This is a genomic window from Rhodococcus sp. PSi06 (genome assembly GCF_054960675.1).
Window position 1 is genome coordinate 56,498 of sequence record NZ_JBHNYO010000001.1, and the last position, 459,601, is coordinate 516,098.

A 459,601-nucleotide genomic window follows, 5' to 3' on the forward strand; every position below is an offset into this window, starting at 1 on the left:
CTCTGGATGAGATGAGCGTTTTCGGTGTACGCCGCGTGCACTCGAACGGTTCGAGTAGAAGGAATGCACGACGATGACCCCGTTCTCTCCGGCGACTACCGCGAACGGCCGTGTGCGGTGAGTCCCGAGAACACCGGCGAACACGGTCACGATCGCAGCCGCCGAGACCAGGCCACGGTGGCACCGCAACTGATGCTGCACCGGACGTGCACCGCCGTTACCGAGGATGCCCGGGTCGACGGCCTGGCGGTAGCCCTGATGTCCCCGAGCGGTGCCCGCGAACTCGTCTACGCCAGTAGTGCACTGGCGCAGTATCTCGACGACATCCAGTTCACCAGTGGCGTCGGTCCGTGCCTGGATGCCTTCACTTCCGAGCGGCCCGTGCTGTGTCCGGCACTGAACGAACCTGCCGTGCGCCAGCGATGGCTCGGCTTCACCGAGGACGCCATCGAAGCCGGTGCCGCAGGCGTTTTCGCCTTTCCCCTCATGAGTGGAACGACGGTGTTCGGGTCGCTCGAGCTCTACCGGACTCGGGCCGGGAACCTCACCGAGCAGGAATACGACGACGCCGTGCGCGGATCCGCCACGATCGCTCACGTGTTGTTGACGTACTTCGCGGCGTCCGAGAAGGCGTCGGCCGGAACCGACTTTTCCGCCCGTGAGCAGAACACCGTGTTCACGTCGGAATTCGCGCGCCCCCAGGTGAACCATGCGGCAGGAATGGTGTCGGTCCAACTGGGCGTCGACATCGACGACGCGATGGCGACGATGCGCTCGCGCGCATACCTGGAGCACCGTTCCCTCGCGGACATCGCCGACGACGTCGTGGCCCGTCGATTGAGCTTCGAGAACAGTGATGCCGACACCGAACACGATGAAGGCAGACACGACGACGGCGGTGGTCACTAGATGTCGGCATTATTTTCGACTGCCCACGAGAGTTCGTCCATCCGTACGTTCGGTTCGCAGACCAGGAGGCATCCATGATCGACGACAATGTCTTCGCGCCCGTCACGACGCAGCTCGCGACCGTCAGCCGCATGCTCACGAACTTCGACAATGTGCGAGAGGTCTGCGAAACGGCGAGCGAGCAGGCCAGGGTGGTCGTGGGCGGCGTGTGCGCCGGCGTGGTTCTCGGTTTCCAACCGGACGAACGTGAAGTTCTCGCTACCTCTCCCAGCACCGATCCACCACTTCCCGACTCGGCGCTCGTGCGCATCGGATCGGCGGGGATCGATCACAACGCCATCGTCGTCGTGGACGACACCGAACATCCACCCTCCCGGTGGACCCAGCTGGCCTCGTCGGCCGCCGAACACGGCATCGCAGGCCTGCGCGCCTACCCGATTCGCTACGGCTCGATTGCAATCGGTGCGCTCGTCGTCGGCACGGCGCAGCCCTGGATGGCACGTCCGGGCGCACCGGATCCGACAGCACGACGTGACCCGATGGCAGTGCAGATTCTGGCCGATCTGATCGCCGGTGCGGTGCGCCTGTCCGCGGACGACGCAGCGGGCGAACGGTGGGCCGAATCCATTCGATCGCAGGCCGCCACCACCGCGGAGGTCGAGCAAGCCGCGGGCGTACTGGCCCAGCGACACGCATTGACCATCCCTGCGGCGGTCGATGTACTGAACGGCACCGCCCGCCGAATGCGCCTGTCCACCGCCGACATCGCTCGACAGGTGTTGTCCGGCTCCACGCTCGACGCCATTGTTTCCGGAGTCGCCGATCGATGACCGCAGTACTCGGGGGTGCTTACGCACGGCTATCGATCACCTGAGGCATCGGCACTCCCCCGTCTCGCCGCACTTCGTGTCGATGCGCTGAATCCGTACCTGCCGACGAATCGGGTGGCCTCGAGGCGGTGCCCGTTCCTCTCGGGCCTTCCATGCAACAGATGTACGACGTCCGAAAGCTGATATGCGCGGGACGACTCCATCCCCAGCCACAGCAGCCTCAGCTCGATACGCCGTCGATCGTGGGGCCAGGTGACACCGAAAGCGTCTGCGATACGGAACAATTGCTTGGCTTGGTCCAGATACGTCAGATGGGGTCGCGGCAGAGTGCGTCTGCGCGCGAATCGCCGCACTGCACGCCAGCGAAAGACACTCATCGCATCATCACCCAACCGCCCCGCCACGTTCAGGACGCGGCGTGCGCCACGGACGCACTCCAGTCGGAGGTGGTGCACCTGGCCGCAACAGCCGCGACCTCGGCGGGATCCTTGTTACGAGAGAACACCTCTCGCTGACGTCGAGCTCCGTTGCCCAGGTGCTGCAGACGTTCGAGACAGGTCTCGACGTACCGGGTGTCACCGGAGGCCGTGAGTGCAGGCTGGATGCACCGCACGAGAGAGCGCAGCAGACTCAGCGCGGGTACCAGCTTGCCGGTGAAGGGATCCACTCCGTCTCCGGCCAATCCGTGAACCCGAGCTCGGTGATACGCCGCAGTCATGTGCCGATCCTCGACATACGGAGCGCTGTCACCGTTCTCGATCGACCGCGTCGCAGTGACAACCAGTCCGCGAACCAACGCTGCCAACAGTGCGACTTCGTCGGCAACGGCAGGGACGTCGCCCACTCGCACCTCGATTGTCGGCTGGTGAATGCTCGGGCGAACATCCCAGTACAGAGACGCCTCGTCGAGAATCACTCCGGTGTGAATCATGGACGCGACCAGGTCGTCGTAGTGATCCGCCGAGTACAGGTACGGCGGCGGGCCGGCACTGGGCCACCTGCCCCACACCGTCGATCGCCACGTCGCGTGTCCGGTGTCCACACCGTCGTGTATCGGGCTGTTGGACGTCATCGCCAAGAGAGCGGGTAGCCAGGGTCGCACGAAGTTGCACACCTGGACGGCAGTCGCCTTGTTCGGCACCTCGACATGAATGTGGCCGCCGCAGGTGGCGACGCTGTCGGCGAGCGCGCCGTAGTTCCGGGCCAGTGTGCGATGGCGCGCTCCGTCCGAGATCGGAATTGCCCCCGGGGCCGCGCGTGGCACCGGCGATACACCGGCCGCCAAGAGGCGCACGCCGTGCGAGATGGCGACTGCCGACAGCACCGTGCGGGTAGATATCACGTGTTCGCGGAGTTCGCGAATAAGCTGCAGCGGAGGCGAATTCGCTTCCATTTGCACTTCCGTGAGCTCGGAGACGGCGTCTATCCCCATACTTTTCGCGTGTGCGATCACGGCGGCCTGTGCCGCTGTGGGTTGCATCGTGTCGGCGTCGATGAGGAAGTATTCTTCCTCCACTCCCACTGTGGGCAGTGCGTAACGTGTCATCGTCGTCTTTCGTCTCGGTCTCCAGGAAACGTCACGGTGGTGACAACAGCCCCGCATACAGAACTGCAAGCTGCTCGAGCATCGTTTCGGCGCGAACACGAACTTCGTCCGAGGTCGTCGAGTCTCGGGCCGACGCAATCTGTTTGCTCAACAAGGGAATCGATTCCTGCGGGATCTGGGACGGTCGCGTCGGGCCGCCGTAAAGAGCGTCGACTCGACGTGCCAGGGAGCCCTCCTCCGTCATGGCATTCCTCAGGCCGATCGGGAGGACGCGGCGTCTGCTGCGGTATTCGCTGCCTCGATCCCCCCGGTTCTACGCGCATGCAGGCCGGCTCCGATCGCTTCCGCCACGGTGTCGTAGCAATCGACGGTACGCGCGAAGCCGCTCTGTCGAAGCTGGTGCCGTAGTTCAGGAGTGCAGGCCACCATCACGCGGCACCGATGCTCGGACAAGCGAGACGCTGCAGCCGAGAGGATCGGAACCACGGCGGGGTGGACGAAGTCGACGTCCAGGAGATCGACGACCAAGGATCGTCCGCACACGATCGCTTCCGAAACACATTCGCCCAGAACAGGAACCGCTGATCTGTCGATCTTCCCGATAGTTCGTATGACGACAGGTCCCCCGACCGGCTCGTCGACGGACATGGCAAATGCGCTGTCCTCGAGATTGGTAGGACCGCAGAACGACAACCTGATCGACTCGGGATCACTGTGAACAGAACGCAAGAACACCATTGCGCACCTCCATTGTCACTCGACCGGAGGCACCTACCGTTCCACAGAACGCGGTCGGCACTTCTCGCAGTCGATGTTTCTGACCACGGGGCTACTTTTCAACCGCGCGCAAGCAGCATATACCAACCGGCTCCGATCGAAACATGTTATGGCACTGAATCTATACACCGTTGACGCTGCAACTTTCCCGATGGTCGAATTGCCGCCGATAAACCCGGCATGCACCCCGGTACGACAGCGAACAGTGGCACACGAGTCGGTACCGCACGAGCCGGTGGGGCCGCGATGTCGGATTGTCGTCGTCACTGATCACCACGTGGGCGCATGCGCAGTGGAACGACCACCCACAGCACCACGAAGGCCGACACCGCGAACACACCGCCGACCACCGCCGCGTATCCACTGATCACCACCTCGGAAACGAGAATAACGACTCCGGTGAGTGCCATGCCGAGAAATGTCGATCCGGCCACCACCGACCGGTGTCCGGCCCGAACCAGTTGCCCCAATACCTTTCGGCGAAACAGCATGCGGTGCATCGCAACTGGAGCGACGAGGAGGATGGTGGCTGACACCGCGGACGCCAGGGTGGCCATGTACACGGCGCGCCCGTACGCAGGCAAGTAGTCGAACAGATCCTGGAACGGCAATATGAGGAGGAAGCCGGTGAGCAACTGGACCCCCGTCTGCACCACCCTGAGTTCCTGCAACAGGCAGATCCAGTTGCGATCGAGTGTCTGCATCGGGCTTTCGCCCCGATGCTCACGGTTGAAATCGCAGTGCGGTCCGCTACCCGCCGTCACGTCACTGTCCGCGTCGAATGTTCTGAACACGATTCCTCCATGAATCGGTATGTCGCAGAATCCGGTTGACGTTCGTTCGACCAGGTGTGGTCGTCGGGGATGCACTCTGCGCTCGGTCCGGTTGCTGCGCGGGCCCACACTCGGGTGCCCCGTCGGCGTACCGATAAACCCAGAGCGTTTCCATCGTCGACGATAGATTTCTCGGGCGGATTGTTCGCCAAGGGTGTCGAATCGACGCCGAAGGCAATAGGGTGGGGTCGTCGATGCACGGGAGCTATTTCGATCCTGAGCCGACGGGCAGGCGTTCGGTTCTTCACGACGCCCGAACCCCGCGGTGGCCGATCGAATGCGGGCCGGCTGCTCGACCAGCACGCTGACTCCAGGATCGGGTCGGCATATCCCCCGCTTCGTTGCGACGGGTATGCGCCCGGACCGGGCCGTGCGAACCCGACAGGGGCGAACAACCATGCACGTTGCACTCGTTTCCGAACACTTGAGCCCGATAGAGGAACCAGCCGATATCGAGTCCGAGCAGTCGTGCGCTCAACTCGATCGATTGGCGTCGTCGCTGGCACGCGCAGGCACGCGGGTCGACGTCTACACGAGAAGACAAGACCCGAATTCGGATGACGAAGTTCTCGCGCCCGGTGGCTACCGAGTGGTGAATCTGGCGGCAGGTCCTGCGAAGCCTATGACCGAAGAGGAGACGCTTCCCCACACGAGCGCATTCGCTTCGTCACTGCGCGATTGCTTGTCGCAGCACAAGCCCGATGTGGCACACGCTCGTTCATGGGTGTCCGGCCTGGCCACCGCGCTCGCCGCTGGTGCGGCGAACGTTCCGACGGTGGTGTCGTTCCACGGCCTGGCCGATACCGGACACCCCAGATCCTCGGTCGACGGCCAGGCTTCCGCGGTTCCCCGCGCAGCCATGGAGAGAAAGATCGCTCGTTCTGCAGACCGTCTGATCGCATCGTGTCCGGACGAGGCCGACAGGTTGACTCGAATGGGCGTGGCGAGGGCGAAAGTGTCCATCGTGCCGACCGGTGTGGATCTGGACGACTTCGACCCTTCCGGGCCGGCAGCACCGCGCGGGAGGGCATCGTGTCGTGTGGCCATGGTCGGCTCCGACCGCGACTTCTCCACTGTCGTCCAATTGCTCGGCAAACTCGACGACACCGAGTTGGTGTTCATCGGCGGCGACAGGCCGGAGTCCGACGGCGTCGCCAACCTGCGCAAGGTAGCCACTTCTCACGGGATGGCCGGACGGACGATCTTCACGGGTCCGGTTCGTCACCGCCACATGTCCACACTGTTGAGGTCGGCGGACATATTCGTGTGTTTGTCTCCGAGCGAATCTGCAGGCATCGTCACCCTCGAAGCGATGGCATGTGGCCTCCCCATCGTTGCGTACGGGGTCGGCTACACGGGTGATCTGTTGGTCGACGGCATTACCGGTCGAGCTATCGATCCGCCCGACAGGCGGCATCTGGCACGAGAGCTGGAGCTCCTGGTGCACAACGAGTCTCGTCGTTTCGCCCTGGGTGTGTCCGGTTCGGATCGAGCGCAGTCACGCTTCACGTGGGATCGTGTGGCCGACGACATGATGCGCGTGTACGAGGCGACAGCACTCGCCGCGTACACGCGACAACCTCCCGTGCCCCCGATGCCGGCAGCCCGCCGATATGCGGTCTGAGGTGCGCGTCGCACCTCGTGCCCGCCACTAGAGCCCTCGCCGGCGAAATTCGTTGAGGAGCCGTCGGCGCATCTCCTCGAGCCCCGCGACATCCACGGTGGGGCGAGCATCGTGTCGGGCACACCTGAGCTGCTCTTCTGTCTCCACGAGAGCATCGTCGAGTTCTGCGATACTCAGGCCGCGCATGTTCGTGACGGTGATCATGGCAGCGGTCAACCCGCAATCCACACGCGACGGCGCGCGACCGCTGCAATGCGAGTGGCGAGCACCGGGCTCACGCCGAGGGCACGGCGTTCGGTCTCGGAGGAGCGCCCCAGTATCGAGAGAACCGTGCGGTAGAAGGTGCGCCCCGGCATGCCGAACCGCGACTCGATATCGGTTTCCGGTCCGCCACCGGAATTGACCCATCGAATGGCGTAATCGATGACCGCGCGGTCGTCGCATTCGATGCCGGTAACGATGGATGGGTTGTATTCCATCGCTGATTTGTCGGAAGTCGTGGACATGACTCATCATCCTTCGATGTATTTCGGCCACGTCCGACAGCCTGTCCAATAGCTGAGTCTTGGACAGTCGAATGTCGGGCAACGGCCGATTACTCTGTGCCGTCATCGATTTCGGTGAGCGGCACGCAGGGGGAACTGGCGCGGGCTTCACCAGAGTGTCGTCGATCATACTCGGTTCGGGTCGTTACACCGACTGCTCGGAACGGCCCCGCCCGCTGACTGTTCAACTGGCGAGGCCTGACCCGATCGTCGCGCCCGGGCGGCCACGACCAGGCTGCTCGTCGGATGCCCGAAGGCGATCCGGCCAAACGTCATTCCGTACAACTAGTCTTGGCCGATGGCGACCGACGAAGACGACGATCAGATTGCGTGGAACGGTCGGGGGCGCAACGAAACTCCGACGCAGCAACTCGATCGCAATTGGGCGGCACTGTTGCAGGAGCTTCGAGTGGTACAGACCGGCGTGCAACTGTTGACCGGATTCCTACTCACGTTGCCGTTTCAAGCTCGTTTCGACAGCCTGTCGACAGCGGGTCACGTGGTGTACCTGGTGACCGTGTCGGCATCGATACTTGCGACAGTTCTGCTCGTCGCACCGGTCAGTATGCACCGATTGCTGTTTCGTAGACGTGCCATCGACGTGATCGTGCGAGTAGGCAACGTCCTGGCGATCTGCGGCCTTGCCATGCTGGGGATCACGTTGATCGGCGCGGCGGCACTGACCTTCGAAGTTGTTCTGGGAGTAAACGCTGCGGCCCCCGCTGCCGTGGTCGTGGCGTTGGCAACTGTTGCCTTCTGGTTCGTGCTGCCACGCGCATATCGCAATCGTTGACGGTGGAACCGACACCGAGATTCACGCAGCGCAGCACCGATGCCGAACAGAAGGCAATACAGACCGGCACTTCGGCGTTACCCTGTGTACAAGTGCTCGAGCCGGTGGGTCGCGCAATCTGCTTGGTCGGCCGAGTGCACCACCGCCGAACGATGTTGAAGGGTCGACCATGTCATCGAACACGCCGAAGGACCCGACACCGGGTGATTCGGGCACCGACGGCGCAGACACGCCACCGGCGTCGACGGTCACCCGCGTCGCGAGCTACACCCGCGCTCTCGAAAACATCTCCCACTTGCTTCTCTCGGGCCACGACGCGGGAGCCATGATGCAGGCGGTCTGTCGAGAGGTGTTGGTAGCGGTACCGGATGCGGACATGGTCGGCATCACCGTGCTGCAAGACGGAGCCGAACACCCGACGACGGCGGCCTCGAGCGATCCACGTGTCAACGACGTCGACGACGATCAGTATCGCGCCGACGAGGGCCCCTGCCTCGAGGCGGCGCGAACGGGCCAGATTGTCCGGGTACGTGTCGACGCAGTCGCCGAGCGGTGGCCACGATTCGCAGCGAACGTGGCCGGCATGGGTGTACGCAGCTACCTCTCGGCACCGATGTCGATCGACGACCGTCACCTCGGCGCGCTGAACATCTACAGCCGAAACAGTCACGGCTTCGAGGACATCGACGAAGTTCTGGTGCAGCTGTTCACCACCGCCATCGAGGCCGCGGTGCGCATCACCCGTCGGGCAGAGACCGCGGAGACGGAGCTGGACGGCCTGATCACCGCAATGAGAACCAGGGCCGACATCGATCAGGCCAAGGGCATCATCATGGCCGTACGCGGCGTGTCGGCCGACGAAGCATTCGCGCTGCTGTCCGAGCGATCACAGAACACCAACGTCAAGGTCAACGCGCTGGCTGCCGAGATGATTCGATCGATCAGCAGCGATCCCACCTCGTCCACGAAGGCCTGACTCCGCCGGGCATTCGGGCACCGATCCGATTCACGCTCGATCGGCTCCCCAGTTTTGGATCTATGCCTCCGATCGGCGTCGGGTATTCGAATCCGAGGAGCTGATTCGCCGCGAAGCGTGGGCACCACCGTCAGCGAGACGTTGCCCCGAACTGGTCGAGCGCCTGCGCGAGGCTGATTACATCCGCGTACTTCGCCTGTAGATCGAGCAAGTTGGACTCGTGCATGCCCGGCTCGCGATCACCGCATGCGTCTGCCACCACCAGAGGTCGGAACCCGTGTTGGAGTGCGTCGGTAGCACTTGCGCGAATGCATCCACTGGTGGTCAGCCCACAGATGTACAGCGTGTCGATACCGGACGCCGTCAGTGTGGCGGCGAGTGAGGTGCCGAAGAACGCACTCGCGTACTGCTTTGTCACCACGGTCTCGCCCGCGATCGGACGGGGTTTCGCCAGAAAATTGCCCAGTTCCGAGCCTTCCTCGAAGATCTTCAACGCCGGGATCTTGGACGTGAACAGGCCGCCGTCACTGCCACCCGGCTGATAGCTGACTCGCGTGAACAGAACGGGAATGCCGGCGGCTCGGGCGGCCGACACCAACTGCGCGGCAGCCTCGACCGACGCGTCCACCGGGGCACGCATGGGCGAACCGTCCACCAGATACGCCGCAACGATGTCGACCACGAGCACCGCCGGACTCCGACCGGGACCAAGCTCGCCCGCGAACCCCGACTCTCGATACGAGCCGAGGGTATCGCTCACGCTCGTACCGCCTTTCTGACGTTCACCGGCGGACGAGGTGCCGGCAGACCGGTCTCGGCCTCGCACCGTTCGAGAATCACCTCGATCGACGGCCCCTTGTCGAAGACCTCGATCTCACCGCGCGCTTCCGCCATCTCCCGTCGAAGCGCTTCTGACGCAGCCGAATCCACCACACCGTCGGCGTCGCAGACCGTTCCGTACCCGGCTCGGGCACCTTCGCTACTGACGAGACCTCGGCGCACCTCGAGACCGATCAACTCGGGATCCCGGGTCAACGGGTCACCCCATCCTCCGCCACCCCACGTGACGAAGTGCAGAACGTCACCGCGCGCGACCGGGACCTCGTGAATCTTGCTGGGCAACACCTCGACCTCCCCCGATGCCCGAACGATCCACTTCTTCCCTCTCGCACCGGGTTTGCCGCCGTTGACTCCCCACGGGTACGTCAGCCACCTGTCGTCGTGGATGGCAATGGTGCCGGGCTCCTCGAAGTAGTACGCCACATCGACGCCGTTGCCACCACGATGCAACCCGGCACCGCCGGTATCGGTGACGGTCTCCCAGCGCTCGATACGCAGTGGGTAGTACGACTCGAGGTACTCGCACGGAATGTTCACGAACGACGGCCACAGCGAGTGCCCGTCCGGGCCGTCGCCCATCGGTCGACCGGGGATGCCGCCGAAGCCGATCGAGTAGAGCTGGAACCACTCCCCGTCGCGAGAACCGCCGTCGTAGTGGCCGGAATACATGAAGTGCGGCGACGACGAGAAGCCGGCGGCGTTGAGAATCTCGGGATTGTTCTTTCCCAACAGTCCGCCGAAAAGGTCGAAGACACGCCCGATCCCGTGATTTCGTCCGTTGAGTGCAGCGGGATATCGCGGCTTCCAGAACGAGTCCTCGGGGATGGTCACGTCGATCAAGGGATAGAAGCCGTCGTTCCAGAGAATCTGCGGATCGGCCACGGTGATGACGTAGATACCGAAGAACATTCGTACGAGGTTCTCGTTGATGAAGTAGTTGATCGGCCCAACGGCTTGTGGCGCGGCCTTGCTGAAATCGAGATGAATCTTCTCCCCGTGTCGAGTCAGCGTGATCGCGAGTTCGTACGGTCCGTAACCGCACCCGTCGTCGCAGATGAAATCGCTGAACTCGATGGTCTCGCCGTCGACGAACAACATTGCGAGCAGCACCTTCATGGCCTGATAGTTCCTGTCCAGCAGAGCATCGAGCGCCGACAGGTACACATCCACACCGAATCGGTCGCAGAGTTCGACGATGCGCCGCGACGCGGTGGTGCACGCAGCAACGAGCCCGTTGAGGTCCGCTCGGTTCCAGTCGGGCTTGCGCACCTGATTGAGGATGATGTCCAACGCGGTCTCGTTCAATTCTCCTGCGCTGTAGAGCTTGAACGGCGGAATGATCACCCCTTCCTCGAAGATGGTGTGCGCGTCCGTCGGCATCGACGACGGCGTCTTGCCCCCGACGTCGGCCATGTGGCCGAACATCGACGACCATCCGACCACCCTCCCGCTGTGGAAAATGGGGAGAACGATGAGCCAGTCGTTGGCGTGGCTGATCGCGGCCCCACAGGCGTACGGGTCGGAGGTCAGGAGGATGTCACCCTCGCCGACGGTTCCGGAGAAGTTGTCGAGGAAATCCGGGACGGAGAGCCCGAATTGACCGACGACCATCTTGCCGCTCGGGTCGGCGATGAGCGGGAATTCGTCGTGCTGCTCGCGAATGCCTGGTGACAGTGCGGTTCTGAACAGAACTTCGTCCATCTCCGCCCGCGCGTTTCGCAGCGCGTTCTCGATGATGTCCAGGGTGATCGGATCGACGGGAACTGTCGTGAACGGAGTCTTCGAGGTCTCGATGATGGTGGCCATCAGCTCTCCTGCAGTCGAGTGGTGCGGTGGGTGTCGTCGGTGCCGATCGGGGCGATGAGAAGGCAGGCACTGGCGTGGACGGTCGCTGCGTGCCCGGACAGCACCAGCGTGGTGGAGTCCATCTCGGTGATGACCGCTGGGCCTGTCACGACGTTGCCCGCCAGCAGTTTCGAGCGATCGTAGATCCCGGCCTTCGAATACTTCCCGTCCATCCAGACGTCGTTCGTGGACACCAGAGCCGCCGCCGCGTCCTCGGTGCCCTGCTCCAGCGGCTGGAACGCTACCTCGGGACGCGGCCCGCTGACGGTCACTCGAAGATTGATGACCTCCCGTTCGTTCTTCAGCAGGAACGAGAACAGGCGCTGATGTTCGGCGTCGAAAGCGGCTCCGAGTGTTGCCAGCACATCGCCGGAGTCGAGGGCGGCGGCGTCGAGGTCGACGGGAATCTCGAATCCCTGACCCTGGTAGCGCAGATCCACCTGGTAGGCGGCGGTCTGCTGTTCTTTCGGAACACCCTCGGACGACAGCCTTTCGGCGGCCGACTCGGCCAATTCCGCCAGCGCCTTACGCACCTCGCCGTCGTCGATGTCCGAGAACGCCCTGACCATGGTTCGCGCAGCCTCGTCGCGCAGACACGTCGTGGCGTCGCCGTAAGCGCAGAGGACGCCGGGAGACGGGGGCACGATCACCGGCCACGCCCCGGTGAGTCGTCCCAGAGCGTTGGCGTGCAACGGCCCGGCACCACCGAACGAGACGAGCGCGAAGTCACGTGGGTCGTATCCCTGCTGCACACTGACCAATCGCAAAGCGCCGAACATGTTCTCGTTGACGATATCGACGATCCCGGACGCGGCTTCCTCCGGACTGGCGAGGCCGATCGCGTCCGCGATCGTCGCCACCGCGGTCCGGCTCGCCTCGGCGTCGAGATCGACCTCGCCGCCTGCCAACGAGGTCGGCAGGTACCCGAGAACGACGTTCGCGTCGGTGACCGTCGGTTCGGTTCCGCCCTTTCCGTAGGCGGCAGGCCCGGGGTCGGCACCGGCCGATTGCGGCCCGACCCGCAATGCGCGCGTCAACTCGGGTACGTGCGCAATGGAACCGCCACCGGCGCCGACGGTTCGCACGTCCACGCTCGTGGCGCGGACCGCGAGGTCACCCACCTTCGTCTCGCGCCCGATGCGCGGCTGTCCACCGAGCACGAGGGCCACATCGGTACTGGTTCCACCCATGTCGAAAGTGAGGAAGTCGGAGAAGCCGGCCTGTTCGGCAAACCAGACGGCTCCGGTGACGCCACCGGCCGGACCGGAAAGCAGCAACGACACCGGTGCTTCCGACGCCTTCGCAGACTGCACCAGTCCGCCGTCACTGCGCAGGATGGACAGAGGGGCCTCGATTCCCCTGTCCTGCAGGGACTTGTCCAGGTTTCGTACGTAACGCGACACCTCTGGTTGAACGTAGCTGTTGGCCACGGTGGTGAGGGTTCGCTCGTACTCCCGCATCTCGGGTAGGACCTGACTGGAAATGGAGATCGGAATGCCCGGCAGCTCGTTGGCAGCCCACTCGGCGACCTGCTTCTCGTGGGTGTCGTTCGCATACGAGTTGATGAGCGAGATCGTGAGAGCCTCGATACCGGCACCGGCGAGTCGACGTAATTGGGTCCGCGCCTGGTTCTCGTCGAGCGCTGTCACCTCGCTACCGTCCGCGGCCAAGCGACCTACGACCTCGACGGTGTTCTCCAGCGCTGCAAGTGGTTCGGGCTTGGGCCAGATGATCCAGCCCGCCAGACCGCCTGGGACGTACGATCTGGCGATCTGCAGGACCTGCCGGAACCCGTCCGTGGTCACGAGTCCAACGCGCGCACCGCGGCCCTGCAGGATGGCGTTGGTCGCCACCGTGGTCCCGTGCAGGACTTGATCGATCTCCGACGGTTCTATCCCGGCCGCCGAGCACACCTTGTCGATGCCGTTCAGCACGCCGACCGATTGATCGGAGGGTGTCGACGGTGTCTTGGCCCTGAAGGTGGTACCTGTCGTTTCTTCGAGAAGCAGTACGTCGGTGAAGGTTCCGCCGACGTCGACGCCCAATCGATAGCGCATGGTGATCTCCGGTCGTGTGGGATGCGGTGAGTGGAGTTGTCGAGATCAGATGGTGCCGCGGTCGACGAGCGCAGCCTGCTCGGCGTCGGTCAGCCCGAGAAGCGACCCGTAGATATCCGAATTATGCTCTCCCAGTTCGGGTCCTGCATGCCGGACGGCTCCGGGACTGTCGCTGAGCTTGGGCACGACACCCGCCATCGGGATCTCGCCGAAATCGGGATGAGCCAAACGCACGATGGCGTCGCGAGCTGCGAAGTGCGGATCGTCGAACATGTCGCGAGCGGTGTAGATGCGACCGGCGGGGACGCCTGCCTCATGAAGGATGTCCAGTACCTCATCGGTTCCGCGGTCTGCGGTCCACGATCCGATGACGGCGTCCAGTTCGTCCATGTTGACCCCACGTGATGCGTGGTCGATGTAACGGGGATCGGATACGAGGTCAGCCCTGCCCATCGCGGTGACCAGTCGGGCGTAGACCGAATCCTGGTTCGCAGCAACCAGAATCATCTCTCCACCCTTTGTCGGATAGACATTGCTCGGTGCGATGTTCGGTAACACCGACCCGGTGCGTTCGCGCTGGTATCCACCGATCTCGTATTCGGGGAGCAGTGATTCCATCATGGCGAGCACGGCCTCGTAGATCGCCGAATCCACCAGTTGACCACGCCCGGTGCGCTCCCGGTGGTGTACGGCAGTAAGGACACCGATCGTCGCGAATACCGCAGCCAGAGAGTCGCCGAGCGAGATGCCGGCCCGAGACGGTGGCTGATCCGGATTGCCTGTCACATATCGGATTCCGCCCATCGCCTCACCGATCGAACCGAAGCCGGCTCGGGGAGAGTAAGGACCGTCCTGACCGTAGCCCGTGACCCTGGCCATGATCAGACGGGGGTCCAGCGTGCGCAGTTCCTCGTACCCCAGACCCCATCGCTCGAGGGTGCCGGGCCGAAAATTTTCGACCACGATGTCCGACTTACCGATGATGTTGCGCGCCAGCGCTTGTCCTTCTTCGGTACGAAGATTGCAGGTGACCGATTTCTTGTTGCGGGCTACCACCGGCCACCACAACGACTTGCCGTGGGGCTTTTCCCGACCCCACTGCCGCATCGGGTCACCCTTGCCCGGCGGCTCCAGTTTGATGACCTCGGCTCCGAAATCGGCGAGAAGTTGTCCGCAGAAAGGCCCGGCCAACAATTGGCCCATCTCTACTACTCGGAGGTCTGACAACGGCCCTGAGGCGGCCTCGCTCATTCGGACTCCTTGACTTCGTCGGGCGTGAGGGATTGCAGAAGAACATGTTTGGCGGCACGGACGTGAGCACGCATCACCGAGTCGGCCCAGACTTCGTCTCCACTGGTCAGGGCTGACACCAGATCGCGATGGTGCGCATGACTACGGGCGACGTCAGCCGGTGCGTAGCGGTGAAAGGTGCGCATCACGAGGGGGAATTGAATGACGGCACCGAGCATCGTCAGCAAGCGAGTGCTGGCGGCTGCGGTACGCACGATGGCGTGGAACTCGTCGTTCAGCTGAGCCATCAGGTCGAGTTGCTGTCCGGCACCGTGTGCCGCCGCCGATTCCATGAGGTCGCAGAGCTCGCTCAGCCTGTCGAGGTCTTTCTCGCCGATTCGACGCGCTGCCCGCGCCGCGGCCATGGCTTCGAGCGTCATGCGTAGGTCGTAAATCTCCTCGAGATCGTCTGCCGTCCAGGTGTAAACGCGTGCGCCCCGATGGGGGACGACCTCGACGAGCCCTTCCATCTCGAGTTGCCTCAGAGCCTCGCGAACGGGCGTCCGACTGGTGTCGGTCAATTCTGCGATGTCGACCTCCCCCAGCCGTGCGCCGGGCGCGTAGGTTCCCGCGATGATGCCGTCGCGAATATGGGAATACACGCGATCCACGGCCCTGACCATGTAGGCCTCCGTTCAAGGGAGCTTGTTGTTCACAATCTAGAGCCAGTCCGGCCCACTGTCCTCGCTTTCATCAGAGTCGAGGACGAAATATTTTCACTATTGCATGCAATGCTTCGCCGGAGGAGGATCGGATCATGACGTCTGTGCAACTTGTCGAGGTGGGTCCGCGTGACGGGCTGCAGAACGAAACGACTGTGCTGTCGGTGGATCGAAAAATCGACTTGATCGCTCGCAGCGTCACGGCAGGCGTGAAGCGAATCGAAGCGGTCAGTTTCGTGAACCCGAAGCGGGTGCCTCAGATGGCCGGGGCCGAGGAAGTGATGGCCGGAATCGAACGACGCGACGACGTGTCCTACATCGGTCTCGTGCTGAATCAGCGCGGTCTCGAACGGGCCGTCGCAGCGCGCGTGGACGAGGTCAACGTCGTGGTCGTCGCATCCGAGGAATTCAGCCGGAGGAATCAGAATTGCTCTGTCGCAGAGGCAGTCTCGACTGCCCGCGATGTCGTTCGTGATGCAGGATCGGCCGGGGTGGCCACCACAGTCACCATTGCGGCGGCGTTCGGATGTCCTTTCAGCGGAGAGGTGGATCCGGAGTACGTCGGTGAGATCCTCGCGCAGTTCGCGGAGGATCGGCCGTCGGAAATCGCGTTGGCCGACACCATCGGCGTCGGCGTGCCGAAGCAAGTTCGAATGTTGGCCGACGTGGCGAACACACGAGCCCCCGGAATCCCGCAGCGGTGGCATTTTCACAACACGCGAAACACGGGTTATGCCAACGCACTGGCTGCACTGGACACGGGTGCGCGCGCGTTGGACGCCAGTATCGGTGGCTTCGGAGGTTGCCCGTTCGCCCCCGCGGCAACGGGCAATATCGCGTCCGAGGACCTGATCTACGCGCTCGATCGTTCGGGAGTCGAAACCGGTGTCCGTCAACAGGTTCTGATCGACGCCGCGGCGTGGCTCGGGACAGCTTTGGGCAAACAGGTGCCCGCCCTACTCGGACGGGCCGGGGCTTTTCCGAGCCTATGAGCGCGCGCTGGCATTGTTCGGCGATCGGCTCCCCGGTTCTGGTTCTGTGCCTCCGATCGGCGTCGGCTATTGGAATCCGAGGAGCTGATTCGCCGCGAGCCACAACTCAACGACGGGACGCCGCGAACACGTCGACGGGGTGCGGCACTCTCAGGCCGCCGTCGGCAGCGGGCACCGACACCGCCGTGAGGTAGGCCCGCACCGGCTCGTGCAGGTCGGGGGTCAGCCGGGCCTGTACCGCGAAGTCCAGCACGTCGTCGCTCGCGGCGGACAGATCGACCAGCGCGTCCAGGGTGACCGTCTCGTCGAGGACGATCGCGGCGTCGACGAAGGCTTTCTCGACGTCGGCGCTGAACCACTGCCGATGGCCCTCCAGCGGAGGCGCGAGAACTTCGACGAGCGCGTTGAGCGCGGCCGTCGGCGCAATCGCCACCCATAGCTCGCCACCGGGTCGCAGCAGGGCCAGCGCGGCCCGCAAGGTCGTGGCCACGTCGGCCACGTAGTACATCGAGTGCACGAACATCACGACGTCGAAGGTCTCGTCGACCGGTGAGTCGTCGAACGACGCGACGTAAGCGTGGGAGTCGAGTTCGGCCGCCTCGAGCGCCGTCATTCTGGAGTTGAAGAGCTCGGCACTGCCGATCCAGGGGTCGATCCCTACGTAGCGAACCGGGCGGCCCGGTGCCTGCCGCACCAGGCTCGCCGCGAGCCTGGCGTCGAGCGAACCGTCACCGCAGCCCACCGACAGGACCGAGACCGGCCCGTCCCCCATCCCGGCCAGCCGGGCGGCGAGGTGTTCGGCGATCAGGTCACGCTGGTCGGAGAGCAACTCGAAGGCCGCATGCCCTCGCCCGTAGGCCTCCGGCGAGAGGCCCGCCAGCGCCGCAGCTCCGTGTCGCACCGCCCGCAACCCGTCGATGAGCCCAGCAGCAGTGTCGGTCGGCGAGTTCGCAGCTATGTTGGACATTGGACCGAGTCAACCATGGCGCACCGGCCGGTGCGTCGGAGTCGGCTTCCTAGGAGGAATCTCGTGAGCAGCGGAGACACAGCCGAACGCAGTCTCGAGCATTGGAGCGAGGCGGGGCGTACAGGAATGGAAGCGTTCTACGCCCTGGCCACCGAGGACTACCACCAGCTGGCACTGGCAGCCGATTGGCCGGCGCTTCTCGCCGACCGCGCGCACGACGGGTGGTCACTGCTCGACGTGGCCTGCGGCAGCGGCAAGTTCCCCACTGCGCTCCGCCGCTACACCGACCTGTCCGCAGTGCCCGAGGTGGCGTACGACCTGCTCGACCCATCCGAATTCTCGGTGGCCGAGGCCCGCGCAGCCCTCGGCCCACCGTTCGCGGCTCGCCGCGACCTGGTGATGACCTTGCAGGACCTGCCCGCCGATCACGCCGGCTACGACGTCGTATGGGCCACCCACGCGCTCTACGCCCTGCCTCCTGCCGAGTTGGACGCTGCAGCCGAAAGATTCGTCGCCGCGCTGGCTCCCGGCGGTCTGGGCTTGGTCGCACAGGCGACGGCAGCCTCGCACTACATCGCGTTCTACGACGCTTTCCGCGCCGGCGTGCGCGAGGCCACTCCGTACACGACGGCCGAGCAGGTGCGTGACGCACTGATTCGAGCGGGCGCGGACGTGCGTGACCAACGCGTCACGTACACCACCGGAACGTCGGATCGTGTTGTCGTGGAGGGCTTTCTGCAACGCTGCGCCTTCGACGACTCCGTGTCGCTCGACGAGATGGAGGCAGCACCGGTGCTCGGTGACTACCTCGCCTCCTGTCGCGATGCATCCGGTTCCTACACCTTCTCGCACGAGGCGGCCCTGCTGTGGCTCTGACAAACGATCGACTCCCCGAGCAGAACCGCGACGGCGGTATCGATCAGGAGTGGGCAGGCGACGATCAGGACTGGTGGGACTGGTACGTCACCCTGGCCGCCAACGACACGATGCCCACCGAGCTCGTCGACGGCCCCGGCCTACCCGACATCGAGGCGGCGTCGGACGAACAGGTCGAGCGTGAGCTCGCCGAGCCCTACGACCTCGACCCGGCTGCCGTCGACGCATTCGCTCGAAACGCCTTCGTACGACTACCGGGCGTGCTGTCGCCCGCTGTTGTGCGACGCCTCGCCGAGCGCCTCGAAGACTTGCTCAGCGCCGAACATGGTGACGAAGTCGCCGGCAGATTCACTGCGCTGGAACAGATGTGGATCCACGACGACCTGATGCGCGCCGTGGCGCTCTCACCCCGGATCGGCGGACTGGCCGCTGCCTTGCTCGACGAACCTGCCGTTCGGCTCTACCATGACAACGCTCTGTCCAAGGAGCCCGGTTGCGGGCGCACGCCCTGGCACCACGACGCGGAGCATTTCCCGCTCCAGACCACTCAGGCGGTCACCGCGTGGATGCCGATGTCTGCGATCCCCGGCCGGATGGGTCCGCTGTCGTTCGCGCGCGGACGGGACGTGCTGGGCGAGGTTGCGGACTTGCAGTTCGACAAGGTCGGTACGTCGTACGACGAGGCCGTCACCACACGCTTCGTCGAGCGCGACGTTGCAGTCGAATCCTCGCCGTTCGCCGTGGGCGACGTGTCCTTCCACTCCGCGCTGTGCTTCCACACCGCCGGGCCGAACCTCACGACGCAGCCGCGCCGGGCGATGGCCACCACCTACTTCGCCGATGGGGCCCGTGTCGTGGAATCGCCGACGCTGATCAGCGGCACGTGGCGGGAATTCCTGCCCGGCGTCGAGCCCGGTGGCCTCGCGGCCTCCGAACTCAACCCGGTGGTCGGCCGCCGAGCCTGACCCGATCGGATGCGCTAATTCCGCAGCAACGGCAGATTCAGTGGACACACGTACACTGGATCGAGTGGGGAAGAAAACTCAGCGCACACAGGAATTGGGTGAGCTCGGCGAGCTCACACTTCGCGAGCTCGCGTCGGCCGCGGGCGGCGTTCGCGCCGTCCACTCGGCGATAGCGCGACGCACCTTCGCTGCCGTCCGGCGCGGCGTCGGCCCCGCCGTCCTACCGACACAACTGATGCACGACGCCATCGCGGCCGGCACCTACGCGTGTGTCGCGGCCGCCTGCACCGGCGCAGCCAAGACTGTCGGTGTCCTGACCGGTGGCGACTCGGCGTCCGAGGACGATCCCCGACCGTCGCCGTCGCACACCGCTCGCGGCGCTCAGACCATCGCAGTCCTGCACGGTCTCATCGGCGACGACATGGAACGAACGGCTCGAGTCCTCGCGTACCCCATGGCGATACGCGTCGACGGCCGCCCTGTGCCACCGAAGTACCGCGCTCTGGCCGCCGCATTTCCCACCGCGGGAGCGCACCTCGTGTTCTTCGTTCACGGTCTGTTCGAGACGGAATCGGCATGGCGGCTCGGCGGGCGACCCACGTACGGCGAACGGCTGGACTCCGAAGCCGGAACCACCTCGATCTTGCTGCGCTACAACACCGGGCGTCGCATTGCCACGAACGGAGTCGACCTGTCGGGCCTGCTCGAGCAACTCGTGACGGCATGGCCCGTCCGGGTCCACCGAATAACATTGGTCGGGCACTCCATGGGCGGTCTTGTCTCGCGGAGTGCCGCCCACCACGCAACCGAGAGTGGCCGCCGATGGGTTGATCTGTTGACGGACGTATTCACCTTGGGGACACCGCATCTCGGTGCACCCATCGCCCACGGGGTTCATGTCGCTGCGGCCGCGATGGCGCTGGCACCCGAGACCCGGCCGCTGGCGAACCTGTTGGCCCGCCGAAGCGCCGGAGTCCGCGACCTGATCCACGGAGCGATCACCGACGAAGAGGGGCATCCCCGCTACGCCGACAGCTTCGACGTCGGCGCAGCCATGGACATCTCGATCCCGGAAAGGGTGCGCCACCATCACGCATCCGCGATCGTCACCGAAAATCCGCGCAACCCGGTCGGAATGTTCGTGGGCGACGGCCTGGTGCGCACGGACAGCGCCATCGGCCGAAACAAGATGCGCAACATAGGCCTTCGACCTGATGACGGCCTGGCGATCAACAGTGCACACCATTTCACCCTGCTCAACGACGAGAGGGTGTACAGCTGGATGCGTCGCGCACTGGCCGGCGGAAGTGCCGAGATCGACGTCACCGCCAATAGTTGACACAGCAATCATCTTGGGTAGTATCGGGGACAGTTGACATCGCAACTACTTCGATGTCCTCCCGACGAAAGGTCAGCTCGATGACGAAGATCGCGATCATCTACTACTCCGCAACCGGCCACGGATCCACCATGGCGAACAAGCTCGCCGACGCAGCGACGGCGGCAGGAGCCGAAGTACGTGTGCGGCACATCGCGGAAACACGCGACCCGAGCACCTTCGCCGAGAACCCCGCATGGACCGCCAATTACGAAGCGACCAAAGATCTCCCCGCTGCCAGCGGTGACGACATCGTGTGGGCCGACGGCGTCATCCTCGGATCCCCGACGCGCTTCGGCAGCACCGCAGCGCCGTTCCAGAACTTCATGGACTCCCTCGGCGGCTACTGGGCCAAAGGCGAGCTCGCCAACAAGGCATACGCCGCCTTCACCTCCAGCCAGACCGCACACGGCGGCCAGGAGACGACACTCATCGGTCTCTACACCTCGCTGATGCACTTCGGCGGCGTCCTGGTGCCGCCCGGATACACCGATGGACTCAAGTTCGCCGACGGCAACCCCTACGGCGTCTCTCACGTCACCGGGCCCGAGAACAAGAACGAACTGGACGACGCGACCAGCGCAGCATTGGCGCACATGGCCACACGCGTTGTCACCATCGCCGAGGCGCTGGCGAAGTAGAGGCACGCACGAAGCAGCTAGCACTGTTGTAGATCAGCTCCTCGGTTACGAGTTCCGGCCTCCGATCGGCGTCGGTTCTCCGGATCCGGGGAGCTGATCTGCATCGGGGACGACCCACCGACTACGCGACCGGATTGCCCACCAGCTCCACTCCGGGACGAGCGCAGATCACGTACGAACACCTGGCAGACAACGACGCCGACCTCGTGATCGCGACGGGTCAGCCCGCCGACCTCGATGCTTTCCGAGCGCTCCCGGGAATCGCATCCTTGTCTGCCGTCGAGCGCGGGGCCTATGTTCCGCTGTCTCCGACGGAGGCTCAGTCGATCGCATTCCCGTCGCCGCTCAGCCTCGATTGGGCGGCCCGCAACATCGTGCCGAAGTTCTGACCCCTGCACGTCGACGACCCGTGTGCAGTGGTCCTGAGCGGGTGTTCGTGGGCGGATTGCTTGTCATCTCACCCGCACACCTCCATGCTGTATGCAGGAACAGCAATCTGCCGTCCCCTTGCCAACGTCGGTCGTGCTGCCCATCGATCCGTCGCCTACCAGTGCGAAACGGAGATCGATGAGCGATCCTGGCTTCGATCCACTCGTTCTCAGCGCTCTGTTCGACGAATCTCCCGACATGGTTGCCCTGTCGGAATTCTCCGGTGCCGTGATCGGCGTCAATCCCGCCGGCCTGCGCCTGGTCGGCCTCGACGCGCTGCCGACGAGCCGGCTGTCGACAGTGGATTTTTTCACTACCCGGGGGCTCGAGGTGTCCGGGGACGTGGAGGATGCGTTGCGGGCGACGGGGCACTGGCAGGGCCGAAGCGAGCTGCGCCATTTCGTGACCGGCGCGGGCATTCCGGTTGCGCTGTCCACGTTCGTCGTCCGCCGTTCAGGGGCGCAACCCGACCTGATCGCGACGACCGTCCGCGACCGCACCCGTGGCCATCAACGCGATTTGGATCTTTCGGCCGCAGCGGCCTCCGCGGAGAGAACTTCCGTCGAGCAACAGGCGTTGGCCGAGTTGAGCGCACTCGCCGTCACTGCGGATTTCGACACCGTGCTGACAGCGGCGACGCGGACGGCGTCCACGTTGATCGGAGTCGAAACTGCCGCATTGGCAAGGCATTCGGACCCGTCCGAGCCCTTTCTGTCCATCGACGCTGTGATCCACCCGCTGCGAGACGACGTCTTGGTGGCGGCCGGCGACGGGTCCCTCACCGGTTACGCACTGGCCCGGAGCGAAACCACCGTTTGTTCCGACATCGATATCGAGACGCGATTCGATACCTCGGCAATGTCCGCCATGGGTTTTCGCAGTGGTGTCGCGATTCCGATCACCATCGGAACCGGACTGTGGGGCGCACTGATCCTTTTCGGAGGAACACCCCACCTGTTCGGCGACGGTGACATCGCCTTCCTCTCCGCGGTTGCGGGGGTACTGTCGGCCGCACTCGAACGGGTGGAACTCGACCGCGAGCTACGTTGGCGCAGCTCTCACGACCCGCTGACCGAACTACCGAACCGGGCTCTGGCGTACGACGCCATCGATGCTGCGCTGACCCGTGCCCACGAGAGCGACGAACGAGTGGCATTGCTGTTGCTCGACGTCGACGATTTCAAGATCATCAACGACAGCCTCGGCCACGACGCCGGAGACCGTGCACTCGTCGGTTTCTCGCGCCGCCTCACCGAAACAGTGCTACCCGGCGACACGGTGGCCAGACTCGGCGGCGACGAATTCCTGATGATCTGCAACCACATCGACGACGTCGCGCACGCACAACGCATCGCCGACGGCATCCGCACCTCTCTCGCATCGCCGACCATCGAAGACGACGACCCGATACCGGTGAGCGCCAGCATCGGAGTCGTCGTGTCCGAGCCGAACTCGACCAGGCGGGAGCTGCTTCGATCGGCGGACCTCGCGATGTATCGAGCGAAGGACACCCGTGCAGGTCATGCGGTGTTCGATTCGAGCGACCTCTACGACGCCGACCGGGTGCGCTCCATATCGGTCGATCTCCGCCGCGCTCTCGCCTGCGGCGATCTGACCCTTGCCTACCAACCCCTGATCGACATCGCCACCGGGCAGATCGCTTCCGTCGAAGCACTGGCTCGCTGGCATCACCCCACACTGGGTTCGGTCGAACCCTCGGAGTTCGTGGCGGTAGCCGAACGGACCGGCTTGGCAACGCTTCTCGGCGACTGGGCCCTCACCGCCGCCTGCAGGCAACTCGTCCAGTGGCACGAGTCCGAACGCACCAGCGTTCGCGTGAACATCAGCGCGCTGCAAGTGCGCGACCCGGCATTCCCGAATCGGGTTGCGGCCGTTCTCGACACCACCGGCGCGCCGGCCCAGTACGTCGTGCTCGAACTCACCGAGACGGAGTGGCTGTCCGACAACGGCACGGTGGCGTCGAACTTGACTGCGCTGCGTGAGATCGGCGTCGCGCTGTCACTCGACGATGTCGGGAAGGGCTACAGCAGCCTGGCATACCTCGAACGATTTCCAGTGATCAGCAGCTTCAAGATCGACAAGACCTATATCGATGCCCTGCACACCACGCGAGGTCGAGATGTGGTGACAGCCATCATCGCCCTTGCGAAGGCGTACGGCGTGACCGTCGTCGGTGAGGGCGTCGAAACACAGGCTCAACTCGACGTTCTGACTGCAGCCGGGTGCGATCTGGCTCAGGGCTTCTTACTGGGTCGACCAGCCGATGCCACACAGACAACGGCGCTGCTGGCCGGTGCCGGGCCCACTCCGAATACCCCCTAAGCCGACAGAACCCCCGATTTCGTGGCGCGAAGCGGTCTATTGGTACACACTCGAAAGGAACAGGGTAGGCGGAGGGAGGGAGTGGTACATGGCCGACGCCTCACACTCGCCCTTCGGAGCAGATCCACTCTTCTCGGACGTGGCAGCGCACGCGGCGTCCGTCGGAATCACTCGCTTTCACATCGGCACCTCGTACCTCGAATGGGATACGCGCGCAGCCGCGATATTCGACGCCGGCCACGACGATCGACCTGCCATCGACATCTGGCACAGTCGCGTACATCCTGATGACACCTCTGTGGTCCGCACCCTCTACGGCGACGCGCGCTCTTCCATCGGGGCAGAGTGCATCTATCGAATCATCGATCACGACAACAACATTCGACACATCCTCACCAGGAGTGTGTCCATCGAACATGCTGCCGACGGTTCGCCCTCGGTGCTCACCGGGGTCGTCTCGCTCGTGGAGCCACCGCCGGAATCGCACATGCATCTGATGCCTGCGATGCGGTGGAGCCGAATTCTCGACGGCGTCTCACTGGGATTCGCCATCGTCGACGAAGCAATGGTGTTGCGATACATCAACAGTCAGACCGCACGCCACCTGGGTGTCAGCCGAGCGGACGTCGTGGGACGGCACATGCACGAGGCGCTACCGGTGACGGCAGGGTCCTATTTCGACGATCTGCACCGCGACGCGATCGCCACTCGCGGTGAGGTCACCAGGGTGGTGCAAGCCCTGTTCATTCCCGGGAGAACGCTCGAGGTGACCGCCAACTACGTCGACAGTGTCGTCGCGATCAGCTTTCGAGATGTCACCGACTTCGCCGCAACAACCAACAGTCTGCTCGAGGCGTACCGCGAACTACTGGTGAAATCGAGGGTCGACGATCTCACCCGCGTGCTCAATCGCGCCGCGTTACTCGAGCGAATCGAACGGATGACGGCGGAGACCGGGGCCCCAGCAGCCGTCCTGTTCATCGATCTCGACGACTTCAAAGCCATCAACGACACCTACGGACACTTGGCCGGAGACGAAGTTCTGCGCACCACAGCCGCCAGACTGGTGTCGATCTGCGACTCCGGCATCGTCTTCGGAAGGATCGGCGGTGACGAGTTCGTTGCCGCGCTGTTCGACGACACCTTGCTCGGTAGAACACGATCTGCCGCAGACATCGAGCGCGAAATGATCATCGCGACGTCTCCGCCGATCGACATTGTCGGCGGACACGTCTCGGTGTCGATCAGCATCGGCGTCGCACACAACACCGGAACCAGCACACTCGAAGAACTGCTGACCCAGGCCGACATCGCGTTGTACAAGACCAAACTCTCGGGCGCTGCGCGCCGAGACGACCGGACCGACGGCGCGGCACGCGAGGGCTGACTCGTTCCCGCTTCTCCCCCGTGCGGCAACACCGAAGATAATGGCGACATGACACAACTCGGCCTCGGCCTTGCCGCCCTCGGACGCCCGGAGTATCTGACGGTAGGGCACTCCGACGCCGTCGACGGACGATTCGATCCGGCAGCCTTGGAGCAGTTGTGTCACGCAGTGCTGGACGCCGCGTGGGACAGCGGTGTTCGACACTTCGACGTCGCGCGCTCCTACGGGTTGGCCGAGCGCTTTCTCGGTAGTTGGTTGTCTCGACACCCGAATCGTCGCGAGAACCTGGTGCTCGGTTCCAAGTGGGGATACGCCTACGTCGCCGATTTTCAGCGCGGAGCTGCAGTTCACGAGGTCAAAGAGCATTCTGTTGCGCGGCTGGCCGAACAGTGGCCGCAGACCTTGCACGACCTGCGCGGCGCACCCGACCACTACCTGATCCACAGCGTTACCCCGGACAGTCCCGCCCTCGACAACGCTGCGCTGCTCGACGACCTTCGAGCAATTGCCGACAGTGGTACCCGAATCGGCATCAGCACCAGCGGACCGCACCAAACCGATGTAGTGGATGCAGCGCTGGAGATCGGGGTGTTCAGCTCGGTGCAATCGACGTGGAATCCCCTCGAACCGTCCGTCGGCCCCGCCCTGGCACGCGCTCACGAGGCCGGCTGGTTCGTGGTCGTCAAAGAGGCGATGGCCAACGGTCGCCTCGTGGCCGAAGATTCGGAAATCGCCCGGGTCGCGGACTCGAACGGAGTCGGCCGCGACGCGCTCGCCCTGGCAATTGCACTCGCGCAGCCGTGGGCCGATGTCGTGCTCTCCGGCGCGGCCACCGCGACACAACTCGAACAGAATGTCGCTGCACTCGCGGTCGATCCCGAACTGATCGAGGCGGCTGACGTGGGTGTCGCCGAATTGCCGGCTGACTACTGGGACAAGCGCTCCCGGTTGGCCTGGACCTGACCGCGTGTCGAAATGACGGTGCCGGCTCGAATCCACGGCCCTCGTCGTAATCCGCACCCCGCACACCGGGCGTGAATTCCCGCTAGGGGCGTCGATTCGGCCGCCGGACTCCAATGGACTCCCGCGTTTCGGATACCCGACTCCGATCGGCGTCGGGTATCCGAAAACGAGGAGCTGATCCGATGGAACTCGGATCCCGAAGCCTGGATCGGAGTGGTCGGAGCCTCCTAACGGGATTGAACCGTTGACCGCTCGCTTACAAGCATGTTGCGAGACAACCAGATACGTCCGCATGGAACCACCACAGCCGCCCTGACCAGGGTCAATTGTCCAGGCGGTGCCACCAGAGTCCACGTCTGTTCGGACCGACATGTGACACGCTCGTGACACCGAGACGCAGCCCGCATCCAAATCCGGTACTTGTAACCCCATTCTGTACAACACATCGACACCTCGTCTCTCTGGTTCGGGCGGACATCAGAGTTCCGTGGACCAACAATCCCCCGGTCGTTCGCGCAGCCCCGTCGTGGTTGGTTTCGGTCTGCCTGACGTGAGGGCGAACGCGCGCCTCGCCGCCCCGACGGGCAAGCCGGCGCACTGTAGATTTGCCGGTAGAACCGGTGTTCGCAGTTAGGTGGGTCGTGTCAAAGCTCAGGGAATCTCGATACCGGTCAGAACGAGCACCTTCTCCTGCGTCAGGTCCTCCATTGCCGAATGCACCCCTTCTTTGCCTGTCCCAGAATCTTTGACTCCGCCGTACGGCATCTGATCGGCGCGGAAGCTCGGCACGTCACCGACGATGACTCCGCCGACGTCCAGGACGCGTGACGCCGTGAACGCTGTCTGCAGGTTCGACGTGAAGATGCCCGCCTGCAATCCGAATCGGGATCGGTTGACCTGTTCGAGTGCCTCCGCATCCGAGGCGACTTTGCAGAGCACGACAACCGGCCCGAAGACCTCGTCGTCGACAACCTTGGCCCCCGGCGGTGCTTCCTCGATGACCGTCGGCTCGAAGACTGCGCCCGTGCGTCCACCGCCGGCCAGAACGGTGGCTCCCCCCGCGACGGCTTCCTCGATCCACTCCTCCACGCGTACGGCTGCGCGGTCGTCGATCAGGGGGCCGACGTCGGTCTCGTCGTCATCGGGTGAACCGGTCGACAGCGACGCGACGTGAGCCAGAATGCGGCGGCGCATGGCGTCGTAGAGGCTGTCGTGGACGAAGACCCGCTGCACCGCGATGCACGACTGACCCGCTTGGTACATCGAGAACCGTGCGATCCTCTCGGCTGCGTACTCCTGTTTCGCCTCGTCGACCCAGTCCGCGCAGACCACCACCGCGGCGTTACCTCCGAGTTCGAGCGTGACGTGCTTGCGCGGAACGAGTTCTCGGATCGACCAACCCACCGGGACCGATCCGGTGAACGAGACAACCGGTAGCCGAGGATCCACGACCATGTCCGATGCCTTGTCGTTGGAGACGGTCAGCACTGACCACGCACCCGCCGGAAGCGATGTCTCGGCGAGTATTTCGCCGAGCACCAAGCTCGACAGCGGGGTGGCCGGCGCAGGTTTGACGATGATCGGCGCGCCGACCGCCAGGGCCGGTGCCACCTTGTGTGCCACCAGATTGAGCGGAAAGTTGAACGGTGCAATTCCGAGGATGGGACCGCGTGGGACGCGCTGAATCAGCGCCAAGCGGCCGTCCGATCCAGCGTCGGTGTCGAGTCGCTGAAGATGCCCGCTCCATCGTCGTGCTTCCTCGGCCGCCCACCGAAATGTCGACACCGCGCGAGCGACTTCGACTCGCGCCCACTTGATCGGTTTGCCGGATTCGGCAGAGATGAGCCGAGCGATTTCCTCCCGACGCTCGTGCAGACGCGTCGAGACATGTACGAGCGCATCCGACCGAACGTGGGCCGGCGTTCCCGCGAACTCGTCCGCCACCGCGGCGGACGCCTCGATCGCGGCGTCGACGTGTTCTGACGCCGCTTCGAACACCGTCCCCACGATGCGACCGTCGAACGGATTGCGGATCTCGGTAGCGACACCGCTGATAGTCGCTTCGCCGGCAACCCAGTACGGAAAGTGTTTGGCAGACATCGGGATCTCCCTTTCGAGGGCCGAAAAGAATGCTCGCCGGCCCCGTGTCGGAGGCCGGCGAGCATGCGGGTGTGCACAGGGTCAGGTCAGACGGAGACCGAGGTGGACGCGGATTTCTGCAAGACCTCGAGCGCCTCGATAAGGTACGTCCGGAACACCGGGTGGTTCTCGCTCATCGGGAAGTGCCCGATGTCCTTCATCTCGATGAACTTCGCATTCTTGATCTGCGCAGCTGTGCGGGCACTGTCCTCAGGGGTGGTGAGGTAGTCGTAGTCGCCGGTCAGCATGACGACCGGGCAACGGTCGCCGTCGATCTGGTCGAGCTTGTCGCGCAGGTCGTGGTCCACGGAGTAGAAGTGCAAGTCGCCCTTGAACGCCTCGGATCCCTGCGTGTAGTAGAACCAGGTCTTCCAGCGGTCGGCTTCGGGCGACTGTGGTGCCATGAGATCCCATGTGCCACTTGCGCACACCTGCGCAGCGTTCGCGTGGGGGTGCTGCCACCAGTCGAGGTAGAAGCCCGGTGAGTAGTCGGCTCCCTCGACCGGGATGACTCCGGCGAAGCGTTCCGGATGGCGAAGCGCCAGCTGCAAGGCGATGTTGCCACCGAACGACGAACCCATGAAGATCGGATTCTCCAGTTCGAGTGCATCGACCAGGGCCACGATGAAGTTGGCGTAATGGTCGGCCGAGAGCTTGTACTCCTCTTTCCACCACTCTGTGTTCTCCGGCGGATCGGACTTGCCGTGGCGGGGCAGGTCGTACGCGATCACGCGGTAATTCTGCGTGATGTCCTCGTCTTCGAGCAGTCCACGCCACTGGTGGTTGTGGCACCCGGCGGTGTGCTGGCATACCAACGGTTGGCCGGTGCCGTTCTCTAGGAAGAAGACCTTGTACAGAAGACCGTCGACGTCGACATCGACGTAATGGCCGGTCACAGGTGAAATCTTGCTCATGTTCTGTTCCTTCGGTGAGTCGTGTGTGAGTCGGGGACTAGACCGGAACGCCGACGGCGCGCAGCAATTCGATCTGGCGGGTAACGCAGCGCAGGTTCTGCATCAGGACGAGGACATCTCCCTCGAGCTTCATGTCGCGCTGGAACGACGCCGCCCAGATGCCGTGAAACATCGGTGCCGGAACGGGAACTCCAAAGCCCTGCCACGTCTCGACGCCGGCGCGGATGGCGAACTGATAGGGCCGGTCGAGCGGGCCTGGGTCGACGGCAATTGCGTGGACTTTGCCGTTCGACATCTCGATGACGAAGGAGTGGGTGTCCATGTCGAGGAGGTACGAGCAAGTGAAGTACGTGCCGTGCGCGGAGATCTCGGCGTCTGCGTCGGATGCTTGGGTGAACGCGTCGGCCCACTGTTCCGGGGTCTGGGTGGTGGTGTCGGTTGCTGTTGTCATGTGACCCATCACACGCTGGACCTGCGGGTTCGTCCAATACCAATCGGTCGCCCGATCGATAGGAAACAACTACTGGTGCTGGTCTAGCTGCGGGAATAGCATCGGGGACGTGAATCTTCCGTTGGAGCTCAGGCCGTTGTCGTATTTCGTGGCCGTCGCGGAAGAGCTTCATTTCGGCAAGGCAGCAGCGCGGCTGCATATCGCACAGCCCTCGCTCAGCGTGCAGATTCGCAAACTCGAACACTCCTTGGGAACCGCACTGTTCATCCGCGATTCCCGTCATGTCTCGTTGACCCCTGCCGGGAACAAGCTCCTCGAAGGGAGCAGGCAGCTTCTCGCCGATGCCGAGCGTGTCGCGTCGTTGACACGTCAGGTGGGCCGCAGCGGGCGCAGCAACCTAATCGTCGGATTCCAGGCGAACGCTGCCGCGGAGCTGACGCCGGACATCTTGTCGGCTTTCCGTGCTCTCCACCCCGACGTCGCGGTCGAGATGCAGTCGTTCGACTTCACCGACCCCTACGTCGGACTCGGCGACGGGTCGGTCGACGTCGCGTTCGTCAGGCCGCCGGTCGTCGTGCAGGACTGGCTTGCGCTCGAGACACTGTTCGTGGAGCCGAGAGTGCTTGTCGTAGCATCCACTTCGCCTCTGGCGCAGCAAGATTCGACCAGTGTCGAAGAAGTGGCGGGGCAACCGTTCGTCGCGAGGCGCAGCCCGGAATCATGGAGGGACTTCTGGCTCGCCGTCAGCTCGAGGGATGGTGAGACCGTTCGTCTCGGTGCCGAAGTCTCCACTGTCGACGAGTGCTTCGAAGCCATCCTCTCCAGCAAGGGCGTGGCGTTCTCGCAAGCGTCAACTCAAAGATTCTATGCGAGGCCAGGTTTGGCATTCGTTCCGATGACTGGCATACCCCCACACCGTTGTCCATCGGGTGGCGTTCGGACGTCGACTCGCCTCTGACCCGCGACTTCGTGGCTGCGGCCCGCCGTGTCGCCGTCGATTGTCCGGTTCCGAACTCGTGGGCACCCCCGACCGCCGGCGTCCCGTCGCTCCTCGATCGCTACCAAGCCAAGCTCACGTCCTGAGACCCTCCCACAGGGTCGAGACTCAAAGCTTTCCTTGTCCCGTCCGGACTTCCCCCTTCGGAACACCTCGACACCCATAGTTGATATTTCAACAGTGCGTGTTTACCGTCAAGGTGTCGATGAACGACATCGACACCGGCACGGACGACCGCGGGCATATCCCCGCACAGGAGCGAGTTCGAACCACTCCCAGGTGAACACAATCCGCGGGGTACCACCGGTGATACCGAAAGCGGCGGGGAGACAACCACTCCCGTCGAAGGTTTCACCGTCGCAGCCGGGGAGGGCGAGCGGGTGTGGTTCGTCGCCGACACCATGATCTACAAGGCAACGCCGAGAACACGGGTGGAAGCTTCGCAGTCATCGAATGCATCACCACCCCCGGCGGTGGCCCGCCCCCGCACATCCACACCAACGAGGACGAGTTCTGGACCGTTCTCGACGGGACGTTCGAAATCACCATCGGTGGCGCGACCCACGCCGCCGGGCCGGGTGACTTCGCGTTCGGTCCTCGAGGAATTGCCCACAGTTTCCGCAACACAGCAGATACACCGAGCCGAATCCTGCTGGGCTTCACCCCCGGCGGGATCGAAGGCTTCTTCCGCGAGTCCGGCCAACCTGCCACCAACAACGGCCCCGCCCCAGCCATCGACGACGCAGAGATCGCACGCATGATGCTCGCCGCACCCAAATACGGGATCGTCCTGATCGGACCAGACGCGTAAGAACACAACGCAGCGCTGCACGTAGCAGTGCACCTTCGATACTTCAGGCAGAGCTCCCGCACCCTGGCGTCACCGCCGGCGAAGCGCGGCCTACGCGATGTCCACCGAGGTCGATGAACGTGCCCGTCGAACTCGAAAACTACACTCGGGCGATGACGAGCGACCCCCAATGGCTGACCCGGGAGGAGATCCGGGCGTGCCTGACGCTCGCGGGTCTGGTCGAGTCGCTGCCGACAGTCCTGAGTGCCCAGCTCAAGCAAGACGCGGGAATCAACAACTTCGACTACATGGTCCTTTCATGTATATCGGACACGCCCCATCAGACGGTCCACATGAGTGACCTCGCCGCATTCGTCGGTGGCTCTATCTCTCGCCTGTCACACACTCTGACCAAGATGGAGAATCGCGGCTGGGTGCGTCGCCGACCGGATACCGACAACGGTCGCTTCACAGAGGTGGCTCTGACGCAGGAGGGTAAGGACGTGGTCGCCCAGGCCGCCCCCGGGCACGTCCGCGAAGTCAGGCGCGTCATGATCGACGTCCTAGGACACTAGCAGACGCTGCAACTCGGCACGCTCCTCGATCAGGTTCTCGCTGCGGTCAACCCCGATGTCCAACGCGTCTTCGATGAGCGCTTCCCCGATGTCGACCTCCACGCTTCCGACGGCTGATCGACCACCCAGCTCGCAAGATACGGGTCCGGACGCGCAAAAGCTCGCTCTCCCTATCGGATTCGGTCGGAGCATCCGCGAACTGCAATTCACCAGGCAACTTGTTCGTGGGCCCGAACCTCCGATACAAATCGGCCACTTCCGGTTCGAATGCGCCAATGCAATTGAGTGCCCACAGGTCCCACAGATCACGCGACGCCCGCCGCTCACACCAGGTCACCGTCTTACCCGCAACGAACGCGGGCTGCGTGGGCACCGTCAACTCAGCTCCCGGTGCATCCTCAAACCGTTGTTCGAGCCGCCGGTTTTCCAGCGGCCATGCTGGGCGACCCTCCGCCGACAGCAACTGCACCTTGACAGCCAGACCGGACTGCGACCTCACCACTGCACCGAGGCGCTCGGGCACCTCGCTGATCGCCGAGTCCCACACCAATCGCCCGTGGCTGCGCATCACCGCGCGTGGGAGAGCGCGGACGAGATCACGAGCGACCTCCGATCTGGAACCGACCGCAATCAGGTCGATGTCCTCACTGAGACGACCATCGACCAAATGGGTTCGAGCCAAGGCTGTTCCGCCGATGAATACATTCCGATCCGCGAAGTGCGCACTCAGATAGCCGAGCAGGTGCGAGATCAGGTGATCCCGTTCGACTTGAGCGCTCGCGACACCGAATTGCGTTGCCACCGTCTCCAGCTCGTCGGGATTCACTACTTCTCCCCCAACCGATCCTGCAGACGCGTCAGCGTCGTTCGCATCTTCTGAGCCCCAGCGATCTCGGCTAACACTTCTGGACTGCACCGTCGATACAACTGCTCCACCGCCGGCCACACCTCACACTCGGCGTCACCGAGCCCGGACGCTTCACCAAATCCAACTCGGGCACGACGCGCTCCGCATCCAGACGTGCCGTGTCGCGCACAACTAACCGAACCAGCGCCTGACGATCCGCCAACCGAATCGGATCGTGCCGCTTCGGCACAGTCACCACAGCCGTCGCCAACGCTCGTGGGATTACCCTGTGCAGCCGGGCCGCGCTGACACCCATTACGACGGCATCGTCGGCGGTTTAGACCGCAATCGCGATACCTGCCGCCACAGCCTTCATACCCGGCATCCACCCGGTCCCGACCCGATCGTCGGGCACCTCCACCTAGAAGCCTTTTGCCACCAGATGCAGCAGACCCAAGTCCGTCAGCCGCGCAAGCTCGGCGCGCGGGTGCGCGTCTACATCAGCCGCCGTCGCGGCCCGCACCATCCGCATCGGAAGCCCCGCGAACTCCGAAGGTAGACCGGCCTGACGGCGTCGAACATCGCTTGTCGTCACAGACACCTCGATGCAATCCGGTCCGGCAACCTTCCGCCCAGTCCGTACGCGTCCACCTACATTCACGCGAACGCTCACCGATGAGTTGGCAACGAGTTGTGACGTTCTGTGACACCGAACGCCGAATGGAGCCGCCGAACCAGCAAAACCCCAGGTCACAGTCGACACATAAACCCAGGTGGACGAACCGGGCTCGCGCAAGAAACGAGCGGCCAAGATAGGCCAAAAAGAGACGGCCCCAACCGTTTTCGCTGGTCAGAGCCGTCTCGTGGAGCCTCCTAACGGGATTGAACCGTTGACCGCTCGCTTACAAGGCGAGTGCTCTACCGCTGAGCTAAGGAGGCAGTGAAGCGAGACAATCATATCCGTTCATCGGACGCTCAGTGCCAACAGGTACCTTGTCGGTGGATCACCCCAGCAACGTGTAAAGACGGACATGACTTTCCTGCAAGACCTGACGACTTCGCTGAGCCGTCTCACCGGTGAGCGTCGGGCCACCATCGATACGCCGACCGCTGCGCCGTCACCCCTTCGTCCGATCGATCTGACCGACGATGCGTCGGTCGCGGAGGTACTGGACCTCGCGGTTCGTGTCGGCGAGGTGCTGCTGGCCTCGGGCACATCTGCAGTGGACACCGCCACCCAGGTGCAGTTCATGGCCGCGACCTACGGCCTGGCGCGCTGCGACGTCGACGTCACGTACAACTCGATCACCCTCAGTGCCCACCGCGGCCCGACGCGTCCGCCGGCGTCGACGATGCGCATCGTGCATTACCGATCGATGGACTTCACGCGTCTGGCCGAGGTCGACCGTCTGATCCGCGCGGTGCGCGTCAAGATGGTGCCGCCGAGCGCTGCGCTGGAGCGACTCGACGAGATCACCAAGGCCCCGCACCCCTACAACCGGTGGATCGCGACTCTGGCGTGGTCCGGCATGGCTGCGGCCATCAGTGTGTTGCTCGGCGGTGGCGCATTGGTCGCTGCGGTCAGCTTCCTGACGACGATGGTGATCGACCGCATCGGACGCGTCCTCAATCGCGCCGGTCTGCCGTTCTTCTTCCAGCAGGTCGTCGGCGGATTCGTGGCGGCAACGCCTGCGATCACGCTCTACAACTTCCAGGATCAGCTGAACATCGACATTTCGCCGTCGCAGATCATCGCGGCCGGTGTGGTCGTGCTGCTGTCGGGCCTCTCGCTCGTCGGCTCGGTGCAGGACGCGATCACCGGTGCCCCGATCACCGCGTCGGCCAGATTCTTCGAGGTGTTGATGATGACCGGCGGCATCATCGCCGGTGTTGCGACGTCTCTGCGGATTGCGGCGTTGATCGGCAGCGATCTACCCCAGATCAGCAATTTGGCACCGCCGGACATTCTGCAGGTCCCCACGAAGGTGCTGGCCGGCGCTGCAGCGTCACTGTTCTACGCCCTGGCCTGCTACGCCGAACGACGCGCGTTGACCGCTGCCTTCATCGGCGGATTCGCGGGATCCCTCGTCTACTTGCTGTCGCAGACGCTGAGCGTAGGCCCGATCATCGCCTCCGCCATCGCGGCCGTCGTCGTCGGATTCGCGGGTGGTCTGCTGGCGCGTCGCGCGCTGATTCCGCCGCTGATCGTCGCCGTTGCCGGCATCACGCCGTTGTTGCCGGGCCTATCGCTGTACCGCGGTCTGTACGCGATCCTCAACGATCAGCTACTGCTCGGGATCAGCTCGCTTTTCGCGGCGTTCGGCGTGGGCTGCGGCCTGGCGGCCGGCGTCACCCTCGGTGAATGGGGTGCCCGCACACTGCGTCGGCCCCGCATCATCGCGCGAACCGAGGAACTGCTGCGTCCGACGCTTCGGCGCATAGAAGTACCGCGCCGACCGACAGTTCGTCGGCGGCGCGGCACGGGCACTTCTTAGTGTGAAGCTCAGGCCTCGGTGCTGGGGGTTCCCTCGGCAGAGGCACGCGCAGCAGCGTCGGCCTCCATGGCCTCACGCAGGCTGCGCGGACGCATGTCGGTCCAGTTCTTCTCCACGTACTCCAGGCAGGCGGCGCGGGTGTCTTCACCGAAGACGACACGCCATCCCTGAGGGACCTCGGAGAACGTCGGCCACAGCGAATGCTGATCTTCGTCGTTGACCAGCACGAAGAAGCGTCCGTCTTCGTCATCGAACGGGTTGGTACTCATCTCGCCTCACTCGTCGCGAACGTTTGATTGGTAAGTCTGCACCGTGAGGTGCCACACGACCCTAGCAACGCAGGTCGTGCTCGGGTGCCGTCAGGCCTTGAAGAAGTGGAGCAATTCCGCATTGACGGCCTCGGGACGCTCCAGATACCCGTAGTGCCCGGCGTCGGGAATCTCGACGTATCGAGCCCCGGGGATGGCGTCGGCCAGCTCCTTGCCCAGGTATGCGGGGATCATGCGGTCGTCCGCGAACCCGACCGACAAGCAGGGCACCGACACAGCGCCGTACGCCGACGTTCGATCGAAGTCGTCGTCCATCCCGAGTTGAGCGCGCACTCCCGCCGAGGGCGAGGAGGCCGAGAACTCGAACAGATCCAGCCAATCGCGAGCACTGCGCCCATCACGCAACGTGGCAGGCGACAGGTTCATCACTGCCGTGACCGCCGCCGAGTACGTGCCGGGGAGCTCGACGCGCTTGTCGTACAGCGCTCGCTCGCCTTGGCCCAGGGTCTTCTGGAATTCGTCGACCCGGGCATGCCCCGCGAGGAACACGGCCTTGCGCACCAGATCGGGCCGAGCCAGGGCCAATTCCTGCGCGACGCGTGAGCCCATGGACGTACCGACCACGAACGCCTTCTCGTCGCCGTTGCGGACGAGTTCGATCAGGCCGGCAGTATCGGCGACCATCGCCTCCATGGTGATGCCATGAGCGCTCTCCGACGACGGCGCGATGCCGCGATTGTCGAATGTGCACACCCGGTATCCCGCCGCTGTGAGAGCGGGCACCTGATGCAGCTCCCACACGCGGCCGGGGCTACCGGTGCCCATAACGAGAACGACCAGGTCTCCACTGCCCTTGACCTGGTAATTGATGTCGATGCCGTTGATCTTGGCGATAGGCATAGGTCTCCTCACTGCTGATACGTCCGTCGGCGATCGTATCGTTCGGTGCCGCCGCGGGGTTACTCGTAGACCCAGTGGGGTACCTGCAATTACATGACTGACGAGAACGTATCGGGCGAAGCACGCAAGGGATTGCTCGACGGAATCAAGGGCAAAGCCAAAGAGGTCGTGGGCGCGGTGACCGGCAACGACTCGTTGACCGCCGAGGGGCAGTTGCAGGCTGCCCAAGCGCGCGAACGCAAGGAGGCGCAGGCCACCGAGCGGGTAGCGGAGGCGCAGGCCACCGAAGCCGGCGAGGACTTGGCCGACGTGCGCACGGCTGCCGAAAGCCGTCGTAACGCCGCCGAGAAGAACGCAGAGGTGACGGAGGCCAACGCGGATCGAGTGCGGCAGACGCAGGTAGCTGCAGCCGAGCAGAACAAGCGCGAGACCGTGGCGCAGGAACGCGCAGCCGCAGAGGTCGATGCGACAGCCGAGCAGATCGAAGCCCAAGAGGAACGACGCATCGAGCAGGCCTCCGCGGACTCCGACGAGATGGTGGCCGCGCAGAAGCACCAGGAGGCGCTTCGTCAGGCCGAAGCCGATCGCAAGAAGGCCGAAGAGCTCCGCAACCAAGCCTGACCCACTACCCACATCAGGAGTTTCACCACATGAGCGTTCTAGCCATACCACTGACCATCCTTCGTATTCAGTACAAGGTCGCCCGAATTCCGCTGCAACTCATCGAAACCAACGTCGTCGAAAAGATGCACGCGGAATCACCCGCGCGCCTGGTGTACGAGCACACACTCGGATCGCTGGACCGCGCCGTCGGAAACCTGCTGGGTGACAGAAGCCTCGCCGATCGCGGCGAAACATTGGTCGACAGCACCGAAAACCGTGCCGAGGCAGCTCGATTGGACGCCGAGGCCCGTGCCAAGAAGGTTGCGGCAGACGACGAGTTGAAGGCGGCTCGTGAGACCGCCGAGAAGGATCGCCGTGCAGCCGACGCTGCTGCCCAGGAAGCGGCACGTGATGCCCGCCAGGAAGCGGAGCAGCGCAAGCGGGAAGCTGCCCAGGAAGCCGAGCGCGAAGCCGCTGCCAAGAAGAAGAAAGCCGACGAGCAGGCCGCTGCAGCGACAAAGGCGGCCGAGGATCGCAAGAAGACTCAGCAGGCTCAGGTCGACAAGCAGGAAAAGCTGGCCGCAGCGCCATCCGAGGCCGAATTGGCCGAAGCCGCAGAGCGTTCCGAGGAAGCCGACGCCAAGAAGGACGAGGCAGAGCGCATCGAAAAGCTGTTCATCGCGGAGAAGAACAAGGACTGAACGTTCTCTACCTGAGATGACCTGATGGTCAACCTCTTCCAGCCCCGCACCGTGTTCTCGGTGCGGGGCTGGAGTGTTTTTGCCAGAGCTCAGGCGATGTGGGGGCCTGCTCGGGCGTGTGATCGTCTCGGTTGTCGGGTGGGGTCGACGGCGGCAGGTGGTACGAACCACGGGTGCTGATCGGCGGCAATGAATACTTCCCAGTCACTGTGGTGGATGAGTCGGTGGTGGAATCCGCAGAGCAGGACGAGGTTGTTCATGTCGGTGGGGCCGCCGTCGGTCCAGTGCCAGATGTGGTGGCCTTCGGTCCAGGCGGCGGGTTTGCCGCAACCGGGGAACGCGCAGCCGTGATCGCGGGCGGTCAACGCGCGTTTCTGTTTCGCGGTGACGGTGCGGGCGGTGCGGGCGAGGTTGATCGGCGAACCGTTCTCGTCCATGACGATCGCGGTGAGAAGGCAGTCGCAGGCCAGTTGGCGGGAGGTGTTGCGGGAGAGCGGTCCCATCCAGGGCAGCCACCCGACGTTGGAGCCGTCACCGAACAAATCTCGATACGCGCCACGGTCGCTGCGGGGGTCATTGTCGGATTCTGTTGCTGTGAGGGTGGTTTCGTCGTCGGTGATGTCGCTACTGTTCAGACCGCCCGGGCTCTGAAGGTCGCGCAGGTTGATGTGCAGGTTGACATGCGGCTTCTCCCCGCCTTCGGTAGGGCGGTTACTGGAGGCGAGGTAGCGGTCGAGGATGTGCCCGAAGGCGTCAGCTCGTCGTCTGGCGGGGCTGCGTTCATCTTGGGTGCCGTCGACTGCGGGTCGAGGTTCGGTCAACGGCGAGAGGGCCGTGAGGAGTTTTTCGCCGGTGATGGCGTCGAAGTCCCCTTTGAGGACCATGCGCCCGTTCAACGTTGTGGAGGCGAAGAGTTCGTTGCGGTCGGTGTCTTCGGGCGGCGGGGTCTTTCCGCCGAAGCTGTCGTGGAGGCGGGTGATCGCTGCGCGCAGTGGTCCGGTTCTGGCGTCGGGTCCGGTCGCGGATGTGAGCAGCGCCGCTCTCGCGTCGTCCTGGTCTTCCTGCACAAGACCCTTCGGTGGTGTTTCGGCGAAGTCGAGGATCAGGGCGGCGTGGTCGATGGAGATACTGCCGGTGTTCACGGCGTCGGCGATGTCGGGGAAGTTCTTCAGTCCGCGAGCGAGGGCTACGATCTTGTTCGCTTTGCCGGGGGTGAGCAGGGTGGTGGAGGTGAGCCAGCCGGCGGGTCCTGGAAAGCCGAGTTTCTCGCGCGAGACGCGGGTATCGATTTCCGCGACCAAAGCGATCCGCCGCGCTTCGAGCAACTGAATCTGGTGGGAGACCGCGGCAGCGTCGGCGAGCAGTACTGCTTCGCTCAGTTGCCAGATCTCCGTCGTCATGGAGCAAGCGTATCGAACAGACGTTCGATACACAATGATAGTCGAATCGAAAACTATTGCTGTGCATAAGGATTCGCGAAGTGAAATCTGTCGGTGGCCTGTAGTATTAGCGCCGACACCAACGCACCAGCTCTGCAAGTCGCTCGATACCGACTTCGTCCAGGAACCAGTAGGACGCGCTCGAAGGCGCAAACTCGTCCATCGCGCCTGGTCCTCGACAACAGAATTACCGTAGGTTCGAGAACATGGTCGATCACGACGTCCCACGCCCTGGACGGACAGGAAACATCGTGCCTCGCTCCCGCAAGACGCATCGCAGACTTTCACCGCTCTTCGCCACTCTGGTGATTGTGGGCGTTCGGGCCGTCCCGAGTCTGAATCTCCCCGGGGCCGGCATTGCGGGCTGGGGACTAGCAATCGTCGCGGCAACGGCGTGGCTTTTCACAGCATTGAGGCTGCAACGATCCAACCGTCAGGGGTAGGGACCCAACGGGTCGTGCAGCGACGACGTGGTCAGGCGAGAATACGAGCGAGGAACGCTCCGATGTTGTCTTCGACTGCCGCGGTGCGTGTCTCGACATCGAAGTCTTCCTTGAATTGCCTGCCCAGTGCCGGGGTCTTCTTCTTTCGCGCGTAGAGCGAGCACGCAAGGTCCGAGCAAATGTAGGTGCCCACCGTATTTCCACGCCTGCCGGATTCTCCGGCCTTGGCAGCAGCCATCAACGAGACTCCGCCGTTGGCGTGCGTGGTGAGGCAGATGCTGCACATCTGCGCCTTGCGTGGGCCTCCGGGCTTGTAGCGCAACGCGATTCCACGCGGACCCTCGTCCGAGGGGACGATGATGTAGCTTCTGCCGGCGAGTTTCGGGTCCACCCAACCGAAGAAGTCGAGATCATCCCACGGCACCGCATCGAAAGCCTCGGGAAGGGTGACGCGCTTGGCGTCGCCCTTGGAAGAATTGACGAACGACAACCTGATGTCGCGTTCGGAGATCGGTTCCATTGTCACTGCCTCCATTGCTTCAAGAGAGCATCGATTCCGTCGAGAATGCGAACCCAGGACTCCTGCGAATCGGGTGCACTGTGACCGAACGAGCCCGCAGCATCGAGTGCTGCGTATCCGTGAAAAACACTGCCCAACAGTCGAACAGCATGAACTTGATCCGTCTCGCTGAGGTGATATCCCCGCAGGATGGCCTTCATCATCGCCGAGTGACGCACTCCCGCACTCGCAAGAGCGGTCTCGTGATCGAGCGGGAACTGTGTTGCCGTGTAGCGGCCCGGGTGCTCGCGTGAATAGTCGAGATACGCGTTCGCAACGGCCACCAACGCGTCCTTGCCCGCTCGGCCCGCGAGAGCCTCCGACACCCTGTCTGCCAGTTCCTCCAGCGCCAGCAGCGCGATGCCGACGTTTAACTCGTGCGAGCTCTTGAGATGCGAATACAGGCTTGCCACTTTGACATCGAATCGCCTGGCGATCTCGCTGGCGGTGACCCGCTCGAAGCCGACCTCATCGGCCAGCTCGGCTCCCGCACGCACGATGCGCTGCGCATTCAGTCCGGCGCGTCCCATCGCGGCCTCCTCTGTTCGAAAAGACCGTAACCGAAACTAATCCCTATAGGCAAATGGCTAACTCGATCGGGTTGCGCTCGACGGATCCAGCCCGAAGCTTCGTCGTACCCATCCAGGGGTTCGGTGTCAGACTCGAACCATAGGTCGGCGTGAGACTTCACGGTTCCGTCGCTTGTTTGCAGCCCACAACGAAATTGGAGCACCGCCACCCGTCGCCTTGTCGACAATCATCCGGGCTCGCTCGCGATACTCCCCTGCCAGACGATCGAGTCGCATCGCGCGCCGTTCGACCAGGTAACCGATCGACACGATGCCGAGCAAGGCCATAGGGACCGCGACGGCAGCAGGGGAACGACCTGGATCAGCCATCCAGACGAACGACGTCGCAATGAAACCGACAATCGGAAGAGGGATCCAACGCCCAACAATGGACAAGGATCCAGATCGATCGTCGGCTGCGTCAGCGAAACGGATGGCAGCGTCCGATCGCACGATGGACTGCGGATTGACCCAATCCGGCCCGACCTTCTTCCACATGGAACTGTCTGTGGAGCTGTCGAGCCGTCCGGAGTGGATTCCGTCGACGAACAGGGGCGGTTGGATCCTCGCTCTCTTGTGTGTTTGTGACAACCCGCGAGTGCTTCGACACCCACTCCACAGGCCAGCAACGGTTGAAACTGCCAAAACTGCGATGCCAGCGAACGAGAAGGACTGCGTCCCCACATACTTCGCACCGACAGCGCACACGAACAGCGATACCAACCATCCCAATGTCGAGCAACCCCAACGCGATCGGAGAGCTTCCGATGGAATTGTGGTCACGCCGACGCGCGACAACTTGGTCACCTCCACGCTCTGCAGATGCAGAAGCCATGCCAGTGTAACCACGAGCACCGCGGACAACATAGGCAGGAGAAGACCGAAATCGAGTACTTTCTGAGCACCGTTGCTGCTTCCGACCGCGAAAATCAGAAGCGAGGCTCCAACCACGACAGCGGATCCCAAGGTTCCCACCCATCCGATCAGAGTCACGAGCCACAAAGTGATGAAAGTCGACGCAGGCAAAGACAGTCTGGTCCCCGACCTTGTTCGGTACATGCGCTCCCCGCCTGTTCTGGCTCCCCGACGTTCGAGGAACTCGATCTCACGAAGACATGATGCGTTGCACCACCGACAAGTGCGGCGGCGTCGGCTCAGCGGCCTTGCCATGCCTCCCACAGCTGCGCGTAGCGACCATCGGCAGCGACCAACTCGTTGTGCGGGCCCTGTTCCACGATTTTCCCGTGCTCGAGCACCACGACGCGGTCGGCGGCAGCGGCCTGGGTGAGGCGATGCGCCACGATCAACGTGCTGCGCCCCTTCGTCGCGGCCTCCGCGGCCAGTTCGAGTTCACGGGCTCCAGAGCTGCCGGCTTCGGCAGTGGCCTCGTCCAGCACGGCGACGGCCGGGTCGGCGAGAACCAAACGCGCCAAGGCCAATTGCTGTGATTGCGCCGCAGTCAGTTGATGTCCGCCCTCGCCCACGGCGGTGTCGAGTCCGTCTTCGAGTGCCTCGACCCAGCCCCAAGCCCCGACGGTCCGCAACGCCGCTTCGACGTCGGCACGGTCAGCGTCCGGCGCGGCCAGAAGCACGTCGTCGATCAGCCGACCGGCGAACACATGCACTTCCTGGCTCACGATCGCGACATGACGCCGCAAACCTTGATGGCCCAGCGCATCCAGGGACGCACCCCCGACACGAACCGTCCCGGAGGTCGACGCCATCGACCCGGCCGCGATGGCCGCGATGGTCGACTTTCCGGCACCGGTGGATCCGACGAGGGCCACCGTCTCGCCGGCATCGACACGCAGATTCACTCCGTGCAGTACTTCGTGCCCCTCGTCGTACGAATGCCGCAGATCGACGACGTCGAGAGTGGCGTCCGCGGGCACGGAACCGTCGCCCACCGGCCGTTCGTCGGGGATGTCGACCACACCGACCAATCGAGCCAACGACGCACCGGCGGACTGGATGTCGTCGAACGTGAACAGCAACGTGCCGATCGGATTGAACAGGCGATGGAACAACAGCGCGGCTGCCGTCGTCTCGCCGACGGTGATGTAATCGCCTCGTACGAGCAGAAATCCGGCCAGCAGGATCACCGACAGGCCGACGCACTCGGCACGGTTGCTGCGTGAGCCGAACCGCGTGAAGAGCCGGAAGACATCGACGCCGATGTCGCGGGCTTTGACCGACGCTCGATCGACCTCACCGAGATGTTGCGCTTCGAGTCCGTAGGCGCGCACCGTCTTTGCGCCCTGCATGCTACTGACGAACGACTGCGCTCGCTCTCCCATCGCCACACGTTCGGCGGCGTACAGCGGAGCCGATCGCGGCAGGTACCAGCGCAAGGCCAGGACGTACATCGGCAATGCGACCAGACCAGCGAGCCCCAGACGCCAGTCGATTCCGAGCATCGTGATCATGCTCAGGCACACGAGCAAGAATGCTCCGACGAGCTGCGGAATTACTTCGCCGATGGACTTCGCCATCACCGCAACGTCGTCGCCCACACGAGAGAGCAAGTCTCCCTTGCCCACTCGCTCCAGCGTCGCCACCGGTAGGTGTAGCGCCCGGCGAACGACGGCTTCGCGCAGCGAGGCCAGAATCCCCTCTCCGAGGGTGCTGATCAGATAGCCACTGAAGCCGGTGAAGACGCCACCGATCACCGCTGCCGCCGCGATCACGACGATCACTCCGACGATGGTCGACGAGTCGGCCCCGTCCCGGACACGGTCGACCAGCACGCCGAGCACGTAGACCGGTATCAGCGACATCGCCGCGGCGACGGCACCGAGCACCAGCGTCAGTGCCGTGCGGAGCTTGCGTCGGCGCAACTGTTCGAGCAGCCACCGACCCGACCGGGCACCGGTGGCGATGGGGAGAAGTTCGGGTTCGGTCATCGCAGCACCGTCTCCTCGTAGCGGGTATCGGCGGACACGAGATCGTGGTGAGTTCCTTCGGCGACGACGCGGCCGTCGTCGACGACGAGCACCCGGTGGGTAACCGACAGCAACGCGGGGCTGGTGGTGATCAGGATCGTCGTCTGCGCCGCGCTGCCGGTGTGTCGCAACTCGGCGATGCCGCGGGCGATGGTGTGCTCGGTGACGGCGTCGACCGCAGTGGTGGGGTCGTGCAGCACCAGCACCGGGGCGTCGACCGACAATGCGCGCGCCAACGCAACTCGCTGACGTTGGCCACCGGAGAGACTGGCTCCGCGGTCGGTGACGGCGTGATCCAGGCCGGCTTCGTGCAGTTCGACGACGTCGGTGGCCGCCGACGCTTCCAGCACGCGGTCGAGTCGGTCGTCGGGCTGGACGCGGCCTGCGGTGACGTTGCTGCGGACGGTACCGGCGAACAGGTCGGTGATGTGCGGCTCGACGAGGACGGTCTCGCGGGCGCGTCGGAGATCGATTTCTGCTGTTCGTGCGCCACCGATTCGCACCGCCCCGGTGTAATCGGATTCGGAGATCTGACCCGAGAGCACCAGCGCGAGCGCTTCGCCGTCCTGCGGCCGATAGGCGACGATCCCGAGCAGCTCGCCGGGTGCGGCCGAGAAGGTGAGACCGTCGAGCGAGCGGTATCGAATGTCGTCGACTGCGAGGTCGGTGCCCGCCGGCTCCGCCGAGTCCGATTGCGGCAGAACGTGCTCGGCACCGAGTACCAGGGCGAGCCGATCGGCCGACCCTCGCACCATCGCCACTACGCCGGGGATCCTGGACAGCCCGGTGAGTGGTTCGATCACGAACTGCGACAGCCCGATGACGGTGATCAGCTCACCAACCGAGATGCGACCCTGTAGTGCGAACCACCCTGCGGTGCCGGCGATTCCGACGGCGAGCAAGGCGTTGATCGCCGTCGCCAATCCCTGATAGACGTTGTTGGCGCGTGCCATCCTCAAGGTGGCCGACAGCGCGGTGCGGCTCGACGTCACGAACCGCTGGGTTGCCGCATCCTCTGCCCCGATCCCGCGCAGGGGCCGCACTCCGCTCACCAGGTCGGTGGCCATCCCCGACACTGCGGCGATCTCGGACTGCTGCTCGGTGGCGGCGCGGGTGAGCAGTGGTGCCAGGCGTTGCAGCGCGATCAGGATCACCGGAGTCCCGATGACGACGGCCAAGCCGAGCGGGACGTCGATGACGAGCAAGGCCACCGCCGATGCCACCACTGCGACGCTCGAGGCGAAGACTCGCGCAACGAGATCGAGAATCCACGATTCCTTCTCGGCGTCGGACGTCGACACCGTCAACAATTCTCCCGCCGACAGATCGGTGCGCAGTCCGCGGGGATCGAGGACCCGGCCGGCGACCTCCACTCGCACATCGTGGGCCTCTCGCTCGATGGCGATGACGATGATGCGGGCACCGATGCGCCAGGCGTAGGAGAGCGTGACGAACAGGGCCGCGAGACCGATCAGCGAGACGATCATCGCCGTCACGTCGCCGGTATCGATCGCGCGCGAGACGATCAGACCGATCGCCACCGGCACCATCGTTTCGCACAGTTGATGCACTCCGAAGAGCAAGGAGGAGACGATGAGGCGGGCGCGACGGCGTCGGACGGTGCGACGCAGGATCGCGCCGCCGGTGGCCGGGGACGGTGCCTCCACCACGTTTCGAGCATGGTGGAGCGATACAGAATCGGTCATTTGTTGCAGCCTATGGCATCGGGAAGTGGCGATGGGGTGCCACATTTACATAGAGTCGGGTTCAGCGAACACCGAACAAGTCCAGCAGAGAGTACGGAGAACACCATGCCCGCCAAGACATCGACCGACAACGACATCGCCGACGAAGACATCGTCCCACTCGAGTACGAGACGGCCAGCCAGGCTCAGCGCGTCGTCGCTGCCTACGCGACCGATGCCGACGAGTGCCGCATGTTGTTGTCGATGCTGGGTATAGATCCTGTAGCGAAGACCGACTGATCGGTCGGAGCAGGACCTTCTCAGGATCTACAAGCGGATTGGACAGTTGTGGCTGACGCCTCGCAGGGTTCGGATTTCGTCGTCGTAGCCAACAGGTTGCCGGTCGATCTGGAAAAGCTCCCCGACGGGAGCACGCGATGGAAGCGAAGCCCCGGTGGTCTGGTCACGGCCCTCGAGCCGATCCTGCGTGCCAACAAGGGCGCGTGGGTGGGGTGGGTCGGCGTCTCGGACGTCGACGTCGAGCCCTTCGTCGAGGACGACCTGCAACTGCGACCGGTACCGATCAGCGAGAAGGAGTACACCCAGTACTACGAGGGGTTCTCCAACGCCACCCTGTGGCCGCTCTACCACGACGTCATCGTCAAACCGGAATACGACCGCGCCTGGTGGAACGCGTACGTCGAGGTCAATCGCCGATTCGCCGAGAAGACGTCCGAGGCGGCAGCCCAGGGCGCGACGGTCTGGATTCAGGACTACCAGCTCCAACTGGTCCCGAAGATGCTGCGGATGCTGCGCCCCGACCTGACCATCGGGTTCTTCCTGCACATCCCGTTTCCGCCGATCGAGCTGTTCATGCAGATGCCGTGGCGCACCGAGATCGTCGAGGGACTGCTCGGTGCCGACCTGATCGGCTTCCATCTGTCCGGCGGTGCGCAGAACTTCCTCTACCTTGCCCGACGCCTCGCCGGGGGAACCACCTCACGCGGAACCGTCGGTGTGCGGTCCAAGCTCGGCGTCGTCCAGGTGGGGTTCCGAACCGTACGCGTCGGGGCGTTCCCCATCTCCATCGATTCCGGAGATCTCGACACAAGGTCACGCTCGAAGTCCGTCCGAGACCGCGCCAAGCAGTTGCGCAAGGATCTGGGTAACCCGAAGCGAATCATGTTGGGCGTCGATCGACTCGACTACACCAAGGGAATCGACGTCCGGCTCAACGCTTTTCGAGAGTTGCTCGAAGAGGGTCGAGTGGATCCGGCCGAGAACGTCATCGTCCAGTTGGCGACGCCGAGCCGCGAACGCGTCGAGAGTTACGTCGCCATGCGCGGTGAGATCGAGCAACAGGTGGGGCGCATCAACGGCGAGTACGGCCAAGTGGGCCACCCGGTGGTGCATTACCTGCACCGGCCGATCCCTCGCGAGGACCTGCTCGCCTACTTCGTCGCCGCCGACGTCATGCTCGTCACTCCCCTGCGCGACGGCATGAATCTGGTCGCCAAGGAGTACGTCGCGTGCCGCAGCGATCTCGGCGGCGCTCTGGTTCTCAGCGAATTCACCGGCGCTGCCGCAGAACTGCGTCAGGCGTACCTGTGCAATCCCCACGACCTGGACAGCGTGAAGGACGCGATCATCGGCGCACTCGAGCAGGATTCGGAGGCGGGCAAGCGCCACATGCGCGCCATGCGTCGGCAGGTGCTGGCGCACGACGTCGACCGCTGGGCACGATCCTTCCTGTCCGCGCTGGCACAACCGGCCGAGGGCACCGACCTCAGCAGATAAATCGCTTTACTCGGACCGTCGACGGCTGTTAATTTGCCGTCGACGGTTCTTTTGCATTCGAGAAGTGAGGAGGTGGGCATCGTGGCCACCTGGACGAGAACGCCCCCGCGCCCTCACACCTCCTCATCGAAGGACTTCTCGCATGTCTTCACTACTCGATTACGGACTCGACCAACATTGGCGTGACCGATTCCAACAGCTCTCCTACACTTCGGTTCTCGCCCGCGTAGTACGCGTCGACCGCGGTGAATTCGACGCCGTCACCGACGACGGCATCGTCCGCTGCACCGGCAGTGATCTGTGCACCGGCGACTGGGTCACCCTGGATGCGACATCGTTCCGGCTGATCGACATCCTTCCCCGCCGGACGGCCATCGAACGCGCCTCGGCCGGATCCACCTCCGACACACAGGTTCTCGGGGCCAACGTCGATACCGTCGTGGTCACCGTCGCGTCGGACACTGCCCTCGACCTCGGTCGCGTCGAGCGCTACATCACCCTCGCCTGGGGCAGCGGCGGCGTCCCCGTCATCGCGATCACCAAGACGGACAGTGGACGCGTCGACGAAGAGTCCGTGCATTCTGCAGCGCCGGGTGTCACCGTCTGCAGCACCAGCGCGGAGTCGGGTGCCGGAATGGACTCGCTGACAGCAGTTCTGCGCGGAACAGTTGCACTGATCGGGCCGTCGGGTTCCGGGAAATCGACTCTCGGTAATGCTCTGCTCGGCGGCCCGACATTTGCCACGGGTGCCACCCGAGTGGCCGACAGCAAAGGCAGGCACACGACGGTCCATCGAGAATTGGTGCCGATTCCTTCCGCAGGCCTCGTTCTGCTGGATACACCGGGCCTGCGGTCGGTGGGCGTCCAGGGATCGGAAGACGCTGTGGCGAGCACCTTTTCCGACATCGATGAACTGGCCGCACTGTGCCGGTTCGGGGACTGCGCGCACGAACACGAGCCTGGATGCGCGGTGCTTGCCGCCGTCGATGCGGGAGACCTCACCGAACGCAGACTCGGCAACTACCGAAAGCTACTGCGCGAGAACGCCTGGGCGAGTTCGAGACACGACGCCCGAGCTCGCAGCGAGAAGCTACGAGAGTACAAGCAGATCTCGAAGTCGCTGCGCCAGAAGTACGCAGCCGAACGCACCGCGAGGTAGGTCAGCTCTCGTCGAACAGTGAGGGGCTCTCGCCCTCTGCCTCGGCCTGAGGGCTCGAACCCCCGCTGTTCGACGCCTTGCGCACCACCTCGACCGTGGTGGTGCGGACCGACAGCCGATGCCCGTCGTGGTGCTCGAGCAACGCCAAGCCCTGACGAATCTCGAGCACCTTCCACGGGCCGGCATGCCCGGACGCCTGAACCAGGTCGCCTGGTGCGATCTCGGAAGCCACTGTTGTTCTCCATTCAGCGAGCGAGCGGGTTCGAGCAAGTCTGTGACACACACCCTATCGGGCACGGCCCGACGTGCTGTCACTTGCTCGTCGAACAAGTTAGGAGTAGTCATGTAACAGTTGTAGATATACAAGCAATAGTGCGGAGGGGTCCATGACCGAGCTGACTCGGCGACACCGGTATCTCGTTCTCGGCATCTGCTGTCTGAGTCTGTTTCTGGTCAGTACCGACAACACGATCGTCAACGTGGCGCTGCCGTCGATGCGCACCGACCTGAACGCGTCGGTATCAGGTCTGCAGTGGATCATCGACGCATACACGCTGGTCGTGGCATCTCTGCTGATGCTCGGCGGCTCGATGGCCGACAAGTACGGCCGCAAACGGTTCTTCCTCATCGGCACCGGAACCTTTGTGCTCGGGTCCCTGTTGTGCAGCCTCGCACCGTCGCTGGGCTGGCTCGTCGCGTTCCGCATGCTGCAGGCCGTCGGCGGCTCGATGATGAACCCCGTCGCCATGTCGATCATCACCAACACCTTCACCGACCCGAAAGAACGTGCCGGAGCCATCGGCATGTGGGGTGCCGTCGTCGGAATTTCGATGTCGGCAGGCCCTGCCCTCGGCGGCGTTCTCGTCACCGGTGCCGGGTGGCAATCCATCTTCTGGATCAACGTCCCGGTAGGGGTCTTCGCCTTGGCGATGACGCTGAAGTTCGTTCCCGAATCCAAAGCCGAACATGCGAGAAAGTTCGATCCGGCCGGTCAATTCCTCATCTTCGCGTTCCTCGCGTCGCTGGTGTTCACCATCATCGAAGGTCCCGCGAAGGGATGGGGATCGCCGCTGATCGTCCTCACCGGTGCCGTGGCATTCGGTTCCCTCGTCGGCCTGCTGGTGGTCGAATCGCGCATCGAGGAACCGTTGATCCAGCTGAAGTTCTTCCGCAGCGCACCGTTCAGCGGAGCCACGGTGATCGCCGTGTGCGCCTTCGCTTCCCTCGGCGGCTTCCTGTTCCTCAACACCCTCTACCTGCAGGATGTGCGGGGCTACTCACCGCTACATGCCGGTCTCTACACTCTGCCGATGGCCCTGATGACGCTGATCTTCGCGCCGGTCTCCGGGCGGCTCGTCGGCACCCTGGGTGCGCGCATTCCGCTGCTCGTCGCGGGAATCGGGTTCGTGACCTCGGCGCTGATGCTCACCCGCCTGACTCCGACGACGTCGTTCGCGTGGCTGGCAGCCGCGTACGTGATCTTCGGAATCTCCTTCGGCATGGTGAACGCCCCGATCACCAATACTGCAGTATCCGGAATGCCGCGCAGCCAAGCCGGAGTAGCGTCCGCCATCGCGTCGACCAGCAGGCAGGTGGGTCAATCGCTCGGTGTGGCCGTCGTCGGGTCGATCGTCACCGCGAGCATCGTCGGTGAGATCTCCGACGGCTTCACCGCTGCCGCAGTGCCCGCGTGGTTCGTCATCGCGGGCGCAGGCGTGGTGGTCACCGTTCTTGCTGTGGTCACCACCGGCCGGTGGGCTCGGGCGACCGCCGATCGAATCGACCAGCCGGTGCTCGTATGACCGCCTCGGAGGCGGCGCTCGTCTGGCGCGAGATGCGCACGCTGATGCTCGAGAAGCACGACACCCGACGGGCCGTCGCCGATGCCACCGGCATGAGCTTCCTGCGGGCGAAGCTGCTCACCAAGCTCCTCGCGGGTGACCGAACAGTGACCGAACTGGCCGACATCCTCGCGTCCGATGCGCCGTACGTGTCGCTCAACGTGCGCGAGCTCGAGAAACGCGAATTGGTGATCCGCACCGAAGACCCCGACGATCGCCGACGCCGCATCATCGGACTCACCGACGCCGGTCGCACGCTCGCCGAGAAAGCCAGGACCATCGCCGACGCCCCGCCGCCGGAATTCACGGCGATCCCTGCGGAGGATCTCGCGCATCTGCGACGGATTCTGCAGCTTCCCTGATCGTTCGACAACGCGCCTCAGCGGCGGATGTCCTCGGGTGGGGTACCGGTCTCGACGAGTGCGCGCACGGTCGCCGCTTCCATACCCGGGGATCCGCACACCAGGATCTGGCGATCCGGGAAGGGCCCCTGGGTGGCGACGACGTCGGCCACACTGCCTTCCCAGCAGTGCTCGGGCTCGAAGAAGGCTGTGGTCGAACCGATTTCGGCGTGTATGCGATCGTTCCATCGATCCGACGCCCACGGCTCGTGCAATTGATCGACGACGGGAACAACGGTCAACCACGGCAGTTCCGAGGCCATCAACCACAGCATGTCCCCGGCATACAGATCACGAGGCGACTTACCGCCGTAGAACAGCGTCACGTTCGGCGGCTGCTCCCAGCGCGTGAGATCCAACAGAATCGCCCGTAGCGGTGCCAAACCGGTGCCGCCCGCGATCATCACGACATCGCGACCGGAATCGTCGACATGCAGACCGCCCTGCGGATCGCTGATCTGCCAGACATCCCCTGGCCGAGTTTCGTTGACTATCCCCCCGCTGACCCAGCCCGCCGGCACCGCGCGAACATGGAATTCGAGCTTGCCATCGAGCGAGGGTGGCAGTGCGGGCGAGTAGCGCCGCGTCAGTGCAGCGTTCTGGGGAACCGTGACCGACACCGACTGCCCGGCCCGGAACGGAATCGCGGCGCCCTCGAGCCGAACCACCGCGAGGTCGTTCCGAAGGCGATGGTACTGAACGACTGTCGATTTCCACCCCTGCATGGCGACCAGGATAGGCGTCGGTACGGGGTGTCTCGCAAACGCGCGCGGTTCGCCGATGCCGGTACCGGTGCGCAAACGCGCGCGCCTTTGCTGAACGCTCGCGAAATAGTGAACGAATCCGCGCGCGCCTTTGCTGAACGCTCGCGAAATAGTGAACGAATCCGCGCGCACCTGACAAATGCGCGCGCGTTTGCGAGAAAGTGAGCGGATGACGCGGAGAACGAACCTAGCGCTGGTGCTTCGGCTTCCAGACGACGAGGGCATTGCGCTGAATCGGCACCAGGTCGCGTCGGTAGCTCGCGTGCACGGTAGCCAACTCCTGAGCCATTTCGCTGATGCGAGACTGCAGGGCCTCGACCTGATTCGTGAGCTCGATGATGCGCTTGATTCCGGCGAGGTTGACGCCCTCGTCCTGCGAGAGTCGCTGCACTTCACGAAGCAGAGCGACGTCCCGCGGAGAGTAGCGTCGCCCACCGCCGGTGGTGCGGTGCGGAATGACCAGGCCCAGTCGGTCGTATGTGCGCAGCGTCTGCGCGTGCATACCGGCGAGCTGAGCCGCCACCGAGATCACGAAGATCTGGGCGTCGGGATCAGCTTGTCCGCCTGCCGCTTTCGCAGAGCCGCCCTCGGGAGGCACCGACATCACACACCAGCCCACCCGGCCCGCGGGTCGAATCCGCTGGCCTTCTCGACTTCCAAATAGGTTTTCAGAGCGTCGGTAGCAGCATCGTCGAGTTTCTGAGGGACGGCAACCTTGACGGTCACCATCAGGTCGCCGGGTCCGGACTTCTTCGGAATGCCGCGTCCGCGTACCCGCAGCACCCGGCCGTCGACGGTTCCCGGTGGCACCTTGACGCCGACGCGACCGTCGAGAGTGGGCACCGACAGTGTGGTGCCGAGCACCAGCTCGCCGTAGCTCACCGGAACGGTCACGGTCAGATCGTCGTTGTTGCGACCGAACACCTTGTCGGGCTTGACCCGCACGGTGACGAACAGATCTCCGGACGGTGCTCCGCGTAGCCCGGCCTCGCCTTGACCTGCGAGCCGTACTTTCTGACCGTCGCTGATGCCGGCCGGCACTCGCACGGTGATGGTGCGGGTGCGGTTCTGTACTCCGGTACCACGGCAGTCGACGCACGGGTCGTCGATGATGGATCCGGTGCCGCGGCAGTCGTCGCACGGCTCACTGAAGCCGAACGCACCCTGGTTCCGGTTCACCACACCCTGCCCGTTGCACTTGGGGCACACGCGAGGACTGGTTCCGGGCTTGGCACCGCTGCCGTGACACGTGGTGCACGACGACGGGCTGGTCAAAGGCAGAGGAATCGTGACACCCTGCGCCGCCTCACGGAACTGCAGCGAGGTTTCGGTCTCGACATCTCTGCCGCGTCGGGGACGATTGCTCTGCGTGCGCTGCTGCGCGCCACCGCGGTTGAACAAGCCACCGAACAGGTCGCCGATTCCGCCGTCGCCGCCGCCTTGGCCGAAGATGTCGCCCACATCGAAGGTCTGACCGCCGCCGCCGAATCCGCCTGCGCCGGGCGAGAATCCACCGCCGCCGCGGCTTCCGAACCCACCCGAGGCGAACAGCCGTCGGGCCTCGTCGTACTCCTTGCGCTTGGCTGGGTCGGCCAGAACGGCGTGGGCCTCACTGACCGCCTTGAACCGGTTCTCGGCCGCGGCGTTACCGGGATTGGCATCGGGATGGTTGTCCCGCGCCAACTTTCGATACGCCTTCTTGATTTCTTCTGCAGATGCGCTGGAAGAAACGCCCAGCTCCTTGTAGAAGTCCTTCTCGATCCACTCCCGCTGGCTCACCGGGCGTTTCCTCCTCTCGCGCTATCTCTGTTTACTGCTCGTCGGACGCAGGTGCGTCCGATTTCTGTGTTGCCGTGTTCTCGCCAGCACTGTCGACCACGCCGACCATCGCGGTACGCAGCACACGCTCGCCGAGCTTGTAGCCCGGACGCATCAGCGTGCCGACGACCGGATTGCTGCCGTCGCCCTCATGGGAGACGGCCTCGTGAATGGCCGGGTCGAAGGCGTCGCCCTCGGCTCCGAAGGTGCTCAGACCGATGTTCGAGAACACCCCCGCCAGCTTGTCGGCCACGGACTTGAGCGGTCCGGTTTCGAGATCGCCGTGCTGGCGAGCCCGCTCCAGATCGTCCAGGACGGGGAGCAGCTGGGAGACGACGGACGCCTTCGCATTCTCCGCTCCCGTCTGCTTTTCCCGATCCGTGCGGCGACGGTAGTTGGCGTACTCCGCCGACACGCGCTGCAGATCTGCGGTGAGTTCTGCAACCTGCGTGTCGCGCGGATCTTCCACTACCTCGGCATCGACGGTCCCTTCGTCCACCGAGCCGGGCTGGGGCGCAGTGCCGGTGCCCGCGAGGGGCTCCGGAACTGCGTCACCTTCCCGTACTTCACCGGTCTCGGGATCGATCTTTCGCTTGTCCACGAAAGTGACCGGTTCCTGCTCGGTGTTCTCCGACGTCACTTCTTGTCCGTGTCGTCGGCGGGCTCGTCGACAACCTCTGCGTCGACAACACCGTCGTCAGCGGCCTGCGCGCCACCCTCTGCGCCGCCCTGCTCCTTGGCCTGAGCCTCGTAGATGGCGGTGCCGAGAGCCTGCGACTCGGTCGAGAGCTTCTCCACGGCGGTCTTGACTGCCGAGATGTCGCTGCCCGCGAGAGCCGTCTTGGCGTCGGCGATGGCGGTTTCGACGCGTCCCTTGAGCTCGGCGTCGACCTTGTCCTCGTTGTCCTTGACGAACTTCTCCGTCTGGTGCACGAGGGACTCGGCCTGGTTGCGGACCTCGGCCTCTTCGCGACGAGCCTTGTCCTCGTCTGCGTGAGCTTCCGCGTCGGCGACCATGCGGTCGATCTCTTCCTTGGACAAGCCGGAGCCGTCCTGGATCTTGATCGTGTTTTCCTTGCCGGTGCCCTTGTCCTTGGCCGTGACGTGCACGATGCCGTTGGCGTCGATGTCGAAGGTGACCTCGATCTGCGGGACGCCGCGAGGGGCCGGGGGCAGCTCGGTCAGCTCGAACGAACCGAGGAGCTTGTTGTGCGAGGCGATCTCGCGCTCACCCTGGAAGACCTGGATCTGCACCGAGGGCTGATTGTCGTCAGCGGTGGTGAAGGTCTCGGAACGCTTCGTCGGGATGGTGGTGTTGCGCTCGATGAGCTTGGTCATGACGCCACCCTTGGTCTCGATACCGAGGGACAGCGGCGTGACGTCGAGGAGCAGAACGTCCTTGACCTCACCCTTGAGCACACCGGCCTGCAGTGCAGCACCGACGGCCACGACCTCGTCCGGGTTGACGCCCTTGTTGGGCTCGCGTCCACCGGAGAGCTCCTTGACCAGCTCGGAGACTGCGGGCATACGGGTCGATCCACCGACGAGCACGACGTGGTCGATGTCCTTGACGGCGATGCCGGAGTCCTTGACCACTGCCTGGAACGGCGCACGGGTGCGGTCGAGCAGGTCGGAGGTGATCTTCTGGAACTCCGAGCGGCTGAGCTGCTCGTCGAGGAAGAGCGGGTTCTTGTCCGCGTCGACCGTGATGTACGGGAGGTTGATCGAGGTGCTCTGCCCGGAGGAGAGCTCGATCTTCGCCTTCTCGGCGGCCTCGCGCAGACGCTGCAGCGCCATCTTGTCCTTGGTCAGATCGATGCCGTTCTGAGCCTTGAACTTGTCGACGAGCCAGGTCACGATGCGCTCGTCCCAGTCGTCGCCGCCGAGGTGGTTGTCGCCGGACGTCGCACGAACCTCGACGACGCCGTCGCCGATTTCCAGCAGCGAGACGTCGAACGTGCCGCCACCGAGGTCGAACACGAGAATGGTCTGCTCGCTGTCGCCCTTGTCCAGGCCGTATGCGAGAGCTGCCGCGGTGGGCTCGTTGACGATGCGCAGCACGTTGAGGCCGGCGATCTGGCCGGCTTCCTTCGTGGCCTGACGCTGTGCGTCCTCGAAGTACGCGGGAACGGTGATGACCGCGTCGGTGATTTCCTCACCCAGGTAGGCCTCGGCGTCGCGCTTGAGCTTCTGCAGCGTGCGCGCGGAGATTTCCTGAGGGGTGTACTTCTTGTCGTCGATCTCGACGGTCCAGTCCGTGCCGACGTGGCGCTTCACGGAACGAATCGTGCGATCGACGTTGGTGACCGCCTGGTTCTTCGCGGGCTGGCCGACCAGCACTTCACCGTTCTTGGCGAAAGCGACGATCGACGGGGTGGTGCGTGATCCCTCGGAGTTGGCGACGACAACCGGTTCGCCGCCCTCGAGGACGGACACGACCGAGTTGGTGGTCCCGAGGTCGATACCGACCGCACGAGCCATAATGTTTCCTCCTGTTATTGCGTGGATTCAGTCCCTGGGTGAGCGAACTCCGCTCAAGTTTGCACAACGGGATCTTCTCCGTCAACTTCCAACTTGAGCCTCATCCACTCAAGGCTGCTGACCTGCACAACGGAGGGTGTGGCTGATTTGTTCCCGGGAGCGACTGCGCCCCCCCTTCACAGCAGTACGCCGCGACGATCACGGGGATCGTCGCGGCGCAGCGGGAGGGAAGTCGAGACCCGGAACTACTTTGCAGGCTCCTCATCAGGCTCGGGGATGCAGTTCACGCTGAGCAGTCCGGCGGTGATGTTGTTCATGAAGTCGGCGTCGAGCGCGCTGGCGAAGGCCGCGGCACCGGCGGGACGAGCGACCCATTCCCGGTCGGCGGACGGCACGGTGTACGTCGCCGCATCGCCTGCCTTGATGGTCTTCTCGTTGTTCTGGCCCTGGACGCCCGGCAGTGCGCCGTAGTTGACGTTGACGTTCGACGCGTCGTCCTTGCCCTTGTTCGTGACCTTGACCTCCAGCGCGGCGAAGCCGCCATCGGGTGCCTTGTCGGCCTTGGTGTCGCAGACAGCGGCCATGGAGACCACCAGGTCGGGGCTTTCGAGGACTGCGGAGCCCAGAGGCATCGCGGGCGCGGGCTCGGTCGCGGGCTCCTCGGCCGAGGCCATGGGTACGAGGACGACCGCACCGATGCCGGCGGCCAGGGCGGCCGTCGAGGCCAGGATCGATGTGCGGGCAAGACGTCGCATGGACAACTCCTGTAGCTGAGGGGGAATGTGACCCATGGGTCTGATGTGACTCATGGGGCAGTTGGTACTCAACTCACTATGGCCTATCCGAATCAGACATTCCACACCAGGCGGTCTCGATTCGATGACGTTCGCATATCGAAGGAAAACGGCCCGATGAATGACATCGATGTAGTTCGGCGTAGGTTTCACCGGTCCGCGGGGAAGGTTTCACCGTTCGGCGAACAGGGGAACCACAACCCTGCGGATCGGCCGCGCCCTACGTAGGGTTGAGGAAAAGCGAGGCTACGGAGGCACATGGATCCCGAAGTGCAACACGAACCGAGCGAGATCACCTACGACGAGAAGTTCTACCCGGCTCGGCCGAAACCACTTCGTCCCTCGGTGCGCCGCGCCAACCGCAGCAACAGCCCCACTCCCGACAGCGAACCGGTTGCCTCGAACCCGGAATACGTGGACTGGCTCACCGAGCAGTCCATGTTGCGCGACGCCAAGCTGATCGCCGAGCAACTCTCGGGCAAGGGCAGCATGTGGCAGAACCCCTATGCCGATCCAGATCCCCGCGCCGCCGTCGAGCGCGCACCGGTGTGGTTCACCGCGTATCCCATCTCGGTCATCAACGCTCCACAGACGAGCTTCCTGAGCACCCTCGGCGACGAAAAGCTGTGGCAAGCGTTCTCCGAAATCGGCGTCACCGCAGTGCATACCGGACCGGTGAAGGTGGCAGGCGGTATCCACGGTTGGCGGCCGACCCCGTCGGTCGACGGCCACTTCGACCGCATCGGTATGCAGATCGATCCCGCGTTCGGCTCGGAAGAAGAGTTCCGACGGCTCTGCGTGGTGGCCTCGGCGTACGACGGCATCGTCATCGACGACATCGTCCCGGGCCACACCGGCAAGGGTGCCGACTTCCGCCTGGCCGAAATGGCCGTGGCCGACTACCCCGGCATCTATCACATGGTCGAGATCGAACCTCAGGATTGGCATCTGCTGCCGCGAGTGCGCGCAGGTGCCGATTCGCAGAACATCGACGCCGAGGCCGAGGCCAATCTCGCCCGCGCCGGCTACATCATCGGTCAGCTGCAGCGAGTGATCTTCTATGAGCTCGGCGTGAAGGAAACCAACTGGAGCGCAACACCTCCCGTCGTCGGCATCGACGGCGTCGAACGCCGTTGGGTGTACCTGCACTACTTCAAGTCCGGGCAGCCGTCGATCAACTGGCTCGACCCATCCTTCGCCGGCATGCGATTGGTGATCGGCGACGCGTGTCACTCGATCGCGGATCTGGGTGCGGGCGCACTGCGCCTGGACGCCAACGGTTTTCTCGGCGTCGAACGCCGGGTGGAGGGACCGGGTTGGTCCGAGGGTCATCCACTGTCCGAGGCCGCGAACCACCTGATCGCCAGCGTGGTGCGCAAGATGGGCGGGTTCACCTTCCAGGAGTTGAACCTGACGATCGACGACATCAAGGCCATGGGTACCAACGGTGCCGACCTGTCCTACGACTTCATCAATCGCCCGGCCTACCAACACGCCCTCGTCATGGGGAACACCGAATTCCTCAGGCTCACCATGACTCTGGCCCGTGATCACGGAGTGGATACGGCATCGCTGGTGCACGCGTTGCAGAACCACGACGAGATGACGTTCGAGCTCATTCACTTCGCCACCCTGCATGCGGAGGACGAGTTCACCTACGGCGGCGAGACGGTCAAGGGCTGCGACCTGGGCGATCGCATTCGCGGGGAGCTGACCGATCGCCTCACCGGGCGCTGGGCACCGTACAACAGAACGTTCACCACCAACGGAATTGCCTGCACAACAGCAAGTGTCATCACCGCATCCCTCGGCATTCGCGATCTCGACCGAATGGACGAGGCGGACATCGAGACGGTCAAGCGGGCCCACCTGCTGTTGGCGATGTACAACGCGTGGCAGCCGGGTGTGTTCGCCCTGTCCGGCTGGGATCTGCTGGGCATCTTGCCCATCGACGCCGCTGAGGTAGACGACCTCATCCGCGAAGGTGACACCCGGTGGATCAACCGTGGCGCTCACGATCTGATGGGGTACTTCCCCGAAGCAGTCCGCTCCGAGTCCGGTATCCCCCGCGGACGCAGCCTGTACGGATCGCTTCCCGAGCAGCTGGCCGACCCACAGTCGTTCGCACGCCAACTGGCGCGAATCATCGAGCTGCGCAAGCGGTTCGGTATCGCCACGGCGCAGCAGATCGACATTCCGACGGTCTCGCACAAGGGACTGCTCGTCATGGTGCACGAGCTGAGCCAGGGAATCATCCAGGCCACGGTGCTCAACTTCTCGTCCGACGAGATCAGCGCAACCATTCAGTCCAAGCACCTGGTGCCGGGCACATGCGCCATCGATGTGTACGACGACAACGAGATCGCGACCGTGGACGAGCTGAACAGCTTCCCGATGACGCTGCGACCGTACGAGGGCGTGGCGGTGGTGCTGCGCTGAGTCGGCGACCCGTCACCTCGGCCGGATAGACTGCAGCACCGTGGCCGAAGAACCGAACGATCCGACACCCAACAGACCTCGGCCGACACGTCCGCAGCCTCCGAGGCCGGATGTGTCCGTCGAGCCTCTTCGGCCGCGGCACGAGCCCATGCCGTCGATTCTTCCGAGGCTGGCGACCGCACTGTGGACGTCGACAGCAGTACTGGTTCTCGCACTGGCGGCAGTCATCGCGCTGAATTGGGAGTCCGTACTTGCCGGCGTGGAAAGCGCAGTCTCACAGCAGGATTCGACAGCGTCGGCGACGGACGTCCGTAACACCGCCTCGGCGACACTGCTGTCCAGCGGTGCCGCGTCGGCGATACTGGTGCTCCTCGGATTCGTAGCCCTGAATCTGCTGCGCGGCGCGGCGACGTCATCCAAGGTCCTGATGGGTGCAGTCGGGATCTTGACCATCGGTGCGGCCGTCACGTTCTCGAGCTTCGTATCCGACGCTCCCGCGCTGGTCGGCGGGGCGCTGCAGTGGGGACCGTTCGTCATTGCAGCAGTGGCAGCCGCTGCGACCGTCGTCGCCCTGCTCCCAAGGCGAGCGGCTCGATAGAACTCAAGCCAGGGAGGCGAGTATCCCCTCGGCGCTGCGGGCAGCGAGGGCACACGAGCCGGAGGTGAACTGATCCAGCAGTGGGTGCTCGGACAACCCCCGCCACTTGTGCACGGCCGCCAACGCGACCTCGCGTTGTTGCGCGGGGCCGGCATCGGGTGGCAGGTTCAGCCGTTCGGTGGCGGAAATACCGAACCCGCCGATGATGCGCTGCAGATCCAGCAGGCCACCCTCGGGGAGCTTCGGAGTAGTGGAACGCAATCGGCCCAGCAGGCGCAGTTCCGCGAAGCCGTGCACGTCCGCCAGCATCCGCCCGGCCTCGGTGCGCAGAGCATGCGATTCCGGCCGGAACTCCAGAATTCGTTGCAGTGCAACCAGAGCCGAATGCAGTTTCAGTTGGTCTGCACGTTGACCGAACTGTACGTCGATCACCGACCGCAGTTCGGTCAAGCCGCTACGCTCGACCAGATCAGCAGCGAGCGTGGGTGAGTCGCGCACGCCCAGCCGAATGAGCGTGACTGCCATACGAGTTCCGAACAGGCCGAAGCGATCGACGATGCTGGCCCTCAGGGCGGCATCGACGGGTAGCGTACTTTCGGGTCGTACGAAGCGGTCGGCCGAGAGCATCGCCAGCTGCAGATCCTCGGTCGGTACGGTCGCCAGCATCTCGAAGGCAGCGAACTCGTTCTGCCGCAACGTTTCTGCACCGAGGGCGAGCAGACCCGCAACCGGGACCACAGCCTGGCACAGCCCGGTTGCTTCGAGTTCGGATGCAAACCTCGCCGCGACCTCCTTGGCCGACATCATCGCGTCCATCCGCCCCGAGCCGACCTCGTCTGCTCGCGAGACCACACCGATGACACCGAGGGGACCCGAATCGCCGCCCACGTGCGCACCGATCTGCCCGAGAAACGACACGTCGGACGCATTCAAAGTGCGCAGGAGATACACCACGGCATCTGCTCCGGAGGACGAATTCTCGGGAGTGAGCATGGCCAGGGTGCGCGCCGAGACATCGCGGGAGAGAGAGGACGTACCCGGGGTGTCGATGATCGTCGTCTGCGCCAATGTGCTGGCCGGCCATTCGACGTCCAGGCGATCGACCTGCGCCGCTGTCAGCGATCCCAGATCGAAGGTCAGCCGGCCGTCGCGCCGCTGCACCGGCACGTTCGCCGCACGGTCGCCGTCGTACCAAGCCGTCACCGCAGGCGTGACGCCGTTGCGGTACCACGTGACGACCTTGGTGCATTCCGTGGCATCGGTCGGGGCAATGTCTTGCCCAACAAGCGAATTGAGCAACGTCGACTTACCGGCCTTGAGCGATCCTGCCAGCGCGACCCGAAGCGGCTCGTCGAGGCGGTAGAGGCATTCTTCGAGCATCCACGAGGCCTCGGCGTCCCCCGCGTACGTCGATCGAGCGGCCGAGATCAAGGTGCGAGCCCGACTCAGAGCGGTCGCGCTCATACCGCCTCGTTCTCGACCAGAGCCACTGCGCGAGCATTCAATTCGGCCGTCGCCCGCATGTCTTTCTCCAGCTGCGCTATTCGAGCAGCACGGTCGGTGTTGTCGGCAGCGGCAGCTTCCTGGGCCGAGCGTAGCGATTCGTTCAGCGACCGCAGCGTCTGCTCGGCGATCGAGGTGAAATGATCTCGCAGTACTCGCTGGATCTGCCGCAGGCGGTCTTTGGACTCCTTGCCCACTTGAAAACTCACGTCGTCGGTGAAGCGTCGAATCGCCATCTTGGCCTCGGAGCGACGCGCCTTGACACGGTTCTCCTTGTCTTCCTTGTAGGCCTTGGTGCCCAGCAGTACGCCCGCGCCGATCGAGATCGGGTTGAGCAGACTCAGCCCGACGAAGGTGGTGATCAGACCGAACATCAGTACACCGCCGTAGGAGCCGCGCATTCCCACGAGCACCTTCTGGGTGATCCCCACCCGACCGGATTCCAGCTCGGCCAACGACGAGACCGGCTCGAGAACATTGTCCAGATCACCGAGGTCGAGATCGGGCAACGCTGCTGCTCCGGAGGAAGCGAAATGTTCGGCCACCAACTCCGAGAGCCACAGTGCCCTCTCGTGCGCCCACACGAAGTTGTCGCCCACCGACGCAGCGATCTGATCCTCGAGCCACTCGCCGAGTTGCGGCCAGTCCTTACCCGGATCCCCCTCGTCGACAGTCTCTTCCGCCTCCCGAGTGACACGACGCAACCGATCGCGTAGATCGTGATCGATGTCGGACGCGAGATCGGCAATCCCGTCGCCGAGCGTCTGCTGCCACTGCGAGGAGCGCTTGTGCAGCTCTTCGGCAGCGGACTTGGCGCGCTGCAGACCGGCGACGGCCGCGGCCGCCCGCTCCGGATCCTTCAGCGCTGCAAGCTCACTGCCGAACGACAACGACAGGTGCTCGGTGACCGAGCGAACGTCGAGTGAGACCGACGCGCGGGCCAGCACCTCTGCGCGGGCCACCACCTCGTCGCGGAGAAACGCATAGAGCTGCAAGAAACCGGACTCGGCGTTGAGCTCCTCGTCGTTCAAACGCAATGCGTGAGACCGCAAGAGCGACGACACCGGAAGCATCTGCACGTCGAGGCCCGCGCGATCGAGGTGTCCGCGGTTGGCCTCGACGATCTGCCGCCAGTGCGGATACAGGTCGATCTTGGTGATGAGTACGGCGACGGCTGGGCAGAGTCCTTGCACCTGCCGGAGGAAAGCCAGCTCGGGCTCGGTGAATTCGCGGGAGGCGTCGGACACCACGAATACTGCGTCGGCCGACGGAATGAGGCCCAATGTGCCTGCAGCGTGCGGATTTCCGTGTCCACCTACACCCGGCGTATCGACCAGAACCAGCCCGTCGGCAAGCAGCGGACTCGGCACCCCGATGTCCAGACGCAATACTTCGCGGCCCTGAGCTCGCGGGCTCGCCGGAGTCACGGTCGTGACCTCTTCGAGCGGAACGTCCACGCGGATGGGCTCACTACCCGGATCTGCGAGTACGAGCTGCGCGGAGAAGCTTTCGGCGTTGGAGACCACCGTCGGGATCGCGGTGGTCTCGTCGTCGCCGACCGAGCACACCGTCAGATTGAGCAGCGAATTCACGAACTGGCTCTTGCCCTGCTTGAGCGGACCGACCACGATGATGCGTCGGCGTGGGTCCAGGACCCGCGTGCGCGCCGCCTCGACTCGATCGACCAGGTCCGATCTTCCCGCCGATGTCGCCACCGCCGCTGTGCGACTCAGTAGCTCGGCCAGCTCCGTCGTGTGCCCGTCCATACTCTCGCTTCACAACCCGTTCTCGTAGACACCCGCAGGCTCCGCTCCCGCAAGCACAAACTCTAGCGACGACTCGGCCCCGAGTGTGGCGAACACACTCGGGGCCGTGCACAACCGCTACTGCAGTGGATCAGTGGTGCATCGGGTCGATGTCGTGGTCGACGGTGACATGTCCGAGCGAGTCCGCTGCCGAGTCCGTCGCCCCGTGCAGGCTGCCTTCGCCGAACAGGCTCGAATCGCTTTCGGCCTGTCCGAAGACGTTGGAGTCGACGCTCGACCAGCCCGTGCCGGAGCCGGTTGCACTGCCGTCGAACGAGCTGGAGTGCTCGAACGATCCCGACGCCGCACCGTTCGCGGCGGAGGACAGGCTGCCGCCTGCATTCGCCAGTCCTTCCGCACCGGTTTCCAGTCCGCCGGTGACGCTGCCCGCTGCCTGGCCACCGATGTCGGCTGCGGACTCAAACCCGCCGCCCACGGACCCCGCAGCATCGGCACCAGCGTCCAAACCCGCACCCACTCCTCCGCCCACGGTGGAGGTGATCTGTCCGCCGAGCGATGCGCCGGTAGCGAGTCCGCCGCCGACGTTCGACGCGATCTCGCCGCCCACCGAGGTGCCTGCGTCGATCGTTCCGTCTACGGCTCCTTCGAGGCCCGCGCCCGCCGAAGCGGCCGTGTCCAGTCCGGTGTCGATCACGCCGCCCACAGTTCCCTGCAGTCCCGCACCGGCCTGACCCGCAGCGTCGGCTCCGGCGTTGATGCCGCCGGACACGGCTCCCTGCAGTCCCGCTCCGGCCTGAGCCGCAGCGTCGGCTCCGGCGTTGATGCCGCCGGACACAGTTCCCTGCAGTGCTGCTCCAGCTTGAGCTGCAGCGTCGGCTCCGGCGTTGATGCCGCCGCCCACGGCTCCCTGCAGTCCCGCACCGGCCTGAGCTGCAGCGTCGGCTCCAGCACTGATGCCACCGGTTACTCCGCCTGCAACTCCACCTGCGATGCCGCCACCGAGGCTGCCGAGACCGGCGAGCCCTCCGGTGAGTCCTGCTCCGGCGTCGGCCAGTCCCGTGAGACCGCCGGTGACGCCGGCACCGGCGTCGGCGACTGCTGCCAGCCCGCCGGTGACGTCTACTCCCGTATTTCCGACGGCAGCGAGTCCGCCCGTCACGCCTGCTGCAGCGCCACCGATGCCGGCAAGACCGCCGGTCACGCCGCCGCCCAGCCCACCGAGTCCGGCCAGACCGCCGGTCACGCCGCCGCCCAGCCCACCGAGCCCGGCCAGACCGCCCGCCACGCCGCCACTGAGGCCGCCGAGTCCCGCCAGACCACCGGAGAGGGCGGTGCCGATTCCGCCGACTCCGCCGAGGGCGGCTTCCACCGTTCCCGTGAGATCGGCTCCTGCTGCCACCGCGGTGTCGACTGCTCCGGCCAGTTGCGCGCTCAGGTCCGCTCCGGCACCGAGGGCAGTTCCCAGGTCGAGTGAAGCGCCGGTGCCCAGCACCGATTCGATTGCAGTTCCGAGCTGCGCGCCGGCTCCGCCGCCGATTCCGAATGCCGTGCCGAGGAGACCTTCGAGGCCTCCCCCGACGCCGCCCGCCACACCGCCGGCGAGGCCGCCACCGATACCTGCACCTGCTCCGAGAGTTCCTTCGATTGCGGTGTCGATGGCCGTGGCCAGGTTGCCCACTGCACCGGCGTCGAGATCGAGGACACCGCCGAGAGCGCCGCCCACGATGGTGCCGACATTTCCTCCGGCAGCCAGCAGTGCGTCGACGTCGAGGTCTGCGAGCGCACCGGCGTCCAGCACAGCTCCGAGTGCGCCACCGATGGAGCTCGCGATGGCTCCGTCTGCAGCGAACAGTCCGCCGAGGCTTCCGCCGACGCCACCGGCGATGTCGCCGATCAAGGCGCCACCGGCACCGAATGCGCCGTTCAGGGCTGCACCGACATCTGCCGTGAGATCTGCACCGACGCTGCCGAGGCCCGCGAGTGCGCCGCCGACTCCGGCGGTGAGAGCAGCACCCAGGTCACCGGCGATGTCGAGGCCGGCTCCGGCTCCGAGGACGGCGTCGAACACCCCGCCCACCGCGGTGCCCAGCTCGGCACCGATGGTTCCACCGACTCCGAAGATTGCGCCCAACGCGCCGCTCAGTCCGCCCTGGATGTCGGCCAGTGCGCCGAGGTCGACGGCACCGGTAGCCCCGATGGCTGCGTCGAGGGCGGCCTGCAGCTGCGCGGTGATGTCGCCGCCGATTGCTCCGCCGATGTTCGCGCCCGCTCCGAGGAGACCGGTCAGCGCGGCACCGAGACCGACGGTTCCGCCGAGCAGCCCGTCGAGGTCCAAATCCAGATCGCCGCCGCCGCCGATGCCTGCACCTGCGCCGATCAAGGCGTCGATGGCACCACCGAATGCCGCACCGAGCTCGACGCCGATCTGCCCGCCGACGGCCAGCGCTGCGGCGAGTGCTGCCTGCAGTGATGCGGCGATCTCACCCGTCACGTCGATTCCGCCGGTCAGGCTGCCGCCTGCTGCGAGTCCGCCGCCGGCGACTGCGCCTGCAGCCACTCCGAGTCCGGCCGATACTCCGCCGCCCAGGCTCGCCCCTCCGGCGAGTGCGCCGCCGATGTCGGCCGATCCACCGGCACCCAGGATGGCCGACAGCTGGCTGCCCGCTCCGGCGAACAGACCCGATTCGGCGACCAGAGGTGCCACGGCGACGATGTCCGCATGGGTGACGTCGCCGAGACCGGCAGCGGCCAGCGTCGTCTCGGGGTTGGCACAGTAAGCCGCTGCAGCCTGGTCGTCGCGCAACAGGCTGAGGATGAAATCGAGTACGGCGTTGGTAGCCATCTGGGTCTCCTTGACGAGTGGTACTTCGTGGTTGATCACAAAGCTATGCACCGGAGAGCCCCCGCCCAACGGGGCGGATCCCCCTACTCCCCCGGGGGTCGCCAGGGGGCTTTCGTTAGGGGATCTGAGCGCTTTAGGGGATTTCACTCGTTTCGCGCTCTAACCTGCTGTGAGACGTAACGAACAACGGATACGGTCCGACAGTGCGAGTGACGGCAGTACTACTGACGGCTGGGGCGAGATGAAGGCGGCGACACCACTATGAATGCAGGGCTCGGCATACGTATCGGTTCGGTGACAGCGGCTGCTGCACTCGACACCGACCCCGTGACCTCGGTGGTCAAGCGTTCGGCACTCGACCTTCGTCCCGGTGCCGCCCCGAGCTTGGCCGAGCTGTGGGATCGATCCACCCGCCATCCGATCAGCGGCTTCGCCGACCGTGTGGGCGACCCGGTGGAACTGATCGACGACGACGGCCGCAGCCACCGTGCCGAAGATCTGTACGCCACCGCCGCCCGCGCACTCGTGGCCGAGGTGTCCGCCGGAGCCGATTCCGCGCCCACCGTCGTCGTCACCCACCCCACCCGCTGGACCGCGTACACCGCCGAGGTCCTCGGCGAAGCATTGGATCGCGCCGGCCTGGCCGACGCCACGCTGGTCCCCGAATCCGTGGCCACGATGCGCTGGCTCGAGGTGACTCGCGGAGCACAGTCCGACGGCCTCGCCGTGATCTACGACCTGGGTGCCACCGCGCTCGACGTGACTCTGATGCGGACCGGAACCGACGCAGGCGTCGTCGGCAACGGCGTCCACTCGCAGGAATTCGGCGGCGCACAGTTCGATCACGCGATCATGCAGTACGTCCTCGATACGGTCTCGGGAAGTCAGTCGTTCGAGTTCGATCCGTTCGACCCGGACACCGTGGGCGCACTCGTGGAACTGCGAGCCCGGTGTGGTCAGGCCAAGGAGCAACTCTCCTACGACACGTCCACCTCGCTCACCGTCGACCTGCCCGGTCTGCACACCGAGGTTCGCCTGGTGCGCTCCGAGATCGAAGAGCTGGTCCGCGCATCGCTGCTGGCGTCCGTCGGGGTCGTTCGAGACGCCGTGAACGCAGCCGGGCTCGAGGTCACCGACATCGATCAGGTCGTACTCGTCGGCGGCTGCTCGGCCATTCCGCTCGTCGCCGAGCTCATTTCGTCCGAGCTTCGCGCGCCCGTGGTGGCCGGCCCACGTCCGGAACTGACCGTCGCGATCGGAGCCGCGATACTCGGAAGCGACATCGCCGACGCCACCGCCGCCGACGACGCAGCGTCTCTGGCCGCGGTCCCCACGACCCCCGTGGCCTCGGCCGCGCCAATGCCGCGTCCCACCCCCCGACCGGCCCCGACGCCCACTGCGGTGGAATTCGACACCGGAATGTCCGGCCGCAAGAAGGCCGGCATCATCGCCGGATCCGTTGTGGTCCTTGCGCTTCTCGCAGGCGGAGGGCTGTCGGTGGGTACCGCGTTGACCTCCGACAACACCACTCCGGCCGAGTCCAACGCCGAGGTCTCGAGCACCGAAACACCGGGAACCACGTCCGCAGTTGCCGAGGCCCAGCCCACGTCGGCCGCTCCCGGCGCGAGCGACGCAGCCGCAGTCGGATCCGAAGGTGCCCCCACCACGGTCGTCAATGCCGACGGCACGGTGACGCAGATCGATCCGGCCACCGGCGCACCGGTCGCCGGATCCCCTGCCCCCGCCGCGGCCCCGGCCGACAAAGGCGCAGCAACCGTGCCGACCATCCCCTCGGTCTCGGCCCCGACGATCCCGAGTAATTCATCACCTGTTGTGCAAGCTCCGAACGTGCAGGTGCCCCCTTACCAGCCACCGACGTACCAGGGCCCCACTGTCGGAGATGTCGGCCAGGGTGTGGGTCAAGGCCTCGGCGGAGTGGTCGGGGGAGTCGGTAACGGCCTGGGCGGCGCGCTCGGCGGTGTCGGGGACGGTCTCGGCGGAGTCGTCGGCGGCCTGACCGGCCGATAGGTCGACGGTGACCACCATCCACCCCTCTCTCGTCGGCGTCGAACGCGCCGATCGTTTCGTTCGTGATGCCCTCGACGCCACAGGCTTTCGTGTCGTCGTCGGCGTGAACGGGTCCGGTCGCTCTGCCGTGCTCGGCGCAATCGCGGCGTCGGTCGATCCCTACCAGGGCAGTCTCGCCGAGGCACCGTCCGGCTCCACCGTTCTCGTCGACGACGCGCATCTGCTGTCGGAGCGCCGATTGGACGAGATCGCGGCGGCAGCAACACGATCGGATATCACCCTGATCGTAGCCACTGCGGCGCGCGAATTCGATTCTCGTATCGAGAAGTTGATCGCGTCCGCCGCTACCCGTCTGACATTGGTTCCGCTGGACAGAACATCGATTGCCGCCCGAGCAGCGGTCATCGCACGGCCCATCTCCGCGGCACTGGCCACCGCTATCGCGAGGTCCACCGGGGGAATCCTGGCCGCCGTCGACGCGGCTCTGGTTGCGCTCGGTGCGGAGCTCTCGGACCCGTCGCCCCTACGGGTGGTCTCCGAAGCCGTTGCGACGCAGCATCGTCGGATGCTGCTCGACACCACCGACGACACCCGAGCACTGCTTCTCGCAGCTCGGTTCGGTATCGCTCCCGGACCCGCAACGGCGGCGCAGCTCGTCGCGCGCTCGAACGAGGTGGAGTCCGTGGTCGATCTCGCCTCCAGTTCCGGCCTGATCGACGCCACCGGCGCGTTGATTGCGGCTGCCGAAGCACCGTTGACCGAGCTGATCGGCGACCGGCGATGCCGCGTCCTGCTCGATTCCGTCACCGACGTCGCTACCCGATCCCGCCTGCTCGACGCCACCGCCGCGCGAGCGTTGGCGCAGCGCGGCGTCGTCCATGCCGGCTTGGCGGCTTTTGTTGTAGAGCAAGCAGATTCGGCGTCGATCGATACTGCCGGGGCGCTGTACGACGCAGCCGTCGATGCGGGCTTCGATCCGGCGGTGCTCGCTGCTCGGCGGTCCGAGGTTGCGGCCGCCACCGGCGACCTGGATGCGGCGGGGCGCTACGCCGATGTGGTGATCGACAATGCCGCCGTCTGCGATTCCGCGGATCTTCGTGCGGCGGTGCGGGTCTCGGCCGCAATCGCTGCGCAGCGCGGAATGCTGTCGCGCAGTGCGCAATTGTTCGCCTGGCTCGGTGAAGATCGACTCGGGCCCGATGCGGTGTGGGCGGCGCTGTCCGCTGCCGCAGCAGGAGATCGCAGTGCCGCAGACCGGTCGATGATCGCCGTGGCCGCGCTCGCGCCGACGTCGAGTATTGCGTCGGGCACGTTGCTGGTGACCGGGGTTCTCGGGTCCATCGATTCCCGCAGTGCTGCCGCTTCCAGCGCTGCTGCACATTCGTTGATGCGCGCAACGACGATGATCGGCAACGTTTCCGATCGTTCGTGCACCACCGACACCGCGGCGGCCGTGGCGGCGCTGCATGCGGTGCACTGCGGCGACCTGGCCCGCGTCGATTCGATACTGGCGCGGGCGCTGCCCGAACAGCGTCCGGGATCCGAGGCGCACACGCGGCTCGTTCTCGTCGGAGCCTGGGCATCCATGCTGCGGGGGGATTCGGTCGAGGCGAGCTCTGCGCTCGACACTCTTCGGGTACCGCTGTCGCACATGCGCAATCAGCTTTTCCTGCACGCGATACGGGTGGGTCTGGCCCGCAGATCGGGTGACGCAGGATCGCTTCTGACGGCATGGACCGGTGCACAGAACGTCATTGCCGAATACTCCGCAGATCTCTTCGCACTGTTACCCCTGGGCGAATTGCTTTTGGCCGCAACCCGACTCGGCCAGGTCGACCGCGTCGAACATCTCGTGGCCCAGGCCACCGAGCTGCTGGCCGCGCTGGGAGATCCGCCCGTCTGGGCGTCGGCGCTGCACTGGTACCAGGTCCAGGCGGCCATCGTGGCCCAGACACCCGACGCCCTCGTACCGCATGCCAGGTCTCTCGCGGCAGCTGCTCCCACCCACCCCTACAGCGCTGCGCTCGCCGCGGCCGGTCGCGCCTGGCTCGGGGTGTTGCAGGGTAGGCCTGACGCGACCGATGTAGAGAATTCGGCGCGCACACTGACCGCATTCGGACTGCCCTGGGACGGGGCCCGATTGGCGAGCGAGGCGGCGCTGACCGTCACCGATACCGCGACCGCCACCGCATTGCTGCACATCGCCCGGTCGCTACGTCAGACCGGCTCGCAGCCGGCCGGTTCGCAGCGGCGCGACAGCTCCGCGATCACGCCAACTCCGACGGGATCTCTCAGTGACCGCGAAGCCGAAGTAGCCGAGCTACTGGTCCTGGGAGTGACGTATCGGGAGGTGGGTAGCCGCCTCTACATATCTCCGAAGACCGTCGAACATCATGTGGCTCGCATTCGACGAAGGCTGGGAGCCGAGTCTCGTTCGGAGCTGATCTCGATGCTGCGCGCCATGGGATACGGAGGCTCTACCAGCGCAACCGTCGACACTGTAACTGTGTGAGGGCCCGAAGCGACATAACGACAGACCACCGGTAACCGAGCACAGAACAGGTAGCACTCCGATGACCGAGCAGCCCGGCAGTGTGACGATCGGCACGCCGGACGTCGGGCTCTATGTGGACGACGAACGCGCCGTGGCCGCGGTGTCGCATCCCATTGCGCCCGGTCCGTCGCTGCACCTGGCGTCTCTGCACTCGACCGTGCTCAACACTCACCCTGACGGCACCGTCTCGCTCGGGGACGCGACCGACGACACGTCGGAGGCGTACACGCACTTCCTCGATTCTCTCGCCGACGGCGTGGGCGTCACCGGCAGCAAGGGCACCGTCTTTCCGGCCGAGCAGCTGACGTCGATGGCCCTGTTGTGCCTGCTCACCGAGGTGGCGTCGTCGATCGATCTGCAACCGGGGGATCTCGCTGCGGCCGCCACGTACCCCGCCCGCTGGACGGCCGAGCAGGTCTTCGCGCTGCGGTCGGCGATGAATGCGCACGGCCTGGCGCACGTGTCACTGGTGGCCGAAGCGGAGGCGCTCGCCGCATGGAACGCGTCGGTACGAGCGACCCTGGAAAGCAAGGACACCGCCGTCGCAGCGGCGCGCGGTGCTGCGCTGCTTGCTGCAGAATTCCCGGTCGACGCCGTCACCGAGCGGTTTGCGGTGCTTGCCCCCAGGCGATCCGACCGTCGCCCACTGTTCGCTGCTGCGGCATTCGCGGCCGCGGTGACCGTCGGTGCCGCCTTGGTCGCGCTGCAACTGGGCACGTCCCCCGATACCACCGTGCCCACCATCGGCAACGCCCAGGTGATACCACCGACCACGTCGTCCGGGGGCGTATCCGATGGCCCGATCGATTTCCCCACCGTCGTCGTCGAGCCGGCCGTCGCCGAAATCGCACCCGTCACCCCTGACACGGTGGCTCCGCAGGCAACGGCCGAAGAGACGAGCACCCCCGAAACCACCGACAAGCCGCGACGAGAACGGGACGCGACGGAGATCGACACGCGCCCGGCAGCCGAGACACCCGAGAGCACCGACCGCGAAGAACCCAGCGAGACGGTCGATCCGGTCGAATCCGAAGGCCCAGTCGAGGATGAGGACGACACCGACGCCGATACCGGCGAGTCGACCGACACCGAAGCGACCGAACCGCAGCGGAAGATCGAGCAGGCAAGCGACGCGACGACAGGTGGAAATCCATGAGCGGTGCGGGGCATCTCGGAATCACCGTCGGCAACACCAGATCGGTTGCGGTTCACCGTGTTCGCACCGAAGACGAGCCGACGATCGTCGTGGTACCGACGACTCTGAGATTCGACGAGGACGGCCGCGCACATCTCGGCGAGCCCGCCGACACAGCACCTTTCACTCGATTCGTGGACCTGGTCGGGCAACAGGAGAACCTCGAACCCGACGCCGACGCCTACCGCGCCGAGGATCTGATGGCCAACGCGGCCAATTGCCTGGTCACCATGATGTCCGCGGCGGCCGAGTCCGACGACACACCCGTCACGACGATGACGTACCCGGCGCGATGGCCGCGCGAAAGCGTCGCTCTGCTGCGTGATGCGCTCGACCACACCGGCCTCGACTCGGTCGCTCTGGTGCCCGACGCGAAAGCCGCCAGTACTTTCGCGCAGCGCAACCTCGGCACGGCAGCCACGGTGATCGACATCGGTGCCACCGGCACCGACATCTCGACGTATCCCGGAGGCGGAACGATCCGCACCACCGCCGTCAGCGGAGACGTGTTCACCGACGCCCTGTTCGATCACGTGGTGACCGATCGAGAGCACATCGATCTGTCCGACGCCGCGGTGCTGGCCGCCCTCACCGGCGTCGTCGCCTCCTGTGAAGCAGCCAAGCAGGCACTGAGCACGGAGGAAACCGCCACCGTCGCAGTCGATCTGCCGGGCAGCTCGCACACCACGACGGTGACGCGGGCCGAGTTCGCCGATCTGGTCGCGCCCACGGTGCGTACTCTCGACGTGCCGCAGACCGGCACCGTGGTCCTCACCGGTGGCAGCGCCGCACTCGAGCCGGTGGTCGCCGCCATCACCGAACGGTCGTCGGGCCCACTGGTCGTCGAGCCGCTCGCCGCACCCAAGGGCGCACTGCTGCTCGCCGAGATCGACGATGTCGACGGCAATTCCCTGGTCACCGGGGCCGCGCCGATCGTCACCCGCAACGACGGCAACGATTCCCTCGATACCGACGCCATTCCTGTTGTCCCGCTGGAGAAGTCCCTCGCCTTCTCCGAGGCGATGCCTGCCGTGGTGCCGGTGTTCTCGCCCTCGGAATTCCGCTCCGAACCGGTCGAACCGGCGCAGGAGAATGCGCCGCACACCGGTGCCGCGGCGGCCGTTGTCGCCCCGGATGTCGCGAGAACCGAGTCGACCGACGAACGAAGCGAACGCTCACGCACCATCACCACCGTCATTGCCGGTGCCGCGGCGGGCGTGGTCATCGTGCTCGCGATCGCGGCGGTCAGTGGCGTGTTCAGCAGTTCACCGGCTCCGACGCCCCCGGCCGTCACCGACGCAGGCTCGCCGGTCGTCACCTCGACGCGCACACCGTCGACCACCACAGTTGTTCCTGCTCCGGCCGTGGTCGCGCCGGAGGTGGTCGACGAACCGACCTACGAGCCGTACATCCCGCCTCAACCAGCGCCGCTTCCTGCGCCGCCCCCCGCACCGATTCCAGCGCCACCGCCGGTGGTGACCACCACGGAACCGGTGCCCACCACAACCGCGGTGACGACCACCCCGGCTGCGACCACAACGACCACAGCCACGACTACCACCACGACGACGACCACATCGACAGCGCCCCCTCAGCCCTGACCTGCGCAAACATTGGTCCAGCGACTCATGCCCTAGGGTGGGGCGCTGATACCAAGCACCCGATGAAGGGATTTCATGCGTAACACCGGGGCTCTGCGTGCTGCAGTGCTGTGCTCGACGGCTTTTGTTCTCCTCGCTTCGTTCTCCGGAACAGCGGCCGCGGAGCCCGTCGTCCAATCTCCCGCCGATCGGCTTCCTGCAGAGCTCGTCGAGGCCGTGCAGCGCGATCTGAAGATCTCCCCGCAGGAGTATCTCGATCGAGCCGCTCGTGCTCAGGAGCTGTCCGCCTACGCATCGGACTTCCGTGCCAGCCGCCCCGCAGATTTCGCCGGCGCATGGATCGGGCCCGACGGCAACGCCGTCGTCGCCGTCACCTCCCCCGCCGCAGCACAGGCAGTGGCCAAGGACGGATACGCCACAGCTCAGTCACCGGTTTCGGCGGACGGGTTGGAGAAATCTCTGGCAGATCTCAATCAGTGGATTTCCGGACTGCCCCGTGAGATCTCCCAGCAGATCAACGGAACGGCCATCGACTTCATCGACAACCAGGTCGTCATCGACCTGGTGAACAGTCCGATCGGTAATGCGCTCAACCTGCCGACGTTGCTGGCTAACATCAAGGTCATCCTGTCCCCGGGCGGAAACAAGCCGGTCGACCCGACTCCGATGGGCGGCGACACGTACGTCACGAGCACCGGGCCCATCGCCGACGCGCCGAAAACCGACATCAGCATCTGCTCGTTCGGATTCAACGCCGTCGACCAGTCCGGCGATGCCGTCAATCTGACTGCCGGACACTGCAATCCGAACAAGGCCACCGGATCCGGCGGTGCCCCGGTCTACCTGCCCGATCCCTCGGACATCGCCCGCAGCACCCAGATCGGATCGTTCGAGCGATCGAGCCTGGGCGCACAGGACGGCCTCGACTGGTCGGTCATCGCCCTGAACGACAAAGGTGTCGCGTCCGGCCTGGACCGTCCCACCGTCCGCGGAGCGAACGGCAGCACCGTCACGATCACCGGAACCGCAGCACCGGTGATCGGAGCGCCGGTCTGCAAGTCCGGACAGTCGTCGTCGTTCACATGCGGCCTGGTTGCAGCCGACCGCGTCGAGACACAGCTCTACATGGAGGACGGCACGTCCCGCACGGTTCGTGGATTTGCCAGCACTGCGTGCACTCTGGCCGGCGACAGCGGCGGTGCCATCGTGACGGGAACCCTCGCACTCGGAATCACCAGCGGATCCAACAGCGGTGGCGCACCCGATTGCACCGAGGCAAATCTGACGTTGGCGCAGTACGGCGGCACCGCCAGCCTCGGCATTCCGGTGGATCAGGTGCTCGCTGCAACCGGCTCCTCCCTGCGAACCGAGTAGGCCGGTAGGTCGGCGGCCCCGCACCCCCTATAGTCGTACCGGGAGTGAACGGCATCACATCGCGGATGCCTCGGGGGAGGGGTTTTCATGCGTCGCCGTGCGCTGGGGTTGTCGATTGCTGCTGTGTCGTGCCTGATCACGATGGCGGTGTGTAGTCCTGTCGCCACTGCTGCGCCCGCAGTGGGCGCAGTTCCGGTGCTGCCGCCCGAGTTGGCCGACGCCGTCGCCCGCGATCTCGGACTCGATCCGCAACAGTTTCTCGACCGAGCCGACGCGGCTCGCCGGCTGGCGGAGTTCGCTGCCGCAATGGGTTCCGAAATTGTCACCGATACCTGGCTCGATACCGATGGCCGACCCGTCGTCGCGATAGCGGACGGTCCCACCTATTCCGCGGTGACCGACGCCGCGACTGCCAACGGGTTCGCCGCCGTCGCCTCCGGTATCGAAGTTCCGGAGACCGTGCGCAGCGCCATCGACCCGCTGCTGGACCTACTCCCCTTCGATCTCGCGCCCACTGCCGGCCCGGTTCGTGCCAGTTCCTATCTCGGCGGAGACAGCTTCCTCGCAGGCACCCCGGCCGGTCTCGGTCTGCGTTGCTCGCTCGGATTCAACGCAACCGACCCGACGCACGGTTCGGTCAACATCACTGCAGGACATTGCGATCCGGCCGTCACCGGTTCCGCGGCGACGACCGGCGCTTACCCGATGTACGGAAGTCTCGTCGGGTCGAAGTTCGGCTCGTTCTACCGAACCAGTCAGTCGCACAACGATTACGCCTTGATCGATATCGACGACCCCAACGTCGGAGAATTCGAGAGCAATGCAGTGCGAGTGCCCGGCGCGGGACCGCTGCACGTCACCGGAACAGTGGATCCCATCGTGGGCGCTCCCGTCTGCAAGTCCGGTTCTCGAACCGGATTCAGCTGCGGCACAATCCTGTCCACCGGGCAGAACGTCGCCATGGGCGAAGCCGTCATGGACCGTAGCTTCTCCACGTCCATCTGTGCCCTGCGCGGCGACAGTGGCGGTCCGATCGTCAGCGGCACCCTCGCCGTCGGCATCTCCAGCGCCTCGAATGTGGGCGATCAACCGTCCTGCGAAATCGCGACGGTGTTCAGCATGCTGCAGGGCCAGCGACCCGAACTGTTCGCCACACCCATCAACGACGTGTTGGCCGATAACCCCGGACTGACTATTCGTACGTTCTAGAAACTTGAGACATTCGAACGACGCAGGGCCCGCACTCTCGACGAGTGCGGGCCCTGCGTGATGCTGCTGGAGGTTACTTGGCCCAGACCGAGGTGCCCGGTGCCGCGTTCAACGTGTTGAGCAGGTCGATGCCGGCCACCACTAGGGTCGGGCCACCGGCGACAATGGTGCCGATAATTCCGCCTGCGCCCGCACCGGTCACCAAGCCGGGGATGCATCCTGCAGGGAGAGTTACGATGCAGCCGATCACCGCACCGATGGCGGACCCGGTCAGGGTTCCAATCGCAGTCGCGATACCGAGCTGTGAGGTGAAGTTCTGCTGCGCCTTGTAGTTCTCCTCGGGCGAGGCAACAGTCGTTGCTCCGATGCTGCGCGAGTTGGCCGATGCCTTGGTGAAGTCGAGGTTCGGGATCAGCCGCAGGGTCTTGCCATTGTCGTCGACGTTCTGCTCGTACGGGAAGTTCAGTCCGCCGAGGTTGAACGAGAGCGGGAGGGTCACGAGGGTCTTGTCGGCGGCGTCGAGGACGTCGACCGTCTTACCGTCGTCGGCAACCTTGAAGACGCCTGCATCGATCGTGGTGACGATCGTGCGGTCTTCGAGGTCGACGGTGTAGTTGGTGTTGCCGGGTGCCTGCTCAGTGGGGGCCTGTGCATAAGCGGTTCCGCTGGCCAGGCCCATCGCAGCTGCGACGAGGGCCGAGGTGACGACCAGTTTGCTGAGTTTCATGTGGAGTTCTGTTCCGTTTCTGTGATGTGCAGGCTCGGCAGGACCAGGTCCTTCCGAGCTAAAAGTCACCCCGATGACCCTTTTGCGACGTTCGATGCGGTCGAAGTGTAGCGCACGAACCGTACCGTTCGTTGTCCTTCTGCAACTACTCCGACACCTATCGGTTATCAACTGTCACAAACATTTTGGATTTATGCAGCTTACGAGGCCGCGAAGCCGCACTATGCCGCGAAAATGTCATTCGATCGGCCGAAAACGGTCCGCACTGCGGGGTCGAACTCCAAAGAGAAAAGGACAGGTAAGGACTGCCTTCTCGACAGCCCTCCAGGTGCCTACGCCTAACGTGATGCGGGCGACAACCTACTGACGAGTTCAGCCCACCCGTCGGACGGCCTCGTGCACGCAACCACCAGCGTCGCCACCGGTGATCCTGGACTAAGTTACCCGTCAGTAGATTTACTGATCTACTGGCAGGTAACATCGCTGTATCCCTCTCGACGGGCTGGACCCGCGGTAGCTGCTCCAGCTGCCACTGAACGAAAGGCCGCGACATGAACGCCCTGACGATCACGTTGGGCACAGTCGGTGCTCTGCTCAGCCTCGTGTGTTGGTTCGCCTTCATTCGCGGGGCTCTGCGCATGTTCAACATCGTGCGGCTGGGTCAGCCGGCACCCGATCGTTGGCGACCGATCGTCCCCCGCTTCAAGCAGATGGTGATCGAGTTCGCGGCCCACACCAAGATGGTCAAGTTCCGCACCGTCGGCTGGGCGCACTGGCTGGTGATGATCGGGTTCATGGTCGGGTCCGTGTTCTGGTTCGAGGCCTACGGTCAGACGTTCAATCCCGAGTTCCACTGGCCCATCGTCGGCGACACCGCCGTCTACCACCTGATGGACGAGATTCTCGGGCTCGGCACCGTCATCGGCATCACCACGCTGATCATCATTCGTCAGCTCAACCACCCCCGTAAGCCGGAGCGCCAGTCGCGCTTCGCCGGCTCCGGGTTCAAGGCCGCCTACTTCGTCGAGGCTGTCGTGCTCATCGAGGGCCTGGGCATGGTCTTCGTCAAGGCGGGCAAAATCGCCACCTACGGAGACGCCAACCCGTACACCGACTTCTTCACGATGCGTCTCGCCGAGCTGCTGCCGGCCAACTCCAACATGGTCTCGATCTTCGCGCTCATCAAGCTGATGTCCGGCATGATCTGGCTCTACATCGTGGGCACCCGCATCAACTGGGGCGTCGCGTGGCACCGCTTCACCGCGTTTCCGAACATCTACTTCAAGCGCATGGACGACGGCACCGTCGCTCTCGGTGCAGCCAAGCCGATGATGTCCGGCGGCAAGGTCCTCGAGATGGAAGAGGCCGATCCCGACGTCGACGCGTTCGGCGCAGGCAAAATCGAAGACTTCAGCTGGAAGGGCTGGCTGGACTTCACCACGTGCACCGAATGCGGTCGCTGCCAGTCGCAGTGCCCCGCGTGGAACACCGGTAAGCCCCTTTCCCCCAAGCTGCTGATCATGTCGCTGCGCGACCACAGCCACGCCAAGGCCCCGTACCTGCTGGCCGGAGGCAAGAAGGACATGGCCGGTGACGAGGTCGGCCTCGTCGATGCCGAGGGCAACGTCGACCAGAAGGCGCTCGACGCCATTCCGCAGAATGCTCGCGACGAAGCCGATCGCAAGCTCGTCGCCGACGCCATCGACGGCGGCATCATCGATCCCGAGGTGCTGTGGAGCTGCACCACCTGCGGTGCCTGCGTCGAGCAGTGCCCGGTGGACATCGAGCACGTCGACCACATCATCGACATGCGCCGCTACCAGGTGTTGATCGAATCGGAGTTCCCGTCCGAGCTCGCCGGCTTGTTCAAGAACCTCGAGAACAAGGGCAACCCCTGGGGCCAGAACTCCAAGGATCGTCTCAACTGGATCAACGAGATGGACTTCGACATCCCGGTCTTCGGCAAGGACGCCGATTCGTTCCAGGACTACGAGTACCTCTTCTGGGTCGGCTGTGCCGGTGCCTACGAGGATCGCGCGAAGAAGACCACCAAGGCCGTCGCCGAGCTGCTCGCCACCGCAGGCGTGAAGTTCATGGTGCTCGGTGCGGACGAGACCTGCACCGGCGACTCCGCTCGCCGCGCGGGCAACGAGTTCCTCTTCCAGCAGCTCGCGATGCAGAACATCGAGACACTGAACAACGTGTTCGACGGCGTCGAGCAGAACAAGCGCAAGATCGTCGTCACCTGCGCCCACTGCTTCAACGCCCTCGGCAACGAGTACCCGCAGGTCGGCGGTGACTACGAGGTGGTGCACCACACGCAGCTGCTCAACCGCCTCGTGCGGCAGAAGAAGCTGATTCCGGTCGCCTCCGTCAGCCAGGACATCACCTACCATGATCCCTGCTACCTCGGACGTCACAACAAGGTCTACGACGCACCGCGTGAGCTCATGGCCGCGTCGGGCTCCAACCTCAAGGAGATGCCGCGTCACGGTGAGCGGTCCATGTGCTGTGGTGCCGGTGGCGCTCGTATGTGGATGGAAGAGAACATCGGCAAGCGCATCAACATCGACCGGGTCGACGAGGCACTTGCGACCAACCCCAAGAAGATCGCTACCGGTTGCCCGTTCTGCCGCGTGATGCTCACCGACGGTGTCACAGCACGTCAGGAAGGCGGCGCACACGAGGGCGTCGAGGTCGTCGACGTCGCGCAGCTGATGCTCGAGTCGATCACCCGCGTCGAGTCCTCGGTGTTGGCCGAGAACATCAAGGTCATCCCCCGTGAGCGCACTCCCGAGGAAAAGCTCGAGACCGAAAAGGCGATGGAGGTCGAAGAGGCCGAGCGCATCGCACCGGTCGAGGAGCCGGCCGAGGCGAAGTCCGCTCCGGCAGCACCCGCTCCGAAGGCGAGCGGCGGACTGAAGATGAAGGGTCTGGCCAAGGCACCGGGAGCGAAGACACCGGGTTCGGCTGGAGCCACCGACAAGGCCGACACTGCCACTGCCGAGACAGCTCCGAAGCCCAAGGGACTCGGAATGGCCGGCGGCAAGGCACCCGGTGGCAAGGGTCTGCAGATGAAGGGCAAGGCACCAGGTGCGAAGGCTGCCGCGCCTGCCGAAGCTGAGGCAACGGCCGAAACACCGGCTGCAGCAGAAGCCTCGGAGTCGACTCCGTCGGTGAAGCCCAAGGGCCTCGCTGTGAAGTCGGGATTCAAGAAGCCCGGCGCGAAGGCACCCGGCAAGCCCGCGGAATCCGAGGCAACGGCGGCACCCGCTCCCGAGACCTCAGGTGAGCCTGCGGAATCGAGCACTGCTGCAAGCGAATCCAAGCCGACCGTCCAGCCCAAGGGCTTGGCTGTGAAGTCCGGATTCAAGAAGCCGGGAGCCAAGGCACCGGGTAAGCCTGCTGCCGAAGCCCCTGTTGCCGAAGCTCCCAAGGCAGAGGCACCTGCTGCCGAAGCTCCCAAGGCAGAGGCACCTGCTGCGGAGGCTCCGGCCACCGAAGCGCCCGCTGCTGCCGAGCCTGCAGCGGCAGAAGAGTCCAAGCCGACCGTCCAGCCCAAGGGTCTGGCCGTGAAGTCGGGATTCAAGAAGCCGGGCGCGCGTACACCGAGTGCGGCCGCCTCTGCACCTGCTGAGTCGAAGAACGCAGAGCCCGAAAAGGCCGAGCCGACTCCGGAAGCCGAGACACCGGCAGCCGAGGCCACCTCAACCGAGGCACCGACTGCGGAAGCAGAGGCACCGAAGGCCGAGGCGTCGGACATTGCTGGTGAGGCCGCGTCCAACGGTTCGGATGATCGCACTCCGCCCAAGCCGAAGGCCGGCGGACTCGGATTCGCTCCGGGGGCAAAGGTTCCGGGTCGCCGAAAGTAACCTCACACCCTTTTTACCGACTGCGCGTCCCCGCTCACCTCAGAGCAGGGGCGCGCACTCGTCAATAGAGGTGTGAGGTCCCCCGCCCCCGGTTCCACCCGACGCGCACACCTCCACGCCGACGGAACCAACCTCACACCCTTTCTCCCGACCGCGCGCCCCCGCTCACCTCAGAGCAGGGGCGCGCACTCGTCAATAGCGGTGTGAGGTTCGAGGGCCCGGGTTATCCACAGGCAACGAGTTATCCACAATTCGGAACATGGGCCTTGTCGAAAGCGATTGCGCGCTAGAGCATTTCTGGCATGACCCGCATTGTCTCGCGATCCGACGCGCTCGCCCGTGGAACTTCCGATGCCGAGTTGCAGCGCTACTGCCGAACGCGAGCCTGGCGTCGACTCCGACCCGGAAGGTTCGTCAGCAGGTCTCAGTTCGACTCGCTCACAGCGGAGGAGAAGCACCGCGTCATCGCAGAGGCAGTACTCGGCGCGGCCACGGCACCCGACGCAGTCGTCAGTCATGTGAGCGCGGCCGTCTTCCACGGTCTCGATGTGTGGAATGCGGATCTGAGCCGAGTGCACATCACGCGCAATCGTGCCCGTGGCGGTGGGCGCAGCAGCTCGATCAGAAGGCTGCACACCTCTCCCTACACCGACGAGGAAGTCGCCGACATCGACGGCGTGCGAGTCACGGCATTGGCTCGAACCGTCGCCGATTGCGCTCGCACACTTCCCTTCGAGACAGCCGTCTGCATTGCTGACGTCGCCGCGCGGGCCCGAGGCTTGACCGTCGAACAGATTGTTGCAGCACTGAATTCGTGCCCGAATCACCCGGGAAATCGAAAGGCCCACACCGTCGCCAAATTCATGGACGGCAGGTCCGAGAGCGTCGGAGAATCGCGCACCCGGGTGTTGCTGCACAACCTGGGCTACACCCCACAGCTGCAGGTGACGATCACGGATTCTCGCGGATTCGTCGGTCGCGTGGATTTCGACCTCGACGAGATCGACACCGTCATCGAATTCGACGGCAAGGTGAAATACGGGCGATTCGTACCCGAGGGGAAGAGTGCGGCGGACGTGTTGTGGGAGGAGAAGCGTCGAGAGGATCGCATTCGTGGAACCGGACGCCACGTGGTGCGCATCGCCTGGGAAGATCTCGACCATCCCGAACTGGTGGATCGGATGATCCGCGAGGCTGCCGAGCGCGCTCGACACCGCGAGTGAGCGCCCCTTCTCCCGACTGCGCGCCCCCGCTCGCGTCCGAGCACAGGCGCTCACCCGGCAAAAACGGTGTGAGGTTCCCACCCGTCCCCGGAACCCCGGCCAGGCCACGGACCGCGCCCAACACCGCAAGTGAGCGCCCCTTCTCCCGACTGCGCGCCCCCGCTCACGTCCGAGCACAGGCGCTCACCCGGCAAAACCGGTGTGAGGTTCCCACCCGCCCGTCCCACCCGGACCCCGCGACGGTGGACGAATCGGACATCGTGAGTATGGTCGGAACCGAACTGCAACCCGAAGAAGTAGGAGCAGGCATGACCGACGACGCGGACAGGCTGTTTCGCCGCTACGACGAGTGGTGGACGGCTCTGTCGCCCGACGACCGAGCGCACGTCGAGAAGTGTTGCGAATCGGGCCGCACCGACGAGCGACTCTGCGCATTGATCCTCGAGAACGACGGCCCGTCGAAGGCAGCGTTCGAGGCAGGCAGCAAATTGTCCGAAAACAACAGCAAGTATTGCGCCATCCCCAGCGCGCTGCTCGAGTTTCTCGAGGCGAAGCGCGCGCACCCCCCACTCAGCTAGAGGGCCGCCACAGCTGTAGCTCAGGGATTCCGGGCGGCGTGAATCCCATGACCTGGCCGTAGAAGGACAGTTCGGATTCTCGCGCGTTGACCTGGGTTTCGAGTTTGCGGAAGCCGTGCGATTCGCCCGCATACGCCAGGTAGGCGTGCGGAATCCCTTTCTTCACCATGGCATCTCGGAACCGCTCGGCCTGCGACGGCGGCACGATCGGATCGTCCAGCCCCTGCAGCAACAGCACCGGGCACGAGAGTCCGTCGACGTTGTTGACCGGCGCGCGGGTTCGGTACAGGTCGATGGCCTCGGGCAACGGCCCGATGAGGCCGTCGATGTAGCGCGATTCGAAGTCGTGGGTCTCGGCGACGAACAGTTCCAGTTCGGCGACGCCGAAGTACGATGCGCCGCAGGCGAACACGTCCGACGATGTCAGCGCTGCCAACACCGTCCAGCCACCTGCAGATCCGCCTTCGATGGCCAACCGGCTGGGGTCGGCGAGGCCGCTGTCGGCCAGTCCCTGTACCGCGGCAATGGTGTCTTCGACATCGACGACGCCCCACTGTCCGCGCAGGCGATTGCGGTACTCGCGGCCGTATCCACTCGACCCGCCGTAGTTCACATCGACGACACCGATGCCGCGACTGGTGAAGTACGCGAACAACGGGTTGAGCGCGGGAGCCACGTGCGCCGTCGGGCCGCCGTGAACGAACGCAACGTACGGCGGGAGTTCGCCGTCGAGCCCTTCGTACGACGGATTTCGCGGCGCATAGGCGATGGCGTGAACTTCACGATCCGGACCGCGGAACGTCACCTGACGCCCCTCGGGCAAGTACGCGACGTCCGGTATGGACTCGAAACTCGAACGGACACTGCGCAGTTCCCGCGTCTCGAGATCCAGTGCAAACAATCCGGCGGCAACCTGCGCACCGCCGCCCTTGAGCAGAACCGTCGGTCCGAGTCGTCCTCCGAGGCCCACCGACGTCACTCCGTCGAGCTCGATATCGTCGAGACTGCCGGTGGCGGGGTCGAGAACGGCGAGAGTATCCGTGCCGACGGTGTGGACGGTCAGCAGCGCACCGTCATCGAGGACGGAATACCAGCGGGCTCCGAGTTGCCAGAGCGGGGCACCGAAGTCTGCATCGAGGGTCAGCAGTGGTGCGAGAGCTCCGTCCAGCGTCACCGAATACAGGTTCCACCAACCACTTCGGTCACTGACAACGTACAACGACTCGTCATCGATCCACTCCGGCTGCATCACCGACTCTTCGGTGGAACCGAGCAGCACCGTCCAGGACGACGGGTCGGCGAGCGAAGCCACGCGCAATTCCGTGCCGTCCCATGGCATTTGCGGATGATTCCACGCTATCCAGGCGATACGGGTGCCATCGGGTGACAGCCGCGGGTACGCGAGAAAGTCCGAGCCCGAAACCAACGAGCGCACTCCGCCGCCGCTCAGGTCGATCGCCACGATATCTCTCGATACCGCTCCGGCGTCGTGCATCTCACGGACTGCGATGACGTCGTTACCGACCACCGACAGTTCCGCGTACCGGATGCTCGACGCCACAGCAGGTTTCGGAGTCAGTGCCACGGGTGCCGCGCCGGGGGTGAGCCGATAGACACGTTGATCGGAGAACTCGGCGAACACCAGATCGCCGTCCGCCGTTGCAGTCCATGCCCCGCCGCCGTATTCGTGGACTCGGGTGCGGGCGTTGAACGGTGCGGGCAGAATCGGCTGCGCCGTTCCGTCGACGTACCGGCAGATTGCCGTCCGCCCCTTCTCGGCAGGTCGCAATTCCGACCACCAGATCTCGCCTCCGACATAGCGACCACCCTCGACGGGGTGGCCCGCCGACGACAGGTCTGCTGCAGAGATGGGCGAGGGCCAGGATCCGAAGGCGAGAGCGGTCACGAACTCCACCCTAGTGAACTGACGTATACGTAACGCGGTGTTCACCGGCCCTTCAACACAGACCCGGATGATGGAGCACAAGGAACAGTAGGGGGAACACCATGCGCCGGACCACTACCCAATCGGTGGACTACGAGATTTTGACCTTCGGTCGCACCTGGCAGGGCTACGGCGGTGGCAGCGACGAGGACATCTACGTGGCCTTCGGTGTCGACGGACGTACCTACTTCCAGCGCTTGCGTCGCATTCTCGATTCGCCGGTGGCCGCCGAGGTGTCCCCGGACGAGCGGTCGGCGATTCTCGACATCTGCCGCACGAGGCTCACCTGAGCACTTACACGGGCGTCAACAGCTCCGGGCTGTTGTTCTTCACGCTGTTCACCGCGGTGCTCACCTCGTAGGGCTCGAGCCGAGGTTCGGGAATTGCCGCCAGCATCTCCTGCACAGCGCCGAGATCGGTGACGGTCGGATCGAGCCAACTCGCGCGCAGATCCGGTGGCAGCACGACCGGTGAACGATCGTGGATATGACCGAGCGCGTCGGCTGCCGGCGAGGTGAGCACCGTAACCGACCAGACCCACCTGTCCTCGTCGTCGTCGGCCTTGGTGGGGTCTCGCCACAGCTCGTACAGGCCGGCCATGGCCAGCACACCCTCCTCGTGCAGGAAGTACGGCACCTTCGCGCCGTCGCGCTTCTCCCATTCGTAGTACCCATCGGCCGGTACGATGCAGCGCCGACGGCTCGCGGCCTTCTTGAAGGAAGGCTTCTCGGTGATGGTCTCGGACCTGGCGTTGATCAGTCGAGACCCGATCTTCGCGTCCTTCGCCCAGGAGGGGATCAGACCCCAGCGCACCGACCGCAGCTGCCGCACGGCGTCGGACTCGGGTTCGTCCTTGGGCGCGCGTTCGAGAACGGTTCGCACCGTCTGCGTCGGGGCGACGTTGTACGACGGCGGCACCTCCGCCCCCACTGTTTCGGCGATGTCGAACACCGCCTGCAGGTCGCTGTCACTCCGGGTACTGGCATACCGTCCGCACATGGCTCGATTGTTCCACTCGCCACCGACAACGCTGCGGAAACAACTTCTCGCGAAACAACCTTGTGGAAACCGAGAGCGCTCGCCTGGCACGATGTGACGGGTGACCACTCCGCAGATCAACTCCCAGCCGCGTTATCGCACGTTGCAGCAGTCGACCAAGCTGCAGAACGTGCTGTACGAGATCCGCGGACCGGTACACGCCCACGCCGCCCGGCTCGAGGCCGAGGGGCACCGAATCCTCAAGCTCAACATCGGCAACCCGGCTCCGTTCGGATTCGAGGCCCCCGATGTGATCGTGCGAGACATGATCGCGGCTCTACCCGTCGCCCAGGGTTATTCGGAGTCGAAGGGCATTCTGTCGGCGCGACGGGCCATCGTCACGCGCTACGAGCTGGAACCGGGCTTCCCAGTGCTCGACGTCGACGACATCTACCTCGGTAACGGGGTGTCCGAGCTCATCACGATGACGATGCAGGCCCTGCTCGACGACGGTGACGAGGTGCTGATCCCGGCCCCCGATTACCCGCTGTGGACGGCCATGACGACGCTGTCGGGCGGCAAGGCCGTGCACTACGTCTGCGACGAGGAGAACGGGTGGAATCCCGATCTCGCCGACATCGAGTCGAAGATCACGCCGAAGACCGTCGCGCTATTGGTGATCAATCCGAACAATCCGACCGGCGCGGTGTACTCGAAGGAAGTTCTGCAGGGAATCGTCGATCTGGCGCGTAAGCATCAGCTACTGCTGCTCGCGGACGAGATCTACGACCGGATCCTCTACGACGACGCACAGCACACCTCGCTGGCGAGTCTGGCACCCGATCTGCTGTGCCTGACGTACAACGGTTTGTCCAAGGCGTATCGCGTGGCGGGTTACCGCGCCGGATGGCTCGCGATCACCGGGCCGAAGAAGCACGCCGCAGGATTCATCGAGGGTATCGACCTTCTGGCGTCGACGCGGCTGTGCCCCAATGTTCCTGCGCAGCATGCCATTCAAGTCGCACTGGGCGGCTACCAGAGCATCGAGGATCTGATCCTTCCCGGCGGACGACTGCTCGAACAGCGTGATGTCGCATGGGAGAAACTCAACTCGATTCATGGCGTCTCCTGCGTCAAGCCGCGGGGTGCGCTGTACGCGTTTCCTCGACTCGACCCCGAAGTGCACGAGATCTACGACGACGAGAAGCTGGTGCAGGACCTACTGCTTCAGGAGAAGATCCTCGTGGTCCAGGGCACCGGCTTCAACTGGCCCGGGCACGATCACATCCGCATCGTGACTCTCCCGTGGGCGCGAGATCTGGCCGTGGCGATCGACAGGTTCGGCAACTTCCTCTCCTCCTACAAGCAGTGACGTAGGAAAGTTACTCGGAAGTAGTTGAAAGTGATGCAAAAAACTTCGATGTGATCGCGCCCCGAGACCGAAAGATCTGTAGATTGGCGGACGGCACTTCGGTGTCCGCGAGCCCTGGTCGTCCCCTCCCCCCCGGGTCGGTCAGGTGGTGGCGGGGGACGCCCCCCCTGCTCCCCGCCACCGAGCTCCTCGCAACTTCCGCAGTCCTGGCTCCGTACTAGCCTTGCACCGTGCAACCACGCGGCGATCATCCCGACGGCCTCGAGCCGGGTCTCGACTCTCATGTGGGCCACGGTCACGGTCACGGTCACGGACACAGCGACGGTCCTGTGCCGCTGGGCCCGGTAGCCGCCAAGGTCGTCGTCGGACTGCTCGTCGCCATAGCCATCGCCGTCATCGCCGGGGCTGTTGCGCTGTGGCCCGGCAAACAGAGCATCGACATCCCGTTGCCGTTCCAGACCTCCGGCGGGGGTGCGGTGTCCACCGAGGCGGGCACCATCACCTCTCAGAGCATCGGGCCCTGCGGAAGTCCCGACGCGGGCAGGGCGTTCACCGGCAACCCGACCCCTGCGGTCAACGACTCGTACGAGTGTCAGCGCAGCATCGTCGACATCACCACGGGCCAGGACGCGGGCAAACGGACGGTGCTCGAGATCGCGCCGGGCCCCGGCCAACCGACCCTGAGCGCCGGCGAGGACATCCGGCTGGTTCTGCAATCCGACCCCTCCGGTGGAGTCCGATACTCCTTCAACGACTATTCGCGCGGGCTACCACTGGGGTTGATCGTCGGAGTGTTCGCCGTGGTCATCTGCGTGGTTGCCCGCTGGCGGGGATTCCGCGCGCTGGTCGGCCTGCTCATCGCGTTCGCCGTGCTGGTGGTGTTCATGTTGCCCGCCCTGCTCGACGGCGCACCCGCCATTCCGGTTGCCCTCGTCGCCGGCGCGGTGATCCTCTACGCCGTGCTGTATCTGGCACACGGGGTGAACCTGCGTACCAGCTCGGCGCTACTGGGCACCCTGACCTCGATGGGCTTGGCTGCAGTCCTGTCCTACGTCGCGATCCGGATGACACACCTGACCGGGTTGTCCGAGGAACAGAACACCGCCGTGCAGACGTATATCGGCAATGTCAGCGTCACCGGTCTCCTGCTGGCCGGCTTCATCATCGGCTCGCTCGGCGTGCTCAACGACGTGACGATCACTCAGGCATCGGCCGCGTTCGAGTTGGCATCGGTGGATCAGACCGCGACGCGGCGCGAAATCTTCACCGCCGCGATGCGAGTGGGACGCGACCACATCGCCAGTACCGTCTACACCCTCGTCCTCGCCTACGCGGGTGGAGCATTGCCGCTGCTGCTGCTCTTCAGCGTCGCCGATCGGTCGATCCAGGACGTGCTGACCGGCGACGCCGTATCGATCGAGATCGTCAGATCCTCGGTGGGCGGCGTCGCCCTCGCGTTGTCGGTACCTCTCACCACTGCGATCGCTGTGCTGCTGGCGCGGCCGATCACCTCGTCCCGGGCGAACTCGTCGTCCAGCACAAGCACGCCGTCCAAGGCACCCAAGCCCACGCGGTCACGGGGCTCGGGTCGCCACAGCGCGTAGAGCGCCGCAGTCTCTCCTCAGGCGAAAGCAGCGGCGACGGTGGCAGAGAGCAATTCACCCTCGTGAGTGCTCAGTCCGGCCTTCAGGCCCGGGTCTGCGGCGCAGGCCGCTTCCCAGCCCTTGTCTGCGAGTGCGACGACGTACGGCAGGGTGGCGTTGGTGAGGGCATAGGTGGACGTGCGCGGAACGGCACCGGGCATGTTGGCGACGCAGTAGAACACCGACTCGTGCACCTTGTACGTGGGATCGGCGTGGGTGGTGGCCACCGAATCCTCGAAGCAGCCACCCTGGTCGATGGCGATGTCGACCAGAACCGAGCCTGGCTTCATGCGCTGAACGAGGCTGTTGGACACCAGCTTCGGAGCCTTGGCTCCAGGCACCAGCACTGCGCCGATGACGAGATCCGCTGCCAGCACGGCCTGTTCGAGTTCGTACGCATTGGACACCAGAGTCTTGACGGCTCCGCGGTACTGATCGTCGATGGCCCGCAACGCCTTCACATCGAGGTCGAGTACGGTGACGTCGGCGTGCATGCCGAAAGCGATTGCGGTGGCATTCTTTCCGGATACTCCGGCTCCGATGACGACGACATTGGCGGGACGCACTCCCGGCACGCCGCCCATGAGAACTCCGCGCCCGCCTTCACTCGACATCAGGTGGTAAGCACCGGCCTGTGGTGCGAGGCGTCCGGCAACTTCGCTCATCGGCGCGAGCAACGGGAGTGAACCGTCTGCGGCGGTGACCGTTTCGTAGGCAATGGCGGTGGTACCCGATTCCAGCAGTGCGTCGGTGCAGGCCCTCGACGCTGCGAGATGCAGGTAGGTGAACAGCACCTGCCCCTTGCGTAGGCGCGAATACTCCTCGGCGATGGGCTCTTTGACCTTGAGCAGCAGATCGGCCGCTTCCCAGACCTCCGCGGCGTCGGTGAAAATCTGCGCACCGGCGGCCTTGTAGTCGGTGTCGGTGAACGACGATCCGGCTCCCGCCTCGGTTTCGATGATCACTTCGTGTCCTCGCGAGACCAGTTCGTGCACGCCCGCCGGAGTGATGGCCACCCGGTATTCGTGGTTCTTGATCTCGCGTGGAATTCCGATCTTCATGGCGACCTCCTCGGTGGTGGGTGAGGTGAAGCCGTAGCTCCATCCGTGTAGGCCAACTATGAATTATCTACGAAATACCTGCAACGGAAGTGAATATAATTCTATAAACTGCAGCGATGGTGAGTAATAGTTCGTTCGAGACCGGCATCACAGGGGCTGCGCCGAACGATGTTCGGCCCGTACCGCTGGATCGAATCGACCACATTCTGCTCGACGAACTCCGCCGTGACGCCCGTATGCCCAACAACGCGCTCGCTGCCGCAGCCGGTGTCGCGCCGTCCACCGCACTGGCCCGGGTCCGCGCCCTCGTCGAACGTGGCGTCATCCGCGGCTTTCACGCCGACATCGACCCCGAGGCCCTCGGCCAGGGCATCCAGGCCATGATTTCGGTGAGACTCCAAGCGGATGCTCGACGACGGATCAGCGAATTCGGATCGAAGATCGCCTCACGAAAAGAAACGCTGAACATCTACTTCATTGCCGGTTCCGACGACTTCCTCGTACACGTGGCCACCGTCGACACCGCCACACTCCGCGATTTCGTCGTCGAGAATCTCAGTGCCGACCCTGCCGTCGCCGCGACCGAGACAATCCTGATCTTCGAACACATCAGGCCGCGAAACACCCACGGCGAGAAGTGAACCGGATCAGGGAGCGGGCGGCGCGATCGGCGGGAACCCGGGCAACGTGAAGTCCGGGAATCCAGGTATCAGCGGCGGTGGCTGCTGCGTGGTCGTCGGCGGAACGGACTCGACGGGTGGGAGCGGTGCGGGCTCGGCCGTGGTGGTCGTCGGCTCCGGCGTCCACGGTTCCTGGTAGACCTCGGTCTCCGTCGGCTCCGGGGTCGGTTCGACGGTGGTCTCCGGTGCGGGAGGCGGCAACACCGGAGCAGGTATCACCGACGTGGGCGCAACCGTTGTCGCTGCTGGGGCCTGGGTCTGAGTGCGACTGACCGAGGTGTCCACCACCTGCGGCGTGTTCTGGTGAGTGAGCATGAACCCGGAGACGCCCACCACTGCAGCGAGGCACAGCGCGAGCACACCACCGGTGCGGAGCTTGCGCCGAGCACGGGTTCGATCGTCCTCACCGTCATCGTCGTCGTAGTCCGCATCGAGCCAGTAGATGTTCTTCAGCTGGAACGGAACAGGCTTGCCGTCGGCGTAGTCGTCCGCCGCGTTCTCGGCATCCACGCGCTCTTCGGGTGCCTGCGTAACGCTGTGCACTACAAGCGTTTCGGCTACACCGGACGCGTCGGCCGACCCCTCACCGGCATGCGTGCTCAGCGCGCCGAACTTGTCGTCGACCCGCTCCGCTTGCACGTGGTCGTCGCGAACATCATCCGCTACGACCGACGACGATTCCGGCTGAGTAGCAACAGAACTGGAAGAATCGACAGCAGTATCGGCGAATTTCGAGGACTCGAAACCACCGGCCGCAGGCGGGGTATCGACTGCAGCATCGGCGGTCGCGGTACCGAGCAGCGCGGTATCAGCGGTAGAAGTATCAGCGCTGGATGTATCGGCAAACGCAGTGCCATCGGTCGCGGTACCAGCGGTCGTCGTATCTGCCACAGCAGTGTCAGCGGTCGTCGTATCAACCAACGCGGTGTCTGCGGTCGCGGCATCGGCGAACGCAGGGTCAGCGGTCGCGGTATCGGCGAACGCAGGGTCAGCGGTCGCGGTATCAGCGAACGCAGGATCAGCGGTAGCGGCATCGGCGAACGCAGGATCAGCGGTGGCGGCATCAGCGAACGCAGGATCAGCGGTTGCGGTATCGGCAACCTCGGCGACGGCCGGAGCCGATGCGACCCAGGGACGGGCGGGGACCGGACGAGTTACGGAGGGCACCGGAGCAGACACCGACGGTGCTGAGTGCAGGGATTCGGTGCGCGCCGGAGTCGGCCGCACGGGCGCTGCCGTCGGTACAGGTGGCTGCGGGGGTTTCGGCGGCCGTGGGTTCGCTACCCGCGATTGCGGCAGACGCGGCGGCGCGGGTCGGCGCTGCGGAGCCGGAGCAGATGCCGTTGCCGCGTCCATGTGAGCTGCGGGATCGATGCGTGGGGAGTTCGGTTGCCCTCCCCCGAGCCTGTGTGCGTCCGACGTTCGTCGCGGCGCAGTTCGAGCACGCGAGTGCGGTCGGGCGGCCAGAGCAGCTCCACGCGCAGCGACGGTCTCGGGTTCGGTCGGCACAATCGACGGCAGTTCCAACAATGGCCCGACGCGCTTCTGCACGATCGGCATGCGTGCGCCTCCGCCGATCAGAACGACGGCGTCGATCGGCACGTTCGCGCCGATCAGCACTCCGCGGGCGAATTCGATGGCCTCGTCCAGCAACTCGGTGATCAACATCTCGAAGTTCTCCCGCGAGAGCAGAATCATTCCGCTCGCATCGGGCAAGCACACCGCATCCTGAGTGGACAGACGTTCCTTGGCGATTCGGCAGCGCTTCTCGAACAGCGCGATGTCGGAGTCGGTCGTCTTCTTGCCGAGACGTTCGAGCTGGTTGTTGCGCACGTAGGCGTCGAGCAGATCACCGCTGTACTCGCCCGAGCGCTGCGAGGCGACCACCGTCCGCTGCACCAGGTCCACGACGCTGACCGTCAGCCCCGAACTGCCGAGATCGAACAGTGCAACCGACCGGTAGTCACGGGCCTCGCCGGTTGCCGCGAGGTACTCGACGACGGCTTCCACCTCGTGGACCAGGTGGTAGTTGTGCAGGTGCGCACCGGCGAGCGCCTCGTGCAGCGCGTCCGCCTGCCGAGGGTCGCGGTATGCGACACCGGTGGCGAGTTCGGGCTCGGTTTCGACAGCTGCATGGATCGACTCGGCGGCCAGATGCGGAAGGTCGCCGCCGACGCTGTCGATGAGCTCGTTACGAAAGAAAAGTGGCCGCTCGATGTCGGTGACCAGGCCGGAATCATCGGCGACGGGGCCCCCGAACTGCTCCGCTCGGGGCTGCGCCGTGCGCACAGCCCGGGTCCCCATGGACACCCCAAGCAGCACAGTCACGGTTGTCGGCCTCACTTCGATCGGCAATCACGGCGGACGCGGCACACCTCGTCCAGAGCGCCAGGCTACCGCCTCGACCGACACCGCGGGGCGTGCGCCCCAGACGAGTACGCCAAGAAGCGTCTCATCGACCGCTGAAACCACCGATTACCGTCGTGCGGTCTATTCGGTCGGGTCCAGGCCGGCATCCGGTTGGTACAGCTGACCGTCGTAGGTGAAGGTGCGCTCGTACAGATCCACGTCGGACAGGCGAGCCGGTCCCTGGACGGGCAACTCGGCCGGCCCCGGATCCGAACCCTCAGTCTGTGCAGCTGCCTCTGCGAGCCCGTCAGCGAACTCGGCATCGATCGGAATCTGTTCTTCGATGAGCGGAGTGGGTGCCGGAGTGTTGCCCCGGGTGAACACCAGACCCGCCACCGCGACGATCACCAAGGCCACCGCCGCCAGAACCGAGGCATCACGGACGGACCATCTACTCGTGCGCCGCACCGGCCGGCTGACGACACCGGGCTCGTCGACAGCAGGCTCGGCAACAACAGGCTTGGCGACGACGGGCTCGGCAACCGAAGGCTCGGCAACGGAGGCGTCGAATACGGTGGAGGTGACCGCCAGTTCCTCGGTGGCGAGCTGATCGACGGTAAGTCCGTCGACCATCCACTCGTCCACCGTGCCGAAAGCTGCGACCCCGGGCGTATCGACCAGCTCCGACGCGTCGTCCGGGACGGTGATGTTCCCCACATCGGGTGCCAGAACATCGGGTGCCAGAACCTCGGCCTCGAGCGCATCGGAGTTCATGAGACCCTCGACGGGCCGTTCGTCGAGCGCTGCACCCTTCGCGATGGCCATCGCAGGCGCGTCGGGCACATGGACCGGGACGCTCCACTTGTTCTCGATGATCGTGCGTACCGCGGGGATGCTCGCTCCGCCGCCGATCAGCAACACCGCATCGGGAGCCTGCTTGGACGCCCACTCCAGAGCGTCGCTCACCAACGGGGTGATCTCGCGCTCGAATTCCTTGCGGCTGAGCAACATCGGGCCGCGGTTGGGTGCCCGGACACCGGCCGAGGAGCTGACGAGTTCCTTGAGTTCGCGGAAGAACTCTTGATATTCACGGTCGCCGTCGGGTCCGGCCGGTGCCGGCAGGATGCCCTTGGCCATCACGATGCCGCGGACCACTTCGTCGAAGCGATCGCCGCTGATGTCGACCGTGCGTGCGGTCCACTCGACGTAGTCGTCTGCGACGTTCAGTGCGGTGGCGGACAACCCCTTCTTGCCCAGGTCCACCACCAGCACGTAGTCCTTGTCCGCCAGTTCGGGAACCGTGCGCGAGTAGGCCATCAGGGCCTGGGACTCCTCGACCATGCGGGCTTTCGGGACCGTTCGGTCACCCAGCGTGTCGAGAAGCGCCGTGACGGCTGCGGTGTCCCAGCCGGCGAGCACGATGTCCTCGAACGGTCCGTGGTCTACCAGCTTGCCGGGCAGCAGGTCGTGAGCGCCGGCTGCATCGATGGAGTCTTCGACGCGGTTCCCGTCCGTGATGTACGCGATGCGCACGGCACCTGTACCGACGGACACCCCGCAGACTCCACTCATCGACCAGTCAGTCCTTTGCGCTTTGCGGTTCGGCGCTCGATCCGGCGCCCTCACGAGCCCCCGCTCCACTCGAAGTGTACGGCGGTCTCGAGGACCGATGCGGGCATCGAACTAACGCTACTAAACAATCTACGATATTGTTTGGGAGGGTCTGGGGAGACTTAGGGTCGAGAAGGCGCGCTGCCTGCAGACCGCAAGTCGACCGCGAGGCCGTCCGGTCTCGTGGTTTACGTGATCGGTGGAGGTTTTCGATGCAAACGCTCAATGCTCACGACGTGGTTCGAGTGCGAACTGTTCTGGAGAAATTCGGAAAGCTGCCCGTTCCCGTGGAGGGCATCGACGAGGCAGCCGATCTCTACGACAGCGGCCTCACCTCGCACGCCAGTGTCAACGTGATGATCGCCCTCGAGGACGAGTTCGACGTCGAATTCCCCGACACCATGCTGCAGAAGTCGACGTTCGGCAGCATCAACGCGATCGCCGCGGCCATCGCAGCGCTGACGGACTGACACCATGACCACCGTCTACGAGAGCTCGATCGACCAGTCGCTGACCGACGTGCTGGCCGTTCTGCGTACCTATGCCGACGAAGTCGATCGCGATGCCCGCTTCCCCACCGAATCGGTGGATGCACTGCGCGACGCCGGACTGCTCGGTGTCGGAATTCCGCGTGAGTTCGGCGGCGGCGGGGCGACCCTGACCGATATCGCCCGTATCTCGCGTGCCCTCGGTTCCGAGTGTGCATCGACGGCGATGATCTTCGTGATGCATCAGTCGCAGGTGCTCAGCATCGTCCGCCACGGCAAGTCCGACGCCATGGCAGACCTGCAGCGGCGAATTGTGACCGATCGCATCCTGGTGGCCTCCGCCACTACCGAGATCAACATCGGCGGCGACGTCCGCTCGAGTAGTTGCGCGGTGGAGTACGACGGCGAGCGGATCACGCTGAGCAAGAACGCTCCGGTGATCTCCTACGGCGAGTACGCGCAGATCGTGCTGGCGACGGCGCGACGCAGCGTCGACAGCCCGCCGAGCGACCAGGTCCTCGTGGTGTGCGAGAAGCCCGACGTGACGCTGGAGAAGGTGGGCACCTGGGACACCCTCGGTTTCCGCGGCACCTGCAGTCCCGGCTTCATGCTCGCCGCTCGCACGACGACGTCGAACATCCTGGGCGACAACTACGGCGACATCTCCGCGCAGACCATGCTTCCGGTGGCGCACGTGCTGTGGGGATCGGCCTGGCTCGGTATCGCCGACGCCGCTGTGACCAAGGCGCGCAAGTGCGTTCAGAAGGCCGCACGCAAGACACCGGGAACGCCCCCGCCGAGCGCATTGCGCCTGGCGGAGTTGATGGTGGTCCACGAGCAGTTGGTGGACACGGTATTCGGTGCAGCCGCGAAGTTCGAGGCCGTTGCAGACAGTCCGGCCGAGCTCGGAGCCATCGGCTTTGCGCTCAAGATCAACAACGTCAAGGTCACTGCGTCGACGCTCGTCATCGACATCGTCGGCAAGGCACTTCAGATCTGTGGCATCTCCGGCTACCGGCAGGGTGGCGAGCTCAGCATCGGCCGTCACCTTCGGGATGCGCACGGGTCGGCAATCATGGTGAGCAACGAGCGGATCCTCGGCCACAACTCGCAGCTCTCCCTCGTCTACAAGGGAAAATGATGACCACCACACACTCCGCACCGCAGACCGAGGCCAGCGAACTCGACTCTGCCCGAGCAGCTTTCCGAAGCGAGCTCGTCGACGCAGGCCTGTTGGTACCCAGCTCGATTCCCGGATTGTACGGGCGCAGCGGTGAATTCGAGGACATCATCGAATTCATCGATTCCCGCGTCGTCGCGGCCGGGGCAGCCGAGCACGGCTACCAGGCCAAGCGGTTCCGATTCGCTCCGGTCTTCCCGCGGGAAGCCTTCGAGCGCACCGACTACATCGCGTCGTTCCCCAACCTCACCGGTGCCATCAACACCTTCGAGGGCGACAACAAGGAACACGCGGCGTTGCTGGCGGAGAGATCCGACGGCAAGGACTGGGATCACTTTCTGCAGTCCGCCGGAACCATGTTGGTCTCGGCCGCCTGCCACCCGTCGTACTCGATGCTCTCCGGAACGCTGCCGGCCGACGGTGCCCTGATGGACATCTACGGTTTCTGCTTCCGGCACGAGCCGGCAATCGATCCGGCTCGGATGCAAGCCTTTCGGATGCACGAGTTCGTCCGCGTCGGTACCCCCGACGAGGCGATCGAGCACCGTGAACGATGGGTTCCCCGCGGCTTGCAGGTACTGGCCGATCTGGGTCTCGAGGGCGAGGCAGTCATCGCCAACGATCCGTTCTTCGGCCGCGCCGGACGCATGCTCGCAGCCAACCAGCGCAACGAGAACCTCAAGACCGAACTGGTCGTCAAGCTCTACGGAGATCTGGACGACGGGACAGCGGTCGTCTCCTGCAACTGCCACCGCGATCACTTCGGTCACACCTTCGACATCGCCACCGTCGACGGCGAACCGGCTCACAGCGCATGCGTCGGATTCGGCATGGAACGCATCGCCTTGGCGATGCTCCGCACCCACGGGCTGGATCGCTCCGCATGGCCGGCTGCATTGCGCCCCTGATCGATTCGGCTTCACCTGCGTACGTAGAAGGACCAATTGAAGTGAACAGTTCCCGCACCGCCCCCCGGCGCATCGGCTCCGTTCCCGGCGAGTCCTCGCGTACCGCGGGCGGCAAGTATCCAACATGGTTCGGCCCGTCCGACGCGCCGTTGTTCGGTACCGTCCACGTACCGTCCGGCGGCCGCGCGCGCGGCGGCGTCGTCCTGTGCCCGCCGCTCGGCAAGGAGCAGGTGGACTCGTATCGGGGCATGACACTGCTCGCCCAGAAGCTCTGTGCGCAGGGACTTCTGGTGTTGCGCTTCGACTACGGCGGCACCGGCGACTCCTGGGGAGATCAGGATCGGCCCGACGCGATCACGCGCTGGCAGCGCAGCATCGTCGAGGCCGTCGAGTACGTTCGCGGCTGCGGGGTGAGCGAAGTAGCGCTGGTCGGCCTCCGCTTCGGTGCGCTCCTCGCCTGTTCCGTGGCATCCGAATGCGGGCCGCTGACCGCGCTGACGCTGTGGGATCCGGTCGTCAAGGGCCGGTCCTACCTGCACGAGCAGCGCGCGCTGTATTCGGTCAGCGTCACCACCGATTCCGACGCCGATCCGCGTGTGTCGATCATCGGGGCCGTGTTGCATCCCGATTCGGCCGCGGACTTCACCGCACTCGACGCTACGAAGACGAAAACCGATGCACCGGTGTTGGTTGCGACCCGCGCCGAGCGAGGCGATTCGAAGCCGGTACGCAGACTCGTCGACGCACTGTCGGCCGACGAGCACACGTTGTCCGGTCACGACGATTTTCTCGAGCCGAGTGACTTCGAGGTCATCATTCCGGCCGCCGACATCACTTCGCTCGCGACGTGGACGGCGTCGAAGTTCCCGACCGAAGCCGCACACGACGTCGAGGTGTGGCGTCGACCGAACCTCGAGGTCGACGGAATCCACGAGAGCATCGAATACCTGGGTGCGCAGCAGGTCTTCGCGATTCGCTCCTCCTCGGATCGATGCGTACCCGGCGGGCCGACCGTCGTGTTCTATCCCACCGCCAACGAACATCGAGTCGGTCCGGTGCGTATGTGGGTGGAACTGGCCCGGCTGCTCCCCCGGTTCGGAATCTCGACGGTGCGCTTCGACAGACGCGGCACCGGTGAGTCCGGTGTGGTGACCGACGGCGAGCTCACTCGCCTCTACAGCGCCGAAGGAAACGAGGACGCGCTCACCGCCGTCCAGCAGTCCGGCACCTCGCCCGATAACGTACTGGTTGCCGGAATGTGCTCGGGCTCCTGGTATTCGAGCTTGGCTGCCCGGGAACTGAGCGTGCGCGCGGCAGTACTTCTCAACACCCTGGACTGGACCACTCGTCGACTCGAATTCGTCAAGCGTTCCTCCATGCACACCGAGGAGACGGGACGGCGGGCGCGCGTCCTCGATCGATTGCACCACTGGGGTGTCCGAACCAAGACTGCTTTGCAGCCGCGCATTCCCTATGCGCTCTGGATCTGGCTGGGACGACGCGGACTCATTCAGGTTCCCGAGATCTCGTTGCGGCTGCTCAGCGATCGGAAGGTGCAAACGCGAGTACTGCTCTCCCCTACGGACGCAACCTGGTTCGAGACCAATCGAGGACCGGAAGGCATGCGTCGGTTGCGGCGTCGAGCCTCGGTTCCCACGGTCACGTCCTTCGAGTCGGGAGATCATTCGCTCTACGGCCGCGACCTTCGCGAGAACGTCAGAGCCGAATTGATCGCGGCCACCTCCGCCGCGTTCGACATGGAGATCACCGCGCCGTCGCCGCCTGTACCGGTAGGGCGGGTCCGGCTGTGAAGCACCGCGCACCCAAGATAGCGCCACCCAAACACGAACAGCTCGAACAACTTCGGTGGTATCCGGTCGAACCGGCTCGGTTCGACATGGGGCTGATGAGCAGTCCTACGATGCCGGTTCAGTCGGTGCCGCGGCACAATGCAGCAGTGCCGCGGCACAATCCGGTGCAGTCGACCGAGATGATGGCCGTCGACTTCATGCCGGGTCCCGACGCGACACCGGCACCGGAGACCGGACCGGGTTCGAAGGCGTCCGATCGCAACCTCGCGCTCAATTCGTTGGCCCTGATGCTCTCGACGGCCATCACCGGTGGGCTCGGATTGTTGTTCTGGGCTGCAGCCGGCCGCCTCTATCCCGTGGCGGAGGTGGGCAGTGCGTCTGCCGTCATCACGTCCGCAGTGATGCTCTCGACGCTGTCCAATCTGAGCCTCGGTTCGATGTACGAGCGGTTCCTTCCGATCTCGGGCCGCCTGGCGAGGTCGTTCATCGTGCGCGGTTATCTCACCGTCACGGCGTTCGCGTTCGTACTCGGCGGTGCCTTCCTCCTGGTTGCGCCCAAAGACGAGATGTTCACCAACACTGCGGAAATCGTGACGTTCCCGTTCTTCGTCGCCGTGCTGGCAGTGTTTGCACTCCAGGATCAGACGTCGTCCGGCCTCGGGGTTGCACGGTGGGCGGCAGGCAAGAACATCTTCCATGCCGTCGTCAAATTCGTTCTGCTGTTGGCGCTCTTCGCAACCGAGCGCAGCACCTCGATCATCTCGGCGTGGGCGGTCCCCGCGATCGTGGCATCGATCTTCGTGCTCCGCGCCATCTTGAAGAACGTGCGCACCGAACAGCGGTATGCGGGCAAGCCGGATCTGCCGCCCAGGCGTGAAATGTGGGCCTACTTCGGCTCGGCCTACGGCATCACCGCACTCGGCTCGCTCGCTCCGCTGCTCGTGCCGATGATCGTCGTCGCCACCCTGGGGGCGGAGGAGAACGCCTACTTCTCCCTCACCTGGTCGATCGTGAGCGCCCTCTACATTCTGATCGGCGTGTTGATCGGCCCGTACGTCGCAGAGGTCGCCGCCCATCCCGAACAGTTCCACCGCCTGACCAAACGGTTCATGACTCTGGTGTGCATCGTTGCCATCGGAGGGTCGATCTTCCTGGCCTTCGTTGCACCGTTCGGCCTCGGGTTGATCGGCCAGGGTTACCGCGACCAGGGCACCAGCATCGTGCAGCTCGCCGCGATCACCATCCCGCTCTCGGTCGTCGGTTCCCTGTACGACGGTTTGGCGCGCGTCCGCCGCCGCATGCGCCTGGCAGTGATCGTGCAGGTCGTGGCCACGTCGATCATCATCGGCGGATCGATCGGCCTGTCGTCGTCGATGGGCATCACGGCCGTGGGCCTGGCCTACCTGGCTGCCGAGGCCTTCGGCGCGATCGTGCTGATCGTGCCGCTGATTCGCTGGATTCGCGAGCTGTCTGCCGGCAGCAACGGCGACTCCGGCGACGATCCCGGTCCGTCCGACTCACCCGGCCCTCGCGGGCCGATCGACGACGACGCACGTTCACCGCGTCCGCGAAGGTCGGAATCTCAGCACGCCGAGCCACGTCGGTACGAACCGCGCGAAAGACCGCGCCGACACGACGAACCGTCATCGCCCCGTATTCCGGTCCACGCTCAACACAGGACGGCGCCATGACACAGACCTATCGAGCCAGCTCGTTGGACATGCTGCGGTCGGATTCCCGGATCGTCACCGTGCTGGGGCCCGCGGACTTCGGTGATCTCGCACGGGTGCAGAGCCGGGTACTCGCACTGGCGTCCGTGGGTCCGGAGGTTCGGCTCGGCCTGCGCGCCGAGCGCGACACCGCGGCGTGGGCTTTCGCACCGGATCGCGTCGTCGAGCACATCACCCAGGGACCGGCCGTCGACCACGACAACGTGGTGAAGGAGCTGACCGAGTTCGCGCATGCGTCCACGGCCGACATTCCGGTTCGCATTCGTCTGGCCGGTCGTTATCTTTTCCTCGATCTCAATCACGGCCTCGGCGACGCTCTGCTTCCGGTCGACCTGTGTGTCTACTTGGCCGACGCCACCCCGGATGCTCCGTTTCCGTCCTGGGCCGGTCAGCGGGCGGAGGCGCATCCACTTCGTAAGGCCTTGCTGCACTGGTCTTTTCGGAATCCGCGAAAGATCATGCACACGGCCTACAGCCGCGTGCGCCCCGCTCCACGTCCGGTGCTCGCCCCGGCGGACACCGAAGCCGACGCGGCCGTCAGACCATGGGAGCCGTCGCTGGCGGTCACCGTGGCCGTGACGCCTCCGGGTACCACCGGAGCGCTACGTCGATGGCGAGATTCGCATCTGCCGGGAGCGAGTACGAGTTCGGTTCTGTGTGCTGCCGTGGCGACGGCATTCGCGCGCAGCTCCTTCTTGCTCGATCGTTCTGCGACATTCCTGTTCGATTGTCGGCGTTATCTTCCTCGGTCGACCACGGTTCTCGGCAACTTCGCCGCCGGAATCTGGTTCTCGGACATCGATCCGACCTCGGCCCCGGAGGTGAATTCCGCCTTGTCCGGTGCGATCGGCAACGGCCGCCCCATTGCGTCCGCCGCGATCAGCACCGTCAAGTACAAACGCGCGCGAACCGCGTTCCACGGAGCGGTCGATGATCACGTCTCCGTGCAACCGAGGATGCGTCTCATATTCTCCGATCTCGGAAGGATTGCGCAGGCGGGGAGGATGTCCTGGCTTGCCGAACCTGCCGAGCGCGCGTCGTTCACCATCGCAGATCCCGGAGGTCCGGAGTCGGTGACGGTCACGGTGAAGACCATCGAGTCGGTCGTCTTCGTTTCGGCGTCGTTCCACGACAATGTGTACGACATTCATTCCGTGCAGGCTGCGCTCGATCTGGTCGCTGCCGATCCCCTCGCGTTGCTCGCCCTTCAGGAGAAGACTGCATGACCACCGAAGCGAAGCGCCCGCTCGACGCCGAAGCGAAGCGCCCGCTCGACGCCGAAGCGAAGCGCCCGCTCGACGCCGAAGCGAAGCGCCCGCTCGACGCCGAAGCGAAGCGCCCGAGCGACACCGAAGCGAAGCGCCCTGGCGACACTGAGGCGAAGCGCCCGAGCGCGGGTGCCTCGAATCCTGCTGTGCCGCTGCGATCGGGCTGGGTGGCGCATGTAGCGCGGTGGGCCGGGCTGTCGGTGGTGCAGTTCGTCCTCGTCGAGTACATCGTCTCGGCCACGTGGCGCGGTCTGTACAGCTACCGCAACAACTTCATCAGTGAACTCGGAATCTCGTTCTGCGGTCCGGTGGGCAACTGGCCGTGCAGCCGGCTCTACGTGCTGATGAATGCATCGATCGTGTTGACCGGCGTCGCTCTGATCGCCGCGGGCGCATCCTGGTTCGCCATCCGCCGGATCGACGCACGCGCTGCTGCGTTCTTCATCGTCGCCGGCTCGGGTGGGGTTGTCGCGGGGGCGGTCAATCAGGGCGTCAATTACCCGATCCATTCGTTCGGTGCCACTGCCCTGTTCCTGTTCGGCAGTTTCGCTCTCGTCATTGCCGGCGGTCACCACACTCTGCAGCGCCCGATCCAGGTGGTCGTCACAGCTCTGGGCTGCACCGGTCTGGCGGGGTACCTCTGCTACGTGAGCGGTCACGAATTCGGACTCGGCATCGGTTCCATCGAACGCATCACCACGTACACCCTCCTGGCGGGCGTTCTGGTTCTCTCGGTGTCGCACTTCAACGCGACGCGAGCACCGAAAACCATCGACGTGCCCGCGTGAGCCGCCATGCCGCCGCCGACCGCGAATCCGCAACCGTCGAGGTCGCTCGCCTGCCCGGATCGGGAATGCTTGCCGAGCACCCGCGACGACGTTGGCCGTCGGTGCTGACCTTTCTCGTCGTGCTGGGCTTGGTCGTCACCGGCACGGTGTACGGGCTGGGGCATCGCTCGAGCGGGCGCGATTCGGAGTCCGCGACCGGCAGCACCATAGATGCCCAGTCCACGACGTCGGGATCGAACACCGGCGCAACCAAGCCCGGTTACACCGTCTACGACGACTTCTCGGGAACGGCGGGCGATGCGCTGGCCGACGACCGATGGAGCCACGACGTCGGTCGGACAGGTTGGGGAAACAACGAAAAGCAGGACTACACCGACTCCACCGAGAATTCCTCCGTCGACGGTGAGGGCCACATGGTCATCAACGCCATGCGCAACGGTGACGGCTACACCTCGGCCCGCGTGACCACCAAGGACAAGTTCGATTTCACCTACGGCCGCGTCGAGGCTCGGATCGAGATGCCTGCCGGTGCCGGTCTGCACCCGGCGTTCTGGATGCTGGGTACCGATCTGGACTCCGTCGGCTGGCCGCTGTCCGGTGAAATCGACGTCATGGAGACCCTGAACCAGGCAGACCAGTACCACACCGGAATCCATGCGCCGCAACCGGATTCGCTGACCAGCCAGAAAGTGGACGCGGGGGGCACTCCGCCGCAGCCACTGTCGGAGGGTTTCCACACCTATTGGGTCGAACGCTCTCCGGGCCGCGTCAGCACCGGCATCGACGGCACCACCCTGGCTACCGTCACCCCGGCCGACCTCGTCGGCGGAGACGACTACTGGGTGTTCGACAAGCCGTTCTTCCTGCTGTTCAACGTCGCCGTTGCCGGCGATTGGCCGGGGCCCACCGACAACTCGACGCCGTTCCCGGCGACGATGGCCGTCGACTGGGTGCGGTATCGCACCGACTGACTGCTGCAGTACCTACTCTGAGAATGTGTCACCCGAAAGGACCCCCTCCCGTGTTACCTCCCGCGCTCCCCAGACTCCAGTCTCCCGAATGGGACGGTGCCGTGTGGATCGGTGACATCGATCTGGAGCAGGAACTCCCGTCGTCCCTCGCACTCGACGACTCCGACGGCTATCGCCGCGCCCGGTTGTTGATCCGACGCGGACTCGATCCGCTCGGCTTCGTCGAATTGGATGTGGTCGACGGCGCAGTGCCGGCGACGGCCGTCCGTGCAGCGGCGATGTCTCTGGCCCAGGTTCCGATGCCGGAGGCACTACCGGACCCAGAGCAGGAGTTGCCGCCGATCACGGTGGTGATCTGCACCCGGGATCGGGTCGATCATCTCAAGGGCGCACTCGCATCGGTGTCCGCTCTGGAGTACCCGGACTTCGAGGTGGTGGTGGTCGACAACGCCTCTCCCACAGACGCGACGCAACAGTACGTACGAGGGTTGAGCGACAAGCGCATTCGGGTGGTGTCCGAGCCGGCGGCAGGCCTGTCGAGAGCGCGCAACACAGGATTGCGCGCTGCACGGAACGCCATCGTCGCGTTCACCGACGACGATGTCGCAGTGGATGCGAAGTGGTTGCAGAGCATCGCGCGCGGTTTCGCACGGGCCGATCGGGTGACGTGCGTATCCGGGATCGTGCCGAGCGGGGAGATCAGAACCCAGGCGCAGGCGTACTTCGACCGCCGCGTCGGGTGGGCGAGTTCGGTGACGCCTCGGGTCTACGACCTGAAGAATCCGCCCGCGGACGTCCCGCTGTTTCCGTTCCAGGTCGGGATGTACGGAACCGGAGCGAATTTCGCCGTGAACCGTGCTCGGATGTTCGATCTGGGGGGATTCGACGAATCGCTGGGTGTCGGCTCGCCGACCAACGGCGGTGAAGACCTCGACATGTTCTTCCGAGTACTGATGGCGGGCGACAAGCTGGTGTACGAGCCCGCGGCCATCGTGTGGCACCGGCACCGCGCCGATTCCGAGGCACTTGCGGTCCAAGCCCGCGGCTACGGCCTCGGACTCGGCGCATGGCTGTACACCGTCGCCACCGACCGCAGATCTGCCACGCTCGCGGCGAGGGTGGCCGTGCGCCGACTCGGCAGCGCAATCAGGCTGTCGGCCAAGATGAGTAAGGTCGCATCGCCTCCGGACGATCTCGCTGCCGACCTGCCCGACGGCATCGGACGAATGGAGTTGCTGTCCATCGCCAAGGGCCCCGGAGCAATTCGGCGCAGCAGGCGCGAAGGTCGCGAACGCACACCACTGGCGGGGGTGAGTCGTGAACCGGTCACCGATTGAGTTCGCCCACCGTTCCCTCGGGGACCTGCGGCACAAGTTGTTCGTCCCATCGGACTGGACCCTCGAGTGGCCCGTCGGCTCGTCCGATTCCGCTGCCGGCACTCGGCGACGCGCGGGCAGTCGCCTGCGCTACGCCGACATCGCAGTTCTCGCAGCGGGGGCCGGTCTGGCCTCGATGATTGCGCTTCCGACGCTCGTACGCGTCGTGCTGCTCACGGTTCTGCTGTTCTTCGGGCCCGGAGCCGCGATTCTGTCGTGGGTTCGCATCCCTCGCACCGCAGTTCCTGCGGCTCTGCCGATCCTGAGCATCTCGGTGGTGACGCTGATGGTGTCCGCGGCGATGTGGGGTTACCACTGGTCGCCCCGGGTGTGGACGTTGTTGCTGTGTCTTGCTCTGATCGGCTCGTCGGTGCTGTGGTACCGCAAACACGGTCGTCCTGATGTGCCCGAGTGGGCAGCGCACATCCGCGCGGTCGTCTCCCCGTCGTCACGCGCCGCCGCGGTCGCGTCGACCAGGTTCGCACTGACCGACCGAGACACGTTGCGCCGCAACGTCGCAGCACTGATTCTTGCGCTGGCCTTCTTCCTGTGGTTGCCGATGCTGCCCGGCCTCGAACGGGCGACGTACTCGCAGTTCGGGTTGCTGACCGCCGGCACCGGCCCCGGTCTCGTGCTGTGCATGATGCTCATCGTCGCGGCGTTCCTCATCGCGCTGCGGCGACATCAGTTGCGCACCATGATCGTCGCGGTCGGTATGGCGATCGTGGTGCAACGGTTCACCGTCACGATGATCACCTCCGCGCCGATCTACGACTGGACCTACAAGCACGTCGCCGTCACCGAGTACATCCTGGACCTGCATCGGCTCGCCCCGAGTGGGGTGGACATCTACAGCGAGTGGCCCAGCTTCTTCCTCGTCTCGGCCTGGTTCCAGCACGTCACCGGCTACGACACCCTGTCGCTGGCGCACGTGTTCGCGCCGATGATCCACGTGGTGCTCGCCGCGTGCATCTACGGTCTCGCGCGAGTCATGAAGTTCACCAAGCGCGCCGCCGTCACTGCTGCCATGCTCGCCGAGGTCGTCAACTGGGTGGGCCAGGACTACTACTCCCCGCAGGCGTGGGCACTACTGCTCGCCGTGGGCTTTCTCGCGCTGCTGATGTCCTCACCGCTCACCAGGTCCGCGGCGTTGCTGTCGATAATCCCGTTCGCAGCGCTGGTGCCCACGCATCAGTTGACGCCGTACTGGTTGCTGGCCGTCACCGGTGTCCTGTTGGTGACCCGGCGCGCCAAACCGTGGTGGCTGATGGTTCCACTCGGAGTGCTGTTGCTCGGATATCTGTACCCCCGACTGCCGATCGTGGCACCGTACGGTCTCTTCCAGGGCTTCGACCCGGTTCAGAACGCCGCCAGCAACGTTCAGCAAGAGGGCGTGTTGGGCAAACAGATCACATCGCTGGTGTGCCGCGCACTGTCCGGCGGGGTGTTCGGTCTGGCGCTCGTCTCGGCGATCTACGCCTGGCGCACCAAGAAGACGTTCTGGGCCCCGATGGTGATGGCATTCGGTTCGGTCATGCTGCTTGCCGGACAGAGTTACGGCGGCGAAGCGATCTTCCGGGTGTACCTGTACGCCATCCCCGGATGCGTGCTGTTGATCACGCCGATGTTCCTGGCCTTGTTCGACCGGCAGCCGTCCCAGGACCCGTCGTCTCGGGCCCGCAGGCTCACCGCTACCACCTCGGTCGCGGTCGCCACAGCAGGCGCGATCGGTTCGGCCGTTCTCGGCCTGCAGGCGTACTTCGGACTGTGGCCGATCGTGCTCGAGCACCGCGACCAGATCGACGACGCGAGAGCAGTGGCCGCACAGGCGCCCAACGGCACCACCGTCACGACGCTCTACTCCTCGGGGTACCCGGCTCGCTCGACGTCCGATTACGGTCGTCTGACAGAGGCCAACCAGTACTGGGACGTTCATCTGTACGCCCTGGGCCCCGAGTACATGCAGGGATTCCCGACGCCGGAGAAGCTCGGCCAGATCGACTACAACGCGTCGATCAGCGATACCCCTACCTACATGGTGGTGACTCGACAGTCGCTCGAGGCGATGCAGTACTACGGGTTCGTTCCCGACGACGCGGTGAACCGTTTCCGGCAGTGGCTCGGTACCGATTCGTCGTGGTCCGTTCGGTACCACGACACCGACACGATCGTCTACCAGTACCGCTCTCGCTAGCCGGATCACAAACTATGACGATCGTCTCCAAACAATCTCCCAGTTGGTTTGTTTACGGCTTGACAAACTCGTCGCATCTTTTAAGCTTGCTATCAGTCTAAGGAAACAGGTTCTTACGCTTCACAACGAGCGATGAGAACACTGTCTGTGGATGCGGCGGGGGTCGTTTCACGGAGTTCGGAGACATACTGCCCATCGCACTCGACCCATGTGGAATGGATATGTTGAATCGTCAGAATCCCCGCGTCAGTGTCGTCATCCCGACGCTCAACGAGGCCGCGAACCTTCGCCATGTCCTCCCCCTGCTCTCGCACGACTACGAGCTCGTGCTCGTCGACGGTGGCTCGGTGGACGGCACCATCGACGCCGCTCGCGAGATCCGTGGAGACATTCGCATCATCAAGCAGACTCGCAAGGGCAAGGGCAATGCGCTCGCCTGTGGCTTCGAGGCTGCGACCGGCGACATCATCGTGATGTTCGACGCCGACGGTTCCGCCGACGCCGCCGAGATCCCGCGCTTCGTCGAGGCTCTGATCGCCGGAGCGGACTTCGCCAAGGGCAGCCGGTTCTGCGAAGGCGGCGGAAGCCACGACATCACGCCGCTTCGTCGCGCCGGAAACGGTGGCTTGCACCTCGTCGCCAACACACTGTTCGGAACTCGCTTCTCCGATCTCTGCTACGGCTACAACGCCTTCTGGCGCGACTTGGTGCCGGTCCTGGATCTGCCCGTCGTCGATCAGCCCGGAGCCGAGGGCATGATGCTCTGGGGCGACGGCTTCGAGATCGAGACCATCATCAACTGCCGTTTCGCCGAGGCGTCGGTTCGTATCGAAGAAGTGCCGAGCGTCGAGCTGGCCCGCATCTACGGCCAGAGCAACCTGCGTACCTTCTCCGACGGATTCCGGGTACTGCGCACCCTGATGACCGAGCGCATGCGGGCACGCCGCATCAAGCGCAAGGCCATCGCGCGTCCGCTGCGCGAGTCCATCGACGCCCGTACCGACATGGACCTCGAGTTCGAGGCCCTGGATTCCTACAACGAGGTTCTCGAACTCCGCGAGAGAACGGCGTGAGTCTGCCGACTTCCTCGGTCGTCATCTGCGCTTACACGTTGGCTCGGTGGTCCGAGCTTCGGGCCGCCGTGGTCGCTGTCCTCGATCAGGTCGTGCCGGCCGACGAGCTGATCGTCGTCATCGACCACAACGCACAGTTGGCCGAGCGCGCACGCGAGGAGTTCCTGCCGCTCCGCGACACCGTGAACGTGGTGGAGAACAACCACCCGCGCGGCTTGTCCGGGGCTCGGAACACCTCGTTGGATCTCGCTACCGGTGACATCGTCGTGTTCCTCGACGACGACGCGTCACCGCGCACCACAGGTTGGCTCGGAGCCATCCTGTCCCATTACTCGGACGATGCCGTGTACGCCGTTGGGGGCTCTGCATACCCGGTATGGCCGGACAAACGTCCGGCTTTCTTACCGGCCGAGGTAGTGGGTGAACCCGGCGAACTCGATTGGGTCGTCGGGTGCACCTACCGCGGGCAGCCCACGGAAACCGCTCAGGTCCGCAATCTCATGGGCGCGAACATGTCGTTCCGCCGCGATCCGGTCGTCGCACTCGGCGGATTCGTCTCCGGTATCGGTCGCATCGGGCGAGTTCCGCTCGGTTGTGAGGAAACGGAACTGTGCATTCGCCTGCGTCAGACGCATCCCGACGCACAGATCGTGTTCGATCCCTCGATCGTCGTCGACCACACGGTCAGCGCAGACCGCACTCGTCCGCGCTACCTGATCACTCGCAGCTACGCCGAGGGCGTATCCAAGGCTGCTATCGCCCGACTGATCGGGGCAGAGGACGCACTGTCCTCCGAGCGTGCCTACACCGCCAGGATCCTGCCCCGCGCAGTCGGTCGCGAGACCAGCGCCGCCGCCCGCGGCAACCCGGCGCGTGCCTGGGGTGCGATGGCCGTGGTGGCAAGCGTCGGCGCAGCCGGAATCGGCTATGCCAGAGGCAAACTGAGTGTGAGCCGCACGCGGCCGGTACACAGCACTTCGTAGCGCGTTACGAAGTGCTGCTCACGGCCTTCGGAGCCACCGAAGCGCGAGCCACGGAATTCAACGCTCGAATGTGTCCGCGCGGTGCGCTCGCTCCGCTACCGACGAGAGTTACCGTGCGAGATTCGTTCGGAGCCAGATGGAACCATGAGTCGGATGCCTGGAAATTGTCGATGTCGACGCAGACGTACTGCGCCGCCCACTCGGATCGGACCGTCAATTCCCAACTACCGGAGGGTGTCTCGGTCACTTCGGCGGTCAGTCCCACCGTGTTCTGACGGGCCTGCGGGCCGACGAGGGCAGTGCTTCGCGTCACCTCGACGCCGCTCTCGTCCAGGAACGCAGCGGTGACGGCGGAATAGGTTCGACGGCCGAACCGGTAGGCGTGGTTGGCGTCGGTGAACGTGCCGACTATGGAGTCGACCGTCACAGCGACCGATGAGTTCGCTCCCACCTTCACCGACTGCTCGAATTCCTGACCGTCCCGCGAGGTGTGCAACACCACTCGCAGTGTGCCGGTGCGTGCAGGGCCATCGTTGACCAGTTCTACGGAGTAGCCGTCGAGTCCGTTGTCCGACAGCAGTACTGCTGTGGGCGCGCTTGCTCGCGCCAGTGCGTAGAAGGGTGCCTTCGGCACACCGGCGGTATCGACCATCCCCCAGCCTGCACCGGGGACCGTATCTCGCAACGTCAGCACCAGAGCTCCGGCACACCCCGATGATGCCCGACGCCAATAGCCGAACCCTTCGGTGAACGCTTCGACCAATGCCGCCCGGCCGTAGTCGAGGTACAACTCGACATCGTCCCGGCGAATCAGATGTGGATCGACGCCGAAGATGCTGCGCACGTAGTGATCTCGTACATCCTCGAAGTCCCAGGACGAGCCGCGATCGCGTGGAACGGCGGCCTTCCAGTCCGGGTGGTGGCCCGCCACGGCGGCGGACCCGAAGAAGCGTTCCACCGATGCCCGCTCGGGGGGAACGGCGAAGGCCAGACATTCTGCCGCGAAACGTACCCCTGCAGTGCGGATGTCGGACAACGGACGCAGATACCCGCCGACCCCGAAGTAGTGGGCGATGCCGTCACCCACATGAGTGGGCAATTCGCCCTCCACACTGGAGGGACTCGACGTCACATATGCGACCGCCGGCAGGCGATCTGCCAGAAAGTCGGGAACAGTACCGTCCAGCAGCATCATTCGCTGATCGTCGGCGGCAAGACCCAGCATCGTCGGCTGCTGCTGCGTCTCGCTTCCGCCACTGACGACCATCAGGGCGGGGTTTGCCGACACGGTATCGGCGAACGCATCGAGCTCACGAGTGACCGACTCGACGAAGATGTCGTCGGTGGGCGGGTCGACGGTGCCGAACATGAGGTCCTGCCACACCATCATGCCCAATTCCGCACACAGGGACCAGAATTCGGGCTGCTCGTACACCAGCGTGCCGACCACCCGCACCATGTTCAGGCCCGCAGACCGGAGCTGTTCGAGCGCAATACGCAGGTCTGCCTCCGACGACCACAACCGCACCGGATTCAGCGGCGTCCACGTTCCACCCCGGCAGAACACGTTCTCTCCGTTGACCGTGAGTTGCGCTCCGCCGCCCGTGCGATCCAGCTCCACCGTGCGGAATCCGACTACCCCCATGAGATGAACGGTGCCGTCCAGCTCGAGCTCCACTCGGTAGGTGCGCGGTCGTCCGTGTGTGTGCGGCCACCACAGTTCGACGTTCGGCAGCGTCACAGTCGAGTCGATGTTCGCCACCGTGCCGAGCTCGACGGCGTGAACCGGAGACATGTTGTCGCCGACCAGGATTCGAGCAACAGCAGGGGAATCCAGCTCGGCGCGCAGAATCACCGACCCGTCCGTACCGGACACGGTCGTCGTCAATTCGAGGCGACGGACATCGGGGATCGGCGTCACCGACACCGGACGCCACGGTCCGACGGGAATCGGCAGCGGACCGTACACCGGTGCCCGGCCGAGCATCGTCGTCCGCTCGTGCCTGAGCCCCTGCGCGGCTATCAACGATGATCGCCAGCGACCTCGCGGACGGCGAGACTTCAGGTGCACTGCAAGCGATTCGACGTGAACGGCAATGCGGATCGTCGGCCCGCACTCAGTCACATCGATGATCTCGGGTACGAACATCGACGTCACGGTTCGGCGGTGACTACCGTCGATCCAGATCTGGGCGCGGGTGGCGACACCGCCGAACGTGACGCGCACCCGACGGTGGCCAGCGGTGGGGACGTCCGCGACGAACCACCAGTCGCGCTCGTCCGGGTTCACAGCGGGCAGTGACGCGCCGATGGCCGACGCCACGGTGCCGGGAACCTCCGCGTCGATCCAGTCGAGATCGGCGGTCAGGTCACCGGGATCGAGAACGGAACCGGCGTCACATCCGGCCAACTGCCACCGAACGCCGTCGAGCAGATCGATCACGTGCCTACGGCATCTGCCACGAGATCCATGGCTACCGCCCAGTTCCTGCTCATGTCGAGCAGCGGTTCGTCGAGCACGACGTCCCGACCTCGTGCGGCGCGTGCCATCCGGAATTGCACGGCTTTGGCACCGGAGGCGGCGTCGCGAAAATGTGGTGCTGCCGCAGCAGCACCCGTTGCGCCGCGACCGTCGAGATACTCCACGTAATTCGCCGCGAGTTCCGCCGTGGCTCCGAATTGGCGGAGCAGTCCGAAGGACCACAGATGGAAGGCGTCGGGTCCGGCGGTCTGCACGAGAGGAATGTCGGCGACGATGCGCCGGGCGAGTGCATCGACCGGGTTTCCCGGTGCCCGGCGGGCGAGGTGCGCGCGGGCCACATCGAGGTCTCGGTCACCGAACCCGGCGTCGAGCACGGCGGAGTCCACCCGAATCTGCTCGACGTAGGGCAGCAACACCTCCGCATGGGGTTCGGGGGCGAGGTTGAATATCCCGTCGAAGTCGGCACCGGTGAGATCGAAGTACCCGCGATTGTGGAAGTACCCCATCACCTTGTCCTCGCGGTTGACGAGGTTCGGCACGATGGTGGTCTTGGTGTGCTGGTTTCGGTAGCTGGTGCCGGCGGTGTCTGGCAGCCAGAAACCGTCGACTTCGACGGTGACGTGGATGCCGTCGTCCAGTCCCTCGACAACGTGCTCGAGCACGGGACGCCACACGTTCATCTCGGCAACGTCGATGCCGTACAGGGTGCGGAGGTCCTCGGGAACGATCTTGACGAAGTCCCATTGCCTGCCGTCGCATCCGGCGCTCAGCACGAACGCCAGAGCCGGAGTGGGATCCGCACCGAGGGAATGCAGCACCTCGATCCACAGATCGACGTAGCAGTTGGTTTCGGTCCAAATTCGATCGTGATTGTGAATCGGGTGCGGTCGGTACGTGATGGGGTCGAGCTCGAGGACTCGTAACCCGGTTCCGAGTCTGTCCAGCACTGCATCGTTCGACATGAAGCCTCTCCTACCGGATCGAATGTCGGACGGTCCCCGAGCCGCATTTGTCCGTATTGCCTGTATCCAGACCACTTATCTTAACGACTGGATTTATTATTCGCACAGGATCGGTCGGTAAGATTGTTTTCGCCGGACGAACTACTTCTTGGACCACCATCGCGACAGAAGCGGTATCGGACCCCGGAAACGTGGACATTCACACAGCGAACAGTCGGTTCCAGGCCGGTAATGTCGGTGCGCAGCTTGTTCGTGACGGCACTTGCATATGGGCTCTGAGCTGGGCACATGCCGAGTGTAGACAATGCAGGACACATTCACGCCCAACTCGGGCACGCAATAGGAGGCACCGCGTCGATGCGCCGTTTCATCAGCACCGCGGCGCAGGTCGTCGGCTGGGGTCTGCTCGTCGCGACCCTGGGGATGTTCATCGTCAGGCAAGTCGGCGTGACCGAGATCACGTTTGTCGCGCTGGTTGTCGGAACCCCATACCTGGGTGCGGCGTCGCTCGTCGCAGTGATTCTCTTCGCCGCTGCCCGCGCCCGCATCGGTGCGGCAGTCGCCGTCGTTCTCACCATTGCTGTCGTCGCAGTACAGGTGCCGATGTTCCTTGCCGACGGGCCGGACAACTCGGGCCCCGAGCTCTCCGTGTTGACCGTCAATGTCGCGCACGGGGACGCCGACGCGGCGTCCATCGTCGAAGCAGTGCGCAGCAACGACGTCGACGTTCTCGCGATTCAGGAACTGACGCCCGAGGAAGTGGTCGATCTGCAGGCAGCAGGTGTCGACGAGGTTCTCCCGTTCTCGTTCACCGCCGCCCTACCGGTGGCCGACGGCACCGGTCTGTGGAGCCGCACACCGCTGACCGAAGGCACCCGGCTCGACAACTTCGGCTTCGTGCCGGTGCAGGCACGAACCACGGTCGACGGGCGGGATCTGAACCTCGTCTCGTTCCATGCGATGTCGCCTGCGACGCCCCGGCACACCACCGAATGGGATGCCGACCTCGCCAGGATGCGGTCGATCATGGAGACCTACCAGGGCACGTCGATCATCGCCGGCGACTTCAACGCCACCGACGATCACCGGCAGTTCCGAACGTTGGCGTCGTCTCCGTTCTCCGACGCGGCCGACGGAGCGGGCGCGGGACTGTTCCGCACGTTCCCCTCGGAACGACCGCTGGCACGCCTGGATCATGTGGTGACGAGCGAGAACGTTCGCGCCCTGTCGGTCCGGCCACTGGCGATCCCGGACAGCGATCATCTGGCGGTTCTCGCCGAGTTGCAGCTCCCCTGAACCGGGCTACCGACGGCAGCAGCCTAGAAACGCGGCAACTGGAAGACCGGTGGCGGCGGCAGCTGGATCTGCGGTAGCTGAATCTGCGGAAGGCCAGGGATCAGCGGCGGCGGGGCGGGTGCGGGTGCCGCCGGCGGAACGTATTCCGGCTCGGAATAGGTGCGCGCCGGAGCCTGTGCGGCCTCGGTCGTGGGCGGCACGGTGGTGGTCGTGGGTGCGGCACTGGTGGGTGGGATCGTCGTTCTCGGTGTGGTGGGCACGGCCGTGATCGGAGCAGTGGATTCCGCCGGCGCGCTGGTCGGCTGCGGCGAACCACCGCCGTACCCGAGAGACAACCCGAGTGCGGCGACGGCAACGAGACCGCCGGCCACGAGTACCGCGCCGCGAACCTTGCGCTTGGAGTCGGCCGGCTTGTCGGCTGCAGGTTCGGGGCTCAACCAGTCCGGAGCTCCCGACAGGGACGCGGGCTCGGACGCGGACTGCCGCACGCCCGTGGGCGGGGCGGGTCGATGCGGTGCGTCGGCCACCGGCGTGGCGAGCAGAGCCGCGCCACGGGCAGCGACGGATTCCGGATCTGCCGGAGTGATGATCGGAAGCCCGATCCATGCACCGAGGATGGACTCCACCAGCGGAATACGGGCTCCGCCGCCGATGAGGACGAGCGCATCGACGTGCTTGGGTGACCTCGCGATGACATCGCGCACCAACCGCGCCGAGTACTCGATCGGCACGGTCACCAGCGACTCGAACGCCTCACGCGAAATCAGAATGACGCCGCCGTCGCCCGGAAGACATACCGCGCCGCTGGTGGAAAGCTGCTCTTTGGCCACCCGGCACCGCGCGGTGAAGTGGCTCAGTTCCTGATTGTCGGCAATGTCGACACCCTGCTTGGCGAGCTGATTGTCCGAGATGAGTCGATCGAAGTCGTCACCGCTGATGTCGATGGTGCGCTCGGCGAGCAGAACCTGGCCGGTGCCGCGGTCGATGACGCTGATCGTCAATCCGGAGCTGCCGAGATCGTAGAGACCGATCGTGCCGAAGTGTCCCAGTTCGCCCGAGGCCTCCAGGTACTGCAACGCCGCGCGCGCCTCGGGTACCAGGCGATAGTTGTAGAGCCGCTGGCTCGCCATCGCCTGCTGTATCTCACCGAACTGCTGCTGATCGCGGTACGCAACTCCGGTCGCCTGCACAGGGCCGCCGTCGCCCGGTTGCGAGAGCACCACCCCGATCGACTCGGCCGCCAACTCCTCGGCGCGATCCCAGTAGGCGTCGACGGTGTCGTGGTGGAACCCCAGACGACCCGTATTCTGCGGGCGCGCGTCGGGGCGAGCCATGCGCACCGCACTGGCCCCCACCGACACACCGAGAACTTCGGTCATTACCCGCCTTTTGTCGACTTCCCCGTGAACACACGCCGAGTCTCGATGTCACGAACGAGTCTCGATCCCCACCAATCGCACACTGTAGCGCGTTCCGCGACTGTGCCCCAGTGAACGCGGTCGAGACCCGGTGACCAGCCTCGCGGTGCGCCGGCGTCGCACGCCACGTCTGGAGTCGACGCCACCATTACAGTTGCCGCATGCGCGTCCTCTTCGTCTGCACCGGGAACATCTGCCGATCTCCGACGGCCGAGCGACTCGCTGCTGCCTTCGCCGACGAGGGCGGGTTCGACGTGACCGCGAGCAGCGCCGGAACCCAGGGACTGACCGGTCATGCCATGGACCCGACGGCCGCGCTGGTGCTCAGTCAGCTCGGCGGCGATCCCGACGGCTTCGTTGCCCGACGCCTCACACCGGCGATCGCCGCCGACGCAGACCTGGTGCTGGCGATGACGGCTGCCCATCGCGATGCCGTCCTGGCTCTTGCACCACGGCAGATGCGTCGTACGTTCACGCTCCTCGAAGCATCCGGTCTGGTCGCTGCGTCGGGCGCGCAGACGATCGCGTCTCTCGCCGATGCGCGGGCGGTTCATCGAATCGACACTCTGGACATCGGCGATCCTTACCGCCGCGAGGCCTCGGAGTACGAGCTGGCCGGCGAACTGATTGCCGAGGCGTTACCCGCCGTTCTGCGGTTGGCACCGCATTGAACGTCCATCCCTCCCCGCTTCGCGTGCTGAGGTAACGTTCTCGCATCATTGCCGACCATCCGGGTTCGGCCACGGCGTTAGGGTCTGTGCATGCGCGACAAGGTGATCGCGTTGGCAGCAGTGGCAAGCGCGGGACTGGCCATCGCCGTCGGATTGACCATCGGTGCTCTGGGCGGCGCGTTCGACGACACGAACCAGACGGTGCGTCCACCCGCGCTGAAGTCCGACGACCTCAGCTCGGCCGTGTTGTCGCCGAGTTCGACCATCGTCGTCGTACCTCCGTCGCCCACGTGGCAGGTTGCGGTGCCCACCACCGCTCGCCCCACCACGACCACTCCGGACAGGTCCGAGACGACGACGACGCGGAGCTCGCGCCGCACAACCGGCGCAGACCGAACGACCACCACGTCGGAGGACGAGGACGAGTCCACGGACGAGACCACCACCACGCAGTCGCGTTCCGGGCGTTAGCGACTCAACTCGGGGTCGGCAGCGCAGTGGTGTCACCGATTCGCAACGCTGCCACCAGTTCTCGATACAGCGAATCCGAGTTCATCAGTTCTTCGTGAGTTCCTCGGGCACGGACCACTCCGTCCTCCATCACGAGGATCGTGTCGGCGTCGAGCACGGTGGACAGCCGGTGGGCGATGGTGACGACGGCAGCTTCGGACGCGATGGCTCGGATCACCTCGTGAATGGCCGCCTCGGTGCGGCCGTCGACCTGCGCCGTCGCCTCGTCGAGCAGAAGAATTTCGGGTCGGCGAACGATCGCGCGCGCCAACGCAATTCGTTGACGCTGACCACCGGAGACGGTCGAGCCGATCAGATCGGTGTCCAACCCGTCGTCCAGCGCACGAATCGTCGCACCCAGATGCACCGACTCGAGTGCCGCCCAGATGTCGGCCTCACTGGCCTCCGGATGACTGAACAGAAGGTTGTCTCGGATGGAACCCGGAATCACCGGCGTCTCCTGTTCCACATAGGACAACCGTGACCGAACCTCGTCGATGGTCAGGTGGTCGTACGGTGTTCCACCGAGCCGGATCTCACCGCTTTCCGGCGTCAGGAAACGCAGGATCAACGAGAACACACTCGTCTTGCCTGCACCGGACGGTCCGACGATCGCCGTATGTCCACGCGCCGGCACGTCCAGATCGATACCGTGCACCGCGGGTTCTCGCCCGGGTGCGTATCGTGCCGTGACACTGCGAAATTCGAGAGCAGGTGCCACCGGGTCGATTCTCGTCGAATGCGCCGCACCTTCCACACCCACTTCGACGACCAGATCATCGATCTGGCGGATGCGGGCAGCCGCCGCCATGCCCGCCTGCAGTGCGGTGATGTTGGTGGCCAGGCTCTGAACCGGACCGAGCACTTGAAATGCGTACAGCAGGAACGCAATCAGACTCGATACTGCGAGCGCGCCGGTGCTCACTCGGTATCCGCCGAGACCGAGTATGCCGATGATGGCCAATTGGACACCACCGCCGGCGAAGGTCCATGCCAGGGCCGAGATCTTCACCGCTCGCACACTGTGTCGAGCAGACGTGCGTGCCTCGAAGATCACTCGCTCCGATTCGCGGGTCTCGGCCCTACTCGACTTCACCGTCCTGATGGCGCGCAAGGTGCCGTCCAGAATTCCACCCAATCGACCCACTGCTTCTTGAGACTGCCGCTGTGCCACGGCAATCGGTGGCATCAATCGCGCGAACAGAAGCGCGATGGCGATGATGGCCGTCGCGATGGCACCGAGCAGAACCAGGTCGAGAACCGCCATCAGAATCAGTGCGCCTACCAGCCCCACCGCACTGTTCACTATGCCTACCAACGCATTCGACGCAGCCTCGCGCAGCAGCACGGTGTCCGAGGTGACCCTGGTGACAAGCTCGCCGGTGGGCCGCGTGCCCAGACTGCCGACGGTGGCTCCGAAGTATTTACGGACGATCGACTTGCGGGCGTCGAGAACGATGCGTTCGGCGAGCACTCCCAGCACGATCCACTGCAGATACAGCACCACCGAACCGACGATGAGCAGGCCCACCAACAGCAGGACGGGTGGGATCAGGGAGGAATCGGTGCCGAGGCCGTCGAGCACGCCTTTGGCGACCATCGGTGTCGCCAGAGCGGCACCCGTTCCGATGAGACCGAGAAGCATTCCGAGCGCAAGAGTGCGGCGGTGCGGTCGAACGAACTGCCACAGAACCCGGAGGTTGGGCAGAGTTATCTTCTTCTTCTCCGCTGTCGCGATCTGCAGGTCCACCATGGCACCAGTGTGCCGGAGAAATCAGGTACTGCGGATCGCGTCCCAGATCATGTGTACCGTCGTGCCGTTCTGATCCGATGTGACTGCCGCACTGTCCGCCAGAGCCCGCATCAGCGGAACACCACGACCGCGATTGGGATCGGAGTTGTGCGACGCCCAATCACCGCGGTCGACCACCTTCACGTCGATACGTCCCTCTGCCGCACACAGCACCCTGATGTCTAGGGTTCCACGATCGGCGTGGTCTCGGTAGGCGTGCTCGACGCTGTTCGCTATTGCCTCGTAGGTCGCCAACACCACGTCGTAGGCCCGGTCCGGATCGACGCCCGCGCTGTCCAACCACTCACCCAGCTCACGCCGAATCGCCGACGCTCGATCAGCATCGGCAGGCTCGCCGGTGAACAGCAGTTCTTCCATTCGCGCGCCTGCCGTAGAGATCGAACTGTCGGAACGTGAGTCGTCACCTCCGGAGAGTGTCGCCATCATGAGTCCCGTCTACCCAAAAGTTCAAGATCTACCCGCATGAAGCGCAACGAATGCTTCGTCGACCGTTGCGTAGATACCGAACACCTCGTCGAGACCCACCAAAGTGAGCGGACGACCGGTGGCCGGACCCTCTGCGACCACGGCGAATCCGGACTCGCCACCCAATTGCTCATGCGTGGACGCCAGCAGAGACATTCCGGCGGATGCGAGGAATCCCACGTTGGTCAGATCGATCACCACCGCCCTCGGCGACTTCTCGAGCACCAGAGCAACCGACTCGGACAAGTCGGGAGCCGTCACCAGATCCAGTTCACCGGATACGGCCAGAACCACATCCTGATCACGCCATTCCACAATCACATCGAAGTGCTGGGGCCCGAGGCCGCCGATGTCGTCCGCAGTCACACGGCGACTTTACTACGGCGCACTCCGCCGACCCGCAACGCCGAAGTCCACCAAATGTGACATTGACGGTCGAAAAGGCCACCACATGTCACATCGACTCCCGGTCGAGCCCGGACGGGTGCGCCGACTTTGCTCGCTCGGCCGACTTGCTCGACTCCCATTAGGCTCGCTTCGGTGATCGAGGGACTGCAGGGAGCGGACCGTCGTCGATCGTTCGGCGAGTACGCGGCGGTCACTGTCGGCGGCGCGGTCGGCGCGGTGCTGCGGTACGAGATCTGGACGTGGCGTACCACACCGAGGTGGCTGCTGATGAGCACGTTCGGTGTCAATGTCTTCGGTTGCCTCGTGGTCGGTGCCGCCCTCGGTTATCTGTGGGGACGAGCGGCCCCGGTGGCCCGCGCCGGAGTGTTCGGGTTGGCGTGCGGATTCACCACCTTCAGCTTGTTCGCGCTGCAGGCGGTCACGCACCGCGGTGCGTGGAACTCGGTGGTCTATCTCGTGGCAACTCCCGTGCTCGCATTGATCGCGATGGCGATCGGCGCGGCAATCACACGACCCGCCCGATGACGCCCGTACTTCTGGTGGCCGTCGGCGGCGGACTGGCAGCACTTCTTCAGTTCGTGTTCTCGTTCGCGATCAGATCTCGTCGGCGATTGTCTGCGCTGAATCTGACGGCATGTGCAGCGCTGGGGCTCGTGTTCGCAATCGATCCCCCGGCCGCTCTGCGGTCCGTGGTGGGTGTCGGATTCCTGGCGTCGGCGGCTCCGATGGCCGCCGTGGCGTGGGCCACGATCGGTCTTTCCCGAGAGCAGCGGTATCGAAGCGCTGCAACTTTTTTCGTCGCGAACGTCGTGGGAGGTATCGCTGCGGCGATGTTCGGATTCCTGGCCTGGAAGTCGGGCATCACGCTCTATTACAAGATCGCCTGAACAAAAGTTCTCAGGTGCTGGCCGAGTCATCGCACGGACCCTGCACGCCGGCCTTGACGAATCCCGCAATTTGATAGAGGTACGTGAATTCCCACTCGACGAGGGAGAAGTCGTAGGCGCGTGGCACCGGACGCATCGTGACGGCACCGTCGAAGCACTGGTCGAAGATGTAGCGGGCGCGCGGAAGGTGGTAGCGCCAGGTCACGACGATGACATGATTCCACCCGCGTTCGCGCGCGAGTTCCTGCGTGAACATCGCTTCACCGCGGGTGGTGGACGGCGACGGCGGAATGCACAGGACCTCGATCTTCGAAGTGGACGCTGCGCAGTACTTCTTCATGGTGGGATCTGCGGATCCGTAGGGGTCCGAGAGCACCACCGTCCGAGCCAACCCCTGCTGCGCGAGGGAGATGCCGTACGCCTCGCGTCCGTCGTGCTCGCCGCCCAGCACGACGATGGCGTCGGCGGTGGTCAACGGATCGACGCGGGCTTTGGTGAACGCAACGTAGCCGCCCATTCCCACCAGCGACACCAGAACGACCGGGATCGCGAAGGCGAGAAGATGCAACAGGCGTCCACGGAGCACCTCACCAGATTAGGGAAGGTGGTCCGTGGACGCGCGGTCAGAGACCGGGATCACTCACTCGGCTGCGGCACCGTGACGTTGCAATCGGTGACCTCGGGGTTGACGCCGAAGTAGTTGAGCGGTCCGGCGACGATGGTCAGCGCGATGGTGCCCGCGCCTGCGCAGTTGTCGGGTGCGCTCTCGAAGTCTCCGCGCTGATACGACGCGAATGCGCCGATGATCAACCAGACGAGAACGATCAACGTTACGAATCTCATGGTGCCCCCTTAGGCGGTCAGCCGCCGTTCGGCTGTCGAGAGGTTCGTATGTCCGATTGTGGCAGGCTTCAAACCGAGTTCATTCGGTCTGTCTGGACAGCGTCTGCGACAGGTAGTCACTCAGTGCTTGTTCCTGGACGCGATCGAGGGCTCGGGCCAGTTCTGCCTGCGCCGATTTCATCGCCAGGCTGCGCATCTTCTCGAACATCTCGGTGGTCTCGGCCACCTCTCCGGACTTGGGCAGCCAACCCGGACCGTGTGTCGCAGCCAGGTGGTCGGTCACGCTCCCCACCATCGACTCGGCGATCGAGTTCATCATCGATGCGGTCCGCTCGTGTTGGTCGAGCAATTGTTCCAGGGTGAATCCGTACTGGCTCAGGTCCACGAACACCTCGAGGAGCGTGGGATCGAGGATTTCGCACTGATTTCCGTCGATTCTGATCAGTTTCGCCTCGGTCAGGCGCGCGACGATGTCGTCGTTGTCCTCGCCGAGAAATTGAGCGATCGATTCGAGAGGAATGACCGTGGTCTCCGCCGTCGACCATTTGCGGGTCACGATCTCCTGGAGCCCGAGGATTTCACCCAGGTCCTTGCCCTGTTCCCAGCCCGACAGGAAGTCGGCAATGTGCGCCGAGGTGAACCCACGTTGGAGCAGCGAGTCGATCACCTTCAGCCGAGTCAGGTGATCGTCGTCGTAGATTCCGACTCGGCCGCGCAGGGTGGGTGGGGGAAGCAACCCGCGTTCCTGGTACGCCCGCACGTTGCGGGTGGTCGTCTTGGCCTCTCGAGCCAAGTCGTCGATTCGATATTCCACCGATCTCCCTACCTCCACCGCGCGTCGACACTCAGGATATACGGCGACCACGCAGTGAAAGGGAGGTCCGAAACCGAACGTCAACGCGATCGAAGACAGCGAGCGAATCAGGACTCGGCGAAAGCCCGCGCCGGTTCCCTCGGCCGGTCCACGCGGCGCGGAACCGCGGTGTAATCGTCGTGCTCGACGTGTCTGAGCTGATTGACGTACTGGGTAGCGAACCCGGGGAACATCGTGGCGTTGAAGCCGTCCTCGGTGAGGTACCAACTGCTGCAACCGGAGTTCCACGTCGTCTTGCCCAGTTTGCGTTGGAGCTCGGCGTTGTAGGCGTCCTGCACGTCTTGTCTGACATCGAGACTGTGTAGATCATCGTCGACGATCGATGTCACCGCCTCGACGATGTAATCGATCTGAGCCTCCATGTAGACCAGGGCAGAGCTGTGTCCGGGACCGGAATTGGGGCCGAAGGTGAAGAACATGTTCGGATACCCCGATACTGCAATGCTCTTGTACGCCTTGGCTCCTGCGCTCCATTCATCGGCGAGAACACGGCTGTCGCGTCCGGTGATCGGGATGGGCGTTCCAGTGTTGGATACGACGAATCCGGTCGCGAAGACGATGGCATCGAACTGATGCTCTACGCCCTCCACAGTTCGAATTCCCTTGGGCGCGAGCGTTGCGATCGGCCATGTCACCAATGTGCAATTCGGTTTCTGCAGTGCCGGGTAGTAGTCGCTGGTCATCAGCAGTCGCTTGCAGCCGGCCCGGAATCGGGGTGTCAACTGTCGCCGCAGCCATGGATCGCGAACCTGACGGCGCAAGTGCGCTCGCCCGACCAACTCCACCACCCTGGTCAACGGGGTCTTCCATACGACACCGAGGGCGACGGACTCGTGGCCCCAGAACCACAGCGACCGTGCCAGGGTTTGCGTCTGCGGGTATCGGGCGTATCGACGCTTCGTTCCGTCCTGCGTCTTTCGGTTGACCCGAGGCAGCGTCCAACCGGGCGTGCGTTGGAACACCTTGACCGTGTCTGCGATCTTCACCAGTTCGGGCACGATCTGCACGGCGCTGGCCCCGGTTCCGACGACGGCAACCTTCTTACCGACGAAGTCGTAGTCGTGATCCCAACGGGCACTGTGAATCTTGTGTCCTTCGTAGGAGTCGATGCCTCGGATGTTCGGCAGGCAGGCATTGGCGAGCGGCCCCGACGCCATCACCACCGCACGTGCTCGAACATCGGCGCGCCCGTCGATGCTCAGGTGCCAATGACCGGATGCCTCGTTCCAGATGATGTCGACTACGTTGTGTCCGAATCGAATACGCGACTCGATGTCGAATTCGCCCACCATCGTGTGGATGTAGTCGAGGATCTCGCCGCTGCCGGAATAGGTGTGCGACCAATTCGGATTGGGGGCAAAACTGTACGAGTACAACCTGGATGGAATGTCGCAGGCTGCGCCCGGATACGTGTTGTCACGCCAGGTTCCACCTACTGCGTTGCCGCGTTCGAGGATGACGAAGTTGTCGATTCCACTGTTCCGGAGGCGAATGGCAGTCCCGATTCCAGCGAACCCGGCTCCGATGATCGCGACGTCCCGTACACCTTCGCGCACGTCGAACGCGCTCATGCGACGGGCTCGTAGGTCAGTTCCTTGGCCCACGTCGGGTCGGAGTTGAGCGTCTTGCTCGGGTACCGGCGAGTGAGCTTGACCAATCCGTCCGCAAAGAGGTGGTACGGGTGCTTCCGGTTGATCACGATACTGCTGTGCCACTGCACGATTCGATACATCGGCACGCGCAGCGCCTCCGGGCTTCGTTTACCCACGCTGCGGAATCTCTTCATCGCGGTGTAGAGGCGTTCTTCGTCGACACCCATCTCCACGATGTTGTCGCGCATCTTGTTCAGCAGCGGGATGTATCGCAGGGTTCCGACGATCAGAGCCGGGTTCGTCCACGCTCCGACGGTGTCGACCAGGATCTTACGCATCCGGGCATGACCGAGCAGTTCGATCACTGCGAAATCCACAGCGAGATGGCGTGATTCGTCGGAGTTGATCTTCTTGAACACGGCTTGACACACCGGGTCGTCGATCTCGTCCATGATGAACTTCACGAGCGCGCCGTCCAATGCCACCTCCAGCATCGGAATGACGGTTCCCAGCACCGCCAACGACAGCCCGTCGGAGTGCTTGTCCAGCCAGTCGATGACGAGCTTGACGTTGATGTTGGGCTCGGGCATCCGATCACCGTCGAGCATGCCCCACCGCCGCATGAGGGCGAGTTCGGCGTTTGCGTGCTTCTGCTCCTCGGCGTGGAAGTAGCGATAGATTTCCGCGAGAGTCTCGTTCGGTGCCTTGAGCGCCATCGCCGCGAAACCGCGTGCGCCCACGTTCTCGATCCACATCAGATCCGACATGAAGGGTTTGAGCTTGGCGTGTAGTTCCGGGCTGATGGTGTCCGCTCCCGGGCCGTCCCAGTCGATGTCGGCGAGAGACCATTGACGGTCCTTGATCTTGGTCAACATGTCTTCGAAATCCATTGCCATGTCAAGCTCCTGTGGTTGTCGAGGAGAGGGATTCGTTCTTCGCCGGCTCCTGCTCGGCGGGCATCACACGGTTGAGCACTCCGAGAAAGCGCACGTACACGGCAGGCAGCAGTCTTTTGAATCGCCACACCGCTTTGGCGTCGAACTGCGGTACGACGTAGAGCCGACCCTTGTCGAATGCGTCGAGAGTTCGCGCCGCGATCTTGTCCGCCGAGCGACCGGTCCAGCGCATCGCCAATTCTGCGAGCCGGGACGAACCTGCGGTGATCCGGCCGTCGACGGCTACGTTGGTCTTGACGAACGTCGGGCACAGAACCGACACGCGCACACCACTACCCGACAGTTCCGCGGCCATCGTTTCCGACAGAGACATCACCGCGGCTTTGCCGACGTTGTACGGACCCATCAACGGCGCGGCTGCGAATCCTGCGGCGGACGCAACGTTGATGATGCCGCCCGTGCCGGCGGCTCGAAGGCCGGGGGTGAACAGTTCGCAGCCGTGAACGACTCCCCACAGGTTGATCCCCAGCGCCCAGTTCCAGTCCTCGAAACCGATGTCTCCGACGGGCTTTCCGCCTATCCCTACCCCCGCGTTGTTGATGAGCACGGTGGTCGGTCCGTCGAACTCGATACCTGCTCGAAGCGCTAATTCTTCGACGTTCTCGCGGATCGACACATCGCATTCGACAGCGAAGCCGGTCGCGCCGAGAGCCTGCACCATCGCCACGGTCTCCTGAGCCCGCGGTAGTGAGATGTCGGCACACATGACGACGCCTCCGCGCCGTGCCAGTTCGAGTGCGAACGCCCGGCCGATACCGCTGCCCGCGCCGGTCACAACCGCCCTCGACCCGTACGAGGGTTTTCCGGCCCTGCTTCTCATCGACTTACCAGTCCTTCGACTCTTGTTGCACGACAATGATTTCGAACGCGGGACGGCCTCAGGGATCAACCGTCGGACGGTGTGTGGTCCGTGGCACATCGTCAGCTTCGACCTATACGCGCCATTTGTCAATGGCCTATTGCTCAATGGTGAAGTAAATGGACGAGCGAACTCGACTCCGCGAGTCGGAAGCGATCAGCCCTCGAGCGTCAAGGAATGCGGACGGGACGTGAAGACGGCTGCAGAGCCGGCCGCCCGCGCTATGCCCGCGACTCCGCCCCACACCATCATGGTGAGGTGGTCGACGAGGTCATCGGCGGTCATGGTTCGGTCGTAGATCCACCAGTGTGATGCCAGCCTGACCGCGCCGATCATCGCAAAGGCGATGGGCATCGAGCCGGCCGTCGAGAAGTCGCGTCCGCGAAATCGGTCGGCGATGACGGCCCCCAGCAAGTCTGCGATCGCTTCCTCCGAAGCGGTGATGATGTCCTGGCTTCCGCTGACGGCATTGTTGGCGTGGACGTATATGTAGATATCGGGATCGGCGTCGACCGTGGTGACGTAGGCAGAGATCACTGCACGGGTGAGGTGGTACTCGTCGAGGTCCTCGGACATCGCGTCCTGGATTCGAGGTACCAGCACCGTCTCGACATATCGAGCCATCGCCGCGTCGGCGAGACCCTTCTTGTCCGTGAAGTGTTTGTACAGAACGGTTTTCGAGACGCCGTTCGCCGCGGCGATGTCATCCATGCCCACGTCGTATCCGTGCTCACGAATCGCTGCGAGGGTGCGGTCGAGCAGCTCACGCCGCCGGGTGATTCTGTGACCACGCCACCGGTGGCTCCGCCCGTCGACCTTGGCCACCACGGTCATGCCGACTGCGCGACGGCTCGTGATCCCTTCAGCAGAATCGAGGCAACCAGCTCCGGGTCATCCGACATCGGCACATGCCCCAGACCCGGGTACGTCGTGACCTCTGCCTGCGGGAAGGTCTGCCGCACCAACGGTGCCTGATACACCGGCAGAACCAGGTCACGACGACCCCACGCGACCGTGACGGGAACGGATTCGTCGACCGGAATGCTGAAGCGCGGGACTGCGTTCCCGGCTGCGTCGATCGCGCGATTGGTGGTGATGCTGAGCGCGTCGATGGTGGCCGTCTCCACGGGAACTCGCCACGGCTTGGCATAGAACACGCCGTTGGCGATCGTGCGTCCGACGACCGAACGCATGATGGCGGGGGCGATCGGGCTGATGACGCGGGACAACGCCCGCAGCAACCGAAACACGAGCAGCGCCCGGGTCTGATCCCAATGTCCGCGGAAGAAGCCGGCGGGCGAGAGTGCGGTGGCCGAGGCCACCGACCCGCGGGCGGCGAGTTCTAGTGCGAAGTATCCGCCGAGCGAGTTTCCGGCAACGTGCGGTTTCTCGCCGTCCACGGCCACGTATTCGAGGAAGCGCTCCAACTCGGCGACGATCCACGGACCGAGATCGAACGCCTCGGTGGGCAGTTCGGGTGATGCTCCGTGGCCGGGCAGATCGACCGTCACCACGCGCCGGTGCTGTGCCAGCGTCTCGATGACACTGTCCCAGGCATGTTGACGGTGAACTATGCCGTGGATCAGCACCAGGGTCGGCCCCTCACCGCGGATGGTGTGCGCCAGCGCGGAGCCGTCGATCTCGAATGTCATTGCGATCCATTCTTTTTCGGTCTACATGGTGCGGGCGTCCACACCTTCGGGCCCTCGCCCCTCGTAGACACAGTCCCCCCGAACGTCATCGATTCCGAGAAGTCGCCCGAATCGCGCGTCGATTCCGTCGACCATATAGCTCCGGCGCACTCGCGGCCCCAGGCTTGCGAATCGGACTGACGACCGCGACCTACATCACACAATGTGCCATTGACGAATGGTTATGTCAATGGCACTGTTCAGGACACCCCGAAGATAGGAACTCCTATGAATTCTCGATCCGCCGGCGAACACACCGCCACTGCACTCGGAACCCGTACCCGATGACTCCCGTAGTGGTCGGAGTAGGAGGAGTCATCGCCCTGGTCCTGCTCGCCTCGCGTGGTTCCGGTTTGGATTTCGACCGACGGTCCGTCTCGGTGGCGTACGCATCGAGTACGGGACGCGCTCCCCGTCGAGCATGCAGGCTCCGTTCGGGGCTCTAGCGGCCCCTCGAATGCCCGGAGATGTGCGGGTGATGCGCGACGCCGAAGGTACCCGCCGATAGTGACCCGAAACACGCTTGTTCGGACGTATGTTTCGGAGCGTCGATTTCGACTCATACCTATCGGCGTTGTTCGCGACGCCCCCAGCTCCGGTTCGCCGGAGATTACCTACACGAAAGAGGTACGCACCGATGGCCGACTTCATCGACAAGGCTCAGCACAAGGCAGAAGAACTGGCCGGGACTGCAAAGGAGAAGGTCGGCGAGGCCACAGGTGACGACAGCCTCCGCGCCGAGGGTGCTACCGACCAGGCCAAGGCCAACACGCAGCAGGCTGCCGACAAGGTGTCCGACGCTGCCGAGAGCGTTGCCGACTCCGCGGCAGATGCCACCAAGCAGGCCAAGCACGCTGCCGAGGACGTGGCCGACAAGGCCGCCGAGAAGGCCGAAGACGTCAAGAACGTCGTCAAGGACAAAGTTCAGAACGTCGATGTCGACGAGGTGAAAGAGAAGGCATCCCAGGTTGCCGACAAGGCAGCGGACAAGGCCTCCGCCGTCGCCGACGACGTCAAGGCGAAGGTTCGCAACATCGACAGCGAGGATGTGGCCGAGGCCGCGAAAGTCGGCACTCCGATCATTGCCGCCGTCGCAGCCGCCGCCGGTGCCCTTGCATTCGTGCTGATCCGTCGCCGCAACCGTCGCCGCAGCGCCGCGCACCTGTTCGTTCCCTCGAAGCGCACCACCCGCAAGCTCGCCAAGAAGGCACGTAAGCACAGCTTCTGAAGGTAATTCGCACGAAAGCCCCGCCCTCGTTCTCGGGCGGGGCTTTCTGCCGTTCTAGAGCGGTTTCAGCGCCCGACTCGGCACCCAATGCGTGACGGTTTCGCTGCGATCGCGGGACATCAGCTCGTACGTGACTCGGCCGAGCCAGTCGCCGTCCACGGTGATGGACCATTCGACCAGATCTCCCGGCACCACTCGTCGAACATCGAAGCCTTCGGGGTTGAATTTCGACGCGTGGTGCGGTGGTAGCGGATAGAGGATGTTCAGGTCTATCCATACCTTCAGCGGCGGTCGGAGCAACTTGAAGGGGCGCACGGCAGACGCCGGTCGAGGTTGCGCGCGCCGTGCCATCGTTCGATCATACGTTCGATAGACGCTTCGATCTACACGCCTGCTGAACGAACAACGGCCCCTCGCACATGATGTGCGAGGGGCCGTTGCTGTGATCCGAGGAGGTCAGATGCCGAGCGATCCTGCCAGGAACGGCCAGGACTTGTGCAGGTCGTCCTGCCAGTAGCCCCACGAGTGGTTGCCGACCGGACGGAAATCGACCGTGGCCGGAATTCCGAGCTGGTCGAGACGCTTGGCCAGGTTGGATGTGCAGAAGTTGGTGGCAACTTCGATGCCACCACCGACGATGACCTGGTTGGCCAGTACGGCCGGATCGTTCATCAGTCGCGGATTCGCGTAGGTGTCGTTCGGGATACCCGGTAGGCCGGTGCCGGTGCTCATGTAGATCTGAGTGCCGCGGAGCTTCTCGGCGTTGAGCAGTGGGTCGTTCTCGCGCCACACGGGACCGTCGAGCGGCCCCCACATGTTCTCGACGTTACCGCCGCCGTAGGTCTCGACAACGAGCTTGACGAACTGCTGACCGATCGGGTCTGAGGTTTGAGCGCAGCCACTGTACGCCGCAACGCCGGTGAACTTGCCCGGATACTTGATCGCAAGGTTCAGTACGGAGGTGCCCGTCATGGACAACGCTGCGAGCGACTGCCGACCGTTGGTGTCGAACTGAGCGTCGATCAGAGGGGGCAATTCCTCACCGAGGAACGTACTCCACTTGTTGCTGCCGAGCTTCGGATCGTCCTTCAGCCAATCGGTGTAGTAAGCCCACTTGCCCTTCTGCGGCGTCACGACATACGCGTTCTTGTCTGCGAAGAACTGCTCGGAGTCGGTCTGGGACTGCCACGACGCCGAATCCTCGCCGCCACCCGCACCGTTGAGCAGGTACAGCACCGGACGAGAGACACTTTCGTCAGCAGGCCGCTGCACCGTGACAGGAATGGTGCGGTTCATCGACGCGGAGAATACCTGCAACTGGACCTGGCGGCCGTCGAGAGTGTTCACCGACTCGATGCGCGAGCCGTTGCTCGACTTGGCCGTCGCGGCGGGCAGTTCGTCCGCGGACGCGACGGGCGTCATCAGCGCGGTCGGAAGAATCGCCACTGCGAGGGCGACGGCCGTAGCCGAACCGATTCGCCGGAAGCCGTGTCGTCGAGATCGTGGCACGCTGTTTCACCTTTTCGTCGAGTTACACCGGTCGAGTTTCTACATCGGCCGAAGATGAGGTGACGTTACCTCGAGCAAACGTGCCGAGCGTTATGGACCGGACGAATCCGAGACGCGATCGTGATGCTCGCGGTCGCGGAATCCCGCCGAACGGCGCCGATCCTGAACCATGGGGTCCGGTCAGTTGTACGGCCTACGCGCCGTGGCCGGGTCGCCGTAGGTGATGGCGCGTTCGCGTCGGGTTCCGGTGGCCAGGGTTGCTGCCCAGTTGATCAACGTTCCGACGCGATTGCGGTTGCCGGCGAGGAATGCGATGTGGATGACGCCCCACGATGCCCACCCCAGGAATCCCGACATCTTCAGCGGCCCGGCCTGCACCAGTGCGTGCCCGCGCGCGATATAGGCCGCGGTGCCGAGGTCTCGATATTTGAAATCCGAACGCGCAGAACCGGATACGTCGGCCGCGATCGCCGCACCCGCAGCCTTACCGCCCTGCATCGCCACTTCTGCCACTCCGGCGAGTTTGTTCAGCGACATGATGTCTCCGACGACGAAGACGTTGCGGTGTCCCGGGATCGACAGGTCGGGCTCCACTGCGATGCGTCCCGATCGGTCCTGCTCCACGCCCATCGCGTCGGCGAGCTGCTTCACGAACGGAACAGCCTCAACGCCTGCGGTCCACAGCACCGTGTGAGTGTCGTAGCGAGTGACCGTTTTCGGTTCGGCCTTGGCCGTCACTTCGACGTCGGTGGCCGTGACATCCGTGACGTGGACTCCGAGATGGGTTTCCACCCCGACGGTGTCGAGGGTCCGCTGCGCCTTTGTCGTCAAGGAGTCGGGGAACGATTCGAGGACGCGGTCGCCGCCGTGAAAGAGGAGTACCCGAGCTTCCGACGGGTGGATCGAGTCGAACTCCTTCGCCAGGGCCCGGGACGCGAGTTCCCTTATCTGACCGGCCAACTCGACGCCCGTCGGGCCTCCCCCGGCGACGGCGAAGGTCAGCCAGGGCCGACGCTCCTCGGCGGTGGGGAGAGACTCGGCCATCTCGAAGGCGGAGATCAGCTTTCGTCTGATCGCGAGGGCGTCGTCGAGGGTCTTCATGCCCGGTGCCCACTGCACGTATTCGTCGTGACCGTGATAGGCCTGCTGCATTCCGACGGCGACGACGAGGTAGTCGTAGGGCAGCTCGAAGGTAGACCCGTCGAATCGGCTGGCCGTCACCACTCCGCCGTCGCCGACTGTGGTCACGGACGTCGCTTCGCCCAGTGCCACGTACACGTTCTTCTGTTTGCGCAGCAGGTGTCGTAGCGGACTGGCGATCGAGCCCTCGGACACAAGACCGGTGGCGCACTGGTAGAGCAACGGCTGAAAGACGTGCGAGGTACCGCGCTCGAGCACGGTCACATCGACGTCCTCGTTGCGGAGGCGTCGCGCGGCATGAAGCCCGCCGAATCCGCCGCCGAGGATCAAAACCCGTGGACGTGCCATCTGAACGTTCTCCCTCGAACCGAACTGCGGAGATGGATTCTCCGGGTTGCCAGCGTACTCGAGCAGGCGCATCGCGACGCCAGTGCCGCACCCCCGACGAGAGGGTGCGGCCTTCGGTGTCCATGCAGATCAGCCGAGCAACTGCTGCATGGTGTCGATCTCCTGCTGCTGTGTGGCCACGATCGTGCGAGCCATCTCCTGCGCCTCGGCGTTGGAGCCGTCGGCGATCTCGACGTTCGCCATCTCGACCGCGCCTTCGTGGTGCTCGATCATCATCGTCAGCCACTGGCGGTCGAATGCCGCACCCGACAGAGCAGTCAACGCATCCATGTCCTGCTGGGACATCATGCCCATGCCCGAGCTGTGGTCCATTCCGCTCATCTCACCCATGTCGGCCGAGGGTGCGGGCTGACCCCATTCGGCGAGCCACGCCGTCATCCGGTCCATTTCCGGTTGCTGCGCGGCTTCTATCGCCGACGCCAACGCCACGACGTCCGAATTGTCGGTGCGCCCCTGGACCATTGCAGCCATCTCGACAGCCTGCGCATGATGCGGGTACATCATCCGAGCGAACATCACGTCCGCGTCGTTGAATTCCGCGGACGCGTCGGCCTCGGATGACGCCGACGCCGAGTTGGACGAGCCCATCGAGTGACCGTCCATCGGCATGTCGGAAGTGTCGTCACTGCAGCCGGCGACGAGAAATGCGCTCACGGTGGCAGCAGCCAGTGAAGCGACCAGTTTTGTACGCATGTGAATCTCCTTGCGAAAGTGCGGAATACAGGGATCTGGGTATGCCGATCCGCCGGTGGGTGTGCTTCCACCGGGCTCCCTGTCACACTCGCAAGGTCACCGATCTGTCCAACTCCCACAGAGTCCACGGCGGTGCACGCTCCGAGATGGCGTCGGTCCGCCCGCCGATACCCGCCTCCGACAAGAACGAGTCGACCACCTCGACACTCGTCGAAGGAACCGACAGAGTCGGCCACGACACCGTCGTTCCGGCGCACGGATGCATCATCTGGTGCGCGGACGGGCAGTCGGGCCTCGCTGCAGCCACCTCGATGGGTTCATCGTGGTGGGATACCGACGCCATGGCCGTGTGGTGGTTACCGGGTGACATCACCGGTGTCACCGAATGCATCAGCAACACCCCGAGGACCGTCAGGACGATCAGCAATCCGGTCGCCGAGGCAAAGCCCGGGCGACTGCGTCGGATCGCTGACTTCATGTCACCGACGATAGCAAGACATACCCCCTAGGGGTAGTGAGCAGGGACTTCGGCCCCGCACCGAAGGACTTCCGCCTCTGTCTGCGACGGACAGATCCGGGCCATGCTCGAGGCGTATCGGCACACGAGAAGTCAATGGACGGGAACACATCATGAATGCATCGAGCCGAGTCGTCGTCGGAGTCGACGGATCTGCCACGTCACTGGACGCGGTCCGCTGGGCAGCGCGCGAGGCCGTACGACGCCACGCCCCACTCGAGTTGGTCACATCGTCACTGTTCGCGCCGGGAACCTACGGCGATGCCATCAGCCTGCGGATCGGCGCGTTCGCAGATCCGGACGTCGAGGCCAAGCGAGTACTGACCGCTGCGGTCGACGTTGCGCACAAAACCGCGGCAGGCAATTCTTTGATTCTCGACACTCGTCTCGAACATGGCTCGGCTGCACGCAATCTGACGCACTTCGATATCGCACCCGCCTTGATCGTCGTCGGTTCACGGGGCCTCGGCGAGTTCACCGGCGGGCTGATCGGGTCGGTCAGTACCGCCGTCGTATCGCACGCCACATGCCCTGTTGCAGTGATCAAGTCGAACATCGTCAGCGACGGTCCGGTCGTCGTGGGAGTGGACTGTACGTCCAACAGTCAGCCCGCCATCGGATTCGCTCTGCAAGAAGCGTCGATGCGAGGCGTCGACCTCGTTGCCGTGCATGCTTGGAGTGATCTCGAGCTCGGCAGTGTTCTGACGCGAGACGAGGATGGGCCGTGGGCAGATTCGGAACTCGCCGAGAAGACATCGCTGGCCGAGAGCCTGGCCGGATGGTCGGAGGACTACCCCGACGTCACCGTCCGACGGGTGGTGGTTCAGGACAGACCCGTTCGCGAACTGGTCCGCGCCGCCGAGAACGCGCAGCTGATCGTGGTCGGTAGCCGTGGCCGAGGCGGCTTCGTCTCGATGCTGCTGGGATCGACCTCACGCGCAGTGCTGCATTCGGTCGATGTTCCCGTCGTCGTCGTACCCACGAACCGATGACCGCGTCCACTACCGAGACCACTTACAGCTCCGACGAACTCGACGCAGATCTGCGCTACTGGGCTGCTGCGAACTACCTGACGGTCGCCCAGATCTATCTGCAGGACAACGTGTTGCTGCGGCAACCACTGACGGTGGAACACATAAAACCCCGACTACTCGGGCATTGGGGCACCAGTCCGGGCCTGTCGATGATCTACACCCTGGTCAATCGCCTGATCTGCCGAACCGGTTCGGACTGGCTCTATGTGACCGGCCCCGGCCACGGCGGGCCGGCACTGGTCGCGAACACCTATCTCGAAGGCACGTACAGCGAGATCTATCCGAACATCTCACTCGACAACGACGGCGTACGTCGCCTGTGCCGCCAATTCTCCACTCCTGGAGGCATTCCGAGCCACGTGAGTGTGCAGACACCCGGCAGCATCCACGAGGGCGGCGAACTGGGTTATGCCCTGATCCACGCCGCGGGTGCCGCATTCGACAACCCCGATCTGGTGGTCGCCTGTGTCGTCGGCGACGGTGAGGCCGAAACCGGTCCGCTGTCGGGTTCCTGGAAGATTCCGGCGTTCCTCAATCCGATCCGTGACGGCGCGGTGTTGCCCATTCTGCATCTCAACGACGCGAAGATCTCCGGCCCGACGGTGCTCGGGCGCAGCACCGACCAGGCGATCGCCGACTATCTCGGTGGTCAGGGATGGGCACCGATCTTCGTCGAGGGCGACGACCCACGAGAGGTGTTCCCGGCGTTGGAGTTCGCGCTCACCTACGCTCACGACGAAATACGGAGAATTCAGCATGCTACCCGCGCCGGTGAACCACACCACGGCATCGAGTGGCCCGCGATCGTGCTGCGTACCCCGAAGGGTTGGACCGGGCCACACGAGGTCGACGGCAAGCTGATCGAGGGAACCCACTGGGCCCATCAGGTACCGCTGTCGGGCGTACGTGAGAACCCGGCGCATCTGGCGCAGCTCGAAGAGTGGCTGCTCTCGTACGATCCGCGATCGCTGTTCGACGAGGATGGCGCCCCGATGCACTCCATCCGCGAGCTCACTCCCACCGGAGACGCACGGCTCGGGGCCACACCGCATGCCAACGGCGGTCTCCTGCTGCAACCCTTGATCATTCGCGATCTGGAGCAGTACGCACTCACCGTCGAATCCCCGGGGCGCACCTCGCACGAGACGACCACCGTACTCGGAGAGATGATGCGCGACATCTATCTCGACAACGCGCAGCCTCACGGCGGCGGCAACTTTCGACTGTTCTGCCCCGACGAAACCGCCAGCAACCGACTTCAGGCCGTGTTCGAGGCGACCGACCGATGCTGGCAGCTGCCGACCACCGAATTCGACGACAACCTGGCCCCCGACGGCCGAGTCATGGAGGTCCTCAGCGAGCATCTGTGCGAGGGCTGGCTCGAGGCGTACCTGCTGTCGGGTCGACACGGATTGTTCGCCAGCTACGAGGCCTTCGCCATGGTGAGCGTGTCGATGCTGATCCAGCACACCAAGTGGCTGCAGCACGCGTGCGCTCTCCCTTGGCGAGCGCCCGTCGCGTCACTGAACGTGTTGCTCACCAGCACATGCTGGCGCAACGATCACAACGGTTTCAGCCACCAGGGGCCCGGCCTGATCGACGCGGTGATCCCCTTGGCCCCAGAGGTGGTGCGCGTGTGGCTCCCGCCGGACTCGAATACGCTGCTCGCCGTCGCCGGCCACTGCTTCCGCAGCCGTGGTCACGTCAACGTGTTGGTGGTCGACAAGCAGAGCCATCCCCAGTATCTGACGCTCACAGAGGCTCGCGCACATGCAGCAGCCGGCGCATCCCGGTGGGACTGGGCCGGTACCGAGGATGCCGATACACCAACAGATCCCGAGATCGTGTTGGCGAGCGCCGGCGACGTGCCGACCGAGGAAACCCTCGCGGCCGCAGACCTGCTGCGTACGTGGACACCCGGGCTACGGGTTCGCGTGGTCAACGTCATCGACCTCATGGCACTGCTGCCCGTCGTCGATCATCCGCACGGGTTCTCCGACGAGCAGTTCGTCGATCTGTTCACCGACGCGGTCGATGTCGTCTTCGCGTTTCACGGCTACCCGCGGGCCGTGCACCAGCTGTTGCACGGCCGCCCGAACGCCCAGCGCTTCCACGTTCGCGGCTTCATCGAACAAGGCACCACCACAACACCGTTCGACATGGTCGTGCTCAACAAGATCAGTCGGTACCACCTGGCCCTCGAAGCTCTCGAACGAGCGTCGAACAAGCCGGAGGACGAGCAGCAGCTTCGGCAGTTCTGCGAGGACCAACTGACCCGACACGACGCCTACATACGAGAACATTTCGAGGATCTCCCCGAGATTCGGCAGTGGCGGTGGTCGTGACCGATGGGTAGCTATCCGCGAGCGACGATCAACGGACAGTCGACGCGGTGGGCCAGTGACCGGACGGTGGACCCGAGCAGCATACCGCTGAAGCCATTGCGTCCACTCGATCCGACGACGACAGCCTGGGCGCGCAACGACACCTCGAGGATCTTCTCGACGACGTTGCCGCGCAGAACTGTTCGTTCCACCGCCACGTCGGGATACTGATGGATCCAGCCGGACAGGCTCTCGGCCAGCACGGTTCGGCCGTTGGAGACGATCGCGTCAGCCCTGTCCGCGGCGGACGCGTCGGGCGACGAGATCAGTTCGTCCGTCGACACGTGCACGGCCACCAGTCCGGTACCCCGAAGCGAGGCTTCCTCGAAGGCCAAGCGGACGGCCCTCTGGTTGTGCGCCGACACGTCGACTCCGAGGACGACCGGTCCGCGCGACGAATGCACCTCGACGCTTCCGGGCACGATGGCCACCGGGCACTGCGCCTGCACGGCTAACGCCGTGCTCACCGAGCCGAGCAGCTCGGCGAAATAGTCGCCATTGCCGCGCGAGCCGACGACCATCATCGAAGCATCCGAAGACTCGTCGAGCATGGACTGAATGGTCGGTCCGACAATCGATTCGGTCGTGATCGTCAGTGCGTTCGGATTCTCGACCGATCGCCTCGCCACCAACGACGCCGACGTCAGAATCGACTCTGCGGCCGCATGCTCCTCGGAGCCGATATGGGACGGGAGCGCAACAAAACTGGTGTACAACGCTTTGACTTGATATGCGGACACCAGCTTCAACGGTATGTCGCGCAATTCGGCCGCACGTGCAGCCCAGCCGACCGCGTCGAGCGACGAACTGGAGCCGTCGACACCGACGACGACCGGAGACGAACTACGGGTACTCATGCGTGCGGGACAACGAGGACAGGGCACTTGGCATGCCGCAGGACCGTCGTCAACGTGCTTCCCGGTACGCGGTCGCGTTCGTGTCCCACCACCAGTAACTGCGCGGTATCGGACACCGCGACCAATTCCGATCCCGAATCTGCCTCGGCGTAGACCGACGCCACTCGTACCGACGGGTAGTCCGCACCGAAGGGTTCCAACCGGACGTCCATCGCCGATTCGGGGTGCAGATGGTCGACCGGACCACTGATGGCGCTGGCCAGAATGGTCGAGACCGTCTGGGTGTGCACGGCCAAAACGCTGGCCCCGCGCATCGATGCTTCGTGGAATGCTTGCGCCACAACGATATCCGAGGCCGATACCTTGACGTCTCCCAGCGCGGCGACGACTGCGCCTCCGCGCTCGGCGTCGAAGGTACGCACGATCACCACGGGGTTCGGCGAGCATTCGACCACAGTGTGCACCATGGATCCGAGAACCCATGCAGCAAGAAAGTTCTCGGTAGTCGTACCCAACACCGTCAGGCAAGCAGACGCGGCTTCGGACAACATCACCGTTTCCGGGCTTCCCTGCAGAACAATGGCTTCCACAATGATGGTTGGGTCACTGGTCTTCGCCATGATCGCGGCCTGATCCAAAACGGTGCGCGCGTAATCACCGTCAACGTCGGGCGCCCCGTACACCGTTTCGCGCTGCAGGTGGGGTTCGATCACGTGCACCAGTCGCAGCGACGTTCCACGCCCGCGCGCCTCGCGGACTGCGAAGCGGACTGCATCGAGTGCAGCCGTCGATCCGTCGATTCCGACCACAACGGGTCCGGTGGTGTGTGCGATGTTCATCGGGTTCCTCTCGGTGGTGCGACGTAGGTTCTGCACCTTCATCGAGAACGCTACGAGCGCGGACCCACTCGACGCAGCGGCCGGAGGTCACCGAAACAGGTGACGAACGACTGCACCTGTCAGGGCAGCGGTACCGACCACGTCACGTCCGTGCCGCTTCCGGAGGAGCCTGGTCCGATGATCATCGACCCGCCGCATTCGACTGCACGGGCACCGAGATTGGACAGCCCACTGGCGGTGGTGTCCTCGGGCATACCGATCCCATTGTCCGACACGACGATCTGCAGGTCGTTGCCGACCGACAGAGTGACGGTCACCGTGTCGCCCTGCGCGTGATGAACAACGTTGCTGACCGTCTCACGGACGACGGCAACCGCATGATCGGCGAGCTTGGTGTCGACGACCGACAGTGGTCCGAACATCCGCACCACGGCGCGGATGGGGACGTTCTCGGTCAGTTCGAGTACCGCCGCGTTGATGCGTTGACGCAACCGTGTTGCCGAGTGGGATGTGCTCTGCAGGTCGAAGATCGTCGTCCGGATGTCCTGCACCGTGTCTTGCAGGTCGTCGATCGTTCTCGTCAAACGCTGCCTGATGTCCTCGGATTCGGTGCGCTGCAACGTGCTCTGCAAAGCCAGGCCTGCAGCGAAGATTCGCTGGATGACGTGGTCGTGTAGGTCGCGCGCGATGCGGTCTCGGTCGGAGAGCACCTCGAGTTCGTGCATCCGGCGGCTGGTATCGGCGATCTGCATCACCAACGCGGCCTGGTTCGCGAAGTTCGAGACCAATTCCAGTTGGGAGTCGTCGAACGGCCCCCGCCCCTCTGTGCGGAGCATCACGAGGACGCCACTGACGCCCTCGGCGACGCGGAAAGGTGAAATCAACGCGGGCCCGAAGGCGGAGTCCAATCCCTTCGCCCCGTACTCGAGTCGCTCCTTTCGCAATGCCGTTCGACGTCGAAAAGCCGAACCCGAGCTCGAGCCCTCGATCGGAATGACTCCTCCGATCATTCGGTCGGATCCGAGTCCTTCGCTGACCGTGACGACCAATTCTGTGACATCCTCGAACGACTGGTCGGTGTCCTCGGGAACCGCGATGAACGCCGCATCGGAACCGGTCAGGTGCAACGCCTTACGAGACACCATCTGCAGTACCTCGTCGATATCCGTCCCGGCGAGGAGCTCGGTGCCGATGTCTCGAGTTGCCTCCATCCAGGCCTGACGTACACGTGAGTCCTCGTACAATCGAGAATTTTCGATGGCGATACCGGCGGCGGACGCCAGCGCCTTCGTGACGACCTCGTCGTCCTCGGTGAACTGCTTACCGTTCTTCTTCTCGGTGAGGTAAAGGTTGCCGAATATCTCGTCGCGAACCCGAATCGGCACACCCAGAAACGTTTTCATCGGTGGATGGTTCGCCGGGAACCCCACCGACTCCGGGTGCGCCGAGAGGTCCTCGAGGCGAAGCACTTTCGGCTGGTCGATCAGTAGACCGAGAACCCCGCGGCCGGTGGGGAGCGGGCCGATTGCGATGCGGGTGTCCTCGTCCATGCCGTGGTTGATGAATGCGCTCAACCCATGACCGGCGCCCCGTACGCCGAGGGCACCGTACCTTGCGTCGACGAGCTCGACGGCCGATTCCACGATCGATCGCAATGTCACCTCCAGATCGAGGCCGGAGGTGATGACGAGCATCGCGTCGAGCAGACCGTCGGCTTGGACTCTGGCATCGGCGATCTGGCCTATCCGGTCCTGAACCTCGGCGAGCAGCTCACCGAGTCGCAGGTGCGGGAGCGACGATCCTGAGTCGCCGTGACGATCATCCATCCCGCGACCCCGGTTGCCCCGTCGCCGGAGCGGTATCGGCGAGTTTCGACGCGTATACCGCAGCTTGGGTGCGCCGCTCCATCCCGAGCTTGGCGAGCAGCCGGGACACGTAGTTCTTCACCGTCTTCTCTGCCAAGAACATCCGGGCAGCAATCTGCCGGTTTGTCAGGCCCTCACCCAGCAGATCCAGCAAGGTGCGCTCCTGGCTGGTCAAGTGGTCGATCGGTCCGGGGGTCGCCGTTCCGGACCGCAGTTTGTCCATCAACGCCGCTGCCGCGCGATTGTCGAGCAGCGACCGACCGGAACCGACGTCCTTGATCGCTCGGGTCAGTTCCATGCCGGTGATGTCCTTGACGACATAGCCACTCGCGCCCGCGAGTATCGCGTCGAGCATGGCTTGGTCCTCGGTGAACGAGGTCAGCATCATGGTCTTGAGGTTCGGCAGACGATCGAGAAGTTCGCGGCACAGTTCGATGCCGTTGCCGTCGGGCAGTCGCACGTCGAGCACCGCAACATCGGGTTGCAGGGCCGGGATACGAGCGAGCGCCTGTGCACAGCTGCCCGCCTCACCGATGACTTCGAGATCGGGATCGGAGTCGATCAGGTCGATCAGACCGCGTCGCACGATCTCGTGATCGTCTACCAAGAACACCGTGACCACGGCGGCACCTCTCAACTGCGTCCACAATGGACGCCTCGACTTCCGAGCCTACGGGTCGCGGGTACGGCCAACCTGACCTTTCGTCACCGAAATGGGAGACCAAAGTCCTTTGTGTCGGTGTTGTTGTCCTGCCGCGCCCGATGCTGTGCGAGGCGTCTGATGAAGGATCCGACACCACGACCGAGGAGGTCACTCGATGGGTTCACTACCGACCGTCGTCGGAGTCGACGGATCAGCTGCATCCTTGGATGCCGTGCGCTGGGCAGTTCATGACGCACGGCTACACCTGTCCGATGTGCTTCTGGTCTCGGCGATTTCGCTGCCGAAGGCCCTGACGGGGGTCGGCAGTCTGCCCGAACCCGTTGTGGAGCAATCGAGATCGGAGATCAGAAGAATTCTGGACGAGGCCGCAGAGCTCGCGGCCCTCGAGAGCGCGACGGTCTGCGTCGACACCGTCTCGTCCGAGAACTCGGCGGTTGCCACGCTGCTCGAACTCTCCGCGACTTCTCGCATGGTGGTGATCGCCACCAGGGGCCTCGGCGGCACCGAGCAACGATCGCTCGGGTCGATCGGTTTCGCCGTCACCACTCATGCTCGATGCCCGGTCACGGTCGTCCGCGGTTGGCCGGGAGACGGCCTTCATCACGCCCCTCACTCGGTGGTCGTCGGGGTGGACGGCACGAAGGCGAGCGCTGCGGCGCTGGAGCTGGCCTTCGAGGAAGCCGACGTTCGATCGGCACCGCTCACGGCGGTGCACAGCTGGTCCGACGCGGATCTGACGGTCGGGGTTCCGATACGGGGGCTGGAATGGCCGGCCAATCGGCCAGCCGCGGCAGATCAGCTCGCCCGGATGCTCGAGCCGCACACACGTCGCTATCCGATGGTGTCGGTACGAACGGCAGTGGTCAAGGACCGGCCGGTACGGGCACTCCTCGATCATGCACAGGGCGCGCAGCTTCTCGTGATCGGCAGTCACGGGCGCGGAGGTTTCCCGGGAATGATGCTCGGCTCCACCAGCCGAACGGTCATTGCTCGCGCATCGTGTTCGGTGACCGTGGTTCCCGATGCTGCCCGCAACCGATCGACGGCAACCAAGGAACACTCGTGAAGAAATTTGTCTCGATCACAATGGGATCCATTGCAGGAGTGGCAATTCTCGCGCTCGCTGTCATTCTCACGGCCGGTGGAATATTCGCTCCCGCCCACTATCTGGATCCGTGGTCGTCGGCCTACTCCGATCGGTTCGACGACCCACGAATGAAGGTCGTGGCTCGCGCAGAACTGGCCCCCAGTAGCCACAACACCCAGCCGTGGACCGTCACCCTCGATCCGTCCGACCCGCAGGTGCTGTACCTGTACGTCGACGGCACTCGCCTCACTCCCGCGGTGGACCCGCTGGCTCGCCAGACGATGGTCTCGCAGGGAGCGTTCCTTCGGTACTTGACGACAGCAGCAGCGGACATGGGATCGAAAGCCGCCGTGGAGCTGTTCCCGGCCGGTCCGTACGACGAAGCCGACCTCATGCAGTCGATGAAAGACCTACCGGTTGCGCGAGTGACCCTCATCGAGGATTCATCGGCTTCGACCGACGACGCCGGGTCGTTGTTTCTCTCCGACACCAATCGCGCCCCGTATCAGGACACCCCGTTGACATCTGCCCAGCTCGAGGAGTTGGCGGGCTTAGCACCCGAATCCGGCGCGACCATCCAGATGTTCACCGATGCACAGAACAAGGCGACGCTGGCCGACTTCGCAGTCGCCGGCACCCTCATCGAAAGCCGCTACGCCGCAGCGACCGACGAAAGCTCAGCCTTGTTCCATCCCAACGAAGGCTCGAAGAACGATGCCCGCTCCGGATTCGCGGTGGAAGGTCAGGGAACTAGCGGCTTCATGAAATACCTGCTGCAAGGGCTCATCACGATCGTTCCGTCGATCAACGACGACGCGGCAACCGCAAAAAGTGCGATCTCGACGACCGACGACGCCGTGAGTCACACTCCCGCGTACGCACTGGTGAGTACGGCATCGAATTCACGCTCCGAGCAGGTGCAGGCGGGAATGCTCTATGCCGACATGTCGCTGCGAGCGCGAACACTCGGATTGGTGATGCAACCGCTGAGCCAGGTGCTCCAGGAATACCCCGACATGGCCGAACCGTACGAGGCGATTCACGACAAGTACGCGCCAGCAGGTCAGACGATCCAGATGATGGTGCGAATAGGCACGTCTACAACGGAATACCCCACAACAATGCGTCGCGATGCCACCACACTGGTGCGAACTCCCTGATCTGTACCGACTCGCCTGCGTTTGCCGCCGAGTAGGTATCCAAAGGCCCTACGCGGACGGCGCGCCGGCCAGCAGGCTGTTGGCATGAACGAATCCAGTGAAGACGACACTCGAACCACTCCCGCGATCGACACCCTTCAGGTTCGTGGCGCGAAATTGACCGAGACGGTCAAGAAGTTGCTACACGACGGCAACATTCGGCGGATCGTAGTGAAGAACGACCACGGCCACACCATCATCGAGATACCGGTGACTGCAGGCGTTGCCGTCGCTCTCGTCGCACCCGTGCTCGTCGCCGTGGCCGCGATCGCTGCGGTGGTCGACGACTGCAGCATCGAGGTCCACCGCATCGACGAGCGCATGCCCACGGCCTGATTCCGCACTGACCACTCGACACCCCGAGGACATGAACATGCCTTATCCGATCGAAGTACGCGGGCTGAGAAAGAGTTATGGCGAGAAACTCGTCATCGACGACTTGTCGTTCGTCGTCGAACCCGGCACGGTCACCGGCTTTCTCGGACCGAACGGATCGGGCAAGTCCACCACGATGCGGTTGATCGTGGGATTGGATCGCCCCAGTGCAGGCACCGCACTGATCGGCGGCGTCGAGTATTCCCAGTTGAGCAAACCTCTGCTCACCGTGGGAACCCTGCTCGACTCCGAGGCCGTCCACCCGGGGCGGTCGGCGTACAACCATTTACTGTATCTTTCTCAGACGCAACGACTTCCGTCCAAGCGCATCATCGAGGTTCTGGAACTGGTCGGCCTGCGCGATGTCAGCGGCGAACGCACCGGATCGTTTTCACTGGGCATGAGGAAGCGACTCGGGATTGCCGCAGCACTACTCGGCGACCCTGCAGTGCTGATCCTGGACGAGCCGATCAACGGGTTGGATCCGGACGGCATCTACTGGATGCGCAACCTCATGAAGAACCTGGCAGGAGAGGGGCGAACGGTCTTCGTATCCAGTCATCTGATGGGTGAGATGGCGCAGACTGCAGACCATCTCGTCGTCATCGATCACGGCAAGCTCATCGCAGAATGTACTCCCGCGGAGCTGATCGCTCGCAGCAGTCGAGCATCGGTGCTGGTGTCGTCGTCCGATCCGACGAGTCTCGCCGCAGTGATCGAGGCGGATGGAGGTACTACCGACATCCTGGGCCACGATGGGCTCACCGTCCATGATCTGTCGGCGCATCGGGTCGGAGAACTCGCCCAACAGCAACACATTGCGATCTATCAGCTGACGCCGCAGGAGGCGTCGCTGGAAGAAGCATTCATGACCCTCACCCACCTCGACGATGTCGAGCACGACCGACAGCTCGTCACCCACTCTCGCGGACAGGCGAACCCATGAGTATCACCTCACCGCCCATCGCATCGCCACCCCGCGAGCGAGAACATCGCCGCGCCGACGTTGTCGGACTGGTGACCTCGGAATGGACGAAGCTGATCTCACTACGTTCGACGATCTGGTCCCTGGCCGCCTTGGTGATCGTCACGGTGGGCTTCACCGGATTCTTCACCTGGTTCACGGTCGCTTACTGGGACAACGTCGATCCGGTATCGCAGCTTCAGATCGTCAGCGACCCTGCACGTCAGATCCTCGGTGCGGGATTCCAGCTCGGCCAGCTTGCGGTCTGCGTCCTCGGGGTCCTGGTGGTCACCAGCGAATACGCGAGCGGCACGATCAGGGCCAGCCTGCTCGCAGTCCCCTCGCGGATACCTATGTTGGCAGCCAAGACCGGCGTGTTCATGGCGGTGGTGTTCGTCATCGGTGAGATCACGGCATTCCCCACGTTCTTTCTCGGTTCGGCCATCATGGATTCACGCGCTTCGGTGTCGCTGGGCGATCCCGGTGTGTTGCGAGCGGTGATCGGTGCCGGCTTGTACCTCGCGCTGCTCGGCGCCATGGCGATCGCCGTCGGTGCCATCGTCCGACACACCGCGGGAGCGATCACCGGCGTGATCGGATTCGTCCTGGTACTCGCTCCCCTGACCCAGCTGATCCCCGGCACCGTCGGCCGACACATTGCGGCGTACCTGCCCTCACAGGCAGGCAGCCTGATCGCTTCACCCCAGCAAGCCCCCGGCGACTTGCTCACTCCCTGGCAGGGTTTCGGAGTCGCAGCACTGTGGACGGTGCTGTTGCTCGCACTCGCGGCGTATCTCCTCCGCCGACGCGATGCCTGACGGCGACCGACGATTCACGACCCACCATCCGAGTTACGAACTCACACAGAGGTTCTCATGACAACATTCGCCGGACTGCCAGCACACATCCTACTCGTCCATCTCATCGTCGTCCTTGCCCCGTTGACGGCATTGCTGGCGATCCTGGCTGCGTTTCTGCCTGCCGTCCGGCGTCGATTGGTGTGGTTGATCCTCGCGTTCGCAGCCATCACCCTGATCGCAACCCCGATCACCACCGATGCCGGTGAATGGCTCGAGGAACGTGACGACGAGACCGGTGCCCTGGAAACGCACACCGAGCTGGGCGACACCATGATCTACTTCGCCGCGGCACTGGCCGTCGTCGCCATCGCACTCGTCGTGGTGCACCTTCGCGAACGCACCCATCCCTTGACGAGCAAACCCGTAGTCATCGCGGTTGCGGTGCTGGCTCTGGTGGTCGGAGTGGGAACGATGGTGCAGGTGTACCGAATCGGCGATTCGGGCGCGCGTGCAACTTGGGGAGACACCAGCCTGAGCGAGCAGGGCGAAGAGTCGGAATGAACGAATTCGCCGAATCTGCCGGTGGCGCAGGCCTCATCAAGTTCCACGTCCTGGCCTCGATCCCCCTGCGCCGATGGCGAACTACGTGGGGTGCGACGCCGGCCGAGGTCGACGAAACACTGCCCGGCGACGAGCGCGTGCCGCACCCGGCCTGGCAGTACACCCATGCGATCGAGGTCGACGCGACGCCGGAACGCGTGTGGCCATGGTTGATTCAGCTCGGACAGCAGAGGTCAGGCTTCTACAGCTACCGCGGACTGGAGAACATGGTCGGCTGCAACATCACGTCGGCGACAGGAATCGACCCTCGATTCCAGACACTTACGGTCGGTGACACCGTAGTCCTGCATCCCCGATCACCAGCTCTGACTGTCGCCCTGGTCGACGACGGCACCGCTTTCGTGCTGTTGGGTGCAGACCCTGACTCTGCCGACCGGGCGCTCTGGTCGTTCCATCTGCGCGCTCTGCCAGGCGGTCGAACTCGATTGATCGAGCGCGGAAGATATTCGCATGCTGCAACACTGAAAAGTCGTCTGGCCTTCGGCCGCTACTTCGTCGAGCCCATCGGATTCGTCATGAGCCGAAAGATGCTGCGCACGATCGCAGCGAATGCTGCGACGGCACAACGCGTCTAGCTTGTCGGCAACACCCCACCCAGACACCGTAGGTCCTCCAGAATGGCAGGCACCCGACTCATCAGGGAGATGTGTCCCTCTCCCTCGATCAGGTGGGCTCGGGCTCCCGCGACGTTCGCGGCGAGCCATCGAGCGTGGGCGAACGGCACCATCGTGTCCAGGCTGCCCTGCCATATTGACACCGGTGTCGATACGGCACTCAGGTCGAACCCCCAGGGGCGCGTGTGGGTCAGGTCGTCGTCGCGCCAGCCCACGATGCCTTGACGGCCGGCCGCGTTGACCGACGCGGCGAGATATTCGGTCAGTTCGTCGGTCAGCGCAGCGCGGTCGACCGGCGGAGCCAATGCTCCCAATCCTGCCGCCACCTGATCCGGGGTGACACCGAAGAAGCCCTTTCGGACATCGAGAAACGACTCCAGTGCCGAGGTGCCGGCGAAGACGGCCGTGTATTCGTCGATGTTCTCCTCGGCCATTCCGTCGCGGATGTCGCCGTCGTAGTCGGCGGCAGGTGCGATCCCGACGCAGCACGCGGCAGCCAGGCAGCGTCCGGGCAACAATGCCGCACAGGCCAATGCCCGCGGTCCGCCGCCCGACCACCCGATGGTGAGGAACTCACCGATCCCGAAGTGGTCCAACACCGTTGCGGTGTCGGCGGCATCGTCGGCAACCTGGGCTGTGGTCGCACCGTCCAGGCGCGGCGTCGACGCTCCGTACCCCGGCCGCGAGTAGGAGATGACCCGCAATCCCTGCGCTGCAGCGGCGTGTTCGAGGGTCGGGAAGGGAACCGCGCCCTGCGGGGTGCCGTGGTGATAGACGAGAGGAAAGGCGTCCACGGGGCCGGTATCGAGCACTTCGAGGTTGCGGCCGTCGCCGGTCGGGACCAGGACGGTCATCGGCGTTTCCCCTGGCTAAATACTGCCCGCCGTCCGGCTTCGATGTCGTCGGCTCGACGATCGAGAACCGTGGTGCCCGAGACCCCGTCGAGCACGTTCTGCGCATCGTCGAGCGCACCGATGGATGCCAAGTGCCCGGTCGCCCAGGCGAACGTGCTGCACGCCTTCACTTTCGAGCACATCGACCCGGCCGCGAAGGCCGCGGGGTCGAGTTCGTCGACATAGACGTCACCCAGCGGCTCGGCCTGCGCGGTTCCGAAGTGGTCGACGACAGCGGGCACGTCGGTGAGAATCAGCAGGCGATCGGCACCGCAATCGAGGGCGATCAGCGTCGCGGTCAGGTCCTTGTCGATGACCGCGTCGACCCCGCTGAGTTGTCCACTCGCTGCCTCGACGACAGGGGCACCGCCTCCGCCGCCACCGATCACGACGGAGCCGGCCTGGACCAAGCGCGTGATCGATTCCTGCTCGATCACGCGAATCGGCCTGGGCGACGGTACTGTTCGACGCCACCCTGCGGCGTCGGGTGCGATGGACCAACCGTGCTCGTCCACCGCGGCGCGAGCCTCGGACTCGGTGTAGACGGCCCCGACGAACGTGGTCGGATCGGAGAACGCCACATCGTCCGGGTCGACGAGTACCTGCGTGGTCAGGTTGACGATCGGTTTCACGATCCCCGCGTTGCGCAATGCCTGCGAGAGCCAGTAACCGATCATGCCCTGGCGCTGCGCACCGACTGCATCCAGCGGGTAGGGCCGCACCGATTCCGCGTGCGAGCTGCTGTCCCGTGCGAGTGGCACCAAGTGAGGTCCGTTGCCGAGACAGATGACGACCTCGTGTTCGCGAACGATGGGTGCGAGAGCGATTGCCGCAGAACGGACATGCGCGAGTTGTTCGGTGGAGTCGGCGCACTCGTCGCTGTGCAGCAACGCGTTTGCACCGACAGCAATGACTATGCGCATGTCAGCTACTCGCTGCCGTGACGATAACTACGCGAGTGATGTGCAGCAGGTCCATGGTCAAAAGCTCCTCGTAGCCGGGTGCGCCGGACGGTCAACTCTGCGCACGCCACCAGTGTGTGTGTTGCGGCTGCCCCCGAGACACGGTCGGATGCCCCCGCACCGGCTGCCGAAGGTCCTTTTCTACGAAGTGGAGTTGAGTGCGTTCGGGGTCCACGCCGCGCCGCCATCCGAGTCCCACCGTTGGGCGGCGACGACGGGATCGGTGAACGGAGGAACGTCCGTCAGCGTCAGACCGAGTAGTTGCTGTACGGATTCCGCGTTCCCGTGCTCCCCCGCGCACCGCAGAACAATCTGTGCGGCAGGCTCACTCAGTTGCTTGGGTATCACCAGCAGCGCCAACCTGACTCCACCGAGGCTCCGCACACCGAGAGTGTGGGCCGGCTGCGAGCGGTACCCGTCCAACCGGACGCTTCTCGTACCGACCATGACGCGCCTGGGCGCGTGCTGCCATTCGTCCAACCCATACAGCACTCTGTCGATCGGGCCGAGGAGCCGAGTCAGAGCGGCAACGAGCTCCGGAAGTTCGTACTCGAGATCGTCGCTGTACGAACGCCATCCACCGTCGACCTCGCCGACCGAAGGTGTCCCTGGACCGGGCACGGTCAGAATCAGACGTCGGTCCAAATCCGACGGCAACGAACGGTCCCCGTTTACGAAAGGGGCGATCGTGGTGCTCGGGCTGTGCATCATGGTGATCCGATCGTTCTGGTGGACAGGCAACATGCTCTGCCCGTTCGAACGTTATCGACGCTGCAGATGACAGGACAGGGTAGGAGGTACTCGAAATAGAGGCCCCTTGGAGCGTGACGGATCCGGTTCCATGAGTCCTCCCGTTCGACCCAGCATGTCGATCACCTTCGGCCGTTCCTGTGGGTCCTAAGTCCCTACTCGGTGGCGGTCCCGCAGCGCAGAGTGATCATCGAGCAGTCTCCCTCCACGACAAGGACCCCGGCATGAGTCTCGTTCCTTCGCTCGACAGTGCCGGACCCAACACGTTGGAAGAGCTGTTCGCCGCGCGATATGCACGCGGAGACATGGATCGAGCGCAGTACCTGACCCAGATCGATGGTCTTGCATTGCGATTCAACCGAACCGAACCAACACTGACAGGACGTCAACATGCGAATCCTGATCGCAACAGCAAGCCGCCACGGTGCCACCCGAGAGATCGGGCAGTGGCTGGGCGCATCGATTCTGAGCGAAATGTCCACCGACGACAGCACGACGACAGTGGACGTGCGTGATGCCCGCGACGTTGACAGCATTGCCGAGTACGACGCTGCGATCATCGGCAGCGGCGTCTACATGGGCAGATGGCTTCGAGACGCACGTTCGCTGATTGCCAGGGAACAGGCCGAACTGGAAGAGATTCCTGTGTGGCTCTTCTCGAGCGGCCCGGTGGACGGCAGCACTCCGACCACCACTCAGCCGGAAGAGACGAAGGCCGCCTGGGCGATCGAGCATCGAGTGTTCGGAGGCAAACTGGACACCTCGAGGTTGTCACGCTTCGAGCGCGCGGTCGTTCGGCTGATCAAGGCATCCGATGGCGACAGCAGATCACGAGCAGAGGTCCTGGCATGGGCGGTAGTCATTTCCTCTCAGCTCACACCTTTGGTACCCCGGGCCTCTGCGGCATCTCGACAGAATTCGACACCGAGGACAAGTGAGGGTTCATGATTGACACGAACTCGACCAGCCGCGCCATTGTGGTGGGGGTCGATGGATCGCCCTCCTCGATCCTTGCCCTGCAACGCGCTCAGCAGTTGGCCACCGCCTTGTCGACCACGTTGGAGGCAGTCACTGTCTGGCAGTACCAGCCGTACATGGACACCGGTTATGTCGTCGAGGTCGAGCCCGCGAAGAACGCTGAGACGATTCTCGCCGATGCTACGGCTGCCGCGTTCGGGACCGACCTGCCCTCAGGCCTGAAACAGGTTGTGAGACAGGGTTCCGCGGCAAAGGTCCTGGTCGACGCCAGCCATGACGCCGAAATGCTCGTTGTCGGAAGCCGAGGCCACGGCGGCTTCGTGGGCCTGCTTCTCGGTTCTGTCAGCTCGCAATGTGCCGAACATGCCCACTGCCCAGTGCTCGTCGTTCATTCGAGGGATCATCACTAGCGGGGCCGCCGGGCTCGTACCGTCGCACATCGCGACGGTGGCCGTGGCCTCGGCGCTGATCAGGGTGCGCGAACTCGACAGGTCGATCGACTTCTACTGCTCGGTATTCGAGTTCACTGTCTCCATCCGAGAAGCGGACGCAGCACTGTTGCTGGCTCGGAACGGCTTTCAGATCTATTTGCATGCGGATCCCATGTCGGTGCCTAAACCGGTGAACGCTCTCGGAGTCAGCGAGATCATGTGGTCGGCGCAACGCGCGGAGTCACTCAACGAGATCGGGTCTCGGCTGCGCACGCACTACCCGGCCACGTACATTCACACATCCGACGGGGTCAGCTATGTCGATGGCTGCGACCCGGACGGGAACAGGGTTCTCGTGGCGTACCCCAGCCCACTGCAGTTGCCGCGCAGCGTCATCGAGCATCGATTCCGCTGAGTTCCACCCCCGACGGTTCCGGTCAGGATCCCTGCGGAGGAAACCATCCTCGCGCGTCGCGCAGGGTCCGCCGGGCCACTTCGGCTGTCGGCGTTCCTGATTGGGCGGCCAACCGGTGCAGTTCGGCACGGCCTTCGGCCGCGCTGCGCCCACCCGCGATGAGCACACCGATCGCCTGATTCACTTCGCTCACGGCCGCGAGAGCGTGGGCGGACCTCCCTTCGTCTGCGGCGCGCAGGTGTCGATCGAGAACTGCGGAGTCGCCGCCAAGCCCGAGCGAGAAGCTCACGTCGGCGGCGAAATCCACGAGAGCGCCTGCCGTGCCGGACAGAATGAGCAGATACTTCTCGGTACCGGCGCTCCACGGGTCGGAGAGAGTGAGTTGAAGCGACGAGGCCGGCTCGTGGTCGGCCCTGTTTCCCGTCGACGCCGACACCTCGAAGTACTCGCCGTCGACGATCACTGTGAGGGTTATCGAGACCACGGCCGATACGGCCGCGTCGATATCCGCGGACAGCCGGTCCACCAATTCTGCGAGGTCGACGGTGGAGCTGTCGAGTGCTGTGGTCAATCGCGCCAGATCGGCGAGCAGACGAGGCTGCAATTTCATCGAGAATCCCGTGCGGCCCGACCGCCTGTTCGATTCTTCCGTAAATCCTGCCACGATGGATCTCCATCGTCCGGTGCAGGTGCGAGGCCAAAGTCGGACTCGATGCCTCGAACGCACCCGCATAGTAGACGCTACGCGCTTTCGTGCGGTCTATGTGCGTCGGCGTCGCACGCGTGCTGCCCTCATTGCTTCGGCGACCATGGATTGTGCCACCACAGCGATTTTCTTGTGCTCGGTCTGACTGATATCTCGAAGCTTGTCGTACCCCTCGGCGTCACTGCACCCGGTTCTGCTGATCAGTATCCCGATGGCCTGATCGATCACCGCTCTACTGCCCAATGCCTTTTCGAGCTGCTCGGTCAGCTGCACCGCGCTGTCCAGCGCACGGGCATTCTGCGCCGAGATTGCCGCGGGTACCGCGAAGAGCTCACCCAGCTCGGCCGCTCGGTCGTCGAAGGCATTCGGTTTGTGCGCGTAGACGTTCATAGCGCCGAGTACCACCGACTTGGTGATCAACGGTAGCGACAACACGCTGTGCACACCCAACTCGCCCACTCGCGGCCCGAACTCGGGCCACTGCGGATCGGCGTCGAGAGAACCCGACCGCACGGTGATCCCCTCTTTCGCCGCGGTGATGCACGGGCCCTGGCCCAGTCCGTACTGGATGTCGTCGACGACACGAACGAAGTCTTCGCTGGCCACGATGGTGGCGGGCAGGCCGGGATGCAGCAGCGTCAACCCGGCTCCATCGGCTCCCGGAATGGCACGCACCGCGAACTCTGCGACGTGCGACAAGGTTTCCGGTAGCGACATCGTGCTCATGGCCAACCGACCGAGCCCTGCCAATGCGGCGGCGAAATCGTCGTCGAATTCGTCGGTCGCGGGTTGCTCGGAGCCGGTTTGACCTGGGACGGGGTTCGTCCGGTCCGGATCACCGGGGTGCCCTGCATTCATCGCTGCTCGATTCGTTGTGGACATTCGCGTTGGTGAAGCACGCGTCAGCCCAGTCGAACCCTACGGCGTACTGAACCGAACAGGAACATCCACCGGTGATCCGAGCGCCCGGCCTCAGAACTCGAATACCTGGCGAGCAGTGACACGGCCACCCATGAGGTCGTCGAAGCACTCGTTCACCTCGTCCAACTTGCGCGATACTGCAGATACCGTAGTACGCCCGGCCTCGTGCAGGGCGAACACCTCACGAAGATCCTTCCTGGTGCCGACGATCGAGCCGAGTACCGAGATTCCGCCGACCACCGTCTCGAAGATCGGGACCGGGAACACGCCGTGAGCAGGCATCGACACGCACACCAACCGACCTCCGCGACGCAGTGACCGGAAGGCCTGATCGAAGACGCTGGGGATGACTGCCAGCACGATGGCGACGTCGGCACCGCCGAGAGCCTGGATGGCCTCCACCGGATCGGTGGTCGCCGAGTTGACGGTGTGGTCTGCACCGAGTTCACGTGCGAGTTCGAGCTTTTCGTCCTCGATGTCGACAGCGGTGACGAATCCGCCCGCGATCTTGGCGTACTGCACTGCCATGTGACCGAGCCCGCCGACGCCGAAAATGGCCACCCTCTGAGCCGGTGCAACTCCACCGACCTTGACTGCCTTGTAGGTGGTGACGCCGGCGCAAGTCAGTGGAGCCGCATCGAACGAGGAGATGCTGTCCGGAACGCGGACGACATACTTCGCATGGGCCACAGCGTATTCGGCGTATGCCCCGTCGACGGAGTAGCCGCTGTTCTGCTGCTTCTCGCACAAAGTTTCCCACCCCGATACGCAGTGATCGCATTCACCGCACGCCGAACCGAGCCACGCGATCGCGACTCGCTCACCGATTCGATCTTTCGACACCTGCGACCCGACCGCCTCTATCACCCCGACGCCTTCATGTCCGGGAACGAACGGCAGGGTCGGCTTCGCCGGCCAATCCCCCTGCGCAGCATGGATATCGGTGTGACAGACCCCGCACGTCTCCATCTTCACCAACACCTGCTCGGGCGCAGGTTCCGGAATCGGGATGTCCTTGACGACCAGGGGTCCGCCGAACTCGGTGACAACAGCAGCTTTCATCGTGGATTTCCTCCAACTATCGAAACCAATGCCGTTCTCGACCATCGAGCAATGCACACTGTCGATGGTCGGCGCTCCCGCGATCGGCATGTAGGGCCGGAAGTCACCGCCGGTTCGGGACGTATCCCGAACCGGCGGGTCGGGAGTCGAAAGGTCTGAAAGCAGGGGCTTTCGTCCCTGGTGCTCGTCGACGACCTGGACGACACTCGGCAGCATGGATACTGCTGCACACTCCCGATCGAAGACCTGCGAGCGATGAACCTGTGGAGAAGACACCCGGGCGTCCGAACCGGTGATGCATTGACCACCGGCGAGCGAGCGGCGGATTACGTCCGAAACGGAATGGGCTCCTGGCCCTTCGTCTTCCTGTTTCTGGGCGTGATGGCGCTGTGGGCCGCATACAACCAGAACGACGGATTCGACCCGTACCCCTTCATCTTGCTCAACCTGTTCCTGTCGATGATCGCGGGACTCCAGGGAGCGATTCTGTTGATCTCGGCGAAACGCGCAGATTCGGTGAGCAGTGAGGTTGCCGTACACACACTTTCGAACACGGCCCTCCTCCAGGACATGATCGAGACCAATACCGTCTTGACCGAATCGGTGGCTCGGTTGGCGGCGGAGATACACGAACACGTCTGCCCATCATCCCAGCGTGCCGGTGCAGCCACGTCCCAGAAGGTCACGAGCCCGGTTTCCCAGCCGTGAGACAGGCAAGGATCTCTCGTGCCCAGTTGCACACGAGTACCCAGTCACGAAAATCTCCCGCATCCGCGCCGGAGTCGACGAATATCTGACGTTCCCCCACCGAAAGCCGTTCAGGATCGAGCTTTCCGGGAAACGTTCGGTGCGCAGTGGCTTGCAACACCGCTACTGCGTGCGCGGCATCGGAGGTGACGTTGACCGGCCTGTCGCTCGAATGCAGCGGTCCACAGGAAAACAGCCACACGGGCGGATGCGCCGACCTCGATACTCGGTCGACCAGAGCCTTCGCAGCCGGAACCCAGCGATCGGAGTAGACGGCGCTGCCGATGACCAGCGCGTCGTAGCCGTCCACCCGGATCACGGTTTCCGGTACACGTATATCGACGTCGACGCCATCGTGTTCGAAGACTCGAGCCATTTCCTTGCCCAGGGTGTGGGTCGCTCCATGCCGACCCGCGGTGCAGATCAGTATTCTCATGCGTCGTTCGACACGAGATGTGCGGACTTGCCCGCGGCAACTGTTATCCGCCATCCGCGGAGAGCGATGACGAGCCCCAGCATCCCGAACGATCCATGCAGCCAACTCGTCTCGCCGGTCACGGCCGGTTGCACGACAATCCAGGCCACGAGGAGCACTCCGGCTATGTGGGCCATGGGACCCGACCGTCCGCCGCCTGCGAAGGCAGATGCCGCAGCAAGCCCCATAGGGATGCCGACGACCAGTACCAGTGAAAGTGCTGTGAGCGTCACGGGCAAACCGGATTGCAGGTCGGGACTCAGATCGATTGCACCCGAGGCGAACCCGATCGCACCACCGAATGCATTGATCGACACGCCTCCACAGACAGCCCCCAGCCACGGCCATCGGCGATTCTGCACGGTGAGCACTCGAGTCGTAGGCATCATCTGTTCAGTTTGGTCGCGGCGCGATGCGTGAACTAGGGCACAAGGTCCCTGCTGTGCACACCGAAGCCATGGCGTCCACAGCCATCCCAGCTCGTCGACTCTTCCGCGTGCGCGCACTTCGGAACTCGGGTCGATACCGCACGCCTGCAACGCCTGTTCGCCTACCTGGTGTTCGCCGTGGCCGGGTACGTCGTCATCGACGCGGCGTTTCTGCGCTGACCTCGATATCGTCCGGCCCCATGTCGAGCCGGAACGGTGGGTATTCGTCGGTCATCAGGGCCGCATAGGCCGCGACGCGAAACACCCACCGGTTGATGCCGAGCACCAGGTCGAACAGGCCTCGCGGATAGCGACCGGTGAACAGCAGCGTGATTCCGGCGATGAGGACGAGCACACCGAGGACGGAGCCGAACAGATACGGCTGACCAGTGGGGCCCGCGTCCCCGCTACCGGCCAAGCGGAAGCCGGCATACCAGCCGCCGGCCAGCAGGGAGAGCACGAGGTAATGCGGTATCGCCAGCAGCCACCACTTCACCAACACTTTTCCACGCGAAAGCCTTTCGGGATACTCCACCGTCAGGTCGGCGGGATAGTCCGTGCGATGCAGCGTGAACGGCGGGTAGCGGTCGGTCCCCAGCGCCGAGTACGAGTAGAACTGCACACGCCACACCCAGCGGAGAACGCCGACATTGAAGTGGAACAGCCCGCGCGGATACTTTCCGGTGAACAGGATCGCCACGCCGGCAACGAATGTCGTGACGACAAATCCTGCCGCGAGGAACAACAGGACGATGTAATGTGGCACGGCCAGAAGCCATTTGACGATCCACAGTCCTCGCGACAGCGACTTGGGACGTGTGCCGGTAAGCACTACCGGATATCGAGACTGCAGGGTCGCACTGATCACGGCGTGAGGTTCGTCGAGCGGCTCCGATTCCGAGACTCTCTCGGGTGCAGCCCTTTTGCCGAGCCCAGCCGCGCCGAACACGATGGATCCGACGCCGAGCGCCAGAAGTATCGCCGACGCTGCAAGTACGGATGCCGCCACCGGTCCGAGTGATTGCACTCGAACGCCTGCGCTCACGTCCACGTCGACGCCGGCGCTACCGTCGGCATTCATGACGACCAACGTCCACGAGCCACCCTGCGGCTTCCACTCCAGTTGTGTTGTGCCAGTGCCGGTCGAGCGGGCCGACCACCATGGCTGATCCAGCGGTGAAGCGGCGGTGCCGTTACCGGGGACGGTGTCGTATCGAGCCCGGAAGGGAGCGAACTCGACATCGGTGACCACGGTGTGCGCCACACCGCGAAGGTAGTCGCGGACATCAGCCGTGGGCGCGATCCCGATCAACACCTCGCGAGTGGGATCGGACGACGTGACTTGGGCCGAGACCGTCACCCGGTCCGACACCTGCGGGTCGATCGAATCGACAAGGGAGACGTCCTCGGACACGAGCGCCCTCGAGGCCGTCGTCAGTGGTGCAGTCGGCAAACTGATTCGCCCCTCGTCGTCCTGCGCGACGTAACCGAAGAACAGAAGTACGCCGACGCCGATCACAGCGAAGGCGACGAGTGACACCACACATCCGATGACCAGTGCGAAAACTCTGTTGATTCCCATGACGGGCCCTTCGGTCGGTACAACTCGTGCGGTGGGGTCATCGGGCAGCGTGGACGACGCTACGAGGCCGCACGGGAGGACAGAGGGGCCTTCGGTAACAGGGTTGCCGACAAAAGGCCCTACATCGCGCAGTCCGCTCCGGGCACGCTCGAGGGAGGAACTCTTCCCGTCCACGATCGCGAGGTATCCGTGCAGACACCATCGACCCCAGCGCACTGGGACGATCGAAACGAGACGGTCGGTCTCGACCTGTTCTGGCTACCACTCGGCGCTGGCGGACGCTCGGTCAAATGGAACGGCCGCATATTCGAAGGGGCGAGTGCGTTGATCGAACGCCGCACAGCCCAGGAGCTCTATCACTCCGCGCTGGTGGTTCATCTGCCGCCGAACCGCTATGTGGTCGAGATGACTCCCGTGTGGAATGTGCCGTCGGTCGACCGTGGCGTCGTCGTCGAGGGGCCCGTCGGGGTGCGGTTCGCCAAGCGATACGCGATCGGTCGCTACGAGGTGCACTGCTGGATGAACGGCACGATCGCTGACGTCGACGAGGCCGTGGACAGCCCGCGTCGCCTGGTCACCGACGAACCATCGTGCCGACGCGCACTCGCCGCAGTCGGTGCGGTGCCCGAGCTGATCTGGGGCCGAGACGAACGTCGAACAGGCGAGATGTGGAACTCCAACTCCGTCGTGGCCTGGGTACTGATGCGCAGCGGAATCGATGCTGCGTCGATCCACCCACCGCTGCACGGTGCCGCCCCCGGCTGGACTGCGGGAGTTGTCGCAGGAGCCTTCGACAACACCAAACCGACAACCACCACCGAGAGAGTTATATGACCATCACCGACGCAGGACCGACCACCCCGCTGCTGAACGACGAACTGACATCCATCGCCACGATGCTCACCGCGAGGTTTCCCGATCTGACGCGCGCGACCGTCGAGGATGCAGTCCGCGCCACCTACGACCGGCTGGATGCAACCGCTCGCGTTCGTGGCCACCTCATTCCGCTGACGTCCAATCGTGCACGGGTAGAGCTCGACCGCCTACGAGCCGAGCGTGCAATCGATGACGACCTGGAGGCCGTCGCCGCCGAGATACGCCGCACCCTGCCACCGAGGGCGGGACGATCATGGTGAGCACCGAGCCGCGACAGCTGCCCGTACAAACCCCGGTCGCTCCCGGATTCTGGGCGAAGAAGAACTGGGGTGACATCGTCGTCGCGCTCGATGGCACCCAGAAGTCTCGCGACGCACTGTCCTGGGCTGCGGGACTGGCGTCGGTGACCGGGGCACGAATTCGCCTCGTACATGCCCTGACACCACGGGGATCGACCCGGTCGTCGGTGCGACTGCATGGTCGACGCCTTCTTCGATCGGCTCGCAGTGAGCTCTTCTGCCTCGATCCCCGCATCACGATCGATTCGATTCTCACCGACGACCCGATTGCGTCGGCACTCGGCGCACTGTCGCACACTGCTGATCTACTCGTCATCGGCGGTCACGAATCGGGCCCGCTCCGAGATGTACTGTTCGGCCGCAACGCAACTCGTATCGTTGCCGAATCGGCGTGCCCGGTTCTGGTACGGCGCCCGCAGCAACCAGATGTCACGCCGAATTCTCCGGTTGTCGTCGGCGTGGACCTTTCGGACTCCTGCACCCGAGCGATCGAGGCGGCCTTCTGGTTCGCCGATGCACTCGAGGTCCCGCTCACCGCGTTGCACGTCGGTTCGCCTCACCATCGGTCCGCCGCGAAGGATACCGAGTTGGAGCAGATCCGAGCGCTCGAGTGGCTGGGCGGACGCATCGACGCCGCTACGTCCGTGCATCCCACAGTCAACGTGCACCTGCATCTGCTCGACGCTTCGGCAGAGCACGAGCTTCGACTCGCATCGGCTACTGCACACCTCCTTGTGCTGGGCAGCCGCGGGCACGGTCCGTGGACGGGTCCCTTCACCGGGTCGATCGGCCAGTCGCTGGTGCACGCGTCGGGCGGTCCGATCCTGGTGGTGCGCTGAGTCCTCGTACTGCCGACAGCCCCCGGCTCATCGGGACCTTGTGCCCTTACGGATCAACAGCTCGACGTTGGAGACTCGTGGAAGACGAATGCACTTCGGGCGGGAGTAGGTGACGGGCATGTTCACAGAACAGGTTCACCGGTGGTGGCGACGAAGTCCGTGGATCTCCAATCCACTGATGCGACTGCCCGACAGGATCGAACGAACAGCAGCCGTCGTCGGTGTCGCGGTACTTCTGCTGCTGATTCCCGTCGCCGCGACCGTCGGTTCGGTGACCTCCAGCGACCTGTTACTGCGGTCGCAACAGCAGCGGGCACAGTACGTTCTGGTCGATGCCCGTGTCATCGACGCCACGAAATCCGCTCGGCCCGATACCGACGGCGTCACGACCGTGGCCGGTACCGCGACCGTGCAGTGGAGCGCGCCGGACGGCTCACTGCGCTCGGGGGCAACCGACGTCCCCTCGGCGCTACGAATCGGTGACACGACTCCGATCTGGCGTGATGCGGGCGGGAATCTCGTGCGCGCCCCCGGCACTGGTGCCGGTGCTGTGGTCAACGGTGCTGCCACGGCCGTTTTCGTGTGGTTTCTCGGTGCCATTGCGATCGGCGGCCTGGTCTACCTCACCACCGTGGCCGGTGAACGTTCACGAATGCGACAGTGGGACAGAGACTGGCAACGCTTTCTACAGGCCCGCGATCATCCCTCTCGCTAGTACCGGTAAACCTGTTCCCCCAACACCATTCGAAGGATGAACCATGCCTGCAGTCGTCGAGTGCGATCCGTCAGGTCCGACGGCCGTCGGTGCCGCACTGATCCGCGAAACGCACAGTGCTTATGTTTTTCTACTCGGTGATGTCGTCTACAAGATGAAGAAGCCGATCGAAACCGACTTTCTCGACTTTCGTACGGTCGATTCCCGATGGACCGCGTGCGACCGGGAGTTCACACTCAATTCTCGATTCGCGCCCGATGTCTATCTCGGCATCGCCGAGCTCACCGATCCGGAAGGCGGTCCGGCCGAACCCTTGCTGAAGATGCGACGCCTCCCCGACTCCACTCGATTGTCCTCTCGCGCAGCGGCCGGCGAGGACATCGGCACCGACATCGACCTCGTCGCACGCGCGATCGGGACCGCTCACAAGAACAGTCCTCGAAGTATCCGCATCGACGGCGAGGGGCGACAGAATGCCCTGGAAGAACGGTGGCGCAACAACATCGACGAAATGCGTGAACTGGCGGTCGGCGTGCTCGAACCGGAGCTCGTGGAGCGGCTGGAATGTCTGTCGTCACGGTACGTCAGCGGGCGTGCTGCACTGTTCGATCATCGAATTTCACAGGGCCACGTAGTCGACGGGCACGGCGATCTTCTCTCGGACGATATCTTCTGCCTTCCCGACGGCCCCCGCATACTCGACTGTCTCGACTTCGACGACCGCCTTCGTTTTCTCGACGCAATCGACGACGTCGCCTGTTTGGCAATGGATCTCGAGTTTCAGGGTCGCCCCGACGCGGCCCGGCGATTCGTGACGTCGTACCTCGAAGCGACCGAGGACAATCCCCCTCGCTCTCTGATCGATCACTACATCGCCTACCGCGCGACTGTTCGCGCGAAGGTCGCCTGCCTTCGCTTTCATCAGGGTCACCCGTCTTCGCAGATCGACGCACGCGCCCACCTCGAGCTCGCGCTCGCCCATCTGACGTCGTCGGCGGTCACCGTCACATTGATGGGCGGCCTGCCCGGCACCGGCAAGAGCACCATGGCGGCAGCGCTCGCGGAACGTACCGGGGCCGTGGTGTTGTCGAGCGATGTGGTGCGCAAGGAGAGCGCAGGGCTCGACCCACGGTCACCACATCCGTCGGCCGTCGGATGTGGGCTCTATACCGCCGAGAAGACAGCAGCCACCTACGTCGAGTTGATGCACCGAGCACACGAACAGGTCACGATGGGCCATTCGGTGATCATCGACGCATCGTGGAACGACGGCTACACGCGAGAGCAGGCGCGGACGCTCGGAGCCGACACCCACAGCGATCTCGTCGAGTTCGAGTGCCGGGCACCGGAGCGAATTGCACTGGAACGCATCACTACTCGTCCCCACGGAGCCTCGGACGCATCCACGTCGGTATACGACGCCATGGCCCGTTCCCACCGACCCTGGCCGAGCGCGACCGTGATCGACACCTCCGGGACCGTTGCCGAATCGCTCACGGCCATGGCTTCCCGATGACCGCTTCGACCCCTGACACCGGCGCGTCGGGAAAGGCCTGGCGCACCACGCTTCCCGGCTCCGTCGACGACAACCCACTGCAGCTCGTCGAAGCACGTCGTCCGATCCCCGCACCGGGGGAATTGCTGGTCTCGGTCGAGGCGTGTGGTGTGTACCGGACGGATCTACACGTCGTCGAGGGCGATCTTCCCGTGCACTCACCCGGTGTCGTCCCCGGGCGCGAGATAGTCGGGGTCGTGTCCGCCCTCGGGGCCGATACCGTGACACCGTTCCGCGTCGGTGACCGAGTAGGCATTCCGTGGCTTCGGCACACCTGCGGCACCTGCGCGCTCTGCGCGGAGGGCAAGGAGAACTTGTGCGCCGAATCCCGTTACACCGGGTGGAATCACGACGGTGGATTCGCAGAGTGGGTAGTTGTTCCTGCCGATTACGCACTCGCACTGCCTGCGGGATACCGCCTCGCCGAACTCGCTCCGCTGCTGTGCGCAGGAATTATCGGCTACCGAGCGCTTTTGCTGACCGAGCTACCGGTGCACGGCATCCTCGGCCTCTACGGATTCGGCGGCAGACCGACGTCCCTGCCCTGAATTACCAGCGACACCTCTTCCACGAGAAGCGGCTGCGCAGTGTGGAAGCGAACACCAGGGAGGACGCGCGGGCATTTCTCGATATCTGTGGTCGAGTGCACCTTCGAGTGGAGACCACGGTGTACCCGTTCGAGCGGGTCCCGGACGCCTTGTGCGATTTGCGGCACGGTCGGTTCGCGGGTGCCGCGGTCATCGTCATGTGACTGTGAAACAGAGCCGAGTGGCCTCGAAAGAAGGGCACTTGGGCAGATGGCGCAGCCCGAGTGTCGTTGTACGCTCAGGACTGTCGTCCTGAACGTCGTCGACACGAAGTAGCCACATTCGAGGAGACGATGACATGACCGATCTCGACACCGAATTTCGCTCCGCCGCTATCGACTATGAGCGCGCGCTCATGTGCAGCCCGCTGGCTGCACAACTGCGTGTGGTCGATTGTCGAATACAGTCCATGATGATCGAGCAGAGGGCTCTGCACCCTCGAGACCTCGTTGCGTCGGCATTGCCGTCGAGTCGACGCCCGACGCTGAACTCTGCCTGAGGTCATCGCGGTCGCATGACCTTCGAGACGCTTGCCCTGTGTGCCGCAGTGGGGTTGTTCGGACCACTGCTGGCGCTGCCACGCGGGCTTCGGATACCCGTCGTCATCGGAGAACTTGTCGCCGGAATTGCCATAGGCCACACCGGCTTCGGTGTCATCGATCCGAGTGAACAGACACTGAGTTTCCTGGCGCAGGTGGGGTTTGCGCTCGTAATGTTCGTGGCCGGCAGCCAGGTTCCCATTCGTGACCCTCGACTACGGGTCGGCCTCCGGGTAGGCGCTGCGCGGGCTGTGGCCGTCGGGCTGCTGGCCACCGCGATCGGCTGGGCCGTCTCCGTCGCATTCGATCCACCACACCTGGGTCTCTACGCGGTACTGATGGCATCGTCCTCGGCCGCGGTCATCATGCCGATCGTCGAGTCCAGCAAGACGACCACACCCGGGCTGATGTCCCTCCTGCCTCAGATCGCGCTTGCCGACGCAGTCTGCATCGTCGCGCTGCCGCTCGTGATCGATCCACCGCGCGCCGTTCCCGCCGCGCTCGGATCGGCCACGGTCATCGCCGCTGCCGGCCTGATCTTCGTTGTCCTGCGCCACTTCGACCTCACCGGGCTGCGCCGCCGAATCCACCACGTCTCTGCCCAGCGCAAGCTCGCGCTCGAATTGCGCCTCAACCTGGTTCTGTTGTTCGGCCTCGCGGCCCTTGCGGTCCACACTCACGCGTCGGTGATGCTCGCCGGCTTCGGTTTCGGTCTGGCCGTCGCTGCAATCGGAGAACCGAGACGTCTGACGCAACAACTGTTTGCCATCACCGAAGGTTTTCTGGGGCCACTGTATTTCGTCTGGCTCGGAGCATCCCTCGATCTGCGTGCCCTGGGCAGTCATCCGGGCATGATCGTGCTGGGGCTCGTATTGGGAGGCGGTGCCGTGGCAGTGCACGTTGCCATGCGCCTGACCGGCCAACCCGCCGGACTCGGGATACTCGCGGCAGCCCAACTCGGCGTTCCGGTTTCGGCAGTGACGCTCGGCGCGGAAAGCGGCGTCCTGGCTCCCGGTGAGGGCCCGGCCATCGTGCTCGGAGCCCTGGTGACCATCGCGGCGGCGGGCGCAGCCGCGCGGGTATCGGCCCGTCGCGCACTCTGACTCCTACGGTCCGCGGCGGCGCAAGGCATTCGGTTGTTTCGAGTTACCCGAGGTGGGGAATGTGGGTCGTGGAACGATCGGCACGACGCGAAACGGATCACGACGATGACAGATGACCAGGTCTGGCGCCTCAAGGGTGCGTGCATCGACGACATGGATGCCTACGACTCGCAGCAACTTCCCCGCCACGGACGCAAACGCGCAGAAAAGGCATGGCGACTGTGCGCCGACTGCCCTGTGTTGCGTAACTGTGCGGAGCAAACGGCGCGCGACATCGAGTCGGGTCGCATTCCGGTCGGCGTTGTCGTCGCCGGTGCCGCGTACCACGACAACGCGAGCAACGGTCGTCGCACGGACGCCTACCGCACTCTCGAGTTCTTGATCGGACGACCGCTGTCCAACCCGGCCGCCTGACAAAAAAGGGCGGCTCATAACGCTGCGGTCACGAACGGCTACGAATCAGGTAACGCCGACAGCTCTGTTCGACGGCATGTCGGCGTGTCCCCTCGGTGGCAAGCTGCGTCGGAACAAGTTGCGCAACAATCAGTCTCATGTCCACTATGCACGCAAACCCCGTCGAATTGCCGGACGATGTTCAGCGGGCACTCGTGCAGAGAGCGCCTATAGAACAGGCGAAGGGAATGCTGATGGCAGTGCATCAGATCACCGCGGACGCGGCATTCGCTCTGCTCGTCGGCCAATCGCAGGGATCCAATCGGAAGCTTCACGACGTCGCCGTGGAATTGGTGAACAGGGTCTCGACCGAACGTTGACCACAAAGGCGACCCCGTACGCTGTTGTTTCAACGTACGGGGTCTGAGCAATGCTGCAGTCCGGACTACTTCATCGCCTGCTGTGCGGTATGCCCTGCCGTGGCCACCCGAAACATCTGCTTCCTGGCACTCGGTGGAGGGCGAGTCAGAACCGCGCGAGAATTGCACGCGCACAACGGACTACAGTGGCCCGGTCGTACGACATGACATAGTCGAACTCACGGTCTGCGTCGGACTCACCGCGATGCAGATCGATGGCAGCGAGTACACCGCAGAAGTGCGGTCCGAGTACCACCACGTTCCACTCCTCGACGAGGGAATCCGACGGGTCGAGTGGCGCGTGCACAATGCCACCCTCCTGCACGTACCCCATCCCCACCCCGTAGACGCCGGCGTACGAGATCTGCTCCGCCATCGACACCCAGCGCGCGCGGGTGGTGGGAGTGAAGTGCTCGGCCCTCTGAAAAGTGCCGAGTATCAACGTTTCCGGTCCCGCAGATGCAGCCTGCATCTCGAGGGATGTACTCATCGCCACCAGCAAACGCTTGGTACTCCGCGTAGCTATCTTGCCTTCGGCCGCGATGGCGTACGGAGATTCCATCGCGATCGAGGGAGTGCTCCAGGTGGGGAACGGAGGCATCACCTCAGAGGCGTCGGAGGGAAGATCTTCTGTCGACTGTGTGGCCGGGTACAGCTCACCCACTCCGTACGTCGCACCGAGTCCCAGAGCGCGGCTCCGATGCAGCGCGGTGTCGACTCCGCTGGCGACGACCACCGCACCGGTTCGCTCGACCTGGGCAGAGACTGCATGGGCGGTTCGCGCAGTGGACAGGCCTGGACGTGTGGAGACCATCGTTTCAGCAAGAATGATCACGTCCGGTTCGATGAGCGGGAGTAGCGTCATCGACTGCGGCCGACGACCGACATCGTCCACGGCGACCACCTTGCCGTCGCGCCGGGCCTTGTCGATAGCCGCGAGAGTCCGGGCCGGGCTGTCCACGAGCGCTGCTTCGGTGACGACGACGATGTCGCGTCGAAGTTGCTCTTCGGTGACCGCGTCGATGGAGGCGAGCGAGCCGACATCCATCGAGACGAGCATCGGCAGTCGCACCGACCGCTCGAGCCGAGCGACTCGCCAAGCCAGGGCGTCGAGTTCACGTTTGGCGTCCATGGCCCTGGCCGCACGCTTGAGGGCATCGGCGGAGGCAAGCGGACCGTTCGCGGGCCCACGCAGCTGTACCTCGATCGCTGCGAGCGCACCATTGTCCAGTCGACAGACCGGGGCGAAATACGGCTGCACCGTCAACTCTCCCGTGTCCGTGTCGACTGCGGATCCTGCTTCGGCCAGCGCGAACGTCACACCACAGTTTGACACGAAAAATCGACCCCCGTCCTACGGGGGTGGATCGGAGTTTCAAACCTGACTTTCTTCAGCTCTTTTCGCTCCACTGATCATCGAGGACGGAGGTGTCACGGACGACGTCGCATGTATCTCGTTTGGGTAACGCTGCATAACGTTCCGATAACGAGACCCGCGCCGTCGAGGCCGGGTCGGTCGACATGGGCTCGAGCGGAATCGGGCCGAAAGCCCATGCTGAAGCGCGCTTTCGAGGCACGAGCCCAATTTCATTACCAGAGCGTACAACAAACGAACCGCCCGTATTGTGACTTGTCACAGACTTGAAATGAAACAATTCCGACATTCGGTTCGCCGCCCTAACGTCCCTTTCGGCTACCGGATCTCCGGTGCCACCGGCTGCCCACCGGGGCCCCGGAGCCGCTTTGGACTTGGAGGATCGTTCGATGACGCCCAGCTCACCGTTTTACTCACGCACACTTGCCGCGGTGTTCGCGGCCGTGGCGATCACCGGTGCAACGGTCGGTGCCGCCAGCGCCGGCGCCGCCACCATCTCGCCTGCAGGCACTGCCTTCACCGCACCCGGAACCATCGTCGTGAGCACGCCCGCCTCGTTCGGTGTGCCGGTGAGTTGCTCCATCGACCTCATCGGGAGCACCAGCGCCGACGGCTCGTCGGCATCGATCACCGACGCCAAGATCAGCGGCTCCAACCGTCTGTGCAACCTGCCGCAGCTGAAGAACCTGCCCTGGACCCTCACTCCCACCAGCGCTACCACCGGCGAGGTCTCCAACGTCGGCTTCTCACTGGTCGGATACAACTGCGGCCCTGCCACCCTGGCCGGTTCTTTCGACAACATGACCAACACTCTGACCTCGACCGATCAGCCGATGTCCGGTAACTGCACGGTCAACAGCCTGTCGGTTCAGCCGAATCCGGCCTTCACCCTGTCCTGACGCTCGAACCCTCGTCCGAACAACAACCCGATATCCGAAGGAAACCACGTGAAGATTCGCAACAAGACCGTCGTCACCGTGGCGGCACTGGCATCGTCCGTCGCACTGGCAACGATGGTGGCCGCACCGGCCAACGCTGCCGACACGCTTCCCATCACGTTTCAGGCAGATACGACCACGCTCATTTCCAAAACCGGTCAGCCAGTGGTGTTCCCGACCACCGATCTGGTCACCGACGTCGACATCGTCGGTGGAACCGTGACCGGTTCTCTCGACCTCCCGCAGGCATCGGCCAACCTCAAACTCGGTCCCGCGACGCTGGCCAAGTTCACCATTTCGATCATCGACCCGACCCCGGTGTCCGGCACGCTCGTCCAGGGCGGACCCGCCGACGCACCCACGCTGGACCTCGATGTGAAGCAGAGCTTCAAGATTCGCATCGATTCGGTGAAGCCGCTGGGCATCGACACCGGATCGGCCGGATCGTCTTCGCTCGACCTGATCCCCGCAGGTGCCAACTGCGTCACGGCCGAAACCACCGCCAACCTCACCGGTTCGCTCGATGCGATCGATCTGATTCAGAACAACCAGACCGACTCACATGTCAAGGGCACCTACACGATTCCGCAGTTCCAGAACTGTGGCGCGTTCACCTCGGTGCTCAACGCCATCATCGCCGGACCGGGCAACACTCTCGACGTGCACCTGACCAACCCGGTCTTCGACGTCGGAACGCAGTCCGCGATCGCAGCCAAGGTTGCGCGCTAGAGGCACGCAACCCTGAGTCGTGACGGCGGCCGGTACCGAATTCGGAACCGGCCGCCGTCGTCGTCACCGAGGTTCAGGCACTCATTGCGCAGAGCCCGAGTTCGGATCAACGCTTCGGTCGAACAACGGCCGCAGCGGTTTTAGCTTCGACTCCGGCCACTTCTTACCCGAAGCTCTCGTCGTGGCAGTGCGGGCAGACGGGGCAGGAGTCGGCGGAACACCGACCCGCGTCCCATCGGAATCGGCAGTGTAGTTGTACGAGTAGCTGTACGCGTCACCCTTGCGGATGGGTGTCATCACCATGACCACACCCAAGACGCGGGCTCCGATCGCTTCGAGATTCTTTATTGCCCTGTCCAGTTCATGAGTCTTCGTATGCCCGTGGCGGACCACGATCAGTGCGCCGTCGGTATGCGTAGTGAGCACGGCCGAGTCGGTGACCGGCAGCAGCGGTGCGCCGTCGACGATCACGTAGTCGAAGTTGCTACGAAGCTGATCGATCAACGTCCTCGACGCTTCCGATCCCAAAAGCTCGGAAGGATTGGGCGGCAACTTGCCCGATGCCATCACTTCGAGCCCCTCGTACCTGGTCGGCTGCATCACGTCGTTCAATTCCGCCTGTCCCGCAAGGACGGTACTGAGACCGACCGATCCGAGCACTCCCAGGTATTTCGAGATTCGGGGGCGCCGCAAGTCACCCTCGACCAACGCAACATGGTGGCCGGCCTCTGCCATTGCCAGCGCAAGATTCACCGCCGTGGTCGATTTGCCTTCGCTCGGAATCGCGCTGGTCACGACGACGACTCGTGGCGGATTGTCGACTGCCAGAAATTGCAAGTTGGTGCGCAGTTCGCGAAACGCCTCGGCACTCGAGGACTGCCCGGCATCGTGAAATTCGATTGCGGGATGCTCTCCACGCCTCTTGTCGAACGGAATGCTGCCCACCTGTGTCTTGCCGAACACGGCCTCGACGTCACGCCGGTCCTTGACCGTGTTGTCGAGTCGATCTCGCAGCACCGCGACGGCAATTCCGAGGAGCAGTCCCAGACCTGCTCCAATTGCCAAATTTCGCAGTGTCTTCGGGCTGACAGGAGTTTCCGACACTCCGGCGAGTTGGACGATCTTGACCCCTGCCGCGGGCGTGCCACCGTCGGAAGGAGTTTCCAGACTCCGCACCTGGGTCACCAGCTCTGCGGCCATCGCGTTGGCGATATCACGAGCAAGAGTGGGCGATGCGTCCGTCGCGGTGATGTCGAACAACACCGTGTCCGGGGTGGATTGGGCCTCGACCTTCTCGGCCAGGTCGCTCGGCGTGAGATCGAGTGGCAGCACGTCGAGCACTCGTGCCGCGAGAGCTTCACCGGTGACCAGTTCGGAATAGGACGCTACGCGCTGCTGCGAGAACAAGTTGTTCTGGTAGGCCTCGCCGACCGTGGAGCCTCCGGTCGCCGACACGAACATTTTGGCCGTGGACTGATAGAGCGGCGTGGTCAACAGAGATACCCCGAGTGCTCCCACAACAGCCACCAGTGTGGTGACGGCAATGACGACCCATCGCCCCTTCAGGATCTTCAAGTAATCCTGTATCTCCATGTACGTGCGCTCCCCATCCGTCACGGCACGTTGCGACCCATGACTGTGAGCGTCAATCGTTACATGACTCGTGGCTCTCCGTGCGGGTGGTAAGTCATCGCCCTTGTTCGCACGCTCACAGATGATCGACGATCGGGAGGTACTCGGCCGGCTCGTCGCTCGAGGCAACACGATTACCTCCTAGCCTCTTCGCCTGGTACATGGCCTTGTCTGCCTCACCCAACAGTTTCTCGACGTGGTCCCTCATGGTTCTCGACCCGGCAACCGCATGGGCGACGCCGATCGACGCGGTCAGCGGCGGTCGGTCGGTTTCATTGCACAATCGGGACCTCAATAGATCCGATCGTTCTTTCACCACCGCCGGACTGTCGAGGCAGGCGACTGCGAACTCTTCACCGCCGAGACGGACCGCGACGGCGGGTGCAGGAAACATTTCGAGAATGCGGCTCGCCGCCAGTCGAATAACAGCATCTCCGTGCTGGTGACCGAACCGGTCGTTGACCGACTTGAAGTTGTCGATATCGATAACAACGACGGTGACCGTCCCATGCGGCACCGAACGAAACTGAAGGTTGCCTATCGACGCATCGAATCCCCGTCGATTCTGCATCCCGGTCAGGGGGTCGAAAAACGCGCCGGTGGCGTCGCGGCGCAGCAGCATGAGGAACGTATGACAGATGAGGGGAGCGGAGAACATCACCAGAATCAGCATGACCATATGAAGGTTGCTTGTCAGCCGCTGCTCCGGCTCGTCGACCACGGCGAAGCCGTACAGGGTAACGGCGGTGACGAGAGCAAAGGTGTGGTGGGCCGTGAACAGTTTCGGCCCGTGAAACCCGACGACGTAACTGCCCATCACCGTGAACAGCGCTGCCATCGGGAGCGCAACGGACGGCGGATCGAACGTGAGCAGGACTACGGCCAGTACGACGTCGGCATACAACACGAATGCAAAAGACATCCGCCGACTCGGCCACCCGCCGGCCAACCATGCAGCCCCCACCGGAACGGCGGTCAAGATCGTAAACCACAACGCCCAACGCGCAGAAGAACCGTTGCCGAGACCTGAAATGGCCAAGCCGATCGCAGCTGCCGCCGCGTAGAGCCAGCACCAGATGCCGATCAGAATTTTGGTTATCTGCAGCGCTTGTTGGGACCGCGCGTACGCAACGTTCCACCCGTAGTCGACGGGAAGCGACCACCATCGGCGAAGACTGTTCACAGTTTTCGAGCAACTTTCCTAGTGTCCCGAACTGAAGATCCAAGTCAACCACAGATGAAACCGGCTGGTCCGAGAACGAGAACACAATTTCGGAGTTGCGTCATCCGCGCATGCCGTCCGCAAGCTCGATCACTCGTCCGGCATAGGTCACCATGAACGCATCGAGCGCACGTCGTGACAGTTCGGGACATCCAGCTCGTCGAAAGTAGTGCTCCAGATCCACCAACCGGTCCCCCATGTCGACGCGTTGCCGATCCAGAGCCTGGAGGGCGGCGACGAGCAACTCGAGCTCTTCGGCCTTACACAGCACGTCGTCCACCGGATCACCGTCCACTTCACTGAAGTCGTACTCGAATCGTGCGGCGGAGTCGGGCTTCCCTCCCGACTCCGCCGACGGCAATGCTACCCGATATCGAACATACGTGCGAATATTACCGACGGCCGTTCAGTCGCATTCCGAGAAGTCCACCACGGTCGGTGTCGAGATGGATTGCGGCTGAACAGGTGCCAGAGCCACGCCGCTCACCATCGGTTCGACAAGGTTGTATTCGATGGTCCTGGTTCGACCCGGTTCGATGACGACCGGAACGTAGAACACCGGGTGGCCGCGTTCGGCGGCGGTCAGGAGAAACAGTGGAGTGCCGTCGATGGTGGCGTCCGTCAACGTCGCACCCTGCGTTGCGTACAGCGCCACCACCGACCTGTTGGTTCCCGGTGGTCCGCCGTATCGGGTCGAATCGTTCTGTCTACCGGCGATGTAGGCGGGGTAGTCCTGTTGGGGTGCATTGTTGGTCAGTTCGGCGATCACTCGGGTGGTCCGCGTCGCGCCGTCGCAGGACTGGGAGGTGTAGTGAACCTTGCGCTGCAGGTAGTAATCGAGCTTGCCTCCGGCGCCGTTGTTCACCACCACTGCGGCGTAGGGCTGCGGGCTGTCCGACACTTCGTGACCGATCTCGGTCGGACCCAGAATTGCTTGCAGCGCGGGGTCCGCGCTCCAGACGGCGAGGTGGCCTTCGACGGTCGCTTTTCCGAGCGCTTCGAGCAGAGCACCCGTCGACCCGGTCTTCTCCTGCATCTTCGTGACGACCCTGGCGGCAATGTCCTGGAGATACGCCTTGCGTGCGGTGTTGTCGTTCTGGAACCGAAAGTAGGCGTCGGACTGCGTGATCCGTACGACGTTGGATCCGTCGATCACTTCACCGTCGTCCATCGTGATGGGACCGACTACATCGAGGATGTAGCCGAGCGCTACCGGGTCGGTTGCCAACGCACCGTCGACACGCTCGCCCGTTTGCTGCTGCCACATCGACTGCCAGATCTGCGCTGCGTACGGGAAGTGCGGGCTGACATTGCTGTTCTGCCAGTTCTGCGTGGCCCGAAAACTGCTCTCGTAGGCGTCGAAGAAGTCCGGCCCGAGATCGATCGGGTCGTAGCCCATTCGGAGCTCGTCGTTACTGGCCAACCTGTCCACGCCGATTCGCCCGCCCGCAGCCCGGACAATACTGATGCCGCCGATCAGTCCGCCTGTCAACTTCAGAAGACGGCTGCACTCTTTGCAGGCGTTTCGAGGGTGAGTGCAGTGGTCTTCTGACATTCTGATGTCAGAAGTGCGGTGCACGGTCGCACGCTCGGCTCTCGGTGACAGGGAGGCTTGTGGTGGACCCCGACAAGCTCGACGTCGTGGAGACCGGTGTGCTGACAGCGTCGGGGGAGCGGTGGTCTCAGGCTGAGGCCCGTTTCGCTGTCCTGGCTCCCTTGCTGGAGATGCATCCGGTGCGTTCGGAAGCGGTCGACGATGCCGCGCAACGGTTGGGATTGTCCAGGCGGCAGGTCTACACGTTGGTCGGCAGGCTCAGGAACGGGACGGGGACAGTCACCGATCTTCTGACGAAGGTCTCGTCGGGAGGGCGTGGCCGCAGCCGAGTAGCGGCTGAGGTCGAGGACGTGATCGGCGATCATCTCACCCGCTATTTTCTTCACCGCCAGAAGCTGAGTGTCGCTGTGCTGCATCGACGTATAGCACTGGCGTGCCACCGCGCGGGTCTGCCAGTGCCGGCCAGAAATACAGTCACCGCGCGTATTGCCGCGCTCCCTCCGGCATCGGTGGCCAGGTCACGCGGAGGACCCGATGCCGCCCGCCCACGTCAGTCCGCCGGCGACAGTCCACCGACGGTTTCGGGGATTCTCTATCAGGTCCAGATCGACCACACCGTCGTCGATCTGATGGTCGTTGACGAGTACGAGCGGCAACCGATCGGCCGCCCCTACCTGACGATCGCCATTGATGTCTTCAGCCGTTCCGTACTCGGGTTCGTCGTCACTCTGGAGCCGCCGTCGTCGATATCGGTCGGGTTGTGCCTGGGCCGCGTGTGCTGTGAGAAGCAGACATGGCTGGAGGCATGCGAGCTCGCGGAGCAGGTGCAGTGGCCGATGGCAGGGAAGCCGAAACAGTTGTATCTCGACAACGCCTCCGAGTTCAAAAGCGAAGCGCTGCGCCGCGGATGCGCCCAGCACGCCATCACACTCGAATACCGTCCTCCGGGCCGACCGCACTACGGCGGGATCGTCGAACGCATCATCGGAACGGCGATGACGGCTGTGCACGAGCTGCCTGGGACCACCTTCTCGAACCCAGCGGACCGAGGAAGTTACGACTCGGACAAGCACGCGGCGTTGACATTGCGTGAGTTGGAGCGCTGGCTGGTCCTGGCCATAGCCTCGTATCACGGAAGCGTTCACACAGGGATTGGGAACACTCCGGCCGCGGTGTGGGCCGGCGAGGTAGCCGCAGTTGGTCATGCCCCTCGTGTGGTGCTCGGCGAAACCGCGTTCCTGGTGGACTTTCTTCCCGTCATCCGGCGACGTCTGAGGCGTACGGGCTTCGTTCTCGATCACGTGCACTACTTCTCGAACGCGCTCAAACCGTGGGTTGCGCGGCGAGAGGATTTGGGGCGGTTCGTGATACGACGTGACCCACGCGATTTGAGCAGAATCTGGGTCCTCGAACCAGACGGTGCCGGCTATGTCGAGGTGCCGTACCGGACGATGTCACATCCCGCGGTGACACTGTGGGAGCACAGAGCTGCTATCTCCCGTCTCCGCGAACAAGGTCGGTCGAACGTTGATGAGAGCGTACTGTTTTCGATGATCGAGCAGATGCGCGAGGTCACCGACCGCTCGCAGAAAGCCACCCGCAAAGCCCGGCGCAACCGTGCCCGCCGTACGCATCTCACCGGCGACGCCGCGTGTGCACCGATCCCGGCGATCCACCCGCCGGTGGAGCCTCGAGCGGACGGCGGCACCGCAACGCCTGTCTTCAGCGACATCGAGGAATGGTGAGGCGATGACCGCATCGACAGGAAGCAGCGACGAACCCACCGAGTCGTCCAGCGAGGATTTTGGGCACCTGCGGGAGTCGGTTCGACCGCTCACCGCACTCGACGACGCGGAGCGGATCCGGTTGATCCGGTCGGAGAGGTGGATCGGGTATCCGCAGGCCCGTACGGTCATCGACCATCTGGAGTCGTTGTTGTCGTGGCCGGACCGGCAGCGTATGCCGAACCTACTGTTGCTCGGTCCGACGAACAACGGCAAGTCGATGATCATCGAAAAGTTCCGGCGCACTCATCCGCCGATCAGCTTGTCCGACCGCGAGCAGATACCGGTGTTGTGCATGCAGATGCCCCCGGACCCGTCACCCGGCCGGTTCTACCTCGTACTGCTCACAGCGTTGGGAACACCGACCAGGCCCCGCAATCGGGTCCACGAACTCGAACAGCAAGCATTGATGCTGCTCCGCGCCACCGGCGTACGGATGTTGATCATCGACGAGCTCCACAATGTTCTCGCCGGCCGCGACAACGTCCGCCGCGAATTCTTGAACGTGCTGCGGTTCCTGGGCAACGAACTACGCATTCCTCTTGCCGCTGTCGGAACCCGCGACGCCTACCTCGCCATCCGGACCGATCCGCAGCTGGAGAACCGATTCCACCCCATGACTTTGCCGGTCTGGACCAACACTGCCGACACCAGATCACTGCTGGCCAGCTTCACCACGAGCTTCCCCCTCCGCAAACCCTCGCACCTGACATCACCGGAGATGACCGACTACCTCCTCACTCGCTGCGAGGGCACCATCGGTGAACTGACAACGCTGCTCACAGCCGCAGCAGTGACCGCCGTCGACAGTGGAGAGGAAGCGATCACCTCATCGGTGCTCACGCGCACTCCGTACCTCGGCCCCACGGAGCGACGCCGCCAGTTCGAACGCCACCTCGCGTGAACGCACGGCTCGCGGCGATGCCCGATGATGCGTACGTCCGCCCGTGGCCGCTGCACCCGCCGCCACTGCCAGGTGAGGTCCTCTCGTCCTGGTTGGCCCGGATATGCGAGCTGTATCCGCACATCAAGCCTTCTGATCTGTTTGCAGACCTCGATATCGATTGTGCTGTCGAGGATCTCGACCGCTACACACCGGAGCCGATCCTTGCCGAGCTGGCCGGTCGCGGCGCAGTCCCGGTAGAGAGGGTGCGGATGATGACGTTGGCGGGGTGGACACCGTGGCTGCTCGACAGTACCGACCCCGCCGACTGCGACTTCGACACCTACGTCCACCAATTCTCGATCCTGCTACCGGCCGACCTCGCGAGGCAGGATCGACGACGCCGCACACCCACAAGCGACGCATGGTTGCCGTGGGCGAGCACTCCGCGCAGTCGGGCATGCCCGGCATGTATCGACAGCCTCGAATCCACTGCTGATATCAACATGACTCTGCTGCATCAATATCCGGTGCTGAGCAGCTGCCTCGACCACCGTTGCCGACTCGAACCCTGCTCTGCTTTCCCTGGTCATGCGATCTTCTGGGATCAGGTCCGGTTCGGTTCGGACGAACGGGTCTCGCCCGTTCCGGTTCCCTCAGCGGTCACGGACCTCGATCGGCGCAGCACCGAGGCTCTGACGACGGGATGGGTGGAACTCGGCCCAGGCCGGGTACATGCCGCAGTGTGGTTTCGGCTTCTGCGCACCGTCGTCGACGAAGTGTCCTCGCCGCTGGTTCGCACCGGACGGTGGGCGACGAGGCTCGTTGCGATCTGGAGGGCCGCCGGTCGTTCTCGCCCGTTGCGGACAGCGTGGGTTCCGTTCGAGGACCTGCACTGGGACGAGCAGGCGAAAGTTCTCGAGGCTGCAGCGATCGGCATTGCGATGGTCGAGAGCGGTGAGATCGATGCCGGCGGTGCGCACGCATCTCTGCTGCGCCCACGTCCCTATGAGCCGGTCGATCCTGGGACAGCTCCGACGCGCTCGTCTTATCCCGCACCCGAGCGGGATCTGTGGGCTGACGCGCACGCTGCGGCCGAGGCCGCCATCGCGGCGGCGCGCGTCGATCCCGCATCCGCCAGTTCGTTGTACAACTTCCTGCGCTGGGGGTGCCGCACCGCAGGGGAGCTCGATGAGACGGTGCAACTGTTCCTCGACCACGGGATCCCGTTGCAACATCCGCCGACATAGCTATCGCCCGATGGAGCGGGGTCGTCCGCGATGCACGCGCGGCGACAGCCGAGAAGCTCGTTTTCGCGCCGGGGTCATAGTCACCAACGTTATTTGTGCGGTGACCGACGAGAATTTTCCTTCCCGCACCATCATCGCGAAAAGGCCTGCTCAGCGTGTTTTCGGCTTGAGAAGTCTGTCGGAGGTGCTCGCTACAGTGCTTGTCATGGCAGATCGGCAGCTCGGTGAGGTCGGGGACGCGGATTCACTCGTCTCGGTGAGTGGTGTGGCAGTGTTCCCGGACCTACCGGTCGAGGTCGCTGCTCGGATAGAACAGTCGATCGCAGCTTCTCGTTCGGCCGGAACACGCCGTGCCTATGCCTCGGCGTGGAGGCGATTCGAGAACTGGTGCATCGTCCTCGGGCACCAGGCTTTGCCGGCGCATCCCGCAACGGTGGCGGCGTACCTCGTCGGCGCGGCCGACACGCTCACCGTCGACGGGACGCGGGCGTATGCGCCGTCGACGTTCGACAAATGGATCGCGGCGGTCGCGGACCGCCACCGCGCTACTGGACACGACAACCCGTGCGGGCACGAGATGGTCCGCGCCACCCTCTCGGGTATCCGGCGGGATTACGCGTCTGCGGGGGAGCGGCCCCGCAGACCCCGTGCCCCGCTCCTCACCGCTGACATCACTACGATCGTCGACCACGCCCGACGCACTGCAGCGGGCTGGGCGTCGGAGGTCCTCGAACGCCGCGACACCGCGCTATTGCTGATGGGCTACACCGGCGCATTCCGCCGCAGCGAACTCGTAGCGCTCGAATGCCGCGATGTCCACCGCGACCGCCTCGATGGTGCGCATGTACGTATCCGGAAGTCGAAGACCGACCAGGACGGCACCGGAACCGTGAAAGCACTCCCGTTCACCGCCCGCCACGAGTCATGCCCGGTCTGCGCGTGGGTGCGATGGCTGCAGATCGTCGCAGCGTTCGACACCGGCGGCAGAGTTGCTGTCATCCGAATACTGTCCCGCGCAGTGGAATTCGACTCCCATATCTGTCGCGGCACCCTTCCTGTGGTCGAGAAACGGTCCCCTCTGTTTCGGTCCGTCCGCAAGAACGGCAACCTCTCCGACACAGCCCTGTCCGGAGCCGCGGTGCACGCGGCGATCCGCCGCCGCGCTACTCGAGCTGGATACGACCCCGTCACCGTCGCTCAGCTCGGCGGGCATTCCCTCCGTTCCGGCTTCGTCACGCAAGCCTTCCGCAACGGAGCTGACGCGCATGCGATCATGCGCCAAACCGGGCACACCACACCCGCAATGGTCGAAACATACGCTCACGAGAATGCGCCACTGATCGGCAACGCCGTCACCGAGCTCGGCTTATGACCAGGCACCCGACCGAGCCAGTGACCGGCGACGGGACGACCGGGGCAGATGCTGACCACGACGACCGCCCTTGTCCGATACGACCAGCGGACATCACGAACACGTCGATACCGAGGCGGGATCGGCACACGTGGTCCCTGTTCGAGGACTGGTGCACCGCCCATGGCGAACCCTCACTGGCGGCCTCTCCGGAGTCGCTTGCTCGGTTTCTCCACGCGCACCCCGCCGCGCCGACGACCCAACGCCGTCGGATCGCGGTGATCGACATCGCTCATCATCGGCATCTATTACCTCCTCCGGGGTGTGCGGAGATCGTTCGGGCTGCGCTGGACGTGGCGCGTACGGCGCGCCTGCACGAGCTGGCAGCCGTGATCGGCGGTATCGTCGCCCGCCTCCCCGAATCCGGTTGGCCGTCAGAACAGTTCGCGCGGCGAGACGCCCTCGTCCTGATCTTCGCTTCGACCGGTCTGCCGTACACCCAGATCGCGGCCCTGCGGCACTGCGACGTCACCGCCGATCCGAGGATCGACGCCCTTCGTATCGACACAGGCCGCGGCGTCCGCACTGTCACTTCCCTCGCGCTGGCGGGGACGGGCATTTCTCCGCGCACGGTGTATCAGCGCTGGTGTGAGGTACTCGGCCATCAGACCCAGTATCCGAGCACCCGAATGCTCGCCGACGCTCTCGATGCCGTGGACGGCACCGGGCTCGGCGGATACGACCGGTATTTCGACCCGGCCGGGAAACAGCCGCTGTCGACTCCTATCGACCGGTGGGGCCACACCCCGTTGGCTGCGACCCCGCTGACCGCCCGTGCGGTCGCGGGCATCGTGCGAATGCACCTGGACGGACGGGCACCCACCCACCTGCAGTCCACTGCGCGGTCACAACATCCGGAGCAGATCGCGGCACCGGATCCAGTACCGCGGGTCCTACTTGACCCCGGCTACTACGAACGCGGAACGCTTGCGCGTAGACACGCCCACGGTCTTCTCGACGACGTGGACTCCGTCCTCGCCGATGTCGAAACCCGCGCGGACAGCCTGTTGGAAGCACTCGTCGACTTTCTCGAATCGGAGACCGCACGCGTACCGGCCGACACCGTCGAGTGACAAGTGGTTCGTACTCGGGTCTGCACACACTCTTCTTCTCACGGCAGGGAGGCGGTGACGTCTCCGAAATCTCCGAGATGAAGATCGACCAGGCCGCGAACGAACGATGCATCGATCTGACCCCGTCTGTGTGGTCTACGTCGAATCCGGGTCGTCCGAGAGTCGTGGGTTTCGGAAATCTCTCGGAGAGCGCCCGGTCCAGCGTTTGAAGGCATGAGAGAAGTTGGCGAGGTCGCTGTATCCGAGTTCAGAAGCGATCTCGCTGACCGAAACCGAGCGATCAAGGAGCCGTAGCATCGCGCGTTCGTACAGCAGCGATTGGCGCACCTTGCTATAGGTGGTTCCTTCTTCGGCAAGCCGCCGTTTCAACGTGCTGCTGGACATTGACAATGCTTGTGCAACATCATGGTTGGTTCGCTGTCCGAGGTCCTTTTCCAACAGTTGCCTCACCTTCTCGGCGGATGACATGGACCCACTCCGATGGGCGAGTGTCCGCTGCAGATCAGTGATAGCGAGACGATATGCGAGAGGGTCCGAGAACCGACAAGCCTTGTTTAGTGTGTCCTCGGGTACGTGGACGAAGGAAATCGGAGCGTCGAAGAACCGGCGATTCGCCGGACCTTTGTCGTGGCTCACCTCGGTCGGCTCCGGCCAGCTCAGATGGAGTGTCACCGGCGATATGTCACCGGCGAGCATGTCCAGCAGTCGTAATAACGCCGACCCGCCGTAGGTGATGACCAAGCAGTCCAGTGCGGAATCGCCTGTGTGCGCAGTGAGCCCGACGATCAGACCGTAGTCGCCAGTGTGGAACTGCGATTTCAACGCCGTGGAGATCAATGGCAGGTATGTCAGGAGATCGACGATCTCGGCGACCGAACCAGCGCTGATCAAAGGTGAACTCAGGGGCCCGAACGATGTCAACTGGGCCTGCTCGGCAAACGCAAATCCGAGTCGAGTGGCCTGGGCGATATCGAGTTCGGGATAGACCTCCCGAAACCACCGTATCGGCGCCTGGACGTCATGCTGAATGAGCGTCGCTTCACTGGTTCCTTCGCGGTGCATGATCGCGCGAAGGCGCGCGGCGGCGTCAGGGTCGAGTGCGCGGCGTTCGAGCAGCTGCACGAACGCAAGCGGTGGCACGCCCTCATCGCTCAGCTTCACGGTGATTCCTTTGACCCGAATTCACAAGTTTATGACTCCACCGAACATAGCCGTCACCCGCGTTTGCGACGACACTTTCGTCAATCACGCCGGAAAACGAGGAGTTGACATGGCAGCTGTAACTTTCGTCGCCCACGATGGTGAGAAGCACGAGGCGGCTCTGGTCGAAGGTCGATCGCTGATGCAGATTGCAACCGACAATGCTGTGCCGGGGATCGATGGAGACTGTGGGGGCGAAACGGCCTGTGGCACCTGCCATGTGATCGTCGACCCGCAGTGGTCAGGAGAGGTGGGTCTGTCCGGCGCCGACGAGGAAGAGATGCTGGCGATGAACCCCGAGCGTGAACCCACGTCTCGGTTGTCGTGCCAGATGGTGGCCTCGGAAGCGTGGGATGGCCTGATCGTTCGAACACCTGAATTCCAACTGTGATGTGCGAAAGGCAGGCACGACAGCATGAAAGTTTCTGAGTCGATCACCGACAAGGTCCAGTCGACCATCCCTATAGGGCTGCAGATCCAGGGCGCTCATCTGTACGACAAGACCCGACGGTGGGTGACTGGCACGAATGGCAAGAAGATCTTCGTCGAAAGTCCCATTCCACCGGTCGAGGATGTCGAGCTCGCCGACATCGACCTCAGTAACCCCTTTCTTTACAGACAAGGGCGGTGGCAGTCGTACTTCGAGCGCGTGCGGAACGAGGCACCGGTTCACTACCAACCCAACAGTCCGTTCGGCCCGTTCTGGTCGGTCACGCGCCATGCCGATATCGTGGCCGTCGACAAGAACCACGCTGTGTTCTCGGCCGAACCGTTCATCGTCATCGGCGTCCCGCCCCGGTTTCTCGATATCGAGATGTTCATCGCGATGGACCCGCCACGCCACGACAAGCAGCGCGCTGCCGTCCAGGGGGTTGTCGCACCGAAAAACCTCCGGGAGATGGAGGGACTGATCCGATCGCGGGTACGGGAGGTGCTGGACGACCTCCCCTTGAACGAGCCGTTCGACTGGGTGCAGAATGTCTCGATCGAGTTGACAGCTCGGATGCTCGCAACTCTTTTGGATTTCCCCTACGAACAACGCCGCAAACTCGTCTACTGGTCCGATTTGGCAACCTCGATGGAGCAAGCCAACGGTGGGCCCTCGGACAACGACGAGGTGTTCGAGGGCATGCGTGACATGGCCCGTGGCCTCAGCGCTCTCTGGCATGACAAAGCAGCCAGGAGGTCTGCAGGGGAAGAGTCCGGTTTCGATCTGATCACCATGTTGCAGAGCAACGAGGACACCAAGGATCTGATCGATCGTCCGATGGAATTTCTGGGCAACCTCGTCCTGCTGATCGTCGGTGGGAACGACACGACGCGAAACTCGATGAGCGGTGGCGTTCTTGCGTTGAACCAATTCCCCGACCAGTTCGAGAAATTGAAGGCCAATCCCGATTTGATCCCCAACATGAACTCGGAAATTATCCGATGGCAAACACCCTTGGCGTACATGCGCCGAATCGCCAAAGCCGACACCGTTCTGAACGGACAATTCATCCGCAAGGGTGACAAATTGGTGATGTGGTACGCCTCGGGTAACCGCGACGAACGCATTTTCGAGAATCCTGATGATTTCATCATCGATCGTGCCAATGCGCGCAATCACATCGCGTTCGGATTCGGTGTACACCGGTGTATGGGCAATCGGCTGGCCGAAATGCAGCTGCGGATTCTGTGGGAGGAGTTGCTTCCCCGCTTCGAGAACATCGAGGTCGTCGGCGACCCCGAGTATGTTCAGTCGAATTTCGTGCGGGGCATCAGCAAGATGATGGTGCGCCTGACGCCTACTTCCAGCGCATGACATCGCAACGGGCGATCATCGTCGGCGCAAGCCATGCTGGGGCACAACTGGCAGCTAGTTTGCGCCAAGAAGGTTGGACAGGCGAGATCGTCCTCATCGGTAACGAGTCCGCCACTCCCTATCAACGCCCCCCGCTGTCGAAGGCATACCTGGCGGGCAAATGCGTACTCGACGATATCGCCATTCGCAGCACGGACTTCTACTCCAAGCAAGGTATTCAGCTCCTGAACGCGCAGGTGGAGGCCATCGTTCGGTCGGAGGGCGACGTCGTTCTCGACACCGGGGAGAAGCTGGCCTACGACAAGCTCGCGCTGTGCACGGGAGCCCGCCCTCGTCGGCTCACCGTTCCCGGGGCCGATCTCCACGGGGTCTACTACCTGCGCACCGCAGCGGACGTCGAGAGGATCCGTATGGCCACCGGCCCTGGCCGGCGGGTGGTGATCGTCGGAGGCGGCTACATCGGACTCGAGACAGCGGCATCACTGCGCGCACTGGGCGTACAGGTCACAGTCCTCGAGGCAACTGGGCGTGTGCTCGAGCGGGTCACTGCTCCCGAGGTATCGACGTTCTTCGAGCGGATACATCGCGAGCAGGGAGTCGACATCAGAACGAACGCGATGGTCGAAGGCCTGTCCGGTGACCGTGAGGTTCGTGAAGTCAGTTTGGCCAGCGGGGAATCGATCCCCGCAGATCTGGTCATCGTCGGTGTCGGCGTCGAGCCGAACACCGACCTCGCCGCCGATGCGGGTCTTGTCATCGACAACGGCATCGTGATCGACGATCACACTCGGACCAACGACCCCGACATCATGGCGGCGGGGGACTGCGCGAGCCACGACATGGCCCGTTACGGCCGTCGACTACGGTTGGAGTCCGTCTCGAGCGCAGGAGAGCAGGCCAAAGTCGCTGCCTCGACCGCCTGCGGGAAGTCCAGAAAAATCGAAGCGTTGCCGTGGTTCTGGTCAGATCAGTATCACTTCAAGCTGCAGATCGCCGGCCTCAACACTGGATACGACGAAGTGGTTCTCAGCGGTGACCCCACCCGCGACAGTGATTTCAGTTGCTTCTATCTCCAGGCCGGTGAGCTCATTGCCGCCGACTGCATAGGTCGCCCGCGCGAGTTCATGTACAGCAAACGGGTGATCGCCCAGCGACTCCCCGTCCAACGCGAAGACCTGATGCTCGGCGGACTCGCGCGCAACTGACCGATCCTTCGGTCGTTGTGCACACAACAGCAACCGGTTTGCTCAGAAAAGGGAACATCAGCGATGACCATGACAGACCGCCCGCCCGGAGCACATACTACGCAGCCACCACACGCGTACCTGGGAGCAACGGACTTCCTCGACATCGAGCACGAATCCGTGCGGGCGTTCACCGCCGCGGCAATCGGAGATGCGAGCAGCGACCGTGACAAGGCCAGACGCCTCTTCGCCGCCGTCCGCGACCAGATCTGGTACGACCCGTACACCGTGTCGGATGATCCGGCCCACTATCGAGCGAGCTTCGTCCTCGAGACCGGGCGCGCTTACTGCGTCCCGAAGGCGGTGCTGTTGACCGCAGTGTGCCGGGCGGCGGGTATCCCGGCACTGCTCGGCTTCGCCGACGTCCGAAATCACCTGCAGACCGAGACGTTGCGCGCGCTGATGGGCGGCACCGACCTGTTCGTCTACCACGGCTACAGTCGCCTCTACATCGAGGGCCGGTGGTTGAAGGCCACGCCGGCATTCAATGTCGAGTTGTGCGCTCGTTTCGGCGTGCCGCCAGTGGAATTCGACGGCGATCGCGATGCTCTCATGCATGCCTTCACCGCAGACGGAGCTCAGCACATGGAGTATGTCCGCGAGCGAGGAGTCTTCGACGACCTACCCTTGAACGCGATCTTGACGGTGCTTCGGCACGCCTACGGCCCCACGATCTTCACGGGCGCTCACCCACTCGATGATGTTTTCACCGGCCGCACCCGGCCGGACGAAACTCCCGGGGATCGAAACTCGCCGCGGGAGTCTCGATGAACACAAGCGGTGAGAACATACGCGCCGAACCCCGTATCGCGGCCGACTGCCGATCGGTCGGAGCTCTCTCCGCGAACAATCGCGATCGTGAACACTCGGACCGCCTCGGACACCTTCGAATCGGGTGAGCCGATACCTGCTGGCAGAGCTGTGCCACATGACTGTCTCGTCGCCGCGGCCGTGGTAAGGCCGACACCGGAAGTTGCACCGAACAGACGAGACCCGTTCTGCCGCTGGGGTTGCGGCTGCGGGCGATGAACGACCGATCCGAACGCCTCCCCGGGCACGAGACGACGTGCGATACCCATATCCCTCTCCCGTGTGCGCAGCCGCTACCGCGAGAGCGGGCCGACAGGCGTCTACCGATGTCTCTCATCTATGCAAGGAGCGCAGCATGACGAACAACGCACCTCACACCCCCGCCAGGACGGTGGCGATCACAGGTGGAGCTCGCGGCATCGGCTATCAGACAGCGAAGGAGTTGATTCGACGAGGCCACCGGGTCGCCATCGGCGACATCGACGAGGCACGTGCGAAGGAGGCCGCCGCCGAACTCGGGGTGAAGGTCGTCACCCGACTCGACGTCACCGAACCTGACTCGTTCACAACGTTTCTGGACCTGGTCGAACGTGAACTCGGACCCCTCGACATCCTGATCAACAACGCGGGCATCATGCCTACCGGCCACGCCCACGAAGAGGACGATGCAGTAACCCGGCGGCAAGTCGAGATCAACGTCCTGGGTGTCATCTTCGGGACCAAACTGGCTCTTCAGCGCATGCTGCCGCGCCGCACCGGACACATCATCAACACTGCGTCATTGGCCGGCGAGCTCGCGGTACCTGGTTTGGCGACCTACTGCGCTACCAAGTTCGCAGTCATCGGATTCACAGAGGCCGCACGACTGGAGTACCGCAAGTCAGGGGTTCGACTGTCCACAGTCCGCCCGACGTTCACCAACACCGAACTCGTCGCCGGAACCGCCGGCGCAAAGGGATTACGCAACGCCGAGCCGGAGGAGATCGCCCGCGCGACAGCAGATCTGATCGAGAATCCACGCCCCTTCGTCCGCGTCACCCGTCTCGCAGGCGCAATGGTCGCGGCGGTGAAATTCGTCCCTGGGCGTCTGGCGACCGGACTGGGTGCGGCCCTGAACACAGATTCGGTGTTCCTCGCGGACGTGGACATGGCTGCTCGCCGAACGTATCTCGACAGAATCCGGAACAGCTGAGCGTGCCGACACGCGCGCTCGACCAACCACCCGAAAGGCAGTCACAGTGACCCCCACGACTCTGATCGAGAACTATCCCCACCGGATGGGAGGGCACTGCGGGTCAGGTGCAATGCGAGACCTTCTCCAGTGGCACGGTCTGGGATGGGACGGACCACCCGACGAGGGGTTGGTGTTCGCACTGGGTGGTGATCTGGGTTTGTCCTACCTGCGATCGGACGACCTGGTCCCACCGATGTACCTGGTCGGCCGCGGTGCCGACTTCGAGATCGACTTGCCGCGCAGGCTCGGCGGACAAGTCGAGGTTCTCACGACCGACGATCCCGGTGAGGGATGGTCATGGGTTCGCGACGACATCGATGCGGGACGACCCAGTCTGGTCTGGGCCGATATCGCTGAGCTGCCCTACTTACGGGTGAAACTGCAGATGAGTCGCCACGACATCGTGGTGATCGGCTACGACGAGATCGGGGGGACTGCCTCGGTCGTCGACAACGATCGGGCCGACGTGCAGGAGATCCCGCTCGACGCGCTCGCTCGGGCGCGATCTTCCACCTCGTTCCCGCAACCGACACGTCACTGCACGTACCGAATCGCATGGCCGCAGACACTGCCGCCCGTGTCGACTGCCGCGGCCGCGGCCTTCGCCCGATCCGCCGCCAGCATGCGCGCCCCATCGACACCGGGAATAGCCGACCACGTACCAGCAGCCGGTGCCGAAGGATTGGCCGCGGTCGACCAGCTGGCAACCGACGTCAAGAGCTGGGTCGACCTTCCGCCCGATGACCTCGAGACGCTGCTGTTCAGTCTCGGTATCTTCATCGAAAAGGCCGGAACCGGAGGCGGGCTCTTTCGTCGGCTTCTCGCCGACGGCTGTACCGAGATTGCACGTCTGACCGGTGATCCCGCTACCGCAGACCTCGCGGCGGCCGCCGATCACTGCGCCCAGGCCTGGACCGAAACTGCCCGCGCCGGAACACAACGCGGTCTCGATGTACGAACACGCGCAGCTGCGGTGGCCGTGTCGGCTGCCGGTCTGCCTGCACTCGAGCTGATCCTGGTGGAGTCCCTGGAGTCTGCTTCACGCTCGCTGTCCGCCATCACGAGATGATGCCCATCGTCGTTCGACGGCGCGCGGTGAACGGCGCATCGCACTGTGCTGCAGCCGCTCGTGTCGGATCGCCCCAGGCGTGCGGAGGCACCGAACGACCGAAGAGTTGCCGGACGGAACAGTCGGACGCCTCTCGGTGGACGCTGTATCGATGCCGTGTCGTTGCTCGGCAACAGACCCTGATCCCTGCCTCACGCCGACAGCAATTCAGCCGCCGACGGGAGCTGTCGATGTTTCGCGGTCACCGTTTTCGGCTCGGCGGCCGCGTCGTGTGCGCTATCGGGCCGAGCGGTGCGTTGAGTGAGAACACTCCCGCTCGTGGTAATCATGGCGGGGGCGAGTGCGCCGACCGGTCGGACGAACGCCCGACCGGACGCTGCGGTGCAGGCCGAGCGCGCGAAGACGCGACAGACTCGGCACGGTTTCACGACAGAGAGGTCCGACCATGAAAAGAATTCCGGACGAGGTCAGCGGGTCGGCCGGCCCCGCTATCGAGAACTGGGCGCGCTCGTTCTGGAGCACGACTTCCGAGTCGCCTGATCTACCGCCCCACCACCCCGACTGTCTTGGTTGTGGGCCGGAGAACCCGCACGGCCACGCCTTGTCGGTCCAGCGTGACGAGAACGGCGTGGTGGCTCACCATGTGTTCGATCAACGTCATGTCGGGGCACCCGGGATAGCACACGGCGGCGCGGTGGCGACCGTTCTCGACGATCTGTTCGGCTTTTTGCTCTACACAGTGGGTGAGCTCGCCGTGACGCGGCGTCTCGAGCTCGACTACCTAGCGCCGGTTCTGCTCGGCACTCCATACGTATTGCGTGCTGCCGTTCGGTCTCGTGATGGGCGCAAACTGGATCTCACGGCCACGATGGACGATGCGCAGGGCCGCTCCGTAGCCACCGCTACTGCCCTGTTCGTGGTGGTCGAGGTCGAACACTTCATGCAGTCCCAAGCCCGAGCCCAACTCCGGGCCACAGACACGAATCACACCGAAGAATAGACACCCTGGCCGACCTTCACCGACGTCCATCACCCGCGGTGGCTGTCGTACGGCTGCGTCTACCTGGCGCAAAGACGGCGAGGACGAGTGCCCCAGCGGCGGTCAGCGCCGCCAACGACAGCGTCGCCTGACCACTTCCGTGTACGAATGCGGCTCTGGCGAACTCGGCCAGCGGCTGACCAGCTGGTCCTGCGCGGTCGGCGACCTGTAACGCGGCGGCCAGAGAATCGGCCACCGGACCACGGGCAGGCTCGGGTAGCTGGGGCAGAGCCGGCTGAATGTGCTGAACGTAACCGGCCGCGAGCACGCTACCGGCTACCGCAATCCCAATCGCGGCACCGATTTCGCGAGCTGCGTCGTTGACCGCGGCAGCCACCCCGTGCTTGGCCTCAGGAGTGTCCGAGACGATGGCGAAAGTCGCAGGGGCGGTACACAACCCCAAACCCGCGCTCATGATGAGCAAGGGCCACAGCAGGTCAGGGTAAGTCGCCGCGACGGTCAGTCTGCTCACCATCACCAGTCCCGCCGCGATGGTGAGCAGACCTACAGTGGTCATCACCCGCAGCCCAACAATGTTCGACAGCCAGGGTGCAATCACCGAGATCACGATGAGCGGCACGACCATAGGGGTCAACGCCAACGCGGCGGTGAGCGGTCCATAACCGAGAATCAACTGCAGATACTGCACCAACAGCAAGAACACCCCGAAGGTCACCAGAAATTGGATACAGACCGACAGTGCGCCGGCACCGAAACCACGGCGGGCGAACAACCGGACATCGAGTAGGGGTGCCGAGGAACGTAGTTCTACGACGACGAACACCACAACCGCGAACAAGCCCACCGCAGTGCTGATGGCGACGAGCGAATCCGACCAGCCACGGGCCGGAACCTCGATCACAGCGAAGACGATCGCCCCGACCGCGACCACTACGGTCACCGCGCCCACCCAATCGACCGGTGGATGCTCCTGTTGGCGGGACTCCGCGATACTGCATGCCAACCCGGCCAGAACCGCTCCGGCGACGGTCAACCCGACGAACACCGAGGTCCACGACCACTGCTCGAGCAGCACACCAGCCCCGAGGATGCCCAGGACAGCCCCGGATCCAGCAACCCCGGCCCACACACCTACAGCGCGACCGCGATGCGCCGGTGGAAATCCCGCGGTCAGTATCGACAGCGTCGAGGGCATGACCAGCGCCGCACCCGCCCCAGCCAACGCGCGAGCAGCGATCAGCCACGCCGGGTCGGCGAGAAACAAGGGCAATGCCGACGCGAAAGCGAACAACGCCAACCCCGCCACGAGCACCCCGCGGCGACCGTACCGGTCACCGATCGCACCGGCAGGCAGAACGAAGCACGCCAATACCAGCGTATAACCGTCGACTATCCAGGTCAGTTGAGCTTGCGTCGCCTCTGTCGCGACCGCGATCTGTGGCAACGCTGAATACAATGCCGCCATTGCGGCCACCACCAACGCGACCGCCATGCACGACACAATCAACATCCACCACTGGGCACCGCTCCATCGAGCGACGCTGGCAGAGTCGGATCTACGTTCGTTCAACGGCCAGCCTCCCAGTTCGAGACTGATCGTCTCGGTACGAGACTATTAGTATCATAACTTTGCGGGTGTGACAGAATGGTCAAGCGAGGACATGTTTTGTCAGTCAAAATGGAGCGGAGCCCGTTCATGGTCGACCCTCTCGTTGCAGCCGAGGGCCCGGCCGACCCCCGGCTGGCGCGCTCACGTAACCGGTTACTCGAAGCGGCGGGCCAGCTGCTGTCCACCGGCGGTGTCGAGGCGGTCACCGTGGAGGCGGTCACCCGCATGTCGAAGGTTGCACGTGCCACTCTGTACCGCCACTTCGGAAGTACCACTGACCTGCTCGCTGCAACCTTCGAGCGACTACTACCCCCAGTCGACACCGATATCGATACCGGTCCGCTACGCGAACGTCTGATTTCGGTGCTCACCACCCAAGCCGACCTCATCGACCAAGCTCCGGTGCAAATGACCACGCTGGCGTGGCTGGCAATGGGACCCGTCAACAGCGGCGACGCCAGCCGGCGCGATCTCGATCCTGGCGCGGTGGTCTCGCTTCGGGCCCGTGTCATAGAGCAATACCGCAGGTCCCTGGATCAGATCCTGACGGCCCCTGACGCCCGCACTGTGCTCGGCGAGATCGACACCACCTTCGCCCTCATTCAGCTCCTCGGACCGATAGTTTTCGCTCGCCTCACAGGACTGCGCCACATCCACGCCGACGACTGCATCCAAATCGTCGACAACTTTCTCGCCGCCCATGCCGCAAGTGTCCGATCGAGCACTTCGCGCGACAACAGCCGTCCACGGCCGGCCGCGACGCTAGACCCGCAGCTCACCGACGGCCAATAAAACTTGATGCGAAATTTCACCATCGATGCGCTATCCAGTCAGGGATCGCAGCGCTCACTGGATACGGCCGGACGTGTGCTCGAGAACTTGGAGTTGCACTGCAGTGCACTTCGGACATCGTGCAGCCGTCTTCTGAAACTGACACCGCCGGTTCCCCTCGATTCCGCGAGAGTTTGAAAGGCCATGAAGTAGGTACGAGGGCCGTCCGCCCCGAGCATCGCCGGGAGCACCTTGGCCGCTATGTCGGTGTTGGTAAGCAGAGTCGTCAGCTCGTGCGTCTGATCTTGTAGCCCCAGCCGAGCGTCGGCGACCTGCGCGATGAACTCGGGATCCTCGACTGCCTGAGCCTTCTCGTCCAGAACCCTTGCTGCGTCGGCGGCGCGGGACAGAGCCGGCGAGGCCTCGCGCAGAGCAACGATGTCGATGCTGCCGTCCGGCGCGCGTAGCCGACCGGGATCCAGCGTGGCACCCACTTGAACCGACGGGGTCAGAACCTCGACGGTCAGCCCGTCGACGACATCGGTGATCTGGGCGACGACGTCCAGCGGTTGCCCTAGGTACGGAATTGCTGTTGCGGCCTGCCAGATAACCGAATCGGTGGCAGCCTTCGCCTGGCCCGAGGCACGCACCGCGCCGTCGACGGAGGTCTCGGCCTTCTGCACGTCCCCCGTCAACAGTGCACTCTTCGCTGTCTGAGCGTAATCACGGGCTTGATTCAGGGAGGTGTACGCAGTGTTGGCCGTGTACGCCAGCCACGCGCCGAGGCCGAGTGCGATGACTACCAGTAGCCCGAAGCCGAGCAGAATGCGTCTACTCACCCTTCTGCCGGAGCGTTCACGCCTGCTCTTGCCGGGAGCGTTGCCGCCGTCCGGGTGATCGTTGTCGTAGCTCATGGCCGTCTTGCCGTCCCCTCGTCGCGGCCAACAGTACAAACGACTCCCCTTCACCGCGACACGACCGACGACTGCGGCCGACATGTGTACAAATATCGGTATTTGTACAACGGAATGACAAATTAGGTGTATTGTCCAAACCACAGTGATCGGACTTACACGAGGAGTGACGATGACCGCATCGAACGTCGACGATCAGGCACGGACGCCGGTCGACGGGTGGCACGACCGCAAGCGATATCTCTGGCTCATGGGCCTGATTCCGCCGACTGCGGTGTTCCTGGCAACCGGCTTGGTGTGGGCCTTCAACCAGCTCGGCTGGAACGCCGTATCACCGGTCTGGTGGTGGATCGGCGCACTGCTCGTCTACGGATTGCTCCCGATTCTCGACCGGTTCTTCGGTCCCGACGGAGACAATCCACCCGACGAGGCGATGAAGGCGCTCGAGGAAGACAAGTACTACCGCTACTGCACGTACGCCTACATCCCGTTCCAACTCGCGAGCCTGGTGTTCGCCTGCTATCTCTGGTCCGCCGACAACCTTTCGTGGCTCGGCATCGACGGCGGTCTGGGACTGCTCTCGAAGCTCGGCCTGGCCATCAGCATCGGCGTCATGGGCGGCGTCGGCATCAACACCGCGCACGAACTCGGGCACAAGAAGGACGACCTCGAGCGTTGGCTGTCGAAAATCACACTGGCACAGACGTTCTACGGTCACTTCTACATCGAGCACAATCGCGGCCACCACGTTCGCGTCGCCACTCCCGAGGATCCGGCGAGCTCGAAGTTCGGTGAGAGCTTCTGGGCCTTCCTCCCCCGCAGCGTGTGGGGCAGCCTGAAGTCGTCCTGGGAGCTCGAGAAGACTCGCATGGAGCGACTGGGCAAGAGCACGTGGAGTATTCACAACGATGTGCTCAACGCCTGGCTGATGTCCGTCGTCCTCTATGGCGTCCTCGTCGCCGTCTTCGGCCCGATCGTGCTGCCGTTCCTGATCGTTCAGGCGATCTACGGTTTCTCACTGCTCGAGACGGTCAACTACCTCGAGCACTACGGCTTGCAGCGCCAGAAGAAGGACAACGGCCGCTACGAACGATGCACCCCCGAGCACAGCTGGAATTCCGATCACATCGTGACCAATATCTTTCTGTATCACCTTCAGCGACACAGTGATCACCATGCCAACCCCACGCGTCGCTACCAGACTCTGCGCAGCATGGACGGTGCACCGAACTTGCCGAGCGGATACGCGAGCATGATTTCGCTGGCCTACTTCCCGCCCGTGTGGCGCAAGGTGATGGACCACCGCGTTCTCGATCACTACGACGGCGACATCACTCGCGTCAACATTGCACCGTCCAAGCGGAAGAAGATCCTCGCCGCATACGGAGCCAAGTGATGGCCGCCTACGAGTGTCCGGTCTGCGAGTTCGTCTACGACGAAGCCGCAGGCGCACCGCGAGAGGGCTTTCCGGCCGGAACTCCGTGGTCCGAGGTACCCGACGAGTGGCCGTGTCCCGACTGCGGCGTCCGCGAGAAAATCGACTTCAGGAGTAAGGCATGAAGCTCTACCGCTGCGTTCAGTGTGGATTCGAGTACGACGAAGAATTGGGCTGGCCCGAGGACAGTATCGAACCGGGCACGCGCTGGGACGATATTCCCGACGACTGGTCCTGCCCCGATTGTGGCGCTGCCAAGGCCGATTTCGAGATGGTCGAGGTCGAACGCGGGTGAGTACTCGGCCACCCGGCAACGTCGTGATCGTCGGCACCGGCGCCACCGGATACACCGCCGCCAAAGTGCTACGCGCCGAGGGCTTCACCGGGGCCATCACGCTCGTCGGTAGCGAACAGGAGGCCACCTACCGTCGTCCGGCTGTGTCCAAGGAGCTGCTGCTGGGTAACAAGTCGGTCGATCAGGTTCGGCTGGGTGCAGCCATCGACGGGGTCGATGTTCGCACCGGCGTCACGACTACTGCCGTCACCGATTCCGAGGTGCACCTGGACGAGGGTGATCCGGTGCCGTACGACACGCTGTTGCTCGCCACGGGTTCTCGCGCACGGCAACTCGACATTCCGGGTTCAGCCCACGTGTTCACGCTTCGCAGTGCCGCCGACGTCGCCCCGCTGCGTGCCGACATTCTCCGCACGGGATCGCTGTTGGTGATCGGCGGCGGCTTGATCGGATGCGAGGCGGCAGCGGCGGCCCGGTCACTCGGCGCCGAGGTCACGGTGTTGGAGGCGGCAGCGGCTCCGCTGAACAGGATTGCACCGCCAGCAATTTCGCAGATGTATCGAGACCTACATGCCGACAACGGCATAACGATGCACACCGACGTCGCCGTCACCGGCCTGGAGAAGCTGGCAGACGGCACGGTTCGCGCCACCGCCTCGGACGGTCGTTCCTGGTCTGCGGGCACCGTGTTGGCGTCCGTCGGCTCGGTCGCCAACGTCGAGCTCGCTGCGGACATGGGCCTCGAGATCGGCTCCGGAATTCTGGTCGATGCCGGCATGCGCACGTCGAGACCGAACGTCTACGCCGCAGGCGACGTCGCCGAGGTTCCCAACTCCGTTCTGGGTGGTACGTATCGCAGTGAGCACTGGAACGGTGCCGTCGATCAGGCGACCCGAGCGGCGCGGGCAATCCTCGGTCTCGACGTCGGCGATCTCGATGTTCCGTGGGGGTGGTCGACGCAGCACGGCGTCAACTTGCAATTCGCGGGCTGGACCAGTGTGAACGACGAGTACGTCGTGGTTCGTGGCTCCATCGACAGCCGACGGTTCACGGCCTGTGCCGTGCGCGACGACCGGCTCGTCGGAGCGATCGGGGTGGGGTATCCCAAGGACATCCGGCAGATTCGCTCTCTCATCGCGGCCGCAGAGCCAGTCGATCGAGACCTGCTCGGAGAGGATTGGCTGGACAGGCCGCATGCGGTCGTTCGATAGAGTCGTGTTCATGCCCGCCGCCGAACAGACGTCGCCTCCCGGTCGCTACCGTGAAGCAGCGTCCACTCTTGCGCGCGATGTAGCTCTCGATGCGCTGCGCGAGTTGTTGCAGGAGCGCAATTGGCGCAACGTGACGATGAGCCATATCGCCAAGGCCGCCGGGTTGAGTAGGCAGAGTCTGTACAACGAGTTCGGTTCGCGGCGCGGTGTCGCTCAGGGCTACGCCATCAGGTTGACGGACGTGTTCGTCGCGATGTGCGAAACGGCCCTGTACCAACACGAGAACGACGCGTCTGCCGCTCTGCGCCAAGGCTTTTCGTCGTTCTTCGAGCTCAGTGGTCTGGATCCACTCGTCCGGTCTCTGCACAGCGGCGACGCTCCGGAGGATTTGTTGCGCCTCATCACCACCGACAGCGAGGTGTTGATCGACCGTGCAGGTGAGCGCCTGGCGGAAACATTCCAGCGTGGGTGGGTGGGCGCAAGCCCACGACAGGCCGATGTCATCAGCAAGTCCATCGTGCGCCTCGCCCTGAGCTACATCCCCGAGCCTCCCGGTGACTTCGCCTCTGCCGCCGACGACCTCGCGCTACTGCTGAGCCCGTTCATCGATTCGATCACCGGCGGCCGAACCTGAGTGTTCACGATCGCACTCGATTGACGGGAAACCGCGCATCACGTCGATAGTGAACACTCCGGTCCGCGAACACCCACCGCAGAACCGTCCGGACCGGCGGTCTCAGGCGTCGGCGGGGACGAGCACGATGTCGAAATCGGCTCGCGCCCATGCGGCATCGCCCACGTCTCGGCCGTCCGGCGTCGGGGTGCCCGCCGGTTGCTCCACGAAATCCTTGATCAACGAATCCTTGACACCGAACACCGTGTCACTGTTCAGCAGTTCGTCACCGCTGACGAAGATGTGGGTCACCAACGTGCGCTTCCCCGGTGCCGTCACCATGAAGTGCAGGTGCGATGCCCGCATCGGTGAGCGACCGGTCGCCGCAAGCATCCGTCCGACCGGCCCGTCGTGCGGAATGGGATACGGAGTGGGAGTCAGTGCCCAGAATCGATAGCGCCCGTCGTCGTCGCTGTAGAGATGCGCTCGACCTCCGACGCGTGCGTCGTCGTACTGAACGTCGTAGAACCCGTCCTCATCGGCCTCCCACACCTCGAGCCGGGCACCGGGAATCGGGTTACCGTCGGTGTCTCGCACCGTTCCTTCGACCCAACACGGCTGTCCTGCAGCACCTCCCGATGCGTCGCCGCCGTTCTCGATACGCGGTGCATCGTCGACGAAGAACGGGCCGAACACCGTTGCTTCGGTGGCGCCTTTGTGGGCCGGATTGTTGACGTTGATCGTCTGCATCGACGCGCCGAGCACGTCGGACAACAGGATGAACTCCTGGCGACGATCGTCGGTGATGTGCCCGACCTCGGTCAGAAACGCAATAGCGGTGTTCCACTCGTCCTCGGTCAAGCGCACGTCCCGAATGAACCCGTGCAGATGCCGCACCAGCGACGTCATCACCTGTTTCAACCGCGGATCGGTGCAGTCACCGAACGAGTCGATGACGTTGTCCACCAATCGTTCTTCGACAGCAGTCTGGGCTTCGGTCGCGGTCTCGTCGGTCATGCTCTCGCTCACTGTTCGCTCTCGGTCGGTCGGTCGCCGGCCCATGCTGCTCGAAGAATTGTGGTAACCGCCTCGCGGGTGACGGGGCGGGGGTTTCCGTACGATCGGCTGGTTGCTTCCTCGGCGATCCGGTCGATGTCGCTCTCGGCCATGCCCAGTTCGGCCAGGGATCGGGGTGCGCCGAGGGTTCGACACAGGTCCCACAGCCGTCGGGCCGGGTCTTCTGTTCCGGGCAGTGCCCGTGAGAGAGCGGCCACCGCAGCCGGCGCGTGCGACTGGTTGAAGGCCAGCACGTGCGGTAGCACCACTGTATGGGTCGGTGCGTGCGGCAGATTCAGTGTTCCGCCCAATGCATGACACAGCTTGTGGTGCAACGACATCGTCGTCGCACCGAGCGTCGCACCGCACAGCCAGGCTCCGTACAGGGCATCGCTACGCCCCTGCGAGTCGGACGGATCGGCGACGATCGCGGGCAACGCCGATGCGAGTTGCCGTACTCCGTCCTCCGCCATCAGGGCGACGATCGGACTGATGTCGGGGGCGTACAACGCTTCCACCGCATGTGCGACGGCGTTGATGCCGCTGGTCACCGACAGCCCTACCGGAAGGTCGGTCGTCAGGTCGGGGTCGTAGAGGACGGTGCGCGGCAATACCGCTGTGTCACGGCCGGTTTCCTTGCGCCCGTCGGTCGTCATACCCCACACCGGCGTCATCTCGGATCCCGCGTAGGTGGTGGGCACGGCCACGATGGGCAGGCGATGTTTCAGTGCGATGGCCTTACCCAGTCCGATTGCCGATCCACCGCCGACGGTCACACAGCCGTCGGCCCCCAGCTCGACGGCCTCCGCGCTGGCTCGGGCGGCGAGGTTGGCTGGAACGTGCATCACGGCATCGGACCGTATTCCGACGCAACGATCGCCGAGGATGGAGGCCACTCGGTCTGCGACACTCTGCTGACTCGGCGAGCACAGCACCAACACTCGGCGCAGTCCGAGGTGATCGAGTTCGTCGGCCACGCTCTGCAGAGAATTCGAGCCGAATCGCACCCGCATCGGGTTGGCCTCGTAGGTGAAGTCTCCGGTCATCGAGACAGCACCGCGGTCAGGGCCTCGCGAAGTGCACCCGCGGGGTCACCGACGAGTTCGTCTGCTCGCCAACAGATGTGCTTGTCGGGACGTACGAGCAATGCACCACTTTCGGACACCTCGCGTAGCCGCGCCCAGTCGAAGTAGAGATCGGTCACCTCGCGACCCGGTCCGATGACGACGGTCTCGAGCGGTACCCCGAGTTCGTGGGCGATCTTGTCCGCGGCCGACTCCCACTCCGATCCGGCAACTCCGGTCACGAGTGTGAAGCGTTCGTAAGGAGCGAGATCGAGCATGGCGCGCTTGTTCAGATGATCGCCCACCCACGCATGGGGTAGGTGAGATCCCGGCAGGGTCGACACCTGGTAGTACAGGTCGCGATCTTGTTCCGGGTCGGGCAACGCACCGTCGGACACGATGGCCGAGGATGTGTAGAACTGGCCCAGTTCCACACCGTGCGCGTTGAATTCGTAGTTCTTCGTCTCCATCGCGGCGGCCAAGGCTGCTCGCTTGGCAGCGCCGGCGGGTGTGTTGGCCTTGCGCTCTTCTATCCGTTCGACCATCTCCGCCTCGGTCTTCGCGTCGGTGACGCCCAGAGCGTCGAACAGGCCGGCGAATTCACGACTGGAACGATTGGCTCGTTCGACGATTCGCTTGGCCACCGGGGCACGTTCGGCAGTGTAGGTATCGAGCAGCGACTCTCCGGCATGGCCTTTCAGTACCGCGGCGAGCTTCCAGGCCAGATTGTAGGAGTCCTGGATCGAGGTGTTGGATCCCAGACCGTTGCTCGGCGGATGCCGATGGATCGCGTCACCGGCACAGAACACGCGCCCCTTCTGCAGATGCGTGGCGTGAGCTTCGTTGTTGCCCCACAACGACGTTCCGGTGATGTCCACCTCGAGTTCCGGCATACCGAGCAGGTTTCTGACGATCGCGATGGCGGCAGCCTCGTCCACCACCGGTGGCGGCTCCGAGATGTCGAATCCCCAGACGACGAGCCACTCGTTCCAGGGCCGCACCATCCGCACCAATCCGGCACCGATGCCGCCCACATTCGAGCCCGGCTGAATCACCCAGTACAACACCGACGGTCGATGCCCGACGTACTCGGCGATGTCGGCCTTGAACGTGATGTTCATCGACCCGGCGATGTCCATCGCACCCTCGAACGGCAGGTCGATGTCCGCTGCGACCTTCGAGCGAGCTCCGTCGGCACCGATGAGGTACTTGGCTCGAATCGTGTACTCGTGTCCGGTCAGCCGATCCATCACCGACACACTCACACCCGCGTCGTCCTGCACGTGGGAGAGGTATTCGGTCGAGAACTGGGTCTGCGTTCCTCGCATCGTCGCGTTCTTCACCAGGATCGGCTCGAGGTAGGTCTGCGGGATGTCGACGGTCAGGCACGGAGACGCGAGCTGATAGTCCGCCTCTCGGTCCGCACCGGTTCCCCACGTACGGATTCGGCCGATCTCCTCGCCCGCGATGGACGTGCAGAAGACCGTGTCGCCGACGAGCTCGTGCGCGGTGGCGTCGGCGAGTACCTGCTCGGCGATTCCCACGTCGCGAAAGATCTCCATCGTCCGTTGGTTGGTGATGTGTGCGCGTGGAGTGTTGGCCGTCCACCGGTACTTGGTGATCATGATGTTGGGGATGTCGAGGGTGGACAGCAGCAGTGCCGCCGATCCGCCCGCCGGGCCCGATCCGACGATGAGTACGTCGGTCTCCACCACCGAGGAATCGGGCAGAGCAGTTGCTTTCTGACCGTCGTCGAACACCGGCATCGGATCACCCTTCGTCGTGCCCGACTCTTTCCTCGGGCCCTACGACAGAGTGTCCTGCATCACGTACCGAGATTTCCCGAATGCCGGCGAGGTCGGCGCAAATCGACAGAGATGGCCGATTTCGTCGGCTTCACCCAGCTGACCTCGTGATCACGGCATCGCGTCGAACATCGGATGCACGATGCCCGAATCTGGCCACGAACGAACGTGAGAAGTACGTCGCGGACGTGAAGCCACACGACAGGGCGATGTCCGCGATGGTCACCGACGCGTCGAACGGGCCGGTGAGCTGAGCGTGGGCTCGCTCGAGCCGACGTTCGAGGATGTACTTCGGCACGCTGGTGGCGTCGTCGGCGAACACCCGGGACAGGTGCCGGGCACTGATCCCCACTGCACGTGCCACCTGGGCGGCGGACAGCGACGCGTCGGACAGTCGTTGTTCGATGAACGCGCGCGCTGCCGCTCGATGCGCCGAGTTCAGATTCGCGCGAGCACCGGTGGTCAGCACCGAGACGAGTTCGAGGATCGCGCGTTCGTCCGGTGGCGTCGGGTCGCGTCGACTGGTGGCGCGCCCTACCTGGCGAGCGAGCGCGGCGGCGTGCACGTTGCCGCTCGGCGAGAAGTCGAACACCGTGGGTTCCGCGGGCGCTGCTCCGGATACGTCTGCGAAGAGCGACCGCGGCAGCTTCACCACCAGCTCCTCGAGTCCGTGCGAGAAGCCACGCATGAACGCTCGGTCCGCGTCGAATATCAGTCCCTGACCCGGGCCGAGGGTGCGAACACCGTCCGCGGAGTAGAAGAACGCATCGCCGACGAGGCTGAAGTACATCATCACCGAGTCCGACGGCTGCTGCCTGATCAGCTGGGCGTCGCGCTCGACCACGTGCGAGGTTCCGATCACCCGCGCCAAGTCGACCGAATCGAGTCGAAGATTGGTGCCCGTCGCCTCGAGTTGCTCGACCTCCAACATGCGGCACCGCAGCCCGATCAGCAGGTCCGCGTTGTGCCCCTCCCACCGCTCGATCCGTTCCTCGAGCGGTAGATCGAGAGTGGAGAACTCGACGGGATCGGACATGCGCTCGATTGTCCTCCGCATACGCCGGTCACGTGTGCCGATTGCGGCCGAGGGTGGTGTGCTCAGTGTCCACAATTCGAAGGCTGAGGCGGAATCCCGTCGTTGGAGACGAATAGTGGGCGGTGAGGTCAGTCGGCGTCGATACGACTCCGCGGCGGACCAGCCGGGGAGCTTCTTCCACCCTCGCGCAGTGCCACCAGGGTCCATCCCGCTCCGGCCAGAGACAATGCCAATACAGCTCCAATTGTGATCATAGGACAACAATGGACTGGTTTCGCTGCAAATAGATCAGTCCAGTGTGCAACAGTGGACTGCATGGACTCGTTCGACGCCACCGCAATCTCGGCCTCGGAGTTGGCGGCACGCATCGGCCCGTCGACGCTGCGTAACAGATCCGGGGGGCCGCTTTACCTCGAGATCGCCGACAAGTTGCGGCAGTTGATCGAGAACGGCGAGGTGTCGGCTCAGACACGGCTACCCGCCGAGCGGGCACTCTCGATCAGTTTGGACGTCAGTCGGGTCACGGTGGCCTCGGCCTATCGACACCTTCGGGAAGGTGGCTGGATCAGCGCCCAACGCGGCTCGGGCACATACGTTTCCGCGACGGGGTCGATGCCGGCCTGGAGTTCCCTGGCCGGCGACCGTGACAGTGCGACACTGGAATTGGTCAACGCATCGCCGTCGGCATCTCCGCTGCTGGCAGACGCATACAGGACCGCACTCGAAAGGATTCAGGGCAGCTTCGCATCCGGCGGCTACGCCCCACTCGGGCTGCTCGAGCTCCGTGAATCGATCGCCGCCTACTACCGGGGGCGCGGAGTGTCGACAACAGCCGAGAACATCCTCGTCACCTCGGGTGCCACCGACGCCATCCATGCGGTGTTGGCGACATTCACCGAGCCGGGTGCCCGCGTGTTGGTCGAGCACCCGACGTATCCGGGTGTCGTCGAACTCGTCCACTCCCTCGGCGGCCGATGTATCCCGGTGCCCATCGACCCGGACGACACTCAGGAGTTCGTGTCGGCCGCAGACCGGGCCGCACGTCAGAGCGCACCGACCCTGGCGTACTTTATGCCCGACTTCTCCAATCCGTCGGGAGCTCGATTACCGCTGGGCACCCGCCGACAACTGTCCGCCACCATGCACCGCCACGCAGTACTGACCGTCGTCGACGAGGTAGCCGCGGACCTGTCTCTCGACCGGTCCCCCGACATCGAACCCTTCGGGGCGGCAACCCCCGACATTGCGACAGTGACGATCGGGTCGACGAGCAAGACAGTGTGGGGTGGTCTGCGAGTCGGGTGGGTTCGCGCCGAAGTAGGGCTTCTCGCCAGAATCACCGCAACCTACGCCCGACGCCAACTTTCGGTATCGATTCTCGATCAGCTCACTGCGATCGAATTGATGAGAAACTACGACGAGGTGCGACGGATACGCGCTCAGGTGTCGAGAATCGCCCGCGATCACACCGTGGCCATGGTGCGAAAGCTATTGCCTGATTGGCACTTTCGCGTTCCGGACGGCGGGCTGGCATTGTGGTGTTCCCTCCCTGACGGTCTTCGATCGAGTGCACTCGTCGCCGAAGCCCAGTCTCACGGCTTGCTGCTGGCACCCGGCCTACGATTCGGCACGGGATATGCGTTCGACGACCGACAACGCATTCCCTTCACTCGTTCACTTCCCGACATCACCTCGGCTGTAGACATTCTCGCGCGCTTGTCTGCGGCGGACAGGTCGACGGAGGTCGTCGCATCGAACAGACCCGCGACAGTGGTGTGAGCGGCGCGGCCGGATAGTACGTCAGCGCCGAAGAGCCTCCACGATGGCCATGATGCGCCGCTCCCGGGTGTCGTCCCGTTTCGCGTCGGCGACCGATCGAGCGTGTTCTTTCCTCTTCGACGGGGACAGTGAGTCGAATGCTGCGCGAACCCCAGGCTCGGCGTCCAATGCGGTGGCGAGCTCGGCCGGAAGCTCGACGGTGCGCGGTTCGGCATCGAGTTCGATGGTCACGTCAACGGTATCGCCGGCCTCGACGCCGAGTGTGGCGCGAACGCTCTTGTTGAGCCCGAGCAGGTTCTCCCCGCCCATGCGTCCGATGCGTCCGGCCACCGTCTGCCCACCGATCGTGAACCGGACCGGCGGAGTCTTGGTGGAACCGAAGGACGCGACCTGCTCATCAGTGAGCACTATCGCTGCCGCTGGGCCGCGAGACTCGAGAACCGTGGTCAGCTGAAGAACCGTCGACGTCATGGGCACAGAATAGGTGCGACGGCGGGGCTGGGTGTCCACAATTCGCGTCGGCAGGCGGTATCCCGCTTTGGAGCGCGAATAGTGGACACTCAGCACACCTCGCGACGCCGATCAGGCCTCGAATTCCACGATTCGTTTGATGGCAGCAAGCGTCCTGGGGATGCCGTCGAGTGCGGCCTGACTCCTCGTGTCGATTTGCTCCTGCGCGGAGTCTCCGAATTTGCTGTGAAACATTGCGATTCCGTCGGGCAGGAAGTTCCAGTTCTCGGTAAGGCGGGTGCCGCCGTCCACGGATTCGAGGGTGTATCCCCAGCGCACGAAGTTGTTGCCGACGACCCAGGCGAATTCTCGACCCGGCTCGGCCACCGCGACGGTCGACACTGTTTCCCAGGTGCGGTCGGGAGTGACGTTGCGCCCGGTGAACGTAGATCCGACGCCACCGTCGGGCTCGTTCCACCAGCATTCCTGGCAGATCGGGCTCCACTCACCTGTTCGGGTGACGTCGGATACGACGGCGTACACGTCCTCCGGTGATGCAGTGACGACGACGGAATCGGAGAATTCGAGTGTGGTCATGCCTCCATTGTCCCTCGAGTGCCGCGCAGCTCTGAGCAGAGTCGCTGCCCACAGCAGAACAGCTGGTGCGCAATGGAATTCGAGTTCACACTCGAATCATGAGCGAATCGCCTCGAATGTTCCCACCCGAACTGCGCACCCAACTCCTACGGCATCGAGTCCTGGTGCTCGACGGCCCCCTCGACGACGACAACGGCACCGTACTCACCACCCATCTGTTGACGTTGGCCGCGGAGAACTCCTCGGCCGACATCGCCCTGTGGATCCACTCTCCGGGCGGATCGGTTCCCGCAATGCTCGCCATCCGGGACGTGATGCGGCTCGTGCCCTGCGACGTTTCGACCCTGGCTCTCGGGTTGGCCTGCAGCGCCGGTCAATTCCTACTGTCGTCCGGCACGCGAGGAAAGCGATATGCCCTGCCACATTCGCGGATCCTGATGCATCAGGGCTCGTCAGGCATCGGCGGTTCTGCCGTCGAAGTGGAGGTGCAGGCCAACGATCTGCGGCACACCCGAGATACGGTCCTCGGCCTCATTGCCGATGACACCGGGCAAAGCCGCGAGCAGATCTTCGACGACTCCCTGCACGATCGCTGGTTCACCGCGGAGGCCGCCCGTGAGTACGGGTTCGTCGACGCGATAGTCGACTCGTTCGATCAGGTCATGCCTGCGCGACGGGTGTCCTTCGGAATGGAGATGGCCCGATGAGTTCGTACACGATTCCCAATGTCGTCACGCGAGATTCGCGCGGTGAACGCGTCGTCGACGTCTATTCGCACTTGTTGAGTGAGCGCATCGTCTACCTCGGTACCGGGATCGACGCAGGTGTCGCGAACGCGATGATTGCGCAACTTCTGCACTTGGAGGCCGACTCCCCCGATCAGGAAATCTCCATGTACATCAACTGCGAGGGCGGCGATACTGCGGCCATGCTGGCGATCTACGACACGATGCAGTTCATCGGATCACCGGTTGCCACAACGTGTGTGGGGCAGGCAGTGGCGGCCGGGGCGGTGCTGCTCGCTGCAGGTGCACCCGGCCGGCGTTCGGCGTTGACGCACAGCCGAGTGGTGCTGCATCAGCCGGCGGCACAGGGACGCGGCACCATTCCGGATCTCATTCTCGCTGCGGACGAGATCGTCAGGGTCCGCGCCGAGATGGAGATGATTCTGGCGAAACACACGGGACGAGACGCGGTGAAAATTCGGCACGACACCGACCGCGACCTCGTGTTGACCGCTCCGTCGGCGCTCCGATACGGCCTGGTCGATCAGGTTCTCGAGGGACGTCAGGCAGCCATCAACGTCGCATCGCCGCGCGACAGGTCGTGATGCGCGAGGCGTGAGATGTCCGCCATGGACGTGCCCAGTGCCCCGACGACGGCCGCAAGGATCTCGCTCGACGGGTCCTTGCGGCCCCGTTCGACTTCCGACAAGTATTGCGGCGCAATACCTGCGCGGGCAGCGGTCTCGGCCAGGGTGTCGCCGCGGGCGTGTCTGCGCTCGCGCAACCTCCGGCCGACCACCTCTCGCCACAACGGCTCCACTGCGCGCGCTGCTCGGCGCTCATCGATTCTTATGACCTCGCCCATGATCGGAGCCTAGGCCTCGATTTCGCGAGGTGTCGGAGATTCTGCTCAGAGCAGAGAACCCGGTTTCACGAATCTCTTCGCAAAGCGCTCCTGCCACGGCGTCTCCACAGACCGAGGCGAGTAGTTGCGCCGGACGTAGTCGACGGCGGCGCTACCGGGCACACCGTCGAGCGCAACAAGACACGCCATCGCTGTGCCCGTTCGACCCGCACCACCAGTACAGGCAATCTCGACTCTCTCGGTTGTGCAGCGACGCAATGCTTCTCCTAAAACACTCCGGAGCAGACTCGGGTCGGACGGGAGCCAGAAGTCGGGCCAACGAATCCAACGGCTGTCCCAGTCGAACGCGCCAGGATTCCTGCCTTGTAAGTAGACGCCGAATTCCGGCAGAAGGCCGTCGGGCATCGAATCGCGCAAAGCGCGTCCACGAACGAGGCCGCCCGAGGGCAATTGCAGCACGCCCGCTGTGCGCTTGTCCCACATTCGGCCCCTCCTTCCTACGTCGGCTTCTGACGGTATCGATACTGCGGTATCGTTCGCGTCACCTGCTCGAACCACTCACCGGCCCCGCCTCCGATATGGCGCACATGATGATAATTCTGTATGAGAGGGCAATGGCCCCGTTCGTTCGATGAACCCCCACAGGCCGCGCAAGGCGCGGACCGATGGTTGGGCTCTCCACTATCTGGCGCAGTGGCGTCAGCGAGTCGAATACGCTGAAAAGCGTGTGGATGGAAAATCCAGGCTCCAGCGTGACTACCGAATGCCCATATTTGCCGGCCTCACCGGATGTCCCGCATGCGACGCCCACTTCTTCGGCGACGGGCCGCGCGACGCATTGGAACGACTCATCCGACGTGATGGGCGTCGTGCCCACAAGTTACGCGTCGCCGTAGCGCAATTGGATCGACGGTATCGAGACGTCACCGTAGAGATCGACCGGTGCAGAACGATGCCATGGTGGGAACGCCGAGCACCGTGGGTGTGACTAGCTGCCCGGTTTCGTCCACTCGATTGTGTGTCGAAATCCTATGCGGTGCCGCATGACCGCGCCCGGGAGTCGGTTCTGAACCAGGTGACCGATCTCGTCGAAGCTCAGCACAGGGTCCATGACGGGGAACGGCGGCGGTGGTGCCGTCACCGGACTCGGCCATGGCCGGTGGAGAAATCCGATCAGTGGATTGGTGACGATGGAGACGGAATCCCACAGCAGATCTCGTACGCTTCGCGGTGGTGCAAGCCCCACGATGAGCACGCGTCCGCCCGGCGCAAGAATTCGTTGGATATGGCGTAATGCGTCGTCCATGTCGAGGTGATGCAGGACGGCGACCATCGTTACGAGATCGGCCGAATGGTCCGCCCAGGAATCGAGTTGGCGATCTGTGATGGTCACATTGTTCGAATCCGCGGAAGTGATTTCTGCGATTCGGCGCATCTCCGAGTCGCGGTCGACCCCGGTCACTCGATCGAAGTGTGGAGCCAAGGCGCGCACCAATCCACCTCGTCCGCAACCGAAATCGACCGCACTGCCGCGCCTCTCGGGCAGGTTGGCCAGAATCCAGCTGTGGAAGTAGTCGTTGTGACTCCACGGGTGTCGCTCGTTCAACTCGCGCAGCCACAGAGCCCCTCTGCCTCCGATCAGGGACGTTCCCATTCGTCTCAGCACCACGGGCCCAGTATCCACAAAGCTCAGCCCAACCACACGTCCAAGGCCTGTTGAACGAGCGCAGGAGCTTCGAGCGGGCTCAGGTGCCCCACGCCCGGGAGCGTGATCACATTCGATTGCCCCGGTAACAAATTTTGCAGTCGATACGCCTGTTCGACGGGAATCCAGGGGTCTTGCCGGCCCCAGCCGATGGAGATGTGGCAGCGGACGCGAGGTAGAGCATCGACGACGGGTCGCGTGTGTTCGGGCCGCAGCTCGGCGATCTGTCGATAGAACGCAGGCTGCCCCTTGTCGAGTATCCAGGGTTCGGCCAGCATCGCCACGATAGTTGGTTCCAGCCGCTGATGCGCAGCTCCCGCAATGTATTCGGAGACCAGTGCCGCATGCAGGGGCGGCGGCAATGCGGCGAAGACCTCGGCGTTGTCCGCGACGAGCCTGAAGAACTCGGAGCCCCATGGGTCGAGGGTCACCACATCCCACAGGTAGACACTGCTGTACTCGCGGCCGTGGATCAGATGCGCACCCAGTGCCACTGCGCCGCCGATGTCGTGTGCAACGACGAAGGGGCGTTCCAGCCTCCAATGGTCGAGCAACATGGCGAGCCGCAACATCTGCGTCGGTAGGTCGGTTCGGACTTCAGGTCCCACTGCGGAACGACCGTATCCAGGCATGTCCCACAGAAATACCCGGTGGCCGATGCTCAGATGTCGGGCGGCTTGCGCCCACACCTGAGCCGACCATGGGGTTCCATGGCAGAACACGACGTCGGCTGACGGTTCCGCTACCTCCGGAGTCAGCTCGTAGGTCGCTACCGCATCGCCGCCCACGGATACGTAGGTGGGCTCTGGTAGGTCCACTCTGTCGGTCGTCATGTTGGCGACTTTAGAACTTCAGGTCGACCTGAAGTCAATGTGCAATCATCGACGGGTGAAGATCGGAGATGCGGCGCACGAGCTGGATGTTCCGACCCATGTTTTGCGACATTGGGACGACGTGGGTGTTGTTGTGCCGGATCGCCTACCGTCGGGCCACCGCGATTACAGCGAGGAACATCTTCGTCGCCTGCGGGTTTTGCGAGCATGCCAGGGTGTGGGAATCAGCCTGTCGGATATTCGCCTGATACTTCATCGAAACGAACTCGAACGAACCGCCGTCATCGAAGAACATCTGGCTCGAATACGACGGCAACAAACTGAACTCGACCATGCCGAGCGCTTTCTCACTCACGTCGCATCGTGCACACACGACTTGCTCACGCGATGCCCGCAATGCAGCGAGTATTCGGCCGTATCGACCCGACCGTCGAAGTGAATCAAGCAGACTGCGTTTCCAGCACTTCCTGAAGTCTCGTCAGGTCTTGGGCAACCATGTCGACGTCGCGTGCGAATTCTTCGTCGCTGAGCTCGATTTGGCGGACCGTGAACAAGATCTCCGCGCCGTTCGGGTGACTCAGCACCCGCATCGGGTTGGTCACCGTGGTCCCGGACGGCAATGTCACGTCGTGATCGAGCACACCGAGGTCGTTGTGTGGCACGAAACGGACGCTCACCTGCCCCATCGGTGATTCAGCGATGAGTCGATCGCCGTCGACGGTCACGGGACTGTTTGCCAATCCTGCCGCCCACTGCGGCAGATTCGCGGGGTTCGCTGCGAACTCGTACACCTCATCGGGTGTACGCCTGATAACTCGCGCTACATGTCGACTTGCCACTTCGGAATCTGAATTCATGACAGCGACCCTACTGTCCTCATTGCACCTAAATCGGTGATCGCCGAGACGATTTCGGTGGCCGTCATGTGTCGATCGATCCAGCGCGTACCCAAACGAGATGGCCGCTGTCGATGTCGGCGACGACCTGTTCCAGCCAAGCGGCGTCGTGGTCGAGCTTGGAGCGCATGTAGTGGGCTTCGATCATGTGCAGCGGAGGCACATCGGTCTTGCTCAAAACGTCGTCCAATCGGGCAAGTTCTTCGCGGACCGCTGCGGCTCGTGCGGACAGCAACTCACGGGCGTCCTGCCTGTCCAGTATGCCGACATACGCCAATGCGGTGACAAAGGCGTGTCCATCGGTCAAGTCCGAGTCCATGACGTGTCGAATAACGTTCCGCCTCAGAGCGTCGGCACCGTCGGCGGTAATTTCGACGGTTGGCGGGTTGCGAGAATCGTCGATTCGAATCCAACCTTCTGAGCGGAGCCGATCGATCAGCGTATAGACGGTGCCATTGCGCACGTTCAAATGAGCGTGACGAGACCTGAGCTCGGTGAAGATGGCATAGGGGTGTCGGGGTTCCTCGACCAACAGCCCGAGGATCGGGAGGACCAACGGGTTCAGCAGCGCATTTGTCGGCACCCGTCGAGAATAGACATCGTGACCGTATACGGCTACCCTCCTCAGCAAGTGACCGTATACGGCTAGGAGGAATCGGTGATCTTCGGTATCTGGCCAGGCGTGGTGAACGCCGATTTGGTGACGTTTCGATCGGTCGACGCCCCGCCCGAGCGGCCGGACGAAACGTTGGCGGCGTTGACGGAGTTACAGGGATGTGCCGACCAGTTCTACGTCAGATGCTTCCGTCATTTCGGCTCCGGCGTAGGGAATTTCGCGAATATCGAAGCGACCCCTGCGAACCCCGCCGTGTACGCCGGCGATGGACGACAAATCGACCTCGTCTGTAGCTACCAGTCCTCGCGGCCGGACTCCGAAGGGTTTGCGGGGTTCGTACGAAGAGCAGTGAACGATGTGCATGCTTGGGGCGGTGGCAAGGTCCAGATCGGTGAGGAACTCAATATGCCTGCACCGCTCGATGGCGATAGCCCCGGCTGCTTCGAGGCCGTATCCGCAGCAGTGGAAGCCGCTTTCGACGAACGGGCCCGGACCGGGGCCGATGTCCTCATCGGTGTGAACGCAGCCGGGCTCGCCGATGAGGAGTTCTGGCGTCGCCTTGCCGACTCACTGACCCCGGCGTCCGTCGCTCAGCTCGACTACCTGGGACTCGACTTCTTCCCCGATGTCTTCAATCCGGTTCCATTGCACAAGATCGCAGATGCGACCACCTATCTCGTCCGCACTGCACGCGACCGCGCTACGGCCGCCGGCTTCGCATCGACCCTCCCGCTTCACGTCACCGAAACCGGTTGGCCCACAGGAGCAGGCCGGGACGAAGCCACTCAAGCACAGATTCTCGAACTCGTTGCCGAGGCAGTTGTCACGGCCAACTGCAACGTATCTGCTTACGAACTCTTCGGCCTGAGAGACATCGTCACCGACGGCCGATGGCAGAACGAGTGGGGCGTACTTCGCGACGACTACACCCGCAAACTGGGATTCGAAGCACTGTGCCACTTGTTCGCACGCCTCCGCTGACGCAGACCTGTTCGACGACGGCCGAACAGCCTGTAGAGACGTCGTCGACATTTGCGCCTGCATCGGGACGATCCAGAAATTCGGCGCGCGGGTATTAAGATTGCTCCCCGACGCCTTGGCTTGACGCCGGGGAGCATCTCGATTTCTAGACCAACGACGCGGACAGTCCGCCGTCCAGGATGTAGTGGCTACCGGTGATCCACGATGCCCGATCGGATGCGAGGAACAGCGTCACCTCCGCGATGTCCTCGGGTGTTCCCAGCCGACCCTGCTTCGCGGCGACCAGGTCTCCGAACGGGATCTGAGTCGCAGCCTCGAAGTCCGGGACCAATCGGTCGACCATTGCGGTGTCGGCGAAACCTGGACACACCGCGTTCACTCGTACGCCCGAAGCCCGCATCTCGATGGCGGCCACACGGGTAAGCTGAATGACCGCTGCCTTTGTAGCGCAATAGGAACCGAGCAACGCTGTGCCACCGACGCCGGCGAGCGACGCGATGTTGACGATGTTCCCCTTCGATTCGATCAGTGCGCCGATCGCGGCCTTCATCACCAAGAAGGTGCCCTTGACGTTGACGGCGTAGATCTTGTCGAAGCTTTCGGTCGATTGCTGGAGCAGCGGTGAGGATACTTCGATGCCCGCGTTGTTGATGACGATGTCGAGCCCACCCAGAATGTCGACTGCCTGTGCAACCGCCTTCTGCACCTGGCCCTCGTCGGACACATCACAGTTCGCGACACCCGCGGCACCGATCTCCTGCGCTGTCTTCGCCGCTGCACCTTCGTCGATGTCGCTGACGACGACGCGTGCACCCCGCTCGATGAACATCGTGGAGATGGCCTTTCCGATACCGTCTCCCGATCCGGTGACGAATACGCGCTTACCCTCGAACTCGGTCATGGTGCGGTTCCCTTCGATAGTGAGTGAGACATGGTGCTGCGCACTTCGGTCTTGAGGATCTTCCCCACCTTCGAGCGAGGGAGGTCGGTCCAGATCTGAATCTCTTTGGGTGTCTTGATGCTTCCGATCATTGCCTTCACATGAGCGATCAGGTCCGTGTCGGATGCATTCCGGCCAGGACGCAGAAGCACTGCGGCGGTGACGCGTTCACCCCACTTGTCGTCGGGCAGTCCGACGACGGCGCACTCCTTCACCGCTGGATGCGATAGCAGAGCTTGCTCCACCTCGGCGGAGTAGACGTTGAAACCGCCGGTGATGATCATGTCCTTGGCGCGATCGACGACGTACAGGTAGCCGTCGTCGTCGAGATACCCGATGTCACCGGTGTGGTGCCAGCCGTGAGCTCCGACTTCGGCTGTGGCGTCGGGATTCTCGTGATATCCCTGCATGACCAATGGTCCGCGAACCACGATCTCACCGCGCTCGCCGCGCTCGACCAGTCCACCGTCGTCGTTCATGATCGCCACAGTCGTCAGGGGCGTCGGCTTGCCGGCCGAGCTCAGCCTTTCTGTTGCAATGGAACCATCGCTGCGGAAGTGTTCGGCCGGAGCGAGCGTGGCAATCATGTTCGGTGCCTCGGTCTGCCCGAAGAGCTGTCCGAGAACCGGTCCGATGCGGGTGAGTGCCTCTTCCAGTCGAGTCGGCGACATCGGCGCGGCCCCGTACCAGAGGCAGCGAAGTGACGACAGGTCCGTGGTGTCGAGATCCTGATGGTCGAGCACACCGTAAATGACGGTCGGCGGCAGAAACGCGTGAGTGATTCCGTGTTGCTCGATCAGGGAAAGGAACTGTCCGACGTCGGGGGCACCCATGACAACGACGTGTCCACCCAGACTGAGGACGGGGAACGTCAATACTCCAGCAGAGTGAGTCAGTGGAGCGAGAGCCAGATACCGAGGTCGTTCCCCGAAGGGATAGCTCATGAGTGCGGTTGCCGTGGAGGTCATCATGTTCTCCTCGGTCAGCCTCACTCCCTTGGGCTTTCCGGTCGTGCCTCCCGTACCGGCGATCATGCACAGGCCGCCCGCCGGTCGCCTCGCGGCAACCGAATCCGAACCGTGTTCGACGAGCCAACGGTCGTAGGAGAGTGCTCCGGGCACGTCGCCGTCCAGACAGACGAGCCACTCCAGCCGAGGGAGCTGATCACGAATGCGACCGACGAGATCTGCGAAAGCTTTCTGGAAGAACAGGAATCGGCAACCGAACAGATCGAACAGTTGCCGATTCTCGTCGGCCTCGTTGCGTGGGTTGATCGGGCACCACACTGCCCCTGCTCGCGAGATCGCAAACACGCAGGTCAGTGCCAACGGGTCGTTGGCGGAGAGTACGGCAACCCGATCACCGGCCTCGATTCCGTTGTGCTGCAACGCAGCGGCGATGGCCACGGTGTCGTCGTACACCTGGCCGTAGTTTCGAGTAGTGTCACCGATGGTGAGACAGGGAGCGTCTCGGCCCAGCGAGACCCCTTTGTCGAGGTAGTCGGACAACCGCATCTGCGCTGGTCCTCAGCTGTGCGCGGTGACGATGGGCTCGAGCACCAAGCCGAAGGCGCGAAGGACGCCGAGCAGTTCCCGGTGCCCGAATGCCTGGCAGCTGGACGCGAATCCCACTTTCTTCGGCGGGCCTTGCAGCAGATGCGCCGCGGCGAACGCGTTGAGCAATGCGGTCTGCTTGTAGTTGCAGTTGCCGTGAATGACCGTGTGCACGCGCCCGAGCGGTCCCGATGCGTAGACCGAGTCGAGTGAGGTGTTGATGCGCGGATTCTCCCGGGGAGGTGTTTCGCTTCGTACCGAGGCAGACACCGTGTCGATGATCTGGTACTTCTCGGCATCGGACTTGCCCTCCATCTGAGCCATTGCGGCGGAGATGATCTGGGGCACCGCCAGCATCAGGGGCTTGTTGATCACGCCGCCGAGTGCGCGAGCGTTCGCTACCCGAGGATCGTTCTTGAACCACACCGGATGCGACGTCCCGCCCCATGGAAGAGCCAGGCCCAGGTCGTGCTGGCCCGGCACCACAACCTGCATCACACCATCGTCCGGCCATTCCACGTACTCGTTCTGTTCGAGGTAGTAGGCCTTGGAGAATGCGGCATTGGTGAGAATCGTATTGGTCGACGCGACCGTCGGATGACCCTTCCAGAAGACCTCGATGTCGAGGGTGTCCAGGCCCGGTGTCTCGAGGCAGATGTTCGCGGCAATCTCACCGATGCTGTACATCTGCGCCAAACCTGGTGTGAGGACAAGGTTTCGGGACGCGAACTCGGCACCGTATTTGGTCTCGGCGTCGATCATCCAGTCCTGCTCACCGGTGGTGTCGGTGTAGTGCGCGCCGATCTCGATGCAGGCCTGAGCTACCTCATGACCGAATCGGGAGAAGGGCCCGACGGTGTTGAGGACGATCTCGGCACCTCGAAATGCCTCGGCCAGTGCCGCGGCCGTGTGCTCGACCTCGACGACATCGTGGACCACGGTCTCGATTCCGGGCACCGCATCGAGAATTCCCTTGACGCGCCCTTCGTCACGCCCGGCAGCGAGGAAGGGAATGTTGTACTCGCGCAGGTACTCACAGATGAGTCGGCCGGTATATCCCGATGCACCGTAGACGACGACGCGCTTGTCCGTTGGCATGGAAAGTCCTCTCGTGGATGGCCCGTCCGCACGGCGGACCGAAGTGGGTATCGAGGTCGAGCACCGAAGGGGACGCATCTCCATCCGACGCTTCGTCCTGTGCTGTGGGTCACAGTAAGCTAAAATTTGAACAGTCGTCAAGCTTTTTCTTGACAACTGTCCAGGCTCTATCGATCCCAGGGTTCGCGAACTGGCCGTCGGGCATACACTGGCTACACCTACGCGCGAAAGGACACCGAAACATGACACAAACGGTGGACCCGCGCGCGCGTATCGAAGAGCGAGCTCGCAACAAGTTCGAGTCCAAACGAACCGAATTGGCTCAGGCGACGCTGCACACGCTGGCCGAGCTGGGCTATGCGCGCACCTCGTTACGAGAGATCGCGCAGAACTCCGAGTTTTCGCACGGCGTGCTGCACTACTACTTCACCGACAAACTCGACCTCATCACGCACGCAGTTCGCCAGTACGAGGCCATCTGCGTCACCCGCTACGACGAGGTGGTGGCCACAGCAGTCGACGCCACGAGCCTCTACTCAGACTTCGAGGCCAAGTACTTCGCAACCCTCGCTGCGGACGCCGGCATTCACCGACTCTGGTACGACTTGCGGAATCAAGCTCTGTTCGACGACTCGTTCCGTGCCGAGGTACTCGAGATCGAAGAGCGTCGGGTGGACATGATCTGGCGCGTGGTTGCTCGCTTCTGCGAGCTTCGCGGAACCACGCCTGCTCTCGATCGAGCGTCGGCGTATGTCCTTCTCGACGGCATCTTTCAGCGGGCCCTCCTACATCACCTCGCCGGAAACGCAGCCGAAATCGATTCCGCTCGAATTCAATTGCGTTCTGCCTTCACGATGGTGGATTGCTCGACGCTTCAGTAGGTCCCGGCCGGGTACCCGTGTAGATGCCCGGAACTCGAAAGCGCAGTGGCTCTTCCTCGTACTCTTCGAGTGCATGTGCCGTCCACCCGACCATTCGGGCGAGTGCGAACACCGTCTCCGGTGTGTCCGCTGTGAGTCCGTAGGCCAGGGCGAAGGTAGCAAGAGCGAAGTCCGAGTTGGGAAAGGTATCGAACCGGTCGCTCACCTCGTCGATGATGACGTCAGCGGCAGCGATCACCGAAGAGTCGGCACCGTGCGCAGGGTCACGGAGCAACCGAAGCAGTTCCTCGGCCCGAGGATCTCGGTCGGTGTAGACGACGTGTCCGAATCCTGCGATACGCTCCCCGGACCTCAATTGCGTTGCGAGAGAAGCTATCGGATCTTCGATCGCCGTCGTCAAGAACCTGTACACAGGATCAGCAGCGGAACCGTGCAGGGGACCGTCGATGCATCCGAGTCCCGCAGCGAGAACCGAATGCAGATGTGCACGGGTACTCGCCGCCACGCGAACCCCGAGGGTCGACGCCGCCAGGCCGTGATCGGCCATCAAGACCAACGCCGCCTGCAACGGGACGCGTCCGCGCGGATCGGATCGGTCGGACTTCACTGCCGACCAAACGCATTCCGCCACAGACAGTTCCGGGGATACGCCGCCGAGGGCTGCGCCCACCGTGGCCAGCAGTTGTCCTGCTTCGCGCACCACCGAGGTCGAGCCGATATCGAATCGCAGCGGACGGTACGTGGCCGCCACGTCGACGGCGATGCGTATCCGGTCGATCGAGCGGCAGTCCGGCCCCATCGACTCGATTGCTTGTCGACATCGTTGCACCACTACGGAATCAGCGGGAAATCGGACGTCCTCGAGCAGCTCGCCCGTCCAGATGAAGTGGGCAACCGTCTCGAACGACAGGGAACTGAGTTGTACGGCATCACGCCCGCGGTAGTACAGGTGACCATCCTCGATCAGGGTGGTCTGCGTCCGAATACGCTCCACTGCACCGATATCGGTACGCCGGGCCGTATCGCGGCCCGCGAGCGCTTCCACCTCGTCGACGTCGAACACACTCCCCCGCACCCCGGGCAGCCGAGTACTGGTCAGCAGCCCGCGGCTGACGTAGGCATACACCGTCTCCGGCTTGACGCCCAGTCTCGCTGCCGCCTGGCTCGTGGTGAGCAGGTTTCTGCCGTCAGTGGAGGTCATGTTCGTCTTTCGTATTGATTGAATCAATATTGACAATAATCAACAGTAACGCGGATCGTGGGGGTTGACCAGGACAAAGGAGATCAGTCATGACAGTTCTCGACGCCCCGCGTGGGCTGCACAACGTCGTCGTCACCACCACCTCGATCGGAGACGTGCGAGGGGACGAGGGGTATTACCACTACCGTCAGTACTCGGCCATCGACCTGGCTCTGACAGGCACGTTCGAGGATGCCTGGTTCCTGATGGTCGAAGGCCGGCTGCCGACCGACACCGAACGCGCCGAATTTCGGCACACGGTGGCACCTCTCCGAGTATTGCCGGACGACGTCGTTGCTGCGGTGAAGACGGTGGCGGAAACAGGACCCGCGCAGCCTCTTTTCGCGCTGCGGACGGTGCTGTCCGGTGTGGCGGGCGCGGTACCGCTGTACGAGTCGTCGGAGACGGACAAACGAGCGACGGCGTTACGCCTGTGTGCGATGACGCCCACCATTCTGGCTGCCGTGCACAGGATTCGGTCCGGTCAGCGACCCATCGAGCCGCGCGACGACCTGACGACGACGCAGAACTGGCTGTTCATGATCACCGGAGAGGTACCCGACGACGACCGCGCCCGAGCGATCGACCGCTACCTCACTGCCACGATCGATCATGGATTCAATGCCTCGACATTCACCGCACGAGTGGTCGCGTCGACGGGGTCGGACATCGCGTCCGCGGTGTGCGCCGCGATCGGCGCGTTCGCCGGTCCCCTGCACGGAGGTGCGCCGGATCGCGCCCTCGACGGGTTGGACGAGATCACCGACATCGATGCCGCCGATACATGGGCTCGCGCGAAAATCTCTGCAGGCGAGCGCATCATGGGCTTCGGCCATCCGGTGTATCGAACCGATGACCCTCGCTCGGTGATGCTCCGCGAGACTGCGCAGGAATTGGGCGGCGAACTCATCGACAAGGCTGTGCAGGTCGAGAAGATCATCACCGCTGCGCTCGCAGATCTGAAACCGGATCGAAAGCTGTACGCCAACGTTGAGTACTACGCGGGCGTCGTCATGGAGCTGTGCGGAATCCCGCGATCCATGTTCACCCCCACGTTCGCGTGCAGCCGAATGGTCGGGTGGTGCGCCAATATCGTCGAACAGTCACACGACAGCAAGATCATCCGCCCCATCGCCCGTTACGACGGGCCGGCGCCTACGGCACCTGACCATTCTCGGCAGTAGTCTGTCCGCAGACAGGGAGAAGATCGAATGACCGATTCGGACGAGACGCACACCGATGCGGCAACCGACCGAGCCATGCCGTCGCATCCGGATTCACGTCCGTTGCACCTGCAACCGGCTGCGATCGCGGCGGTGGCGCTCGGAGGACTGGTCGGAACCGGTATCCGCTACGGTGCCGAGTCTGCGTTCCCGGCCGGCTCCGGGTCGTTTCCCTTCACCACCCTCGTCATCAACCTCACCGGTGCATTCGTCCTCGGAATGCTGTTGGAGCGCCTCGCATTGTCCGGCCCCGACCAGGGCCGGCGACGCCGGATCCGGCTGTGCATCGGCACCGGAGTACTCGGCTCGTACACCACCTACAGCTCGTTCGCCCTCGAGATCGTGGAGCTGCTGCGAGACCACCGCGTGGGGGCTGCTGTTGCTTACATGACCATCAGCGTCGTAGTCGGTACTTTTGCAGCGGGAGCGGGCATCGTTCTCGCGCAGCGGTTCGGCACCCGAGCGGAGGAGTCGCGTTGATCGCGCTGTGGGTTATCCTCGCCGGGAGTGCAGGAGCAGTGAGCAGATTCGTGCTCGACGGATTCATTCGATCACGACTGCAGTCCGAATTCCCCTACGCCACAGTGTTGATCAACGTCACCGGCTCGGCCGTGCTCGGTGTTGTGGCGGGGTTGGTCGCGTTCGGATCGACGCCGGAACAGGTGCAAGCAATAGTCGGCGTCGGATTCTGCGGTGGCTACACCACTTTCAGCACGGCAAGTGTGGAGACCGTGCGGCTACTCGAACAGCGTCGTTACCGGCTCGCCGCGTCCAATGCGATCGGCACGGCACTCGCTACCACCGCGGTCGTCGGCGTGGCCATGGTTTCGACGTCGTACCTTTCATGACGGTGCGTTCCCGCGCGTTCATACTCGTAGTACCCGAGGAGCGATGACATGGCGCAGTACTGGAGTGATTTTGAGACAACCGAGGTCGACGGCGAGATCCCCGACGGTCTGCCGGCAGGCAAGTACGTTTCGGTCATCCCGAATGCACATGGTGCACTGACTGCGTGGGTCGCGGGGCCTCGACGCTGCTACCGAACTCCCTATCCCGCGAGTGCGCACCCTCCAGTCAGAGTGACTCGCGGTCACCCCGGCAGTCCGCCGACCGATGTGTGGTTCGAGCCGTACACCGACGACGACATGAAGACCGAGAACGACGACGTCAATTCCTACCTGGCCGAGGCGGGCGTCCGTTTGCGACCCCGGGGCTATCGATGGCACGTACTGGTTCCCGAACATATCGAGGACGGTGAAGCACTGGAAGGTGCCATGCGCGAGAAGAACAGCTACATCGAGCCAGTCGAGGTATACGCGGCCATCAAGGAACTGTACGAAATGATCCAGAACGGGACACCCCCAGCTCTGTCACACTGAGACCATGAGCAGCGCCGGCGACGAGCACCCTCACGTGCAGCGGACGCCGTCGAGCCTACGGCGCGAGTCGGCGGTTTGGCTTCCGATCTCGCTGGCCTTTGCACTCGCTGTTTCGTTCGTAGATGTCGATCCTCGGACCATTGTGTCGAACCCAGCCGCGATTCTCTTCGGCGCGGTATTCGTCGTTCTGTCCCTCATCCCTGGAGCGATCGTAAGCTTCTTCGCGTTTGCCGCAATAAGAGTCGCCGATAGATCGATGAGGACGACGCTGTCGAGGGAAAGCACGCAATCGGTTGCGTCGCTGCACGGTACCGTCGCCGGGCTCGTCGCCGGCCTTCTCACATGGTGTTGGCTCCTGTTGAACAATACGAACGCTGATACCGCATCGACCATCGTCGCTGTAGCTTTCGTCGCGTTGGTCGCCGCCGTTTCCGCAGCTCGCAGGTTGATAGCAAGACGTTCGGATCGCTGACCTGTCCACGAGGATCCCCGACCACCGGCTGGGCGTCACAGGGTCTTGATTTTGGCGAAAGGATAGCCGCCAATAACTACGACGACGAAGACATAGGCTGCCAGTCCGGCCAGCTCCCACTCCGTTCTGTCGCGATGGAGGTCCGAGAACAGCCACGCAATCGGGGCCAGGAGCAGAACAGCCGCGGTGACGCCACAGATGGCGACGAGCCTGTTCGCCGCGGCGCGCAGGTGCGGCGTGGTTTTCACTCGGTCCGGAACGTCACGACCGTAGTAATCGAAATGCAATGCCCTGCCTCGCAACCCGACCGACGAGCCGTAGCCGAATGCAACGACGCCCGCAATCAGGCCGAGTGTGAGAGCTGCATTCAATGTCGACGCCGCCATCTTCAGTGTGAAAGCAGGTCGGCGGTTCTGACGACGGTCGCGAATTCTCCGTGCAGGTTGGTCGCCGTCATTGCCGACAACGTCGCAGCAGGCACGGTGGTTCCGTCGAGAGCGACGCGATCGAAGGTATGGGTCGCGTCGATGACGAAGTACGTGTCGTAGCCGAGGTTTCCTGCCATTCGCGCAGTCGTCTCGCAGCAGTGGTTGGTGGTGATTCCGCAGATCACCACCTGTTCGATACCCTCGCTCCGAAGCCATGCATCGAGATCCGGCGTGCCGTAGAAGCTCGAGTTGACCCGCTTGCTGATCAACAGATCAGGTGTCCCCTCGAGCACGTCCTTGAAGGCGTGCCCGGCACCTGCCGGAGCTAGCGGTGACTGCGGGTTGTCGGAGTCGTGTCGCACGAACACGGTCGGCCACGACTCCGCCCTCCACTTACGCACGAGTGCAGCAATATTGCTCTCGCACGACGGGTTGTCCCGCGGTCCCCAGAACTCCGCATCGTCGAACCCTGCCTGCACGTCGACGACGATCAGGGCGGGCCGTTCGAGTGATATCGATGCAGCGTTCATGCGTGCCACAGTAGTCGCGCACATCGGCGAACAACATCATGCCGGGTGGCCCCTGACCCACCCTCGTTTCCGTTCGATCAGCACACGGTAGTGCTTTGTGCGCGGTACGCCGTTCTGCGTGAATTGTGCTGAGCTGCTGTGTGATCGGGTCGATACCCGTAGCGCTGCTCATCACGCAGGAGTGGCCGGAAAGCCGCCGGCCGCGGCACGTGCTCGCCTCGAACGAAAACTACCTACTACCCGGCATGGCGATTGTTACTCGATCAGGTCGAATTCCCAGTTCGCGCGCTGGATCTCCAGATCCACCAGGCGAATTTGCATGGCAATATCATTTGCCGCAGAGCGTAATTCGGTGACCGGCAGAGCTGCGACATATACCAACTCCGACCGCAATTGGCGCGGTCCGTATCGATGCTCGTGATCGCGTCCCGATGCCGCATCCGCCGCCGCGGATATCGCTTTGTGACCCATCCGCAGCACGTCACGGGAGGCGAGGGCATCGGTAATTGTTCCGTCCCGCACGGTGGCAGAACTGTTGGTCCGGTTGATTCGGCGGATCAGTACTTCGAGTCGATCGAGAGCAGATGCATGTTCCAACAACAGAATCGATGCATCCTCGGCCGGTGATTCACCGTCTTGGTGTCGGGCATTCGCCAGAATCCGAACTTTCAGATGTTCGGTGCGCTTGATCAGTTCCCCTCGTTCGGCGAGGGCCTCGGCAAGCTTCATGATCTGCACCTCGGTGTACTGGAACCGGAGGTGGGATGACTACGGGCGCTCATGCGCCTTTCGACGTGTCGACTGTGTTCATACGACAAGAAATATCACAATTTTCCGGAAGTGGGAAGGCTGCGCGGAGAAGATTGCGATGTGGAGTCCGCCCATTGAGTCACCGTGTCGCTTCTCGAACATTCCGACCCGAGGTCACCAATCGACATCGATCACAACACCATTCCCTTTTTCCTGCAGCAACGCAGTCCACGACTCCAGTAGATCGCTCGGGTTTCGAGTGCAGGGTTCGGGGGCACGACGAGATACTCCGAAAGACGACCGATCAGTCCGTGTCGAGTTCTCGGTGACAGCTGACGCGATCTAGTGTGGCCTTCATGACGTCGTCCAGCTTCGTGTCACAACGCACCGAATCCGGTTCGCGTATGCACGACGCGCGTGAGACCTACACCACGGGCACACGCGCACAGGCTGTTCCGAGTGCTCGGATCGGTGCTGTGCGATCGATCCGGATGCATCGGTTCGGTACCCGCTGGCTGGCGGGGTCGGTCCTTGCCGCGTGCGTCGCCATCGCAGCGCATGCGTATTTCCTGGGATGGAAAGTTCCGTTCGGCCTGTTCGGCAATGGAATAGACACCATCGTCTACCGACACGGCGGCGACGTAGTCCTACACGGTCAGCCGCTGTACGAGTTCGCCCTGTTCGACGTCGGATTACCCTTCACCTACCCGCCGTTCGCCGCGTTGGTCTTCACACCGTTGGCGCTTGTCAGCGTGCCGAGTGCTGTGACTCTGCTGCAGGTGATCAATGCATCGTTGGTCTACGCGACGGTGGTTTTGAGTTGGCGCGCACTCGGATACCGCAGCGCCAGAATGTATCTCGTCAGCATACCGATGGCCGTTGCGTTCACCTGGCTCGAACCGGTACGCATGACCATCTGGCTCGGGCAGATCAACCTTCTGTTGCTCGTGTTGGTTCTGTTGGATCTCAGCCGCGGCGACGGCAGTCGCCTGCGTGGTGTCGGTGTCGGAATTGCCGCAGGACTCAAGCTGACCCCCGCGTTCTTCCTCCTCTACCTGATGTCCATCAGGCAGTGGCGCGCCGCTGTCACGGCCGGTGCCACTTTCGCGGTCACCGTTGCAGCAGGATTTCTGGTCGTTCCCTCCGATTCCTGGAAGTTCTGGACCACGACCATGGTCGATTCCGAGCGGATAGGTGCACTCGCGTCACCGGCGAATCAGTCGATTCACGGAGCCCTGGCTCGCCTGTGGCCGGGCCACACACCACCGTTCGTGGTCTGGTTTCTCATTGCCGCAGCTGTCGCCGCCCTCGCCCTGTGGACCGCAGCGCGAGCGCACAAAGCGGGTAAAACGCTGCTGGCGTTGGTTATCTGCGGCCTGGCGACGCCGATGGTGTCGCCCTTTGCCTGGGGTCACCACTGGGTGTGGTGCATACCGCTGGCCGTCGTAGCCTTCGATTACGCCATCCGCCGTCGTACCTGGTGGAGCTGGCTGGCACCGGTAGCGGTCACCGCACCGATGGTTGCCTGGTACTTCACCGACTACCGCGGGATCAAAGCAATCGGAATTTTCATGTTCGAGGGTTCCCCTGCATTCGAGGCGGCCGTTCAGTCCGTCTATCCGGCAGTCTTTTTCGCGACCGTTGCCGTCACCCTGCTTTCATCGTTCCGTCGCGGCATGATCACCGAGTGACCGTCACTGTTTCCGTACTCGCCGACCGGCCTGATCTGCTCGAGCCTGTATGGAACATGCACTCCTCGTGGCCGACGTTCATGACCGAGGATCCGATCGGTTCGATCTATTTCGATCCCGCCATCTTCGAGCTGTTCGCAGACCATGTCCTCGTGTGTCAGGACGAGGTGGGTTCAGTGGTCGGCCGGGCCGTCTCCGTACCGTTCCATTTACCCGACGCCGCGGCCCTTCCTGAAGACGGCTGGGACGGCGCTATCAGACGCGGCATCCGTGGGCGACTCATCGGCGAGACCGCGAATGTGGTGTCGGCACTGGAGATTTCCTTGACGCCGAAATCTCAGGGAATACGCCTGTCCACCACCCTGCTCGTCGCTCTTCGGGACAATGCCCGAAGACTTGGATTCAGCGAACTGGTGGCTCCGTTGCGCCCCAATGGCAGAACAGATTTCGATGAACCGTTCGCGTCCTACCCAACTCCGAATGCAACTGCGACGTGACCACGACGCCGGGGGCGCGAACGCAGCACCGCGTCCCGCCGGATCCAGTTCGGTGGCCGAACCATGGAGTCGAATTTCGCAGTGGCTCACCGAGAATCTCACTTCGGTCTCGATCACCGGTGCCACGGACGAACAGATCACCGACGCAATGCGCGCAACCGGCGGCCTGTGGCCCGAGGAATTGACTGCGTTCTTCCGACTTGTCAACGGCTTTCCCCGGGAATCCTGGATACCGATCCTTCCCGGGCACGAACTGTTCGACCTCGACCGCGCTGTCACCGAACGTCAGCTCGAGCTCGACATCTGGAGTGAGATCGACGCCGAAATGGGTGCCGAACCTCAGACCGACACCTCCGCTGGAGACTACGCGGGGACGTATCTGCCGCACTTCCTCCCGTTTGCGGGCCAAGATGGATATCTGCTGTTCGTCGATGCTCGGCCGGGCCCTCTGCATGGGTGTGTCACAGAATTCGAGAAAGTCGACGCCGACGGAGCGGGCCCCAAATGGCCGTCATTGAGCGCGATGTTGACGGACCTCGCCGATAGCCTCGAAACCGGCTCGGCCTTCGACGGTAGGACTCCTGCCGTCGTCGACGGCCAATTGCGTTGGCAGTGAACCGATGAGACGTACCGGAATGTTCACCGTCGGTCTCGTGATGCTGGTGTGCTCCTGCTCGCCGGCAGCCGTCGACGAGCCACGACCACCTACTGTTGCTGTTCGGTCGACTCAGTTCGCCCCGCCCCCACCGCCGATCACCGACGCTGTTCCCACCGCACAACAACTGACCGACCTCCTCGCTGCGAGCCTGAATTACGCCATCCGGGAGGAGGATCGAGCTCAACTGTTCGAGGGCCCGAGCGAGTTCAATGTGTCGCTCGCGCGCGCATGGGGTGCCCAGCTCGACCCACAACACATCGAATTCACGACGGTCGAGCCTGCGGGCCCCAACTCCGTCAACGCGAGCGGGCAAGGACACCAGGGAAATATCGAGCCCTATCCGGTCGGGCCGATCCCCTTCGTGCGCTCGGAGGACGAGCGGAAAGTCTCTCGCGCCTTCGCATGCGGATTCGTAGGAGCTGTCGGCGGTCACGACGCATGCACCTGAGCTGCCGCGCTCACAGCTGTCACACTCCCTCCAGGTCGAGGGCAGTCCAAGCACGGAGGTCGCGAAGCATCTGTCGATCGTGTGTCGAGACCACCACTGCCGCGTCGGTTGCACCCAAGGCCTCGGTCAAGTCGTCGACCAGGGCGATGGACAGGTGATTCGTCGGCTCGTCGAGAAGCAGGACTTGCGGGCGACGAGCCAGTGCGACCGCCAGATCGAGCCGACGCTGTTGGCCCATCGACAGTTTCCCGATTCGCTTGCCCACTTCCCTCGATCGCAGCAGGCCGAGCGAAGACAACGAGACGTCCATGCCGCCACAGCAGCGAAAGTGCTGCGCTGCTGTCAATCTCGCAGGCAGCGCTGACTCCTGCCGCAGTAACACCACGCGTGCAGCAGGAGATGCCCGAACATGCCCGGCCGTCGGATTCAGCTCACCCGCCAAGACGGACAGCAGTGTGGACTTTCCCGATCCGTTGGGGCCGGTAACCACGTGCTTGGAGCCTGCCTCCACACTCAGCGATACAGGACCGCTCAAGCGACACTAGACTGAGACATCCTCGGCCGACAGCAGAGCCCTTCCGACTCCCACGTCGATCGTGGGAAACCGCAAACGTTGGGGAGGTTCCGGAACAGGCACGAGCTGAGATTCCAGATCCTCCTGCCGGCGGCGCACGTTCCGAACGAGTCCACCCGCGCGGGTGGCACGTTGATGCTTGTTCGTACCCTTGTCGGGCTTCCAGCTGCTGACAAGCCTGTTCTGCGCATTACTCAGATCGAGGCGCAACTTGGCCGTCTCCGCCGCCTGCTGCTGGTGCTCCTGCTCCCACCTGACCAGCCCGGCTGCCCGACCGGCGCGATAACTGTCGTACCCGTCTCCGTAGATGCGTGGTCGACCGTCCGGTGTCGGATCGAGGTCCAAGATTTGTTGTGCAACATCGGAGATGAGCGCTCGATCATGGCTGACCACCACGACACCGCCTGCACGGGATCGAAGTCGCTGTGTCAGATAGTCGAGGCCTGCCCGGTCGAGGTGGTTGGTTGGTTCGTCCAGCAACAGGAAGTCGTGATGTCCTCCCAGCAGACAGGCCAGTCGCACCCGATATCGTTGGCCGACAGACAGTTCGTGCAAGATCCGCGACCTGTCGCTCTCGGCGCCGAGCGCGTCGAGAGCAATGTCGACCCGCCGCTCGGCGTCCCATGCATCGAGTGACTCCACTTGCTCGAGTGCCGTGGAGTATCTCAGCTCGGCAGACGTGACGCCGTTGGAGAGGTCCTCGGCTGCCGCGTCGAGACTCACCAAGGCCGCAAGGGAATCGGAAAGGGATTCTCGAAGCACCTCACCTACCGTTCGTTCATCGGTGGTCAGCATTTCCTGTTCGGCAACGCCGATAGTTCCGATGCAGGACACACTCTCGGAATTCGGAGTCAGCCTTCCCGCCAAGACGTTGAGGAGGGTGGATTTGCCGGAACCGTTCTCACCTACGATCGCCCATCGGGAGGTAGGGGTGACGGCGATGTCGACGCCGGTCAATACCGGTGAACCCCCGTACGCGACGGTGACGTTCGAGGCGATGAGTTGCGCGTCGGAGCGCGCAGAAGTAATTGCCGAATGTGGCATTGGATCTCCAAAGAGCAAGCGCACGAGAGTAAGCGCGCAGGAATAACGGACGAGGACCAACCGGTCCAGAAACAACGGCGATGCCGAAGTAGTCCGCTACTCGAAGATCAAATGCATGCCGCGACGGTAGCAAGCAGAATCGAAATCCTGCCACCGCTTTTTCGGCGCACGCATCGAATCGGGTGCATCCGACCGCGGTGAGCGCGGTTGGATGCACCCGATGTCATTCGGGGGCTTTCGATCCGTACGACCCATCGAGTCGACTCCGAAGGCGACGGACGGCTCTCCAGCCCGCAGGCGTCGCAACCGTGCTCACAATGGCCCCGAACACGATGCCCTGCGACAGCGCTGACCATTCACCGGGGTTGTCCCCGAACAGCGGCCACTTGTACACAACACCCATCACCACGAAGAAGACCACCGCACGCATTGCGTCACCGCCTCATCACTCGACTCGGACAAATTCGACCGCTCGGTATATTGTTGCTGTACCGACTGCACCACAGAAGGATCGACGTGTCGAACCAGCGAACGTTTCGCGAGTACGTGATGACCGGACCGATGAGCAAGCAGAGCGGTGCCAGTCGCAGCGACTACATCAACGCTCTGGCGCTGGCTCCGGCGGTAGCGGTCGGATTCTTCTTGGCTCAACTCGTAGTGAGTTTCGGTTCGATTCCCCTCGACATCGCGGTCGGATGCCTGGGCGGCGCAATCACCGGGTTTCTGTATCTCTTCGTCGCGTACAGGTTCGATTGCAAGCGAATTGAGCGTCCCGACACTGAGCAGAGCTGAGCTGCGATCCGAGCACTCGACCACGGATGAATGCGACTCTGTTGCATTCTGACCGACTGGCATCCACATTGATCCGGAATTCAGGCGCGCTTCGAGGAGTACATGCGCTCGTCTGCTTTTTTCAGTAGTTTCTCCGCTGCAGCGGTGGGCTCCCAACTCCATCCGACGCTCACGGTCACGGGGACGTCGGTGCCGTCGATGTCGTAGGGACCGGCGAGCAGGTCGACGACTCGCCAGGCCAGTCGTTCGACTCCCTCGAGTGAGCGGGCGCTGCGCAGGAGGATGACGAACTCGTCTCCGCCGATGCGGCAGGCGACGTCGTCGGCGCGGATGTTGTCCAGGATGCGGTGGCCGAGCGCCTGCAACACCTGATCCCCGACGATGTGCCCAAATCGGTCGTTGATGGACTTGAACGCATCGACGTCCACGAACAGCATTCCGACCGGAGCACCCTCGAGCTCTTTCAGTTCGGCCATCAGTCGTCGTCGATTGCCCAGCGAGGTGAGGTCGTCGACCAACAGTTGACGTTCGAGTGCGAACTCGGCGGCTTTGCGTGCTGTGATGTCCTGAATCTGGGCGATGATGACGTCTCCTGTGTCCTCGTCACGGACCACTGTGGCGTTGCGCTGCACCCAGATCGTCGCTCCGTCCTTGCGGATGTAGCGCTTCTCAGACGAGATGCTCCCCAGCTCTCCGTCGGCCATTCCAGCCAGATGCTCGTTCGCGAGTGCCAGGTCGTCGGGGTGGGTGACGTCTCGAAAGGTTTTCTGCTGCAGCTCTTCCGCGGTGTAGCCCAGCAGTTCGCACAGCGCCTTGTTCACCCTGATCATGCGTCCGTCGAGCGTCAGGATCGCCTTGCCGATAGGCGCGTGCTCCATTGCGATCTCGAAGAGTCGGATCGCTCGGTCCCGCTCACGCTCGGCTTCGGCTCGCCGGCTGACATCGACGATCATGGCGGTGAACCCGACGATCTCGCCGTCCATGACGTCCGGAACGTAGCTGGCCTGAACCACGCGCTCTGTTCCGCGAAGGTCGACGATCGTGGTGTCGAACTGCTGCTGCTCGCCGGTGAGAACAGCGGCTACGTAGGGCCGAGTCCATTCGTACAGCGCCTCACCCAATAGTTCTCGCAGGTGCATGCCGGGAATCTGGGCGGGCTCGAATCGAAAGAATTCGACGTGCGCCTGGTTGGCGAAGACATTGACGAGGTCGGTAGTCCAGTTGGAGATCATCGACGGCAATTGGTCGATAGCGCGCGAGACATCTCCCTCGGAGGTTCGGCGTGCGTCGGCCATGAACCACCCCTGAATGTTCGATGCACCCGACCGCTCGCACGCTACCGCAGGTGGGGCTGCATTACCGCGCTTCCACAAATCCACGAAAGGAAACAGTGTGTGCGCAAGTGCGCACCTGTGTGTACCTTAAGGTCATGCTTCTCGCCAACCTCGCATTCCGACGCCTCTTCACCGCGCAGGTCGTTGCGCTGATCGGTACCGGCCTGCTGACGGTGGCTCTGGGCCTGCTCGCATACGACATCGCCGGGAGCTCCGCGGGCGCGGTTCTCGGCACCGCGCTGGCCATCAAGATGATCGCGTATGTCTTTGTCGCGCCCGTCGTTTCGTCTCTGACGAACGCCCTCCCCCGCAAGCTCGTACTCGTGGCGGCAGATGCCGTGCGGGCGCTCACCGCGGTGGCATTGCCCTTCGTCGATCAGATCTGGCAGATCTACGTCCTGATCTTCGTTCTGCAGGCAGCGTCGGCAACCTTCACGCCCACTTTTCAGGCCGTCATCCCATCCGTCGTTCCGGATACCCAGCAGTACACCCGGGCACTGACGCTCTCCCGGCTCGCCTACGACCTCGAGTCACTGGTGAGTCCGTTGATTGCGGCGGCGCTGTTGACGGTGATCAGCTTTCACACCCTGTTCGTCGGGACGGCATTGGGTTTCGTGATCTCCGCGGTGATGGTGATCGGGACGGCTCTGCCGAAACACATTGTGGCCAAGCGGAACCGACCGACAGACGGCATCACGACATTCGTGAAGAATCGTGAACTGCAAGGACTACTGGCACTGAACACCGTGGTCGCCGCTGCGACGGCTCTGGTGACCGTCAATTCCGTGGTCTACGTGCGCGATCTCTTCGGAGGTGGCAGCAGCTCACTGGCCGTCGCGCTGGGTTTCTACGGAGCCGGTTCGATGGTTGCAGCACTGTTGATTCCGCGAGCCCTCAGATCTACCGATGACCACCGCCTCATGCTCACCGGTGCCGCGGTGGCATCAGTGGGCACCGCGGCAGCGACGGCGGTCTCGACGCTGAACGGGGGGCCGGCGGCCTGGATCGCTCTCGCAACGACGTGGTCGATATTGGGCATAGGGACCTCGATGATCAACACGCCCTCGGCGCGAATCCTGCGTCGTCGATCCGACGAGACCACCCGAACGTCGATTTTCACCGCGCAATTCTCGCTGTCCCATGCAGCGTTCCTGTTCACGTATCCGGTCGCCGGATGGGTGGGCGCACAATTCGGACAGTTCACCGCAGCTGCGGTGCTCACCGGCTTGGCTACACTTGCGGGACTGTCCGCAGCACGCCTGTGGAGTCGCTCCCGTGATCCGGTCGTCGCCTCCGCGTAGGGAGAAGACGTTCGATGCCACCGAAGAAGGAACCGCGCATCAGTCTCGACCATGCCGTCGAACCGGACTCCGCCCGCCTGGCTACGGCGAGCGACACCTTTCGCATGCTGTCCGATCCCACTCGCCTGCACATCCTCTGGCTGCTCGACCGCGGCCCTGCCGACGTCACCGCATTGACAACGGCTACCGGCACCTCGCGTACCGCCGTCAGCCAGCATCTGGCGAAGCTCCGGTTCACCGGACTCGTCGAGACCCGACGTGAGGGCCGCAACGTCATCTACCGCCTGGCCGACGGCCACCTCGCACGTCTCGTGCGGGAGGGTCTGAACCTCGCCGACCACAAGGTCACGGGCGAGCCTCCACACGAATAGCCAGAAAGAACCCGATGAAGCGACTCGCCGTTAGTGCAGCCACTGTTCTCGCCGCGTCGGCACTGTCGGTCGCCCCGGCGTCGGCCCATGCGTCTCTGCAGTCGAGCAACCCCACCGAGAACGCCGTGCTCGACGCCGCGCCCGACGAGGTGACCTTGACGTTCAATCAGTCCGTTCAACAGAACTTCGCCACCGTCACCGTCGTCGGATCCGATGCACACGATTGGGCAGCATCGGATCCCGTCGTCGACGGCAGTACCGTGACCGTCGGTCTCGAGGGCCTCGGCGCGGCGGGCGAATACACGATCGGCTACCGAGTGGTCTCGGCCGATGGGCATCCGATCACCGGCAGCATCCCCTTCCAGCTCACCCAGGCTTCCCCTGCCGCGACAACTGCCGCCGCAACACCGCCGGCCACGAATCTGGACTTCACCAACAAAGCTGAACCGGCCGCCGCCGAGGACGCGCAGGAGGCCGGCGACCCAAGCGACACCAGCGGCTTCCCGATCTGGATCATTGCCGTGGTCGTCGTCGCGGTCGGGGCGTCGGGTGTCCTGTTCGCGCTGCGTAAACGCACCCACTGACAGTCTCGACCAGTGCGGACGTGAGAACATGCAGCATGAGCGACGGTGGGTCACGCCCCAAGTCCGACGGCCGTAAGCGGCGTTGGGAACAGCACAACACCGATCGCCGACGCCACATCATCGCGGCCGCCATGACGGTGTTGTCCCGCGATATCGCGCCCGGTGAGCGACTCACCACCGCTCAGATCTCCGCGGAGGCCGGAGTGCATCGCACCGGGCTCTACCGTCATTTTCGGGATCGCACCGACTTGGACACCGCCATTCAGCGGGCCATCTGCGATCAGTTGACGGCCGCCTTGGTCACCTCGTTCGAGCTGACCGGCACTCCTCGCGACGTGGTGCATCGCGTGGTGAGCACCTACGTGCGATGGGTTGCCGAACATCCCGCGTGGACGCGGTTCGTCGAGCAGGATGTCACCGCCGAATCGCCGAGTCCCCTCGAAGAAACCAATGCCATGCTCGCCGAGCAACTGGAAGTGAGCGTTGCCGCGTTCCTTGCGCTCGTGAATGCGGATCTTTCGCAGGAGGACTGGTCGTTGGTACGGCCATGGGTGGCCGGGCTGGTCTCCGGATGCATGGGTGCGGTACGCAGTTGGAGTGGGCAAGCCGAATCGCGCACTGGCCTGGACCATTTCGCCACCTTTTTGGCCGACACCATCTGGCTGCAGGTCAAGGGGCTCGGGGCGTCTCGCGGCATCGCGATTCCGCAAATCCCGCTCGAGACAGTCCCCCTCGAAGCCGACCGAGAAACTCAGCCGAACGACGGCTCGCTGCGGTAGCGCGACGGACGTCCGTCGATACCGAGAGCGCGCCACACTCTCTTCGAGACACGGTTCATCAGTCCCAGTTCGCCGGCGAGCATGCGTACGTCACCGAACGTGTCGCGCAATGCCTTCCGTGACGGTTCGCTGTTCCACCACACGGCGTCGACCACCTCGTCGGGGATGTCGAGCTCGCGTCGCATCTGCTTGCTCGGCTTCATGATGACGTCGCACAGCAGTCGCATGATGACGGGCGTCAGGATGGAGATCGACGCCTTCTCGACGGGGCCGAGGCGAGGGGCCTTGTACCGCAGGTACTGATGCGCGAAGCCGATGTGACGGGCTTCCTCGGCGATGTGAATCTGCATCACGCGCTGAACCAAGGGATGGCCGACGGCACCGGCACGCAGCACGCCCTTCTGCATGTGGTCGATCGGCTCCTCTCCGGCGAGGACGCCGACGAAGAATCCGAACGGTGCCGAACGACTAGCGAACACCGTGAGCATCGGAACGATCTTGCGGAACCAGGTAGGTCCGCCCGGCACGTCGATGCCGATGCGGTTCACCAGCTCCTGGAACATCTGCGTGTGGTGGCACTCTTCGGTGGCCTCGTGCGTCGAGTACCGGAATTCCGGTGAGTTGTTGGGCAGCGTCAGGGCGTACTGCATGAGGCCGCTGATCAGAATCTGCTCGAACTGCAGTCCCACCTTGACCATGCTGGCCTGGCGATACATGCCGATGTGGATTTGGCGATCCAACGGCAGCGCCTTGTACCAGTCGGTGTGACCGAGCGGGTCCTCGTCAGGGAGTACCCAGCGCGGATCGTTGGGAACGATCGCGTACTCGGGTTCGTCCCACGGGATGTCGAGGAAGGCGTCGAAGTGCTGATGCACCGACGCCGTCGACAGCGCGTGCAACGTCTCTCGGTAGAGCGTTCGGGTGTCGTCGACTGCAGTCATGGTGGTCCTTCCGCCTGCGTCCGAGCAATGCGTACGAAGAATGTGTACGCAACACAGCGTCACACATAAAACTGGTTAGTGCAACGGACCGTCGCAGATACTTGGGAATCTTTCGCCCGGAACGGCGAAACCGGCCGACCGCAATGCGGTCGACCGGCTTCCGGGGCCTTGCTCGGTGTCGTTCTACATCACCATCGCGAGGAAACCCACGCCGACGATGATGCCGAGAATTCCGCTGCCGACGGCAAGCGCCAGGTCCCAGCGTTCGGCAGGCTCCCCCGAGAGATCGGGACTGCGATCGGCCCACAACGCGGATGCGACGGCGATCAAGCCGGCGGCGATGCCGAGCCCGGCGGCCCAGAACGAGACGACCGACAGAGCGCCGAGCATCACGGCAATTTCGGTCACCTGGACGCGGGTACGGATGCGCCGCTTCCACCAGTTCGGCGGCATTTCGTCCAACTCACGTGCATCGAAGTTGGATGAGGAGACGGTCACTTGACTACTCCTTTCGAGCAAATATTGTGCCCCCATTTTGGCACTCAGCAGGCGAGAGTGCCAAACCGCAGAGGGCTGAACACGAAGAAAAGACTATTCGGACCAGTCGCACTGGTCTAATCTGTGGCGGTGAAGACGATCACCAGTACAGAAGCCAAGACGCGGCTCAATGCGATCTTGGCCGAGGTCGAGCAAACTGGCGTCTCGGTCACGATCACCAACCACGGTCGCCCGGTTGCTGTGCTGACGCCCGCTCGACCGACACCGCGCGTCTTCGGCCAACTGCGAGATCTCGTCGTGCCGGATTCTTTCGACGAACCTCTCCCTCCGTCGGAGCTCGCCGCGTGGGGGTCGCCGGAGTGACCTCGTTCCTTCTCGACACCAATGCACTGCTGCGGCTCGTCACCGATCCGGACAGGATGCCCGAGGACGTTCGCGAGACCCTCGCCGATCAAGGAAACGAGTTGATGGTCTCAGCTGCTTCGGCGTGGGAGATCGCAATCAAGACTCGGATCGGCCGACTCGACGGGCGAACCTTGCTGTCGACGTGGACCGAGGTGTTGATGGGAATGAACGCAACCGACCTTGCGATCGACTCCGCAGACGCGTCGGAAGCCGGGCGGCTCGACTGGGACCACGAGGATCCGTTCGACAGAATCATCGTTGCCCAAGCCCTCCGTCGACACCTGACGATCGTCACGAGCGACCGAATCGTCCTCGAAGGGGCGTTGACGCCGACACTCGATACCCGCGGGTGACGGCGAACGGTTCCCGAAAGTCGTACATTCGTACAATTTTGTTATCTGCCGTGGTCCGCCGACGTGAGCGACAGCTCTGGGATCGCCCCGGCCTCGACTAGACTCCCGTTGAAGGAAGGGGAGAAAGTAGGTCGTTGCGTCGTGGAGGAACACCGGTACAGGCGCATCTTCGCCTCGAGCCCCGTGGCGCAGGCTCTCTCCGACGCCGAAGGATTGTTCGTCGACGTCAATGCCGCCTACTGTGAACTGGTCGGCCTCTCCTCCTCGGAACTGATAGGTCGGTCCGCAACGGTGCACACTCACCCGGACGACCTCGCTCTTCACGGGAGCGTCGAGGAGCTGATGGCCGCCGGCACAGCCGCGGAAACGTCTGTGAAGCTCGAGGTGCGTTTCGTTCGACCGAACGACGAGATTCGCTGGGTTCTGCTCACCCTGGTTCCTTTCGTCGGCCCGTCCGAGGCCGACTGGACACTCGCTGCCGCTCTCGATGTCACCGAACGAAAAGAGATCGAGGACGGCATCCTTCATGCGTCCCGAACAGATCAACTGACCGGTGCACTCAACCGTCGCGGATGGTCGGACTACGCGGTGTCCGTCGTCGACGACCATTCGGTCGACACGGTCGTCGCTGTCCTCGATCTGGATCACTTCAAACAGTTCAACGACAACTTCGGCCACGCTGCCGGCGACGCGTTGCTTCGCGACTTCGTATCGACTGCTCGCAGCTGCATCGGCGACGGCGGACTTCTGGCACGTTGGGGTGGAGAGGAATTCGTGATCACTCAGCGTAACTGCGATCGTCGAGACGCTCTTCGATCACTCGAAGCTCTCGCAGCCGCGGTCGCATCTTCGGGGGTGACGTTCTCGGCCGGATACACACTTCAGCGACCGGACGAAGGTCTTCGCAACACTCTCGACAGAGCCGACGCGCTGATGTTCCAGGCGAAGCGCGCCGGTCGCAACCGAATGGTCACCGACGCACCTCACTGACGCCGCGACATCCGATGCAGGGATACCCTCAGACGTCAGCGGCACTCTGCTGCAATGGATTTCGATCCCTTGCGTGATGGGTGCATGCAGAGAGGCCGAGTCTCTGCACTCTGGCGACCGGATCGTGGGTGACGTGGGTGGCCGGCGCATACGATGACGTCATGATCGGACGTATAGATGAGGTCGTATTCGACTGTACGGAGCCGGCTGTGTTGGCGCAGTTCTGGGCGGGTGTACTCGGCGGGCAACCTGCGATGCGCGACGACTCATGGCATTTCGTCGATGTTTCAGGGTTCACTCGGTTGGCGTTTCAGCGAGTTCCCGAGGGCAAATCTGTCAAGAACCGGCTTCATCTCGACGTCGACGTGCCGAGCATCGACGACGCCGTCGAACAGGCCGTCGGCCTCGGCGCGACGGTGGTCGGGAGTCGGCACTCCGATGCGGCCGGGTCCTTTCAGGTGCTCCGGGACCCCGAGGGCAACGAGTGGTGTCTGGTGACGCCGCCCCGCTGATCAGAAGATCTCGCGGTCGTTCACGTCGAGTGTTCGCCGGGCGCAATTTCCACTAGAAAACTTGCAGCACAATTGACTTGATCCCACCTATGGACGAGGTTCGCGGCGCAGGACACACCTGACTCGGCTCAGCGATGACGCCAGAGCCGGACCAGTACGTACATATTTCCCGCGGCCCCCGTGATGTAAGGGACGACGACAAGCAACGCGGTGCCCGGGGTGAGCTGTGGACCCCAGCTGTTCGGGTCGCGTAGCTCGGGTGAGACTACCTCCTCCGTGACTACGAAGACGAGGCAGGCATAGAGGACTGTTGCTACCACGGAGCTGACCGAAACGAGCCACCGTCCGGCCCGAAAGTTGCGGTTGCCGAGTACCGCTGCTCCGAGCAGCGAGAGCACCGTCACGGGAGCAAAGATCACCAGACCGAACACTCCCAGGAACATCCACGTGGCGACGACGTCACCGACAACCGTTCCGGAATTGGCGAGGAAGACTCCGCTCGGGATCAACACACCGAGAACGATCAACGGCAATAACGCCACCCACCTCACCCACACGGCATCTCGCGAGCCTCGCTCCGTATCCGATATACCCCGGGTGCCGTTCCCGACCCCGGCCGACTTACGGCGTGTGAAGTCTTCGGCTCGACCGATCATCCGGTCACGATGCCATACGTGCGCGGGGGTCGCCCGGGACGAATAGTCGATCCGACCCGCAACATATTCGAGCGGAATTGGTCGGGTTGGAGAACGAACCCGTCAGCTTTGCAGCAGGTTTCGTTCGAGAGCGTCACGGCCGGCGCTGCCACAGCGGTTGAGTACCGGGTCTTCCCGGAGTCGACGGACGGACATCGCGGTCAGATCACTCGTGCACAAACGCACTGGGCCGTTTCCCAGTGCCGCTGTGAGTCCGTCGACGAGGGTGGACAGGAAGTAGGGGCGCCGTTGATCGACACCGGCAAACGATCCCTCTGGAATCGCAGGTTCGACGAGAATGGGCACGAGGCCCTTTCTTACAGGGTGCCCTCGAGTCTGTAGTGGCGCGAGCGCACGCAGTCGTTCAACTCCTCCGTGTAGTGGGTGAAGCCGATGCGTTCGGCTACTCGGAAAGAGCGTTCGTTCGCCACATTCACGCTCGCCACCAACGGAATCTCCGGGAGCGTGCGGGCCCGCCAGTCCACGATTGCTCGAGCCGCCTCCGCTGCGTAGCCGCTGCCCCACACCTCCGGGCTGAAGCGGTAGGCAAGATTGAGAACAACGTCGCCGTGAAACTCACGGACCCGAATCCCGGCCAACCCGATCACAACCGGGCTGGTGCGGGTACTCACCGCGCAGTACCCGAACCCGTGTTCCGTCCAGTGCGTCAGCCATGAGTCGACCAGGAGATCGACCTGTTCGGCGTCGGGCGGATCCGACTCGAACTGGGTGGTACGGGGATCGGTGTGCAGCTCGATCATCGCCGGTCGATCCTCTTCGCGGACGGGTCGCAGGATCAACCGGGCAGTTTCGACGTCGCTGAACACAACTGCAATTTAGCGCCCCGCCGCGACGCAGCCCACGACGACGTCGCTCCCGCCTCTCGTCAGCTTTCGGGATTCACAGCGGCTGCGAGTCCGTCGACGAGGGTGGGCAGGAAGTAGGGAATCGACAGTGCCGTCGGGCCTACTGCAGCTCCGACTTCCTGGCCCACGAATCCCGCGACCACACCCGCGGCGACTGCTGGAATCTGCCGGGACACAGGTGAATCGACGAATTGCTGCAGGGCGTCCTCGGTGTCGACCTGAGTGAACACGACGTCGGCGTCGATTTTCGAGATGTTCTCCGCCGAGACGGTGGTCGAATACGTGGCGTCGTCGGTCGCGAGGTCGGTCACCGACGCAGGCGAGACGAAGCCCAGGTTCTCCAACAGCTCCACTCGAGGATCCGACGGCAGCAGCAGGTAGTACACGTCTGCAGCCTCGGACACGTATGCGATCGACTGGCCGTCGAATTCGGGATGTTGCGCACCTGCCTCGGTCACCTGCCGGTCCAGATCGGCTACCAGATCGCGTGCGCGGTCCGGGACGCCCAGAACATCACCGATGGTGGTGATGACATCTCGCCACGGCGTCGACCACAGTTCTTCCGGCGGTGCGATGACGGGGATGCCGGCGTCGGTCACTGCGTCGTATTCGGCCTCGGTCAAGCCGGAGTGTGGGGCCAGCAGCACATCGGGATCGGCAGCGAGAACCTTCTCGACCGTCAGTGCGCTCGTGACGTTGTCGAGCAGAACGGGTGCCGTCTCGCCGCTCGCGTCGATGGCGTCGGAGATCCACGGGTAGATCAGATCGTCACCGCCGCCGTATTCGGCCGACGGCATGGCAACGGGCACCACCCCGAGCGCGAGTACTGCGTCGGTGGTGCCGAAGCCCCATGTTGCGACCCGCTCCGGCACGGCGTCGAGGGTGGTCTCGCCGTACATGTGTTGCACGGTCAGCGGAAACGAGCCGGTCGCCTGCACGTCGGCCGGGGCCTCGGCGGTATCGGACGCGCTGCAACCAGCGAGTGCGATGGATGCAGCCACCGCGGCGGTGAGCAGGGCAGCGAAGCGGGAGGTAGCGCGATACGTCATGAAAGTCCTGTATGTCGGTGATCGGACTTGTAGGTTAGCCTTGGCTACCTTTTCGTCGCAATCCGGCCGCTCGACGCTCACAGGAACCGTGCAGCGAGGGTTCAGCGTCCTCACCGGAACATCGACCAGTATCGGCATTACCGAAAAGAACCGATGCCATCTCAGAGGAGATCCGACGATGACCCGAATTCCAAAGCCCGTCAACACTTCTGACGGACCCACCTACGAGGGACGCCTGCTCGATCGCCCCACCGAGGACGTGGTCGATCAGGGTGCCGGATTCGATATCACCACCCTGGTCACCCGCCGCCGAGTGCTGGCGATGGTCGGTGCGGGAGCGGGAGCCTTCGCATTGGCTGCCTGCTCCACCACGTCGAGCAGCGGAAGTACCACCACTGCAGCGGTATCCACCACCACCGCCACTGCGAGTGCAACGAGCGAAATCCCCCAGGAGACCAACGGACCCTACCCGGCCGACGGCACCAATGGAGTCAACGTTCTCGAGCAGTCGGGGATCGTGCGTAGCGACATCACGTCGAGTCTCGACGGCGGCACCACAGTCGAGGGAACGCCATTGTCGTTCACCTTCGCCCTCACCGACATGGCGAACGACAACCGACCGTTCGAGGGTGCCGCCGTGTACTTGTGGCAGTGCGACGCGGACGGCCAATATTCGATGTACTCCGAGGGTGTCGAGGACGAGACGTATCTGCGCGGCATTCAAGCGGCAGGGGCGGACGGCACGGTCACGTTCGAGACCATCGTCCCCGGCTGCTATTCCGGCCGCTGGACGCACATGCACTTCGAGGTCTATCCCGATGCGGCGTCGGCGACCAACGCGGACAACGCCATTGCCACCTCTCAGGTCGCGTTCCCTCAGGACATGCTCGATGCGATCTACCAACTCGACACCTATCCGAACTCGGCGAAGAATCTGGCCCAGCTCGGCAGCCTCGACAACGACAACGTCTTCGGCGACGGCTACGACCTCGAGATGGGGACGTTCTCCGGCGACCCCACATCCGGCTACGTCGGATCGCTTGCCGTAGCAATCGACACGTCTACCGAGCCCGCCGCAGGAGGCGGCGGAGCACCCGGTGGAGGCGGCGGTCAGCCCCCGGCGGGCGGGCCACCCGGTGCCGGCTCGGCACCCACCAACTGATCACTCATACCGACACCACCGAAGGAATTACTATGTTGCACAACCTAACCGGATGGCACGCCCTGATCGTTCTCGCCATCCTGCTGCTCGTGTTCGGCTCCACCAAACTGCCGTCCCTCGCCAAGGGCGTCGGGCAGTCGATGCGCATCCTCAAAGACGAAGTGCACGAGGAGAAAACAGCGTCAACGCGCGACGACGCCGCAGTGCCGTACCGACAGGCGTCATGACCACGGCCACCGCCGCGCGAGCTCAGCGGGAGCCGGTCACGCGGGCTACCGCTCCGCGGGGCGCGATGCCCCTCGCCGGGCACATGCGCGAGGCACGTCGCCGCGCTGTCCGCGCGGCGGTGTCCCTGCTCGTTGGCATAGCCATCGGATTTGCCCTGTCCGATCGGATTCTCGACGTACTGCGCGCACCCGTCGAGCAACTCGCCCTGTCCCGCCAGGCCAGCCTCAACTTCGAAACAGTCACCGGTGCTTTCGATCTCGAACTGAGAATCGCGCTGTTCACCGGTGTGATCGTGTCGAGTCCGGTGTGGTTGCGTGAGCTGTTCGCCTACCTCACCCCCGGGCTGACCCGTCGAGAAAAGAAGTACGTGTATGGATTCTCCGCCGCAGCGGTCCCATTGTTCCTGGGCGGGTGCATGTTCGGGTTCAGCATCTTCCCGCGCATGGTCAGCGTGCTTGCCGGCTTCTCATCCGACGAGGACAGCACCATTCTCAATGCCTCGTACTACGTGGATTTCGTCATGAAGATCGTGTTGGCGACCGGCATCGCCTTCGTCCTTCCCGCCGTGCTGGTGATGCTGAACTGTCTCGGCATCCTTTCCGCACACCGGCTGCGCAGCAGCTGGCGGATCAGCGTCGTCGCCATTGCCCTGTTCAGCGCGCTCGTCACACCCGCTGCAGATGTGCTGTCGATGTTCCTGGTCGCGCTGCCGATGGCGACACTCTTCGGAGCAGCGATCGCAATCACCGCGATACACGACAGGCGTGCTCTCAAACCACCGAAACCGGAGCTCACAACATGTTCGGCTTGACCATCGAGAAATTGTTCCTGGTCGCGATCATCGCCGGGTTCGTCCTCGGCCCCTCGCGCCTACCGGGGTACGCCCATGGGCTCGGACGGGCCGTGCGCACGGTACGTCATTTCGTCGAGACCACCCGCAGCGCAGCGGAAGACGAGATGGGTGTTCCCCTGCGGCGGAGTGAATGGGAATCGATCGACTTGCGCCAATACGACCCGCGGCGAATAGTCTCCGACGCACTACGCGACACCGAGCCCCTGCAGCAAAACCACTCACCGTCGGAAGATGTTCTCGCCGAGGCCGACCGAGTGCGACCCGGTCAGAAATATCTGATCACCGGGCCGGCGTCGCATCCCCGACGCATCCTCATCGACTCACTACCCCGACACGATCCCCGTCGCATCGCGGCGCAACGGCAACCGGACACCGTTACTTCGCATACTGGTCCTGATCCGACAATGTCAGGTGGCAACCGGTTCGAGCAGTGATGACGCCGGCTTCCAAGGTCCCGAGGCCGAACTGCACCTTGTCCTCGCCGAGCAGCAGCACGTCGTGATTACCCGAGGTATCGGCCCGCACCTGTACCTCGGTTGCGCCGACGCGGGCGGCGATCTCTTGCACACGTGAGAATGCCTGTGGCCATGCGTCGTCGGGGATCGGACCGTCGAACACGACGTTGCGGAGCGTCGAGGCCGAGGCGCTACTAGGGTCACCCGGAACGGCCTCGCACGACACTGTTTGCTCGTCGCGATTGCGAAACCACGTCAGGTTCGGAACGACACCTACGACGGCGTCCGCCATCTCGATCACGAGCGGCTCGAGTGCCGCGAGTTCCTCTTCTGCAGTGCCTTTCGCATACAGCGCGTCTTTGATCGCTGCCACGTCTTGATCGTTCACAGCCGGCTCCCCCGTACCGGTACCGCACCCGGTACTCACGCCGACAACCGTCAACGCCATTGCGACAACGCGAACTATTTTGCGGGTGTCCCAGTTGTCTATCGCAGTCAGATGCATAACTCCCCCGGCTCCTCGCCTGTCCCCCACAGGCCCCGGTCATTAGATCATTCGTGTCGAGGGGGATGTGAAGCCCGCATCCGCTCACCTCGCCACCCGCAGCGGGTTAGTACTCGTTAACACTCGCAGGTTAGAACTGCGAAAGAGGGACGATCAGTAACACATTCCTGCATGATGTAGCGATGACTACCAGCGTCTTGGCTGCTTCGGAGTCGGGTGTGTCCGCAATTGCGTTGTGGACCTTGATCGTCGTGGTGATCGCGGCGATGGGTGCTGCATGGGCGGCACTGAGCGTGCGTCGGCTCGGCGCCAACGAGGACGTCATCTCTCGCGAGGTGGCGGCGCTGCACAATGCTGTCGATCGTCAGGTGCGGCAGTCGGGCGAGAGCGACTCGTGGAACCGCGACCAGGTGACCGCACGGTACCAGGAGCTGCTCTTCGCGCTGTCGAATGTCGATCGTGTTGTGGCCGAGGAGATTTCCGAGGCAGTGATCTCGACACCGGTGGGCGATCTCGCTGCTGCGACCAAGGCGTTGAACAAGGCCTACGATCAACTGAACCTGGCGCTCACCGCGGCCTTGGTGGTTGCCCGCAGACGCGTCCATCCACTGGCGTTGGAGCTCTCGACGGGCATCGATCGCCGAGTGTTGTCCCCGCTGGCCCCCGAGGCCGGTATCCCTGCGCCCGCGCACGAACGCTTACAGAGCGAGCACGCGTACATCACCAGGATGCACTCGTTGTTGCTCACTGCGATGCGCGCCGATCTGGGCCTTCTCGATCCCAGTGCCGAGGCCACACTGATCTTCACCACGAAGGAAGTGGAGTCCGGTGTGATGGCGGACCGGTCGACGGCAGCCGGGTCCAGTGGGGTGCAGTTGATCAACCTGCTCGAGGATTTCGGGGTGTCGCCACTGCTGGGAGCGGCCGACGACTACGTGATGTCCGACGAGTTGGTGGTTCAATGCGAGTTGCTCTACAGCTCGGTGAGCCCGTCTTTCGAGGCAGTGATGCGGCACATAGGCGACGAGATCCATCTCGCCATCCGGCCCGATCTCTCCGACGCACGGCTCGACGAGATCTACGAGATCGCCGTCCGCCTGGTCGAGGCCGGCTTACGTGGAAGTATCCACCGCAGAGACGGATTGGACGGCAGTAGCCTGTTCCTCATCGATCCGACGCATAAGCCAGGCGTGGATCGGGTCTAGGGCCGATCGATCACCGTAGGTAGCAACCCGTCGTGATCATCAGCGCGGTGCGTCCGCCTGCACCCAGCAGTATCTGGCCGCCGTCGGGGTCGCGCAGACTCACCGAGCGCTGTGTCCCGTCGTCACGCCCCTGACCGACACCGTCGAAACCGTTGGCGACGGCGATGGAATTGACCGCCTCGAGCACGGCCGGCCACCGATCGGCCGGGATCGGCGCATCGGAACTGAACGGCACGAGCGTCACATTGAGGCCGGGCGTATTGGAATACGGCTCATCGCAGGGTGATTCGCTACGCGTACGGGTGGTCGACCATTCCAGTCCCGGTACCAGATTCGAGATCGCCGCCTTGATGTCTTCCTGCATTCGCTCGAAGGCGGGCTCCACTGTGCTCTGGCGCCCCTCCCGCTGCTTCAACTCCTCGAACCGCAGGGCGGTCTGCTCTGCAACGATTTCCGAGTCGGCCTTTCCACGCGGACGATGCTCTCCCTCGTATGGCTCCGGCGTGTTGCTCATGCATCCCCCTGAAAGCGCCGCCGTGAGCAGTGCGGCTGCGCACACTATTGTCGATCGTGTCATCGGGCCACTGCCACATCTGGAATGCCCGCGATCACGGCGGCTTGATTGAACTGACTCGTGGTGTCCAGCTTGTAGTAGTCGCTGTGGCTTCCCATTCGTTCGACGATCGGTCCGGTGAATCGGTCGGTGGACATCAGCGCGACGTCGGTTCCGTCGGGCATCACCACGTCGGCGGCGCGAGTCGACAAATCGTGAATGCCGTTGATTTCACGTGGATCGCCGTCGAATGCGGCGAGGGCCGCGACACCGTCCCCGCCTGACGCGAGGGTGTACGCGTCACCGGTGATGTCGAGCGCACCCAGGTTGTCGGTACCGACCCCAGGCGACCCCATGAACACTGCGTCGTCCACACCGGTCCCGTTCTGTAGCGCGAATCCTGTTGTCAGAGAACCATAAGAGTGCCCGACGGCTGTCAGGTGCGGATCGTCCGAACGCGATGCGTCGATGCCGTCGAGGAACGAGGCGAGCCTGCTGCCTCCGGCCTGGGCCATGTCGTCGGACAACACCCCGACGTTCTGCGGGGCCTCGTATCCCATGTAGGCGACCGATGCGACGGTCTGTCCAGCGGCGTCGGGACTGTAGTGATCGAGTTGCCACTGCGAGAGTTGACGGATGTTCGCTGCGTCGTTCACCAGGCTGCCGAGCCCACCGTTGACAGTGCTGGTGAAGCCTGGCGTATGTACCGACACATGATCCGCCGTGTCCACGTCACCGACTGCGACGACGGCGGTGGCCAGCGTCTGTTCGGGTGAGGCATCGAAGGCCAGTAGCTGCCGGTCCGGAACCGGAATGCGCTGGCCGTCCGCGCCCAGCACGAAGTTGCCGTCCGCTCCCGTCTGGAACAGCAGATGTTCGACGGCGTCGAGCGACGAGCGTTTGTCGAGCGCCATTTCCAGCCGCTTCTCGTCCGTCGCACTACCGGACCGATCGAAGCGGGCCTGTGCCTCGTTGACCTGACCGTCGATGGAGCTGCGCTCGATGTCCAATCGAGCAAGGTTCGCGCTCGACCGCTCTACTGCCGGAATGCCGTCGAGGTCACCGATCCACTGCGGTCGCTCTTCTCGGACGAAAGTGCGCTGATCGTCGCTGAGCGAGTTCCACCATTGATTGTTCTCGGCCGAATTTCCCTCTCGCGGCGGCTGTGGAGCTTTCGTCGCACCTTGCTCGTCGCCGATTCCGAGTGCCTCGCGCACATCGGTACTGTCGTTGTCGCTGATCAGGTTTCGAGCAGCTGCGGTCATGATGTCGGCCGCGTTGTCCTCGATTTCTGTTCCGCGACGGACAATTTCGCCGATGCGGTCGAGGAGTTCGGCTTTCATTCGCTGACGGTCGACGGCTTCGGCATCGGTCTGATCCGCGGGTCGCTCGAAAGCCCATCTGTCCCACAACGTGTTGTCGTTGCAGACTGCGAACTCGTGCGCAAAGGCCAGTGACGAGACCTCGGCAAGTGCACGCTTCAATGCCGTCACAGCATCTTCCGTGTCGCCGGTGAGTCGCTTGATGGCTCCCACCTGCGCAGCGCTGTCGGTCAGGTGATCGACAACGGCATCGAACGCGCGGCGAGCCACGTCACTGGACTCCCCCACCCAGCCGTCGACAAGCTTGATCTGATCGAGCTGATCGCCCAGATCGATCAGGGTGCTGGCTCTGCTGGTCAGCGAGCTGCTGAGCCGCTCGAGGCCCGCCGTGTCCCAGTCGTTGATTCCCCCGATGTCAACCACGCGGTCAAGCTACCAGCTCACTCCACCCTCGACCGGGTGTTACGTTCACCGTAGTGACAGGTACCAACGGCCTCGGGGGAGGAAATGCGATGGGGGATCGGCTGGAAGTCAGTGTGGCGGTGCTTCTCGACGCGGCGGGCAGAACCGATCTTGCGATCGAAAGAGCATCCGAGGATCTGGTCGTGGTGGCACGAGATTTGTCGACGGCTACAGCATGCTGGCCGGGAGCCGCCGGTGCGGCCTACTCGACCCTGCTGTCCGGTTGGGAGGCTGCCGACTCGACGTTGTCGACCGATGTGAAAGACCTGGCTCGAAAACTGCAGGCATCGGCCCGCGACTATGCGGAGGCCGAGGCTCGAACGGAAGCGCGACTTCGCGGAGCCGGCTGATCACACCGGCCGGAAGCCGGCACCCGCCGCACCCGACGCGTTCAGTAGGCGCAACGATTCCGACACCGACGCGTAGGCGGTGGGAGTGAGCAACGGAGCTCCCGAGGCATGGCTGGCGATTCCGACGAGCGTAGTGCCGGCCACCAGTGGAGCTCCCGAGTCTGCCCAGATGGTGACCGCGTCGGACATCAGGTCGACGCCGCGATCCTCGACGATCGTGCCGCAGGTCCGTCCGCTGCCGAGCCCGCTCTTGCAGACCGGCTGCCCCACCGACCCGACGCCGATGTCCGTCACGGTGATTCCGTTCAGGCTCGATACCGGCGTGACCTTGGTGGGGTCGAGAACGATGACGCCGTAGTCGGGCCCCCAATGCCCGACGGCCGTAGTGCCGACCGGGGCGGCAGGCGATCCGACGAGTGTCACGGGCAGGCCCGTTCGCAGAATGCAGTGCCCTGCGGTGAGCGCGACGAGTCTGCCCGCGTCGTCGTATCCGACGGCCGCGATGGAGCAGACGGTGAGGTCGTCGATGCCTCCGGTGGTGACGAAGCCGCTACCGGGCCCAACTACCGGAAGTGGTGCGGCGGCGGCGGTACCGGGGGCTACAGTGCCGAGGGCAATCACCGCAGCGACGAACAGTCCACTGACGAAACCGAGTCGGGCGTTCTTCATGGCGGATATTTCTCCTAGACGAACGTTGGGGGCGGCACAAACGAAACTGGACGCGATTCGGCACCATCCAAACAGCTGAGTGCCACGAATGCGAGTCATGATGTGGGCACTCGTTATTGTCTCCGTGTGGTTGGTGATCGGCGCTGTTACCGCCGTGTGTATCGTCCTCGGCCTTCGCCGTGTCGACGCCGAGCAGGCCGCAGCCGAGTTGGCGGGCAGAATGACTGACGACAAACCAGCGATCACCGACGACAAACCGACGATCACTGACGACATACCGGCGCAGATGCACGCCGCGTAGTCGAGGGTGTCACGGCGCAGGCGTGTCTGCAGCCTCGAGGGTGAATTGCACAACGTCAATGCGTGAACTCTTGAATCGATCCGATGAGCCCGTGAGGTACTGCACGTACTTGTCGTATGTCGCCTCCGAGGACACGGCAATGGCCTCGTCCCGGGATGCGATCAGCTTCTCGGCCCACGTGTCGAGTGTCCTCGCGTAGTGCAGCCTCAAGGGATGCTCCCGAAGCAGCTCGAAGCCTGCCTCGGCCGCTTTGGACTTCACCACCTTCACGAGGGTCAACTGCCCGCCGGGAAAGATGTCGCGCAGGATGAAGCGGGAGAAGTGTGCATCCTCACGCGTGAGACCACCGCCCCCTGACGCTGGATCCGGCGGCGTGATGACGATGGTGTGCAACAACATTCGACCGCCCGGTGCCAGCACCGAGCGGCATTTGGCGAAGAACGCCGAATACCGGTTCCGTCGGAAATGCTCGAACGCGCCGATACTGACGATTCGGTCGACGGGCTCGTCGAACTCTTCCCACCCCTGCAATCGGATGTCCACGGTGCGATCGGTCGACAGGTCGGCAACCATGGCGCGTCCGTGCTCGTACTGGTTGCGACTCAGCGTCAGACCGATGACGTTGACGTCGTACTTCTCCACGGCCCTCTTGACGAGAGCCCCCCAGCCGCAACCGATATCGAGCAGCGTCATCCCCGGCTTCAGGTCGAGCTTGCCGAGCGCCAGGTCGATCTTGGCAATCTGCGCTTCCTCGAGCGTCATGTCGTCACGCTCGAAGTAGGCGCAGCTGTACGTCATGCTCGGATCGAGGAACAGCGCAAAGAACTCGTCCGACAGGTCGTAGTGCGCTCGCACGTCATCGACGTACGGCTCCAGTTGTTCGCTCATCACGCCACACCTTTCCCCACCGCATCGTTGCCGATCACTCGGCCTAGCGCCCGGGCACCGATCTCGCCCAACATGTCTTGGTGTTCTGCATCCACCCGGTGAACCGACATCTTCCCGTCCACCGATTCCGTCCAGTGCTCTGCACCGTGCGAACCGCGGGCTGCGAAATAGTGCACCGGCCCCTCGAACACCCTCGGCGCGTACGACGCCACCCAGGTGGGAGCCATCGACACGGGACGATACATTCGCTCCAGATGATCGATGGTGAGAAACGCCAATTCGCTTCTGTTCTCGCGCAAGCGATCCACGATGGTCTCGAACGAATCACCCTCCACCCCGAGCTGACGGGCGAGATCGTCGATGCCGAACTCCGTAGCATCGTCAGGTGCCGAGAGTTGTGCGTCGACCAGCGCGAGCAGCGCGACGTCCTCGCCTTCGGACTGCAGTTTTGTGGCAATGGCATGCGCGATCACGCCGCCGAGCGACCATCCGAGAAGGTGATAGGGACCGTTCGCCTGCACGCCTCGGATCTCGCGCACGTACCTCTCGGCAAACTCGTCGATCGAAGCCGGCGATGCCTGCTCGTCGTCGATGCCCGGCACCTGCAGGCCGTACAGCGGGCGGTCGGTCTCCCCGAGCAGCGAGACATAGCTCCAGGCGATCCCGATGGCCGGGTGCACGCAGAACAGCGGCGCGCCCGCGCCCTCGGCTCGAAGCGGAAGCACCACATCGAACGCACTGTCGCCGCCGTGGTCGCCCGTGTCGAGTTGAGCACCCAGAGCCGAGATCGTCGGGTGCACCAGGAGCAGACTGATGGGAAGGCGATGGTCCAGACGGTCCCCCAGCGCATCCATCACCTGCACCGCCGAGAGGGAGTGCCCACCGAGATCGAAGAAGTTGTCGTCCACACCGATGTCGTCGCCCGCCACCTGCAGTACGTCGGAGAACACGCTGTGCACCAACTCCTCGTTCGCCGAGACCGGTGCCCGTCGTTCGGTCGACATCACCGAGGGCTCAGGCAATTTGCTCACATCGACCTTGCCGGACAACGTCATCGGCAGTGCGTCGACGACGGTCACAGTGCCGGGCAGCATGTACGCAGGCAATGTCCTCGCCAGGAAGTCGCGAGCCTCCCGCGGCTCGACGTCGCCCACCACGTAAGCGGCCAGTGAGTCTCCATGACCGATCACGCTGGTTTGACGTACATCTCGGTGGCGCAGCAGTGCTGCTTCCACCTCGGACAGCTCGACGCGATGACCGCGAATCTTGACCTGTGAATCCGCTCGACCCAGATATTCGAGTTCACGATCGCTACCCCGAACCACGCTGCTCTGATCAATCCAACGCACGAGATCACCGGTTCGGTAGAGCCGACCGTCACCGAAAGGATTGGCCACGAAACTCACTGCAGTCGTACCGCTCTGCCCCAGATATCCCTCGGCAAGACCGGCCCCGCCGAGGTAGAGCTCCCCGACGACGTTGCTTCCCACCGGTCGTAGCCGGGCATCGAGCACCACGGCGTCGAATCCACGGGTCGGACCGCCGATGGTCACCGGACCCGCCGCCCCTGCCGGGCCCCATGCACGCTGGTCCGTCGTGCAGGTGCTCATGACGGTCGCCTCGGTGGGGCCGTAGGCGTTGAATACCGAGCGGCCACGCGACCAGCGCTGCAGCAGAGCAGAATTGGCGGCTTCACCCGCCATGACGACCACCCGAAGCGATGGCACGGCGTCGGCGTCGGTCACCTGGAGGACGGTCGGCGTGAGGCACGCGTGCGTCACCTGGTGTCGGTCGATGAGCGCTTCGAGCTCGCGCCCGCCGTGCACGTCGGACGGAACGATCACCACACCGGCTCCCGCGCCGACGGCCATCAGTGTCTCGAATATCGATGCATCGAAACTGGGCGAGGCGAACTGGAGAACCCTCGAATCCGGCTCGACCCCGAACAGATCTCGCTGACTCTCCACGAGATTCGCGATGCCGCGGTGCGTCACCCGCACGCCTTTGGGCACTCCGGTCGAACCGGAGGTGTAGACGACATAGGCCACGCTGTCGAGCGGTGCTACCGGAACCTCCACCCGATCGAGCTCGTCGCCAGTGACACTCATCCAGTTGGCACCGACCGAAGGGAAGTCGGCCGCCGAGACACCCGTGACCGGTGCTGCGCGGTAGATAATCTCCTGGACCCGGGCAACGGGCTGCGAGGGATCGATGGACAGGAAGCCGGCACCGGTCTTGGCAACGGCCCAGATCGCGACGAGGTATTCGACGGATCGAGGATACGCAATCGCCACCAGCGCGCCGGGACGAGCACCTGCACGCATCAGACTGTCTGCTAATGCATTCGACTGTCGATCGAGCTGCCGATAGGTCAGCGACCGCGACCCGTCGATCACCGCGGTAGCATCCGGCCGGCTCGACGCCGCCTGCTCGAACACTGCTGCCAGTGTGTATTCGGATGCGGTACCGCGATGGGATGCAACGGCCGACGGGGCGTGCCCGAAGTCTGCACTGCCGAGCCGCAAATCCGGCCGGGTGGAGACCACGGTCAGCACCTCCGCCAGGCGCTCGGCCAGTTCGCCGATCACCGATCGCGAGAACCGTGTGGGCGAGTATCCGAGATGGCCGATCAGTCCGGCCTCGGACTCGTCGACCAACACCTCCAGGTCGAACTGGGTGGCCGTGATGTCCACGCGCCGCGGGGTGATCGAGGACGACTCCACTTCGATTGTGGGAGTGGCCGTATCACCGAAGGCGAGGAACACCTGAAACAGTGGATGCGTATCGACGGCGCGAGTCGGTTGCACCGCGTCCACCACCCACTCGAAGGGAACGTCCGAGTTCGCGAAGGCATCGAGGTCCCCATCTCGGACTGCGGTCACGAAGTCCTCGAACGTCGTCGACGGATCGACCTCGGTTCTCAGCACGACGGTACCGACGAACATACCGACGAGGTGGTCCAGTGCGGGGTCGGATCTACCCGCCACCGGTGTTCCGATGGCGATGTCCTGGGTGCCGCTGGCTTCGGCCAGTACGGCGGCGAGCGCTGCGTGGACCACGACGAACACCGTTGCGCCCAACCGGTGCGCGAGCGTCCGCAGCCGAGTGAGGGTTTCCGGGCCGACGGAGAACTCCACGGCGGTGGCATCGGCCGAGGGATCAGGAGTTCCGGTCGGCAGATCGAGAAACTCCGGCACGCCGGCCAGGGCGCGACGCCAGAACTCGAGCTGATCCGACGCAACGGCGTCGAGAACGTGGCGCTGCCACACTCGGTAGTCCGAGTAGTCGACGGCGAGAGAGCCGAATAGCGGCGTCGATCCGGACATTCGGGCCAGCAGAGCGATCTCGACGTCTCGGGCCAGTGGTCGGAGCGAGAGACCATCGATCGCGATGTGGTGCGCGACAACGGACAGCACCCGATCCCCGCCTCGATGCACGATGGCCAGTCGCACAGGGGCTTCGAGGGTCAGGTCGAAGCCGAGCAGGGTCAGAGCCTCGTGCCCGGCATGAGCGTCGTCCAACGTCGACAGCACGATGTGCGGGTCGAGAACAACGGTGACCGGACCGTCCGCGGTAGAGGGGTACACCGTGCGCAGCGGTGTATGCCGTTCCAGCACATCGGCTATCGCGACGCGCAGTACATCGAGATCCAGGTCTCCAGGGAGCGGCACTTCGAAGGCGATGTTGTACGCGGCCGACGCCGGGTCGTATCGATTCTGCAGCCAAATGCGGCGCTCGGCCGGGGCCAGGCCGGGGTACGAGCGCGCGTCCGGATCGTGTGTCAGAGCCGGTAGCGGGGTGTAGCTGCCCGAGAGCAACCCGATCGCGGCTGCGAGCTGCTGCGCGGTGGGAGATTTGAATACGGTCCGCACCGGCACCTGGGTGCCGAGCGCCGCACTGATGCGCATCGCAGCACGCGTCGCGAGGAGAGAGTCCCCGCCGAGGACGAAGAAATTGGCGTCGACGGCAGGATTCTCGATCCCCAGCAGGTCGGCGAAGATTCCGAGAACCACCTCCTGCGCCAAGGTGCGCACCGCCGCCGGATCGCCATCCGGCAGCGTCTCCAAGTACAAGGCAGCAAGGTCCACTTTTCCGTTGCCGGTCAGTGGAATAACGTCGATCCGGTCGATGACGGCCGGCTGCATCGACAACGGCAGCCGGTCCAGTAGCCACTGGGCAGCATCCTGCGAACCGAGTCCGACGACCCATGCGTGAATTCTGTTCTCACGCAACGCTGCTATTGCGCCGCTGACGTCGGGGTGCGCCGTCAGAGCACTCTCGATCTCCCCCAGCTCGATGCGCACACCGTTGATCTGAACTTGATCGTCCCGGCGCCCGCGGTAGTCGAGCAGGCCGGAGAGTTGCCGGCGAACGAGGTCACCGGTGCGGTACATCCGCGAACCATCGGGTGCCGCGACGAAACGCGCGGCAGTCGACGCCGGGTCCGCGCGGTAACCGCGAGCCACGCCCGAGCCCGCCAGATACAGCTCCCCGACGCCGCCGAGTGGGACCGGATGCAACCGGTCGTCGAGCACCAGCGCTCCCACGTGCGCCAACGGACGGCCGATGGTGACCGGCTCGCCGGCACGCAGCGACTCGGCCAGCGTCGCCACCACCGTCGCCTCACTGGGGCCGTAGGCATTGAGCATCGAGCGTCCTGCCGACCAGTCGTCCACGACACCGGTGCCCAGTACGTCTCCACCGACGGCGACGGTCTCGATCCCTGGGGTCGGCGGCACGGTGGCGAGCACCGCGGGCGTGGACAGGTAGTGGGTGACGCGATGCGCGGTGAGGAAAGCCGACATCTCGTCTCCGCCGAGGAGGCCGGCAGGGGCGATCACCATGGTTGCCCCGGCTCCGAAAGCCAGGCCGAGCTCGAGTACCGCGGCGTCGAAATTCACCGAGTATCCATGCAGCACGCGCGAACTGGGCGTCACGCCGTAACGCGGAACGACCTGTTGCGCGAGTGCGTACACACCCTGATGCGTCACCACCACAGGCTTGGGCGTTCCCGTCGAACCCGACGTGTGGATCACGTAGGCGGGGTGCGCAGGTTCGATCGCCGCCAGACGGTCCGCGTCGGACAGGGGCAGATCGCTGAAGTTCTGGGCCGCCGTCTCGTCGAGCCAGTGCACCGAACCTTCGACGCCACCGAACCCGATCTCGATGCCCTGCAGCATCTGTTCCCGACGAACCGCTGGGTAACGCGGATCCACCGGCACGAATACCCCGCCCGCCTTCACCACGCCCCACAGCGCAACGATGTACTGAGCCGAGCGTTCGAGGGACAGCGCGACAAGAATTTCCGGGCCGACGCCATGTGCGATGAGCAGGCGTGCGATCCGATTCGAGCGACGGTCCAGTTCGGCGTACGTGATCGATTCCAGGCCATCGACAGCAACTGCATCTCCAGAAACAGCTGCGCCACTCTGCACTACGTCGAGTAGCGTTCCGGCGTCCGTGTTGGCAGGCAGTGTCGGCGCGTTGGCTAGAGGAAGGTTGCCGACGATAACAGTGGGGTCTGCCACCGCCGCGTTCAAGATGTCCAGAATCACCGAGGCGAACTGTTCGACGGTGGCCCGTTGATACAGGTCCAGGGCGTACTCGATCTGGCCCGTCAAGGCCGCCGCATCACCGTGTTCCTCGGACAGTACGAGGTTGAGATCGAATTCCGATGTACGGGTGGGTATCTCCAGGACCGAGACGGGCAGGTCGTCCAGAGATCGGTGCGGCGCATTGTCGAATGCCAGCATCACCTGAAACAGCGGGTGTCGGTCGAGGGATCGATCCGTGGCCAGTGCGTCGACGATGCGCTCGAACGGGACGTCGGCATGCGAGAAGGCATCGAGGTCTGCAGTGCGCACTGCCTCGAGCAAGGATACGAAAGTCTTCGATGGATCCACGGTGACTGCGAGAGGCAGTGTTCCGACGAACATGCCCACCATCTCGTCGAGTGCTTCGTGACCTCGCCCGGCCGTCGGAGACCCGACCACCACCCGGTTCGAGGTACCGAACCGACTCAGGGCCGCAGCCACGGCGGCATGGACCACCATGAATGTGGTCGAGTTCGTCGATCGGGCCAATTCACGAATACCCGTGTGCAACTGCGAGCCGATATCGAACGGAACTGCATCCGTGCTCATCGATTGCACCGCGGGCCGGGGGAAGTCGGCCGGTAGCTCTGCTGATGCCACGTCGCCGGCACCCAGAACCGAAGACCAGTACGAGAGCTGTTCGTCGGCAACCGCATCCACCACTGCTCGGTTCCACACCGAGTACTGGCCGTACTGCGCGCGCAGGCGTGGCCAGGTGGGCGCGTGACCTGCGCTGCGAGAGGCGTGGGCGAAAACGAAATCGCGCACCAGCGGGTCGACCGACCACCCGTCCATCGAAATATGGTGCACCACCACCACGACGACGGTGTCGCCGGATTCGGCCACACTCAGAAGAGCTGCGCGGATAGGCACTTCCGCCGAGACATCGAAGCCTTGCGCTGCAGCCGCTGTGACAGCCGATTCCAGATAGTGCTCGGAGACGGTGCGCTCGAACACCTCCTCGAGGACGGTGTCGGTGGGACGCACTGCCTGCCTCGGACCGTCGTCGTCGGCCGGGTAGTACGTGCGTAGGGCTTCGTGTCGCTCGATGACGTCGCGGAGAGCCGTCAGGACGAATTCGGGATCGTCGCCGGCACCCACTCGAACCGCCACCGGCATGTTGTACGCGGGAGATGCCGGATCGAATTGGTTCAGGAACCACAGCCGCTGCTGCGCGTACGACAGTGGAATACGTTCCGGCACAACAGTGTCGAGCAGATCGAGCGACACCGCGGACGCCGAGGACGCGTCGATGGCCGCCGCGACCGCGCGGACGGTGGGGTCCGCGAACAATACGGTCAGCGAGATCGTGGAACCGAGACGCGCGAGAACTCGGGTGGCGCTGAGCGAATCACCACCGAGCTCGAAGAAGGAGTGCTCACGCCCCACGTCCTCGACACCGAGGACGTCGGCGAATACTCCCGCAACCGTTCGTTCCGTATCGCTCTGTGGCGCAACGTAGTCGGTAGTGACCGATGTGGTGGGCGCAGGCAACGCGCGGCGATCTACCTTGCCGCTCGCCGTGATGGGCAACGTATCCAATACAACGACGGTGCTGGGCACCATCCAGGCGGGCAGGCGGCTGCGGAGATGACTGTCCAGCCCCACCGAGACTCCGGTGACGTACAGGACGAGTCGGTTGTCGCGAACGACGGCCACGGCGGCTGTCACTCCCGCACACGTGGTGGCCGCAGACTCCACCTCGCCGAGTTCGAGACGACGCCCGTGCAGTTGGATCTGCTGATCACTACGCCTGAGGTACTCCATCGAGGATCCGTCGAACGACCTGCGGACGACGTCTCCGGTGCGATACAACCGGGCTTTGGGCACCCCCGAGTCTGCGATGAACCGCGTCGCCGTCACGCCCGGTTGCCCGCTGTACCCGCGGGCGAGACCGTCGCCGCCGAGATAGAGCTCGCCGACGCCTCCGCCGGGTACCGGCCGCAGCTGGGCGTCGAGGACCAGCCCGCGGACACCTGGCAGCGGTGCGCCGATGGTCATCCGTTCGCCGGCGCGCATCGGCTCGGACAACGTGGCCAAGACCGTCGTCTCGGTCGGGCCGTAGGCATTGTGCATCGCCGCATCGGCCGCGGCGAACCTGTCGCGCAACGCAGGAGGGCACTCCTCACCTCCGACGTCGAAGACGTCGATGGAGCCGAGGTCGTCGGGATCGAGGGTGGCCAGAACCGTCGGCGAGGTGATCAGGTGCGTGATCTTCTCGCGGTCCAACACCTCGGCGAGGGCGGGACCGGCATAGACGTCGGCCGGGGCGATCACCAGGGTGGCACCCGCAGCGAACGCGGCCAGGATTTCCTGGATGGACGCGTCGAAGACCGGCGAGGCTGCGTGCAGCACGCGGGAGTCGGGAGTGACGGCGTACTTCTCCACGACGTTGGCCGCGAGTTGCGCGAGTCCGCGGTGAGTGACGCTGACTGCCTTCGGTTTCCCGGTCGATCCCGAGGTGTGGATGACGTAGGCCTCGTTGTCGACGTGCAGGGTCGGCGGTGTGAACGCCACCGGTTCCGCGTCGAGCACATCCTCGATGTCGAACCATTGGACCGAATCCGGAAGGTGTTGTGCTGCAGCAGCAGTGGTGATCCCGAACTCGACGCCTGCTTCGGCGACCACCGCAGCCAATCGCTCGGCGGGCTCGGTGGGGTCGAGTGGAACGAACGATCCGCCCGAGATCGAGACCGCCCACAACGCCAGCACCGCTTCGTAGGAGCGTTCTAGTGCAACGGCAACACGCTTCTCTGGGCCTGCACCCAGAGAAACCAGTTGCGCAGCAATATGTTCGGCGACCCGGACGAAGTCTGCACTGGATTGATCGAATCCCGTAGCACGTACCACGGTGCCGGTCTTCAGCAGCGACGGCAGTGGTGCCGGGGTTGCGGTCGCCGTGGCAGATGCGCCGAGTAGCGCTGCTTTTTCGTCGGCACCGAGCACCTCGAGCTCGGACACCGCGAGTCCCTCGGGTGCATGGACCACCTCATGGAGGAGGGCCAGGAAGCGTCGATGATGGGCTTCGAGCTCATCGGTGCTGTAGAGAGCCGGGTTACCGAGGAAGTCGACGCGGGTGCTGGTCCCGGCGACCCCGGGGTAGACGTTGACCATCATGTCGTCGATGGGGCCGCTGGAGAGCACGCGATATTCGCCGATGACGTCGCCGAGCCGAATTGTGCTGTTGTACATCATGATGTTGACCGTGGGGCCGAACACTCCGCGTCCTGCGGCGGCACTGCCGGTGCCGTCGCCGGTTGCCCGCTGCATGTCTTCGACGCGGAACCGCTGATGGCGCAGTGCGCCGGTGAGTTCCACCTGAATTCGTCGAAGCAGTTCTTCGACGGTGACCCCCGGTTCCACGCCGATGCGCAGCGGCACGACGTTGGACATCATGCCCGACGATTCCCGCAGCTTGGTGGTCGCTCGGCCCGAGACCGGCAAGCTGAGCATGACGTCTTCGGTATCGGTCATGCGCGCGAGATACAGCGCGAAGGTGGCGAGTACGACGGGGACGTCGGAGGAATTGTACCGATGCGCCACGGCAGCAACAGCTTCGGTGAGGTCTGCGTCCAGCACGGCACCGACGCTCACCGTCACTCCGCTGGGGGCGGCAGGTTCGCTCGGGCTACCGGCCAGTCTGGGTGCTTCGAGGTGGCCGTCGAGCCTGCCCAGCCAGTACTGGCGATCGGTCTCGTAGCGGGACGAGGCGGGGTACGCGGCCTCGTAGTCGTAGATCTCCCGCACGCCGATGGCGCGGGTCTTCGGGATCTCGGTGCCCTCGATCAACGCGGTGTAGACCGCAGCCGTGCGCTCCTGCACCGAGATTGCACCCAGTCCGTCCATCACGATGTGATGAGCCCGGCTGTACCAATAGAAGTGGCATGGGCCCACCTTGATGATGTCGGAGGCGATCAGTTGATCGCGAACCAGATCCACCGGTTGCCGGTACTGCTCGTCCATGTAGCGCTGAGCATCCTCGATGGGATGGTCGCGGTCGGTGAAGTCGCGGTAGATCATGGCGTACGGCACCCGCAGGTCCGACCACTGGTACGGATGGCCGTCCTCTACACCGATCCGCACTGCAGGCGATTCGAGCCGTCGGCAGGCAATGTCCGTTGCACGAATCAACACGGCCGGATCGATGTCACCGCGAATCTCGACGTACTGAGCGATGGTGAACGGCACGTCCGGTGCCAACTGCTGTGCGAGGTAGATGTTCATCTGAGCAGCCGACAGGGGGAAGCGGCCATCCTCGAACCGCTCATCCGCCTCTGGCGACACTCCCGACCTCCTCAACGCACACACCGTCACAGCTACGATTCGGCCGGCGCGCCGCTCATCAACGTCGATCTTTGATCGCCCATTACAAACTAGTCGACCCGGTGTGAATGCTCTACCTGGATCGAGCGACCGGTACGCCAGATTGCCTACTCCCCTTTAGGCTGTGCACTCGAATACATTCCTCGACCGAGAGGCCACCGACGATGGCAACCACTTCCACCGATACCCGCGGTCGGAAATCGGGCAGAAAGCGGCCGATTCTCATCACGGTGGGGGTATTACTGGTCATTGTCATTGCTTTTGTGGTGTGGCTTGGTTACGAGTCCTATTCCGCGCAGTCGAGTTTGACCGCCACTCGCGACTCGGCCACTCAGGCCAAGGACGCGTTGCTCGACGGCGATTCGGCCGGAGCCGAGGCAGCCGCGGCGCGCGCCGCCGACTCCGCGGACGATGCGGTCTCGGCGACGACGTCCATCCCGTTTTCCATCGCCAAAGCCGTTCCGTATCTCGGCAGTCCCCTGAAGTCGGTAGCGCAGATCAGCGACGTGGTGCAGGGATTGGCCGTGGACGTGCTTGCCCCCGCGTCGGCAGCGGGCGCCAGCCTGAATCCGAGCAGTCTCGTCGAGGGCGGCGGCAAGGTGGACACCGCAGCCCTGCGCGATGCGCAACCGGTACTGCAGCAGACCTCGGCAGCGGCCGACGAGCTGAGCACGCAGGCCCAGCAGGTAGACGAGCCCGCCTTCCTCGGCGTAGTGAACGAGGCCCGCACGTCACTGATCGATCAAACGCATGACCTCGCAAATCTGCTCACCAACACTCGGATCGCGAGCGAACTGCTGCCGTCGATGCTCGGCGACAACGGCCCGCGCAGTTACTTCCTCGCGTTCCAAACCAATGCGGAAGCTCGGGGCACCGGCGGGTTGCTCGGCGGCTACGGCATCATTCGGGCCGAGAACGGTACGGCCCGGGTCGATACGCTCGGCAGCAACAACGAACTCGAGTTCGCGGAGCAGCCCATCGATCTGGGGCCTGAATACAACGCGCTATGGGCTCCACGCAACACCACCACCGACTTCCGCAACTCGAATGCAAGCCCGCACTTTCCGTACGCCGGCCAGATCTGGTCGTCCATGTGGACGGAGCAGACCGGTGAGGCGCTCAACGGCGCTATCGCCACCGACCCGATTGCGTTGAGCTACATCCTCGGTGCCACGGGCCCCGTCACGTTGGCCGACGGTGAGCAGATCACGGCCGACAACGTCGTGGAAATAACCCTCAGCACGGCGTATTCCAGGTTCGGCGACGACCAGTTGGCCCGTAAGGCCTACCTGCAGGAGATCGCTGCAGCGGTAGTGCAGAAGATGACGACGGGTGCCGCACCCACCAGATCTTTGCTCGACGCGGTAGGCCGCGCCGGTAGCGAGGGCCGTATCGCAGTGTGGAGCGCGGACCCGGCCGAGCAGGCAATTCTGGCCGGCACCAAGGTGGGTCACGTGTTACCGGACAGCCCGGCCCCGTACGCCAACGTGGTGGTCAACAACGCCGGCGGCAACAAGCTCGATTACTACCTCACCCGCGACATCAAGTACACGGCCGAGTCCTGCACAGCAGGTACCCGCAAGTCGACGGTCACAGCCACGCTCACCAACAACGTGGATCCAAACGGCCTGACGCCCTACGTAGCGAGCACATTCCAGCCGACGGCGGAGTACGGAACCAACGAGTCGATCGTCTACCTGTACGGCACTCAGGGCGCGAAGATCACGTCGATGAAGGTCAACGGCATCACGGGATTCTCCATCCAGGCCGGCACCGAGCTGGGCCGGCCGGTGCAGGCTGCGTACCTCACCATTCCGCCGGGCAAGTCACAGACTGTGACATGGGAGCTGGAGGAGCCCTCTGCAGCGGGTGAGGCGACCGTGCCCGTGCAGCCTTTGGTGGATCAACCCACAGTGAGCATCGACGTTCCGCAGTGCTGAGACCCACGGCGTTTTCGTCACAGTTAGCGACGGGGTAGTGCGGTTACTCAGACACTGACTTACAGTTCTGTTCTGTGATCGGAAAAAGACGCGGTGACGATATTCGGCCTCCAGAACAGACACATCCATTCCTTTGGATTGCGTTGGCGATACTCATAATTGCCGCCGTCGCGCTGTTCATTCTCACCGAATACGAGGGTCGGTTCTAGCAACCAACGGCGCGATTCACTACTGCCCACCATTCGCAGCCGCCTATGCGTGGTCATTCAATCGAATGAACTTTCACAACCGCCCCGCGCCGAAAATCGTGCGTTCGGTGCATAACTGTTGTTATGCGCCCCCTTTTTCTAACGGGCCGACCCGGTGTGACGTGGAGCTTTCGGCGCGTGAAGCCCGAAAGGGTGCATAACACCTGTCGAGCACCTCCTCCGAGCGGCACATAACGCCTAAAATGCATTGCTGCACAACATTTTTGGCGTAACAAAGCCATGTAGCTTCGACGATGTCATCAACGAATGGACGTCAGGAGCTACACATGAGCAAGCCCAGGAAAATTGAATCGAGCATCGGCACCAGGCTCACTGCGGTTCTTCAGCTACTGGTCGCGGTCGCAGCCACGGCGCAGCTTCCCAACATTTCGACGCCGCTACTACTGGCGACGATGACCCTCGCGGGGATTGTCATCGGCGCGAGCGGACGGTCGAAGCCCAACTCTGCACGATCGAGTTAGAGTCCCGGCTCGAACAACTACTTCCGCAGTCTCGGGTTCTCCGAACCGTTTCTGGGCGAAGTCTCCGGCCGCGGAGATCGGGGGTAGGTCTCGGAATCCCTCGTCGCCTCCGCGGTACGCGGACCAGCAGCAGGAGATGCGGAAGCGGACCGTGGTGCAGACTGCCTCGGCTGCGGAGCGTGGACGGGTGCAGGAGCGGGTGGGGCGACGGGCGACAACGGGACCGCGGGTGCCTGAGGTGCGGGCGGGGGCGCAGGAACCGGCGGTGTCACCTGCTTGGGCAAGTTGGTGTCGGCGGTGTAGTTGTACGAGTAGCTGTACATGTCTCCCTTCTTCGAGGGCGTCAATGCCAGCACCACACCGAGAACGTGCGCGCCGATTGTCTCCAAATTGCCGATGGCCCTGGACAATTCGTTGCTCTTGGTGTGTCCGTAACGGGTGACCAGGAGGGCGCCGTCGGCGTGGGTGGTCACCACGGCCGAATCGGTGACCGGCAACAGCGGAGCGCCGTCGACGATGACGTAATCGAACTTGGAGCGCAGTTCCACCAGCATGGCGCGAGACGCTTCCGAACCCAACAACTCGGACGGGTTCGGCGGAATCGGGCCGGAGGCCATGGCCTGCAGACCTTCGTACTGGGTCGGTTGAAGCACCTCGTCCACTTGGGCCTGTCCCGCAAGAACGGTGCTCAGGCCGACGGATCCGATGAGGCCCATGTACTTGGAGATACGAGGACGACGCAAGTCACCCTCGACGAGAACAACGTGGTGGCCGGCCTCGGCAAGCGAGATTGCCAAGTTGACCGCAGTAGTCGTCTTCCCCTCACTCGGAATTGCACTGGTGACGACGATGACGCGCGGCGGATGATCGACCTCGAGGAATTGCAAGTTGGTGCGAAGCTCACGGAAGGCCTCGGCGCTGGACGACTGAGCGAGGTCCTGGAAGTCGACGGCCGGATGCGCCTTACGTTCCTTGTCGAACGGAATGGTGCCGACGAGCGCCTTACCGGAGATTGCTTCGATTTCGCGACGATTCTTGATCGTGTTGTCCAAACGGTCCCGCAACACCGCCAACGCGATGCCCAGCAGCAGACCCACCGCGGCACCGAGAGCGAGGTTGCGCTTGGTCTTGGGACTTACCGGGGTCGCAGACACGTCCGCCTGCTGGAATGTCTTCACCCCGGCGGACGGGGTTCCGCCATCCTCTGGGGTTTCGAGATCGCGAACCTGAGACGTGAGCTCCGACGCCATCGCGTTGGCAATGTCCCGAGCACGAGCGGGAGATGCATCGGTGACGGTGATGTCGAAAAGAACGGTATCGGGAGTCGACGATGCTTTGACCTTCGCGGCCAGCTGTGACGGCGTCAGACCGAGCGGAAGTACATCGAGAACTCGAGCGGCGAGCGCTTCGCTGGTCACCAACTCGGAGTAGGACGCCACACGTTGCTGCGAAAACAGGTTGCCCTGGTAGGTCTCGCTCACCGATGTACCACCGGACGTGGAAACGAACATTCTCGCGCTCGACTCGTACATCGGGGTGGTCAGGAGGGACGCGCCCAGGGCACCAAGGATCGCGACGACCACGGTGACGGCGATGATGATCCATCTCGCCTTCAGGATTTTCAGATAATCCTGTATCTCCATGCTCCGCACTCCTCGTTCGTTTCGTACAACTCGCGACGCTTCACTGCGTGGCTCAATCGTTACATAGGTACTTGATTCCCGTGACCTGGATGAGCTGCAACAGAATCTTGACGGTCGAACTGGGTTGGATTCCGCCCGTTTATCAAGCGAATGCCCCGTTGAGAGACGTTCCTCGCGTGGCCGAGCCCGAATTCACGACACACACACAACGAGTCGAGCGCCGAATTTGCAGCGCCCCCATGATCATCCTGCGAGGATAGGCAAGCGCGTACACAGCCGCGAAATCGACGTGATGCTCGCCACCCCGGCTTACTTACCCTAACGAGGGACGGGTCTTATCGAAGACACGACCGGCGGAGATTGTTTCGGGCACAATCCCACTATGGCAAGATCTCGGGACTCGTGGTGGAAGATCGGCGGTGGAGTGGCGGTCGTCGCGGTCGTTGCATTCGTCGGTTTAGGTGTATTTGTTTCTGTCAGCCGGGAAAACCCGATCAGCGAAGAATCGGTCCCAGCACCTTTTTCGGCCGGTTCTACCTCAGCAGCGGATTCCGCACGCCCTACTCCTACGACGGCATCGAAACCTGTTGCTGCGTTCATCGGCGACTCCTATACGCAGGGCGCAGGCGCGGAACCATCGACCGAAAAGTGGACGTCCCAACTGTCGGCGGCCATGAATTGGGACGAACGCAACTTCGGCCTCGGAGGTACTGGCTACTTGCAGACCGCCGGCCTCGCGGCGTGTGGATTGGACACCTGCCCCAGCTATCAGACAACCGCGCTCGAAGCCGTGGCGATCAATCCGTCGATCGTGGTGGTGTCGGGTGGCCAGAACGACTTCCCCAGCTATGAGGACGACCCTGCCGCTGTCCAGGCAGCCATAGCTACCACGTTTGTCGAGATTCGCAATGCCTTGCCTGACGTCGAAATTGTCGCGGTCGGCCCATCGACGCCGGGCGACACGACCGAGGCCGTGCTCGGTTTGGATAAGGACGTCCGCGATACCGCCGAAGCTTTCGGAGCTAAATACGTGTCATTGCTCGATCCACCGGTAATCGATCCGGCAAACGTTCTGCCCGATGGTGCGCATGTGAACAACGCCGGCCACACCGCCATCAGCCAGCGAGTGCAGTCCGCTCTGGGGTGACTGAGGTTCTTCATGGCCCCTCCGGCAGTACATGTCGTCGACGTACAGCGTCGAATTGTAGGCCGACGGCAACCGCACCCCAACAAAGTGACCGCAAACTGAAGCAGCGGAGCGGTTCTACCCCGAGACACATGTTGACGCTGCGCGGTATATTCCGTCCAATACTTGTGCGACGGTGTCTGTGCCGAATTCGCTATGCGCCGCCTCTCGGCCCCGTGTGCCCATCGCGGCGCGCAGGTCCTCATCATCTAGGAGCAACCGCACTGCATCGACGAGGGGCTGCAGTTCGCCGGCTGGCACCACGATCCCGCACCCGATGCGCGTGATATCCGTTGCGAGGCCGCAACTGTCGGTGACCACCACGGGCAGCCCCACCGCCATAGCTTCGAGAACAGACATCGGATAGGGCTCGTCGGCGGAGGGAAGCACATAGACCGTGGCCATCCGCATGCGCTCCGCGGTCCGGTCTGGAGCGCACGGCCCCTCCCACCGGATCCTGGGCTCGGCCCTTTGCGCTACCGCCTCGCCAGTTCCCGCATCTGGACCGACGAGAGCAAACGATACGGAATCATGTTCACGCACAATGACTTTGGCCATATCGACAAAGAGATCCGCGCGCTTCCGCGAATGCAACCGAGCAAGAAAAAGCACCTCGAGACCGATGTCCGAAGCCTGCTCCGGCAGGGCAGGAACGCCGTTGATCAATCTGACCAATCTCATCCGCTGCCCCGCGACACCGATCAGATCGGTTCGCTCACGCTCGGTGAGGTAGAAGACTGCGGCTGCTCGACGCAACGTTGATCGGGTGACCAGGGCATCTAGGGGTGCCGCGAGCCGCTTGTCGCTTGCATCGATCATCCCGTGGGTTTGCACCACCGTGGTCAGTCCCCGCATTCGGCACAGCCGAGCTGCAGGAAGCGTCACCAGATCACGGGCGAGGTGGATGTGGGCGACATCGAATGTTGCAGCTCTCTCGGCAATCCAGCGAATCATTCCAGGAGCGACAAGTCCGGCAAATCCGCTGCGCGGCAGTACTCGTCGCGGATGGAAGAGCTCGATACTCACAGCGCCCGACTTCGGAGGAACGCCGGTTCCCGCCGCCACGACAGTGACTTCGTGACCCAGTCCGGTCAATGCCTCGGCTTGGTTGAGGGCAACCCGCGCGGGTCCGCCGTAAGCTCCATCTTCGGAGATCAATGTTACGACGTGCAGGATTCGCATCGTTCACTCCGATCTACGGGCGGCGGGTGCGAGCACAGTCATGTCGTCGTCGACGTCGGTCGTCACCAGTGCCGTAGCACCGATCGTCACATCGTTGCCGATTGTGACACCGCGCAGCACAGTCGCTCTGGCAGCGATCCAGCTGCGGTCACCGATCGAGATTGGCCCGTTGTCGAACTCGAATTGCTCCGACCGTCGGTCGTGACTGCCGGTGCACAGCAGGACATCCTGTGAGATGCAGGTGTCGGCCCCAATATCTACCGGTTCGAGATCGAGTATCCACACCCCTTCCCCGATCCACGAGTTGTCGCCGACGCTGAGCTTCCAAGGCCAATGAATGCGCACACGGTGCCTGATCAAGACACCGTCGCCGATTCGAGCGCCGAACAGCCGCAACACCGCAACGCGCGCCGATGCCGGAAACCACCACCGGCCGAGCACGGTGGTCGACACCAACATCCAGAGCAACTGAATGGCAACCGGACGACCCTTGTCGTAACCGACACCGGTGAAAGATGCCAGTGAGCGCACCGACACGGTCAACTCCCGAGCGGCCGCGCGAGCGGAGCCGCCATGACTGTTCCTGCGGGAACATCCTTGACGACGACAGCATTGGCTCCGATCACCACGTCGTCTCCGATATCGATAGGACCGGCCACGACGGCCCCCGCCGAAACTCGCACGTTGTTACCGATAGTCGGAATCCCCTTCGCGGAAAATCCCACGCTTGCATGCTGATTGACCCAGAAATTTCTGCCGATCGATCGCGCATGCACGATAGTGCCGGTTCCATGATGAATGAATAGACCCGGCCCAATCGTCTCTGCCTCGATCACAAGGCTGCGCTCAGGTCGGTAGAAGATGCGCGCCAGCAGCCGAATCAACAGAGGACCGGAGCGCAACCGAAAATGAACCACGTTGCGGAACTCCGTCAGCGCTCCAGCGAGGTAGGCGAAGCGCGAAAAGAGATCGAGTGGGTCGAGAGCGTCGTTCCCGATGCACTCGATCCACCGATCGACGTCTTGACGCACCACATCGGCCTCACGCGAGGCCCGAACCGCCAACCAGAGGGGTGTGGCCCACACACGAGCGAGCGGAATCATCAACGACTTCTGCGCGGTGTACGCCATCGTTCAAATGTATGGGGGTGCACCCGGCCTGTCCACCCGCCATACTTGTCGGGTGCCTGGGAGGAGAGTCGTCACGTCGATCGTCCTGGTCGCCGTTCTGGCTTCCGGGTGCACTACCGACGTTGCGCCCGAACCCAGTTCCGAAACCGTGGTCGATCCCACTTCTATCTGGAATGCGGTACGAGTGGCGAGCAACGTGGCAAGTATCGACATGCCAGACTCCAATGCCGACCGCGATATCGCTGGTGTGACGGATTCCGGCTTCGACGCCGTGCGGATACCGGTGGAGTGGTCCGAAGTCGAACCGATCGAAGGGCAATTCGACTGGAGACAGATCGATGCCGAGATCGATTCCGCGTCCACACGAGGTCTACCCGTCCTCGGTCTGATGACATGGACTCCTACATGGGCTGTGCCCGTGAACAGTGCTCCTGTCAATCATCCAGCCCCCGCTGCGGCCGATCGATTCGCACAATTCGCAGCTGTGGCTGCGGCCCGCTATCGCAACCGAGTCACGGCGTGGGAGGTGTGGAACGAACCGAACATCGCGGCCAGCTTCGGCCCCCGAGCAGATTCAATCCTTTACTGCTCCATATTGTCCCAGGCTTCGCAGGCAATCCGGGACGCTGCTCCGGGCGCACTGGTGATCACCGGACCCACCTCACCGACAATCGATTCCGATCGTGATATCTCGCCGGCAACCTTTGTCGATTCCTTGTACCGATGTGCGGGTTCGCAGGCGTTCGATGCGGTAGCGATGCACCCATACAGCTCTCCGGACCTTCTGAGCGAGCCCGGACCAGGCTGGAGTTCGCTGAAGGATATAGCCGGAGTCCGCGCAGTGATGGAACAGCACGGTGACGGCGACAAGAAGATCTGGTTCACCGAGTTCGGTGCACCCACGATGACAACGTCCCCCGGGGTGAGCGAGGAAAGACAGGCCGCGATTCTGGTCGACGGCATAACCGGCATGCGGCAATTGCCGTACGCAGGGCCTGTATTCGCCTTCGACTACCGGGACTCGGACACCGGAAATCCTGTCCAGGACTACAACTATGGCCTGCTCCGGTCCGACTACACCCCGAAGCTCTCCTACACGGCCGTGAAAGACCTCCTCGGGTGAATCTGAGCGAGTCGCTGTACCCACGCCTCGAATCGGTCGAGGGCAACCTCTCGAGACATGTTGCTGAGCACGTATTTTCTACCCGCGGCCGCTAACCGCTCCTTCGCAACCGGATCGGCGGCCAGTGCTAGAACAGCCTCGAGAAGTTGAATCGGAGACGCAGGGTCCACCCGAATTCCTGCTCCTGCCGTGAGGATCTCTTGGTCGGTAACGCTCCCGGCTGCAGTGGCCGCTATGACGGGGCTGCCGCTACCGAAGTAGGACGTGAGCTTGCTGGGCACGGCCATCTCTGCCACTTCGGGCCGCTCGTTGACCAACAGAACGTCGGCAGCAGCGAGGGCGGCGCGAAACTCCTTCTCCGGCAACGGCCGGACGAACCGTAGGGATGAGACACCCTCTCCTGTTGCTTCCAGAATCTCGCGCTGATTACCGTCGCCCATCAAGACGAACTTCACCGGGCCGCCACGGAGGTCGGATTCGCGAGCTGCGTCGACCAGATTTTCCAGCCCTTGCTTGAGACCCATGTTGCCTGCGTGCAGTGCAATGACATCATCACGTGACCAACCGAGTAGGTCACGTGCGTGGTTTCGGTCCATCGGCTCTTGGTGGGGCATGTGTGTCCAATTGGGAATGACGGTGACCTTGTTTGCTGCGACACCCAGATCGGTCACGGCATGTTCGGCGAAACGCTGGTGAATCACAGCCACACCGTCGGCCGCCCGAAGTATCCCGGACTCAAGGTTGTTGGTCGCCTTCACACTCGGCCCGTGCAACGTCCCAGTCTCCACAACGCCTTTGCTGTACAGGTCCTGCACCCACACCCCCAGGGCGGGGCGGTGTGGACGAGCTTTCAGGCGTGCAAGAACAAATCCTGTAGAGACCAAAGCGGGCGATACGGAGACGACGACGTCCGAGGACGGAAGTCGACCTCGAATCACTCTCGCGCCGAACGACATTTCCAGATGCGTCCGTTGTTTGACTGTCATGCTCGGTGGAACGTAGTGGCGATACCGAGTGACGGGTACCCCGGCGACGGTCTCCGCGATTACGGAGCCGGCATACCGTGGATCGGTATTCCATTGAGGGTAGTGCGGAAACCCGGTGACGACGTGCATGTCGTAGCCCCGACCCATGAGGCCCTCGGCAACGTCTGCGGTGTACGGCGCTATTCCGGTGACCTCCGGCTTGTAGTTCAGACCGACCAGTGTGACCTTCATGATGTTCTTCCCCTCGCCTGCTTCTTCCTCGGTCCGACCGTTCGTGGGGCGCGCAGCCATTTCATGCGCGCTCGGATGACACAGGCATTCCAGTCGATGTGGCGGGCGGTTCCGGCTCGCGCCGTCGCACCATCCGTGGAATCCATGTGAGGTCCGGGATCAGTTGACAGAGCACCACGGCTGCTGCCGTCACGGCAACGACGCCTGCCGCTCCGTACTCGTCGGCTATCGATACTGCGGCGACTGTCGTCACGGCGGCCATTGCCATCAGACAGCCGGCCTGCCAGCGAGCCTCGGTGGGCTTGGTCAGCAACATTCCTGATGGCAGGTGGAAACATTGCACAATGAGCAGCACTGCGAATGATGCTGCAAGCGAAACTGATACATCGATAGACCCACCAGAAAGTAAGTGTGCGAGCCAGGGACTGGCCACGATCATCGGTACCGCTGCCAGGATTGCGAGGGCTCCGAAGGCTGCAGTGGTGGTGGCCCAAAGCCGTACGGTCTGCTCGGTCTGGCCCCGTCGTTTGACAAATATCGGCCAGAACGTGAGGGCAGCCATCGAAAAAACCGACCAGCACAGACCGTACAACTGTGCCATCAACGCATATCTGCTCAGTTCGACGGGGGTCGACAAGTGCGATAGCACCACCCGCTGGGCTTGAAGTCCGAACGGAATCCCCAGGCTCACCACGAACAGCCACAGCGAACCCTCGAGAAGCGTTCTGGTAGGAACCCGACTGGTACCGCGCAGGAAGACATCACGGCCTAGGCCAGACACCTTCAGAGCGAGCAGGGTGCCAACGAGATTACCGATCAACGCTCCGGCCAACGGAGGGATCACGTACCAGATGCCCTGTACACCGGCTAGATACATCCCGACGGTCACTATGAGCGCGAACAACGAATTGCTCACCATTACTACCACTGCGAGCTGAGTGCGATCGACGCCGATCAGGATGCGGAGCCCTAGTCCAGCCGGAATGGTCAGACCGAACAGGGCGACGGCGATGGTGATGACGAGCCGATCCTGCGGTCCGGTGGTCAGCCCTATCAGCATGCCCCAGCCGTCGAACACCATGACGATGACGGCCAACCCGACCACCACCAACGAGACCTGCGACAAAACGCGATAGGACCGCCGAATCACTTCTACGGCGTATGCGTCGCTACCTGGATCACGGGACCGGGAGGTCGCACTGGTCACTACAGCGCCGATGCCGAGGTCCGCGAACGGCAGCAGCAGTCCGATGGTGGCGACCAACGCCACCAAGCCGTATGTGGTTGGGCCGGTGGCTCTGATCACCAATCCCGTACTGACCAGGCCGGCAAGTGCCACAACCGGAGTGCCTGCAATGCGAAAGAGTGTGCTGAGCACAATGGCTCGACGTTCGGCAGCGTCGAGGCCAGTCGGCTGATCGAGCACGCGCGAGTCGTCGGGCGCACCGACGGTTCCGAGTTCATCGTCCCTTCGGTGTCTGCCGATCATGGCGACCCGGCCTCGGATGTCCTGGAGCCTGAGAAGCGCTCGAGGGACCGGCGCGGTTCAAGGGCAATGCGCAGTCCATGTTTGGCTCGGGCGACCCACTCCACGATGCGTGAGTACAGCGATGCCACGCGACGGTGACCGAACGGATAGAAGTGAGCCTCGTCCCACGCGCGCCGCACGTCTATGAAGTGCTCTCGTTGCGACCGGACACTTCCCGCCCCCACCGCGTCGAACAAGCACAGCACTTGCTCGATCGTCACTGGCTTGCACAGTTGCGCCGCTCGCAGCATGTACAAGTGGTCGGCCGCCAGCCCGAAGTTGGCGTCGTACGGCCCTATCCGGTCGATCAGATCTCGACCGAACAAGGTGGCCTGATGCGGGATGGGCCGAATTCCCAGGGCAAATTTGTTCATCTCGAACGGGATGTAGCCCCACTCCACACCTTCTCGCGCGCGGTCGCCTGTGAGGCGCACACGTCCATAGCCCCAGTGCTGACGAATATGTCCGGTACTGGCGAGCATGCGCATTCCAGCGGCCGCTGAATGTGCGTCCGCAAAACAGTCCCCGGAGTGCAGAAGCCACACCACATCACCGCGGGCGCGGTCGATGCCCTGATTCATCGCGTCGTAACGACCTCCGTCGGCTCGAGATTGCCAGTACGACGGCCGCGTGCGCCGCAGCAACTCCTCGACCCGTTCGCCGGACCCACCATCGATCACCACGTGTTCGATCTGCGCGTACGACTGTTCGGCCACGCTGCGAATAGTCCGCTCGAGCCCCTCGAAGTCTCGGTAGCTGATGGTCACAACGGACAACGCTGGAGAATGCGGCGATTCAGCGGGCATGGCCCACTTCCCTCGTCGTACCCTCGGCAGGCAGGCGCGGTGCGGGCGCATAATCCCGATGATGGTTGTGTACTGCCCGAGACATAGCCAACCTGCTGAACTTGGCCGTGGCGTAGAACATGGCCCCCGGCCCAGGTCTGCCATGTGCAAATCCGAAGGAGATCGCACGCCTGATGCCGTTGAGCGAATGTGCCGCCGCGGCCGCAGTCACCACACTGGTGAGGTAGTAGTCGCCGCGTACGCGCGAATTCTCGGCAGCAAGGTGCTCATACCCCCACGCGAGGTACTCGTCGGTGCGATCCACCTGACTTCGAGAGATCGAGTCCACACTGACGTTGTAGATCGAAAAGCATTCGGGGATCTGATAGATGGCCAAACCGTCAACAGCATTCTGCAGCTCGATGAGCCAGCCCGGCTCATCGTGAATCGAGTCGTATGCCGAGTTCAATGGCACCCGAACCGCGAGGGAACGAGGGAAACAAAGAGTGCTCGTCTGCAAGAGGCCACCGCCCATCGATATTCCGCGCAGCCGGAACAGGTAGTCGGCTACGGGCTGCTGGGTTGCGATCGGGGTTCGCGGCCATATGCGTTCCCGATTGCCCGGGGTTCGAACCGCACAGCGGCACGAAGTGATCCAGCGCTCGTGGCCGATATCGACCACCTCAGAGAGTTGCCGTTCCAGCTTGTACGGATGCCACAGGTCATCGTCATCGAGCAGGGCGATCAGCGTGCCCCGCGCATGTTCGACACCCAGTTGACGCGCATTTTTGCTGCCGCCACCCGGGCCGGTGCGAATTACGCGGACGCGCGAATCGTCCGGCAACAACAGTGGTTCGAGGGTGTCGGCGACAACGATGACCTCGAGGACCGGCGTGGTTTGGTCGAGTGCCGATTCGACGGCTTCGAATAACGACGTACGTCCGATGGTGGGGATCACCACGGATACTTGGGGAGCGTTGTTCATTTGGCGGTCCTGACAGTCGGAGGGGTTATTCGCCTTCGAAACGAGCCTGAGCTCGACCCCGCTCGGTGTCTTCCTTTGCCTTCCAATGCGATACAACTGGTGGCGATCACGGCAAACATGGCGGGCAGGTTGTAGCTCCACGGTGAGTACAACAGGTCCCACACGCCTTGTACGCCCAAGTACATCAGTAGCGGCGTCCACAGACCTGCCGCCTCGGACACGAATATCAGCCGGTAGCAGGCCCACAGCAGCCACAGAGGCAACAAGAGTCCGAGGATTCCGGCCTCTGCCCACGAACCCAGCACAATTGAGTGCAGGGACAACGAACCGTCTGGAAACTTCCAGGCGTATTGGAACGGGAACGACCGGTCGAACCCGAGCCCCAAAGCAACCTGCTGCGCGTGCGCGTACGTCTCGGGAGCGATGTTGTTCGCCTGTCCCCAGCCGAGCAGCGGACGGTCCAGGATTGATGTGATCGACAGAACCGGCTCTGTTCTGCCGGCCAGAATCATTGGTACAGAACCATCGGACTGAGAAAGCACCTTCTCGCGCAACGACTGGCCGAGGAAACCTTCACGAGCCGTGTACTCGAGAGCCCACGAAGAGGTAAATCCGAAGACGACGACAGCGCACAGTCGGGGAACGATGGACAGTACGCCTCGACGGTACTTCGCCAGGATCAGCAGCAGGACGACAGCGCAGCACACCAGGGCATGCGATCGGAAGTTGAGCATCAGGCTGACCAAGGCGAGTGCGAGCAGCAGGGCCGAAGAGGCGACCGCTCGCATCCGCATCATTGCCGCCAGGTATAACGCGAAAACTGTTACTGCAGGGGCAATTCCGTACTTCCAAATATCGTCGAGCGAGCCGGATGCTGTGAGGTAGGTGCCGAAAATGAGATAGAATGCCGCAGATCCTGTGACGAGCCCTAGCGCGACAGTGAGTATTCGAGTCAGATCGCGAGCAAGCACCGAGATACCACAGACATAGAGTCCGAACGCGGCGAACGCGAGCACGGTTGGCGACAGCAGGCTGGTGTCGTTGGCCACTGCCGACATGAGGTAGGCAGCGGTGCCGACCACGGCCAGCAGCAGCGGAGTGAAATTTCGGCGCTGGGATCCCGGCAAGAAATATGCACCGCACACCGATATACATACCAGCGAAAATGCCGTCGCCGTGAAGTTCATCAGCGGCAACCCGGATGTTGCACCCAGGAGAAACAGCCGCAGTCGCTCGGGAAAGAACAGTTTCGGAGGCGTCGCGACCGATACGCGCGAAACTTGCACGGTGGCAGGCCTACGGCGGACCGGCCGTAAAGGAATCGCCGGGCGCGGTCGCGCTACAACAGCCGCATCCAAATAAACCGACCGGTCGTCGAATCGGGCCGAATATGGGGCCGTAAGATCGTCGTTGCGGTAAGAAACGCTCACGATTCACCCCAATTCGACAGTCAGGTGAACCGCCTCAGCGAAATTCTGGCGGTTCGTTTTGAGAGCTTAACGCTGTATTCCGAAGAATGCTCAAGGATAGGAAAGCTACTCCAACCGCGCTATCTGGAGGTGCGGTACGGAACATGCATTTTAAAACGGACATTCATTTACTCGTCCGCCGAAATCTGCGAGTAACCAGTCAACAGCATGGTTTCAGGGCGCATTACACGAACTCAGTACCGGTCTTCGGTTGCCGATCGACCGTCGGTTGCAGTAAGGCGACGCTTCATTTGCGCCGGCACTCCTGCATAAAGCGAGTTCGGTTCACAGTCCGCAACCACCACGCTGCCCGACGCCACCACACACCCCCGCCCGATTGTCACTCCCGGCATCACCACGACCCGAGCACCCAACCAGCAGCCGTCTTCTACGACAATCGGCAGGTTGCGCTCCGCGCCACTGCGATTCCACTCCGGTCCAACGTGGTGACTGCACGTGACGAACATCGTCTCGTACCCGATACCCAAGTAGTTTCCGAGGACGATGGGCGCACCGAGGTCGAAGAAACATCCGTAGTTGACGAAAGTGCGCTCGCCGATAGTGAGCCCAGACCACGCGCCCAGGAACATCCCTGGATTGAGCACTGCGGTGGGGTGTATGTCCTGACCCAAAACACGCAGTAGGCGGGGACGAAGACGCCTCGGGAGCGCACCGCTGGCAACTGCCCTGTTGAGAATCACGTCGCGCACAACCTGACCGATATCCGTAGCGATGGCATCGCGCCTGTGCGGCTTCATTCAGAGAGAGTATCTGCCACCTCAACTCGGCACATACTGCATCCAGTACCGCCCGGGTAGTCAGCGGCGCGAATGCTTCTCAACTACTGCTGACACCGTGCCAGCAGATCGGAGAAAGAATCTTCTGACCTGTTTGTCGAGAGTGAAGGCAACACCGAGGCGTGGTCGGCACTGTTGGGTTACCATTCGCCGCAGGCTTGAATTGGTCGGGATCGACTGTCACAACTCTTCGTGAGGAACCGCGAAATGGCTACGACCCAGCAGTCGCCACCGATACGCCGTCGTAGAATTCCTGTGCCACATCAGCGCCTCGATATTCAAGGGCTGCGAATGGTCGCAGTCATCCTGGTGATCGTCGACCACCTATTCGGTTGGCCACGTGGGGGTTTCATCGGTGTCGACGTTTTCTTTGTCGTGTCCGGCTTTCTGATCACCGGGCTCCTGTTGCGGGAGTACGACAAAACGGGTTCGATATCGTTCTCCAACTTCTACCGCCGACGCATCAGACGAATCGTTCCGATCGCGACTCTGGTCCTGCTCATCACCTGTGCAGCAGGCACATTGGTCTTCGCAACCAGTCGCGCGTCATCCATCTGGACGGATGCGCTGTGGGCATTCTTGTTCGCATCGAACTGGCGGTTCGCGATCGAGGGAACCGATTACTTCAACGCCGACGCCGCTGTATCTCCGCTACAACACTACTGGTCATTGTCGGTGGAAGAGCAATTCTATTTTGTCTGGCCGGCCCTGATGTTCCTCATCGGCGTCTTGGTGACACGGCGGGCGGGGAACGGCAACATCAAGCGAATCCTGTCCGCAGTAGTGATGGGCGTTGTCGTCGCAGCATCATTTCTGTGGGCCCTCTACGACACGGGGGCCAACCAGACGTGGGCGTACTTCTCCACGTTCACGCGGGTGTGGGAGTTGGGCGTTGGGGCACTACTCGCAATCGGTGCCGCCTGGATCTCGCGATTACCTCGGGGTGCCCGCGCGCCGCTGGCGTGGGTGGGCCTGGCTAGCATCGCCGTCGGCGCGTTCGTCATCAGCGAATCGAGCGGGTTTCCCGCCCCTGCCGCAGCGCTGCCAGTGTTGGGTGTAGCGATGGTGATAGCTGCAGGAATCGGCGGCCCCACTCCTTATCTTGCGCCTTTGACCAACCCGGTGAGCGTCTACATCGGAAACATCTCGTATTCGCTGTACCTATGGCACTGGCCGATCATCGTGACTCTCGGGTCGATCATGGACGTCGATGTCTACTACTACGTCACGGTGTTGGCCGCCACGTTCGGGCTGTCGGTTGCGTCCTATCACTTCGTCGAGAACCCAGTTCGGCACTCGAAGTTTCTCGAGCCGAAAGCAGTTCGTGCCGAGTCCAGGCGCAAGCGAAAGAACCAGCTGGGCCACAAATTCACGTCGCCTTCATTGCGGTACGCAGGGTTGGGTGCCCTGACGTTGGTGACTCTCGCCGTGGCGGCCTTCTCGCTCAAGCCGATCGATCCGCCTGCAACACCACCCGCTCGTACCGTGGCCTCCCCTGACTCGGCGGCCGCCTCGGGCGCGCCCGAGGTCCCCCTTGGGCCGGCAGAAACAGAACTGGCCGCCGAAATCGACACAGCGGTGAACGCAGCAGAGTGGCCGGAGCTCAATCCCACGATGGACCAAGCGATCATCGGGGCCCAAGCCCCAGAGGGAATCGCCGAGTGCGGCCTGGTCAACCGACCCGACGCGGCTCAATGCACCTGGGGAGCCGCCGATGCGCCCAAGACGATCATGGTTTTGGGGGATTCGATGGCTATGAGTTTCGTGCAACCGATCAAGAATTTCGCAGAGGCGAGCGGCGGCCAGTGGAAGGTTCGTTCGGAAGCAATGTTCGGGTGCACCTTCGTCGATATGGTGGTCGCCAGTCAGGATGCAGAGACCGTGGCAGCGTGCCCGGGACGAAAGGCCGCGGCGATTGCGGCGGTCAACGAGGTAAAGCCCGACATCGTGATCATCACCAACTTGCATACCGACATTGCATCGGACCTGTGGGTCCCAGGGGTCAAGCGCCTTGTGGACCAATTCTCCTCGAACGTCGGGAAGATCCTGTTCCTGGCAGCTCCTCCGAACGACAAAAAGCCTGCCGACTGCTATACCCGCACCAGCAAGCCGGTCGACTGTCTCAGCCGCGTGACGGATCTCTGGACGGCACGATCGCGAGCGGATCGAAATCTCGCCTATCGAGTAGGCGGAACCTACGTCGACACCCGCGTTCTGTTCTGTACACCGGACAACTACTGCCCAAGCTTTGTCGGAACCACCCCGATGAAGTCCGATTCTTCGCACATGACAATCGAATACGGAACGAAGGTTTCTCCAGCGTTCGCCGAGCTGCTGCAGGCGAACGGAGTCTGACGCACGATTCCGCAGCAGTCGCCTGGGAACACATCGCCTGCATTCGCAGACGATGTCGATGCTGCGGTGCGGATCCCCGGAGTGATGTGGATGCCATTTTTGCGTGCCTACTGACGTATACGGTCGATGTTCTCCCGATACCATCGAACCGTCGAACCTATACCTTCGCGCAGCGAGATTGCAGGTTTCCATCCGGAGTTTTTCAGCGTCGATACGTCCAGCAGTTTACGAGGAGTCCCGTCGGGCTTCGATGTGTCCCACTCGATTCGCCCCGAGTAGCCGACTTCATCGGCGACCATCTCTGCAACTTCCTTGATGGTCTGATCCTCACCTGTACCGACGTTGACCTGACGGGGACCGTCGTAGTGGTCCAGCAGATGCAAGCACGCGGAGGCCATGTCGTCCACATGCAGAAACTCTCGCTTGGGGGAACCGCTGCCCCAGTTGGTGACTGCCGCTGTTCCGTCCCGGGCAGCTTGGTCGTATCGGCGTATGAGTGCGGGCAGGACATGCGAACTTTGGGGTGAGAAATTGTCACCTTGGCCGTACAGGTTGGTCGGCATCGCGGATATCCACGGTAGTCCGTACTGCTTGCGAACCGACTGAATCTGAAGAATTCCGGCAATCTTCGCGATTGCGTAGGCATCGTTGGTCGGCTCGAGGGGACCGGTGAGGAGGTATTCCTCTTTGATTGGTTGCGCTGCGTGCTTGGGGTAGATGCAGGACGACCCGAGGAACAGGACCCGTTCGACACCGAACTGTAGCGCTGCATCGAGTACGTTGACCTGCACTTGCAGGTTCGAGGAGATGAAGTCGACGGGATAGGTGCTGTTCGCGAGAATTCCGCCCACTTTGGCTGCGGCAAGTACAAGATTGGTCGGCTTGTTGTGTTCGATGTAGTCGAACACCGCAGCGCGGTCGCGAAGGTCGAGATCGGTCGAGGTTTCGCCGATCAGGTTGGTGAAGCCACGGCCTCCGAGGTGCCGCCATACTGCCGAGCCGACCAACCCTTTGTGGCCGGCAACGTAGAACGTTGCCTCGCGGTCGATCGTTCTCGCTCTCTGCGTGGACTCCAGTGTGCTCATGGCCAGTCCGTCAACACAGGTGTGTCGATCCAGGGCCGTCCTTCGTGGGCGAGAGCCTCGCAATCCGCATCGACCATGATTCGCGCGAGTTCGGGCGCGTGGACCGATGCTTTCCAGCCCAGCTCCCTTTCTGCTCTGCTTGCGTCGCCGACCAATGCGTCCACTTCGGTGGGACGGAGATAGCGGTCGTCGAATTCGACGTACTGCCGCCAGTCGAGGCCCGCGTGCTCGAAAGCGACCGTCAGGAAGTCTTTCACCGTGTAGCTACCGCCGGTGGCGAGCACGTAGTCCTGTGGCCGATCTGCTTGCAGCATCCGCCACATCCCCTCGACGTATTCAGGTGCGTACCCCCAGTCTCGGATGGCATGGAGGTTGCCCATGTAGAGCCGACTCTCGGCACCTGCCTTGATACGCGCTACCGCCCGTGTGATCTTGCGCGTCACGAATGTTTCACCGCGCCGGGGTGATTCATGATTGAACAGGATCCCGTTGACCGCGAAGAGTCCATACGCTTCGCGATAGTTCCGAGTGACCCAGTAGGAGTAGACCTTCGCCGCCCCGTACGGCGAGCGCGGATAGAACAGAGTGTCTTCGTTTTGCGGTGGCGGGCTAGCTCCGAACATCTCAGAACTCGATGCCTGATAGAACCGGCACTTCACTCCGGCCAGTCTCACTGCTTCGAGAAGCCGGATGGATCCGATTCCTGTCGTGTCACCGGTGTGCTCAGGCTCGTCGAAGCTAACCCGCACGTGCGACTGCGCAGCGAGGTTGTAGACCTCGTCGGGCCGAATATCGGCCATCAGCATCAACATTCGTGTGCCATCGCTGAGGTCCCCGTAATGAAGGAACAACTTTGCTGCGGACACGTGGGGGTCGACGTACAGATGCTCGATTCGCAAGGTATTGAAGGTCGACGCACGGCGGATCAATCCGTGCACTTCGTATCCCTTGGACAACAGTAGCTCCGCCAGGTATGAGCCATCCTGACCGGTGATCCCCGTTATGAACGCCTTTTTCATACCTGCTCCGTTCGAGCACGCCGAGCATGCTTGGGACAGCGTACAAGGGGACCGACTTTGATGCAGAGGATCAAGGGTTCGCGAAAACCGCTGCGCAAGCAGCTTTTTCAGCTAACTACGGACTCCACGCCCGCCGCATCCACACAATCCAGGGTTCGGACTGTTAGGCGCCACGCATCTCCAAGACCGTTCGGTTTAGAGACGCCCAGCGGCGTGAAAGATGGAGAGGCTGCCGGTATCCAGGGCTTCGGCGAGGGTGGGGGCGGCTCGGTCTTTGTCGGAGAGCTCGTAGGTCAGAGGCGATCCGTCGCGTGCGGTGGTGGGCCAGTCGATGCCCAGGGCTGGGTCGAGGGGGTTGATGTCGCGGTCCAGTGCGGGGGTGTATTCGAGGCTGCACAGGTACATGACGGTGGAGTTGTCTTCGAGGGAGAGGATGGCGTGGCCGAGGCCTTCGGAGAGGAACACTGTTTTGCGGTCGATGTCGTCGATGAGCACGCTGTCCCATTGCCCGAAGGTGGGGGAGCCGACGCGGAGGTCGACGATGACGTCGAGGAATGCGCCGCGGGCGCAGGTGACGTATTTCGCCTGGCCGGGTGGGTTGGTGGTGAAGTGGATTCCGCGGAGCACGCCGGCGGCGGAGACCGAGCAGTTCGCTTGCTGCAGGTCCAGCGTGCGGCCGGTGGTGTCGGCGAAGAGGCCGGCTTTGAACCATTCGAAGAACACGCCGCGGTCGTCACCGAATTGGCGTGGGGTGTATTCGTAGGCGCCGGAGATGGTCAGTTCACGGAAGGTCATCGGTGTCCTCGGTCGAGAAGGTCGAGCAGGTAGCGGCCGTAGCCGGATTTGACGAGCGTCTCGGCGCGTGCGCGGAGTTCGTCGTCGGTGATGAATCCGCGTCGCCAGGCGACTTCTTCGGGTGCCCCGATCTTGAGTCCTTGGCGTTGTTCGATGGTGCGTACGTAGTTGGAGGCGTCGAGGAGGGAGTCGAAGGTGCCGGTGTCGAGCCAGGCGGTGCCGCGGGGTAGGACTTCGACTTGGAGTCGGCCGGCGTCGAGATAGTGGCGGTTGACGTCGGTGATCTCGTATTCGCCGCGGGCGGAGGGGTGCAGGTCGCGGGCGATGGCGATGACGTCGTTGTCGTAGAAGTACAGGCCGGGGACGGCGTAGTTCGATTTCGGTGCGGCCGGTTTTTCTTCCAGCGAGATCGCTGTGCGGTTGTCGTCGAATTCGATGACGCCGTAGGCGGTGGGGTCGGAGACCTCGTAGGCGAACACTGCTCCGCCGTCGATGGTGTCGAAGCGGGAGAGTTGGGTGCCCAGGCCGGGGCCGTAGAAGATGTTGTCGCCGAGGACCAGCGCGGCGGAGTCGGTGCCGATGTGGTCCGCTCCCAGGACGAAGGCTTGGGCGAGACCGTTGGGCTCGTGCTGGACTTTGTAGGTCAACGAGATGCCGAATTGGGAGCCGTCGCCGAGGAGGCGGGTGAATTGGTCGGCGTCCTGGGGTGTGGTGATGACGAGGATCTCGCGGATCTCGGCCAGGATCAGGGTCGAGAGTGGGTAGTAAATCATCGGTTTGTCGTAGACCGGGACCAGCTGCTTGCTCACGCCCATCGTGATCGGATGAAGACGCGAACCCGTGCCGCCCGCCAGAATGATTCCCCGCATGTCTCCACTTCCCTTTCGTCCCCCAATGATCAATTGGGATACCCGCGCTTAGTCGAACGAGCGAGTCAAGCCAATCGAGACTTCGCCTCACGCCGGTAGATTTCGAGCAACTCGGACAAGTGATCGCCATCAGACACTGACCGTTCTCGAACAGCCTGTCGAATAGCATCCTTACCGGCCCGCATGCTCCCAAACTCAGCGCATAGTGCTCTGACCAAATCTGGCACGCTTCCAGACTGAAACACTGAGCCAGTCTCTTCAGAGACCATCTCCGGTAAGCCGCCCATATCTGAAACGATGGCGGGCACGCCAAATTGCAAGCTCTCACGTACTGTATACGGGCTATTTTCTGCCCACTCAGATGGATGAACGGTGACGGTAAACTGACTAAACATCGAAGGTAAGTCCTCACTTCGATACCGGCCATAGAACTGGACTCCAGGCGCGCCAAGAGACTTGGCAAGGTTCTTTAATTCTTGCTCTTCTGAACCTGAACCCCAGATCTGTAGCTTCGCATCCGGGAATATACCAATGACATCTCGCCAAGCCTTCAGCAATGTCCCCACACCCTTCTCCGGCGCTAATCGACCCGTATAAGCCGCAACCAACGAATTCGACCGCTCAGGAACCTGCCTCTCTTCACCCCACGGAAGATCGAGATAGATCGGATCACGCCGGATAGCAGCAGAATCCTCGACCAGTTTCTTCAGAAAGTTCGATGGAGCGAGGACCAGCGTCTCGGATCTCGCCCAGTTCCAGTCAGCCACAGGACTCTCAAGAGCAGCCAAAACACTTGCGCCAACTGAGCTCTTCACACACCTATTTCGGACGATCGAAGACATTCGACTAAGAAGTGGCCGAGAAACGCAATCCGAACAAGCCAACCCCAGGCGGTCGTTCCATAATGTCTGATTAGCACAAACAAACTTGTACTCATGCGCCGTCGTCACGCTCGGAATGCGCATCTCTTTAACCACGCGGGCTAAACTCGACGAAAGTTGATAGCAAGTACTGTGAAAGTGCACGATGTCAGGCCTGAATTCAAGCAAAGCATGCTTGAAATCTGCACCCGCTGCGACTGAATAAACTGAAGTCGCGGCGCTACGAATCAGACGAAACCCACCCCCGTGATAGCTACGTTCCGGTGCCTCGAAACGCGACACAGGAAGGCTGTCCATAGGCTTCTCCCCACCGGGGACGCTCATTCCGAATACAGCGATCTCCACACCAGCGTGCGGCAGCTTTTGACAGAGCCAATCAATGTAAGTCTCAACCCCCCCAACGTGATGAAGGAATTTGCTCACAATCATGACACGCATGGCACCCCCACGAATCCTAGTAGTAATCCACATTCACTCTGGTCAATGCAGAATCGCCACCTCATGCAGGCTCCGACGACTTGATCTCGCAACCCGGTGCCCCTCACGTGCGTACCCAGCCGCCAACATCATAATAATATCCTCCTCCACCGGTATAGACGCCTTCGCGCGAAGGCCATCTGATTCAGAATTCGTCATAGACCAGTTCAACATGCAGGAAGATATCCCAAGCGAATGCAAAGCCCATACCAAAGTCATCGAGAACAGTCCACCGTCAATCCACCGCTGATTGCGCTCGCCAGCGCCAGAAAAAAGCCTTCGATCAACTGTAACGATAAAAAGCAAAGGAACTGAATCTCGAAACCCAGCGTTTCCATTCTGCAGACGTAGCAAACCACCGATATCCGATGGATCTCTGTAAACATGCACCCTCCAAGGCTGCCTATTACAGACCGAAGGCGTCCGCATAGCACGAAGAATCGCCGTCTCGACACACTTCTCGCTCACGGCCTCGTTGCAATCGAAATCCCTTACGCTATGCCGCGCCGAAAACCAGCGCTCAAAGTCGATTTCCGAATCGGGCGGTCGTGGATCCGAAGTGGGTGCAGCATCGTCTGCAACTGTCCCTTCCATATTCCATGTTTTCAACGCTTCCAGCGATCGATCTACCGACTCAGAAACCTCGACTGGAAGATCGGTCCCACTCGTATTAGATCCCAACTCCCGAAGACGCATCTCGACATCACGACCAAAGGGACGCTTCGGCGATTTTAATGCTAATCCTTTCTCAACCCTGTGGTAGTCCTTTATAAGTTGGGTCTCAAGGTGACGACCGGACAACCCGGAATAAGCCAGGCGGTCCTCTGCAGCGCAATCTCCTACGTACCGTCCCGCGTCCGTTGCAAACTCTCGGAAGTTCCTGAGCTTAGAAGCCTGGTATCGGAGCTTTCTCACCGAAGAATCACCGAGAAGCCCGAAAATCATTTGCTTTACACCGGACACGACGCACCTTCCATCATCTGCAGACTGAACACTGGCGGCATCAAAATTATAAGTTACATTGGCAACGAACGCACTTGGACAGCCTCCGAACCTCGCCCTAACCCGCATCCTTGCTACCTCTTGACAAGATAGCCACCGAAGCAAATTGGTAAATAACTACTGCACCACTGGCGGCGACAGACCCCCAAGCAGCACCGACAACACCCTCGCTCCATGCTCCAAAAGCCAACGCAGGCCCACCCACAACGCTTCCAACAACTGCGCTTTGAGCTAACCGCTTCCTCCCACCCAAAGGGACCAAGCAACCAACTCCCACCGAGGCCGAGATAATGTTTAGGCCGAAACCTAGCCCGACCGGCAAGGTCAGTGCCACCTCCAGTTGTACCTCTCCGTTTCCCAACAAATGTCCGACTGTCGGCGCGAAAATAGCAAAACAGGAAGCTGCCGCCAATCCCAGCAAGACAGCGGCGACTGAAGCAACCGCGACCCTCTTATTCAAAAGCGTCGCAGGTGCCCTCGGAACCCAACCCTGTATGGACTGCAAGAACGGCGCGACCGCAGAAAACGATTGCTGCCGGATTCTGTCAACAAGAGCAAACTGAAACGCGGCACCCGGAACTATAGCGGACACGAAAAGTAGTGGCGAGGAAATGTAGACCGAGCCAAAAATTGCAGTAATCGTCCCCGGAATTTGACTCGGCAAGGCGGCGCGTAGGGTACTGGGACCCCAGGCCAAACCATTTCCGACCAACATATGTTGGGTTTCATTCTCCGACGAATTACGAATGTGGCGATAGGAAACCACTGCTGCCGCAACAGCACCGCTCAACTGCATCAAGGCAAACGCATAGACCGTCATACCAAACAACATAAGAACGCAACCTAACAATGTGCCGGACACTCGAGGCAAGGTGTCAAAGACTAATAGCCCTTTTGGGGCACCCATACCGATGAAATACCAGCTTGCTGTAAGGCCTAACGCGAGCGTCGATAGCGCAGCAACGGTCGATACAAGGAAGTGCGAAGGAGAAAGTAAGAACACAGACCCCACGGCCAGAGGTATTGTGAGCGGCAAAGTCCAGATACGTGCCACCATTGAGCGACAGTACAGAAGTACCCGCTCATTGCCTCGGGCTTGCGCTACATCAGCCGGCCCAGTTGCTCCCCAACCCAGCAAGGTAAGGATACTGACTACCAAACCAATAGTTTGCCCAACGGCAACGGACGCCCAGGCAGCAGGCCCCGCTTGTGAAATCACGACGGGTATCGCGACTAGGCTACTCACGCCAAGAGCGACGACAGAAAGCGAAAAACCGCCCACCATCGAAGCCGCTCTACCAGCTAACCGGGTCTTGCCGCTCATTTGACCGCACCATTCTTACGCGAGGAATCCTAGATGTGGTGCCTGACTGATACAGTAACATGCATCCATCAAACTGAAGCACTGATGAAGTGCCGTGCCTCACTCAAGATAGGTCATACTAGAGATGCGCGTACACGTACTTTCTTTCACTGGCGACTCAGGCCTCGCACACTATTCCGTCTCGCAAGTACGTGCGCTCTCAGCAAATGGACTCGATTGCACTCTAGTCACCGCACGAGACCATCCGGTGCACTTCAACAGTGACCGATACGAGACCCAGCGCATTTTTAGACGTTCACGCAACTACCCCGTAGACATTCTCAAGTTCATATGGTTTGAAATTGCCCGAAAGCCGGACTGGTTAATCATTCAAAGTACGATAAAGTTCACTCTTGTTGACGCCCTCGTCGTGCGCACCTTGCGGGCTGCAGGCATCAAATGCTGCATTGTCGTTCACGATGTCCTTCCGCACTACCCCGTTCCGGGAAGCAGGTCGGCGCGCACATTCTACTATTCCTCCGCAAATGCGCTGATTGCACACTCGGAGGACGCACGTCACCGGTTGAAAGATATGCGACAAAGGAAGATTAAAATAGTTCCGCACGGAGTCTACGACATATTCAATACCCGCGATGCCTCAATGGTCGATTCACGGGCAGCCCTGGGGATTCCAGATGACGAAACAAAGCTGGTTTCGCTCTTTTTTGGCCACCTTGAGACCAGGAAGGGATTAGTCGAATTAATACGAGCCGCAAAGTCTCTTGAGCACGACCCTTCATTCCACTTTGTCATTGCTGGCAGTGAGTCCACTAATAACGACGGCACAGAACTATCAAAGTCATTAGATCTTGCCAGGGGCTTGACGAATGTTACCTTAAGTGTAGGACACGTCGATTTTGTAGACGTATCGACTTGGTTTGAGGCAGCAGACCTGGTCTTGATTCCGTACTTGGAAGGAACCACGAGCGGAGTACTTAAGATAGCTTACGCTTTTTCAAAGCCGGTTTTAGCGACAACTATCGGCGATTTGCAGGAGGAAGCAGGAAATCCGGGCGTGACATTGATAGGAGCGCGAGCTGAGCGCCTTGAGTCAGAGCTAGTCCGTACACTTCGAGAGTTGCACGGAAAGCATATCGGTTCTGGACTCAAACAGTCTGAGTATGCCGCATCCACTACTTGGCATTCTATCGCGACCGAAGTCGAGAATTTCCTTCGACATGTGACCTGACACCCTGCGTTACGGTAGCCGGTAGTCGAGCCGAACGACCTTCATGCGGACGTCGTGTTAGGCCTCCTTCAGTAGTACTGTGGCTCTTGCGCTCGCAATAGCCGAGCGTAAAGAACCACATTGGCATTACAAACTCTAACGCCAAACCCCATCCGGATGTTGCGACATAGTACAGCGCAGGCACGGTGAGCAGTACGCTGTACGCAAACAGGCCAGATGTTGTGTCTCTGGACCTCGCGGACCACGCATACCGAAGAGTGAGAGCCACGGGCACCATAAGAAGGATAAGCCCGACTATCCCAACTTCTACCATTGTCATAAGGAAAAAGTTGTGAACGGGCCATCCGGTGGCCGTTAGTGAGTCGAACGGTCCCATTAAGGTCACATAGCTATTAGGCCCACCGCCGAATGGCATGAACTGATCAAGGTGGCGTATTGCGACGTCGTAGAAGCGCTCGCGCGATCCCCCCGCCGGATCGGCGACGTTTCGTTCTACGAAGACCCGTATGCCTAGGAAAAATATTAGACCCACCACGGATATAGTCGCGAATTTCGCGAGGAATCCAAACCGACGTCCTAGGCTCTTATAGGTCAAGCCGTAAAAAGCGAATGCTAGGATCAGCAACCCTACAATGTTTGCTCTGCCTTGACTTAGCAATACAGGAATGGTTGAGAGCGCAAACGCATACGACGCTAATATCCTGGTCTTCTTGTCGTCTGACTTAGTCAGCGGAAGAGCGATAAAGCAAAGCAGTAGAAATATCTTGCCCAACGTTGCTGGATGCTCCAGCGTGCCTTGTGATCTTCCACCTAGTTCGGCGGCCTCCTCGATATTGCTGATGAGGATCGGTATTCCAGCAAATTGGACAAGGCTTACCACAGACTGGATAACGGCAACAAAGACGATTGCCGAACAGATTGTACGGTCAAGACGCGAATCTCTGATCGACTCTGTGGCGATTACCCGACCCACCCACCACGAACAGACTGCGACTAGATACGCAAGTGCGCCCGAATATTGTTCGGCCGAGCCGCTCCACACAATCGCTAACCCAATCAGTATGTAAAGCATAAAGGGCAAGAACAATCGGGGAAACTCCCCATACCTGCCAGCCAAGAGAAGACATATAGCAATGGCCAGGATTACCAGTGCTGCGGGGATCAGACGCGGAACACCGTAAGCCGCTCCAACGTGTCGGACCTCTTGCAATCCCAGAACGTAGAATGCAGGCCGTTGCACAACAGCAAATACCATCAAGACCGCAAAAATCGCAACCTTTTGCCATCCATGTATCCACCCTGCGACGACTCCCATCGCCGCAATCGTAAGCGCAAAAACGGTTGCAAATACGTCCATGTTGTTGCACCAACCTTCCAGAATTTCGCAATCGCCTTACGTAAAATTCCGCTCTGACAAAATTCTGACCATTGGCAGCGCGTCTAAAATTTTTTCTTGACAACTCTGCAAGTCTTCAGTTCGTAGTAGTTCGACCACCTGCTTTCCAAACCCTTGGACGGGTTCGACGCAGAGCTGTGGCAGTACAAAAAGTTCATACAGACCCTCTACCTTGCCTTGAGAGCCGAGTGTGATCGCAGGGGTGCCCTGAGACAACGCCATAATCGCAAGGTGCATCCGCCCTGTGATTACCACATCTGCCAGCTTACAAATCGCCCTGACATCTACTGGCTTAAGCACCTCCGACACAAGATAGTACTTTTCGGAAGAAGCCCCGTCTTGAAGTTCAGGTCTAGCCTCCGACAATTTTCGTAGCTCAGGCAAATCATTGTCGCCTTCGCGGATTACGTGAGGCAATAAAATTATGAAATACCCCAGTGACTGTAGATGGTCAAGAATTCCCGAATATTCGATACTCTGGTTAATCCTACCTCCGAGTAAGCCACTGACGTTGACCACCGCAACTGGACGTGTTGAACTTACGCACCGAACGATCCTTTCAATGACCGTCGCTGAGCTCTCGGCATCGAAGGTCGAAAAGACAAGGTCAGCAGCCTGCCCACTGACCACGGTGCCTTGCTGTTTGATCCGACGGGTCGATACTGGGTCTCTTGGGTAAGCTTCTACGCCGTTCTTCATTGCATATCGATACGCAGTGAGACAGCTCTTTTCCGCTTCACTCGACCAGCTAAATCCTACCAGTCGAGCTTCTAGTCCAAGCAGCCTAGCCATTATGAGGCTGCTAAATCGCGACACCGAGCTTGTCGGATAGTAGAGACCGTCCATTACATCAGCGCCGATAACGATGTAGCGCTGAGCAACAGCCAGATACTTAGCTAACTTGATTGAGTTTGCCACTCGCTCAAACGGATAGGCGTCCGTCAAACTCGGGAGCACTGAAATTCGAACGTCTTTTTGTGTAGCGACTGGATAAAAATCCGCCGCGTCCTTCATGACTATTCTTATTGGCCCGTCGGTGTGACGAATCATGGCTTCAAGCATTGCCTGATCTCCGATATTGCCGCGACCAGCCGTAGCGAGAATTACGCAGCCCTGTGGGTTGGCAGATCGTAGCCGGAACACAATCATGAGTTTGGCGATAATCATGTCTGGTATCAAAATGGTCCATGCGCATACTCGTGACCTCTGAAACTTCATCAGCACGCTGCGGAGCGCTTCACGTATCAATCTGGTAGTTCCTTTACTCACAGCTATGCCTTCCCGCAGCGGTGGGCAGACTCTGTTTTCCTCGGTCTTGCTGTTGATGTTCTCAGCCCTGCATACACTGTTCGAATCCCTCTAATTTCACCGGGAATCGGACCTGGACTTGGCGGCACTTCGGCCCTGAAATACTTCAATGTGCTGCTCGACAACTGAGGACCAACTGTAAACGTCACTTACGTGTTCGTACGCCTCCGTGGCGAGTTTCGCAATCTCGATAGGGTTGGTGACTGACCAAGCGATCCTCTCAGCGAGGTCCTCGACATTCGATTTTTTGAAATATATGCCGTGCTGCCGCAGGATAAAGACATTTTGCTCAATATCGGAACAAATCACTGGTGCGCCCAAGAAACTGCTTTCCAAAATCACAGGCGACAGTCCTTCGACATCGGAGGGTTGAATATATGCGTAGCAATTTTTCATCAGGGCATGGGCTTGTGCCCCGTATACGTATCCCGGAAAGAGAACACGTGGATCTGCGGCATTTCTGATTTTAGCTTCGTACGAGTCTGGGTTTGGGCTACCTCCAACAAGAACTAGCTTCATATCGGTATTCACCATTCTGAACGCTTCAATAAGGTAGTGCAGTCCCTTATCTGGAATGAAGCGGCCAACAAAAAGTAGGTATTTCCCTGGCACCAGCCCGACGTCACTCAAGATTCGCTCCCCCGATGAGTCGTACTCTACGTCTGCCCCGAAAGGTATGAAGGTGTATTTCCTCCCGAACTTCTGCTCAAAGAACTCTTGCGCGAACGTGTTGTCGAATATGACCTGAGTATGAATACGGGAGGTCAGCCATGCAGATGCTCGTAAGTACAGTTTGGCATACCACGGCCACTTTGGTCGTTCCCAATCTGGACCGTCTTGGCTTAAAAACGTCTTCTTTCCCATCAGTCGGAGTGGAATAGCAAAGACGCTATTTCCTCCGTTTTGAATATGAACGAAATCTGCTGTGTCATTCCGGATAATGTGCCATGTTGCACGCATTGAGTGCAACAATGTGTCGAAACCTGACTTTTTCACCGTGCGAATCGGGTGCACGTGAACACCTCGGAATGTATGCGGTGTTGAGTCATCGTCGCCTGGATACAGGCGCGTGTACGCCGTCACAGTATGCCCGTGCTTTGCCAGCCGGGTTAGCAGCTCAAGTGCGAATTTGTCTGCCCCCGCACTACCATCACTGGGAGGCATACTTCGGAAGCCCAGGGCGGCGATCCTCATTCAGGTCTCCAATCATGAATTTGTCTTTCACTGCTAGCTTCCCGAACTAGCAAGTTGAGGACGGCTGGAGATCGCGTCACAGGTACGATCCGTACGAGTCATGCAAGTATTCATGGAGCCCAACTTTCCAAGGCCGCATGGTCGTGATCCCGCGAATATCGAGCTTTCGGTTAATGAGCCGCTCGGATTCCGGCCGCGGCGCGAAGTATGTTCCGCTAAAAAAGTCGGAAGTGACTTCATTGATTTTAATCTTGTCGGATAAATTCAGTTCGGAAACGAGCTCGTTCGCTACCTCAAGTCTGGATGTGACTCCTTGACATACCGCGTTGTACAGGCCCCACAGCTCCTGGTCAAAGAGCGTGCGCACAGTATATGCAAAATCGAACGTGTATGTTGGTGTCCCCATTTTGTCAGTCACGATGTTGAGTTCACGTTTACCGTCTTTGATCTGTGACATAAGCTTCTGTACGAATTTTTTGTCCTTCGACGGTCCTCCACCCATCATCCAGCCTGCCCGGCAGACGATATAGCGCCGGGCATGCTTTGTTACATAGACCTCGGCCGCATATTTAGACCTGGCGTAATGTCCCAGAGGGTTCGGAACGTCCCAGTCATCGTACTGGTCCTTAGCGCCGTCAAAAATGCCGGCGGTGCTGATGTAAAGCATCGGTATGTCGAGCTTGTTTGCTATATAGACTGCGTTTTCGACGGAGACCGTATTAGTCGCGTACGTGTCCACAACGTTTTTCTCGCAGTACTCAAGGTCCGTGAATGCTCCAAGATGGAATAGTAGATCCGGTTTGAAATCGCCGACATCTCTCCGGTAGGCATCCAGGTCGCGGAAGTCCATTTTGCTCAACCAGGTCTCATTGACGTCAATGTCGGTACATTTGAGATCGGCCGATGCTCCGAATACTGAATTGAAAGCCTGTCCGAGCATCCCACCGGCTCCTGCGATGTATATTTTTGTCACGTAGTTCGCTCTCTACTATTTGCATGTGTCGCACGCCGCGACAACGCGATATGGATTTTCAGTTGACACTGCGGTTTAGCGGTTTTACATTGATTGGTCGGATCGTCTTTTGTGCGAAACCATTCAGTAGGCTCCATCGCTTCTGGCAACCGCCCTCATCGTCTTTGCGACAATGAGCATATCTCCCACCATCGACCAGTTCTCGACATAGGAAAGATCAAGCCTGACAGTCTCTTCCCACGACAGATCGGATCTCCCACTGACCTGCCACAGACCAGTGACTCCTGGCTTGACCAACAGTCGACGACGAACCTCTCCGTTGTAAGTCTCGACCTCACGGCGTAACGGCGGCCTCGGACCCACCACACTCATCTCGCGCTTCAGGACGTTTATGAACTGAGGAAGCTCGTCCAAGCTGTAACGCCGTAGAACTTTGCCCACGGGCGTCACGCGCGGATCCTCACGCATCTTGAACAGGACCCCGCCGGCTCCCTCGTTCTGATCCAAGAGATGCGCAACCTGCTTGTCGGCATCGGCAGTCATGCTGCGGAACTTGATCATCGAGAACGGCGTGCCGTCGATGCCCATTCGCTCGGACTTGTAGAACACCGGTCCGCGGCTGGTCGACTTCACAGCGACGGCGACTGCGATCAGGATCGGTGAAATCAAAACCAGCACCAGCGCCGCGAACGTGAGGTCGAAGGCCGTCTTGCTGAACCTCGTCGCGCCGTTGTACTGGGGCTTCTCGACATGGATCAGCGGGAACCCGGCGACGGGCCGCATCACCAGACGCGGGCCGGCCACATCGACCACCCCCGGCGCAACCACCAAATCGACGTCCTTCTTCTCCAGATCCCAGATCATTTTCCGGATGCCCGCGTTGCCGAGGTGTTCGGTTGCGGTGACCGCTACAGTGTCGGCACCGCACAGGCCGATCGCATCCAGAACGTCGTGCTCGTCCCCCAGCACCGGGATGTCGGTACCTTCCACGTGAACCAGCCCGTCCCGTGGAGCCTCGTAGCCTGGCATGCATATACCCACCACCGCGTAACCCGAGACCGGGGACTTCTCGAAGGACTGGGCCATGGAAACCGCGGCCGTTCGGCTGCCCACGATCAGGACCGAAGTTTTGTATTCACCCTTGCTCCGCAGACGAGTGACGACCTTGCGCCAGAGCCATCGACTCAGCAGCAACATGAGCAGTCCGACAGGCAATGCAATAGCCAAGTACAGGCGGGCGAAGTCGATGCGAAACAGCAACGACACGATAGCGATCACACCGAAGAGGCGGAAGGTCGCCGACACGATTCGGCGGTACTCCTCCGAACCGCTTCCGATGACGCGAGGCGACCGAGTGCGGAAGATGGCGAGGAAGGCGATCCACAAGGCGGCAAGTGCGATGGATACCCCGGTGTATGTCAACATCGGGAGCGAACCCGTGGTCGCGACATCACCGTCTCCGAAGCGTACGACCTGAGCCAGAGCGACCGACAGAACGACTACGACAACGTCGGTTGCCCGCAGCCGCCTGATGTATTGCCGTTCCCACACGTGACGCGAAGTCAACGCGCGGGTTGCCACACCGCCCTGGCGACGCGGGTATCCCCATAGAGAGCGCTGTGCAGCCCCGACAGATGCCACGTGCTCCCCTCCTCTGCACTACAGCGCGCACCGGAGGTGAACGCGCAAGTTCGGTTCGAACCAATCCGGATTGCAACTGGTATCGAATTGGAATAGTCCCACGGAGCAATCAAATGCACCACGCGAGCGATTCAGATCACAACTCAATAACAACAGGTGTTCGGTTTACCACACCACCGCTGACAAGGCGATACGTACGGTAAGAACCCACTGGTGTTAACCGGCTTTCGGCCGGGAAACGTTACACACGAGCGCAATCCGCACGACAATGTGAGGAATCACAGGATGTTGCACTGGTTATTGTCCGATCGACAGCCTTGCTCCCGCCATAAGGGTGCCGAACAAACCCCCGCGCAGTACGCGTGGGACGAAACCCGGAATCCGCTTACATCAGCGGTCCCAAAAAATCGAATTGGCAAGTAGGCGTAACTAAAGAAGCGAGGGCGACAAATTCATTCCAATGAATGAATATTGTGCTCGGGTTTGTGCGTCGAGTCAGGGACGGCCGAGACCGCGGTAGTTCCACCCCGCCGCACGCCACTGCTCCGGGTCCAGGCAGTTGCGGCCGTCGATCAGAGTCTTGCTGCGCACTGCGCCCTCGAGGTCCTTCGGAGCGAGCGCCTTGAACTCTTTCCACTCCGTCAGCACCAGCACCACGTCAGCGCCCCCACACGCTTCCAGCGCGGAGTTGCTGTAGGTCAGAGTGGGGAACAATGCTCGCGAGTTCTCCATCGCCTTGGGGTCGTACACGTTCACCGCAGCACCTTGCAGCTGTATCTGCCCGGCCACGTTCAACGCCGGGGAGTCACGCACATCGTCGGAATCGGGCTTGAAAGCAGCGCCGAGCACTGCGACGCGGGCACCGAGCAACGACCCGCAGGCCTCGCGGGCCAGCTCGACCATGCGGGTACGGCGTCGCATGTTGATGTTGTCCACCTCGCGCAGGAACGTCAGAGCCTGATCGGCACCGAGTTCGCCCGCCCTGGCCATGAAGGCTCTGATGTCTTTGGGTAGGCAGCCACCGCCGAAGCCGATGCCGGCATTGAGGAACTTGCGGCCGATTCGCTCGTCATGGCCGATGGCGTCGGCCAGCACGGTGACGTCTGCACCAGCAGCTTCACACACCTCGGCGATGGCGTTGATGAACGAGATCTTGGTGGCCAGGAACGCGTTGGCGGATGCCTTGACCAGCTCGGCGGTCGCCAGATCGGTGACCAGGAACGGGATCTTTTCGTCGAGCAGCTGCGCGTAGACCTCGCGGGCGAGTCGCTCCGCACGTCCTGGCCGGTCGCGATCAACACCAAGTACGAGCCGATCGGGCCGCAGAGTGTCTTTGACGGCATAGCCCTCGCGGAGGAACTCAGGGTTCCAAGCCACTTCGACATCGACGCCTGTAGGAGCGAGCTCGCGCGCCATCCGGCCGAGCCGTTCGGCGGTGCCCACCGGCACCGTCGACTTGCCGAAGATGACTGCTGGCCTGGTCAGCAGCGGAGCCAGTGTCTCGATGACCGAATCGACATACTTCATGTCCGCCGCGTACTCGCCCCTCTTCTGAGGAGTACCAACACCCAGGAAGTGGACCTCGGCGAAATCCGCCGCCTCCTGGTACGAAGAAGTGAAGCGAAGTCGGCCGGCCGCGATGTTCCGCTGTAACACCTCTGCGAGTCCCGGTTCCCAGAAGGGAACTTGGCCGGCCTCGAGCTTGCGCAGTTTCGCCTCGTCCACGTCGACGCCGAGTACGTCGTGCCCTAGCTCCGCCATGCACGCCGCATGGGTGGCACCGAGGTACCCGGTTCCGAACACTGTGATGCGCATACGCCGGCAATCTCCTTGGTTTCGACCGCAACCACGACGGAGCCGCAGTATCGGTACGACACTGAGTGCTCGAGGCAAACGACCGGATAAGCCGGGCTTAACTGCACATGAGCATCAGGGAGTTACCCCTCGAGCAGTCGGCCAAACAGCGAGGATCTCAGCGACGAACGGGAAACTGCGGGTTCTCGGGTTCCTCGACGGCCTCGGCGCAGCGATGGATGAAATCACTGAGTTCGGTGCGCACTTCCGGAGCGAGCAGGTCCAACGGGGCCTCGGTGCCGTGATATTCGGCGAACGCCGAGGTGTAGCCGTCCACACTGTCCGAGATCACTGCGTGCAGTGACGTCGACCTATTTAGATGCACGCGTGCAATCTGGTCTACTCGGTCGGACAAGAAATCATGAAATGAATTCTGCGCCATGGTAGTACCGAATCCATTCTCGGAAATAGTCGACATCACAACATGATACGAACAAAACCGACCGCCTGCAGGGTAAGCAAGGCCTGACGGACGCCGACGTCAGTACGCGCCTTCGCTCTTGAAGACGGCCACTGCGGTCTTGGCGACGATGAGTAGATCCCCCGTCATGGACCAGTTCTCCACGTACGAAAGATCGAGGCGAACGCTTTCCTCCCACGACAGATCGGATCGGCCGCTCACCTGCCACAACCCGGTGATACCCGGCTTGACGAGCAACCGGCGTCGCACCTCGCCGTCGTAGGTTTCCACTTCACTGCGCAATGGCGGCCGCGGACCGACCACACTCATCTCGCGCTTGAGCACGTTGACGAACTGGGGCAGCTCGTCGAGGCTGAACTTGCGCATAACTTTGCCGACACGGGTCACCCGTGGGTCGTCGCGCATCTTGAACAACACGCCGCCCGCGCCCTCGTTGAGCGCGGCTAGTTCCTGGACACGCTTGTCTGCGTCCTGCACCATGCTGCGGAACTTGATCATCTGGAATGGCTTGCCGTCGATACCCATTCGCTCGGAATGGTAGAAGATCGAGCCCTTGCTGGTGAGCTTGATGATCACCGCGAGCGCGATGAGGATCGGTGAGATCAGCAGGAGTACGGATGCGGCGAACACGAAGTCGAATGCCGTCTTGCCGAACCGCTTCGCCCCGTTGTATTGAGGCTTCTCGACATGGATCAGCGGGAAGTTCGCCACCGGCCGCATCACCAGGCGCGGGCCTGCCACGTCCATAACCCCAGGCGACACGACGAGGTCCACCTTCTTCTTCTCTAGGTCCCACACCATCTTTCGCAGGCCGTGGTGGCCGATGTGCTCGGTGGCCGTCACCGCCACAGTGTCTGCTCCGGAGGTTTCGATGGCCTCGACAACACTGTGCTCGTCCCCCAACACGGGGATCTCGACGCCGTCGATGGTGAAGGACGTGTCATTGCCGGGCTCGTAGTTGGGGAGGCAGATTCCGACGACGCTGTAGCCGGCTTCGGGTGAACGCTCGAATGACCTGGCCATCGACAGTGCCGAACTACGGCTGCCGACGATGAGAACCGAGGTCTGATAGCCGCCACTCGCGCGCTTGCGGGCGACAACCTTGCGCCACATCCACCGACTCAGCAGTAGGCCGATCATTCCGACGGGTAGCGCGATGGCGAGATACAAACGAGCAATGTCGAAGCGGAACAGCAGCGAGAGAATGGCGATTGTGCCGAACAAGCGGAACGTGGCCGAGACGATGCGTCGATACTCCTCCGAACCGTTGCCGATCACCCGTGGGGAACGGCTGCGGAAAATGGCGAGGAACGCCAGCCACAGAACCGCCAGTACGGTCGATACGCCGAAATAGCTCATGATGGCCATCGGCTCTCGAAAATCGATATCGCCGAACCGAATGATCTGAGCGACCGTGACGGCACCGAGAACAACGAGAGTGTCGGTTACCCGTAGACCCTCGGTGTAGTGCGCTTCCCATACGCGACGCGACGCCACCCGTCGCATCCTCCTCGCGTCGCGCCGGGAAACTACCGAATCTGTTGTATTCACATCGCTCACCGACATTGATTCCCCCTCGGTACGTGTGCCCTGTCGAACTCCCGCGACCGACACAGCACCGTGCCTCCCCGTCCTACTGTCTGCTCATTCTTACTGAACGTGACTCGTGGTAACGATAGTGTGATCGACATTGCGCCGCAGGTCGTTACATGTTTCGAGCGCATTAACCCGAGGCGTCCACTGCATTTCCGGCAGCGCCGAATTCCCCATTCCGCCCCACTCCCGGGCACCACTAAGCAACACATCGACACTCGATGTCAAGCGGTGTCGGTCGAACGTAGGACCGACACCAGGGTGCTACCGTGTGGCAACTTCGGGGGGAGCGTCGTGAGTCTGAAGGTGCGCCTGTTGCGCGTGGCGGGGTTGCTGGGACTGCTCGTGTTCGTCGGACTCGTGCTACCCAAGCTCGGGCCGCAAGCGCCCGGTGAGCACCAAGGCGCAGCGTTTCCGGCCACCACTACGACTCAGGTTACGAGCCCAGCGGCAACCAGTTCCTCGACGGCAACGTCCACCCGGCCGAAACCGCCACCCGAATTTCCCTCGATGGAGTTTCCGCCTCCCCAGAACGTCGTGCCCGAGGGTGACCCCATCCCCATCGATACCAAGTACGGCATCAGCTATACGGTGCCCGGTGATTGGCGAGACGGCTCCCAGGCTGTTGCGGGCTGGGAGAGCGACACAGGGTCGGTCACGTTCGGAGGCATCGCCATGCACGGCTACGACTACTGCCCTGAGCATCGAGACGGAGCCCGCAAAGCAATCACGGGCATAACCGGTCGTAACGGAATCAATGTGGCCACTGCGGCATTCGAGGTAAGCCGACTGGCCGAGAGCATCTTCCGGGACGAGCCGAACGATGCTGTACAGATCGCTTATTCAGAACCGACAGAGTTCGCGATCGACGGGGCACCTGCTGTTCGCTACTCGGTTTACGCGCGCAACCTTGCACAGAAGTTCGCCTGCGACCCCACCGAAGCCACCTTCGATGTGGTGGCAACACAGGGCTACTCGAATGCAACCGTCGCCGTGTTCATGGTGCAGACCGACCAAAAAATCGACGGAGCCCTGGCACCCGGTGACATCGACAGCATCGTCTCGACCCTGCGCCACAAAAAGTGACGATCGGAGCACATCGTGGACTACAGCTACTGGATACGCGATGACAGGCCGACGAAGGCCATCCACATTCGCTGCCCCAATTCCCGTTGCCCTGCACCGCTGTAGTGAATCTTCTCGGTCTCGCTGTTGTACAGGCCCCTCGGACCCGGCACGTACGCAACATTCGCTCGTCGGTGTGGTGTGTCGGCATGCACCGCGTCGATGACGGCGTAATTGGGCTCCCCTGATTCGATCTCGTCCGGCACCATCTGCCCCAGAACGAACGGCACATCACCGAATTCTGCACGCAGCGCGTCGATGAGGGAGTCGAGCTTCTCGGCGTACACCGGCCCGGTCAGCAAGGGCACATCACTCTCGCCCTGATGCCACAGCACCGCAGCGAGCTTGTTGCCGGGCGTGGTCGCCATGCCGGTTCCGATGCGCTGCATGGCATCCCAGAACAAGTTGACGCGCGCCTCGGTATCGGCCGGATCCCACGAGATGCCATGAATGCGCGCAAAACCCGAGTCTCCGCGCGCATACGGGACGAGCAACACCGGCTTTCCCGTCGTATCCGCCAGGTGCGCTGCGAACGTCGGGCCGAACCCCACTGCTTTGGAGGGAACCTCGTGAAACAGCGGATTGCTGCCCGCCACGATGGTGTTCTTCGACCGCCCCGACGCCGCCCACTGATGGACCCGAGGATGCGGAGCGTCGAGACCCGACCTGTCCAACCCAACGCCTGCGCCATGTGCATTTGACTGCCCCAGCACAGCCACCACCAAGTAAGGCTCGTCGAAGCCGACTACCGAGATACCCCGTCCCAAACGCCGTTTCACGACATCTTTTGCTCGGACCATCACATCTTTGCGCATCCCCATGCCATCCCCCTCACTCGCAATCGTTCTGCGCCGGTGTCCCGGCGAATCGATCACCTATCCACTGATTGACGGCGTCGCCGTTGACGTCTCCGTGCCCCCGCCCGGCCTGCCTGTCGATGGTGATTACGTCTCCGAACGCGCAGGCGCGCTCGAGTGCCGCGTCCGTCCACGCCGCGTCGATAAAGGTGTCGGCGTCGCCGTAGGCCACCAGCATCGGTGCCGACGCCGGCCCCGTGGGCACGGCCATCGCCGTCAACGCCTTGCGCAGTGCCGACGCAGCATCATCGGACTTGGGCGCAAAGTCTCTGTTGCCGAGGCGTTTCACCGCGTCGTCGCGGGCGCCGGCCTTGTCCGGGGTACACCCGGTGAGGGCAGCCCAGTCCTGCGCGGCGTTGCCGCTGCGGTAGTCGTCGAGATTCAGAGCAGGATCACGTCGCGACAACGACTCGAGTACCCATTGCAGCAGCGGACCCTGATCCACGGTCAGCGTCCCCGCGATGGCCTTGTCCACCAAGCCGACCATGTTCGCACCCGGAGCCAGCGCCACCGCACCGACCAGATTCAACTCGGGGGCGTAGGAGCCGGCGACTTCGTTCGCTGCCCATGCTGCGCCGCCGCCCTGCGAACCACCGAACGCAGCCCACCGGGTACCCGCGTCGGGGAAGACGGTGCGCAGGGCCCGGACGGCATCGATGACGTCGTAGCCGGCCGTGATGTTGTCCAGGTACGCGTGATTGCCGGGGTGTCCCAGTCCCTCGTAGTCGGTGATGGCCACCGCGAATCCCGCTGTGGTGTAGCCCTGTACGAGCGCCGACGCACCGAGTAGCGAGCTGGATTCCGACGGCGCACAGGCTTGCTCTATGCCCGTGGTTCCGTGAGCGTAGGAGATGATCGGCCAGCCGCCGTCAGGAGCATCTCCTTCCGGAGTGAAGACGCTTCCCGACACCTCGCGCTCACCGACCCCTGGCTGCACCGACCGATACACCACCCGCGCGGCGTTCACACCCGAAAGTCGCACCTGGATCGGCAGATTGGGCATGGTCTCGGCACTGACGATGGATCCGCTTCCGGTCCCCGGGTCGGCAATCACCATCGACTCGGGGTCCGCACCCCGCACCGCCGCCGCGACGCCGCGCTGCACGTCCGCACCGATCGGCACGACGGCGGTGCAGCCGGCCAGCACTGGCAGCAACAGCAGGGCTGTGAGCGCTCGATGCCTACGCATGGAACTACTTGCTGGCCTTGAATCTACGGGCGTAGGTCAGCGCAGGCTTTTCGATGAACCGGTAGGTCAGCGAGCCGAACAGGATGCTGATCGCTCCCACCACAATGAAGTTGCGGAGCATGCCCAACGGGCTGTCACCGGCCATCCAACCGAAGCGACCCACCATGATCAGGACGGGGAAGTGCCACAGGTACACGCTGAGCGAGATCATGCCCACGTAGCTCAGCGGTGCCCAATCGGCCCGTTCGGCGAGCGACGACTTCTCGCCTCGCGCCAGTGGAACGATGATGAACAAAATGAGTAGGGCCGAACCGAAGGCGACGGTGGAGCTCTGCCAGCGAGAGTTGTCGTCGATCAGCTTCAGTGAGATCGCCGCCGTCGGAATCATTGCCAATCCCGTCCACCACCGCATCTTGGTTGCGATGGCACCTTTCATGATTCCGTTGTCGATGGCGACGAACACCACGGCTGCAAGCATTCCGTACGTGAAGTTGTCGGCCAACGACCAGAAGCTACGGCTCAGCACCGCGATCTCGTTGGGTCCCCAATCCAACAGTTTCGGATCGGTGATGCCCGACGGCCCCACCAGCGAGGCGGTGTAGAGCTTTCCGGTCAGCCCGATGACGAACATGATCACCACCGGGATCATCGCCAGCACCGGGGCCGAGATGGACGTACGTTTACGCAGATAGAACGCGATTCCCGTCAGCAGCGGAAGCGCGATGTAGAACGCGAACTCCAACGACAGCGACCACGATGGGTTGATCCCGGTTTGCAGCATGCTCGGTATGTACGAGTGCACCAGTGTGAGGTTGGCGAGCAGCGTCAACGGATCGGACAGGATGCCCAGGCCGTTGTCGGTGAAATGTTGTTCTGCGACAGCTGCGTTCTCCACGAAGACTGCACGCATGACGAAGTTGGCGAACAGGAAGATGAACAGGTACGCCGGAAACACCCGTAGCAGGCGGTGCATGGCGTAACTGACATTGTTCGGCATCGGTTTACCGGCGAACAACTTTCGCACCATCGGCAGGAAGATGAGGAACCCCGACAGTGCGAAGAAGAAAATGAGTCCCTGACCGAGTAGCCCGAGCTTGTACGTGAGGACGGTCTGCGGCGAGTAGTGACCGCCGACGTGTACGGCGAGCACACACAGGCACGCGAAGCCGCGTGGCCCGTCGAGGCCGAGAATACGAGCGGGCCGCTTGGACTCGCTGCTCACCGGAGGCGCGGGTGCAGTTGCTGCGGCCGCGGTGCTGTCTGGAGTTGCTGTCATGACTGCCTTCTCGAAAGGTCAGGAAACCGGAGCCGGAGGTGGGCAGAAGCTGATGGCCTCGGTGCCGGCGAACCGGTCGTCGAGCCATCCGAACGCAGCAGCACCGTCGATGTCTGCGTGACCGGAATTCGGTTGAAGGACATACTGAATGCTGTCACCGTTACCGCAGCCGGCGGCGATCGCCGCATCCGTCCACGGTTGTGAGATCAACGTGTCCTTGCCGCCGTAGATCACCAACATCGGAGCCGACGCAGGCGACTTGGGCAGGCTCATCTCCTTCAGATAGCCCTCGAGCGTGGCGGTTGCCTCGGGAGTTGCCGGGCGAAGATCGTCGTCGCTGATCTGCGCCGCCAGGGACGTACGGTCGGCCGCGAGGACGCCGCCACATGCCGACAACTCGTCCCACCGCTCGGCGACGATGCCCCTGCGGTAGTCGTCGAGGTTCAGCTCGGGGTGAGCCTGAGCCAAGCCCACCAGAACCCACTGCAGCAGCGGCTTCTGGTCCGCGGTGAGTGTGCCGCTCGCGGCCGCGGCAGCCAAACCGGTGATGTCCGCTGCGGGAACCAGGCTGACCGACCCGACCATCTCAAGACCCGCGCCGTAGGTCTTGGCCAATTCGTTTGCTGCCCAGGCGGCCTGACCGCCCTGGGATCCACCGAACGAAGCCCATCGGGTCGAGGTGTTCGGCACCAACTTGCGAGCGGCACGTACCGAATCGATCAGGTTGTTCCCGACGGTCCGTGCATCGAGATACGGGTGATAAGTGCCGTCCAGGCCGAGTCCCTGATAGTCCGAGACCGCAACCACATGCCCGGTGCGCACCAGGGCCGCGACGATCTGCGAGCTGCCGAGCAGCTCCGGATCGGTCGACGGACCGCAATCCTCGAGTACTCCCGTGGTGCCGTGGCCGTAGGCAATGATCGGCCAACCCCCCTCCGGTGCTACGCCTTCCGGGGCGAATACGGTGCCCGATATTCGTTGCTCGGACCCGTCCACTCCGGACGTCGAGGTGTACACCACCCGCGCCGCGATGGAGGAAATTCCGCTGAGGCGTCGATCGATGGTGAGCAACTCCTCCGCACTGTCCAGGGAACCCGGACCGTCGTCGCTGTAATCGGCCGACAGCGTGGCCCCGACTGCGACGGATTGTGGATCCACCGGCGCATCGTCGGACGAGCACCCCGCCATCACCAACGCCAGCGCCACTGCGCCGGCCATTGCCGCTGTGCGCAACACCGTTCGCCTGTAGGTCATCGCTTCTCCCCCATGCTTTGCTTCTCCCCTGTGACGTACCCGAGCAAGTGTTCGACCTGATCGCGATGATCGATCGAATCCCGCGAAATCCCCCGCGCAAGAACGAGCACGCTGCCCAGAACGATCCCCATGACGCCGCCCAGCATCGCGTTGCTCGTGCGCACGGGACCGGTAGGCGAGATAGGGGTGGTGGCTGCGTCCACGACAGTCAGCACGGACACCGGCCCGTCCGCCCCCAGATCGATCTCCCCGGCCAGCTTCACCAGTTGCACCGCAACCGAATTGGCAATATCGCGGGCTCGTACGGCATCGGCGTTCGCCACCGAGATCTCGATCAGTGCCGATCCGGGACTCGGCAGAACAGTGATGTCCTTCTTCAGCTCGGTAGGCTCGATCGGCAGATTCTCGGACGCAATCACCCGTCGCAACACCTGCTCGCCGGTCGCAAGTTGAACGTACGACTCGACGCGAACCAGAGATCCGCGGTTACCGTCCAGCGAATTCTTGGGCGACGGCGGACCGGGCGCAGTGACGAAGACTCGCGACGCCGCCGTGTACGTCGGCTCCACGAACGATGTAGCCAACCACGCGACACCCGCCGACAGTACCGCCGCTGCCAGGATGAAAGCCCAGCCGGACAACAGAAAACGGCCGTAGTCCTTCAAGGTCGGCACACCGGCGGGCGCGATCATCGCTTCTGCTCACATGTGTTGACGGGCCGTTGGCCGGCGAACATGCCCTTGACCCACGGCAACGACCGACTGCTGTCCAGGTTGCCGTGGCCCTCGCCCTCGTGCAGCTCGTATTCGACGACGTCTCCGGAGTCACACGCGCGTTGCAACGCCTTCTCGGTCCACGGTTCGAGGATGAGATCATCTTTGCTTCCGTACATGACCAGCAACGGTGTGGTCGATCGCTGTTGCGGTAGAGCCATGTCCGCGAGGTAGCCGCGCAGACGATCCGTCGCCTCCTGGCTGGCCGGCTTCAGATCCGAGGGCTCGAGCTGTGTCTGCAACTCGGGTACGTCCAGTGACCCCGGTGGGACGCATTGGAGGAGGTCGTCCCACCGTTCCCGCGCGAGACCGGACCGGTAGTCGTCCAGATTCATCTCAGGGTGCGAGATGGCCAGCGAATGCAACGCGTACATCAGCAGGGGGTACTGCGCACGAGTGAGCGTCTCGTTCGCAGCCGCATCGGCCAAGCCGGCCATATCCGAGACCGGAACCATTGCGGCCGTACCGACCAGCTCGAGCCCGCCCCCGTATTCGGCATTGCGGTCACTTGCTGCCCAGGCTGCCATGCCACCGAGCGAGACCCCATATGCCGACCACCGGTTACTCAGAGTCGGCATGAAGTTCCTGGCCGCGCGCACGGCATCGATCATGTTGTAGCCGAATGTCTTCGAGTCGAGGTAGGGATGATAGGACCCCTCCAGCCCGAGACCCTGATAGTCGGTCATCGCCACCGCGAAACCGTTCAGTGCCAGAGCGGCCACGATAGGAGCATTGCCGAGCAGGTTCGCGTACAGCGACGGGCCGCAGGCGTTCAGCACTCCTGTAGTGCCGTGCCCGAACGACACGATCGGCCAACCACCCTCGGGCGCGATGCCGGCGGGAACGACGATGGTTCCCGACACCTCCGTCGGTTGACCGGTGACACCGGATGTCGACCGATACACCACCCGGGTAGCGGAAGCACCGAGCTCGGTGATGTCGACAGCGATGTCCTCTATCGGTTCGGCGGAAATCAGCGAACCCGGATCCGTCCCACCGAAATTCGACGGAGGAGGTGGCTCCGACGCCGTTGCGGACGCCGTGACCGGAGCCGTCGGTGCGCCGGCAGGGATGACCACCGGTGCATTCTGCGAACAGGAGACCAACACTGCCGCGACGGTCAGCACAAGGCCGACCTGGGCGGCGAACCTACCTGACATCGAAGCTATCCTCTGCTCGCCGAGGAGCTCGCAGTGTCGCTCGTCGCCGGCGTGGGCCGGGTTTCCACGGGATGAAAGGGCACCGAGGGAGCTACCGTGGAAGCTGTTGTGGTAGAGGGCTTTACCGAAGATTCTCGGGGCGAAGAGGACGTGCCACCGAGGAGGCGTCGGGCAGACGGCTCGAACGTGGTCACGACGCCCAACACGGTGCCGCTGACACCGTCGAGCACCTTGATCGCGCGGCGCAGCTTCTCACGCGTCGTTCGACCGGTACGTGCGAGAACCACAGTGCCGTCTGCCAATGCAGTGAGAATCGCACCGTCGGTGACCTCGAGCAGGGGCGGGGTGTCGATGATGACGTAGCGGTAGTCGCCGCGCAGTTCCTCGAGCAGCTCGTGGGCACGGTCCGATCCGAGCAGTTCGCTCGGGTTGGGTGGTACGGGGCCCGAGGGCAGTACCGATACACCGTCGAACCCATCGTGCACGACGGCGTCCTCGATGCCGTGCTCACCGGAGAGCACCGTGGAAAGTCCGCTGTGCTGCTCGACGCCCAGGCGAGTTCCTAGAGCTGCGCTGCGGAGATCTCCGCCGACGAGCAGTACCCGGTGCCCTGCTTCGGCGAGAATTGCCGCCAGATCGATGGCCGTGCTGGTGCGGCCTTCGGCCGCGGACGGGCTGGTGATGGTGATGACGCGGGGCGGCGACCCACCGCCGAGGAAGCGAATGTTGGTGCGCAACGCGCGCAGTGGCTCGCCCATCTTGATCATCGATGCCACTGCTGCCCTCGGACGCGTCGCGTCGACCGGGAGCCCGCCGAGCACGGAGCGGCCCGAAATCTCCTCCGCGCGCGATCGATCCCGAACAGAACGGTCCAGCAGTCCCCGGAGCAACGCGAGGGCAAGACCGACGACGAGGCCGATCGCGGCACCGAGCCCGAGGACGGTCGTCAGTCCCATCCCTGTCGGTGCGGCCGGAACGTCGCCTTGATCGACGATGGTGGCTCCTGCGGCCGGGCTACCGCCGCGCTGGGAGGTTTCGAGTTCCTGCACCAGCTGAGTCAGCTGACCGGCGACCGCGTTGGTCAAGACCTGAGCGACCGCAGGGTCTTCGTCGGTGGCGCAGAGATCGAGCAACACCGTCTTGTCGATGGGGGTGGCGGTGACCCGTGAACGCAGTTCGTCCGCAGACATGTCCAACTGCAACTGGTTCACCGCGCGCTGGGCAACCTGTGTGCTGGTTGCCAATCCGGCGTAGGAGGTGACGCGTTCCTGTGAGAACAGGTTGTTCTGGTAGGCCTCGCCGACCGAGCTGCCACCTTCGGTGGTGACGAACAGACGAGCGCAGGCTTGGTACTGCGGCGTCGTGAAGAACGTGTAGGCCCAGCCTCCGACGATGCCGACGACCATCGCGAGCGCGACGATCCACCAACCCGCGCGAAGAATGCGCCCGTACTCTCGAATCTCCACGAGTGCTCCTATCGAATGACATCGGTCAAGGGGAAAGAGTAAAGCGCAGCGAACGATTCGGCACGGCGTACATGTTGCGAGTGGATGAAAGCGTGACAACATCAGACCCTATGAGCATCACGCAACGAGTCGGAGCGGCGGCCATCGTGGTTGTCCCCGTCTTCGTTACATTCGCAATGATTCTCGGCGGAACTCCAGCGAAACTGGGCGCGTTCGCCCTTGTCGTGCTGACCGTGGGAGCGTACATCGGCCTACGTCATCCGCTGTATTTGACTCGTGCTCTTGCTTTTTCACTCGGCGCCTTGCCGTTCGGATATGTTCCCGGCGTTCATGCTCCGTTAGTTTTCGCCTTGGGAATTGCGGTCATCATCGCCACTGTGATTCACCGCACAGCAGTGAGCCGCATCACGTGGCCGGAAATGCCGATGATCGCATTGCTCGTCCTATCCGCATTGTCGTTGTTCGCCACGAGTGGCGCACTGGTCGACTACGTCGAATTCGGACAATGGCTCGTATCCACATTGGTCGTCGTCTGTTTGCTGCGCTTGGAACGCGACGAGCTTGCGCTGTTCGGCAGAATTTATGTCTACGCAGCCTCGGCCGCAGCCGCTTTCGCTCTGTTGATCTTCGTCGCCGATCCGGCCGGAAAGTTGATTCGATACCTGTCGGTCTTCGGCTACGGCAGCGAAGAAGAAAGCACTCGGTTCGTCTACAGCCCCACCGGAGCGACCACCGTTCGCCTGGCCGGGACGTACATCGACCCCAACGCCGCCGGCATCGGGTTCGTCCTGGCCCTGATGCTGTGCGTACTGCTGCTACGCGGTTACCTGCGCACAATGCTTGCCGCACTGCTGTTCCTGTCGATCGTCATGACGCTCTCGCGCGCAGCACTGTTCTCCGTGGTGTTCGGCGTACTGCTGATGTTGGCGTTCCAACAGCTGCGTGCTCGTGAACGGCTCGCCATCGTCGGCGCATTCGCCGCCTCTTTCGTCGGAGCCCTCGCTGTACCGAGCGTGCGTAATCGCGTCTTCTCGTCCTTCGGCAGCGGGGACGCCGGCTCGAGTGCACGCGGCGATGCCCTGGTGGAATTCCCCGGTCATATGCAGGGTCACTGGATGTTCGGACTGGGCTGGGGCCGTGCGGAATTCAAAGACCCCACGGTCGCTTTCGAGGTGAACTACGTGGCCAACACCCCATTGCTGACCATCTACCGCGGCGGGCTGGTAGCCGGGATCGCGTTCGTCGCGATACTCGTCGTAATAGCAGTGGTCGGATACAAACTGTTGCGGGCTCGGCAGTGGGAGTACGGCTTCTACGGCGGCGGGATGATCGGCTTCGCCGTCGTCGCTCTGCAACTGGACTTCCCCGTCGTGACGATCCCGGCGACCACGATGGCGTTTTCGGTGATGTACGCATTTCTCGTCTTCGCATGGGAAAAGTCCTCCGAAACCGAGCCGTCTACCGACAACCCCACTGCTGTCGAAACGAAAAACTTGGTTTCCACTGCGGAAGCGCGACCAGCAGTTTCATAACAAATGGAATGAATATTGGTATTTGTACAAATCTTTGTGTCTGATGCAATGATTCACCGCACCGGCCCGTCGAACGTCGGCACGGGCCCCCTGGTGGAAAGAATGTCGAGATGGTTCACTTTCGCGGTGGATTTCGCATAGCGGTTTCAGCGACAACAGCGATGCTCGTCGCTGTCGGCCTTACATTCACGGCGCACGCGCCGGCCCATGCAGCACCGACGCCCCCCGGTGTCGGCATCTCGGACGGCGGCGGCCTGCTCTGGTCCACCGATGCCGAACTGGACACCACCGTCCAGTTCGTCACCGCTATGGGCGTGAAATCCATGCGCATCGCCATTCCGTGGCCCACCGTCGAGCCCACCCAGGGCCAGCTGAACTGGGCACCCGTCGACCGCGTGGTGAACAAACTGCGATCAGCCAATATCTCGATGCTGGGAATCATTGCCTACACCCCCGCGTGGGCAACCTCTCCGGTGAACCAACCCATCAGCACTCGTCCGGCCTCACCGGCCGCATTCGGTGAATTCGCGGGAAAAGTAGCCGCCAGGTACAAGGGCAAAGTTGCCGATTACGAGGTCTGGAACGAGCCGAACGGGTCGATGTTCTACGGACCGCAACCCGACGCCGCCGGATACACCGAACTGCTCAAAGCCGCATATCCCAAGATCAAAGCAGCCGACTCGGCCGCGACGGTCGTGGGCGGAGTACTGGGTGCGGCCGAGCAGGCGTACGGAGTGGTCAACCCTGTCGACTTCACCAAGCAGATGTACACGGCGGGCGCGAAAGGCTATTTCGACGCGCTCTCCTACCACCCATATCAGTACTCTCTGAAGTTCTCCGAAGGCCCTTACGTCGAACACTCCCCGGCCCGGCAGGTCATGGACATGCGCGCCACGATGGTGGCCAACGGCGACAGCGCGAAGAAGATCTGGGGAACCGAGTACGGCGTGCCGACGTCCGTGGCGTCGGAGGATCAGCAGAGCGCGCTGATCACCGACTTCGTCACCAAGTGGCGCGAGTTGCCGTACACCGGCCCCATCTTCCTGTACCAGCTACGGGACCAGCAGACGGGCAGCAACGATCCGGAGATGACGTTCGGACTACTGCGCACCGATTGGTCGGCCAAACCCGCGCTGTGGGCGTTGATGAACCTGCTGCAGAACAACATTCCGCGGACCGCGGAGTACAACCGCTTCGCGGCCGCTCCCAACAACTTCGGGGCCGTCCTCGGTCCGGTGTTCCCCGTTCGCGACACATGGGCCCAGTATCGCCAGGACGCCGTGCTCTACGAGATGCCCACCGGGTTCGTCGGCGTACCCCGCGCGGTAGCGGAGGCCATCCGGTACACCGGCTTCCTGCCCTCCACACCGTTCAACGGCACCTACCAGGACTTCGACAGCCCCTACGGCCTTCGTGTGTTCTCCACCGCCATCGGCGGCACACACAACATCGGCGGTGGCATCTTCAGCGCCTGGGATCCCACCCTCGGCCCGGCCACAAGCGACGAAATCCCGCAATACGGCGGCGGCGTTCGCGTCACGTTCCAGTACGGCGCGATCACCTGGGCCCCTTTCGTGGGGACCACTGTCACCCGTTGAATTCTGAAATAGCTATTCGATAATTCACAGACCGTTCAGCCCTTTTTCTACGTTCCGAAAGCCCTTTCTCGGCGTTTTCATTGCGGACGCGTTAACTCTGGGCGAAGGTACGGTTTCGACGGGCGGATGGATTAATTCGCGTTGTGAAGAACCTCACTTCGATCTATCTATTTGTCGCGTGAGCGGATATTCATATACAGCGAACGAATGACTTTTCGTGGCAGGATCACGTCCGTTGTTCGCATGTCTCGTCGGGGGACGCCGATTTGTCCACGGTTCCGTCGTGCAGTGCCGCACGCTCGAACGCGATCGGTGCTCGAGATGTCTCTCGCTCCATTCGAGTACGGTTCGACACGATAGGTAACTGATGAGTACGAATAGTGTTGTGTCGCAGCTTCCTTCGATCATGTACTGCCAGGTGGACGCATGACCGAAGGCACCAGGCCCCGAGTCGCCATTGCCCACGACTACTTGACCCAGCGCGGCGGTGCCGAAAAGGTCGTGCTGGCAATGGCTCGCGCTTTCCCCGCCGCACCCATCTACACGACGCTCTTCGAGCCCTCGACCACGTTCCCCGAATTCTCGAACCTCGACGTGCGATCCTCCGCATTGAACCGAGTCGGGTTTCTGCGCAAGAATCACCGAGCCGCGCTGCCGCTGCTCCCGTTCGCGTCCTCGTCCATCGAGATCGACGCCGACGTGGTCCTCACCAGTACCAGCGGTTGGGCCCACGGCTTCCACACCTCCGGTCGCAAGCTCGTCTACTGCTACTCCCCGGCACGCTGGTTGTACGAATCGCAGATGTATCTCGGCGAGGGCCGAAGTCCACTCAAACGTGCAGCGCTGAAGACACTTTCAGCACCTCTGCGCACCTGGGACCAACGAGCCGCCCTGTCGGCCGATCGGTATCTCGCCATCTCCACCGTGGTTCAACAACGCATCACCGATGCGTACGGCATCGAGTCGACGGTGCTGCCCGCACCCTTCACCGTCGAGACGACGACGCCCGAGTCGATCCCCGAGGCGGACGCATTTCTCCAAGGCTCCGGTTACTACCTGTGCATCTCACGGTTGCTGCCGTACAAGAACGTGGACCAGGTGATGGCCGCATTCGCCGGCACCGACCGCAAGCTGATCGTCGTCGGCCGCGGCCCCGAGGCCGACCGACTGCGAAAACTCAAGTCCGACAACGTACTGATGCTCAGCGACCTCACCTCGGGACAGATGACCCGGCTCTACCAGGGTTGTAACGGTTTGATCGCCGCCAGCTATGAAGACTACGGACTGACCCCCATCGAAGCGGGTTTCCACGGCAAGCCCAGCGCAGTGTTGCGCTGGGGCGGTTTCCTCGACACCGTCGAGGAAGGCGTCTCCGGGGTGTACTTCGATCAGCCCCAACCGGATTCGATTCGTGACGCCGTAACCGAACTCGAACGAATCACATGGGAACCAATGAAGATACGAGCGCACGTCGATCAATTCAACGAAGAACGATTCGCCGCCGAACTGCACGCGGAGGTGTCCGAGATGTACACGGAAAACATGGAGAAGGCGGCATCGTGATGACCAAGCGCGCACTGATCACCGGCATCACCGGCCAGGACGGCCTCTATCTCGCCGAGCTGCTGCTGAGCAAGGGCTACAAAGTCTTCGGATTGATTCGCGGACAGAACAACCCGAAGACCGCCATGGTCGAACGCGAGCTACCCCAGGTTCAGATTCTGCACGGCGATCTGCTGGATCTGTCGGCCCTCATGCGGGCATTCGCCGTCGCCGACCCGGATGAGGTCTACAACCTCGGAGCCGTCTCCTTCGTCGCCTATTCGTGGGAGAACGCCCGCCTCACCACCGACGTCACCGGCGGCGGCGTGCTGAACATGCTCGAGTCCACCCGGCTGTACGAGCAGGTATCGGGCAAGCAAGTTCGCTTCTATCAGGCATCCAGCTCGGAGATGTTCGGCAAGGTCCAGCAGGTGCCGCAGCGCGAGGAAACACTGCTGTGGCCGCGATCCCCGTACGGCGTCGCCAAGGTCTATGGGCACTACATGACCATTAATTACCGCGAGTCCTACGGCATGCACGCCAGCTCGGGCATTCTGTTCAACCACGAATCCCCCCGTCGTGGACCGGAATTCGTCACTCGCAAAGTATCTCAGGCCGTCGCTCGCATCGCTCTCGGGTTGCAGAGCGAGATCTCGCTGGGCAACCTCGACGCCAAGCGCGACTGGGGATTCGCCGGCGACTACGTCGAGGCCATGTATCTGATGCTGCAGCAGGACGAGGCCGACGACTACGTGATCTCCACCGGCGAGACCCATTCCATCCGGGAGCTACTGGACCACGCGTTCGCCGCAGTCGACATCACGGACTGGGAGCGTTACGTCAGGATCGACCCTCAGTTCTTCCGTCCTGCTGAGGTCGATCTACTCGTCGGCGACTCCGCCAAAGCCCATGCAGCGCTGGGCTGGAAGCCGAAGGTCGCTTTCCCGGAACTGGTTGCGATGATGGTGCAGAACGATCTTGCCGAGCAGTCGCCCGACGCGGTCGCAATCGCGTGAACACCGGGCACCGCCCGACCGCGCTGATCACCGGAGTGGCAGGCCAGGACGGTAGCTACCTCGCTGAGCTGCTGCTCGATCGCGGTTGGGCCATCCACGGGGTTGCCAAACCCGGTGCACGGCAGCGCGCGGTCAATCCGCTCGTGGAACAACACGACATCGAGCTCAGCGAACACGGGACGACGCGAGCACTGATCCAGGACATCGAACCCGACTACGTCTTCCACCTTGCCGGTATCTCGTCGGTGTGGCGATCGTGGAACGACCCGGTTCTCACCACCCGGGTGAACGGCGTATCGGCGGCGGCGCTACTCGATGCCTGCTTCACCCAGCAAGAGGCGTCGGGCAAACGCATCGTGATGATCAATGCCTCCAGTGCCGAGATTTTCGCCGGATCCGGAGTTCGCCTTCAGAACGAAGGAACCCGGGTTGCGCCTACTTCTCCCTACGGTGCGTCGAAAGCCCTGAGCCACAACATGGTCGAGGTCTATCGTACTCGCGGACTCGAAGCGACCAACGCAATCCTGTTCAACCACGAATCGCCGCGACGTCCGGAGACCTTCGTGACGCGCAAGATCACCAAGGCCGCCGCCGCAATCTCCCGCGGCACCCGCGACACGCTGGAGCTGGGCAACCTCGCCTCGGTGCGCGATTGGGGCTGGGCACCGGACTATGTCGAAGCGATAGCAGCGATGGCCGACTACGGCAAGGGCGACAACTTCGTCGTCGCCACCGGCGAGGCGCACAGCGTGGCGGACTTCGTTGCCACCGCATTCGAGGCAGTGGGGATCGACGACTGGCGTGACTATGTCCGAAGCGATTCCGAGATGCTCAGACCCGTCGACTCGGCAAGAATGGTGGGCGACGCCACCAAAGCCCGAGACCTGCTGGGCTGGGCACCGACCAAGAATTTCGATCAGATCGTCAAGGCAATGGTCGAGTTCGACATGACCGAGGAGATGGCAGCATGACAGCGGTGGAACGGCCTGTAGGCGACGCGGAACCCGAGATCTACGACGTATCCAACTACAAGATGCAGGACATCACGTTCAAGCGGAAGTTGCGCAATCGCATCGGCACGCTCGGCTTCAACATGTTCGTGACTTTCATTCCGTCACATTGGATTCGGCAGAACTTCCTGCGTGCATTCGGAGCGACGATCGGTAAGGACGTCTCGATCTTCCGCGGCACCACCATCCTCGACCCCGAAGGCCTCACCATCGGCGATGCCTGCTCCATCGGCTTCCGCTGCATGCTCGACGCCCGTGGGGGCATCACCATCGGCAGCAACGTCGTCATCGCCAGTGACACCCACATCATCGCCGGCTATCACGACCACAACTCGCCCGAGTTCACCCCGATCCTCGAGCCCTGCGTCATCGGCGACTACGTGTGGATTGCCAGTCGCAGCACGCTTCTCAGTGGAGTGACCCTCGGCCGCGGTGCCGTCGTCGGTGGTTGCTCGATGGTGCGCGGAGACGTCGGCGAACTCGAAGTGGTGGCTGGAGTGCCCGCGAAGGTGCGAGCGATGCGTGACCCCAAGGCACTCGCGTACCGCCCGAAGTATCGGCCGCTGTTCTACTGATGACCCTGAGTGATTGCCGACTCGTCTACCTCGCCCCCCGATCCGGGGTAGGCGGGGTAGGCGACTACGCCGATGACTTCGCTGCCGCTGTCCGGCCCCATTTCGGCGAGGTGATCGAGTATCGCCACGACGGACCCGGATCCCACAGCGTGCGCGATATTCTGAGGCATCGCAGAGCGATTCAACAGATCGTCGATGCCGCTCCGGGTCGGGTCATCGTGCACAGCGAGCTGAGCGGCGGCTCGGTGATGCCGTTCTGGGCGACCGCTCGCCTCAGCGGCGAACCGATGGTGACCGCAACCGTGCACGACCCACCCGGCATCGTCTGGTGGCCCGCCCGCACCAAGTTCTTGGCCGGCAAGAAGGTGCTCAATCACGGCCTGCACTATCCGCTTCGGGCGATGTGGAGGCGACTCGAACGCAACGTGGTGGGCAGCCGAACCTTGTTCGCACTCACCCGCTCCGGTGCCGACTCGCTGGAACGCAGCTACCCCGCCGTCACGGCCGAAGCCGTGATGCACTTCGTCCCCGAACGTCCCGACATCACTCCGGCCGAGGACCGCCCCCTTGCCGTCGGCCTGTTCGGGTTCGTTTACCGCGGTAAAGGATTCGATCAGCTTCAGCAACTTCGTGATCGGCTGCCCAGTGAGATCGCCATTCACATCGCCGGACGCGGAACCGAACTCCTCGACCCCGTCGAAGGCGTGGAGATTCTCGGAGAGGTGAATGGACCGGACGAGGACGCCTTCTTCGCCTCCATCCGCGCACTCGTGGTGCCGTACGGCAAGCGATCCATCTACGGCGACGCCTTCCCTGCCTCCGGTTCGGTGAGCCGCGCCATCGCCTACGGAACCCCGGTGGTCTGCCTGGAAGAGGGCGCGCTGTCCGAGACCGATGGCGGTGCATTGGTTGTCGCGGGTGGAACCGACGAGATCGCCTATGCCACAGCCCACCTCGTCACCGATCGGGGCGCACTGACCCGGCTTCGCCGAGAAGTGGAGACGCTGCGCAGCGCCAACGCTCCCCACCTGGTGGCCGAAAGTTTCGTGTCGGTGTGGTCGAAATGATGCGGTGGTCGAAATGAACGGCAATCTGATCAAGGCCGGGGTCGCCGCCTTGTGGACCTACGGGGGTCGAGGTATCGGTCTGCTGTGGACCGTCGCGCTGATCGCCAAGCTCGGGATCAGTGACTACGGTCAATACGCCATGGCCTTCGCGCTGGCCGCGATAGTCGCAGCGCCACTGGATCACCCGTTCACCGTCCGCTCCATCCGGGTGAGCGAGCGAGAGTTCCTGGGCGAGCGCACCACCCGGGTGCTGACCGGTGCGGTACTGATCGTCGGCGGGCTCTGTCTGCTACAGGTGAGCTACATCGCCTGGTTCGCTCTCGTCATCGGCGGCGGCGAGTTGGTCTTCAATGCCTACAAGAGCAGGGCATTGCGCGACGGCCGTCCTGATCTGACCCAGCGCCTGGACACCACTCGGCAAGCGACATCCATCGCGCTGGCGACGGCGTATCTGTTCGCCGTGCCCGACCCGTCGCTGACGACGGCCAGCTTGCTCTACGCGGCACCGTATTTCGTCATCGCGCTGCTGGCCGCGCTGCAGACCCGAGTCTCGGCTCCGCAGATCCCCGGATCATGGCGCGAAGTGTCGATGCTGTTCTCGGAGAACCTCGCCAACGCTGTCTACATCCAGGGTGACGTGCTGCTGCTCGGCTTCCTCACCGACTCCACCATCGCCGGCTACTACTCCGTTGCCGCAGTGACGGCGTGGGCCGTGGCCTTCATCGGCCAGGCCTTCGGCAACACCTTCCACGAGAAGTTGCGTGCTGCAGACGGATTGGTCAGCGCCGGTCCGGCACTCAAGCACACGGCGATCCTCGGCGGTGCCGCTGGATCCCTGCTGTTGGCAACCGGCCTCGTACTCTTATTCACTCCGGCGTCTCCGCAGGTTGCCGGGGCCCTGGTGGCGATGTCACTGTTCGTGGTGATGCGGGTGATGAATCACGTGTTCACCACCGTCCTCTACCTCCAACATCGCGACCGCACGCGAGTGTTGGCGGCCGCAACGCTCGCGCCACTGAAGATGGTGCTCGTCTTGTGCCTGTTTCCCTTCGGGGCCGTCGGCGCAGCCGTGGCGTCGGTGATTACCGATGCCGTACTCCTCGTCTGGTTCATGCGCGCCCTGTACCGGGACCCGGTGAAAGAAGAAGTGACGCGATGAGACGCGCAACATTCCTGCTGTCCAAGGACCCCGTCACCGAACACGGTGGCGACATCGCCTTGTCTCGCTTGATGATGCAGCTGGCGCGCGAGGCCTTCGAGGTGCGCTCGATCTGTCTGTCCAAGGAGACCGATGTAGCCCCCGACGTCATCCGCGTTCCCAAGCCGAAGGTCGATTTCGGTTTGCTGGCGAAGTCGCTGAGGCCGACCCGCTCGGTGGTCCACGGGCGCTACGACGTCGATGCCTTCCGTGATGCCATCGACGCATCCACCTCCGATGTGTATGTGGCCGAACACAGTTACATGGCCGAGTCGTTTCTGCGCTCGGCCAAACTGGGATCACCGTTCGCCATCAATACCGTCAACACCGAATCGCAGGTGTGGAAGGTGACACGCGGAACGATCGGGCGCATCGAGGCACCACGCATCCTGCGTGACGAGATTCGAGTCGCACGGGCGGCGGATGCCGTCGGGACGTACGACGCCGACGAGGCACAGATGTACCGAGACAAGGGTGTACGTGACGCCCGTTGGATCGACCTCACCCTCGAACCCGCGCCGCAGCTGAATCTGGCCGACACTGCGAAACGTCTGGTGTTCATGGGTACTCGCGACTGGCCACCGAATCAGGAAGCCTTCAAGATCGCTCTGGAGTACTGGCCTGCCATCTCCGCGGGCATCGACGGTGCCGAACTGTGCATCATCGGCGCGAAGGCCCCGGGTGCCAAGGATCCCGTCTATCCGGCCGGAGTTCGCGACCTCGGGTTCGTCGACGACCTGCAGGAATTTCTCGGCACGTGCCGCGCTCTCATCGCACCCGTCGCCACCGGCGGCGGCGTACGCGTCAAGATTCTCGATGCTGCGAGCAAGGGCCTACCCGTCGTCGGAACCTCCGCCGCGGTCGGATCACTCGACTCGATTTTCGAGCTACCCACCTTCGACGACAAAGAGCAGTTCGTGGCCGAATGCCGCCGCTACCTGCTCGATCGCACCGCGGCCGTCAAAGCAGGCGAGCGTATCTACGAGCTGAACACAGCGCGTTGGCACGATCGCATTCCCCATTCGACCGTCGAGGCACTGATCAGCGCCCCACTGACGAGCACCCTAGGATGATCGCCATGACCCTCCGCTCACGTCTGCTCACTGTCGCAGCAGCCGCCGCGATCGCCGTCGGCCTCTCGTCACCGGTGGCTCATGCAGCACCCGCCGACCTGGGATTCACCGGCGGAGCGCCGTTCCTGACGCTCGACGACGCCACGCTGAACAACGAACTCGGAGCCGGACTAGAGATCGGTGCTTCCTGGGTGCGGGTGGTCGTGAACTGGGCGGCCATCGAGACGGCTCCGGGTGTGTTCGACTGGGGCAACACCGATCGCGTGATCAATGCGGCTACAGCACAGGGCTATTCGGTACTGGCCGTGCTGGGCGGAACCCCCGGCTGGGCACAGGGCGGCATCGCCTCCCCGCTACCGGGCGCAGTTCCCCTGGATCCCAACACGTTCGGTGCGTTCGCCGGTGCGGCAGCGGCGCACCTCGGCGATCGCGTCGACAGCTACGAGGTGTGGAACGAACCCAACATTCCCACCTTCTTCGCGCCCGTCGACGCCGCCCGCTACACCGGCCTGCTGCGTGCCGCGTATCCCGCGATCCACAACGCCGATGCCGGAGCCACCGTGCTCAGCGCCGGATTGGCCACCACCATGAACTTCGGAGCCTGGACCGTTGCGCCGGTGACCTTCTTGCAGCAGATGTACGCGGCCGGAGCAGGCGGATTCATGGATGCCGTTGCGCTGCATCCCTACACGTTCCCCTTCACCGTGGAGAACGACCCCAACGGCCAGTGGGCTCAGGTGGATCAGGCATACGGCACCATGGCGGCCAACGGCGACGGTGGCAAGAAGATCTGGATCACCGAACTCGGGGCACCCACCGGCAACGGACCGATGGCCGTCACCGAGGATGCGCAGGCCGCGATCATCGGATCGAGCCTGGCCAAGGCATCGTCACTGCCGTACGTGGGCCCAGTGTTCGTGCACTCGCTGCGTGACTCGGGAACCAACCCCGCCGACTCGGAACAGAACTACGGTCTGCTGCGCTCGGACTTCAGCCACAAGCCGGCATACGACGTGGTGGCCGGGTCGTAGCCACCTCTTGGGACCTCACACCCTTTTTGCCGACCGCGCTCCCGTGTTCGACTCGTAGAACGGGCGCGCACCGTGCAGCAGGGGTGTGAGGTTGCGCAGCCCGGGGAGCGGACCTCACGGTTCACGACCGCTCTCCATGCGCGGCATGCCGCGCATTCGACTCGATACTGAACCCTCAGGTCCGGGTCGTCTCGCCTCGCAATCAATCGCAGCGAGGAGTGGAACCGAATTGGACCTACGTGGAGTTCCGGAAGTTGCACTTTTCGACGCCGCTTCCGTGCTCATCTACCACGCCCTCGGGGCTGCAAATCCCGTTCGGGCTGATCGATCTGATCTCCGGCGTCACTCCCGTCAGCTTGGGTGATCGTCTCTCGCAGTGACAGGTTCATCGTCCGACGCCCTGTCGAGTGCGAGGGCTGCCAGCAGCCGTAGGCCGTCTTCGCTGGCACTGCCCGCGGCGGCGTTCAGGACGATCATCTCCATGCCGGGCTCGCCGGGGAGCGCGAAGTTCTCCTGATGAAGTTCCAACAGACCCACGAGCGGATGTCGGTAGGCCTTGCGCCCGTGCGTTCGCGCGCACACATCGGCGCGAGCCCATAATCGACGGAATCGGTCACTGCCCATGGACAATTCACCGATCAACGATGCCAGCCGTGCGTCGTCCGGATACTGCCCCGCGGCAAGACGCAGATGACCGACCGCGTCCAACGTGCACGTGTTCCAGTCGTCGTACAGGCCGCGCTCGGTTTCCTCGAGAAATATGTGCCGCGCAGTGTTCAACCCAGGGATGGGTTGGCCGTACAGCACCCGCGCCAGCCGATTGCCGGCCAGCACGTTCATGCGGTGATCCATGATGAACGCAGGTGCTCCCTCCACCAGATCGAGAACTCGCAGAAGTTCCGGCCGGATGCGCCCCTTCGGGGTCTTCGCAGGTCGGCGACGACGGCGAGCGAGGCGATCCAGATGCGCCCGTTCGGTGTCGTCCAAATCGAACACACGCGCCAGAGCATCGAGAATCTGCTCGGACGGCTGTGTGGCGCGGCCCTGTTCGAGACGAACGTAGTAGTCGATGCTGACACCCGAGAGGTGAGCGACCTCCTCGCGCCGCAGCCCCTCGACGCGGCGATACCGATCGACGGGTATCCCGACCGAAGCCGGATCGACACGAGACCGCCGAAGTCTCAGGAAGTTCGCCAAATCATCCACACCCGGAATTATCCCCCCGGATCCGACGGTCGGGAGTGGTACTGCCGATACCAGGAACACAGGAAGTAGCGCGGTGGAGCTTGCATCTGGGCATCTCCGCCGCTGAACCGCCGATCGGGACTCTTGGCCATGCTGACCCGGTACCGGGGTGAGCCCTGCGGTTAGTTGCAACCCGCGCTCCACTCCGAAGCCGGCATCGCGGGATCCCGCGGACTGAGGCGTCGAGTGGAGCATGCCGCGCACGCCGCCGTGCGGTTCGAGAACGCGCGCATCGGCATGGGTCCAGAAAATGCACTCCGCCCGATCCGGTGAGCAATTAGGCTGTGCGCGAAACCTAGCGAGCCGAAGCGACGAACGGATGCCCCTATGGCCGACAACCCGCAGAAATCGAATGCCGGCGTGTATGTGCTGTATGGAGTGGTGGCAGGCCTGTTGGTAGGCATCATCGTTGGAGTTCTGATCGACAACATCAGCATCGGGATCGGCGCGGGTATGTTTCTCGGCGCTCTGGTGTCGTCGGTCTTCATCGCCCGCATGAGCCGACCCCCGAGCTCGGGTGCTTGAGCGACGGGATTGCGACAGCACACCCCGTTTTCACGATGGGACGTCGCCATCTCAGCCGCATAAGTTCCAGCGGAGTGCTCATCCGACGGTCGGGAGTGGTACTGCCGATACCAGGAACACCGACCACAGGACGTAGCGCCCCTGAACGAGATGGCCGGAACCAGAGAGAGTGAAGGCGTCACCCGAACACGACGTCACTCGCTCGAGGAGCAACCGTGAAGACTCTCATCGTCTACGCCCACCCAGAACCGAAGTCGCTCAACCACTCTCTCGCGGAGTTGGCCGTCAGCACGCTGCACGCCGCCGGCCACGACGTGCAGGTGACCGATCTCTACGGATCCCGATGGAAGGCTGCACTGGACGCATCGGACTATGGACCTACCGCGTCGTCGCCGCTGCGAGTAGCTGCAGATTCTGGGCGAGCCTATGACACAGGCACTCTCACCTCCGATGTCCGCACAGAGCAGGAGAAGCTGTTGTGGGCAGACACCGTCATCTTCCAGTTCCCCCTGTGGTGGTATTCGATGCCCGCGATCCTCAAAGGGTGGGTCGATCGGGTGTTCACCTACCACTTCGCTTATGGCGTCGGAGAACACAGCGACACCAAGTACGGCGAGCGTTACGGCGAAGGCACCCTCGCGGGCAAAAGAGCACTGCTGTCGGTCACCGTCGGCGGCCCTGAACCTCACTACTCGGATCGGGGCATCAACGGCCCGATCGACGACCTCTTGTTCCCCATTCATCACGGCATCCTCTACTACCCGGGGATCGACGTTCTGCCTCCGTTCGTCGTCCACGGATCCGATCGATTGACGGCCGACGAGTATGCGGTGGCCGCGAAGAACTGGGAACGCCGGCTACTCGACATCGAGACGACCGAGCCGATTGCGTTCAGAAAACAGAACTTCGGCGATTACGAGATGCCGTCCCTTCGACTCAGAGAAGGCCTCGAACGGCCCGGGCAGGCGAGCTTCGCCATGCACTTGCAGCCGCAGTTCACGCCCGAAGAAGAACGTCGCGGGTGAGCTCGAGTTGGCCGAGATGTTGGGCCAGCTCGCGCACCAGGTGGGTCAACACCCACCGCGGTGAGACCGTCGCCAGCTCCGGGCGCGCGGATCGAGCCTCGCCAAGGCATCGTCACTGCCGTACGCGGGGCCCCGTGTTCGTGCACTCGCTGCGTGACTCGGGAACCAACCCGCAGACTCGGAGGGGACTACGGGCTGCTGCGCTCGGACTTCAGCCACAAATCGGCATACGACGTGGTGCGGGGTTCGTAGCACTCGGGACCTCACACCCTTTTTGCCGACCGCGCTCCCGAGTTCAACTAGTAGAACGGGCGCGCACCGTGCAGCAGGGGTGTGAGGTCACTCAGCCCGGGGGCGGTCCGGCATGCGGACCTCACGGTTCACGACCGCTCTCCCTACGCGGCATCCCGCACCTCCGACTCGATACTGAACCCTGAGGTCCGGGGTCGTCGCGCCTCGGAACCAATCGCAGCGAGGCCTGGAACGATGTTCCAGTTGTGACGGGATTTTCGCATGCAAGAAGAGAGACCGGTAACCGCGCGAAGTTCCGATGCCTCGAGGTCGATCACCGAAGGTGCTGTTTTGATCGTCTGCGCCGGGCGACCCGTCAGGGATTGGTTCCGGGCACCTCTCCGATGCAGCGCTGACACAATATTCGGCCATGATGGATCGGTGCCGACTACCGATCCGTTCCACGCACTCGTTCTCATGAACGCAGTGTTCGCCTCAGCCGCATGGTGCTTGGCCAAGCCGTCGTGGCCCGCATCGATATCTCTGGGCGTTGTCTCGATGTTGTGGCTGTTCTTCAACGCCCCCATCGAAGGCAGAACATTGTACGTAATCGACGCGAACCGCGGTCTGACCGAGTCCGACTTCATCACGTTTGCGGGGTTGATGTTGGCAGCGGTGACGATTGCCAGGGTGCGGCGCGGACAGCGATCGGGTACCTGAGCGTGTGGTCGCACTAGTACTACAGATGGATGCGCTGCTCGAATACCCGATGATTGACTCCTTCCCGTGAAACAACCTGTGCAGAGTCGCAGCAACATCGTCGTATTGGCATGTGCCGGGGCCGCGTTGGTGGCCGCATTCGTTCTGGGCCCCGCCGCGTTACTGCGCGGACGCTACCCGCAGTTCCAAGATCAGTCCGTCATGAGCGAGCTGCTCGGCCGCGGCTTGGTCGAATACTGGGGTAGCGGAGTCCGAACCTTCCCCACTGGCTTGGCCGAGATGGTGGACTACTGGTTCGAGTGGCACGCAATCAAGATCGTCATCTCGGTCCTGCTGACCGCGGTTCTGGGACTGCTGGCGTCCGATCTGTGGCGGCGATCCCTGACGGCCGGCGTGAGCTACGTGGTCGCGGCGACCACTACGAGTGTGCTGTCGTTGTTTTCGGTGTTCGTGGCTGTGCTCAACATCCAGTCGACGGTCGCACCCGTGGTCGCGCTGCTTCCCATGCTCTCCGCTGACAACGCGGACGGGCAGACAGCGCAATTACTGATCGAGAACGGTGTGCAGAGCGGAGACTCCCGGCCGCCTCTGCTCGAGCTGCTCACACAGGTCGAGCACTACAACTGGGCGGTGATCGTGGCTACCGCCGTGGTGATCGCAGTCGTCGCTACCGGCACCGTCATCGCGTTCCGACGCTTCGGATCGGCGGACGGCCCACGCCGTCGGATGTTCGTCGCTCTCGGATCGCTCGGTGCGGTGATGACGATCGTGATGGCGCTGCTGTTCGTCGCGGCCGTCGTTGCGGTCGTCGATCCAGGAGAAGCGCTACTCGGAGCCGTCGGGCTGTGACTTCTATTTCCGGCTGCGTTCGCGGGCACGCGCGCGGAACTGGCCGACTGCGAGGCCGATCAACGCGACCCCCAACAGGGTGAGGGGGACCTGAGCGCGGGGCGCGTCGATATCGAGTACGAGGATCTGCCACACCACCCACCCGATGGTCAGTAGCCCCACGCACACGACGTACAGCGCAGCTTCGGACGCGTCGACGAGGACGGCAGCCACGCAGATCAACGGTCCGAGTCCGAGGAAGAACAGCACGAACAACCCGGAGATGCGGTAGTCCCAGGTGTGCCACGACGGCAGCATCGCGACGTCCAAACCCAACGACCGCCCGGTGGGGTCCGTGGTCAACGACACTCCGTTGAACATCCCGGCTGCGCCCAACAGAATCAGCAGTGCCACCGTCGAGAGCTTGTTCATGGTGACGTCATGCGTTCGTCGTCCTTCGGTTGTTGCGACCCTGCGTAGCCGACGATTCTGCCAGAACGAGGCCGCTCGGTCTTGTTCTATTCGCGCCTGCAAACCGAGTTGCCTGGAGTCGCCGTCCACCGCACCTGCGGTTTACGCGTAGTACCTACTCCCCCGCGACGAACTCCTCTATCAAGCGCGTGACAGCGTCGGGTTGTTCGAGAGTGCTGCTGTGTCCACAGTCGTCGAGCAACACGAATCGGGCACCGGAGATCGCCGACGCGATGGCCCGGCCCCGCCGCGGTGGTGTCGGCTTGTCGTGAGCGCCGGAGACGACGAGCGTCGGCGCGGTGATCGCGGGTAGCTCTGCGGCAACGGATTTGCGGGCGACCACGCCGTGGATAGCCGATGCCACACCCGCCCTGCCGGTGTCACCCAATTGCCTCATCCAGTTGTCTATCGACTCCGAGCTACGGGGCGACGCGAGGAACGACGGGCCGAACATCGTGTCGAGCACCTGACGGCGAACCGGCCCGATGCCGGCAGCCCGGACAATCAACGCCAAACCCTCGTCCAGGATCACGTTCTTGGGCGTCTCCCGATCCGCCGACGTGTTCAGCAACGTCAGCGATGCCACCAGATCGGGTCGACGCGCTGCCAGACGCATCCCCACGAAGCCGCCCATCGACAGGCCCACCCAGTGGACGGCACCGACGCTCAGATGCTCGATCAGTGCGACTGCGTCCTCGTACAAAGCGTCCATCGAGTAACCGGAATCGGTCGCAGGCGAACGTCCCTGCCCTCGCCAATCGATGGTGACGCACCGATAGCGATGGCGAAGGCTCTCGACCTGGTGGTGAAACATCCAGGCGCTGAACAACAATCCGTGGCCGAACACGATGGTCGGTGCCGTCCGATCGAGGTTGAGCGGACCCGTGTCGGTGTAAGCAATCGTTGCCCCGTCACGGCAGATGGTTGTCATAGTTTTCCTACACTACGATGCGGGCCTTGATCGGCAGTTATGCTGTGCCCGATACACACTGGACCGAGTCGACGAATGGACGCGCCCGTGACCGAGGACCCGCAGAAGAACAATGCCGGTATGTACGTCCTCTACGGAGTTGTCGCCGGATTGCTCGCCGGCGTCATCTTCGGCCTGGCGATCGACAACATCAGTATCGGCATCGGCGTCGGCATCTTCGTCGGAGCACTCACGTCGTCGGTCTTCATCGCTCGGCTGAGCCACACGAAGGGCCCGAAAGGCGAGTAGCGAACCGTCGACACTCGCCTCATACCGGGTTCAGTCGTGTTCGTAGTAAACAGAATTCGTTGCCCTCCGGGTCCGCCAGCACATGCCACGATTCCTGGCCGGTCTGGCCGATCTCCACTCGTCGTGCGCCGAGTGTGAGAAGTCGTTCGAGTTCGGCGTCCTGATCTCGGTCGGTTGCACTCACGTCGATGTGCAGTCGAGGTTTCGCCTTCTCTGGACTTTCGTTGCGACTGAGGATGATGGTCGGCTGAGTGCCGCCGAACCCGTCGCGCGCACCGATCTCCACCGAACCGTCGTCCTCCCTGTCCAAGACGACGAAGTCCAACACCTCACACCAGAACGTAGCCAAGGCCTCGGGATCGCGACAATCGAGTACGAGTTCACTGATTCGACATGCCATGCTCGCGAAACTACACCCGTCCGACCGGGCTCATAGCCGATCTCCCTCAGACACCGTTGTTTTCATCGGTAATGCCTGGGTATGCGCCCTTGATGGCCGATCACGCTACCGATCCCGCACCCACCGAAGCAGATCCCGACGATCCCCGTAAGGCGGATTCACCTGCGGATCTGACCAAGCCGTCGTGGATCTACGTTCTGAAGAAGACTGCGCGTGAGTTCTCCCGAGATCAGTGCACCGACCTCGCAGCCGCGCTGACTTACTACGCCGTGCTCTCGCTCTTCCCCGCGATCCTCGCCATCGTGTCGTTGCTGGGCGTGTTCGGCCAAGGACAGTCCACGGTCGACGGCGTACTGCAGATCGTCGGCGATCTCGGACCACAATCCGCTGTCGACACGTTGCGTCCAACCATCGAACAGCTCGTCCAGGCACCGACCGCGGGCTTCGCCTTGATCATCGGTATCGCCGGTGCACTGTGGTCTGCGTCCGGCTACGTCGGCGCATTCGGTCGGGCGATGAACCGCATGTACGAGGTGGACGAGGGTCGGCCAATCTGGAAATTGCGCCCCGTGATGCTTCTGGTCACGCTCATCGCCTTGACCCTGATTGCTCTCGCCGCTGTCATGCTGGCCATCAGCGGCCCGGTGGCCAAAGCGGTGGGCGACGCCGTCGGACTCGGCGATACCGCATTGACGATCTGGAACATCGCCCGCTGGCCACTCGTACTGATCGTTGTGGTGCTCGCCGTCGCGATTCTGTACTACGCGACTCCGAATGTGCAGCAGCCCAAGTTCAAATGGATCAGTTCGGGTGCCGCCGTCGGCATCATCGTGTGGATTCTCGCCACTGTCGCGTTCGGTTTCTATGTCGCTAACTTCTCCAGCTACAACAAGACCTACGGTTCACTGGCCGGAGCCATCGTGTTCTTGCTCTGGCTCTGGATCACCAACTTGGCCTTGCTGTTCGGAGCCGAGCTGGACTCCGAACTCGAACGTGGTCGTCAACTGCAAGCGGGAATCGTCGCCGAGAAGCGACTGCAATTGCCACCGCGCGACACCCGGGTATCGGACAAGAACGACGAGAAGGATGCGCAGGCCGTCGAGCAGGGTCGTCGACTGCGGGAGGAACACAACCCGGGGCAGTGAGTTCCCTTTCCAGCTAGAGATCTCTGCGTTCGATCAACAGTTGCTCCACTCCGCGGAACAGATCCGGGGGTTCCCCGCGACCGGGCCGTCGAGTGGAGCATTCTGTGCATCGACCCACTGACATGCGAGAATTGTCCGGTCCACCGCACACCGTTCGACAATGTTGGGGAGCATCATGACCGGTTCGGTTGCCCAAGGAAGTGCGATGAAGAGGCGCAATCCAGTTGTCGTCTGGATCCTGTTGCCGCTCATCACTCTCGGCATCTACCACTTCGTCTGGTATTACCTCATTCACCGTGAGATGGCCGATTTCGATCGACGTAAGGTCGACCCGCCGGTCGTCGGCCCATTGCTGGTCCTACTCCTCCTCGGGTGGACCATCATCGGGCCGCTGATCAGCTACTACAACACCGGAAACCGCATCGCCGACGCCCAACGCGCGGCCGGCCTGCAGCCGACGTGCAGCTCCGTCGTCGGCTTGCTGCTCACGTTCGTCTTCGGCTTGCAGTCCCTGTACTACCAGGCCGAACTGAACAAGATCACGGCGCGATACAACGACGCCGCACCGGGAACCGTTGTGCCACTCGCGGTGTGACGGTCCACATCGGCCGCGCCGGTGGATGTCACGGCCGACTCCGTCGATGCGAGGCCGCGACGATCGATCCCCCGAGCACCAGGGCGTTACCGAGCAGAATGCCCGTCACCCCGAAGGGCCCGGCAATTGCGCCGACCGTCAGTGGGATGAGAATCTGCGCAGATCTGTTGGCCGACATCCGCAATCCCAACGCCTCGCCCTGCGCGGACTTCGGCACGATCGACACCACCCACGACATGGTCAGTGGCTGCGGAATACCCAACGCGATACCGAGGGCGATCATGACTCCGATGGCTCCGACGGCCTGCACGAACGGCAGCACGGCGAGAGCGATCGCGCCCGCCGCCAGCGAAACATTGAGCAGCACAGTGCGACCGAACCTCGCGTCGAGTCTGCCGAGCCCCACTCGGCTCACCACCGACACCCCGGCACGCAACGCCAGCAGCCAGCCCACCGTCGTCACCGACACCCCACGCTCGACGGCCCACGCCGGCACGAAGGCATAGAGCAGATCGACCGTCACCAGCACGGCACCGCTGACCGTCAACGATTGCCACATGCCCGGCAGCTTCAACAATTTCAGCCCCGACGCTTCCCCCTCGGCAGGTTTCTGCGCGCGAATGTGGTTGCGGCCAAGCATCAAGAACAGTGCGGTGGGGAGTGCGACCGCGGTGAACGCCCCGGCAGTGAGGATGCCGGCCGTCGTGTTCGGACTCTCGACGCTCGCTCCACCGAATCTCGACGCGACGGCCGTCACCGCGAGCGGCCCGACCAGCTGACCCATCGACGCGGCGGCAGTCAGTGCGCCGAAGGCACTTTCGTTCTTGCCGTCGACGTGGACGTGTGCGACGAACGCCTGCTGCCCGATCATGATGAGCAGATTGCCCAGACCGAACGCCGCCGTACACGCGAGCAACGCCCACATTGCCGAAAACGTAACGAGTACACCGGTTGCGATCGAGCACAACACAATTCCCGATACGATCACCACCGGCCCGCCGAACCTGTCGGCGATGCGCCCGATCGGGAGGGCCGCCAATACTGCGGGCGCAGCGAAGAGTGCCGCGATCACCGCCAGCGTCCGCGTGTCGGCACCCTCGGCGATCGCCCGGTAGCCGATCATCAACCGCACCCCGACCCACCCGGCCTGCGCAGTCGTCGCCTGAACGGTCAGAGCAAAGGAGTCACGAGAAGCCATCAGCGCAAGGGAATTTCGTCGGTTCCTCCGACCAACCTCGACACGTCGTTGATGTCGTCGCGCACCGCCCCGTATCGATCGGGATCGAGGTGGAAGATAGCCAACTGCAGTGCGTACGCAATGGCGATGGGAATGATGAGAGTGTTGTACTCGGAATCGTCTCCCCGTTGTGCGACGAGCAGATGAGTCGGGGCGGGCCTGAAGTGATAGCCCGGAGCATCGCTGATCAGAATCGACGTGCCGCCGCGTCGTTCCGCTTCACTGACCAGTGCAGGCAGCTGAGACGGTGCCTCGCGCAGTGCGAATGCGATAAGGATGGAGTCCTCGGTGAAGCTGACGAACCGCTCGGCAAGGTCCTTTCCTCCGAGGCCGAGCTCGACGACAACAAGCCCGAGTCTGCGGAGTCGGCGGGCCAGCATGTCCAGGGCCGGGCGTTCGTCGGCCTTGGAGAACAGGTAGACCACCCGCGATCGATGAATGGAGGTCGCCACTTCCACCAGCTGCTCCTGCGGGATGAAGCTCGACAACCGCTCCAGTGCGCGGGCCTCGTCGCGCGCGAAGACCGCCAGTTCGTGACCGGTATCGCTGCGCATCAGAGCCGATGCGGTCGCGGGTTCGGGGTTGTCGCGTTCGAGATCTGCGCGCAAGTCCGGGAAACCGCTGTATCCGAGCTTCTGGGCCAATCGCACGACGGTCGACTCGTGAGTCTGCGCGCGGGCCGCAACGGGAGCCGCGCGCAGAGTCGACGGCTCGGGCTCGCCGAGAAGCACCGCTATGACCCGCTTTTCGGACGTACTGAGCGACTTTCCGCTGCTCGCCACCACTGTTCGGAAGCTCATGCCCTCCACTTTCCACTGTGTCTGTTGACACACTCAACCACAATCCTGTAAACCTGTGCAAGATTGCAAGTGACCCACAGCACAGCAATCCGGCCGACCTTCTAGGCCACATCCGAACTTATCGTCAGAAAGGCGGCCGGCACGTGAAGATACTGCTCGGCACACAACACACGATCGAATGGATCGTGCTCGGCGCGACACTGGTCGTCGGCTTGGCGACGGTCACCATGGCGACCGGCTACGGCATCGCTGCCGACCCCGGCGTCGGCGCGGGCTTCCTGCCCCTGGTGGGCGGCCTCAGCATGATCCTCGGCGGTGCGATGTGGGCGATACAGCTCGTCCGAGCACCGCGGGTCACAGCCCCCGAGCCGGAGCTCGAACCCGCCACCTCCGCTGCCGTCGCCTTCCTCTCCAGCGACAACGAGGACGATTCCGACGAGACCGAACTCCCCGACCGCGCAGGCTGGATCAGAATCGGAGTCGTCGTCGCCTCGATCGCCGGCGCAGCACTGGTGCTCCCCACCCTCGGCTACACACTGTCCATGGCGCTGATGCTCGCCGTCGTGTTGACGTTCGTCGGTAAGCGCACCCCAGTGGTCGCCATCGGCGTCGCAGTGGCCTCCACCCTGGCCACCCGACTGGTGTTCGACGTCTGGCTCGGTACGGCCCTGCCCGCATCGTCCATTCCGTTCCTCGCCGATTGGGGGTTGTGAGCCATGGGCTTTCCCGATCTGATCGCAGGCTTCGTCAACGTCCTCACTCCGACGCATCTGTTGTTCGCGCTCCTCGGCTGCGTACTGGGCATGCTCGTCGGTGTGTTGCCCGGCTTCGGCCCCGCCGCTGCGGTGTCGCTGCTGATCCCGATCACCTTCGGCCTCGACGCCACCACCGCGCTGATCATGCTCGCCGCCATCCTGTACGGCGCAGCATTCGGCGGCACCGTCACCGCAGTCCTACTGCGCATTCCCGGTGAGGCGTCGTCCATCGCCACCACACTCGACGGCTACGAGATGGCCAAGAGCGGACGCGGCGGACCCGCCCTCGTCGTTGCCGCCCTCGCGTCGTTCGTCGGCGGACTGGTCGGCGTCGTCGGATTCGTCGTCGTCGCCCCGTTCAGCCGATTCGCACTCGAATTCGGTGCTCCCGAACTGTTTCTCGTCGCGTTGCTCGGCATGGCCCTGATCACCAGCTTCTCGGGCAACAACCCCGCGAAAGCACTGATCAGTGTGGGGCTCGGCCTGGCGATCGCGTCGGTGGGCATCGACTCCGGTCAAGGCATCCAGCGATTCACGTTCGGCATGCCGGAACTGTTCGACGGCGTCGCACTCGTGGCCGTAGTAATGGGCTGCTTCGGCCTCACCGAAATCCTCATCCAAGCCCGCTCGGCGGGCGGTGCGGGCCGACGACCACTCGCCGTCGGCAAGTTGCTTCCCACCAAGACGGACATCACCAGGTCTGCAGGCCCCACGATGCGCGGGTCGATCATCGGCTTCTTCATGGGCCTGCTCCCCGGATCTCCGGGTGCCGCAACCTCGCTCGCGTCCTATGCGATGGAGAAGAAGCTCACCAAGCGGCCCGGGCAATTCGGCAAGGGTGCCGTCGAGGGTGTCGCCGGACCGGAATCGGCCAACAACGCGCTCGCACTGTCGTCGATGATTCCCCTGTTCACCCTCGGCATCCCCACCTCCGCCACGGTCGCCATCATGGCCAGCGCCTTCACCATCAACGGTCTCATTCCCGGCCCACTGTTGTTCCGTGACAACCCCGAAGTGGCCTGGACCATCATCGCCAGCTTCCTCGTCGGCAACATCATCCTGCTGATTCTCAACGTGCCACTGGTTCGCCTGTGGATTGCCGTTCTGAAAATCCCGTTCCACTATCTGATGGCAATGATCCTGGCCTTCATGTTCCTGGGCGTCTACAGCATCAACGGCAGCGTCTTCGACATCTTCATCATGCTGGGCGCAGGCGTCATCGGGTATCTGTTCCACCTCACCAAGATTCCGCTCACTCCGCTCGTACTTGCCCTGATCCTCGGGCCGCTGCTCGAGGAGAACTTCCAGCGTTCGCTCTCGCTGTCCCGCGGTGATTACGGAGTGTTCGTCGAAGGCCCCATCAACAAGGTTCTCTTGCTCGTCTTCATCGCAGCTGTTCTGTTCGGAATGCTGCGCCCCGTCCTCGCTCGTATCCTCTCCCGCCGCGCCACCGCGAACCACCCCACCAAGGAGCCCGTCTCATGAGAAAACTGCCCATCCTCGTCGCGGCAATCTCCACCGCCGCCTTGATCGCCGGTTGCAGCGGGGGCACAAGCGATTCGGGAGCACCGTTCCCACGCAGCGGTGCGACCGTCGAATGGGTGGTCCCCTCGGCCGCCGGTGCCGGCAACGACATCCTGGCTCGCATCATGGCCCCCGCCATGGAGACCGAACTCGGTGTCCCGGTCAAGGTCGTCAACAAGGAGGGCGGCAGCCAGGTCGTCGGACTGAACTACCTCGCGAACGCCAAGCCGGACGGCGAGACCATTGGGTTCACGAACATTCCGTCGATCCTGGGGCGATACCTGGACCCGAGCAAAAAGGCCGGGTTCGATCGTGAAAGCTTCTCGCCCATCGGCTCGTTCGCGTCCAACGACATCGTGATCGGGGTCAACAAGTCCAGCCCCTACGCGAACATCGGCGAATTGTTCGATGCGGTGAAGGCCAACCCCGGCACCATCACCGTCGGCACCGACTCCCGCGCAGGAGACGACCACGTCAACCTGCGCACCCTCGAAGACACCCTGGGCCTGGACTTCAACATCGTTCACTACAACAGCGGTGCAGACAAGATCTCGGCCCTGGTCTCCGGTGAAACCGACTTCGCCCTCGGCGGAGTGTCCAGCTTCTACGGCCAGTTCGCCTCGGGTGAGGTGAACATCCTCTCGGTACTCACCGAGGAGCGAAACAAGCTCATCCCCGACGTACCGACTCTGGTGAGCGAGGGATACGACGCCCCGTTCATGACCAACAACTTCGCCATCAGCGCCCCCGCCGGCACCCCGGACGCGACGATGGCCACGTTGCAGAATGCCCTGGAGACCGCCCTCGCCGACCCCGCAGTCGCCGAGAAGCTGACCGGCGCAGCGACACAGCCCGATTGGGTCACCGGGGCCGACGTCGCCACCTTGTGGGAACAGCGCGAAACCCAGATCGAGCCGATCATCGCCGAACTGCTCGCCGACCAGCAATAAGCCACCCGAAAGGCATTGATCTCATGAGTACCGAAACCTATCCCGCCACTGCCGTATCCGACGACATGATCGACCGATTCTCTCGGGTTCCCGCAGCAAACGTCGGCGATGCCCAAGAGCGTTTCGGCATCATCGCCGGACTGCGACCCATCTGGGCCGGAGCAGCAGTCACCGGCCGGGCTTACACCGTGTGGACTCGATCGGGCGACAACCTCTACATCCACAAGGCTCTCGACGGCGCCCGCCCCGGCGACGTCATCGTTGTCAACGGCTCCGGTGACGACACCCGCGCCCTCATCGGCGATCTCATCGGGATCCGCGCAAAATCACTGGGGATTGCGGGTTTCGTCATCGACGGTGCCGTACGCGACGCCGACGCATTGGCCAAGTTGGGCCTGCCCGTCTTCGCTCGCAGTGTCACACCGGCCGGGCCCTACAAGAACGGACCGGGCCGCTTGAACGAGCCCGTCGCTCTCGGAGGTGTCGTCGTCAGTCCCGGTGACGTCATTGTCGCCGACGCAGACGGGGTTGTCGTCGTCAAGAGTTCCGATGTGGAGGACGTGATCGTCGCCGCCGAGGACGTGGTGGCACGCGAAGCATCGAAGCGAGAGAGTTTTTCGTCGAGCATGCATTGATCGGGACCGCTGCGGTATGCGTTTTGTCTGCTCCACTCCTGAGCCCCGGTGGCGGGGAATTCCCGCAGCCGGGGCCCGAGTGGAGCAGACCGCCCGGCAGCGCTTCGACCGTTCATGTGCACGCGAGATTACTTCTTCTTCGGGTCGTGGCCCCAATTCATCAGCGAGTAGCGCCATTTGGTGTCGGTGACGTCCCCGTCGGGCCGCTGCGCAAGGTGCCGTTTGCAGTAACCGACAACCTTGTGCATGTGCTCGTAGTCGTCGTCGGACAGGTCCGACTTCTTCGTCTTCAGGATCTCGACGATTCGGCGGCCACTCTCGTGGCCCGTCGACTCACCGCCGCCCTTCTTCTGCCCGACGTCCTTCGAGGCGTCGGTGCCGAGAAACTCCTCGAGCTCCTTAGCCGTCATGTTCACGAGGTCATCGAAATCTGCCTTGATGTCACTGTTGTCGTCAGCCATCAGTCCGTCTCCATTTCCGAACTCGTCAGGTGTCGTCGCAGCTGCATACCCCCGTTGTGCGCGACGTAACATGCTGGGCCTCGATCGTCGGCGGTGGCCCGAACATGCTGCGCTACCGATGCATCGGGCTCCTTCTTCCGAGCAATCAGATGACGGAGCCGACATCTCCGGCGACGATGTTGTCCAGCGCTCGCTCGGCCAGCGCGGCGATGGTCATCGACGGGTTGCACGCAGCTGTGGTGCCGGGCATGAGCGCCCCGTCGAGGACGTACAGGCCGCGCTGTCCGTGAACGCGGCCGTCGAGATCGCACACCGGGCCCATGTTGGCACCGCCCAACGCGTGCCACGTGGATGGGAACACGGCATTGGTATCGGTGAGGAGGCTGCCCGTACCGGCGATGCGCCGCACCGTCGGATCGATGGAACCGTTCTGAATGACACTGTCGCCATTGGCCGGCCAGTGCAACTGGGCCTGATCCGAAACGGAGTCGTAGGCGAAGTGACCACGTCCACGGCTTACCCCGTAGCCGACCAGCATGGTGCTGTGAGCGTCGAACGACAATGGCGGTATGGATGCTTGAATGACTGTGTGCGCGGTGTTCGGATCGTCCCAGTTGAGGCTGCCGAACACCACCGGACCCCCTTGGGGTGCACCGAACTGCTGCTCGATGCTCGACCACACGTAGATGCGATCGGCATTGGTCCCCCAGCCCCGACCCAGCTCGTCCGGTAGATCCGGAATGCCACCGGTTGCTCCGGCACGAACGAGCAGTCTGGTGGTGTTCAGACTGCCGGCGGCCATGATCAGCGCACCGGTAGTGAGGACCTTGTTCTCCAGAACCGTTCCGTCGGAATCGATTCGGTCTACGTGGACCGTCCAACAGCCGTCGCCGGCCCGCTCGATACGGGTGACATCGTGCTGCGTCGCCACTGTGGCCAGACCCGTCGCCTCGGCAGCTGCGATATAGGTGACGTCCACGGAGTGTTTGCCGCCGTTGTTGACTCCGAATGCACCGGAACCGTCGGTGTACGACGGTGCCATCACCCCGCGCGTCTCGTCCAGAGCGAAGTTCCAGTCGATCGGCATCGGAATCTTCGACACCGGTAGGCCGGCTCGACGAGCATTGGCCGCGAACACCCGTGCCGCTTGGTAATTGGGCGTCCCGATCAGCTCGTCGGGAGCCTGCTCGAGTTGCAACATCTTCGCGACGCGCGGGTAGTGCACACGGTTCAGGGTCGGCCAATCGAGCCCGGCCGGGAAGTGCGCCTCGAACACCGACTGCGACGGCTGGAGCGTCATGCCCTGGTAGATCAGAGACCCTCCGCCGACACCGGCCGCGCACAGCGCAGTCATGTTGTCTCCGGACACCGCCTCGAGCAGCCCGACATACGGATCGAACGGGACGGGTCTACCGAAGAGGTTGGGACTGGAACCGTGCCAGAGCATGCGCTTATCCGGCGACGTGGCGTCAGGGAACGTGTCCGCATTCGGCCCTGTGGGCCAACGCCTTCCGCGCTCGAGCACCAGGACAGGCACTCCGGCCTCGGCCAGGCGTAGGGCCGCGACGCCGCCGCCGAACCCCGATCCGATGATCACCACGCGATGCTCCTCGCGGGTCAGCGGAATCTGGACGCGTCGCCCACCGTCTGCGCGCGCCACCCCCGCACCCGACACAGCAGCCAACCCCGCGAGCGCAGTCGCGCCCAGAAACGAGCGGCGATTCAAGTTCGACACGTACCCCCCAATGGTGTGCAGCACCGCGCAGCGAGACCTGCGTCACGTGTGCATGCGGTGCAAAACTAGACAGAGGGTGACTGAAGTGTCAAGTTTTCACCCGGGTAGCAGCGGAACCAACCAACGAACGAGGTATGCGCGCAGACCGTCATCGTCACGAATACGGTCGTCGTCGAACAGGACGACCGACAGCCCGTTGCGCACCAACATGGACTCGATGCCGTCGAACCGCGTGGCGTCGAATCCGGGGTTGCGTTCGATGTAGCCGTCGAGGAACTGACGCACCACCGGCTCGGCTCGATCCATCATGTCCGCGTCGAACAACGGGTTGGCGTTGCCCGAACGCAGCAGAGAATTGAGTACCGGCTCACGTCGAATGAGGTTGCGCGCAGCCACAATTGTCTCGACAACGAACTCGGACGGCGTTTCGGCCTGATCGGCCTTTTCCCGTATTCCACCGATGACGTCGACGACGAGTCCGACCATTGCCTCGGAGATCATGTCCTCACGGGTGGTGAAAATCGAATACACCGTCTGCCGCGTCACGCCCGCGGCGCGTGCGGCCGCTGCGATGGTGACGTCCTCGAATCCACCCTCGGCGATGAGCCCGAGCGTGGCGTCGAGAATCTTCTGCTTCGAGCGCATGGTCCGAGTATGACTGCATTCCGGCGCTACGGCCTCATCCGATGACGGGCCGGAGACGATAAGCTCGCACCTGTTCATCGAATGGGGGTTCACACGTGAGCGACGAAACGACACCCGGGGCGACCCTGCGCACTATCACCGGTACCACCAGCGGAGACCTCGAAGCAGTCGATGCCGATGGGCTCATCCGCGCTCGGGGAATTCCTTACGCCACCGCCGCGCGATTTCGTAGACCCGAACCGGTCGACACCCCGGGTGCGACGCGCGACGCCACCCGACGCGGCCCCGTGTGCATCCAGCTGCCCTCCCGGCTCGACAATGTCACGGGCCCGATGGTCGACGGGCTCGAACAGAGCGAGGATTGCCTCGTGTTGTCGGTGACCGCTCCCACCGAGGCAGAAGGACTTCCGGTGATGGTGTGGCTGCACGGCGGTGGCTACGTCTCCGGCGGCGGGGAGGCCGAGAGATTCGACGCCGACCTGCTGGTCCGCGAGAGCGTCGTGGTCGTCAGCGTCACCTTCAGACTCGGCGGGTTCGGTTACCTGACCCCGAAAGACCACGGAGACAGCAACATAGGAGTGCAGGATCAGATCGCGGCACTACGCTGGGTGTCGACCAACATCGCTCGATTCGGCGGTGACCCGCGCAACGTGACGTTGTTCGGGCAGTCTGCGGGCGGCGATGCAATCCTCGCGCTGATGGCGTGCGAGTCGGCCGTAGGGTTGTTCTCGAGGGCAATCGTGCAGAGCGCGCCTCTCGGGTTGCGTTCGGGCCGTTCGACTCTGTACGAGACAGCCCGAAAGGCCTTCGCAGCGCACTTTCGTACGGACCCGGCCACCGCACCCGCGACGGATGTGCTCGGTGCAGAGCGTGCCGTGACGCAGGCCGTGCGCAGGTTCGGTGCTGCAGGCGGAATGCCGTTCGGGCCGGTTGCTCACCTCGAGCCCCTGTCCGGTGACCCCGATGCCGCCCTACGCAGAACTGCACCTCGCGTCGAACTTCTGATCGGTCACACGAGAGACGATGCTTCACCGTTCGTGAATGTCGTATCGAACACGTTGCGGCTGAATCGGTTCGGCATCGTCAGTTCGGTGCTGACCGCACCGGTCGTCCGACTCGTCACCAACCTGTTGTTCGGCGTCGACGGCATGGTGAAGATGTGGCACCGCGCCGGCGGTCAGGTCGCGTCGTACCGAATCGATTGGGCACCGAAAGGCGCACCGTTGGGGGCGTGCCACAGCATCGAATTACCGTTGCTGTTCGGAGATGCATGGTGGGACGCGCCGATGTTGGCCGGCACTACTCCGCCGGAGGCGTTGGCCGCCAAGGTGCGGCAGACATGGGCTGCGTTCGCCAGAGAAGGAGTGGCCGGTCTGCCTGGGCGTTCGATGGTGTTCTGACCGACGGCTGTTTCAGCTCCTCATCCGATGATGGGCCGTCGGTCCTTCGTCAGATCGTCGAGCTCGGCCTGCATTGCCGCATGAACCCGCCCCGCGAACTCCTCTGCCGTCTCGTCGTAGGTCGGCCGCATGGGAGCGAGCACCGACGTCTGGAGCTTGGTGGGCAGCGGCAGGTACGGAAGCAGGCCGACCATACCGAGATTCACTCCCCAGGGAATGGACACCGACAGTGGCAGAGTCTTGAGCCTGAGAGCCTTGTCCAACCTCAGCGCCTTCGCCAGCCGCTTACCGCTCCCGAGTACCAGCAACGACTCACCGGCACCGGCAGTGACCACGGGGACAATCGGCACCCCCGCCTCCATCGCCAACCGGGCGTACCCGGTGCGCCTGTCGAAGAGGATCTCGTTGCGATGCTTCCAGGCCTTGAGCGCATCGACATCGCCACCGGGAAACACCAGGACGTTGTTGCCCTCCTCGAACGCATCGAGGGCCGTCTGCTTGCTTGCGGACCTGGCACCGAACGGCTCGATCAATTTCTCGGCATGCAGCGTCCAGGCAATCTGATGCGTCAGTGTGATCAATTCACGGTCGACACCCAGTTCGTCGTAAGCGGCCGCGAACGCGAACACGTTGAGATCGATGATTCCACCGAACCCGTGGTTGGCAACGAACAACACCGGAGTGTCCGGAACCGGTTGCGCCACCGTTATTTCCAGCCTGTTGTAGAAGCGCACGGCATTGATGCTCGCCGCTCGCAAGGTACGCGCGATGTTGTCCATCGTCGACTACCGATCCAGTTGCAGATCGGCCAGCGCGCCGGCGATCACGAAGCCTCCAGCGATTGCGCAGCCCGCTGTTCTCGTTCGTTGTGGCAGGTGAGCGGTGAGCGCGAACGCCGCGGTATCCCAGACGTCGACGGCCACACCCGCGCGCAGCAGTGTGCGCACTGCCCTTGGGGCATACCGAGTTGCGGCGTAGAGTCCGCCGCCGATGTAGATCTCACGAATGCCGAAGGTGCGGGCCGCAGCTCGCGTGGTCGCCACCGCGGCGTCGGGCCCGGCGAGGAGTTCGTTCGCTCGGGTGGGTGCCACCATGTGGGCGACGCCGATCGCCGCGCGGGCGAGACCGACCGCCTCGGGGAGACGTCGAACGAGTGTGGAGACAGTAGCCATGAATCGATTCCTCAGGTAGTGGGAACAGCGGAGTCGCGGGCGAGCCGTCGGAGCAGCCCGACGGCCTTCTTGATGCCGTAGGCGACGATGGTGGTGCGGCCGTCATCGTGGTTCCACTGAAACAGAGCAGATCCGTCCTCCACAGATCCTTCGAGGACGATCGGCTCGCCATGCAATGGGAGTGGGCCGACGACTTTGATGGAGAGTCCCAGAACCTCGGTCCAGAAGTAGTCGTCGGCAGGGGCGCAGGTGGGTTCGAGGCCGAGAGCAGATGCGGCCGCAACCTTGCCCTGTGCGACGGCATTGGACCAGAACGGCGCTCGACGCGACGCGGCGCGCGCGTAGGCGACGTCCCCGGCAGCAAATACTCCGGGAACCGCTGTAGCGCAGAGGTAGTCGATTCCGACCCCGATACCGTCCGCGATACCGGCACCGTCCAGCCAATCCGTCTGCGGCACATCACCGGCGCAAGTGACGACGACATCGGCAGTCAGCTGTGTGTCTGCGAACTCGATACCTGTGACGGGCTCACCGACCAACGCGACGGGAGCGTCCGTCCGAACGAACTGCACCGATGCGGCCTCGGCTCGCGCCACTATCGCGTCGGACAGGAAAGAACCCAGGAGCCGTTGCAGGGGAGGATCCACATCGACGACGGTCACTGCGATACCGCGTGCAGCACAGGCACTGGCGACCTCCATGCCGAGGAATCCTGCACCGACCACGATGGCTGTACGGGCGGAGTCCAACTTCGGACGGAGTGCATGGACGTCGGCGAAGGTCCGCAGCACCGTCTCGCCTGCCTGCCCCGGACCGGCGATGCGGCGGGCCACCGCTCCGGTGGCCACGATGAGTGCGTCGTAGGGAACGTCGATTCCGGCTGTCGTAGTGACCATTCGACGTGCGGTGTTCAACGACGCCGCGGGATCGACGATCGCCGTGACGTCCAGATCCGACAGGTCCCAGGTTTCGGCCGCGGCGGCCTCACCTTTGAGCACGTGCTTCGACAACGGTGGTTTCGCATAGCAGCCGTCATCGTCCGCACCGATCATGACGATCGAACCTTCGTGTCCGCGGGCCCGTAACTCACGAACCGCTGTGCAGCCGGCGATCGAGTCTCCGACGACGACGATCCTGCTGTCGAGAGAGCTCACGCCTGTTCTCGCAGCGCCGCGACCGGGCACACGCCGATTGCCGATCGAGCCGAGGCCGCCAGGTCGTCGGGAATGTCGTTGTCGTCGAACGCATAATGCAGTTCGCCCTCGTCATCGAGGCTGAACACCTTCGGTGCCTGCTCGGCGCAGATACCGTGGCCCTCGCACCGATCCCAGTCGACGTCGATTCTCATTGCTGTGTCCCTTCTGCTGCCACCAATTCCAGCGGCAGCCGTTCGTATCGGTGAATGACGTTGTTGACGGCCCGTTTCGGCGCTCCCGTGGCAACGATTCGTTCGACTCGCCGCGCAAGTACTCGCAGCATGGTCTGGGCTTCCAAACGCGCGAGCCCCTGCCCGGCGCAGCCGTGTACGCCCGAACCGAAGCCGAGCTGACGGGCAGCATCGCGGGTGATGTCGAACTCGTCGGGCCGATCCCATTCGCGCTCATCGCGATTGGCCGACGCGTAGACCACCAACACGCGCGCGCCTCTCGGGACCCTAGAGCCATCGATCTCGACATCACGTACTGCTCGACGCGAGAACGCCCGGATCGGTGACTCGTAGCGAACCACCTCGTTGATTGCATTGGGAATCAAGTCCGGATCCTGCCGAATTGCCTGCCATTGATCGGGATGCCGCGCGAACAAATCGAGGGCACCGGAGATCGCTCCGATGGTGGTATCCAGCGATGGTCCGAGATAATCGATCATCAGAGCAGGGCACGCAGACTGCTGAATCTTGTTGTCGTCCGCGGCTCTCAGAACGTCGTCGCCCATGCTCCCGGGTAGCACCGATCGTTCTCGCACCACCTTCCTGGAGAAAGCGAACATTTCGGCGGCACCCTTCGCAGCCTTGGCCGAATGCCGATTGACGGGACCGAGAGAGTCGAATGTTGCTCCTGCCCAACGAAGGAGATCCTCGCGGCCGTCCTCCGGCCACCCGACGAGATCCGGAACGATCGACATCGGCAGGGCTGTCGCGAGATCGTCCACACCGTCGACCGACTTCTGGCGCAGGGCCGCGTCGACGATGCTTTCGGCCTTCTCTTCCACGGCGGCCTTCATCTTTCGCACGGCCTTGGGGGTGAGCCGATGCGCCAGCACCGAACGCTTGGTTGCATGCTCGTCGCCGTCGGTGTTGAGCGTCGTCCCGCGGCCCAACCGATTGGCAACAGGGTTGAGCGCGACACCGTCACCCGAGATGAAGGTCTCGTCGTCGAGCAGAACCGCCTTGCAGTCCGCGTAACGCGAGATCGCAAACACTTGCTGCCGCGGGAGCCACACCACCGGGCCGAGCTCACGCAGCGTCGCGTAGTGCGGATACGGGTCGAGGATCGCATCGGTGGAATAGATGTCGGTGCGGTACTGCGGGATGGTCGCGTTCGTTGTCATGAGGTCCTTCGGTGCCGCCGTGGAGGGGTCCGTCAGCGCTCGCCCACTCGCTTAATGACGATATCGTCACCCATGAGAGCGTCGACAGTCAAGCTTTTTGACGAATTCGTCATCATCGGTTCGAGATAGGCTGACCTCACGAACCCGTCGAGCAGGAGCAGACCGTGGCCGAAGGCAACCGTGTAGAGCGCCGAAAAGCGCGCACCAGAGCCGCCCTCATCACGGCCGCGCAGGGGTTCCTGGCGCGCGGTAACACGAACGCGCCGGTCCTCGAGATCACGCAAGCCGCCGACGTCAGTAACGGCTCCTTCTACAACTACTTCGAGACCAAGGAAGAACTGTGGCAGGCGGCCATCGACTCGGCCCTCGAATCTGCAGGCGACTACCTCGACTCGCTCACCGTCGGCCTGGACGATCCGGTCGAGAAATTCACTCAGTCGTTTCGGTTGTCCGGACGCCTCTTCCGTCTCGAACCGCAACTGAGCCGCGTCCTGCTGAACTCCGAGGCTGCGGCCTTCGCGGCCGCGGGGGGCTTGGCACCGCGATCACGCCGCGATATCGAATCCGCGGCTGCCGAAGGACGATTCGATGTGGACGACGCCGATGTCGCACTCGCCATCGTGGCCGGTTCCCTGCTGTCACTCGGGCGCCTACTGCTCGCCCAACCCGAACGGGACGAGACCGCCACCGTGGACGACACGACGAGGCGCGTCCTCCGCGCACTCGGAATCTCCGCCACTGAAGCCGAAACGCTGTGCAGCCGAGCACTTCCGACGTCTTACAGCGGCGGGGTACACGCAGCGCTCGACCCCACATCCCAGCCTCTCACCCAGCAGGTCGATCCTCCAGGTCAATGACCGGTGACGTCCAACGCAGCGCCGACGATCGAATCGGTGTCGATGTGATGGTGCTTGTACACCTCGTCCAGCGATCCCACCTGACCGAAATTGCTGACGCCCAACGAGGTCGACGCCACGCGGTTCACGGTGGCCATGAACGCCAGGGTGTGCGGATGGCCGTCGAGCACCGTCACCATCGGTGTCGCTCGATCGGCCGGCAGTAGCTGATCGAGAATCCACGACTCCGCGTCGCCGTGCCCTTGCCGCGCCTGAACGGCACGATAGAGCTGGCCTGGACTGGTGATGCACAGGACGTCCGCGACAATACCGATCTGCTCCAAACGTGTTGCCGCATCGAGGGCTTCGGACATCAGCGCACCCATTGCCGCGATCGTGACGGTGGCACCGTCACGTCGCACGAGAGGGTAGCCACCGGCCACCACCTGTTTGCGTCTGCGCTCACGGGCCGCCGGATCGCTCGGCACATCGGCCAACGTCTGATCCACCGGACGGGTCGACAGGCGCAGGTACGCCGAGGTGCCGTCGGGGCGGCCCAGCTTGGCGATGCTGGCGAGCAATGTCCACTCCACGTCGATGGCGAAGGCCGGTTCGTACGAGATGCACCCCGGCTGCTCCAGACCGATCGACGGAGTCTTGATCGACTGGTGCGCACCACCTTCCGCGGCCAGCGTCACCCCGGACGGTGTGCCGACGAGGATGGATTGGCCACCGGCATAGATGCCGTACGACCACGGCTCGAGGGCGCGTTCGACGAACGGGTCGTACATCACACCGATCGGGAACAGCGGCTCACCCCAACGACTCCAGGTCGCTCCGAGTTCGCCCATCAGACCGACCAGATTGGTCTCTGCGATACCGAGTTCCATGTGTTGACCTGTGGGTCCTTCGCGCCAATGCATGATCGTCTCGGCGTCGTCGCCGAACCAATCGTGGCGTTCGGCCGAGGACCAGACACCGACCTTGTTGACCCAGCCACCGAGGTTGGTGGTCGAGCTGACGTCGGGACTGACCGTGACGACGCGTCGGGCTGCCTCGGGTGCCTCACGGGTGAGGTCGATCAAGGTGCGGCCGAGCGCGGCCTGTGTGGTGGCCGTGCCCTTCGGAGTACGGCCGATGTCGGTGGGAACTGCGGGCGGCCGACTGATGGAGACCGGCTCGCGGCGAAGACGTTCGGCAACCTCGGTGCACAACCGGCCGGCCGCACTGGCGTCGTCGAAGCGGCCCCAGGGCGATCCCGCGTCCGTACCGAGAGTGTCTGCAAGAGAGGCGTATTCCTCGACCGTCAACAGAGAGGAATGGTTCTGTGGGTGCCCCTGAGTGGGGAGACCGAAGCCTTTGACGGTGTAGGCGATGATGACTGTGGGACGGGTGTCGTCGATCTGTGCGTAGGCGTCGCGCAGGGCGTCGAGATCGTGGCCACCGAGATTGCGAATGGACTCGGTGAGCATCACGTCGTCGAGGTCACCGATGAGCTCGCTGATCGCTGAGGCATCGGATCCGCTGCCGGGCAGCCGATCTCGTAGCTCGGACGCCGAGCAGCGCAACAACCGCTGATACTCGGGATTGGGCATGTCGAGGATGCGTCGACGCAGCGCGTCACCGCCTGTGCGGGCAAAGAGGTTCTCGAGCAACCGCCCGAACCTGACGGTGATGACCTGCCACCCGGCGGCATCGAACATCTTCTCGAGGCGACCCGCGGCGATGTTCGGCACGACTCGGTCGAGCGACTGGCGATTGAGGTCGACGATCCAGACGATCTCGCCCAACTCACCGATGCCGGGATCGATGACGGCTTCCCATACAGCGCCTTCGTCGAGCTCGGCGTCTCCGACGAGGGAGTACTGCCGTCCGCGAAACCCACTCGGGGCTTCTCCGGAAAATGCGGAGTCGACGAACCGACGCGACATCGCACCCCAAATAGGAGCTGTTGCACCGATACCCACCGAACCCGTCGAGTAGTCGACGGTATCGGGATCCTTTGCGCGTGACGGGTAGGACTGCAGACCGCCGTACGAACGCAGGGTCGTCAGGTACTTCTCGTCCAGCTCACCGAGTAGGTAGTTGATGGCGTGCAGCACCGGCGACGCGTGCGGCTTGACCGACACTCGGTCGCCTGCCTCGAGCTGCTCGAACCACAGAGACGTCATGATGGTGACCATCGACGCGCACGAAGCTTGGTGACCACCCACCTTCAGACCCGTCGGATTGGGCCGAATTCGGTTGGCGTGGTGAATCATCGACGTCGACAGCCACAGCACTCGCTCCGAGATGTCGTGGAGGGTTTCGCGCCCGCCGGTGACCGCATCACCGTCGGTCGAATTGCCGGTGGTCGGACTGAGGCTGGTCATGGCGAGCACTCCTGAGATAGGCGACGAATGATTGCTTCGAGGTGGAAGTGGCGGGACCGGATAAGATCCCGTCACTCACTGAGGCAAGCGTTCGGATTGCGAATCGCCGATTCGGTCGCGTCGGTGATGCAACCGGCGTCAGTCGACCAGAACTTCGACCGACTGCGCAATAGAAGTCACGCAAGTTGATCATTCTGCGCAATTTCGGACCGGTGCGACTGCAGTTTCTGGTCTACCTGATCACCCGGACCCGGAACCTCGACGGGTCGCCGAATCGACGACGGCCTCGAAAGCGTCGACGATCAAGGCAACCGAATCGTCCAGATCGAAGTCCGCGGTCTCGAAGAACGCGTCGGCTGTTCGATCGAGGAAGCCCGTCCACCCCGAAATCGCGGCACCGACCAGCGGCGGCAACGGGTCCGGGAGTTCGGCCAGGGCCGCAACCTGCCGCTCGCCCTCGGCGCGTGCCTGTCGCAGTGCGCTCTCGACGCCGGCCTGGCCGAACTCCTCCTCCCGCACCACCCGCAGGTAAAGCGCGCGGTGATCCCTCAGGAACTCGATGTGTCGTCGAACGAACCCTTCCAGCTGGGCCCGCACGGTCCGCTCCTCGGACTGCGGGCCCTGGGCGTCGGACAACTTACCCAGAACATCGGCGAGCGCCGCCTGGACCAGGCCCTGCTTGTCGGTGAAGTAGTAGAAGAGCAACCCGTGAGCCACACCCGCTCTGCGTGAGATCGCCGCAGCACTGATGTCTGCGCTTGCGCCCTCGGAGATCAACTCGATGGCCGCATCGATCAACGCCTGACGTCGATCGCGACGCGGGCGGGTGCGCCGCGACTGCTCTGCATCGTCGACGTCGTTCGAGGGCACCGTCCGAGACTAATGCAGTAGTCGCATGCGTCGACTTCTTGCGTTATATGCAGACGCACTGCAATATGTGCAACCGAGCCGGAGTTGCCGCGCTCACCATCGAGGAGGTCCGATGATCACAGTGACCAGCGCAGCGGGCGGAGTCGGACGGCTACTCGTTCGACAACTGGCTGCGCGCAATGCCGCCGTCCGCGCTGTCGTGAAGAACGACAGTCAGGCTGCGACGACCCGTCGAGACGGGGCGACCGAGGTCGTCGTGGGCGATCTGCGGTCGCCCGCAACACTCGACACAGCCCTGGCCGGGGCCGACGTGATCTATCACGCCGCGCCGACCCAGGTGATCGACGAGAGACCGATCATCGAGCATCTGATCGCGACGACACCGTCGAGTGGGTTGCGGCACATCGTGTTTCACTCCGTCATCCACCCGAATCTGCACGAGCTGACGCACCACCACCAGAAGGACATCGCCGAAGGCCTGCTCCAGGAGAGCGGGATTCCCACGACGATTCTCCGGCCGTCGCACTACATGCAGAACTACCTGGAGGTGTGGGAGTTCCTGCAGGCAGGCGTCATGCCGTACCCGGTGTCGCCGGAGAGCATCATGGGGGTCGTCGATCTCGCCGACGTCGCCGAGGCCGCGGCGAACGTGCTGATCGACCCGTCGCCGCACACCGGCCGCACCTACGATCTGTCCACGGTAGAACTGACCCGACACCAGATGGCAGCGATTTGGTCACGCGTACTGGGTCATTCGGTGACCGCTGTCCGCATCCCGCCCTCGTCGCTGACGAACACGCTCGACGTACTGCCGGCCATCCCAGCCGTCATCGGTCACGCCGTGCAATCGACGAAGCTGCGTTCGCTCGGACATATCGTTCGCGGCGCGCAGGCCGCGTCGAATCCCCGCGATATGAAGAACTGGCCGGAAGATGCACGTCAGGCATACCGCACGATGATGACCCACTACGACGGCCATGGCCTGCCTGCGGGAGACCTGACGGTTCTTCCGACTCTGCTCGGACGCACACCCACCTCGTACGAACAGTTCGCCCGACGCTCGGCCGCCGAGCTCGGGCATACGGGCCGATGAGCCGCACGGCTTTTCGCTACAGTCCAGGCCGCTCGTTGGTCACCGGTGCGAGTTCCGGAATCGGTGCCGAGTTCGCGCGAGCGCTCGCCGCCCGCGGCTCCGATCTGGTTCTCGTCGCGCGACGGGAAGAGCGCCTGACGGCGCTGGCAGACGAGCTCGAATCGACCTACGGTGTGCGCTGCCGAACGGTGCCCTGGGATCTGTCGGAGGAGGCCAGCGGTCGGCGGTTGCGCGCTGTCGTTCCCGAGCGCATCGACCTCATCGTCAACAACGCGGGCTTCGCCGTCCAAGGGCCCTTCGTCGACGGCGACGCCGACGACTTCGAGCGCCTCGTCGCCGTCGACATCCGGGCGGTCGTGGACATCTGCTCGGCCTTCCTCCCCGACATGGTGGCCCGCAGGTCAGGGACCATTGTCAACGTGGCCAGCACGACGGCATTTCAACCGGTTCCGACTCTCGCGGTGTACGCGGCCGCGAAGGCATTCGTCCTGAGCTTCAGTCAGTCGCTGTGGTACGAATCGGCACGGCACGGGGTCAGAGTGTTCGCGCTCAACCCCGGCCCCACCCACACCGAGTTCTTCGACGTCATCGGCGATTCGGCCGCCGCCACCGGTACCTACCAGACGCCGTCCGACGTCGTCGCCACCGCAATGAACGCCCTCGACGCGAAAAGATCACGGCCACATGTTGTTTCGGGCCGCCGCAATTCGGCTCGAGCAGCGATCGTGGGTGTTGTCCCCGCACGAGTTCTCTTACCAGCTCTCGCACGGATGCTCCACTAGACTGGCACGATCATGGCCAGGGTCTCCAGATTCACACTCGATGATCGCCGAGAAGCGGTGGCACGGGCATTCGGAGGTTCCGAAAGCCCCACCGCCGTAGCCGCGGAACTGGGCATCCACACCACCACGTTGTACCGATGGGCCGGGTCGTCGACAACGGACGAACCCGGTCCCGCACCGGAGCGGCTGATCGAGGCCACCCAGGAACTGCTTCGGAACGCCGATTACGCGGACATCACGATCGAAAGTGTCGCTGCCCGGTGCGGTCTCGCCCCCAGGACTGCCTTCCACCATTTTCCCAACAAGCGACAACTCTTTCAGGCTGCCGTGGACAATGCGGCCACCGTTCTGGTCGAGCGCATCCACGAACGATCCACGGCCGCCACCTGGCCGAACACTCCACTGGACCAACTACAGACGTTTCTCCGGATAGCGGCCGAAAGCATCTACGCCACCCCGCGGACACACGTGCTGTTCCGGAATCTCGGAGTACCGAAATCCGAGGGTACAGCCGAACATTGGCACGACGGTTTCGTCGACGCCATCACCGAACTGCTCCGCTCCGCTGCCGAAGCGGGACAGATCGACGACGCCACAGACCTACCTGCCGCAGCCAGGCTGCTCACCGGTGCCATGCGCGGCATCCACACCGCAGTGTTCGACGGTGCCGATACCGCTACTGCGCTGACGCTCGTCGGGCGCGTTCATCTGCTGATCCCGCCTGCCTGAACACGCACGCCGCCCCACCTCGGGCACCGGCCGACGGCCAATTTCTCCTGACTGTCAGTCAAATTATTGACTGGTAGTCAAAGTGCACTTAACCTGGATCACAATCCGCGATCGCGACGAAAGGTCGAATCATGAGCGCAACGGACGATGCAACCACGATCCAGACGCAACGGGTCGCGCCCGACTACATCGCGCATTGGGTCGTCAAATCCGCGCGAACCGAGGAGATGGTCCGCTGGTACGGCACGGTTTTCGGTGCCGAGATTGCGTACCAGGACGACGAGATCACGTTCTTGACCTGGGACGACGAGTCGCATCGGCTGGCGATCATCGCGGTACCCAAGCCGGTGAAGTTCCTGTTCCCGTTCGCGAAGCTGCGCCGCAAGGCCTACGGCATCGATCACATCGCCCTGACGTTCCGGTCGCTCGAACGGCTGCTGGAGAACTATGTGCGACTCAAGCGCCACGGCATCCTTCCGGTGTGGTCCATCAACCACGGACCCACGATCTCGCTGTACTACGAGGATCCCGACGGTGTTCGGCTCGAATTCCAGGTCGAGAACTTCGACCCCGACAACACCGCGGCCTTCTTCTTCACCGAGGAATTCGCCCGCAATCCCATCGGCGTCAACATCGACCCCGACTACCTCCTCAGCAGACTCCGCAACGGAGCGACGCACGAGGAACTGCGCCAGCGCGAAGCAGGAACCAGGCCCGGCCGGCCCGTGATCGCCAACAAGAAGACCATCACTCCGAAAACTCTGTGACCGATTGATAGGGGGAGATCGAACAGCATGTCCATCAATATCATTCGAACCGCGGACGGTTGGTGGCGTCTCGACGGCGACCAGGCCGTCAGGATCGACACCACTGCCCAGACCACCCGCGAACTACTGGGCGACCGCGCAGCCATCGATGCTGCGTCGGGGGCCGGGACGAACGTCGCGGAGCTCGAACTCCTCTCCCCTGTCACCGCTCCGTGCCGGGTGGTGGCGCAGTTGCTCAACTATCGGTCACATGCGATCGACACCGGTGCAGACCCGAACACTTTGCAGCCAACATTCTTTCGTAAATCCTCCGCATCGATCAGTGGTCCGAACGATCCCATCCGGCAGCCGCCGGAGGTAGCACTGCTCGACTACGAGATCGAGCTGGGCGTGGTGGTCGGTGCCGATATTCCTATCGGGACGACGGTCACCGACGACGATCTCGCGTCCTACGTGGCGGGCTTCGTCATCGGCAACGACGTATCGGCTCGGGAGATCCAGTTGACGATGGTGCAGGTGTACGAGAGCAAGTCGTATCCCACCTTCACTCCACTCGGCCCCAGGCTGGTGCTGCTCGACAACGACGAGCTGCGTCGACTGCCGGAACTCCGCATGACGTTGTCGGTCAATGGGGAGATACGTCAGGACCAGACCATCGGCGACGACCTCATCACTCCGCCGGCAGAGGCCTTCACCAGGCTGGCCCGTTTTCAGAACATGACCGCGGGCGACGTCCTGCTGACCGGCACACCGATCGGCACCGCAATCTCGGCCCCACCCAAAGCAATCCAGAAGATCGGTGAGCTCATACCGCCGGCACTCAAATGGAAGTTCTTCTTCGCCCGCCAGGCCAAGAACCCGAAGTACCTTTCGGTCGACGACGTGGTCACTGCCACGATCCGAACCCCTGACGGTTCCATCGATCTTGGTACGCAGGAAACCGTCGTCCGATGAACAGCCCGGTCGTCATCATCGGTGCCGGCCCCGCCGGAACCACTGCCGCTCTTCTACTGGCACGCAGGGGCATTCGTACGGTGCTCCTCGAACGTCGACGGAGTCCACTGTTCCACCCGGCGGCCCACGTCATCAACGCTCGAACGCTGGAGATTTGGAACGAGTACAGTCCCGAGCTGGCCAAGTCCATTGCGGCGATGTCGCCTCCACACGAACAGGTCAATCTGATCAGCTGGTACGGCGACTTGGCCGGTGACGCCATCGGGTCGATCGATCTGCTCTCCGATCCCGAACGCAAAGCCATCGTGGAAAGCCAGAGCCCGTACATGGTCTCGCACATCGGCCAACACATTCTGATGCCTGCGCTGTGGGATGCAGTGGACTCCGAGCCGTTGATCGACTTCCGTCGCGGAGTCAACGTCGAATCGGTGGAGTCGACTTCCGACGACGCGCGAGTGTCCTTCCGCACCGTGACGGGTGACGCCACCGAACTCCGTGCGCCGTACGTCCTCGCCTGCGACGGTGCCAACAGTGCGACTCGCGATGCAGCCGCTATCTCACTGACCGGGCCCGTGCTCGCCAACATGGGCAGTGCGTTCTTCACCTCCACGACACTGTTTCCCGACGACGCGCGTCCGCTGCTGAGTTGGATCTACACACCGGATCTGTGCGGAGTGCTCATCTCGCACGCGGACCACCGATACATCCTGATGACGGCCTATCTGCATCCTGCGCAGGAGATCGCCGTCAACGGTCGTCGGTTCTGGGAGAAGACCCTGCCGAAGGTGTTGGGCACACATGACTTCGAACTCGAATCCACGGGCACGTGGGTGATGACCTCGCAGACAGCCGACAGCTTTCGACGCGGTCGTCTGCTGTTGCTCGGCGATGCGGCCCATCGTTTTCCGCACACCGGTGGCTTCGGGCTCAATTCCGGCGTCCAGGATGCCCACAACTTGGCGTGGAAGCTCGACGCCGTGCTCTCGGGCGCAGCTGCTCCGGAACTGCTCGACACCTACGACACCGAGCGCCGCCCCGTCGTGGAGAAATTCGCCGAACAGAGCGTGGCCAACCACTTCCGGATGGACGACATCGGCAAGCGGGTGGGAATCACCAATGCCATGTTGGCCAAAGCAACTCAGGCCATGGGACGGGCACCACTGAACAAGCTCCCGGGACGGCTGATCGCACCCATCGCGGCGGCAGCAACACGCAAGCAGATGAGCCGGTCGCGGAGCCTGCGCCCGGACGTCCCCGGGTCGAGCGAACTTCGTGCCGAAATTGCAGCGGCGATCCCACTGCAGTTGGAGCATTTCGTCTCCACCGGTCTGCAGTTCGGATATCTCTACGACAGTCCACTCATTGCACAGGACACGTCGACGAAGCCCGCGGAGGACGTTGTCGACTACGTGCCCACCACCTACCCCGGTGCTCGAATGCCGCACGCCCTTCTGTCCGTCGACGGCCAGCTCGTCTCGCCGCACGATGTGTTGGACCCGAACATGCTGACGCTGTTCACGTTCGATGGTCCTGCGTGGGCATCCGCGGTGGAGAGTGTGCGTCCCGGACATCCCGGAATTGCGCTCGTCGTGGCGGACGCACCCGTCGGCGTCGATCGTGGCGAGCTGATATCGCTGTACGAGGTGGGCGAGAGCGGGGCGATTCTCGTCCGACCCGATGGTCATGTTGCCTGGCGGGCGACTGATTGCCAGGCTTCGCTCTCCGATTTCCTGAGCACGAGTTGGGGGAGCTACTACGCCGAGACCGTGTGATGAACGTGAGATCGCATTGGGTACGTCGGGGGGATAGCTTTGCGCTCATACGGTCAGTATGGCTCGGGGGTGCGCTGACCCCCGAGCAAGGCAGCACGGGCTTCCGACACGGTGTGACGCAGCCACAGAGCTTGGGTGGGCACCTGCGGAGGGTCGACGACCTCGAGTACTCGAACTCTGCCCCGATGGTAGAGCCCGGGTTCGGCGGTGACGAGCGAGACGCAGTGGTTGCCTATTACCGCCGTGGTGGGCGTTGTGCCGTGCACAGTGTTGACGACGGTTGCCGGTTCGAATCCGAATCGTCGGAGTATGGAGAGCAGAAAATCGGAGTAGAACGACCTGCCCGGCTCACCCCACAACATCAGCGTCTGGTCCTGTAAATCCTGCAGGACAAGTGAATCTCGTTCGGCCAATGCATGAGTCGAGTTCATCGCGACACTCAACGAGCTGTATGCAACGACCGCCGCAGCGAGGTCGGGGGGAGTTGTGGCACCTCGACGAAGTCCCACATCGATGCGACCGGCGAACAAGGCGGGGGCGATTTCGTCCGGGTACAGCTGGCGAGCGGTAATCGTCGTCGATGGCAGCGCCACCCGCACGGGTGCGACGAGGTCGAAGACTTCGTCCGGCGTGATGGCAGGGGTGTGTCCCACCACGAAGGTGCTCGCGATGTGCTCCGACGCAACGATCGTCGATCGAACCAAAGATTCTGCGGCTGCGAGCAGAGGCACTGCCTGTACCGCCAATACCTCTCCTGCAGAGGTCAATTCCAGCTTCCGACCCACTCGTTGGAACAGCTCGACGCCGATGGCCTTCTCGGTCTGACGCAGCGAATTGCTGAGCGCCTGCTGTGACAGGTCGAGCTCGTCCGCCGCTCGCGTCACGTTACGAACTTCGGCGAAGACAACGAAGTGCGCAAGCTTGTAGAGGTCGACCGACGTCCCCGCATGCATGACCATCCACAAAGCATACTTGTTGAAACCCGTAATTTGTTGTTGGTTTATTTGTCGATGGGTTCCTAGAGTTACGACAGAGCCACTTCGGCCACCAACACTCGAGATGGAGTACCCATGAATTCCGCATTGCAGGGAAAGTCGGCAGTTGTCGCCGGAGGTGCCAAGAATCTCGGAGGACTGATCAGCACGACGTTGGCTCGACACGGGGCCAATGTGCTGGTGCACTACAACAGCAGTGCAAGCGAGGCCGCCGCCGACGCCACTCTCGCCGAAATCGACGCCACCGGCGTGAAGTCTGCCAAGTTTCAGGCAGACCTGACCGACCCCACCAACACCGCGGCACTGTTCGCCGCCGCAACACGCGCCTTCGGAACCGTCGATATCGCCGTCAACACAGTCGGGAAAGTCCTCCGCAAGCCGATCCTCGACACCACCGAAGCGGACTACGACGAGATGTTCGCCATCAACTCCAAAGCCGCTTATTTCTTCATCAAAGAAGCGGGAAAGGTGCTCGCAGACAACGGCAAAATCGTCTCCGTAGTCACCTCGCTACTCGCCGCCTTCACCGGGGGATACTCCACTTACGCGGGCGGCAAGAGCCCCGTCGAACACTTCACACGAGCAGCCGCGAAGGAGTTTGCCGACCGTCTGATTTCGGTCAATACCGTCGCACCCGGTCCGATGGACACGCCGTTCTTCTACCCGCAAGAAACGCCGGATCGGGTCGAGTACCACCGATCACAAGCCCTCGGTAATCAGCTCACCCACATCGAAGACATCGTTCCGCTCGTCACGTTCTTGGTCGGCGAAGGCCGGTGGATCACCGGACAGACATTGTTCGCAAACGGTGGATACACCACTCGCTGAGTGTGTTTCACGATCACACGAAGGGAAGCAGATTTATGACAGCTCACGTACCGGCCCCCGTCCAAGCAGTCCTCGACGCGGTCGAGGCCGGAGACCGACGGGCATTCCTGGCCGCGTTCAGCCCTGCAGGAACAGTCGACGACTGGGGCCGCCGCTTCACAGGCGAGAAGATCGCAGAGTGGAGCGACGCCGAATTCATCGGCAAAAATGTCACCCTCACGGTCGCTGATGTCGAGGTGGAAGGCGCACAGGTGGTCGTGCGTGCGCAGGTCGGTGGAAACGGGTTCAACGGCCCCAGCACCTTCACATTCACGATGTACGACGACGTACTGTCCGAAATGACCATTCGAGCCTGAATGCCCACGAAACCGTGGAGCCGGGCACGGGGTTGTCGCGGTGCCTCCCGCGTGACACGGTACCCAGTGACAGCGTCGAAAGGGAGCCTGGTGTCGAACTCGGAATCGATAGGAATCCTCGGCGAGAACGGCCCGGTCGTCGTCCTGTTACCGGGCGGGGCTGAGCCCGTCGACGGGTTCTTTCCCGGTCTCGTCGAGGGACTTCGCACCGACCCCGGATGCCGAGTGGTGTTGTACGACCGCCCCGGCACCGGTGCACACGCGACAGGCGGGTCGCTGGCCGGAGCGAGCGCCGCGCTGCACACGATGCTGCGCGAGCACGAACTGGCACCTGCCATCGTCGTCGGGCAGAGCCTCGGAGGTGCCGCGGCTCTACTGCTCGCGCGAGATCACCCTGAGGACGTCGCGGGTCTCGTTCTCCTCGATCCATCCGCCGTCAACGACGTGACACTGGCGAAAGCCACCGAGTCGATGGCTCGAGTGTCCGACCTCGCCTGGCGAATTCCGTTGTTCCGAAAGCCAATTGCATCGGGATTGCGCACTCGAGCAGAGAAGTTGGCCGACCGACACGAGATGCGATCGGACTGTCGAAGCGCCATCGTGCGGACCGCAGAACTCGACCTTCCGCGGCTTCGCCAGGCGTCCGACGGACTGGCGGCGCTTGCGAAGGATTTCCAGGAATCCGACCTCCCACGCGTGCCGTCCGTTGTTGTCACCGCCGACCGCAAAGAAAATTCACGAATGACGTCGGCGCACAGACGTGTGGCCGATGCCCTGGGTGCGACGGTCGAACAGTGGCTAGAAGCAGATCATTCGGTGCACTTGACGCACCCCCAGGAAGTTCTCGATGTGTGTAGGCGAGTCGTCGCCATGGCCGCTCGGTAGACACCCGACGAAAGCCGTTGAGCGATAGCGCTACCGGGGTGAGGAGACCGCATCGGTCCGACTGCCCATCGACTGCCGCGACCGCAGCCTGATACCCACCGTGGCGACGGCGATGATCACTGCTGCCAGTACTGCCGTCCAGCCGACTGTCGTGTTGGTCAACTCGCCGGACAGGCGTCCCTGCGCCAACCAACCCAGCCCCCACACGATCGACAGCATCGGAGCGATCACGCCGTTCGAGTACCGCGCCAGCGTCACCCCCACCAGAGCGGCAACGACGAGCACGACGACCGCCCATGTTGTTGCGCCGCTGGTGATTCCGAGGCTCACCAACCACGCCGAGATGTTGGCGATCGTGGCCACGCACACCCACCCGAGATAGAGGCCGAAGGTGCCGTCGGTGATCACCGCGTCGGCGACGCTTTCGGGTCGGTGCTGCTGCATGAGTACGAAGATGCGCACCAGCACTGCCAACAGCGCAACGATGACCACAACGCTCAGCCATACCTGGCCCAGTTGAATCGCGAGAATCCATGCCGGATTGAGCAACATCGACGCGATGATGGGAACCCGCAACGCATCGTGGCGTGCGGTACGTCCTGGCAAGAACTGCCAGACCGCATACGCGATCAGACCGGTGTAGATGACCGACCAGATCGAGAACGCCGGCCCCGCGGGAGCCACCAACGTCGAGGTTGCACTCAGTGCCCCGCCGGCTGCCTGGGCAATGGGCGTACCGATCCACGCGCCCGAGCCCAGGAAAGACACGACCACCGCAACGACCGCACTGACAACGACACCGATTCTCATGGCTCCGTTCATCCCCGATCCAGATCGGCGGTAAACACGGTTGATCGAAGACATACGACGGAAGGCGCCTCGGGGTTCCCTCACTACACGCTTCGGAAGGGATTCTGTCCACAATCCGCTGGGAACAGTGAGGGCCGACTCCAGCAGAAGGCAGGATGTGACCGAGTTCTGGTAGACACGCGTTGTGCTTTCCTACTCCCGCTCGATGTCCGCGCTCGTCTGCTGTCTTGCGCTGGCCGCGTCGGCGGGATGCGGTTCGACACCCTCACGACCTGCCGCCGCGTCTTCGACGGCCTCGACCACCACCGCAGCCCTCTCGTACAACCTGACGGGCGTGCCGGGCACCGTGCTGAGTTCCGAGGACTTCGGTGCCCGATCCACCGAACTCTCCGCAACCGGTGCCACGCTGTACCGCTTCGTGTACGAGTCGACGTCGGGCGTCGACGGTTCCCCGACGGCAGTCTCCGGCGTCGCAGCCGTTCCAGCCGGAACCCCGCCCGCGGGCGGTTGGCCGATCGTCGTCTACGGGCACGGCACCACCGGCGTGCAGGCCGACTGTGGGCCTACCCTGTATCCGGATCTGCTCGGTTACCAATATGCGGTGCAGAACTTCACCGAGCTCGGGTACGTCACCGTGCTGCCCGACTATCAGGGCCTGGGCACCGGCGGTGGAACGCATCCGTACCTGGAACCGCGAACCGCCGGAAACAACATGATCGACGCGGCCCGCGCAGCGCACAGCGCACTGCCCGGGGTGTCCACTCGCTGGGCGGCAGTCGGCTTGTCGCAGGGAGGCCAGGCAGCGTGGGCTGCAAACGAGCTGAGTGCGTCCTACGGTCAGGGACTCAGCCTCGTCGCATCGGTGTCGCTCTCACCACCGACCGACCTGACGCCTCTTGTTCGGGCCGGCGCGGACGGGACCCTCACCGGGCCGCAGAAGGAACTGCTGCCGTACCTGCTCTACGGCGCACAGCAAGTGGACCCCGCGATCGATCCGAAGGACTACAGCGGCACCGTCGCCGAGGCCAACAACGAGCTACTGCTCACCTGCCAGGGCGGCGACACCGAGGGCAAGAAGCGTGCAGTACAGGCAATGGCACCCGACGAGTTCGCCGCAGACTCGGCCGAGTCCGAGCGCAAGCTCCTCGACGTCATCGGACGCTACACATTGCCCCAGGTGCGGACCGAGGTGCCGATGTTCGTGGCGTACGGTGCCAAAGACGACATCGTGTTGCCCCAGTGGACCGCCGACGGCGTCGAAAGGGCTTGTGCGTTAGGAGATTCGATGGTTGCACAGGCTCAACCCGAACAGGGCCACGACGTCAGCGACAAAGCTGCCATGGAATTTCTGGCCGCCGTGTTCGCAGGCCAGTCGGTGCCCAGCACATGCTGACGAGCGGCTCCGCTTCGGAGCGCATCACCGAGTACACCCATGAAGGACTCGTCTTCGACGTCCTCGATCAAGGACCGCTGAACGGGCCGGTTGTGTTGCTGCTGCACGGCTTTCCCGAACGAGCATCGTCGTGGTCCGCAGTGATGACCATCCTGAACGATGCCGGTTTCCGCACTGTTGCACCGGATCAACGTGGATACTCACCGCGGGCTCGGCCGAAGCGGCGTCGCGACTACCGGGTCGGGGCACTGGTGGGCGATATCGTCGCCCTGATCGATGCCATAGGCCGCCCCGTCCATCTCGTCGGACACGACTGGGGAGCAATGATCGCGTGGGTCACCGCAGGCCGACGCCCCGATCTGGTGTCGTCTCTGACGGCCTTCTCGGTTCCCCATCCCGGTGCATTCATGACCGGCTTCTTCCGCTCGAACCAGATACTGCATTCCTGGTACTTCGCGTTCTTCCAGTTGCCGATACTGCCCGAGAAATGGATGACGCGGCCCGGCGGGAGCGCCGAAAAGTGGTACAGGCGAAGCGGTATGACCGAAGAAGACTTGGAGCGCACCAATACGGAGATCGTGGAGTACGGCGCGCTGCCGTTCGCCGTCGCCTGGTACCGCGGAATGCCGTTCTCGAACCCGGGCATCGGCCGTCTGCGGATCACGGTTCCGACCACGATGGTGTGGAGTGACGGCGACACCTTCATCGGCCGCGCGGGCGTCGACACCACCCAGAACTACATCGACGCGTCCTACACGCTGACCGTTCTGCCCGGCATCTCGCATTGGATTCCGACGCACACCCCCGACGCGGCCGCTGCCGCGATCCTCGACAACGCCCAACTCGCAGTTGTGCAGGGATTCGGAACCGATTCGCCTGCATAACTGCGAGTTCGGCGAGTGGCAATGAATGGGGCGGTGCACTCGACACATTTACGCCCCTTGCCGTAATCCGCACCCCCTGCACGGGGTGCGGATTACTACTAGGGGCGTATGTGCCAGTCGGACGGCACCGCGGTGATGTTCCAACCCATCTCGGGACCGGTGGACCATCGCCTCGCTGTAGTAAGCCGATCGCAGTCCTGGCAAGGCGTCGAGTGTCGATCCGGTACGGATTCGTTCGTCGCGGTCGGGCCCACGGATTGCGTTGACCTCCCGCTTGATTCGACCATCATCGGTGGCTGCGGCGGCCTTCGCACGACTCGCCCCGGCAGCTGACGTCCAGGACTGGCCGAGCGCTACGCCCGGCCTTGTGTGACGCCCCTCGATGCGGTCAACTGCTTCTACAGGATCGGCCCAATCAGCGCTGGTGTTGCAGCGCGTGCGGAAATCGAGCGCGCGCGGCACGACACCACGCGAAGGAGAAGCGCAGATCATGAACATTTCGGTACGACAGGTGGTTCTGGACTGCACCGATGCCCGTCGACTCGCCGAGTTCTATCGGCAACTCCTGGGATTCGAGTACGTTCCCGGCGACGCCGAACCGATGAACCCGGACTGGCTCGCCATCAACGCTCCCGACGGTTCGTGGCGCATCGCGTTTCAGCAGATCGACACTCTTCCCGAAGCAACGTGGCCGGACGGCGAGCACCCGCAGATGGCGCACCTGGACTTCATGGTCAGCACCGTCGCAGATCTCGACGAAGAGCATTCGCGCGCAACGGAATTGGGCGCACGCCTGCTGCGAGACCTGCACGACGATCCAGAGGAGCCGATCCGAATCTATGCAGACCCGGCCGGCCACCCCTTCTGCATCTTCGTGGGTGCCTGAGCGCGGCCGACCTACAGATCAGCTCCCCACATTCGGATACCCGACGCCGATCGGAGTCGGAATCACCGAACTGGGGAGCTGATGTGCGAAAAACCCGAAAACTCAGGCCAGTTGCACCGTTGCCGTAGCGCGGTGACCGAAGATGCGCTTGCCCTCGAACGTCGCACCGATGGATACGACAGCGGTTCGAGTGGCCTCGTCCTTCGACTTGATCTTGCCGCTGAAGACGATTTCGGCGGGCTTGTGAGCATCCACCGGAATCGGGGTGGTGAAGCGAACGGTGTAATCCTTGACGGCACCGGGATCGCCGAGCCACTCGCTGATGAATCCGCCGCCGACGCCCATCGTCAGCATTCCGTGCGCCAACACGTTGTCGAGATCGATCATCTTGGCGAAGCCTTCGTTCCAGTGAATGGGGTTCGCATCACCGGCGACGCCTGCGTAGTTCACGAGATCACCTCGGGTCAGCCGCACCGTGCGAGAGGGCAACTCGTCTCCGACGTTCACCTCGTCGAACTTCTGCGTCGGCTGTCCCCGGTACTCCTCGACGATCAGCGGCTCGTGCTCCTGCGGGGTGGACAGGGTGTCGTGCTCGCTTGCGTTGGCAACTGCTGCGTCCATCGACGCGCCGAACATCACCAGGTTGCGGGCAGCATCGGCAATGGCCGGATCGATTTCACCGGACCGTCCGACGAGCAGGGTGGTGTACGTGGTCTGCACCAGTTCGTTCTTCTGGTTGGACACGACGTTCTTGGTGACCATCATGTCTCGACCCATGACCGTCTTGAAGGAGTCGAGCGAAACGTCGCACGTGAGCTGGTCGCCGGACAGGATGGGCTTCTGGAAGACCAGCACCTGGTCGGTCTGAAGGATCTGGCTCAGGTCATATCCTTCGGCGATGGACTCGAGCAGCTTCTTCTGTGCGAGGGTGCCGACCAAGGACATGAATGTCAGAGGTGCAACCAAAGCACTGTGCCCCAGCGCGGCCGCAGCATCGCCGTCCCAGTGCGCGGGGTGGAAGTCCTGAACGGCACGGGCGTACTCACGAATCTTCTCGCGACCCACCTCGTAGTAGTCCTCGGTGCGGTAGTGATAACCGACCATGCTCCTGGCATGCTCTGCCGGATCGAATGCCTGCTCGTCGGTTGCTACCGCACCGGACTCCGTTACCTGCTCTGCCACTGTTGACCCACCGTCTCGTCCCTGCTGATCGTCATTACCGAAAGAAACCTACCCAACGACGACGCTGGTTGGCCAGGACGGTCGCTCAAGCCGAACGGTGTCGCGCGGCGTCGCGGTAACCCACGACGCCCACCATCGCGTCCGACGCAGACGGCCCACCGGCCCGGCTCATCGCTCCACGAGGGTGGTGCTGACGCGACGCGACGGCATCGACGGCCATCAGGGCGGCACCGTGAGCAGTGAGCGATTCCGGATTCGCGGGAACGATGACGGGCAGCATCAGATCGCGGCGAAACAGGCGGCGAAGGGACGGGAGGTTGGCACAGCCGCCGACCATGACCAGAGCATTGACGGCACAGGGCGCATCGACGATGACACTGGCTACCCAATCCTCGAGCGAGCGGATGCTACGTTCGAGAACATCGTCGAACGTGTTGCGCCACAGGCGAACCGGACCACCGACGAACGGACCGGCAACCTCGGCCACCCGCAACCTCGAGAGTTGCTCGCGCGCCGTACGAATCGCGACCATGAGGTCCGCTCGTGCGCGATCGGACGCCAACTCGTCGGCTCCGAATGTCGAGAGCAAGTATCGCGAAATCTGCTCGTCGCAGCCGATGCCGCCGAACAGTGTGGTGCGCACCGAACTGAACACTCGGCCGGTGGCCGGGTCCGCGATGGACATCGTGGTGCCCGACGCTCCGATGTCGCAGATCGCGACCGTACGTGCACCCTCGAGTTGACCCGTGCCCCGCAGGTACCGCAGCTGAGCACCGAGTTCCGATGCGACCAGCAGACGATCGGCCTCGTACGTGGAGTACGCAGACGTACGTCCGCGGGCACCGGGGTCGTCGGGAACAGCCAAGACGATGTCTGCGCGCTCGACCATCTGATCGCGCGACATCGAGTCGAGCAGATCGAGGGCAACCTGAAGATGGTCGCCGGGATCGAACGAATGCACGATGTGGGCCGACCGCACCGATTCGTCGATCGCATCGACGGCGACCCCTCGGGCAGTGGCAGAACCCACCGAGACACCAAGGACTGTTCTCATGTTCCCTCGACTCGAATAGCTAATCCGACCTGCTGATAGTAGCCCTCGAACCGTCGCATGGACAGTAAAACCGAGATCTAATTGAACTCCGGGTTTGTTTTCGGGTTTCGAGCGCCGAGGAGCAACGTCAGGCGACGTGATCGAAGGGATCACGACGGTCGGACAACAGACGTCCCCAGTCTTCCTGCGCCGAGGTCATTGCCGCACCGGCAACACCGTGGTCCGAGGCCAGACCGCGGGCGGCGGCAACGATGGAACGCGCCGATTGCACCAACGACACGTCGAAACGGAAACTGTGCGCCGCCAATTCTGCGAACGCCTCATCGGGACTGCAGCCACGCAGCGCGATGAGAACACCTACTGCTCTGTCGATCGTCGTGCGGGTCACCATCTCTACTGCGGGATTGTCGGTCATCGAATACTCACCGTCTACTGGTCGATCAACCGATGGTAGCGAGGCTCGAGCAGAAGTTCAGGTGTCCGAGTGGAATTCACACACCCGTCATGAGAAGGACTTGTCCGAGTATCAAACCCGCACGCTCCCAATGAAACACACAATCGGATCAACCGATCGGGTCCACTATCGGCTCGGCAGCGGGCTCCTCCGAGGTGGATGTGGGCTCGGTGGTCTCGGAAACCTCCACGGTGGTCGTGGGCGAATCCGTGTCCGGAACCTCCGGCTCGGGTTTCGGCTCGGGTTCCGGCTGCGGCTGCGGTTTCGGAGAGACGGTCGATGTTCGGCCACCGCCGGATTCTTCGACGTCCGGGGCATCGGACGAGTTTCCGCCTCCACCGACGATCACCCGGTCGGGCTTTCCTCCGCCACCCGAACCGCTGCCGCCCGAACCTCCGGTTTCCGACGCCGCGTCGGCTACGGGACCGGGAACGAGGCCTTCCGACAGTGCCGGCTCACTCCACGCACCGATCGGAACCGGTCCGAACTCGGGTGCCTCGAAGGTGCGCGTCTCGACAGCGGACGCACTCGGTGAACCCGATGGTGCGCCCGTGGAATCGACCACCACCCTCGCCGACGATGGCATATCGGCGACGGCGTCGGCGGTGCCAACCGCAGGATTGCTCTCTGGACCGGTTGCCGTCATTGCCCACACCGTCGCGCCGCTGAGCGCGGCCAGGACTGCAATCCCCAGCCCGATCATCGTCAGTCGAGCAGTGCGCGGGTTGCCCGTCCGATCGCCACCGGAAAAACCGTCGCCTGCCTCGATGTCCTCACGACCGTCGGTCGACAGCTCGCCACTCGTCGCGGCGGCGGCCGCGACGCCGAACAACGCCGCGGCGATCCCCATCGGAACTCCGGAGTCCAACCGCGGATCTCCGGCATCCACCACGACGACGTCGCGCACACGGTGGGCGGCCAGGGCGTCGCGAACGATCCCGCAGAGCACGATGCTGTCGCAGACCACCGCGGAACCCATGATGGTCAGATCGTTCTGGGCCGCCTGCACCCTCATGATTCCGAGCATCGTGGTGACGGCGTCACCGACACCGCCGGGAGCCGACGCGACAGTGACGACGCGGGTGGACACTGCTCCGAGTTCGGGCAGATCGGCCTCGACCAACACAGCCGACACCTCGTCGACACCGACGTGTACACCGAGCGCTATGGACATGATTCGTCGACTCCCCCGCATTGAACTCGAACCGAGAGTACCCTTCGGGCACGCAAAACGGGGAAATCAATTGTTTTTCGCGAAGGTTAGAATTCCAGCTTGCTCGCCTCGTCTCGGGCCGACTCCGCCGCGCGGCGTTCACGCTCGAACAGCAGACCGAACGTGAAGCCGTTCTCCCCCGCCGTCGATCCTGCTCGCGCACCCAGCGTGCGCAGAATTCCTGCGGCGACCACCGCATCCTGATGTTCGCCGAGTACTTCCTGAATCATTTTGAACCGCTTGATGTTTGCCTTCGACACTTTCTTGTCCACCACCGGCGCGACCAACTCGGCCGCATATCGAGCTCGCTTCGACGCCTTTCTGGCGCGATGCAGCGCCTCGTCATCGGTGCCGTGAACCGCACTCTTCGTGCGATCGATCGCCTTCTTGCCGGCCTTGCGCGCAAGCTTGACCAACAGACGCTCGTCCACCTCTCCGTCGATCGGCAGCCCCCGCGACCAAGCCGACAACTGCGTCAGCAACGCGCGATAGCGGTCGCCGTCGAGCTCGGCCATGGCAACGTCCCGATGCCGAATCTGCTCGGCCAGCAGATCGTTTTCCACTCGCGAGGCCACCGGCCCCAGCACCCATTCGGGCGGCAGTTCACGCAGGGCAGCCGCAAACCGTGCGCGCTGCACCTGGCGGTCTCGCACCTCACCCAGAAGACTTGCGTACCAGGACAGCTCGGCTTCGAGGTGTGCCGCCGGCTCGTCCTCGAACAGACTCCCGAACACGCGAAGGGTGCTGCGATATCGCCTGATCGCCACTCGGGTGGAATGGATCGGATCCAACCCTCGGCGTAGATACACATCACCCGCGACGATTGCCTGCACCTGTTCATCGAGGTAGTCCGTCAGCAACCGAACTCCGGCATCGGCCGACACCTCGCGTACGACGGACAGCGCCCTGTCCAATTTCGACGGGTGCGCCGACGGGCGAGCACCGTTGCTTCGCAGCAGCTTTCCGGCCTTCTTCAGAAACGACTCCGAACCGGCGGGCCCGAGTTCTACCTCGACCTCTCGCCACCGCGGACCCGTCGCGCCCCCGATCAACGTCACCGACACGGCGTCGTCGGCTATCTCTGCGATCACCACCCCGTCGGCGTCGGACACCGAATGCACAGTCCGCCGCGTCGTCAAGGTTGCGACGGCGGACAACTGCGCACCCATCACGGCACCGCGAAGAACATCGGCCAGCTCGTCCGGCACCACGTCGTCGGGACCGCCGCCGAGAGGAAGTCGAATCTCGGTTCGCGCCTTCTCGGCCGGGACCTTCGCATGCCAGCCGTTGTCGGAATCTCCGGTACGCCTGCGCAACGTGATTCCCCGGCGCAACAGATCGTGCCCGGCGGTATCGAAGTACTCGCTGATCAGATCGGTCTCACCCGACGTCAGACTCCCACCGGTGGGCACCAACGAAGCGAGACTGGGCAACTCGTACTCTGCGTCGACGTCGAACTTGTCTTCGCGCTCGGTCTGAATCGACTCCATACGACCATCCTGCCTCGAGGACCGGGGCCGATGGCGGGTGAAATCGCAGACTCGTCAGCCTTGCGGCATATCCAGCTTCGGAAACGGAAGCTCGAACATTCTCGTCGAGCTTGTGGTCGCCGAAGGTCGGGTCGTGGTGGTCGGAGGAGTTGTCGCCGGGGGAGTTGTGGTCGGGGGAGTTGTGGTCGTAGCCGGGGCCTGCGTGGTGGTGAGGGGTGCCGCCGTCGTCGTCGGTGCCGCCGTGGGATGCGTCGAGGTGGACGCGCTGGGCGACGTCGACTCGTCGTCGTCGGACGATGCCGCCGTCCCCCGCGGCGGCGCGGCCGCCGGTGCCGAAGCGGAGGTCGTGGGTGAGTGCGACGAAGACATCGAAGGCGAGGACGTAGAGGGCGAGGATGTAGAAGCCTCGAGTGACCCGGGCGGGAACGCCGGGGCGGAGGCGTCGCCGGACGGGGAGGTCGCTGCCGACGGGGGGATCGCTGCCGACGTGGTCGACAGCGGCATCGAGGACCGGTCCGGATCTGCCGGGGAACCGGCCGATGCAGGAGCCAGGGACCGGGAGCGGACGGTCTGCGAGGAGTCCTGCGAACCGACCACCGACCCCGCCGGATCGTCGGTACCGGTCCGCGCAGCTGCAGCAACGACGGTCCCCGCCGCGCACACTGCAACCAGTGCGGCGACCGTGCGCCCGAGATGTCGGGACTTGTTCACTCTGGTTATGCGCTTGGAGGATGTATCGCTGTGGCGTGGGCGTTTGGAGACCACCGCGCCGACCGGAACAACTGCGGCCACCGCGCGATCCTCGGAATCGCCACCGACGGGCGCGAATTGCTCGGTGATCTCCTCGTGCGTCGTCGACACCGGCCGCAGCCCCACCGTCCGCGCAATTCCTGCAGCACCGCGGGCCGCCAAGAGTTCCGGTTGTTCGGGTACGAACACGGGCACAGACACTGCATCGAACAGGATCTGTCGAACGATCTGCATATTGGCACCGCCACCGACCGCAACGACAGCATCGACTCGAATACCTTGCGCAGCAACGGCATCGAGTACACCGACTGCCATCGACACGGCATCACGCACCGAGTCGCCGATGAGCTCGTCGAGCGTGCCACGCCACAGTGTTGCGCGGCCGCCGACGAATGGTCCCGGAACCGAGACGCTGCGCAACAGCGACAATTCGTGTTTGGCGACTCGAACGTCGTGGACGAGCTGTCTGCGGGCCTCGACCGTCAGCGCTTCGGCTGCCCCGAACACGGCGATCAGGTGATCGCTCAAGAGGCGATCACAGGCGTCGCCACCCAACTCGTCGGTACGAGACGCTGCGAGCACCCGGCCGCTGTGGACATCCACCACGGACACCGACGTGCCGGACGCACCCACATCCATCAGGGCGACGCAGCTCTCCCCTGCCAGCACACCTGTCTCCCGGAGCGCACCCAACTGGGCACCGAGTTCCGACACGAGCACGACGCCGTCCGAGAAATCCTGATCGAAGGCCGTTGTGGGGTTGCTCTCGCGCAGCGCGAGCACCGGATAGAACTGCTCCGACGCATGCACCGCCGCCAGAGCGTGCACCGAGGTGACGACGGCGTCCCAGGGATCGGGAGCAAGACCGTTGGGCGCGGGCCGTGAGGCCACGGAATCGTGTACCTCCAGCACGGACTTGGACCGAGCGTTGTTGCTGATCACGCTCCGAACCCCGCTCGAGCCCAGAGATGCACCGAGAACTGATGCACCGACAGCAGACGCACCGACAACCGCGGACACAAGAAACCTCGTTCTGGTAGGCCCCAACCCACGTAGAGACTCCAGGGTAACGCTATAACAATCCGATCGCCATGTTTTTGTGCAATCAAACAGACTCGAAGGTCAGTCGACGCTCGACTGGTTGAAGTTCAGGTATGCCTTCGACGGGGTGGGTCCACGCTGTCCCTGATACTTGGAGCCGACTGCCGCGCTGCCGTAAGGGTTCTCGGCGGGCGACGACAGCCGGAAGAGACACAGCTGCCCGATTTTCATTCCCGGCCACAGCGTGATCGGCAGATTGGCGACGTTGGACAACTCCAACGTGATGTGCCCGCTGAAACCCGGATCGATGAACCCGGCCGTCGAGTGGGTGAGCAGACCGAGCCTGCCGAGCGAGCTCTTTCCTTCGAGTCGACCGGCCAGATAATCGGGCAGCGTCGTCAGTTCGAGGGTGGAGCCGAGCACGAACTCACCGGGGTGCAGAACGAAGGGTTCGCCGGCCGCAGGCTCGACCAGAGTCGTCAACTCATCTTGCTGCAACGCCGGATCGATGTGGGTGTACCGGGTGTTGTTGAACACCCGAAACAACTTGTCGAGCCGCACGTCGACGCTCGACGGCTGGACCATCGACGGATCGAACGGTTGGATCGCCAGGTTGCCCAGGGTCACTTCGGCACGGATGTCACGGTCGGAGAGCAGCACCTCTGCAGGCTACTGGTCCACCACGGGCTCTCGCGACACCCACAGTCCTGGTCGACACGAGAAGGTTTGCGGTAGTCGCCGTGCACGCCGTACTTCCGCTGCGCGGCGTGAAAAGAACCGTCCGACTCCCCTGCTAACCTGAACTCCGCAACACCACGCCGGTGTAGTTCATTGGTAGAACGCGACCTTCCCAAGGTTGAGAGGCGGGTTCGATTCCCGTCACCGGCTCCACGAACCGACCTCTCGGTTTCACATCTGCCTCGTAGGCACCTCTCGGTCACCGACAGTTCCGAGTCACTGTGGCCACACCCGAAACAAACCGACCACCAGACATTTCGGTTCATATCCCTGTTACCGACCAGTAGCACTATCGAATTCATTCATTGTATCCGCAAGAATTCCTGCATTTCAGAAGAAACTCCTTTCGCCTTCTTCGGCGTGCTAGAAATCGAATGTCGACGTTCGTTCACACGGCAAATGACCTGACAGGAATCCCCTCATGCGTTCACTATTGACCATTGCTGCGGTCACCTTGACGACGATGGCTGTTGCCGTCTCGTCGGCCACCGCGGCCCCCGCCCTCGCTGCACCCGTGCGCACCGGCGCAGGTACCCTTCTCTGGGAGGATCAGTTCAACGGCTCAGGTGGACCGGACCCCTCGAAATGGGGATTCCAGACCGGTCGCTGGGGCGCGAGTTCTGGTGAGCAGCAGTACTATACGAACTCCTGGAACAACGCGAACCAGTTCAACGGAACCCTCAACATCACCGCGCGTCGTGAAACTCCGCCGGACGGCAAGTGGGCGCCGAACAACTTCACCAGCGGTCGCGTGGTCAGCATGGGCAAACAGTCGGCAACCCCGCCGGTACGCATCGAGGCGTCGATCAAGATGCCGAGCGCGCCGGGTTTGTTGCCCGCATTCTGGACACTGGGCCTTCAGCCCGGAGGCGAATATTCGTGGCCGAGCCAAGGCGAAATAGACGCTGTCGAAATTCCCGGTACGAACGGGCCCTCGTTCAATTTGCACGGTCCGTCGAAATGGAATTCGGGCCAAGACGTCAAAGCCGGCGGCGGAATGGGCCCCGTTGGTGGTGGTTTTCACACGTACCGAATCGACTGGTTACCGACCAGCATCACATGGTTCGTCGACGGAGTTGCGCGATACTCCCTCACCAAGACTCAGTACGAGGCAAAAGGCGGCAATTGGAAAGCATTCTCGGGGGCCTGGCCGCACTACATCCTCCTCAACGTGGCTGTGGGTAACAACTGGGTCGGCAAAACCCCCACCAACACCCCCTACCCGCAGACGATGAGCGTCGACTGGCTCCGCGTGAGCCGCCTCTGACCTGGGGTTGCACCCGACCTACCGAGGGCCCAGCACATCGGCTGGGCCCTCGTCGTGCGCCGATCACCCGCCTTCCTTCGGCTCAGTTCTCGGTCGCAGAACATGTCCTATGACTTTTACTTGCGAAATACGTTTCTCATAGGGACATGTCACAGCTTCAGGAATATTGTCTAAGCATGCGCGGACCACGCCGGAGCCTGATCACCCTCGTCATGACCGCTGCGGTTGCCGTCGCGGCACCGATCGCCCATGCCACACCACTGATGCCCATCGCGGCGGCACCCGAGCAACCCGATCACGCCGATGCCATTCGCTATGCGGCAACCAATCGCGACGCGGCCCCACCCGGGTCGAACGACATCTCGTGCACACCCACTGCGGAGCACCCCGAACCCGTCGTCCTGGTGCACGGCACCGACTCGACGGCGTATTCCGATTGGGCCGGCTTCTCACCTATACTCCGTGCAGCCGGATTCTGCGTGTTTGCCATCAACTACGGCACCTCACCCGACGGCACCAGCAACGGCTACGGTGCAATCGAAGACAGTGCGGCACAGCTGAAATCGATGACCCAGTCGATTCTGGACGCGACCGGAGCCTCGGCAGTCGACGTGGTCGGCTACTCACAGGGTGCCGCGGTCGCGCGATACTTCGTCAATCGACTGGGCGGCGACACCATGGTCCGTCGGTGGGTGGGAATTGCATCGCCGACCTACGGCGGGACCATGTACGGAGCGACCCCCGTCGTGCAGGCTGTGCCCGGTGCAACCAATCTGGTGGCCGGCGAATTCGGACCCGGGTTGGCGCAACTGATGGCCGGATCGGACTTCTTGAACCGTCTCAATGCAGGCGGCGACACCGTTCCCGGCGTCGAATACACGTCCATCGCCACCAGGGTCGACGAGGTGATTCAGCCGTATACCAATGCGCTACTTCGGGATCCGGGAGCCCGGAACATCGTGGTGCAGGACGTGTGCCCCGACACCGACGTAGCGCACTTCACGTTCACCTACGACCCCACTGCATTGCGCCTGGCGCTCAACGCCCTGGATCCGGCGAACGCACGACCGCCGACATGCGTACCGGTACCCCTGGGATCGGGAATCCTCGACGTCGTTCTTGCCAGTAATTGACCTGTCAGCTCAGCAGCTGATGCGCTCTGAGTCCGACGTACAGTTCTGCAGCCTGAGCGGGATCACGAAAATCTCGACCGGTCAGCTCGGCAATGCGACGTAGGCGATACAACACCGTATTGCGGTGGTAGTGCAGCGATTCCGCGGCGTCCTTGGTGGATCCGCCGCACGAGAACCACGCGTCGAGTGTGGCCAGCAAGCTTTGGCGCTCGGCGCGTGGCAATGCCAGCAGCTTGCCGAGAATCTGGCGCGAGGCGATGCGACCCGACTTCGGATCGCGGACCAACAGCAGCGGCACCGGTACCGAGTCGTATCGCACGGGCGTCGACTCGGCGCCGCTGCACGATCTCGCCAACCGCGCCTGGCCCACGGCGTCGCCGATACCCGACGGGGACCGGAAGACAGAACTGACCCCCACTCGTCCCGCGCACAACTCACTCAGCGTCACCAGTGCGGAGTCGATCTCCGATTCGGTTGCGGCGCAGATCAACCCGACGCTACCGTCCACCTCCGCATCCCACACGGACTCGGTACCCGCCGCACGAAGCCGCGCGATCAACCCGTCCACTCCCACCGCCGTGGTCAGCGGCTCCTGCGACACCACCGCGAAGAAACCGTGGTCGGGAATGCGAAATGCGCGCAGCGCATCGGCAGCCGCCGACGGGTTGGCCGCATGATCTGCGAACAGCACCCGGATCAGTCGACCGCGGGCCTCGGCACTCTCGCGGGCACGCATGTCCGCACTCTGCCGGTACGCCTCCGCCGCCTCGTCGGAATACACGTCGACCAGAGCCCACACCTGTGCGGCCATGTCGAGAAGTGCGTGACTCGCGCGGCCGTCCGAGCGCTGCATCAACTCGTCCCAGACCAACCTGCCGCCGAGCCGAAAAGCGTGCAGCAGAGCCGCCAGCGGTACGCCCTGCTCGGCTTTGAGCCGACCGGCGTCTCGGGCCGACTCGAGCAGCATGGGTGCTCGGCCGGACAGCTTGCCCAGCATCGACGCCAGATTGCTCCGCGCGGCCTCGTGCAGTTGTTCGGGGGTGAGCAGCGTCGATTCGAGATAGGCGTGCTCGGCCCCCAGGATCCGGCGCACCAGCTCGCTCGCCAGATCGTCGACGCCGTCGAGCATCGTCGCAGCCAGGTCGGTCGGCGACGGATGCAGATCGAACTCGGTCGCGGTCATGACAGAACTCTAGCCGCAGGCATGTAAGCCACGCCACACCCCGACTGTGCAGCGGCACAACCAGTGGGACTCGATTGAGAGCGACGGCCCATAGCGTTCATGCCCGGAATGCGACGACAATCACACTCGACGCCGTCTATCCGAACAACGACTGGAGCCGAGAAGTTGACCAGCGAAGCCACCCCGCACCTGCATCCCGTCCCGACCATCGGCTCCGCCTCCCAGCCTGCGGTCGATGCCGCTCTCATCGATCTGGCTCAGGGTGAGAAGACCTGGGGACAATCGACCCTGGCCGATCGGCGGGCCTTGCTCGAACGGATGCACGCGCTGACGTCCGCTCACGCCCAGGAGTGGGTGACTGCGGCCTCGTCGATCAAGGGCCTCGACAGCTCGTCGAGCCTCGTCGGCGAGGAATGGCTGTCCGGCCCTTACTCGTTCCTCGGTGCGCTCGGTGCGCTCACCCACACACTCACGGCGCTGGAAGCGGGCACCAGTCCGCTGGCTGACGTGAAGTTCGGGACGGCACCGGGTGGGCGGACGACGGTGTCGGTGCTGCCGCTCAACATCTTCGACCGCCTGCTGCTCAACGGGTTCACCGGTGAGGTGTGGTTGAAGCCCGGAATCGATCGTGCAACGGCACAGCGCACAGCCGGGCTCGCCCAACTCGATCCCGCTCACACCGCGGGCATCGGAGTGGTCCTTGGTGCCGGCAACATCACTTCCATCGCACCACTGGACGCCCTGTACGAGTTGCTCGCGTTCAATCGGGTGGTCGCACTGAAACTGAACCCCATCATGGATCCACTGCTGCCGGTCTTCGAGAAGGTGCTCGCACCCCTCATCGACATCGGTGCGCTGCGCCTGCTCACCGGTGGTGCCGACGTGGGCACCTACCTGGTGCGGCACGAGCGCGTCGACCACGTTCACATGACCGGAAGTTCCCTCACGCACGACGCGATCGTGTTCGGTACCGGCAACGACGGGGCCGCCCGCAAGGCCGCGAACGATCCGATTCTCACCAAGGACATCTCCAGTGAACTCGGCGGCGTCTCGCCCACCATCGTGCTACCGGGCGAGTGGAGTCGCGCGGACATCTTGTTCCAGGCCGAACACGTTGCCACCCAACGCCTGCACAACAGCGGGTACAACTGTGTCGCGTCACAGGTCGTCGTGTTGTCGTCCGAATGGAAGCAGCGCGACGAGTTCATCGCCGCTCTGCGCGCGGCACTGGATCGGGCACCGGCACGTACCCCCTACTACCCCGGCAGCGACAGAAGAGTGTCCGACGCCACCGCCACCTACCCGGCCGCGGAACGACTCGGCGACGGCGGTGGCCGCGTGCTCATCACCGACCTCAATCCCGGTGAATACGCGCCTCTGCTGCAGACCGAGTACTTCGCTCCGGTCATGGGCGTCATCGAATTGCCCTACAGCGGTGCAGCATTCGCCGCCAAAGCCGTCCAGGCCGCGAACGAGGAATTCACCGGCACGCTCGGCATCAACATCATCGGCTCCCCCTCCACGATCAAGGGACTCGGCGAGAAGTTCGACACCATGCTCGCCGAACTGCGGTACGGCACCATCGCCGTCAACGCGTGGACTGCGCTGGGATTTCTCACCGCATCGGCCACCTGGGGTGCCTACCCCGGCCACACCATCGACGACGTGCAGAGCGGAATCGGCATCGTGCACAACGCCTTACTGATCGACGGGGCAGAGAGAACAGTGGTGCGCGGCCCCTTCCGCCCGCTCTCGCGTTCACTCGTCAACGGGGAGATGTCCATCTCGCCGAAGCCGCCGTGGTTCGTCACCAACAAGACCGCAGCGAAGACCGGCAAGTTGCTCACTGCATTCGCAGGTGCACCGTCGTGGTCCAAACTGCCGGCGATATTCGCCTCCGCCCTGCGCGGCTGACATTCCCGCGCCCACAACGACGTCAAGGACAAAGATGAGCTCACAGCACAAGACTGCCGACTACATCGTGGTGGGCGCAGGTTCCGCCGGCGCGGTGGTGGCCAATCGCCTCAGCGCCGACCCTCGCAACGAGGTGATCCTGCTCGAAGCAGGCCCCGAGGACAAGAACAAGTTTGCCCACATCCCGGCTGCGTTCTCCAAACTCTTTCGGAGCGAGGTCGATTGGGACTACCTGACCGAACCCCAGCCCGAGCTGCGAGACCGAAACATCTACTGGCCACGCGGCAAGATGCTCGGCGGCTCGTCGTCGATGAACGCGATGATGTGGGTGCGCGGCTTCGCAGCCGATTACGACGACTGGGCCGCGGTCTCCGACGACTCATGGTCGTTTCGCAACCTGGTCGGATACTTCCGCAAGATCGAGAACATCGAAGGCACAACAGCACTCGACGCGGGCACCGACGGCCCACTCATCGTCTCCCACCAGCGCAGCCCCCGCGACCTGACGTCGTCGTTCCTCGACGGCGTCGAAGAAGCAGGCTATCCGCTGGAAACCGCCAACCTGCCCGAGCCCAGGGGCTTCACCCGCACGATGGTCAACCAGAAGCGCGGAGCACGCTGGAGCACCGCGGATGCATACCTGCGACCGGCGAAGAAGCGCAAGAACCTCACCATCCTCACCGAGGCACATGCCACTCGCGTCCTCTTCGAGGGCACTGCGGCAGTAGGCGTCGAATATCGCTCCGGTGGTGAGGTACACACCGTGCGTGCGCACAAAGAAGTGATCCTCTCCGGTGGAGCGATCAACACCCCACAGTTGCTGATGCTCTCGGGCATCGGCGACCAGGACCAGCTCAAATCCCACGGCATCGCCGTCCAACACCACGCGCCCGGCGTCGGGCAAAACCTTCTCGACCACCTGGCCGCCCTCATCGGTTGGAAGACCGAAAGAGACTCCCTCTTCCACGCCGAGAAGATCCCCGAGTTGGTCAACTACCTCACGCGCCGACGCGGCATGCTCACCTCCAACGTGGCCGAAGCGTACGGATTCATCAAGAGCCGAGAAGATCTCGCCCTGCCCGACATCGAACTCATCTTCGGGCCGGCACCGTTCTTCGACGAGGGACTGGTCGGCCAGGATTCGCACGCCGCCGTCATCGGCGCGGTACTCGTCAAACCCGAGAGCCACGGCGAGATCACCCTCCGCTCGTCCGACCCCTTGGCCAAGCCCATCGTGGAACCGCGTTACCTCAGTGACCCCGGCGGCCTCGACCGCAAGGCCATGATCGAAGGGCTACGGGCCTGCGTCGCAATCTCGGAAACCCCATCGATGAAGGGCGAGCTCGGCGACATCCTCCGCCCCAAGGTGGCGTCGAACATTTCCCCGGCGGACCTGCTCACCGAAGCTCTCGAGCAGAACGCGCACACTCTGTACCACCCCGTGGGTACGGCCCGGATGGGTAACGACAAGGGAAGCGTCGTCGATTCCGAGCTTCGGGTGCGGGGAGTGGACCGCCTCCGAGTGGCAGACGCGTCGATCATGCCGAGCATCATTCGCGGCCATACGCATGCACCGTCGGTAGTCATCGGCGAACGGGCTGCGGATTTGATACTTCGCTGACTCGGGGACGAACAACGGGAAACTTTCCGGTTTGACGGTCCGGTTTGTCGGGTAACAGGTGGACACGCTCCCAGACAGGGATCGAGATGAAACCCATCCGCTCGGCAAGCAGCGCCGAATGAACCACAACGCTCGAGAGACGAGCACGGAAGGTTGACCGACATGTTTACTGTTCGTAAAGCTTTGGCCGCCACCGCAATCGGTGCAATGACAATCGTCCCGCTCGCTGCATGCTCCAGCGAAGAGGCTTCCAGCACGGTAGACGCTGCCACCTCTTCGGCAGCCGAGGCCATGGAGAGCACTCCCGAGCCTGCAGCCGAGGTCGACGACCTCAGCAACGGCGTGGACACCGCGGTGGCCCTCGATCCCGGCTTCCTCGGCGCACTGACCACCCTGGGCCTGACGCCCGGAGTAGTCGGAACCGCCACTCTCGCAGACGGTTCCATCCGCTTCCCGATCACCGGCGGAGACGTCAAGTACTGGGAGCCCGGCACCGTGGATCCCTACGTCCAGGGCGAGATCATGCACGACGGCAGCGGCTTGTCGCTGACCGCGGGCGACACTGTGGTCGAGCTCACCAATTTCGACATCGACCCCGGCACTTCGCTTCTCACCGGTGACGTCACCGTCAACGGCACCGAAGCCGCCGCGGACGCAGTGCTGTTCGATCTCGACGGCCGCACCCTGCAGCCGCTCGCGACCGGACCGGACAACACCGCAATTCTGCAGGGCACCCAGGTGAAGATCTCGGAGACTGCTGCCGGACTGCTGAACGACACGTTCAAGACCGACGCCGTCACCCCGGGACTGCTCGTGGGCGTCGCGACCATCACGGTCAAGACCGCCGCGTAACTATTTCTCCAACCCGTGCGCGAGAGGTCACCGTCCTGGACGGCGGCCCTCGCGCACGGGTGTTTGCGTTCGTAGGAACAGGAGCGATTCGGTGAGAGTGTTCACGAAAATCTATGGCGGACATCCACTTCACGCCGTCGGCCTGCTGCTGTCCTTTGCCTTGGTCGGCTACGTCGTAGAACTCGTCGGCCCGCAGGCTCTGTGGAACGACGACATCTGGTGGAAGTCGATCATCGTGTGGTTCTTCGGATCCGTTCTGCTGCACGACGCGGTGCTGTATCCGCTCTACTCGTTGGCCGACCGCTTCGTCACCGCCCTACCGCGCCGACACCTGACCGTCTCGCCGGTGAACTTCGTCCGAGTTCCCGCACTCGGTGCCGCGCTGACGTTTCTCATGTTCTTCCCCGGGATACTCTCCCAAGGCGCGCAGTCGTATCGGGCGGCAACCGGTTTGACTCAAGAACCGTTTCTCGGACGCTGGCTTTCCCTAACGGCCGCGCTGTTCACGGTGAGCGCAGTCGCTTACTTCTGTCGTTCGATACTGGTACGGAGCCGAGCATGAGCGTCACCGCGGATACCCTGTTTCATCGGGCTGCAGCCGGACTACCCTGTTGGATCGGCGATTCCGACGGCAGCAGGGAGCAACTCCCCACAGCCCGCTGGATGGGCGGAGATGCCTCTTCCGCCGAGGATCGCCGCGCCGACTCCGCGATGATCAGTCGATGTATCGGCCCCACCATCGATCTCGGCTGTGGGCCCGGGCGTCTCACCGAAGCACTTGCCCGACGCGGAGTGTCTGCCCTTGGGGTGGACACCTCGAAGGCTGCCGTGGACCTGACCATCGGTCGCGGCGGCAAAGCCGTTCTACGTGACCTCTTCGAGCCGTTGCCCGACACCGGTCAGTGGTCGTGTGTCCTACTGGCAGACGGAAACATAGGCATCGGCGGTGACCCGGTGCGCTTGTTGCGCCGGGCAGCCGACCTCCTGGCCCCACACGGAGCCGTCATCGCCGAGGTGGATGCGCCCGGCGACTACGGAATTCGGCACCGAACCGTGCGCTGGGAAACCGACACCATGGTCGGTGACTGGTTCGCATGGTCGAGTGTCAGCGCCGACGCCACCGCAGATCTGGCGAGCGCGGCAGGACTTCAGGTGGTCGACGTGGCACCGATCGACGGGCGCTGGTTCGCCCAGATGACGCCTGCGCCGCTCACCAATTCGTGAACAGCAGATGATTGATCGCCAGTGCCGCGATCACCTGCAGAGCCAGCCAGAATCGATGCGTACGTATCGGCAGTACGGCCGGAGCAATGAGCATCCACATCGCGAACGGCAACCAGATCCGTTCGGTCTCGGCCTTGCTCAACTGACTCAGGTCCGCCATCACCACCGTCGCTACGCCGCCGATCACCAGCAAGTTGATCGGCTGCACCCGCGTGAGGATCCGCGGAAATGCCGCCGGGACAGCCACACCCAGCGCACAGAAGAGCGCTGCGAAGTTTGCCCAACCCCAGTACTCGAACGGCCGATCCTTGGCGATGCCCTGGTAGTAACGCTCCTGGACCAGCTCGTAACCGTCGTACCACCAGAACCCGTACGCCGTGAAGATTCCGGCCACGATCGACGCTCCGATGACCGCGCCCACGAACGGAAGTATCTTTCGACCGGCAACGAGGACCGCCACCGCGGGCAGGCCCATGAGCACCAGCCCGTAATTGAGATAGATACCGAAGCCGAGCAGGACTCCCGCACCGATCGACGCGGGCCACAGGTATCCCTTCGTGGAGATCGCCAGCAGCGCAATACCCCACGCGGCGACCCCGGCATACAATGCATCCGCCGATACGGCGATCCAGACGGCAGCCGGTGCCACGGCAACGAACGGTGCTGCGCGCCTTGCCATGTTCTCGTCGCCCAACACCCGAAGAGTCAGGACCACGGCGACCGCAGCGCTCGTACCCACCAGCACACACAGCGTCGCCGCCCATGCTCCGCCGCCGAGGCCGAGTCGGTCCAGCCAGACGAACGACAACAATGCGCCCGGCGGATGCCCGGAGACATGCGTCGTCCACGAATCCGCCTGGTAGTCAAGAATTCTGTCGGAGAATCCGCGCAGAGTTGCCGGAATGTCGGTGATCCCCGGCACCTCGTGCAAGTACTCGTCGGTCGACGCCAGCTTGTCGACGAAGCCGCGCTTCCACCCGTCGACCATCGCCAACGACATCGTCCATGCCGCAGACGAGCCCCAGACGACGAAAAGCAATCGCGTCCAGGACAACCGGCGGGCCACCGTGGGGCCCCACAGCACGGTGGCCACGGCGATGAGCACGGCGATCGGAGTGCCCCAGCCGAAATGAATTTCGCGGAACCCGAACAGCGGTGCCGCGTCGGCGAAATCGCGTACCTGCTGCGGAGTTCGGTTGATGATGGGAGTGACGAGTTCGTTTCCCAGATACGGCACGACGAACGCGACCACGACGAGGGCGACGGCCAACGTACCGGCGACGGCTTCTCTCCAGTAACGGATAGTGTTTTCTCCCTGCGGGCCTCGAAACGAACACGGTTTCGGACAAGCATATCGACCGACGGTGATAGAGGATGAGCAGATGAACAAGCACGTGCACGGACGGGCCGAGGTCGCCGTCATCGGCGGTAGCGGCTTCTACTCGTTCTTCTCCGACGACGCCGAGGAGATCGTGCTCGACACCCCCTACGGATCACCGAGCGCTCCCATCACGCTGGGCGAGGTGGAGGGTCGGCAGGTGGCGTTCCTGCCCAGGCACGGCCGCAACCACGAGTTCTCCCCACACACGTTGCCGTACCGCGCGAACATGTGGGCGCTACGGATGCTCGGGGTGAGCCGGGTGTTCGCGCCCTGCGCCGTCGGATCGCTGGTACCCGAGTACGGCCCCGGAACAGTGGTGATTCCCGATCAACTCGTCGATCGAACGTCGGGACGCAAGCAGACGTACTTCGACAACGGCGGCATCCACGTCGAATTCGCCGATCCCTATTGCGGGGAGTTGCGCACCTCGGCCGTCCAGGGGTCCGCTGTGGACGGCGGTGTCATGGTGGTGGTCGAGGGTCCTCGGTTCTCCACTCGCGCGGAAAGCCAGTGGTTCGCCCGCCAGGGGTGGACATTGGTCAACATGACCGGTCATCCCGAGGCTGTACTCGCGCGGGAACTCGAGCTCTGTTACGCCCCGATAGCACTGGTGACCGACCTCGATGCCGGGATCGAATCCGGCCAAGGCGTCAGAGCTGTGGACGTGTTCGCGGAATTCCAGAAGAACATCGAACCGCTCAAAGCACTGGTTCGATCAGCCGTTCGCGCCGCTCCTACCGGGGACTGTCCCACCTGCCGCGTGCACACCGGTGTCACCCTGCCGATCGAGCTGCCATGACGCGGGTACTGCTCACCGGGGCAGCCGGTTTCATCGGCGGCCACATCCTCGACGCCGCCCGCACTGCCGACCTCGACGTGGTGGCCGTCGACGCAATGCTCGAATCAGCGCACGGCCCCGACGCCCGTGCCGATGAGATCGTCGACCTCGACGTGCGAGACAAGAACGCGCTCGTCGAGGCACTGCGCGGAGTGGACGTCGTGTGTCATCAGGCCGCAGTCGTAGGGGCAGGCGTCGACGCCGCAGATGCCCCGGCCTACGCAAGCCACAACGACTACGGGACGGCAGTTCTGCTCGCAGCCATGTACGAGGCGGGCTGCTCCCGACTGGTCCTCGCGTCCTCGATGGTCGTCTACGGCGAAGGGCGGTACCTCAATTCGTCGGGCGAAACAGTCGTTCCTCGACCCCGCTCACGCGCCGACCTCGACGCCGGCATGTTCGACAACCGCGACCCCGAATCCGGTGAGCCACTCGATTGGCTTCTGGTCGAGGAGGATTCGCGACTGGAACCCAGAAGTACCTATGCCGCCAGCAAACTGGCGCAAGAGAACTACGCCTATGCCTGGTCGATCGCCACCGGTGGATCGGTGGTCGCACTGCGCTACCACAACGTCTACGGGCCGAACATGCCGCGCAACACCCCGTATTCCGGTGTGGCCGCGATGTTTCGATCATCTCTCGAACGGGGCCAGGCTCCGACGGTGTACGAGGACGGTAAACAGGCCCGCGACTTCGTCCACGTGCACGACGTCGCGGCAGCCAACATCGCGTCGATCTCCGCAGAGCTCCGCGGCTTCACCGCTCTCAACGTGTGTTCCGGACAACCGATCACCATCGGCGACGTCGCCGGCATCCTCGCCGACGCACGCGGCGGGCCGGCACCCGAGATCACCGGGCAGTACCGAGCGGGCGATGTAAGGCACATCGTCGCCAGTTCCGAACTGGCCGAACGCACCCTCGGATTCCGCGCGAAGATCATGCCCCGAGACGGTCTCACCGCCTTCGCCGACGCACCGTTGCGCGACGCCGAGGGTACGGGACCACCTCGTGTCTGACCGGGCTTCGGTGACCGTCGTCGTGCCGTGCATGAACGAAGCCGAATCGCTTCCCGCAGTGCTGGATTCGATGCCGCCCGGGTATCGGACGATCGTGGTGGACAACAATTCGACCGACGACACCGCGGCCGTCGCAGCGGCGCACGGAGCCACCGTGGTGGCAGAGTCCGTGCCGGGCTACGGAGCGGCCGTGCATGCGGGAGTGCTGGCCGCCGACACCGACATCGTCTGCGTTCTCGACGGAGACGGCTCGATGGATCCACGTGACCTGCCGACGCTCGTGGCGGCCCTCGATCGGGCCGACCTCGCCGTCGGCCGTCGGCGACCGGCCAAGGGCAGTTCACCCCTGCACGCCAGGATCGGTAATGCCGTTCTGTCCCTTCGACTCCGGACCAAGTACAAGCTGCCGGTACACGATCTCGGGGCAATCCGGGCGGTACGCCGACAGGCACTGCTCGACCTCGACGTCACCGACCGCCGCTCCGGTTACCCGCTGCAGCTACTCGTGCTGGCAGCCGAAGCCGGCTGGACCGTCGTCGAACACGATGTGGACTACCGTCCGAGAACCGCAGGAACATCCAAGGTTTCGGGCTCGGTGAAAGGGACGATCGTCGCCGTCCGCGATTTCTGGAAGGTGCTCTCGTGATCGTCACTGCCCTCGTCGTCGCCAAAGCTCCGGTTCCAGGCCTGGCCAAGACTCGACTTGCCGCCACGATCGGAGATGCAGCTGCGGCCGAGCTGGCCGCAGCCTCGCTGCTGGACACCCTCGATGCCGTCTCGGCGGCGGACGTCGACCATCGCGTCGTGGCCCTCACCGGCACCCTGGCCGACGCGGCTCGCACCCAGGAACTGACCCGCGCACTCGCGTCGTTCACGGTGATAGCGCAGCGCGGCGACGGTCTGGGGGAACGGCTGGCCAATGCACACGCCGACGCAGCCAACGGCGGAGCCGTCCTGCAAATCGGCATGGATACGCCCCAGGTGACCGCGCGCATGCTCTCCGACGCCGCCGCACAGCTCGACGGCAGTGACGTGATCGGGCCCGCCGAGGACGGCGGCTGGTGGGCACTGGGCCTACGTGACCCCGCCATGGCTCGGGCACTGCTGTCTGTACCGATGTCAGAACCATCGACCGGTACCGACACGCGCGCCGCCCTGACGGCCGCGGGGGCGTCTCTGGTGGCGCTGGAGGATTTACGGGATGTGGATTTCGAGACGGACCTCGATCCGGTCTCGCGCGTCTGCGCATCGAACAGTCGATTCCGTATTGCCGTCGACCGAATTCGAACGAACCGGGATTTTCAGTACGTTACGTGAGGTTTGTTTCACCGGAATCGATCACGGCCCGAAAAGCTCCACATCTGTTGCGGAGCAGTGCCTTCGATCTGACCGGATTGTCCAGCCGTCACCGACCAATATCGAATTGCAACAAAGCCCAATCACCGTTTCACGGCGATTTCACAGACACGAGTGCTAGAAAGTGTGTCATGACCGGGTTGTGGATAATCGTTACCGCATGGATGGTGTGCGCGGCAATCGCCGCCACCGTCCTCGGTCGCGTGGCGCACCGGGCTGATTCGGAAGAGTTGGGCTCGACCCTCGAGTGGGATATCGGCACTCTCGACCACGAAGTCAGCAACGACAGCTGACCCGTTTCAATCGACCTGTTCGACGATCCCGGTCAGAATGCTCGCGGCCGAGGCCAGCGTTTCCCGTTCCTTCGGCGTCAAATCTTTCAGCTGTTCGGCGAGCGCAATCTCTCGAGACGCAACCTCTTCGCGCGCAGCCGCGGTTCCGGAATCGGTCAGTTGCAGAACCACCTGCCTGCCATCCGTCGGGTGTGGTGCCCGGGAGATCAGTCCCGCCTCCACCAGCGAATGCGAGGACCTAGACACCGATGGTGGTTTGATGCGCTCCCGCGCTGCCAGCTCACCCGTCGTCATCGGCCCCTCGCGCAGCAACGTCGTCAGAATCGACAACTGAGCAACGGGCAATCTGTCGCTGGAATGGCGCAACCGCAGCCTTCGGTTGAGCCGCATCGCGCTGACGGACAAATCCCGCGCCAACTGGGAATCGGGTACATCACTCACGCTGTCCAGATTACGACATCGAGGGGCATTCGCCCGATTCGACCGAAACAGCGGATCGGTCGATTCATCACCCCTCGAACAGGGCACCGATACGGTTCCCGGCGCACTCGAACCACGAGGTTCTGTTGCTGCGCGCCACGCCGCGGTGGCCCCACTAGGCTTCCGCAGGTGGACGCCACGGACTGGGATCGCAAATACGACCGCCGAGAACTCGTATACGGCGAGGCACCGAATACCACTGTGGTCGAGGTCGCGACCTCACTGAAGCGTGGTCGCGCTCTGGATCTCGCGTCGGGTCAGGGTCGAAACGCCATCTGGCTGGCAACCCGCGGCTGGACCGTCGACGCGGTCGATTTCTCCTCAGTAGCGCTGACGCGGGCAAGTCGAGTGGCCCACTCGGCCCCCAGGTCGGTTCGCGAGCGCCTGACCTGGATCCACGCAGATGTGACGCAATTGGCAACAGAGCCCAACTATGACCTGGTGCTCATGTTGTACCTCCATTTGCCGCCGGACGAGCGACGCCGAGCCGTATCGGCCGCCGTTTCAGCACTGAAACCTGATGGAATCCTCATGATTCTCGGACACCACTCGTCGAACATCACCGAGGGCGTCGGCGGCCCACAGGAGGTCGAAATCCTGTACACACCTGACGATTTGGTTTCCGACATAGGCTCGCGCCTGACTGTCGAGACCGCCGAAAATCGGTATCGAGACGTGAGCGGCGGCACGGCGATCGATGCACTGCTACTGGCGAGTAGGTCTGGTCTTGGCAGCGAAACGGATCGGGGGTAACATCGCTTATGTTACCGACGAGTAGCTAACTTGGGCGGTACTTACGAGACCGCACCACCGACTGGAGAGCGAACGAGCAATGGGCCATTACAAGAGCAACCTTCGGGACCTCGAGTTCAACCTCTTCGAGCTGTTCGGCCTCGACGAGACACTCGAAGGCGACAACTTCGGCGATATGGACGGCGAAGTCGCCCGCGACATGCTCCGCGAGGTCGTGCGCCTGGCCGAGGGTCCACTGGCCGAGTCCTTCGCAGACGCGGACCGCAACCCGCCGGTCTTCGATCCCGACACCCACACCGTCGCACTGCCGGAATCCTTCAAGAAGTCGTTCAAGGCACTCTTCGACGGTGAGTGGTGGCGCGTCGGCCTCGACGAGGAAATCGGCGGAACCCCCGCTCCCCGCAACCTCCTGTGGGGTATGAACGAGATGCTCCTCGGCTCGCAGCCTGCAGCTTTCATGTACTCCGCCGGCCCTGGCTTCGCAAACATCCTGTACCACAACGGAACCGATGAGCAGAAGGAATGGGCCAAGGTCATCGTCGACCGCGGCTGGGGTGCCACGATGGTACTCACCGAGCCCGACGCCGGATCCGACGTGGGCGCAGGACGCACCAAGGCCATCAAGCAGGACGACGGCTCGTGGCACATCGAAGGCGTCAAGCGCTTCATTACCTCCGCCGTATCGGACGACCTGTTCGAGAACATCTTCCACCTCGTTCTCGCTCGCCCCGAAGGTGCCGGACCGGGCACCAAGGGCCTGAGCCTGTTCTTCGTCCCGTCCGTACTCTTCGACTTCGAGAAGGGTGAACTGGGCGAGCGCAACGGTGCATTCGTGACCGGCGTCGAGCACAAGATGGGCCTCAAGGCCTCCACCACCTGCGAGCTCACCTTCGGTGGCCACGGCGTTCCCGCCAAGGGCTGGCTCGTCGGCGAGGTTCACAAGGGCATCGCGCAGATGTTCGACGTCATCGAGCACGCTCGAATGATGGTGGGCACCAAGGCAATCGGCACCCTCTCCACCGGCTACCTCAACGCACTCGAGTACGCCAAGGAGCGCGTCCAGGGTGCCGACCTGACGCAGATGACCGACAAGACCGCACCGCGCGTCACCATCACGCACCACCCCGACGTCCGCCGCAGCCTCATGCTGCAGAAGGCGTACTCCGAGGGCCTGCGTGCGGTGTACCTCTTCACCGCAGCACACCAGGACCCGATCACCGCCAAGCAGGTCTCGGACGCCGACGCGGACATCGCATACCGCGTCAACGACCTCCTGCTCCCCATCGTCAAGGGCGTCGGATCGGAAATCGCCTACCAGGTGCTGGCCGAGTCCCTACAGACCTTCGGCGGCTCCGGCTTCCTGCAGGACTACCCACTCGAGCAGTACATCCGTGACGCCAAGATCGATTCGCTGTACGAGGGAACCACCGCCATCCAGGCGCAGGACTTCTTCTTCCGCAAGATCGCCCGCGACCGCGGTGTGGCCCTGGCTCACGTTGCCGGACAGATCAAGTCGTTCATCGACAGCGAAGCAGGCAACGGCCGCCTCAAGGCCGAGCGCGCACTGCTCGCCACCGCACTCGAAGACGTGCAGGCCATCGTCACCTCGATGACCCAGCACCTCATGGGCGCACAGGATCAGCCCACCGAGCTGTACAAGGTCGGTCTGGCATCGGTGCGATTCCTGATGGGCTTCGGCGACCTGCTCATCGGCTGGCTGCTGCTGCGTCAGTCCGAGATCGCCATCGCCGCACTGGACAACGGCGCAGAGGGCAAGGAAAAGGCGTTCTACGAGGGCAAGATCGCAGTGGCCTCGTTCTTCGCCAAGAACATCCTCCCGCAGCTCACCTCGACGCGAGCAATCCTGACCAACATCGACAACGACATCATGGAACTGGACGAAGCAGCGTTCTGATTCCCTGAAAAGACAAGGGCCGCACCTGTTCGCAGGTGTGGCCCTTGCTCGTTGTTGGGCCGAGTTTCGTTGTCGGCCCGGGTCGTCCGCAAACGCGCGCGCATTTGTCAGGTGCGCGCGAATTCCCCGACATCGTCAGGCGATTTCGCGCGCGTCCAGCGAATGCGAGCGCGTTTGCTGTCCACTCGATGTAAGTCGGATGCTCCCCAGCGGTGGCGGCAGAGCAGCGGACCGCTCCACGGCTCGTGCAACGCGAGCCACCAACTCTGCCGGATTCGCCAGGTCCGCCCATGTCCCACCGGATAGCCGAGATCGCGCACCGCGTCCTCCCGCACCTTCTCCTTGAACACCACGTCGCCGGGACTCTCACCCTGGCGTAAGTACTTGGTGTACTTGGCTTTACCATCGAACTCACACACGACGACGCCATTGACCAGCCAGTCGATCCGCGCCACCGACCGACCGCGTAGATCCAGTATCTCCACCTGCGATTCGACGTCGAATCCACCCTCGCACAGAATCATTCGGCTCTGCGATTCGCCAGGGTTCTCGCTGCGGCCATCCATGACTTTCACAGCTCGTCGCGCCTGCGCCACACCTTTCCATCCACGAGCCAGCTGCAACTCCGCGTCCAGCTCCCGCGAATCGCAGCGCCTCAGAGCCACGTCACCTGCAATTACTGCAGACAGCAGCGTCTCGGTTCGAGCAAGGTCGACCACCGTCCGAGCCAGCGAGGTCACCGAAATACCGTCTACTGTCACGCTCGAAACCGACGGTGCACAGTGCACGGTCACCGCGGTGTTCGTGCGACCGCCGCCGCGGCGGTGCCGGGTGACGTGAACCTTGCCGAATCCGCCAACCGGTAACGGCAATTCGTGCAGTAGCGCAGCCGAGCGATGACTGACGACGTAGCCCTCGGACAAGGCCGGCAATACAGCGTCGATCAACAGTCTGTGCCGCTCCGTTTCCGTCAATTCGGCCAACCTCGACGACGGAACGTAGACGCCGTTCACAAGACGCTCCCAGCCACCCCGCTCGTACAGTGCCCGCAACTCGTGGTCGGCGATCCCGTGTACCAGCGCCTCGGAGCGTCGAACCATTCGGTCGTCCTTCATGCTCCGAGTCTCGGCTACTCCTCGACAGAGTCGCGCCCGAAAGCAGATGACTGTGCACAACTTCGGGCCTGTGGATTGATACAGGTACAGGCGTACCAGTTCATCGCATGCTAGGTCGCGCAAAGGCGCGCGCGTTTGTCAGGTGCGCGCAGCTTTGTTCGCGGTCAAGCCGTAATTCTGCGCGCGTTCGGCAAAGGCGCGCGCGTTTGCGAATTCTGGGCCGGCGAACCCCGAAACCGAACCCCTCGAACAGAAACTATTGCTGCAGTTTGCGGAACTTGCTGCCGTGGAACACGATCGGGTTCACTTCGCTCTGCACTTCCAGTGAATGTATGCGCAGCAACACGATGGTGTGGTCGCCCGCTGGAATTTGCTGATCGATGGTGGTGTCGAGCCACGCTGTGGCACCGACGATGAATGCGGCTCCCCCGTCTGTGACGGTGAGATCGAGACCGGCGAATCGGTCACCGGTTTTGGCCGCCAGCGTTCGCACGGCATCGTTGTGTGCCTCGCCGAGAACGCTGACGCCGATGTTGGGAGCCGCTTCGAGCTTGGGCCACGTCGTCGACGTGTTCTGGATGCACACGGCCACCAGGGGCGGATCGATGGATACCGAGACGAAGCTACTCGCAGCCAACCCCACCGGCACGCCGTCGATCTTCGCGGCGATCGCCACGACGCCGCTGGGGAATTGGGCGTACGCCTCGCGCAGAGTCTGCTGATCGAGGACGGTACGTGTGAGCGTCATGAGAGATGCTCCCTTTCGGTGGTCTGGTGCAGCGCTGCACCTGTGCAGTGCAACCCCCGCACGGACACATTGATTTCCAGCAGGTCCCTGTTACCAGCAAACACCCGATCGGGCGTCGACGCCACAGTCCGGCTCGAGGTGATTCGAATGTGCTCGGTCGTCACTCATCAGGCTCCGGCGCGGCGTCGGGTCGAGGTGCCGGAGATGGGTCCGGACGGTCGGGCTGAACGCACTTCACGATGGGAATCGGGTCGTACTTCACCGTTCTGGTGTTGCGCGAAATCTCCCTGCCCGACGCGGCATCGCTGATGACCTTGGTATCACTGGCCGTGAATCCCGGCCCCCCACCGGATGCGACGCAGCCGGCACCGGCGGGCAGCGTCACCGTGTTGGGTGACGTGGGCCTGGTACGCGGACCGGTGATCGATTCGACGTCGACGGTCTTGGTTCCCCAGAGCCGCACGGTGACGCTGGACGAATCGGCGAACGATTCGATGACCACGCCGGTGTCGTTGGGGTTGGTGAACTTCAGGTCGATGGCACCCTCGAAAACCGTTGCCTCTCGGGCCTCGGGATACCGGCTGATGTAGTAGCTGTGCTCGGTGTGATCGGTGTCTTCCATGCCGGCGAAGTAGGACGCGTTGTACAGCGTCGTCGCGAATTGGCTGATGCCTCCGCCGACGGCGCGATCGGGGCGACCGTTGTCGATGATCCCCGACTCGACGAAACCCTGCGCCGTACCCCGCGGACCGGTGTATCCGTTGAGCGAGAACGTCTCTTTCGGCTTCACGAGCGCACCGTTGACGATCTGCGCCGTGAGCCCGATATTGACGCCGGACGCATACTCGAAGCCGCCGGTGGTGTACTCCGCGATCACTTCTCGCACACCGAGATTCTGTGCACCCTCGGTGGTCAGTGCAGGCGGAGCGGGTTCGTAGATCGCCTCGGTGGTGCGGGGCCCGTCCGCAGCCAGCAGTGCCGGCAGCTGTTCGAGGGTCTTGCGCCACTCCACCAGCTCGCCCATCACTCCGGGTACGACGGTCGGCGCACCGCCGGAGAAGGTGAACGACGCGTCCTTCGGGGGCACCTCGGTGCGTACCAGCTGTGGAGCGAGAATGCCGGTGGCGACGTCGGTGTCATAGACGGGAGTGAGCCCGCCCTGGCCGTCCGGATCGAAGCGCAACACCTCACCCACGCGATCCGGAGTCAGCGTCGCGTCGACGTTCTGCCTGCCGGCGACGATCACCGGGGCCGACGTCGCAGGAACGGCAATGTCGGCCAGGGCGCGATCCACGGCGTCCTGCGTCACCGATACCGGGGTCGACTGGTAGGCCACTTCCGTTGCACCCGTTGCCCATTCGGTCTGCAAGTTCCGACGCGTACCGTCGGCGTCCAACACCCGGCCGGCCAGTGGTGCAACAGCCACGGCAGTGGTGCCCTCGAACACGACGTCACCTTCGACGGGCGCACGATCGGTTTCGGCCCGGAGCCCGTCGACGACGGCGGTCAACGCCTGCTCGTCCACGGTCGAGACGACGCCGATCTCGCGGCTACCGAAGAACGACGTCAATCGGGTGACCGGATTGATCGGCTGAGATCCCGCACGGTCGAGCGTCGCGTCCCAATCGACTCCGAGACCGGCGGCAACGGGGAGCACGTCGACCTGTCGATCGCCCACGTCGACCTGAACGGGTTGCTCTGCGCGGGGTTCGAGCTCGGATCGCAACGCGGCTTCCGCGTCGGAATGCGACTTTCCGCCGACGTCGATTCCGGCGACGGTGACACCACGGGGAACCCGATCGCTCGAGGTGATCCAGTCTGCGGCGTAAAACAACGTCAGAACGGCCACCACCGCACCGGTGCCGATGGCGATCTTCCGCCAGGGCGGCGTGAAACCGGGCTCCGCTGTCTGCCGATTCTCCTCATCCGGGGGCGTCGCCGGTGGTTCGGCTGCCGAACCGGAGTCCGCGAGAACCCCCGGCTGCTCGGCGGCAGCGGGCTCTGCAGGTACTGCCGGCTGCGCCAGGGTCGGCGACTCGTCCGCGGCGGGAGTCCGTTCCGGGGCCGAGGGGGACGAAGCCGACTCGACGTCGTCCGCCGAACCGCCGGATCCGACGACCTCTGTGGTGACGGCATCGGTCGGGTCGGACTCGGTCGGGTCGGATTCCGTCGAATCTGGATGAGTGGTGGGTTCTGCGGCGTTCGTGCCGTCGGCCGACGCGTCGTCGGGCATCTCGTCGGGCGGGCCATCGATCTCGGACGGCTGCTTCGACGCGTCGGTCTCGTCCGTGACTGCTCCGAACACTTCGGTCGGAGCGTCGTACGGAGGTACGTCGGGGCCGGGCTCGTCGCCCTTGGGCACGTCGCCCGACCTACTGTTGCCCTCGCTCAAGTTCGACCCTTCCAAGACCACCGCTCGCTGAAAGTCCCACCCGTGTGCACGGCGTACCCCGCGCACGAGCTTACGCAAACCGAAAGGCGACGCTCACTCGGCGACGTTCGGCGTCGGAACGAAGAAAGGCTCCGTGCTGCTGCCGGGTCGGGGGTCAGGCAGCAGCACGGAGCCACCTGGAATATATGCACTCTTCGGCCATGCGTTACACCCAGTGAAAAATCGTCTCGTCAATTCATTCGATTGAATGATTCGCGAGAGGTCGAACTGTCACCCTGCCCGACGGCGCGAGTCCAATGTCCAGTCCTGACCAGCGCCAACGTGAGCAGGAGTCGATCTCGCGGATCGGTCAGATCGTGTCCGGTCAACTCCTCGATCCGGCGGACGCGGTAGATCACCGTGTTCCGGTGGCAGTAGAGCGCCTTGGCTGCATTCGTCGGGGAACCGTCGGAGGCGAGCATGTGCGCCAGAGTGTCGAGCAATGTTCCGCGATGCGGCTCCGGATGCGTCCACAAACTGCCGAGAGCGTGACGCACCAGCAACTCCGACGACTGATGGTCGGCGGCCATGATCACCCTCGGCAGTCGCTCCGTCGCCAACGCCACGCCGCTGCCCTCGGTGATGGTCTCGGCCGTCAACGCTGCCAACCGGTACGCAGCCGCGAACGAAGACACCCCCTCCGGCGAATGCGCGACACCGACAGGGCCCACGGCTTGGGCCGCCAGGGCATCGACGACGGAACTCCACGAACCGCCGCCGAGGGCGACGAGGGCGAATTGATGCCCGTCACGGGTGTTCCAGTGCGATACCGCGCCGATCTGATCCAAGGCGTCCTCGGGTGCAGGCAGCGGCGGCGATCCCTGATCGTCGAGCGGCCCGACGACACACGCAATTTGCTGTGACGCCGAAAGGCCAAGGGTGGCACGAGCTTCGATCACGAACGCCGGATCGCCGCCGCGCCCGGATCGAAGGCCGTCGAGAATTTCCAGAACGTTGGCGAGGTCCCGCTGCTGCATGCGGGCACTCTCCTGCCGGTACGCCTCGACGAGAGTTTCGTACTGACTGTCCAGCGCACGCCACAACTGCTGACCCGCCACCAGCAGCAGATGCTCGTCGATTCTGGATCGGCATTGTTCGCGCTCGAGCATCAACTCCTCCCAGAGCGTTCGACTACCGAGCGTGTACGCCTTGAGTACCAATTCCATCGGGATCCCCTGACGGGCACGCTCCCTACCGGTACGACGCCACACCTCGCGCGTGTTGTCGTTGGCAGCAGGCAGCCCTGCGAGAGTGCGGAGCCCCTGACCGATGTGCTCGCGGGTACTGCGTCTGATCTCGCCCGCGATGTCGGGAGTGGTGCTGGCGAGGTAGGCGGGCTCCTGCTCGATGAGCGCCAACGTGATGGAGTCGGCGATCGTGTCGGCCCGTGGCGTCAACGCCGCCCACGCGCTCCTGATTTTCTCCTGATCCGAGTCCGTCACCGCGCCGCGGGCTGCGGAGCGCGTCGTGTCGCGTCGACCACCTGGAGCAACCACCTTCACAGTTTTGCGCACTGAGCCCACATGACAGGGCGATTTGACCGGTACTGGTGCCCAGCGACCCAAAGATTCTGTGCGCACCGCCCATATCGCCCGTTGTGCGCGACGCACCATAGTGAACGCAACAGATTGTGAGGTGCGTCACTTGAAGTCTCTCGACACGATGGAACCGGTTCTCACTATGAAGGACGTCGAAGTGGCGTTCGGCGGGATCGTCGCGCTCTCCGGAGTGAGTCTCGACGTACGCCCCGGCGAGGTCCTCGGAGTCATCGGCCCCAACGGAGCCGGCAAGACGACCCTGTTCAACGTCGCGTGCGGACTCGTTCGGCCGCAATCGGGAACACTCGGCCGACACGGCGAAACGCTGCCCCGGCTACGACCGCACGACCTCCCTCGCCTCGGCATGAGCAGAACCTTGCAGGGACTCGGATTGTTCGATCGGATGACCGTGCTGGACAACGTCATGATCGGTGCCGACCGAACGGCTCGGACCGGAATTCTTGCGGGCCTGCTCGGATTGCCATCCAGCGCATCCGACGACGCTGCGGTCCGCTCGACCGCGATGGCCATGCTGCAACGATTGCGGATCGACGACCACGCCCACCGCTTGCCCCCGAGCCTGCCGTACGCGGTGCGCAAGCGCGTCGCACTTGCACGTGCACTCGTCAGCGAACCGACACTGCTGCTGCTCGACGAGCCCGCGTCGGGGCTGTCCGGCGACGAAATGAAGGAGCTCGGCGACGAGATTCGTTCTCTCGCTCGTCCATCGGGCTCGGACTCTCCGCCGGTTTCGGTGATGCTCGTCGAACACCACATGGACCTCGTGATGAGTGTGTGCGACCGCATCTACGTACTCGATTTCGGCAAGGTCATCGCCCAGGGAACCCCCGACGAGATCCGCGAGGATCCTGCCGTACTCGCTGCGTACCTCGGAAACGAAGTGGCACATGAAAACTGACGCGGCACACCTGAGGATCACCGATCTCACCGTGCGTTACGGACCGGTGACCGCCCTGGATTCGGTGTCGATGACCGTCGCCGCCGGGGCCATCACCGCCGTACTCGGGGCCAACGGAGCCGGAAAGACGACACTGCTCCGTACCGTCTCGGGCCTCATCCGACCGGTATCCGGGCAGATCGAACTCGCCGGTGTCGACGTCGTCGGCGTAGCACCGGATCGAATGTCCCGCAAAGGGCTGGCCCACGTTCCCGAGGGTCGAGGCGTGATCGCCGAACTCACCGTCGACGAGAATCTCCGACTCGGAGCATTGGGACGCAACCGAAGTCATGATGCCGTCACCCTGGACCGGATCTACGATATGTTCCCACCACTGACAGGCCGGCGGACCTCGTCCGCGCACACCCTGTCCGGCGGAGAACGACAGATGCTGGTGATCGGTCGAGCACTGATGGCGACACCATCGGTTCTGCTGCTCGACGAACCGTCTCTGGGGCTCGCGCCGAAAGTCGTCGCACAGATCTTCGAGACGCTGCGCGGACTCGTCGATTCCGAATCGATGACCGTCGTACTCGTCGAACAGAACGCCCGTAGCGCGCTGTCGATCGCCGAACACGCCGTAGTCCTGGATCTGGGCAAGGTCGCGATGGAAGGCCCCGCCGACACCCTGGCCGGGGACGACGCCCTCCGACACGCCTACCTCGGGTTCTAGAGCCGAAAGGACCACTGCCACAGTGCAACAACTGCTCACCATCCTCATCAACGGCGTGACGACGGGCATGATCTACGCCGCCTTCGCGCTGGCCCTCGTGCTCATCTGGCGATCGACCCGCATCGTCAACTTCGCCCAGGCCCCGATGGCCATGATCACCACCTACGTCGCACTCGTCGTCATCGACGCCGGATACTCGTACTGGATCGGATTCGCAGTCGCACTCGTCAGCGGGCTGCTGCTGGGAGCGTTGATCGAGCGTCTCGTCATCCGGTTCGTCGACAGTTCCTCCCACATCAACCCGGTGATTCTCACGCTCGGGTTGTTCATCATCATCCACGCCGTCGCGGCCATCATCTTCGGTAACCAGTTCCGTTCGTTCCCAGCACCGTTCGGTCTCACCGGCCAACGCATCGGAGAGATCAACGTCGCGCTGACCGGCTACGACATCTTCAAGATCATCGCAGTCCTGGTGGTATTGGCACTGCTCGTCCTGCTGTTCCGCTTCACCGATCTGGGGCTGAAGATGCGCGCCAGCGCATTCGAGCAGGAGGTGGCCAAACTGCTGGGAGTCCGGGTGAGTCGAATGCTCACGCTCGGTTGGGCTCTAGCCGCAGTGGTCGGCTCACTGGCCGGACTGCTCATCGCGGGCGGCTCTCTGGTGCACCCCGGGTACATGGACTCGATCGTCGTATTCGGTTTCGTCGCAGCTGTTCTCGGTGGTCTCGACAGTCCCGGCGGCGCAGTGGTGGGCGGCCTGCTGATGGGAGTCGGGCTCAGTTTCGTCAGCGGCTACCTCGGTCAAGACCTCGTGTCCAGCGCGGCGTTGATCATCCTCATCGTCGTACTCCTCGTACGTCCGAGCGGATTGTTCGCCAGCGCAGCAGCCAGGAGGGTATGACGTGAACGCAACTCTCACTCGCCTCACGGCAACCCCGGTGCGACGCCACTTCCTCTGCGCTGTCATCGGACTCGTCGTCATCGTGCTTGCGCTCGAATCCCTGAGCACCTTCCGGCAAAGCCAACTCACCTCGGTTGCCTACCTGGCGATCGCGGCCGGCGGGCTGACCGTGCTGACGGGGTTGAGCGGCCAGCTTTCCCTCGGACACGGTGCGTTCATGGCCGTCGGCGCGTACACCGCGGCATTGATGTTGCGGGCCGACGATTCGGGATGGTCGGTGCCCCTCGTGCTGCTGGCCGCCACCGTGATCTCTGCTGTGGTGGGCGTCGTGGTGGGTGTGGCCGCTGCCCGACTCCACGGGCCCTACCTGGCCGGTGCCACGCTTGCCCTCGCCGTCGCCGTACCGGGCCTGGCCCTGTACTTCTCGGACTACCTCGGCGGTGAACAGGGGCTCGTCGTTCCGGCTCCGAAAGTCCCGGACCTGATCGACGACGTGATGTTCTTCGTCACCGGAAACGAGCTCAGCGGAACGAAATTCGTCGCCTACGTCAGTTGGGTTCTGCTCGTCATCGTGTTCTTTCTGCTGGCGAACGTGTCGTCGAGCCGGATCGGCCGCCGCTGGCGAGCTGTTCGGGACGACGAGGTCGCCGCAGAACTGGCCGGCATCGACCTCGGGCGCGCGCGCATTCTGGCGTTCGTCGTCAGCGCGGCCTGTGCGGGCGCGGGCGGCGCGGTGCTCGCGATGTCCGCCCGGATCGCGGCACCGAGCGGTTTCACTCTGACACTCTCGCTGACATTGCTCTCGGCCGTCGTCATCGGTGGGCTCGGAACCCTGTCCGGGGCACTGATCGGAGCAGTCCTGCTGACGTACATCCCGCCGGTGGTCACCAACCTCGGACTGGATCTGGGGCTGAGCAGTCTGCAGTCCGCCGAGCTCGCCCCACTGGTGACCGGAATATTCACCGTCGTGGTCATCCTGTTCGCCCCACTGGGTTTGGTGGGCACGTATCGAAGGTTGCGTTCAACCAGAAAAGAGATGAAATGAAGAAGTTCGGATCGGTGGCGGTCAGAACGACCGCACTCGTCGCCGTCGTCTCGCTGGCCGCGGCGTGCGGTGCAGGCGGTAGAGACGAGGCAACGGAATCCTCGGAGGGCTCGACGGTCGGCATCACCGACACCTCGGTGAAGATCGGAGCCCACTTCCCGCTGACCGGGGTGGCGGCACCCGGATACAGCGAAATCCCCACGGGCGCGAAGGCGTACTTCGACTACGTGAACGCCGCGGGCGGCATCAACGGCCGACAGATCGAGTACGTGGTTCGCGACGACTCCTACGATCCGACGACCACAACCCAGGTCGTCAACGAACTCGTCCTGCAGGACGAGGTGTTCGCCGTCGTGGGCGGACTCGGCACGGCCACCCACAGCGCAGTGATCGACTTCCTCAACGAGGAGGGTGTGCCCGATCTCTTCGTCTCTTCCGGCGCGATCATGTGGGGCAACGACCCCGAGAAGTACCCGAACACCTTCGGCTGGCAGCCCGACTACCAGGTAGAGGGCAAGATCATCGGCGACTGGGTGACCAAGAACCGCCCCGACGCCAAGGTCGGCCTGTTCCTGCAGGACGACGACCTCGGCCGAGACAGCGAGGAAGCAGTTCGGCAGTATCTCGACGACCAGATCGTCGAGGTGGTGCGCTACACCTCGGGCAATACCGATGTCGCACCGCAGATCGCCGCTCTGCAGGGTGCCGGAGCCGATTTGGTTCTGGGCTTCAACGTGCCCTCGTACACCGCACTGAGCCAACTGACATCCATGAGGCTCAACTACGACCCCGAGTGGTTCTACAGTTCGATCGGTTCCGACGTCGATCTGGTCGGTTCTCTACTGGGACGCTTCTCCCAAGGTGCGGTCACCAACGGCGCGCAGTCTCTCGAAGGCATGATCTCGCTGGAGTACATCCCCGGCGTCGACTCCCCGGAAAATCCGTGGACGCAACTGTGGCAGAAGGTGTGGGCGCAGAACGGAACAGGCGACCCACTGACCAACTACCGGATCTACGGTCTGAGCCAGGCATATGCATTCGTGCAAGCTCTGGAGGCGGCCGGCGAGAACCCCACTCGTGAAGGCATCGTCGCTGCCATCCAGGACGGCGGAATGGACTTCGAAGGCCCGCAGCTCGCCCCGTTCCGGTACTCGGACGAAAGCCACCTCGGAATCTCCGGAGCCAGTGTCTTCCAGATCCGCGGCGGTGTGCCCGAGTACCTGACGCCGGTTCTGCAGACGGACATCGGCGACTCGGCGGTGGAGGAATACACCGGGGAGGAGTCGACCCCGCCGGAGAGTGGCATCCCCGGCTGATCGGACATGAAAAAGGGCACGCATTGCATGCGTGCCCTTTTTCACGTTCTGGTCGGCAGATCCGAAAACCCCTCGATTGCCGGATCCGCCGACCGTGTGTCCCCCGATTCGGGAGCAGCCGAAGCTGCAGTGATCAGCGCTCGATGATGGCCGTGACGCCCTGGCCACCGGCCGCGCAGATCGAGATCAGGCCGCGGCCCGAGCCCTTCTCGGCCAGCATCTTCGCCAGCGTCGCAACGATGCGGCCGCCGGTCGCGGCAAACGGGTGACCCGCGGCGAGCGACGATCCGTTGACGTTGAGCTTGCTGCGATCGATGGAACCGAGCGCGCCGTCGAGTCCCAGACGCTCCTTGCAGTACTCGTCACTCTCGAATGCCTGCAGAGTTGCGAGCACCACGGAAGCGAACGCCTCGTGGATCTCGTAGTAATCGAAGTCCTGCAGCGTCAGGCCGTTACGAGCGAGCAGACGCGGAATCGCGTAGGTCGGAGCCATCAACAGGCCGTCCTTGAACGAGCCGTTGCCGTGCACGTAATCGACCGCTGCAGTCTCGGAATCCACCAGGTGCGCGAGCACCGGGAGGTTGCGCTCGGCAGCCCACTCGTCGCTCGACAGCAGTGCGGCCGACGCACCGTCGGTGAGCGGCGTCGAGTTACCGGCCGTCATCGTGGCGTCGCCCAGCTTGGTTCCGAACACCGGCTTGAGCGTTGCCAGCTTCTCGACGGTCGATCCCGGACGCAGGTTGTCGTCGCGAGTGAGGCCGAGGAACGGCGTCACCAGATCGTCGAAGAAACCGCGGTCGTATGCGACCGCCATGTTCTTGTGGCTCGCTGCGGCCAGTTCGTCCTGGTCCTCGCGACGGACGCCGAATTCCTTGGCGGTGATGGCAGCGTGGTCACCCATCGACAAGCCCGTACGCGGCTCGCCGTTGCGCGGAATCTCGATGCCGAGCATGCCCGGACGGACGTTGCCGAGCAGCTTGATGCGGTCGCCGGTGGTCTTCGCCCGGTTCAGGGAGAGCAGGAATTCACGCAGTTCGTCGTTGACGCCGATGGGCGCGTCGGATGTGGTGTCCACTCCGCCGCCGATGCCCGCATCGATACGGCCCGACGCGATGGCGTCGCCGACGGCAATGATCGACTGCAGGCCGGTGCCGCAGGCCTGCTGGATGTCGAAGGCCGGGGTGTACGGGCTCAGCGCGCTGCCGAGAACGACCTCACGAGTGAGGTTGAAATCGCGCGAATGCTTGAGCACGGCACCGGCGGCAACGAGACCGAGGCGCTCGCCTTGCAGACCGAATCGCGACACGAGACCATCGATGGTGGCAGTGAGCATGTCCTGGTTGGACGCCAGCGCGTACTTCTTGTCCGAACGCGCGAACGGAATGCGGTTGCCACCGACGATTGCGACCGGTCGTAGCTGCTTGCTTGTCACTGACGTCTCCAAACATCGTCCCCAGCGTGTGGGGAATGGCCCTGGTGGAGTTTCATCTTACTGGCGAGTAAGTTGGTTGTCGACACCCGGTCGTGCGCCTCGCTCCTGGAGCGAGCAGCGCTGAATGAAAGGTACGACAGTGGCAGCCTCCAAGGGAGCCCCAGATCTCTACTCAACGTTCCTCGCGTCCGCGCCGGGAGCCTTCATCGCCAAGCAGGCAGGCCTGCCGCAGCCCGAGAAGCTGCGTCGCTACAAGGCAGGCGAGCCGCCGCTGGCCGGCCCGGTCCTGATCGGTGGCAGCGGTCGCCTCGTCGAGCCCCTGCGTGAGCTGCTCTCGGATTACCCGCAGTCGCAGCCGCACGACGACAAGCACGGCGGACTCGTGTTCGACGCCACCGGCATCGGCAACGTCGCCGAGCTCGAGCAGCTCTTCCAGTTCTTCCAGCCGGTCATCCGCAACCTGGCACCGTCGGCTCGCGTCGTCGTCATCGGCACCACCCCCGAGGAGACCTCCAGCGTCGACGAGCACATCGCTCAGCGCGCCCTCGAAGGCTTCACCCGCAGCGTCGGCAAAGAGGTCAAGCGCGGGGCGACGGCTCAGCTCGTCTACATCTCCCCCAAGGCGTCGACCGGCCTGTCCGGCCTCGAATCCACACTGCGCTTTTTGCTCTCGGCAAAGTCCGCCTTCGTCGACGGCCAGGTGATCGCTGTCGGCGATGCCGATTCGCAGGCCCCGGCATCCTGGGACAAGCCGCTCGCCGGCAAGGTAGCCGTCGTCACCGGCGCTGCCCGTGGCATCGGCGCCACCATCGCCGAGGTCCTCGCACGTGACGGAGCCACGGTCATCGCAGCCGACATTCCTGCTGCCGGAGAAGCGCTTTCGCAGACGGCCAACAAGGTCGGCGGCACCTCGCTCGCACTCGACGTCACCTCCCCCGACGCCGGCGAGGTCCTCTCCAAGCACCTGCTCGAGCGTCACGGCGGTGCGGACATCATCGTGCACAACGCCGGTATCACCCGCGACAAGACGCTCGCCAACATGGACGACGCTCGCTGGAACTCCGTCATCGGCGTCAACCTCGCTGCACCGCAGCGCATCACCGACGAACTGGTGGCCTCCGGCGCACTCAAGGAAGGCGGCCGCGTCGTCGACGTCTCCTCCATCGCCGGCATTGCGGGCAACCGCGGCCAGACCAACTACGGCACCTCCAAGGCCGGCGTCATCGGCCTGGTGCACGCCTCCGCACCGGTGCTGGCGAAGAAGAACATCACCATCAACGCCGTGGCCCCCGGTTTCATCGAAACCGCCATGACGGCAGCCATCCCGTTTGCCACCCGCGAGGCCGGCCGACGAATGAGCTCGCTGCTGCAGGGCGGCGAGACCGTCGACGTCGCAGAGTTGGTCTCCTACTTCGCATCTCCCGCATCCAACGCCGTCACCGGCCAGGTGGTGCGCGTGTGCGGCCAGAGCCTGCTCGGCGCATGAGCACCGTCACGCTCACCGCGCAGCCCAAGACGTCCGACATCTACACAGCCGCTGCATTCGGCGCGTTGCCGTTCTTCGGATCGCGGTCGTCCTCGGTTCCCAGCACGGTGTACGAGCTCAAGGGTCTGCGAGTGGACCCCGACAACCTCGCCGGGTACTGCCGCGCGACGGGTCTGCGATTCGGCGATCAGCTGCCGGTGACCTACCCGTTCACGTTGGTGTTCCCGACGGTGATGAAACTGATGGTCTCCAAGGGCTTTCCGTTTGCCGCCATCGGTTCGGTGCACGCCGAGAACGTCATCGAGCAGTTCCGCGGCATCTCCGCATCGGAGCCGCTGGACATTCGGGTGCACGCGGAGAACCTGCGCGAGCACCGCAAGGGCTTGCTGGTGGACCTGATCAGTGAGGTCAAGGTAGGACGCGAGCTGGTCTGGAAGCAGACCTCGAGCTTCCTGAGCCTGCAGAAGACCTCACTGTCCGGTGGACCTCGCGAAACACCGCCCGCCGACGAGGTTCCGCCGCCTCCGACCCGCACCCTGCGCGTCGATCAGCGGATCATCAGCCGGTACGCGGCCATCTCCGGAGATCGCAACCCGATTCACGTATCTTCACTCGGCGCAAAGGCATTCGGATTTCCGAAGACCATTGCGCACGGAATGTGGAGTGCTGCAGCGGTACTGCAGACCGTGGAGGGTCGAATCCCGGAGGCTGTGAACTACAGCATTCGCTTCGGCAAGCCGATCATCCTGCCCGCGACGATCAACGCCTACGCCGATGCCGTGGGCACCGGCTGGGACCTGTCACTGAAGAACCCGAAGAAGGGCTACCCGCACCTGACGGGAACCCTGCGGTAACTGTTGTTGCGCCCAGCTCGAAGTTGTGGACGGATTTCCCAGGATTTCCGTCCATGACTTCGAGTTCGGGGCTCTACGTAGTGGCGGATTTCTTACCGGCCAGGCCGCGCCACGCCAGATTCTCCAGCAGGTCGGCTGCTGCATCGACCTCGATTTCGCCGCCCGCCACGCGGTCGGCCACGGCCTCACCTGCACCGACGAGCGCGACGGCCATCAGCCCGAAGTTATGTGACTGATCCGGGTCTCGGGTACTCATGGCCAGCAGTCCTGCGGTCAGCTCGATCAACCGATCTCGACTGCTCTGCACCTGCGAGGCGAACGCCTGCTGCCCGATGGCCTGACGGTAGAGCACCATCCACGACTTCCGGTTCTCGCCGACGAAGCCGAGGAAACCGATGAGCGCCTTGCGCAACTGCTCGCGCGGCGTCAGAGTCGGGTCCGCGGCGGGCGTCAGAGCTTCGACGAATTTGACGCCCTCTCGATGGATGCACGCGGCGAACAGCTCGTCCTTGGACCCGTAGTACAGGTAGAGCATCGGCTTGGAAATGGCCGCCTTCTTGGCGATCGAATCCATCGACGTGTCGTGGAAACCGTTGTCGGAGAACACATCCACGGCCGCGTCGAGCATCTGCTGCTCGCGGACGGCGCGGGGCAATCTCTTGGTGCCGCCAGCCATGGACCCTCCAATACGTACGAAGTACTAGACGTTACTCCACAGTAAGGTCGAGCACCGACCGATCAGGCTCCGCACGCGCCCTTGAATCGGGCGACCGTCGCTGCAGCCTCGTCCACCTGTGCCGCGTCCAGGCGTCCCGTTGCCACCGCGTCTTCGAGGTTGTCCAACACCGCGGGCACCTGATCGGTGGTCAGCCACAGCGCCACATCGGCTCCCGCAACCAACGCCGCCTCCACTGCGTCGACGATTCCGAGCCGCGCCGTGATCGCCGCCATGCCGCTGAGATCATCGGTGAAAATGGGGCCGTCGAACGGAGCCGCCCCATATCCGACGCCATCGCGCAACAACGCCATCGCCGCCGGGCTGATACTTGCGGGCACTCCGGGCTCGGTCAGTCCGGGCACGTCGAGGTGCCCCACCATGACCCCGACACCGGCACTGTTCAGTGCAGCGAACGGCAACAGATCCTTGGTCTTCAGCTCGTCCAACGTGGGTGTGGTGACGGCACCGGTATGCGAATCTCCCGAACCCGAGCCGTGCCCCGGAAAGTGCTTGATGACAGGCTTGATTCCCGCGTCTTCCAGGCCGCGCGCATAGGCACCCGCGTACTCGATGACGACCTGTGGATCGTCGGAGAAGGACCGATCGCCGATGACGGAATCATCGGGCTGTGCACTGACATCGACCACCGGAGCGAAGTCGACGGTGACCCCGAGATCCTTCAATCCCCGGCCGCGCGTCAGAGCCTCCTGGTACGCCTCGTCCACCGACATCGTCTGGGCCAACACTCGGGCCGACGGTGCTTCCCCGAGCAGATCCGCAACCCGCGAGACACGTCCGCCTTCCTCGTCGATCGTGACCATCGGAGCCACCGCGGACGCGTCGAGAACCTGCGGTACCTCACGATTGCCGAGCATCGACTCGTCGGTCCAACTGCCGACGAAGATGCCGCCCACCTGCTCGGTGGACATGATCTGGACAGCATCCTGCGTGCCGGTGACCCCGACGGTGAGCAGCTGCGCCAAACGCTGCCGCTCGGTCAGACCGTCGACGAAGGCAATGCATCCGTCGACCGACGGCAAGGGTTGCGCGACAGTCGTGTCCGCTGCCGTGGTCGTCGTCGAAGCAGGTGGCACTGCCTGCGTCGACGCGACCGGCGTGGACTCGCTCGAGCACGAGACCAACATCCCCACACCGACCGTCAACACCGCAGCGGACCGAACCGAAAACCGAAGTCGCATGGAATACGACGGTAGCCGAGATCGTCGGTGTCGCTACCGCCCCTCCGGTTGGGATCAATGCGACTCTGTTGCATTCTGAGCGACTGAAACCCACATTGATCCGGGGTGGGGGCGGGGTAATCTGGACGAAAGCGACATGAGGAGGATCTGGACCATGACTTGCGACCTCATACTCATTGCCTACGACGGTTCTGACAACGCCAAACGCGCGATCGACTACGCGGGCCGGTTTCTCACCACCTCTCGCGCGATCGTCGTCACGGCCTGGGAGCCGATGGTGCGCCAGGCAGCTCGCATGTCCGGCCTGTCCGGCGTCATGCAACCCGAATGGGTGCCCGACGACGAGGCCGAGGACGTGGCGCTCACCGACGCGAAGGTGACCAACAGCGAGGGCGTCGCGCTGGCCGAGGCCGCGGGGCTGAAGGTGGAGGGTCAGTGCACCGAATGCTCCTCCGCCATCTGGAGCGCCATCGTGGAGAAAGCCGACGAAATGGATGTCGACATCATCGTCACCGGCACGCGAGGAACCACCGGTCTGCGTGCCCTGCTGCAGAGCTCGGTAGCCGAGCACGTTCTTCGCCACAGTCACCGGCCCGTCTTGATCGTTCCCCCCGGCAAGTAGCGCGTCCACCGGCCGGTTCGCTGGGCACGAGTGATACCGTGATGCCCGCGTGGGGGTCCACCTCACCTTTCGATCCGTGAGCCGACTGACTGGAGAACCGAGATGAAGTTCGCTGTCCCGGGTGTCATTGCCGCCGTCGTCGGAGCCGTGCTGGGTGCAGGCGTCGTATTCGGAGTCACCGCCGCCGCAGCCGACAACTCTCGTCCGGATATCGATCGCACCGGAAATGCCGATTCGTCCTTGCTGAACCAGGTTGAGTACGGCAGCCGTTGACGCTGGTCGCATTCGTGGATCGATGATCTCGGCCGAGCCGCTCGGCCGTAAATGGCTTCTCGGCGTCTCGGCTCTCGCATTTCTTCTCACTTTCCTGCAGGTCCCCGGCTTCACCGTCGCCGACACCAAATTCGACCTGGCGCAGAACCCACTCGGATTTCTCGAGCGTGCGTCGCATCAATGGAACAGTGCGGCACCGCTGGGCCAGGTGCAGAACCAGGCCTACGGCTACTTCTTCCCACACGGCGCGTTCTTCGCCGGCGGTGACCTCCTGTCGATCCCACCGTGGATCACCCAGCGCATCTGGTGGGCACTGCTGCTCATCGCCGGTTTCTGGGGAATCGTCCGACTCGCCGAGGCCCTCGGCATCGGCAGCCGCAGTTCTCGTCTGATCGCGGCCACGGCGTTCGTTCTGTCTCCGCGAGTCATCACCACACTGGCGTCGATCTCCTCGGAGACGATGCCGATGATGCTCGCGCCGTGGGTGCTGATTCCCATCGTTCGTTGCCTGAACACCGAGTCCGCGCGGTACACGGTTCGGCGAGCAGCGGCTCAATCGGCGCTCGCCGTGGCACTGATGGGTTCGGTCAATGCAGTGGCGACGGCCGCCGCCGTTCTGGTGGCCGTGATCTGGATGCTGTCGCATCGGCCGAACAAGCGGTGGCTCGTGTTCAGCGGCTGGTGGGCCGGATTCCTTGTGCTCGCCACATTGTGGTGGATAGTGCCATTGCTGTTGCTGGGCAAAGTTTCTCCGCCGTTTCTGGACTACATCGAGTCGTCCGGCACCACCACTCAGTGGACGTCGTTGACGGAAGTCCTTCGCGGCACCGGCAGTTGGACGCCGTTCGTCTCACCCGAGCGCGTCGCCGGTGCCGTGCTGGTGACGCAGCCCGCAGCAGTGATCGCGACCGGCGCGATCGCGGCTGCGGGAATCGCAGGCCTGGCCATGCGATCGATGCCCGCCCGTGGACGGCTCACGATCATGCTGTTCGTCGGCCTCGTCGGGCTCGGTGCCGGGTTCGTCGGCGATCTCGACGGTCCCTTCGCTGCCACGGTTCGCGTGTTCCTCGATTCTGCCGGTGCGCCGCTACGCAACATTCACAAACTCGAGCCGGTCATTCGAATCCCGTTGGTACTGGGGCTGGCTCACCTGTTGGGACGCGTTCCGCTACCGGGTTCGGTGCCGCGGCCACAGTGGCGATCGGCCGTCGCGCATCCGGAGAAGCACCCGATGATGGCGGTGACCGCACTGGTGTTGGTGGCGTTGGCGCTGTCCACCTCGCTGGCGTGGACGGGCAAGCTCGCGCCTCGCGGAGCCTACGAGGCCGTTCCGCAGTACTGGCACGACGCCGCGAACTGGCTCACCGACCACGCCTCTGGCTCGAGTCCGGACGGTTCCGACGCGCAACGCGCCCTGGTAGTGCCCGGGGCACCGTTCGCACTACAGACCTGGGGGCTGACCCGCGACGAACCTCTGCAGGCTCTCGCCACCACTCCCTGGGCCGTTCGCGACGCCGTCCCGCTCACCCCGCCCGGAGCCATTCGCGCGCTGGACTCCGTGCAACGACTCTTCGCCGACGGGCGTCCGTCGACCGGACTGGCCGACACCCTCGAAGGACAGGGCATCAGCTACGTCGTCGTGCGCAACGATCTCGATCCCGAGAACTCCCGATCCACCCGTCCGGCGTCGGTTCACCAGGTGCTCGACGGTTCGCCGGGCTTGGCCCGAGTGGCCGAGTTCGGCGAGGACGTCACTCCCGGCCAAGTCGACGGCGTCGTGCTCGACGGCGATCTGCGGCCGCCGTATCCCGCTGTCGAGATCTATTCGGTGAACGGCCCGGCCGACACTCCTGCGTCCGGGCCCTACACGGTCGATCTCGATCGGGTCCCGGTGGTACAGGGCGGTCCGGAGTCCATTCTTCGCTCGAACGAATTGCGTAACAACGGCATTCGCACTCCCGTCCCCGCCGGCCCGACGCTGCTGGCGTCGGATGCAGCTGCCGCGGGCATACCCGTCGACTCGGTGACGGTGACAGACACCCCGATGAACCGTGAGACGGATTTCGGCCAGGTCGACAATCACAATTCCGCACTGCGGGCCGCGGACGAGCCCCGGCGATCGCTCAACGAGGTTCCCGACTACCCGGTGTACGGGGCGAACACCGTGGACGCCGAATGGGAGGGTGCCACTCTGACGGCATCCAGTTCGGCATCGGACGCGACGCAGATCGGCGGCAGCGTCCCCGGCAGCGGTGTCGCGGCCGCAGTGGACGGCGATCTGGCCACCAGCTGGATCAGCAACGGCATCGATCGCGCTGTGGGGCAATGGCTTCAGTTGGATTTCGACACCCCGGTGCGCGGCGGTCTGCTGCATCTGCGCACCAGTCCGGGAACGATCGGCGACCCAGTGAAATGGGTCGAGGTCACCACCCCGAACGGGTCGACGGCGGCCCGCGTGGACAAGCCCGGGGACCCGATGACGGTGTCTTTGCCCGGTGGCGAAACGCCGTGGCTGCGGATCACCGCGAAATCGACGGTAGACGGGACCCGCGGTAGCCAATTCGGCATCAGCGAGGTCTCGGTGGACGACTACTCCGATCGAGACAACCCGACGCCGGTACCGATCGTGCACCGCGCAGTGCTGCCCGACCCTCCGGCCGGGGCGAGCGTCGACGCGTGGGAACTGGGCCAGGAATTTCCTGGCCGATCCGGTTGCCTCGACACCGAGGACCGAATCCGTTGCAGCAGTGGACTGTCCAAAGCCCCGGAGGAACTGGGCCGTTTCTCGCGCACCATCGAGGTGCCGATGGGTACCGCCGTCATCCCCGACCTGACGGTCCGTACGCGGCAGTCGCCCGAGCTCGAGGCATTGCTGGCGCAGCCGGATCGACCGCTGGCCGAGGGGGCGTCGGACGTCGCAGATCTGCAGGGTTCCGCGTTCGCCGCCACGGACGGTGACCCGCGCACGTCCTGGACCGCACCGGAGAAGTCGATCACCGAACGAGCCGGCACCAATCCCACTCTGACCATCCAATTGCCCGCTCCCACAATGGTGGACGGGCTCGAGCTCAGTCCGAGCCTCGGGGCGCTTCCGGCCCATCCCACCCGGGTCGCGATCAACCTCGGTAACGGTCCGATGGTCCGCGACGTCGACACCGACGGTTCGACGACGCTCGAGCTGGCACCGTATGTGACCGACCGGATCGTGTTGTCCATCGTGGACTGGGACGGCGTCCTGGACCGAAACTCGTTGGGCTTCGTCCAATCTCAGCCACCAGGATTTGCCGAAGTGACCCCGCTGGCCGCCGGGGAGCCGATCGGCGCACCGTACGACGGTGACCGTGAGATCACCGTCGACTGCTACAACGGACCACTCGTCTCCATCGCCGGGCAGACGGTGCGCACATCGGTGACCGCTACCGCGGAGGAATTCCGTTCCGGCGAACCACTGAAAGCATCGGTCTGCGACGCCGATACCCCGGTGAACGAGAATTTCGTCAACCCGGTATCGCTGCCCGAGGGCCGCCAGGACGTAGTAGTGGAGCCCGGTGCATCGTTCTTTGTCGACGGTATTCGACTGCGCAGCATGCCCATTCCGGCCGACTGGCCGACAACCTCGGCACCACAGGCGGCGAGAACCACGGCCTGGAGCCCCGATCACCGGGAGGTGGCGCTCACCTCCGCCACCGAAGATCGATTGTTGGTGATTCCAGAGAGCAACAACAGCGGCTGGCGCGCCACCATGCCCGGGGGCGGCGAGTTGTCCCCGGTGGTGGTCGACGGGTGGCAGCAGGCCTGGATGATTCCGGCGGGGGCGTCGGGCACCGTCTCGTTGGACTACACCACCGACCGTTGGTATCGACTGGGGATCTTCGGTGGATTACTGCTGTTGATCCCGTTGCTGCTCGCGGCTATTCGTATGCCCCGTACCAAACCTGGCCTCGGCTCCCCGCCGCGTCCGTGGCGTAGCACCACCGCCGCACTCGTGGCACTGGCAGCGGCGACGATCGTACTGGGCGGGATCGCCGGCGTGGTCACTGTCGCCGTCGTCGGCGTGGGTGCCTTATATCTGGATCGCCGTTTCGACAGAGCGCTGACGGCACACGTATTGGTCTGCGCTGCTGGTGGATTCGCCATGCTCGGCGCTGCGCTGCTTTCCCTGGGACCGTGGCGATCGACGGACGGGTACGTGGGCGGCTCGTACGGGGTACAGCTGGCTGCGCTGATCGGGATCGTCGCACTGGCGATCAGTGCGATGCGTCGACCGTGAGCGGTTTCCTCTTCGAAGCCAAGCGTCGTCGAGCAGGTTCCTCCACCAGCGCGTAACTGGCCGCTGCCACCGGAATCGACAGAGCGAGAGTCACCGTCGAGACGAACAACATTCCGCCGGAGAACGGAACGATGCCGAACACGGGGAACACCACGGCCAGAACGGCCAGGTGCCAGATGAAAATTCCGTACGACCATCGGCCGAGCGTGAGCATCACCGGGTGCTCGAACACTCGGTGTCTGCGGCCGGTGTCGGCAAGGACCAGGGGCGCGAGCATCGCGAACGCAAGAACCGCGCCGAAGACGATCTTGAGCTCGAACTGCCACGGCTCGGGCCGAACCAACCCCTGCGGTCCGGCAAGCGGAGTGACCGACAGTACGAAGGCCGTGACCGCGATCGACGGCATCACCCATCTGCGCCGAGCCCACCGATGCACCCAGGTCTGCGGTCCGACGGACACCTCGGCCAACACCATGCCCGCCGCGAACCAGGGGAGGTACCCGGGCAGCCAGTTGTCGTGGTGAATGGCGTCGGCGGTCGTGATCGGGAGGAACGCCCAGCACAGTGTCGCCGCGGATGCGCCGAGCAGTACCCAGATTCGGTATCGGGCCGAGGCCCCGCGCACTCGGATCAGCAGCCACGCGAACACCGGCAGCAGAAGATAGAAGGCCACCTCCACCGACAGCGACCACATCTGCGTCATGCCCTCGGTCAACGTCAGCGGTACGAACACCTGCGTCAGAGACAGATTGGCCAACCACACCCGATAATCGCCGCCCGCGTGTGGCAGGAACAGCAGCACCAGCACCGTGACCACCCAATAGGCGGGCAGGATGCGCACCGCGCGCGACCAGAAGTAGCGGCGGGTGGGCTGCGCCTGCGCGAGTCCGCGGGCCTGCGCAACATGGGGCCGCCACAGCAAGAATCCCGAGAGCGCGAAGAAGATCGCCACCGTGAGATCGAACCTGCCCCAGATACGGCCCATGAGCGGCGAATTGGCGGCACCGGTCTGAAACGCGACGTGGGTGAGGACGATGCCGATCGCGGCCAGCGCGCGCATCCCCTCGAGTGCAGGGACGAACCCGCGCAACGGTACGACGGATGCCGGCTCGATTCGGGTGCTCATGGTGCATCCAGTGTGCCGTGTCGAACCGGCATGGACGAGACCGGCACCACTGTCGACTGTTACTGTCACCTGCGACGTGTCGTAAGAAATCGGGCATCGAGTCGGGGGCGAACGTTGGTCCCGCCTGCGGTGTCGTCCAGTGAAGCGGTCGAACAAGGAGAATCAGCATGGCGGAGCGCTCAGGGCCGAGCCGGATAGTGGCTCTTGTACTCATCGGCTTGGGTGCATTTCTGGTGGTCGCCGCCATCCTCATTCCGACCTACACTGTCTCGGCGCTCGAGAAGACGCCGCTGGACCTCGAGGTCACCACCGTCTCCACCGGCACCGGCAGCGTCCTGGACGCACGATCGTTGGCCGCGGGCCGCGCAGTGGTCGACCAGAACGTTCCGCTGACCTCGCAGCGATTCGTCACCGTCGAGGATCCCTCCGACTCCGACATCATGACGCTGCAGGCCGGCCAGACCCTGCGCCGCAGCGACAAGCAGGCCGACACCGGACTGCTGACCGCCAGCGTCGACCGCGTCACCATCGACCGCAAGACCTCGATGCCCGTCGAGAGCCCGATCGGCACCATCCAGGTGGCCGGCGACAAGCCCGCCGAGGAAGTTGCCCACACCGGCCTGCAGTACAAGTTCCCGTTCAATTCCGAGCAGAAGAGCTACCCCTTCTTCGACGTCAACGCTCGCGCATCCAAGGACATCGATTTCGTCGAGGCCACCGAGATCAACGGCACGCCGGTGAATCAGTACCAGCAGACCGTCGGCCCGGTCGACCTGTCGACGGTGGTGAACCTGCCGACCAACAAGGTGACGCTGCCCGCCGACACGTGGGGCGTCGAAGGCGGCACTGCACCGGTGACGATGACCCGCTGGTACGAGAACACCCGCACCCTGTGGGTCGAGCCCGAGACCGGTGTAGTCATCAAGGGCGAGGAGCAGATTCACCAGTACTACGGACGTGAAGCAGGCAAGCCCGAGGTCGACGTTCTCAAAGCACCGATCACGTTCGACGAGAACACCGTCGAGTTCCAGATCCAGCAAGCCAAGGACGGCCAGGACAAGATCTCGCTCTTCGGACGCACGGTTCCGATCGTCGCCGGCATCCTCGGTGTCATCTCGTTGATCGCCGGAGTGTTCCTGCTGCTGCGCGGCGGCGGCAACGGTGGACACCGTCAGCCTGCACGTTCCGACGCTGCTCCGCGCCCCACCCCGAGCGGTGGAACCGCCCCGAACCGTGACTGGACGACGGATCGCACGGAAGAAATTCCGAGGACGAACCTCTCGAAGGAGTAAATGCTTTCGGCAGGAGTGAAGCCTGCGGAAAGAGCCGGATTACGAGTGGCGTGGTCGAGTGCCTGTGCGGGCACACGACCACGCCACTGGCGTCTTCTCAGGCACCGTTGCGGTTGCCCCACAACACCAGCGCACACACCACCGTCATCGTCACCGCTGCGGTGATTGCCGCGACGGTGATGAACTGGGCCAGTGTCGAGGCCACGAAGAGCAGCAACAGCACCTCGGCGGCGAGGGCGAACCACGCGACGAACGCCAGGTGGGTGCGTTCACCCGCGATGGCCCACAGCAGCGCACCTTGCAAGACGGCCAAACACGCGCCCTGCAACACGAACAGCCAGACATAGTTCTGCACACCGGAGTACGTATCGCCGACGACCAACGGCAGCAACGGCGATGCCAGTGCCCCGCCGATCACCAGCACAATGCCCAGACCGGCGACGACGGCCAGGGCCGAGCGCACTGCGGCCGTCGAATGCTGTGGGTTCGCCATTCGCGGGTACAGCACCACTCCCACTGCCTGCGGTAACCACAGGGCGGCCTTGGACGCGACGGCTCCGACGGCGTACAGCCCGGCCTCGGTACTGCTCAACAACGAACGAGCCAGCACCAGATCCAACGCGGACAGTGCGATGAGCACCAAGTGCACCTGCGACGCCTGCAGCACGGTCGATACGGTCACCTTGGTTTCCGACACCGCGTTCACCGGCACTCCGGCGGCCGCTCGCGCGCCGACGGCCACGACCCCGATTCCGGCCGCGGTTGCCAGCAGTACCGAACCGGGGCCGCCGCCGAGCAGCAGTACGACCACCGCCGGCGCGACCTTGCCGAAACCGGCGGCCGCGAGCACCAGGCTCAGGGCTCCGAACCGGCCGCGCCCCTGCAACAGTCCCTGCTCTGCGGCCAACAGCACCAGGACCGGGGCAGCGATGACCGCCGACAACGTCGCTGCCGTCGAGACATCCATGGCAGCGGACAGGGCAGGAGCGAGCGCGACTGCCAGCACCCCGACGACCGCGGCACAGCGATACCCGACGGTCCGCAACTCGCGTGAACTGCGGCCCCGCACCACCTCGCGCGCGACCACGGATTGCAACGCCAATGCCGGAACTGCGAGAACCAGTTGCGCAGCAAGCAGACTCGCGAATACGCCGTACCCCTCGACCCCGAGCATGCGACTTGCGAGTACTTGAAGCAGGTACGCCGCAACGTTCGCGAACATCGAACCGGCCGTCACCATCCCCATCCCGGCGACGGACGTACCCGCCGGGTGGTCTGCCTCGGACGAGGCGCGGAAAGACATGAGCCCACGGTATAGGGTGCCGATCATGGCGTCGTCGAGGTCGAGGTTGACGCCGCCGCTCTACAGTCTGCTGCTCGCCGTGGTGATTCTGGGACCATTGCTCGGCCCCGGGTATCTCCTGCTACGCGACGCCGTCAGCACTCCCCGTTCCTACTTCACCGACTCCGCCTGGGGAATCGCCGACGCGGCCGCGCGCGCCGTACCGCAGGATGCCGCGCTCGCAGCGTTGACGACGGTGTTCGACGGCGGACTGGTCGTCAAAACCGTTCTACTGCTGGCATTGTGGATGGCCGGTTGGGGCGCGGCAGTCATGGCGCAGAAGGTTCTGCCCACCGTTCCGCTTCCTGGCCTGCTCGTCGCGTCGACAGTGGCCGTGTGGAACCCCTACGTCGCCGAGCGCTTGCTACAAGGACATTGGAGTCTGCTCGTCGGTTATGCCGCCCTGCCCTGGACGGTGGTCGCGGCAATCGGCGTCAGATCCGGTCGTCCGTGGTGGGCCCTCTCGGTCTGCCTGGCCGCAGCGGGACTCACCCCCACCGGCGCACTGCTGGCCGCATCGATCGCACTACTCGTCGTGGCCCTCCCCGGGGGTGTCCGACGCGTCCTACGCGTGGTCGTCACCCTGGTGATCGCGGCGGTCGCGTCGGCGCCGTGGTTGGTGGCGACGGCGGTGTCCGGCAGTGGCGTCGAGCAGGCGGATCCGGCCGGGTGGGCTGCGTTCGCGGCGCGTGCGGAGCCGGGCCTCGGCACCCTCGGCTCGCTCGCCGGACTCGGCGGAATCTGGAATTCGGATGCTGTACCCGCCTCTCGCACCGGTCTTTTCGCGTTGATGGGCACCGCGCTGTTGCTGACGGTGGTCGCGTTCGGTGTACGGCCGCTGATCAGGCGTCGCCGCAATCCGGTGATTCTGGTTCTGGGTGTCGTTGCGATCGGTGCCATCGTGATTCCTGCTTTGGCAGCAACGGGTCCGGGGCTGGCAGTGGCCCGCGCGGTGGGTGACACCGTGCCCGGGGCCGGTCTACTACGCGACTCGCAGAAGTGGGTCGCGCTGGCAATGCCGATCTATGCCCTCGCCGCTGCGGCAGCGTTTTCACCTCGTCGTCCACCGAATCCGGTGCAACCGGCCGCGGTGAGCGCGGTCCAGCGCACCCGATTCGGCGGGTGGCTGCCGGCAGCGGTGGCGATACTCGCACTGGTGATCGCTCTGCCGGACCTCGGCTGGGGGGTCGGCAAGGCACTGAAGCCGGTCGCCTATCCATCGTCGTGGGACGCCGTCTCGACAGCACTCGCTGGACAGGGCGGTGACGTAGCCGTATTACCGGCAGGCATGTTCCGCCGCTTTCCCTACAGCGGCAGCGCACCGGTCCTCGATCCCGCGCCGCGCATGCTGCCCCTGGACGTACTGCAGACCGGCGAGCTCATTGTCGCGGGCGGCACGGTGCGCGGCGAGGGAACCCGCGCCACTGACGTCCAGAGCGCCCTTCTCACAGGCGAATCCGCAGAGACACTCGCAGAACTGGGCGTCGGCTGGGTGCTGGTGGAGAACACCACTCCCGGCGAGCTCGGCAATTCCGCGCAGACGCTGAATTCGCTCGCAGTGACGTATTCCGACGAGCAACTCACCCTCTATCGCGTACCCGAACCGGTGATCATCGAAAGCCGCTCGAACACGGCCGTCGTGATCGCCCATCTGGCCTGGGCACTGCTGCTTCTCGGAGGACTAGCGATAGGACTGCTGAGCCGATTCACCTTGCGAAGCAACATCAGTCGCTCCGACCAGCCCTGACGACCAGGTTCCGCGCGTCGTCGCGTCGAGGACCGAATACACACCCTGAGCGCACTGCTCCCACGAGAACTCCCCGGCGCGCACGCGCGCTTTCTCACCCAAACGAGTGCGGGCGTCGGCGTCCTGCACCAGCTCCGAGACGGCCTGGGTGAGGCCGGAGATGTCCCGGTCGTCGACCGACTGACCCCCCACCAGAATTCCGGTCACGCCGTCGATGACCGAGTCGGTGAGTCCCTTGGAGCTGCGATAGCCGACCGTGGGAACGCCGTGCTGAGCGGCTTCGACCACCGCGAGGCCCCAGCCCTCCTTGCGCGAGGGCATGACGTGCACCCACGACCGGCCGAGCAACTCGTGCTTGCGCTCCTCGTCGACGTGGCCGTGGAAGGTGACGTACTGCTCGATCCCCAGTTCGATCACGTAATCGCGAAGGTTCTGCTCCCACCAGCCACCACCGATGACGTCGAGGTGGATGTCCGGGATTCGGCCGCGCAGCGCCGCCACGACATCGAGAGCGTCCTCGATCTGCTTGTGCGGTACCAACCTGGACAACACAGTGAGCGACGGGTGAGCCGTCCGGGTGCCCTCGTCTCCCTCCGGCACCGACTGCGGGATCTCGTCGGCACCGTTGCGGACCACGGCGATGCGCTCGCGGTCGACACCGAGGGCGATCAGCTCGTCGGCGGACGGCAACGACACCGTCAGGTACTGATTGCGACGGTGTACTCGGGGGGACACCGTCGATTCGAGCCACCAGCCGAGCTTGGCCATCATCGGCCCCGCGACCGGCCACTGCTCACGATGGCAGTGGTGCACCAGCAACGTCACCGGAACGCCCAGTGCGGCACGCGAGAAGAAGGGAATGCCGTTCTGGGTATCGATCACCGCGTCGGGTGCGATGCCTTTGAGCGGGCCGAAGCCGAGCCGTCCCGCTGCGATGGCCGCCAGTGCGCGCGGGTAGACCGACAAGCGGCCACCACCGCGGCTGATACGGATGCCGTCGACGATCTCCTCGGCGGGTGCACCGGGGTACGACGCCGTCCTGAGCGTGACGCGTACACCGCGTCGAGCCAGACCTGCGCCTACCTGCTCGAGGTATCGCTCGCTGCCGCCGCCCTGTGGGTGCCCGGTATCGCGCCAGCACAGCAACAGAACCTCGCGCACAGCTCGCCTCACCCAATTTCCGCATGCTCGTCGATTACCGCTGCCACAGTAACCGCTAGGGTTCGTTTTCGTGACTTCCGCCGTGACACGTCTGTTCGCCTCTCGCGCGACGCTGCGCCGCTCGGTGAGTCTGCTGAAAGACTTCGGCCACGAGCAGAGCGCTCCGGACATCTTCTACGGCGCTCTGGCCCGCGATTCCGTCGAGCTGATCGGCGACCTGTATCGGGGCCTGACGGGTACGGACATGTCCGCGGCGACGGTATTGGACGTGGGCGGCGGCCCCGGCTATTTCGCCGAGGTGTTCGGCGCGAGTTGCGCGCGCTACCTGCCCGTCGAGCCGGATGCCTCCGAGATGCATGCCGCGGGGTTGCAGATTCCCGGGTCGGTGCGCGGCTCCGGTATGGCACTGCCCTTTCGCGACGACAGCGTGGACATCTGCTTTTCGTCCAACGTCGCCGAACACGTACGTGAGCCGTGGACCATGGCCGAGGAGATGCTCCGAGTCACCAAACCCGGCGGGCTCACAGTGCTCTCGTACACCATCTGGTTCGGCCCGTTCGGCGGTCACGAGACCCGGCCCTGGCACTACCTCGGCGGCGAATACGCGGCCCGACGCTACGCCCGCACCACCGGGCACGAACCGAAGAATCGCTTCGGCGAATCACTGTTCGACATCAGCGCGTCCGATGGATTGCGTTGGGCGCGAAGCACTCCCAACGCCACGCTGCTGGCAGCTTTTCCGCGCTACCACCCGCGCTGGGCCTGGTGGATGATGCGCGTTCCGATACTCCGCGAGTTTCTCGGCAGCAACCTCGTCCTCGTTCTGAAACCGAAAACATATTCCATGGGTCATTCCGCAGGCTCCACTCCCGCCTAGTCTGGATCGATGACCGCACTCGCTCTCGACATCGGCGGCACCAAGATGACAGCGGCACTCGTCGGTGCCGACGGACGTCCACAGAACCCGGTGACGGTATCCACCCCGGACTCCGCAGTATGGCCGGCATGCGCGTCGTTGCTGCGAAAGATCGCTCCTGGACAGCACATCGACCGCATCGGCGTCGCCTGCTCCGGGCCGGTGAACCTCGAGGTCGGATCGGTTGCACCGATCAACATCGACGAGTGGAAGAACGGCTTCGCTCTGAGCGAGCACATCTCGGCAGTGTTTCCGGACGCCGACATATCTCTGGCGATGGACGGCAGCGCAGCGGCACTGGGTGAGCATCGCTTCGGCGCTGCTGTGGGTGTGCCGGACGTACTGAGTCTGGTGGTCTCCACCGGCATCGGCGGTGGGTTGGTGTTGGGCGGCAAGATAGTCGCCGGAGCCAGCGGCAATGCCGGCCACATCGGCCACATCGTCGTTCCCGGTTCGACGACGCCGTGCGCGTGCGGCGGAATCGGCTGCGTGGAAACGGTGTCGAGTGGGCCCTCGGCGGTGCGGTGGGCGCGTGAGCAGGGATGGCCGGGCAGTACCGGAGTCGAACTGGCCGCAGACGCCGCCGCAGGCACGCCGGTTGCCATCACTGCTCTGCAACGCGCCGGGGTGGCTCTCGGTCAGGCGATCGCCTCGGCCGTAGCCCTGGTCGACGTACGCATGGTGGTGATCGGCGGCGGCTTCGCGCAGGCCGGCCCGCCCCTGTGGGACCCGATTCGAGAGTCGATCGGACTGCACGCCCGGTTGACTTTTCTCGACGGTCTGCAGGTGGTGCCGGCTGCGTTGGGCGGCTTGGGAACGCTCGTCGGGGCAGCAGCGCTCACTGCCTGATCACACAGCCAGAACGGTGCACTCGCGTCACGCGACCGGAAGCCACTCCGACTTGGCGAAAACGAACTGCTCGCATCGACCGCTCAAGCGCAGCAGCAAGCGCAGATGTGGGTGCGTTTCAGGCTGGTTGGCGCGGACCACTGTCAATTCGCACGCACCGTAACGCATCACGGAGTGCACGTGATCCAGAAGCGGATCGGGCACGTAGCCGAGATGCATACCTGCACCTGTGATTCGGACAGCCTGCGGGTTTATTTCGTTGCCGGGTTCCGTTTCCAGCATGAGTTGCGCACCCGGCGCGAGAGTAGAAGTGTATGCACCTGCCATCGCGTCACAGTGGCGAACACCATGCGCGAGAAAATGCGCGGTGGTCTTATGCGTTTCCGAATCCCATGTCGGCAAAGAGATCAACTCGATCGGGTCGCCTTCGCGGTGGCCTCCCGATGCGGCGAGGATCTCCCAAGCGTCGGCATCCGATTCGAGGTCGAGACCGGCGAGATAGACGGGTCTATCCGGGCGTTTTGCACTCATCACCCGATCGGCGAACGATGGAAAAAGTCGGCTCGAACGATACTGGCGATGCACATCACCAAATCCGACGATCGGCAGGAAATGCGCGTCGTGCATCGCGGCCTCTAGATACCTGAATTCGTAGAACGGCTGGCCGTCGTCGATGACCTTGTCGAGGTACCCGATCGCACGATAGGTGCTGTCCGCCACTCCACGGCGCGTCACGATGAGCCTCGACCTGCGCACACCGATGGCTGCATCGGCACCTATAGGCGCAAATTCAATGGAGAGCATCGATGAGTCGCTTTCGGTTCGTTGCTACCGCTATCTGCACGAATGTACGGGTCTGGTCCGACAAGTTGGGAGCAGCGTTGATCACATCGTCGCACAGGTCGACGCTCAGACCCACGATTCGATCGCGCCAAAAACGTCGAGCATTCGCGCTCGCGAGCGACAGGGCCTGCGTCGCGATATCGACGAGTCCGACAGCCACACCGCCGTCGAACCGCTTCGTCACACCCCGTGCGCACCAGAGCTCGACCGATCCCGATCGCACACGGTCTGCCCGGAAGACGTCTCCGTTTCCACTGGCCAGCGCGGAACCGTGGTCGAAAGACGGACTCAGGCACACCACGCCGGTGGTCGGATTCTGCAGGACTCCCCAGTTATGGGCGTGCCGATCGGTGTTGGCGATCAACGCGTCGAACACGAGATAACCGGCAAAGACGTCGAATGCAGGCCAGCTGTGGAACTCGGTGTCGACTGGGCCATTCATCGAAGCAAGAACAGCCAGAACGGCAGATAGCGAATGGCCGCGACTGAGTTCCGAGTCGAAATCGTCATTGCGCTCTGCGAGGAGTGCGGCACCAGGAGTCCAGCCCCAACGCTCCGGCCGCATGTCCCGACTCATGGATCCCAGGACCGATCTTCCGGTTACGCGATGGACGACCGTGGCCAATTCCGTCTCGACTGCCGGCACGCTGACCAGACGGGCAAGCTCATACGAGATCTTTTCCGCCCAGTCCTCACCTCGCACCAAAAGATCCGGTGCATCACCTCGCGCCCGGCGTTCCTGCGAAAGCGTCAGTTCCTTGATTCGTCGCGGCTTGAACAACCAGCGACCCGACTGAGAAGACGCGTCCGGCGCAGTGAACCACCGCTTCTCCTCGGCGCCACCCGGCTCGCTCTCCCCGCGCGTCCAGTCTGCCAGGTCCACAACAGGGAAATGTTCCACCACGCTCGACACATTGGGTCGTCGGTCACGAGAACAACGTCACGGCTCGCCAGACCCGTTGCGGCGCTACTGGCTACCCCGAAGAGCCAGAACGGGGCCCACCCCTCGGTGAGCCCCGTTCTGTTTCGTGAATACTACGCGCCCAAACGCTGCTTGAGGGCGTCGAATTCGTCCTGAATTCCGGTGGGCAGTTTCTCGCCCACGAAGTCGAACCACTCCTGGATGAGCGGAATCTCGGCCTTCCATTCGTCGGTGTTCACCGCGAGTGCCTCGGCGACATCCTCGACGGTGGTGTCGAGTCCGTCGATATCGAGGGCATCGGCGGTCGGAACGACGCCGATCGGGGTCTCGACGCCCGCGGCCTTGTGCTCGATGCGCTCGACGATCCACTTGAGCACGCGCGAGTTCTCACCGAATCCGGGCCACAGGAAGCGCTTGTCGTCGCCGCGGCGGAACCAGTTGACGTAGAACACCTTCGGCAGCTTGGACTCGTCGGCGTTCTTGCCGAGGTCGATCCAGTGCTGGAAGTAATCGCCCACGTTGTAGCCGAGGAACGGCAGCATCGCCATCGGGTCGCGTCGGACGGTACCGACGGTGCCCTCGGCGGCAGCGGTCTGCTCGGAGCCGACGGTGGCTCCCATGAACACGCCGTGCTGCCAGTCGCGGGCCTCGGTCACCAGCGGAACGGTGGTCTTGCGACGCCCGCCGAACAGGATCGCCGAGATCGGCACACCCTGCGGGTCGTCCCACTCGGGAGCCATGGACGGGCACTGGGCCATCGGCACGCAGTAACGCGAATTGGGATGTGCGGCATCGGTTCCGGACTCGGGGGTCCAGTCGTTGCCTTTCCAGTCGATGAGGTGTTCGGGCTTGCCTTCGAGGCCTTCCCACCACACGTCGCCGTCGTCGGTCAGGCCGACGTTGGTGAACACCGAGTTGCCCTGATCGATGGTCTTCATCGCGTTCGGGTTCGAGTCCCAGTTGGTGCCGGGCGCGACGCCGAAGAAACCGAACTCGGGGTTGACGGCGTAGAGACGACCGTCCTCACCGAAGCGCATCCACGCGATGTCGTCGCCGATGGTCTCGGCGCGCCAGCCCGGAATGGTCGGCTGAATCATCGCGAGGTTGGTCTTGCCGCAGGCGGACGGGAAAGCCGCGGCGACGTAGTAGGCCTTGTCCTCGGGCGAGATGAGCTTGAGGATCAGCATGTGCTCGGCCAGCCAGCCCTCGTCGTGGGCCATGGCCGACGCGATACGCAGCGAGTAGCACTTCTTGCCCAGCAGAGCGTTGCCGCCGTAGCCGGATCCGAAGCTCCAGATCTCGCGGTCCTCGGGGAAGTGCGTGATGTATTTGGTGTCGTTGCACGGCCACGGCACGTCGGCCTGGCCGTCGGCGAGCGGAGCGCCGAGCGAGTGCAGCGCCTTGACGTAGAAGCCGTCCTCGCCGATCTTGTCCAGCGCAGCCTGACCCATGCGCGTCATCACGCGCATGGAGATGACGACGTATTCCGAATCGGTGAGCTCGACGCCCAACTTGGGGTCGGCCGCGTCGAGCGGACCCATGCAGAACGGCACGACGTACATCGTGCGTCCGCGCATGCAGCCGCGGTAGAGATCGGTCATCAGCGTCCGCATCTCGGACGGGTCCATCCAGTTGTTGGTGGGACCGGCGTCGATCTCTTCCTTGGAACAGATGTACGTGCGCGATTCGACGCGGGCGACGTCCGACGGATCGGAGTTGCCGAGGAACGAGTTGGGCTTCTTCTCGTCGTTGAGGCGAGTGAAGGTGCCTGCCTCGACCAGCTTGTCGGTCAGGCGCTCCCATTCGGCGTCGGATCCGTCAGCGAACACCACTGCGTCCGGTTCGGTCAGTTCGGCTACCTGAGCAACCCAGGCAAGCAGTTCTTTGTGTCGAGTCGGCACGCTGTCGGTGCTGCTCAAACCGGGAATGGTGGCTGAGGTCATCTAACTCTCCTGGGGTTAGCCGGAACCGGGAAGAATTCGCACGATCGCTGTGGGCAAGCACGCACGAGTAAATCTCGGTTTTCCCCTCTCGGCGGGGCGCTGCTCGACCATTCGAGCTGCAGTACACCATCTTACTGGGTACGGCAAGCCGAGGACCGAGCGCCGGATGTCCTGTTCATCAGGTTAACGCCGAGCGACGTGAATCCAGAAACAGGGTGTTGTCCGATTGGTCACAAGACCGATTCAGATAGGGAAAGATCCGCGTAAGAAGCCTTTTACCTGGGGCGATACTAGGTCCGAACCGAGGCGCTACAGCTCCCCCGATTCGGTCATTTCGCCCCGGCCGATACCGTTCGCTTGTCGAAAAATCTCCCAGGTTCGGTAGTGGCCGTCACGTCCGAAGGCGGTGAACTTGTCTGTCACACCGTCGCCGTCGACATCCGTCGCCACGGTGATGCCGGCACCGGTGTGCCGCACTGAGGTCTCGTAGTGACCGTCGCCGTCGAGATCGAACAGGTCCGGCGAGACGATGGACGTCCCGCCTGCGTCGACCTCGTGGTCCGCCGGCTCATCGGTGGGGAATCCATCCGCTGCGAAACCCTCGACTGCGATCATCGACGCTCCTTACCTGATTCGACCGATACTGCACCCATCGACTTCGACACCTATGGACTTCGACGCAGGGAGACGTCGAACGGTTCCACCGGTCCCCGGAATCGCTCCAGTCCTCGGTCGATAGCCGAGAGATCGCGATCGCACGCCGACAGCAGCGCCGAACGGTGGTCGGCAAGCCTGCGCAGTTCGGCATCCACCTCGGCAAGGGAAACATCGATCCGGGCCGCTGCCTCCCGATCCGCGACGGCGAGGGCGGCCGCGAGAGCGGACTCGGCTTCGAGAACGCGCGAGTGCAGCCGCTGCTCCACCGCGGACCTCACCCGGGCCAGGCATTCCTGCGTCCAACTTCGCATGTGTGCCCGATCGGCCACCAACGCCCGCGACCGCGTCAACCACCACGCGAGGGCGCCGCCGAGCACGAGGGTGATCACGGTGTTCGCCACCGCCCATGCCTGCACCAGCGCCATCGGCGAGACCACCAGGCGTCCCAGGCCCACCCCCGCCGACGCACCGACCACGATCATGATGGCGTCCTCGATGCCGCGACGCCGGGACGGTGCTCCGATGTCGAGCCACTCGTCCTCCCCGCTCGCGTGGGTCACCGTCGGGCCGAGCCCCAGATCGGACTCCACCGCTCGCAGGCCGGCGGTCAGCGCAGCGTCGGCTCGACTCTGTGCGCCGTGCGCAGACTCGGCTACATGTGCGGGCAGGTGTTTCAGCTCTGCCCGTCGAGCACCGTCGATGGACCCTCTCACCTCGACGCCCAGTTCGCGCAGATCCTCGGCGGCCGCGTGGAGCAAGTCCACCCGCACACGCTGAATCAGGTTGTGCAACAACGCACGTCGATCACCGCCAAGACCTTCCCGTTCACCGACGAGCGCGGCGCGTCGCGCCCGAAGCGGTACTGCGTCGCTACCCCCGGTCACCGCGCGTGCCTTCGCTACGATGGCCGCTCTAGCTCCGACTGCGCAGTCCTGCACCGCCGCAGCATATTTGCGCTGCGAACCGAGGGCCGTCGCGTCCAGCAGCAGAGCGCCGAGCCGCTCCGTCACAGCATCGAGGCCGGATTCGGCGCACAGGACCGCGTCGCCAGTGTCCCTTCCCACCCGCGCCAACCGCACCGAGATCGGATGAAATGCGCACTCCACCGCTCGTGGAACACACTCGGCAACCAGGTCACCGTCGGCGATCACCACCTCCCGCCAGTGTCGGTGCACGTCGATCTTGTTCACCACGAACACGACCGGCGTGGATTCGAGCGCGCCTCGCCACCGCTCGATGTCGGCACGGCCGACCGGAGCCGAGGCGTCGACGACGATCAGTACGACGGCCGCATCGATTGCCGAATCAGTGAAGTCGACGCCGCGCCGGGACAGTTCGCAGCGCAGTTCCGATTTGCCCGATCCGGCCGTACCGGTGAGATGAACCCCGGCGGGTCTACTCTCCCGGGCCCGTGCGATCCGGTCGAGAGCATCCGAGTTCCAGCGCCGAAGAACGCTTTTCATGTCCTCCGACAAGGGCGTCATCGAGGCAGCATCCGCACGTAGCCCCGACACAGCGCGAGTGCCGCACGACGCACGTCCGAATCCCCGGACGCGGCCGCGCGCTGCTTCCACAGACCTACCTGCTCCGCTACGACCTGCTCCGACGCGGTCTCGATCGGCACCCCCAGATACACGGCAGCGCACCGCATTTCCGCGGCAACGGCCTCGTCCGACGCCAGATACGACTCGACGGCCCCGCGCACCGGCCGATATCGAGCGGCGATCTGCTGCAGGTTCCGGTGCAGGTCTGCGTCGCGACTGGCTGCGGCCGCACTCACCGCCGCCGATACCGCGGCCAGCACCGCGTCGACACCGGTCGCTCCGACCAACTGCGCGAGCGCATCGTCGTCGGACGCATCGGCTCGCTGTCGGAGCACGTCGACGAGCAGGGCCACACCGCGCAGTTCGATGCACTCGATCAACGCCTCTCGGCGACGGGTCGAGACCGCGATGTCGGCGGCGAGAAAGCGATCCACGGTCAGCATCTCCGCGGTGCCCACGTCGCTCGCAGCGACGGCGCGAACGTCGGCCATGACGAGTCCCGTGCTGCGCAGCCCCGCCGCGGTGGCACCCATCATCGGCAGAACGGTCCGAGCGAGCTGTTCGGAGGCCGCTGCGGCCGCCGCTGCGGGATCGTCGAGAGTGTCCGTCTTGGTGAGTACGACGACGGTTGCGTTCCGTGCGCCGCTGGAAGAACCGAGGAACGCGCTGTCCACCGACGACACCGCGCCCGCGATCACGTAGACGAGAACATCGAAGACGGTGCCGTCGGTCGCGCTGTCTTCGCGAACCAGGACATCGAGGCCGTCCGCGTCCAGATGCACCGATTCGAGAACCGCGACGATCGCGGACTTACCCACGCCGGTTCGACCCGTCACACACACGTTCAACGGCCGTAGCCGTTCCTGCAGCGCGGTGTCGACGGCCTTGCGAGCATCATCGTTCGACGACACCGCATTCGACGACACCCCGCTCGAGCTCACCGCGGTGCGGTCGCGCAGTCGTTCGAAACTCGCCACGCTCATGTTCGATCCCCCCGAAACGACCGTCGTCTGCCCCCGACGCGGCGTGCAGCCCCCTGCTGCGGCACCGATTCTGGCACATCGGACGAGCGCCGCGACCCTGCCGAGAGAATTGCACCGTTGTAATTAATCGCAACGTTTGTGCCCCTGATCAGCGGGAGGACGGCAAGTCTCAACTTCAACTCGAGACCCACGTGTCACACGGCCCGTCTATGCGCGACAATGGACACGTGAACGAGCCTCAGGACACCTCTGTCGACACCGCGGAGAACGCAGCGCGCACCCCCGAACGGGGCTCGAGGCTGTACCCGCGAGTGACGAGCTTCCGCTCGCGGCGTGGTGCGCTGACCGAGGCTCAGCAGGGCACATGGGACAGCCTGTGGCCGCGCATCGGCCGCGACGTCGCCGACGAGCAGATCGACATCGACGCGTGGTTCGGCCGCAGCGGGCCGGCGATTCTCGAGATCGGGTCGGGTACCGGCACGGCCACCACCGCGATGGCCACCGCGGAGCCGCACGTCAACCTCATGGCCGTCGAGGTCTACCGCCCCGGCCTGGCGCAGACGCTCCAGCAAATCGAACGAGAAGGCATCGAGAACATCCGGTTGCTGCGCGGTGACGCCATGGACGTCCTCGAGAACATGCTGTCGTCCGAGTCGTTGACCGGCGTTCGTGTCTTCTTTCCCGACCCCTGGCCCAAGGTCCGCCACCACAAGCGACGCCTGTTGCAGGGGCCGACCTTCGCGATGATCGCGGATCGGCTGAAGCCGGGTGGCGTTCTGCACGTGGCCACCGACCATGCCGAATACGCTGAGTGGATTGCCGAAGCCGGGAACGCCGAACCCGGTTTGACCGTTCTCGATTGGGAGTCACCGATGACACACGAGCGTCCGGTGACCAAGTTCGAGGGCAAAGCGCAGCAAGTCGGCAGCTCGGTGACGGAATTGATCTGGGGAAAGAAGACAGCATGAGCGTCAGTACAGACCTGCCCGACATCGTGGTCGACGCCTCCGAACTCGGCTCGATCGGTGAATCGCGCCACAGCAAGCGCGTCCTGCTGGTCTGGGACGCCCCCAACCTGGACATGGGTCTGGGCGCAATTCTCGGTGGCAGACCCACCGCCGCCTACCGCCCACGGTTCGATGCGCTCGGCCGTTGGCTGCTCAGCCGTACCGCCGAACTCTCCACCTCGGGCACCGCGACTCTCGAACCCGAAGCGACGGTGTTCACCAATATCGCTCCCGGCAGCGCCGACGTCGTCCGCCCCTGGGTCGAAGCATTGCGTAACGTGGGCTTCGCGGTGTTCGCCAAGCCCAAGGTCGACGAAGACAGTGATGTCGACGCCGACATGCTCGACCACATCGATTTTCGCAACCGTGACGGCGGCCTCGCCGGGGTCATGGTCGCGTCCGCCGACGGTCAAGCGTTCAAGGGCCCCTTGGAGGCCATCGCAGCAACCGGAGTGCCCGTCCAGGTATTGGGCTTCCGGGAGCACGCAAGCTGGGCTGTCACGTCGGACATCTTGGAGTTCCTCGATCTCGAGGACATCCCGGGCGTCTTCCGTGAGCCACTGCCACGGGTGAGTCTCGATTCCCTCCCCGACGAAGGCGCGTGGCTGCAGCCCTTCCGACCGCTGTCCGCCCTGCTCGTCGGGCGCCAAGGAGTTTCTTAAGTGTTCGCCAGATGGGGAGACATCGTCTACCGGCTGCGGTACACCGTCATCGGTGTCATGGTGGCCGGGCTGCTGGGCTTCGCGGCCTACGGCCTCGATCTCAACAGTCATCTCAGTCAGAGTGGTTGGGACGATCCGACGTCGGAATCGGCCCAGGCTGCCCGTCTGGCGGACACCACGTTCGGTCGCGACAACCAGGGTGACGTCATCGTCCTCTACACCGCGGCACCGGGCTCGACCATCGACGACCCAGCGTTCCAATCCAAGATCGTGGCGAACCTGGACTCCCTCGCAGCCGATCATCCCGATCAGATCGACAAGGTCAACGGCAGTTATTTCAAAACGGCAGTCGCCCCCAATCTCGCCGCCCTCGGAACGACGGACAAACAGAACGCCATCGCCAGTGTCGCCATCAAGGGCGCTGACGACACCGAACTGACCAACAACTTCCAAGCCGTGAAGGACGCCTTCTACGTCGACGGCGTCGACGTTCAGGTCACCGGCCTCCAGGCCGTCGCGGGCGCACTGCAGTCGACGTTGGCCGGCGACATCTCGCGCATGGAGTTGCTCGCCATACCCGCGGTGGCAGTGCTGCTGTTCTTCATCTTCGGCGGCGTCGTCGCAGCCGCACTTCCGTTGATCATCGGCGGGCTCACCGTCGTCGGAGCCAACGGCATCGTCAAGTTGTTCACCAACTTCACCGAGGTCAACTCGTTCGTCGCGCCCGTGGTCTCACTCGTCGGCCTCGGCCTGGCCATCGACTACGGGCTGTTCATAGTCTCGCGATTCCGAGAGGAACTCGGCGACGGTTACACCCCCCGTCAGGCCGTGCGCCGCAGCGTCATGACGGCAGGTCGCACCGTGGTGTTCTCCGCGACGATGATCGTCGCCTCCCTCGGTGGCCTGCTGCTGTTCCCGCAGGGCTTCCTGAAATCGGTGGCGTACGGTTCCATCGCCACCGTCGCCCTCGCTGCTCTGACGGCCGTCACGATCCTGCCCGCGATGCTCGCGATTCTCGGGACCCGGGTGGATGCGCTCGGACTCAAGTTCATGCGCAAGACCAAGTCGAGCGAAGAAATCGAGAACGGCATGTGGGGCCGTCTCACTCGCTGGGTGATGCGCAACCCGGTCAAGGTCACCGTCCCGATCGTGCTCGGTCTGGTGTTGCTGACACTTCCGGTCGGCAACATCAAATTCGGCGGCATCAACGAGACCTATCTGCCCCCCGACAACGTCACTCGCGTCGCGCAGGGCGAGTTCGATTCACTGTTCCCGGGTCAGCGCACCGAGCCTCTCAAATTGGTGATCAGCAACGCTCAGGGCCCCAACCTCGCCGCGATCACCAACCAGGCCAACAATGCTCCCGGTCTGATCGAGAAGTTCTCTCCGGTCGGGGCCAGCAAAGACGGCGTCATCGTCTTCAAGGCAGGCCTGGTCGACCGCAACGACTCCAAGCCTGCCATCGACTTCCTCCGCAGTATCGACGTACCCGACGGTGCGTCGGTTCTGGTGGGCGGCACCCCGGCCATCGAACAGGACTCGATCAGTGCGCTGATCGACAAGCTGCCCCTGATGGCGGTGCTGGTGATGTTCATCGTGACGTTATTGATGTTCCTGACCTTCGGATCGTTGGTGTTGCCGATCAAGGCCGTCCTGATGACGATCCTCGGTCTCGGAGCCACGATGGGCATCCTGACGTGGATCTTCATCGACGGCAACGGTGCGGGGCTGATGAATTTCACCCCTGGTCCGATCATGGCTCCGGTCCTGGTGCTGATCATTTCGATCGTGTTCGGCCTGTCCACCGACTACGAGGTGTTCCTGCTCTCACGGATGGTCGAGGCCCGCGAAAAAGGCTCGAGCACAAGCGAAGCCATCCGCATCGGAACCTCGCATACCGGACGCATCATCACAGCAGCGGCCTTGATTCTCATCGTTGTGACCGGGGCGTTCGCGTTCTCCGATCTGGTGATGATGAAGTACATCGCCTACGGCATGATTGCCGCACTCATCATCGACGCCACCCTCATCCGCATGTTCCTCGTGCCTGCCACGATGAAACTGCTCGGCGACGACTGCTGGTGGGCACCGCAGTGGATGAAGCGAATCCAGCGCAAGCTCGGACTCGGCGAAACCATTCTCGAAGACGAACTATTGCCCATCTCCGACGTGCCCGAACTGGCCCTCGCCGGGGGTGCACCCTCCACGACGGTCGCTCCGCCGCTGCGTCCGACACCGCGCCGCAGCGAACCGCTCACCGAGCCCATTCCCGTGGTGGCACCGCAGGGTTCGGGGCCGATCCGCGCGACCCACGCCGCGAAGGAAGAGTCCAGGCGCAGTGTGACGGGTCGACCGGCCACACCACCCGAGCCGACTCGACAGCCGGCCACTCCCCCGGCACAGAACGCTCCTCGCTCAGCCCCGATTCAGCCGACTGCGCCACGCCCCCGCCCGACCGTCGAACCCCGCCCGACCGTCGAACCGGAACCGACCCAGGCCGCCGAAGTGGTTCGGCCTGCGCCGTCGGCCGAGCCGCTACGAGCACCGAGCGCGCCGCGCCCGCCGGTCGCACCGCCCAGCCGGCCCCGCCCGGCACGGGCATCTCGAGCCGAGGAACCGGATTCACGGTCCATCGAGAGTTGGCTCGCAGATCTGCGAGCACCCAGCGCATCGCCGCCGAGTCGGCCGAGTGCACCGGTCAACGGTTCGAGCCGAAACGGTCATGGCGACAGCGACGCGAGCCGCAACGGTCATGGAACGAATGGGTCCACCAAGAACGGGTCTGCACAGAACGACACCGCCCGGAACGGATCCGGACAGAACGGATCCGGACAGAACGGATCCGCGCACAACGGGTCCGGACAGAACGGGTCCGGACAGAACGGGTCCGGCCAGAACGGTGCCGGCCAGAACCGTGCCGCGCAGAACGGGTACGGCGCGGGCCCGTCGAACCGAAATGTGTACGGCAGCAATGGGACCGAGCGTAACGGCGGCAATGGTTCCGTGCACCACGAGCCCGGACACGAGGACGCCGAACACAATCGCGCCAACGGGTCCGCATCGAACGAGTCGAAGTCCGACAAGCCGTCGGGCCGTCGGGCAGCACCGGCTGCCGACAACGGCGACAGTGGCCGTCATCGCGGCGGGGAGAACGGACAGGTATTGAGCGTCAGCGAATTGCTGGCGAGGGAACGTAACCGTTCACGCTGATCGAGCGCTCACGGGGAGGTGAGCGGATCCCTCTGCAGGTCGTTGCGCAAGCTACACTCTCGCCCGTAGTGGGGGTCTACGTTTCACCCACGCGGCGGCGACGTCGCGTGCACCGAGGGGGAGTTGCGCACACGTGTTCGTTCGATGGGGAAATTTTGTCCACCGCCTTCGCTACAGCGTTCTCGGGATCATGGTGGCCGGTCTGGCAATCTTGGCCGCCTATGGCTGGGACCTACCCGACCACCTGAGCCAGAGCGGTTTCGACGATCCGACGTCGCAGTCGGCCGTGGCCAGCGATCTCGCGAACGAGACGTTCGGGCGAGACACCGAGGGCGACGTGATCGTCCTTTACACCGCCCCCGAGGGTTCGACGATCGATGATCCGTCGTTCGGTGCGGCGATCACCCAGAATCTCGATTCGCTGGTCGCCGACCACCCGGACCGCATCGCGAAGATCAACGGCAGCTACTTCCGCACTGCCCAGGCTCCCGTATTGGCGGCGTTGGCCACCGCCGACAAGCAGCACGCCATCGCCAGCATCGCGATCGTGGGCAACAACGACACCGAGTTGACCGAGAACTTCCAGGCCGTCCGCGACGCCTTCTACGTCGACGGCGTCGACGTGCAGGTGGCCGGCCAACAAGCGGTGGCCGCCTCCTTGCAGTCGACGATGACCGACGACATCCATCGCATGGAGGTCCTCGCCATCCCCGCTGTCGCGGTGCTGCTGTTCTTCGTCTTCGGTGGCGTCGTCGCAGCCGCGCTCCCCCTCATCGTCGGCGCGCTGACGGTCATCGGTGCCAACGGCATCGTGAAGCTGTTCACGCATGTCACCGAAGTCAATACGTTCGTCGCACCGGTCGTGTCGCTGGTGGGGTTGGGCTTGGCCATCGACTACGGGCTGTTCATCGTCTCGCGGTTCCGCGAGGAGTTGGGCGATGGCAGGTCGACGCCCGATGCGATCCGTCGAACGGTCATGACGGCCGGGCGTACGGTGGCGTTCTCGGCCACGATCATCGTCGCGTGCCTCGGTGGTCTGCTCCTGTTTCCGCACGGGTTTCTCAGGTCCGTGGCCCTGGGGTCGATTGCCACGGTCGCTCTGGCGGCGCTCAATGCGATCACCATCCTGCCTGCGATCCTGTCGATCCTCGGCCCACGCGTCGACGCCCTCGGCCTGAAGTTCATGCGCAAGACCAAGTCCTCGGAGGAGATCGAGAACGGCAGATGGGGCAAGCTCACCACCTGGGTGATGCGCAATCCGATCAAGGTGGTCGTCTCCATCGTTCTCGGACTACTGGTTCTGACGCTGCCGATCGGGAATCTGGCGTTCGGCGGCATCAACGAAACGTATCTGCCGCCGGACAATCCGACGCGAGTGGCGCAGGAACGGTTCGACGAGTTGTTCCCCGGCCAACGCACCGAGCCCATCAAGCTCGTCATCCAGAACGCACAGGGTTCCGCGCTCGGGGCCATCACGACCCAGGCGAACAACGCACCCGGCCTGGTCGAGCAGTTCACCCCCGTCGGTGCCAGCAAGGACGGCATCATCGTCTTCAAGGCCGGGTTGATCGACCGCAACAGCAGCGCATCGGCGATCGAATTCCTCCGCAGCATCGACACTCCCGACGGTACGACGATGCAGGTGACGGGAACGCCTGCGATCGAACGAGATTCGATCGATGCCATTGTCGATCGTCTACCGCTGATGGCGGTGCTCGTCGTCGTGGTGGTGGTCGTACTGATGTTCCTGACGTTCGGATCTCTGGTGCTGCCGATCAAGGCGGTACTGATGACGACACTCGGCCTCGGGTCGACGATGGGCATACTGACGTGGATCTTCATCGACGGCCACGGGGCCGGGTGGATGAACTTCACACCGGGACCAATCATGGCGATGATTCTGCTGTTGATCGCGGCAATCGTGTTCGGACTCTCCACCGACTACGAAGTCTTCCTGCTGTCACGCATGGTAGAAGCCCGCGAGAAAGGTTCCAGCACAAGCGAAGCCATCCATATCGGTACTTCTCACACCGGACGCATCATCACCGCGGCAGCCTTGATCCTCATCGTCGTCACCGGGGCGTTCGCGTTCTCCGATCTGGTGATGATGAAGTACATCGCCTACGGCATGATCGCCGCACTCATCATCGACGCCACCGTCATTCGTATGTTCCTGGTGCCTGCCACCATGAAACTGCTCGGCGACGCCAGCTGGTGGGCACCGGCCGGAATGAAACGATTCCAACGCCGGCTCGGACTCGGCGAGACCATCCCGAAAGACGACTGACGCTCCTGCCCCGAGACGCGTCGATGGACCACTGCAACGCCCAGACGTATGCAGTGGTCCATCGACGCGGGCGGAGGATCAGGAGCTCTCGGCGCTCTCCCGATCGGCGAACACCTTGGCATATCGGGTTCCCGCGATCAGCAGCAGCAGACCTACTGCGATGAAGGCGATGACGCGGAACAGTCCGTCCAAGGCAACCAGGTCGAAGAGGAACAGTTTCGCGATGGCCGCCGCCGTCAGGGCCAGTCCGGCGACGAGTGCCGCGTGGGCATGCGTGACGCTACGCAGCCCGAAGGCCAGGAGCGCGAAGGCTGCGATCATCCACTCGATGGTCGCCGCGGTGTGACCGGCGGTGAATCCTGTTGTTTCGCCGCCGATTCCGATGCCGAGGGTGACCGTTGCCGCAGTCAGTCCGTAGAGCGCGAGTACGCCGGCGACGATGGCGAGGGTCTGCATTCCGTCGTCGATCAGCTCCAGATCGGCCAACACATAAGCGAAGGCGAAAGCCGTTGCGGCCAGTAGGATTCCAGCCACAACGATTCCGGCGCTGTCGACGGCGAAGTCCGAGTCCAGCACGGCCCGCGGCGGGCAGACCGAGACGAACATCAGTGTTGCGATCACGCCGAACCCGCTGCCGATCAGGTAGGCAAGTGTCGAGCGGGTGCGGTGGGCCACCGCGATGAGGGCCAGCGCGATGGCGAACAGGACGACCGGGCGAATCTCGACGCTCGTCGACTCGACTGCGGCCTGGAGCGTGGCCACCGCGCCGATCACCGCGACGGTGACGCGAGCGTGGTTTGGCAACCAGCTCACCAGGAGCACGATTGCCAGCGCGGCAGCAGCGAGGACGAGCTGGAGAGCGATGGTCGCCGGGCGATCGAAGACATCGGCCGAGACCAGGACCGGCAGTGCTGCCAGAGCGATCATCACAACCGAGACGACATCGGAGACGTTGCGGCGCAACAGCTCGAGTGGCATTGCGATACCGAAGGTGGCCACGAGCACGACGGCCAGGAGCAGCCAGTAGTTGCCGGTCGAGCCGTTCAGGTCGGCGGTGGCGATCGCAGCCAACATCGCGACGACGAGAGGAACGGTCCGAACGACCTGCAAGATCTGCCAGTTCCGCCCGAGCTGAGCCGGGAAGCTCGCCACGTAGGTGGCGATGAAGAATGCGATCAACGCCAGGGTGAGACCGTCGGTGAGTACCGGACCGCAGACGGCGACACCGGCCAGGATCAACACGCCCATCGGCTGAGATTTCCACTGGACCGCCAGAGCCGTTCCGGCTGCGGCGATTCCGAATGCAACGATCAGCCCGATCACGGGATCGAGCCAGCCGTAGAGGACCGACGTCGCGAGTACGTCGAGGTACAGACCGGCGATGCCGGTGGCAGCGAGCGCGATTCCGCCGACGCGTCCGCCGGAACGCCCGAACACCCGAACGCCGGCACCGACGAGCGCCAGGGAGAACACGGCTCCCGCAGCGACTCGCAGAGGCGGACCGAACCACCCGGCCTGTGCCGCGAGCACCAGCAACATCACGACTCCGACGAGGGTGACGCCTGCACCCGCCACGGCCAAGAGTCGACTGATGACCCCGTCGCGCTGCCACCAGGGTTCCCTCGGCGGAGCGGGCGGCCGCGGCGCAACGACCGGCCCACGCGGCGCTGCGACCGGACCGGGGGCCGTCGGCTGAGCTCGACCCACCGGCTGACCCACCGGCTGACCCATGGTCCGGTAGTCCGGCAGACCGTAATTCGGCGACGGGAGCTGCGGCGATACGAGAGGCGGCGATACGAAAGGCGGCGCGAAGTACGGCGTGTACGACGCTGTGACGGGAGCAGGCGGCACCGGGGCAGGGGCCGATGCCGGCGGTGCCGGGGCAGGGGCCGGTGCCGTCGGAGCGACACCGAGCTGGGTCTGCAGAGTCTGCAGATCGACGGCCACCTGACGCATGTGGTCGCCCAGGGAATCGAAGCGGCTGGACAGTCGCGCGACGAGTTGCGGATCCAGCCCGGAGTTCTGGGAAGAAGTCATGGGATAGATACTGCGACCATTGCCGCCCGAAAGCGTGAGTAGTGCTACTCGGTTCTCTCGAGTAGAAGAGCCGGATTCAGCCGAACATCCTGCGAATCGAGCTGCCGAAGGGGTGCTTCGCTGTCACCGAGCCCAGGCGGACCTTGCCCGAGACCACGAGATGCAGCGGCCCGTACGGCGGGCCGGTGCGGACCTTGTTGGTGACGCTCCCCGCTACGGTCTCGACACCGTTGACGTCGACGGTGGCCTCCATCGGGACTATCAGGCTCACCGAGCTGCAGTAGTCGTCGACGTGTATTTCGACGACCTGGGTGGACATGACTGCCTGGGTGAAGTCGAGTGTCACCGACGACATGCGGGTGGAGACGCGCAGGCTCGGCGGCACGTTCCACGGGCCCTTACGAGTGATGGTGGACATGCTGCCGCGCAGAGTATCCGGCGTTCCGCCGCCGTGGCCCCAGTGCTCTTGCACCACTCGGTGCGGCGACGGTTGCGGGGTCGGCGCAGCGAACGGTTTCGGACTCGGCCGCTGCTCCTCGGCGAGCTGCATCCCGGGCAGATCGACGAGAACCGAGTTCAGCTCACCACGGGTCTTCGATGCCAGAGCAGTGTCCATCCGCTCGGTGAACTCGCCGAGCGAGAGCATGCCCTGCCCTACAGCACGTTGCAGCAATTGCCCGACGTGTTCACGCTCGGCATCGGACACTCGCAGATCCCTTGCCTCCATGCACTCAGGGTAGCGAAGATCTCAGGCTGCGCGGCCACCCAGAACCGACAACATCCCGGACACCGACGCGGGCCAACCGAACTGCTCGGCGCGCAGCCTCGAGGCGGCACGGCGGTCGTCCACCGGTAGTTCGAGAACCCGCTCTATCTCCGCGGCGAATCCGTCGGCGGTGTTCTTCGAGGATCCACCGCAGTGCGGAGTGACGATCTGTGCCAATGCCGACGATTCGGAGACGACGACGGGCGTCCCGGCTGCCAACGATTCGAGCGCAGCGAGTCCGAAGGTTTCGTGGGGCCCGGGCGCGAGAGCGATGTCGGCCGAGGCCAGCAGCGCGGCGACGGTCGACCTACCGGCAACGAAACCGAGGAAGTCGACGGGTAGGCCGCGGGCGCGCCGTTCGAGGCCTGCTCGGCGGGGGCCGTCCCCGGCGATGACCAATCGAGCGCGTATACCCGAATCTTGCAGCGCAGCAAGCGAATCGATACTTCGTTCCACATGCTTCTCCACCGAGAGTCGGCCGCAGTGCACCAGTAGGCGATCGGCGTCACCCAACCAGTGCGAGCGATGGCCCGGGTGCCGACGCCGCGGGTGAAACAGGTCCAGGTCCACCCCGAGCGGCACCCGATGAACGTTGCCGACGCCAAGGCGCGCGAACTCCTGTTGCGCGAACTCCGTGGTGCACACCACGGCGTCGTATTGCTCGGCGGTGCGTAGATTCGCCACGTCGGCGCACCGGCGAGCCCACTGCATCGGCATCGTCTGCGCGAGTATCCGATCAAGCCGTTCATGGGAGATCATCACGCTTCGTATATCCCGGCGCGCGGCCCATCGCCCCATGCCGCGCAGCGTCATCCGGTCCGACACTTCGATCACGTCCGGAGTCAGACCACCCACCACCGCGGACACTCGGCGCGGATCGGCCACCCGGTAGCCGCCGGTGCCCGGAATCCGCGGGCCGGGCACCTCGATGCGCACCACGCCGGTCGGGAGCAGTTCTTCGCTCCACCGCACACCGGGCACGATCAGCGTCACGTCGTGACCAGCGGTGACGTAACCCGATCCGAGTTGATCGACGGCAGTGCGCACACCACCGGACCGCGGGCCGTAGAAGTTTGCCACTTGGACGATGCGCACTCGCTCAGTCTTCCCATCGGCACGTCCGCTGGGCACCGAGCCGATGGACTGTGGTCGAACCCTCGCCGAATTCCTGTGTGGAGATCGCGACCAACGGGTAGGTGGGACAGATGCGAGTGACACTGCAATCCACCGGAAACGCCCCCGCACCCGAGGTCTGGGAGCGCTACATGGAACCGACAGCGTGGAAGACGTGGGCTCCGCAGATCATCGGCGTCGACTACCGCGGGGAACGGCTCACCGCCGACAGCACCGGCCGAGTACTGGGCCCACTGGGCTTGCCGATCGATTTTCGGGTGCACTCTGTCGACGAACGCTCGTGGACGTGGGCATGGTCCGCATGGTTCCAGAATCAGGCGATCGGGGTCGATCTGACGCACGGGGTCGTCTCACGGCCCAACGGAACCAGAGCCTGGTTGACGATCGACGGCCCGGTGCCCCTGGTTCTGCCGTACATCCCGGTGGCCAAGTTCGCGCTCGGCAAACTGTGTGCGCAGTAGCTCTGTGCAAGAGCCCTATTCGGAGCGCGTGACGGTCTTCTCGTCGCTCTTGTCGGCGACGTGGGTTGGCTCCGGCGTCGGTAGCGAAGAATCCTCGCCCGATCCGTCGAGATGGCCGTCGAACTCGTCGATCGCCTCGTCGCGTTCGGCACCACTCTGGTCGAGGTCGGCATCGACGCCCTTCGAGTGCTTCGCCGGGTCGACGGTGGTGTCCACTGATTCTTCGTTGTCGGTCATGGGATGCAGAGTGCCCCTCGGCACCCGATACAAACCCTCAGATTCCCTTCTCGATGGCGTACCGGGTCAGTTCCACGCGGTTGGCCAACTGCAATTTACGCAGCGTCGCCTGCACGTGGTTCTCGACGGTCCGATGACTGAGCGTCAAACGCGTCGCAATCTGCTTGGCGCTGAGCCCTTTTGCGACCAGACGCAGGACCTCGGTCTCCCGGTCGGTCAGAGTCGGGCGAGAGTCGGACTCCGGTTCCGGTGACGACGACATCCGCCGGAACTCCCCGAGTACCAGGCCCGCGAGGCCGGGGGTGAACACCGGCTGCCCGGCCGCAGTCGCGCGAACGGCGTCGAACAGTTCCTCCGCCGAGGCGCTCTTGACCAGGTAGCCCGTCGCACCCGCCTTGATCGCGTCGAGCACATCGCTGCGTTCCGCAGACGCAGAGAGCACCAGAATTCTCGTCTGCGGCGACGCGTCGAGGACGGTAACGGTGGCGTCGGCACCGTTGCCGTCGGGCAGATGCATGTCCATCAGCACGACGTCGGGTGTGGTGGCTCGGGCTCGCCGTCCGGCTGCGGCAACGCTGTCCGCGGTGGCGACGACACCGAATCCGGCGACCTCGAGATCACGGGCGACGCCGTCGCGCCACATCGGGTGATCGTCGACGACCATCACGGAGATCTCGGCGTTCGTTTCCTCGGTCATCTCGATCCCTTCGTTCGTGGAATACGAATCTCCCATTCGGTTCCTTCGCCCTCTGCGGTATCGAGTAGCGCAGTGCCACCCAGAGATTCGACGCGGCCCAGTATCGATTTCGACACGCCCATCCGGCCCTCGGCTTCGGCGGCGGCGAGCCGTCCGGTGGGGATTCCGTGGCCGTCGTCGCGGATGCTGACGATCAACTCCCCGTCGACGTCCTCGAGCAGGACGTAGGCCTTGGCTGCGGCACCCGCGTGACGTTCGACGTTGGACAGTGCGGTCGCCACGACAGCGGAGAGTTCCTCTGCGACATCGGATTCCACGAGTACCGGGTCGGCCGGAGTCGACACCGAGACAGCGGTACCCGCCTGGGTGCGCAGCAGTGCTCTGACATCGACGATGGAGCCGGTGTGATCGCCGCGCGGAGCTGCCTGCTCCGAGATCAGCACGCGCAGCGCCACTTCCTGTTCACCGGCGAGCTCGGCGAGTTCTGCTGCCGGCCCGCCAATTTCGAGACCGCGGCGACGGACGAGCGCCAACACCTGGAGCACACCGTCGTGCACCTGCCGGGCGAGCCGCTCACGTTCCTCGGTGATCGCGGCCGATCGTGCTGCGCGCCGCAACTCTTCGTGAGCGCGCCAGGCGGTGTTCGACGCCATTCCCAGTGCCAGCCCGGCCGAGAGCAACACCGGAGCGGTGGCGTCGGACCACAGATCGGTGTCGAAGCGGTCGCGCACGAGCGCACTGACCAGCGACATCACCACACCCGACGCGATACCGCCTTTGGGGCCCAGCAGAATTGCCGCGGAGATGACCGCATTGGTTGCCCACAGGGTGGTCGGTAGGGTCTGACGGGTGCTGTACCAGTCGTAGTCGGCTACCAGTCGCGTCGACGCCATCAACGCGACGACGATGATCTGATCGGCGAGCACCACCTGCCAGCGCGGCAGCGATGCGCGCGCGAGCATCAACGCCGACGCCCCCGACCACACAGCCATCAGGGCGACGAACACCCAGCTCAGCCGGGGGTTGGTGTAGTTGTCGACGGTGGCAGCCTGGTAGCTGATCGCGTAGACGAGGGTGACCAGTCGAAAGGCTTGCGAGGCCCGCCACAGCGGAGTGTCGGGATCGGACGAGGTGGGCGTGGTGCGCACCCGGTCAGCCGTCCGCATCGTTCGTCCGGTCCGGAGTCTTCAGCTCCCCCTTGGCGAGTCGATCGGGCTCGGTCGAGCCGGGCGGTGTGTGTGGGTCACTCGGTTCGGCCGCGTACAGCGGGTCGGTCGGTTCGAGTTCCTCGTAGACCTCCTCCGGATCGTCGGCCAGCAGAGACCGCACGGCGGTGTTGAGGACTGCGACGATCGGTACGGCGAGCAGGCCGCCGACGATGCCGGCAAGCAGGATTCCGACGGTGATGGACAGCACCACTGCCAGTGGATGCAGCCGTACCGCGCGTCCGAGCAGGAGTGGTTGCAGCACATGCCCTTCGAGTTGCATGACGGCCACCACGATGCCGAGGGTGATGACGGCGGTGATCAGGCCCTTGGTCACCAGCGCGATGAACACGGCGACGAACCCGGTCAACACGGCACCGATGATCGGGATGAACGCGCCGATGAACACCAGCGAGGCCAACGGGAGAGCCAGCGGCACACCGAGAATGGCGAGCCCGGCACCGATGCCGATCGCATCCGCGGCCGCCACGGCCACCGTCGCACGGACGTATCCCACGAGCGACCCGAAACCCTGGATGCCTGCAGTGCGAATCTTCCGACGCGCCTTCGTCGGTGCCAACCGCGTGATGAACTGCCAGATCTGATCGCCGCCGTACAGGAAGAAGATCAGGATGAACAGGGTGAGCAGTGCGCCGGTGAGAATCTCGCCGATCACCGTCGCCGTGGTCAGCGCTCCACTGGTGACGGCCTCCTGGTTGTCCTGAATGACCTTGACGAGGTTGTCGGTGGCCTGTCGAATCTGGTCTTCACTGATGTGCAACGGTCCGCTGCTGAGCCATTCCTCGACGCCGTTGATCGATTGGGTGAACTGATCGCCCACCTGCGGCAGACCTTCGATGAACTGCTCGACGATGAAGGTCATGATTCCGGCGACGACGCCGAGGCTGGCGATGATGACGACGATCACCGCCACGGCCCGCGGCACGCCGCGTCGCTGCATCCAGTCGACGACGGGCACGAGCATCGCCGCCGCCAACAGCGCGAGGCCCAGAGGGATCACGACGGTACTCAGCCTCGCCACCACGTAGGCGAAGGTGATGAATCCGGCGAACAGGACAAGCAGTCGCCACGTCCATTCCGCCCCGACCCGCACCATCGGGTGCACCGAATCCGCCGCCGAAGTGGGGCCCGGGGACGCCCCCGTACCTTGCGCCCGCAACTCGTCGGTGCTCACCCGCTAAATTTAACCTGTGCTGGCATCTTTCCGAGCGGTCTCGCTCACCCTGAAGAGTCGCTGGCCGCTCTATATGTTCTCGATGCTCATCGCCAACGTCTTCGGTGCGGTGCTCGTATTCGCATTCGTGCGTTACGGCCTGCCCATCCCGGAATCGGATTCGATCGTCGCCGACCGAGTTCGCAACGTCTACATCTTCGGGGCATATCTCGGTGTTGCCCTGGTGGTGAGCCTGATCTACGCGTACACATTGCTGCGCTCGGTCATCCGGTGGCAGCTTCGTGGGGGCCCGCCCACCCGCAAGGAGCAGATGACGACGCTGCACGCCCCGCTGCGGCAGGCGATCGTGCACCTGATTCTGTGGATCATCGGCGGCATCATCTTCGTGTTGCTGACCATCGCGGAGATGCCGTCGCTCTCGATCGCTGTCATCGTCACCGTCGGCATGGCCGCCACGGTGACGTTCGGCTTCACCTACATGCTCGGCGAGCGCATTCTGCGGCCCGTCGCGGCACTGGCTCTGAGCGAGGGGCGCTTCGACCGGACGATGACGCCCGGCGTCGGCACCCGGATGGCCATGACGTGGGGGCTGGGCACGTTGATGCCCGTCATCGGCATCATCCTGCTGTGTGCCACCCAGCTGACCACCGATCTGGTGTTCTCGCCCAACGCACTGGCCGTGGCCATCATCCTGCTCAGCGTGCTGGCCATCGTGCAGGCGTTCGTACTCTCGATGCTCACCGCGAGCCAGATCTCCGATCCGATCAGTCAGCTGCACAGCGCGATCGAGCGCGTGCAGCGCGGCGAGACGGACGTCGAGGTCGATGTGTTCGACGGTTCCGAGATCGGCCGCCTCCAGGTCGGCTTCAACCGCATGATGGAGGAATCGGCCGAGCGTCGCGTCCTGCGCGAGCTGTTCGGCCAGCACGTCGGCGAGGACGTGGCGCGTCGCGCCTTGCAGTTCGGAACCGAACTCGGCGGCGAGACACGATTCGTCGCCGTGCTGTTCGTCGACATGGTCGGCTCCACCGCCACCGCCTCCGAGCGCCCACCGAGCGAGGTCGTGGTGTTGCTCAACGAGTTCTTCCGCGTCGTCGTCGATGTGGTCGGGCGGCATCACGGATTCGTCAACAAATTCATGGGCGACGCGGCCCTGGCCATTTTCGGAGCCCCGCTCGATCGTCCGGACGCTCCCACTGCCGCACTTGCCGCCGCCCGTGAACTGCGGTTCGCGCTGAACGAGATCACCGGCCTCGACATCGGCATCGGCGTGTCCGCGGGACTGGCCGTCGCCGGCAACATCGGCGCTGCCGAACGCTTCGAGTACACGGTCATCGGCGACCCGGTCAACGAGGCCTCACGACTCACCGAGCTGGCAAAACTGCGTCCCGGACGCGTCCTGGCGTCGACCTCGGCCCTGTACTTCGCCGACGACGAGGAACAGGAACAGTGGGAGCTGGGAGACCAGGTGCAACTGCGTGGTCGACGACGTGCCACGCACCTGGCCTGGCCGGTGGAGTTTCCCGACGTCACACCGGCCGACAGTTAGTCTGACAAGGTGCCCGACCCCAGCTCCACCCGCGGACCTGCCGTGCGGCGTCCGCGGAACCGGCTCCGGTGGGTCAAGTGGATCGCCGGCATCGCCCTGGTGGCCCTGCTGGTGGGCGAGGGTATTTATCTGTGGCCGCGACTGCACGAATCCTGGACCGCCGTCCGCGAAATCCACTGGGGCTGGTTGGCGGCCTGCGTCGTTGCCCAGGCGGTGTCGCTGAGCGCCTTCGGCCGAGTGCAGAAGCAATTGCTGGACGCGGGCGGCGTGAAAGTGCGTCAGCGCAAGTCCGTGGCCGTCATCTACGGCAGTACCGCGATGGCGCTCACCCTCCCCGCCGGTCAGGTGTTCTCGACGGCGTTCACCTATCGCGAGACCCGGCGCTGGGGCGCGAGTCCGGTCGTGGCGTCGTGGCAGCTGGCGATCTCCGGCGTCATCGCCGCGGCCGGGTTGGCGGTGCTCGGCGTGGCCGGCGGACTGGTCGTCGGCAGTTCGTTCAATGCCTTCACCGTGGTACTTCCGATTGCCGGTGTCATCGCCATCGTCGCCGCCGTTCGCTACATCTCGAACCACCCGGAGTCCATTCGGCAGATCGCCCGCTGGGGTCTTCGCAAATACAACGCGTTCCGTAATCACGAGCTCGACGCCGGTGCCGAGGCAATCGACAAGATCATCGGTCAGGTCCAGTCCGTGCAGCTCGGAAAGCGGGACGGCGCACTCACACTCTCCTGGTCGGCCGTGCATCGACTCGGGGATGTGGCGTGTCTCGCCTTCGCCTGCTTCGCCGTCGGTGCAGATCCACGACTGTCCGGTTTGCTCATCGCCTTCGCGGCGGGCAAAGCCGTCGGATCCGTTCCGCTTGCGCCCGGCGGCCTGGTTGTCGTCGACGCCACCCTCATCGCGTTCCTGACCAGCGCCGCGTCGATCACCGCGTCGCAGGCGGTCGCGTCGGCGCTGGTGTATCGCGGAGTCAGCTTCATCCTCGTCGCCGTCGTCGGGTGGATCGTGTTTCTGGTGCTCTTTCGCAAGCATCAGCATGCCGATCTCGAATTCGACATCGCGCTCGAACAGCAGGAGACCGCCGAGCTGCGACGCACCGAGGACAGCCGGGACGCGAAGGGCGATCCCGAGCAGGCGTAAACGCTTTGGACTCAGTGGCGTCCGTCACTTTCTGTTCATCCGGAATATATACGGACCCCGGTCCGCTTGTGTACTATGAGCATTGAAACTTCAACCCCATAGGAGTCACCATGACCACCGCCATCGCACTTCCCGAGCTCACCGCAGGCACCTGGGCCATCGACGCAACGCACTCCACCGTCGGATTCACCGTGCGCCACCTGGTGGTCAGCAAGGTCCGCGGCCGTTTCCAGGCCTTTACCGGCACCATCACCGTCGACGCCGACGGCACCCCGTCGGTCGACGCCGAGATCGACGTCACCTCGATCACCACCGACAACGCCCAGCGCGACGGCCACCTCAAGACCGCCGATTTCTTCGAGGTCGAGAAGTTCCCCACCGCAACGTTCAAGTCCACCTCGGTCAAGGCCGACGGCGGAGACTTCATCGTCACCGGTGACTTCACCCTCCACGGCGTCACCAACTCCATCGACCTCAAGCTCGAGTTCAACGGCGTCAACGCCGGCATGGGCAACGGACCGGTCGCCGGCTTCGAGGCCAGCACCGTCATCAACCGCAAGGACTTCGGCATCAGCATCGACATGCCCCTCGAAGGCGGCGGCGCAGTCGTCGGCGACAAGATCACGCTGAACCTCGAAATCGAAGCCGGACTGCAGGCGTAATTCGTTCGCGTTTCGCTTTCCCTGCCCTCCCCCCGTCCGGATCAATGCGCCTTTGTTGCACTCCAACCGACTGAAACCCACATTGATCCATCCGGGGTGGACCATCGAACGGCCCGTATCGCATCAGCGGTACGGGCCGTTCGGCGTAGGTGTCTACAGTGGTGCCCGTGAAGTTTCGCTCCCCCGTAGTTGCTGCCGTGCTCGACTTGCTGATGGTCGTGTTGTTCGCCGCCATCGGCCGTCGCAGTCACGAGGAGGCCACGGCGCTGTCCGGCCTCGTCCACACCGCGTGGCCCTTCGTCGTCGGCGCTGCGATCGGCTGGGTCGTCACGTTCGCTCTGTACCGCAACAAGTTCGACGCTTTTCTCATCGTCCCGACGGGCATCGTCGTGTGGGTGATGACGGTGGCAGTGGGCATGGTGTTGCGTGCCCTGACCGGGCAGGGAACAGCCGGATCCTTCATCGTCGTCGCGACGATTTCCACCGCAGTTCTGCTGCTCGGTTGGCGCGCGCTCGCCAGATTCGTTCCCTCGGTTCGGTGACTGGGGCCTTCTCGCGATAGGATCATCCACGGTGCGCCGGGAAGTCTGGTCGGCAACTGTTCTGTGCTGCGCGCATGCCCTTTCATTCGACGGGTTCGCACTGCACGACGTTGCTACCGAAAGGCCTTGTCACTGTGACTGATTCACCGAGTCCGTCTGATTCACCGAGTCCGAAAACCCGTTTGCCGCTGTTCTCCCGCGGTTCCTGGTCCGAAGCGGACCGCATGGCGCAAATCCTGCGCAAGGAGACCGTCGGCGGCGCCTTGCTCCTCGTCGCCACTCTCGTCGCGTTGATCTGGGCCAACTCGCCCTGGTCCGCCGCCTACGACACTCTGATGAGCACTCGCGTCGGGCCGTCGGCGCTGCATCTCGATCTGACGCTCTCGACCTGGGCCGCCGACGGGCTGCTGGCCATCTTCTTCTTCGTCGTCGGACTCGAACTCAAACGCGAGTTCGTCGCCGGCGACCTCCGCGATCCGGCGCGGGCCGCACTTCCGGTGGCCGCAGCCGTCGGCGGAATGGCGGTTCCCGCAATCATTTTCGTGCTGTTCAACCTCAGCACCGGGGACGGCGCGCTTCTCGGCTGGGCCATTCCCACGGCAACCGATATCGCGTTCGCCGTCGCCGTTCTGGCTGTGATCAGCACGCATCTTCCCACTGCGTTGCGCACTTTCCTGCTGACTCTGGCCGTGGTCGACGACCTGCTGGCCGTGAGTGTCATCGCAATCTTCTACACCGACGACATCAACTTCCTCGCGCTCGGCCTGACGCTGATTCCGCTTGCCCTGTTCGCCGTCGCCGTGCAGATGCGCGTCCGCTCGTGGTGGGTTCTCATCCCATTGGCCGTGGTGACGTGGGCACTGATGCACGAGTCCGGAATTCACGCGACGGTCGCAGGCGTACTGCTCGGCTTCGCCGTCCCCGTCATTCGCAGTAAGGCCAACGGCGGTCCCGACGCCGGACCTGGCCTCGCCGAACACTTCGAGCACAAGATTCGGCCCATCTCCGCAGGAATCGCGGTGCCGCTGTTCGCCTTCTGCGCGGCGGGAGTGACGGTCGGTGGATTCTCCGGACTCCGCAGCGCACTGACCGACCCGATCGCCATCGGCATCATCGCCGGTCTCGTCATCGGTAAGACCATCGGCATCTTCGGCACCACGTATCTCGTATCTCGATTCACCCGGGCGACGCTCGACGCCGGACTCAAATGGCTCGACGTCCTCGGCGTCGCGATGCTCGCCGGTATCGGCTTCACGGTGTCGTTGCTCATCGGCGACCTGGCCTTCGGTGAAGGAACCCAGCGCGACGACCACGTCAAGGTCGGTGTGCTGACCGGTTCGATCATTGCGGCCACCATCGCGTCGATCATTCTGCGCACCCGCAACAAGGCCTACCGGGACTTCTACATCGAAGAGACCCGCGACGACGACCACGACGGAATCCCGGACGTGTATCAGCAGAAGAAGTAGCAATCGTTGGAATTCGGATCGCTCGGTGACACGATGTGTCCGTGAGCGAAACCGTGCGCGAACTGTTGACCCGGTACATCGACACCGGACTGATGCCGGGGGCAGTCGCTCTCCTGGGTGGCCCTGACACAGAACCTGTCGCGGTCGGGTCATCGGCGGTCGGCGGTCCACCGATGACAGTCGACGCCATCGTCCGGATTCAGTCGATGACCAAGATCGTCACCAGTGTGGCCGCCCTGCGACTGGTGGAGGCGGGCCGACTGACGCTGGACGACGACGTCCTGCCCTGGCTTCCCGAACTTGCCGAACGTCCTGTGCTCACCCGCCCCGATGCTGCACTCGACGACGTCGTTCCTCTGGACCGACCGATCACGTTGCGGCACTTGCTCACCAACACCAGTGGGTTCGGGATTCAGATGGACGGCACTCCCCTGGCCCGAGCGATGAGCGACAACGGAACGGAAGCCGGCCCCGCGCCGTCTCCGCTCGGGGCAGACGAGTGGCTGGCACGCATGGCGGAACTGCCACTGGCTTTTCAGCCCGGTACCGGGTGGCGCTATCACCACGGCTTTGCGATCCTCGGCATCCTCGTCTCTCGCATCGTCGGTCGACCTCTGCAGGATCACCTGAGTGACGACCTGTTCGGGCCACTCGGCATGCCCGACACCGGACTGTGGGTTCCGACCGACCGATGTCATCGCCTGACCGCGGCCTACAAGCTCGAGAACGGGTCGTTGATCGAGACCGAATCCGCCGCAGGCGGGGCCTACGCGGGCCCGCCCGCAGTCGACGTGAGTCACGGCGAGTTGGTGTCGACGGTCACCGACTTTCACCGCTTCCTTCGTGCGATCCCGACGCTGATATCCGCCGAGCACCTGGAGCAGACGACACACGACCAGGTGCCCGCGTCGCTCAAGACCGACGAGAGTTTCTACCCGGGCTTCTGGCCGGGTACGGGGTGGGGATTCGGCGTTTCCGTCGTCACCGAAGGACATCACCTCGGTCGTTACGGATGGTCCGGCGGCCAGGGCACCGACTTCTTCGTCGACCCGGACGGAACGGTCGGCATTCTGCTGACGCAGACCGAACTGGGCGAGGCCACCTTTGCGCTGCTGTCGGATTTCCAGGAACTGCGCTGAGTCGTTCGCAGCACCTACAGTTGTCGCCGTGATCGACAACCGGTTTCGGGCATGACCGACCCTCAGCCGCTGGCTCGTCGCCTCGGACTGTTCGACGCCGTCGTCATCGGAGTCGGCTCGATGGTGGGTGCCGGAGTGTTCGCGTCGTTCGCCCCTGCGTCGGCCGTCGCAGGTGCAGGCCTGCTGATCGGTCTTGCCGTCGCCGCTGTCGTGGCGTTCTGCAATGCGACGTCTTCTGCGCAACTGGCCGCGCAATATCCGACGTCGGGTGGCACGTACATCTACGGCCGGGAACGACTCGGAGCGTGGCCGGGATTTCTGGCTGGGTGGTGCTTCGTCATCGGCAAGACCGCGAGTTCGGCGGCCATGGCGTTGGTGTTCGCGGCCTACGTCGCACCTGCTGGTTACGCGAAAGTCGTTGCTGTCGTGGCTGTTCTTGCGTTGACGGCAGTGAACTACTTCGGTATCACCCGCACGGCGATGCTGACCAAGGTCATCGTCACCGCCGTGCTGACCGTCCTGTGTGTGGGGGTGGTGCTCGGTCTCACCGGTACGTCCGGGCCGACCGTCGACGGACTTAGATCGTTCACCGATGACGGGTGGTACGGGATTCTGCAGTCGGCCGGTCTGTTGTTCTTCGCCTTCGCGGGCTACGCACGTATCGCGACCCTGGGTGAGGAAGTGGTGCGGCCCGAGCGCACCATTCCTCGCGCCATCGTCTCTGCGCTGGGTGTCGCGTTGCTCGTCTACGCAGTGGTCGCGCTGACCTTGCTGTCGGTACTCGGCCCGGATCTACTGGCGGCGTCGTCGGCCCCATTGGTCGATCTCGTCGAGTCATCGGGCTCTTCGTGGGCAATACCCGTCATGCGCGTCGGCGCTGGGCTGGCCGCACTCGGCGCACTGCTGGCCCTCATCGCCGGCATCGGACGCACGTCGCTCGCCATGGCCCGCCACGGCGATCTGCCGTCGTATCTGACGGCGGTCCATCCCCGCTACTCCGTTCCGCATCGCGCCGAGATCACTCTTGCCGCGATCGTCTGCATCCTCGTTCTCCTCGTCGATCTGCGGAACGCCATCGGATTCTCGTCGTTCGGGGTGTTGCTGTACTACCTGGTTGCGAACCTGAGCGCGTTTACGCAGGGACCCGCGAACCGGCGGTACCCCAAGGTTCTACAGATCGTCGGCAGCATCGGATGCGTCGTCCTGATTGCCACGCTGCCTGCCTCGTCCATCGCCGTCGGAACCGTCGTGGTCGTGCTCGGCGTTCTGTACCGCCTTCTTCGAGTTCGGCAACTGTTCACTTGACGATTGATTTGACGACCGTCAATATAGACGCATGTCGAATCAAGACCAGGAGTGCTGCTCGCCGCTGATCCGCGAACCCTTGAACGCGGATTGGGCCGGAGATCTTGCCCGCATGTTCAAAGCATTGGGCGATCCGGTGCGCCTTCGCCTACTCAGCCTCGTGGCCAGCCACGCAGGCGGCGAAGCGTGTGTCTGCGATATCTCCCCCGCCTTCGACTTGTCGCAGCCCACCATTTCCCACCACCTCAAGGTCTTGCGCGAGGCGGGGTTGCTCGACTGCGAACGACGCGGCACCTGGGTCTACTACTCGGTCGTTCCCGCTGCGCTGCAACAACTGTCGGCAGTGCTCAGCGCTGCGGAGCCCACGGAGGTCATGGCATGAGTACGACGACCGATACCGCCGTAGTCGGCAAGCTCTCCACTCTCGACCGGTTCCTACCCGTCTGGATCGGCGTGGCGATGGTCGTCGGTCTGCTGCTGGGGCGCATGATCCCCGGACTGAACGACGCCTTGTCGTCCATCTCCATCGACGGGGTGTCGCTCCCGATCGCCATCGGACTGCTGATCATGATGTACCCGGTGCTGGCGAAGGTGCGCTACGACCGCCTGGACACCGTGACCGGCGACAAGCGACTGCTGATCGGATCGCTGGTCCTCAACTGGATCCTCGGTCCGGCCCTGATGTTCGCTCTCGCATGGCTTTTCCTGCCCGATCTGCCCGAGTACCGAACCGGCCTGATCATCGTCGGACTCGCTCGATGCATCGCGATGGTCATCATCTGGAACGACCTCGCCTGCGGAGACCGAGAAGCCGCCGCAGTTCTGGTCGCGATCAACTCGGTGTTCCAGGTATTCATGTTCGCGGTCCTCGGATGGTTCTACCTCTCGGTGCTTCCGGGTTGGCTCGGACTCGAGCAGACCACCATCGAGGCGTCGCCGTGGCAGATCGCCAAATCGGTGCTCATCTTCCTCGGAATCCCGTTGATAGCCGGATTCGCATCTCGTTTCTTCGGGGAACGCGCCAAGGGCCGCGAATGGTACGAGGAGAAGTTCATCCACAGGATCGCTCCATGGGCGCTCTACGGCCTGCTGTTCACGATCGTCATTCTCTTTGCACTGCAGGGTGATCGGATCACCTCACAGCCGCTCGACGTGGTGCGTATCGCGCTGCCACTGCTGGTGTACTTCGCAGTGATGTGGGGTGGCGGCTATGCCCTCGGCGCCGCGATGGGTCTGGGCTACGAACGCACCACCACCCTCGCATTCACCGCCGCCGGAAACAATTTCGAGCTTGCGATCGCCGTCGCCATCGCCACTTACGGCGCGACATCCGGGCAAGCGCTGGCCGGCGTCGTCGGACCACTCATCGAGGTGCCGGTGTTGGTCGGTCTCGTCTATGTCTCGCTCGCACTGCGTAAGCGCTTCTCTCCGAATACCGAACCCACAGAGGTGATCTGATGTCCGACACACCCAGCGTTCTGTTCGTCTGCGTCCACAACGCAGGCCGATCTCAGATGGCCGCCGGATTTCTGACCCACCTCGCCGGCGACACCGTCGAAGTACGTTCTGCCGGTAGCGCGCCCGCCGACACCATCAACTCAGCAGCGGTCGAGGCCATGGCCGAGTTAGGCATCGACATCTCGACGCAGTCCCCGAAGATCCTGACCCCCGAGGCCGTGGAGACATCCGACGTCGTGATCACCATGGGCTGCGGCGACGCCTGCCCGGTGTTCCCGGGTGTGAGTTACCGCGACTGGGCACTGGCCGATCCCGCCGGCAAGGGCGTCGAAGCCGTGCGTCCGATTCGTGACGAGATAAAAGGCCGAATCGAAGACTTGATCGCCGAACTGGTTCCAGCGAAGCAGAGTTCGGCCTCATGACAAGACCCAGCGTGCTGTTCGTCTGCGTCAAGAACGGCGGCAAGTCGCAGATGGCGGCCGGCCTGATGCGCAAGATCGCAGGCGATTCGGTGGACGTGCACTCTGCCGGAACAAAACCCGGCGGAGCTGTCAACGCACTGTCGGCCGAGTCTCTTCTCGAAGTCGGCGTCGACCTGTCCGGTGAGCAGCCGAAGCCGATCGACCCGGAGTTGTTGTCTCGCATCGACTACGTCATCACCCTCGGGAGCGAGGCACAGGTCGATCCAGTCGACGGTCCGATCTTCGAGAACTGGAACACCGACGAGCCGTCCGAACGCGGTATCGACGGAATCGAACGGATGCGTTTGGTACGCGACGATATTGCCGCTCGTGTCGATGAACTCGCGACCCGAATGCGCAGCACCGACGGTTGAGTCGAATGGCGTCGGAGGTGGTGGTGATCGGCGGCGGTCAGGCAGGACTGGCCGCCGGTTACTACCTGCGACGAGCCGGGCTCGACTTCGTCATACTCGACAACCAGACGCATGCCGGAGGGTCCTGGCAGGACTACTGGCCGTCGCTGCACCTGTTCTCGCCGGCCGAGTACTCACGCCTGCCCGGCTGGCCGATGCCGCCGTGGCACAGCGGCTTTCCGCCGGCGTCGCACGTCGTGGACTACCTCCGGGCATACGAGAAGAAGTACGAGTTGCCGGTGCGTAGGCCCGTCGAGGTGACGTCCGTGAATCGTGTCGAGGACGGCTATCGAATCGACACCGACGGCGCGTCCTATTCTGCCGCAGCCGTCATCAATGCCACTGGAACGTGGTCTCGGCCGTTCTGGCCGAGCTATCCCGGCATGCGTGACTTCGGCGGGATCCAACTGCATGCCGCCGACTACCGATCACCGGATGTGTTCGTGGGCAAGCGCGTCGGCATCGTCGGGGGCGGAAATTCAGCGGCGCAGATCCTCGCCGAGGTGTCCACCGTCGCCGAGGTCCTGTGGTTCACCAACCGTGAACCACGCTTCCTTCCCGACGATGTCGACGGCCGGGTGCTGTTCGATGTTGCCAGCGATCGGGCCCGCGCTCTTGCCGAGGGCACATCGGACTCCGGCGGGGTTGCCGGTTTGGGAGACATCGTGATGGTCCCGCCGGTGCGAGAGGCCCGCGATCGTGGAGTTCTGCACGCCAGGCCGATGTTCATCGCGCTCACCTCCGACGGCGTCACCGACGGGCACACGACAGAGAAGCTGGATGCCATCGTGTGGTGCACCGGTTTTCGACCAGCACTTCGTCACCTGCGCCCACTTCACCTGCACGCCGACGGGCCGCGAATTGCGCTGGACGGCAACCATGTTCGCGACGAGCCGACCCTGATGTTCCTGGGCTACGGTGACTGGACCGGCCCGGCCTCGGCAACGCTCATCGGTGTCGGCCGCACAGCGCGTGCAGCCGTGGACACTGTCATTCGAAGAGGGAAGGTAGATCAGTCATGAACGAATACCCCGTAGTGGTGATCGGCGCAGGGCCTATCGGTCTTGCTGCCGCGGCCCATATGACCGAAACCGGTTCCGACGTCGTGGTTCTCGAACGAGGCTCGTCCGTAGGTGCGGCCGTCGCAGAGTGGAATCACGTTCGGCTGTTCTCCCCGTGGTCCGAGGTCGTCGACCCCGCTGCCGCACGCCTGCTCGAACCCACAGGTTGGACTGCACCGAACGGCGACACCTACGCCACCGGACGCGAATGGGTCGAGCAGTATCTCGCGCCCCTCGCAGCTGTCCTCGGCGACGCCGTCCGAGTCGACTCCGAGGTGGTCGGCGTCGCCCGCCGCGGACGCGACCGCGTGGTCGACGCCGGCCGCGACACCGAACCGCTGTCGGTGCACATCCGGCATTCCGACGGCGGCGAGGAACGCATCCTCGCCCGCGCGGTCGTCGACGCGTCGGGCACGTGGGGATCACCGAATCCACTGGGCAGCGAGGGACTTCCGGCCATCGGCGAGAAGGCCGCCGCTGACCGGATCGACTACCGGGTGCCCGACTTGACCGACCCGACGACTCGATCCGCATTCGCGGGCAAACACGTCGTCATCGCCGGTAGCGGCCACTCGGCCCTGACCGCGATCATCACCTTCGCCGAACTCGCCGCAGAGGAACCAGGAACGACACTCACCTGGGCCGTGCGCCGAGGCGTCACCGCGGAGGTCTTCGGCGGCGGCGAAGCGGACGAACTCGCGGCCCGCGGCGCGCTCGGCCAACGTGCGAAGAAGGCAGTCGACGACGGATACCTCACCGTCGTCTCCGGATTCCGTACCGAAACCGTTGCGGTGGAGGATGGTTGGCTCGTGCTGATCGGCGACACCGGTGCCCGCATCGAGAACGTCGATCGCGTCGTCGCGCTTACCGGGTTCCGCCCCGATCTGTCCTGGCTGTCCGAGGTTCGCCTCGATCTCGACCCCACCCTGCAGGCACCGAGATTCGTCGCGGAATTGGTCGACCCCAACATGCACTCGTGCGGATCGGTGTCCCCGCACGGCGTCGACGAACTCACCCAGCCCGAGCCCGGCTTCTACCTGGTCGGCATGAAGAGCTACGGCCGCGCGCCGACGTTCCTGGCGATGACCGGATACGAGCAGGTACGCAGCATCGCAGCCGAACTCGCCGGCGACCACGAGGGCGCACGGAAGGTGGAGCTGACGCTTCCCGACACCGGCATCTGCGGTGGCGCAGGCCTGTTCGACGAGCCCGACGCACCGTCGACCGGCGGTTGCTGCAGTGCCCCCAGAGAAGCTGTGGCGCAACTGATCTGACGCGAGCCCTCCGGGAGGTGAAACAGTCGACTACACCTTCTGGGAGAGAAAGAGTTCGGTGAGCCAGCGTTGTGATTCGTCGAGCCACTGGCGGTAGTGCCCCATCGCGCAATGATCGTCGTCCGGATAAAGGATCACAGTGCCGTTTGGAGCGGCGTCGGCGAGGTCGACACTGTCCTGGGTGCTCATCAAAGTGTCGTGGTCGCCGTTGATCACCAGCAGAGGTATCGAGATGTCGGCGTATCGGTCCCGAATGGACAGAGCGGACAGTTTGCGCTTGAGGTCCAGCGGATGTCGCGCGCCGAGCGTCTGGGCGAGGGCGTGGAGAATGATCTGCGGGGTTCCCAGCGCCCCACCGGTGAAAGAGCGGTGCGTTGGAGCGCCGCACGCGATGGCACCGGCGATCCGGTGGTCGGTGGCGGCCAGGCGGGCAGTCCAATATCCACCGAAACTGACCCCCACCATGGCAATCCGTTGGGAGTCCAGGCGATCGTCGGCCACCAGGTGGTCGATGACCTCGTGGTAAACCGCTTCGGATTCCGGGCCCATGGGCTTGGTGTAGGCGTAGCTGCCGGGCATCTCCATCAGGAACATCGCCATGTCCGAGTCGCGGTATCGCAGTTGCGGTATCGCCAATTCCTGGGCGGTGCCCTCGAGCCCATTGGTGGTCAGCACAATCGGGTGCGGTCCCGGTCCGGGCGGCAGAACGAGATAGCCCGCCACGGTTTCGCCGCCGGAGACTGCCATCTCGACGAACTCGACGTTGAGGTTCAGCAGTGGGGCCACGGCGCCGATGAGGACGTCGAACAGTTCTCGTGAGCGCCGATAGGCTTGCATGCGCTGCTCACTGTGGCCGGGAAAGGCGCTGACCTGGTAATAGGTCATGGCCTTCACCCAGGCGTCGAGTGCCCGGAAGGCGGTCGTCACCCGGAGTCGATCGGCCGCGGGTGCGTGGGCGGCGACAAGGTCGGTGATTGCGCCTGCGCTCGGTTGTGGACCGTGGTCGGCAAACAGAGCTGCTGCGGGAGCGATCAGATCAGCGAGGGCCTCACCGTCGGCCGCGGTTGCGGGTCCGCCGATATTCGGGACGGTTCCGACGGCGAGGTCGCGGAGCAGCCCGGTGGCGTGATCGGCATGGCTCGACGCGATGCTGTTCCAGTAACCACACCAGCGGTCGTCGCGGAACGAGCGAATGCCACTCAACTGGTGGGCGAATACGGTGCGGTCGAGACCACCCATGTTGGCGTAGCGCAGGGCGAACAACGCGGGCAGAAACGGTGCGACGCCGGTCGCTCGCGCCGCAACATCGGTGGTGCGCGTGATGGCGCAGGCAGTGACGAACATCTTCTGCAGCACAGACACCTCGGAACCTACTTCGCGCACGATGACTTCCCACCCTTTCGGAACGATCGTTCCGACGCTAACATCGAATCACGCTACACGGAACACTCGTTCCGTTACCGAAAGGAATCGTGCGGTGAAACTGCGACGGATACGGACCGCGGACGGGCTGCAGTTACAGACCTCGACCACAGGTGAGTCCTGGCAACCGACACTCGACCGGTCGGCCTTGGGCGGCCGCGTTTTCGATCCCGAGTGGGAACTGGCCCGCGCCGATGAACACCTCCAGCACAGTGCGCTGGTGCTGCCGTTCCAGCCGGCTTCGTTCCGGGACTTCATGCTCTACGAACAACATGTTCTCGACGCGAGTCGGGGCTTGCTCCGGCGTTTCCATCCGAAGCAGAGCCGGGCAGTGGCCGGCGTCGAGGCGCTCACCCGACGGCCTTTTCCGCTGCTGCGCCCCAAGCCGCTTTTCTACACCCAACCCATTTACTACATGTCCAATGCGCTCACCTTCGTCCCCTCGGGGACTGCGCTCGCCGCCCCGTCCTATGCAAAAGCATTGGACTACGAACTCGAGATCGGCTTCGTCCTGGCACGGGGATTGTTCGACGCCACCGTGGACGAGGCTCTCGACGCCATCGGAGCGTTCGTCGTCCTCAACGATTTCAGTGCCCGCGACGTTCAGCGCTCCGAGATGGACAGCGGATTCGGGCCACAGAAGTCCAAACACTTCGCGACCTCGCTCTCGGAGGTGGCCGTCACCGCCGACGAGATCCTGCCCACGATCGACTCCTTGCGGGGAACGGTCACCATCGACGGCACCACCGTGTCCACCGTCTCGAGCGCCGGGATGCAGCACACCATCGGGGAAGTATTGGCACATGCCTCCCGCAGCGAGACACTCCGGCCCGGTGAACTGTTCGCCACCGGCACCCTGCCCGGCGGCAGCGGGATGGAAACCGGACACTGGCTCACACCCGGGTCCACCGTGGAACTGGCCATCGACGGGATCGGCAGCATCAGCCACGTCATACTCGAGTCGTGACGTTCTCCGCCCCCGAAGACGTGCCGGCTCGATCGAAACGGGACACCAATCGCGCAGAATTACAGACCCGCTTGCTCGACACAGCCGAGGAACTCTTCGCCGACCGCGGCTACTTCGGTGTCGGTGTCCGCGATATCACCGACCGCGCACACACCCGATTAGCTTCGGTCAGTGAGCAGTTCGGGGGTAAAGAAGCGCTCTTTCAAGCCGTGCTGGCGCGACGCATCCGCCCTCTCAACGACGATCGACGCGCTCATCTGTCGGCGCTCCCGACGCGTGGAACCCGGCCCGCACGTCTTCGTGCACTGATCGACGCGTTCACCGAACCGATGCGCCGCCGTGCCGGTGACCCTGGATGGGACAACTACTTTCGGCTCATCGCCCAACTCTCGAACTCGGGCAACCCGATCGGTCGCCTGATCGTCGACGACTTCAACACTATCGCCACCGATTTCATGACCCAGATGCGCGCACTGTTCCCACATGCGAACGAGGTGGCAATCCACGACGCGTACCTGCATCTGGTCGCCGCCGCGATGCACACCTACTCCAACAATCTCCGGCTCGACAGTCTCACCGGGGGCCGCATGCATGCACGCGACATGGACGAACGTCATAGAGCGTTGCTGCGCTTCGCCGAAGGGGGCATCACCGCGACGGTGACTCGTGCTGCCGCCGACTCACCGTTGTACCGAGGCGAAGCAGTCACTCAGCCGAACGCCTGATACCCCAGCCAACCGGCAAGACCGAGGCCGAGAATCCCGACTCCGACGCGCAGGACGATCGGCGAGATCACTTTGACGGTCGGTGGCCCGCAGGCTCCGCCGACGAAGCACCCGATCGCCAACGCGAGTGCGGCCCACCAGTTCACCTGGCCGGAGAACGAGAAGATGATCGCAGCAATGAGATTGGCGATGCCGAGGAAGAAGCTCTTCAGAATGCTTGCGCGCCAGAATGTATCCGACGTGCAGATAAGCGCCAGAGCCAGGAAGATGACGCCGGCTCCGGCTCCGAAGTAACCCCCGTAAATGGCGACAGCGAACAGTGCCAACGGATACATCGTCGGGAATTGTCTGCCGCCGGACAACTTTCGGATTTTGGGTTGCAGCAACAGCGCAACCGCAGCCATCGCGACCAGGAACGGCACGACCACCTCGAACGATCCGTCCGGTGTGACGAGCAACAGAACGGCACCTGTGCTTCCGCCGAGCGCCGAGTACACAGCGTAGCGAACCAGCTGCTTGCCGTCCTTGGCCAGCTCGGTCGAGGAACTGGCCGTCGCTCCGACACCCGCGGCGACCAATGCCACCGTGTTCGTCACGTTCGCCGACACCGCAGGCAAACCCACCGCCAGCAATGCTGGATAGGACACCAGCGATGCGAGTCCGGTGAAGAACCCGATGAGGCCGGCGAAGAACCCGGCCACCACCAGTAGTCCGAAATCGAGCACCGTCACCGAATAAAACTACCGCGCCTAACGACCGGACCCTATTCGACGGGGTTTGCCATCTCCTGCAGCAACCGGCTCGTCATCCGCACGGCCTGATCTCCGCCGTCTGCATCCTCGATGTACACCGCGAAGGCAACGTCGCCGCTGGTGGCGAGGACGAAGCGATCGTCGCCGCTCTCACCGGCAAATCCCTGAACTCCGTCGAACGTATCGAGGCCGCTACTGCTCGACGAGTCGGCGAGTATGCCGCGCAACCGGTTCGTTGCATCCGGTCCGATGGGTTCGGATTCGCGATCGGCAACGGCGGTCTGTCCGGTGACGATCGCCGGAGTCGGCGCGCTGCCGCGGGAGATAGCGGCCGCCATCTGCGCGAGCCCGAACGGTGTCACGGTCGCCTCGTCACCCGAGGTGGTGGACACGGTGCGGATGCCATCGATTGCACTGCGACTCTTGGCAGGATTTCCGGTGTAGGCATCGAGTCCGGGCATGGCGTAATGGATTCCCAGGCCCAGCCGCGCGGCCGCATCCTCACCGCTGTCGTCACCACGATCGGTCTGTACCGCCTCGAGAAGATCCGATGCGGTGCCGGCCGGGTAGAAACCACCGAAGGCCACGTCTCCCTGCTCGTTGGCGTAACTGTTCTGTGCTGCACCGAGAATCGCACCGGTCGAGGTCGACAAGGCCACGATCGACGCGGACGTCCCCGCCATCACCACAGCGTTCTCGGCTGCGAGTTGCACGCGCGGATCGAGCGTCGCATGCAGATCCGGCCCACCCGGTCCCTGAAATCCGACGCGGCGCTCGCCGGTTCCGTCGACGGTGTAGGTGTCGACGGCCCAGCCCGCGGTGGCGTCGCGGCCGGCTTGCCATGCGGTGCGCAGAGAATCGAGCACCGGTGAGGTGATTCGCCGGTCGTCGACGATCAACTTCGGTTGCGGGGAGACCACCACACCCGGCACGGCCCGCAGATCGTCCTCGAGAACGGCGAAGTCGTCGTCGCGCAGAGTTACTGCGGTGATCGGTGCGCCGCCGGCCGAATTCAGCTCTGTCATCATCGATTCGGAGGTGATGAGCGGAGCGACGACATCGATGACGTCGGCAAGTTGGGTAGTGGACGCAACCGGATCACTGGTCTGCGCCGGGTCGAGGGAGATGGCGTTGATGGTCCGCTCACTCATCAGTACGTTGTTCGCGGCATCGAAGATCAGCGGAGGCGCGGCGTCGGTACGGGTGTAGCGCACCGATCCTCCCGAGGTCATGTCCGGGACCAGGGTTGCCGGATCCCACGCGATGCGCCAGCCCACGCTGAGTTTCTTGGTCGAGCCCTGCGCGCTGTACTTCCAATCCTTGCCCTCACCGAAGTTCCAGGCGGACGCAAGAGTGAAGAAGCCGCTCTCATCGGAGAGGTCCATGTACTGGGTCAGGTCGAAATCACCGGTCGACGTGCCCTCGGCCGACAGGCCGTCGAACATCTGATTCAACGCAGCCGTCGCGGCGTTCGGGTAGGTCGTCAACGCGGCGGCGGCCGCAACATCACGGTTGTCGAGCGCGTCGACGAACTTCGAGACCAACACCTCGGCTTCGCTCGGTGGCCGGTCGACCATCCAGAATACGGCCGAGACCGACAGCGTCGCCGATGCTGCTACTGCGACGAGGTAGCGACCGCGAACTTTGCGCGGGCCACGACGGACACGACTCATAGAACTCATGAGTCACAATATTCACTGTAGTCACATGAGTAACAAGCACGGGATTCATACGAGCCGGTCACGATTGAGATACGACGCGGTCTGTTACCGCAGGCTGTTCACCTCAGAAAGCGACCCGCCGCTTCGATGGCCGGTGTCGAGCTGCCCGCATTGTCGACGAAGACCGCGAAGGCCAGATCGCCGGCAATACCCACGAACCAACCGTGCGCACCCTCGTTGTTGGGCCCGAATTCGGCGGTGCCGGTCTTGCCGAGCAAACCCGGGATGTCGTTCAGTGCCGTCGCTGTACCGCCGGTGATCGTCTCGCGCATCATGGTCTTCAACTGTTCGGTGACCTGCGGGTTCACAGCTGCGGGCTGCATGTTTCCGACGCCGGGCTTGCCGGTGACAACCGTCGGCGGGAGCATTCCGTTGTTCGCAATGGACGACGCAACCAACGCCATACCGAACGGTGACGCGGTCACCTGCCCCTGGCCGATGGCGGATTCGACGCGCTGCGCCGGGGTATCGGCAGACGGTACCGAGCCGGTGACGGTCGTCAGGCCGGGGGTGACGTAGTCGACGCCGAGTCCGAACTGAGCGGCTGCGTCGGTCAGACCGTTCGGCGGCAGGGCAACGCCGAGCCGGCCCATCGTCGTGTTGCACGATTTTGCGAACGCGGTATGCAGCGGCACGTCACCGAGATCGAAGTTGTCGTCGTTCGGAATCTGCCTGCCTTCGATGTTCTCGGTGGCCGGGCACGCCAACACGGTGTCGGGAGTGACGGCCCCGGACTGCAGAGCAGCCGAGGTGGTGACCGTTTTGAACGTCGATCCCGGCGGGTACAGGCCGGTCAACGCGATCGGGCCCTCGGCGTCCGCGGCGGCGTTCTGAGCTACGGCCAGCACATCTCCCGTCGACGGTCGAAGCGCGACGATCGCAGCCTGCTGCGGCAATTGCGCCAGAGCGTTCTCGGCCTTGAGCTGGAGCGCCGAGTCGAGGGTGGTCGCGATGTCGTCGCCGGTTCCTGCGTCGCGGCCGGCAAGCTGAGTGACGGTGTTGTCGGCTGCAATGGACTGAACGGCCCAGCCGCGATTCGCAGCCTGCTCCTGCTCCCACAACGTCGTCAGGTCGTTGAGCACCGGCGAGACGAGGTTGCGATCGGTGGCCAACAGGCGCGTCTGCGGTGCCAGCGTGACTCCGGGAACCGTGGCGAGCTGGGCACCGATGGGGTCGATATCGGCCTGACGAAGCGAGACTATGGTTGCTGAATTGCCCTGCGCAGCAGCAACTGTCGACGCGATGGATTCGGCAGTGATCCCCGAAACGACGGGTCCGACGAGATTTGCGACGGCGACCGGATCGGCCGTCGCATCGACGTTGACGAGGGTGACGACCTGCTGCGACATGAGCTCGCTGCCGTTGGCATCGAAGATCCGCGGCGCGACGAGCGCGTCGGTCGGAGTGAACCGCACGGATGAATCGGCCGTGAGACCTGGCACCAAGATTGCCGGATCCCAGGTGATCTTCCAGCCCTGCTGGGTCTCCGCTGCGGTAGCCGAGGTGGTGTAGTTCCACTCCTTCGGCTCGCCGTCCGGTTCGGCCGTGCCGTCGGTGGTGGTCGAGAAGCGCCAGGCGGCGTTGAGCGTGAACGTGCCCGCGTCCTCGTTGGGGTCGACGGCCTCGAAATCGGGCGTGGCAGTCACTGTTCCGCCGCCGGACAATCCGTCGTACAACGCGGTGAGCGCGGCACTCGCGCTCGCCGGATCGGTGGTCAACGCGGCCGCCTGGTCGATGTTCGCGCTGTTGACCGCGGCCGCGAACTGCTCGGCGACCGTCTGCGGCTGATCGGGCCCACCCTGACCGCAGGCGGCGAGCAGCAACGCCAGTACGGACACGATCGCGGCCAAAGTCGTCGGTCTTCTCGTTGTACGCACGGAGTCGATCATGCCCCAGGCCACCGACCAAGTGATGGTGGCGCAATTCTCGAAGTGGGTGTAATCATGTAATTACTATTACTTCGAGTGCAGGAGCCCTCATGAAACCCAACGGACGCTCGTTCGGCCGACCCGGCGGCTGGCAGCACGCAGACATCCCGAATGCCACCGACGCAGCCGAGTGGTTCGGCGGCCGACTCCCCGAGTCCTGGTTCGACGGCGACGCATCCGTCGACGTCGACCGCGAGGAGATCGTCGTCATCGGCACCTTGCCCACGGAACAGGACAGTTCACCCGCCGCGGTCGAGGGCCGCATCGCCCGCTTCCGAGAGACCACCCGCGGCGACCGCATGCAGATCGCCGCCGAGGCCGAGAAGCGTTACGGACGCAAGGTCGCGTGGGGAGTCCGGAACAACTCCGAGGTCATCCTGTTCACCCATCTCGCCGTCCCGGTCATGACGCGCCTGCGCCAGCCCGAGCGTCGCGTCCTGGACACCCTCGTCGATGCCGGCGTCGCACGCTCCCGCGCGGACGCCTTGGCCTGGGCGGTCAAGCTGGTCGGTGAACACACTCAGGAATGGCTCGGCGAGCTCCGCGGGGCCATGGAGACGGTCGACGAACTGCGGAAGAAGGGTCCAACGATTTAATTCGATTGCGAGGGGCCCTGGTTCGGGGTTAACCTGACTCTCGTCTTGTTGTCAACGGATTCGGAGAGGCCATTGCTCTTCCAAAGGTTCTAGACGCCTGCAGATCGATCGCACGCACACCTTTGGAGCGCTCATGCCTCACTCATCCTCCCTGTCCGTCTCCAACCTGACGTTCGCCTGGCCGGACGGTGACCCCGTGTTCGACGCCCTGTCGGCCATATTCCCCAGCGGTACAACAGGTCTCATCGGATCCAACGGTGCCGGCAAATCGACACTACTGAAGCTGCTCGCCGGTGATCTGACGCCGCAACACGGTTCGATCTCCATACCCGGCATACTCGGTTACTTGCGCCAGGACGTCGCACTCGATCCCCATCTCCCCGTGGATGCGGTATTGGCCGTTGATTCGATCCGAGAAGCGTTGCACCGCATCGAATCAGGGACGTCATCAGAGGATGATTTCACGATCGTCGGATCTGCGTGGGACATCGAAGAACGCGCCCTGGCGCTGCTGGACAAGCTGGGACTCGGACACATAGTCCGCTCTATCGACGACCTCGATCGACGGGTCGGCACCCTGTCCGGTGGCGAGGCCATGTTGCTGGCTCTCACAGCCCAGTTGTTGGCCGAACCTGACGTGCTGCTCCTGGACGAGCCTACGAACAACCTTGATCGGGTTGCGCGAGAACGGCTCTACACCGCCGTCGACGGGTACACCGGAGTGCTCATCGTCTGCACCCATGACCTGGAACTACTCGAACGGGTCGATTCCATCGCCGAGGTGCGTGCCGAACGCAGCGGCATTTCGCGACTACGCATGTTCGGCGGTAACTATCACCACTATCGAGCCGTAATCGACGCCGAGCAGGAAGCGGCACGGGCGACCATCCGCGATGCCAAGAACGACGTTCGCAAACAGGAACGCGAATTGATCGACACCCGAATCAAACTCGACCGACGTGTGCGCTACGGCAAGAAAATGGAAGAGCAAAAGCGCGAACCCAAAATCGTCATGGGTGCGCGAAAACGCGCGGCACAGGAATCCGCCGGGAAGCTTCGCAGCACTCACAGCGATCGCGTCGACGATGCCCGGTCGTCCCTGTCGGCCGCCGAGGATCTCCTGCGCGACGACCGTGAGATACGCGTCGACCTGCCCGCGACGAAAGTCCATCCTGGACAGGTGGTTCTGACTGTCGACGACCTGCACATCGTAGGGCCCGAGCGCATCGCGCTGATCGGGCCGAACGGGAGTGGCAAAACCACCCTGCTGCGTAATTTGGACGCCACAGGGGCAGCGGTGCCGTGGAAGTACCTACCGCAGCGACTCGACGTCTTCGACGAAACGCGCAGCATTGCCGAGAACGTCGCCGACGTGGCACCGCACGCCACCGCCGAACAGATAAGGGGCCGTCTCGCCCGGTTCCTCTTCCGTGGATCCGACGCCGATGCCGTCGTCGCCACCCTCTCCGGCGGCGAACGACTGCGGGCTGCACTGGCCCGAATTTTGCTGGCGGAGCCTGCTCCGAAACTACTGATGCTCGACGAGCCCACCAACAACCTCGACATCACCAGTCGCCAACACCTCATCGAAGCCCTGAACACATTCGAGGGTGCACTGATCATCGCGAGCCACGATCGGCCGTTCCTCGATGCCCTCGCCCCCACCCGCACCATCGACCTGGGCGCGCCCGCTCAGACCGCAGAGTCCGCAGAGTCCGCAGAAGAGGCAGCCGCCCCGGGTGAATCAATGTGACATTTGGTGGCCTTTGTGGGGGTCAATGTCACGTTGAGTGGACTTCGGAAGGGAGAATCGGAAGGTGGAGTACGCCTCGAATGCAGACGATGGGACACGGATCGCCTACACGGTGGTGGGGTCCGGACCACCGTTGTTGATGGTGCACGGCAGTTTTCTGACGCACACGATTTGGCGGACGTTCGGCTACGTGAAGGCGCTGCGCGGAAGTCGGCAGCTGATTCTGATCGACAGTCGCGGGCATGGCCGCAGCGACAAGCCGCATACTCCCGACGCGTACGCGATGAGCAACATCGTCGGCGATATGACCGCGGTACTCGATGCGGTAGGCGCACCGACCGTCGACTATCTGGGGTATTCGTTCGGAGCGCGGGCCGGGTTGGCGTTGACGGCGGCTGCTCCCGAGCGAGTCCGTTCGCTGGCCGTCGGGGGAGGTAGTCACGGCGCTCAGGCGGGCGCTTTCGATCGCCTGTTCTTCCCCGGCTGCGCGGATGTGTTGGAGCAGAGCGGGATGGACGGGTTCCTCGAGGCGTGGAACGCACACCGCATGTTCCCCATCGACCCGGGAACACGAGCGGTGTTCTCCGCCAACGATGGTCAGGCCATGGCTGCGTACATTCGCGCCTGCGACGCCGATCCCGGCCTACCCGACGACGTTCTGCAACGATTCACTCAGCCATCGCTGTTCTATGTCGGTAGCGAGGACAGAACCCGGCTCGACGACACCCGTGCCGCGGCGGCTCTGGTCCCGAACTCCGAACTGCACATCATTCGCGGATTCGACCATGCGACGACGATGGCCGCATCCGAGGAGGTACTTGCTCACCTCGAACGGTTCTGGGTCAACTGACCTCAGCGTCCACAATTCGCCTCGAAAAGCGGGATCCCGCCTCCCACAGCGAATGGGGGACGCTCACATCACCTACGCCAACCGAACCTGCCAGGCCCACCCGCAACTGACCTCAGCGTCCACAATTCGCCTCGAAAAGCGGGATCCCGCCTACCCGAGCGAATAGTGGACGCTCAGCATCACCTTTTCAGCGCAGGGAACTGGTCGTCGCGCCACTCCGTCTCCAGCGGCCCGACGGCAGCGTCCTCGCGGGCCCTCAACTCCACGCGGCGGATCTTGCCCGAGATGGTTTTCGGCAACTCGAAGAACTCGATTCGTCGTACGCGCAGGAAGGGAGCCAGGTGCTCCCGCGCATATTTCAGGATCTCGAATGCTGTGTCCTCGTTCGGTTCCCAGCCTGCAGCCAAGGCCACGTAGGCCTTGGGGACGGCCAGTCGCGTCTCGTCAGGGGCCGGCACGACGGCAGCTTCGACCACGGCGGGGTGTTCGATCAGCACGCTTTCCAGCTCGAACGGGGAGATCTTGTAGTCGGAGGCCTTGAACACGTCGTCGGTCCGGCCGACGTAGGTGATGTAGCCCTCGGAGTCTCGGGATGCGACGTCGCCGGTGTGGTAGTAGCCGTCGGCCATGACGGCGGCGTTGCGCTCGGGGTCGCCGAGGTAGCCGGTCATCAGGTTGAACGGATTCTGCGCCAGGTCGAGACAGATCTCACCCTCGTCGGCGAGTTCGCCGGTGGTGGGGTCGACGATCACGACGGGTACTCCCGGTAGCGGGCGGCCCATGGATCCGGACTTGAGCACCGCACCCGGCGTATTGGCCACCAACGCAGTGGTTTCCGTCTGTCCGAATCCGTCGCGAATGTTCAGGCCCCACTCACGCTGCACCGTCGAGATCACCTCGGGGTTGAGGGGCTCACCGGCACCGATCGCCTCCCGGAGCGAACCTCCGCCACCGGCCAGATCGGCCTGAATGAGCATGCGCCACACGGTCGGTGGTGCGCAGAAGGTCGTCACCTCGGCGCGGCGGATCTGCTCGAGCAGCGCCTTGGCGTCGAACTTGCCGTAGTTGTAGATGAAGATGGTGGCCTCGGCGATCCACGGCGCGAAGAAGCAGCTCCACGCGTGCTTGGCCCAGCCGGGTGAACTGATGTTCAGGTGCACATCGCCCGGACGAAGCCCGAGGAAGTACATCGTGCTCAAATGGCCGACGGGATAGGAGATCTGAGTGTGCTCGACGAGCTTGGGCTTGCTCGTCGTGCCGGAGGTGAAGTACATCAGCAGGCGGTCGGTGGGCGCGGTGACGGACTCGAACGGCGTGGCCTCCACGGAACGAGCATCGGAGTAATCGACCCAGCCATCATGAGCGGTAGTCGCGATCCGCAGGTAGTCCCCGGGTACGTCGTCGAATTTGCCGGTGTCCGAGGGGTTCACGATCACTGCGCGGGCATTGCCGCGTACCACCCGATCGGTCAGATCGCTCGAACCGATGGCCGTGGTCGTCGGCATCAGGACGGCTCCCAGCTTCATCACCGCCAGCATGGCCTCCCACAGTTCCACCTGGTTTCCGAGCATCAGGATCACCGAGTCGCCGCGGTCGATTCCCTGTTGCTCGAGCCATCGCGCAACCTGATCGGAGCGGCGGGCGATGTCGTCGAAGCTGTACTTCGCCTCGCTGCCATCCTCCTCGACGATCCATAGCGCGGTGCCGTCGTTGCCGCGGGCGATCGCGTCGAACCAGTCGATTGCCCAGTTGAAGCTCTCGCCGAACGACGGCCACTCGAAAGTCTCTATGGCACGGTCGTAGTCGCCGTACGCGTCGAGCAGAAGATCTCGAGCGTTCCTGAATGCCGTGTAAGCCGAGTCGGCCATGCTTCCTCCTGCGCGTGTGATGCCCATCACCGTCACGGTAGGGGAGATGAACACTCACTCGCTACCCCTGAACGGGGGTGGCACATCGGCTACCCTCGGGCACCGTGGCCATCAGATACTTCGCCATCGCCTGTGCACTGGGAATCGTCCACGCAGCGTTCTCCGGCTATTGGGCTGCGGGCGGCAGATGGATGCTGAACACTGTCGGTTCCTTCGCCACCGAATGGGTCGACCGCGACCCACAGACGGCTCGAACGGCGCTGCTGGTGCTCGCACTCGTCAAACTTGCCGCCGCCATTCTGCCGGCCCTCGCCTACATGAACCGGCCGCGCCTGGAAGCACAGAACCGGGCCAGGGTGCCGGTCTTGATTCTCGGCATCTCCTGGCCCGGCTCGATACTGCTCATCATCTGGGGCGGCGCGTCGTTCGTCGGAGCGGTGATCGGCTTGATCGCGTCGGACGAGAACCGAAGCGTCAAATACGGCCACCTGTTCTTCGACGGCATCTTCCTGCTCTGGGGTGCGACGCTCCTGACGGCACTGATCCTTGCCCGTCGCACCCCGTACGGTCAGCGCTAGATCCGCTCCCCCGTCTCGGGGTGGAAGAGGTGGATCGCGCCGTCGAGTCGAGTCAGGCCGATGCTCTCACCGATCTTGGCCGGGGCCCGCACTGCCGAACGCGCGACCAGCGAGACCGGACCGCCGTCGACACCCTTGACCTTCGGATCGTCGAGGTGCGCGTACAGGTAGGACTCACTGCCCAGTTCCTCGATCAGATCGACCTTGCCCTCGAAGCCTTCACCGCCGCCCTGCACGATGCCGAGCTGCTCCGGACGTAGCCCGACGGTGACGTTGTCGAGACCCAGGCTCGCGAGCCTGGTGAGCTCGTCGCGTTCGAGGGGCAGCAGGAAGCTACCGATCTGCACTCCGCCCGAGCCGATGGGAACCGTCATCAGGTTCATTGCCGGCGAACCGATGAAACCGGCGACGAATGCGTTGACCGGATTGTCGTACAGGTCTGTCGGAGAGGCGAACTGCTGCAGCTTGCCGCCGCGCAGCACAGCCACGCGATCGCCCATCGTCATGGCCTCGACCTGGTCGTGGGTGACGTAGACGGTCGTGGTGCCGAGCCTGCGTTGCAACGCCGCGATCTGCGTACGTGTCTGAACTCGCAGTTTCGCGTCGAGGTTGGACAACGGCTCGTCCATGCAGAACACCTGCGGCTCACGAACGATGGCGCGCCCCATGGCAACTCGCTGACGCTGACCACCCGAGAGCTTGCCGGGCTTGCGGTCCAGGTACTCGGTGAGGTCGAGGATCTTCGCAGCCTCGGCGACCTTCTTGGTGCGCTCCTCGAGGGATACACCGCGCATCTTCAGGGCGAAGCCCATGTTCTCCCCGACGGTCTTGTTGGGGTAGAGAGCGTAGTTCTGGAACACCATGGCGATGTCGCGGTCCTTCGACGGCACCCCCACCATGTTCTTGCCACCGATCTCGATGGCACCACCGTCGATCTCCTCGAGGCCGGCGAGCATCCGCAGGGCAGTGGACTTGCCGGAACCGGAAGGCCCGACCAGAACGACGAATTCGCCGTCCTGGATGTCGAGGTCGAGTGAATCGACGGCGAGCTTGTCGGCACCTTCGTAGACGCAGGATGCCTTCTTGTACGTGATTGCAGCCATGAGACTTTCTCCTACTTGATTGCGCCGAAGGACAGACCGCGCACGAGCTTGTTCTGCGCGAACCATCCGGCAAGGACGACGGGAAGTGCTGCGAACGTCGCAGCAGCGGAAAGCTGAGCCCAGTACAGGCCCTGGCCGGTGATGAAACCGACGAGATACACCGGAATCGTTTGGGCCTGAACAGCAGTGAGGTTGACGGCGAAGAAGAACTCGTTCCACGAGAAGATCACGCAGATCAGTGACGTCGCCGCAATTCCGGGAGAGACGAGCGGAAGGATCACCTCACGCACCGAGGTCCACAGCGATGCTCCGTCCATACTCGCGGCCTCGAGCAGTTCGCTCGGCACCTCGAGGAAGAACGAGCGCATCATCCATACGGCGATGGGAAGATTCATCGCGGTGTACAGCACGACCAGGGTCCAGATGTTGTCCAACATTCCGATGTCGCCGACGATGACGTACAGCGGGACGATCGCCGCGACGACCGGGAGCATCTTGGTGGAGATGAAGAAGAACAGCACGTCCTTGGTCTTCTTCACCGGACGCAGTGACAGTGCGAAGGCAGCCGGAACACCCAGCAGCAGAACGAAGATCGTCGAGACGACCGTCGCGAACGCCGAGTTCAGCAAGGTGGTGCCGATGCCACTCTCCAGGACCCCGCGGTACTGATCGAGGGTCGGTGTGAAGAACAGCTTGGGCGGGTCGGAATAGGCGTCGGCCTCCTGCTTGAAGCCCGTGAGCACCATCCACAGCACCGGGAAGAAGAACGCTATGCCGGCCACCCAGGCCACGAAGGACCAGATGGAACCCGGGCCCCACTTGCTCTTGCGCTTGATCGGCGCAGCGTCGGTCGTCGTCTTGTCTACAGTTGCAGTGCTCATCACGCAGCCTCCTCGGTTCCGCTGAAGCTCTTGAAGATCAGTCTCAGCGCCAGGGTGCTGACGATGATGGTGGCCACGACCGTGACGACGCCCATAGCGGCGGCCTGACCGATGTCGAAGCCGAGGAATGCTCGCTGATAGATGTAGAAGGGCAGGTTCGCACTCGCCACACCCGGTCCGCCGGAGGTCATCATGTAGACGGCATCGAACGTGTTGACCAGGTAGATGGCCCCGAGAACGGCACCGAGCTCGATGAATCGGCGCAGGTGCGGCAGCGTCAGCTCACGGAAGAGCTTGACCGGGCCCGCACCGTCGACGCGTGCCGCCTCGGCGATGTCCTTGGGCATGGACTGCAATCCGGCGAGGATGAGCAGCATCATGAACGGGGTCCACTGCCAGATGAGGTTCGCCATCACGGCAGGCAGCGGGTAACGCGAGACCCAGTCGATCTGATCCACACCGAACGGGCTCAGCGCGAAGTTGATCAGGCCGAAGACGGGATCGAACATCGTTGTCTTCCAGATCAGGGCACCGGCGACCGGGGTGATCAAGAACGGAGTGATCAACAGTGTTCGGATCAGGCTGCGGCCGATGAACTTACGGTCCAGCAGCAGAGCCAGGAACAACCCGAGAACCACCGAGATGATGACGGTTCCCACGATCATGATCACCGTGTTGAGGGCGACCTCGCGGAACTGGCTGTCCTGAAAGACTGCCACATAGTTGTTGAGCCAGTTGAACTTCTGCGAGCCGGGCCGCACGAGGTTCCACGACTGCGTCGAGTAGTACAGCGTGAACAGGAACGGGACCTGCGTAACCAGAATGGCGAACACCATGGCCGGCAGCAGTGGGCCGCGGCGACGCCACCCTTCCGCCTTCGAGATCGCTCTGGGTCTCGGTACGAATTCCTCGGAATCGGCGTGCGCCGATCGTGTTTCGGTGGTGGTCATCCCTGGCCCTCCTGGTACGTCTTGCCGACCACTTCGGCGTACTGCTGCGCTTGTTCGAGCGCGTCGTGGACGCTGATTCGTCCTGCTACTGCGGCGCTGATCTGCTGACTGACCCGGGTACCGAGGTCCTGGAACTCCGGAATGGTCAGGAACTGCACACCGGTGTATGGAACCGGATCCACGGTGGGGTTGTTCGGGTCTGCACCGTTGATGGAGTCGAGGGTGACCTGCCCGTACGCAGCAGATGCCTCCGCGTACTCGGGAATTTCGTAGGTGGACAAGCGGCTGCCAGGAGGCACTCGTTCCCAACCCAACTCGTTGCCCACCTTGTTCAGGTACTCCTTGCTGGTCATCCACGAGACGAACTTCCAGGCATCGTCCGGGTTCTCGGATGTCTTCGGGATACCGAGTGCCCAGGAGTACAACCATCCGTTGTCACCCTTGGCGGCCGACGGCGCTTTGGCATATCCGATCTTGCCGACGACGTTGCTCGAGGTGGGATCCTCCAACACCGACACTGCGGAGGTTGCGTCGTACCACATCGCGGTATTTCCCTGTGAGAGCTGCGTTCCGCACTCGCTGAAACCACTTGTCGCTGCACCGGCTTGACCGTGCTCACGTACCAGGTCGACGTAGAACTGAACGGCCTGTTCCACCTCTGGGCTATTGAGCTGAGCGTTCCAGTTCTCGTCGTACCAGCGGCCGCCGAACGCGTTGATGACCGTGTCGAGCGGTGCGAGCACCTCACCCCAACCGGGCTTGCCACGCAGGCAGATTCCGGAAAGTCCGGGACTGTCCAGCTTGGCCGCGGCGTCGGCGACCTCCTGCCAGGTCGGCTCCTCGGGCATCGTGATGCCGGCCGCCTCCATCAGATCCTTGCGGTACATCAGGAACGACGACTCACCGTAGAACGGCACGGAGTACATGCTGCCCTCGTAGGACAACGACTCCTTCAACGTGGGGATGAAGTCGTCCTCGTCGTAACCCGGTGTGGCATCGGCGTACTCGGAGAGATTGGTCAGCCATCCGTTCTCGGCCCATTGCGGGGTCTCGAAGTTGCTGATCATCACCACATCGAACTCACCGCCGCCGGTGGCAACCGACGCCGTGATCTTGGCTCGCGCCTCGTTCTCCGACAGCGACACGAACTTCAGATTGATACCCGGGTTCTCGGCCTCGAACTCGGGCGCGAGCGAAATGGCATCGGACATCTGCGAATTGGAGACGATCGCAACGGTGATCGTCTTGCCGTCACCGTCACCACCGAACGAGCCGGCACCGGCGCATCCGGACAGTACCAAGGTCGTCGCGAGCGAGGCCGCGACGGCCACTTTCGGTAGAACCCTCACTGAAATACCTTTCCATTGGATGTCGCCGTTGCCGGGGCGTGCGCAACGAGCCAACGTGCACTTTCGATGTCGGTCACCAGGATCGAGGCCAGCCCACCGCGCAGAGCACCGAGCAGCGCCTCGTGTTTTCGCTGTCCGCCGGTGACGAGGACAGCTCTGTCGCACGCCCTGATGGCGTCGAGACCCACCGACACGGTTCGGCCGGGGAGCGATCCTCCGGTGTCCTTGCCGTCTGCGTCGTAGAACCGTCCGCCGATTTCACCGACTGCGCCGAGGCGACGCAGTTCGTCGAGCACCTCGAGGTCGATGAAGCTGCCCTCGAACAACGTGGTGGACGTGGAGACGGGACCGATGCCGTACATCATCACATCGGCATCGGTCCCGGACTTGAGGGCGCGCGAGATCACGGAATCCTGCTCCAACGCAACCACTGTGGCCTGATCGGCATACAGCGGTGCATTGAGCCTGATGGGCGTCGCCTGCAGATACGCGGCGCAGCGTCCGAGCGTGTACTCGACACCGGTCTGATAGTCGGCCGAGGAGATGGAGCCGTCGAGTTGCACCACCGCAGCACATTTGGTGGACCTGGTCTTGAGTGAACTTGCGACGGCCACCGTCTCGGGTCCCCAGGTGAACCCGAGAACATCGCGATCCTTGAGCCGACGGGAGAGCAACGTCGCCGCCGCGCGACCGAGGGATCCGTAACCGGAGTCCGTGCCGTCGATGACATCCGAGACGACCAGCACCTCGGTCAGGCCGAACTTCGCTTCCAGTTCTCGCTCGACGTCGGCATGCACGGTGCCCTGCAGATCGTCGGGGACGTTGATCTCGATCGTCACCAGCCCCAGGGCGCGAGCTCGAGCAACCAAACGCCCGGCCGTCGGGCGTGAGACGCCCAGATTGACGGCGATCTCCGCCTGCGTCGCGCCTTCGAGGTGATACATGGTGGCGGCGCGCAGAGCCAGACGGAGATCCTCCCCGGACCGCGCGGACTTCGCCCCGCCGGGCTCCGATCCGTCCATTGCGCCTCCTGACTGGTGAGCAGATGCTCAGCTCGTGTTCATCTGCTCACTAAGCTAACATTAAGGTGTGATCCACACAACACCCCCTCGCAGTCAGCGACCCGTGCCACAGTCCATGCAGGCCAGCGTGCTCACCGGCGTGCAGGAGATACGAATGGAAGATCGGCCGGTGCCCACACCGGCTCATGACGAGGTGCTCGTCCAGGTCACCGCCGTCGGAGTGTGCGGCTCCGATGCGCACTACTACCGCGAGGGGCGTATCGGCGACTTCGTCGTCGACGGCCCCCTGGTACTCGGCCACGAAGCTGCCGGCGTCATCGTGGTGGTGGGCTCCGGGGTGTCCGACACCCGTGTCGGCCGGCGCGTCTCCATCGAGCCGCAACGACCCGATCCCACCAGTGCCCAATCTCGCGCAGGCCGCTACAACCTGTGCCCGGCCATGGAATTCTTCGCGACCCCGCCCATCGACGGCGCACTCGCGGAGTACGTGTTGATTCAATCCACGTTCGCGCACGACGTTCCCGACACCATCTCCGACGAGGCCGCGGCCCTCTTCGAGCCCCTGTCGGTCGGCATCGCGTCGGTACAGAAGGCCCGGATCTCCGCCGGTTCGAGCGTGCTCATCGCGGGCGCAGGACCCGTCGGAATCGTCACCGCTCAGGTGGCACGCGCCTTCGGAGCCACCGAGGTGATCGTCACCGACTTGGATGCATCGCGCCGAGCCAACGCAACGCGATTCGGTGCCACCCGAGTGTTGGACCCCACGGCCGAGGACGTGCGTTCCCTGACGGTCGATGCTTTCATCGACGCTTCCGGTGCAGCGCGCGCGGTGTTCGACGGCATCCACGCGGTGCGGCCGGCCGGTACCGTCGTTCTCGTCGGCATGGGCGGATCCGACTATCCGCTGCCGATCTCGGTGATTCAGAACCGAGAGTTGGTGCTCACCGGCGTATTTCGATACGCCAACACCTGGCCGATCGCACGGTCGCTGGTGGCGTCGGGCATGGTCGATCTCGACGCGATGGTGACGGCGCGGTTCGGGCTAGAGCGCGTCGAGGATGCGTTGAACGCGGACAGGGAACCCGGAAGCATCAAAGCAGTGGTCATTCCAGGACTTTCGAAGGAGACGAACGCATGAAGTTGAACTCACAGAACCTCTCCGACTTCATCGAGGACGTCGCTGTCCCGACGTACGACAGGTCCGAGGTGACTGTGGGCATCGTGCATTTCGGTGTCGGCGGCTTCCATCGAGCGCACCAGGCGATGTACGTCGACCGTCTGCTTCAGCAAGGGCAAGCACTGGACTGGGGAATCTGCGGTGTCGGTGTACTGCCGGGAGACCGCCGCATGAACGACGTCATGCAGGCACAGGACTGCCTGTACACGTTGGCGCTCAAGCATTCCGACGGCACCTGGGACACCCGTGTCATCGGTTCCATCGTCGAGTATCTCTTCGCACCGGACGACGCCGAGGCCGTGATCGAGAAGATGGCGGCCGACACGACGAAGATCGTCTCGCTCACCATCACCGAGGGTGGATACAACTTCTCCGCCACCACCGGCGAGTTCGACGCGAACAATCCGGCCATCGTCGCCGATCTCGCCGACGGAGCCGTTCCGGCAACCACTTTCGGACTGGTCGTCGAGGCGTTGGCTCGACGCAAGGATCGGGGCCTGAAGCCGTTCACCATCATGTCCTGCGACAACATCGAGGGCAACGGCCATATGGCGCAGTCGACCTTCACGACGTTCGCTCGATTGAAGGACCCGGTGCTGGCCGACTGGATCGAGGCAGAGGGCGCATTCCCCAACTCGATGGTCGATCGCATCACGCCGGTCACGACTCCGGAAGTGACCGAACAGCTTTCACTGCGCTACGCCATCGACGATCAGTGGCCTGTCGCCGGTGAGCCCTTCACCCAATGGGTGCTCGAGGACAACTTCACGCTCGGCCGTCCGCCGCTGGAGGACGTGGGGGTACAGGTGGTCGACGATGTCACTCCCTACGAGCTGATGAAGCTTCGGCTGCTCAATGCCAGCCATCAGGCACTCGCCTACTTCGGCTATCTCAGCGGCTACCGTCTGGTCCACGAGGTCTGCCAGGATTCACTGTTCGCGGAGTTCCTGCTCGCGTACATGGACGAGGAGGCGACCCCGACGCTGCAGCCGGTCCCCGGTATCGACCTGGCC

The 459,601-nt window shown here is 63.6% G+C and carries 436 protein-coding genes, 2 tRNA genes and 3 pseudogenes (1 of these 441 only partly in view); 232 read left to right on the forward strand and 209 right to left on the reverse strand.

All coding sequences use genetic code 11. From position 1 onward, the window contains the following. Positions 1–63: 63 nt before the first annotated feature. Complete coding sequence (locus tag ACFI9K_RS00310) at positions 64–909, forward strand: GAF and ANTAR domain-containing protein (RefSeq protein WP_462661676.1); 846 nt, start codon at positions 64–66, stop codon at positions 907–909. 74 nt (positions 910–983) lie between these two features. Next, positions 984–1,739 carry an ANTAR domain-containing protein gene (locus ACFI9K_RS00315; RefSeq protein ID WP_462661677.1) on the forward strand — a complete coding sequence of 252 codons (756 nt, stop codon included), beginning with the start codon at positions 984–986 and terminating at the stop codon, positions 1,737–1,739. Between the two features lie 406 nt (positions 1,740–2,145). On the opposite strand, the gene ACFI9K_RS00320 is transcribed toward ACFI9K_RS00315, so the two are convergent. From ACFI9K_RS00320 to ACFI9K_RS00335, 4 genes are all read right to left on the reverse strand, one after another. Continuing rightward, positions 2,146–3,285: a carboxylate-amine ligase gene (locus ACFI9K_RS00320; protein WP_462661678.1), complete on the reverse strand. Its 1,140-nt coding sequence runs from the start codon at positions 3,283–3,285 to the stop codon at positions 2,146–2,148. Positions 3,286–3,316: 31 nt separating this feature from the next. Continuing rightward, a complete protein-coding gene (locus ACFI9K_RS00325) occupies positions 3,317–3,529 on the reverse strand; it encodes a hypothetical protein (protein ID WP_462661679.1) in 213 nt (70 codons plus the stop codon). Positions 3,530–3,537: 8 nt separating this feature from the next. Next, the gene (locus ACFI9K_RS00330) at positions 3,538–3,933 is read right to left on the reverse strand and encodes an STAS domain-containing protein (protein WP_462662097.1); all 396 of its coding nucleotides are present in this window, start codon (positions 3,931–3,933) and stop codon (positions 3,538–3,540) included. A gap of 392 nt (positions 3,934–4,325) precedes the next feature. Continuing rightward, complete coding sequence (locus ACFI9K_RS00335; RefSeq protein WP_462662098.1) at positions 4,326–4,766, reverse strand: DUF6328 family protein; 441 nt, start codon at positions 4,764–4,766, stop codon at positions 4,326–4,328. A 526-nt stretch (positions 4,767–5,292) separates the two neighbouring features. On the opposite strand from ACFI9K_RS00335, the gene ACFI9K_RS00340 reads away from it, so the two are divergent. After that, positions 5,293–6,519: a glycosyltransferase gene (locus ACFI9K_RS00340; RefSeq protein WP_462661680.1), complete on the forward strand. Its 1,227-nt coding sequence runs from the start codon at positions 5,293–5,295 to the stop codon at positions 6,517–6,519. Between the two features lie 27 nt (positions 6,520–6,546). On the opposite strand, the gene ACFI9K_RS00345 is transcribed toward ACFI9K_RS00340, so the two are convergent. Together ACFI9K_RS00345 and ACFI9K_RS00350 are read right to left on the reverse strand one after the other, a co-directional pair. Then, positions 6,547–6,735: a hypothetical protein gene (locus ACFI9K_RS00345; RefSeq protein ID WP_222092036.1), complete on the reverse strand. Its 189-nt coding sequence runs from the start codon at positions 6,733–6,735 to the stop codon at positions 6,547–6,549. Continuing rightward, a complete protein-coding gene (locus ACFI9K_RS00350; protein WP_462661681.1) occupies positions 6,732–7,025 on the reverse strand; it encodes a hypothetical protein in 294 nt (97 codons plus the stop codon). Before ACFI9K_RS00350 ends, ACFI9K_RS00345 begins: the two co-directional genes overlap by 4 nt. A gap of 337 nt (positions 7,026–7,362) precedes the next feature. Here ACFI9K_RS00350 and ACFI9K_RS00355 point away from each other — a divergent pair, with 337 nt between their 5' ends. After that, positions 7,363–7,857, forward strand: a complete 495-nt coding sequence (locus ACFI9K_RS00355; RefSeq protein ID WP_462661682.1) for a DUF6328 family protein — start codon at positions 7,363–7,365, stop codon at positions 7,855–7,857. Between the two features lie 169 nt (positions 7,858–8,026). Next, on the forward strand, positions 8,027–8,833 hold the full coding sequence (locus tag ACFI9K_RS00360) for an ANTAR domain-containing protein (RefSeq protein WP_462661683.1): 807 nt from the start codon (positions 8,027–8,029) through the stop codon (positions 8,831–8,833). A gap of 130 nt (positions 8,834–8,963) precedes the next feature. Here ACFI9K_RS00360 and ACFI9K_RS00365 read toward each other — a convergent pair whose 3' ends face one another. From ACFI9K_RS00365 to ACFI9K_RS00385, 5 genes are read right to left on the reverse strand one after another with little or no spacing between them, the layout of a single operon-like run. Next, positions 8,964–9,593: an isochorismatase family protein gene (locus tag ACFI9K_RS00365; RefSeq protein ID WP_462661684.1), complete on the reverse strand. Its 630-nt coding sequence runs from the start codon at positions 9,591–9,593 to the stop codon at positions 8,964–8,966. Continuing rightward, complete coding sequence (locus ACFI9K_RS00370; protein ID WP_462661685.1) at positions 9,590–11,479, reverse strand: hydantoinase B/oxoprolinase family protein; 1,890 nt, start codon at positions 11,477–11,479, stop codon at positions 9,590–9,592. Before ACFI9K_RS00370 ends, ACFI9K_RS00365 begins: the two co-directional genes overlap by 4 nt. Next, the gene (locus tag ACFI9K_RS00375) at positions 11,479–13,575 is read right to left on the reverse strand and encodes a hydantoinase/oxoprolinase family protein (protein WP_462661686.1); all 2,097 of its coding nucleotides are present in this window, start codon (positions 13,573–13,575) and stop codon (positions 11,479–11,481) included. Before ACFI9K_RS00375 ends, ACFI9K_RS00370 begins: the two co-directional genes overlap by 1 nt. Positions 13,576–13,620: 45 nt before the next feature. Next, positions 13,621–14,826, reverse strand: a complete 1,206-nt coding sequence (locus ACFI9K_RS00380; protein WP_462661687.1) for a CaiB/BaiF CoA transferase family protein — start codon at positions 14,824–14,826, stop codon at positions 13,621–13,623. After that, positions 14,823–15,488, reverse strand: coding sequence for a GntR family transcriptional regulator (locus ACFI9K_RS00385; protein ID WP_462661688.1), 666 nt, complete (start codon positions 15,486–15,488; stop codon positions 14,823–14,825). Before ACFI9K_RS00385 ends, ACFI9K_RS00380 begins: the two co-directional genes overlap by 4 nt. 134 nt (positions 15,489–15,622) lie before the next feature. Here ACFI9K_RS00385 and ACFI9K_RS00390 point away from each other — a divergent pair, with 134 nt between their 5' ends. Then, a complete protein-coding gene (locus ACFI9K_RS00390; RefSeq protein ID WP_462661689.1) occupies positions 15,623–16,519 on the forward strand; it encodes a hydroxymethylglutaryl-CoA lyase in 897 nt (298 codons plus the stop codon). A gap of 106 nt (positions 16,520–16,625) precedes the next feature. On the opposite strand, the gene ACFI9K_RS00395 is transcribed toward ACFI9K_RS00390, so the two are convergent. Beyond that, the gene (locus ACFI9K_RS00395; RefSeq protein WP_462661690.1) at positions 16,626–17,486 is read right to left on the reverse strand and encodes a class I SAM-dependent methyltransferase; all 861 of its coding nucleotides are present in this window, start codon (positions 17,484–17,486) and stop codon (positions 16,626–16,628) included. 63 nt (positions 17,487–17,549) lie between these two features. Between ACFI9K_RS00395 and ACFI9K_RS00400 the strand changes: the two genes are divergently transcribed. The 8 genes from ACFI9K_RS00400 (at position 17,550) to ACFI9K_RS00435 (ending at position 26,468) form a co-directional block, all read left to right on the forward strand. Then, a complete protein-coding gene (locus ACFI9K_RS00400; protein ID WP_462661691.1) occupies positions 17,550–18,362 on the forward strand; it encodes a class I SAM-dependent methyltransferase in 813 nt (270 codons plus the stop codon). Then, positions 18,353–19,327: a phytanoyl-CoA dioxygenase family protein gene (locus ACFI9K_RS00405; RefSeq protein ID WP_462661692.1), complete on the forward strand. Its 975-nt coding sequence runs from the start codon at positions 18,353–18,355 to the stop codon at positions 19,325–19,327. Before ACFI9K_RS00400 ends, ACFI9K_RS00405 begins: the two co-directional genes overlap by 10 nt. 64 nt (positions 19,328–19,391) lie before the next feature. Then, positions 19,392–20,666 carry an esterase/lipase family protein gene (locus tag ACFI9K_RS00410; RefSeq protein ID WP_462661693.1) on the forward strand — a complete coding sequence of 425 codons (1,275 nt, stop codon included), beginning with the start codon at positions 19,392–19,394 and terminating at the stop codon, positions 20,664–20,666. Between the two features lie 80 nt (positions 20,667–20,746). Beyond that, on the forward strand, positions 20,747–21,346 hold the full coding sequence (wrbA, locus tag ACFI9K_RS00415) for an NAD(P)H:quinone oxidoreductase (RefSeq protein WP_462661694.1): 600 nt from the start codon (positions 20,747–20,749) through the stop codon (positions 21,344–21,346). 134 nt (positions 21,347–21,480) lie between these two features. Continuing rightward, positions 21,481–21,735, forward strand: a complete 255-nt coding sequence (locus tag ACFI9K_RS00420) for an ABC transporter substrate-binding protein (RefSeq protein WP_462661695.1) — start codon at positions 21,481–21,483, stop codon at positions 21,733–21,735. A 178-nt stretch (positions 21,736–21,913) separates the two neighbouring features. Then, on the forward strand, positions 21,914–24,118 hold the full coding sequence (locus tag ACFI9K_RS00425) for a putative bifunctional diguanylate cyclase/phosphodiesterase (RefSeq protein ID WP_462661696.1): 2,205 nt from the start codon (positions 21,914–21,916) through the stop codon (positions 24,116–24,118). 88 nt (positions 24,119–24,206) lie between these two features. Beyond that, positions 24,207–25,505 (forward strand): GGDEF domain-containing protein, encoded by a 1,299-nt coding sequence (locus ACFI9K_RS00430; RefSeq protein WP_462661697.1) that lies wholly within the window; start codon positions 24,207–24,209, stop codon positions 25,503–25,505. Between the two features lie 48 nt (positions 25,506–25,553). After that, positions 25,554–26,468: an aldo/keto reductase gene (locus ACFI9K_RS00435; RefSeq protein WP_462661698.1), complete on the forward strand. Its 915-nt coding sequence runs from the start codon at positions 25,554–25,556 to the stop codon at positions 26,466–26,468. 651 nt (positions 26,469–27,119) lie between these two features. On the opposite strand, the gene ACFI9K_RS00440 is transcribed toward ACFI9K_RS00435, so the two are convergent. The 3 genes from ACFI9K_RS00440 to ACFI9K_RS00450 form a co-directional block, all read right to left on the reverse strand. Beyond that, positions 27,120–28,568, reverse strand: coding sequence for an aldehyde dehydrogenase family protein (locus tag ACFI9K_RS00440; protein ID WP_462661699.1), 1,449 nt, complete (start codon positions 28,566–28,568; stop codon positions 27,120–27,122). Between the two features lie 86 nt (positions 28,569–28,654). After that, positions 28,655–29,521, reverse strand: a complete 867-nt coding sequence (locus tag ACFI9K_RS00445) for an alpha/beta fold hydrolase (protein ID WP_462661700.1) — start codon at positions 29,519–29,521, stop codon at positions 28,655–28,657. A 37-nt stretch (positions 29,522–29,558) separates the two neighbouring features. Further along, the gene (locus tag ACFI9K_RS00450) at positions 29,559–29,972 is read right to left on the reverse strand and encodes a hypothetical protein (protein WP_094630630.1); all 414 of its coding nucleotides are present in this window, start codon (positions 29,970–29,972) and stop codon (positions 29,559–29,561) included. A 109-nt stretch (positions 29,973–30,081) separates the two neighbouring features. Here ACFI9K_RS00450 and ACFI9K_RS00455 point away from each other — a divergent pair, with 109 nt between their 5' ends. The 3 genes from ACFI9K_RS00455 (at position 30,082) to ACFI9K_RS00465 (ending at position 32,334) form a co-directional block, all read left to right on the forward strand. Beyond that, positions 30,082–30,930, forward strand: a complete 849-nt coding sequence (locus ACFI9K_RS00455) for a LysR family transcriptional regulator (RefSeq protein WP_462661701.1) — start codon at positions 30,082–30,084, stop codon at positions 30,928–30,930. Positions 30,931–31,351: 421 nt separating this feature from the next. Further along, a complete protein-coding gene (locus ACFI9K_RS00460) occupies positions 31,352–31,780 on the forward strand; it encodes a cupin domain-containing protein (protein WP_462661702.1) in 429 nt (142 codons plus the stop codon). A gap of 152 nt (positions 31,781–31,932) precedes the next feature. Beyond that, positions 31,933–32,334 (forward strand): MarR family winged helix-turn-helix transcriptional regulator, encoded by a 402-nt coding sequence (locus ACFI9K_RS00465; RefSeq protein WP_462661703.1) that lies wholly within the window; start codon positions 31,933–31,935, stop codon positions 32,332–32,334. A 46-nt stretch (positions 32,335–32,380) separates the two neighbouring features. Here the strand turns inward: ACFI9K_RS00465 and ACFI9K_RS00470 are convergent, their stop codons facing one another. After that, entirely contained in the window at positions 32,381–33,001 is a 621-nt protein-coding gene (locus tag ACFI9K_RS00470; RefSeq protein ID WP_230558480.1) for a nucleotidyl transferase AbiEii/AbiGii toxin family protein, read from the reverse strand. Between ACFI9K_RS00470 and ACFI9K_RS00475 the strand changes: the two genes are divergently transcribed. Then, entirely contained in the window at positions 32,891–33,214 is a 324-nt protein-coding gene (locus ACFI9K_RS00475; RefSeq protein WP_254924214.1) for a hypothetical protein, read from the forward strand. The genes ACFI9K_RS00470 and ACFI9K_RS00475 overlap by 111 nt on opposite strands. A gap of 388 nt (positions 33,215–33,602) precedes the next feature. On the opposite strand, the gene ACFI9K_RS00480 is transcribed toward ACFI9K_RS00475, so the two are convergent. Together ACFI9K_RS00480 and ACFI9K_RS00485 are read right to left on the reverse strand one after the other, a co-directional pair. After that, positions 33,603–33,776, reverse strand: a complete 174-nt coding sequence (locus ACFI9K_RS00480; RefSeq protein ID WP_283312380.1) for a hypothetical protein — start codon at positions 33,774–33,776, stop codon at positions 33,603–33,605. Positions 33,777–34,045: 269 nt separating this feature from the next. Further along, a tRNA-Thr gene (locus tag ACFI9K_RS00485) sits at positions 34,046–34,120 on the reverse strand. A gap of 92 nt (positions 34,121–34,212) precedes the next feature. On the opposite strand from ACFI9K_RS00485, the gene ACFI9K_RS00490 reads away from it, so the two are divergent. Then, on the forward strand, positions 34,213–35,676 hold the full coding sequence (locus ACFI9K_RS00490) for a threonine/serine exporter family protein (RefSeq protein ID WP_222091983.1): 1,464 nt from the start codon (positions 34,213–34,215) through the stop codon (positions 35,674–35,676). Positions 35,677–35,684: 8 nt separating this feature from the next. On the opposite strand, the gene ACFI9K_RS00495 is transcribed toward ACFI9K_RS00490, so the two are convergent. Both ACFI9K_RS00495 and ACFI9K_RS00500 read right to left on the reverse strand, forming a co-directional pair. Then, positions 35,685–35,945 carry an MbtH family protein gene (locus tag ACFI9K_RS00495; RefSeq protein ID WP_008710007.1) on the reverse strand — a complete coding sequence of 87 codons (261 nt, stop codon included), beginning with the start codon at positions 35,943–35,945 and terminating at the stop codon, positions 35,685–35,687. A gap of 90 nt (positions 35,946–36,035) precedes the next feature. Continuing rightward, positions 36,036–36,845 carry an alpha/beta fold hydrolase gene (locus tag ACFI9K_RS00500; protein ID WP_462661704.1) on the reverse strand — a complete coding sequence of 270 codons (810 nt, stop codon included), beginning with the start codon at positions 36,843–36,845 and terminating at the stop codon, positions 36,036–36,038. A gap of 93 nt (positions 36,846–36,938) precedes the next feature. On the opposite strand from ACFI9K_RS00500, the gene ACFI9K_RS00505 reads away from it, so the two are divergent. Continuing rightward, the gene (locus ACFI9K_RS00505) at positions 36,939–37,466 is read left to right on the forward strand and encodes a general stress protein CsbD (protein ID WP_462661705.1); all 528 of its coding nucleotides are present in this window, start codon (positions 36,939–36,941) and stop codon (positions 37,464–37,466) included. Positions 37,467–37,495: 29 nt separating this feature from the next. After that, positions 37,496–38,149, forward strand: coding sequence for a hypothetical protein (locus ACFI9K_RS00510; RefSeq protein WP_462661706.1), 654 nt, complete (start codon positions 37,496–37,498; stop codon positions 38,147–38,149). An 89-nt stretch (positions 38,150–38,238) separates the two neighbouring features. On the opposite strand, the gene ACFI9K_RS00515 is transcribed toward ACFI9K_RS00510, so the two are convergent. The 5 genes from ACFI9K_RS00515 to ACFI9K_RS00535 all read right to left on the reverse strand — a co-directional run bounded on the left by ACFI9K_RS00515 (position 38,239) and on the right by ACFI9K_RS00535 (position 45,807). Further along, the gene (locus ACFI9K_RS00515) at positions 38,239–39,549 is read right to left on the reverse strand and encodes an HNH endonuclease signature motif containing protein (RefSeq protein ID WP_462661707.1); all 1,311 of its coding nucleotides are present in this window, start codon (positions 39,547–39,549) and stop codon (positions 38,239–38,241) included. Positions 39,550–40,062: 513 nt separating this feature from the next. Next, positions 40,063–40,551, reverse strand: coding sequence for an FBP domain-containing protein (locus ACFI9K_RS00520; protein WP_462662099.1), 489 nt, complete (start codon positions 40,549–40,551; stop codon positions 40,063–40,065). A 2-nt stretch (positions 40,552–40,553) separates the two neighbouring features. Then, positions 40,554–41,120, reverse strand: coding sequence for a TetR/AcrR family transcriptional regulator (locus ACFI9K_RS00525; RefSeq protein WP_462661708.1), 567 nt, complete (start codon positions 41,118–41,120; stop codon positions 40,554–40,556). Positions 41,121–42,313: 1,193 nt separating this feature from the next. Further along, positions 42,314–44,062, reverse strand: coding sequence for an ABC transporter ATP-binding protein (locus tag ACFI9K_RS00530; protein WP_462661709.1), 1,749 nt, complete (start codon positions 44,060–44,062; stop codon positions 42,314–42,316). Then, a complete protein-coding gene (locus ACFI9K_RS00535) occupies positions 44,059–45,807 on the reverse strand; it encodes an ABC transporter ATP-binding protein (RefSeq protein ID WP_462661710.1) in 1,749 nt (582 codons plus the stop codon). Before ACFI9K_RS00535 ends, ACFI9K_RS00530 begins: the two co-directional genes overlap by 4 nt. A gap of 105 nt (positions 45,808–45,912) precedes the next feature. Here ACFI9K_RS00535 and ACFI9K_RS00540 point away from each other — a divergent pair, with 105 nt between their 5' ends. The 3 genes from ACFI9K_RS00540 (at position 45,913) to rsgA (ending at position 48,742) form a co-directional block, all read left to right on the forward strand. Continuing rightward, positions 45,913–46,086 carry a hypothetical protein gene (locus ACFI9K_RS00540; RefSeq protein ID WP_008710019.1) on the forward strand — a complete coding sequence of 58 codons (174 nt, stop codon included), beginning with the start codon at positions 45,913–45,915 and terminating at the stop codon, positions 46,084–46,086. Between the two features lie 48 nt (positions 46,087–46,134). Continuing rightward, on the forward strand, positions 46,135–47,583 hold the full coding sequence (locus tag ACFI9K_RS00545) for an alpha,alpha-trehalose-phosphate synthase (UDP-forming) (RefSeq protein WP_462661711.1): 1,449 nt from the start codon (positions 46,135–46,137) through the stop codon (positions 47,581–47,583). 142 nt (positions 47,584–47,725) lie between these two features. Continuing rightward, entirely contained in the window at positions 47,726–48,742 is a 1,017-nt protein-coding gene (gene rsgA / locus ACFI9K_RS00550) for a ribosome small subunit-dependent GTPase A (protein WP_462661712.1), read from the forward strand. Between the two features lies 1 nt (position 48,743). On the opposite strand, the gene ACFI9K_RS00555 is transcribed toward rsgA, so the two are convergent. After that, entirely contained in the window at positions 48,744–48,974 is a 231-nt protein-coding gene (locus tag ACFI9K_RS00555; RefSeq protein ID WP_462661713.1) for a hypothetical protein, read from the reverse strand. Positions 48,975–49,128: 154 nt separating this feature from the next. Here ACFI9K_RS00555 and ACFI9K_RS00560 point away from each other — a divergent pair, with 154 nt between their 5' ends. Then, positions 49,129–50,544 carry an MFS transporter gene (locus tag ACFI9K_RS00560; RefSeq protein ID WP_462661714.1) on the forward strand — a complete coding sequence of 472 codons (1,416 nt, stop codon included), beginning with the start codon at positions 49,129–49,131 and terminating at the stop codon, positions 50,542–50,544. Continuing rightward, the gene (locus tag ACFI9K_RS00565) at positions 50,541–50,945 is read left to right on the forward strand and encodes a MarR family winged helix-turn-helix transcriptional regulator (RefSeq protein ID WP_462661715.1); all 405 of its coding nucleotides are present in this window, start codon (positions 50,541–50,543) and stop codon (positions 50,943–50,945) included. Before ACFI9K_RS00560 ends, ACFI9K_RS00565 begins: the two co-directional genes overlap by 4 nt. A gap of 17 nt (positions 50,946–50,962) precedes the next feature. On the opposite strand, the gene ACFI9K_RS00570 is transcribed toward ACFI9K_RS00565, so the two are convergent. From ACFI9K_RS00570 to ACFI9K_RS00595, 6 genes are all read right to left on the reverse strand, one after another. Then, a complete protein-coding gene (locus ACFI9K_RS00570) occupies positions 50,963–51,709 on the reverse strand; it encodes an FAD-binding oxidoreductase (protein WP_462661716.1) in 747 nt (248 codons plus the stop codon). Between the two features lie 226 nt (positions 51,710–51,935). Further along, positions 51,936–52,352, reverse strand: coding sequence for a heat shock protein transcriptional repressor HspR (locus ACFI9K_RS00575; protein ID WP_462661717.1), 417 nt, complete (start codon positions 52,350–52,352; stop codon positions 51,936–51,938). Beyond that, entirely contained in the window at positions 52,352–53,527 is a 1,176-nt protein-coding gene (gene dnaJ / locus ACFI9K_RS00580) for a molecular chaperone DnaJ (protein WP_462661718.1), read from the reverse strand. Before dnaJ ends, ACFI9K_RS00575 begins: the two co-directional genes overlap by 1 nt. A gap of 31 nt (positions 53,528–53,558) precedes the next feature. After that, complete coding sequence (gene grpE / locus ACFI9K_RS00585; RefSeq protein ID WP_462661719.1) at positions 53,559–54,206, reverse strand: nucleotide exchange factor GrpE; 648 nt, start codon at positions 54,204–54,206, stop codon at positions 53,559–53,561. Further along, complete coding sequence (gene dnaK, locus ACFI9K_RS00590) at positions 54,203–56,047, reverse strand: molecular chaperone DnaK (protein WP_462661720.1); 1,845 nt, start codon at positions 56,045–56,047, stop codon at positions 54,203–54,205. Before dnaK ends, grpE begins: the two co-directional genes overlap by 4 nt. Before the next feature lie 245 nt (positions 56,048–56,292). After that, positions 56,293–56,856 carry a Pro-kumamolisin, activation domain family protein gene (locus ACFI9K_RS00595; RefSeq protein ID WP_462661721.1) on the reverse strand — a complete coding sequence of 188 codons (564 nt, stop codon included), beginning with the start codon at positions 56,854–56,856 and terminating at the stop codon, positions 56,293–56,295. Positions 56,857–57,099: 243 nt separating this feature from the next. Here ACFI9K_RS00595 and treS point away from each other — a divergent pair, with 243 nt between their 5' ends. Further along, entirely contained in the window at positions 57,100–59,280 is a 2,181-nt protein-coding gene (treS, locus tag ACFI9K_RS00600; protein WP_462661722.1) for a maltose alpha-D-glucosyltransferase, read from the forward strand. A gap of 148 nt (positions 59,281–59,428) precedes the next feature. After that, positions 59,429–59,878, forward strand: coding sequence for a hypothetical protein (locus ACFI9K_RS00605; RefSeq protein ID WP_462661723.1), 450 nt, complete (start codon positions 59,429–59,431; stop codon positions 59,876–59,878). A 3-nt stretch (positions 59,879–59,881) separates the two neighbouring features. On the opposite strand, the gene ACFI9K_RS00610 is transcribed toward ACFI9K_RS00605, so the two are convergent. The 3 genes from ACFI9K_RS00610 to ACFI9K_RS00620 form a co-directional block, all read right to left on the reverse strand. Beyond that, positions 59,882–61,342: a dynamin family protein gene (locus ACFI9K_RS00610; protein ID WP_462661724.1), complete on the reverse strand. Its 1,461-nt coding sequence runs from the start codon at positions 61,340–61,342 to the stop codon at positions 59,882–59,884. After that, complete coding sequence (locus ACFI9K_RS00615) at positions 61,339–63,147, reverse strand: dynamin family protein (RefSeq protein ID WP_462661725.1); 1,809 nt, start codon at positions 63,145–63,147, stop codon at positions 61,339–61,341. Before ACFI9K_RS00615 ends, ACFI9K_RS00610 begins: the two co-directional genes overlap by 4 nt. Before the next feature lie 130 nt (positions 63,148–63,277). Beyond that, positions 63,278–65,989, reverse strand: coding sequence for an IniB N-terminal domain-containing protein (locus ACFI9K_RS00620; RefSeq protein WP_462661726.1), 2,712 nt, complete (start codon positions 65,987–65,989; stop codon positions 63,278–63,280). A 261-nt stretch (positions 65,990–66,250) separates the two neighbouring features. Here ACFI9K_RS00620 and ACFI9K_RS00625 point away from each other — a divergent pair, with 261 nt between their 5' ends. From ACFI9K_RS00625 to ACFI9K_RS00650, 6 genes are all read left to right on the forward strand, one after another. Then, positions 66,251–68,017, forward strand: a complete 1,767-nt coding sequence (locus ACFI9K_RS00625; protein WP_462661727.1) for an Hsp70 family protein — start codon at positions 66,251–66,253, stop codon at positions 68,015–68,017. A gap of 7 nt (positions 68,018–68,024) precedes the next feature. Next, positions 68,025–70,529, forward strand: coding sequence for a helix-turn-helix transcriptional regulator (locus ACFI9K_RS00630; protein ID WP_462661728.1), 2,505 nt, complete (start codon positions 68,025–68,027; stop codon positions 70,527–70,529). Positions 70,530–70,590: 61 nt separating this feature from the next. After that, the gene (locus ACFI9K_RS00635) at positions 70,591–71,727 is read left to right on the forward strand and encodes a hypothetical protein (protein WP_462661729.1); all 1,137 of its coding nucleotides are present in this window, start codon (positions 70,591–70,593) and stop codon (positions 71,725–71,727) included. After that, the gene (locus ACFI9K_RS00640) at positions 71,724–73,367 is read left to right on the forward strand and encodes an Hsp70 family protein (protein WP_462661730.1); all 1,644 of its coding nucleotides are present in this window, start codon (positions 71,724–71,726) and stop codon (positions 73,365–73,367) included. Before ACFI9K_RS00635 ends, ACFI9K_RS00640 begins: the two co-directional genes overlap by 4 nt. A gap of 75 nt (positions 73,368–73,442) precedes the next feature. Continuing rightward, entirely contained in the window at positions 73,443–74,741 is a 1,299-nt protein-coding gene (locus tag ACFI9K_RS00645) for a S1 family peptidase (RefSeq protein WP_462661731.1), read from the forward strand. An 87-nt stretch (positions 74,742–74,828) separates the two neighbouring features. After that, a complete protein-coding gene (locus ACFI9K_RS00650) occupies positions 74,829–75,950 on the forward strand; it encodes a S1 family peptidase (RefSeq protein ID WP_462661732.1) in 1,122 nt (373 codons plus the stop codon). A gap of 73 nt (positions 75,951–76,023) precedes the next feature. Here ACFI9K_RS00650 and ACFI9K_RS00655 read toward each other — a convergent pair whose 3' ends face one another. Next, positions 76,024–76,677: an ammonium transporter gene (locus ACFI9K_RS00655; RefSeq protein WP_462661733.1), complete on the reverse strand. Its 654-nt coding sequence runs from the start codon at positions 76,675–76,677 to the stop codon at positions 76,024–76,026. 551 nt (positions 76,678–77,228) lie between these two features. On the opposite strand from ACFI9K_RS00655, the gene ACFI9K_RS00660 reads away from it, so the two are divergent. The 3 genes from ACFI9K_RS00660 (at position 77,229) to ACFI9K_RS00670 (ending at position 82,350) form a co-directional block, all read left to right on the forward strand. Further along, on the forward strand, positions 77,229–80,549 hold the full coding sequence (locus tag ACFI9K_RS00660) for a (Fe-S)-binding protein (RefSeq protein ID WP_462661734.1): 3,321 nt from the start codon (positions 77,229–77,231) through the stop codon (positions 80,547–80,549). A gap of 302 nt (positions 80,550–80,851) precedes the next feature. Continuing rightward, positions 80,852–81,772, forward strand: a complete 921-nt coding sequence (locus ACFI9K_RS00665) for a hypothetical protein (protein ID WP_462661735.1) — start codon at positions 80,852–80,854, stop codon at positions 81,770–81,772. A 308-nt stretch (positions 81,773–82,080) separates the two neighbouring features. Continuing rightward, positions 82,081–82,350: a hypothetical protein gene (locus tag ACFI9K_RS00670; protein ID WP_222091943.1), complete on the forward strand. Its 270-nt coding sequence runs from the start codon at positions 82,081–82,083 to the stop codon at positions 82,348–82,350. Here the strand turns inward: ACFI9K_RS00670 and ACFI9K_RS00675 are convergent. After that, positions 82,343–84,256, reverse strand: coding sequence for a dipeptidyl-peptidase 5 (locus ACFI9K_RS00675; RefSeq protein WP_462661736.1), 1,914 nt, complete (start codon positions 84,254–84,256; stop codon positions 82,343–82,345). The genes ACFI9K_RS00670 and ACFI9K_RS00675 overlap by 8 nt on opposite strands. A gap of 101 nt (positions 84,257–84,357) precedes the next feature. Here ACFI9K_RS00675 and ACFI9K_RS00680 point away from each other — a divergent pair, with 101 nt between their 5' ends. Then, positions 84,358–84,585 (forward strand): DUF3263 domain-containing protein, encoded by a 228-nt coding sequence (locus ACFI9K_RS00680; RefSeq protein ID WP_462661737.1) that lies wholly within the window; start codon positions 84,358–84,360, stop codon positions 84,583–84,585. Positions 84,586–84,589: 4 nt separating this feature from the next. Here the strand turns inward: ACFI9K_RS00680 and ACFI9K_RS00685 are convergent, their stop codons facing one another. Then, complete coding sequence (locus ACFI9K_RS00685) at positions 84,590–85,294, reverse strand: SOS response-associated peptidase (protein WP_462661738.1); 705 nt, start codon at positions 85,292–85,294, stop codon at positions 84,590–84,592. Between the two features lie 100 nt (positions 85,295–85,394). Here ACFI9K_RS00685 and ACFI9K_RS00690 point away from each other — a divergent pair, with 100 nt between their 5' ends. Both ACFI9K_RS00690 and ACFI9K_RS00695 read left to right on the forward strand, forming a co-directional pair. Continuing rightward, positions 85,395–86,645 (forward strand): pyridoxal phosphate-dependent aminotransferase, encoded by a 1,251-nt coding sequence (locus ACFI9K_RS00690; RefSeq protein WP_462661739.1) that lies wholly within the window; start codon positions 85,395–85,397, stop codon positions 86,643–86,645. Positions 86,646–86,875: 230 nt separating this feature from the next. Then, on the forward strand, positions 86,876–88,249 hold the full coding sequence (locus ACFI9K_RS00695) for a YibE/F family protein (protein WP_462661740.1): 1,374 nt from the start codon (positions 86,876–86,878) through the stop codon (positions 88,247–88,249). Between the two features lie 17 nt (positions 88,250–88,266). Here ACFI9K_RS00695 and ald read toward each other — a convergent pair whose 3' ends face one another. After that, entirely contained in the window at positions 88,267–89,349 is a 1,083-nt protein-coding gene (ald, locus tag ACFI9K_RS00700) for an alanine dehydrogenase (RefSeq protein WP_462661741.1), read from the reverse strand. 116 nt (positions 89,350–89,465) lie between these two features. On the opposite strand from ald, the gene ACFI9K_RS00705 reads away from it, so the two are divergent. Then, a complete protein-coding gene (locus tag ACFI9K_RS00705; RefSeq protein ID WP_462661742.1) occupies positions 89,466–89,990 on the forward strand; it encodes an Lrp/AsnC family transcriptional regulator in 525 nt (174 codons plus the stop codon). A 6-nt stretch (positions 89,991–89,996) separates the two neighbouring features. Here the strand turns inward: ACFI9K_RS00705 and ACFI9K_RS00710 are convergent, their stop codons facing one another. Next, a complete protein-coding gene (locus tag ACFI9K_RS00710) occupies positions 89,997–92,357 on the reverse strand; it encodes an Hsp70 family protein (RefSeq protein WP_462661743.1) in 2,361 nt (786 codons plus the stop codon). A gap of 162 nt (positions 92,358–92,519) precedes the next feature. Continuing rightward, on the reverse strand, positions 92,520–93,950 hold the full coding sequence (locus ACFI9K_RS00715) for a hypothetical protein (RefSeq protein WP_462661744.1): 1,431 nt from the start codon (positions 93,948–93,950) through the stop codon (positions 92,520–92,522). 251 nt (positions 93,951–94,201) lie between these two features. Between ACFI9K_RS00715 and ACFI9K_RS00720 the strand changes: the two genes are divergently transcribed. The 12 genes from ACFI9K_RS00720 (at position 94,202) to ACFI9K_RS00775 (ending at position 108,759) form a co-directional block, all read left to right on the forward strand. Continuing rightward, positions 94,202–94,459 carry an acyl carrier protein gene (locus ACFI9K_RS00720; protein ID WP_462661745.1) on the forward strand — a complete coding sequence of 86 codons (258 nt, stop codon included), beginning with the start codon at positions 94,202–94,204 and terminating at the stop codon, positions 94,457–94,459. Between the two features lie 4 nt (positions 94,460–94,463). Further along, complete coding sequence (locus ACFI9K_RS00725; RefSeq protein ID WP_462661746.1) at positions 94,464–95,618, forward strand: acyl-CoA dehydrogenase family protein; 1,155 nt, start codon at positions 94,464–94,466, stop codon at positions 95,616–95,618. Continuing rightward, on the forward strand, positions 95,615–96,565 hold the full coding sequence (locus ACFI9K_RS00730) for an amino acid--[acyl-carrier-protein] ligase (RefSeq protein ID WP_462661747.1): 951 nt from the start codon (positions 95,615–95,617) through the stop codon (positions 96,563–96,565). Before ACFI9K_RS00725 ends, ACFI9K_RS00730 begins: the two co-directional genes overlap by 4 nt. A 41-nt stretch (positions 96,566–96,606) precedes the next feature. Further along, positions 96,607–98,376 carry an alpha/beta fold hydrolase gene (locus ACFI9K_RS00735; RefSeq protein WP_462661748.1) on the forward strand — a complete coding sequence of 590 codons (1,770 nt, stop codon included), beginning with the start codon at positions 96,607–96,609 and terminating at the stop codon, positions 98,374–98,376. Positions 98,377–98,486: 110 nt separating this feature from the next. Further along, positions 98,487–100,067, forward strand: coding sequence for a lipopolysaccharide biosynthesis protein (locus ACFI9K_RS00740; RefSeq protein WP_462661749.1), 1,581 nt, complete (start codon positions 98,487–98,489; stop codon positions 100,065–100,067). Beyond that, positions 100,064–101,332, forward strand: coding sequence for a hypothetical protein (locus ACFI9K_RS00745; protein ID WP_462661751.1), 1,269 nt, complete (start codon positions 100,064–100,066; stop codon positions 101,330–101,332). The genes ACFI9K_RS00740 and ACFI9K_RS00745 overlap by 4 nt, the downstream gene beginning before the upstream one ends. Then, complete coding sequence (locus tag ACFI9K_RS00750) at positions 101,329–102,162, forward strand: DUF998 domain-containing protein (RefSeq protein ID WP_462661752.1); 834 nt, start codon at positions 101,329–101,331, stop codon at positions 102,160–102,162. The genes ACFI9K_RS00745 and ACFI9K_RS00750 overlap by 4 nt, the downstream gene beginning before the upstream one ends. Further along, positions 102,159–103,133: a glycoside hydrolase family 16 protein gene (locus tag ACFI9K_RS00755; RefSeq protein ID WP_462661753.1), complete on the forward strand. Its 975-nt coding sequence runs from the start codon at positions 102,159–102,161 to the stop codon at positions 103,131–103,133. The genes ACFI9K_RS00750 and ACFI9K_RS00755 overlap by 4 nt, the downstream gene beginning before the upstream one ends. 23 nt (positions 103,134–103,156) lie before the next feature. Continuing rightward, positions 103,157–104,470 (forward strand): glycosyltransferase family 2 protein, encoded by a 1,314-nt coding sequence (locus ACFI9K_RS00760; RefSeq protein ID WP_462661754.1) that lies wholly within the window; start codon positions 103,157–103,159, stop codon positions 104,468–104,470. Then, on the forward strand, positions 104,451–106,703 hold the full coding sequence (locus ACFI9K_RS00765) for a hypothetical protein (protein WP_462661755.1): 2,253 nt from the start codon (positions 104,451–104,453) through the stop codon (positions 106,701–106,703). Before ACFI9K_RS00760 ends, ACFI9K_RS00765 begins: the two co-directional genes overlap by 20 nt. 215 nt (positions 106,704–106,918) lie before the next feature. Then, a complete protein-coding gene (locus ACFI9K_RS00770) occupies positions 106,919–107,776 on the forward strand; it encodes a glycosyltransferase family 2 protein (protein WP_462661756.1) in 858 nt (285 codons plus the stop codon). Next, positions 107,773–108,759: a glycosyltransferase family 2 protein gene (locus ACFI9K_RS00775; RefSeq protein WP_462661757.1), complete on the forward strand. Its 987-nt coding sequence runs from the start codon at positions 107,773–107,775 to the stop codon at positions 108,757–108,759. The genes ACFI9K_RS00770 and ACFI9K_RS00775 overlap by 4 nt, the downstream gene beginning before the upstream one ends. 4 nt (positions 108,760–108,763) lie before the next feature. Here the strand turns inward: ACFI9K_RS00775 and ACFI9K_RS00780 are convergent, their stop codons facing one another. Both ACFI9K_RS00780 and ACFI9K_RS00785 read right to left on the reverse strand, forming a co-directional pair. After that, positions 108,764–111,202, reverse strand: a complete 2,439-nt coding sequence (locus ACFI9K_RS00780; RefSeq protein ID WP_462661758.1) for a glycoside hydrolase family 2 protein — start codon at positions 111,200–111,202, stop codon at positions 108,764–108,766. Next, the gene (locus tag ACFI9K_RS00785) at positions 111,199–112,203 is read right to left on the reverse strand and encodes a DUF1839 family protein (RefSeq protein ID WP_462661759.1); all 1,005 of its coding nucleotides are present in this window, start codon (positions 112,201–112,203) and stop codon (positions 111,199–111,201) included. Before ACFI9K_RS00785 ends, ACFI9K_RS00780 begins: the two co-directional genes overlap by 4 nt. Positions 112,204–112,560: 357 nt before the next feature. Between ACFI9K_RS00785 and ACFI9K_RS00790 the strand changes: the two genes are divergently transcribed. Beyond that, positions 112,561–113,499, forward strand: a complete 939-nt coding sequence (locus ACFI9K_RS00790; protein WP_462661760.1) for an endonuclease/exonuclease/phosphatase family protein — start codon at positions 112,561–112,563, stop codon at positions 113,497–113,499. Between the two features lie 23 nt (positions 113,500–113,522). Here the strand turns inward: ACFI9K_RS00790 and ACFI9K_RS00795 are convergent, their stop codons facing one another. After that, on the reverse strand, positions 113,523–114,878 hold the full coding sequence (locus tag ACFI9K_RS00795) for an Hsp70 family protein (RefSeq protein ID WP_462661761.1): 1,356 nt from the start codon (positions 114,876–114,878) through the stop codon (positions 113,523–113,525). A gap of 200 nt (positions 114,879–115,078) precedes the next feature. Between ACFI9K_RS00795 and ACFI9K_RS00800 the strand changes: the two genes are divergently transcribed. Both ACFI9K_RS00800 and ACFI9K_RS00805 read left to right on the forward strand, forming a co-directional pair. After that, on the forward strand, positions 115,079–115,588 hold the full coding sequence (locus ACFI9K_RS00800; protein WP_462661762.1) for an arsenate reductase/protein-tyrosine-phosphatase family protein: 510 nt from the start codon (positions 115,079–115,081) through the stop codon (positions 115,586–115,588). A 90-nt stretch (positions 115,589–115,678) separates the two neighbouring features. Then, positions 115,679–116,059 (forward strand): hypothetical protein, encoded by a 381-nt coding sequence (locus ACFI9K_RS00805; protein WP_462661763.1) that lies wholly within the window; start codon positions 115,679–115,681, stop codon positions 116,057–116,059. Positions 116,060–116,063: 4 nt separating this feature from the next. On the opposite strand, the gene ACFI9K_RS00810 is transcribed toward ACFI9K_RS00805, so the two are convergent. The 3 genes from ACFI9K_RS00810 to ACFI9K_RS00820 are packed head-to-tail and all read right to left on the reverse strand — an operon-like array spanning position 116,064 to position 118,694. Continuing rightward, positions 116,064–117,851, reverse strand: coding sequence for an ABC transporter ATP-binding protein (locus ACFI9K_RS00810; RefSeq protein WP_462661764.1), 1,788 nt, complete (start codon positions 117,849–117,851; stop codon positions 116,064–116,066). Positions 117,852–117,872: 21 nt separating this feature from the next. Beyond that, positions 117,873–118,337: an ATP-binding protein gene (locus ACFI9K_RS00815; protein WP_462661765.1), complete on the reverse strand. Its 465-nt coding sequence runs from the start codon at positions 118,335–118,337 to the stop codon at positions 117,873–117,875. 21 nt (positions 118,338–118,358) lie between these two features. Next, the gene (locus ACFI9K_RS00820; protein ID WP_462662100.1) at positions 118,359–118,694 is read right to left on the reverse strand and encodes an STAS domain-containing protein; all 336 of its coding nucleotides are present in this window, start codon (positions 118,692–118,694) and stop codon (positions 118,359–118,361) included. 222 nt (positions 118,695–118,916) lie between these two features. Here ACFI9K_RS00820 and ACFI9K_RS00825 point away from each other — a divergent pair, with 222 nt between their 5' ends. Together ACFI9K_RS00825 and ACFI9K_RS00830 are read left to right on the forward strand one after the other, a co-directional pair. Then, on the forward strand, positions 118,917–119,309 hold the full coding sequence (locus ACFI9K_RS00825; protein ID WP_462661766.1) for a fluoride efflux transporter FluC: 393 nt from the start codon (positions 118,917–118,919) through the stop codon (positions 119,307–119,309). Beyond that, positions 119,306–119,671 carry a CrcB family protein gene (locus ACFI9K_RS00830; RefSeq protein WP_462661767.1) on the forward strand — a complete coding sequence of 122 codons (366 nt, stop codon included), beginning with the start codon at positions 119,306–119,308 and terminating at the stop codon, positions 119,669–119,671. The genes ACFI9K_RS00825 and ACFI9K_RS00830 overlap by 4 nt, the downstream gene beginning before the upstream one ends. A gap of 10 nt (positions 119,672–119,681) precedes the next feature. On the opposite strand, the gene ACFI9K_RS00835 is transcribed toward ACFI9K_RS00830, so the two are convergent. The 8 genes from ACFI9K_RS00835 to ACFI9K_RS00870 form a co-directional block, all read right to left on the reverse strand. Beyond that, positions 119,682–120,257, reverse strand: a complete 576-nt coding sequence (locus tag ACFI9K_RS00835) for a YdcF family protein (protein WP_462661768.1) — start codon at positions 120,255–120,257, stop codon at positions 119,682–119,684. Positions 120,258–120,307: 50 nt separating this feature from the next. Further along, positions 120,308–120,514, reverse strand: a complete 207-nt coding sequence (locus ACFI9K_RS00840; RefSeq protein WP_462661769.1) for a hypothetical protein — start codon at positions 120,512–120,514, stop codon at positions 120,308–120,310. Between the two features lie 79 nt (positions 120,515–120,593). Next, on the reverse strand, positions 120,594–121,328 hold the full coding sequence (locus tag ACFI9K_RS00845; RefSeq protein ID WP_462661770.1) for a MerR family transcriptional regulator: 735 nt from the start codon (positions 121,326–121,328) through the stop codon (positions 120,594–120,596). A 107-nt stretch (positions 121,329–121,435) separates the two neighbouring features. Then, a complete protein-coding gene (locus ACFI9K_RS00850) occupies positions 121,436–122,959 on the reverse strand; it encodes a flavin-containing monooxygenase (protein ID WP_462661771.1) in 1,524 nt (507 codons plus the stop codon). After that, positions 122,956–123,876: a ferritin-like domain-containing protein gene (locus tag ACFI9K_RS00855; protein WP_462661772.1), complete on the reverse strand. Its 921-nt coding sequence runs from the start codon at positions 123,874–123,876 to the stop codon at positions 122,956–122,958. The genes ACFI9K_RS00850 and ACFI9K_RS00855 overlap by 4 nt, the downstream gene beginning before the upstream one ends. Before the next feature lies 1 nt (position 123,877). Then, complete coding sequence (locus tag ACFI9K_RS00860; RefSeq protein WP_462661773.1) at positions 123,878–124,756, reverse strand: SDR family NAD(P)-dependent oxidoreductase; 879 nt, start codon at positions 124,754–124,756, stop codon at positions 123,878–123,880. A 195-nt stretch (positions 124,757–124,951) separates the two neighbouring features. Then, positions 124,952–125,629, reverse strand: coding sequence for a TetR/AcrR family transcriptional regulator (locus ACFI9K_RS00865; RefSeq protein ID WP_462661774.1), 678 nt, complete (start codon positions 125,627–125,629; stop codon positions 124,952–124,954). Then, on the reverse strand, positions 125,626–126,447 hold the full coding sequence (locus ACFI9K_RS00870) for an alpha/beta fold hydrolase (RefSeq protein WP_462661775.1): 822 nt from the start codon (positions 126,445–126,447) through the stop codon (positions 125,626–125,628). Before ACFI9K_RS00870 ends, ACFI9K_RS00865 begins: the two co-directional genes overlap by 4 nt. A gap of 676 nt (positions 126,448–127,123) precedes the next feature. Between ACFI9K_RS00870 and ACFI9K_RS00875 the strand changes: the two genes are divergently transcribed. After that, on the forward strand, positions 127,124–127,714 hold the full coding sequence (locus ACFI9K_RS00875; RefSeq protein ID WP_462661776.1) for a CsbD family protein: 591 nt from the start codon (positions 127,124–127,126) through the stop codon (positions 127,712–127,714). Between the two features lie 54 nt (positions 127,715–127,768). On the opposite strand, the gene ACFI9K_RS00880 is transcribed toward ACFI9K_RS00875, so the two are convergent. From ACFI9K_RS00880 to ACFI9K_RS00900, 5 genes are all read right to left on the reverse strand, one after another. Beyond that, positions 127,769–128,065 carry a hypothetical protein gene (locus tag ACFI9K_RS00880; RefSeq protein WP_032376174.1) on the reverse strand — a complete coding sequence of 99 codons (297 nt, stop codon included), beginning with the start codon at positions 128,063–128,065 and terminating at the stop codon, positions 127,769–127,771. A gap of 105 nt (positions 128,066–128,170) precedes the next feature. Further along, complete coding sequence (locus ACFI9K_RS00885; protein WP_462662101.1) at positions 128,171–129,136, reverse strand: alpha/beta hydrolase; 966 nt, start codon at positions 129,134–129,136, stop codon at positions 128,171–128,173. A 267-nt stretch (positions 129,137–129,403) separates the two neighbouring features. Then, positions 129,404–130,711: an NAD(P)/FAD-dependent oxidoreductase gene (locus ACFI9K_RS00890; RefSeq protein WP_462661777.1), complete on the reverse strand. Its 1,308-nt coding sequence runs from the start codon at positions 130,709–130,711 to the stop codon at positions 129,404–129,406. A 129-nt stretch (positions 130,712–130,840) separates the two neighbouring features. After that, positions 130,841–131,464 (reverse strand): DUF305 domain-containing protein, encoded by a 624-nt coding sequence (locus ACFI9K_RS00895; protein WP_462661778.1) that lies wholly within the window; start codon positions 131,462–131,464, stop codon positions 130,841–130,843. 82 nt (positions 131,465–131,546) lie between these two features. Beyond that, on the reverse strand, positions 131,547–131,942 hold the full coding sequence (locus ACFI9K_RS00900) for a DUF6153 family protein (protein ID WP_462661779.1): 396 nt from the start codon (positions 131,940–131,942) through the stop codon (positions 131,547–131,549). Positions 131,943–132,094: 152 nt separating this feature from the next. Here ACFI9K_RS00900 and ACFI9K_RS00905 point away from each other — a divergent pair, with 152 nt between their 5' ends. Together ACFI9K_RS00905 and ACFI9K_RS00910 are read left to right on the forward strand one after the other, a co-directional pair. Continuing rightward, complete coding sequence (locus ACFI9K_RS00905) at positions 132,095–132,973, forward strand: universal stress protein (RefSeq protein ID WP_462661780.1); 879 nt, start codon at positions 132,095–132,097, stop codon at positions 132,971–132,973. Continuing rightward, the gene (locus ACFI9K_RS00910) at positions 132,970–135,360 is read left to right on the forward strand and encodes a phosphoketolase family protein (protein WP_462661781.1); all 2,391 of its coding nucleotides are present in this window, start codon (positions 132,970–132,972) and stop codon (positions 135,358–135,360) included. Before ACFI9K_RS00905 ends, ACFI9K_RS00910 begins: the two co-directional genes overlap by 4 nt. A gap of 11 nt (positions 135,361–135,371) precedes the next feature. Here the strand turns inward: ACFI9K_RS00910 and ACFI9K_RS00915 are convergent, their stop codons facing one another. The 4 genes from ACFI9K_RS00915 to ACFI9K_RS00930 all read right to left on the reverse strand — a co-directional run bounded on the left by ACFI9K_RS00915 (position 135,372) and on the right by ACFI9K_RS00930 (position 139,582). Next, the gene (locus ACFI9K_RS00915) at positions 135,372–136,256 is read right to left on the reverse strand and encodes a universal stress protein (protein WP_462661782.1); all 885 of its coding nucleotides are present in this window, start codon (positions 136,254–136,256) and stop codon (positions 135,372–135,374) included. Next, on the reverse strand, positions 136,253–137,095 hold the full coding sequence (locus tag ACFI9K_RS00920; RefSeq protein ID WP_462661783.1) for a universal stress protein: 843 nt from the start codon (positions 137,093–137,095) through the stop codon (positions 136,253–136,255). The genes ACFI9K_RS00915 and ACFI9K_RS00920 overlap by 4 nt, the downstream gene beginning before the upstream one ends. Before the next feature lie 119 nt (positions 137,096–137,214). Then, entirely contained in the window at positions 137,215–138,921 is a 1,707-nt protein-coding gene (locus ACFI9K_RS00925) for a sensor histidine kinase (protein WP_462661784.1), read from the reverse strand. Next, positions 138,914–139,582 carry a response regulator gene (locus ACFI9K_RS00930; RefSeq protein WP_462661785.1) on the reverse strand — a complete coding sequence of 223 codons (669 nt, stop codon included), beginning with the start codon at positions 139,580–139,582 and terminating at the stop codon, positions 138,914–138,916. Before ACFI9K_RS00930 ends, ACFI9K_RS00925 begins: the two co-directional genes overlap by 8 nt. A 196-nt stretch (positions 139,583–139,778) precedes the next feature. Here ACFI9K_RS00930 and ACFI9K_RS00935 point away from each other — a divergent pair, with 196 nt between their 5' ends. From ACFI9K_RS00935 to ACFI9K_RS00965, 7 genes are all read left to right on the forward strand, one after another. Then, positions 139,779–140,690 carry a universal stress protein gene (locus tag ACFI9K_RS00935; protein WP_462661786.1) on the forward strand — a complete coding sequence of 304 codons (912 nt, stop codon included), beginning with the start codon at positions 139,779–139,781 and terminating at the stop codon, positions 140,688–140,690. Next, positions 140,687–141,871: an Acg family FMN-binding oxidoreductase gene (locus tag ACFI9K_RS00940; RefSeq protein WP_462661787.1), complete on the forward strand. Its 1,185-nt coding sequence runs from the start codon at positions 140,687–140,689 to the stop codon at positions 141,869–141,871. The genes ACFI9K_RS00935 and ACFI9K_RS00940 overlap by 4 nt, the downstream gene beginning before the upstream one ends. An 84-nt stretch (positions 141,872–141,955) precedes the next feature. Next, the gene (locus ACFI9K_RS00945) at positions 141,956–142,246 is read left to right on the forward strand and encodes a DUF4342 domain-containing protein (protein ID WP_462661788.1); all 291 of its coding nucleotides are present in this window, start codon (positions 141,956–141,958) and stop codon (positions 142,244–142,246) included. A gap of 37 nt (positions 142,247–142,283) precedes the next feature. After that, the gene (locus tag ACFI9K_RS00950; protein WP_462661789.1) at positions 142,284–143,231 is read left to right on the forward strand and encodes an ATP-binding cassette domain-containing protein; all 948 of its coding nucleotides are present in this window, start codon (positions 142,284–142,286) and stop codon (positions 143,229–143,231) included. Continuing rightward, on the forward strand, positions 143,228–144,067 hold the full coding sequence (locus ACFI9K_RS00955) for an ABC transporter permease subunit (RefSeq protein WP_462661790.1): 840 nt from the start codon (positions 143,228–143,230) through the stop codon (positions 144,065–144,067). Before ACFI9K_RS00950 ends, ACFI9K_RS00955 begins: the two co-directional genes overlap by 4 nt. Before the next feature lie 57 nt (positions 144,068–144,124). After that, complete coding sequence (locus ACFI9K_RS00960; protein WP_462661791.1) at positions 144,125–144,610, forward strand: DUF2231 domain-containing protein; 486 nt, start codon at positions 144,125–144,127, stop codon at positions 144,608–144,610. After that, positions 144,607–145,245: an SRPBCC family protein gene (locus tag ACFI9K_RS00965; RefSeq protein ID WP_462661792.1), complete on the forward strand. Its 639-nt coding sequence runs from the start codon at positions 144,607–144,609 to the stop codon at positions 145,243–145,245. The genes ACFI9K_RS00960 and ACFI9K_RS00965 overlap by 4 nt, the downstream gene beginning before the upstream one ends. Here ACFI9K_RS00965 and ACFI9K_RS00970 read toward each other — a convergent pair. The 3 genes from ACFI9K_RS00970 to ACFI9K_RS00980 all read right to left on the reverse strand — a co-directional run bounded on the left by ACFI9K_RS00970 (position 145,242) and on the right by ACFI9K_RS00980 (position 147,796). Beyond that, positions 145,242–146,138, reverse strand: coding sequence for an alpha/beta fold hydrolase (locus tag ACFI9K_RS00970; RefSeq protein ID WP_462661793.1), 897 nt, complete (start codon positions 146,136–146,138; stop codon positions 145,242–145,244). The two genes, ACFI9K_RS00965 and ACFI9K_RS00970, sit on opposite strands and share 4 nt — an antisense overlap. Continuing rightward, complete coding sequence (locus ACFI9K_RS00975) at positions 146,135–147,100, reverse strand: amino acid kinase family protein (protein WP_462661794.1); 966 nt, start codon at positions 147,098–147,100, stop codon at positions 146,135–146,137. The genes ACFI9K_RS00970 and ACFI9K_RS00975 overlap by 4 nt, the downstream gene beginning before the upstream one ends. Before the next feature lie 180 nt (positions 147,101–147,280). Then, positions 147,281–147,796 (reverse strand): DUF5994 family protein, encoded by a 516-nt coding sequence (locus ACFI9K_RS00980; protein WP_462661795.1) that lies wholly within the window; start codon positions 147,794–147,796, stop codon positions 147,281–147,283. A gap of 483 nt (positions 147,797–148,279) precedes the next feature. On the opposite strand from ACFI9K_RS00980, the gene ACFI9K_RS00985 reads away from it, so the two are divergent. Genes ACFI9K_RS00985 through ACFI9K_RS00995 form a run of 3 tightly spaced genes read left to right on the forward strand, consistent with a single transcriptional unit; the run spans position 148,280 to position 149,713 of the window. Further along, the gene (locus ACFI9K_RS00985) at positions 148,280–148,837 is read left to right on the forward strand and encodes a flavodoxin domain-containing protein (protein WP_462661796.1); all 558 of its coding nucleotides are present in this window, start codon (positions 148,280–148,282) and stop codon (positions 148,835–148,837) included. Continuing rightward, on the forward strand, positions 148,834–149,277 hold the full coding sequence (locus tag ACFI9K_RS00990) for a universal stress protein (protein ID WP_462661797.1): 444 nt from the start codon (positions 148,834–148,836) through the stop codon (positions 149,275–149,277). Before ACFI9K_RS00985 ends, ACFI9K_RS00990 begins: the two co-directional genes overlap by 4 nt. Continuing rightward, on the forward strand, positions 149,231–149,713 hold the full coding sequence (locus ACFI9K_RS00995) for a VOC family protein (RefSeq protein WP_462661798.1): 483 nt from the start codon (positions 149,231–149,233) through the stop codon (positions 149,711–149,713). The genes ACFI9K_RS00990 and ACFI9K_RS00995 overlap by 47 nt, the downstream gene beginning before the upstream one ends. A 22-nt stretch (positions 149,714–149,735) precedes the next feature. On the opposite strand, the gene ACFI9K_RS01000 is transcribed toward ACFI9K_RS00995, so the two are convergent. The 3 genes from ACFI9K_RS01000 to adhP all read right to left on the reverse strand — a co-directional run bounded on the left by ACFI9K_RS01000 (position 149,736) and on the right by adhP (position 152,402). Next, complete coding sequence (locus ACFI9K_RS01000) at positions 149,736–150,323, reverse strand: hypothetical protein (protein ID WP_462661799.1); 588 nt, start codon at positions 150,321–150,323, stop codon at positions 149,736–149,738. A gap of 150 nt (positions 150,324–150,473) precedes the next feature. After that, positions 150,474–151,277 carry a GAF and ANTAR domain-containing protein gene (locus ACFI9K_RS01005; RefSeq protein ID WP_462661800.1) on the reverse strand — a complete coding sequence of 268 codons (804 nt, stop codon included), beginning with the start codon at positions 151,275–151,277 and terminating at the stop codon, positions 150,474–150,476. Positions 151,278–151,391: 114 nt separating this feature from the next. After that, positions 151,392–152,402 (reverse strand): alcohol dehydrogenase AdhP, encoded by a 1,011-nt coding sequence (gene adhP / locus ACFI9K_RS01010; RefSeq protein ID WP_462661801.1) that lies wholly within the window; start codon positions 152,400–152,402, stop codon positions 151,392–151,394. A 180-nt stretch (positions 152,403–152,582) separates the two neighbouring features. Here adhP and ACFI9K_RS01015 point away from each other — a divergent pair, with 180 nt between their 5' ends. Continuing rightward, positions 152,583–153,110 carry a DUF1003 domain-containing protein gene (locus ACFI9K_RS01015; protein ID WP_462661802.1) on the forward strand — a complete coding sequence of 176 codons (528 nt, stop codon included), beginning with the start codon at positions 152,583–152,585 and terminating at the stop codon, positions 153,108–153,110. Here ACFI9K_RS01015 and ACFI9K_RS01020 read toward each other — a convergent pair. After that, positions 153,085–153,585, reverse strand: a complete 501-nt coding sequence (locus ACFI9K_RS01020) for a flavodoxin domain-containing protein (RefSeq protein ID WP_462661803.1) — start codon at positions 153,583–153,585, stop codon at positions 153,085–153,087. The genes ACFI9K_RS01015 and ACFI9K_RS01020 overlap by 26 nt on opposite strands. Beyond that, entirely contained in the window at positions 153,582–154,013 is a 432-nt protein-coding gene (locus tag ACFI9K_RS01025) for a hypothetical protein (protein ID WP_462661804.1), read from the reverse strand. The genes ACFI9K_RS01020 and ACFI9K_RS01025 overlap by 4 nt, the downstream gene beginning before the upstream one ends. 108 nt (positions 154,014–154,121) lie before the next feature. Between ACFI9K_RS01025 and ACFI9K_RS01030 the strand changes: the two are divergent. After that, a pseudogene (locus tag ACFI9K_RS01030) lies at positions 154,122–154,232 on the forward strand (sulfite exporter TauE/SafE family protein); the annotation flags it as partial. On the opposite strand, the gene ACFI9K_RS01035 reads toward ACFI9K_RS01030, so the two are convergent. Then, positions 154,207–155,634 carry a DUF4389 domain-containing protein gene (locus ACFI9K_RS01035; RefSeq protein ID WP_462661805.1) on the reverse strand — a complete coding sequence of 476 codons (1,428 nt, stop codon included), beginning with the start codon at positions 155,632–155,634 and terminating at the stop codon, positions 154,207–154,209. The pseudogene ACFI9K_RS01030 and the gene ACFI9K_RS01035 overlap by 26 nt on opposite strands. 189 nt (positions 155,635–155,823) lie before the next feature. Here ACFI9K_RS01035 and ACFI9K_RS01040 point away from each other — a divergent pair, with 189 nt between their 5' ends. The 10 genes and pseudogenes from ACFI9K_RS01040 to ACFI9K_RS01085 all read left to right on the forward strand — a co-directional run bounded on the left by ACFI9K_RS01040 (position 155,824) and on the right by ACFI9K_RS01085 (position 162,920). Continuing rightward, positions 155,824–156,468, forward strand: coding sequence for a hypothetical protein (locus ACFI9K_RS01040; protein WP_462661806.1), 645 nt, complete (start codon positions 155,824–155,826; stop codon positions 156,466–156,468). Continuing rightward, complete coding sequence (locus tag ACFI9K_RS01045; RefSeq protein ID WP_462661807.1) at positions 156,465–156,770, forward strand: three-helix bundle dimerization domain-containing protein; 306 nt, start codon at positions 156,465–156,467, stop codon at positions 156,768–156,770. The genes ACFI9K_RS01040 and ACFI9K_RS01045 overlap by 4 nt, the downstream gene beginning before the upstream one ends. Further along, entirely contained in the window at positions 156,764–157,648 is an 885-nt protein-coding gene (locus tag ACFI9K_RS01050; RefSeq protein WP_462661808.1) for a universal stress protein, read from the forward strand. Before ACFI9K_RS01045 ends, ACFI9K_RS01050 begins: the two co-directional genes overlap by 7 nt. Positions 157,649–157,766: 118 nt before the next feature. Beyond that, a complete protein-coding gene (locus tag ACFI9K_RS01055; RefSeq protein ID WP_462661809.1) occupies positions 157,767–158,363 on the forward strand; it encodes an Rv1733c family protein in 597 nt (198 codons plus the stop codon). A gap of 43 nt (positions 158,364–158,406) precedes the next feature. Next, positions 158,407–159,879: a bifunctional aminoglycoside phosphotransferase/ATP-binding protein gene (locus ACFI9K_RS01060; protein WP_462661810.1), complete on the forward strand. Its 1,473-nt coding sequence runs from the start codon at positions 158,407–158,409 to the stop codon at positions 159,877–159,879. Beyond that, positions 159,876–160,669 (forward strand): annotated as a pseudogene (locus ACFI9K_RS01065) (alcohol dehydrogenase catalytic domain-containing protein). The gene ACFI9K_RS01060 and the pseudogene ACFI9K_RS01065 overlap by 4 nt, the downstream one beginning before the upstream one ends. A 134-nt stretch (positions 160,670–160,803) precedes the next feature. Next, entirely contained in the window at positions 160,804–161,004 is a 201-nt protein-coding gene (locus ACFI9K_RS01070) for a hypothetical protein (protein WP_462661811.1), read from the forward strand. Between the two features lie 15 nt (positions 161,005–161,019). Beyond that, positions 161,020–162,147 carry a cation:proton antiporter gene (locus tag ACFI9K_RS01075; protein ID WP_462661812.1) on the forward strand — a complete coding sequence of 376 codons (1,128 nt, stop codon included), beginning with the start codon at positions 161,020–161,022 and terminating at the stop codon, positions 162,145–162,147. Positions 162,148–162,252: 105 nt separating this feature from the next. Next, on the forward strand, positions 162,253–162,561 hold the full coding sequence (locus ACFI9K_RS01080) for a WhiB family transcriptional regulator (protein WP_032405493.1): 309 nt from the start codon (positions 162,253–162,255) through the stop codon (positions 162,559–162,561). A gap of 137 nt (positions 162,562–162,698) precedes the next feature. Beyond that, positions 162,699–162,920, forward strand: a complete 222-nt coding sequence (locus ACFI9K_RS01085; RefSeq protein WP_462661813.1) for an ANTAR domain-containing protein — start codon at positions 162,699–162,701, stop codon at positions 162,918–162,920. A gap of 145 nt (positions 162,921–163,065) precedes the next feature. On the opposite strand, the gene ACFI9K_RS01090 is transcribed toward ACFI9K_RS01085, so the two are convergent. Next, positions 163,066–164,280 (reverse strand): EAL domain-containing protein, encoded by a 1,215-nt coding sequence (locus tag ACFI9K_RS01090; RefSeq protein ID WP_462661814.1) that lies wholly within the window; start codon positions 164,278–164,280, stop codon positions 163,066–163,068. Positions 164,281–164,723: 443 nt separating this feature from the next. Between ACFI9K_RS01090 and praA the strand changes: the two genes are divergently transcribed. Together praA and ACFI9K_RS01100 are read left to right on the forward strand one after the other, a co-directional pair. Further along, a complete protein-coding gene (gene praA, locus ACFI9K_RS01095) occupies positions 164,724–165,233 on the forward strand; it encodes an alkane oxidation protein activator PraA (protein WP_462661815.1) in 510 nt (169 codons plus the stop codon). A 48-nt stretch (positions 165,234–165,281) separates the two neighbouring features. Next, positions 165,282–166,001, forward strand: a complete 720-nt coding sequence (locus ACFI9K_RS01100) for a hypothetical protein (protein WP_462661816.1) — start codon at positions 165,282–165,284, stop codon at positions 165,999–166,001. A gap of 81 nt (positions 166,002–166,082) precedes the next feature. Here the strand turns inward: ACFI9K_RS01100 and ACFI9K_RS01105 are convergent, their stop codons facing one another. The 4 genes from ACFI9K_RS01105 to ACFI9K_RS01120 form a co-directional block, all read right to left on the reverse strand. Further along, positions 166,083–167,594 (reverse strand): tyrosine-protein kinase domain-containing protein, encoded by a 1,512-nt coding sequence (locus ACFI9K_RS01105; RefSeq protein ID WP_462661817.1) that lies wholly within the window; start codon positions 167,592–167,594, stop codon positions 166,083–166,085. Positions 167,595–167,709: 115 nt separating this feature from the next. Then, on the reverse strand, positions 167,710–168,816 hold the full coding sequence (locus ACFI9K_RS01110; RefSeq protein ID WP_462661818.1) for a GGDEF domain-containing protein: 1,107 nt from the start codon (positions 168,814–168,816) through the stop codon (positions 167,710–167,712). A 100-nt stretch (positions 168,817–168,916) separates the two neighbouring features. Next, complete coding sequence (locus tag ACFI9K_RS01115) at positions 168,917–169,216, reverse strand: hypothetical protein (protein ID WP_462661819.1); 300 nt, start codon at positions 169,214–169,216, stop codon at positions 168,917–168,919. A 45-nt stretch (positions 169,217–169,261) separates the two neighbouring features. Continuing rightward, on the reverse strand, positions 169,262–170,347 hold the full coding sequence (locus tag ACFI9K_RS01120) for a DUF4012 domain-containing protein (RefSeq protein ID WP_462661820.1): 1,086 nt from the start codon (positions 170,345–170,347) through the stop codon (positions 169,262–169,264). Between the two features lie 125 nt (positions 170,348–170,472). Between ACFI9K_RS01120 and ACFI9K_RS01125 the strand changes: the two genes are divergently transcribed. The 5 genes from ACFI9K_RS01125 (at position 170,473) to ACFI9K_RS01145 (ending at position 176,811) form a co-directional block, all read left to right on the forward strand. After that, positions 170,473–172,155: a Mu transposase C-terminal domain-containing protein gene (locus ACFI9K_RS01125; RefSeq protein ID WP_377376925.1), complete on the forward strand. Its 1,683-nt coding sequence runs from the start codon at positions 170,473–170,475 to the stop codon at positions 172,153–172,155. 4 nt (positions 172,156–172,159) lie between these two features. Next, positions 172,160–173,098 carry a TniB family NTP-binding protein gene (locus tag ACFI9K_RS01130; protein WP_377376923.1) on the forward strand — a complete coding sequence of 313 codons (939 nt, stop codon included), beginning with the start codon at positions 172,160–172,162 and terminating at the stop codon, positions 173,096–173,098. Continuing rightward, positions 173,095–174,327 (forward strand): TniQ family protein, encoded by a 1,233-nt coding sequence (locus tag ACFI9K_RS01135; RefSeq protein ID WP_377376920.1) that lies wholly within the window; start codon positions 173,095–173,097, stop codon positions 174,325–174,327. Before ACFI9K_RS01130 ends, ACFI9K_RS01135 begins: the two co-directional genes overlap by 4 nt. 205 nt (positions 174,328–174,532) lie before the next feature. Continuing rightward, a complete protein-coding gene (locus tag ACFI9K_RS01140; protein WP_037146834.1) occupies positions 174,533–175,699 on the forward strand; it encodes a site-specific integrase in 1,167 nt (388 codons plus the stop codon). 257 nt (positions 175,700–175,956) lie between these two features. Beyond that, positions 175,957–176,811: a recombinase gene (locus tag ACFI9K_RS01145; RefSeq protein WP_242640281.1), complete on the forward strand. Its 855-nt coding sequence runs from the start codon at positions 175,957–175,959 to the stop codon at positions 176,809–176,811. A 135-nt stretch (positions 176,812–176,946) separates the two neighbouring features. Here ACFI9K_RS01145 and ACFI9K_RS01150 read toward each other — a convergent pair whose 3' ends face one another. Further along, a complete protein-coding gene (locus ACFI9K_RS01150; RefSeq protein ID WP_037146831.1) occupies positions 176,947–177,972 on the reverse strand; it encodes a helix-turn-helix domain-containing protein in 1,026 nt (341 codons plus the stop codon). A gap of 109 nt (positions 177,973–178,081) precedes the next feature. On the opposite strand from ACFI9K_RS01150, the gene ACFI9K_RS01155 reads away from it, so the two are divergent. From ACFI9K_RS01155 to ACFI9K_RS01185, 7 genes are all read left to right on the forward strand, one after another. After that, positions 178,082–178,402 carry a 2Fe-2S iron-sulfur cluster-binding protein gene (locus tag ACFI9K_RS01155; protein ID WP_037146828.1) on the forward strand — a complete coding sequence of 107 codons (321 nt, stop codon included), beginning with the start codon at positions 178,082–178,084 and terminating at the stop codon, positions 178,400–178,402. Between the two features lie 24 nt (positions 178,403–178,426). Further along, complete coding sequence (locus ACFI9K_RS01160; protein ID WP_037146827.1) at positions 178,427–179,815, forward strand: cytochrome P450; 1,389 nt, start codon at positions 178,427–178,429, stop codon at positions 179,813–179,815. Next, positions 179,812–181,020 (forward strand): NAD(P)/FAD-dependent oxidoreductase, encoded by a 1,209-nt coding sequence (locus ACFI9K_RS01165; RefSeq protein ID WP_037146826.1) that lies wholly within the window; start codon positions 179,812–179,814, stop codon positions 181,018–181,020. Before ACFI9K_RS01160 ends, ACFI9K_RS01165 begins: the two co-directional genes overlap by 4 nt. 69 nt (positions 181,021–181,089) lie before the next feature. Then, positions 181,090–181,830: a transglutaminase-like domain-containing protein gene (locus tag ACFI9K_RS01170; protein WP_037147416.1), complete on the forward strand. Its 741-nt coding sequence runs from the start codon at positions 181,090–181,092 to the stop codon at positions 181,828–181,830. A gap of 394 nt (positions 181,831–182,224) precedes the next feature. Further along, the gene (locus ACFI9K_RS01175; protein WP_037146825.1) at positions 182,225–183,061 is read left to right on the forward strand and encodes an SDR family oxidoreductase; all 837 of its coding nucleotides are present in this window, start codon (positions 182,225–182,227) and stop codon (positions 183,059–183,061) included. Positions 183,062–183,107: 46 nt separating this feature from the next. Continuing rightward, positions 183,108–184,172 (forward strand): BtrH N-terminal domain-containing protein, encoded by a 1,065-nt coding sequence (locus ACFI9K_RS01180; protein WP_037146824.1) that lies wholly within the window; start codon positions 183,108–183,110, stop codon positions 184,170–184,172. Between the two features lie 445 nt (positions 184,173–184,617). Beyond that, positions 184,618–185,172, forward strand: a complete 555-nt coding sequence (locus ACFI9K_RS01185; protein ID WP_008720413.1) for a PaaI family thioesterase — start codon at positions 184,618–184,620, stop codon at positions 185,170–185,172. A gap of 16 nt (positions 185,173–185,188) precedes the next feature. Here ACFI9K_RS01185 and ACFI9K_RS01190 read toward each other — a convergent pair whose 3' ends face one another. Further along, a complete protein-coding gene (locus ACFI9K_RS01190) occupies positions 185,189–186,664 on the reverse strand; it encodes an MFS transporter (RefSeq protein WP_371828803.1) in 1,476 nt (491 codons plus the stop codon). A 204-nt stretch (positions 186,665–186,868) separates the two neighbouring features. On the opposite strand from ACFI9K_RS01190, the gene ACFI9K_RS01195 reads away from it, so the two are divergent. Further along, complete coding sequence (locus ACFI9K_RS01195) at positions 186,869–187,573, forward strand: TetR/AcrR family transcriptional regulator (protein ID WP_037147412.1); 705 nt, start codon at positions 186,869–186,871, stop codon at positions 187,571–187,573. 38 nt (positions 187,574–187,611) lie between these two features. Here the strand turns inward: ACFI9K_RS01195 and ACFI9K_RS01200 are convergent, their stop codons facing one another. Further along, the gene (locus ACFI9K_RS01200) at positions 187,612–188,466 is read right to left on the reverse strand and encodes a hypothetical protein (protein WP_462661821.1); all 855 of its coding nucleotides are present in this window, start codon (positions 188,464–188,466) and stop codon (positions 187,612–187,614) included. Positions 188,467–188,638: 172 nt separating this feature from the next. Here ACFI9K_RS01200 and ACFI9K_RS01205 point away from each other — a divergent pair, with 172 nt between their 5' ends. From ACFI9K_RS01205 to ACFI9K_RS01225, 5 genes are read left to right on the forward strand one after another with little or no spacing between them, the layout of a single operon-like run. Further along, a complete protein-coding gene (locus ACFI9K_RS01205) occupies positions 188,639–189,862 on the forward strand; it encodes an alkane 1-monooxygenase (protein ID WP_462661822.1) in 1,224 nt (407 codons plus the stop codon). After that, positions 189,862–190,026, forward strand: coding sequence for a rubredoxin (locus tag ACFI9K_RS01210; RefSeq protein ID WP_462661823.1), 165 nt, complete (start codon positions 189,862–189,864; stop codon positions 190,024–190,026). The genes ACFI9K_RS01205 and ACFI9K_RS01210 overlap by 1 nt, the downstream gene beginning before the upstream one ends. After that, positions 190,023–190,196 carry a rubredoxin gene (locus tag ACFI9K_RS01215; protein WP_462661824.1) on the forward strand — a complete coding sequence of 58 codons (174 nt, stop codon included), beginning with the start codon at positions 190,023–190,025 and terminating at the stop codon, positions 190,194–190,196. The genes ACFI9K_RS01210 and ACFI9K_RS01215 overlap by 4 nt, the downstream gene beginning before the upstream one ends. Beyond that, the gene (locus ACFI9K_RS01220) at positions 190,193–191,407 is read left to right on the forward strand and encodes an NAD(P)/FAD-dependent oxidoreductase (RefSeq protein ID WP_462661825.1); all 1,215 of its coding nucleotides are present in this window, start codon (positions 190,193–190,195) and stop codon (positions 191,405–191,407) included. Before ACFI9K_RS01215 ends, ACFI9K_RS01220 begins: the two co-directional genes overlap by 4 nt. Positions 191,408–191,417: 10 nt before the next feature. Continuing rightward, on the forward strand, positions 191,418–192,041 hold the full coding sequence (locus ACFI9K_RS01225; RefSeq protein ID WP_462661826.1) for a TetR family transcriptional regulator: 624 nt from the start codon (positions 191,418–191,420) through the stop codon (positions 192,039–192,041). A gap of 102 nt (positions 192,042–192,143) precedes the next feature. Here ACFI9K_RS01225 and ACFI9K_RS01230 read toward each other — a convergent pair whose 3' ends face one another. The 5 genes from ACFI9K_RS01230 to ACFI9K_RS01250 all read right to left on the reverse strand — a co-directional run bounded on the left by ACFI9K_RS01230 (position 192,144) and on the right by ACFI9K_RS01250 (position 197,235). After that, the gene (locus tag ACFI9K_RS01230; protein ID WP_462661827.1) at positions 192,144–193,037 is read right to left on the reverse strand and encodes an intradiol ring-cleavage dioxygenase; all 894 of its coding nucleotides are present in this window, start codon (positions 193,035–193,037) and stop codon (positions 192,144–192,146) included. An 8-nt stretch (positions 193,038–193,045) separates the two neighbouring features. Then, the gene (locus ACFI9K_RS01235; protein ID WP_462661828.1) at positions 193,046–194,122 is read right to left on the reverse strand and encodes a maleylacetate reductase; all 1,077 of its coding nucleotides are present in this window, start codon (positions 194,120–194,122) and stop codon (positions 193,046–193,048) included. Beyond that, on the reverse strand, positions 194,119–195,906 hold the full coding sequence (locus ACFI9K_RS01240) for an FAD-dependent oxidoreductase (protein ID WP_462661829.1): 1,788 nt from the start codon (positions 195,904–195,906) through the stop codon (positions 194,119–194,121). Before ACFI9K_RS01240 ends, ACFI9K_RS01235 begins: the two co-directional genes overlap by 4 nt. A gap of 130 nt (positions 195,907–196,036) precedes the next feature. After that, entirely contained in the window at positions 196,037–196,981 is a 945-nt protein-coding gene (locus ACFI9K_RS01245; protein WP_462661830.1) for a helix-turn-helix domain-containing protein, read from the reverse strand. A gap of 128 nt (positions 196,982–197,109) precedes the next feature. Beyond that, the gene (locus ACFI9K_RS01250; protein ID WP_462661831.1) at positions 197,110–197,235 is read right to left on the reverse strand and encodes a hypothetical protein; all 126 of its coding nucleotides are present in this window, start codon (positions 197,233–197,235) and stop codon (positions 197,110–197,112) included. A 61-nt stretch (positions 197,236–197,296) separates the two neighbouring features. Between ACFI9K_RS01250 and ACFI9K_RS01255 the strand changes: the two genes are divergently transcribed. After that, the gene (locus tag ACFI9K_RS01255; protein WP_462661832.1) at positions 197,297–198,760 is read left to right on the forward strand and encodes an aminotransferase-like domain-containing protein; all 1,464 of its coding nucleotides are present in this window, start codon (positions 197,297–197,299) and stop codon (positions 198,758–198,760) included. A 21-nt stretch (positions 198,761–198,781) separates the two neighbouring features. Here ACFI9K_RS01255 and ACFI9K_RS01260 read toward each other — a convergent pair whose 3' ends face one another. Together ACFI9K_RS01260 and ACFI9K_RS01265 are read right to left on the reverse strand one after the other, a co-directional pair. After that, on the reverse strand, positions 198,782–199,231 hold the full coding sequence (locus ACFI9K_RS01260) for a YdeI/OmpD-associated family protein (protein ID WP_462661833.1): 450 nt from the start codon (positions 199,229–199,231) through the stop codon (positions 198,782–198,784). 111 nt (positions 199,232–199,342) lie between these two features. Further along, on the reverse strand, positions 199,343–199,807 hold the full coding sequence (locus tag ACFI9K_RS01265) for an SRPBCC family protein (protein ID WP_462661834.1): 465 nt from the start codon (positions 199,805–199,807) through the stop codon (positions 199,343–199,345). A gap of 98 nt (positions 199,808–199,905) precedes the next feature. On the opposite strand from ACFI9K_RS01265, the gene ACFI9K_RS01270 reads away from it, so the two are divergent. After that, the gene (locus ACFI9K_RS01270) at positions 199,906–200,514 is read left to right on the forward strand and encodes a ClpP family protease (protein WP_462661835.1); all 609 of its coding nucleotides are present in this window, start codon (positions 199,906–199,908) and stop codon (positions 200,512–200,514) included. Further along, positions 200,511–201,137, forward strand: coding sequence for a ClpP family protease (locus ACFI9K_RS01275; RefSeq protein ID WP_462661836.1), 627 nt, complete (start codon positions 200,511–200,513; stop codon positions 201,135–201,137). Before ACFI9K_RS01270 ends, ACFI9K_RS01275 begins: the two co-directional genes overlap by 4 nt. On the opposite strand, the gene ACFI9K_RS01280 is transcribed toward ACFI9K_RS01275, so the two are convergent. The 4 genes from ACFI9K_RS01280 to ACFI9K_RS01295 all read right to left on the reverse strand — a co-directional run bounded on the left by ACFI9K_RS01280 (position 201,095) and on the right by ACFI9K_RS01295 (position 203,935). Beyond that, positions 201,095–201,397, reverse strand: a complete 303-nt coding sequence (locus ACFI9K_RS01280; RefSeq protein WP_032376144.1) for a helix-turn-helix domain-containing protein — start codon at positions 201,395–201,397, stop codon at positions 201,095–201,097. The two genes, ACFI9K_RS01275 and ACFI9K_RS01280, sit on opposite strands and share 43 nt — an antisense overlap. 45 nt (positions 201,398–201,442) lie before the next feature. Further along, entirely contained in the window at positions 201,443–201,880 is a 438-nt protein-coding gene (locus ACFI9K_RS01285) for a protein-tyrosine phosphatase family protein (RefSeq protein WP_462661837.1), read from the reverse strand. 505 nt (positions 201,881–202,385) lie between these two features. After that, positions 202,386–203,066: a class I SAM-dependent methyltransferase gene (locus tag ACFI9K_RS01290; RefSeq protein WP_462661838.1), complete on the reverse strand. Its 681-nt coding sequence runs from the start codon at positions 203,064–203,066 to the stop codon at positions 202,386–202,388. 20 nt (positions 203,067–203,086) lie between these two features. Then, positions 203,087–203,935: an alpha/beta fold hydrolase gene (locus ACFI9K_RS01295; protein ID WP_462661839.1), complete on the reverse strand. Its 849-nt coding sequence runs from the start codon at positions 203,933–203,935 to the stop codon at positions 203,087–203,089. 37 nt (positions 203,936–203,972) lie between these two features. On the opposite strand from ACFI9K_RS01295, the gene ACFI9K_RS01300 reads away from it, so the two are divergent. Further along, a complete protein-coding gene (locus tag ACFI9K_RS01300) occupies positions 203,973–204,374 on the forward strand; it encodes a MerR family transcriptional regulator (protein ID WP_462661840.1) in 402 nt (133 codons plus the stop codon). A 1-nt stretch (position 204,375) separates the two neighbouring features. Here the strand turns inward: ACFI9K_RS01300 and ACFI9K_RS01305 are convergent, their stop codons facing one another. Further along, the gene (locus ACFI9K_RS01305; protein ID WP_462661841.1) at positions 204,376–204,792 is read right to left on the reverse strand and encodes an SRPBCC family protein; all 417 of its coding nucleotides are present in this window, start codon (positions 204,790–204,792) and stop codon (positions 204,376–204,378) included. Positions 204,793–204,856: 64 nt separating this feature from the next. Further along, positions 204,857–205,414, reverse strand: a complete 558-nt coding sequence (locus tag ACFI9K_RS01310) for a PadR family transcriptional regulator (RefSeq protein WP_462661842.1) — start codon at positions 205,412–205,414, stop codon at positions 204,857–204,859. Positions 205,415–205,489: 75 nt separating this feature from the next. On the opposite strand from ACFI9K_RS01310, the gene ACFI9K_RS01315 reads away from it, so the two are divergent. Continuing rightward, entirely contained in the window at positions 205,490–206,428 is a 939-nt protein-coding gene (locus tag ACFI9K_RS01315; RefSeq protein WP_462661843.1) for a hypothetical protein, read from the forward strand. 145 nt (positions 206,429–206,573) lie between these two features. Here ACFI9K_RS01315 and ACFI9K_RS01320 read toward each other — a convergent pair whose 3' ends face one another. Genes ACFI9K_RS01320 through ACFI9K_RS01330 form a run of 3 tightly spaced genes read right to left on the reverse strand, consistent with a single transcriptional unit; the run spans position 206,574 to position 210,019 of the window. Next, positions 206,574–207,329: an SDR family NAD(P)-dependent oxidoreductase gene (locus ACFI9K_RS01320; RefSeq protein ID WP_462661844.1), complete on the reverse strand. Its 756-nt coding sequence runs from the start codon at positions 207,327–207,329 to the stop codon at positions 206,574–206,576. Further along, positions 207,326–208,882: an acyl-CoA synthetase gene (locus ACFI9K_RS01325; protein ID WP_462661845.1), complete on the reverse strand. Its 1,557-nt coding sequence runs from the start codon at positions 208,880–208,882 to the stop codon at positions 207,326–207,328. Before ACFI9K_RS01325 ends, ACFI9K_RS01320 begins: the two co-directional genes overlap by 4 nt. A gap of 12 nt (positions 208,883–208,894) precedes the next feature. Beyond that, a complete protein-coding gene (locus ACFI9K_RS01330) occupies positions 208,895–210,019 on the reverse strand; it encodes a DUF5938 domain-containing protein (RefSeq protein WP_462661846.1) in 1,125 nt (374 codons plus the stop codon). 242 nt (positions 210,020–210,261) lie between these two features. Between ACFI9K_RS01330 and ACFI9K_RS01335 the strand changes: the two genes are divergently transcribed. Then, positions 210,262–210,900: a TetR/AcrR family transcriptional regulator gene (locus ACFI9K_RS01335; RefSeq protein WP_462661847.1), complete on the forward strand. Its 639-nt coding sequence runs from the start codon at positions 210,262–210,264 to the stop codon at positions 210,898–210,900. Here the strand turns inward: ACFI9K_RS01335 and ACFI9K_RS01340 are convergent. Then, on the reverse strand, positions 210,869–212,101 hold the full coding sequence (locus ACFI9K_RS01340) for a citrate/2-methylcitrate synthase (RefSeq protein ID WP_462661848.1): 1,233 nt from the start codon (positions 212,099–212,101) through the stop codon (positions 210,869–210,871). The genes ACFI9K_RS01335 and ACFI9K_RS01340 overlap by 32 nt on opposite strands. Positions 212,102–212,190: 89 nt before the next feature. Between ACFI9K_RS01340 and ACFI9K_RS01345 the strand changes: the two genes are divergently transcribed. From ACFI9K_RS01345 to ACFI9K_RS01365, 5 genes are read left to right on the forward strand one after another with little or no spacing between them, the layout of a single operon-like run. Continuing rightward, positions 212,191–213,324: a citrate/2-methylcitrate synthase gene (locus ACFI9K_RS01345; RefSeq protein WP_462661849.1), complete on the forward strand. Its 1,134-nt coding sequence runs from the start codon at positions 212,191–212,193 to the stop codon at positions 213,322–213,324. A gap of 27 nt (positions 213,325–213,351) precedes the next feature. Further along, positions 213,352–213,843: a fluoride efflux transporter CrcB gene (gene crcB, locus ACFI9K_RS01350; RefSeq protein ID WP_462661850.1), complete on the forward strand. Its 492-nt coding sequence runs from the start codon at positions 213,352–213,354 to the stop codon at positions 213,841–213,843. Continuing rightward, positions 213,840–214,211, forward strand: coding sequence for a fluoride efflux transporter CrcB (gene crcB, locus ACFI9K_RS01355; RefSeq protein WP_462661851.1), 372 nt, complete (start codon positions 213,840–213,842; stop codon positions 214,209–214,211). The genes crcB (ACFI9K_RS01350) and crcB (ACFI9K_RS01355) overlap by 4 nt, the downstream gene beginning before the upstream one ends. 48 nt (positions 214,212–214,259) lie before the next feature. Continuing rightward, positions 214,260–214,742, forward strand: coding sequence for a DUF5956 family protein (locus ACFI9K_RS01360; protein ID WP_462661852.1), 483 nt, complete (start codon positions 214,260–214,262; stop codon positions 214,740–214,742). A 4-nt stretch (positions 214,743–214,746) separates the two neighbouring features. Then, on the forward strand, positions 214,747–215,214 hold the full coding sequence (locus ACFI9K_RS01365) for a hypothetical protein (protein ID WP_462661853.1): 468 nt from the start codon (positions 214,747–214,749) through the stop codon (positions 215,212–215,214). Between the two features lie 35 nt (positions 215,215–215,249). Here ACFI9K_RS01365 and ACFI9K_RS01370 read toward each other — a convergent pair whose 3' ends face one another. The 3 genes from ACFI9K_RS01370 to ACFI9K_RS01380 all read right to left on the reverse strand — a co-directional run bounded on the left by ACFI9K_RS01370 (position 215,250) and on the right by ACFI9K_RS01380 (position 216,901). Next, positions 215,250–215,600: a hypothetical protein gene (locus ACFI9K_RS01370; RefSeq protein ID WP_462661854.1), complete on the reverse strand. Its 351-nt coding sequence runs from the start codon at positions 215,598–215,600 to the stop codon at positions 215,250–215,252. Positions 215,601–215,602: 2 nt separating this feature from the next. After that, entirely contained in the window at positions 215,603–216,172 is a 570-nt protein-coding gene (locus ACFI9K_RS01375; protein ID WP_462661855.1) for a cysteine hydrolase family protein, read from the reverse strand. A 255-nt stretch (positions 216,173–216,427) separates the two neighbouring features. Further along, the gene (locus ACFI9K_RS01380; RefSeq protein ID WP_462661856.1) at positions 216,428–216,901 is read right to left on the reverse strand and encodes a DIP1984 family protein; all 474 of its coding nucleotides are present in this window, start codon (positions 216,899–216,901) and stop codon (positions 216,428–216,430) included. Positions 216,902–217,278: 377 nt separating this feature from the next. Between ACFI9K_RS01380 and ACFI9K_RS01385 the strand changes: the two genes are divergently transcribed. The 4 genes from ACFI9K_RS01385 to ACFI9K_RS01400 are packed head-to-tail and all read left to right on the forward strand — an operon-like array spanning position 217,279 to position 220,216. Further along, a complete protein-coding gene (locus ACFI9K_RS01385) occupies positions 217,279–218,613 on the forward strand; it encodes a glycosyltransferase 87 family protein (RefSeq protein WP_462661857.1) in 1,335 nt (444 codons plus the stop codon). Next, complete coding sequence (locus ACFI9K_RS01390) at positions 218,610–219,110, forward strand: hypothetical protein (protein ID WP_462661858.1); 501 nt, start codon at positions 218,610–218,612, stop codon at positions 219,108–219,110. Before ACFI9K_RS01385 ends, ACFI9K_RS01390 begins: the two co-directional genes overlap by 4 nt. Further along, the gene (locus tag ACFI9K_RS01395) at positions 219,094–219,726 is read left to right on the forward strand and encodes an SMI1/KNR4 family protein (protein WP_462661859.1); all 633 of its coding nucleotides are present in this window, start codon (positions 219,094–219,096) and stop codon (positions 219,724–219,726) included. Before ACFI9K_RS01390 ends, ACFI9K_RS01395 begins: the two co-directional genes overlap by 17 nt. 4 nt (positions 219,727–219,730) lie before the next feature. Beyond that, on the forward strand, positions 219,731–220,216 hold the full coding sequence (locus tag ACFI9K_RS01400) for a hypothetical protein (RefSeq protein WP_462661860.1): 486 nt from the start codon (positions 219,731–219,733) through the stop codon (positions 220,214–220,216). Between the two features lie 19 nt (positions 220,217–220,235). Here ACFI9K_RS01400 and ACFI9K_RS01405 read toward each other — a convergent pair. Together ACFI9K_RS01405 and ACFI9K_RS01410 are read right to left on the reverse strand one after the other, a co-directional pair. Further along, a pseudogene (locus ACFI9K_RS01405) lies at positions 220,236–221,834 on the reverse strand (ABC-F family ATP-binding cassette domain-containing protein). Between the two features lie 223 nt (positions 221,835–222,057). Beyond that, complete coding sequence (locus ACFI9K_RS01410) at positions 222,058–222,264, reverse strand: hypothetical protein (protein ID WP_462661861.1); 207 nt, start codon at positions 222,262–222,264, stop codon at positions 222,058–222,060. 86 nt (positions 222,265–222,350) lie between these two features. Between ACFI9K_RS01410 and ACFI9K_RS01415 the strand changes: the two genes are divergently transcribed. Continuing rightward, entirely contained in the window at positions 222,351–222,626 is a 276-nt protein-coding gene (locus ACFI9K_RS01415; protein ID WP_462661862.1) for a hypothetical protein, read from the forward strand. Between the two features lie 80 nt (positions 222,627–222,706). Here ACFI9K_RS01415 and ACFI9K_RS01420 read toward each other — a convergent pair whose 3' ends face one another. Next, positions 222,707–223,921, reverse strand: coding sequence for a diguanylate cyclase domain-containing protein (locus ACFI9K_RS01420; RefSeq protein WP_462661863.1), 1,215 nt, complete (start codon positions 223,919–223,921; stop codon positions 222,707–222,709). Between the two features lie 134 nt (positions 223,922–224,055). Here ACFI9K_RS01420 and ACFI9K_RS01425 point away from each other — a divergent pair, with 134 nt between their 5' ends. From ACFI9K_RS01425 to ACFI9K_RS01440, 4 genes are read left to right on the forward strand one after another with little or no spacing between them, the layout of a single operon-like run. Continuing rightward, positions 224,056–225,261 (forward strand): MFS transporter, encoded by a 1,206-nt coding sequence (locus tag ACFI9K_RS01425; RefSeq protein WP_462661864.1) that lies wholly within the window; start codon positions 224,056–224,058, stop codon positions 225,259–225,261. A 14-nt stretch (positions 225,262–225,275) separates the two neighbouring features. After that, positions 225,276–225,632: an ArsR/SmtB family transcription factor gene (locus ACFI9K_RS01430; RefSeq protein WP_462661865.1), complete on the forward strand. Its 357-nt coding sequence runs from the start codon at positions 225,276–225,278 to the stop codon at positions 225,630–225,632. 14 nt (positions 225,633–225,646) lie between these two features. Then, positions 225,647–226,216 (forward strand): copper resistance CopC family protein, encoded by a 570-nt coding sequence (locus tag ACFI9K_RS01435; RefSeq protein ID WP_462661866.1) that lies wholly within the window; start codon positions 225,647–225,649, stop codon positions 226,214–226,216. A 35-nt stretch (positions 226,217–226,251) separates the two neighbouring features. Beyond that, positions 226,252–226,995, forward strand: coding sequence for a TetR/AcrR family transcriptional regulator (locus ACFI9K_RS01440; protein WP_462661867.1), 744 nt, complete (start codon positions 226,252–226,254; stop codon positions 226,993–226,995). On the opposite strand, the gene ACFI9K_RS01445 is transcribed toward ACFI9K_RS01440, so the two are convergent. Both ACFI9K_RS01445 and ACFI9K_RS01450 read right to left on the reverse strand, forming a co-directional pair. Beyond that, positions 226,968–227,936 carry an AurF N-oxygenase family protein gene (locus ACFI9K_RS01445; RefSeq protein ID WP_462661868.1) on the reverse strand — a complete coding sequence of 323 codons (969 nt, stop codon included), beginning with the start codon at positions 227,934–227,936 and terminating at the stop codon, positions 226,968–226,970. The genes ACFI9K_RS01440 and ACFI9K_RS01445 overlap by 28 nt on opposite strands. Before the next feature lie 183 nt (positions 227,937–228,119). Continuing rightward, a complete protein-coding gene (locus ACFI9K_RS01450; RefSeq protein WP_462661869.1) occupies positions 228,120–228,434 on the reverse strand; it encodes a hypothetical protein in 315 nt (104 codons plus the stop codon). A 129-nt stretch (positions 228,435–228,563) separates the two neighbouring features. On the opposite strand from ACFI9K_RS01450, the gene ACFI9K_RS01455 reads away from it, so the two are divergent. The 4 genes from ACFI9K_RS01455 (at position 228,564) to ACFI9K_RS01470 (ending at position 230,694) form a co-directional block, all read left to right on the forward strand. Continuing rightward, positions 228,564–228,797 (forward strand): type II toxin-antitoxin system Phd/YefM family antitoxin, encoded by a 234-nt coding sequence (locus ACFI9K_RS01455; RefSeq protein WP_462661870.1) that lies wholly within the window; start codon positions 228,564–228,566, stop codon positions 228,795–228,797. Then, positions 228,794–229,192 (forward strand): type II toxin-antitoxin system VapC family toxin, encoded by a 399-nt coding sequence (locus tag ACFI9K_RS01460; RefSeq protein ID WP_462661871.1) that lies wholly within the window; start codon positions 228,794–228,796, stop codon positions 229,190–229,192. The genes ACFI9K_RS01455 and ACFI9K_RS01460 overlap by 4 nt, the downstream gene beginning before the upstream one ends. Positions 229,193–229,333: 141 nt before the next feature. After that, positions 229,334–230,182 carry a GGDEF domain-containing protein gene (locus ACFI9K_RS01465; RefSeq protein ID WP_462661872.1) on the forward strand — a complete coding sequence of 283 codons (849 nt, stop codon included), beginning with the start codon at positions 229,334–229,336 and terminating at the stop codon, positions 230,180–230,182. Positions 230,183–230,343: 161 nt separating this feature from the next. After that, positions 230,344–230,694, forward strand: a complete 351-nt coding sequence (locus ACFI9K_RS01470) for a VOC family protein (RefSeq protein WP_462661873.1) — start codon at positions 230,344–230,346, stop codon at positions 230,692–230,694. 128 nt (positions 230,695–230,822) lie between these two features. On the opposite strand, the gene ACFI9K_RS01475 is transcribed toward ACFI9K_RS01470, so the two are convergent. The 3 genes from ACFI9K_RS01475 to ACFI9K_RS01485 all read right to left on the reverse strand — a co-directional run bounded on the left by ACFI9K_RS01475 (position 230,823) and on the right by ACFI9K_RS01485 (position 233,304). After that, a complete protein-coding gene (locus tag ACFI9K_RS01475; protein WP_462661874.1) occupies positions 230,823–231,236 on the reverse strand; it encodes a hypothetical protein in 414 nt (137 codons plus the stop codon). 470 nt (positions 231,237–231,706) lie between these two features. Further along, a complete protein-coding gene (locus ACFI9K_RS01480) occupies positions 231,707–232,216 on the reverse strand; it encodes a GNAT family N-acetyltransferase (protein WP_462661875.1) in 510 nt (169 codons plus the stop codon). A gap of 59 nt (positions 232,217–232,275) precedes the next feature. Then, entirely contained in the window at positions 232,276–233,304 is a 1,029-nt protein-coding gene (locus ACFI9K_RS01485) for an ABC transporter substrate-binding protein (protein WP_462661876.1), read from the reverse strand. Positions 233,305–233,482: 178 nt separating this feature from the next. Here ACFI9K_RS01485 and ACFI9K_RS01490 point away from each other — a divergent pair, with 178 nt between their 5' ends. Genes ACFI9K_RS01490 through ACFI9K_RS01505 form a run of 4 tightly spaced genes read left to right on the forward strand, consistent with a single transcriptional unit; the run spans position 233,483 to position 235,981 of the window. Continuing rightward, positions 233,483–234,466 carry an intradiol ring-cleavage dioxygenase gene (locus ACFI9K_RS01490; RefSeq protein ID WP_462661877.1) on the forward strand — a complete coding sequence of 328 codons (984 nt, stop codon included), beginning with the start codon at positions 233,483–233,485 and terminating at the stop codon, positions 234,464–234,466. A gap of 32 nt (positions 234,467–234,498) precedes the next feature. Then, on the forward strand, positions 234,499–234,693 hold the full coding sequence (locus ACFI9K_RS01495) for a twin-arginine translocase TatA/TatE family subunit (RefSeq protein ID WP_462661878.1): 195 nt from the start codon (positions 234,499–234,501) through the stop codon (positions 234,691–234,693). After that, a complete protein-coding gene (gene tatC, locus ACFI9K_RS01500) occupies positions 234,690–235,505 on the forward strand; it encodes a twin-arginine translocase subunit TatC (protein ID WP_462661879.1) in 816 nt (271 codons plus the stop codon). The genes ACFI9K_RS01495 and tatC overlap by 4 nt, the downstream gene beginning before the upstream one ends. Continuing rightward, positions 235,493–235,981: a Sec-independent protein translocase subunit TatA/TatB gene (locus ACFI9K_RS01505; RefSeq protein ID WP_462661880.1), complete on the forward strand. Its 489-nt coding sequence runs from the start codon at positions 235,493–235,495 to the stop codon at positions 235,979–235,981. The genes tatC and ACFI9K_RS01505 overlap by 13 nt, the downstream gene beginning before the upstream one ends. On the opposite strand, the gene ACFI9K_RS01510 is transcribed toward ACFI9K_RS01505, so the two are convergent. After that, positions 235,923–236,507 carry an LppA family lipoprotein gene (locus tag ACFI9K_RS01510; RefSeq protein WP_462661881.1) on the reverse strand — a complete coding sequence of 195 codons (585 nt, stop codon included), beginning with the start codon at positions 236,505–236,507 and terminating at the stop codon, positions 235,923–235,925. The two genes, ACFI9K_RS01505 and ACFI9K_RS01510, sit on opposite strands and share 59 nt — an antisense overlap. Before the next feature lie 182 nt (positions 236,508–236,689). Here ACFI9K_RS01510 and ACFI9K_RS01515 point away from each other — a divergent pair, with 182 nt between their 5' ends. Continuing rightward, on the forward strand, positions 236,690–237,712 hold the full coding sequence (locus ACFI9K_RS01515) for a hypothetical protein (RefSeq protein WP_462661882.1): 1,023 nt from the start codon (positions 236,690–236,692) through the stop codon (positions 237,710–237,712). Between the two features lie 10 nt (positions 237,713–237,722). On the opposite strand, the gene ACFI9K_RS01520 is transcribed toward ACFI9K_RS01515, so the two are convergent. Then, entirely contained in the window at positions 237,723–238,226 is a 504-nt protein-coding gene (locus ACFI9K_RS01520; RefSeq protein ID WP_377451033.1) for an LppA family lipoprotein, read from the reverse strand. 59 nt (positions 238,227–238,285) lie between these two features. After that, the gene (locus tag ACFI9K_RS01525) at positions 238,286–240,010 is read right to left on the reverse strand and encodes an alpha/beta hydrolase (protein WP_462661883.1); all 1,725 of its coding nucleotides are present in this window, start codon (positions 240,008–240,010) and stop codon (positions 238,286–238,288) included. Positions 240,011–240,063: 53 nt separating this feature from the next. On the opposite strand from ACFI9K_RS01525, the gene ACFI9K_RS01530 reads away from it, so the two are divergent. Beyond that, entirely contained in the window at positions 240,064–240,399 is a 336-nt protein-coding gene (locus ACFI9K_RS01530; protein ID WP_462661884.1) for a WXG100 family type VII secretion target, read from the forward strand. On the opposite strand, the gene ACFI9K_RS01535 is transcribed toward ACFI9K_RS01530, so the two are convergent. After that, positions 240,400–241,068, reverse strand: coding sequence for a chymotrypsin family serine protease (locus ACFI9K_RS01535; protein WP_462661885.1), 669 nt, complete (start codon positions 241,066–241,068; stop codon positions 240,400–240,402). A gap of 88 nt (positions 241,069–241,156) precedes the next feature. Between ACFI9K_RS01535 and ACFI9K_RS01540 the strand changes: the two genes are divergently transcribed. Next, entirely contained in the window at positions 241,157–241,369 is a 213-nt protein-coding gene (locus ACFI9K_RS01540) for a hypothetical protein (protein ID WP_462661886.1), read from the forward strand. 9 nt (positions 241,370–241,378) lie between these two features. Here ACFI9K_RS01540 and ACFI9K_RS01545 read toward each other — a convergent pair whose 3' ends face one another. Both ACFI9K_RS01545 and ACFI9K_RS01550 read right to left on the reverse strand, forming a co-directional pair. Next, positions 241,379–242,257: a cyclopropane mycolic acid synthase family methyltransferase gene (locus ACFI9K_RS01545; protein ID WP_462661887.1), complete on the reverse strand. Its 879-nt coding sequence runs from the start codon at positions 242,255–242,257 to the stop codon at positions 241,379–241,381. Then, a complete protein-coding gene (locus tag ACFI9K_RS01550) occupies positions 242,257–252,135 on the reverse strand; it encodes an amino acid adenylation domain-containing protein (protein ID WP_462661888.1) in 9,879 nt (3,292 codons plus the stop codon). The genes ACFI9K_RS01545 and ACFI9K_RS01550 overlap by 1 nt, the downstream gene beginning before the upstream one ends. A gap of 203 nt (positions 252,136–252,338) precedes the next feature. Here ACFI9K_RS01550 and ACFI9K_RS01555 point away from each other — a divergent pair, with 203 nt between their 5' ends. Continuing rightward, a complete protein-coding gene (locus tag ACFI9K_RS01555) occupies positions 252,339–254,114 on the forward strand; it encodes a DUF4012 domain-containing protein (RefSeq protein ID WP_462661889.1) in 1,776 nt (591 codons plus the stop codon). A gap of 535 nt (positions 254,115–254,649) precedes the next feature. After that, entirely contained in the window at positions 254,650–254,844 is a 195-nt protein-coding gene (locus tag ACFI9K_RS01560) for a hypothetical protein (protein ID WP_462661890.1), read from the forward strand. A 17-nt stretch (positions 254,845–254,861) separates the two neighbouring features. Here ACFI9K_RS01560 and ACFI9K_RS01565 read toward each other — a convergent pair whose 3' ends face one another. Continuing rightward, positions 254,862–256,487 carry a tyrosine-protein kinase domain-containing protein gene (locus ACFI9K_RS01565; RefSeq protein WP_462661891.1) on the reverse strand — a complete coding sequence of 542 codons (1,626 nt, stop codon included), beginning with the start codon at positions 256,485–256,487 and terminating at the stop codon, positions 254,862–254,864. A gap of 424 nt (positions 256,488–256,911) precedes the next feature. Between ACFI9K_RS01565 and ACFI9K_RS01570 the strand changes: the two genes are divergently transcribed. Then, positions 256,912–257,634, forward strand: coding sequence for an SGNH/GDSL hydrolase family protein (locus ACFI9K_RS01570; protein WP_462661892.1), 723 nt, complete (start codon positions 256,912–256,914; stop codon positions 257,632–257,634). 117 nt (positions 257,635–257,751) lie between these two features. On the opposite strand, the gene ACFI9K_RS01575 is transcribed toward ACFI9K_RS01570, so the two are convergent. Genes ACFI9K_RS01575 through ACFI9K_RS01585 form a run of 3 tightly spaced genes read right to left on the reverse strand, consistent with a single transcriptional unit; the run spans position 257,752 to position 259,985 of the window. Beyond that, positions 257,752–258,855, reverse strand: coding sequence for a glycosyltransferase (locus ACFI9K_RS01575; protein ID WP_462661893.1), 1,104 nt, complete (start codon positions 258,853–258,855; stop codon positions 257,752–257,754). A 3-nt stretch (positions 258,856–258,858) separates the two neighbouring features. Next, complete coding sequence (locus tag ACFI9K_RS01580) at positions 258,859–259,398, reverse strand: DapH/DapD/GlmU-related protein (protein ID WP_462661894.1); 540 nt, start codon at positions 259,396–259,398, stop codon at positions 258,859–258,861. Beyond that, a complete protein-coding gene (locus tag ACFI9K_RS01585; RefSeq protein WP_462661895.1) occupies positions 259,395–259,985 on the reverse strand; it encodes a serine acetyltransferase in 591 nt (196 codons plus the stop codon). Before ACFI9K_RS01585 ends, ACFI9K_RS01580 begins: the two co-directional genes overlap by 4 nt. A gap of 52 nt (positions 259,986–260,037) precedes the next feature. On the opposite strand from ACFI9K_RS01585, the gene ACFI9K_RS01590 reads away from it, so the two are divergent. Then, on the forward strand, positions 260,038–261,108 hold the full coding sequence (locus ACFI9K_RS01590) for a cellulase family glycosylhydrolase (protein ID WP_462661896.1): 1,071 nt from the start codon (positions 260,038–260,040) through the stop codon (positions 261,106–261,108). Here the strand turns inward: ACFI9K_RS01590 and ACFI9K_RS01595 are convergent. The 6 genes from ACFI9K_RS01595 to ACFI9K_RS01620 all read right to left on the reverse strand — a co-directional run bounded on the left by ACFI9K_RS01595 (position 261,078) and on the right by ACFI9K_RS01620 (position 267,850). Further along, on the reverse strand, positions 261,078–262,325 hold the full coding sequence (locus ACFI9K_RS01595) for a glycosyltransferase (protein ID WP_462661897.1): 1,248 nt from the start codon (positions 262,323–262,325) through the stop codon (positions 261,078–261,080). The genes ACFI9K_RS01590 and ACFI9K_RS01595 overlap by 31 nt on opposite strands. Positions 262,326–262,386: 61 nt before the next feature. Further along, positions 262,387–263,814: a lipopolysaccharide biosynthesis protein gene (locus tag ACFI9K_RS01600; RefSeq protein WP_462661898.1), complete on the reverse strand. Its 1,428-nt coding sequence runs from the start codon at positions 263,812–263,814 to the stop codon at positions 262,387–262,389. Then, a complete protein-coding gene (locus tag ACFI9K_RS01605; RefSeq protein WP_462661899.1) occupies positions 263,811–264,659 on the reverse strand; it encodes a glycosyltransferase in 849 nt (282 codons plus the stop codon). The genes ACFI9K_RS01600 and ACFI9K_RS01605 overlap by 4 nt, the downstream gene beginning before the upstream one ends. Then, on the reverse strand, positions 264,649–265,623 hold the full coding sequence (locus ACFI9K_RS01610; RefSeq protein WP_462661900.1) for a glycosyltransferase family 2 protein: 975 nt from the start codon (positions 265,621–265,623) through the stop codon (positions 264,649–264,651). Before ACFI9K_RS01610 ends, ACFI9K_RS01605 begins: the two co-directional genes overlap by 11 nt. Then, a complete protein-coding gene (locus tag ACFI9K_RS01615; protein WP_462661901.1) occupies positions 265,620–266,909 on the reverse strand; it encodes a hypothetical protein in 1,290 nt (429 codons plus the stop codon). The genes ACFI9K_RS01610 and ACFI9K_RS01615 overlap by 4 nt, the downstream gene beginning before the upstream one ends. Positions 266,910–267,286: 377 nt before the next feature. Further along, positions 267,287–267,850, reverse strand: a complete 564-nt coding sequence (locus tag ACFI9K_RS01620; protein WP_462661902.1) for an acyltransferase — start codon at positions 267,848–267,850, stop codon at positions 267,287–267,289. A 246-nt stretch (positions 267,851–268,096) separates the two neighbouring features. Between ACFI9K_RS01620 and ACFI9K_RS01625 the strand changes: the two genes are divergently transcribed. Next, positions 268,097–270,244, forward strand: a complete 2,148-nt coding sequence (locus tag ACFI9K_RS01625) for an acyltransferase family protein (protein WP_462661903.1) — start codon at positions 268,097–268,099, stop codon at positions 270,242–270,244. 107 nt (positions 270,245–270,351) lie between these two features. Here the strand turns inward: ACFI9K_RS01625 and ACFI9K_RS01630 are convergent, their stop codons facing one another. The 7 genes from ACFI9K_RS01630 to ACFI9K_RS01660 all read right to left on the reverse strand — a co-directional run bounded on the left by ACFI9K_RS01630 (position 270,352) and on the right by ACFI9K_RS01660 (position 277,429). Next, positions 270,352–271,329 carry a GDP-L-fucose synthase family protein gene (locus tag ACFI9K_RS01630; RefSeq protein ID WP_462661904.1) on the reverse strand — a complete coding sequence of 326 codons (978 nt, stop codon included), beginning with the start codon at positions 271,327–271,329 and terminating at the stop codon, positions 270,352–270,354. Beyond that, the gene (gmd, locus tag ACFI9K_RS01635; protein WP_462661905.1) at positions 271,326–272,348 is read right to left on the reverse strand and encodes a GDP-mannose 4,6-dehydratase; all 1,023 of its coding nucleotides are present in this window, start codon (positions 272,346–272,348) and stop codon (positions 271,326–271,328) included. The genes ACFI9K_RS01630 and gmd overlap by 4 nt, the downstream gene beginning before the upstream one ends. Before the next feature lie 195 nt (positions 272,349–272,543). After that, entirely contained in the window at positions 272,544–273,143 is a 600-nt protein-coding gene (locus ACFI9K_RS01640) for a dTDP-4-dehydrorhamnose 3,5-epimerase family protein (protein ID WP_462661906.1), read from the reverse strand. Continuing rightward, positions 273,140–274,012, reverse strand: a complete 873-nt coding sequence (gene rfbA / locus ACFI9K_RS01645) for a glucose-1-phosphate thymidylyltransferase RfbA (RefSeq protein WP_462661907.1) — start codon at positions 274,010–274,012, stop codon at positions 273,140–273,142. The genes ACFI9K_RS01640 and rfbA overlap by 4 nt, the downstream gene beginning before the upstream one ends. Positions 274,013–274,077: 65 nt before the next feature. Further along, positions 274,078–275,331 (reverse strand): glycosyltransferase, encoded by a 1,254-nt coding sequence (locus ACFI9K_RS01650; RefSeq protein ID WP_462661908.1) that lies wholly within the window; start codon positions 275,329–275,331, stop codon positions 274,078–274,080. A gap of 42 nt (positions 275,332–275,373) precedes the next feature. Next, positions 275,374–276,441: a nitroreductase family protein gene (locus tag ACFI9K_RS01655; RefSeq protein WP_462661909.1), complete on the reverse strand. Its 1,068-nt coding sequence runs from the start codon at positions 276,439–276,441 to the stop codon at positions 275,374–275,376. Next, complete coding sequence (locus ACFI9K_RS01660) at positions 276,431–277,429, reverse strand: hypothetical protein (protein ID WP_462661910.1); 999 nt, start codon at positions 277,427–277,429, stop codon at positions 276,431–276,433. Before ACFI9K_RS01660 ends, ACFI9K_RS01655 begins: the two co-directional genes overlap by 11 nt. 391 nt (positions 277,430–277,820) lie before the next feature. On the opposite strand from ACFI9K_RS01660, the gene ACFI9K_RS01665 reads away from it, so the two are divergent. Continuing rightward, positions 277,821–278,924 carry a glycosyltransferase gene (locus ACFI9K_RS01665; protein ID WP_462661911.1) on the forward strand — a complete coding sequence of 368 codons (1,104 nt, stop codon included), beginning with the start codon at positions 277,821–277,823 and terminating at the stop codon, positions 278,922–278,924. Here ACFI9K_RS01665 and ACFI9K_RS01670 read toward each other — a convergent pair. The 8 genes from ACFI9K_RS01670 to ACFI9K_RS01705 all read right to left on the reverse strand — a co-directional run bounded on the left by ACFI9K_RS01670 (position 278,881) and on the right by ACFI9K_RS01705 (position 289,277). Then, on the reverse strand, positions 278,881–280,281 hold the full coding sequence (locus tag ACFI9K_RS01670; RefSeq protein WP_462661912.1) for an O-antigen ligase family protein: 1,401 nt from the start codon (positions 280,279–280,281) through the stop codon (positions 278,881–278,883). The two genes, ACFI9K_RS01665 and ACFI9K_RS01670, sit on opposite strands and share 44 nt — an antisense overlap. A gap of 36 nt (positions 280,282–280,317) precedes the next feature. Then, positions 280,318–281,487, reverse strand: coding sequence for a polysaccharide pyruvyl transferase family protein (locus ACFI9K_RS01675; protein WP_462661913.1), 1,170 nt, complete (start codon positions 281,485–281,487; stop codon positions 280,318–280,320). 198 nt (positions 281,488–281,685) lie between these two features. Beyond that, on the reverse strand, positions 281,686–282,822 hold the full coding sequence (locus ACFI9K_RS01680; protein WP_462661914.1) for a glycosyltransferase family 4 protein: 1,137 nt from the start codon (positions 282,820–282,822) through the stop codon (positions 281,686–281,688). Positions 282,823–282,898: 76 nt separating this feature from the next. After that, positions 282,899–283,795 carry an SDR family oxidoreductase gene (locus ACFI9K_RS01685; RefSeq protein ID WP_462661915.1) on the reverse strand — a complete coding sequence of 299 codons (897 nt, stop codon included), beginning with the start codon at positions 283,793–283,795 and terminating at the stop codon, positions 282,899–282,901. A gap of 123 nt (positions 283,796–283,918) precedes the next feature. Then, a complete protein-coding gene (locus ACFI9K_RS01690; RefSeq protein ID WP_462662102.1) occupies positions 283,919–285,376 on the reverse strand; it encodes a sugar transferase in 1,458 nt (485 codons plus the stop codon). Between the two features lie 555 nt (positions 285,377–285,931). After that, complete coding sequence (locus ACFI9K_RS01695) at positions 285,932–287,251, reverse strand: UDP-glucose dehydrogenase family protein (protein WP_462661916.1); 1,320 nt, start codon at positions 287,249–287,251, stop codon at positions 285,932–285,934. Between the two features lie 157 nt (positions 287,252–287,408). Next, entirely contained in the window at positions 287,409–287,615 is a 207-nt protein-coding gene (locus tag ACFI9K_RS01700) for a hypothetical protein (RefSeq protein WP_462661917.1), read from the reverse strand. Between the two features lie 156 nt (positions 287,616–287,771). After that, positions 287,772–289,277, reverse strand: coding sequence for a sugar transferase (locus tag ACFI9K_RS01705; protein ID WP_462661918.1), 1,506 nt, complete (start codon positions 289,275–289,277; stop codon positions 287,772–287,774). A 321-nt stretch (positions 289,278–289,598) separates the two neighbouring features. Between ACFI9K_RS01705 and ACFI9K_RS01710 the strand changes: the two genes are divergently transcribed. Then, positions 289,599–290,390 (forward strand): hypothetical protein, encoded by a 792-nt coding sequence (locus tag ACFI9K_RS01710; RefSeq protein WP_462661919.1) that lies wholly within the window; start codon positions 289,599–289,601, stop codon positions 290,388–290,390. Positions 290,391–290,416: 26 nt separating this feature from the next. On the opposite strand, the gene ACFI9K_RS01715 is transcribed toward ACFI9K_RS01710, so the two are convergent. Genes ACFI9K_RS01715 through ACFI9K_RS01745 form a run of 7 tightly spaced genes read right to left on the reverse strand, consistent with a single transcriptional unit; the run spans position 290,417 to position 298,404 of the window. Next, positions 290,417–291,208, reverse strand: coding sequence for a sialate O-acetylesterase (locus tag ACFI9K_RS01715; RefSeq protein WP_462661920.1), 792 nt, complete (start codon positions 291,206–291,208; stop codon positions 290,417–290,419). Between the two features lie 52 nt (positions 291,209–291,260). Next, positions 291,261–292,475, reverse strand: coding sequence for a lipase family protein (locus tag ACFI9K_RS01720; RefSeq protein WP_462661921.1), 1,215 nt, complete (start codon positions 292,473–292,475; stop codon positions 291,261–291,263). Positions 292,476–292,479: 4 nt separating this feature from the next. Further along, positions 292,480–293,751 (reverse strand): acyltransferase family protein, encoded by a 1,272-nt coding sequence (locus ACFI9K_RS01725; RefSeq protein ID WP_462661922.1) that lies wholly within the window; start codon positions 293,749–293,751, stop codon positions 292,480–292,482. Positions 293,752–293,769: 18 nt separating this feature from the next. Beyond that, complete coding sequence (locus ACFI9K_RS01730) at positions 293,770–295,005, reverse strand: lipase family protein (protein ID WP_462661923.1); 1,236 nt, start codon at positions 295,003–295,005, stop codon at positions 293,770–293,772. Next, positions 295,002–295,697 carry a YveK family protein gene (locus ACFI9K_RS01735; RefSeq protein ID WP_462661924.1) on the reverse strand — a complete coding sequence of 232 codons (696 nt, stop codon included), beginning with the start codon at positions 295,695–295,697 and terminating at the stop codon, positions 295,002–295,004. Before ACFI9K_RS01735 ends, ACFI9K_RS01730 begins: the two co-directional genes overlap by 4 nt. After that, complete coding sequence (locus ACFI9K_RS01740) at positions 295,694–296,938, reverse strand: alpha/beta hydrolase family protein (RefSeq protein ID WP_462661925.1); 1,245 nt, start codon at positions 296,936–296,938, stop codon at positions 295,694–295,696. The genes ACFI9K_RS01735 and ACFI9K_RS01740 overlap by 4 nt, the downstream gene beginning before the upstream one ends. Positions 296,939–296,943: 5 nt before the next feature. Next, positions 296,944–298,404 carry a tyrosine-protein kinase domain-containing protein gene (locus tag ACFI9K_RS01745; protein ID WP_462661926.1) on the reverse strand — a complete coding sequence of 487 codons (1,461 nt, stop codon included), beginning with the start codon at positions 298,402–298,404 and terminating at the stop codon, positions 296,944–296,946. A gap of 110 nt (positions 298,405–298,514) precedes the next feature. Here ACFI9K_RS01745 and ACFI9K_RS01750 point away from each other — a divergent pair, with 110 nt between their 5' ends. The 10 genes from ACFI9K_RS01750 to ACFI9K_RS01795 all read left to right on the forward strand — a co-directional run bounded on the left by ACFI9K_RS01750 (position 298,515) and on the right by ACFI9K_RS01795 (position 310,046). Further along, positions 298,515–299,936: an O-antigen ligase domain-containing protein gene (locus tag ACFI9K_RS01750; protein ID WP_462661927.1), complete on the forward strand. Its 1,422-nt coding sequence runs from the start codon at positions 298,515–298,517 to the stop codon at positions 299,934–299,936. A 161-nt stretch (positions 299,937–300,097) separates the two neighbouring features. Further along, positions 300,098–301,534: a cellulase family glycosylhydrolase gene (locus ACFI9K_RS01755; protein ID WP_462661928.1), complete on the forward strand. Its 1,437-nt coding sequence runs from the start codon at positions 300,098–300,100 to the stop codon at positions 301,532–301,534. 426 nt (positions 301,535–301,960) lie between these two features. Next, positions 301,961–303,097 carry a glycosyltransferase gene (locus ACFI9K_RS01760; protein ID WP_462661929.1) on the forward strand — a complete coding sequence of 379 codons (1,137 nt, stop codon included), beginning with the start codon at positions 301,961–301,963 and terminating at the stop codon, positions 303,095–303,097. Beyond that, positions 303,097–304,092 carry a GDP-mannose 4,6-dehydratase gene (locus ACFI9K_RS01765; RefSeq protein WP_462661930.1) on the forward strand — a complete coding sequence of 332 codons (996 nt, stop codon included), beginning with the start codon at positions 303,097–303,099 and terminating at the stop codon, positions 304,090–304,092. Before ACFI9K_RS01760 ends, ACFI9K_RS01765 begins: the two co-directional genes overlap by 1 nt. After that, the gene (locus tag ACFI9K_RS01770) at positions 304,089–305,063 is read left to right on the forward strand and encodes a GDP-mannose 4,6-dehydratase (protein ID WP_462661931.1); all 975 of its coding nucleotides are present in this window, start codon (positions 304,089–304,091) and stop codon (positions 305,061–305,063) included. Before ACFI9K_RS01765 ends, ACFI9K_RS01770 begins: the two co-directional genes overlap by 4 nt. Next, complete coding sequence (locus ACFI9K_RS01775) at positions 305,060–305,677, forward strand: acyltransferase (protein WP_094703050.1); 618 nt, start codon at positions 305,060–305,062, stop codon at positions 305,675–305,677. Before ACFI9K_RS01770 ends, ACFI9K_RS01775 begins: the two co-directional genes overlap by 4 nt. Continuing rightward, positions 305,677–306,744, forward strand: a complete 1,068-nt coding sequence (locus tag ACFI9K_RS01780) for a glycosyltransferase (RefSeq protein WP_462661933.1) — start codon at positions 305,677–305,679, stop codon at positions 306,742–306,744. The genes ACFI9K_RS01775 and ACFI9K_RS01780 overlap by 1 nt, the downstream gene beginning before the upstream one ends. 13 nt (positions 306,745–306,757) lie before the next feature. Next, complete coding sequence (locus ACFI9K_RS01785) at positions 306,758–307,903, forward strand: lipopolysaccharide biosynthesis protein (protein WP_462661934.1); 1,146 nt, start codon at positions 306,758–306,760, stop codon at positions 307,901–307,903. Next, entirely contained in the window at positions 307,900–309,015 is a 1,116-nt protein-coding gene (locus tag ACFI9K_RS01790; RefSeq protein WP_462661935.1) for a glycosyltransferase, read from the forward strand. The genes ACFI9K_RS01785 and ACFI9K_RS01790 overlap by 4 nt, the downstream gene beginning before the upstream one ends. A gap of 5 nt (positions 309,016–309,020) precedes the next feature. Beyond that, positions 309,021–310,046 (forward strand): hypothetical protein, encoded by a 1,026-nt coding sequence (locus ACFI9K_RS01795; protein ID WP_462661936.1) that lies wholly within the window; start codon positions 309,021–309,023, stop codon positions 310,044–310,046. Positions 310,047–310,397: 351 nt separating this feature from the next. On the opposite strand, the gene ACFI9K_RS01800 is transcribed toward ACFI9K_RS01795, so the two are convergent. Then, positions 310,398–311,252: a helix-turn-helix transcriptional regulator gene (locus tag ACFI9K_RS01800; protein ID WP_462661937.1), complete on the reverse strand. Its 855-nt coding sequence runs from the start codon at positions 311,250–311,252 to the stop codon at positions 310,398–310,400. 366 nt (positions 311,253–311,618) lie between these two features. Here ACFI9K_RS01800 and ACFI9K_RS01805 point away from each other — a divergent pair, with 366 nt between their 5' ends. After that, positions 311,619–311,816, forward strand: a complete 198-nt coding sequence (locus ACFI9K_RS01805; protein ID WP_462661938.1) for a hypothetical protein — start codon at positions 311,619–311,621, stop codon at positions 311,814–311,816. 215 nt (positions 311,817–312,031) lie between these two features. Continuing rightward, the gene (locus ACFI9K_RS01810; RefSeq protein ID WP_462661939.1) at positions 312,032–312,841 is read left to right on the forward strand and encodes an NAD(P)H-dependent oxidoreductase; all 810 of its coding nucleotides are present in this window, start codon (positions 312,032–312,034) and stop codon (positions 312,839–312,841) included. Here the strand turns inward: ACFI9K_RS01810 and ACFI9K_RS01815 are convergent. Beyond that, entirely contained in the window at positions 312,813–312,893 is an 81-nt protein-coding gene (locus ACFI9K_RS01815) for a hypothetical protein (RefSeq protein WP_462662103.1), read from the reverse strand. The genes ACFI9K_RS01810 and ACFI9K_RS01815 overlap by 29 nt on opposite strands. A gap of 620 nt (positions 312,894–313,513) precedes the next feature. On the opposite strand from ACFI9K_RS01815, the gene ACFI9K_RS01820 reads away from it, so the two are divergent. Then, positions 313,514–313,792: a hypothetical protein gene (locus ACFI9K_RS01820; RefSeq protein WP_462661940.1), complete on the forward strand. Its 279-nt coding sequence runs from the start codon at positions 313,514–313,516 to the stop codon at positions 313,790–313,792. Positions 313,793–313,858: 66 nt separating this feature from the next. Next, a complete protein-coding gene (locus ACFI9K_RS01825) occupies positions 313,859–314,641 on the forward strand; it encodes a hypothetical protein (RefSeq protein WP_462661941.1) in 783 nt (260 codons plus the stop codon). A gap of 3 nt (positions 314,642–314,644) precedes the next feature. On the opposite strand, the gene ACFI9K_RS01830 is transcribed toward ACFI9K_RS01825, so the two are convergent. Further along, positions 314,645–315,052 carry a hypothetical protein gene (locus ACFI9K_RS01830; protein WP_462661942.1) on the reverse strand — a complete coding sequence of 136 codons (408 nt, stop codon included), beginning with the start codon at positions 315,050–315,052 and terminating at the stop codon, positions 314,645–314,647. A gap of 154 nt (positions 315,053–315,206) precedes the next feature. Next, on the reverse strand, positions 315,207–316,022 hold the full coding sequence (locus ACFI9K_RS01835; protein ID WP_462661943.1) for an alpha/beta fold hydrolase: 816 nt from the start codon (positions 316,020–316,022) through the stop codon (positions 315,207–315,209). Between the two features lie 87 nt (positions 316,023–316,109). Here ACFI9K_RS01835 and ACFI9K_RS01840 point away from each other — a divergent pair, with 87 nt between their 5' ends. Continuing rightward, positions 316,110–316,310, forward strand: coding sequence for a hypothetical protein (locus ACFI9K_RS01840; RefSeq protein WP_462661944.1), 201 nt, complete (start codon positions 316,110–316,112; stop codon positions 316,308–316,310). Between the two features lie 19 nt (positions 316,311–316,329). Here the strand turns inward: ACFI9K_RS01840 and ACFI9K_RS01845 are convergent, their stop codons facing one another. Then, on the reverse strand, positions 316,330–316,710 hold the full coding sequence (locus ACFI9K_RS01845) for a VOC family protein (RefSeq protein WP_462661945.1): 381 nt from the start codon (positions 316,708–316,710) through the stop codon (positions 316,330–316,332). 92 nt (positions 316,711–316,802) lie between these two features. Here ACFI9K_RS01845 and ACFI9K_RS01850 point away from each other — a divergent pair, with 92 nt between their 5' ends. Together ACFI9K_RS01850 and ACFI9K_RS01855 are read left to right on the forward strand one after the other, a co-directional pair. Next, positions 316,803–317,855, forward strand: a complete 1,053-nt coding sequence (locus ACFI9K_RS01850) for a YihY/virulence factor BrkB family protein (protein WP_462661946.1) — start codon at positions 316,803–316,805, stop codon at positions 317,853–317,855. A 175-nt stretch (positions 317,856–318,030) separates the two neighbouring features. Further along, positions 318,031–318,450: a DUF4234 domain-containing protein gene (locus ACFI9K_RS01855; RefSeq protein WP_462661947.1), complete on the forward strand. Its 420-nt coding sequence runs from the start codon at positions 318,031–318,033 to the stop codon at positions 318,448–318,450. 28 nt (positions 318,451–318,478) lie between these two features. Here ACFI9K_RS01855 and ACFI9K_RS01860 read toward each other — a convergent pair whose 3' ends face one another. Beyond that, positions 318,479–319,648, reverse strand: coding sequence for an MFS transporter (locus ACFI9K_RS01860; protein ID WP_462661949.1), 1,170 nt, complete (start codon positions 319,646–319,648; stop codon positions 318,479–318,481). Next, entirely contained in the window at positions 319,648–320,487 is an 840-nt protein-coding gene (locus ACFI9K_RS01865; protein WP_462661950.1) for a MurR/RpiR family transcriptional regulator, read from the reverse strand. The genes ACFI9K_RS01860 and ACFI9K_RS01865 overlap by 1 nt, the downstream gene beginning before the upstream one ends. Before the next feature lie 143 nt (positions 320,488–320,630). On the opposite strand from ACFI9K_RS01865, the gene ACFI9K_RS01870 reads away from it, so the two are divergent. Genes ACFI9K_RS01870 through ACFI9K_RS01885 form a run of 4 tightly spaced genes read left to right on the forward strand, consistent with a single transcriptional unit; the run spans position 320,631 to position 324,351 of the window. Beyond that, positions 320,631–321,200, forward strand: a complete 570-nt coding sequence (locus ACFI9K_RS01870) for a tripartite tricarboxylate transporter TctB family protein (RefSeq protein ID WP_462661951.1) — start codon at positions 320,631–320,633, stop codon at positions 321,198–321,200. 3 nt (positions 321,201–321,203) lie between these two features. Next, positions 321,204–322,727 carry a tripartite tricarboxylate transporter permease gene (locus ACFI9K_RS01875; RefSeq protein WP_462661952.1) on the forward strand — a complete coding sequence of 508 codons (1,524 nt, stop codon included), beginning with the start codon at positions 321,204–321,206 and terminating at the stop codon, positions 322,725–322,727. After that, positions 322,724–323,716 carry a Bug family tripartite tricarboxylate transporter substrate binding protein gene (locus ACFI9K_RS01880; protein ID WP_462661953.1) on the forward strand — a complete coding sequence of 331 codons (993 nt, stop codon included), beginning with the start codon at positions 322,724–322,726 and terminating at the stop codon, positions 323,714–323,716. The genes ACFI9K_RS01875 and ACFI9K_RS01880 overlap by 4 nt, the downstream gene beginning before the upstream one ends. 23 nt (positions 323,717–323,739) lie before the next feature. Then, positions 323,740–324,351, forward strand: a complete 612-nt coding sequence (locus ACFI9K_RS01885) for an RraA family protein (RefSeq protein ID WP_462661954.1) — start codon at positions 323,740–323,742, stop codon at positions 324,349–324,351. A 128-nt stretch (positions 324,352–324,479) separates the two neighbouring features. Here ACFI9K_RS01885 and ACFI9K_RS01890 read toward each other — a convergent pair whose 3' ends face one another. The 3 genes from ACFI9K_RS01890 to ACFI9K_RS01900 form a co-directional block, all read right to left on the reverse strand. After that, positions 324,480–324,812, reverse strand: coding sequence for a DUF3140 domain-containing protein (locus tag ACFI9K_RS01890; RefSeq protein WP_462661955.1), 333 nt, complete (start codon positions 324,810–324,812; stop codon positions 324,480–324,482). Between the two features lie 145 nt (positions 324,813–324,957). Next, the gene (locus ACFI9K_RS01895; protein WP_462661956.1) at positions 324,958–326,547 is read right to left on the reverse strand and encodes a GMC oxidoreductase; all 1,590 of its coding nucleotides are present in this window, start codon (positions 326,545–326,547) and stop codon (positions 324,958–324,960) included. 96 nt (positions 326,548–326,643) lie between these two features. After that, complete coding sequence (locus ACFI9K_RS01900; protein ID WP_462661957.1) at positions 326,644–327,192, reverse strand: TetR/AcrR family transcriptional regulator; 549 nt, start codon at positions 327,190–327,192, stop codon at positions 326,644–326,646. 95 nt (positions 327,193–327,287) lie between these two features. Between ACFI9K_RS01900 and ACFI9K_RS01905 the strand changes: the two genes are divergently transcribed. After that, complete coding sequence (locus tag ACFI9K_RS01905) at positions 327,288–328,592, forward strand: carboxylesterase family protein (protein WP_462661958.1); 1,305 nt, start codon at positions 327,288–327,290, stop codon at positions 328,590–328,592. A 20-nt stretch (positions 328,593–328,612) separates the two neighbouring features. Here ACFI9K_RS01905 and ACFI9K_RS01910 read toward each other — a convergent pair whose 3' ends face one another. Genes ACFI9K_RS01910 through ACFI9K_RS01930 form a run of 5 tightly spaced genes read right to left on the reverse strand, consistent with a single transcriptional unit; the run spans position 328,613 to position 332,311 of the window. Further along, entirely contained in the window at positions 328,613–329,371 is a 759-nt protein-coding gene (locus ACFI9K_RS01910) for a lysophospholipid acyltransferase family protein (protein WP_462661959.1), read from the reverse strand. Positions 329,372–329,377: 6 nt separating this feature from the next. Next, entirely contained in the window at positions 329,378–329,764 is a 387-nt protein-coding gene (locus ACFI9K_RS01915) for a hypothetical protein (protein WP_057479688.1), read from the reverse strand. A gap of 11 nt (positions 329,765–329,775) precedes the next feature. Then, the gene (locus ACFI9K_RS01920) at positions 329,776–330,918 is read right to left on the reverse strand and encodes an NAD(P)/FAD-dependent oxidoreductase (protein ID WP_462661960.1); all 1,143 of its coding nucleotides are present in this window, start codon (positions 330,916–330,918) and stop codon (positions 329,776–329,778) included. Further along, positions 330,915–331,112: a ferredoxin gene (locus ACFI9K_RS01925; protein ID WP_057479686.1), complete on the reverse strand. Its 198-nt coding sequence runs from the start codon at positions 331,110–331,112 to the stop codon at positions 330,915–330,917. The genes ACFI9K_RS01920 and ACFI9K_RS01925 overlap by 4 nt, the downstream gene beginning before the upstream one ends. Continuing rightward, positions 331,109–332,311, reverse strand: a complete 1,203-nt coding sequence (locus ACFI9K_RS01930; protein ID WP_462661961.1) for a cytochrome P450 — start codon at positions 332,309–332,311, stop codon at positions 331,109–331,111. Before ACFI9K_RS01930 ends, ACFI9K_RS01925 begins: the two co-directional genes overlap by 4 nt. Positions 332,312–332,475: 164 nt before the next feature. Here ACFI9K_RS01930 and ACFI9K_RS01935 point away from each other — a divergent pair, with 164 nt between their 5' ends. Next, entirely contained in the window at positions 332,476–333,168 is a 693-nt protein-coding gene (locus ACFI9K_RS01935; protein WP_462661962.1) for a TetR/AcrR family transcriptional regulator, read from the forward strand. Here ACFI9K_RS01935 and ACFI9K_RS01940 read toward each other — a convergent pair. Together ACFI9K_RS01940 and ACFI9K_RS01945 are read right to left on the reverse strand one after the other, a co-directional pair. After that, entirely contained in the window at positions 333,162–335,519 is a 2,358-nt protein-coding gene (locus tag ACFI9K_RS01940) for a transketolase-like TK C-terminal-containing protein (RefSeq protein WP_462661963.1), read from the reverse strand. The two genes, ACFI9K_RS01935 and ACFI9K_RS01940, sit on opposite strands and share 7 nt — an antisense overlap. A gap of 240 nt (positions 335,520–335,759) precedes the next feature. Beyond that, the gene (locus tag ACFI9K_RS01945) at positions 335,760–336,389 is read right to left on the reverse strand and encodes a TetR/AcrR family transcriptional regulator (protein WP_462661964.1); all 630 of its coding nucleotides are present in this window, start codon (positions 336,387–336,389) and stop codon (positions 335,760–335,762) included. A gap of 112 nt (positions 336,390–336,501) precedes the next feature. On the opposite strand from ACFI9K_RS01945, the gene ACFI9K_RS01950 reads away from it, so the two are divergent. From ACFI9K_RS01950 to ACFI9K_RS01975, 6 genes are all read left to right on the forward strand, one after another. Then, positions 336,502–337,482: an SDR family oxidoreductase gene (locus ACFI9K_RS01950; protein ID WP_462661965.1), complete on the forward strand. Its 981-nt coding sequence runs from the start codon at positions 336,502–336,504 to the stop codon at positions 337,480–337,482. Beyond that, positions 337,479–338,264, forward strand: a complete 786-nt coding sequence (locus ACFI9K_RS01955) for an SDR family NAD(P)-dependent oxidoreductase (protein ID WP_462661966.1) — start codon at positions 337,479–337,481, stop codon at positions 338,262–338,264. Before ACFI9K_RS01950 ends, ACFI9K_RS01955 begins: the two co-directional genes overlap by 4 nt. Positions 338,265–338,276: 12 nt before the next feature. Next, complete coding sequence (locus ACFI9K_RS01960) at positions 338,277–338,993, forward strand: TetR family transcriptional regulator (RefSeq protein WP_462661967.1); 717 nt, start codon at positions 338,277–338,279, stop codon at positions 338,991–338,993. A 131-nt stretch (positions 338,994–339,124) separates the two neighbouring features. Continuing rightward, positions 339,125–339,760, forward strand: coding sequence for a VOC family protein (locus ACFI9K_RS01965; RefSeq protein ID WP_462661968.1), 636 nt, complete (start codon positions 339,125–339,127; stop codon positions 339,758–339,760). A 27-nt stretch (positions 339,761–339,787) separates the two neighbouring features. Then, positions 339,788–340,714 (forward strand): fumarylacetoacetate hydrolase family protein, encoded by a 927-nt coding sequence (locus tag ACFI9K_RS01970; protein ID WP_462661969.1) that lies wholly within the window; start codon positions 339,788–339,790, stop codon positions 340,712–340,714. Further along, positions 340,711–342,486, forward strand: a complete 1,776-nt coding sequence (locus tag ACFI9K_RS01975) for an FAD-dependent monooxygenase (RefSeq protein WP_462661970.1) — start codon at positions 340,711–340,713, stop codon at positions 342,484–342,486. Before ACFI9K_RS01970 ends, ACFI9K_RS01975 begins: the two co-directional genes overlap by 4 nt. Before the next feature lie 53 nt (positions 342,487–342,539). On the opposite strand, the gene ACFI9K_RS01980 is transcribed toward ACFI9K_RS01975, so the two are convergent. Continuing rightward, on the reverse strand, positions 342,540–343,445 hold the full coding sequence (locus ACFI9K_RS01980; protein WP_462661971.1) for a LysR family transcriptional regulator: 906 nt from the start codon (positions 343,443–343,445) through the stop codon (positions 342,540–342,542). A 111-nt stretch (positions 343,446–343,556) separates the two neighbouring features. Between ACFI9K_RS01980 and ACFI9K_RS01985 the strand changes: the two genes are divergently transcribed. The 3 genes from ACFI9K_RS01985 to ACFI9K_RS01995 all read left to right on the forward strand — a co-directional run bounded on the left by ACFI9K_RS01985 (position 343,557) and on the right by ACFI9K_RS01995 (position 345,550). Further along, a complete protein-coding gene (locus tag ACFI9K_RS01985; protein WP_462661972.1) occupies positions 343,557–344,309 on the forward strand; it encodes an SDR family oxidoreductase in 753 nt (250 codons plus the stop codon). Positions 344,310–344,344: 35 nt separating this feature from the next. Next, the gene (locus ACFI9K_RS01990; protein WP_462661973.1) at positions 344,345–344,665 is read left to right on the forward strand and encodes a nuclear transport factor 2 family protein; all 321 of its coding nucleotides are present in this window, start codon (positions 344,345–344,347) and stop codon (positions 344,663–344,665) included. Between the two features lie 90 nt (positions 344,666–344,755). After that, positions 344,756–345,550 carry an alpha/beta fold hydrolase gene (locus ACFI9K_RS01995; RefSeq protein WP_462661974.1) on the forward strand — a complete coding sequence of 265 codons (795 nt, stop codon included), beginning with the start codon at positions 344,756–344,758 and terminating at the stop codon, positions 345,548–345,550. Between the two features lie 30 nt (positions 345,551–345,580). Here ACFI9K_RS01995 and ACFI9K_RS02000 read toward each other — a convergent pair whose 3' ends face one another. Continuing rightward, positions 345,581–346,360, reverse strand: coding sequence for a tryptophan-rich sensory protein (locus ACFI9K_RS02000; RefSeq protein WP_462661975.1), 780 nt, complete (start codon positions 346,358–346,360; stop codon positions 345,581–345,583). A 184-nt stretch (positions 346,361–346,544) separates the two neighbouring features. On the opposite strand from ACFI9K_RS02000, the gene ACFI9K_RS02005 reads away from it, so the two are divergent. The 4 genes from ACFI9K_RS02005 to ACFI9K_RS02020 all read left to right on the forward strand — a co-directional run bounded on the left by ACFI9K_RS02005 (position 346,545) and on the right by ACFI9K_RS02020 (position 349,523). Continuing rightward, positions 346,545–347,753: an alpha/beta hydrolase family protein gene (locus tag ACFI9K_RS02005; protein ID WP_462661976.1), complete on the forward strand. Its 1,209-nt coding sequence runs from the start codon at positions 346,545–346,547 to the stop codon at positions 347,751–347,753. Then, entirely contained in the window at positions 347,747–348,637 is an 891-nt protein-coding gene (locus tag ACFI9K_RS02010; RefSeq protein ID WP_462661977.1) for an alpha/beta fold hydrolase, read from the forward strand. Before ACFI9K_RS02005 ends, ACFI9K_RS02010 begins: the two co-directional genes overlap by 7 nt. 365 nt (positions 348,638–349,002) lie before the next feature. After that, positions 349,003–349,131: a CGNR zinc finger domain-containing protein gene (locus ACFI9K_RS02015; RefSeq protein WP_462661978.1), complete on the forward strand. Its 129-nt coding sequence runs from the start codon at positions 349,003–349,005 to the stop codon at positions 349,129–349,131. Next, positions 349,128–349,523 carry a VOC family protein gene (locus ACFI9K_RS02020; RefSeq protein WP_462661979.1) on the forward strand — a complete coding sequence of 132 codons (396 nt, stop codon included), beginning with the start codon at positions 349,128–349,130 and terminating at the stop codon, positions 349,521–349,523. Before ACFI9K_RS02015 ends, ACFI9K_RS02020 begins: the two co-directional genes overlap by 4 nt. Positions 349,524–349,625: 102 nt before the next feature. Here the strand turns inward: ACFI9K_RS02020 and ACFI9K_RS02025 are convergent, their stop codons facing one another. From ACFI9K_RS02025 to dcd, 7 genes are all read right to left on the reverse strand, one after another. After that, positions 349,626–350,705, reverse strand: a complete 1,080-nt coding sequence (locus ACFI9K_RS02025; RefSeq protein ID WP_462661980.1) for a fused (3R)-hydroxyacyl-ACP dehydratase subunits HadA/HadB — start codon at positions 350,703–350,705, stop codon at positions 349,626–349,628. Positions 350,706–350,790: 85 nt separating this feature from the next. Further along, positions 350,791–351,759: an Hsp70 family protein gene (locus ACFI9K_RS02030; protein WP_462661981.1), complete on the reverse strand. Its 969-nt coding sequence runs from the start codon at positions 351,757–351,759 to the stop codon at positions 350,791–350,793. 127 nt (positions 351,760–351,886) lie between these two features. After that, positions 351,887–352,174, reverse strand: coding sequence for an ANTAR domain-containing protein (locus ACFI9K_RS02035; protein ID WP_462661982.1), 288 nt, complete (start codon positions 352,172–352,174; stop codon positions 351,887–351,889). A gap of 148 nt (positions 352,175–352,322) precedes the next feature. Then, positions 352,323–353,387 carry a hypothetical protein gene (locus tag ACFI9K_RS02040; RefSeq protein WP_462661983.1) on the reverse strand — a complete coding sequence of 355 codons (1,065 nt, stop codon included), beginning with the start codon at positions 353,385–353,387 and terminating at the stop codon, positions 352,323–352,325. A gap of 86 nt (positions 353,388–353,473) precedes the next feature. After that, a complete protein-coding gene (locus tag ACFI9K_RS02045) occupies positions 353,474–354,916 on the reverse strand; it encodes a CYTH and CHAD domain-containing protein (protein WP_462661984.1) in 1,443 nt (480 codons plus the stop codon). 54 nt (positions 354,917–354,970) lie between these two features. After that, positions 354,971–356,608, reverse strand: a complete 1,638-nt coding sequence (locus ACFI9K_RS02050) for an Hsp70 family protein (RefSeq protein ID WP_462661985.1) — start codon at positions 356,606–356,608, stop codon at positions 354,971–354,973. 180 nt (positions 356,609–356,788) lie between these two features. Then, positions 356,789–357,367: a dCTP deaminase gene (gene dcd / locus ACFI9K_RS02055; protein WP_222091796.1), complete on the reverse strand. Its 579-nt coding sequence runs from the start codon at positions 357,365–357,367 to the stop codon at positions 356,789–356,791. Between the two features lie 157 nt (positions 357,368–357,524). On the opposite strand from dcd, the gene ACFI9K_RS02060 reads away from it, so the two are divergent. The 3 genes from ACFI9K_RS02060 to ACFI9K_RS02070 all read left to right on the forward strand — a co-directional run bounded on the left by ACFI9K_RS02060 (position 357,525) and on the right by ACFI9K_RS02070 (position 359,845). Then, positions 357,525–357,598, forward strand: a tRNA-Gly gene (locus ACFI9K_RS02060). Between the two features lie 268 nt (positions 357,599–357,866). Further along, positions 357,867–358,712, forward strand: coding sequence for a glycoside hydrolase family 16 protein (locus ACFI9K_RS02065; RefSeq protein ID WP_462661986.1), 846 nt, complete (start codon positions 357,867–357,869; stop codon positions 358,710–358,712). A 176-nt stretch (positions 358,713–358,888) separates the two neighbouring features. After that, a complete protein-coding gene (locus ACFI9K_RS02070) occupies positions 358,889–359,845 on the forward strand; it encodes an esterase/lipase family protein (RefSeq protein WP_462661987.1) in 957 nt (318 codons plus the stop codon). A 4-nt stretch (positions 359,846–359,849) separates the two neighbouring features. Here the strand turns inward: ACFI9K_RS02070 and ACFI9K_RS02075 are convergent, their stop codons facing one another. Further along, the gene (locus ACFI9K_RS02075) at positions 359,850–361,028 is read right to left on the reverse strand and encodes a PucR family transcriptional regulator (RefSeq protein WP_462661988.1); all 1,179 of its coding nucleotides are present in this window, start codon (positions 361,026–361,028) and stop codon (positions 359,850–359,852) included. Between the two features lie 207 nt (positions 361,029–361,235). Here ACFI9K_RS02075 and ACFI9K_RS02080 point away from each other — a divergent pair, with 207 nt between their 5' ends. The 5 genes from ACFI9K_RS02080 (at position 361,236) to ACFI9K_RS02100 (ending at position 366,639) form a co-directional block, all read left to right on the forward strand. Continuing rightward, complete coding sequence (locus tag ACFI9K_RS02080; RefSeq protein ID WP_462662104.1) at positions 361,236–362,942, forward strand: aldehyde dehydrogenase family protein; 1,707 nt, start codon at positions 361,236–361,238, stop codon at positions 362,940–362,942. Between the two features lie 34 nt (positions 362,943–362,976). Continuing rightward, on the forward strand, positions 362,977–364,563 hold the full coding sequence (locus tag ACFI9K_RS02085; RefSeq protein ID WP_462661989.1) for a GMC family oxidoreductase: 1,587 nt from the start codon (positions 362,977–362,979) through the stop codon (positions 364,561–364,563). A gap of 162 nt (positions 364,564–364,725) precedes the next feature. Further along, the gene (locus tag ACFI9K_RS02090; protein WP_462661990.1) at positions 364,726–365,415 is read left to right on the forward strand and encodes a hypothetical protein; all 690 of its coding nucleotides are present in this window, start codon (positions 364,726–364,728) and stop codon (positions 365,413–365,415) included. 91 nt (positions 365,416–365,506) lie between these two features. Continuing rightward, the gene (locus tag ACFI9K_RS02095; RefSeq protein ID WP_462661991.1) at positions 365,507–365,977 is read left to right on the forward strand and encodes a hypothetical protein; all 471 of its coding nucleotides are present in this window, start codon (positions 365,507–365,509) and stop codon (positions 365,975–365,977) included. Beyond that, a complete protein-coding gene (locus ACFI9K_RS02100; protein WP_462661992.1) occupies positions 365,974–366,639 on the forward strand; it encodes a methyltransferase domain-containing protein in 666 nt (221 codons plus the stop codon). The genes ACFI9K_RS02095 and ACFI9K_RS02100 overlap by 4 nt, the downstream gene beginning before the upstream one ends. Here ACFI9K_RS02100 and ACFI9K_RS02105 read toward each other — a convergent pair. Continuing rightward, positions 366,626–367,942 carry a hypothetical protein gene (locus tag ACFI9K_RS02105; RefSeq protein ID WP_462662105.1) on the reverse strand — a complete coding sequence of 439 codons (1,317 nt, stop codon included), beginning with the start codon at positions 367,940–367,942 and terminating at the stop codon, positions 366,626–366,628. The two genes, ACFI9K_RS02100 and ACFI9K_RS02105, sit on opposite strands and share 14 nt — an antisense overlap. A gap of 79 nt (positions 367,943–368,021) precedes the next feature. On the opposite strand from ACFI9K_RS02105, the gene ACFI9K_RS02110 reads away from it, so the two are divergent. From ACFI9K_RS02110 to ACFI9K_RS02130, 5 genes are all read left to right on the forward strand, one after another. After that, on the forward strand, positions 368,022–368,819 hold the full coding sequence (locus tag ACFI9K_RS02110; RefSeq protein WP_462661993.1) for an S-methyl-5'-thioadenosine phosphorylase: 798 nt from the start codon (positions 368,022–368,024) through the stop codon (positions 368,817–368,819). Continuing rightward, positions 368,816–369,874, forward strand: a complete 1,059-nt coding sequence (locus tag ACFI9K_RS02115) for an NAD-dependent epimerase/dehydratase family protein (protein WP_462661994.1) — start codon at positions 368,816–368,818, stop codon at positions 369,872–369,874. The genes ACFI9K_RS02110 and ACFI9K_RS02115 overlap by 4 nt, the downstream gene beginning before the upstream one ends. After that, positions 369,867–370,520 carry a glycosyltransferase family 2 protein gene (locus ACFI9K_RS02120; RefSeq protein ID WP_462661995.1) on the forward strand — a complete coding sequence of 218 codons (654 nt, stop codon included), beginning with the start codon at positions 369,867–369,869 and terminating at the stop codon, positions 370,518–370,520. The genes ACFI9K_RS02115 and ACFI9K_RS02120 overlap by 8 nt, the downstream gene beginning before the upstream one ends. After that, a complete protein-coding gene (locus ACFI9K_RS02125) occupies positions 370,517–371,191 on the forward strand; it encodes a TIGR04282 family arsenosugar biosynthesis glycosyltransferase (RefSeq protein WP_462661996.1) in 675 nt (224 codons plus the stop codon). The genes ACFI9K_RS02120 and ACFI9K_RS02125 overlap by 4 nt, the downstream gene beginning before the upstream one ends. Positions 371,192–371,361: 170 nt before the next feature. Next, positions 371,362–371,523 (forward strand): hypothetical protein, encoded by a 162-nt coding sequence (locus ACFI9K_RS02130; RefSeq protein WP_462661997.1) that lies wholly within the window; start codon positions 371,362–371,364, stop codon positions 371,521–371,523. Between the two features lie 6 nt (positions 371,524–371,529). On the opposite strand, the gene ACFI9K_RS02135 is transcribed toward ACFI9K_RS02130, so the two are convergent. After that, positions 371,530–371,964, reverse strand: a complete 435-nt coding sequence (locus ACFI9K_RS02135; protein ID WP_462661998.1) for a MarR family winged helix-turn-helix transcriptional regulator — start codon at positions 371,962–371,964, stop codon at positions 371,530–371,532. A 168-nt stretch (positions 371,965–372,132) separates the two neighbouring features. Here ACFI9K_RS02135 and ACFI9K_RS02140 point away from each other — a divergent pair, with 168 nt between their 5' ends. Both ACFI9K_RS02140 and ACFI9K_RS02145 read left to right on the forward strand, forming a co-directional pair. Further along, on the forward strand, positions 372,133–372,756 hold the full coding sequence (locus ACFI9K_RS02140) for a class I SAM-dependent methyltransferase (protein WP_462661999.1): 624 nt from the start codon (positions 372,133–372,135) through the stop codon (positions 372,754–372,756). Between the two features lie 79 nt (positions 372,757–372,835). Next, the gene (locus tag ACFI9K_RS02145) at positions 372,836–374,671 is read left to right on the forward strand and encodes an acyl-CoA dehydrogenase (RefSeq protein ID WP_462662000.1); all 1,836 of its coding nucleotides are present in this window, start codon (positions 372,836–372,838) and stop codon (positions 374,669–374,671) included. A gap of 107 nt (positions 374,672–374,778) precedes the next feature. Here ACFI9K_RS02145 and ACFI9K_RS02150 read toward each other — a convergent pair whose 3' ends face one another. The 4 genes from ACFI9K_RS02150 to ACFI9K_RS02165 form a co-directional block, all read right to left on the reverse strand. Beyond that, positions 374,779–375,786 (reverse strand): type IV toxin-antitoxin system AbiEi family antitoxin domain-containing protein, encoded by a 1,008-nt coding sequence (locus tag ACFI9K_RS02150; RefSeq protein ID WP_462662001.1) that lies wholly within the window; start codon positions 375,784–375,786, stop codon positions 374,779–374,781. Between the two features lie 256 nt (positions 375,787–376,042). Then, positions 376,043–376,534, reverse strand: coding sequence for a flavin reductase family protein (locus ACFI9K_RS02155; RefSeq protein ID WP_462662002.1), 492 nt, complete (start codon positions 376,532–376,534; stop codon positions 376,043–376,045). Positions 376,535–376,694: 160 nt separating this feature from the next. Next, entirely contained in the window at positions 376,695–378,926 is a 2,232-nt protein-coding gene (locus tag ACFI9K_RS02160) for a VanW family protein (protein WP_462662003.1), read from the reverse strand. Between the two features lie 230 nt (positions 378,927–379,156). Beyond that, positions 379,157–380,461 (reverse strand): PucR family transcriptional regulator, encoded by a 1,305-nt coding sequence (locus ACFI9K_RS02165; protein ID WP_462662004.1) that lies wholly within the window; start codon positions 380,459–380,461, stop codon positions 379,157–379,159. 148 nt (positions 380,462–380,609) lie between these two features. Here ACFI9K_RS02165 and ACFI9K_RS02170 point away from each other — a divergent pair, with 148 nt between their 5' ends. Genes ACFI9K_RS02170 through ACFI9K_RS02190 form a run of 5 tightly spaced genes read left to right on the forward strand, consistent with a single transcriptional unit; the run spans position 380,610 to position 385,396 of the window. Continuing rightward, complete coding sequence (locus tag ACFI9K_RS02170; protein WP_462662005.1) at positions 380,610–381,422, forward strand: ABC transporter ATP-binding protein; 813 nt, start codon at positions 380,610–380,612, stop codon at positions 381,420–381,422. Beyond that, the gene (locus ACFI9K_RS02175) at positions 381,412–382,134 is read left to right on the forward strand and encodes an ABC transporter ATP-binding protein (RefSeq protein ID WP_462662006.1); all 723 of its coding nucleotides are present in this window, start codon (positions 381,412–381,414) and stop codon (positions 382,132–382,134) included. Before ACFI9K_RS02170 ends, ACFI9K_RS02175 begins: the two co-directional genes overlap by 11 nt. Before the next feature lie 22 nt (positions 382,135–382,156). Further along, positions 382,157–383,035, forward strand: coding sequence for a branched-chain amino acid ABC transporter permease (locus tag ACFI9K_RS02180; protein ID WP_222091775.1), 879 nt, complete (start codon positions 382,157–382,159; stop codon positions 383,033–383,035). 1 nt (position 383,036) lies between these two features. Next, positions 383,037–384,080: a branched-chain amino acid ABC transporter permease gene (locus tag ACFI9K_RS02185; protein ID WP_462662007.1), complete on the forward strand. Its 1,044-nt coding sequence runs from the start codon at positions 383,037–383,039 to the stop codon at positions 384,078–384,080. Beyond that, on the forward strand, positions 384,077–385,396 hold the full coding sequence (locus tag ACFI9K_RS02190; RefSeq protein ID WP_462662008.1) for an ABC transporter substrate-binding protein: 1,320 nt from the start codon (positions 384,077–384,079) through the stop codon (positions 385,394–385,396). The genes ACFI9K_RS02185 and ACFI9K_RS02190 overlap by 4 nt, the downstream gene beginning before the upstream one ends. Positions 385,397–385,529: 133 nt before the next feature. On the opposite strand, the gene ACFI9K_RS02195 is transcribed toward ACFI9K_RS02190, so the two are convergent. Then, on the reverse strand, positions 385,530–386,828 hold the full coding sequence (locus ACFI9K_RS02195; RefSeq protein ID WP_462662009.1) for an acetyl-CoA C-acetyltransferase: 1,299 nt from the start codon (positions 386,826–386,828) through the stop codon (positions 385,530–385,532). A 139-nt stretch (positions 386,829–386,967) separates the two neighbouring features. On the opposite strand from ACFI9K_RS02195, the gene ACFI9K_RS02200 reads away from it, so the two are divergent. Both ACFI9K_RS02200 and ACFI9K_RS02205 read left to right on the forward strand, forming a co-directional pair. Next, positions 386,968–388,314 (forward strand): 3-oxoacyl-ACP reductase, encoded by a 1,347-nt coding sequence (locus tag ACFI9K_RS02200; protein WP_462662010.1) that lies wholly within the window; start codon positions 386,968–386,970, stop codon positions 388,312–388,314. Next, positions 388,311–389,168, forward strand: a complete 858-nt coding sequence (locus tag ACFI9K_RS02205) for a MaoC/PaaZ C-terminal domain-containing protein (protein ID WP_462662011.1) — start codon at positions 388,311–388,313, stop codon at positions 389,166–389,168. Before ACFI9K_RS02200 ends, ACFI9K_RS02205 begins: the two co-directional genes overlap by 4 nt. Positions 389,169–389,241: 73 nt before the next feature. On the opposite strand, the gene ACFI9K_RS02210 is transcribed toward ACFI9K_RS02205, so the two are convergent. Beyond that, positions 389,242–389,844: a TetR/AcrR family transcriptional regulator gene (locus tag ACFI9K_RS02210; RefSeq protein WP_462662012.1), complete on the reverse strand. Its 603-nt coding sequence runs from the start codon at positions 389,842–389,844 to the stop codon at positions 389,242–389,244. 62 nt (positions 389,845–389,906) lie between these two features. Beyond that, positions 389,907–391,085, reverse strand: a complete 1,179-nt coding sequence (locus ACFI9K_RS02215) for a glycoside hydrolase family 3 N-terminal domain-containing protein (RefSeq protein ID WP_462662013.1) — start codon at positions 391,083–391,085, stop codon at positions 389,907–389,909. A gap of 154 nt (positions 391,086–391,239) precedes the next feature. On the opposite strand from ACFI9K_RS02215, the gene ACFI9K_RS02220 reads away from it, so the two are divergent. The 3 genes from ACFI9K_RS02220 (at position 391,240) to ACFI9K_RS02230 (ending at position 396,250) form a co-directional block, all read left to right on the forward strand. Then, complete coding sequence (locus ACFI9K_RS02220) at positions 391,240–391,707, forward strand: universal stress protein (protein WP_462662014.1); 468 nt, start codon at positions 391,240–391,242, stop codon at positions 391,705–391,707. 102 nt (positions 391,708–391,809) lie between these two features. After that, positions 391,810–391,980, forward strand: coding sequence for a DUF2613 domain-containing protein (locus ACFI9K_RS02225; RefSeq protein ID WP_080730504.1), 171 nt, complete (start codon positions 391,810–391,812; stop codon positions 391,978–391,980). Between the two features lie 22 nt (positions 391,981–392,002). Beyond that, positions 392,003–396,250, forward strand: a complete 4,248-nt coding sequence (locus tag ACFI9K_RS02230; protein ID WP_462662015.1) for an alpha-(1->3)-arabinofuranosyltransferase — start codon at positions 392,003–392,005, stop codon at positions 396,248–396,250. On the opposite strand, the gene ACFI9K_RS02235 is transcribed toward ACFI9K_RS02230, so the two are convergent. Next, positions 396,228–397,376, reverse strand: coding sequence for an acyltransferase family protein (locus ACFI9K_RS02235; protein ID WP_462662016.1), 1,149 nt, complete (start codon positions 397,374–397,376; stop codon positions 396,228–396,230). The genes ACFI9K_RS02230 and ACFI9K_RS02235 overlap by 23 nt on opposite strands. Before the next feature lie 167 nt (positions 397,377–397,543). On the opposite strand from ACFI9K_RS02235, the gene ACFI9K_RS02240 reads away from it, so the two are divergent. After that, entirely contained in the window at positions 397,544–398,668 is a 1,125-nt protein-coding gene (locus tag ACFI9K_RS02240) for a PorA family protein (RefSeq protein ID WP_462662017.1), read from the forward strand. A 97-nt stretch (positions 398,669–398,765) separates the two neighbouring features. On the opposite strand, the gene ACFI9K_RS02245 is transcribed toward ACFI9K_RS02240, so the two are convergent. Continuing rightward, complete coding sequence (locus ACFI9K_RS02245) at positions 398,766–399,971, reverse strand: MATE family efflux transporter (protein ID WP_462662018.1); 1,206 nt, start codon at positions 399,969–399,971, stop codon at positions 398,766–398,768. Between the two features lie 25 nt (positions 399,972–399,996). Between ACFI9K_RS02245 and ACFI9K_RS02250 the strand changes: the two genes are divergently transcribed. Continuing rightward, complete coding sequence (locus ACFI9K_RS02250) at positions 399,997–401,757, forward strand: hypothetical protein (RefSeq protein WP_462662019.1); 1,761 nt, start codon at positions 399,997–399,999, stop codon at positions 401,755–401,757. On the opposite strand, the gene ACFI9K_RS02255 is transcribed toward ACFI9K_RS02250, so the two are convergent. Further along, positions 401,692–402,918 (reverse strand): glycosyltransferase family 4 protein, encoded by a 1,227-nt coding sequence (locus ACFI9K_RS02255; protein ID WP_462662020.1) that lies wholly within the window; start codon positions 402,916–402,918, stop codon positions 401,692–401,694. The two genes, ACFI9K_RS02250 and ACFI9K_RS02255, sit on opposite strands and share 66 nt — an antisense overlap. 70 nt (positions 402,919–402,988) lie before the next feature. Here ACFI9K_RS02255 and ACFI9K_RS02260 point away from each other — a divergent pair, with 70 nt between their 5' ends. Both ACFI9K_RS02260 and ACFI9K_RS02265 read left to right on the forward strand, forming a co-directional pair. Next, positions 402,989–403,795 carry a class I SAM-dependent methyltransferase gene (locus ACFI9K_RS02260; RefSeq protein WP_462662021.1) on the forward strand — a complete coding sequence of 269 codons (807 nt, stop codon included), beginning with the start codon at positions 402,989–402,991 and terminating at the stop codon, positions 403,793–403,795. Positions 403,796–403,804: 9 nt separating this feature from the next. Beyond that, complete coding sequence (locus tag ACFI9K_RS02265) at positions 403,805–404,683, forward strand: ROK family protein (RefSeq protein ID WP_462662022.1); 879 nt, start codon at positions 403,805–403,807, stop codon at positions 404,681–404,683. Positions 404,684–404,710: 27 nt separating this feature from the next. Here ACFI9K_RS02265 and ACFI9K_RS02270 read toward each other — a convergent pair whose 3' ends face one another. The 6 genes from ACFI9K_RS02270 to ACFI9K_RS02295 form a co-directional block, all read right to left on the reverse strand. Beyond that, on the reverse strand, positions 404,711–405,487 hold the full coding sequence (locus ACFI9K_RS02270; protein WP_462662023.1) for a hypothetical protein: 777 nt from the start codon (positions 405,485–405,487) through the stop codon (positions 404,711–404,713). Then, positions 405,474–406,430 carry a HipA domain-containing protein gene (locus ACFI9K_RS02275; RefSeq protein WP_462662024.1) on the reverse strand — a complete coding sequence of 319 codons (957 nt, stop codon included), beginning with the start codon at positions 406,428–406,430 and terminating at the stop codon, positions 405,474–405,476. The genes ACFI9K_RS02270 and ACFI9K_RS02275 overlap by 14 nt, the downstream gene beginning before the upstream one ends. Before the next feature lie 131 nt (positions 406,431–406,561). Continuing rightward, entirely contained in the window at positions 406,562–408,391 is a 1,830-nt protein-coding gene (locus ACFI9K_RS02280) for a phosphoenolpyruvate carboxykinase (GTP) (RefSeq protein WP_462662025.1), read from the reverse strand. 309 nt (positions 408,392–408,700) lie between these two features. Continuing rightward, entirely contained in the window at positions 408,701–409,006 is a 306-nt protein-coding gene (locus tag ACFI9K_RS02285; RefSeq protein ID WP_462662026.1) for a DUF6802 family protein, read from the reverse strand. A 50-nt stretch (positions 409,007–409,056) separates the two neighbouring features. After that, positions 409,057–410,532, reverse strand: coding sequence for a P-loop NTPase family protein (locus ACFI9K_RS02290; RefSeq protein WP_462662027.1), 1,476 nt, complete (start codon positions 410,530–410,532; stop codon positions 409,057–409,059). Next, positions 410,529–411,575: a hypothetical protein gene (locus ACFI9K_RS02295; RefSeq protein WP_462662028.1), complete on the reverse strand. Its 1,047-nt coding sequence runs from the start codon at positions 411,573–411,575 to the stop codon at positions 410,529–410,531. The genes ACFI9K_RS02290 and ACFI9K_RS02295 overlap by 4 nt, the downstream gene beginning before the upstream one ends. 209 nt (positions 411,576–411,784) lie before the next feature. On the opposite strand from ACFI9K_RS02295, the gene trmB reads away from it, so the two are divergent. From trmB to ACFI9K_RS02315, 4 genes are all read left to right on the forward strand, one after another. Then, positions 411,785–412,543 carry a tRNA (guanosine(46)-N7)-methyltransferase TrmB gene (trmB, locus tag ACFI9K_RS02300; RefSeq protein WP_462662029.1) on the forward strand — a complete coding sequence of 253 codons (759 nt, stop codon included), beginning with the start codon at positions 411,785–411,787 and terminating at the stop codon, positions 412,541–412,543. Next, a complete protein-coding gene (locus tag ACFI9K_RS02305) occupies positions 412,540–413,244 on the forward strand; it encodes an NYN domain-containing protein (RefSeq protein ID WP_462662030.1) in 705 nt (234 codons plus the stop codon). The genes trmB and ACFI9K_RS02305 overlap by 4 nt, the downstream gene beginning before the upstream one ends. Then, positions 413,245–416,454: an MMPL family transporter gene (locus tag ACFI9K_RS02310; protein ID WP_462662031.1), complete on the forward strand. Its 3,210-nt coding sequence runs from the start codon at positions 413,245–413,247 to the stop codon at positions 416,452–416,454. It abuts the gene before it with no gap. A 133-nt stretch (positions 416,455–416,587) separates the two neighbouring features. Beyond that, positions 416,588–418,741, forward strand: a complete 2,154-nt coding sequence (locus ACFI9K_RS02315) for an MMPL family transporter (RefSeq protein ID WP_462662032.1) — start codon at positions 416,588–416,590, stop codon at positions 418,739–418,741. Between the two features lie 78 nt (positions 418,742–418,819). Here ACFI9K_RS02315 and ACFI9K_RS02320 read toward each other — a convergent pair whose 3' ends face one another. The 3 genes from ACFI9K_RS02320 to ACFI9K_RS02330 form a co-directional block, all read right to left on the reverse strand. After that, entirely contained in the window at positions 418,820–420,778 is a 1,959-nt protein-coding gene (locus ACFI9K_RS02320; RefSeq protein WP_462662033.1) for a DUF2339 domain-containing protein, read from the reverse strand. Positions 420,779–420,854: 76 nt separating this feature from the next. Next, positions 420,855–421,505 (reverse strand): DUF1707 SHOCT-like domain-containing protein, encoded by a 651-nt coding sequence (locus tag ACFI9K_RS02325; protein WP_462662034.1) that lies wholly within the window; start codon positions 421,503–421,505, stop codon positions 420,855–420,857. A gap of 21 nt (positions 421,506–421,526) precedes the next feature. Then, positions 421,527–422,639, reverse strand: a complete 1,113-nt coding sequence (locus tag ACFI9K_RS02330; RefSeq protein ID WP_462662035.1) for a glycosyltransferase — start codon at positions 422,637–422,639, stop codon at positions 421,527–421,529. Between the two features lie 110 nt (positions 422,640–422,749). Here ACFI9K_RS02330 and ACFI9K_RS02335 point away from each other — a divergent pair, with 110 nt between their 5' ends. Further along, positions 422,750–423,139 carry a MarR family transcriptional regulator gene (locus ACFI9K_RS02335; RefSeq protein ID WP_462662036.1) on the forward strand — a complete coding sequence of 130 codons (390 nt, stop codon included), beginning with the start codon at positions 422,750–422,752 and terminating at the stop codon, positions 423,137–423,139. Positions 423,140–423,154: 15 nt separating this feature from the next. Here the strand turns inward: ACFI9K_RS02335 and ACFI9K_RS02340 are convergent, their stop codons facing one another. From ACFI9K_RS02340 to ACFI9K_RS02355, 4 genes are read right to left on the reverse strand one after another with little or no spacing between them, the layout of a single operon-like run. Next, positions 423,155–423,376: an autophagy-related protein 2 gene (locus ACFI9K_RS02340; protein ID WP_462662037.1), complete on the reverse strand. Its 222-nt coding sequence runs from the start codon at positions 423,374–423,376 to the stop codon at positions 423,155–423,157. Positions 423,377–423,413: 37 nt separating this feature from the next. Further along, positions 423,414–424,073 (reverse strand): response regulator, encoded by a 660-nt coding sequence (locus ACFI9K_RS02345; protein ID WP_462662038.1) that lies wholly within the window; start codon positions 424,071–424,073, stop codon positions 423,414–423,416. Then, on the reverse strand, positions 424,070–425,239 hold the full coding sequence (gene macS, locus ACFI9K_RS02350; RefSeq protein WP_462662039.1) for a MacS family sensor histidine kinase: 1,170 nt from the start codon (positions 425,237–425,239) through the stop codon (positions 424,070–424,072). The genes ACFI9K_RS02345 and macS overlap by 4 nt, the downstream gene beginning before the upstream one ends. Beyond that, positions 425,226–426,404 (reverse strand): AI-2E family transporter, encoded by a 1,179-nt coding sequence (locus tag ACFI9K_RS02355; protein WP_462662106.1) that lies wholly within the window; start codon positions 426,402–426,404, stop codon positions 425,226–425,228. The genes macS and ACFI9K_RS02355 overlap by 14 nt, the downstream gene beginning before the upstream one ends. Positions 426,405–426,546: 142 nt before the next feature. On the opposite strand from ACFI9K_RS02355, the gene ACFI9K_RS02360 reads away from it, so the two are divergent. From ACFI9K_RS02360 to ACFI9K_RS02420, 13 genes are all read left to right on the forward strand, one after another. Beyond that, complete coding sequence (locus ACFI9K_RS02360) at positions 426,547–428,022, forward strand: adenylate/guanylate cyclase domain-containing protein (protein WP_462662107.1); 1,476 nt, start codon at positions 426,547–426,549, stop codon at positions 428,020–428,022. 9 nt (positions 428,023–428,031) lie between these two features. Beyond that, complete coding sequence (locus tag ACFI9K_RS02365; RefSeq protein WP_462662040.1) at positions 428,032–429,162, forward strand: lysylphosphatidylglycerol synthase transmembrane domain-containing protein; 1,131 nt, start codon at positions 428,032–428,034, stop codon at positions 429,160–429,162. Between the two features lie 110 nt (positions 429,163–429,272). Then, a complete protein-coding gene (locus tag ACFI9K_RS02370; protein WP_269602917.1) occupies positions 429,273–429,824 on the forward strand; it encodes a YceI family protein in 552 nt (183 codons plus the stop codon). Between the two features lie 161 nt (positions 429,825–429,985). Next, complete coding sequence (locus tag ACFI9K_RS02375) at positions 429,986–430,366, forward strand: DUF3054 domain-containing protein (RefSeq protein WP_462662108.1); 381 nt, start codon at positions 429,986–429,988, stop codon at positions 430,364–430,366. A 224-nt stretch (positions 430,367–430,590) separates the two neighbouring features. Further along, entirely contained in the window at positions 430,591–431,835 is a 1,245-nt protein-coding gene (gene nhaA / locus ACFI9K_RS02380; protein WP_462662041.1) for a Na+/H+ antiporter NhaA, read from the forward strand. Positions 431,836–431,876: 41 nt separating this feature from the next. Then, positions 431,877–432,974, forward strand: a complete 1,098-nt coding sequence (locus ACFI9K_RS02385; RefSeq protein ID WP_462662042.1) for a serine hydrolase domain-containing protein — start codon at positions 431,877–431,879, stop codon at positions 432,972–432,974. A gap of 51 nt (positions 432,975–433,025) precedes the next feature. After that, a complete protein-coding gene (locus ACFI9K_RS02390; RefSeq protein WP_462662043.1) occupies positions 433,026–434,279 on the forward strand; it encodes an APC family permease in 1,254 nt (417 codons plus the stop codon). Positions 434,280–434,310: 31 nt separating this feature from the next. Next, positions 434,311–434,661 carry an ArsR/SmtB family transcription factor gene (locus tag ACFI9K_RS02395; RefSeq protein ID WP_462662044.1) on the forward strand — a complete coding sequence of 117 codons (351 nt, stop codon included), beginning with the start codon at positions 434,311–434,313 and terminating at the stop codon, positions 434,659–434,661. Then, entirely contained in the window at positions 434,658–435,737 is a 1,080-nt protein-coding gene (gene arsB, locus ACFI9K_RS02400; RefSeq protein WP_462662045.1) for an ACR3 family arsenite efflux transporter, read from the forward strand. Before ACFI9K_RS02395 ends, arsB begins: the two co-directional genes overlap by 4 nt. Continuing rightward, complete coding sequence (locus tag ACFI9K_RS02405) at positions 435,737–436,159, forward strand: arsenate reductase ArsC (RefSeq protein ID WP_462662046.1); 423 nt, start codon at positions 435,737–435,739, stop codon at positions 436,157–436,159. The genes arsB and ACFI9K_RS02405 overlap by 1 nt, the downstream gene beginning before the upstream one ends. Continuing rightward, positions 436,156–436,572 carry an arsenate-mycothiol transferase ArsC gene (locus ACFI9K_RS02410; protein ID WP_462662047.1) on the forward strand — a complete coding sequence of 139 codons (417 nt, stop codon included), beginning with the start codon at positions 436,156–436,158 and terminating at the stop codon, positions 436,570–436,572. Before ACFI9K_RS02405 ends, ACFI9K_RS02410 begins: the two co-directional genes overlap by 4 nt. A gap of 5 nt (positions 436,573–436,577) precedes the next feature. After that, complete coding sequence (locus ACFI9K_RS02415; protein ID WP_462662048.1) at positions 436,578–437,633, forward strand: ArsO family NAD(P)H-dependent flavin-containing monooxygenase; 1,056 nt, start codon at positions 436,578–436,580, stop codon at positions 437,631–437,633. After that, positions 437,630–438,946, forward strand: coding sequence for an NAD(P)-binding domain-containing protein (locus ACFI9K_RS02420; protein WP_462662049.1), 1,317 nt, complete (start codon positions 437,630–437,632; stop codon positions 438,944–438,946). The genes ACFI9K_RS02415 and ACFI9K_RS02420 overlap by 4 nt, the downstream gene beginning before the upstream one ends. A 30-nt stretch (positions 438,947–438,976) precedes the next feature. Here the strand turns inward: ACFI9K_RS02420 and ACFI9K_RS02425 are convergent, their stop codons facing one another. After that, positions 438,977–440,308, reverse strand: a complete 1,332-nt coding sequence (locus tag ACFI9K_RS02425) for an alpha/beta hydrolase family protein (protein ID WP_462662050.1) — start codon at positions 440,306–440,308, stop codon at positions 438,977–438,979. 115 nt (positions 440,309–440,423) lie between these two features. On the opposite strand from ACFI9K_RS02425, the gene ACFI9K_RS02430 reads away from it, so the two are divergent. Then, the gene (locus ACFI9K_RS02430; RefSeq protein WP_462662051.1) at positions 440,424–441,335 is read left to right on the forward strand and encodes a fumarylacetoacetate hydrolase family protein; all 912 of its coding nucleotides are present in this window, start codon (positions 440,424–440,426) and stop codon (positions 441,333–441,335) included. Continuing rightward, complete coding sequence (locus ACFI9K_RS02435; protein WP_462662052.1) at positions 441,332–442,060, forward strand: TetR/AcrR family transcriptional regulator; 729 nt, start codon at positions 441,332–441,334, stop codon at positions 442,058–442,060. The genes ACFI9K_RS02430 and ACFI9K_RS02435 overlap by 4 nt, the downstream gene beginning before the upstream one ends. Here the strand turns inward: ACFI9K_RS02435 and ACFI9K_RS02440 are convergent. The 3 genes from ACFI9K_RS02440 to ACFI9K_RS02450 all read right to left on the reverse strand — a co-directional run bounded on the left by ACFI9K_RS02440 (position 442,045) and on the right by ACFI9K_RS02450 (position 446,422). Further along, entirely contained in the window at positions 442,045–442,791 is a 747-nt protein-coding gene (locus ACFI9K_RS02440; RefSeq protein WP_462662053.1) for a sulfite exporter TauE/SafE family protein, read from the reverse strand. The two genes, ACFI9K_RS02435 and ACFI9K_RS02440, sit on opposite strands and share 16 nt — an antisense overlap. A 32-nt stretch (positions 442,792–442,823) precedes the next feature. Further along, on the reverse strand, positions 442,824–444,485 hold the full coding sequence (locus tag ACFI9K_RS02445) for an NTF2-like N-terminal transpeptidase domain-containing protein (protein ID WP_462662109.1): 1,662 nt from the start codon (positions 444,483–444,485) through the stop codon (positions 442,824–442,826). 107 nt (positions 444,486–444,592) lie between these two features. Beyond that, on the reverse strand, positions 444,593–446,422 hold the full coding sequence (locus ACFI9K_RS02450) for a penicillin-binding transpeptidase domain-containing protein (RefSeq protein ID WP_462662054.1): 1,830 nt from the start codon (positions 446,420–446,422) through the stop codon (positions 444,593–444,595). An 89-nt stretch (positions 446,423–446,511) separates the two neighbouring features. Here ACFI9K_RS02450 and ACFI9K_RS02455 point away from each other — a divergent pair, with 89 nt between their 5' ends. From ACFI9K_RS02455 to ACFI9K_RS02465, 3 genes are all read left to right on the forward strand, one after another. Continuing rightward, a complete protein-coding gene (locus ACFI9K_RS02455) occupies positions 446,512–447,057 on the forward strand; it encodes a hypothetical protein (RefSeq protein WP_462662055.1) in 546 nt (181 codons plus the stop codon). Positions 447,058–447,190: 133 nt separating this feature from the next. Then, positions 447,191–448,810, forward strand: a complete 1,620-nt coding sequence (locus tag ACFI9K_RS02460; protein WP_462662056.1) for an ABC-F family ATP-binding cassette domain-containing protein — start codon at positions 447,191–447,193, stop codon at positions 448,808–448,810. Between the two features lie 64 nt (positions 448,811–448,874). After that, the gene (locus tag ACFI9K_RS02465) at positions 448,875–449,660 is read left to right on the forward strand and encodes an alpha/beta fold hydrolase (RefSeq protein WP_462662057.1); all 786 of its coding nucleotides are present in this window, start codon (positions 448,875–448,877) and stop codon (positions 449,658–449,660) included. A 179-nt stretch (positions 449,661–449,839) separates the two neighbouring features. Here the strand turns inward: ACFI9K_RS02465 and ACFI9K_RS02470 are convergent, their stop codons facing one another. Next, the gene (locus ACFI9K_RS02470; RefSeq protein WP_462662058.1) at positions 449,840–451,528 is read right to left on the reverse strand and encodes an AMP-binding protein; all 1,689 of its coding nucleotides are present in this window, start codon (positions 451,526–451,528) and stop codon (positions 449,840–449,842) included. Between the two features lie 104 nt (positions 451,529–451,632). Here ACFI9K_RS02470 and ACFI9K_RS02475 point away from each other — a divergent pair, with 104 nt between their 5' ends. Beyond that, positions 451,633–452,106 carry a DUF3995 domain-containing protein gene (locus ACFI9K_RS02475; RefSeq protein ID WP_462662059.1) on the forward strand — a complete coding sequence of 158 codons (474 nt, stop codon included), beginning with the start codon at positions 451,633–451,635 and terminating at the stop codon, positions 452,104–452,106. Here the strand turns inward: ACFI9K_RS02475 and ACFI9K_RS02480 are convergent. From ACFI9K_RS02480 to ACFI9K_RS02500, 5 genes are read right to left on the reverse strand one after another with little or no spacing between them, the layout of a single operon-like run. Next, the gene (locus tag ACFI9K_RS02480; protein ID WP_462662060.1) at positions 452,103–453,209 is read right to left on the reverse strand and encodes an ABC transporter ATP-binding protein; all 1,107 of its coding nucleotides are present in this window, start codon (positions 453,207–453,209) and stop codon (positions 452,103–452,105) included. The genes ACFI9K_RS02475 and ACFI9K_RS02480 overlap by 4 nt on opposite strands. 11 nt (positions 453,210–453,220) lie before the next feature. After that, entirely contained in the window at positions 453,221–454,090 is an 870-nt protein-coding gene (locus tag ACFI9K_RS02485) for a carbohydrate ABC transporter permease (protein ID WP_462662061.1), read from the reverse strand. After that, complete coding sequence (locus ACFI9K_RS02490; protein WP_462662062.1) at positions 454,090–455,040, reverse strand: carbohydrate ABC transporter permease; 951 nt, start codon at positions 455,038–455,040, stop codon at positions 454,090–454,092. Before ACFI9K_RS02490 ends, ACFI9K_RS02485 begins: the two co-directional genes overlap by 1 nt. Beyond that, positions 455,037–456,389 (reverse strand): ABC transporter substrate-binding protein, encoded by a 1,353-nt coding sequence (locus tag ACFI9K_RS02495; protein WP_462662063.1) that lies wholly within the window; start codon positions 456,387–456,389, stop codon positions 455,037–455,039. Before ACFI9K_RS02495 ends, ACFI9K_RS02490 begins: the two co-directional genes overlap by 4 nt. Continuing rightward, on the reverse strand, positions 456,386–457,411 hold the full coding sequence (locus ACFI9K_RS02500; RefSeq protein WP_462662064.1) for a sugar-binding transcriptional regulator: 1,026 nt from the start codon (positions 457,409–457,411) through the stop codon (positions 456,386–456,388). Before ACFI9K_RS02500 ends, ACFI9K_RS02495 begins: the two co-directional genes overlap by 4 nt. 115 nt (positions 457,412–457,526) lie before the next feature. On the opposite strand from ACFI9K_RS02500, the gene ACFI9K_RS02505 reads away from it, so the two are divergent. Both ACFI9K_RS02505 and ACFI9K_RS02510 read left to right on the forward strand, forming a co-directional pair. Continuing rightward, complete coding sequence (locus ACFI9K_RS02505) at positions 457,527–458,549, forward strand: NAD(P)-dependent alcohol dehydrogenase (RefSeq protein ID WP_462662110.1); 1,023 nt, start codon at positions 457,527–457,529, stop codon at positions 458,547–458,549. Beyond that, a protein-coding gene (locus ACFI9K_RS02510; protein ID WP_462662065.1) for a mannitol dehydrogenase family protein crosses the window boundary here: on the forward strand, positions 458,546–459,601 show its 5' portion. It continues 420 nt past the right edge of the window; 1,056 of the gene's 1,476 nt are visible here — the first part of the coding sequence; the start codon lies at positions 458,546–458,548; its stop codon lies off the right edge, out of view. Before ACFI9K_RS02505 ends, ACFI9K_RS02510 begins: the two co-directional genes overlap by 4 nt.

Coding starts and splice junctions, on each gene's coding strand:
- ACFI9K_RS00310 (WP_462661676.1), top strand. CDS start 64: ATGCACGACGATGACCCCGTTCTCTCCGGCGACTACCGCGAACGGCCG.
- ACFI9K_RS00315 (WP_462661677.1), top strand. CDS start 984: ATGATCGACGACAATGTCTTCGCGCCCGTCACGACGCAGCTCGCGACC.
- ACFI9K_RS00320 (WP_462661678.1), bottom strand. CDS start 3,285: ATGACACGTTACGCACTGCCCACAGTGGGAGTGGAGGAAGAATACTTC.
- ACFI9K_RS00325 (WP_462661679.1), bottom strand. CDS start 3,529: ATGACGGAGGAGGGCTCCCTGGCACGTCGAGTCGACGCTCTTTACGGC.
- ACFI9K_RS00330 (WP_462662097.1), bottom strand. CDS start 3,933: ATGTCCGTCGACGAGCCGGTCGGGGGACCTGTCGTCATACGAACTATC.
- ACFI9K_RS00335 (WP_462662098.1), bottom strand. CDS start 4,766: ATGCAGACACTCGATCGCAACTGGATCTGCCTGTTGCAGGAACTCAGG.
- ACFI9K_RS00340 (WP_462661680.1), top strand. CDS start 5,293: ATGCACGTTGCACTCGTTTCCGAACACTTGAGCCCGATAGAGGAACCA.
- ACFI9K_RS00350 (WP_462661681.1), bottom strand. CDS start 7,025: ATGTCCACGACTTCCGACAAATCAGCGATGGAATACAACCCATCCATC.
- ACFI9K_RS00355 (WP_462661682.1), top strand. CDS start 7,363: ATGGCGACCGACGAAGACGACGATCAGATTGCGTGGAACGGTCGGGGG.
- ACFI9K_RS00360 (WP_462661683.1), top strand. CDS start 8,027: ATGTCATCGAACACGCCGAAGGACCCGACACCGGGTGATTCGGGCACC.
- ACFI9K_RS00370 (WP_462661685.1), bottom strand. CDS start 11,479: ATGGCCACCATCATCGAGACCTCGAAGACTCCGTTCACGACAGTTCCC.
- ACFI9K_RS00375 (WP_462661686.1), bottom strand. CDS start 13,575: ATGCGCTATCGATTGGGCGTCGACGTCGGCGGAACCTTCACCGACGTA.
- ACFI9K_RS00380 (WP_462661687.1), bottom strand. CDS start 14,826: ATGAGCGAGGCCGCCTCAGGGCCGTTGTCAGACCTCCGAGTAGTAGAG.
- ACFI9K_RS00385 (WP_462661688.1), bottom strand. CDS start 15,488: ATGGTCAGGGCCGTGGATCGCGTGTATTCCCATATTCGCGACGGCATC.
- ACFI9K_RS00390 (WP_462661689.1), top strand. CDS start 15,623: ATGACGTCTGTGCAACTTGTCGAGGTGGGTCCGCGTGACGGGCTGCAG.
- ACFI9K_RS00395 (WP_462661690.1), bottom strand. CDS start 17,486: ATGTCCAACATAGCTGCGAACTCGCCGACCGACACTGCTGCTGGGCTC.
- wrbA (WP_462661694.1), top strand. CDS start 20,747: ATGACGAAGATCGCGATCATCTACTACTCCGCAACCGGCCACGGATCC.
- ACFI9K_RS00425 (WP_462661696.1), top strand. CDS start 21,914: ATGAGCGATCCTGGCTTCGATCCACTCGTTCTCAGCGCTCTGTTCGAC.
- ACFI9K_RS00430 (WP_462661697.1), top strand. CDS start 24,207: ATGGCCGACGCCTCACACTCGCCCTTCGGAGCAGATCCACTCTTCTCG.
- ACFI9K_RS00435 (WP_462661698.1), top strand. CDS start 25,554: ATGACACAACTCGGCCTCGGCCTTGCCGCCCTCGGACGCCCGGAGTAT.
- ACFI9K_RS00440 (WP_462661699.1), bottom strand. CDS start 28,568: ATGTCTGCCAAACACTTTCCGTACTGGGTTGCCGGCGAAGCGACTATC.
- ACFI9K_RS00445 (WP_462661700.1), bottom strand. CDS start 29,521: ATGAGCAAGATTTCACCTGTGACCGGCCATTACGTCGATGTCGACGTC.
- ACFI9K_RS00450 (WP_094630630.1), bottom strand. CDS start 29,972: ATGACAACAGCAACCGACACCACCACCCAGACCCCGGAACAGTGGGCC.
- ACFI9K_RS00465 (WP_462661703.1), top strand. CDS start 31,933: ATGACGAGCGACCCCCAATGGCTGACCCGGGAGGAGATCCGGGCGTGC.
- ACFI9K_RS00490 (WP_222091983.1), top strand. CDS start 34,213: ATGACTTTCCTGCAAGACCTGACGACTTCGCTGAGCCGTCTCACCGGT.
- ACFI9K_RS00495 (WP_008710007.1), bottom strand. CDS start 35,945: ATGAGTACCAACCCGTTCGATGACGAAGACGGACGCTTCTTCGTGCTG.
- ACFI9K_RS00500 (WP_462661704.1), bottom strand. CDS start 36,845: ATGCCTATCGCCAAGATCAACGGCATCGACATCAATTACCAGGTCAAG.
- ACFI9K_RS00505 (WP_462661705.1), top strand. CDS start 36,939: ATGACTGACGAGAACGTATCGGGCGAAGCACGCAAGGGATTGCTCGAC.
- ACFI9K_RS00510 (WP_462661706.1), top strand. CDS start 37,496: ATGAGCGTTCTAGCCATACCACTGACCATCCTTCGTATTCAGTACAAG.
- ACFI9K_RS00515 (WP_462661707.1), bottom strand. CDS start 39,549: ATGACGACGGAGATCTGGCAACTGAGCGAAGCAGTACTGCTCGCCGAC.
- ACFI9K_RS00520 (WP_462662099.1), bottom strand. CDS start 40,551: ATGGAACCGATCTCCGAACGCGACATCAGGTTGTCGTTCGTCAATTCT.
- ACFI9K_RS00525 (WP_462661708.1), bottom strand. CDS start 41,120: ATGGGACGCGCCGGACTGAATGCGCAGCGCATCGTGCGTGCGGGAGCC.
- ACFI9K_RS00530 (WP_462661709.1), bottom strand. CDS start 44,062: ATGACCGAACCCGAACTTCTCCCCATCGCCACCGGTGCCCGGTCGGGT.
- ACFI9K_RS00535 (WP_462661710.1), bottom strand. CDS start 45,807: ATGACCGATTCTGTATCGCTCCACCATGCTCGAAACGTGGTGGAGGCA.
- ACFI9K_RS00540 (WP_008710019.1), top strand. CDS start 45,913: ATGCCCGCCAAGACATCGACCGACAACGACATCGCCGACGAAGACATC.
- rsgA (WP_462661712.1), top strand. CDS start 47,726: ATGTCTTCACTACTCGATTACGGACTCGACCAACATTGGCGTGACCGA.
- ACFI9K_RS00560 (WP_462661714.1), top strand. CDS start 49,129: ATGACCGAGCTGACTCGGCGACACCGGTATCTCGTTCTCGGCATCTGC.
- ACFI9K_RS00565 (WP_462661715.1), top strand. CDS start 50,541: ATGACCGCCTCGGAGGCGGCGCTCGTCTGGCGCGAGATGCGCACGCTG.
- ACFI9K_RS00570 (WP_462661716.1), bottom strand. CDS start 51,709: ATGCAGGGGTGGAAATCGACAGTCGTTCAGTACCATCGCCTTCGGAAC.
- ACFI9K_RS00575 (WP_462661717.1), bottom strand. CDS start 52,352: ATGTCGGTGCCTCCCGAGGGCGGCTCTGCGAAAGCGGCAGGCGGACAA.
- dnaK (WP_462661720.1), bottom strand. CDS start 56,047: ATGGCTCGTGCGGTCGGTATCGACCTCGGGACCACCAACTCGGTCGTG.
- ACFI9K_RS00595 (WP_462661721.1), bottom strand. CDS start 56,856: ATGAGTCACATCAGACCCATGGGTCACATTCCCCCTCAGCTACAGGAG.
- treS (WP_462661722.1), top strand. CDS start 57,100: ATGGATCCCGAAGTGCAACACGAACCGAGCGAGATCACCTACGACGAG.
- ACFI9K_RS00605 (WP_462661723.1), top strand. CDS start 59,429: ATGCCGTCGATTCTTCCGAGGCTGGCGACCGCACTGTGGACGTCGACA.
- ACFI9K_RS00610 (WP_462661724.1), bottom strand. CDS start 61,342: ATGAGCGCGACCGCTCTGAGTCGGGCTCGCACCTTGATCTCGGCCGCT.
- ACFI9K_RS00615 (WP_462661725.1), bottom strand. CDS start 63,147: ATGGACGGGCACACGACGGAGCTGGCCGAGCTACTGAGTCGCACAGCG.
- ACFI9K_RS00620 (WP_462661726.1), bottom strand. CDS start 65,989: ATGGCTACCAACGCCGTACTCGATTTCATCCTCAGCCTGTTGCGCGAC.
- ACFI9K_RS00625 (WP_462661727.1), top strand. CDS start 66,251: ATGAATGCAGGGCTCGGCATACGTATCGGTTCGGTGACAGCGGCTGCT.
- ACFI9K_RS00635 (WP_462661729.1), top strand. CDS start 70,591: ATGACCGAGCAGCCCGGCAGTGTGACGATCGGCACGCCGGACGTCGGG.
- ACFI9K_RS00640 (WP_462661730.1), top strand. CDS start 71,724: ATGAGCGGTGCGGGGCATCTCGGAATCACCGTCGGCAACACCAGATCG.
- ACFI9K_RS00645 (WP_462661731.1), top strand. CDS start 73,443: ATGCGTAACACCGGGGCTCTGCGTGCTGCAGTGCTGTGCTCGACGGCT.
- ACFI9K_RS00650 (WP_462661732.1), top strand. CDS start 74,829: ATGCGTCGCCGTGCGCTGGGGTTGTCGATTGCTGCTGTGTCGTGCCTG.
- ACFI9K_RS00655 (WP_462661733.1), bottom strand. CDS start 76,677: ATGAAACTCAGCAAACTGGTCGTCACCTCGGCCCTCGTCGCAGCTGCG.
- ACFI9K_RS00660 (WP_462661734.1), top strand. CDS start 77,229: ATGAACGCCCTGACGATCACGTTGGGCACAGTCGGTGCTCTGCTCAGC.
- ACFI9K_RS00665 (WP_462661735.1), top strand. CDS start 80,852: ATGACCCGCATTGTCTCGCGATCCGACGCGCTCGCCCGTGGAACTTCC.
- ACFI9K_RS00670 (WP_222091943.1), top strand. CDS start 82,081: ATGACCGACGACGCGGACAGGCTGTTTCGCCGCTACGACGAGTGGTGG.
- ACFI9K_RS00680 (WP_462661737.1), top strand. CDS start 84,358: ATGCGCCGGACCACTACCCAATCGGTGGACTACGAGATTTTGACCTTC.
- ACFI9K_RS00685 (WP_462661738.1), bottom strand. CDS start 85,294: ATGTGCGGACGGTATGCCAGTACCCGGAGTGACAGCGACCTGCAGGCG.
- ald (WP_462661741.1), bottom strand. CDS start 89,349: ATGAAGATCGGAATTCCACGCGAGATCAAGAACCACGAATACCGGGTG.
- ACFI9K_RS00705 (WP_462661742.1), top strand. CDS start 89,466: ATGGTGAGTAATAGTTCGTTCGAGACCGGCATCACAGGGGCTGCGCCG.
- ACFI9K_RS00715 (WP_462661744.1), bottom strand. CDS start 93,950: ATGAGTGGAGTCTGCGGGGTGTCCGTCGGTACAGGTGCCGTGCGCATC.
- ACFI9K_RS00720 (WP_462661745.1), top strand. CDS start 94,202: ATGCAAACGCTCAATGCTCACGACGTGGTTCGAGTGCGAACTGTTCTG.
- ACFI9K_RS00725 (WP_462661746.1), top strand. CDS start 94,464: ATGACCACCGTCTACGAGAGCTCGATCGACCAGTCGCTGACCGACGTG.
- ACFI9K_RS00730 (WP_462661747.1), top strand. CDS start 95,615: ATGATGACCACCACACACTCCGCACCGCAGACCGAGGCCAGCGAACTC.
- ACFI9K_RS00740 (WP_462661749.1), top strand. CDS start 98,487: ATGCCGGTTCAGTCGGTGCCGCGGCACAATGCAGCAGTGCCGCGGCAC.
- ACFI9K_RS00745 (WP_462661751.1), top strand. CDS start 100,064: ATGACACAGACCTATCGAGCCAGCTCGTTGGACATGCTGCGGTCGGAT.
- ACFI9K_RS00750 (WP_462661752.1), top strand. CDS start 101,329: ATGACCACCGAAGCGAAGCGCCCGCTCGACGCCGAAGCGAAGCGCCCG.
- ACFI9K_RS00760 (WP_462661754.1), top strand. CDS start 103,157: ATGTGTCACCCGAAAGGACCCCCTCCCGTGTTACCTCCCGCGCTCCCC.
- ACFI9K_RS00770 (WP_462661756.1), top strand. CDS start 106,919: ATGGATATGTTGAATCGTCAGAATCCCCGCGTCAGTGTCGTCATCCCG.
- ACFI9K_RS00785 (WP_462661759.1), bottom strand. CDS start 112,203: ATGTCGAACGATGCAGTGCTGGACAGACTCGGAACCGGGTTACGAGTC.
- ACFI9K_RS00790 (WP_462661760.1), top strand. CDS start 112,561: ATGCGCCGTTTCATCAGCACCGCGGCGCAGGTCGTCGGCTGGGGTCTG.
- ACFI9K_RS00795 (WP_462661761.1), bottom strand. CDS start 114,878: ATGACCGAAGTTCTCGGTGTGTCGGTGGGGGCCAGTGCGGTGCGCATG.
- ACFI9K_RS00800 (WP_462661762.1), top strand. CDS start 115,079: ATGCGCGTCCTCTTCGTCTGCACCGGGAACATCTGCCGATCTCCGACG.
- ACFI9K_RS00805 (WP_462661763.1), top strand. CDS start 115,679: ATGCGCGACAAGGTGATCGCGTTGGCAGCAGTGGCAAGCGCGGGACTG.
- ACFI9K_RS00810 (WP_462661764.1), bottom strand. CDS start 117,851: ATGGTGGACCTGCAGATCGCGACAGCGGAGAAGAAGAAGATAACTCTG.
- ACFI9K_RS00815 (WP_462661765.1), bottom strand. CDS start 118,337: ATGATGGCGACACTCTCCGGAGGTGACGACTCACGTTCCGACAGTTCG.
- ACFI9K_RS00830 (WP_462661767.1), top strand. CDS start 119,306: ATGACGCCCGTACTTCTGGTGGCCGTCGGCGGCGGACTGGCAGCACTT.
- ACFI9K_RS00840 (WP_462661769.1), bottom strand. CDS start 120,514: ATGAGATTCGTAACGTTGATCGTTCTCGTCTGGTTGATCATCGGCGCA.
- ACFI9K_RS00850 (WP_462661771.1), bottom strand. CDS start 122,959: ATGAGCGCGTTCGACGTGCGCGAAGGTGTACGGGACGTCGCGATCATC.
- ACFI9K_RS00855 (WP_462661772.1), bottom strand. CDS start 123,876: ATGGCAATGGATTTCGAAGACATGTTGACCAAGATCAAGGACCGTCAA.
- ACFI9K_RS00860 (WP_462661773.1), bottom strand. CDS start 124,756: ATGAGAAGCAGGGCCGGAAAACCCTCGTACGGGTCGAGGGCGGTTGTG.
- ACFI9K_RS00865 (WP_462661774.1), bottom strand. CDS start 125,629: ATGACCGTGGTGGCCAAGGTCGACGGGCGGAGCCACCGGTGGCGTGGT.
- ACFI9K_RS00870 (WP_462661775.1), bottom strand. CDS start 126,447: ATGACATTCGAGATCGACGGCTCCGCGCTGGCGCACACCATCCGCGGT.
- ACFI9K_RS00875 (WP_462661776.1), top strand. CDS start 127,124: ATGGCCGACTTCATCGACAAGGCTCAGCACAAGGCAGAAGAACTGGCC.
- ACFI9K_RS00880 (WP_032376174.1), bottom strand. CDS start 128,065: ATGGCACGGCGCGCGCAACCTCGACCGGCGTCTGCCGTGCGCCCCTTC.
- ACFI9K_RS00885 (WP_462662101.1), bottom strand. CDS start 129,136: ATGACGCCCGTCGCGTCCGCGGACGAACTGCCCGCCGCGACGGCCAAG.
- ACFI9K_RS00890 (WP_462661777.1), bottom strand. CDS start 130,711: ATGGCACGTCCACGGGTTTTGATCCTCGGCGGCGGATTCGGCGGGCTT.
- ACFI9K_RS00895 (WP_462661778.1), bottom strand. CDS start 131,464: ATGCGTACAAAACTGGTCGCTTCACTGGCTGCTGCCACCGTGAGCGCA.
- ACFI9K_RS00900 (WP_462661779.1), bottom strand. CDS start 131,942: ATGAAGTCAGCGATCCGACGCAGTCGCCCGGGCTTTGCCTCGGCGACC.
- ACFI9K_RS00905 (WP_462661780.1), top strand. CDS start 132,095: ATGAATGCATCGAGCCGAGTCGTCGTCGGAGTCGACGGATCTGCCACG.
- ACFI9K_RS00910 (WP_462661781.1), top strand. CDS start 132,970: ATGACCGCGTCCACTACCGAGACCACTTACAGCTCCGACGAACTCGAC.
- ACFI9K_RS00915 (WP_462661782.1), bottom strand. CDS start 136,256: ATGAGTACCCGTAGTTCGTCTCCGGTCGTCGTCGGTGTCGACGGCTCC.
- ACFI9K_RS00920 (WP_462661783.1), bottom strand. CDS start 137,095: ATGAACATCGCACACACCACCGGACCCGTTGTGGTCGGAATCGACGGA.
- ACFI9K_RS00925 (WP_462661784.1), bottom strand. CDS start 138,921: ATGGATGATCGTCACGGCGACTCAGGATCGTCGCTCCCGCACCTGCGA.
- ACFI9K_RS00935 (WP_462661786.1), top strand. CDS start 139,779: ATGGGTTCACTACCGACCGTCGTCGGAGTCGACGGATCAGCTGCATCC.
- ACFI9K_RS00945 (WP_462661788.1), top strand. CDS start 141,956: ATGAACGAATCCAGTGAAGACGACACTCGAACCACTCCCGCGATCGAC.
- ACFI9K_RS00950 (WP_462661789.1), top strand. CDS start 142,284: ATGCCTTATCCGATCGAAGTACGCGGGCTGAGAAAGAGTTATGGCGAG.
- ACFI9K_RS00955 (WP_462661790.1), top strand. CDS start 143,228: ATGAGTATCACCTCACCGCCCATCGCATCGCCACCCCGCGAGCGAGAA.
- ACFI9K_RS00960 (WP_462661791.1), top strand. CDS start 144,125: ATGACAACATTCGCCGGACTGCCAGCACACATCCTACTCGTCCATCTC.
- ACFI9K_RS00965 (WP_462661792.1), top strand. CDS start 144,607: ATGAACGAATTCGCCGAATCTGCCGGTGGCGCAGGCCTCATCAAGTTC.
- ACFI9K_RS00970 (WP_462661793.1), bottom strand. CDS start 146,138: ATGACCGTCCTGGTCCCGACCGGCGACGGCCGCAACCTCGAAGTGCTC.
- ACFI9K_RS00975 (WP_462661794.1), bottom strand. CDS start 147,100: ATGCGCATAGTCATTGCTGTCGGTGCAAACGCGTTGCTGCACAGCGAC.
- ACFI9K_RS00985 (WP_462661796.1), top strand. CDS start 148,280: ATGCGAATCCTGATCGCAACAGCAAGCCGCCACGGTGCCACCCGAGAG.
- ACFI9K_RS00990 (WP_462661797.1), top strand. CDS start 148,834: ATGATTGACACGAACTCGACCAGCCGCGCCATTGTGGTGGGGGTCGAT.
- ACFI9K_RS00995 (WP_462661798.1), top strand. CDS start 149,231: ATGCCCACTGCCCAGTGCTCGTCGTTCATTCGAGGGATCATCACTAGC.
- ACFI9K_RS01000 (WP_462661799.1), bottom strand. CDS start 150,323: ATGAAATTGCAGCCTCGTCTGCTCGCCGATCTGGCGCGATTGACCACA.
- ACFI9K_RS01005 (WP_462661800.1), bottom strand. CDS start 151,277: ATGAATGCAGGGCACCCCGGTGATCCGGACCGGACGAACCCCGTCCCA.
- adhP (WP_462661801.1), bottom strand. CDS start 152,402: ATGAAAGCTGCTGTTGTCACCGAGTTCGGCGGACCCCTGGTCGTCAAG.
- ACFI9K_RS01020 (WP_462661803.1), bottom strand. CDS start 153,585: ATGAGAATACTGATCTGCACCGCGGGTCGGCATGGAGCGACCCACACC.
- ACFI9K_RS01025 (WP_462661804.1), bottom strand. CDS start 154,013: ATGATGCCTACGACTCGAGTGCTCACCGTGCAGAATCGCCGATGGCCG.
- ACFI9K_RS01035 (WP_462661805.1), bottom strand. CDS start 155,634: ATGGGAATCAACAGAGTTTTCGCACTGGTCATCGGATGTGTGGTGTCA.
- ACFI9K_RS01045 (WP_462661807.1), top strand. CDS start 156,465: ATGACCATCACCGACGCAGGACCGACCACCCCGCTGCTGAACGACGAA.
- ACFI9K_RS01050 (WP_462661808.1), top strand. CDS start 156,764: ATGGTGAGCACCGAGCCGCGACAGCTGCCCGTACAAACCCCGGTCGCT.
- ACFI9K_RS01055 (WP_462661809.1), top strand. CDS start 157,767: ATGTTCACAGAACAGGTTCACCGGTGGTGGCGACGAAGTCCGTGGATC.
- ACFI9K_RS01060 (WP_462661810.1), top strand. CDS start 158,407: ATGCCTGCAGTCGTCGAGTGCGATCCGTCAGGTCCGACGGCCGTCGGT.
- ACFI9K_RS01070 (WP_462661811.1), top strand. CDS start 160,804: ATGACCGATCTCGACACCGAATTTCGCTCCGCCGCTATCGACTATGAG.
- ACFI9K_RS01075 (WP_462661812.1), top strand. CDS start 161,020: ATGACCTTCGAGACGCTTGCCCTGTGTGCCGCAGTGGGGTTGTTCGGA.
- ACFI9K_RS01080 (WP_032405493.1), top strand. CDS start 162,253: ATGACAGATGACCAGGTCTGGCGCCTCAAGGGTGCGTGCATCGACGAC.
- ACFI9K_RS01085 (WP_462661813.1), top strand. CDS start 162,699: ATGTCCACTATGCACGCAAACCCCGTCGAATTGCCGGACGATGTTCAG.
- praA (WP_462661815.1), top strand. CDS start 164,724: ATGACGCCCAGCTCACCGTTTTACTCACGCACACTTGCCGCGGTGTTC.
- ACFI9K_RS01105 (WP_462661817.1), bottom strand. CDS start 167,594: ATGGAGATACAGGATTACTTGAAGATCCTGAAGGGGCGATGGGTCGTC.
- ACFI9K_RS01130 (WP_377376923.1), top strand. CDS start 172,160: ATGACCGCATCGACAGGAAGCAGCGACGAACCCACCGAGTCGTCCAGC.
- ACFI9K_RS01140 (WP_037146834.1), top strand. CDS start 174,533: ATGGCAGATCGGCAGCTCGGTGAGGTCGGGGACGCGGATTCACTCGTC.
- ACFI9K_RS01155 (WP_037146828.1), top strand. CDS start 178,082: ATGGCAGCTGTAACTTTCGTCGCCCACGATGGTGAGAAGCACGAGGCG.
- ACFI9K_RS01160 (WP_037146827.1), top strand. CDS start 178,427: ATGAAAGTTTCTGAGTCGATCACCGACAAGGTCCAGTCGACCATCCCT.
- ACFI9K_RS01165 (WP_037146826.1), top strand. CDS start 179,812: ATGACATCGCAACGGGCGATCATCGTCGGCGCAAGCCATGCTGGGGCA.
- ACFI9K_RS01170 (WP_037147416.1), top strand. CDS start 181,090: ATGACAGACCGCCCGCCCGGAGCACATACTACGCAGCCACCACACGCG.
- ACFI9K_RS01175 (WP_037146825.1), top strand. CDS start 182,225: ATGACGAACAACGCACCTCACACCCCCGCCAGGACGGTGGCGATCACA.
- ACFI9K_RS01185 (WP_008720413.1), top strand. CDS start 184,618: ATGAAAAGAATTCCGGACGAGGTCAGCGGGTCGGCCGGCCCCGCTATC.
- ACFI9K_RS01190 (WP_371828803.1), bottom strand. CDS start 186,664: ATGGCGGTCGCGTTGGTGGTGGCCGCAATGGCGGCATTGTATTCAGCG.
- ACFI9K_RS01195 (WP_037147412.1), top strand. CDS start 186,869: ATGGTCGACCCTCTCGTTGCAGCCGAGGGCCCGGCCGACCCCCGGCTG.
- ACFI9K_RS01200 (WP_462661821.1), bottom strand. CDS start 188,466: ATGAGCTACGACAACGATCACCCGGACGGCGGCAACGCTCCCGGCAAG.
- ACFI9K_RS01205 (WP_462661822.1), top strand. CDS start 188,639: ATGACCGCATCGAACGTCGACGATCAGGCACGGACGCCGGTCGACGGG.
- ACFI9K_RS01210 (WP_462661823.1), top strand. CDS start 189,862: ATGGCCGCCTACGAGTGTCCGGTCTGCGAGTTCGTCTACGACGAAGCC.
- ACFI9K_RS01215 (WP_462661824.1), top strand. CDS start 190,023: ATGAAGCTCTACCGCTGCGTTCAGTGTGGATTCGAGTACGACGAAGAA.
- ACFI9K_RS01225 (WP_462661826.1), top strand. CDS start 191,418: ATGCCCGCCGCCGAACAGACGTCGCCTCCCGGTCGCTACCGTGAAGCA.
- ACFI9K_RS01230 (WP_462661827.1), bottom strand. CDS start 193,037: ATGACCGACGAGACCGCGACCGAAGCCCAGACTGCTGTCGAAGAACGA.
- ACFI9K_RS01235 (WP_462661828.1), bottom strand. CDS start 194,122: ATGACCGGAGACTTCACCTACGAGGCCAACCCGATGCGGGTGCGATTC.
- ACFI9K_RS01240 (WP_462661829.1), bottom strand. CDS start 195,906: ATGCCGGTGTTCGACGACGGTCAGAAAGCAACTGCTCTGCCCGATTCC.
- ACFI9K_RS01245 (WP_462661830.1), bottom strand. CDS start 196,981: ATGTCCGATCCCGTCGAGTTCTCCACTCTCGATCTACCGCTCGAGGAA.
- ACFI9K_RS01250 (WP_462661831.1), bottom strand. CDS start 197,235: ATGATCACAATTGGAGCTGTATTGGCATTGTCTCTGGCCGGAGCGGGA.
- ACFI9K_RS01255 (WP_462661832.1), top strand. CDS start 197,297: ATGGACTCGTTCGACGCCACCGCAATCTCGGCCTCGGAGTTGGCGGCA.
- ACFI9K_RS01260 (WP_462661833.1), bottom strand. CDS start 199,231: ATGACGTCGACGGTTCTTCAGCTGACCACGGTTCTCGAGTCTCGCGGC.
- ACFI9K_RS01265 (WP_462661834.1), bottom strand. CDS start 199,807: ATGACCACACTCGAATTCTCCGATTCCGTCGTCGTCACTGCATCACCG.
- ACFI9K_RS01270 (WP_462661835.1), top strand. CDS start 199,906: ATGAGCGAATCGCCTCGAATGTTCCCACCCGAACTGCGCACCCAACTC.
- ACFI9K_RS01275 (WP_462661836.1), top strand. CDS start 200,511: ATGAGTTCGTACACGATTCCCAATGTCGTCACGCGAGATTCGCGCGGT.
- ACFI9K_RS01280 (WP_032376144.1), bottom strand. CDS start 201,397: ATGGGCGAGGTCATAAGAATCGATGAGCGCCGAGCAGCGCGCGCAGTG.
- ACFI9K_RS01285 (WP_462661837.1), bottom strand. CDS start 201,880: ATGTGGGACAAGCGCACAGCGGGCGTGCTGCAATTGCCCTCGGGCGGC.
- ACFI9K_RS01295 (WP_462661839.1), bottom strand. CDS start 203,935: ATGACGACCGACAGAGTGGACCTACCAGAGCCCACCTACGTATCCGTG.
- ACFI9K_RS01300 (WP_462661840.1), top strand. CDS start 203,973: ATGTGCAATCATCGACGGGTGAAGATCGGAGATGCGGCGCACGAGCTG.
- ACFI9K_RS01305 (WP_462661841.1), bottom strand. CDS start 204,792: ATGAATTCAGATTCCGAAGTGGCAAGTCGACATGTAGCGCGAGTTATC.
- ACFI9K_RS01320 (WP_462661844.1), bottom strand. CDS start 207,329: ATGACCGAGTTCGAGGGTAAGCGCGTATTCGTCACCGGATCGGGAGAC.
- ACFI9K_RS01325 (WP_462661845.1), bottom strand. CDS start 208,882: ATGCGGTTGTCCGACTACCTCGACAAAGGGGTCTCGCTGGGCCGAGAC.
- ACFI9K_RS01330 (WP_462661846.1), bottom strand. CDS start 210,019: ATGCCAACGGACAAGCGCGTCGTCGTCTACGGTGCATCGGGATATACC.
- ACFI9K_RS01335 (WP_462661847.1), top strand. CDS start 210,262: ATGACACAAACGGTGGACCCGCGCGCGCGTATCGAAGAGCGAGCTCGC.
- ACFI9K_RS01340 (WP_462661848.1), bottom strand. CDS start 212,101: ATGACCTCCACTGACGGCAGAAACCTGCTCACCACGAGCCAGGCGGCA.
- ACFI9K_RS01345 (WP_462661849.1), top strand. CDS start 212,191: ATGACAGTTCTCGACGCCCCGCGTGGGCTGCACAACGTCGTCGTCACC.
- crcB (WP_462661850.1), top strand. CDS start 213,352: ATGACCGATTCGGACGAGACGCACACCGATGCGGCAACCGACCGAGCC.
- ACFI9K_RS01360 (WP_462661852.1), top strand. CDS start 214,260: ATGGCGCAGTACTGGAGTGATTTTGAGACAACCGAGGTCGACGGCGAG.
- ACFI9K_RS01365 (WP_462661853.1), top strand. CDS start 214,747: ATGAGCAGCGCCGGCGACGAGCACCCTCACGTGCAGCGGACGCCGTCG.
- ACFI9K_RS01370 (WP_462661854.1), bottom strand. CDS start 215,600: ATGGCGGCGTCGACATTGAATGCAGCTCTCACACTCGGCCTGATTGCG.
- ACFI9K_RS01375 (WP_462661855.1), bottom strand. CDS start 216,172: ATGAACGCTGCATCGATATCACTCGAACGGCCCGCCCTGATCGTCGTC.
- ACFI9K_RS01380 (WP_462661856.1), bottom strand. CDS start 216,901: ATGAAGCTTGCCGAGGCCCTCGCCGAACGAGGGGAACTGATCAAGCGC.
- ACFI9K_RS01385 (WP_462661857.1), top strand. CDS start 217,279: ATGACGTCGTCCAGCTTCGTGTCACAACGCACCGAATCCGGTTCGCGT.
- ACFI9K_RS01395 (WP_462661859.1), top strand. CDS start 219,094: ATGCAACTGCGACGTGACCACGACGCCGGGGGCGCGAACGCAGCACCG.
- ACFI9K_RS01400 (WP_462661860.1), top strand. CDS start 219,731: ATGAGACGTACCGGAATGTTCACCGTCGGTCTCGTGATGCTGGTGTGC.
- ACFI9K_RS01410 (WP_462661861.1), bottom strand. CDS start 222,264: ATGCGTGCGGTGGTCTTCTTCGTGGTGATGGGTGTTGTGTACAAGTGG.
- ACFI9K_RS01420 (WP_462661863.1), bottom strand. CDS start 223,921: ATGGCCGACGCACGCCGAACCTCCGAGGGAGATGTCTCGCGCGCTATC.
- ACFI9K_RS01425 (WP_462661864.1), top strand. CDS start 224,056: ATGCTTCTCGCCAACCTCGCATTCCGACGCCTCTTCACCGCGCAGGTC.
- ACFI9K_RS01430 (WP_462661865.1), top strand. CDS start 225,276: ATGCCACCGAAGAAGGAACCGCGCATCAGTCTCGACCATGCCGTCGAA.
- ACFI9K_RS01435 (WP_462661866.1), top strand. CDS start 225,647: ATGAAGCGACTCGCCGTTAGTGCAGCCACTGTTCTCGCCGCGTCGGCA.
- ACFI9K_RS01440 (WP_462661867.1), top strand. CDS start 226,252: ATGAGCGACGGTGGGTCACGCCCCAAGTCCGACGGCCGTAAGCGGCGT.
- ACFI9K_RS01445 (WP_462661868.1), bottom strand. CDS start 227,936: ATGACTGCAGTCGACGACACCCGAACGCTCTACCGAGAGACGTTGCAC.
- ACFI9K_RS01470 (WP_462661873.1), top strand. CDS start 230,344: ATGATCGGACGTATAGATGAGGTCGTATTCGACTGTACGGAGCCGGCT.
- ACFI9K_RS01485 (WP_462661876.1), bottom strand. CDS start 233,304: ATGACGTATCGCGCTACCTCCCGCTTCGCTGCCCTGCTCACCGCCGCG.
- ACFI9K_RS01490 (WP_462661877.1), top strand. CDS start 233,483: ATGACCCGAATTCCAAAGCCCGTCAACACTTCTGACGGACCCACCTAC.
- ACFI9K_RS01495 (WP_462661878.1), top strand. CDS start 234,499: ATGTTGCACAACCTAACCGGATGGCACGCCCTGATCGTTCTCGCCATC.
- tatC (WP_462661879.1), top strand. CDS start 234,690: ATGACCACGGCCACCGCCGCGCGAGCTCAGCGGGAGCCGGTCACGCGG.
- ACFI9K_RS01505 (WP_462661880.1), top strand. CDS start 235,493: ATGTTCGGCTTGACCATCGAGAAATTGTTCCTGGTCGCGATCATCGCC.
- ACFI9K_RS01510 (WP_462661881.1), bottom strand. CDS start 236,507: ATGCATCTGACTGCGATAGACAACTGGGACACCCGCAAAATAGTTCGC.
- ACFI9K_RS01515 (WP_462661882.1), top strand. CDS start 236,690: ATGACTACCAGCGTCTTGGCTGCTTCGGAGTCGGGTGTGTCCGCAATT.
- ACFI9K_RS01520 (WP_377451033.1), bottom strand. CDS start 238,226: ATGAGCAACACGCCGGAGCCATACGAGGGAGAGCATCGTCCGCGTGGA.
- ACFI9K_RS01535 (WP_462661885.1), bottom strand. CDS start 241,068: ATGAAGAACGCCCGACTCGGTTTCGTCAGTGGACTGTTCGTCGCTGCG.
- ACFI9K_RS01540 (WP_462661886.1), top strand. CDS start 241,157: ATGCGAGTCATGATGTGGGCACTCGTTATTGTCTCCGTGTGGTTGGTG.
- ACFI9K_RS01545 (WP_462661887.1), bottom strand. CDS start 242,257: ATGAGCGAACAACTGGAGCCGTACGTCGATGACGTGCGAGCGCACTAC.
- ACFI9K_RS01555 (WP_462661889.1), top strand. CDS start 252,339: ATGGCAACCACTTCCACCGATACCCGCGGTCGGAAATCGGGCAGAAAG.
- ACFI9K_RS01560 (WP_462661890.1), top strand. CDS start 254,650: ATGAGCAAGCCCAGGAAAATTGAATCGAGCATCGGCACCAGGCTCACT.
- ACFI9K_RS01565 (WP_462661891.1), bottom strand. CDS start 256,487: ATGGAGATACAGGATTATCTGAAAATCCTGAAGGCGAGATGGATCATC.
- ACFI9K_RS01575 (WP_462661893.1), bottom strand. CDS start 258,855: ATGCGAATCCTGCACGTCGTAACATTGATCTCCGAAGATGGAGCTTAC.
- ACFI9K_RS01585 (WP_462661895.1), bottom strand. CDS start 259,985: ATGGCGTACACCGCGCAGAAGTCGTTGATGATTCCGCTCGCTCGTGTG.
- ACFI9K_RS01595 (WP_462661897.1), bottom strand. CDS start 262,325: ATGAAGGTCACACTGGTCGGTCTGAACTACAAGCCGGAGGTCACCGGA.
- ACFI9K_RS01600 (WP_462661898.1), bottom strand. CDS start 263,814: ATGATCGGCAGACACCGAAGGGACGATGAACTCGGAACCGTCGGTGCG.
- ACFI9K_RS01605 (WP_462661899.1), bottom strand. CDS start 264,659: ATGCCCGCTGAATCGCCGCATTCTCCAGCGTTGTCCGTTGTGACCATC.
- ACFI9K_RS01610 (WP_462661900.1), bottom strand. CDS start 265,623: ATGAACAACGCTCCCCAAGTATCCGTGGTGATCCCCACCATCGGACGT.
- ACFI9K_RS01620 (WP_462661902.1), bottom strand. CDS start 267,850: ATGAAGCCGCACAGGCGCGATGCCATCGCTACGGATATCGGTCAGGTT.
- ACFI9K_RS01625 (WP_462661903.1), top strand. CDS start 268,097: ATGGCTACGACCCAGCAGTCGCCACCGATACGCCGTCGTAGAATTCCT.
- ACFI9K_RS01630 (WP_462661904.1), bottom strand. CDS start 271,329: ATGAGCACACTGGAGTCCACGCAGAGAGCGAGAACGATCGACCGCGAG.
- gmd (WP_462661905.1), bottom strand. CDS start 272,348: ATGAAAAAGGCGTTCATAACGGGGATCACCGGTCAGGATGGCTCATAC.
- ACFI9K_RS01640 (WP_462661906.1), bottom strand. CDS start 273,143: ATGACCTTCCGTGAACTGACCATCTCCGGCGCCTACGAATACACCCCA.
- rfbA (WP_462661907.1), bottom strand. CDS start 274,012: ATGCGGGGAATCATTCTGGCGGGCGGCACGGGTTCGCGTCTTCATCCG.
- ACFI9K_RS01650 (WP_462661908.1), bottom strand. CDS start 275,331: ATGCGTGTCATGATTGTGAGCAAATTCCTTCATCACGTTGGGGGGGTT.
- ACFI9K_RS01655 (WP_462661909.1), bottom strand. CDS start 276,441: ATGCGGGTTAGGGCGAGGTTCGGAGGCTGTCCAAGTGCGTTCGTTGCC.
- ACFI9K_RS01660 (WP_462661910.1), bottom strand. CDS start 277,429: ATGGTGGCACGTATCTGGACTTTGCCGCTCACAATACCTCTGGCCGTG.
- ACFI9K_RS01665 (WP_462661911.1), top strand. CDS start 277,821: ATGCGCGTACACGTACTTTCTTTCACTGGCGACTCAGGCCTCGCACAC.
- ACFI9K_RS01670 (WP_462661912.1), bottom strand. CDS start 280,281: ATGGACGTATTTGCAACCGTTTTTGCGCTTACGATTGCGGCGATGGGA.
- ACFI9K_RS01675 (WP_462661913.1), bottom strand. CDS start 281,487: ATGATTATCGCCAAACTCATGATTGTGTTCCGGCTACGATCTGCCAAC.
- ACFI9K_RS01680 (WP_462661914.1), bottom strand. CDS start 282,822: ATGAGGATCGCCGCCCTGGGCTTCCGAAGTATGCCTCCCAGTGATGGT.
- ACFI9K_RS01695 (WP_462661916.1), bottom strand. CDS start 287,251: ATGCGCATCACAGTGTTCGGAACCGGGTACCTCGGTGCCACCCATGCG.
- ACFI9K_RS01705 (WP_462661918.1), bottom strand. CDS start 289,277: ATGTCGGTGAGCGATGTGAATACAACAGATTCGGTAGTTTCCCGGCGC.
- ACFI9K_RS01720 (WP_462661921.1), bottom strand. CDS start 292,475: ATGCGTAGGCATCGAGCGCTCACAGCCCTGCTGTTGCTGCCAGTGCTG.
- ACFI9K_RS01725 (WP_462661922.1), bottom strand. CDS start 293,751: ATGACAGCAACTCCAGACAGCACCGCGGCCGCAGCAACTGCACCCGCG.
- ACFI9K_RS01730 (WP_462661923.1), bottom strand. CDS start 295,005: ATGACCTACAGGCGAACGGTGTTGCGCACAGCGGCAATGGCCGGCGCA.
- ACFI9K_RS01735 (WP_462661924.1), bottom strand. CDS start 295,697: ATGATCGCGCCCGCCGGTGTGCCGACCTTGAAGGACTACGGCCGTTTT.
- ACFI9K_RS01740 (WP_462661925.1), bottom strand. CDS start 296,938: ATGTCAGGTAGGTTCGCCGCCCAGGTCGGCCTTGTGCTGACCGTCGCG.
- ACFI9K_RS01750 (WP_462661927.1), top strand. CDS start 298,515: ATGAGCATCACGCAACGAGTCGGAGCGGCGGCCATCGTGGTTGTCCCC.
- ACFI9K_RS01755 (WP_462661928.1), top strand. CDS start 300,098: ATGCTCGTCGCTGTCGGCCTTACATTCACGGCGCACGCGCCGGCCCAT.
- ACFI9K_RS01760 (WP_462661929.1), top strand. CDS start 301,961: ATGACCGAAGGCACCAGGCCCCGAGTCGCCATTGCCCACGACTACTTG.
- ACFI9K_RS01765 (WP_462661930.1), top strand. CDS start 303,097: ATGACCAAGCGCGCACTGATCACCGGCATCACCGGCCAGGACGGCCTC.
- ACFI9K_RS01775 (WP_094703050.1), top strand. CDS start 305,060: ATGACAGCGGTGGAACGGCCTGTAGGCGACGCGGAACCCGAGATCTAC.
- ACFI9K_RS01780 (WP_462661933.1), top strand. CDS start 305,677: ATGACCCTGAGTGATTGCCGACTCGTCTACCTCGCCCCCCGATCCGGG.
- ACFI9K_RS01785 (WP_462661934.1), top strand. CDS start 306,758: ATGAACGGCAATCTGATCAAGGCCGGGGTCGCCGCCTTGTGGACCTAC.
- ACFI9K_RS01790 (WP_462661935.1), top strand. CDS start 307,900: ATGAGACGCGCAACATTCCTGCTGTCCAAGGACCCCGTCACCGAACAC.
- ACFI9K_RS01795 (WP_462661936.1), top strand. CDS start 309,021: ATGACCCTCCGCTCACGTCTGCTCACTGTCGCAGCAGCCGCCGCGATC.
- ACFI9K_RS01805 (WP_462661938.1), top strand. CDS start 311,619: ATGGCCGACAACCCGCAGAAATCGAATGCCGGCGTGTATGTGCTGTAT.
- ACFI9K_RS01830 (WP_462661942.1), bottom strand. CDS start 315,052: ATGAACAAGCTCTCGACGGTGGCACTGCTGATTCTGTTGGGCGCAGCC.
- ACFI9K_RS01835 (WP_462661943.1), bottom strand. CDS start 316,022: ATGACAACCATCTGCCGTGACGGGGCAACGATTGCTTACACCGACACG.
- ACFI9K_RS01845 (WP_462661945.1), bottom strand. CDS start 316,710: ATGGCATGTCGAATCAGTGAACTCGTACTCGATTGTCGCGATCCCGAG.
- ACFI9K_RS01850 (WP_462661946.1), top strand. CDS start 316,803: ATGGCCGATCACGCTACCGATCCCGCACCCACCGAAGCAGATCCCGAC.
- ACFI9K_RS01855 (WP_462661947.1), top strand. CDS start 318,031: ATGACCGGTTCGGTTGCCCAAGGAAGTGCGATGAAGAGGCGCAATCCA.
- ACFI9K_RS01860 (WP_462661949.1), bottom strand. CDS start 319,648: ATGGCTTCTCGTGACTCCTTTGCTCTGACCGTTCAGGCGACGACTGCG.
- ACFI9K_RS01865 (WP_462661950.1), bottom strand. CDS start 320,487: ATGAGCTTCCGAACAGTGGTGGCGAGCAGCGGAAAGTCGCTCAGTACG.
- ACFI9K_RS01875 (WP_462661952.1), top strand. CDS start 321,204: ATGGGCTTTCCCGATCTGATCGCAGGCTTCGTCAACGTCCTCACTCCG.
- ACFI9K_RS01880 (WP_462661953.1), top strand. CDS start 322,724: ATGAGAAAACTGCCCATCCTCGTCGCGGCAATCTCCACCGCCGCCTTG.
- ACFI9K_RS01885 (WP_462661954.1), top strand. CDS start 323,740: ATGAGTACCGAAACCTATCCCGCCACTGCCGTATCCGACGACATGATC.
- ACFI9K_RS01890 (WP_462661955.1), bottom strand. CDS start 324,812: ATGGCTGACGACAACAGTGACATCAAGGCAGATTTCGATGACCTCGTG.
- ACFI9K_RS01900 (WP_462661957.1), bottom strand. CDS start 327,192: ATGCGCTCGAAGCAGAAGATTCTCGACGCCACGCTCGGGCTCATCGCC.
- ACFI9K_RS01910 (WP_462661959.1), bottom strand. CDS start 329,371: ATGGACAACATCGCGCGTACCTTGCGAGCGGCGAGCATCAATGCCGTG.
- ACFI9K_RS01915 (WP_057479688.1), bottom strand. CDS start 329,764: ATGGCTACTGTCTCCACACTCGTTCGACGTCTCCCCGAGGCGGTCGGT.
- ACFI9K_RS01925 (WP_057479686.1), bottom strand. CDS start 331,112: ATGAGAATCGACGTCGACTGGGATCGGTGCGAGGGCCACGGTATCTGC.
- ACFI9K_RS01930 (WP_462661961.1), bottom strand. CDS start 332,311: ATGACAACGAACGCGACCATCCCGCAGTACCGCACCGACATCTATTCC.
- ACFI9K_RS01940 (WP_462661963.1), bottom strand. CDS start 335,519: ATGACCAGCCTCAGTCCGACCACCGGCAATTCGACCGACGGTGATGCG.
- ACFI9K_RS01950 (WP_462661965.1), top strand. CDS start 336,502: ATGATCACAGTGACCAGCGCAGCGGGCGGAGTCGGACGGCTACTCGTT.
- ACFI9K_RS01955 (WP_462661966.1), top strand. CDS start 337,479: ATGAGCCGCACGGCTTTTCGCTACAGTCCAGGCCGCTCGTTGGTCACC.
- ACFI9K_RS01960 (WP_462661967.1), top strand. CDS start 338,277: ATGGCCAGGGTCTCCAGATTCACACTCGATGATCGCCGAGAAGCGGTG.
- ACFI9K_RS01965 (WP_462661968.1), top strand. CDS start 339,125: ATGAGCGCAACGGACGATGCAACCACGATCCAGACGCAACGGGTCGCG.
- ACFI9K_RS01970 (WP_462661969.1), top strand. CDS start 339,788: ATGTCCATCAATATCATTCGAACCGCGGACGGTTGGTGGCGTCTCGAC.
- ACFI9K_RS01975 (WP_462661970.1), top strand. CDS start 340,711: ATGAACAGCCCGGTCGTCATCATCGGTGCCGGCCCCGCCGGAACCACT.
- ACFI9K_RS01980 (WP_462661971.1), bottom strand. CDS start 343,445: ATGGTCATGCATGCGGGGACGTCGGTCGACCTCTACAAGCTTGCGCAC.
- ACFI9K_RS01985 (WP_462661972.1), top strand. CDS start 343,557: ATGAATTCCGCATTGCAGGGAAAGTCGGCAGTTGTCGCCGGAGGTGCC.
- ACFI9K_RS01990 (WP_462661973.1), top strand. CDS start 344,345: ATGACAGCTCACGTACCGGCCCCCGTCCAAGCAGTCCTCGACGCGGTC.
- ACFI9K_RS02000 (WP_462661975.1), bottom strand. CDS start 346,360: ATGAGAATCGGTGTCGTTGTCAGTGCGGTCGTTGCGGTGGTCGTGTCT.
- ACFI9K_RS02010 (WP_462661977.1), top strand. CDS start 347,747: ATGCTGACGAGCGGCTCCGCTTCGGAGCGCATCACCGAGTACACCCAT.
- ACFI9K_RS02020 (WP_462661979.1), top strand. CDS start 349,128: ATGAACATTTCGGTACGACAGGTGGTTCTGGACTGCACCGATGCCCGT.
- ACFI9K_RS02030 (WP_462661981.1), bottom strand. CDS start 351,759: ATGAGAACAGTCCTTGGTGTCTCGGTGGGTTCTGCCACTGCCCGAGGG.
- ACFI9K_RS02035 (WP_462661982.1), bottom strand. CDS start 352,174: ATGACCGACAATCCCGCAGTAGAGATGGTGACCCGCACGACGATCGAC.
- ACFI9K_RS02040 (WP_462661983.1), bottom strand. CDS start 353,387: ATGTCCATAGCGCTCGGTGTACACGTCGGTGTCGACGAGGTGTCGGCT.
- ACFI9K_RS02045 (WP_462661984.1), bottom strand. CDS start 354,916: ATGGAGTCGATTCAGACCGAGCGCGAAGACAAGTTCGACGTCGACGCA.
- ACFI9K_RS02065 (WP_462661986.1), top strand. CDS start 357,867: ATGCGTTCACTATTGACCATTGCTGCGGTCACCTTGACGACGATGGCT.
- ACFI9K_RS02070 (WP_462661987.1), top strand. CDS start 358,889: ATGCGCGGACCACGCCGGAGCCTGATCACCCTCGTCATGACCGCTGCG.
- ACFI9K_RS02075 (WP_462661988.1), bottom strand. CDS start 361,028: ATGACCGCGACCGAGTTCGATCTGCATCCGTCGCCGACCGACCTGGCT.
- ACFI9K_RS02085 (WP_462661989.1), top strand. CDS start 362,977: ATGAGCTCACAGCACAAGACTGCCGACTACATCGTGGTGGGCGCAGGT.
- ACFI9K_RS02090 (WP_462661990.1), top strand. CDS start 364,726: ATGTTTACTGTTCGTAAAGCTTTGGCCGCCACCGCAATCGGTGCAATG.
- ACFI9K_RS02100 (WP_462661992.1), top strand. CDS start 365,974: ATGAGCGTCACCGCGGATACCCTGTTTCATCGGGCTGCAGCCGGACTA.
- ACFI9K_RS02110 (WP_462661993.1), top strand. CDS start 368,022: ATGAACAAGCACGTGCACGGACGGGCCGAGGTCGCCGTCATCGGCGGT.
- ACFI9K_RS02115 (WP_462661994.1), top strand. CDS start 368,816: ATGACGCGGGTACTGCTCACCGGGGCAGCCGGTTTCATCGGCGGCCAC.
- ACFI9K_RS02130 (WP_462661997.1), top strand. CDS start 371,362: ATGACCGGGTTGTGGATAATCGTTACCGCATGGATGGTGTGCGCGGCA.
- ACFI9K_RS02145 (WP_462662000.1), top strand. CDS start 372,836: ATGGGCCATTACAAGAGCAACCTTCGGGACCTCGAGTTCAACCTCTTC.
- ACFI9K_RS02150 (WP_462662001.1), bottom strand. CDS start 375,786: ATGAAGGACGACCGAATGGTTCGACGCTCCGAGGCGCTGGTACACGGG.
- ACFI9K_RS02155 (WP_462662002.1), bottom strand. CDS start 376,534: ATGACGCTCACACGTACCGTCCTCGATCAGCAGACTCTGCGCGAGGCG.
- ACFI9K_RS02175 (WP_462662006.1), top strand. CDS start 381,412: ATGAAAACTGACGCGGCACACCTGAGGATCACCGATCTCACCGTGCGT.
- ACFI9K_RS02190 (WP_462662008.1), top strand. CDS start 384,077: ATGAAGAAGTTCGGATCGGTGGCGGTCAGAACGACCGCACTCGTCGCC.
- ACFI9K_RS02205 (WP_462662011.1), top strand. CDS start 388,311: ATGAGCACCGTCACGCTCACCGCGCAGCCCAAGACGTCCGACATCTAC.
- ACFI9K_RS02210 (WP_462662012.1), bottom strand. CDS start 389,844: ATGGCTGGCGGCACCAAGAGATTGCCCCGCGCCGTCCGCGAGCAGCAG.
- ACFI9K_RS02215 (WP_462662013.1), bottom strand. CDS start 391,085: ATGCGACTTCGGTTTTCGGTTCGGTCCGCTGCGGTGTTGACGGTCGGT.
- ACFI9K_RS02220 (WP_462662014.1), top strand. CDS start 391,240: ATGACTTGCGACCTCATACTCATTGCCTACGACGGTTCTGACAACGCC.
- ACFI9K_RS02225 (WP_080730504.1), top strand. CDS start 391,810: ATGAAGTTCGCTGTCCCGGGTGTCATTGCCGCCGTCGTCGGAGCCGTG.
- ACFI9K_RS02230 (WP_462662015.1), top strand. CDS start 392,003: ATGATCTCGGCCGAGCCGCTCGGCCGTAAATGGCTTCTCGGCGTCTCG.
- ACFI9K_RS02235 (WP_462662016.1), bottom strand. CDS start 397,376: ATGAGCACCCGAATCGAGCCGGCATCCGTCGTACCGTTGCGCGGGTTC.
- ACFI9K_RS02240 (WP_462662017.1), top strand. CDS start 397,544: ATGGCGGAGCGCTCAGGGCCGAGCCGGATAGTGGCTCTTGTACTCATC.
- ACFI9K_RS02245 (WP_462662018.1), bottom strand. CDS start 399,971: ATGTCTTTCCGCGCCTCGTCCGAGGCAGACCACCCGGCGGGTACGTCC.
- ACFI9K_RS02250 (WP_462662019.1), top strand. CDS start 399,997: ATGGCGTCGTCGAGGTCGAGGTTGACGCCGCCGCTCTACAGTCTGCTG.
- ACFI9K_RS02265 (WP_462662022.1), top strand. CDS start 403,805: ATGACCGCACTCGCTCTCGACATCGGCGGCACCAAGATGACAGCGGCA.
- ACFI9K_RS02270 (WP_462662023.1), bottom strand. CDS start 405,487: ATGCTCTCCATTGAATTTGCGCCTATAGGTGCCGATGCAGCCATCGGT.
- ACFI9K_RS02280 (WP_462662025.1), bottom strand. CDS start 408,391: ATGACCTCAGCCACCATTCCCGGTTTGAGCAGCACCGACAGCGTGCCG.
- ACFI9K_RS02285 (WP_462662026.1), bottom strand. CDS start 409,006: ATGATCGCAGTCGAGGGTTTCGCAGCGGATGGATTCCCCACCGATGAG.
- ACFI9K_RS02290 (WP_462662027.1), bottom strand. CDS start 410,532: ATGACGCCCTTGTCGGAGGACATGAAAAGCGTTCTTCGGCGCTGGAAC.
- ACFI9K_RS02295 (WP_462662028.1), bottom strand. CDS start 411,575: ATGAGCGTGGCGAGTTTCGAACGACTGCGCGACCGCACCGCGGTGAGC.
- trmB (WP_462662029.1), top strand. CDS start 411,785: ATGCGCGACAATGGACACGTGAACGAGCCTCAGGACACCTCTGTCGAC.
- ACFI9K_RS02305 (WP_462662030.1), top strand. CDS start 412,540: ATGAGCGTCAGTACAGACCTGCCCGACATCGTGGTCGACGCCTCCGAA.
- ACFI9K_RS02320 (WP_462662033.1), bottom strand. CDS start 420,778: ATGACTTCTTCCCAGAACTCCGGGCTGGATCCGCAACTCGTCGCGCGA.
- ACFI9K_RS02325 (WP_462662034.1), bottom strand. CDS start 421,505: ATGGAGGCAAGGGATCTGCGAGTGTCCGATGCCGAGCGTGAACACGTC.
- ACFI9K_RS02335 (WP_462662036.1), top strand. CDS start 422,750: ATGCGAGTGACACTGCAATCCACCGGAAACGCCCCCGCACCCGAGGTC.
- ACFI9K_RS02340 (WP_462662037.1), bottom strand. CDS start 423,376: ATGACCGACAACGAAGAATCAGTGGACACCACCGTCGACCCGGCGAAG.
- ACFI9K_RS02345 (WP_462662038.1), bottom strand. CDS start 424,073: ATGACCGAGGAAACGAACGCCGAGATCTCCGTGATGGTCGTCGACGAT.
- macS (WP_462662039.1), bottom strand. CDS start 425,239: ATGCGGACGGCTGACCGGGTGCGCACCACGCCCACCTCGTCCGATCCC.
- ACFI9K_RS02360 (WP_462662107.1), top strand. CDS start 426,547: ATGTTCTCGATGCTCATCGCCAACGTCTTCGGTGCGGTGCTCGTATTC.
- ACFI9K_RS02370 (WP_269602917.1), top strand. CDS start 429,273: ATGACCACCGCCATCGCACTTCCCGAGCTCACCGCAGGCACCTGGGCC.
- nhaA (WP_462662041.1), top strand. CDS start 430,591: ATGGCGCAAATCCTGCGCAAGGAGACCGTCGGCGGCGCCTTGCTCCTC.
- ACFI9K_RS02390 (WP_462662043.1), top strand. CDS start 433,026: ATGACCGACCCTCAGCCGCTGGCTCGTCGCCTCGGACTGTTCGACGCC.
- ACFI9K_RS02395 (WP_462662044.1), top strand. CDS start 434,311: ATGTCGAATCAAGACCAGGAGTGCTGCTCGCCGCTGATCCGCGAACCC.
- arsB (WP_462662045.1), top strand. CDS start 434,658: ATGAGTACGACGACCGATACCGCCGTAGTCGGCAAGCTCTCCACTCTC.
- ACFI9K_RS02405 (WP_462662046.1), top strand. CDS start 435,737: ATGTCCGACACACCCAGCGTTCTGTTCGTCTGCGTCCACAACGCAGGC.
- ACFI9K_RS02410 (WP_462662047.1), top strand. CDS start 436,156: ATGACAAGACCCAGCGTGCTGTTCGTCTGCGTCAAGAACGGCGGCAAG.
- ACFI9K_RS02415 (WP_462662048.1), top strand. CDS start 436,578: ATGGCGTCGGAGGTGGTGGTGATCGGCGGCGGTCAGGCAGGACTGGCC.
- ACFI9K_RS02420 (WP_462662049.1), top strand. CDS start 437,630: ATGAACGAATACCCCGTAGTGGTGATCGGCGCAGGGCCTATCGGTCTT.
- ACFI9K_RS02445 (WP_462662109.1), bottom strand. CDS start 444,485: ATGAGTCGTGTCCGTCGTGGCCCGCGCAAAGTTCGCGGTCGCTACCTC.
- ACFI9K_RS02450 (WP_462662054.1), bottom strand. CDS start 446,422: ATGATCGACTCCGTGCGTACAACGAGAAGACCGACGACTTTGGCCGCG.
- ACFI9K_RS02455 (WP_462662055.1), top strand. CDS start 446,512: ATGAAACCCAACGGACGCTCGTTCGGCCGACCCGGCGGCTGGCAGCAC.
- ACFI9K_RS02460 (WP_462662056.1), top strand. CDS start 447,191: ATGCCTCACTCATCCTCCCTGTCCGTCTCCAACCTGACGTTCGCCTGG.
- ACFI9K_RS02470 (WP_462662058.1), bottom strand. CDS start 451,528: ATGGCCGACTCGGCTTACACGGCATTCAGGAACGCTCGAGATCTTCTG.
- ACFI9K_RS02480 (WP_462662060.1), bottom strand. CDS start 453,209: ATGGCTGCAATCACGTACAAGAAGGCATCCTGCGTCTACGAAGGTGCC.
- ACFI9K_RS02485 (WP_462662061.1), bottom strand. CDS start 454,090: ATGAGCACTGCAACTGTAGACAAGACGACGACCGACGCTGCGCCGATC.
- ACFI9K_RS02490 (WP_462662062.1), bottom strand. CDS start 455,040: ATGACCACCACCGAAACACGATCGGCGCACGCCGATTCCGAGGAATTC.
- ACFI9K_RS02500 (WP_462662064.1), bottom strand. CDS start 457,411: ATGGACGGATCGGAGCCCGGCGGGGCGAAGTCCGCGCGGTCCGGGGAG.
- ACFI9K_RS02505 (WP_462662110.1), top strand. CDS start 457,527: ATGCAGGCCAGCGTGCTCACCGGCGTGCAGGAGATACGAATGGAAGAT.